We start from the raw sequence: 461,373 nt of genomic DNA, 5'->3' as shown, positions 1-461,373 counted from the left end.
GTCATCGCCGCGGCGTTGCCGGCGCCGGGGTCGGCGCCCTCGAACCACTCGCCGGCCACGATCTGGCTGAAGGCGTCCGAGGCGGTGGCGTTGAGGGTGAACGACTGGGTCGTGACCGGGTTGGCGCTGGGTGCCGCCGCGGTGATCGTGGGTCCGGCGCGGTCGACGGTGAACGTGACCGCGGTGAGCGGCCCCCAGTTGCCGGCCGCGTCCCGCGCGTGGACCAGGATCGTGTGCTGGCCGTCGCTCAGGCCGGTCAGCTCGCTGAGCGGGACCAGGCCGTAGGTGTTCTCCGTCGGCGTGCTGAACGCGCCGTCGAGGGCGAAGAACACGAAGCCCGACCCGTTGGTGCCGGCGGTGTCGATGAACCCTTCGGCGCCGGCGATCGGCGACGCCACCCCGGCGCTCACCGGGTCGGTGAACGCGGCGTTGACCCGCAGGTCGCCCGGGTCGGAGGGGGATCCGACGGTACCGTTGGTGCTCGCCGGCAGCACGGCCCCCTGCAGCAGGGCGGGCGCGGTCCGGTCGACGACCAGCTCCGTGCTGCCCATCGGGCCCCACAGTCCCAGCGAGTCCTTCGTGTGGACGTACACCGTGTGCCGGCCCTCGGTCAGGGCGCCGGCGACCTCCGCCGGGATGGTGGCGGTCTCGGCGCTGATCGCGGCGCCGGGCTGGGCGAGGGTCATCGCCGTCCCGGCGCCGTTGCCGGCGGCGGCGTCGATGGAGTACTCGGCGGCGACGACGGTGCCGCCGAGCGCGCGGTCGTCGCCGGTCGCGCTGAGCGCCAGGGTCGCCGTGCTCGAGGTCGGGTTCGGGCTCACCGACACGGCCGTAGTGACCGCGCCGGTCACGGCGAGGTTGACGGTCGTGGAGTTGACGACGCCCCAGTTGCCGGCGCTGTCGCGGGCGCGCACCCACAGCGTGTGCCGGCCCTGCGTGAGGGTGGTCAGCACGGCCGTGTCGATCGTGGCGGTGGCGCCGGTGACGACGCTGGCGGTGCCGAATGCCGCCGACGTGAACGCGATGCCGGTGCCCTCGCCGATGCTGAGGTCGTCGACGACCACCTCGGCCGCGTCGACGGTGGAGCCGCCGTTGGCGACGTCGCTGAAGTCGGCGGTCACCGTGACCGGGGCCGTGACGCCGGCCGGGTCGGGTGCCGCGACGACCCGGCTGACGGTCGGGCCGACGTGGTCGCCGCTGATCGGCGCCGGATTGGTGTCGAGGAAGGTGAGCATGCCGCCGAACGCCTGGACCGGGCTCACCCCGGCCTGCGCCGGACCGTACCGCTGGCCGTTGTTGTTGAGCTGCCCGCCGGTCTCGAACACCATGAACCGGCGGCCGTCGGGACCGGCCGGGATGCTCACCAGCGCGTCGGCCGTCTGCCCCGGCTGCAGGGGCACGGTGACCGTCCCCTCCGGATAGGCGTTGGGGCGCGAGTCCTGGCCGACGAGCGACTGGTCCAGGCCGAGCACCGACATCGCGTGCGACATCACGCCGGCGTCGACGTAGCGCAGCAGGACCCGCCGCCCGACATCGGTCGCGATCGCGTCGGTCTCCGGGAACGACTTGCCGTTGATCATCCGGTACTTGGGCGCGTACTTGCGAAGGTCGAAGCTGTACGGGTCGGCGCTGGTGTTCAGCGCCGGGTCGAGGTCGCCGAGGACGAGCAGCGCCTCGTCGGCGAAGGCGGATGCCACGTCACCGTAGGCGGTCGGCCGGCCGTCGACCGGCTGACCCCGCACGACGAGGGCACCGACGAGCCCCATCGCCGTCTGGCGGGCGCCGTCGGCGGTGTGCCCGGCCTCGTAGAGATAGGTGCCCGGTCGGCGCGCGGTGAACGTGTAGGCGGCCGTAGCGCCCGGCGCCGCGCCCACCGGGTCCGGCGCCAGCCCGGTCACCGCCGGCAGGGCCAGCGACAGGTTCCGCGACAGCCCGTTGTGGACGCGAACGGTCACGGTGGTGCCCTGGTCGACGACGAGCGCCGGGCCGGGCGTGCCGGCCGGACCGTCCACGGTGGACGAGAAGCCCCAGATCGGCACCGGCGCCGCCGCGCCGGGCAGCACGAGCTGCCCGGCCTTGGCCCACAGCTCGCACGTCGCGGCCGTTGCCACAACCGTGCAGCCGGACAGCGGCAGCGGGCCCTGCGGGGGCGCGGGCGCCTGGGCCGGGCCGCGGGCGGAGATGCCCGCCGGCGGCGGGGCCAGGATCGGGCCGGACGCCGGTCGGCCGGCGAACCGGCCCGGCGACACGCCGCCCGGCAGAGCGGCGTGCGCCGGAGTCGAGAGGAGCAGCGCGGCCGTGGTGGCGAAGGCCGTGCCACGCAACGCGGTGCGGAGGTTCATCGTTCTGCCGTCCCTTCCGTTCACTGCGCTGGGCAGCCGACGGGCGGATCGATGCGGATGAGTGTCATCATTCCGCCGAAGCTCGCGCCGTAGTTGGTGGCCTGTTCCAGGGCGTGGCTGTGCGCCACGTGGTAGTACTCGCCGCACTGGTTGTTCTGCACGACGCCGGGCGGCAGCTCGCCGGGTGCGCCGCCGAGGTACGGGTTCTCGCTGAACCACGTCTCGGTGCCCGGGCCGACGATCTGGTCCTGCAGCTGCGGCAGCGGGACCGGGATCGGGTTGCCCGCCGGGTCCCAGTGCTCGGCGTTCTTCCAGACCATCAGGGTGTCGACCGTCTGGCCGGGCGCCACGTCGACGAGGAAGTTGGAGAACGACAGGTCCTGGCCGGCCGATCCCTGCGCCGGATGGCCGTCGCGGGCGATGAGCTGCTCGTCGCTGCCGTGCGGGTGGAACGGGTAGCTCGTGGTCCCCGCGTTCAGGTAGCGGATGAGCGCGGGCGCCGGGTTCGTCGCGGCGTCGTACGGCTGGATGTGGATGAGCGCGCCGTAGGGCTGGCTGGGAAGCCAGTCGGCGTGGTTCGGCGCGATCGTGTCCGGCATGCTCCGGCCATTGATCATGAAATACCGGGCCCGGTACTTCGTCCAGTCGTAAGCGCGGCGCCGCTCGACGGCCAGGTGTGCGTCGGGGTCGACCTCGGCGAGCATGTAGAGGTACTCGTGCGCGGTGTTGAAGACGGAGTCGGCCCGGTCGTTCTCGCGGTCGTGGTGCCCCGCGGGCCGGACCACGAGCGCGCCGTACAGGCCCATCTGCTGCTGCTTCTGCACGTCGGTGCCGGACTGGTAGAGGTAGGTGCCTGGCGCACCGGCGGTGAACGTGTACGTCACCGAGCCCGAGCCGGCGGCCGCGGTGGGCACCAGCGACATGAGGTTGCCGGCCGCGTCCGTCTCCGGCTGGGCCGGCTGGCCGTTTGCCAGAACCTGGGTCTGGCCCGGGAACATCATGGACGTGGACTCGGGCAGCTCGTTGTGCAGCGCTATGGTCACCCGGGTGCCGGCGTCGACGCACAGGGTCGGCCCGGGCAGCTGGAACGCGCCCCCGGACATGTTGTAGCTCCACATGTAGATGGAGTTGCCGTCCGGTGTGCTGACGTAGCCGGCGCTTGCGGTGACGGAGAAGGCGTTGTTCGTCGCGGTGGTGCACTCCAGCCCGGCGTTGCCCGGCGCCGCCGCGCTCGGCCCGATCGGGACGAACAGCGCCACGACCGTGGCGGCGGCCAGCGTGGCCGGCAGCAGGCGGCGCCGGAGCCGGTTCGGAACATGGCGGAGCATGTCGGTCTCCTTACGCGTTCGGCCGGCTCTGCGCGGCGATGGTGCCCGGAGGCGACACGCGGATCTCGGTGGCCTGGCCACCGAGGCCGCCGCCTCCCGCGTTGGACAGCGACAGGTAGTCGCGGTCGTACATCAGGTAGGTGCCGGGCCCCGGCGCGGTGAACAGGACGTCGCGGCTTTCGCCGGGACCGACGTGGACGGTGTTGGTCACCTGGTACTGGGCGGTGCCGTCGCGGCCCCGCAGCAGGCTGGCATCCTTGCCGATGATGGTCAGGTCGATCCCGTCCACGGTCACCGCGTGGGTCTGGTAGCCGAGGTTGGCGATGCGCAGCAGCACCCGCTCACCGCTGTTGCACGTGACGAGCGAGGAGATCGGCTGGTAGCGCAGCGGACCGGAACCGGTGAGCGGGTCGCCTCCGGGCGCGAGGGTGTCCGGGTACGCGCGTCCGTTGAGCGCGAAGAACGACGGGGCGTAGTCGGTCCAGTCGGTGGTCTGGATGTGGGCGTCACGGTAGTGCGCCTCCGGCCAGACCTCAGTCATCATGAACCCGAACTCGCGGTCGTAGCGGGTCGACCCGTCGCCGTCGTTGTAGGCGTACTTCCCGGCCGGCAGGTCGGTGGTGCCGGCGTTCTGGGCCGGCCGGACGAAGACCAGGCCGGTCATGCCCATCTGCACGTGTTCGACGTCTTCGAAGTGGCAGTGGTACATGTACGTGCCGGGGTCATGGGGCCGGTAGAAGTAGGTGAAGTCCCGCCCGATCGGTACCGAGATGGACAGCTCGGGCACGCCGTCGAACAGCGGGATGGCGTTGCGGAACCCGTGCCAGTGCACGGTGTGCCCATCCACCAGGTCGGGCCGCTGGGACAGCCCGAGGTTCGACAGCGTGATCTTGATGTCGGTCTCCTGGTCGAAGACCAGCATCGGCGCCGAGATCTGCGCCTTGCCGCGCTGCGCGGTGATCTGAGCGGCGGTCAGGCCGGTGACGTCGCGGAACCCGAAGACGTACAGGTTCGTCCCGGCAGGCGCGAGCGGGTCGGGCCAGAAGGGTGCGATCGGCGGCGCGCCGGAGGGCATGCTCACCCAGCCGTCGGTGCCGGCGAGGTGCACCTCGACGGTCGGGTTGGGCGGGGCGAGCGCCTTCCTGGCCGGGACCGCGGCAGGGGAACCGGCGGAGCTGCCGGATGGCAGCATCGCCCAACCCGTGGCGCCGGTGAGCCCGGCGAGCAGCGCGCGCCGGCTCAGCCCGGGCCGGCCTGGTTGACTGGACACGTCTACTCCTTGCTGGAGAACGGCTTCGAGCAACAGCTGTGGACGCGTCCCCGGCGGCGGCCGGCCGAGGGGGTACGGCCGCCGCCGGAGCGTGTGAGGGGCGTCTGCGTCGGGCTCAGATCTCGTCGGCTCCGATGTCCGGGAAGAGCATGTTGCGCCGGTCACCGTCGATGTCGAGGCGGGGCGGAATGAGCACGACGTTGCCGACGATCTTGACGGGAGCTCCGCCGTTCGTGGCCGCCGAGCCGGCGGCCAGGTGGTAGTTGCCCATCTGCGTCCCGGCGACGTCCTGCACGACGATCACCGCCTGCCGGAACGAGGGGAACGTCCGCGACGTCTGGATCTGAACGCTGGTCGGGAATTGCGCCACGACCTTCGGGTCGACGCCGACCTTGTTGGTGGGGCTCAGGACGGTGCCGGTCGTCGTCTGCAGCACCGAGTTCGTCGGCTCGAGCGGGCCCGTGCCGTCGGCGGAGCCCATGTCCCAGAGGTTCAGCGGCTCGCCCGGCGGCGCGCCCGGTGCGCCGATCCCGGTCACCGAGACGCCGTTCCAGGCGCCTGCGCGGTTGTTCCAGAAGATGTTGTTGAACATCTTCGGCTTGCTGAAGTTGGGCGAGTTGGCCGGCAGCGTTGCCTGCAACGGCGCACTGTTGAAGGTCGTCGACAGCCCGGCCGGGGCCGGCCGGCCGTCGCTGGTCACCGCGGTGGCCGTAGTGATGTTGTCCATCACGGTGTTGGCGATGAGGCGCACGTCGACCGCGTCGTCGAGCGCGATACCGCCGCCCTCGTGGGCCGAGATGTTCCCGGTCACCATGTTGTTGGTGACGGTGATCGGGAAGGTTCCGGCCTGCAGCATCCGGATCCCGCCGCCGTCGTCGTTGGCGAGGTTCGCCTGCACTACGTTGGCGTCGATGGTCAGCGGGCCCGAGCCCGGCGACGGCTGGTTCGGGTTGGCCGGCAGCTCGCCGGCGACCATGATGCCGCCGCCCTCGTCGTACGACTGGTTGAGCCGGATCTGGTTGTGGTCGATCTTGCCGTTGTTCGACCGGCCGAAGTGGGTGATCGCCCCGCCGTACTCCGCGGAGAAGTTCCCGCAGAGCGCGTTGTGGTCGACCGAGTAGTTCGTGCTGCCGGCGAAGATGCCGATACCGCCGGCCAGGTTGGTGCCGCCGTTGTCGCGGATCTGGTTGCGGCTGATGCTGACGTCGCTGTTGTTGGTGTTCACGTACGGGGTGCCGACGCGGATCGCACCGCCGTACGACCCGCTGTTGCCGACGATGACGTTGTCGGAGATTTCGGTGAACCGCGCGTTGGCGTGCAGGTACACCCCGCCGCCCTGGGTCACCGCGGCGCCTGCGGCGCCGTAGGGCGTCTTGACCGCGCCGGTGATGGCGTTGATGTTGCCGGCGAAGTCGGACTGGTTGCCGCCGGTGATCCGGAAACCGTTGATCGTGGGCGCGTTGCCGGCGTTGAACTCGCCGGCGCCGGCGAGCACAGTCACGACCGCGCCGTCCGGCACCGCCTCCGGCCCCGCGTACCGCACCAAGCCGACCAGGTTGAGCCAGGCGGTGCCGCTCGGGTTGTCGATCGCGAAGTTGCGACCGTCCAGGACGGACCCCCGCACGTACGCGCCGTCCGGGTACTGGCCGCCGGGCCCGACGCCCTGCAGCCGCACCGAGCTGTGCAGCACGACGTTCTCGTAGTAGGCACCGGTGGGGTTGTCGGTGCCGGTCGGCCCCGGCCAGACGACGACCAGGTCGGTGCCGTTGGCGCCGGCCGCGGCCTCGATCGCGGCCTGAACCGTGCTGTACGTCGTCTCGCCCGGCCGCACCGCCGACGCCGGCGGGTTGACCTGCCGCAGGCGCGGGTTGTTCTGGTTGTTCTGCGCGTTGGGCGGTCCGAGCAGCTGCAGAGTGAGGCCGTTGATCGTCGACCGGCCGGCGGCCGTGCGGATCGACAACGCCACCGCGCCGTTGGGTCCGTTGCCGACGTTGATGACGATCGAGCGGTCGGTCCAGGACACGATCGACGCCGACGGGTTGCCCTGCGCGCCCGCGAGGGACACGGTGCCGCGGGCCGCGCCGAAGCCGGTGCCGGTGATGGTCACCTGGCGGTTGCTGTCGTTGCTGCGAAGGTACGGCCGGGACACCGCGAACAGCTGCGGAACGTCCGCGGCGGGGTCGCAGTGCGGGTAGCCCAGCTGCGTGCCGCCGGACGAGATGGCGACCGCGGCCACCTGCGTCGGCGCCGTGTCGGTCACCGTGTAGAGGCCCGGCCACGCCTGGAAGTTCGTCGCGATCGTGCGGAACCTGGGGTTGTAGTTACTTCGACCTGAAAAAGTAGATCGACGGTTGTCGGCGTGTCCGGGTGTGCCGGACACGCCGGACTGTCACCATGACCGGTGACAGGATGTCGTTGGCACGCAGGGGATTGCGGTCATGCTGCGGACGCGGAATGTGCAGCCGTCGTTGTGGGAGTCGGTCCTGCCGGAGGTGTGCCTGCGGCTGCCGGCGGAGCTGGAACGCGTCGATGCCTGGCTGGACGACGAGCGGTTCTTCGCCCCGTTCGTGCCGCACTTCTCCGCCCGGATGGGCCGGCCGAGTATCCCGATGGAGACGTACCTGCGGTTGATGTTCCTCAAGCACCGCTACCGGCTAGGGTATGAGTCGTTGTGTGCAGAGGTGTCCGATTCGATCTCGTGGCGGCGGTTCTGCCGCATCGACATCGACGGGCGGTTGCCGCACCCGACCACGCTGATGAAGCTCACCACCCGGTGCGGGGAGCAGGCGATCGCCGCGCTCAACGAACAGCTCCTGGCCAAGGCGGTCGAGGCGAGGGTGGTGAAGACGGGAAAAGTCCGCGCCGACACCACCGTGGTGTCGGCGAACGTTGACTACCCCACCGACACCGGTCTCCTGGCCCGGGCGGTGACCCGGATATCCCGCCTCGTCGGGCGGGTCAGGGCCGTCGGCGCGGCGTCGCGGACCCCGTTCCGGGACCGCAGCCGGGCCGCCAGGCGGCGGGTTCGTTCGATCGCAGCCCATTTGCGGCTGCGTGGTGCACAGGCTCGCGAGCAGGCGCAAGCCACCGTCGCCCGGATCACCGGGCAACTGGCCGGCCTGGCCCGGCAGAGCGCGACCGAGGCGCAGGCGGTGCTGCGCAACGCCCGCCGCGCCGTGGCCCGGATGACCGGCCGAGCAAGAGGACGGCTCCGCCGGGCCGTCAACGAACTGGCCGTGATCCTCCACCGCACCGACACCGTGATCGCCCAGGCCCGCATCCGCCTGGCCGGCGGCAAACCCGACTCCGCGACCCGCCTGGTCAGCCTCCATGATCCCGACGCCCGCCCGATCGTCAAGGGACGCCTCGGCAAACCCATCGAGTTCGGCTACAAAGCCCAGATCGTCGACAACGTCGACGGCATCGTCCTGGACCACACGGTCGAGGAGGGCAACCCGGCCGACGCCCCACAACTGGCACCCGCCATCGCACGGATCACCCAGCGCACCGGCGGCCCACCGCGGGCGGTGGCTGCCGACCGCGGCTACGGCGAAGCCAGCGTCGAGACCACCCTGCACGACGCCGGCGTGCCAACGGTCGCCATCCCCCGCAAGGGCCCCACCGGCATCGCCCGCCAAACCCACGAGCGGCAACCCGGCTTCCGGCGCCTCGTCAAATGGCGAACCGGCTGCGAAGGCCGCATCAGCCACCTCAAACACCGCTACGACCTGCACCGCACCCGCCTCGACGGACTCACCGGCGCCCGAATCTGGTGCGGCTACGGCATCCTGGCCCACAACCTCACCAAAATCACTGCCCTAGCCGCCGCCAGAGCGTGAGACCGAGCCCGGCAGCCGCCCAGACAACAACCGCACCCCGGCCGTCGCTGCCTGCCCTCCTGGCGTCCCTCACTTTTTCAGGTCGAAGTAGTTACGGTTGACGTGCCCGGGCTGCCCGGGATCGTTGCCGACGAATCGGTACATGTTCGGGCACGGCCCGGCCGGCAGCGGGCAGTTGTACGTGCTCGTCGAGGGCTCGATCGCCTCGTACATCCCGTTGAAGTCGGTGTCGACGGTGTCGACCAGCCGGCCGGCGTAGTCGTACAGGCCGACCGGCACGTCCGGCAGCGGCTCGGCCTCGCCGTACATGATGCTGCGCTTGTCGTGCGAGAGCCCGAGGTCGTTGATGACCAGGCCCCAGAAGTGGGTGGGCAGCGGGACGGGCGTGAAGAGGTTGAAGTTCGGCGCGGACGTCTGCCCGGCCCGGACCTCGACCAGTTTGACGTCACACAGCGGCCGGTTCTGCCCCTCGAACGGGCTGCCTCCGCCGGCCACGAAGGCGGCGTTGGTCACGTGCACGGTGTGCGACGCGCCGGCGCACCCGGACACGATGCCGGTGCCCTGCGACGGGTCGGGGCCCGGGTCGGGCTGGGGCTCGGCACCCGGCGGCTGGTCCTCGGCCTGCGCCGGGCCGGGCGGGAAGTTCTCCTGCGGCAGGAATCCGTCGCCGTCGAAGACGTTGACGTCCTCCTCCCGCGTGACCTGGTACATCTTGCCGCCGCCGACCGGGTTGACGGGAATCTCCACGGCGACCAGGTAGTCGTCCGGCAGCAACTGCTGGGTCACGCCCTCCGGCAACGGCGCATACAGCGGCATGTCGTGGTTCGAGCCCGGGTTCTTCGGATCGCCCGGCGGGTAGAGGTTCAGCTTCGAGTCGGCGAAGGCGTAGTTGCCGTTCACGGTCTGCCCGAACGCGCCCGGCGTCGTGTCGGAGGGCGCGACGGTGAAGCCCATCATGGGCGACTCGACGCACATCTGGCCGGCCTGCGGACCGAACTCGGGCAGCGCGTTCTGGTCGGTCAGCGGCCGGCCGTCGAACATCCGGGCGGTGCAGCCGTTCCCCGGTTGCCACGTTTCCGAGGTGTACGCGTCGTTGAGCTCCGGTCCGCGACTGATCGAACCATCGGCCTCGCGCACCGGGTCGCCGTTGTCGTCGCGCACCACGGCGTAGAGGTGGACCTTCACGTTCGGCACACCCGGCTGGTACGGCTCGGTCGCGGCGTTGGCCGGGTCGAGCTCGTTGCGCGTGGTGTCGTAGGTGACGGTGCCGGCGATGCCGCCGTTGTCGGGGCCCTTGTAGGTCTGCACCCCCCAGTCGACGCGGCCGCCCAGGCCGATGATGGGCAGGACGTTCACGTCCACTGCCGCGCCGAGCAGCGTGGTCGCCTCGGGCTCGTTGTCGGCCTGGTACGTGATGCCGGTCGTCTTGTACCGGGTGTTGAACGCCTCCAGGACGTTCCACTTGGACAGCGGGTACGCCTGACGGATCTCGTAGTCACCGTTGCGGTCGGTGGTCACGGTGTTCGTGCCCTGGTCCATCAGGGAGTTGTCGCGCTCCTTGAGGGCGACCGGGAACTGCGGGACCCCGGCCTCACCGGGATCACGCTTGCCGTTGCCGTTGCTGTCGATGAACACGGTGCCGCGGATGCTCGTGAACCAGCCGACCAGGATCTTGTTGCCGATGTCGACGGTTTTGCCGCCGCGCACGGTGACGTTGAAGAAGTCGAGGATCGTCTCCTGCGGGCCGTCCCACAGCGTCAGCGAGTAGTCGCCGTCCGGGACGTTGCGGATGTCGAAGGAACCGTTGGCGGCGCCCCGGGCGAGGTACACCATCTGATCCCCGGCGCCGAGGTTCGACAGCGCGACCCAGGGCTGTGCCACGGGACCCGCGATCTTCGACCCGGCGACGCCGTCGTTGGGCAGCGTCACGCCACCCTGCCCGCCGACGTACGTCCGGCCGAGCACCGCCGTGCCGGTGATCCGGCCGGTGACGGCCGAGTTGGCGGGCAGCGCCTTCGGCGCGACGAAGCCGAAGTCGGCAAACGGCACGCGCTCGCCGCCCAGGGTCTGCTCGGTGTCGTAACCGGTGTCGCCCTCCTGAACCCAGATGTCCCAGTCGTGGCCGCCCTCGAGCGTGGTGGTCTGTACCCACGTCGTGCCTGTCGGCGGCACGACCTGCGCCGCGTAGCGGTTCGGGCCGAGGTTGGGGATGACGATGTCGCCGTTGGCGTCGCTGACGCACTTGCCGGTCGACCCGGCCGCGATCACCGGCTTGCCGTCGGCGAACACCACCTGACCCGCGGGGTGCGAGGCGTCGGGCGCGGTGCGCTCGTAGACGGTGCACAGCGGGTTGCCGTAGTAGTCGGTGGTCACCTCGCCCATCACATCGGATACGTGGGCGGTGAACCCGGCCAGGCCGGGCTCGGCGCCCACCTCGTAGGTGCCGTCGACGGGGACGGAGTCGTTGAAGACCCGGATCCGGATCGTGCCCAACGGCAGCGGGTACGGCTGCATCGCGACCGTGACGTCCGTCGTCGCCCCATTGATCGTGAAGTGCTCACCGTCGATCTTGTACCCGTCGGCGGTGACCGAGATCAGGTACCTGCCGTTGGGCAGGCTCGTCAGCGCCGTGGCGGCGTTGAGGTCGTTCTGGTCGCCCTGCGCCACGACCGGCACCGCGCCGGGCGTGTTGCGGATCGACGGCCACTTGCAGGTGTCAGCGAAGTTCGGCGGGCTGTTCACGCCGGCCCGGGACGGCAGGCAGTGCTCCGGCGCATCGTGCGCGTCGCCGGTGTCGTCAGCGGTGATCAGCCATCGGTACTGCGTGACCGGATCGCCCTGCTGGATCTCGGGTGCGGGTCCGACGGTCCGGGCGCTCTGCACCCGGAGTCTGACCGCCCCGGACTCGGGTGCGGCGGCGGCGGGTAGTGCCAAGGCGACGGCGAAGCCTGCGATCGGCAACAGCGCGATCGCCACCACGGCCCACCACCGGCTCGTGAAGCGGCGCAACATACCGGTACCCCCAACGTCCTCAGCCGACCCCGCGGGCAGGCGTCAGGACGCATCCTGGGTGCAAACACCTCGCCAACTGCGACACATGACAGAGCTGTCATATGACCGTCATCAATGGCGCCGCCGTCAGGGCCGGCATCTGCCGGACTCCACTCGGCCAAGCGGACGGAATCGGCTCGGCCTTCCAGCGGAACAAACTTCGCAATCGCGCCATCTGGAAACACAAACGCGTGCGCCCCTAGCCGAATACGCTCCGGTGCCGCTGAAATATTGCTCACCGCACCGCCGACACGGTTTTGTCATACAGAGGGGACGGAATGCAACGGGTGCTGGTTATCGAGGACGACGACCGCATCGCGAAGCTCGTCGTGCGAGCCCTGCGCAGCGACGGATACGCGGTCGAGCGCGCCGCCACCGGAAACGACGGCCTCAGCGCCGCCCTGGCCGGCGACTTCGACCTGGTCATGCTCGACCTGATGCTGCCCGGGATGCCCGGCACCAGGGTCCTGGACCGGCTGATCGCGAGCCGGCCCGAGCAGCGGATCCTGGTGCTCTCCGCGGTTCCGGAGATCGGCAGCCGCGTTGCCGTGCTGGAGGCCGGCGCCGCGGACTTCCTCGGCAAGCCGTTCGCCATCGCCGAACTGGTCGCCCGGGTGCACGCCCGGCTGCGGGTGCCGGCACCCGGAGCCGGGGAACGCTGGCTGCGGGTCGGTCCGGTCGCACTCGATCTGCGCATTCGCCGCGCCGAGGTCAACGGGCTCCAGGTGAGGCTGTCCTTCCGCGAATTCCTGCTCCTCCAACACCTGATGCGCCGCGCCCCGGCGGCCTGCACCCGGCCCGAGCTGCTCACCGACGTCTGGGACCTCAGCTTCGACCCCGGCAGCAACGTCGTCGACGTGTACGTCCGCAGGTTGCGCGCCAAGCTCGACCGACCCGATCGCATCGAAACGGTACGCAATGTGGGCTATCAGTTCATCCTCGACTAGCCGGCGGCTCGTCGCCGCCTGGGCGGCGCTCGCGATCGTCTGCGCGATCGCCATGTACACCGTGCCCGGCCGCGAGACCGTGGCGTTCCATCTCATCTGGATCGGTCTCGCCGTGGTGTACGGCTTCAGCCGGTGGCGTGCGTCCATCATGGTGCTGGTGTTGCTCCTGGTGACGACGGTGACCGGCGCGATCCTGGTCCATCACGCCGACGCCGGATACATCGGGTGGGAGGAGACCACCGAGGAGCCGCTCATGACGGCGCTCTTCGGGGTCATGGTCTGGCATGTGCACCGCCGCAACCAGGCGCTGGCGCAGGTGCGGCGACTCGCCGAGGTGGAGCGGCGCCGGCTTGAGGTGCAGCAGATGTTCGTCCGGCTGGCCTCCCACGAGTTGCGCACGCCGATCACCGTGGCCCGGGGATACACCGACATGGTGCGATCGGCCCACCGCGACGCCACCACGCTGGAGGACACCGCCATCGTCCTCGACGAGCTGGACAAGCTGGCACGCATCACCGAGCGCCTCGTCACGCTGATGCAGATCGAGGAACCTCATCCCGTATCCACCGTCGATCTCGACGCCGAACTGGAGCGCATCGGCCGCCGCTGGTCGCCGACGGCGAGCCGGCACTGGACGGTGTACTCAGACGTCGGCTGGGTCGCCGCCAGCCACGAACGGCTGGAGGCCGCAGTCGATTGCCTGGTGGAGAACGCGCTGAAGTTCACCGGGCCGGACGACACCATCGAGCTCAGCGCGCGCCGGGAGGCCGGCTGCTGGGTCCTGACGGTCCGCGACACCGGTGCCGGCATGGCCGCGGAGACACTCGAGGCGGTGCGCCACGGCTGCGCCGGCGAGCCGACGGAGACCGGAACCGGGCTGGGCCTGGCGATCGTCCGAGCCGTGGTCGGCGCGCTGGGCGGACGGATGCACATACACAGCACGGCCGGCGGCGGGACGACGGTCCAGCTGCGCATACCTGTCACGACACCCGAGCCGGAGCCACCCGCGCGGTCCGAGTCCCGCAACCAGTACCCACACGAGACGAGCACAGGCGCCGCACCTCGGTGAAATCCCGCTAGTGAGCGCTCTCGATCCGCCGGGGCGGATCGGCTCGGGGCGGCGCCTGTCCATCAGCGGGCCACGACCACCGGGCAGGCCGCGTGGTGGACAGCCGCCTGGCTCACCGAGCCCAGGAGCAGGCCGGTGAAGCCGCCCCGGCCGCGCGATCCGACGACCAGCAGTTCCGCGCCGGCGGACAGCTCGGTCAGCACCGCGGCGGGCCGGCCGCGCACGACGGTCTGCCGAACGTCCACGTCCGGGTACTGCTCGCCCCAGCCGCTCATCGACTCGGCCACGGCGAGCCGCTCCTCGTCGCGCAGTTGCGCCGGGTCGTACACCAGCGGCAGCATCTCACCCGGCCCGGTGGTCGGCGGCCACTGGTACGCGTGCACGGCCGTCACCGCGCAGCCGCGGTACGACGCCTGCTCGAACGCGAACCGCAGCGCGCTGCGTGCGTCGTGGGAGCCGTCGATGCCGACGATCACCCGTCCGGCCTCCGGGCCGGCGGGCCGGACGGTGTGACGGACCACGACGAGCGGGCACGCCGCGTGCCCGGCGAGCTCCGCGCCGACGGAGCCGAGCAGCAGCCCGGTGAAACCGCCGAGGCCGCGGCTGCCCACTACGACGGCCACGGCCTGACGCGACTCCTCGAGCAGCGCGGCGGCCGGGTGCCCCACGGGCAGGTCGGTCGCGACCTCGATCCCGGGTGCGGCGGCGCGGGCGCGCGCGACCGCCTCGTCGAGGATCCGTTGCGTCGCCTCCCGCACCGTCGTCTCGTAGAGCGGGGGCACCGGAGCGCCCAGCGGCGCGTACAGCCCGGCCGGCCACTGCAGCGCGTGGACCACGCGCAGCCGACACCCACGGCGGCCGGCGTCGCCCGCCGCCCAGTCCACCGCGGCGAGGCTCTCCGGCGAGCCGTCCACCCCCACGACCACCGCCGTAGCCCGGTTCATCCCGTCGCCTCCCGAGTTCGAATGTGGACGTGGCCTACCCCGGGTGCCGCCGGCCGCCGCGCTCGTCCACGACCGGCGCCGCCGTGACGGACAACTCCTCCAGCAGGGTGACCGCGTCCGCCTCTCGCGAAGTCGTGGGCCTGCGCAGATACCGGTGCCTCGCCGGCCGGCGCCGGCGCGACACCGGTATCTGCCCGGTCGCGGCGCGTTCACGCCGCCGATCGCTGACGCGCCGGGCGGGCCAGGGCCGACACGTCGACCGTCAGCGGGTGCTCGCCCGGCAGGTCGTGCGGCCGGCCGGACAGCACCGCCGCGACCGCCGCCCGGTTGGCGATGTCGGCCTCGCCCGAGCCGGGGCCAAGCGGCTCAGGGGCACGGGGGCCGCCATGGCGTCACCTCACTCTCCGCGCCGTTGAAGACCGCCACCGACTGCACCACCACCGTCGTGATCGCGACCGGGCGCAGCTGAAGTAGAACGACGCGAACGTGGGGGACGAGGAACAGCGTGCCGTACACCAGCGCGGCCGGCAGGTAGAACCAAGAGGAGTACGCGCGTCGCATGCCGGGTTACCAGCCCGGCAGGCCGAGCTGCTGGGCCTGCTTCTTGACGTCCTGGTCGTAGAGCGCGGCGCCGTCGGCGGCCTTGCGGATGCCGGAGCCGACCTCGACGGTGATCTGCTCCAGCGACGGGCCCTTCACCGGCGAGAGGAACTCCAGCGCCGGGCTGTTGGCGCCGCTGTCGAAGTACGGCTGCATGTCCTTGATCGGCGCGGCCACGTCGGCCGGCAGCGTGCAGCCCTTGACGAGGAACGGCCCGAACGGGGTGGTCGCCCTGGCCATCGCGTCGCAGCCGTCCTTGCTCGCCACGAAAGCGAGGAACCTGCGGGCGGCGTCGAGCTTCGCGCCGGTCGTGGTCTTCGGGATGTACACCCCGGCGGGCTCCCACACCGTGAGGCCGTTCTTGGCCGCGTCGTCGCCGGGCAGGGCGAAGAAGCCGAGGTCGCTCACCTTGTCCGGGACTGCGAGACGAGGGGTGCCGACGGCGGAGGTCAGCATCGGGTAGTGCGCGCCGGTGCCGTCGGCGAGGTGCCTGATGCCGGCCTCGAGCTTGCTGGAGGCGAAGTCGGTCGTGAGGTACCCCGCGTCGAGCCACGCGCCGAGCGCGTTGCCGCCCGCCTTGAGGTGCCCGGTGACGTCGAAGGTCTGGTACCGCAGCCGGTGGTGGTAGCTGGTCCACCCGGGCGCGAGGACGTGGTCGCCGACGCGCTCGCCGTTCAGCTCCATCTCGTACACGCCGTGAGCGCTCACGTAGAGCCGCGCCCGGACCGGTGCGGCCGGCAGCACGAACTCCCGCCGCAGCAGCATCGCCGGCCCGTCCCGGTCGCCCCGTTCCGCGGCGGCGGCGCCGATCAGCCCGTGACGGCGGCCCGGGGATCCGTCACCGGCGGCAGGCTCGACCACGGGAACGTGATCCAGCGGTCCGTGCGTCGCCACACGTACTGGCACGACACCGTCGAGTGCGGCTTCTCGTACAGCACCGCGCAGCGCACCTCGGCGACCCGCCCGGCGCAGAAGTCGCGCACCACCTCGAGGGTGCCGCCGGTGTCGGCGACGTCGTCGGCGATGAGCACCCGGGCGCCGCGCAGCTCGCTCAGGTCGGGCGCCGGCGGCAGGATGACGGGGGCGTCCAGGCGCTGGTCGACGCCGGTGTAGTACAGGACGTTCATCATGTGGATGCTCTTGACGTCCAGCGCGTAGCTCAGCGCGCCGGCCACCAGCAGCCCGCCCCGCGCGACGCTGAGGACCAGATCGGGCCGGAAGCCGTCGTCGGCGACGGCCTGCGCCAGCTCGCGGGCGGCCGTGCCGAACGTCTGCCAGTCGAGCACTTCGCGCTCTGGTTGCTGCATCGGACCGCCTCATCAGGGGCTGTCCGGCCCGGGGCGGCCGGTCCGCGAAGCATACCGGCCGAAGCTGTCAGGGCTGGTGCTGGCGGGACGGCCCGTCCGGGTGGGACCTCGCGAGCCGGGCCGAGGCCGGCACGACGACCGCCATCTGCAGCCGGCCCTCGCCGGCGGCGGGCTGCTGGCGCGACTCGGCCGCGGGCACCTGGCCGACGCCCTGCTGCTCCGCGCCCGCCCGCAGCGCCAGGCCGCCGCTGGTGGCCAGCGCGACCAGCAGCGCGCCCCACGCGAGGGCGGGGGTCCGGCGGCGACCCCGGGTGGGTCGCCGCCGGCTCGGCGGGGTCTTCGACTGAGGCTGGATCTTCGGCTGGGTCTTCCGCTGGGGCTTGGACTCCGCCATCACCTCGGCGGGTGCGAGGTGACGCGGGCGGTACTCGGACGGCACGGGCCGCGGCGCGATGGGTGACCGCCGGGGATAGGCGGGCGCGACATGGGTGATCGGGATGACCCGCACGTAGGGGCGGACGAGGACCGGAGGCATGCTCTGACGGTAAGCCGCATCAGTGCCCGCCGATCCCCTCCCGACCGGGTGAGCAGACGAATCACCCGCCGTCTCACCCGAATACGCGAAGCTCGTAGATCCGGGCCGCCGCGTCCGTGGTCTGCGTGGGGGTGACGATGTTCAGCCGGACGTACCGGCCGGACACGCCGCTGACGGGGTGGGTGGTGTTCGCCGCCGTGTTGCCGCTGACGTCGACGACCCGGGTCCAGGTCGTGCCGTCGTTGGACACCTCGATGGTGAACGCCTTGGTGTTGTACGTCGCGGGCTCCCCGCCGGCCTCGGCGTGCGCCACCTCGAAGCGGCTGATCGCCCGGCTCGCGCCGAGTTCGACCCGCAGCCAGGCGCCGGCGACCGCCGAGCAGAACTTGTCGGCGTTGCCCCCGCTGACGCTGCCGTTGACCGCCTTCTCCGGGCCCTCGCTCGCCGCGCACGCCGTGGTGCCGGTGGCCGGCTTGTTCAGCGCGAGGTTGGCCGGTGCGGTGCCGCCGCCGTACGCCTCCAGCTCGTAGATGCGGGTCGCGGTGTCGCTGTTCTGCGTCGGCGTGGTGACGTTGAGCCGCACGTAGCGGGCGCTCGTCGCCGCGATCTGGTGCGTGGTCACCGGATCGGCGTTGTTCGTGACGGTGACCGGGGTCTGCCACGTGCTGCCGTCGGTGGACAGCTGGATGGTGAACGCCTTGGTGTTGAACGCGGCCTGCTCGCCGCCGGCCCCGGCGTGCTTGACGACGAGACGGGTGAGCGTCTGCGCCGAGCCGAGGTCGACCTGCAGCCAGGACGGGCCCGCCGCCGAGCAGAACTTGTCGGTGTTGCCGCCGGTGACGCTGCCGTTGACGGCCTTGTCCGGGCCCTCGCCGGTGGCGCAGGCGGCCGAGCCGGTCGCCGCGCGCCCCTGCGCCAGGTTGGTCTGCGCGGCCGGCGGCGTGGTGTGGTTCGCCGACGGCGGGGTGTCGCCCGCGCCGGTCCCCCACGCGCCCGGCGTGCCCGTCACCGTGTAGCTGAGGGTGGCGCCGCGGGCCAGGTCGGCCTGGGAGAGCCAGGTGCGGGTGAAGGCGGTGCCGCCGAGGGTGGCCGTGCCGATGTACCGGTTCGCGTCGCTCACCCCGGGCGCCGAGATGGTGACGGTACCTCCCTGCTGCGACCCGTACGATCCCACGGTCACCTTCGCCGACGGGAACTGCGGCGTGCTCACCCCGTAGAAGTTCGCGCCGTTCATCAGCGGGTACAGGCCCAGCGAGCTGAAGACGTACCACGCCGACATCGTGCCGAGGTCGTCGTTGCCGGTGACGCCGTTGGGGCCGTTGGCGAACAGCGTGTACGCGGCCCGCAGTACCGTCGCCGTCTTGTAGGGCTGGCCCGTCCACAGGTAGGTGTAGGGCGCCAGCAGGTCCGGCTCGTTGTTCGGGTTGTACGTCGTGAAGCTGTAGTAGTCGTAGGCGCCGTTCACCCACTTGTTGTGCGCGGTGCCGGACGGGTCGGTGAGCAGGTCGCTGTAGGCGAAGAACTGGTCGAGCCGGGTGTTGGCCGCGCTCTTGCCGCCCAGCAGCGTCACCAGGCCGTCGGGGTCCTGCGGGACGAGCCACTGGTACTGGTACGCGCCGGCCTCGTGGAAGGTGTGCGCGCCGTCGGTCGGCGAGTACGGCGAGGCGAACCCTCCGTTGGCGTTGCGCGGCCGGAAGAACCCGATCGACGGGTCGAACAGGTTGCGGTAGTTCTGCCCGCGGGCCTGCAGCGCGTCGGCGTCGGCGGTGTGCCCGAGCGAGCGCGCCATGATGGCCAGCGCCGAGTCGGCCGCCGCGTACTCCAGGGTCGCCGAGCTCGGGTACTGGCAGTCGTGGTCGAACTGGTTGGTGGGGCTGCACACCACGCCGGTCGGCACGTACCCGAGCGCGGTGTAGTACGGGTTGCCGTTGCGCCCGTTGAGCCCGGTGCTCGCCGGCGGGGTGCCGAACGCGTTCTTGCGCAGCGCGGTGTAGAACTGCTCCTCGTAGCCGTTGAGCAGCCCGCGGGCCCACAGGTCCACGAGGAACGGCGTGACCGGGTCGCCGGTCATGGTGTTGGTCTCGGTGTTGTCCAGCGCCCAGCGGGGCAGCCAGCCCAGCTCCCGGTCCACGGCCAGCAGCGACAGCGCGGAGTCGCGCGCCACCTGCGGCTCGAGCAGGGCGACGAGCTGGTTCTGGGCCCGGTAGGTGTCCCACAGCGAGAACGTCTGGTACGGCGTGTAGCCCGACGCGGTGTGCACGGCGTTGTCGAAGCCGCGGTAGCTGCCGTCGACGTCGCCGGCCAGGTTGGGGTGCAGCAGGGCGTGGTACAGCGACGTGTAGAAGGCGACCTGCCGGTCGGTGGTGCCGCCGTCGACCTCGGCCTTGTGCAGCTTGGTGTTCCAGGTGTCGTGGGCGGCCTGGCGTACCGTGTCGAAGTTGAAGGCGGCGGCGGACGTCTCGGCGCTCAGGTTGGCCCGCGCGCCCGCGAGGCCGGTGTAGGACAGCCCGACCTTGACCGTCACCGCGTTGTTCGACGTGGTGTCGAAGCGGACCCAGCCGCCCTTCGCGCCGCTGCCGCTGGAGGAGCGCGAGCCGGACGTGAACGTCGAGCCCGACCACGTGCCGAACGAGGCGAACGGCCGGCTGAACTGCGCGGTGAAGTACACCGTGTGCGCCGGCGACGGCCCGCAGAACCCGGACGCGGTCACGGATCCCTCGACCGTGTCACTGTTCACAATGGACACCGACGAGGTGCTCGCCCCGGTCGTCTGGCCCCGCGTCTGCGCCGTGTTGAACAGGACGTTGGACTGGGTGCCGGCCGGGAAGGTGTACCGCTGCCAGCCCGTGCGCAGCGTCGCGGTCAGCTCCGTCGTCACGCCGTTGGGCAGCCCGACCCGGTAGTAGCCCGGCGACGCCTGCTCCTGGCCGTGGTTGAGCGCCTGCCCATAGGTGTTCGGGTCGCTGCTGCTGACCGCCCCGACGGTCGGCATGAGCGGCACCTCGCCGGCGACGGGGCAGCCCACGCCGGACAGGTGCGTCTGGGAGAAGCCCCAGACCTTGGTCTGGTCGTAGTTGTACCCGGTCCCCCACCCGGTGTCCGGGCTGACCTGCACCATCCCGAAGGGCAGGGCCGCACCCGGGAAGGTGTTGCCCTCCTTCTGGGTGCCGATCATCGGGTTGACCAGGGTGGTCAGGTCCGCCGGCACGGCGGCTCCGGCGGGTGTGTCGAATCCGGCAATGGCCGCGGCGGCGGCACAGGCCGCGCCGAGGACAGCGCGCAGCAGCCTTCTCACGTCGCTCCGATCGTCAACGGTGCATGGCCGCCGACCGCCGAAATCGACGTGCGTGAAGGTTCCCGCGAATGTGGAGATATGTCAATGCTTGACAGTTCCGCCCGGCCCCTGAGGCGGCGCGTACGTTCCCCGGCGTACGCCCTCCGCCCCCGGCGGAGGCCGCGCACGCCGCGACCTCGGTACCGTCGGGTGGTGTTCCGCATCGGAGTCGGGCTGTTCCTGGTGCTGGCGGTCGCCGGCGGGTTCGCCGCCCAGCGCCGCCTCGCCCCGCCCATGCGCCCCCTCGACGCCGCCGGCCTGGCGCTGATCGCGGCGATCCGCGACACCAGTGGCGAGGCCCTCGCCGAGCTGCGCGGCGCGCTGGACGGGGTCCGCGACGGCGCGGGGCTCGCGGGGCTGCGGGCGCTCGTCGAGCGGCTCGGCCGCGGCGGGCTGGCTGTGCGGATACACACGTCGGGCGCCGCGCCGCCGCTGCGCCGGGAGGTCGACCACGCCGCGTACCGCATCGTGCAGGAGTCGCTGACCAACGTCGCCCGGCACGCCGCGACCGGGTCGGCGACGGTGACGCTGGCCTACGGCGCCGACGGCGTGGCCGTCACCGTCGCCGACGACGGCACCACGGCACCACGGCGCCGCGGGCCGCCGGCCTCGGCCTCACCGGCATGCACGAGCGGGCCGAGGCCGTCGGCGGCCGGCTCGAGGCCGGGCCCGGCGACGGCGGCGGCTTCCGGGTCCGCGCGTGGCTGCCGCGATGATCACCGTCGTCGTCGCCGACGACCAGGCCCTGCTGCGCGGCGGGGTCCGGATCGTGCTGGAGTCCGAGCCGGGCATCGCCGTCGTGGGCGAGGCGGCCGACGGGCGGCGGGCCCTGGACCTGGTCCGCGCGCTGCGGCCCGCGGTGCTGCTGCTTGACGTGCGGATGCCCGTCCTCGACGGTCTCGGCGTGCTCGCCGCGCTCGCCGGGGAGCCGGGCACCCGGGTCGTCGTGCTCACGACGTTCGACCTCGACGAGTACGTGTACGCCGCCCTGCGCGCCGGCGCCGCCGGGTTCCTGCTCAAGGACGCCGAGCCGGCCGAGCTGCTGCAGGCCGTCCGGGTCGCGGCCCGCGGCGACGCGCTGCTCGCCCCCGCCGTCACCCGCCGGCTGATCGCCACCTTCGCCGGGGCGGCCGCGCCCAGCCTCGCCCGGATCGCCGACGGGCGGGCCCTCGGCGTGCTCACCGAGCGGGAGCGGGAGGTGGTCGCCCTCGCCGCGCACGGCCTGTCCAACGACGAGATCGCCGAGCGGCTCCACGTCAGCCCGGCGACCGCCCGCACCCACATCAGCCGGGCGATGGTGAAGCTCGACGCCCGCGACCGCGCGCAGCTCGTCGTCTTCGCCTACCGTTCCGGGCTCGTACGCCCGGACGCGTAGGCGCCCGAAGCCGCCGCCCGCACGACGACGCGACGGGCCCGCCCGAGCGAGGGTGGCGGCCATGTCGAGATGCATACCCTGGCTGGTCCTCCTGGCGTGGTTCGGCGCCCTGGCGGCGCTCGGTCCGCTCGCCGGGCAGCTCTCCGCCGAGCAGCGCAACGACGCCGCCGCCTACGCGCCCCGCGACGCCGAGTCGACGCGGGTCCGCGCCGTGGTGGCCCGCGGCGGCGACACGCTGCCGACCGCGATCGTGTACTACCGCGCGTCCGGGATCACCGCCGCGGACCGGTCCGCCGTGGACGGCCGGTTCGGTCCGTCCACAGTGGAGGACTCCGCCGACGGCCGGGCGCTGCTGCAGACGGTACCGCCGGACGCGCGACCTGGACGCCCTCTACGACCGCACGGTCCGACTGCGCGCGGACGCCCGCGCCGGGCTCCCGCCCGGCCTGACCGTGCACGTCACGGGGCCGGCCGGGGCGCTGGTCGACGGCGCCGACGCCTTCCTCGACGTCGACGTCACCGTCCTGCTCGTCACCGTCGCCGTCGTCGCGGTGCTGCTGCTGGTCATCTACCGCAGCCCGGTGCTGTGGCTGGCGCCGCTGCTGTCGGTGCTGGCCGCGGCCGGCGCGGCGCAGGGCGCGGTGACCCTCGTCGTGCGGGCCTTCGACCTGACCGTGAACGGCCTGAGCCAGGGCATCCTCACCGTGCTCGTGTTCGGGGTCGGCACCGACTACGCGCTGCTGCTCACCGCCCGCTACCGGGAGGAGTTGCACCGCCACGCCGGGCGGCGCGCCGCGATGGGCACCGCCCTGTGCCGGGCCGCGCCCGCGATCGCCGCGTCGGCCGCGACCGTGATCGGCGGGCTGCTGTGCCTGCTGCCCGCGTCCGTCGCCACCACGCGGAGCCTGGGCGCGATCGGGGCCGTGGGCGTGGCGGTGGTGCTGGCGGCGATGCTGAGCCTGTACCCGGCGCTGCTCGTCCTGCTCGGGCGGTGGGTGTTCTGGCCCCGCGTACCACGTCATTCCGGCCGTCCTGGCGGTCCTGCTCGTCGTGCTGGTCGTGCTGCTGCGCGCGCTGCTCGCGCCGGCGCTGCTGGTCACGATCGCCCTGGCGTCGTTCGCGGCGGCGCTGGGCGGCGGCTGGCTGCTGTTCGGGCCGGTGCTCGGCTACGCCGGCCTGGACGACCAGGCGATCCTCATCGGCTTCGTGGTGCTCACGGCGCTCGGGATCGACTACAACATCTTCCTGCTGTCCCGGGCGCGCGAGGACGGCGTGCTGCCCGCGCTGGTCGCCACCGGCGGCGTCATCACCAGCGCGGGCGTCGTGCTGGCCGCGACGTTCGCCGCCCTGGCCGTGGTCCCGGTGGTGTTCGTGGTCGAGCTCGGCGTCGTCGTGGCCGGCGGGGTGCTGCTGGACACGCTGCTGGTCCGCTCGGTCCTGGTGCCGGCGCTGCTGCTGGACCTGCGGGGCGCTGCGCGCGAACCGCACGGCGGGCGGGCCGTGCTCGCCGGCCCGCGAACGGGTCCCTGACGAGCGGCCCCGCTACGGCGCCGCGGCGATCGTGTCGGCGAACTCGCGGGTGAGCGGGGACAGCGCCGACCAGCGGCGGGCCGCCCAGCCGACGGTGAGCCGGGGCAGCGCCGGGATCGGGATCAGCCGCAGCGACGCGTGCGCGGCGTAGGCGCCGGGCGTGGCCGGCACGACGGCGGCGCCGACGCCGAGCTCGGCCAGCAGGACCGCGGTGTCCCAGTCGGCGACGCTCGCCGGGCCGGCCGCGTCGACGCCGGCGGCGGCCAGCCACGCCTCGAGCACCGCGCCGGACGTGGACTGCGCGGGGAGCCGGATGAGCCGCAGCCCGGCGAGGTCGCCCGGCTCGATCGCGGCGCGCCCGGCCAGGGGATGGTCGCGGGCGACCGCCAGCCGCCAGGGCAGCCGCGCGACGGGCCGCTGCTCGACGCCGCCCCGCTCGCCCTGGATGGTGATCCAGGCCAGGTCCGCCTCGCCGGCGAGGACGGCGCGCACGCAGTTGCGGCTGGAGTTCTCGGTGCGGAACTCGAGGCTGACGTCCGGCCGGGCCGCCCGGAACGCCTGCACGCCCGCCGCCATGAAATGCCGCACCGTCGTGGCCCCGGTGACGACCCGCACGGTGCCGGCCTCGCCGCGGGCCAGCTCCCCCAGCCGGCGCCGCGCCTGGTCGAGGTGGCCCAGCCCGTGCTCGACGGCCTCGAGCAGCACCCGGCCGGCCTCGGTCGGCGCGACACCGCGCGGCCGGCGCTCCAGCAGGGCCACACCCAGCTCCCGCTCGAGGCGCCGCACGTGCTGGCTGACGGCGGACTGCGTGCACGACAGCTCCCGCGCGACGGCGCTGAGGTTCCCGGTCCGGCAACAGGCGACGAACACCCGCAGGTCCTCCAGCGTCACGACATCCAAGCTATCGCTCAGGCTGATCCTAGTAAACCCAAGGATTGACTTCGATGCTGAGGCTCGCGACGCTGCATTGCGGGGCGGCAACCCGCACGGGTGTCGACCCCACCCGACGTTGCGACACGGGAATGGCGATGGCGGACATCGATGACCTGGTGGTGCTGACCGGCGGCCCGGGCTCGGGCAAGACGACGCTGCTGCGGCACCTGGCGGCGGCCGGCTTCCCGGTCGCGGACGAGGGCGGGCGCGCGATCATCCGCGCCGGCGTCCGGGAGCCCGCGCTGCTCGGCGAGCTGTGGCTGCGGTGGGGCCTGCGCTCGTACCGCTGGGCGCGCGCCCTGCCCGCACCGGGCCCGGTCTTCTTCGACCACGCGATCCCGTGCCTGCCCGGCTACTGGCTGCGGCTGGGCCGCCCGGTCCCCGCGCACGTGCTGCGGGCGGCGGCGACGCGGCCGTACCGCCGCGTGGTCTTCGTGGCCCCGCCGTGGCGGGCGATCTACCGCACCGACGCCGAGCGGCGCAACGGCTTCGAGGAGGCGGCCCGCACCCACGCGGCGATCGTCGAGGGCTACCACGGGCTGCCGTACGAGCTGGTCGAGCTCCCCCGGGCCCCGGTCGCCGAGCGGGCCCGGTTCATCCTGTCCCGGCTGCGTTCATCTCGCGGCAGCGGCGCGTTCGGGTAGCGGTACGCTCGTCGCCGCCGGTGAACCCGGGCGGGTTGTCCTTCCCGGACACGCCGACCTGGATCATCCTGCCCTGCTGGGCCAGATAGGTCGCGTAGTCCCTGTGCCCCTGGTTGACCCAGGTGCCCGACTTCACTTCGTAGTGGACGGACCCGCCGCTGGGTGGCGCGGCAAACGATGTGTAGTCGTCCCATGCGGTTTTCGTGGACTGCCCCACGAACAGCAAACGGCCACTGCCCGGCACGAACGTCGAGGCGGTGGCGGCCGCCGGCGCCGCTGCGAACAGCGACGCACACATGAGCACGACGACGAGGAGACGTCGCATCGTGCGGCGTACGCTACGAATCCTTTCGATGCTCCTGAAGCGTTTTCGAAAGGGACGTGTACGTTTCGCGGGCCAGCGCCAGGGCCCGGCGCACGGCGAGCACCGACGGGTGCTCGGCGTGCCCGCGGCGCACCGCGGTCAGGACGCGCCGGTGCGCTTGCGGCTTCGGCAGCGGCCGGGTCGCGACCGTCGGGCGGCGGCCGTTCCAGGCCAGGTCGGGCACGAACGCGGCGGCGTGCCCGGCCTCGACGAGGCGGATCTGCAGCAGCAGGTCGCTGGTCTCGTACCGCACGTCGGGCTCGAACCCGGCCTTGCGGCACACGGCGACGGCCCAGGCGCGGGCGGCGGTGCCGGCCGGCTCCATCGCCCACGGGTGCCCGGCAAGCTGCGCGAGGGCCGCCTGGCTGCGCGGGGTGCGCCGGCCGGGCGGGTGGGCCAGCCGGATCGGGTCGGCGAGCAGGTCCTCGACGTCGACCTCGGCCGGGCGGGGCTGCGGGCTGTCCGGGTACTCCTCGGCGACCACGACGTCGAAGTCCCGCGCCAGCAGGGCGGGCAGGGCCTGCTCGGGCTCGGCCTCGGTGAGGTGCACGCGCAGCCGCGGGTGGTCGCGGGCCAGGACGGTGAGCGCCGCCGGCAGCAGGGCCAGGACGGCGGTCTGGAAGGCGGCGACGCGGATCTCGCCGCCGACGAGCGCGGTGGAGGCGGCCACGTCGGCCTGGGCCCGCTCCAGCTGCTCGAGGATCCGCTCGGTGTGCGCGACGAGGATCTCGGCCTGCGGGGTGAGCCGCACCCGCCGGCCGGCCGGCTCCAGCAGCGCGACGCCGGCCTCGGCCTCGAGCTGGGACAGCTGCTGGGAGACGGTCGACGGGCTGTAGGACAGCGCCTCGGCCACCGCGGCGAGGGTGCCGCGGTGGGCGAGCTCGCGCAGCAGCCGCAGGCGGCGCAGGTCCAGCACGCCGGGCCTCCATTCTTCGGTACACCCGAACGGTACCCCTCGAAAACATTCGCTGGACGCAACGGTCGCCGCCCGCCGAGGCTGGTCGGCATGCCAGAACTGCGCGTCAACCGGGAACGCCTGCGGGGCGACCTCATGCGGCTCAGCCACACCCCGCGGGAGTACTCGCGGCCGGAGGCGTGCGGCAACGGCGTCGACGTGCTCGCCAACGCGGTCCTGGCGCTCGCGTCATGAGCGCGCCCCTGCGCCGCTGGCGCCACGACCTGCACCGCATCCCCGAGCTCGGCCTGCGCGAGCACAGGACCGGCGACTACCTGGCCGCCGAGCTCGCCGCCCTGGGCCTCGACGTCGTGCGCGGCGTCGGCGGCACCGGCCTCGTCGCGACGCTGCGCGGCCGCGGCCCGGGCCGGGCGATCGGCCTGCGCGCCGACATGGACGGGCTGCCGCTGCACGAGCGCGGCGACCGGCCGTACCGCTCCGAGCACGACGGCGTCATGCACGCCTGCGGCCACGACGGGCACATGGCGATGCTCCTCGGCGCCGCGCACGTCCTCGCGACCGAGGGCGGCTTCGACGGTACCGTGCACCTGATCTTCCAGCCGGCCGAGGAGCACGGCCTGGGCGCGCGGGCGATGATCGCCGACGGCCTGTTCGAGCGCTTCCCCGTCGAGGCGATCTACGGTGTGCACAACATGCCCGGACAGCCCGCGGGCTCCTTCGGCACGCGCCCCGGCCCCCTCATGGCCGGCGAGGACAACTTCGAGATCCGCATCGCCGGGCGCGGCGGCCACGCGGCCCGCCCGCAGATGGTGGTCGACCCGATCGTCATCGCGGCCGAGCTCGTGCTGGCGCTGCAGACGATCGTGGCCCGCAGCATCGACCCGGCCTCCCCCGCGGTCGTCTCCTGCACCGAGATCACCACCGACGGCGCCCGCAACGCGATCCCCGGCGAGGCCGTCATCCGCGGCGACACGCGCAGCTTCGATGTTCAGGTGAGCGCCCTCATCGAGCGCCGCATGCGCGAGCTGGCGGCCGGCATCAGCGCGGCCCACGGGGCGTCGGCGTCGGTGTCGTACACGCGCTCGTTCGAGCCCACCGTCAACACCGCCCGGGAGGCCGCCGCCGCGCTGTGCGCCGCCCGTGCCGTCACCGACCAGGTCGACGGTGAGGTCGCCCCGTGGACGGCCAGCGAGGACTTCGGCGTCTTCCTGCGCGCGGTGCCCGGCTGCTTCGCCCTCCTCGGCACCGGCGACGGCCCGTCGCTGCACAGCCCGGAGTACGACTTCAACGACGACGTCCTCGACCTCGGCGTCCGCTACTACGTCAACCTGGTCCGCGCATGAACCCGGTCCTCGCCTTTCACCGCTCCCTGCCCGGGTACGCCCCGACGCCCGTCGTCGCCCTCCCCGGCCTGGCCCGGTCGCTGGGCATCGCGCACCTGTACGCCAAGGACGAGTCCAACCGCCTGGGCCTGCCGGCGTTCAAGGCCCTCGGCGCCTCGTGGGCCGTCCACCGCGCGCTCGCCGGCCGCCCGCCGAGCACGGTCGTCACCGCGACCGACGGCAACCACGGCCGCGCGGTCGCCCGTTTCGCCCGCCTGTCCGGCCACCGCGCCGCGATCTACGTCCCGCCGGGCGTACCGGCGGCGGCGATCCGCGCGATCGAGGACGAGGGCGCCGCCGTCACCCGTGTGCCGGGCGACTACGACGCGGCGGTGCGCGCCGCCGCCCACGCCGCCGCCGCGCCGGACGCGGTGCTGGTCCAGGACACCGCGTGGCCCGGCTACGAGGAGGTGCCCGGCTGGATCGTCGACGGCTACGGCACCCTGTTCGCCGAGCTCGACGAGCAGCTGCCGTCGCCCCCGGACCTGGTGATCGTCCCCGCGGGCGTCGGCTCCCTGCTGCAGGCCGCCCTGACCCACTACCGCGGCCGCCCGGCCCCGGCCCGCACCGCGGTCGTCAGCGTCGAGCCGCGCGCCGCCGCCTGCGTCCTGGCCAGCGTCGCCGCCGGCCACCCGGTCACGGTCGCGACCGGCGAGACCGCGCTGGCCGGCCTGAACTGCGGCACCGTGTCGTCCCTCGCCTGGCCGCACATCGCCGCGGGACTGTCCGCCGGCACGGCGGTCGACGACCCGGAGGCCTTCGCGGCGGCTCGCCTGCTGCGCGCCAACGGCGTCGACGCCGGCCCGTGCGGTGCCGCGCCGCTGGCCGCCCTGCTCCGCCCGGATTTCCCGCTGCCGCTCTCCCCCGCGACGAGCGCGCTGCTGCTGGTCACCGAGGGCGCCGCCGCGGTGTGATGACGGCCGCCCCGCGCCTCGTCAGCGCGGCCGGCGGGCGCCGGCCCGGCACGCCGCCATGAGCTGTCCCCCGTGCGAGCTACACGCGAATGTCCACCGCGCGGGGACGTTTGCCGGCCGGGGGCAGACATAGCTTCACATGCATGACAACTGTGGAACCGGCGCGGCGGATCGGGCTGCGCATGCTCGTCATGATTCCGGTGTTCTTCGTCTTCCTGCTGGCCGAGGCGGGGCTGAGCTCCGTGGCCGCGGGCAACGCGATCGCCGCCCTCGTCGTCGGAGGGGCCACGGCGGTGGGCGGGCTCATGCTGTACCGCTTCATGGTCCGGCGGCTCGAACGGCGCAGCGCCGACGAGGCCGGTCTGCGCGACCTCGGGCCCGGAGTGCTGCGCGGGGCGGGGCTCGGGGTCGCGCTGTTCGCGGTGACCATCGCGATCATCGCCGTGCTCGGGGGCTACCGGATCGCCGGGTGGGGATCGCTGCCGGGGACGATCGCCACGTTCGGCACCATGGTCGGCGCCGCCGTCGCCGAGGAGCTGCTGTTCCGTGGCGTGCTGTTCCGGCTGCTGCAGGAGTGGGCCGGCACCGCGGTCGCGCTGGTCGCCTCCGGGGCGCTGTTCGGCGGGCTGCACCTGCTCAACCCCGGCGCCACGCTGTGGGGGGCGATCGCCATCGCGTGCGAGGCCGGTGTGCTGCTCGGGGCGGCGTACGCGGCGACCCGCAGCCTCTGGGTGCCGATCGGGCTGCACCTCGGGTGGAACTTCGCGGAGTCGGGCCTGTTCGGTACGGCGGTGTCGGGCGCCGGCGGCGAACCGCACGGGCTGCTGCGCGGCGTCACCGAGGGGCCGGCCGCGATCAGCGGCGGGTCGTTCGGACCCGAGGGGAGCGTCGTGGCGATCCTCGTCGGCGGCGTGGCGGCGGCGCTCTTCCTGCGCGCCGCCCGGCGACGGGCGTGAACCGGGCGGGCGCGGGCCGTTACGCTGCTGGCGTGGTCCGGCTGCCGAGCTTTGCCCCGCGCGGCGCCCTGCTGCGCGACGGCCTGCTCGGCGCCGCGCTCGCCCTGCTCGCGTTCGTGCCGCCGCTGGCGGGCGCCGGCACCCGCCTCGGCGAGCTGCCGCACCGGCCCCTCGACGCGCTCGCCGTCGCCGCCGTGCTCGCCCAGACGTTGTCGCTCACCGTCCGGCGGCGCCGGCCGGCCGCGTGCCTGGCCCTCGTCGCGGGCGGGTTCGCGGTGCAGGAGCTGCGCGGGTACGCCACGTTCGCCGGCGCCGGGCTGCTCGTCGCGCTGTACAGCGCGGCCGCGCACCAGCCGGGGCACCGGCGGGCCCTCGCCGCCGCGGCCACCGCCGGCTACGCGGGCCTGGCCGCCGGGCTGCACGCCGAGGGCTCGAGCACCCGGCTCCAGGACTTCGTCATCTTCTTCCTGTTCCTGGCCGGGTGCTGGTTCGCGGGCGCGTGGATGCGCGGTGCCCGGGCCGCCGAGGCCGAGCGGCGGCGGGCCCTCGACGCCGCGGCCCGCGTCCAGGAGCGCGCCCGGATCGCGCGGGAGCTGCACGACGTCATCACCCACCACGTGACGGCGATGGTCGTGCAGGCCGACGCCGCGCAGTACCTCGCCGCCGCCCCGGACCGCCTCGCCGGAAGCCTCACCGCGATCAGCGGCACCGGCCGGCGGGCCCTGGGTGAGCTGCGCGACCTGCTCGGCGTGCTCGACCCCGACCGCCTCGCGCCGGACGGCGACCGGCCGGCGCTGGGCTCGGTCGGTGACCTCGTCGCGCAGACCCGGGCCGCCGGCCAGCCGGTCGACCTCGTCGAGGAGGGGCACCCGCGCGACCTCGGCTCCGGCCGCGAGCTCGCCGCCTACCGCGTCGTCCAGGAGGCTCTCACGAACGCGATGAAGTACGCCGCCGGCCGCCCCACCGTCGTCCGCGTCGTGCACCGCCCCGACGGCGTACACATCGATGTCACCACCGCCGCCGGCATCGGCTCGACCCGCGGCGCCGGCGGCGCCGGGCGCGGGCTGGCCGGCCTGCGCGACCGGGTCGAGGTCTTCGGCGGCGAGCTGACCGCCGGGCCGGCGGCGGACGGCGGGTTCACCGTCGCCGCCCGCATCCCCGCCGGGGAGCCGGCGTGATCCGCGTCCTCGTCTGCGACGACCAGGCCCTCGTGCGCACCGGCTTCGTCACCATCCTCGACGCCCAGCCCGACCTCGAGGTCGTCGGCGAGGCCGGCGACGGGCGGGCCGCCGTGGACCTGGGCCGCCGCCTGCGCCCCGACGTCGTCGTCATGGACATCCGCATGCCCGTGCTCGACGGCATCGAGGCCACCCGGCAGCTGTCGGGCCCGGGCGTGGCCGATCCGGTCAGGACGCTCGTGGTCACGACGTTCAACCTGGACGAGTACGTGTTCCGGGCGTTGCGGGCCGGGGCCAGCGGCTTCCTGCTCAAGGACGCCACGCCGCCGCAGCTCATCGCCGCGGTCCGCACCGTGGCCGCCGGCGACGCCCTGCTGGCCCCCGAGGTGACTCGCAAGCTCATCGGACGGTACGCCGAACGCGTGCTCCCCGCCGCCCCGCCCGCCTCGGTCACCTCGCTCGCGCCGCGTGAGCTCGAGGTCCTGCGGCTGATCGCCACCGGGCAGTCCAACGCGGAGATCGCCGCCACCCTCGTCATCAGTGCCGAGACCGTCAAGACGTACGTCTCGCGGATCCTGACCAAGCTGGACCTGCGCGACCGGGTGCAGGCTGTGGTGTACGCCTACCGCCACGGCCTGGCCGACCCGGGCTGAGCTGGCTACTCTGGGGTCGACGGCGGCGATTCGGCGCGCCGTCCCGGACGAGGGTGTGTCGTACCCGGCCTGCCAAGACGACCGCACGGAAGTGGGTTGTCGTCGTCATGCCTTGGCTCGTCCTCGTCATCTCCGGCCTGCTCGAGTCGGTCTGGGCCGTCGCCCTGAGCCGCACCGCCGGCTTCACCCGCGCGGCGCCCACCGCCGTCTTCGCCGCCGCGCTGCTGCTGAGCATGGCCGGTCTCGGCTACGCGCTCCGCTCGATCCCGGTCGGCACCGGTTACGCGGTCTGGGTGGGCATCGGCGCCACCGGCACGGCGGCCGCCGGCATGCTCCTGCTGCACGAGCCCGCCACCCTGCTGCGCCTGCTCTCCCTCCTGCTCGTGATCGCGGGCGTCATCGGCCTCAAGGTCTTCCATTAACACCCGGCTTGACGTTTTCCCATATGGGAAAATATGGTGGCGGACGTGGCACGAGCAGCGACGACGTCGGACACGTTCAACGCGATCGCCGAGCCGCAGCGCCGGGACATCCTGACGCTGCTGCGGGCGGGTGAGCGGCCGGTGACCGACCTGGCCCACGAGCTGGGGATGAGCCTGCCGGGGGCGTCCAAGCACCTGCGGGTGCTCCGGGAGGTGGGGCTGGTGCGGGTCCGCGGGGCGGGCAAGCAGCGCCTCTACGGCCTGGACGCCCGCGGGCTGCGGCCGGTCCACGAGTGGCTCGGCGGATTCGAGCGGTTCTGGAACGAGAGCTTCGACCGGCTGGACACGTACGTGCAGGACCTCAAGCAGACACGTCAGGGGGAATGACCGATGGCAGGGGCAGGTCAGGAGACGGCGGCGGCCGACCGGGAGATCGTGATCTCACGGGTCATCGACGCCCCGCCGGAGCTGGTGTTCGAGGCGTTCACCGAGGTGCGGCACCTGTCACGCTGGTGGGGTCCGGAGGGGTTCACCACCACCACGCGGTCCTTCGAGTTCCGCGAGGGCGGAGTCTGGGACTTCATGATGCACGGGCCGGACGGGACCGACTACCCCGAGTGGATCACCTGGACCGAGATCGTCCCGCCGGAGCGGATCGCGCTGCTGCACGGTGAGTACCGCGCCGACCCGAACGCCTTCGAGTCGACCCTGGCCTTCGCGCCGCACGGCACCGCGACCCGGATCGTGATGCGCACGGTCTTCCCCACCAGGCAACTGCGCGACCAGGCCGTGGAGAAGTACCACGCGATCGAGGGCGGCGAGCAGACGCTGAGCAACCTGGCGGCCTACGTCGCCGAGACCGTCCGGAAGGGAGCGGAGGGCTGATGGCCGGGAAGGTGTTCTTCAGCGTGTCGATGTCGCTGGACGGGTTCGTCGCGCCCGAGTCCCCCGAGGACCTGATGGGGCAGCAGTGGATGGAGCTGCACGCGTGGGCCTTCCCGCTGCGGTTCTTCCGGGAGAACCTGAAGCTGGGCGCGGGCGGCGAGGAGGGCCTCGACAACGACGTCGCGCGGGAGACGTTCGCGCGCACCGGCGCGAGCGTCATGGGCAAGCGCATGTTCGACGTCGGCGAGCACGCGTGGCCGGAGGAGGCGCCCTTCCACACGCCGGTCTTCGTCGTGACGCACGAGCAGCGCGACCCCTGGCAACGGCCGGGCGGGACCACCTTCCACTTCGTCAACGACGGCATCGAGCCCGCGCTCGAGCAGGCCCGCGCGGCCGCCAGCGAGCGCGACGTGCGCATCGCGGGCGGCGGCGCGACGATCCTGCAGTACGTGAACGCCGGCCTGGTCGACGAGTTCTCGATCGCGCTGTCGCCCGTGCTGTTCGGCTCCGGCATCCGCCTGTTCGACGGCGTGGACGCGTCCAGGGTCGCGCTGGAGCCGGTCCGTTCCGAGTCGTCGTCGCGGGTGACGCACCTGACCTACGCCGTGCACCCGCGGTAGCCGCGCACCGCTGCAGCCCGTCACAGGCCGGCGTCGCGGGCGCGGGCGACCGCCGCCGCGCGGTCGGCGACCCGGAGCTTGGCGAAGACGTTGGAGACGTTGTTGCGGACCGTCTTCTCCGTGAGGCCGAGGCGGGCGGCGATGGTCGCGTTGTTCGCGCCCGACGCCATCAGGGTCAGGACCTCCCGCTCGCGGGTGGTCAGCTCCGGGAACGGCGCGGCCGCCGCGGACGGGCCGGCGGCGAAGAACTGCGTCAGGCGGGCCGCCACCGCCGAGCCGAAGATGGCCTCGCCCGCGGCGACGACGAGGATCGAGCGCAGGATCGTCTCCGGGCCGGCGCCCTTGAGCACGTACCCGCGGGCGCCGGCCCGCATCGCGGCGAAGATGGACGCGTCCTCCTCGACCATCGTGAGGACCAGGACCGCCACGTCCGGCAGCGCGGCGACGATGCGGCGGGTCGCCTCCACGCCGTCGAGGCCGGGCATCCGCAGGTCCATGACGATCACGTCGGGGCGCTCGGCCAGGGCGAGGGCGACCGCCTCGGCGCCGTCGGCGGCCACGCCGGCGAGGTCGGTCTCCGGCGAGTCCGCGATGAGCGAGCGCAGGCCCTGGCGGAACAGGGGGTGGTCGTCGGCGACAAGGACGCGCACGGTCACGGGACGGCCTCCGGGACGGGGATGTGGGCGGTCACCAGGGTTCCGGACGGCTCGCGCCGGACGACGTCGCAGCGGCCGCCGAGCTCGGCGGCGCGCTCGCGCATGGAGTTGAGGCCGACGCCGGCGCGGTAGCCGTCGGGCAGGCCGGTGCCGGCGTCGGCGACGGACAGCTCGAGGCGGCCGTCGACGCGCAGGCGGACCGAGACCGCGCTGCCCGGTGCGTGGCGGGCGGCGTTGGTGAGGGCTTCGACGGCGATGCGGTACGCCGCCACCTCCACCGCCGCCGGCAGCGCGGGCAGGGCGTCCGGCACGTCGATGTACGCGGCGCCGAGCCGGATCGCCTGCTCGCGCACGGCGCCGGCCAGGCCGAGCTCGTCGAGGATGGGCGGGCGCAGGTCGTACACGATGCGGCGCACGTCGTCGACCGCCTCCTCGGTGGCGGTGCGCAGGGTGGCGAGCAGGTCGGCGGACGGGCCCTCGGCGGCGGCCCGGCGCACGGTGTCGATGCCGAGCGCAATACCGGCCAGGGTCGGGCCGAGGCCGTCGTGCAGGTCGCGGCGCAGCCGGCGGCGCTCCTCCTCGCGGGCGGCGACGAGGCGCTGCCGGGAGACCCGCAGCGCCTGGGTGAGGGCGACCGCGCGGGCGGCGACCGCCACCTGCCGGGTCAGGCCGGACAGCAGCGCCCGCTCGTCTTGGGTGAGGCCCGCGTCGTCGCGGGTCTGCAGCACGAGGTGGCCGACGGTCTCGCCGGCGAACGGCAGCGGGATCCGCTCGGCGGCGCCGGGCAGGAGGCGCCCGTGCCGGCAGAGCACCTCGCCGCCGGCCTCGATCGCGACGTACCGCAGCCGCAGCGCCTCGGCGACCGTGCGCGCGGCGGCCGGCAGGATGTCCTCGGGCGCGCCGACGGCGTCGAGGCGCTCGCCGAGGCGGGCGAACGCGGCGGCCGGGTCGTCGCGCAGCCCGTACACGAGCTGGTTGATCCGGCGCTGGGCCAGATCGCGCAGCGGCAGGACGGCCAGGGCGGCCGCGACGGCCGCGGCGAGCTGCGGCACGAGGCCGTCGAAGGCCAGGCCGAGGCCGACGACCACGAGCAGGTACACGGCGGCGAGGGCGACGGTGAGCGCGCCGTAGACGAGGGCCCGGCTGAGCACGGCCCGGGTGTCGAACAGCCCGTACCGCGCGATCCCGGCCCAGGCGGCGATGCCGAGGGCGACGGCGGCGCAGTTCTCGAGGATCGCGACGGGCGCGGTCGCGCCGGTCGTCAGGCCCGCGACGACGCAGGCGATGTAGCTCGCCGGGACGACGAAGGCGACCGCGGCGGCGGTGCGCAGCGCGGGGGCGTGCGGGCCGGTGTCGCTCCTGGCGTACCGCCAGAGGGAAATGCAGGCGAGCAGGCTCAGCGGGCCGAGGACCAGGATGCTCACCACGAGGACGTTCGCGGCCGGCACGCCGATCGGGTTGCCCACCCCGGGCACGTCGGCCGAGTCGGTGGCCAGCAGCGCCCACACGGCCAGCACCGCGAGCTCGGCAACGTACACCCGGGCGAGGATGCGCCGGCGGCGGGTCTCGAGGCCGCGGCCGGGGAAGAGCAGGATGCCGTACGTCGCGACGAGCGGCACGGCCACGAGGGCGAACGGCGTCGTCGCGGCGTACACCCACCCGGCCAGCGCGGCGTGCCCGCGGTGCACGGCGACGTCGGCGGCCGCCTGCAGGGCGCCGGCGACCGGCGCGCCCACCCCGGAGGCGAGGAAGACCAGCCCGGTGCGGTGGCCCGGCCGGGCGCGCAGGACGGCGGCGCCGACGAAGGCGACGGCGAGGTACACGACGCCGGTCAGCGCCAGCATCACCGACAGCCAGCCGACGTCGCCGGTGCCGATGAGCGCGACGCCCACGACGGCGGCGGCCACGGCCAGCCCGACCGCGGCCCGGATGGCGGGGCGCACCGTCGGACGCATCATGCCCGATTGTGCGCCACCGCCGGCCCCGAGCGGCATCACACCGGGAGCGTCGCGCGGGCGGCCGTTCGGCCGGGCTCGGCCGCGATGTCCCACTCCGCGTCGGGGGTGCGGGCGACCCGGACCGCGAGGGCGAGCAGCGCGACGGCGAGCACGAAGCCCGAGGCGATGTCCACGGCGGCGAACAGCGCGTGCCCGACCGTGTGCAGCAGGACGTACAGGATGAACAGCGCCCCGACCCACCAGCCGGCGTTGCCGGAGCGCCACAGGCCGATGCCGAGCACGACCATCCCGGCCACGTGGCCGAGCACGAAGATCAGGATCAGGGTGTTGTACACCGGGTTCGCGGCCATGGCGTCCAGCAGCGCCGCGGCGCCGGCCCGGTCGGGCAGGCGGGCGCCCTCGTAGAGCCCGATGCCCTGCGCCCCGATGCTCATGAGCCCCGCCAGCCATGCGAGGGCGCTCAGCGCGCCGCCGATGTAGCCGAGCCGGGGCGCGCCGCGGCGGGCGACCCGGCCGGCGAAGACCATCGCGGGCACGAGCGCGATGAGCGCGATGAGCATGGCGTTGGAGGCGGCGGCGACGCCGGGGTGCGCGGCGTACGCGTCGAACTGCTCGGCGGCGGGGGCCTCGTCGTCCTCGGTGACGATGAGCGGGATCGCGGCGGCGACGCCGGCGACGGCGAGCGTCGCCACGGCGCCGTAGCGCGAGACGGTGCGGATGTCCATGACGGTCCTTCCCCGGTCGGGTGGCTGTTGCCGACCAGGTTCGCCGCCGCGCCGTCCCGGGCGGCAGAGCCGCCGGTCCCGCCGGCCCGGGATTGGCAGGGCCCCGCCGCGCACCCCTACGCGGCGGGCCCTGCGTCCGGTGAGGCCTCGGGGCTGGGGTTTGTACGTCACCGCCGAGAAGTCGGCCGGCAGGGCGCCGCCGGCCGCGGTAATTCCGAAAGTCGTCCCAACGATTTCGGGAAACATTTCGGAAGTCGGGGGGCGGGGTGTACGGTGCCGATCACAAGGCAGCCCTGGCGGACGGGTAACCGTTTTCGAAACACGAAGGTGACGCGATGACCGTGAACGGCAAACCGACGATGGCCGAGATCGCGCGCGAGGCGCGCGTCGCGGTCTCCACGGTTTCGAAGGTCCTCAACGGCCACACGGACGTTTCGGCGAAGACGCGCCAGACCGTCGAGCGGCTGCTCGCCGAGCGCGGCTACCAGCGGCCCCGCGCGGCCAAGAACGGCCGGCGGCGGCGCACCGACCTCATCGACCTCGTCATCAACGATCTCGACAGCGTCTGGGGCCTGTCGATCCTCACCGGGGTCGAGGAGGTCGTCGAGGAGGCCGGGCTGGGGCTCGTCGTCTCCGCCGTCCACAATCGCCAGTCGCTGACCCGCCGCTGGGTGGAGTCGCTGCTCGCGCGCGGCTCGGAGGGGGCCATCCTGGTGCTGTCGGAGCTGGCCGAGCGCCAGCACGAGGATCTGCGCCGGCGCAACCTGCCGTTCGTCATCGTGGACGCGGTCAACCAGCCGCCGCCGGGCACGCCGTCGATCGGGGCGACGAACTTCGCCGGCGGGTACGCCGCGGCCGAGCACCTGGCCGGGCTCGGGCACCGGCGCATCGCCGCGATCGGCGGGCACGAGCAGTTCCAGTGCACCCGGGCGCGCGTCGCCGGCTACCGGGCGGCCCTGGAGTCGGCCGGTCTCCCGGTCGACCGGCAGCTCATCCGGTACGGCAACTTCCACCACGACGGCGGCCTGCGCGCGGCCGAGGCGCTGCTGGACCTGCCCGACGCCCCGACCGCGATCTTCGCCGGCAGCGACCAGCAGGCGACCGGCGTCTACGAGGCGGTCCGCCGGGCGGGGCGCACCATCCCCGGCGACATCAGCGTCGTGGGCTTCGACGACCTCAACTTCGCCGAGTGGACCGCGCCGCCGCTGACCACGATTCGCCAGCCGCTGCACGAGATGGGCGTGGCCGCGGCCCGGACGCTGCTGCGTATCGTCAATGGCGAGCGAATCGAGTCCCCACGGATAGAGTTGGCGACCGAGCTCGTCGTCAGGGAGAGCACGGCACCACCTCGACGCTGACCGATTCCGGCCTCCACCAGGCCCGGATCTGCGCACAATCGGGTCGGGGGCGTCTTCAGCGTCCCTTCAGGTTCCGTTTGCGACCTTGGTCGACTCGAAGGCCGCACGGGAGGACGGATGGACGGGACGGGGAGCGCGCGGGGACGCCGCGCTGCGCTGCTGCTGGCTGCGGTGGCGCTCGTGGTGTGGTCGGCGATGCACCTGTCAGCGCTCGGCGCATCCTGGTCGCAGGCCTGGCAGCTGATCGCCCACCTGGGCTGGCGCTGGCCGCTGTTCCTGGGCGTGGTCTGGCTGCTCGGGCTGGTGGTGCACACGTCGGTGCTGACCGCCTCGCTGCCGGGCCTGAGCCACCGCCGCGCGCTGACGCTCAACCTGTCCGGCAGCGCCGTGTCCAACGTGCTGCCCCTCGGCGGGGTCGCCGGCACCGTGCTCAACCTCGGCATGGTCCGCGGCTGGGGCCACACCGGGCTGGAGTTCGCCCGGTTCGTGGTCGTTTCGAAGGCCTGGGACCTCGTCGCAAAGCTCGTCATGCCGCTGGTGGCCGTTTCGGTACTCCTCCTCGCCAACGCCGGCCCCGTCGGCCACGGACTACTCTGGATGGTGTGCGCGGCCGCCAGCGCCGCGGCCGGCGCCCTGGTTGTGGCCGCCCTGCTCGGCCGGGCAGCGCCGCTGCTGCGCTTGGTCGGGCTGGCCGAGCGTGTGTGGACCCGCGTCCGCCGACGTGGCAAAGAGGACCAGGCGCCCGGCTGGACGGCGGCGACGGCCGCGCTGCTGGAGGGCACCGACCGGCTCGTGCGGCGCCGCTGGGCCGAGCTGAGCTGGGGCATGGCCGGATACTGGCTGCTGCAGGGCGCCCTGCTGTGGTTCTGCCTGCGGGCGATCCACGTGGAGCTGCCGCTGCCCGTGGTGCTCGCCGGCCTGGTCGCCGAGCGGCTGCTGACCCTCGCCGCCATCACGCCCGGCGGCGCCGGCCTGGTGGAGGCGGGCACGATCGCCGTCTTCATCGCGCTGGGCACCGACCCGACCGCCGCGCTGGCCGGGGTGCTGCTGTACCGCGCGTTCGTCTTCGTCGCCGAAATCCCCGTCGGCGGCCTCGCCACCGCGCTGTGGCTGCTGGGCCGGCGCTTCGCCTCCGTGAGCTAGGAGTTCCCCCGAGCATGCGCATCGCCCACGTCACCGACGTGTACCTCCCGCGCCTCGGCGGCGTCGAACTGCAGGTGCACGACCTGGCCACCCGCCAGTACACCGCCGGGCACGAGACCCTCGTGCTCACCACCACCGCGCCGCCCGCCGCCGAGGCGGCCGGGGTTCCCGTCCTGCGGGTCGGGCGCGACACGGTTGCCCTGGGCGCCGGGCCGTACCGCGCCTACGGCGCCCGGGCGCTGGCCGAGACGCTGCAGGCGCACGGCGTCGAGGCGGTGCACGCCCACGTCTCGGCGTTCTCGCCGCTGGCCTGGACCGCCGCCCGCCTCGCCGCGGCCGGCGGCCCGCCGACCGTCGTGTCGGTGCACTCGATGTGGCACGACATCGTCCCGCTGGTACGCCGCTTCGCCCGCTGGCAGGACGCCGCCGCCTGGCCCGTGCAGTGGGCCGCGGTCAGCAGCGCCGCCGCGTCCGCGGTCCGCGACGCGCTCGACGGCGCCCCCGTCGCCGTGCTGCCCAACGGCATCGACCCCGCCGCCTGGCTGCTGCCGCCCGCCGCGCCCGCGGCGGCCGTGCCGACCCTCATCAGCGTCATGCGGATGGTCCGGCGCAAGCGGCCGCGGGCGCTGCTGCGCACCCTGCTGGCGCTGCGCGAGAGCCACCCGGGCCGGTTCCGGGCCGTGCTCATCGGCGACGGCCCGCTGCTGCCGGGGCTGCGCCGCGAGATCGCCGCCGCCGGGGCCGGCCGCGACATCCAGCTCACCGGCGCGCTCGACCGCACCGCGATCCGGGCGCTGCTGTCGGCGGCCGACGTGTACGTCGCCCCGGCCCCGCGCGAGTCGTTCGGCATCGCCGCGCTGGAGGCCCGCAGCGCCGGCCTGCCGGTCGTGGCGCGGGCCGGCAGCGGCGTCGCCGACTTCATCCGCCACGGCGTTGAGGGCTGGCTGGTGTCCTCGGACGAGGAGCTGCGGGCCACGCTCGCCGGGCTGCTCGAGGACCCGGGCCGGGCGGCCGAGGTGGCGCGGCACAACCGGCTCGTGGCCCCGTGCGTACGGTGGGAGACCGTGCTCGACGCCGCCGACGCCCTCTACGCGCGGGCCGCCGCCTTCCTCGGCCACCCCCGGACCCGGCTCGGCGACCCGGCGTGAGCTACACCCTCGTCGCCTTCCACGCGCACCCGGACGACGAGACGCTGCTGACCGGCGGCACCCTTGCGCGGGCCGCGGCGGAGGGCCACCGGGTCGTGCTCGTCACCGCCACCCTCGGCGAGGCCGGGCTCGCCGCGGACGGCCCGGGCGCCGCGCTGGGCGAGCGGCGGCGCCGGGAGCTGCTCGGCGCCGCTTTCGCGCTCGGGTGCGCGCGCGTGGAGACCCTCGGCTACGCCGACTCGGGCCTGGCGCCCTCGGGCTCGGGCGGGCGGTTCGCCGACGTGCCCGTGGCGGAGGCGGCCGAGCGGCTCGCGGCGATCCTGCGCGCCGAACGGGCCGACGTGCTGACCGGGTACGACCCGCGCGGCGGGTACGGGCACCCGGACCACGTGCAGGTGCACCGGGTCGCCGCCGCGGCCGCGCGGCTGGCCGGCACGCCCGTGCTGCTCGAGGCGACCATCGACCGCGGGGCGCTGCGGCCGGTGCTCGCCGTGCTGCGCCTGGCCGGGCGGCTGCTGCCGTCGCTGCCCCTCGGGGGCGCCGCGACGGCGTTCACGGCGCGGCGCGACATCACGCATGTCGTGGACGTCCGGGAGTACCACATCCAGAAACGCGCGGCCATGCGCGCCCACGCGAGCCAGGCCGAGGGCGGCTCCGGCGTGCGCACCCTGGCGCTGCTGTCGCGGCTGCCCGGGCCGCTGTTCCGGGCCGTGGCCGGGCGCGAGTGGTTCGTCGAGACCGGCCGTGTCCCCGGCCCGAAACGGTCCGGGGACATCTTCGACAGCCTCCGGCTACCGCAGGATTCCCGTGTGACCCAGTGAGTAGCGGCCCGGCTGGGGCCAGATGCACAGCCCGTGCGGCTGGGTGCCGACCTTGATCCTGGCCAGCAGGTGGCCGTCGGTCGTGGACAGCGCGTACACCTCGCCGTTGTACCGGCCGGACAGCCACAGCACCGTGCCGTCGGCCGACACGCCGCCCATGTCGGGGCTGCCGCCGCCGGGGATCTTCCACTTCGCGGCGAGCTGGCCGGTGGCGAAGTCGAGCAGCGACACCGAGCCCTCGCCGCGGTTGGCGATGTAGAGGTACTTCGAGTCGCGGCTGACGTAGAGCCCGTGCGCGCCGGCGCCGGTGGGCAGGAACGTGCGCACCTTGAACTGGTCGCCGTCGAGGACCCACACGCCGGAGGTCTGCATGTCGGCGACGTACCAGGTGCCGCCGTCCGGGGAGATCTTGACGTCCTGCGGCATGGCGTGGTCGCGGGGCAGGTGCAGCTGGCCGATGACCTCCTGCTTCGCCACGTCGACCTTGATGAGGTCGCCGGAGAACTCGCAGGTGGCGATGAAGTACCGGCCGTCGGGCGAGAAGTCGGCGTGGTTGACGCCGGAGCACTGCACGGTCAGCTCGCGCACGATCGCCATGGTGTGCGGGTCGCGGAACACGATCTTGTGCCGCGCCTCGGACATGACCATCGCGTACCTGCCGTCGGGCGTGAAGTACAGGTTGTACGGGTCGTCGACCGGCACCGCCTTGCCGAACGTCCCCGTCGCCGGGTCGATCGGCACGAGCGAGTTGCCGGTGTTGTTGTTCACCCACAGCGTGCGCAGGTCCCACGACGGCACCACGTGCTGCGGCCCGCCGCCGACCTTGACCGTCTCCATGACCTTGAACGTCGCCGGGTCGATGATCGACACGGTGTTGCTGCCGAGGTTGGGCACGTAGATGCGCGGCAGGTCGTTGCGGACCTTGTCGGCGAAGGCGTTGGGGCGGTCGGCCGCGTACACGTCGTGCGGGTCGAGCAGCGGCGGCATGCCCGGCAGGCCCGGCCCGGGGGTGGTGTTCGCGCTGCCGGACGGCAGCGGGCCGGAGCTCATGCCCGGCATGCCGGTCATGTTGGCCGGTGCGTTGTCGTCGCCGGGGCCGGCCGGGTGCTCGGGCTCGGCCTTGGCCGAGGAGCAGGCCGCGACCAGGGTGCCGATCAGCACCAGGACGGCGACGATCCGGCCGGTCACATGTCGAACGGTCACGTAAGAAGCTCCGTAGCGGTGACGGGGCGCAGGCCGCGGTCGTGCAGGCCGGCGAGGAGTTTCGGCATTGCGGAGACTGTGCCCGCGTGTCCGAAGTGGAGACTGACGATGGAGCCGTTGCGCACGCCCTGGAGCGTAGTGCGCACGATGGCGTCCGCGCCGGGGTCCGTGTAGTCCAGCGAGTCGATGTCGTATGACAGACAGGTCGCGTAGCCGGCCCGGGCGGCCTGGGCCCGGATCCGCGGGGTGCTGCGCTGGGTCTGCGACGGCCGGAACCAGCGCCCGATCGAGCCGCTCACGTCGCGCAGGGCGGCCGCGCAGCCGGCGATCTCGGCGTACGCGCGGTCGTCGTTCATCGCCTTGATATCGGCGTGGTTGAGGGTGTGGTTGCCCAGCTCGTGCCCGTCGGCGAGGACCCGGCGGGCCAGCTCCGGCTGCTGGTGCAGCCACACGCCGACGGCCAGCACGGTCACCTTCACCTTCGCCGCCGCCAGGGCGTCGAGCAGCCCGCCGACCACGCCCGGCTCGCCCTGCCCGTGAAAGGTCAGCGCGACCGCCGGCACGTCCCGCGGCCCGCTGTCGACCTCAGGCGGCAGCGGCCGCGAGCTTCCGGCGGCGCTCGGCGACGGGCTCGCCCCGGCGCCCGGCGGTGAGCTCGGCGCGCCGCTCGGAGGTTGGTTCGGGGCCGCCGCCGGTTTGTCCGCCGGGGCGTCGCAGCCGCCAAGCGCCGCGACGCCGGCCGCCAGGAGCAGGGTCCGCCGGTGCAATGGTGTGGTCCTTTCGCCGGATGAGGGGTGACAGGCCGAGCACGACGGTGGCGCCGAGCAGCCAGCCGGCGAGCACGTCGGTCGGCCAGTGGGCGACGAGCAGCACGCGGCTCAGCCCGACCAGGACGGGCCACGCGACGCCGACCACCACGAGCGCCCGCCGGGCCCGCGGTCCGCGCAGCAACGTGAGGCCGACCGCGATCGCGGCGCCGGCGGCGAGCGTGGAGGAGGTCGTGTGCCCGGACGGGAACGAGTCGCCGTACGACGCGATGAGCCGGTGGGCCCGGGCGCGGGCGCGCGATCAGGTACAGCATCGCCAGCCGGACGCCGGTGCCGACGAGCCCGACCGCCAGCACGTACGCCGCGGCGGCCCACCACCGCAGCGCCGCCGGCGCGACGAGCCCGGCGACGAACAGCAGGCGTATCGTGGCGGAGTCGCCGCTGTGCGTCACCGCGGCCGCCACGGCGCGGAATCCGTCGTGGCCGGCGGTGAACCGGCCCGCGGCCGCGCTCACGGCCGCGTCGGCCCGCTCCAGCGCGGGCGCCCGCATCGCGACGGCGACGGCGAGGACGGCGAGGACGAGCGCGACCGTCCCGGCGAGGGCCTGGCGGGTCGATGGCACACATCATGGTGGCCCGGCGATGCTGAAAACTCGCCGAACGCCGCGCCATCCTCAGGATGGATTCAGGATTGCTCTGTGACGCTGTGGTCACGCGAATGGGGGTCGGTCGACGGTGCGGGTGCTGGTGGTCGAGGACGAGGTGAACCTCGCCGAAACGATCCGGGACGGGCTCGGGGTCGAGGGTTTCACGGTGGACCTCGTGCACACCGGCGTCGACGGCCTGTGGGCGGCCACCGAGACGCCGTACGGTGCGTACGACGCGCTGATCCTCGACATCATGCTGCCCGGCCTGTCGGGTTATGAGGTGTGCCGGCAGCTGCGGGAGCGCGAGGTGTGGACGCCGGTGCTCATGCTCACCGCGAAGGACGGCGAGTACGACCAGGCGGACGCCTTCGACCTCGGCGCCGATGACTACCTCACCAAGCCGTTCTCGTTCGTGGTCCTCGTCGCCCGGCTGCGCGCGCTGATCCGCCGGGGCGCGCCGCAGCGTCCGGTCGTGCTGAGCGCCGGCGACCTGCGCCTGGACCCGGTGCAGCGGCGCGTCACGCGCGGCACCGACGAGATCTCGGTGACGGCGCGGGAGTTCGCGCTGCTGGAGTTCATGCTGCGCCACCCGGGCGACGTGCTGAGCCGGACGGCGATCATCGAGAATGTGTGGGACGCCCACTTCGACGGGGACCCGAACATTGTCGAGGTGTACGTCGGGTATCTGCGCAAGAAGATCGACCATCCGTACAGCCGTACGGCTATCCGCACTGTGCGGGGCGCCGGCTACCGCCTGGACCCCGACGGCGGCTGACGTTCATCGCGGCTCCGCCGGTTCGCCCGGCCGCGCGGCTGGGCCAGCGCCAGGCCCCCCGCCGTCGCAGATCCGGTTCGCCCGGGCCGCACGGCTGGCGCAACGCCCGACCTCCCGCCATCACAGCTCCGCCGGTTCGCCCAAGCCGCACGGCTGGGCCAACGCCCGACCTGCCGCCATCGCAGCTCCGCCGGTTCGCCGGGCCGCACGGCTGGCGCAACGCCCGACCTCCCGCCATCGCAGGTCCCCACCGCCCGACTGCCCGCCTGCCCGCGGCTGCAGAGGTTTGTGAGTGTGCACTGACTTACAACCGGCGACCCTCGGACGTCCGTTTGTAAGTTCGCACTGACTTACAAGCCCGCTGCGCGACTCTCCGGCCGTTCGTTTGTCAGTCCACATTGACTTACCCGCCGGCCAGCGCCAGCCCCAGACCGGAGTTTGTCCGTCCACACTGACTTACCTGATGGCCAGCGCCGGCCCCGAACCGCGCGGCTTGTCAGTCCGCACTGACTTACATGCCGACCAGCGTCCGACGCGGGCCACAGTTTGTAAGTGCGCACTGACTTACACGCCAGGCAGCGCTGGGCGCAGAGCGCGGCTTGTCAGTCCGCACTGACTTCCATGCCGACCAGCGTCCGACGCGGGCCACAGTTTGTAAGTGCGCACTGACTTACACGCCAGGCAGCGCTGGGCGCAGAGCGCGGCTTGTCAGTCCGCACTGACTTCCATGCCGACCAGCGTCCGACGCGGGCCACAGTTTGTAAGTGCGCACTGACTTACACGCCAGGCAGCGCTGGGCGCAGAGCGCGGCTTGTCAGTCCGCACTGACTTACAGACCTGGGGTGACAGCACTCCCAGTGCAGGTTGTAAGTGTGCACTGACTTACATCACGAAGCGTGCTGGTCCGAAATGTGGTGAGAGTCGACGGGTGTAGTCGAGTGCGGTTATGAGCGGGTTCGGGTGGAGCGCGGGGCGCCCGGCATCCGGAGGGGCCGAAACCGACACGGGGCACACAGTTTCGGCACTATTGACAACTATCTTTTCAGTCAGCGACCATGCTGAGAGCGCTCTCACGTCCGCCACGTGGGGGTTGAACAGGCATGTCCCACCTCCCCCGCCCACGCTTGAGAAGGGGCACAATCGCTGTGGAAAGACAACACAAACCCACATGGCTGCGAGGCCGGGCGCGGACCGCGCTGCTGGCCGCGGCCGGCGGTGTCGTCGTCATCGCCGCCTCCGTTGCCGTGCTGCCCGACGCCGGGGCCTCGGTGCCGGCCACGCCCGCCGGGTGGACCCAGATCTTCGCCGACGACTTCAACGGCGCCGCCGGCACCGGCGTCAACACCGGCAACTGGCTCTACGACCTCGGCCACGGCTACCCCGGCGGCGCCGGCAACTGGGGCACCGGCGAAATCGAAAACATGACCAACAGCACCGCCAACGTCTACCAGGACGGCGCCGGCAACCTCGCCATCAAACCCATCCGCGACGGCGCCGGCAACTGGACCAGCGGCCGCATCGAAACCCAGCGCACCGACCTCACCGCCCCCGCCGGCGGCAAACTGCGCCTGGAAGCCCGCCTGCAACAACCCAACGTCAACACCGGAAACGGCGCCGGATACTGGCCCGCGTTCTGGGCCCTCGGCGCCGCCGCCCGCGGCACCGGCGCATCCGGCTGGCCCGGCATCGGCGAGATCGACATCATGGAAGACATCAACGGCCGCAGCTCCGAATTCGGCACCCTGCACTGCGGCACCTCACCCGGCGGACCCTGCAACGAAACCACCGGCATCGGCAGCGGCGAACGCGCCTGCAGCGGCTGCCAGACCGGCTTCCACACCTACGCCGTCGAACAGGACCGCAGCACCTCACCCGAGCAGATCCGCTGGTACCTCGACGGCAACAACTTCTTCACCGTCAACGCCAACCAGGTCGACGCCACCACCTGGAACAACGCCACCCACCACGGGTTCTTCATCATCCTCAACGTCGCCATCGGCGGCGGCTTCCCCGACGCGTTCGGCGGCGGACCCAACGGCTCCACCATCTCCGGCCAGCCGATGCTCGTCGACTACGTCGCGGCGTACACCAGCGGTGGTGGCGGCGGTGGCACGACGCCGCCCCCGTCCGGCGGCAAGGCGATCAAGGGCCCCGGCGGCCTGTGCCTCGACGTCCGCTCGTCCGGCACCGCCAACGGCACCCCGGTGCAGATCTACACCTGCAACGGCACCGGCGCGCAGCAGTGGACGTACGTCGAGGCCGGCACCACCCTGCACGCGCTGGGCAAGTGCCTGGACATCCCGGGCGGCTCCACGGCCAACGGCGCGAAGCTGCAACTGTGGGACTGCAACAACACCGCGGCCCAGGTGTTCATCCACCGCTCCGACAACACCTACTACAACCCGCAGGCCAACAAGTGCATGGACGACCCGAACGGTTCGACGACCTCGGGCACCCAGGTGCAGATCTGGGACTGCAACGGCTCCGGCGCGCAGAAGTTCACCCTGCCGCAGTAGGCAAGTAGGCACGTGGAAGTTTCGCGGACCGGCCGCTGGTCGGTGCCGCACCGGGCCGCCCGCGATTGACGCGCGGGCGGCCCGGCCCCGAATGTCCGGGGCATGACCGCTCGCCTTGGGCAACCCCGTGCACGCCACGCGCGAAGTGGCAGTGCCCTGTGGCCCCGCCTGGCCGTACCGGCGATCGCCGCGGCCGGTGCCGCCCTCATCGTGCTGGCCCTGCAGCCTCAGGCGCAGGCCACGGTTCCGGAGCCGACGACGCCGGTGACCGGCAACGCGACCTACTTCGACGGGCTCGGCTCACCCTACGGCGGCTGCGGGCTGCCCCAGGCGGAGCTGGAGACGCAGAATTTCGTCGCGCTCAACGTCTTCGACACCCCCGGCGACGGCACGTTCTACCCGCGGCCGCTGTCCGCCGCGCAGGCCGACAAGATGGGGATCTGGAACAACGGCCACAACTGCGGCCGCTGGGTCCGGGTGAAGATCGGCGACTACTGCACCGGCACCAACGACGGCGCGCTCGGCCAGCCGTTCTGCCGCAACGGGGCGTGGACGACCGACGCGTACAACGACGGCACCCTCGACATGCTCGTCGCCGACAGCTGCGGCGACTCCAACGCCTGGTGCCGCGACGACAAGTACCACCTGGACCTGTCCAAGGACTCGCTGAACCGGTTCGTGAAGAACGGCGCGCCGATGACGGACCTGTACCCGTCGCACTGGAACAACCGGCACGTCTCGTGGCAGTTCATCTCCGCGCCGTCGTACACCGGCGACATCAAGATCGGGTTCCTCTCCGGCGCGCAGCGGTGGTGGCCGGCGATCGCCGTGTCGCGGCTGCCCAACGGCGTGCACGGCGTGGAGTACTTCGCCGACGGCGCCTGGAAGGCCGCCACGATGAACGGCGACATGGGCCAGTCGTTCATCATCGGCGGCACGACGTCGGGCGCCACCGACTTCCGCATCCGGGTGCGCGACTCCGCCGACGCCCTGCTGTTCAACGGCCGCGAGTACTCCTTCTCGCTGCCCTCGGCGTGCTCGTCGCAGTGCAGCGCGGCCTACACCGCGGCCACCTACACCACCACCAGCACGAGCCCCGGCACGAGCGCGAGCCCCAGCAAGAGCCCGAGCGCGAGCGCCAGCCCGAGCCCGAGCAGGAGCCCGAGCGCCAGCCCGAGCTCGAGCACGAGCGCCGGCGGGTGCACGGCGACGGTGACGACGACCAGCTCGTGGGGCACGGGCTACCAGGCCGACGTGACCGTGCGCAACAACGGCACGGCCGCGTCGACCCGCTGGACGGTGAAGTTCACGTTCGCCGGCACGCAGACCCTCGCCAACAGCTGGAACGCCACCGTCACCCAGTCCGGAGCCCAGGTGACGGCGACCAACGCGTCCTACAACGGCGTCATACCGGGCGGCGGCAGCACCAGCTTCGGCTTCGTCGCCAACGGCGCGAGCCAGCCGGTGACCGGCGTCAGCTGTTCCCTGGCATGACAATCCCCCTGGCCGCCGCGGCCGCTACCGCGGCGGCCAGGGCCGCCTCCGGGGTCCCGGCGATGCCCGCGCCCCACTCCTGCCAGCCCTCGCCGCGGCAGTACGCGTAGGCGGCCACCATCCCGGGCCGCCCGTCCACGGCGTGGTGCTCCGCGGCCAGCACCTCGCCGCCGGGAGCGCCGTCGCGCATGAACTCGGCGCGGAAGACGTCCCACACGCCGTCCGCGGTGAGCTCGCCGCCGTTCGCCGCATCTCGACCATGAGCCGGAAGCCGCGCAGCTTGCGCTCGGCGTCCATCGGCTCGGCCAGGGCCTGGTTGCCGTCGCGCAGGTCGACGGGGACCCACAGGGGCGCCCGGGTCAGCCGCCGCGCGGGCCATTGCCGATCCGGCAGGTGTACGTCCACCCGCTCGTGGGCGGGCCGGTAGCGATGGAACGGCATGGCGCTGCCGCGCTGCGGATTCCACTGTGGAGCGTCGGCGGGCACGGCGCCCGACGGGGTGACGACGGCGGGATGGTGACGCATGATCTCGGCTCCTTGCCGGTCGAGGATGGATCGACCGGCGCAGCACGATCAGCCCCCACGGCGGGGAGCCGGTCGGATCAGGCCCCGCCGTGGCGGCTGAGGAGCAGCGCCACGAACTGCGTCATGGCGGCAAGCTATCACACACGCGGCTCGATGAGGGCCCGCGCGGCCTCGCGGCGACGGCGGGCCCGCGTGTGCTGGCCCACAGCGTCGTCGAGGTCCGCGATCCGCTCGAGCACCGCCGCCTGCGCCGCCGGCGCGGTCGCGTCCTCGGGGTCGAGGGCGGCGCGGCGGCGCCGGCTGGACAGGGCCTGCCGGTAGTACGCGCGGGCCTCGGACGGCTCGCCCGCGCCGGCCAGCCACGCGGCGAGGCGCTCGCGGGCCTCGGCGAGGTCGCGGTGCAGGGAGCCGTCGCGCGGGTGCCGGTGGGCGAGCAGCTCGGCGACCTCCTCGGCCCGCTCGAGGTGGCCGCGCACCTCCTCGGGGCGCCCGGTCGCGGCGGCGTGGTCGGCCGCGCGGCGCAGGGCGGTGGCGAGGTCGCGCTGGACGTCGAGGCCGTCGGGGTCGGCGTCGGCCAGGCGCTGCGCCCCGGCGAGGGCGGCCGCGACGTGCGTGCCGGCGCAGGCCGGGTCGCCGGCGGCGAGGTCGAGCTCGCCGAGGCGCCACTGGCCGGCGATCGCCCGGCGCTGGTGGTCGACGTTGCCGGGGTCGGCCGTGGTGAGCCGCTCGGCGAGGCCGGCCGCCTCGGTGGCCAGCGCCCGGTACGCCTCGAGGTCCGCCACCCCGGTGAGGTCCGCGAGGGCCCCGAGGCAGTCGAAGAGGTGGGCGAGCAGCGGCTGGCTCTGGCCGTCGCCGGCCAGCGCGCGCCAGATCTCGAGGGCCTCGTCGTGACGCTGCCGGGCCGCGGCCGGGTCGCCGGTCCCACGGTGTACCGCGGCGAGCAGGTCGAGGCCGGCGGCGAGGTCGCCGCGCGAGCGCACGTCGGACGGGTCGGCGCCGAGGATGGCGCGGCGGATGCGCACGCCCTGGTCGGCGGCCTCCCGGGCCCGGGCGAGCTCGGTGTCGGCCAGCGCGACCTCGGCGATCTTGAGGTGGCTGTAGGCGACGTTGCGGCGGTACTGCACGTCGTCGTCCGCCGCGGCCAGCTCGAGGTCGACGGCGAGGGCCCGCTCGTAGCGGCGGCGCGCGTCGGCCAGGCGCCCGAGGCGGTGCAGCAGCCGGCCCTGGCGGTCCAGCGCGGAGCTGAGCGCGATCGCCGCGTCGGCGTCCTGCGGCGCCGCGGCGGCCGCGCGCTCGGCCCGGGCCAGGATCTCCTCGCCCTTCTCGGCGGCCGCGGCGGTACTGCCGGTGGTCTCCAGCGCGTCCCGCTCGCGGCCGATCAGCTCCAGGTACGCCGGGTGGTCGGCCGGGAAGCCCGGCGTGACCTCGCCGAGGAACGCGGCGACGGACAGCTCCCCGCCGAGCTTGGGCACCACGGCGAGGGCGAACTCGGCGAGGTCGTCGACGCGGTCGGCGGCCCGCAGGTGGTACACGGCCTCGGTGACGGTCTGGAAGCCGGCCCGGCCGGCCTCGACGATCCGCCGGCCCGCCGCGGCGGCGCGCACGTGGCGCTCCTCGAGGCGCTCCGGGTGCCGCTCGGCGAGGGCCTCGCGCAGCCACGGCTCGACCGCGGACCCGTCCTCGCCGGCCCCGGCGAGCGTGAGGTCGCGCAGCCGCCCGAGGTGGCCCGCCATCGCCGCGGTGTCCTCGGCCGCCGGTTCCCGGTCGTGTACCGCGAACGCGAGGTCCTCGGCGCCGACCGCGATGCGCGACACGGCGAGCTGCAGCAGGGCGGCGAGCTCGTCGCCGGTCAGCAGGTCGAGCAGCTCGGCCAGGAGCACGTCGCGGGCGCCGAGCGCGATCGCCTCGCGCGTCGCGTCGCAGGCGTCGCGCCGGCCGGGTTCGCTCGGCGAGCCCAGGGCGCGCAGCCGCGCGGTCACCTCGGGCAGGCGGGCGCCGCCGTGCACGAGGGCGTCGACGAACTCGAGCAGCCGCGGGTGCCCGCCGACCGCCGTGACGACCGCCTCGGCGTCCTCGGCGGCCAGCTCCCGCAGGCCCGGCATGCGCAGCAGCAGGCGGCGCAGCTCGGCGTCGGACAGCGGCGGTACCTCCACCCGGGCCAGCGGCGGCTCGCCCGGCACCGGGTAGCGGCTGGTCACCAGGATCTTGCCGCGCTCGGCCGCGGCGGCCAGCGCCGCGAACACCTCGCCGAAGCCGGGGTCGAGGAAGTCGCCGCCGCCCACGGTCAGGTTCTGCTCGAAGTCGTCGAAGACCAGCAGCACCCGCCGGGTGCGCAGCGCCTCGGCGATCGCGGCCGGGGCCTCGGTCTCGCCGCCGTCGCCGAGGTCGACGCCGGCGGCGGCCAGGTCGGCGAGCAGGCCCGGCGGGTTCCAGGCGCCGGCGTGCACGACGATCGCCCACGGGTCGTCGACGTCGTCGCGCAGCCGCGTGACGACCCGGCCGGCCAGCGCCGTCTTGCCGATGCCGGCCGGGCCGGTGAGCGCGACGCCGCCCGCGAGCGGGGCGCCGGCGATCTCGTCGCGCAGCGTCTGGGTGACGATGCGCAGCACACCGCGGCGCCCGACGAGGTCGCCGAGCAGGAGCTGGCGCACGCCGTCGCCGGTGGGCAGCTCGGTCGGGTTGGACAGCGGGACCGCCGGTGCGGCCGGGTCCCACAGCGGGCCGTCGGAGGCGGCGAAGAGCGCCGGGATCGCGTACTCGGGGCGGCGGGCCGGCTCATCGCGTACCGCAGCATCGAACATGGCGGCGCGGGCCACGGCGACGGCCGCGGCGACCGGGACCCCCGGCTCGGCCAGGCCCCGGTAGACGGCCGTGAGCAGACCGGTGGCGTAGCGGTCGGTCACGGAGGTCTGCATGGCCAGGACCCGGTCGGCGCCGTGGCGCAGCAGGGTGACGGCCAGACCCGCGTCCGCGTCGGCCGCCCCGCCGCAGCTGGACAGCACGATGAGCGGCAGCGGACGGCCCGCGCGGCGCAGGGCCCGCACGAGATCCTCGGCGCTGACGAACACGGCGTTGCCGTCGCGGTCCTCGAGCTCCACACCGTACGGCGAGCCGTGCGCCGACAGGTGCAGCACGTGGTAGGCGTCGCGCCGCAGCGCCTCGGCGATCTCGGCCGCCCCCGCGACCTCGAGAATCGTGATCTCGGCGGTCGCCACGCGGCCCACGACGGACACGATGGCCTGCATCTCGGCCTCGATGTCCAGCGGCGGGTTCTCGGTCCGCTCGGGCGCGCCCACGGCGACGAGAATCTTCAGCGGACCGGGCGTCGGCGGATGATCGGCGGCCGGCACGCCGTGGACGGCCCGGGTGAGCCGCACGCCGTCGACGGTGGCCAGGACGCGCTGGTCGGCGAGGCGCAGCAGCTCGTACGGCAGCTCGTGCGCCGGCCCGTCCCCTGCCACGACCACGTCCAGCACCGTGCCCGGCGCGGCGTCGGTCAGGAGCGCGGTGAGCCGGTCGAGGGCGTCGTCGTCGAACAGCGCCGCGGACAGCCGGGCACCGAGACGGGCCAGGCGGCCCTCGGCGCCGGGGCGGTCGAGCAGCGTCCAGACCTCGTCGCGGCCGAACGGGAGCGGCTCGTTGCGCTCGCACAGGACCGTGCCGGTGAGGGTGACGGTGGACCGCAACCGGCCGTTGTCGAGGCGGACATCGATGCGGAGGTCTGGCATGGGCGACATCATGTCAGGCGCCCCGTCCAGGCTCGTTGCTTGCCGCCCTGCTGCGGGCCGTTGTGGCCCGACACGGCCGCGTCCGGCGCCACCCCCGGGCGCCGGACGCAGCAGAGAGAGGCTTACGGCAGCGGAGCCTTCGGCAGCGACGGCACCGAGTTGAACGCCTGCACGCCGGCCTCGTTGTCACCGTCGAACGGCGTCACCGGGCTGTCGGCGCCGAGGCAGAAGTCGTCGTCCTTCGGGTCGGCGAACCACATGCCGACGTGGTTGAGCTCCTTGCGCACCCGGTCCTTGCCCACGATCGTCGAGGAGAACGCCTCCTCGACGATGAGCTTCAGCTCGGTCTTGCCGTTGCCGTACTTGTCGGTGTTGACGTCGCCGATGTACTCCGCGGCGCCGAACGGCGAGGCCGGGACCTCGAGCAGGAACACCGTGAACGACGTGTTGGCGGGGGCGCCGGACAGCTTCACGTCCATGACGTCGAAGCCCTTGGCGTCGGTCTCCAGCGCGACGGCCACGTCGACCTTGACCTTCGGCATGCACTTGGCGAGCTTGTCGCTGCTCGGCGCGAGCTTGAACCGCACGACGTTCTTCGCCGTGGAGGTGTAGTCGCCGACCTTGTCGAAGTCGGGGGCGGCGGACTTCGCGTCGTTGTACATGTTGACGCCGGCGAACACGGCCGCGCCCGCCAGCGCGCCGGCGGCCAGGGTCGCGAGGCCCTTGACGATACCCATGATGGTTTCCCTTCCCTTCGGGGTTCCGCGGCGCCTGCCGCCGCCGGACACCTCGATTCACGGGGCGGCCCCAAGGGCCGTTCACCTGCGGCGATGTCGCCACAGCGACACAGATCCGGTGAACCTCAGGCGCGGTCGCGCACGAGGCGCAGCGCCTCGGCCCGCAGGGCGTCCGGCTCCAGGGCCGCGTACGCCGAGACCGCCTCGGCGTAGGCCGGCCCGTCGGCGTGTTCGGCGGCGGCGCGGGCCCGGGCCGGGGACATCGTCGGCTGGAAGCCGCGCAGGAACCGCATCCGCTCGGCGAGGGCGATCATCCGGGCCGCGGCGGCCGGGCCGGCGCCGGACATGGCGAGGGCGAGCAGCACGGCGCCGCAGACCGGGAACTCCACCAGGTACGCCGGCCGGCGCGCCGCCGGCCGGGTGAGCATGGTGACGAGCTTGGCCTCGAGCTCCTCGACGACGCCGGCGACGGGACCGAGCCGGCCGTGGCGGGCGTGGGCGACGACGGCCGCCGACTGCGCCTCGATGGTCTCGGGGGCGAAGCCGGGCGGATCCATCCGGTACGCCGGGGTCTCGCTCGTGCGGATCCGCTCCACGGCCCGTCGCCACAGGTGCAGCCCGCCGTCGACGTCGCCGCGGGCGAGCCGGATCTCGGCCCGCACGCCGAGATCGAGCAGGTGGGTGCCGGCGGTGTCGGCGGCCGAGCCGAGCGCGGCCCGCTCCAGCCAGTGCTCGGCCTCGTCCAGCGCGCCGGTGCGCAGGCTCGCCAGGGCGATCGCCCACTCGATCGGCGGCATCGCGGTGCGCAGGTCGAGGGCCTCGATCACGCCGAGGGCGGCGCGGAAGTGGCGGCGGGCCTCGTCGGGGCGCTCCAGGGCCAGGCACAGCTCGCCGACGCGGGAGTGGGCGAGCACCACGGTCCACGGCGTGCGCCCGGGCGCGTCGCCGGGCTCGAGCATGCGCCTGGCGAAGGTGAGCGCGGACTCGAGGTCGGCCTCGTTCTCGTACACGAAGCTGGCGAACCCCCGCGCCACCCCGGCCAGCAGCGGCTCGGGCCGCTCGCACAGGGCCAGCAGCCGGGCGTGGCCGGCGCCGAACACCTCGCGGGTCTGCAGCAGCACGGCGGCGACGGCGCGCACCACGGAGTCGGGCGGGGCAGCCGGCAGCCGGCGCAGCGTCACGAGCGAGCGGGTCGCGCGCGGGCCCTGCAGGATGTACACGATCGCGGTCAGCAGCGTGGCCGCGGTCCGGGTCACCTCGACCAGCGCCGGCTCGGGCCGGTAGTGCGACAGCAGCGCCGCGGCGCCCATGAGGACCGGCAGCCGGGTCTGGCCGGGCTCGACGACCCAGAGGCTGGCCAGCACCGCGGCGCTCGCCGCGCCGGCCGGGCGGTCGCCGCGCTCGATCGCCAGGCGCAGCGCGAAGACGAGGTTGTCCTGCTCGGCCCGCACCAGCCGGACCGTCGGGGCCGGGTCGGCGCCGAGCGGCTCACGGTGGTGGGCGGTGCCGAAGTCGCGGGCCCAGGCCAGCAGCCGGGCCTCGGCGGCGGCGGTCTCACCGGCCGCGTCGCGCCGCCGCGCGCTGAACGCGCGGACCGTCTCCAGCATCCGGAACCGGGTGCCGGCGGGGGTGTCGACGACCGACAGGAGCGATTGGTTCACCAGGTGCTCGATGTGGAGTACGACATCAGGGGTTGCCAGCACGTGACCGGCCGCGGCGGCGGTGAAGCCGCCCGGGAACAGCGACAGCGCGCGCATGGCGGCCTGCCCGTGCGCGTCCAGCAGGTTCCAGCTCCACTCGACGACGGCGTGCAGGGTGTGGTGGCGCTCGGGCGCGTCGCGGGCCCCGCCGTGCAGCAGCGCGAAGCGGTCGCCGAGCCCGCGCTCGATCTCGGCCACCGACATGACCCGGGTCCGGGCGGCGGCGAGCTCGATCGCCAGGGGCAGGCCGTCGAGGTGGGCGACGAGCCGCTCGACGTCGCCGGCGGGGAGCTCGGCCCGCGGCCGGGCGGCCCTGGCCCGCCGGCGGAACAGCTCGGCGGCGGTGGCGGGGTCGAGCTCCGGCAGCGGGTACACCCACTCCGAGGACAGCCCCAGCGGCGCGCGGCTGGTCGCCAGGACGCGCAGCTGCGGCGTGAGCGCGACGAGCGCCCCGACGAGCTCGGCCGCGCCGGCCAGGACGTGCTCGCAGTTGTCGAGGATGAGCAGCGCCGGCCCGGAGCCGAGGGCCTGCGCGATGCCGGCGTGGACCTGGGCGGGCGGCGCGCCGGCGGCCGCGCCGATGCCGAGCGCGGCGGCGACCGCCCCGGCGACGTCGGCGTCGGCGTCCAGCCCGGCCAGCGCGACGAAGTACACGGCCGGCTGCTCGGCGCGCCGCCCGATCGCCTGCGCGAGGCGGGTCTTGCCGAGGCCGCCGGCGCCGGTCACGGACGTGAGCCGGGCGGTGCGCAGCAGGCCCAGCACGGCGGCGATGTCGTCGTCGCGGCCGAGCAGCGCGTTGGGCTCCTGGGCGACGCCGTGGCGCACCGCCGGCGCCTGGCCGCGCAGCAGCCGCCGCTGCAGCTCCTGCACGGCGGGCCCGGGGTCGGTGCCGAGCTCGTCGCGCAGCGCCCGGCGGTAGCGCTCGTAGCGCTGCAGCGCCGCCGACGGCCCGGCGTTCGCGGCCTCGCAGCGCAGCAGCTCGAGCAGGACCTCCTCGTCGAGGGGCCGCTCGGCGGCGAGGGCGGTGAGGGCGTCGAGGGCCTCGGCGGGCCGTTCCCGGCGTGACTGGGCGAGCGCGCGGGCGCGGATCAGCGTCCGGTACGTCCCGGCGCGCTCCCGCCGCAGCTCCGCCAGCGCGTCGGCGCCGGCCTCGTCCCCGGGCGGGGACTCCCACAGCGCCAGGCCGGCCTCGGCGTGCTCGAGGGCGGCGGCGTGGTCGCCGGCCCGGGCGTGCCGGGCGCTCGCGGCGGCGCGCACGACCGCGGCGGCCGCGTCGACCTGGTCGTCGCCCAGCGCCAGGCGGTACCCGTTCGGGGTGCTCACGATCACGTCGGCGCCGAGCTGCGCGCGGGCCCGGAACACGAGCACCTGCAGCGCCTTGGCCGGGTGCTCCGGCTGCCTGCCGGGCCAGACGCCCTCGACGAGCCAGCCGGTGCTGCAGCCGGAGCGCAGCTCGCGGGCCAGGAGCGCGAGCAGGTCGTGCAGGCGGGCGCCGGTCACGGCCCGGCCGCGGAAGGCGACCCGGCGCAGCAGTGTCAGCTCGGACGTCACCGCCGCACGGCGGCGGCGATCACGGCCGCCGGGGCGTGCAGGGCGCCGATGCGGGCGGCCTCCTCGAGGTGGCGGCCGTCGACGCCGGAGATGGCGTCGGCCGCGGCGACGACCCGGAAGTCGCGCTCGCTCGCCCCGAAGATCGCCGCGCGCGGGCAGTTGGGGAAGTTGCACCCGGCCACGACGACGGTCGTCACGCCCCGCTCGCGCAGGAAGTCCTCGAGCCCGGTGCGGTGGAACGCGCCCCAGCGCGGCTTCCACATCGCCCACTCCCCCGGCCCGAGCGGCTGAAATCCGCCCTTGAGCAGCGCGTCCGCGTCCACGCCGGGCGCGCCGGGCGGCACGATCTGCGGCGCCGGCTCGGCCCCGGGGGTGCCCGGCCGGGCGATCGGCGCGCCGCCGTCGAGCAGCGTGCGGCGGGCCAGGTCGACGTCCGGCCCGTCGTGCAGGCGCACCACGTGCACGATCGGCCGGCCCGCGGCCCGGAACGCGGCGACGAGCCCGGCCATCGCCGGCAGGACGGCCGCCGTGCCGGCGACCGGCATCGCCCCGCCCTCGATGAAGTCCACCTGGGTGTCGATGGTCAGCAGCGCCGCCCGGTCCCACTCGGGGCGCAGCCATTCGTCCGCGGCGAGCGCGGCCGGCTCGACACCTGGGTTTGTGGGCAACGGGTTTGTGTGCAAGACCATGCCGGAATCATGCCGTACTTTTCATAGGCTCGACGACTGTGACAACTTGGTCCGCGGCGCACCTGCTCGCATCGTCGCAGCCGTGCCCGCTGCCGGCGCGGACGGTCCCGCTGTCCGCGGCGACGGGGCTGGTGGCGGCGGCCGACGTGCGCGCCGCCGTGCCCTCGCCGGCGTTCGACAGCGCCGCGATGGACGGCTACGCCGTGGCCGGCCCCGGGCCGTGGGTGGTCACCGGCCGCCGCCTGGCCGGGTCCGCCGTTGCCTGCTCCCTCGGCGCCGGTACCGCACTGGAGATCGCCACCGGCGCCACGCTCCCGGCGGGCTGCGAGGCGGTGGTGCCGTACGAGGCCTGCGAGCGCGACGGCGACCTGGTGAGCGCGCCGCCCCCGGCCCGCGACCACGTCCGGCGGGCCGGCGAGGATGCGCGCCCCGGCGACGTGCTGCTGCCGGCCGGGCGGACCGTGACCGCGGTGGCCGCGGCCGCGCTGGGGCAGGCCGGCGTCGAGGAGGTCCTCGCCCATCCGCGCGCGGCCCTGACCGTGCTGGTGACGGGCGACGAGGTGGTGCCGCGCGACGCGCCCGGGCCGCTCGGGCCGGGCCAGGTCCGCGACGCGTTCACCGGCGTCGTCGCCGCGGTGGCCGCGCGGGCCGGCGCCGCCCCGCCCGCCCACCGGCACGTCCCCGACGACCGGGCCGCGCTCGCCGCCGCGATCGAGGCGGCCGGCGGCGACGTCGTGGCCGTCACCGGCTCGTCGTCGCGCGGCGCCGCCGATCACCTGCGCGCCGTCGTCGCCGGGCTCGGCGGGCGCTGGCCCGTCGACGGCGTCGCCTGCCGGCCTGGGCACCCGCAGGGCCTCGCCGCGCTGCCCGACGGCCGGTGGCTCGTGTCGCTTCCCGGCAACCCGTTCGCCGGCCTGGTCGCCGTGCTGACCCTGCTCGAGCCGCTGCTGGCCCGCCTCGCCGGCCGCCGGCCCGGGCCGGCGCCGCGGATCCCGGTCGACGGCGAGGCCCGCCCCTACGCGGCGGGCGCGCGGCTCGTGCCGGTCGTGCTCGAGGCCGGACGCGCCCGGGTCGTCGCCGGCTCCCGCCCGGCCGGGCTGCGCGCCGCCGCGGGGGCCGACGCGCTCGCGGTCCTCGATCCCGGATGGCGCCCCGGCGCCGACGCGCTGCTGCTGCCGCTGCCCTGAACGCGTCCCGATGCCGCCGCCCCGCCCGTCACCCGCGGTCAGGCGGCGAAGTAGTCCCGCAGGAGCAGGATCTTGCCGTCGCGGACCCGGAAGATCTGCACGAGCGACATCGTGCCGAGGGCGAACACGGTGTCGATCTCGGCGATGAAGACCTCCGGGTCGTCCGTCTCGTGCAACACGTACCGGGAGCGCTCCGTGTCCACCGGCCCGTCGTAGGCGGGCTCGGCGTGGAAGTCGGTGATCGCGGCCTCGATGGCGCGGCGCCCGACGAGCCGGCGCGGCAGCGGATGACCCTCCGGCAGGAGCGGCGCCTCGAACACCCCGTCCTCGGCGAAGAGGTCCGCCACCGCGGCGGGGTCGCGCGCGATCGCGCCGGCGTAGGTGTACCGCTGGAAAAGCTCCTCGTGAGATTGCGTCACCTGCCGCAGGCTACCGGCGTCGACGATCGACCAACGTGACTCGGGCGGGCGATCACCCCCGGAATCGCCCGCGCCTCAGTACGTGCCGTAGCGGCACCAGCCGCGCGCGGCGCGGGTGTTGAGCAGGACCACGAACAGCAGCGGGAGCGCGATCGACGTCAGGGTCGCGGCGTACGCGGCGCCGGTGGTGTAGCCCTGCCACACGCCGCCGGCGACGCTGAACGCGTTGAGGCCGGTGAGCACGATCCGGGCCCAGTTGCGGCCGCGCTGCACCTTGCGGCCCAGGACGATGGCGATGAGGCCGATCGAGGCGACGATGCCGATGACGACGTACGTCGCGGTGGTGATCACGCCGGGGCGGGTCGTGTAGGTGCCGGCGCCGAGGCTCATGTGCCACTCGGGGGCGACGCGGGCCAGCGCGAGCGCCATCAGGGCGGCGGCGCCCAGCGTGAGCAGGCCCATGAGGTACTGGAAGATCGCCACGACGTGCAGGGAGACCGGGGCCGTCGAACGGGCCGGGTAGGGCTGCCACGCCTGCTGCGGTTGGTATGCGTACGCCATGCCCACAGCGTGGCGCCCCGGCCACCCCGCGGACTCCCCGATTAGTGCCAGCCGGACGAACCCGCAAGTTTTGCTCAAGGTCGACATTCGCCGCTGGGCCGGGGCTGGCGCGCCCGCTTAGGGTCGCGCGGGGCCGGTTCGGGCCGATGCACGGGGAAGGCGGGTTTCGTGGGACGCAGGAGATCGACGATCATCGCGCTGATCGGGGTCGCGGTCGTCGCCGGCGGGTGCGGAACCAAGCCGTCGGACGCCACGAGCCCCGGTGACCCGATCGTGGTGCGCCTCTACGGCTCCGACGCCAACATGACGAACTCGCTCAAGGACAAGCTCAAGGACTCCCCGGGCCTGCTGTCCGGGATGACCGGCACGGCGCCGCTGCAACGCGTGCCGGAGACGTTCAAGGAGCGGCTGCGCGGCGTCGACCCGACGCTGGCCGACTACGGATACGCCGCGGAGGCCTACGACGCCGTGCTCATCGCCGGCCTCGCCGCCGAATCGGCCCGCACGAGCGACCCGACGACGGTGGCCAGGTTCATGGTCGGGGCCACCAACTCCGGCACCGTGTGCGACAGCGCCGCGGCCTGCCTGCCGCTGGCCAGGGCGGGCAAGGACTTCGCGTACCGCGGCCAGTCGATGCGCCGCAGCGGCTTCACCGACAACGGCGAGCCCTCCTCGGCCTCGTACGGCACGCTGCACTTCGACCGGACCAACGTCATCAACGACAACCTGACCGAGTACGTCGGCGCCGGCGACGAGTCGCTCGCCTCGACCGCCGCCGCGCCCCCGTTTCCGCCCCCGCTCAGCTCGTCGAACCCGGCCCGGAAGAAGCCGCCGGCGCTGAAGGTCGGCGGGCTGATGCCGCACACGGGGCGGCTGGCGTACCGCAGCGCGCCCCGCTTCGCCGGCGCCCGCCTGGCCGTGCAGGACCTCAACGCCGCCGGCGGCGTGCTCGACCAGCCGGTCGAGTGGGTCGACGGCGACGACGGCACCGACGCGACCGTGGCCGCGGCGACCGTCGACCGGTTCGTCGGGCTCGGTGTGCAGGTCATCATCGGCGCGTCGTCGTCGAGCGTGACGAAGGCGGTCATCCCGAAGATCGCCGCCGCCGGGCGGATCCTCGTCTCGCCTTCGTCCACATCGGACGAGCTGTCGACCGTCGCCGACAACGGGCTGTTCTTCCGTACCGCACCGCCGGACACGCTGCAGGCCCGCGCCCTCGCCGACGTCATCATGCGCGGCGGCGCGCGCCGGGTGACGATCGTGGCCCGCGAGGACGCCTACGGCCTGGGCCTGCAGAAGAACGTCAAGGCGGACCTGGTCACCGCCGGCATGGCCGAAACGGCCGTGGAGCTCATCTCCTACCCGACCACCGCCGAGGACTTCGGCGGCATCGCGGCCCGGGTGCGCGACAACAACCCCGACGGCGTGCTGATCCTGGGCTACGACGAGACGGCGCAGATCGTGAAGGCCCTGGCCGACCGCAACGTCGTCGGCTCCGCGTAGCCTAGGCCGCGCCGACCGCCGCCTCCGCGGGGAGGTTCGCCCGCCCGCGGGCGTTCGGGTGGCCGTGCCCGGTGGTGATGGAGTCGAGCAGGCTCCGGCCGACGTAGAAGTCCCACGACTTGCTGCACACGTCGTAGCAGTCGTGCTGCGGCAGGAGCCCCCGGTGGGTGAGGCAGACCTCGGTCTTCCCGTCCCGCTCGGCGATGTCGATCTCGATGGTGGTGTCCACCCACTCCGCGCCGTCGGTGAACACGAAGGAGTTCTCGAGCACGAGCCAGGCGACGCGGCGCCCGGGCACGTACTCGGTCACCCGCATGCGGCAGCGGTGCGTGTCCATGTAGTTGTAGGTGAACTCGGCGCCGAGCCGGTCGGTGTCGCCGTCGATCTCCTCGGACCACCAGGCCCGCAGGTCGACGGCGGCGTCGAACGCCTCCTGCCGGGAACGCTCGACGGTGATGACGGCGGTGTAGTCGTGCTCGCTCACGGTGATTCCTCTTCCAGAGTCTTCAACGGTCCAGGTGGTCCCTGAGGGCGTCGAGGCGCCCGTCCCAGTCGCGCGCGAGCGCGGCGAGGAACTGCTGAGCCACTTGCATCGGGGCGGAGCGGAGCCGGAAGCGCACGCGGCGGCGCTCCCCCGGCTCGGCCGTCACCAGGCCGGCCTCCGTCAGCAGGGCCAGGTGCTTGGCGATCGCCTGCCGCGTGATGGGCAGGCGGTCCGCCAGGTCCGTGGCCGTGGCCGGCCCACCCTGCGCCAGCGCGGCGAGAATGCCGCGCCGGGTAGGGTCGGCGAGCGCGACGAAGACCTGCTCGGCGATCGCCTCGATGTCAGGCGGCATTGAGGTATTCGACCAACTCACCCAGTTCGTGCTTCCAGCCGTCGGTGTTGCTCTGGAATGCCTTACGGTACTGGTCCTCGGGCAGCTGCGCGAAGCCGCTCTCGACCATGGTGAGCCGCGTGCCGGCCCCGGCGGGCTCGAGCGTGAACTCGACGTAGGTGCGCCGCGGGTCGTCCTCGGCCAGCCCGTAGATCCCCCAGGTGAACCCGAAGACGCTGGGCTCCTCGACCCGCTCGATGCGCAGGCTGGCCTTGTCGCCGCTGTCCCAGGTGAGCTGCGCGGACCCGCCCTCGCGCAGGTCCACGGTGGCCCCGTTGCCGAACCACGTGCCGAGCCCTTCGGCGGTGGTGAGCGCCTTCCAGACCCGCGCCGGGGGGTGCGCCAGGTCAACGGTCCGCTCGATCCGATCGGGAAACGCCATGACAACCTCCAGAAGTAGCAACCACTCGGTTGCTACTCAACCTATTGCAACCACCGGGTTGCGTCAAGGCTCTCGGCGGGTGAGTTGGCCTGCCCGCCAAGCCGAGCGCGGCGCGGCTCGACATGCCGGACGCCGCGCGGCGCGACCACCTCGCGCGGCGCGACCAGCCCGGGCGCCGCGTCACGCGGCGCGGGTCGCCGCGAGCCGGGGCACCGCGCAACGCGACCAGCCGGACGCTGCGCGTCGCGACGAGCCGCGCGCCTCGCCGCGAGTCGACGCTGCGCAACGCGCTGCGGCCGTCGGCAACTCGGTGGCGCCTACGATGAGGCCGTGGCGGTACTGCTGCTCGACCTCGACGGCGTCCTGAACCCGTTCGCGGCCCCGACCTGCCCCGAGGGGTACCAGGAACGCGTCTTCTTCGAAGGCGAGGAGCCCGTCCGCTACTGCACCGCCCACGCCGCCTGGATCGAGGAGCTCGCCGCCGCCGGCGAGCTGTGGTGGGCGACGGCCTGGGGCGACCACGCCAACGAGCTGTACCTGCCCGCGCTCGGCCTGCAACCGCTGCCGTTCGTCCCCTTCCCGCCCGTGCCCTTCGCCCCCGAGCTCAAGGTCCCCGCCGTCGACGCCGTCGTCGGCGACCGACCGGCCGCCTGGATCGACGACAACCACACCGAGACCGGCCACCGCTGGGCCGCCGACCGGCCGGCGCCGACCCTGCTTGTATCGATCGACCCCGCCGTCGGCCTGACCCGCACCGACGTCGACCGCGTCCTGACGTGGGCCGCAGAGCACCGCTGACATCCGGCACAATGGTCCGGTGGCAGATGACGGCGTACTGCGGCTGCTGACCCTCAACGCGCTGTTCAAGGGCGACGTGCGCCCGCGGATGGCGGCGATCGGCGAGGTGCTGCAGCGGCGGGCGTACGACGTGGTCTGCCTGCAGGAGGTCATGGCCCCGGGCAGCGCGCGGCTGCTGACCCGGCTGGCGGCGGCGTACCCGCACCGGCTGTACTCCGGCGCCGCCCTCGTCAAGGGCGGCCTCGTCCTGCTCTCGCGCCGGCCGATCGAGCGCGGCCGGTTCGTGCGCTTCCCGTTCACCCGCCCGGTCCGGCCGGAGCTGCTCATGCGCAAGGGCGCCCAGGTCGCCGTGCTGGCGACACCGGCCGGGCGGGTCGCGGTGCTCAACACGCACCTGTCGGCCAACCGCGACGACGACTGGTCGCCGCAGAACCGCTACTCCGCGATCGCCCGGGTCGAGCTGGCCGCGCTCGGCGCCGCGCTCGCCGGCCTGCCGGCGGACCTGCCCGCGGTGGTGACCGGCGACCTCAACCTGCCGCGCGACTCCGCGGTGCTGGCCGAATTCTGCGCGGGCGCCGGGCTGCGCGACGCGATGGCCGGCGACCCCCGGCCCACGTACCGCCCGACGCCCGGCTGGCCGGACCCGCCCGCCTTCGACCACGTGCTGCTGCGCGGGCTGCAGGCGCAGTGCCGGCTGACCCTGGAGGAGGACAAGGTCACGCTGGGCGACGGCCGCGCGGTGTACCTCTCGGACCACTTCGGCGTCGAGGCGGACCTGCGGACCGCTTGACCTTCACCCGGAGTCAAGGGGTCGTGGGTTCCGATCCCGCTGTCCCGACACGGAAGATGGCTTGAGCTGGGAAAACAGGATCAAGCCATCAGTGTTTGTAGATGAACCAAGAGGGCGCCCCCATAAACCCCCCGCTTTGGGTGTCAACGATGGCCGGTCGACGGCGAATCGAGCGCCCGAACAACGCCAGCAGACCCTTAATCTGCGGGTTGTAGGTTCAAGTCCTACGCAGCGTACCAACGATCAAGGCCCCTACCAGATCTTCTGGCGTCGGGCCCTTTCTCGTTGCATCTATCGGCAATAGCGGGTGCTCGGCCGCGTCAATGCGTTTGATCAACCGCAAGTCCGCGGCATGACCGCCAGTCTCCGCAGCCAACATTCACCGGAATGAACACGCGGCCTGACGAAGGTGCCCACGAGCAGCAGACCCGACCCTACGGACTAAAAGTCCGAAGTGGACGATCAACTCGCTCAAGTTCAAGCATAGCAACAAAAAGCCCATGGTGAGAGGCGCGCGTCCAATGTGGTCCGGCAACGTCCGTGCTGGTCAGCTGGGTGATCTCTGCCGACGCCGATGCCGGCTTTGGATGGGACGCGGGAGTTCCTGCGCCGTACGGCTCCGTCCGTGCCAGGTGGCGAACATCCGAGCAACCAGCGAGCAACCGATCATGTGGAGCCCGCGCCCGCGCGGGCTCTGTAGCCTCGCCTGCATCCGGATCCGCCGGGACAGCATGACTACGGTGAGTTACGGCCCTGCCCGGTGGGAGCACTTGATCAATTCACTCATCTGCCGATGTGCGGATGCGCGGGTCGGGCCGAGGGTCGGTCATGACGGGCCGGGCGCGCGTAGCGAGGCGAGCCGGTCCGGTGGCAGGCAGTCGGTCAGGTTCCGCTCTAGGTCGACCAGTTCAAGGTCGACCGCGTACACCACGAAGTCGTCGGTGACTGGCAGCGTGTCCGACCAGTCGCGGAGGTTGAGCCGAGCGGCCGCCGAACACAACAGTCGCCGGCCGATCTCGGATCCGGCGCCGGGGTCGGCCGCATCGAGCAGGGCGAGCTCCTGCCGCACCAGCCGCACCGGTCCCGCCTCGGCGAGGTCGATGTCGGTACCGGTCTCGAAGTCGGCCGGCGACCATGCGGCCTGCGGGTCGATCGCCGCCAGGGCGGCGCGCTCGTCCGCGGTACACGCGTGGACCTCGACGGACAGCGCGCGCGATTGGTGATAGCTCAGCGCGACGCAGGCGGCGGGGCCGTCGACCGTCAGGCGCGCCACGGCGTCCGGGATCAACGTGACCAGGGCGTCCTCGATGGCCCGGCATGCCACGTCGAGGTCGAACCCGGCCGGCGGCCGCTCGTAGCACACTTCGGACCCGCGGCCCATGACCTCGACGAGGCGGACCAGGCCGTCGTCGTCGTGTTCGGCCACCAGCGTTGAACGTGGCCGGCCACTGTGCTCGATCTCTACACGGCTGATCCGCCCATGGGTGTACGTGTACGACTCTCGCCCCGAGCCGCGCCGCGCGACGGTGACAGCCGAGCGCATCAGCCCGCCCACGAAGCGGTACTCGTGCAGGTAGATGGGCCCGTCAGTATCGAAAAGCGCCACCTCCACCACGTCGCTGCCGTGGCGGACAAACGTCTCGTAGTACAGGCGGCCCTGCAGAAAGCCGCAGTACTCCTCGGTCACCACCGCGCGGCCCTCGGCGTCGAAACCGATCCGCAGGACATCCCGGTCCGCCGGCGGTCGCGTATCCAGCCTGCGGCCAGGCTTGAGCAGGTCCCGTTCGAAGTGCAACGGACGCAGATCCAGGCCCGGCCAGCTGTACCAGTCCCAGCGCTCGACGAGCGCGGTCGCCGCCCGCTTGCAAGCGCCGTATTCGCCAGCGAGCTGGGCAAACCGCGAAGCAAGATCGGACATGTCCTGATCCTACGAGTCGCCTCGCCGGCCCGGCGCTGGCACATCCAGATCTGCCGCAAGGTGCTCGTCGCGACAGTGGTTCATGGCGTGTCGCTCGCGTTCATGGTGACGTTGCGTCGGCGCGGGCACCGCTGCTGACAATGGCCAGCCGCGAGCAGTTCGGCGCGGAGATCTTCTGGGACGCTCGGATGATGGACCATGTCGTGCAGGAAGCCGTTGGACTGTGCGGCCGCAGGCACTTGCCTTCCGTCGGCACGCCAGCGCAGCGCGATCTCGGGAAGCGTAAGGGCGTACGAGGCGCACCACCGGACGGCCTCGTCCTGGTCCCGGGCGAGTCGTTCCAGCGCATCGCGGGGCGTGTGGAAGTTGCGAGCCACCCAGACGCGGACCGGGCGGACATCGTCGTCGGCAAGGGCACGAAGCCGATCCGCGGAGGTGGCCGGGTCCCGCGCCTCGAGCACGCGCGCGTAGCCGAGCATGCGCTCAGCCCGCGTTCTGATCTGCCGCCGCATCACGAAATCATCCCGCCAAAAGATCACAACGCGACTTCCGGTAGCCGCCGTTGGTGTGCCGCGGCCCGAACTTGTAACCGACGGTGACCAGTCTGTCAGAGCCGAGCGTCTCGTGATCTCTACGGTCGACCACCCTCAAGCACTTCCAGGTCAGCCATACACCGTGCGGATCGTCGCCCTCCGCCGACTCGCTGCCGAATCCGTGGGCGGCCGAGCCGATCACCCCGGCTGGGTGAGGCCTGCGATCAGGACACGCTCATACCGCCGCGTTTCCGCGGACATCCTGGCTCAAAGGCGATCGTTCGCGAGTGGCGCCGACCCGCCAGGCCCCTCGATCGGCCACAGCAGCCCGCACCGGACCAGGTGGGCGCGCAGCTCGGCCTCCTGGACGGGCGTCAGCGGCGCACGCGGCAGGTCGAACATCGTCGGCCCGTCGGGCCAGAACAGGAACGCCTCAGGCCGTTCCTCTACGCGGCGGACGGCGCCCCACGTCCAGCGCGTCGACGTGAGATCCGTGCTCGACTCGAGGGCGTCCTCGGTGATCAGCCACCTTCGGGGCGCACGCCAGGCGGCCGGGACAGTGACGGCGTCGACGTACCGGTGACGGGCCGCCAACGCCAGCAGTATCGCCACGACGATCGCCACGATGCCGACGGCGGTGACCCGCATGTCGCCGCTGCGGAACACCACGAAGATGCCGCAGCTGACGAGGACTCCGGAGAGCAGCAGCGTCGAACGGACCGCACGCAGCGCACCGAGGCGCAGGTGCATCCGAAAGTACTCCGGGCTTCGGCCGTACGTGAACTCGATCCGCACGCCGCGATCGTAGGCCTGGAGGCGACCGCCGCAAATCTAGGATGATGTGCAGACGTGGACCCGGCGTACGACGTCAACGAGTTCGGAAAGCTCCTCGGCTCGCCTGGAGATTGCCCGGTGAAAGGCGACGGCCTGGTCCTCAGCGACAGGCTGCAGCCATTCCATCACCTGCAGATCGCCGCCTCCGACCAGCCGATCGTGTGCGTACAACTCGGGAACCTGCCGGGTGTGCCCGGCCTGTCGGTACAGGGCCGCGGTGTAGGGGCCGGTCGGGTCAAACGGGCTGATCCGCGCCGCTTTCGTACCGTCCGGTGAGCGCAGCACGATCGCCCAGTCGCCAGCACCGCACGGCGTCCATCCAGCCGCGACAAGCGTGCCTTCGACGCCTCGGTGATCGAATCCGCGGAAGGAACGGGACACGGTCAGATCTTTACCCGACCAGCCGACACTGGTCCATCGAGAATTCCACCCTGCGCGGGTTCCCACCATCCCACTGTGCGCTCGCCGCCGCGTCGACCGTCGCGCTGTCATGCCGCAAACTCAGACAGCGCAGCCTCGTGTCGGCGCACGCATCTGACGCTGTCCGGCCGGCGGTCGACGCGAAGGGCGTCACGCTCGGTGGTGGGCTGCGAGCCATAGCATGGTGTGAGCGCATTGCGCCGGCTTTCTCCGGACCGTGCTTGCCGTGGGGGCGCTACGGGCAGAGGTGGGTCAGTTCTTCCCCGCATGCCTCGAATTGGTCGGCGATCGTCAGGTCGGCGGGGTCGAACGACGTGCGGTGCAGGGCACCGTCGTTGGTGTACATCTCAATGGTGTTGTCGCCCGGCAGTGCGATCCGGACGATCTCGAGCTGTTGTCCCCTCGGCTTGTGGACGGTGTAGCCCACGACGGCCAAGGGGTGGGGCGCCTCACGGCTGAGCCAGCCGGCGCGTGAGCGGAGATGGAACTCGTTGTAGTAGCCGTCGGAGTCGCAAGTGCACCGGTAGGCGATGCCGAGGATGACCCAGCGACCGTCGGGCGAGGCGGCGGTGGTGAAGACCGACACCGGCTGATATCCGTCGTGGCGGAAAAGGTTCTTCACGAACCCGATGCAGCACCCGGGCACGAGCAGCGCGAGCAGGGCCGTCACCGCTGCCGTCCGGAGCCGACCGGCGGGCGCGGTCAGCAGCACCGTCGCCGCCAGCAACACCGGCACGGCGAGGACGACGGCGACGGTTGGCGGGACGCCGGCCACCGGCCAGAGCGACAGGTACCGACGAGGGTTCCAGTGCGCGTACACCTCGATCGCAACGGCCAGCACGGCCACCGCGACCAGGCAGCAGCCCGCGATGCCGCGCTGTCGGTGGGTCGGCGGATGCAATCGACACCTGGACATGGTCCTCGAGGAGCCGGCGCTGTTCAAGCGGCGGAAACGGGCCGTTCGGTTCAGCTGCACGGACATGCCGCGATCAGTCCGCTGTACTGTCGCGGGACTGCTCGTCGGGCGAGGTGTCGTCTACGGGCTCGCCGAGAGCAGAAGGTCGAGCGCGTTCACGGACGGTCGTGCAGGAACCACGCGTCGCTGCGCGTCGCGGCGAGCGCGAGCGCCCACGGCGGCATCTGGAGACTGCCACCGACCGCCTTGAGCTGCTTGGCAAGCCGCCATGCGTCTGGACCGAGCGTCGGCGGCCGGGCGACGACGAACTGCAACATCGTCGTCCAGCAGGACACCAACTCGGCACCGCAGTGTCGTTCCCACTGCCGGATCGCCGCCGCCAGCCCCGCCGGCCCGTCGGGCCGAGCAGCGGCGAAGTAGCTGACCCAGACCGGTGCCAGCCACTGATCCGGTGTCGGCAGGAGGACGAGCTGCACGTCCCGCGGCGTGTACCAGGTCCGCGTGCCGACGTAGTGCGCTGCGACGCCATGCCCCAGCTCGATGAGATCCGGATCGGCGATGATCGTCTCCCAGAGCCATCGCTCGACGGCCAGCCGGGTCGTGGGCAACGGCAACTCCCGCTCGGCCCGCGCGGCGAGGTTGACGTAGCCGAGGCTGCCCACGTGCAGGTACAGGTCGTTCGGACCGACCGGGTCATCGTCGCCCCAGTCACGGTAGATCGACCAGGGGTCGACGGCGCGAGCTGCCCGCTCCAGCGGGGCGATCTCGTGCGGCTCCGGCTCGTGGTACAACTCCCCAACACCCGTCAGCACCGGCCACCGGCCAGTCAGCGCCACCACCGATCGGGCCGCCCGCCAGGACTCCAGGACCCGGGCCGGCACAACGCCCTCCACCAGCATCGTGTCGCCCAGTCCCGGCTCCACCGGATGCCCGTTGAGTGCCGTTCCCCGCAGTGCCACGGCAACCTCGCCCGGATCGTCCATCACCCGCACCACGCCAACGACCGTACCGTGACGAGCGGCCACGTCGGTGCCCCACTTCACCATGGGCACCACCGGCACCGCGACGCATCGCCGCTGATGGCGATTGACGGCCTTGATCAGGTGCACACACATGGCGCCCCTCTAGGTCAAGGGGTTGGAGCGAGGAATGTTCTAGGCTGGTCGGCGGCGGGTTCAGCGTGTGACTTGTCCGAAGAGCCGGCTGTCGGGATTGGGCCGGTCGCGGTGGATTGCAGAGTCGTTCCCGGTTGTCCTGCTGGACCCGCCGCCTTGCTCGTCCGGGCCCGTTGGTTGTCGTGGAGCATGCGTTTGTAGACGACGTCGGACAGGTGGCGTTTGAGGGCGCGGATGGCTTCCATGGTGGTCTGCCTTGGGCGAGGCGGCGCCGGTGGTAGGCCCGGCCGGGGGTGTCGTGGCGGAGCTGGACGATGGCCATGATGTGCAGGACCCGGTTGATGCGCCGATTGCCGGCACGGGACAGCCTGTGGCGTTTCTGGTCGCCAGAGGATGCGTCGATCGGGGCGGTGCCGTTCCATGACGCGAAGTGCCCTGGGGTGCGGAATCGGTCGATGTCGCCGATGTCGCCGAGGAGACGTGCTGCGCCGGACGGCCCGATGCCGTTGAGTCTGGTCAGGGTGCTGCCGGCTGCGGCGACCAGGTCACGCAGCTGTTTGTCGGCAGCTCGGATCTTGTGGTCGATGGTGGTGAGATCGTCGATGAGCTCGCGGGCCAGCCGGTGACGGGTCTCGGCCACGATGCCGACCGGTTGCGGTGCGGTGCGGTGCGCAGCAGGTAGCTGGCCTGGCCGCGGGTGAGGAACTTCTTCGCGCCGCCCGGCACGATCTCGAGCAGCAACTGGTGGATGCGGCTGACCGTCTCGGTGCGGGCGTGGCCGAGTTCGTCGCGGCGGTCGACGAGCAGCCGCAGCGCGACGGTGGCGTCGTCGAGCCGGACCTGGCGCAGGCCGGGGCTGCGCAGGCCGGCCACGGCCACGCTGTGCGCGTCGACCGGGTCGGTCTTGCGGCCCTGGCCGGTGTCGAACACCCGCACCCGCGATGACAACTTCGGCGGCACATCCAGCACCGTTTCACCGTCGGCGACGAGGCGTTGGGCGATGTGCCGGCCGATCCCGGCACAGCCCTCGACGGCCCACGTCCGGTCAGGGAACCGGCGACCAGCTGCCAGCAGCTGCGCGTAGCCGTCGGTGTCGGTGCCGTACCGGCCCCGTGCCAGGACGTTCTCGTGCTGGTCGATGACTTCGATCGTGGCCGACCGCTTGTGGGGGTCCATCCCGATCACCACACGGCTCATCCGCTACCCCTCTCCTCGCTCGTACACTGTGGACGATCGGCGAGGAGGGCAGCGCTACTTTGAGCTGGGCAGTCCCCTCTTGAGCCACTCCAGGCCACGGCGACCGGCGGGCGCAAGCCATGAGAGAGTCACACCACGTGCAGTGGACAGCCGCTTGTGAGAGCCACCCGCCGATCACCTCGACCCAGCCTGGCCGGGCACAGGTCGTAGATCAAATTAGATAAGTAGCCGCGGGTTGCTCGCGGCAGCGCTCTTCGCAGGCTACGCGCTGACACCAGTGATCGCGTCTGGCTTTGACGTGATCGAATAGCGTCGTGGCCAGCGGGGAGAGGGATCTGGACAAGCGTGAAGTGCAGCAGCGAGCCGAGGTGCTGGCGCTGCCCGTCTTGCCGTTGCGCCGGCACGGCCGCCTGGTAGCTGCGCAGGGCGGCGACGCGTTGCTCTCGGTCTCGGTAGGCCCGGCAGGCGAAGCTGTCGGTCTGTGGGCAGCTGCTGAAACTGACAGGGTGTTGATGTCGACGCCGGTGCAGTCCAGGGGTGCGTCGCTCTTGCACGCGCGGGCCGCCCACCCGGCCGGTACCCGGATCACCGTGCAGTCATCCGAGAGCGTCCAAGTGGTGCGGATTACCGAGAGTCCGCGGGGCTACTCCACCGCTCAGCCGCTGCCGGGCGAACGGTTCCTGGCGGTCGCCGGCCGCTGCCAGTGGCGTCCCGACGGTCCTGACTGCAACGCGTTGATTTACGACCCAGACGGTGTCGTCATCGCCAAGCACACCTTCGGTGACGGGATCAGGGACGTGGGTGCCACGCCGTCCGGGAAGATCTGGGTCAGCTACTCCGACGAAGGCGTCTATGGAAGCCGCGGCTGGGGCGGTCCCGGTCCGGCTCCGTTGGGCTCATGCGGAGTGGCGTGCTTCGGCTTGGACGGAATACAGCAGTGGCGATTCCCGCGGGACGATGCTGCGTATATCGACGGCTGCTACGCTCTCAACGTTTGCGGGGAGACTGTCTGGGCTTGCTACTACAGCACCTTTCCCGTGGTGCGCATCGCCGATGGAGACGTGACGATGTGGCGCAACAGCCTCGCCCATGGTGCCAAGAGCTTGCTGGTCGACGACCGCCGGATCGGGATGGCCGGCGGGTACCGTGTGCATCGGGATCGTCTGGTCGTGGCCGAACTCGGTGACACCGATCTGTGCGATGTCGGCCGATACCGACTCGTGCTGCCCGAGGGGCAGCCTTTGCCCGAGCACATACGAATGATCGGGCGCGGACCGGACTTGCACGTCTTCCACGACCTGGACTGGTACCAGGTAAGCCTGGCGGACACCGCCGTCAGGTAGACATGCCATTCGGCGGCCGATCGTTTGATCCGCGGCAGCGACCGGTCGCATCGACCACATCTCCGCGACCAAGATCGGGCGCGCTGTCATGCCGCTGATACAGCGCTCTGACTGCACCTGACGCGGTTAGGTTCGGTGCCCTCCTCGCGGATCACGCTGCCGCGCTCGGTCGTGTCGAGCTGAGGATGCCCGCGGCGGATGTTCGGGCAATATGGCGTCATGCTGTCGCAACACAGTGCTTACGTTCCGAACGCGTTGCTGGGTCGTCTCGTCGGCTTCCGTCTCTACTCGGTCCAGTTCGTAATGGACTACGTGCAGCTGCGCTTCGACGGTCCGACCGAAGACATGCCGGTTCTCAACTGCGACGTGTTACCGGTCGTGGAAACGCCGGCCGGTCTGATCGTCCCGGGGCAGGTGGGCTACGCCGACGCGTTGCGCGCGTTCATACCTGCCCGTGTTGTCGCGACGGTAGAGGAGCCGGGCCGGGGTCTTCGGATCGAGTTCGACGAGGGCACGATCTGTTTGCATCCCGAGGCTGACGAGGTGCCCGGGCCGGAGATCGCGGTCTTGAACGGCTTCGAGGACGGGCAGTGGATGTGCTGGCGTCCCGGCGAGGAGTCGTTCGAAGATCTCGCGTGACTTGCTCCCATGCCGCTTGACGCCCGGTCGCGCCGCCGCACAGGTCGTGTCGCGATGTCTTCGCCCGTCCAACCGAATCGTCACCGCGCACGCTCATGCCGCGATCCGGTCGCTAGGCAGGGACGCTCACGGGCCGTCCTGCCCTGGGCCCGACAAATGACCACTGCCGCCCGCGGTCGGTTCAGCCGCGTTCATGTTGTCAGTCAGCCCGCGGAACGAGCAACCACGTCGACGGTGGGTCAGGGCGTTGGGTACTGGAGGGCGTCGGACCTGCACCCAACGTCCCTCCAAGAGTTAGGGACGGCGGTACCCTCGGCCGGTGCCCGACGATGCAGTAGTGCTGCAGCTGCTGGCGGAGACGCCGGACCTCTCCGGCATCCTCCGGGAGCTGATCGATTTCGAGGTCGAGGAACTGGCCTACGCCGGTGCCTTCGCGGCCCGGTTGTCGTCGGGCGAGAGCCTGCAGGCGATCGCCGTGGACGGGACCGGGGGACGGTACTTTCTCGTGGGCGCGCCGGCGCCGGCGCGGCGCGTGCTGTTCGCGACGTCGGAAGGCAGCGCCGGGTTGATCGGACCGAGCCTGGCGGGTGCGCTGGCGACGATGGTGGCCGTACCGCACTGGCGTGACCTGCTCGGATTCTCCGGCGGCGGTCGGCTGGACGAGATGCGCCGCACGCTGGCCTGGCTGGCCGACGGCGAGCAGCGGCGGCATCCCGACCTCGGCGAGCTGCAGATCGCGCTGGCCACCGGGCTGGGCCTCGTGCTGCCGGACGATCCGGTGCTCGCATTGTGGGAGGCGGTCAGCGCGGCCGATCCAGACGTCGACTTCATCGACGACGATGACGAGGCGACGCCCTGGGACTCGCTGTTCGGTGTCTGGACGATCGAACGGCTTATGCCCCGGCCAGGGTGAGCGGCTGGCGGCGAGGTAGGCCAGGACGGCTCGTACGCGCCAGCTCGGCGCCGTGCCGGCACGCTCGTGATGGCACCGTGAAGCCGACTTTGGGCCCAGGCGAGCGTTGGACCGCATCAACCGAGTGCCACCCGGGTCCAACGTGGTACGACTACGCCTCATGAACACCGAGTACACCCACCCGGACGACCTCGCCGAGCTGCGGGCTGCCTTCATGGTGGACGACGCCGGTGCATCGGCGCTGGGCTGGCCCGGCGTGCACGCCTTCGAAGCGGAGCACGGCATCGTGTTGCCGGAGCCGTACCGGACCTTCGTCGCGGAGATCTCCGACGGATCGTTCTCCGGCCCACCGGAGTACGGGCTTCTCGGCGTAGCCGAGAAGCCAGGCGACTGGGGCGACGACCGCCCGGCGCGCGAGCTGGCGGCCCCGTACCCGTTAACCGGGGCGTGGCTGTGGGAGGAGGATTCCCGACCGTCAGAGGAGATCGAGCCGCTGCTCGGTCCCGTCTTCGACCATGGGTCGATCGTGCTCGGCACGGACGGCTGCGGGATGTACTGGCACCTCATCGTGACCGGCCCGCACCGGGGGCACATCTGGAACATCAGCGGTGAGGGCGCGATGCCTTTCGGAGCCGAGTTCGGCTACACCACCGGGGCGTCTGGGTTTCTCGGGTGGGTTCGGCACTGGGCGGCCGGCCAGCCCTGGTTCGACGCTGTCTGAGTCGATCTCCGTCGCTCGCGACAACAACCGATTCCGCTTGACCTGCGCTCCGCCCACGCGAACAGAAGCGACGTACCCGTGCGGCGCTACATCCGCACATGCCGCATCGCGTGCAGGGTCGGTCATGCCGAGGGTGCGGCGCGATGTGCATCGGTATTGTCTCGGTGTGTCGATGTTGGAGGATCTGCGTCGTCGTGGCGAACTATCGGGGCATTCGCTGGCTCAGGTCCGCGCCGGCCGGGACCGGTTCGGCCCGGTCGCTGCGATCCTGTTCTCCTCGAACGGCTTCATCAGCGTTCGCCAGCGCACCGACGGCACCTGCGTGGTGACAGTCTGGGCGAGCGACAACCTCGTGGCCTGGGGACACACGCCCAGCCTGGACGACGTCGTCACCACGATGCAGGGCTGGCAGGACGGCCTGGCCGTACCAGACCTTTGCGATGCGGCACCGTATCTTCAGGCACCCACCCCAGCCGCCGCCGTCGAGGCGCAGTGGAGCTTGCTCACCGAACACGGCGAAACGTATCTCCGCCCGATCATCGCGACGGTCGCGTTACACCCGACGCTGCGGGCTCTGCGGCCATGGATCAGCCACGGCACCCTGCACCTGCTCCATCCAGACCATGTCCCCGACCACGATCACCGCGGCATCGTCCTCCACCCATGCGGCAACAGCAACTACCAGGTACACGTCTACGGCGGCCGGACCGGACCCGCCGAAGACCCCGCCAGCGCGGCGACGAGGGCAGCCACCGCGGCTGCCGCTTGGTAGCCGCTCACCTGGGATCGCCTTGAAAGGCGCGCCAACCCGCCGCATTGATCAGGTGCGCGGACATGCCGCCGTTGGTGCGTGGGACTCGAGGTTCCGGCTGGACTACTACGGGCGATCGCGGGGTCTACCGGACCATCGGTAGGTTGCGGACGTGAGACTCGACGGCTTCTGGGCACTCATCGACCCATCTTCGGCCGCATCGACCAAGCGGGAGCGCGCGGACTGGCTCACGGCCCGCCTCGCACGACAGCCCGCCGCCGAGATGATCGATTTCGAACTGCACCTCACGGAGCAGCGGCAACGGGTCGACACCAGGCTGATGTGGGGCGCCGCCTGGTACATCATGCAGGGCTGGTGCTCTGACGACGGCTTCTGGTATTTCCAGCCATGGCTGGTAGGGCTCGGGCGTGACGCGTTCGAACGAGCCGCGGCCGACCCCGACGCCCTCGCCGACCTGCAGCAGGTCCGCTGTCTCGGCGGACGGCCTTCCTCAGACTGGTCCGAAGACGAGTGGCCGCAGTGGGAGCTGCTCAACTACGTCGCAGCGGATGCCCACGAACTCGCCACCAGTCAAGAAGGCGGCCTGGATGACGTCCTCGAAGCGCGGGGCCTTCACCGCGTGTTCGACGCCTTCCCGGAAGATGAGCCCTGGGACTACGACGACCTCGACCAGGTCCGGGCCAGATTCCCCCGCCTCACCGATCTGTTGGGCCGGCACCAACGCGGCGCTCCGAAACACCCATGAGCCGCACACGGACGTGCCGCCGACCGCGAGTGCAGGGTCGACGAACTCCGTGACGCCGCGTGACGAGAATCCGGCGCCGGCCGGTACGCTGAACTGGTTCCCCTCTAGGTCAAGGGGTCTTGGCGAGATTCTTCCGAGTTGTTCTAGGCTTGTTGGTGGCGGGTCCGGGCTGTGACTTGTCCGAAGTGACGGCTGTCGGGATTGAGCCGTCCGCGCTGGATTGCAGAGTCGCTCCCGATTGTCCTCCCGGACCCGTCTTGCCGTTACCGGCGCGTTCGTCCGCTGGGCGTTTGGTGTCGCGGAGCATCTGCTTGTAGACCACGTCGGATAGGTGTCGTTTGAGCGCCCGGAGGGCTTCCATGGTGGTCTTGCCCTCGGCCAGGCGGCGTCGGTAGTAGGCGTGGCCGGGGTGTCGTGGCGGAGCTGGACGATGGCCATGATGTGCAGGACCCGGTTGATGCGCCGGTTGCCCAGGCGGGAGAGTCGGTGGCGGTGTTGGTCGCCGGAGGATGCCTCCAGCGGGGCGGTGCCGTTCCAGGACGCGAAGTGCGCGGCGGTACGGAAGCGTCTGATGTCGGTGATGTCGCCCAGCAGCCGGGCCGCGCCGGACGGGCCGATGCCGTTGAGATCGGTCAGCGAGCTGCCGGCGGTGGTGAGCAGTTGCCGCAGCCGCTGGTCCGCGGTCTTGATCTTGGCGTCGATGGCGGTCAGTTCGTCGATGAGCTCGCGGGCCAGGTCGTGGCGGGTCTGGGCGACGATACCCGCCGGCGGCGGCGCGGTGCGCAGCAGGTAGCTGGCCTGGCCGCGGGTGAGGAACTTCTTGGCCCCGCCGGGGATCAGCTCGAGCAGCAGGTGGTGGATACGGCTGACGACCTCGGTCCGGGCCCGGCCGAGTTCGTCACGCCGGTCGACCAGCACCCGCAGCACGACGGTCAGGTCATCGGCGGCCACCGTGCGCAGGCCCGGGGTGCGCAGGCCGGCCACGGCCACGCTGTGCGCGTCGACCGGGTCGGTCTTGCGGCCCTGGCCGGTGTCGAAGACCCGGACCCGGGCGGACAGTTTCGCGGGCACGTCGATGACGGTTTCACCGTCGGCGACCAGCCGCTGGGCGATGTGCCGGCCGATCCCGGCGCAGCCCTCCACCGCCCACACCCGGTCAGGGAACGTGCGGCCGGTCGTGAGCATCCGCTGGTATCCGTCGGCCTCGGTGCCGTACCGGCCGCGAGCCAGGACCTGTTCCCGTTCGTCGATGACCTCGATCGTGGCCGACCGCTTGTGCGGATCCATGCCGATCACCACACGGCCCATCATGTTGTCCCCTCGTTTGTACACAGTGGACGATCGCCGTGGAGGGCAACGCTACTTTGAGCTGGGCACACCCCTCTTGAGCCACTCCCGGCAGCGGTGGCCGGCGGGCGCACGCCAAATGAGAGTCACACCCTGATGCCGTGGACAGCCGATGATGAGAGCGATCCCGTCGGCCACCTCGACCCAACCTGGCCGGGCTGAGGTCGTAGATCAAAGTTTATAAGTAGCCGATGTGCGGGCATCCGATCATGTGGGCGCGTAACGGCTCTACAATCCTGCCGATGCTGGTTCGGAGGTCGTAGGTGTCCGGCTGGCGGTAAACCGGTTTGCTGGAGGCACTTTATGCGAGAAGATCACCCGATCGACCGTCTACTTGTCACGGTTGAAGGGACGGCGCCCGCGTCGCTCGCAAACTCGATGCAAGCCTTGTCTCAGGAGTTGACCAGCCGGCGGCGATCCTCGGGCCGCCTGAATTGTTCGACGAATCAGATGTTCGTGATGGGCGCTTGCTGGGGTTCGTGTTGTCGATCTATACATCGCGACCGCCGTGGGACGAGGAAATGGATCGCACGATCGATCGCGCCCAGTTGGACGAGGTTAAGGAGCTTCTCGGCGAGATCTGTCGGATCTCCGGCGAGCGTAATGTCTCGTTCGATGTTCATTTCGCGGAGGAATCGATTGGCACCGTCGAAGACGGTCGTATGGACCAATCGCTTGAGGTCGGCTTGATCCGCGAGTGGGAGCGCGTCTTGGATGAGCGAGACCAGTAAGTCCGATGCTCTGTCGCTCGACGCCAGTGCACCAGTTCGTCAGGGAGCCTCCGAACTGCGCGAGATCCTGGCTCAGATCCGTCCGGTGCTCTACCCACAAGAACCGGCCTGAGTGTCGGGCAAGGGCAGACGCGCAGGGTTTCGGCCACAGCCACGATCAGACACCAGCGAACAATCGGATCTGCCGCCGTTGGTGCGCGCTGTGTTCAAACTGTTCCTACGGGATCATGACAACGGGAATGTGCCGAATCCGGAACAGCTGGCTGTTCGATGGGTGTCGTGGTGGGCCATCCACAAGACAACATCCAGGATGCGCAGCAGGCTCACGTTGGTGTGAACGTTGGCACGGGTACGCAGTACAGCCAGTTCTTCACGCAGTTGGCCACCGTCGGCCGCGAGCCGGTCGTGTAGCCGCAGCCATACACGATCGGGCTCGCCGAACAGGCAGGCGATCACCTGGTCGTAGACCGGGATGAGATGCGGACGTTTACGGGCCAAGAGCTTGCCGGCGATCACGTAGCCGACGTCGGGCCGGGACTTGAGGCAATGCCACGCCTGGTCGGCGTCGTTCCCGTCGGCTACCAGCTCCATCGCGCCGCTGGTACCCAACTCGACGCTGAGGGGAATCCTGGCGAGCCGATCGGTCATCTGACGTCCGAGTTGCCCTTCGAGGAGGTCGACAGCAACCTCGGCGGGCACGGAGACTGACAGCATTTGCACCGCCACGAGATCGTCGGCGGTGATCACATTGTGAACTCCGGGGCGGTCACCGCCGTTGGCGAGCGCCTCGAATCGTCGGCCGCTGTAGCGGTGAGGCGAACCTTCGTCGAAGTACGCGCGCAGGCTCTTGGCAGCACCGTCGTTGCCGAGATCGAACGGATCGGACGTCACGCGGGGATGGTATCGACTCAGAGCCGCTGGCCATCCCGGCCGCGTGGCTGGTGTCCGGCTCCGAAGGGAGCACCGGTTCCGGAACTATGCCCAGCACCTGAGTAGGGATCTTGCTCGACAAGGTTCACGCTCATGGCACCCCTCTGTGTCAAGAGAAGGCCAGGGCCGGTGTTCTAGAGTGGGCTCTAGCGGGTCCGGGAAGTGGCTTGTCCGAAGTGCTGGCTGTCGGGATTGAGCCGGCCGCGCTGGATTGCAGAGTCGCTCCCATGTGCCCTCCCGGGCCCGTCCGGATCCGTTTGGCGTCGTTGACCATCTGTTGATTGACCACATTGGACAGTCGTCGTTTGAGGGCGCGCATGGCTTCCATCGGGCTCTTGCCCGCGGCGAGCTTGCGTCGATAGTAGGCACGGCCTTCGGTGTCGTTGCGGAGCTGGACGATGGCCATGATGTGCAGGACCCGGTTGATGCGCCGGTTCCCGGCCCGCGACAGCCGGTGGCGCCGATGGTCGCCGGAGGACGCGTCGATGGGTGCGGTGCCGTTCCAGGACGCGAAATGGTCCCGGCTGGCGAACCGGTCGACGTCACCGATGTCACCGAGGAGCCGGGCGGCACCGGACGGGCCGATGCGTTGAGTTGCTGCAGCGTGCTGCCGGTCGAGGCAACCAGCTCGGTCAGCTGCGCGTTCGCGGCCTTGATCTTCTTGTCGATCACGGCGACCTCGATAATCAGTTCGGAGGCCAGCTGCCGGCGGGTGCGGCCGACGATGTCACGCGGCCGGACCGTGCTGAGCAGGGCACGGGCCTGCGGCGCGGACAGGAACTGCTTCGCCGCGCCGGGCACGAGCTCGAGCAGCAGCTGGTGCAGCCGGTTGAGTGTTTCGGTCCGAGCCCGGCCCAGGCCGTCACGGCGATCGATGAGCAGCTTCAACGCCACCGTGGTGTCATCAACAGTGACCTGCCGCAACCCGGTCGCGCGTAGGGCGGCGACCGCCACGCAGTGGGCGTCGGCGGGATCGGTCTTACGGGACTGGTTGGTATCGAACAGCCTGGCCCGGGCGGACAGTTTCGCGGGCACGTCAAGCACGGTCTCGCCGTCGGCGACCAGGCGCTGGGCGATGTGCCGGCCGATGCCGTTGCAGCCCTCGACCGCCCAGACCCGGTCTTTGTGCTGCCGGCCCAGCTTGAGCATCGCGGCGTAACCATCGCGGTCCGTGCCGAACCGGCCCTGCGCCAGGATCTTCTCCCGGCCGTTGATGATCTCGATAGTCGCGGACCGCTTATGCGGGTCCATGCCGATGATGACGCGTGCCATGCCGTCCCTCTCGATCCGACGATCCAGGTGTCGGCGAGGAGGGCAGCGCTACGTCGAGCAGGGCAGACCCCTCTAGAGCCACTCCGCGCCACGGTGACCGGCAGGACGCACGCCATGAGTGAGCCACACCAAACCGCTGTGGGCAGCCGCCGTTCGAGCGACCCCACCGGCCACCTCGACCAAGCCTGGCCGGGCTGCGGTCGTAGGTCTAGTCAATACGTAGCCGCCGTTGGTGCGCGACGGCCGGCGAGCGCTCGTCACCAGCGGTGACTGGCTCGGCTTCCTGTCCTGCCGAATTGAGTGCATCGAACCATGGCGTTGCGCGTCTGCCGACGCAAACCGATGAGCGTAAACCTGAGTCGCTCTATAGGCTGCCGTGGGTGGCTCCCGGCCCCGGCGTCCTGTTATGCCGGGACCGTCCCGTCGGCCTCCTGCCCGTCGGGAGTACCCGTTCCGCGTACGATCACGCGGATGCAACCGGATTATCAGGGGCCCCTGGCTAAGCTGTTGCAGCGGATTGCTGGTCTGCCCGGCTGCCGCGTCCTTCCCGCAGTCTGGCCGTCGCCGTGACCGGACACGTCGTGGTCCCAAAGATCTGCGGTATCTATACGAATTATGCGGCGGCATGCTGCTGTTCGAGAACGCCGCTTTCCCGAGGCGAGTCTACGGACCCGGCGCGTTGGTTCCTGCCAGTCCGCGGCACTCGACTGGCGATGGATCTTCCTGGTCAACGTTCCGCTCTGCTGTGCCGCGCTACTGATGGGGCTGCGCTGGATTCCCGGCAGCCGGGGCGCATCGCCCTGGAACGGGAGGGGGCTGACCGCGCAGCTGGCCGCCGCCTACGGCATCGATGGGCGCGCACGCCGCGCGGGGAGCCCGGGGGAGCGGGCCCGCACGGAGTTCACGACGCGGATCCGCGACGCACTGCGGCGGATCGAGGCGGTCCACCCCGAGCTCGGCGCGCACCTACGGGCGTCGGTGCGCACCGGTGCGTTGTGCAGCTACCGCCCCGCCGGAAGCACTGCCGGAAGCCCCGCCGGATGCCGTACAACCGAATGGTCCGTCGATCCCGTCTGAGGGTGGACGAAATCCCCGATGGGAGAGGCGGCTCGGATGGGCGGCAGCTCGGCGGACCAGGAGTACGTGGAGTACGTCACGGCGCGGCAGCCGGCGCTGCGCCGTCTCGCGTATGTGCTCAGCGGCGACTCGCACCGCGCTGACGACCTCGTCCAGCAGACCATCACCACGCTCTACGTGCGGTGGTCGAAGATCCGGCATGCCGGAAACCTGGACCGGTATGTGCGCAGCATGCTCGTGAACGCCTTCATCGACGAGCGCAGGCTCGCCTGGTCGAAGGTGCGGCTCTTTGCGGAGCCGCCGCACATACCGGACCGCACGGCGCCGGGGCAGAACGAGGTCGAGGAACGCTCGGTGCTGCGCGCCGCGCTGGCGCAGGTGCCCCGCCGCCAACAGGCGGTGCTGGTGCTGCGCTTCATCTACGACCTGCCCGTCGCCGAGGTCGCCGACATGCTCGGCGTTACGGTCGGCACGGTCAAAAGCCAGACGTCCCACGGGTTGAACGCGCTGCGACGGCTGCTCAGCGAGCAGTCGGTCGCGGTCCTGACCGAGGAGCGATAGCACGTGGACCTCAACGAATACAACGCCGGCGACTTGTTGCGGACCCTGCCCGACGAGCCACCGCGGCCGCCGTCGATCGATGTCGCGCGGGCGATGCGCGACGGCCGGCGCCGCCGCCGGCTGCGCCGTCGGGCACTCGCGGGCGGCGTGCTGGTGCTGACCCTGGCCGCGGTGGCGGCGGTGCCGGTGGCGCTGGCCGCGACCCGTGGCCCCGACCGCCGGCCCGACCTTGCCCCCGCCGCCTCAGGCAGCAGTGGCGGTACGAGCGCCGCCGCCAAGGCCGCGCCGACCGTCCGGGCGACCGCGCGGGCCATCGCGGTCCCGACGTCGTGCAAGGCGGAGAAGCTGCCGATCCCGGACAACGTCACGATGGCGCTGGTGACCGCGGCCGACCCGACCGGAAGCATCATTTTTGGCCGCTCGTACCCCAAGGGCGGCGACCAGCAGGTCCTGGTGTGGCAGGACGGGCGGGCCACCAAGGTCGCCGTCCCCGGCGCGGACCAGGCGATCAGCGCGGTCAACGCGGCCGGCGTCGGGGTGGGCAACAGCTGGGTCGACAGCGGTCCGGTCGCCTGGCTCTACCGCGACGGCAAGGTCACCAAGCTCCCGGGCGGCGACGGCGTCACGGTCGCCGGCATCAACGCGGCCGAGGTCATCGTCGGCAACAACGGCACCGGCCGGCCGCTGATCTGGTCCAGCCCGACCGCCGAGCCGCGGCCCCTGGCCCTGCCCGACGACGCGACCGGCGGCATCGCGAGCGCGATCGACGAGGACGGCACGGTGATCGGGTCGATCTACACGACCATCCCGGGCGGTGTGCAGACGACGGCCTCCGACCCCCGCGGCGTGCGGGCCGGCGTGGCCTACGCCTGGGCGCCCGACGGCACGGGTCGACGGCTGCCGGCGCCCGCCGTCGTCAGCGGCACCGGCTATGGGGCGTTCACCATCCGCAACGGCTGGGTGATCGGCGTCAACCGGCCGGCCGGCGCCCCCGCCAGCGGCCTACGCTGGGACCTGGCGACCGGCACGGTCGAAACGGTGCCCGGCTTCGCCACACGCCCGGACACGGCCAACGCCTCCGGCTGGATGGTCGGCACCGACCCAGAGGGCCACGGCCTGATGGTGGCCGGCGACAAGCGGATGCAGCTGCCGGATCCGTTCCAGCACAAGCCGAGCACGACCAGCCTCCTGGCCGTGACGATCAGCGACGACGGGCGCACGATCGCCGGCCAGGCCGACGATCCCAGCGACACCATCCGCGCGATCGTCTGGAGATGCCACTAGAGAACGACCGTAGGTCCGGCCGCCTTCCTCGGGGTGTACCCCGTGTCGAGGGCGGCCGGACCACTTGGCCGTTGGCGTCCGGCTTTCATTCCTTGCGCCGGGCGCGCGCGCCGGGTCGCCGCGTGGTGTGGCTTGTCGGCGACGGGTGTGTGTGACTGCACGCTCGGCGATGGCTGTCGCTCAAGATTGGGGTTGTTGCGAGGTTTTGGCGGTCGACGGCGGCGTGATCCTCGATCGTGGAAAGGTGGATGGGCTATAGCCATCGCTGGTTTCCACGATCGAGGTTCACGCCGCTGCTGGCCGACGCCGCCAGATTCTGCCGGCATTCGCCTGGTGACAGGTGGTTCGTCGATGAGACCTATGAGGTTCCCCCCGCGGACCGGACACCCTGAAACCAGACAAATGGTCTGGGGAAAGATGTCCTGGTGCCCCGTCCGTCGAAGTACCCAGAGGATTTCCGCAGAGATGCCGTCGCGTTGGTCCGCTCGTCACCGGATCGGTCGTTGCGTGAGATCGGCCGCGACCTGGGCGTGAACCACGAGACCCTACGCGGCTGGGTCAACGCGGCCAAGCGGGCCGAGCACGGCAGCGTGACTGGTAGCGGCTCGCGTGATGGCGAGCAGATCAGCGCTGAAGAACGCGCCGAGCTGCAGCGGCTGCGGAAGAAGGTCGCCGAGCTGGAGCTGGAGAAGGACATTCTCCGCAAGGCGGCTGCCTATTTTGCGAAAGAGATGGGTCGTTGATCCACCGCTACCGGTTCATCTCGGAACACCACGCCGTCTACGGCGTCACGCGGCTGTGCCGCATCCTGGCGGTACCGCGTCGGCAGGGCTACTACGAGTGGCTCGCCGCCCAACCCGCCCGCCAGCAGCGGGCTGACGCCGAAGACGACCTCGCCGCCGAGATCCGCGCCATCCACGGCCAGCATCGCGGCGCGTACGGCTCCCCGCGCGTCACCGATGAGCTGCGCCGGCGCGGCCGCCGCGTGAACCGCAAGCGCGTCGAGCGGATCATGCGTGAACGTCGCATCGTCGGCGTCACCCGGCGCCGCCGCCGGTCGCTGACCAAACCAGACACCACCGCCGCGCCAACGGCGGACCTGGTCAGCCGGGACTTCACCGCACCAGCCCCCGGGCAGCGCCTCGTCGGTGACATCACCTACCTGCCCACCGGCGAGGGCTGGCTCTACCTGGCCACCACGATCGACCTGTTCAACCGCGAGGTCATCGGCCACGCCATGGCCGGGCACATGCGCGCCGACCTCGTCTGCGACGCCGTCGAACTGGCGCACCGCCGCGGCCTGGTCCCACCCGGCGCGATCTTCCACTCCGACCGCGGCTCGCAATACACCTCGACCCAGTTCCGCACGAAACTGACCAGGCTACGACTACGCGCGTCGATGGGCCGCGTCGGCTCGTGCTACGACAACGCCGTCGCCGAGTCGTTCTTCGCCACCCTCAAGGCCGAACTCGACACCCGCATCTTCGCTACCCGCGCGGCCGCCCGCCAAGCCGTGTTCGCCTACATCAACTACTACAACCACAACCGTCTACATTCGACACTCAAACGGCAAACCCCGCACGAAGCCCGCGCCTGCTACCGTCCACCTACCGCCCTCGCGGCATGAAACCCCGGTGTCCGGTCCTGGGGTGGAACTTCACTACGTGAAGGTCAATGGTGTCTGGCGGTACGTGTACCGGGCCGTGGATCAGTACGGCCAGGTCATCGACGTGCTCGTCTCAGCCCGCCGCGACGCCAGCGCAGCACGTAGGTTCTTCCGCCGGGCGTTTGCCACGTTGAAGGTGACCCCGAGCGAGGTCGTCACCGACGCGGCGCCGGTGTACCCGGCCGTGCTCGACGAGCTGGTTCCGTCGGCGCGGCATCACATTGAACGCCATGCCAACAACCGGATCGAGGCCGACCACAGCCATCTGAAGCACCGGCTCAGACCGATGCGCGGGCTGCGCACTGACCGGACCGCACAGACGATCATCGCCGGACACGCCTTCATGCAGAACCTTCGCCGCGGACACTACGAGCTCGGCCTCGACACCCCACGCGGGCTCCGCGTGGCCGCAGCGTTCAGCGAGCTCGCCAGCGTTATTTGAGTCAGATGCGATCGCGAGTTTTACCGCGCCACCCGATCAAACAACGCAACGGCCTCCTCTACCCGCACCGTTGCGCGAACGGGTGCCGTCCGGAAGCCCTCCTCGAGCCCGGCGCGGGCTTTCCCGTGTCCGTGGCCCGGTGGCGCAGATAGCGCGGCTGGCGGGCCGCGGTGTTCGGCCGGCCGCAGCGGTGGCGGCGCGGCGGGGAGCAGGCCCTGGTGCCTCAAGGGCCGGGTGGTGTGGCCCGGTGCCGCCTCGACGGGGCCTCGCGGGCCTCGGCCGTGCCGCCTCGTCATTTGGACGAAGACGCGGCCGGGCACGGGCTTCGCGCCGACCCGCGCCGACCCTGGTGTCTCGATCGCCGGCCTCGTCTGTGTCCGGTCCCGGCCGGCGTCCCGCACCATCGTCCACTGGATGCCAGCAAACCACGCGGCTTCTGCGAAGGCGACGACTTGCTTGCCCTGCTTGCTACTCCGGCGCGGGCGCGTCCACACCAACGGCGTCGAGCCGCCGGGCGCTCACCACGCCCGGCGGCAGTTGGACGCGAGGGCTTCCCGCTTCTGACTCATCCCCGTCATTGTTACGTTGACGCTACATCGGCCAGGTTCTCGAACGAGAAAAAGGAGTGTCAACAATGACGATAGACGAATCTGTCGGCGCCTTCATTCCGAACCCCGAGGAGGTCGGCGTCGTTTACGACCAGTTCGCCGACTTCCACGCACTGACCGCCAGCGATGTGAGCCTGCACATGAGCATGTGGACCCTGCCCGGCGAACGCCGGCCCGCGTCCACGCTGCTCGAGCTGTCCAACCTGAACCAGGAAAAGACGATCGCGTACCACATCAAGACCCTCGGGCTGAAGGCGGGCGAACACCTGCTGGACATCGGCTGCCGCTCGGGTGTGCCCGCGATCCGGATCGCCCAGCACAGCGGAGCGCAGGTCACCGGCATCGACGTCAGCCACACCCAGATCGCCAAGGCTGTCGAGCTGGCCAAGGCGGGCGGTGTCGCCGACCGCGCCACGTTCACGTACGGCGACGCCATGGCGCTGGAATTCGCGGACGAATCGTTCGATGCCGCTCTGTCGCTCGAGGTGTTCTGCCACTTGTCCGACCGCCAGAAGGGGTACGACGAGGCCTTCCGGGTGCTGAAGCCGGGCGGCGTGTTCCTCGTCAGCGACTTCACGCTCCGCGGAACGCCTTCCGACGAGCTGATGACCGCGTACCAGCACACCTGGCACACCATGCCCCCGATCACGCCAGCGATCATGATGGAGCTGGCGGCCAATGCGGGCTTCGAACTGCTCCGGGTCGAGGACATGACCCAGAACTGCGCGTTCATCGGCAGCCTGATGGCATACCTCTACAGCGACAACCACGACAAGATCGTCGAGCGGTACGGCGCCGAGCTCGTCGCCGAGTTCGACCCCGTGATGCCGCTGATCCGCCGCTTCTTCAACGACCACCTCGGCTCCTACCTGTTCCTGCTGCAGAAGCCCGCATAGGCGGACAGCGAGCGCGAACCGGAGCAGTGCGCCGTGAACGGAGCCTGCGACAACAACGAGCCCGGTAGGGACGTCTCGATGTGGGCAGTCCCTACCGGGCTCATTGTGGCGGTGCCCCGTTCTGTGGACGACGCAGCAGACCTAAACTTTCCCGACCTCCCGCAGCGCCGGTGTCGTCCGGGGCGTAGACGCAACAAGGGGCAAAACATATGGACACTGTCCGGGTGCTGGCGCTGATCGTCTCGACGATGAGCGCGGGGCTGGTCGCCGGCCTGTTCTATGCGTACGTGTGTTCGGTGATGGTGACGATGCGCCGGCTCGACGACCGCACCTTCATCCTCGTGATGCAGCGCAACATCATCGATATTCAGAACGGCTGGTTCGCCCTCACCTTCATGGGCACCTTGCTGTTCACCATCGTCGCCGCGGCACTGCACCTGGGCGCAGGCGACCGGCACGTGCTCGCGCCCCTCGTGGTGTCGCTGGTCGTCTACATCCTCGCGCTGTTCATCACCTTCCGTGTCAACATTCCCCTCAACAATGCACTGGCGCGGGCGGGCGCGCCTGACCGCATCGCCGACCCGGCCAAGGTGCGCACCGACTTCGAAGGCGTGTGGAACCGCTGGAACGTCGTGCGCATGTACTTGCACATCGCGTCGTTCGGCTGTTGCTGCTGGGCCCTGATCGTCCACTGAGGACTATCGCCGCCGGGCCTGGCCGGTCGCCGGTCGGACGCAAGGCCGCGGCGATGCCCGAATCCCTCCACCCGCACCGCGGCGCGAACCGTTGCAGTCCCGCAAGCCCCGTCATACCCTCGTCCGAGCAGGGCGGGGGCATCGCCGTGTCCGTGGCCGCGCGTCCGGATCCGCCCGCCGTGCCCCGGCCCACCAGCGCACGTCCGGCGGCCGCCGCGCCGCGAGACGGCGGGACATGGAGTTGAGCTTCCCAGCTATGGATAGTCGCATGCCCTGAGCCTTTCACTAGTAGCGTGAATTGCGATGTCCAGGAGGCAGTGATGGCCCAGGTGCCCATGTCCAGTGAGCAGGGCGTCCACGGCCTCCCTGAGCACATTCGAGGGTTCGCGCTGATGCACGTCGCGATGCGCCGCGACGCCCGCCGGTTGACCGGGGTCGCCGCGGCGGTCGACGCGTCGACCGGCCCGGCGGTTGCGACGTGGTGGTCGATGGTCCGTGGGGCCATCGATTGGCACCACCACAGCGAGGACGAGGTGTTGTGGCCGCAGCTGCGGCGTCAAGTGCGCGGGTTCGCCGCGCGCGAGGCGACGATCCGCGGCGACCACGACGCGCTCGACGCGGCGATGGAAGCGGTGTCGGTGGCGCTTACACCGCGCGGTATCAAGGGGCTGACCGTGGCGGCGACCCGGTTCAGCACCGTGCTCCACGATCACCTCCGAGCGGAGGAGGCCTTCGTGTTCCCGGTGTTCACCGAGGACCTCACCCCGCAGGAGTACCAGGCGATTGAACGGCGAGTCGTCGCCACGGCTCCGGGGCGTGTCATGGCGTATATCCAGCCATGGATGTTTGACGGCGCGGACCGGCGGGTGGTGGCCGATATCGGGGCGACCATCCCGACACCCGTCCGGCTCTTGGGCAGCACGGTGCTGCGCTGGCGGTACGAACGAATGGTGGCACCGGTACGATCGCTCATCTGAGCCGGACGCGTATCCCCAGCGAGGCCGTCGGCCCGGCCCGTCGACGGAAACCGTCGTCAGGTCGCATCCAAGGAGCTATTCATGGAGTCCATCAATGTGATCAGGCCCGGGTGCGCCAACAGCCCGGGGAGAGGTGGTTAGACCAGCGGGACTTCCGGTACGAGCACCCCGTGAGAAGACACAAGGCGTTCGTGGACAAGCCCCGGCGTGCCCGTACGACGTGCCGGCCTCCGTGGGCCGGCTGCCGGCCGGGCCCGAGCCGGTGCTGTCCGTCCGCGGTCTGCGGTATCGCGTCGACGGTGAGGCGATGCTCGACGACGTGAGCTCGACATCCGGGAGGGTGAGTCGGGCTCACCGGCTCGGAGGCGCCCGTCGACACCCTCCGCCGTACCACGGTCGCGCGGATGGTGTGCGGGCTCGTGCCGGCGGGGGTGCTGATCGGCGGCCGGCCGATCGACGGCATGCACGGCGAGCCGTTCAGGAGCGCGGTCGGATACGTCGCCCCCGCCACGGCGACGTCGTCGCAGACGGTGTCCGGGACGGTCCGGCTGTGGGCGCGGATGCTCGGGCTGTTCGGCCCGCTCGGGCGGGAACGGACGGCGGAGGCTCTCGCACCCGTGCGCATCGAGGATCACGCGCACGTCGCGGTGGGTCACTGTCCGGCCGGGGTGCTGCGCGAGGTGAGCCTCGCGGTCGCACTGCTGGGTCGGCCGCGGCTCGTTGTGCTCGACCAACCGACCAGCGGGATCAACCCGTGAAGCAGGAAACGCCTGCTGGAGACGGTCAGGCGGATCCGGGGCGGTGGCACCGCCGTGCTCTACACCGGGCGTGACGTGGCGGAGGTGCGCGAAGTCTGCGACCGGGTCGGTGTTTTGGATCGTGGCCGTCTGGTGGCGCAGGGCCGCCTGGACGAGCTGTCGAGGCTGCTGAGCGCAGCCTGAACTTCAATGAACCGCAGGGGGAAATGCGCAATGTCAATGCTCGGCAACAGCACGACCCGACGGGTGGACGACGGCGGTGAGGCGCCCAGCGGCGGGCGCCGTATTGCCGGCGCGCTGCTGATCGCCTCCGTCGTCTGCATGGGTCTGATGGCTGGCCTGTTCTGGGCCTTCGACATTTCCGTCATGCCTGGGCTCGCGGACTCCGACGACCGGACGTTCGTGACGGCGATGCATTACATGAACACCGAAATCGAGAACGGGCTGTTCGCCCTGGTGTTCGGCGGTGCGCTGCTGTTGCCGGGGGCGGCGGCGGTGGTGCTGTTCGCGCAGCGGCGGCGTGGCGCGGCACTGTGGACCGTGCTGGCCACGGTTGCGTACTTCGTCGTCCTCGTGATCACCATGGGCGTCAACGTGCCGCTGAACAACGCGCTGGTCGGGGCCGGCGCGCCGGACCGGATCGCGGACCTGCACAAGGTGCGCAGCGACTTCGAGGGTCTGTGGGTGACGATGAACCACTTGCGCGACCTGCTGACCACGATCGCGGTCGCGGCCCTGGGCCGGGCGCTCTCCCTGCACGCCCGTGCGCAACGACCGGTCGCGACACAGCCCTTCGCCCCGCCGCAGCCGTATCCGCCGCAGGCCTAACCGCGGCGCCCCTACTCCAGGCTTGGTGACCCACCGGCTCGCCCACGTGCCTGTTGCTCGCCGCGACCGCGGCGAGCAACAGGCCGTCGCGCGCCAGCCAGCGGCCAACCGCACCCACGGTCGTTCGAACCGGGCCCGCGCCGCGGCCGGGTCGTGGATGCGGGCCGCCGGCCCGGCCGCGTCGAGCTGGACGTGGAGCGGGGATGGTGCCGCGAATCGTGGGGCCGAAGCAGATGAGATACAGCATGAGCGCGGCGGTGATCAGGACCAGGCGGCCGGTCGTCCCGGCGCCGATGTGCAGCACCACGGCGAGCACGGTGAACGGCGCCGCGCCGACGAAGCTCAGGGCGAACCAGCCGTTCTGGATGGACGAGTTGATGCACTGCATGACGTCGATGAACACCCGGTCGTCAGTGCCGCGCAGCGCCAGCATGACCGGGCCGGCATACCCGTAGAGGGGCCCGCGATGGGACCCATGGTCAGGGTGGCGAACACGAGCGCCACCACGAACCGTCCACGCCGATACTCCTGTCGGAATCGCATTGCGTCGACCTCAGTGAAGTGGCTCCGACGCGGCGGCGCCATGGTTTTCTACTCGCATCCACGCGCCAGCGTCTACAATTCGACCTATGGACGCGCTCCTTGGTCTTCTCGACCAGCCGAGGGCGCGAGGGGCGTTCCTGCTCCGTTCGATGCTGACCCCGTCGTGGTCGCTGCGGATCGAGGACGAGGCCCCGCTGTCCGTGGTGACGATGGCCCGCGGCACGGCACTCATCGTGCCCGCTGTCGGGGAGCCGGCCTGGCTCGGCCCGGGTGACATCGCCATCCTGCGTGGCCCGGATCCGTACACGATCTGCGACACCCCGAAGACCCCGGTGCAGATCGTGATCCATCCGGGCCAACGGTGCACCTCGGTCGACGGTCTCGACATGGCCGGCTCGATGAACACCGGGGTGCGCACCTGGGGGACGAGCCGCGACGGCAGCGCCGACACCATGCTCAGCGGCACCTACCAGCTGCACAGCGAGGTCAGCCAGCGGTTGCTGCGGATGTTGCCGCCCTTGATGGTGCGCCCGATCGGCACGGGTGAGCGGTCCCTGGTCGATCTGCTCGCGGTCGAGATCGTGCGTGACGAGCCGGGTCAGGAGCTCGTGCTCGACCGGCTGCTCGACCTGCTCGTGATCACCGTCCTGCGGTCCTGGCTGGCCAGCCCCGACGTGACCACCGCGGCGTGGTATCGCGCGCAGCGAGACCCGGTCATCGGCGCGGCCCTGCAGATGCTGCACGCCGACCCGGCGTACAACTGGACGGTCGCCGACCTGGCGGCCAGTGCCGGGGTCTCGCGCGCGGCGCTGGCCCGCCGCTTCACCGACCTGGTCGGGGAGCCGCCGATGAAGTACCTGGCGAACTGGCGGCTCACCCTCGCCGCCGACCTGCTGTGCGAGCCGCACGCGACGGTGGGCAACGTGGCCCGGCTGGTCGGCTACGGCAGCGCGTTCGCCCTGAGCACGGCGTTCAAGCGGGTCCGGGGCGTCAGCCCGCTGGAGCACCGCAGGGGCGTCCTCGGCCAGCGCAGGACCCAGGAAGACGGCGACGGCCTCGAGGAGTAGCTCGAGGACGAGCTGCGGATCGGCGAGCACCACCCCCCGCCCTGGGCGCCGTGACCCTGTACCTGCCGGGAATGGCATCCGTGCAGGTCGCGGGCCCTCCTGACGTCAGGGGTTCCGATCTTGGTCTGATCGGGGGCGTTGCCCGTACCCATCGTCAGCGATGACTACGCGATAATGCCGCCTCATGCTGCTGCGACTGGTGCACCTGGGCATCACGAACGCGTTTCCATTGCTGCGGCTGCTGCCTGGCGGCGACCGCGACAAGGACATCGAGATTCTCTCGCTGCGCCACCAGCTCGCGGTCTTGCATCGCCGACTCGACGGGCAGCCGGTCCGGTTCGCCCCGGCCGATCGGGCGTGGCTGGCCGCGCTGCTGCACCCGCTGCCGAGGCCGACCCTGCGGCGCCTGCGGTTGCTGGTCCGGCCCGACACGGTCCTCAAGTAGCACCGTGACCTGATCGCGCGCCGCCACGCCGCGGCATCGCGGCCCCGGCGGCGCGGCCGACCCCGCACGCTGCGCTCGATCCGGGCCTTGGTGCTGCGCCTGGCCAGGGAGAACGGCAGCTGGCGGTATCGCAGACTGCATGGCCGCACGTACCGGGCCGTCACCATGTGCGCGGGGCGAGTAGCCGCGGTGAGGCTGGTTACGGCTGTCCCGGTGAGGCCGGCTTCGTCCGTCATCGCCATAGACGATGGTGTCGACCACACACATGATCTGCGCATCTCTGCGGCGGGTCGGCACCGGCCCGCCGCCCTACTGAGCCAACCAGACACGGCGACGGCGGGGCGGACCTGACCACCGCCGGCGCCGGACCTCCGACCGAGCTCGGCCAGCTCGACGAGCGTCGATGGGGCGTTTACGCCACCGCGATCGCCCGCTGGGAGCTGCTCCTGGGCCGGCCCGCCCCGCACCCGTCGCCGCCCGGCCGCCAGGGCAAACCCGTCCTCGCGCCGCCAGTTGTGGAATGGCTCATGGGGCTGTCCGAGCTGTGGGTCACCGACCCACAGCTCGCGCTGCCACGTACGACACGGTCACCGTGCCGCCCGCTGCGGTGACGGCGGGGCTTCTGCCGTCCGCTCGTTGCTCACCGCGTTGACGTAATTGAGGTTGGGGCCGGTGGTGTCGGCCATCGCGGGCAACGGCGCGAGTGTCGAGCCTGCCGCGACGGTCGTCGCCGCTGTCGCGGCGAATAGGGCGTACCTGGGCAACCGGGAGTTCAAATCCTGGCCTTCTGCGGAATGGGGGTCACACCGGGATCCGATTGGGGCCGGGTGATCCTATTGGCGGGCCCGGTCGAATTTCACTCGTCTGTACGGCGGATAGTCGCTACCGGTCAGAAACCCCTATTTTTCTGTTCATCAATGACCGTTAGCCCTTGCGCGCACGAACGATGCCTAAGGGCTTATTGCCGTGGCAATGCGTCCGCCCACGACGGCGGACTCGTCCCGAGACCACAGCTAGGAGCTGCTCGATGCCATCTGGTCCGCCACCCAACACCGCCCCCTCCCGTCGCCGCGCCCGGACCCGCGTCGCGCGGCTGAGCGCGATAGCGCTCGCGGCGCTGCTCGCACTGCCGGTCGCGATGCTCCCGCAGCCCGCCTCCGCGGCGCCGAGCAAGGGCAAGAACCCCTGGCAGCGGGTCCAGGGCACGCCGCCCGGGAAGTCCAAGCACGGCCACCAGGCCGGGATGAAGGCGAAGCACCTCGCGGCGTTCACCCTCGACCGGGCGGCCCTGAAGTCCGATCTGGACGCCGCGCCCCGCGAGCAGCGCACGGCAGCCCGCCAGGCGACACTCGTGGTCTCCCTGCCGGCGCCGGGCGGCGACCTCCAGCGATTCGAGCTGGTCGACTCGCCCATCATGGAGGCGGGCCTCGCGGCCAAGCACCCGGAGATCAAGACGTACACCGGCCGCGGCCTCGACGACCCGACGGCAACCGTCCGGGCCGACCTGACCCCGCTGGGCTTCCACGCCTCCGTGCGCTCCGCCGGCGGCGCGTGGTACATCGACCCCTACTACCACGGCGACGACAGCCTGTACGCCAGCTACTTCGGGCGCGACCTGACCAACGCGCACCCGGACTTCGCCGAGCAGGAGGACGTCGAGGCGACGGTCGCGCAGGCGCTGGCCGAGGTCCCGACCGGCCCGCAGGTCACGCTGCGCACGTACCGGCTCGCGCTGGTCACCGACCCGTCGTACGCCGCGTTCTTCGGCGCCGACAACGTCACGGCGGCCAAGGTGACCCTGATCAACCGGGTCACGCAGGTGTACGAGGACGAGACCGCGATCCGGCTCATCCTGGTCAACGACACCGACAAGATCAACCTGAACACGCCCGCCCTGGCGACCGAGCCCAACGGGCCGTGCGGCGCGGCCGCGTGCTTCACCACGGCGCAGCTCGCGTCCTGCGGCAGCGGCACGCTGAGCCGCAACCGGATCGTGCTGGGCCAGCTCATCGGCGCGAGCAACTACGACATCGGCCACATCGGCCTCGGCGTGAACGGCGGCGGCGTCGCCAGCCTCGGCGTCGTCGGCGGCGGCTCCAAGGCGCAGGGTTGCACGGGCATACCGCAGCCGGTCGGCGACTACTACGCCGTCGACTACGTGTCCCACGAGATGGGCCACCAGTTCGCCGGCAACCACACCTTCAACGGCACGCAGTACAACTGCTCGGGCGGCAACCGCAGCGCGGCCAACTCCTACGAGCCGGGCAGCGGGTCGTCCATCATGGCGTACGCCGGGATCTGCCAGCAGGACAACCTGCAGCCGCACAGCGACCCGTACTGGTCGCAGCGCAGCTACACGGAGATCACGACGTACATCACGTCGAGCCGGCCGGCGATCAACGCGGTGCAGACCGCGTCGCTGTACGCCTTCGACACCAACGGCGACTCGTTCACGCTGCGGTACAACGGCAGCGACTCGGCGCCGATCGTCCGCGGCGCGAACTACACGACCGCGGGCATCAAGGCCGCGATCGAGGCGATCCCCGGCTGGCCCGCCGGCGCCACGGTGACCGTGGCGGCGTTCGGCGGTAGCGGAACGCTGAACGACCAGGGCTTCCAGGTCACGTTCGGCGGCACGCTGGCCTCGACCAGGGTGGGTACGCTCTCGCTCACCAGCCCGTCCGGCACCTCCGGATTCGTCGGCGAGACCGCCAAGGGCGGCGCGATCGACAACGGCGGCACCATCGTCGAGCCGACCGCCAACCACGCGCCGGTCGTGACGCTGCCGGCCGCGTCCTACACCATCCCCGTCCGGACCCCCTTCACCCTGACCGGCGGCGCGACGGACTCGGACGGCGACACCGTCACGTACATGTGGGAGCAGAACGACCGCGGCGCGGCGGCCGGCACGGCGCTGGTCAGCAACACCAAGACCGCCGGCCCGCTGTTCCGGCAGTTCGGGGTCGCGGCGTACGTCAGCCCCAGCGACACCCAGCAGTACCACTCGCCCGGCGAGAACGCCGTGACCACGGACCCGACCCGGACCTTCCCGGACCTGGCGCAGATCGCGGCGGGCAACACCAACGCCGCGACCGGCACCTGCCCGGCCGCCCCACCGGCGCCGCCGACGGGCGGCGCGACGAACGTGCCGGCCGACCTCGTCGACTGCTACTCGGAGTTCCTGCCCACGTCGGACTGGGTCGGCTTCACCGGGGACCGGACGATGCACTTCCGGCTCACCGCCCGCGACGGGCACCCGGGCGGCGGCGGCGTCGGCAGCGCGGACGTCGCGCTGGTCCTCGCCCCCGCGGCCGGACCGTTCCTGGTCACCTCGCAGGCCACCCCCGGCACCGTCGAGGGCGGCTCGCAGCAGAACGTGACCTGGGACGTGGCCGGCACGAACGCGGCGCCGATCAACGCGGCACGCGTGAGGATCTCGCTCTCCGTCGACGGCGGGCAGCATTTCACGTACGTCCTGGCCGACGACGTGCCGAACACCGGCAGCGCCACGGTGACGATGCCGAACGTCCCCACCGCGAAGGGCCGCATCAAGGTCGAGCCCGTCGGGAACGTCTTCTTCGACCTCAACGACGCCGACATCACGATCCACGCCGCGCCGGTGGTGTCCAACGACACGCCGTCGGGCAGGGCCACCGTCGAGTACAGCGACGCGCTCTCCCCGACGGTGACCGTGACGGCGACCGATGAGGACACCGCGGGCGCCCAGCTCACGGCGACGGCGACCGGCCTGCCGGCCGGCCTGTCCATCGCGGCGGCGTCGACCTCGGCCGGCGACACGCTGCCCGGCCGGCGGACATGGACCGTCACCGGGGCCACGACCGCGGCGCCGGGCGACTACCCGGTCAGCGTCGCCGTCACCGACGCCACCGGCATCAGCCGGAGCACCTCGTTCACCGTCCAGGTGATCGCGGAGGGCGCCGACGCCGTCTACACCGGAGACACGCAGGTGTTCATGGCGCCGGGCGAGAGCGGGGCGCCGACCCTGCTGCGCGCGACCGTGCGGGACGGCTCGGTGCTGCCCGGGTCGACCGACACCACCGCCGGTGACATCCGCCTGGCCACGGTGACGTTCCAGGAGGGTGGCACGACCCTGTGCACCGGCACGGTGGCGCTGCTCGGGACGGCCACGACGGAGGCGTCGGCAGGCTGCACCGCGACCCTGCCGGCCGGTGAACACGCCGTCATGGCCGTCGTCCGTGGCTACTACACGGGCACAGCCACCGCCACGGTGACCATCGCCGACGCCAACGGCCGGTTCATCACCGGCAGCGGCTCGGTGCGCCCGACCCGGCCCGCCGGCACCTACGCGACGACGCCCGGGTCCCCGGTGGACCTCACGCTGGACGCGAAGGTCAACAACGGCGCCGGCCGGACCGGGAGCGCGACGGTGAAGTTCACCTCCGGCGGCCACCGGTACGAGGTCCGCACGACATCGCTCAACGCCGTCGGCGTGAGCGCGGACGGCACGGCGAAGGCCCGGTACACCGCAACGCTGGTCGACGTCACCAACCCGAAGAAGGAGGTCACCGTCGGCACGGGCCTGACGCTGCAGGTCACGGCCACCGACCGCGGCACTCCGGGTACGTCCGACTCCGTGGGAGTCACGCTCTGGAGCGGCGGCACCCTGCTCTTCTCGTCGGACTGGACCGGCGCCAATACCGGTGAGATCAACCTCACCGGCGGTAATTTGACCGTACACACCTGATCGACCCGAGCAGGAAACTGAGGCTCCTCCCCATCGGGGGAGGAGCCTCAGTCTTGTTTCGGCCAAGTATCTGGCAGCACCCGAAATACGCGACGAATGGCGGCAGTAACGCCCAGCCATGGCAATCCGTTTGTTCAATGACGTTCCTGAGCGAAATTGTGTGAAGTTTATGAAGGAAATGCCCGCCGGCCTTCACACAATAGAGAAAGGCCATAGCCGTAGGCGGCGCCGGCAGCTTGCTCAACGGAGGTCGATGCCGACCCGGTCCGCGACGAGCATGCCCAGCAGATAGTCCTACGTGGGCGCCGGTCGTAGCCGGCGACGAGGCGCTCACGGGCGACGGCCGAGTCGTGCCACACCAGCCGGAACGGGGCCCGCGCGCCGAACCTCCCACGCAGGCGGTCGTGGAGGGCGTCGAGGTACCAGCCCAGGATGCCGAGGGCTCCCGTCGGCAGCGGTTCCCGCGGGTTGCTGGCGATGGTCACGTCGAGGAAGCCGGCACCGAGCCGGGACGTCTCGGCCGCCTCGACCGTCCCGGACACCTCGGCGTCGATCACCCGGGCGGGCGGCCGAACCATCAGCGGCGACCACGTGCACCTCGGCCCGGATCCGATGGCGGCGACGGCGGCCGCAGCCTCGTCGAGCAGCTCCTCCTCACCACCACCAGCCAGCCCACGAGCCGCGACAAGCACCACGACGAGCACCAGGACAGACACCAGCCTTTGCCGAGGCGGGATCCCACGTGACGGGCGCGTCATCCACAGCACGGGCTGGGGATGCCGAGCAGTTGGGCGGCCTTCACGGACCGCCTCGCCCAGTTCGCGGGACACTCGAACGGGCCTCGCCGGGAGCGGTGACATCAGTGAGCATCGTCAAGCACCCGTAGCACCGCCGGCCACAGCCAGCGTTCAATGCGCTGTGTCGCCGTCTCCACGATCGCGGCGTTGCAAGTCGCGTCGTGAACGGCCACGCTGGCCAGCCGGTCGAGCCGGGCAAGGGGCGACGGATAACTGCGGCCGGCCGGCGCCTCGACGGCGTCGGGCCTCCGGGGCACTCCCTCGTGCACCAGGTGTAGGGCGACCAGCGCGAGGTACGTCGCCTCCAGGGCGGATTGCTGCAGGTGGGGGTTCACGTCGGGTGACATGGCGAGCAACCGGCGGTCCACGATGTCGGCTGTTGGGGGCGGAACTTTGCGCTGCATCTCGATGAGCGCCTCGAGGGCATCTGAGTCGGCGTAACGCTCGGCACGTACGCTCGGTGGCCCCAGGCTCGAACCTTGCCCCGCCTGTGCGAGCTCGTCGTACTGGGCGTCGGCTTGCGCCGCTTCGGCGTCGGTGAATTCCGCGTCGCCGTGGAAGAGATGAGCGAGCTCGTGCAGGATCACGAACATCGGGGCGAGGACGTTGAGCCGCAGGCCCCACCTTGAATGTTCGGCGCTCTGACGTACGGGCCGACGTACGGGCCGTCGTGTCCGCAGGGCACGCCGCGGCGGTCGCCGGCGCCGGGCCGGTGTTGGTGGGACGAACGTCTCGCTGATCTGCCTCCCGCTGACCATCTCCGCCACCCGCTTGACGCCGAAGAGAATGTCGACCTCGGGAATGGGTATCGGTTGCCCGTCGGTGACGCCTTGCGTGTAGGTGTCCAGAAGGTCCCGCAACTGCCGTACGACCTCGGACTCGGTTCGTCTCTGCGCGTCGACATAGATGGCCACGAGATCTCGCACGACCCGGAGCAGCCCCTGTTGGATGACGACCACGTATCCGTCGCCGACCTTGCGCGCCGAGGCATGGAAGCCGTTCATCGGTACCGTGCCGATGGTGACCTTACCGGCATCCAGGATCGCCTGGAGCCAAAGCCCGAACCCCAGCGGCCCCGCCCACCACCGGCCGAAGTCGTCCGGCGTCCATGACGGCCTGCGCAGCCCGGCGAACAGCCCTTCCAGTGTGGTGAGCCCCTCGGCGAGCACCACCCAGTCCGTCCAGTCCTGCAGTTCTGTCGGCGGGTGTAGGAAGTACTTGAACATCCACGGCGGCCAGGCTTCGATGACGTCGCGGAAGTATCGCTCCTTGAGCGCCGTGAGCGTTTCGGCGTCCAGCACCGTCCCGTCGGCGGGCATCCCGTGCCGCTTCACCGCGCCTCGCTGCATCCTCAGCAGTGCTTGTTCGCCGGCCGGGTACATGACTGCTTGGCTCTACTCGTCGATCGCCACAAGGTCGCTGTGCGCGCCGACATGGAAGAACTCGGCATCGCCGCTGGAAAGGTCGTCGGAGTCGCGGTTAAAACCGACGACCCGGCGCGCGTCCGCGTCGTGCACCACCCGGGTCACGAGGCCGTCCATTTGGACGGACACAAGCAGGCAGGAGAACGCGAACGGCATCCAGGAGGACGCCTTGATGGTCAGTTCGCTGTCGTTGACGGTGGTGACCTGCAGACTGCCGAACGGCTCCACCGCCAACGCGGGTGCCGAGGCAGAGCGCCGGCGAATCGAGATGCCAATTTCGTCGCTGAGGATGACCGAGTCGACCAGCAGCAGGCTCCGGTCACCATCGTGGAACACCGTCGTGGTCGCGGTGTCGGGCACCCGGGCGCCAGCCAAGGCCGCGCCAAGCTCGCCCAGATCGACAAAATCACGACGGGGGTTCGGGAAGTACACCGACACGCCTTCCGCACGGGACCCACTGAACGCTGCCTCAAGCCGCCCGAGTGGCACCGGCACCCCCGCCATCGGCGCGAGCAGCGCGCCAAGCACGGACGCCGCGACGTCCAGCGACGCGTGCGCGCTACGTTGGCCACCCATGTTGGCGAGTTTGCTCCGGCGTACCGCTGGTAGACGTGCATCCGGCAGCAGCGCCGCCAGGGAGCCGAAGTACCTAACCCGCGCACCGTCGGCGACAAGTAGGGCAAGCGGCTTAATCCGCGTGTCGGGCACGGCCATCGGATTGGCGTCGAAGACCTCGCGGGCTAGACGAAGCAACGGGTCCCGATCACAGAGCCGGATGAATCCCATTGTCAGAGCATGCCCCATTCAGCCCCGCATCGATATAGCGCAACGGCTCCGTGGCTGCGATGAAGAGTGCAATTGCCGCGCCTTGGTGCTGCGCTCCTACGGGCGACGCCGCCGTCGGACCGGTGACCGAGGCGCTGGCCGTCGCGCCGAATCGGAAGGCGCGGGAGCGCGCCGAATGGGCCTACGGTCGGCTTCTCGCGAGCAGCGCCGACAGCTTCGTCGCAGCACTGGGTCACCCGAGCGCCCGCGGTGCGTAGCTCCGCGCCCATCAGCTGCACCAGCTCAGCGCGGCCCCGTTCATTGTCGACCTGCTGCCGCTGCTGAGCGACTCGGACACAGGTGTCCGTGCCATGGCACGGACCGCGATCTTCCACGCCGACGCCGACGCGGTGCCGGCGCCGCAGGGCCTGCGGCGCACACCTACGTCCGCACGGACGGGAACACGTTCGAGGTCGAGGTGCGCTTGGGCGGCCCGGAGGGCAGACGCTGGCGGCGGGTGTTCCCGACCTGGCAGCGGCGGTTGCCGAGGCCGGCCTGCACCTCGCTGACGACCAGACCTGGGTCGACATCGCGGCGACCCACCGGCGGGGAACCGATGCACCCTGACCCGGCGAACGGCCGCGCCACAACCGCCACCTCGTCATGTCGTCATGCACTGATCGAGTCTCGCCCGGGCTGACGACGCCGCCGATGCACGATCTGCTCGCGAGCATGGTTGGCCTGGCCATGGCGAGGCCCGATAAGGCCCGTGAGCCGGCGCTAGACAAAGTAAGGCATGGGTACACCCGCCGCGTTCGGTCGGCGGGTGTTCGCCCGTCCCGCCAGGCACCCACCGCTTCCCGGGTAGCGTCCCAGGTGTTGCCACTGCTCACGGGGGTGCGTCATGCGGCCACCGGTCGAGCCGATGCGCGCTGTCGCTGTCGGGGACCTGCCCGACGGCCTGGTCTACGAGCCGAAATGGGACGGGTTCCGCGCCCTCGCCTGGGTGTTCGACGACCGCGTGCTCATCCAGTCCCGGCAGCTGCGCGACCTCACGCCCTACTTCCCGGACGTGCGCCGGCTCCTGCGCGCGTTGCCGGCTGGCACCGTCCTCGACGGCGAGCTCGTCATCTGGGACCCCGACCGTGGCCGCACGTCTTTCACCGCCCTGCAGGGCCGGATCACCGCCGGCCGCCGGCTCCTGCGCGAAGCGCGGGGCCGGCCCGCGCATCTCGTCGTCTTCGACCTGCTCCAGGACGCCGGCGGCGAGCTTGCCGACCTGCCGCTGCTCGAGCGCCGCCGCCGCCTCGAGGAGGTCCTTGCCGGCGGCCCGCCGCAGTTGCAGCTGTGCCCGCAAACCTCCGACCCGGCCCAGGCCCGGTCGTGGATGGTCGACTGGCAGCACGCCGGCGTCGAGGGCGTCATCGGCAAGGACCCCGCCGGGCGGTACGAGCCGGGCCGGGCCGGCTGGGTGAAGGTCAAGACCCGCTCGACGGTCGAGGCGATCGTCGGCGGGCTCACCGGCACCCTGTCCGCGCCGGGTGTGCTGCTCCTCGGCCGCTACAACGAGCAGGGACGCCTGCGCTACCTCGGCCTCACCCATCCCGTCGGGGACGCCGGCGCGGAGCTTGGGCGTGCGCTTGAGCGGTACGTGGTGCAGCAGCGCGGCGGGGTGGTGCCGCATCCGTGGCCGCAGCCGCTGCCGGCGGTGTGGACCGGGCAGCTCGCCGATCGGCGGCCGCTTGTGTACGTGCCGGTCCAGCCGACCGTCGTCGTCGAGGTGGAGGTCGACGTCGCCGTCGACGAGCCGGTCGGGCGGTGGCGGCACCGGGCCCGTTACGTGCGGGTTCGGGCCGACCTGTCGGTGTACGACGTGCGGCGGGCCGCCGGGTTCTAGCCGGCGGTGCGGCGCCGCGCGATGGCCTGGTGTCGTCGGGCTCCCCCTACACGGGCCGCTTGCCGTACTTCGCGGTCAGGTCGGCGAAGTCCTCCTTGCCGGCGCTGCGGTGGTCACCGTGGTGCTGTGCCGCGTCGCTGACCCACACCTGGATTTCGCTCAGTGGTTGCAGCCGGCTCAGCCAGACGAGGCGGAACCCTTCGTCCATGAGTGCGTCGAGGTCGGCGCCGGGTTTGGTGTCGATGTTGACGAAGGCGAGCTGGTAGGCGTCGAGGGTGTTCTGGTAGGTGACCTCGGCTTTCGTCACGTCGGGCCGGACTTGCAGGTCGTTCTGGATCTGCTCGGCGATCAGGTCCATGTTTTCCTGCGGTTTGGAGTGCTGACAGCCCGACGTCAACGTGGCGACCAGCACGGCCAGGGCCATCACGCAGATGCGGAGTCTGCCTGACATGGTTCCTCCGGGTTTGGTCATGGGACTCGTGACAACGCGTACGCGTTGGTCTGGACGTGGCTGTCCGGCGCGCCGCCCATGAATGCGCCGGCGCTGTTACGGAAGTTGAGGACGGACGGGTCGGTGCTGTTGTCGAGCGCCTGCGCGGCCGGCAGGTACGACCGGTCGATCGAGTGGTTCTCGCCGATGGTGCCGTGCTGGTTGTCGAACTGGACGGTGGTGAAGTTGGCGGTGTCCGGGTTGTCGTGGGCGTCGAGGTGCGGTACCACGTCGGCGGTGTTCTCCAGGGCCAGGACCTGCACGGTCGGCGGGATGTCGGCGTTGGCGATCGGCGAACCTGCGGTCATCACATGGGTGACGTTGAAGTTGAAGGTGCCGTTGGCAGTGTCCGCGGCCGCCTGGGCGGCGACCATGCCGCCCTGGCTGTGCCCGACGAGCATGACCGGGTCGGTCGAGGTGGCGCCGGCCCGGCGCAGCGCTTCCGCGATCGCCATCTCCCGGGCCGTCGTGTCGCCGCCGGTCACGTGGATGTTGGTGCCGAAGTCGTTCGACGCGGGGTTCAGCGAGCCGGGCTCGTTCCAGACCTTGGTGCCAGGGATGTCGACGATGTATGCCTTGGTGCCGTCGGCATGCGTGATCACCTTGACATCGATCACGTCTTGGTGCGGACGGTTGCGGTAGTCGAGCCCGGCCATCACATCACCGAAGCCGGCCGGCGGCGTATTCACCTGGGCGTTGGTGTCCACGCCGAGATCCTCGACATGCGGATGGCCGTCCGGGTACAGCGTGGCGATCAGGTGGGCCGCGCCAGGCACCGTGGTCACGGGCATCCCGGTGAATTCGGTCAGCATGCCAGGGGCGGCGCCGACGACGTTGTCGATGATGCCCGGATGATCGGTCAGCAACAGCTGCCAGTCGCCGCCGTACATCAGGTACGCCGGAACCCCCACCATCGACAACGCCGAAACGCCGACCGGCAGGGCGTCGACGAACGCCTCGCCAGCAACGAAGCGGACCTTGTCGACCACCAAGGTGCTCGCCGCGTCTGCTGCCCGATAGGTGTCGATGACGGCCTGGAGGGCGAGCGAGCGCTGGTAGTAGTTCCCGGCCAGCGCGGTGAGCCCGCTTCGGCCGTCCAGCGCCTCCAGCAGCTGCTTGGCGAACCGCGCGGCACCGGCCGGGTTGAGCTTCGCCGAGGCGAGCAGATTCGGGTCGGCGAGGGCCGTGTGGCACTCGGCGGTGACCTCGGCGAGCCGCTCCCCGAGCTCGCCGCTGGCGGCGGCGAGGCGCAGCAGGTCGTCGTAGCGGGCTTCGGTACCCCCGACACCGCCGCTGACGTGCAGGGTCGGCTCGGTCATCGCGTCGCCGCCAGCACTGGCAGCAGATGCGGCGCCACCCACGAGCCGATGTCGGAGCGCTGTACCGGCTCGACGCACATCATGCGCCGCCCGCTGCCGTCCGGGTCAGGCCGCAGTCCCAGCCAGCCGTCGCCGGCGGCCAGCCACACCACCTGTCCCACCGCGATGTCGTCGTCGCGGGCGCTGGTCAGCGTGACGACCAGGACGCCGCCCGTTCGCAGTGTGAGCTGCTGCGCCAGCTGCCACTCATCGCGGGTCAGGCCGAGCCGCGCCCGAAGATCGTCAACGTTAGCCGCCAGCGGCGCCGCCACCGTGAACTCCTCCAGCGCCGCCAGCGGCAACCGTCCCGACAGCGGCGGCTCGTCGCCGTCGCCGAGCGCGTCGATGATGCCCCGGCGCGCGGCCATGACGTCCTCGACCGGGGGTACCGCGCGGACCAGCTCGTCGGCGAGCGCGACCGCCGGGAACAACGACAGTTCGACCGCGCCGCCGGCCAGCTCGATCAGGCTCGCCCCGAGCGGACCGGCCAGCGTGTACTGCGCCCGCAGCGCACGCTGCGGCGCACCGACATCAACCGCGATCCGCAACGCGGACCCGGCAAGCATCCGCAGACCGACCGCAACAGGATCCACCACCCGGCGATCACGGGACTCACCGACGAGCACGCCGCGGTCGTTCAGCCCCTCTTCTATCGCCGCCCGGTCCGGCGGCGACGACGGCGCCGCCGCGAGGGGCACGGTGACCTGCAGCAGCTCGGACAGCACTGACGTCTCATCCGCGGACAAGGCGACCCGCAGCGGCTGCACTCAGATCACCCCCTGTCGCTGCATGAACGCCCCGACATCAAGCCAGCGCAGATCGCCCGTCGGCGGCAGGTTCTGCGGCGAGTACGGCCATCCGGACCACGGCACCTCCGACGCCACCCGCCGGATCAGCGAGCCGGCTCTGTCGAACCAACCGGTGATCTCGCGCTCATACCGGGCGATCAGTGCGAGCCGCTCCCGCACCACCTGCGCATGCGCCCGCAGCACCTGCGCCGCGTGCTCCAAGTCGGCCGCTGCCTGGTCCGCGGCCAGCCGATCCTCGTAGATTCGCTGCCGGCACTGGTCGGCCGCGACCGAATGCCATGCCGTCGCGCCCGCCTGCCGCTCGTGATCCTCCGCGCAGGTCCGGCATTCCGCGGCTCGGTCGCGAAGCCTGTCCGCCAGCCGATCCAACTCATCCGGGTCCCCGTACAGCGACAGACCCACCGCTGCCCCTCCCCCGCCGATCGAACAACGCCACTACAATAAGCCACCGACGCGAGACCCAACGTGCAGCGCCATCGACATGACGCGATACAAGCTGAATCCGGATCAGCTCGGCCGTCTCGCAGCCAGACGTGCGGGCGTATCGCCGGGTCTAGCGCCGAGCGGCACCGTTGCGCGGCTGGGGTGGAACGGTTGGTCGACAGTGTTTTGTCGATCTCGTAGTCGGTTATCCAGCTGACACGGTTTCGCGCCGGCGAGCAGGAGTTGGCGAGGTTTCACGACTTGGCTGCCGGCTGGAGCAACGACTACGCCAACCTTTTCAAGGTCGCCGGGATTGGGCTCCGCTGGACAACGGCAGTCGCTGGTGCCCCGGTTGGGAGACGTTGTGGCGTCGTACGAATGGCTGCTGTTATCTGAGCTCGGACGCGGTATGAAGGTCGATGTGGATGCTGCCGAGAGGTTGGCCCAGGGTGGCCTGGTGCACGGTGAGCTGTTGTTGGCCGATGCTTTGGAGAGTTTGCGCGGACAGTTGAGAGAGGCGGTTGATCGGGCACAGGGCGAGGATCTGTCGTTCTCGTGTGAGAGCGTCGAGGTCCAGCTGCAGGTAGTCGTTGCGAATACTCGGAAAGGTGAGGCTAAGGCCGGTTTGTGGAGTGTGGTGACGGTTGGCGGTGGCATCGATGCGACGACGAGTGCCACGCACGTGATCAAGCTGGTCCTCAAGCCGGAGTTGCATGCCACGGGCGGCAAGCTTCAGCTGAGCGACGACTGACGTTCGCATGATCGACGACGTGACCGCCCGGGTGGTCGAGGTGCTTCGCGCGGTTGGCGGGCGCGGTTCGGGCTATGCGGTGGGCGCCGATCTGGTACTGACGGCGGCACATGTAGTCGCGGACGACGACGAGGTGTTCGTCGTTGCTGGTGGCAAGGAGGAGTTGCGCGGCGCTGTGGTGTGGCGGCATCCGACGCTGGATGCGGCGCTGGTGCGGGTGCCGACCCGGCGCTGGGTGGGTATCGGCACGTACTGGGCCACCGTCTCGGGCGTGGGCCCGGTGCCGTGTACCGCGATCGGGTATCCGCGGGTGCAGAAGACCAGCGACGGTGTTCGCGTCGAGGAGCACATCGCGGGGTTCATTATGCCGGCGGCTGGGCGGCGGATCCGACGGTATGCGCTGAACGTCACGAGTGCGCTGCCGTACGAGTCATCACGGACCAGCTCGCCGTGGTCGGGTATGTCCGGAGCGGCGGTGTTGACCGGTGACGGACGCCACGTCCTTGGGGTGCTTGTAGATGACCCGATCGGGTTCGAGCCGTCCCGGCTGGAGGCCGTCCCGGTTGCGGACCTACTCGCCAGCCCAGGATTCGCCGAGCTGGTCGGTGCCGGCCCGGCACTGCTGGTGACCGTTATGGGCGAGCAGGTCCGCCCCGCAGGCAATGCCGGGCGGCGCGAGCAGCCTGGCTCGTGGTGGCGTCCGGGTTACATCGACCAGGTCGGTGACATCGCCCCGCTGCAGCTTTTGGACCGGCAGCGCGAATTGGACGAGCTGGTTGCGTGGTGCACGGCTGGGGACGAAGCATATGTGTGGTGGCAGGCTGAGGCTCGGGCGGGCAAGTCGGCGTTGATGGCCTGGTTCGTCCTGGATCCGCCGCCTGGGGTGTGGGTGGTGTCGTTCTTCGTCACGGCCCGTTATGCCGGCCAGGCCGACAGTACGGCGTTCACCGATGGGCTGCTTGAGCAGCTCGCGGCGATCACCGGCGAACAGCTCCCGCCGGTTACTGCTGCCGCTGCCCGGGACCGGCTACGCCGGCACTTGCTGGCAGCGGCGGTTACGCGGGCCGCGGAGGCGGGATGCCGGCTGGTGCTGCTGGTCGATGGTCTGGATGAGGATTGTGGTTCGCTGCCGGGTTCCGGCCTGCCGAGCATTGCGGCGTGCCTGCCGAAGCGCCCACCCGATGGTTTGCGGGTCATTGTGGCTGGGCGGCCTGATCCGCCGATACCCGCTGACGTCGCCCTTGACCACCCGCTGCGGACCTGCCGGGTCCGGCGGCTGGCACCGTCGCCGCACGCCGAACGAGTTACTGCGCAGGCCCAGCGGGAGCTGGACGAGGTCCTGGCGGTCGACCTCGACCGCCATCAGGGTCTGGGCTTCGACGTTTTGGGCTTGGTCACCGCCTGCGGTGGCGGTCTGCACCACCGCGACCTGCAGCAGCTGACCGATCAACCCGCGTTCAAGATCGACCGGCTACTGCACGGCCTGTTCGGCCGGACCATCGCCGGCCGCGCCGACCCGCACACCACTGACCGTGTGTTTCTGTTCACGCACGAAACTCTGCGCGTGCAGGCCATCGACCGGCTCGGTCCGGATACCCTCACCAGCTTCCGCGATCGCATTCACGCCTGGGCTGGCGGCTACCAGCGCCGCGGCTGGCCGGCGGACACCCCCGCCTACCTGCTGCGCGGCTACCCCCGGCTCCTCGCCGACCTTGCCGACGTGCCGCGGCTGGTGGCCCTGGCCACAGACCCCGCCCGCCACGACCGCATGCTCCACGCTACCGGCGGCGACGCCGCCGCCCTCGCTGACATCGCCGCTGCATTCACCCTCATCAACGCCCAATCCGCACCCGATCTGCTCGCCGCGTTCCGGCTGGCCTGGCACCGCGACCGACTCACCGACCGCAACTCCAACACCCCCACTAACCTTCCCGCAGTTTGGGCCGCCCTCGGACAGCCCATCCGGGCCGAGGCACTGGCCCGGATGATCACCGACTCGGGCCGGCAGGTGCAGGCGTTGATCGCGGTGGCGGCGGCGGTCGCTGGTACCGGCGACCAAGACCGGGCCGAGGCACTGGTGGAGCGGGCGGAGGCAGTGGCCCGGTCGATCACCGCTCCGGACGGGCGGGCGTTGGCGTTGTCCGCGGTGGTGACGGCGGTCATTGGTGCCGGTGACGTTGACCGTGCCGAGGCGCTGGCCCGGTCGATCACCATCTCGTATCGGCAGGGGTGGGCGTTGTCCGCGGTGGCGGCGGCGGTTGCTGGTGCTGGTGACGTTGACCGGGCCGAGGCGCTGGCCCGGTCGATCACCGACCCGGTCGGGCAGGCGGTGGCGTTGCCCGGGATGGCGGCGGCGATTGCCGGCGCTGGCGACCTTGACCGCGCCGAGGCACTGGCCCGATCGATCAACGACCCGTATCGGCAGGAGCGGGTGTTGTCCGCGGTGGTGGCGGCGGTCGCCGGCGCCGGCGACCTTGACCGGGCCGAGGCACTGGCCCGAACCATCACCAGCCCAGACAGTCAGGCACAGGCGTTGTCCGCGGTGGTGACGGCGGTCGCCGGCGCCGGCGACGTTGACCGGGCCGAGGCACTGGCCCGATCCATCACCGACCCGTATGAGCAGGCGGACGCGTTGTCCGCGGTCGCGGCGGCGGTCGCCGGCGCTGGCGACCTTGACCGGGCCGAGGCACTGGCCCGATCGATCAACGACCCGTATCGGCAGGAGCGGGTGTTGTCCGCGGTGGTGGCGGCGCTTGCTGGCGCTGGCGATCTTGACCGGGCCGAGGCACTGGCCCGAACCATCACCAGCCCAGACAGTCAGGCACAGGCGTTGTCCGCGGCGGTGACGGCGGTCGCCGGCGCCGGCGACGTTGACCGGGCCGAGGCACTGGCCCGATCGATAACCAACCCAGGTCAGCAGAAGGATGCGTTGTCCGCGGTGGCGGTGGCGCTTGCTGGCGCTGGCGACCTTGACCGGGCCGAGGCACTGGCCCGATCGATCACCGACCCGCGCTGGCAGGCGGAGGCGTTGACGGCAGCGGCGGCCGCTGGTGCCGGCGACCATGACCGGGCCGAGGCACTGGCGGAGCGGGCCGAGGCACTGGCCCGGTCGATCACCGACCCGATTGGACGGATGGAGGCGTTGAGGGCGGTAGCGGCGGCGGTCGCTGGTGCCGGCGAGCATGACTCGGTCGCGGCGCTGGCACAGCGAGCCGAGGCACTGGCCCGGTCGTTCACCGTTTCGGAAATGGACTGGCAGGCGTTGGCGTTCAACGCGGTCGTGGTGGCGGTTGCTGGTGCCGGTGACCTTGACCGGGCCGAGGCACTGGCCCGATCCATCACCGACCCGTATGAGCAGGCGCACGCGTTGTCCGCGGTCGCGGCGGCGGTCGCCGGTACTGGTGACCTTGACCGGGCCGAGGCACTGGCCCGATCCATCACCGACCCGTATGAGCAGGCGGACGCGTTGTCCGCGGTCGCGGCGGCGGTCGCCGGTACTGGTGACCTTGACCGGGCCGAGGCACTGGCCCAATCGATCACCAACCCGTATCGGCAGATGAAGGCGCTAACCGCGGTCGTGGCGGCTGTCGGTGGTGCCGGCGACCATGACCGGGCCGAGGCACTGGCGGAGCGGGCCGAGACATTAGCCCCGTCGATCATCGATCCGGACGGGCTGGCACAGGCGTTGATCTCGGTAGCGGTGGCGGTCGCTGCTGCCGGTGCCGTTGACCGGGCTGAGGCACTGGCCCGATCGATCCGCAGCCCGTATCGACAGATGGAGGCGTTGTCCGCGGTGGTGGCGGCGGCCGCTGGTGCCGGTGACCTCGACCGGGCCGAGGCACTAGCCCAATCGATCACCGACCCGGGTCGGCAGGTGGAGGCGTTGTCCGCCGTGGTGACGGCGGCCGCTGGTGCGGGCGAGCGCGACCGGCCCGAGGCAATGGCAGAGCGGGCACAGGCACTGGCAGAGCGGGCACAGGCAGTAGCCCGGTCGATCACCGGCCCGTTTTGGCACGACGTGGATGTGTTGATCGAGGTGGTGACGGCGGTCGCTCGTATCGGGTACCTCGACCTGGCTGAGACTGTGGCCCGGTCGATCATTGACCCGGACCAGCAGTCGCGGGTGTTGATCGAGGTGGTGGCGGCGGTCGCTGGCGCCGGTGACCTCGACCGAGCCGAGGCACTGGCCCGATCGATCACCGACCCGGACCGGCAGGCGGAGGCGTTGTCCGCGGTGACGGCGGCGGTCGCTGGTGCCGGTGACCCCGACCGAGCCGAGGCACTGGCCCGATCGATCACCGACCCGGACCAGCAGTCGCGGGTGTTGATCGAGGTGGTGGCGGCGGTCGCTGGTGCCGGTGACCCCGACCGAGCCGAGGCACTGGCCCGATCGATCACCGACCCAGACCGGCAGGCGAGGGCATTGACCGTACTTGCGGAGAGAGCTAGCCCGCCCCGAGCCCGATCTACCATCGTGCGCGCCTTGGCGGTAGGGGGGTGGCGCATCCCGTTGGGCGCACTGGTTCGAATCGAACCAAACGTCATCCATGTGTTCGCCGATGAATGGCTCGGGACTCAGCCCTCGGCGTGAACGCTAACCTGTGCGGTGGAGGTCATGCTTCAGCTCGTACCGGACTGGCACGAACCCGCGCCGCAGAGCTACCGGACATCGTCGACGGCAACCCGATGAAGTACAAATCAACATGGGCCGGGTGGACGCGGCCTGGTTCTGGCACTGCACCTGGGCACGGACCTCTCTCGCCGCGACCGATCCCCCGTCCAGGACGCCGCTCTCGCCGAGATGATGAAGCTGCGGCAGTCCTCGTTGGGGCTGGATGGTCTCGAATGGCAGCGGCGTGACAAGGTACTCGACGACGTCGGCAACGGCGTCACCGGACGGTTCCGGCAGATCATCGACTTGAGCTGCCCTGAGAACGCGGAGAGCGCTGTGTGAATGCCCGGCTGCCCGTGGCGCTCGGTGCCGGCCTTGGCGTCGCCGCTTATCTCCCCGATCTGCTGGACGACTCGGTGGCGGCCTACGCCACGCCGCTGTTCAGCTCCGGATTCGCCTGGGGGCTCGTCGCCCTCGTCGCCGGGTACACGACGCGGCGGCCGAGGTCCTCGATCGTGGCCGGTGCGGCAGCGCTCACGATCGCCGTGTTCGTCTACTACCTGCTCATCGTCGCCGGTCAACGCTGGTATGTCGACGCGTTGAGCAGCGCGGACGGGACGGCGTCGATGGCCGGGCTGCGATCGGTCGGCCGGTCGTGTTCTGGATCGCCGGTGCGCTCATCGGTGGCGGCACGGTGGGATGGCTGGGCCACGTCGTCCGCCATGCGCCGGCGTCGCCGGGCTCGGCCGCGATCGGCGCGACCCTTGGCCTGCTGTCCGGGGAGGCGGTCAGCGTCCCGCTCGTCTACAGCTCGGTCTGGGACGCGCCGCTGGACCCGTACAGCCTGGCCAGGCTCGTCCCGTCGCTGGAACAGCTGGTCCTCGGCGTCGCCGCGGTCGCCGTCCTGACCCGCCTGCGCGACCGGCCGAGGATGTGGCGCCTCACCGTGCTCGCCGCCGCCGCGTCCGTCGTCGCCAATGTGATCCTCTGGTATGTGGTCCTCACCGTACGGCTGAGCCTCTGATCGTCAGCTCTGGGCGTCCATGTCCATCATGAGCAGGGCGACGGCGACGACGCGCAGTGGGGCCGGTGACTGGTCGATGGCCATGATGGCCGCTGTGGGGTACTGGCGGGCAGCCGGACGGTCGTGGTGCCCGTCCGCAGCCGATGTCGGCGATCCGGCGTGGCGCGGGGCTGGTGTCGGCGGCGAGCGACGCGATGGTGGCGGCGGCATCCGTACCGGCGACTTTCGCGCGGTGTAGTGCGTTGGTGCGCTGGCCGAGCCGCTGGGCGGTGCCGTAGAGGGTGCCTCGGATCAGGGCTGGGTCGGTGAAGGGGGCGTTCGGGGTGGACAGGGTCGCCTCCGGTGCTGAGGGTTAGGTTTGGGCTGGCGGTGTCGAGCTGGCGCAGGAATCGGTTGGCCTGCCGGCGGCTGGTGAGCCGGACGTAGCGGACGTACTGGCCGTGCTCGGCGAGCAGCGCGGTGACCCGCGGGCGCATCGAGCGCCGGTAGCCGAGCACGTACCTAATGAACGACCAGGTGATGCGGTCGTAGACCCCGTCGGCGTGTTGGCCGCCTCGGTAGCGCCAGCGGCGTTGCGCGATGCCCCAGAGGCAGGTCCGGGCCGGCAGGTCGAGAAAGATCACCGTGTCGGCGCGGGCGAGCCGGATTAGGAGGGTGGAGGCGTAGTTGCCCTCGACGATCCACCGGTCGGCGGTGACCAGGTCGCGTTGGATGTCGGCGAACTGCTCCATCGGGGTCGGGTTCCAGCCGTCGTCGTAGTAGAGCGCGTCGAGGTTGGTGACCGTCAGGCCGAGCTGGTCGGCGAGGCGGCGGGCCAGGACGGTCTTGCCCGAGCCGCCGCAGCCGATGATGGCGAGTCTGTCCATGGCCGGCGACACTAGTCCCGGCTAGCCAGCGCTGGTGGCGACGCCGCCGTCGCTAGGACGTTGGCGCCTGACAGGGGCTGGCGGCGGCTGTCACCACCGGCGCTTGAGGTGCTCATAGCTGCGGTAGAGGGACGCGCGAGTGCCCCGGTCATCAGGGCTGCCGCACACCACGTCGAGCCCTCGGCTGGCGTTCGGGAACGGCAACCTTCGGCTTCGTCGCGCTGCCGGAGGGCTGCGGGCAGATCACGAAAGCGTCCGCTGGCACCACGACGGTGTCCTCACCTGCCTGGATCACCAGCATCGGCACGCCATCGGGCACATCGTGCTGCTCCCGCTCGGGGAAGGTCGGCATCCGGGCGGCGATACGGACCGGGCCTGTCACAGCGATCTCACCCTGCGGCGTGGCCGCGCGGACCTGTGAGCGCCGGCCGCGCTCAGAGTTGATGATTCCCATGGACCGCAGTTCGGTCATGGCGTCGCGGATCGTGTCCCGGCTTGCGTCGTACTCCTGGGCGAGGTCGTTCTCGCTCGGTAGTTCCGTGCCGGGCGAGAACTCCCCCTCGGTGATGCGCTCGGCGATGTCGATGGCGATCCGGCGATACATCGTCGTCCCGGAAACCTTCTTGAGGCGCATAGCCATAAGGCTACAAGATTCGGGCCACATGGCCACAATCGGGTTGGGTTGCGGTGCGCTGCGGTACCCAGTCGGCGATCTGCGACTGCAGGGCGGCGGCGAGATTGGCATCCGGCGCCGAGGTAGCGGCCAGCTGTGCATAGAAGTCCATCATTCGGTGTAGCTCACCCGGGTTGTCGCGGTATTTGGCAAGCAGCTCAGTCCGCCGCAGGGTGCACGGCCAGGGATCGCCGCAGCCGCCGCACAGCCATGTCGCGCGGTGCAGGGCGTGCCGTGGACCGGCCCGGCGAGGCCGCCGGACCGGCGAGATGGCCATCACCTGTCGGGCGGGGCGGGACTGGAGAACGTCGGACATGTGCAGGTACTCCTCGTCGATCGCGGATCGGATGGGGATGTGAGGGCGTTTTCGGCGTGGCGTCAGGGCTGCGGTGTGCACGGGTGACGGCCTCGTCGTGTCCCGCCCAGACCTGGTGTGGGCGGGCCTGGAGGCGATGGATTACGGCTTGCGGGCGACAACGCAGTGCACGCCGATGTCTGCGGCACTGTGCAGCGGCTCTTCGGTGGGGTGCCAGTCCACGACGGAGACGAGTCCGGGATCGACGGGGTCGAGGCCGGTCAGCCATGCGCTGATCTCACGGTCGCTGCGGGGGTGGAATTGGGCCGCGTCGTCGGCGGTCAGCGCGGGTAGGGCGGCGCGGGCGGTGGGGTTGAGGTAGTCGGCGGTGCCGTGGCTGAGCGCCAGGTGGCTGCCAGGCGGCAGCGGGTCGAGGAGGTGGGCGACGATCCGGCCGGGGTCGTCGTGGTCGGCGATGAAGTGCAGGACCGCGACGAGGAGCAGGCCGACCGGCTTGGCCGGGTCGAGGGTGGCGGCCAGGCCGGGGTCGGCGAGGATGTGCTCGGGGTGGCGCAGGTCCTGGTCGAGGTAGGCGACGGCGCCGCTGTCGGTGCTGGTGAGCAGCGCCCGGGCGTGGGCGAGCACGATCGGGTCGTTGTCGACGTACACGATCCGGCTGTCCGCGGCGACGGCCTGCGCGACCTCGTGGGTGTTGTCGGCGGTCGGGATGCCGGTGCCGATGTCGAGGAACTGCCGCACACCCTGCTCGGCCAGGTACCGTACGGCCCGGCCGAGGAACGCCCGGTTCGCTTTGGCCGCCTCGGCGACGTGCGGAAACTTCTTCATGATCTTTTCGGCGGACTCGCGGTCGGCGGGGAAGTGATCTTTCCCGCCGAGCCAGTAGTTATAGCGGCGTGCCGGATGCGCCACGGTCGTGTCGATGCGCCGAAAGAGGTCGGCGTTGCCGTCTGGCGGCACGGAGGCAGTCATCGTAGATCCTCGGTCCGAAGCATTGCGTGATGGCGGGGCTGGCACACGGCGGTGCCAGCGCGCGGCAGCGACGGCCGCAGGGGTTGGTGCGGGCCCTGGCGGATCGGTTGCCCACCAGGTCCGGGGGTGCGGTTCCCGCGGCCGTCCGGCGGCCGGACGGTCGGGCCGGTTGCCATGTCGGCGCCCGGGCGGTCGCCGCGGCCGACTGGTCCGGGATCACGAGGGCTCCGCCGTGTGGGTGATCACGACCGCCGCGGCTTGGATCGGGGTGCCGGCCGCCGTGCAGGCTGCCGCCACCCCTGTGGCGGTGAGGTCGGGCCGGTTGCTGGTGATCCTCAGGTGCGCCCGGACGAGCCCGTGCGGGTCTGGCAGGGCCAGGACCTGTACGGCGGCGACGCCTGGGAGTCGTTGTACTGCGGTGGTCAATGCGGTCACGGTGATGCGCTGCCCGTTCGCGGCGGTGTAGGTGTCGGGCGGTTGGAGCCGGCGCAGCACGATGCCGCCGGTAGTGGTGCGGGTGGCGAGGTCGCCGGCGGTGCGCCAGGTCACGGTCGGGGTGCAGGGCTGCCCGGCGTGGTGGGCGGTCTCCCCGAGGTCGCTGCTGGCCTCGAGCAGCCCGACGCGGTGCGGGGGCAGGTGGCCGCCGTTCGGACCCGCGACGCGCAGGACGGTGCCGGGCACGGCGGTGAACACGGCCGCGCGGCCGCCGCGGGTCAGGGTGCTGGTCGCGGCGCCGACGCCCGGCCGGTGGTAGACGGCGGTGACGCGGATGTCCGGGGCGGCGCCGGTCAGCCGGTCCGCGTCGTCGGCGGCGATCTCGGCGGGGACGAGGATGCGGCGCAGGGTGCCGTCGGTGCGGACGCTGGCCGGTAGGCCTTGGGGGTAGCGGCGCAGCCGGTGGACGATCTCGCCGCCGACGAGGGTCACGGTGGGCCGGTGCATGCGCAGCGCGGTCTGCCAGGCGTCGGGGTCGGTGCCGGCGAGCACGACGGTGCCGCCGAGGATCAGCTGCCGGATGACAAGTTCGGCGGCGAGGGGCTCGGCGGGGTCCGCGCCGAGCAGCAGCGAGCTGTCGGGGTGCAGCCCGAACGCGGCGGCGGTGCGGTGGCTGGTCGGCGGGGCTCCGCCGAGCAGGACCGCGCCGTGGCTGGTGAGGTGGGCCAGCCACGGCCCGCACCGGTGCCCGCCGGTGCGGGCCGCCGCCCGGACCGCGGCGGCGACCGTGGCCGGTGGGGCGCCCAGCCGGACGATCATCGGCACGGTGTCGGTGAGCCACGCCGCGACCAGGCGGGCCATCATGTCCGCGGACGGCCGGCCGAGCAGCGGCTGCACCGCGCCGGGCCGGGCCGGGGGTGTCCGCGCGATCACGTCGTAGGCGCGCTGCCACAGCTCGGCGTAGGTCAACGGCCCGAAACCGTCGATGACCGCGAACCGGGCCGGGCTGTCGACGGACAACTGCCGCAGCCGGGCGACAAGCACGCCGACACCGGGCCCCTGCTGCCGGCGCATCGTGCGGCTCATCGCGAGGCGAAGGTCGGGCCCGGGACGCCCGGATGATGCTGCCGGCATCACCCGGCGTCCCCGGGGCTGCCAGATACGTTCGCGTGCACCGTGTCCTCCGCGGTGCGGCTCGTGGACGACGGGAGGTCATCGTGTGTGAAGGCACAGGTGAGCTGGTGGTCGATTGCCGCGACACAGAACGCCAGCAGGTAGGTCGCGTACGCGTCACGGCGAGGGTCGTCCCGGGCGGGGATGGGGCGGTCGGCAATATCCAGGTAGGGGTGGGCCTCGGCGGTTCGGCCGCAGGCGCGGAGCATGCCGCTGACCTGCAGCGCGATCAGCGCCGACAAGCGCCCGGTGTCGCCGAAGCGTGCCGTCCACTCCTGCCAGATCTGTTCGGCTCCGCGGTGCGCGTCGCGGCACTGGCCCCTGCCGTGCCACTGCCAGGCCAGCTCGAGTCGCGCCCAGAAGGACTCGGAGACCGCGCCGCGCTCGATGTGCAGCGCAATCAGCTGCTGCCGTACCTGGTCCGCTTCACGGTCGTGCCCACGGTCCGACAGGTGGCTCGCGAGCAGCTCGGTCACGTCGATGGTGTTCGGGTGGTAGACGCCGTACAGGGTGCGTGCCGTCTGGACGGCGTGTCGGGCCCACGCCACCTCGTCCGGTCGTTCGCCCAGATCATCCGTGTCGGGTTCGCTCACCGTGAGGTAGAGGGCCGCGACGGCGAGCACCTGATGATCCGGTTCGGTGGTGGCCGGATCGAGCTCGCGTAACAGTTCGGCGAGCAGGTGCGACGCTGGGCGGTTGTCGCCTCGTGCAGCGTGTGCGCGGGCGTCGGCGAGGACGGGGTCCCATGCCGTGGGGTCGACGGTCGTCATCGGGATGCTCCAGGGCTGTGGCGTGCAGGCGGGGTGAGCTCGGCGACGGCGGTGAGCAGGTGCGGGGCGGGGAACGGTGGTTCGTCGTCCGGGTCGGGTCGCCATTGGTCCGCCGGGGCGTAGCCGGGCTCGGCCAGGGTGAAGGCCGGAAGACGTGGATCACGCAGCAGGGCGGCGACGTGGGCGGGGTGGCGCAGGTAGAGCGGGGTGGGGGTGGCGGCCAGCAGGTCCGCGGCGTGGCGTTGCGCGGCGGCGCCGGCGGGGTTGGGGTCGGTGGTGAGGTGGGAGATGGCGAGGTAACTGCCGTAGGACAGGGCCTCGGCGAGGCGTTGCACGACCCGGCCCGGTCGGTGCGGGACGTGGTGCAGCACGCCGAGCAGCAGCACGGCGACGGGCCGGCCGAAGTCGAGCAGGTCGTTGACGACGTCGTTGTTGAGGATCGTCGCCGGGTGCTGCAGGTCGCCGCCGACCGCGGCCGCCCAGGGGAACTGCTCGAGGAGCGACCGGTTGACGGTGGTGGTGATGGGGTCGATGTCGACGTACACGACCCGGAACGGCCGCTGCCGAAGCTGCAGGTTCTCGTCGCTGATGGCGGCGGCGATGATGTCGTGGGTGGCGCCGTGCCGGGCGATCCCGGCGCCGATGTCGAGGAACTGCTCGACGCCGGCGTCGAGGAGATACCGCACGATCCGGCCCTGGGCGGCCCGGCCGGCGAGCATGTGGTCGCGGATCGGTGGCCACGCCGCAGCGATGTCCGCGACGAGGTGCCGGTCCACGGCCTGGTTGTAGAACCCGCCGTACATCGCGTTGGCGAACCCGGCCACGGTCGGCGGCCGGGTGAGGTCGTCACGGATCCAGGTTCCAGGCTGCGCCGGATATGACATCTGGCGGTGGCCGACGGTCCGAGCGGTGTGGATCACGCCTGCTCCTGAGCCGTAGGTGTGCGCCGGGTACCCCGGCCTGTGCGCAGCTGCAGGGTTTGCTGCCGGGGGCGTGTCCGGGCCGACGGCGCCGGCAGCGTTCGGCGTCATCGGACGGACTCGCTGGTCTCCGTGCCCGCTGGCCCGGCCAGTTGGGCGGCGCGGTGCCGTCGGGGCTGGCGGTGCACGGGCCACCAGGGCAGGCCGCCGGTCAGCGTCCGCTGCGGTTCCGGCGTCCAGCCGCAGGCGTGCAGCAGCTTGACCAGCGCGGGGTCGAATGCTGCGGTGTGCGCGGCGGCTGCGGCGGCGTCGAGGTGGCGGTGGTAGGCGGTGAGTAAGGCCACGGCGCGTCGGGCGGACAGCAGCCCCGTGCCGGCGGCGGCGAGCAGGATCAGCAGGTGGTCGGGCGTGCCGTCGGGCACGGTGCTGTGCAGCGCGTCCTCGAGGAGCGCCCAGCGGGCGGCGTAGCCGTCGTCGACGACCACCCGCCGGGTCGCTGCGACGCGAGGCAGCCGGGCCGGTGTGCTGCTCCAGGCCAGCACGCCGCCACGGTCGTCGAGCATCAGCGCCCCGCCGGCGGCGGCTGCGGACTGCACCAGCAGCGACACGTCCCCGACCAACGGCTGGACGACGTGCCCCGCAGCAAGCCAGGCCGTGACGACCGGGTGGGTGGCGAGGGTGTCGGTCAGGCTCTCGGCGGCCATCTTCGCCCAGGTCGGCCCGTCCGGCACGACCATGACCGAAGCCGGCGCGGCGGTCACGATGCCGAGCCGTGAGCTAGCCACGGCCCGCCGGAGTGACCGCCGCTGCCGGTCGCGGCCTGCACCGCGACGGTGACCGCGGCCGGTGGTGTGCCGAGCGGGGCCGGCATGGGCGTCGTATCGGCGAGCCAGGCGGCCAGCATCCGCACGAACAGCTGCACCTGCGGGCGGCTGAGCAACTGCTGCACCGTCCCCCGCGGCACCGGCTGCGACCGGGCGGCCACCTTGTAGGCGTCGCGCCAAAGGTCCGCGAAGGTCAGTGATCGGTCTTCGTCGACGACGGCGACCCGTTCCGGACTCCTGACGGCCGGTGCGTGGCAGCGGGCGACGATCCTGCGGATCGCAACCGACCACTGTCCCGCCCCGACGGCCACCACCGCTGGGCCGCGTCGCGTCCTGGCGGCGGTCATGGGCGCCGCCGTCGGCGACCCCAAGCGCCCTGGACACGAGCCGGTCCGCGGGGCAGCTGCGCCGATTCGCTGGCCGACAGGCTGAGTCCCGGTCAGCGCCAGCATGCGTTGGCCTCCGCCACAGCAAGGGTTTCGTCCATGCTCCCTCCCAGGTTGTCCTGTCGACGGTCGACGCCGCTGCGGCGAACCGCCGAACGCATGTGGAGCGACTCGGCTGCCGCCGGGATGCCCGGTCGTCGGTGGCCGGTCCGACGTTGACGACGTTGGCCGTCGCGCACTGCGCGCCGGCCGGGCAGGAGCGGTGGGCTCCGCCTGACACTGGCGGAGGCCACCGCGGCGGCGCGGGTTCGTCGCACGAGACGTCGTCGCCGCCATGCGCCGGTTCCTGGCCGTGGACCCGGCCCGCCGCACCGGAACTGGCTACGCAACCGGTATGTAGCCCGCCCCTGGGTCCGGTGCGCGGTCAGTTGATCGGCTCCGGGTTCCGATCGCGGTGGACGTTGAACGTGTGCCGGCGTTCGTCGTCGAAGACGCGGCCGGACCTGTGCGGGCGGTTGAGCACGCCGAGCTCGTGGCGTGACTCGTCCGCGCCGATCTGCATCCAGGCGACCTCGGCGGCGGACACCACCGAGGGGGCCACGCTTCCGGGTTCGCTGGACCGGTCAGCAGCATCCGTCGTGCGTGCTGGCCGGCGTGGATCCCGGTGACCGGGCGGTCGGTTGATCCGCATGTGCTCAGGACTCGAGGTCACCGTGGGCACCCCGCTTCCCTGGCTCACGCGGCGTTCTCGGCGCTGCGGTCCCCGCGGCCGGGTCCGGGTACGGACGGCGCCACATCGGCCACAGCCGCGGGCCGCCGTCGGGCAGGTCGATCGGCGTGCCGCGGTCGGTGTAGCCGTGCCGCAGATACAACGCGCGGCTGCTCGGACTGGACGCCTCCAGATAGGCGGGCATCCCCATCCGGTCCAGGCGGCGGTGGTACTCGCGTAGCAGCGCGGAGCCGAGACCGCGGGACTGCCGGTCGGGGTGCACGGCGAGGGCCACGAGGTGGTGGTGCGCTGCGGTGGGGTGGTGCGCCGCGAGCGCGGTGTCCAGTGCTGTGAACCGGTCGGTGTACGGGCCGCAGGCCAGCCACAGCCGCCGCTGGTAGTCCCTGATCTCAGGCAGCGGCGTCTCCGGGATGCGGGGAAGCCACACGGCCACCCCACGCCCGTCGGTGACGGCCAGTACCTCGCCGTACGTGATGGCATGCTCGGCCAGCATCCGGAAGTCGGCGTACAGCACCCGCAGCCGCTCGTCCGGGTCGGCGACCAGCCAGGCAGCCACGTCCAAGGGGTGAAACGCGCTCGCGATCAGATTCGCAACGACGTGGACGTCGCCGAGTGCAGCAGCGGCAAACACCGGCGGTGCGGTCATCGGCGGTCGGATCATCGGACCGGCCCTCCCCCAGCACGGATCGGCGCGATGCTGCTGCTGCCGGTGGACGGTCGCGGGCCGGGCACGGTCAGCCCGAGGCCGGCGGTGGCGGCCTTGGCGCCGAGGCCGATGGTGGCGTACACGTGCGGCCGGGCGGTCTTGAGGAGCAGGGCCCAGCCCACGCCCAGGACCGCGACGGCGGCATACCCGGCCGGGACGGCCCATCGCAGCGGGGAGTCGTGCGGCACGTTCAGCAGGGTGTCGAACTTGGCGGTCGCCAGGATGGTGATGATCAGCAGCGCGACCGCCGCGAGTGTCGGGGCGAGCAGCCGCCGCCACACGTTGTCGAGGGCCCGGCGGCGGGCGAAGTAGACGATCACCGCGAGCGTGGTGGTGGTGATCAGCAGCAGCACCCCGTATCCGCCGCTGGTCCCGGCGAGGAAGAACAGGTGCTCAATGGGTTTCCAGCCGGCAGCCGCGTAGGTGACGATCACGCCCAGCCCGACCGCGCTTTGCAGCAGCGACCCAAGCTGCGGCGCCCCGGACCGGGAGGTACTGCCCAGCCAGCCGGGTAGCACCTGTTCGCGGCCCAGCGCGAACGCGTACCGGGCGATCAGGTTGTGGAACGAGATCATCGCCGCCAGCGCGGACGTCACCAACAGGGTTCGGCCGGCGTCGGCGGCCGGGCCGCCGAGCTGGACGGCGGCCAGGTTGAACACCACCTCCGGACCCTGCTCGCGGGCGGCGGCCACGATCCGGTCCGGGCCGACCGCGACGGTCATCGCCCACGCCGAGAACGCGTACAGCCCGGCGATCAGCGCCACCGAAATGTACGTGGCCATCCGCACCGTCCGGCGCGGGTCCTTCGACTCCTCCGCATACGCCACCGCGGACTCGAACCCGATGAACCCCAACAGCCCCAACACGAACAGCGCCCCGGCCGCCGGCACGAACAGGTTGCCCGGCGCGAGCGTGTCGAACGTGACCGCCCCGCCCGCCGGGTGCAGCAGATCAGCGACGTCGAACACCACCATGACCGCGATCTCGGCCAGCAGCAGCAGCGCGAGCAGCAGGCCGTTGACATCCACCCGCAGCAGGCCGAGGACCGCGACCACCAGCCACGCGACCAGCGCCACCACCCACCACGCCACGGTGACGCCGGCCCATTGACTGATCAGCGATCTCGCGGCGACGCCGAGCAACCCATACAACGCCACCTGCAGCCCGTTGTAGGCCACCAACGCCACCCACGCCGCCGCAACCCCGACCGGACGCCCCAAACCCTGACTGACATAGGCGTAGAAGGCGCCCGCGTTGGCCACATGCCGCGCCATCGCCACATACCCGACCGAGAACAGCGCCAGCACCACCCCCACCACCACAAACGCCAGGGGAATACCGATCACCCCGGTCGCCGCGAAACCGCTCGTAACCAGGCCTGCCACCACGGTCAACGGTGCGGCGGCCGACATCACGAAAAACACCACCGCCGGCACGCCGAGGCGATTGCGGGCCAGGGTCCTTGCAACAACATCAACTCGCGGCAGCACGTCAGGTCGCGTCATCACACCACTCCGGGGAATCGAGGGAACAGCAGAAGGGGGAGCCGGCAACGAAGGGCCGCGCCGGCGGCGAGTGCCGGGGCAGCGGTTCGGCCACGTGGGCCGGGCAGGTCAATGCGGGGCGAGCACCGCGTCACCTAACGCGGCCTCAACATGGGCGAGCAGGTCCCGCAACGACGGGTGCAGGCGCGCCACCTCGGCGGACAACCGGGCCATCCCCGCCTCGCGAAGCTCCGGCTGCCACAACACCACCCGGGCCAGGCCGGTCACCCCGACCAGCCCGCCCAACACCACATCAGGCGCCTCGATCGGATCCGGCGCGGTCAACCGGCCCGCCAACCGAACCGGACGCCACGCCACCACATTCACGTCGCGCGGCGCGTAGGACACCCGCCGACGGCCGAAGCGGCGGTGTTGCACCCGCTGCAACACCCTGCCCTCGACCAGCCGGCCTGCCACCGCATCCGTGGCCGTCCGGGCCAGAAACGCCAACCACGTCCGCACATCACGGTGCTGCGAAAACGTCAACACCTGCGCCAACGTGGCATGCACCAACGGATCCGGCGGCGGGGCGTCGTCAACGACGGCGATCACACCGCGGTCGATGCACACCCGACCGAACAGCACCAGCTCGCCCAGCAACGCACCCGCCAGCCCCAACCCCAGCACCCGAGACTGCAGCCAAGAACGGCCGGTCCGTTCGTGGTACGCCACGCAATAGAAGTCATCAGCCAACAGCACGCCCACGCCTCCCGTCGCGCCTGTCGCGTTCCTGTTGCCTGACCGTTTCCGAACGGAACCGGCGCTCCGCAGCGACACAACACAGCCCACGCCGAAGATTGCCAGCGGCGGCGACTAGGACCGATGTCCTGGATGCATGCATCATTGACCAGCCATTCCCGGGCGGGCCATGGCCAACTACGCATGATCAACATGCGGGCGATATGCATGGCACACCGGCCCGTCGCGGGATCGTCATTCGTGCGGGAGTGCGGTAACCCCCGGCCTCCAAGACGATGCCGGAGTTAGCCGCAGGTGGATTCAGTACGAGCCCATCGAGGCGGCTCAGTGCCTACGCCGACGGCGTCGTCCACGTCGTTCATTCGCCCGCGACCGGCCAACATGACTGCACCGCCCAGGCCACCGTCAATCCCAGCATCGTTGGAGTTGATCGGCCACTTGATGCACAACGTCCGATCCTCAATGTCGCTACACTCACCGCATTAGCGACGTTGGCGGATGGTGAGGTCAGCTCATGTCGAACGAACGGCGCCGTTGCGCAAGGTGCCGATCGACGCTGGCCAGCGACAACGACGGCGGATACTGCGCGCCATGCGCCACCACCGTGGACCGCCTACGCCAGCACCCACCAGCAGTCCCCGCGGCCTTCTGGTCCCACCCGACCATCCTCGAAGCTGCCCAACGCCGCCACATGGGCCGCCTCATCGCCGCGTACCGCCGACACCCACACCACGGCATCCCCATCTCCCAAGAAATCGTCGGCGCATGGGTAGGCGTCACACAAGGCCAGATCAGCCGCATGGAAACCGGCCAACCCGAACACAACATCGACCGACTCATCCACTGGGCACGACTCCTCACCATCCCCACCCACCTGCTCTGGTTCACACGGCCGACCTTGGACGCCTCGATCGTCGTAGAGCCAAACCCGCCCGGCCCGGCGTCCGGCCTCGATGCCGCCAAGTCCTCCGACGGTGTTCGCCGTGCGGGCTCCCATGACCAGGAGGAGCCGTTGTACCGACGAACAGTCCTGTATGGCATCGTCGGGGCGCTCGGCGTTGCCCGCGGTGCGCTCCCCGTGGACGATCGCATGGAGGCGGCGCGCCGGAATGTCGACCGGGGATTGCGGGCGCCGGTCACTCCAAGCGATGTCGAGGAATGGGAACGCACCGCCTGGCAATACGCCCGCGAGGTAGGCGTCGTGCCTCCGGCAACGGTGCTTCCGGAACTCCTCGTCGACCTCGATGAGGCGCACGCACGACTGACCGAGGCCGACGACAAACTCCGTAACCGTCTGGCGCGAGTGTGCGCGGAACTCAGCGCGCTCACCGCCATCGCACTCATCGCTTCCGACTCACCCGGACCGGCCCGGCGTTTCTGGCGCACTGAGCTTTTCCGCGTAACGAGTTGTGGCGTTGGGTGATCAGGTGGTCCGGCCGTGTTGGAAGTGCAGGAGGACAAGGGCGGCTGCGGCGATCTTGCCGATCTTCCATGGGCAGAGGCTGACGTTGCGCAGCGCCTTGAAGGTGGTCTTGAGCAGGGAGTTGCCGCGTTCGCCGACGGCCCGTATCCCGTTGTGGACCTTGTTGTAGGCCTGCTGGACGTCGGTGAGTTCACCGTTCTTGGGCTTCTTGAACGCGATGGTGATGGTGCCGGCCTCGCCTTCGTAGCCCAGATCGCCCAGGACGCGAAGTTGGTCATTGGTCCACGCGGTCAGCAGGGGCAGCATCTCGGTGTGTTCGCGCAGGGCGGTGGTGTCGTGTTCGCGGCCTGGGCGTACCGGCGAGGTCCACAGCGGCCACCCGTCCGGGGCGGTGATCACCTGAATGTTCCCGCCGTGGTTGTCGTGCTTGCCTGACCACCACAAGTCCACCCCAGGGGTGGGGCCCGGGGTGCGGCACCGGTCGGTCTCGATCAAGGTGCCGTCGATGTTGACGTGGTCGTAGCCGGCCATCTTCGCCGCGAGCAGCGCCGCTTCCAGGCTCGGTGCGCGGGCTGCGAGGACGCCGACACCCTCGTGCAGGTAATCGTAGGCGGTGGACCTGCCGATCGCGTTGTCCCCCGCCAGCTGAGCAACCCGGGTGCCGTCCAGGAACCAGCGGAGGACCAGGATCGCCTGCTTGAAGCAGCTCAACGCGCGGGTACCGGTGCGGGTACCACGTCGTTGGCGTTCGGCGTGCAGCAGGCTTGAGACGAACAGCACGGTCTCCTCGCGCACGGTCAACGTGGCGGTGTATGTGACACTCATCCGGCGCAGAACCCCTATGAAGTTGGACTGTGAGAGGACCACCTTCATACCGGGGTTCTACGTCTTTCCGTTGGACTGCAACAGGTTCCGCGTGTCGCAGCCGGCGGGGACGATGCCTACCTACTGTCCTGAGACCATTACGCTGAAAGGCTCAGTGACCCAGCAGCCGTGTCGGCGTTATACGAAGCAACTCGGCTTGCCCTGGACTATCTCGATTATGACGACAGTAGGGCGCTGGCACGTAAGGCAATCTGGGCTATTGGTGGCACGCTCGGGCCGCAAGCGGAACAAGCGCTGACCCGACTACTTGGCGCGGATAAACGAGATCCTCCGTGAAGAAGCTGAAAGACAGATCAAGCGCAGGGGCGTGTCTTAAGCGAGCAGAGCATCGTGCCGTGGTTCATCTACGGACTCCGAAGCGTGTTTGCATGGTGACCTCGTGTGCTGGTGGGCGTAATGCCGCGCACGTGGCCATCGACAAGGGCGTCGACCTGCGCGGTTACTTCGTCTGGTCGCTCCTGGACAACTTCGAGTGGGCCGAGGGCTACAGCAAGCGCTTCGGTCTCGTCTACGTCGAGTACGGCTCCCAGCGCCGGGTGCCCAAAGCCAGCGCCGGGTGGTACCGCGAGGTGATCAACGCCAACGGCCTGGACTGACACCGGGCGGTGTAGCCGGGCCGGTCGAACCGGGCCACGATGCGGCCGGATTGGGCAGCCACACCATCGGACGGACTCCCTCGGCGGTGAGCACGCCGCGCGCCAGCACAGCCGTCCGCCGGCCCAACCGTGGCCCGTACGCAACCGCGTGATCGACCGGGTCTCAGTGCTCGGCCAGGGCCAGGGTTGGTAGGCGGCGGTCGAGCCAGTTCGGCAGCCACCAGGCGCGTTCGCCGAGTAGTTCGAGGACGGCGGGCGCGAGGATCAGCCGGACCAGGGTGACGTCGATGAGTACGGCGGCGGCCAGGCCGAGGCCGATCATTTTGACCTCGGTTTCGTTGTGGGCGACGAACCCGACGAAGACGAGCGTCATGATGGCGCCGGCGGTGCCGATCAGCCCGGCGGTGCGGCCCACCGCGCGGGCGACGGTAGCTGTCGCCTTCGGCGTGCCATGTGCGGTTGGGGATGCGGTGACGCGTTGCCGTTCCTCCCGCACGGCGGACAGCAGGAAGACGTTGTAGTCCATGCTGAGGCCGAACAGGATGGCGAACATCAGCATCGGCACGAAGGAGGCCACGGGTTGTTCGGCGACGCCGAGCAAGCTGGTGCCCCACGAGGTCTGGAAGGCGAGGGTCACGACGCCGTACGCCGCGCCGATCGAAAGCAGGTTCAGCAGTGCGCTGACCACGGGCAGCGCCAGCGACCGGAAGACGACGCCGAGCAGGATCAGCGACAGGCCGATGACCACGATGAGCAGCGGGCCGAGCCGGGCGGAGACGCGGGCGGCGAGGTCGTCGAACGTTGCGGTGGTGCCACCGACGTACGCGGCGGCCTGGCTGCCGGCGAGCGCGTCCGGGCCGATCCGGTCGCCGATTGTGCGGACGAGATCGGAGGTGGACCGGTCTTGCGGCTTGCTTTTGGGGATGACGGTGAGGACGGCGGTGTCGCCGGCCGCGTTGGTCTGGGCCGGAGTGACCGCGGCGACGTTGCCGTCGGCGGCGATCGCGGTCCTGAGCTTCTCGACTGCTCCGGCGCGGTCGGTGCTTCGGCGCAGGTCGACGACGACCAGCAGGGGGCCGTTGATGCCGGGGCCGAAGCCGTCGGAGAGTCGGTCGTAGGCGACGCGCATGGTGTCGCCCGTGGCGCGAGTGCCGTCGTCGGGCTGGCCGAGCTGCAGGTTCAGCATGGGTGACGCGAGGGCGAGCAGGGCGACGGTGACCGCGGTGGCCCACAACCAAGGCCGCCGGGCGACGGTCGCGGCGAGCCGGGCCGCCCATGACCGGTGTTCCGGTTCGGGGTCGACCGTGCCGTCGACCGTGCCGTGGGTGACCACGCGTTCCGCGCGGGGCAGGACCCGCCGGCCCGCGATTCGAAGGAACGCCGGCACGAGGGTGACCGCCGTCATCGCTGAGACGGCGACCACGAGCGCGGCCGCCATGCCCATCCGGCCGATGACCGGGATGCCGGTGACGTAGAGGCCGCAGATGCTGATCACGACGATGGCGCCCGCGGTGAGGACCGACACACCGATGGTGGCGTTGGCGTTGGCGGCCGCACGCACCGGTTCGTCGCCGGCGCGTAACCGGTCGCGGAAGCGGGCGACGATGAACAGGGAATAGTCGATGCCGGCGCCGAGGCCGAGCATCACCGCGATGGTGGGCGCCACGTTGGGCACGTCGACGAAGCCGGAGATGACGGTGAGGGCGACGACACCGACCATGAGCGCGATGACCGCGGCGACGAGTGTGACAGCGGTGGCGGCGAAGGACCGGAACAGCAGGGTGACCAGGATGAGAGCGGCGATCAGGCCGATCACCTCGCCGACCGGGGCAGCCCGGTCGCGGAGCTGGTTGACCACCGGGCCGCGCAGCGAAACCTCCAAACCGGCGCGGGCGGCTCCGGCCTGGGCCTGCTCGAGCCGGTCCAGGTTCGCCTTCTCCAGGTCGGCTGCCCGTTTGGTGTATTGCACGGTGGTGAAGGCGACCCGCCCGTCTGGGGACACCTGCAGCGGTGCCACCGCCGCGACGTCGGGTTGCGCACGAACCTCTGTCAGCACCTGTTGCACCGCGGCCAGTTTGCTGTCGCCTGGCGTGTTCAAGGTGCCGGCGCTGTCGTCCGCGAAGACCAGCATGGCCGTATCACCGGCCTGGGCCGGGAAACGTTGGTCGATCAGGTCTGCGGCCCGCTGGGAATCGGTGCCGGGCAGTCGCACGCCGTCACTGAATCCGGCGCCGACCGCACCGGCCGCACCGCCCAGCACCACCAGCAAAAGCACGAAGCCGACGATGACACGAACGGGATGGCGGGCGGCCGAACCGCCGAGCCGGGACAACAGGCCCATGTGGACCCCTCCGAAAGTAGGTTGATCAGCGAATCAGGTGTGGTCGGGCTGTTTCAGCAGACGGCGCCCGGTGTGGTCAGCCCAGGCGAACGGCGGCGTCGCCGATGACCGCCGCGGCTTCCCGCGGCCCGGGCTCGGCGCGGACCCGGGCGCCGAGGTCGGCGGCACGGCGACGCATGGCGGCATCGCCGGTCGCCTCCCGCAGCGCGACGGCCAGGGCCGCGGTGGACAGCCGGCGCCGGGGAATCGGTGCCGGGCCGACGCCGAGGGCGGCCACTCGCCGGCCCCAGAACGGCTGGTCGGCGCCGAACGGCACGACGATCTGCGGGATGCCGGCGGTGAAACCGGCGCCGGTGGTGCCGGCGCCGCCATGGTGGACCACGGCGGCGCAACGAGGGAGCAGCCAGTCGTGCGGTGCCTCGGGCAGCACGATGACGTCGTCGGTTTCGGCGGTGGCCTCCCGCAGGCCGCCCCAGCCGGAGAGCAGGACGGCGCGTACGCCGGCGTGCCGGACCGCGGCGACGACCAGGTCGGTAAGCCCGTCCGGGTCCGTTCCCGCCATGCTGCCGAAGCCGATGCAGACGGGCGGGTCGCCGGCGTCGAGGAAACTGCGCAGCGCGGCCGGGGGCTGCCAACCGGCCGGGGCGGGCAGCGTCCAGTAGCCAGTGACGTGCCGCTCCGGTCCCCATTCGGGGGCCGCCGGAACCACGTGCCGGCTGTAGCCGTACACCGACGGCATGCCGTGGCGCGGGTCCCGCCGGGGATCCGGTCGGGCGGGTAACCCGAGTACTTTCGTGCGGACCGCGCGGGTGGCCGGCGCGAACGGCGTCCGCAGCGTCATCGCGGTCAGCTTGTGGCTGATCCGGGTCCCGGCGGGGCCAGTCCAGGCCGGGACGTGCGGCAGCAGCACGCCGGGGAACGCGGCGGTCGCCGGCCCGAGCGGGTGCAGGTGTGACTCCAGGAACGGGATGCCGAGTTTCTCGGCGATGGGCAGCCCGGCGACCATCCCGCCGACGCCGCCGGTGATCAGGTCGACGTCGGCGCAGGCGACGAGAATTTCGCGAGCCGGCTCGAGCATCATCGTGGAGGTGTGTTCGCGCATCAGCCGGGCCCGCTGCACCCTGCCCATCTCCGCGACACCGGCGGCTGAGCGGGCGGTCGCCTCGGCCGCACCGGACATGGCGACGACACTGATTCCGTACGGCGCCAAGCGCGCGACGAAGTCTTCGGGGGCCAGCAGCCGTACAGCATGGCCGGCCTCACTGAGGCTCAGGGCCAGCGCGGCGTACGGCTGGATGCCGCCGCGGGTGTCCATGGCGATGACGGCTATGCGCATGGCGTACGTCCTTGTCGGTAGGGAACCCCGGTCGGGCAAACACTCGATTTACTCACTCGATTTACTCAACTGATTGAAACGGTAGTTGAGTGAACTGTCAAGCCGATGCTTAAAATGACAGCCATGCGGGACACCCCGGGCCGACTCCGCGAGGCAGCCGAACGGCTGCTCGCCGAGCGACCGGCCAGCCAGATCTCGCTGCGCGACATCACCGAAGCGGCCGGCGCCAACGTCGCCTCCGTCGGCTATCACTTCGGTTCGAAGGACGCCCTGCTCGACGAGGTCGTCCGGCTCGCCCTGACCGAGGTGTTCGAGCAGCAGCGCGACCGGCTCCTGCAGCTGCCAGAGGACGCCGCCCTCGATGACATCGTGCGCGCCTGGGTGCTGCCCGCCTTCGCCCTGCCGCCGGCCGACGAGGCGCAGCGGGGCTGGAAGATCCTGCAGAACGCCCTCACCACGCCCTCGCCCGCCGTCGCCGGGTTCCTCGCCGAGATGGCCGCGCCGATCCAGGAACACCTGATCGACCGCATCGCCCGCCACGTCCCCGGCGTGCCGCTGGCCGAGCTGTGGTTCCGGCACACCGCGGTGCTGGCCGCGCTCGGTGCACTCGGCAGAGGCCCCTTCGTCGCCATGCTCGCCGGAGCTGACCCCGACCAGGTCACCGATCAGTTGGTCGCCTGGATCGTCGGCGGCCTCACCGCCTCCCCGGCCGGCTAAGGCCATGTCTCGTTTGGGGTGTTTGACCAGTTTGCGGTAGCAGATGGGGGCGCAGGCGATCGTGGCGAACGCGGCGAAGTGCTCGGCGTACCTCCACGCTCGAGCATGACATGGATCTTGCTACCGGGCTTGCCGCGATCGACCGGGCTCGGCCCGGTCAGATCGCCCCCTTATCTGTTGGGGACGCCCCGTGTCGAGTGGGTCCTTGTCCTCATGTTTTCCGTTCCTCCCGGGGCCGGTACTGACGTGGCGTCGGGCGCAGCCGGGGTCAAGGTGGAGCGCCCGCAGCGTAGCGAGGACGTACGACCTTGACGGCGGTGAGCACCGGCGCAGACTGTGGTGTACCCGGGGATCGTGGTCAGGCCATAGATGCTGCCGTGGCGGGGTTGGGTCGTGGTGCGCGGGCGCCCAGCCTTATCTCGGTGCGCGAACCCGGAGCTGACGTGCCGTGCCGGGTTCGGCGACATGATGATCGATAGGGTGTCCCGCAGGACGGGTGTGCAACCGCTCGGTCTTTCGAGGCCATGACGGCGCACGGCGCCGTGGCAGGGGGCTTGCTGGGAGCGGGCCGCAAGACATCGGCACGTGGGCAGAGGCGCGCACCAGCATCGGCTTACACCGTGGCCAGGGCCCGGTCGCCGAGCGAGCGCAGCAGATGGTAGGACCGCCGGGTGATCTTCCGGCCATCGACAGCGCCGCCCGGTTACACCGATGCGATCCTTGACCCTCGCATAGTAGGCGTGATCGGGACTGCCTGTTCGGGCGGCGCACTTGGCCGCCTCGTACAGCGCCCAGCGCAGCAACGGCCAGCCCTGCCGGGACAGGTGACCGGCCGCGCGTTTGTCATCCGAGGAGTACACCGTCACGTCCAGACCACTCTGCCGGACCGCCTTACGCGAGGCCGAGAACCGGCGGGCATCGCCCAGCTCGGCCCAGATCACCGCGGCAGTGATCGGTCCGACTCCGTACTGCCGCTGCAGCACCGCGCAGCCCAGCTGCCGGCGGGCGAAGTCGGTGATCTGTCGCCGCAGCGGGTCCAGTTCGGCATCCAGCGCATCGATCATCCGAAGCGCCGCCAGCACCGCCTGGTGACCGGCCGGGGACAGCCCGACACCAGCCTGCAACCGCTGCCGCTGCTCACGGCTGAGCAGGTCGCCCGCCGCGGCTACGCCCTGGTGGAACAGCATCGCGTGGATACGTTGGACCCAGCCGGTGTGCGCGTCATGCAGGTCCTTGAACAGCTGCAGCAGCCCGCGCATCTCCAACACGTGCAGCGGGGCGATCCACGACTCGGGTAACCGGTCCTCGGCCAGCAGTTCCCGCAGCCGCCGCGCGTCGGTCCGGTCGGTCTTGGCCCGCCGTTTCGGTCCCCGCGCGGCGGCCGTATCAGCCGGTTCAGCGAACCGCGCGCGCATGCCAGCCCGCTGCAACTCCTCGACCACGAACCGCCACCCGGTACAAGCCTCCACCGCGAACACAGCCGGGCGACCCGTCACCGACCCCAGCCAACCGCGCAGCAACTCCCGGTCAGCCGGTGCCACCCGACCCCGACGGACCAGCCTGGTCTCGGTGTCCACGTAGTCGAAGGTGATCTGCCGTCAATGCACATCCAACCCACCTACGATGGTCATGAGGACCTCCTCACGTTCCTTCGTTACGCACTGCGCTGCGCCGCAGCCGCCCTTGTCCTCCTGCACTTCCAACACGGCCGGACCACCTGATCACCCAACGCCACAACTCGTTACGCGGAAAGGCTCACTGCAGTACGCGCCGCCGACCAGACGACGGACCACGAGCTGCAGGCCCGCATCCGCGGCAGACGTGCGGTGTTCGCGTTGTACGACGACCTGCCCGTGTCGACTGCGCTCTCGATGGCCGAAGATGCGGTGACCGTCTCGGACGGACAAGCCACCACCGGCGCCGCCAGCGGCCACGCCGCACGCGCTCAAGGATTCGCCCAGTTGGGACGGCACAACGAAGCCCGCCGAGCCCTCGGCGACCTCGAGGCGACGTTCGACCGCCTCGGGACAGCGACCGCCGACGATCGGCGATCGCAGTGGGGCTGGAGCCAGCAGCGCCTGCTGCACGTCGCGAGCTTCGTTTACGCCCATGCTGGCGACGCCTCCCGCGCAACCCCGGCCCAAGAGGCCGCGCTTGCGCTCTACCCCACGGAGCTCTACCAAGGACGCGCACAAATCGAACTCCATCGCGCCACTTGCCTCGTCACGGCCGGCGATCCGATCGAAGGCGCGCGCCACACCACCCTGACAATCGCCAGCCTGCCCTCCCCGCTGCGGCGAGACGCCCTGATCCGCCGCTCAGCTCAACATGTGGTCAAAGCAATACCTGCGAAGGCGGCGAGCGACCCAGCTGTCTGCGAAGCTCGTCAGATGCTCACCTCGATGGCAACGCGACATGACTGACCCGAACAATCTGACATTCGCCCACTACTCGGCCGCTGACGCCGAGCAGATCCTCGAATCGGTCGTCGCGCCCATCTATGCGGCCACCCACGCAGACGTCATCCCGAGCGCCTTCTACGACCCGGCCCGCTTCCTGCAACGCGTGCGCGGGTACATGCGCTCGCCAGGATTCGAACTGGTCACCGCAATGATCAAGACAGAACCTGCCGGGCTCGCTCTCGGCTACCCGCTACCCGAAGGCGCCCGCTGGTGGCAGGGACTGACCACAGATGTCGATCCCGAGGCCATCGCCGAAAACGGACACCGCACATTCGCGCTGTGCGAACTGATGGTGCACCCCAAGCTACAACGCCTGGGAATCGCTCGCGCCATCCACGACGAGCTTCTTCACAACCGCTCAGAAGATCGCGCCACCCTTCTCGTTCGAGAGGACAACACCGCAGCTCAAATCGCATACGCGAAGTGGGGCTGGATCAAGATCGGTAAGCTGCAGCCATATCCGGATTCGCCGAACTACGATGCGTTACTCCTATCGCTACACCCATCCGCAGGCTAGCCGCGCGGCCGAGCGGCCGCGTCTGGCTTACCCCTCGTTCACCCTGCCGACTTTAGGACCGCGAGCAGCGGATCGAGCCCCTTCTACAGTCGCCTCATCAGGCGAACCATTCCGCGATCGACCCATCGTGGCCGCCTGCCAGGCTAGCGTCTGCAGGTCGGCGTACTGCGGATCGTCGTGTACCGCGAAGCCTCAAAGACCCGCGCCGTGTACGTCGCCCGACTCCTGACCCAGGTCTCGGTCCGTGCCGTGGTCGTCACGGCACGTCCTGGCGCAACGGTGGAACCAGCGTCCGAGAGCCGGTAGTCACCATGCCGGGCTGGTCAGCCAGGGTTGCGCGTTAGACGACGGACCGTCCCGCCCGGGGAACGAGCAGTTCGAGGTGCTGAGTCCAGGGTTGGTGGCCTTTGGCGGTGGCGACGATTCTGAGGCGGATCGTCGAGCCGGCCACTTCGCGCCAGGCTTGTTCGGATATCGACTGGTGCGGCGCTCGAGTGGGTTCCATCGCCAGCGCGTGCGACCCCCCAACCGTCAGCGCGAAGCGCGGGGCCTGCGCCCTGTACCTCGAATTCGGGAATTCTGACACGGTGAGGGGCCGGCCGCGACGGTCTTTGACGAACTCGTAAGGGCCGAACGCTGTCACCATCAAGTCGATTTCGTCCATCTGTTTGGCGAGGCGGCGCACGACGGCCGCAGCGGCGGTGCGCTCGTGCGTGTCGCTGATCCAGATCTCGACGGAGTCCAGGTTCAGCCCGGCGGGCCCGGTGACGGTAAGGACCAGGTACGCCTGGGACCCGATGCTGTTGTTCTGCGGCAAGAACTCCACCTGGAACCGCGGTCGTAGCTCGTAGTGCTCGCGGCGCTGTTCGATGGCCGCGAGTCGTTCGTTGGCTTCGGCTGCGGTCTTTGCGTGCTTGATCGCTCGCCAGGCCACGATCCAGGCGCCGACGGTTCCGATGCCGCTCACTGTGGAGACGATGAGGCTGATGTTCGACATGACGGTTGCCACGGCGCCAGGGTAGCCCGGGCGCATCGAAGACCGCGTTAACCGTTCGCTGCCGACGCACGCATATCGATCATGCGTAGGTTGTCATGGCGACCGTGCAACCTTCCGGACATGATTCGAGACAGGTGGCGACCTGGCGAGCAAGGACTGCCCGGCGCGACCGTGCTCCTCCTGCCTGCCGCCTGCTGACGAACAGGGGCGGCAGGCAGGACACCACCGGCATGACGCAGGCAGCGGGAGGACCGTCGAGTCGGCGAAACCGTGCCAGCATGTCCATCAGCCCACCCGAAGCGGGCCGGCGTGCCTGGGACGATCGAACCAGCCACAGAGCGCCAGCGATGATCGACGACCCGCCGCCCCCGCTGATCCAGTTCGCCGAAGAACTACGCCAGCGCCGCCGCGCGCACCGCATGACGCTAGCCCAGCTGGGCGCTGCAGCGAACGTCAGCTTGTCGCAGGTGCACAAGATCGAACGCGCGCTGCGCTGGCCGAGTCCAGACTTCGCCGAGCGCTGCGACGCGGCGCTGGGCACCAGGGGTGTGCTGGCGGCGATGATGCCGGAAGTGGAGCGGCTCCGTCTCGCCCACGTCCGCCGCGGCACCTCCACCGCCAGAAGCCGGTCGGCCGGGCCAACCCGGCCGTCACGCTCGACGACACCACCATCGTGCAGACCGTGCTGCCGCGCTGCGCGGAACTCGCCGCACGCTACGACGTGGACATCGAGTCCATCAACCGGAAGGCGAGTTGTGGTAGCGGCAGTATCGGCTTCGCCGTCGACCAGCGCGCCGACATCCACCCGTGCATCTTCGGCGTCGAGAACCCCGACCTGGTCGCCGGAACCTGCGCACCGACGACCTCGACACCGTGTGGTTCGGCTCGCCGGTCTTCGCCCCGTTCCGCGGCGAGGTGGGCACCGTCTGCCGGCGCTGCGAGCAGCCATGCCGATGACGTATCCGCGGGTGCTGGTCTGGGCGCCGACCCTGTACGAGTCGGGGTTCAAACAGCACCACATCGACGGCGAGGCCGTCGCCGTGCAGGCATCGCTGCAGGCAGCCGGCTACGACAGCGTCCTGCTCGACGCCTACTACCGAGACCGCCCGGCCGCATCGCTGAGCGCCGCCCTCGACGAGGGCGAGCCGTTCCACGTCGTGGTGGCACACCTGTCCACCTCTGACGCCTACGGGCCCCACGGCTCGGCGCGACCGCGTCCGCGTTCACCGACTCCGACTTCGGCGGTACCCAGTCCGACTGCACCCGCCGCGCCGCCGAACTGCGCGCCGCCGGCCGCGACGCCGGCCTGGCCGGTGCCGTGAGCTTCGCGATCAGCGTCCGGCCCGAAACCCTGACCCCGGGCAGTGTCGCGGTCCTCGACGAGGCCGGCGTCCGCACGATGCTCATCGGCGTCGAGTCGCTCAACCCCGACACCCTGCACCAGCGCTACGGCAAACGCCAAGATCTCGCCCACCTCCAGCACGTGGTCGCCGCCGCCGACGCGGCCGGCGTGACCGTCGTCGGCAGCTACATCCTCTGGCACCCCTGGCAAACCCTGCCCGGCCTGGCCGCCGAGATCGCCGCCCTGAACGAGTTCGGCCGCTACCGAGTGCCGCAGTTCATGGCCCGCAGCCGGCTGCACGTCATCCCAGGCACCGTCATCGAACGGCAGATCCGCAACGCCGGCCTGCTCGACGAACACACCTTCCACCGCGCGTTCCGCATCGCCGACCCGGCCTCCGCCGCCCTCGACGCCGACCTGCAGCACTGGTTCACCACCAACGCCGCACCAGTCATCGCCGGGCTCCACGAACGGCAGCCCGAGGTGTTCAACCAGCTCGGCGCGTTCAAGACCGCCGAGTGGGCGTGGCTCGCGGGCCAGGTCACCGACCGGCTCCAGACGGCCACCCATGGCTGAGCTCATCCCCTGCCTAGCCGCCGTCGGCGCGGACCCCGCCGACCTCGGCGCCGTCGCCTACGGCAGCGTCTCCGGTCCGGTCGAGCACTGCCCACGCGATGAGTGGCTGCGCCGGCTCCGGGGCTTCCACCGCCGGCCGATGCTCGCCAAAGCCGAAGCCCAGCTCGTCTCGGCTGTTCCGCCGGCATGGACCGCCGCGTCCGCGAACTGCTGCACGAGGCCGGCATCCGCAACGCCAAGGTCACCTTCCACGACCACCGCACCACACGGCGCCGCCGCCTACTACGGCCTACTCGCCGCACCCGACCAGCCGTACCTGGTCGTCACCTGCGGCGGGTTCGGCGACGGCGCCTGCGCCACCGCCGCCATCTGGCACCACGGCCACCGTGTGGAGATCGCCCGCACCGGCATGCGCAACTCCCTCGGTCTGTTGTGGTTCTGGCTCACCTACGCCTCCGGCTTCACCCCCTACGAGGAGCGAGCTGGGTCAACAGCGTCACCTTCAGTGCGGACGGGCAGACGCTGGACGCCGCGAGCCCGGACGACCTGCTGTGGAAGTACGGCCTGGCGACCCGTACGGCCTTCGCGAGACTGCCCCATCCAGCGCCCGTGCTGTCGGTGTTCACCGGCGCGACCGGCACCCTCGTGACGCTCGCCGAGGACGGCACGGTGCGTACCTGGAGCGGATCCTCCGCGGTGCACACCGGTTTCCGGGACTCGGTGTTCGCCGTCGGGTTCGACCGCACCGGACAGTCGCTGACCGCGATCGGCGGGATCGCGGCCCGGCCTGCCCGGCCGTCCATGTCCGCCCAGTGCTGTCCGCTGGTGCGGGCGCCGTCACTCCGGACGGTCGGACCGTGGCGGTGGGCCTCACCGACGGCAGCGTGCGGCTGTCGCAGGGCCGCCGGCAGTTCCGACGACACCGTATGGCTGTGGAACGTTGCCGACCCGAGGGACCCCCTGTACCTGGCGAGCCTCACCGGCCCGACCGACAGCGCGCTGAACGTGGCGTTCAGCCCGGACGGGCACACCCTCACGGCGGGTGGGCACGACCGCACCGTCCGCGTCTGGGACACCGTCCGGCCTCGGTGGCCGCATGGATCTGCCGTACCGCCGGGACACCGTTGACGCGCACCGAATGGAGCAGATACCTCCCCGACGTCCGTACAGCCCGCCGTGCTGAGCATCGGCAGCCGCCAGTCGAGCGCAGCGGAACCTCGGCCGGTGGTTGATGACCGACGAAGTCACATTGATGTGCACCGTTGACCCAAGCGGTCGGGCGCGGCTAGAGTCTGTCATTGTAATGATCGGGCGTGCACATGCGATCACTTAAGTGAACGCAGGCGACGCCACGGGGGATCAGGACGGCGCGCAAGCGCACAGGGGGCAGTCCATCAGGCCAAGGCGGCCGATGGACGACCGCGCACGCAACCTCCATTGAAGCCCGACGACCCGCGGCGATCGCGAAGACGCCACATCGGCACCGGCCAGGGGTCGACTGACGGATGGAGATTGCGATGCGGTTCAGGCTGCTCGGCGGTGTCGTGTCGGCCCTGTTGCTGCCCACGTGGGACCACCCGGACCGCGTCCGCGGACAGAGCCGTCGCGCAAACGGCGAGCGCGTCGGCCGTCGATGCAACGGCATGCACCCATGGCGGCGTCGGCGCGGGCCCGGCCGGCCCGTCGATCGGCCGAGCAGTCCGCCATCGCGGCCCGGAGTCGGTCCAGATTCGTCGCCCGCCTCGAGCCGGAGCCTGCACTGAGAGTGACCGCGGGGAGCTGACCGCTCCGCTGAACCAATGCTCGCAGTAGCGGCAGCTCGAACAGTTCGCCGAGCGCTGCGCGAACGTGCCATACCCCGCCGCGGGCGTACGGTGCCGGCTGCCCGCTGCAACATCCCGCTCTCGAACTGGGGCGGCGCCATGCCCTTTTCGTCCGCAGCGTCGGCATTTCTGTCGCGATGCTTGCGGCAATCTTCGCACAGCTGCGCAGCATCGTGCCGCCGGCCATTGCGGCCGCACCGGGCAACTGCTGCACCGATCGCACCGGCAGGGAATCCCTACGTCGAAAGGAAACAGCCATGGGTACCGCTGTTCGTCGTGCCCTCACCTCGACCGTCGCCATTGCCTGCGCCATGACCGCGCTCGTCGTGGCCGGACAACCCGCCCACGCCGCTTTCGTCTCCAGCCTCGGAGGTCCGATCAGCCGCAGTGAAGTCATCGAACGGGCGGCGTACTGGGAACAACACACGCCCGGGGTTTACAGCCAGACGTCCTATTCACCGGACCCGACCGGCTCACACAACTACCGCCGCGACTGCTCCGGCCTGGTCGACATGGCCTGGCACCTCAACAGCGACCCCAACACGGAAGGGTTGGCGAGCATGGCAACGCCGATCAGCCGATCGGAGCTGAGGGCGGGCGACATTCTCGACGACACCGTCGGGCCGACCAGCCAGCAACACGTCATCCTGTTCAACGCCTGGGAGGCCGACCACGTCCACTTTTCGTACTACTCGTTCGGCGGCGGGGATAAGCCAAAATTCCAACTCAATGCATCGATGAACGACAGTTCTTGGGATACCCATCCAACCAGCGACTACCGCGCCTACCGGTACAACAAGATCTTCGGTGGTCCCGGCTCGTACTCGGGTGACGATCGCGCCGATCTGCTGTTCGTCGATACGGCGGGCGCCGGTGACATCAGCGAGTACCCGAACCTGTCGCCGGGCAACTGGGGCACGACCACGAAGGTCGGTTCCGGATGGGCCGGCGTCGACCCGAACAGCGTCTACTTCGCGGACATGAACGGCGACGGCAGAACAGACCTGCTGCAACTGACCGGCGACAGCATCCGCTACTTCCCGAACCTCTCCCCCGGCAACTGGGGCACCACCACCACGATCGGCAGCGGCTGGACCGGCGTGGACCCCAAAACCCTGTACTTCGCCGACATGAACGGCGACGGCAAAGCCGACCTGCTCCAGCTGACCGGCGACAACATCCGCTACTTCCCGAACCTCTCCCCCGGCAACTGGGGCACCACCACCACGATCGGCAGCGGCTGGACCGGCGTGGACCCCAAAACCCTGTACTTCGCCGACATGAACGGCGACGGCAAAGCCGACCTGCTCCAGCTGACCGGCGACAACATCCGCTACTTCCCGAACCTCTCCCCCGGCAACTGGGGCACCACCACCACGATCGGCAGCGGCTGGACCGGCGTCAACCCCAAAACCCTGTACTTCGCCGACATGAACGGCGACGGCAAAACCGACCTGCTGCAGTACAACACCACCACCCACCTCATCTCCTACTACCCGAACCTCTCCCCCGGCAACTGGGGCACCACCACCACGATCGGCAGCGGCTGGACCACCAACCCCGACAACCTCCACTTCGCCTGACCGGCGGATAGGCACGGGGCCCAGGGGCGGCCCGGCTCCTCCTGTAGCAACCCGGCTCCCCCTGGACCCGCTGGGACATCCGAACATCCACTCCGGTCCGGGCGAAGCCATGCCCTCGTCCGCCCGCGTGCCGGACCGCAACGCATCGAAGGGATTCCACTCATGAGTACGCTATTGCGCCGGGTGCTCGTCGGCCTGGTGACCGCAACCGTGTCGGCGGGTGTTCTCGCCGCGCCGGCACATGCCGCAACGGCGGGCCCCTACGTCCCGGGCGACGGCGGGTCGGCCCATGCCGGGCGCGATCCAGGATCGACAGCAAGATCGATGGCCGCCCAAGTCGCATCAGCGCCCAGCGGATACTCCGTGACCGGCATCGATGTGGCCAGCTACCAGGGCAACGTCAACTGGACCACGGTGGCGTCGGCCGGGACGAGCTTCGCCTACGCCAAGGCGACCGAGGGAACGTCCTACGTCAACCCGTACTTCCACAGCCAGTACACCGGGGCGAAGGGCGCCGGGCTGTATGCCGGCGCCTACGTCTTCGCCCGGCCGGACTCGGCCAACAGCGTCGCCCAGGCCGACTACTTCATCGACCATGCCGAGTTCGCCAACGACGGCAAGACATTGCCGGTGATGCTGGACCTGGAGTGGCCGTATCAGTCCGGTGGTTCGTACGTCGCGCCCTACCCGTGCTACGGCATCTCGACCACCGCAATGGTGTCCTGGATCCGCAGCTTCGTGAACGAGGTCCAGGTGCGCACCGGCCGACAGACATTGATCTACACCAACGTCAACTGGTGGAACCCTTGCACCGGCAACAGCGCGGCCTTCAGTGACCAGCTGCTCGACATCGCGCACTACAGCTCCACGTCGCCCGGAACGCTGCCGCCCGGCTGGTCGCATTGGACCGTCTGGCAGTACAGCGATTCGGGAGCCCTCCCCGGCGATCAGGATGTGTTCAACGGAACGGTCGACGACCTCGCACGGTTCGCCGGTGCCAGCGGCCGCGGTTCGTACTCGGGGGACAGCAAGGCTGACCTGCTGTTCGTGGACACGGCGGGCGCCGGTGACATCAGCGAGTACCCGAACCTGTCGCCGGGCAACTGGGGCACGACCACGAAGGTCGGTTCCGGATGGGCCGGCGTCGACCCGAACAGCGTCTACTTCGCGGACATGAACGGCGACGGCAGAACAGACCTGCTGCAACTGACCGGCGACAGCATCCGCTACTTCCCGAACCTCTCCCCCGGCAACTGGGGCACCACCACCACGATCGGCAGCGGCTGGACCGGCGTGGACCCCAAAACCCTGTACTTCGCCGACATGAACGGCGACGGCAAAGCCGACCTGCTCCAGCTGACCGGCGACAACATCCGCTACTTCCCGAACCTCTCCCCCGGCAACTGGGGCACCACCACCACGATCGGCAGCGGCTGGACCGGCGTGGACCCCAAAACCCTGTACTTCGCCGACATGAACGGCGACGGCAAAGCCGACCTGCTACAGCTGACCGGCGACAACATCCGCTACTTCCCGAACCTCTCCCCCGGCAACTGGGGCACCACCACCACGATCGGCAGCGGCTGGACCGGCGTCAACCCCAAAACCCTGTACTTCGCCGACATGAACGGCGACGGCAAAACCGACCTGCTGCAGTACAACACCACCACCCACCTCATCTCCTACTACCCGAACCTCTCCCCCGGCAACTGGGGCACCACCACCACGATCGGCAGCGGCTGGACCACCAACCCCGACAACCTCCACTTCGCCTGACGGTCAGGACGACCGCCGGAGCCCGTGCCGGGCTCCGGCGGTCGCGTCTGAACCGTGGCCACAGGGCCATGGTCGGGTCAGCAGAAGTGATCGACGAGGTACTCTGAAAGCACGGTGACCGTGCGATCGGGGGTGGGGTATGGCTGCGTCAACGGAGCCTGCTTCCGCGCCCCCGCCCCGAACGCTGCCGGCGAAGGTCGACTACCTGTTCCGCCACGTCCACCCCGGCGGGCGCCGGCCATTCACCCACCCCGAGGTCGCCGCCGCCACGGGTCTGTCGACCGGGCTGCTCTCCGCACTGCGGACCGGCAAGAACATCAATCCGACCAAGGACACGTTGGAACGGTTGGCCGGGTTTTTCGGGGTACCCGTCGCGTTCTTCTTCGACGACCAGACATCCGACCAGATCGCCGCGCAGATCGCGCTCGCCGCGCTCGTGCGGGACACGCGGATCGCACACGCGGCCGCCCGGATGGTCGGACTGTCCCCGGACAGCCTGCAGGCCGTCACTGCGCTGACCGAACAGTTGCGCAGAATCGAGGGCTTGGAGGCTGGCGAGTCGGGTACCAGCACGGCACGGTGAAGGATCAGCTGAGGTTCGGCGGCCCCCATAGAAGGGTACGCAGGATCATCCGCGAGCTTGACCTCCCGCGCTCGTTCGACCTGCGCACGCTGACCGAGACGATCGCGGCACGGCGCGGCCGGCCTATCGTTCTGACCGCGATGCCCCTGTCGGCGGCCGGACCGTGCGGGCTGTGGTTGGCCACCGCCTCGACCGACTACGTCTGCTTCGAACAGCACACCTCACCGTTGCATCAGCACCACATCGTGCTGCACGAGCTGGGCCACGTCGTGTGCGGACACGGCGGCTCGCAGTCGATCAAGAACCTGCTTGGTGAGCTTGCGCCGCAGCTGAGCGCGACAACGCTCGACATCATGCTGGCCCGCCATCACGGCACGTACCAGGACGTGCAGGAGACCGAGGCGGAGCTGTTCGCCCACATGGTGCTCAGCTCGACGAGCGCCGCCAACCTGGATCCTGTCGCGGTCGAGGGCCTCTCGGACGAGCACAGACGACTCATCGACGTGCTGGAGCGTGGATGACGATCCAGGACTACACGCACGTGAGCGTGATCGCGGTGGTCGCGGTGATCGCGGCGCACCGTTTCCGGACACTGCGCAGGAAACCCGATGACCTGGCGGCGCGGGCCCTGTTCCTTGGCCTGGCCTGCCTGGAGATCGTGTTCCTCCTCGGTTTCCCCCCGGTCTACTGGTTCACCTTTCGTCTGCTGGGCCGCATACCCGCCCTGCCGCAGCTCCTGCAGTACGCGACCAACATGATCCTTATGTACCAGGTCGAAGTATTCGCGCGCGCGGTCATGAGCCCGTCCGGCCGGCGCGGCACCCGCGGGCGACGCCTGCTCCTGCTGTGCGGCCTCGCCGCACTCTTTGTCACCTACCTGCTCGGCCCGTGGCGACTGGGCCTCGGCACTCTGAGCGCGCACGGCCACCGCGACCTCGGCGTCGCCGCGTTCGTCCTGATCCTGCAGCTCTACATGGACGTCGTCCTGATCAACCTCGTCCGGCTGTCGTGGGCCAACCGAACCGTCCCGCGGGCCTACCTCCGGGCCGGCATACGCCTGATCGGGATCGGCTGCACCTTCGGCCTGCTGTACTCCGGGCACAAGATGATCTATTACCTGGCCTCCGAGCTGGGTACGTCACTGCCCTGGGCGGAGAACGGACCCACGGGGGTGCAGGAGCTCTTCCTCGCTCCAGCCGTCCTCTCCATCACCGCCGGTGTGACCATCCCCGCCCTGGGGCCGCGAGTCGTCCGGCGCAACCGCCGCCGCCGCGCTTATCGGCAGCTGCGGCCACTGGCCGCCGCGCTGAGCGCGACCATCCACCCCGGCGCCACCCTCCCGCCGCAACGTGGTCTGGACGCCCGGCTCCTGCATGCCGTCATCGGGATCAGGGACGCGATGATCGGCCCGCTACGCCCCTACCTGAGGGCCGACGCGTACCAGGCCGGCCTGGACCGGGCCGCAGCGGCCGGACTCCCCGACGACCAGGCCAGAGCCGTCGCCGAAGCCACCTGCATCGCGATCGCGCTCGACGACCAGAAGTCCAACCGGCCGAGCCTGCCGGAAACGCCCGGCGTCCCGCCGTTCGTCCACGCCGACAATCTCGATGCCGAAGCGCACTGGCTGGCCCAAGTGAGTCAGGCATACACCTCGTCCCTGGTCCAGACCATGCTCGCCGAACGCACGCAGCCGATACGGTGACCGTGGGCCGACTCACGTAACGGCGTGCCGGCGCCGGGCTTGCTGACGCCGAGCCTGCGCGATGCGGGTGCGCTCGCCAGTTGGCCGGGGCCTGACCGGCCGCCGCCCTCCGGCACGAAGCGGGAGGGCGGCCGCCGTCGTCCCGGTGGCCGGGCTACTCGCCGCGCAGGACTGCGCGCAGGCCGCGCGAGGCCCGGCGGGTAGTCGCTGGACGGTGTTGGTGACGCGGTCCTCGGCGCCCTCGACGACGGCGATCTCGTCGAACGTGCGGCTGGCAGTGTAGTCGCCGATCGCGGAAAGATACCGGATCTGGTCCAGCACAACCGCGCGCTCATCCGGGTCGTCCGACCGGACGACACCGCTGGGGATCACGTGCGGATTGATCCGAGCGAGCGCCGGCCAGTTCCCCGGGTTGTCCGGCTCGCCCGGATCAGCGAACGCCAGCATCCTGTGCGCCGCCCGGGTCAGGATCTCGTTGAGCACGCTGGAGATCGTGAGATCCTCCTGACGCCCTTCGCTTTCACCGTGACCCCGAAGGTCGAAGCGCAAGGACGCCACACCGCTCGCGGCGAGCCCTTCCGCCAAGCGACCGAAAAAGCCGCCCTCCTCGCGGGTCACATCGCCACCATGCACCAGTACAGCGACCGACCCGAACGCTCCGCCAGCGGGCCACGAACGTACCGGCGAGCCGAAACCCGTCAAGGCTTCGGAACGCGGTCGACTGCGACGCTCCGGCAGCAGCCACATCTCCACCAAGCACGTTAGCCCGCAACTGGACGCATCCACGGTCGCTATGAGCCTACGTCTGTCGCTAATTTAGCGGCTGGCTGGTTGTCAATGACGGCCGCTACGCGCAGTTCGTCTCGAACAGTCCAAAATCCGCGGCGACAAGGGCCGACCGAACCTGGATGAACCATATACACTCACCGCGTCAGCGACTTGACGGATGGTGAGGTCGGCTCGTGACAAACGAACGGCGCCGATGCGCAAGGTGCCGATCGCCGCTGGCCAGCGACAATCCAGGCGGCCACTGCGCCCCGTGCAACACCATCGTGGTCCGCCTGCGCCAACAGCCACCGGCCGTCCCCGCGGACTTGTGGTCCCACCCGACCATCCTCGACGCCGCCCGCCGCCGCCACATGGGCCGCCTCATCGCGGCGTACCGCCGGCACCCACACCACGGCATTCCCATCTCCCAAGAGATCGTCGGCGCGTGGGTAGGCGTCACACAAGGCCAGATCAGCCGCATGGAGAATGGCCAACCCGAACAGAACATCGACCGCCTCATCCATTGGGCACGGCTCCTCGGTATCCCCGCCCACCTGCTCTGGTTCACTCAGCCGGCACCCAACGCTTGCATCGCCACCGGGCCAGTCAGGCAATCCCCTGCACAATCCCTCGGCAAAGACTCGTCCTTGGTCGACAACGCCATCACCGGCGCTCTCGATGACCTACCAGTCTCGATCGCCCGTGGCGAGGTACCTTGGCAGCTTTCTCCGCCTGGCGGGGCGTCGGCACTGGATCTGGATGGGCGTGACGACGTGGACTTTTCGATGGCTCATGTGCGCCGCCGATCGCTGCTGTTGGGCCTGGCCACCGTGACTGCGGCTGCTGGAATTGTCGGCGCCAGCCGTGGGCCGCGTCGCCGGATTGGTCTTGCTGATATATCGCGCCTGACTGCCCTCACGAGTCTGTACCGGCTGGCCGATCAGGAATTCGGCGGCGGGAGCTTGTTCGCCGATGTCAGCCAGTTCGCAGAGTCCGCGTCGGCGCTACTGGACCATGTGGTCAGCGATGCGCTACGTCCCCAACTGTTGGTTGCGATCGCGAGTGCTAGGGATCTGGCTGGCTGGACCGCGTTCGACGCATCACGGCACAGCGACGCCCAGAGGCACTTCGCCGCTGCGGAACGCTTCGCCATTGACGCAGGCGACAGACACCTTGCCGCCCATGTGCGGTACGGGCAGGCCAAGCAGATGCAACACCTGCGCCACAACCGCGACGCGCTGGACATCCTTCGAGGGGCGCACCACCAACTCGACGCAACGCCCGCGCTCACCACGATCCTGTGCGGCGCTGAAGCGGCATCTCGAGCGGCGATCGGCGAGTGGGATGGCGCGAAGCAGGCACTGGACCTCGCCAGCGAGGCGTTTACGAACGTCAACGTTGGCAACGAGCCCGAGTGGCTGGGCTTCCTGGACAAGGGCGAACTGCTCGCGCAGTACGGTCGGGTTTATCGCGACTGGGCACGTGCGGATCGCCGGCACGGCGGCGACGCGGTGCGCTGGGTGACCGACGCCATCAGCGCGTTCGGGCCGCAGAACACGCGGAGCATGGTGCTCAACCAGGTCGGTCTGGCCAGCGCCTACTTCCTGGCTGACGCCCCGGACCTGGCGCTGAAGGCGGGCGACACCGCCCGACGGCAGGCGGCAACGTTGACCTCGCCACGGGTCATTGAACGGATCGCCAACCTGCGTCGCGACGCTACGCAGCACATGCATCTCCCGGAGGTCGCCGACTTCGTACGGGCTCTGCCGCAGGCCACCCCAGTCGCATGACGGGCACAGATGGTCGCTTTACCGAGACAGCGATGCGGCAAGCGCTCGCGAACATTTGCGACCAGCTCCGCGTTGACGACACGGACGCAGAGCTGCTGCGCCTGACGAACAACGCCGTCTTCGCCCTGCCGGCCGCGGGGCTGGTCGTACGAATCACCCGGACCCATCGATTGCACGCCCGCGTGCACAAGGTCGCGACGCTCGGTGTCTGGTTCGCAGAAGTTGACGCGCCGACGATCCGGCTCGCCGCAGGTGTTGAGCAACCTGTTGCCGACGGCGAATTACTCGCCACCGTGTGGCGCTACGTCGCACCGCAGGAGCCTCGCCCTGACGCAGGCGACCTCGGCGTCACACTGCGTGCGTTCCATCGCCTCGGCCTCCCGCCACTGCAATTGCCGGCGTGGGATCCGATCGGCGACGCCCGAAGCCGACTTGACGACGCCGAGGGACTCACCAAGAGCGATCGCGACTATCTGCTCGCCTGGTGTGAACGGCTCGAGCCTCGCCTGCAGGAGTTCGCGGCAAGCGTCAAACCCGGACTCGTACACGGCGACGCGCACGAGGGAAACCTGCTCCGCGACGCCTCCGGCAGGGTGCTGTTGTGCGACTTCGACGCGACCTGCACCGGACCATGGCAGGTCGACCTCGTTCCGCCACCAGCCAACGAAATCCGCTTCGGCCCTACCGGCGGACACCGCAAGCTAGCCGCCGCATACGGCTACGACATCACCCAGGATCCAGCCTGGCCCCTACTCCAAGAAGCACGTGAACTGAAGATGATTGCCGCCGCCGTACCACTGTTGGCCAGCGCTCCAGGTGTGGCTGAAGAGTTCCAGCTACGGCTACGGTCGGTCCGCACCGGCGACACCAGCTTACGGTGGACGGCGTTCGGCGATCTGCCCCGCCTGGCCGCCTCTCTCCCAGCCGAGCGTTCGTGCGGCCAGGAAGACAGGAAAGCCGAGTAGCGATGGGTGGAACTGCGGGTCGAGGACATCGATCCCGGACACTCGCCAGCCTCCCTCGCACCGACAGGTGCCGGTCGTCATCCTGCCGTTCGTCAACTCGGCTCTAGCTGTGCGCACCACGGCGGCGCGCGACGTCAGGTAGCTCAGGACGGCGCCGACGATTTCGGTGTCCGTGGCACGTTGTTGCTGTGCCGCCTCGCTCGGCGAGCAGGTACAGCAGCGCGTCGAGCGTGGCGGCGACGATTCCTCGTTCGTCGATGAGTGACCGGATGCCGTCGACCGACATCCAGTCGATCTTGTCGCATTCGAAGAAGTCGGCGGGTGCGCCGGTGTAGGTGGCGTCGACGGCACGAAAGTGGTGCTCGGAGGTCATGATGCCCGGGACGGGCTGGCTGTAGAACAGGCCGGATAGGGCCGGGTAGGCACCACCACCCCTCGCCCGGTAGCTGACCAGCCTTCGGGGACGGTGTGGTGCTCGACTCGTACGAGTCGGACCAGCTACTGCATCTGGGCGCCGACAGCCCTGCACCGATGTTGGCGCGGATGGCTGTCCAGAGCGTTGATCAACTGCGTCTGCATGTTCCGTTGGCCGGCTCCGTAGTCGATGGCCTGGCGGCGCCTACGCATGATCACTATGCGCGATTGTGTATGGCCGCTGCCGATCGCCCGCGCGATGATCTGTCTGGCCCGACACTGGACTACTTGCCGCTGGCCGAAGGCGTTGGGACGTACTCATCGGGCCACGCTGTTCAGCTCGAGAAGCATGCCGATGCCCGACGTCGGCTCAGGTGCCAACCGCCGAAGAAACAGAGTCGGTGGGTTGACGGATCAGGCGCGCGTGGCCAGTTCGAGTTCCTGTTAACGCCGTAGTAGCCGATCAAGGTTTGGCCGATGCCGATGGAAGGGAGAGTGGGGCTGACATGAGTGTCGAGACCGTGAGCAGCGAGGGCCTCCACGCGGCGATGGTCGATCAGCTGCTTGCTGATCACGCCGCGAAGGGGCTGACGATGCGGCCCGAGGTCCAGGCAGCGCTGCGGGCGGTTCCGCGCCACCTCTTCACACCTGGCGTGCCGCTGGAGGAGGCGTACAACGCCAACGATCCGGTGGTCACGAAGCAGATCGGCGATGAGCCGGTCAGGTCGGTGTCGGCGGCGTGGCTGATCGCGGAGAGATGCTCGGTCAGGCGGCTGACGCGGTCGGCGGCGGCCTGGCTGGCCGGCGGGTGCTGGAGATCGGCTCCGGCGGTTACAACGCGTCGCTGCTGCGTGAGCTGGTGGGCCCGAGCGGTTCGGTCACGACCGTCGACATCGACCCGGAGGTGACCGACCGGGCCTCGGCGTGCCTCGCGGCGGCGGGCTACAGCGACGTCGTCGTGGTGTGCGCGGACGCGGAGCAGCCGCTCGACCCGGGCGGCACCTTCGACGTGATCATCGTGACGGACATGTTGACCGGACTTTCTATTGAACCCCGGCGTGTCGTATCTCTGCCCTGAGCTGCGCGGATTACCCATGCGTGTGTGGTGAGTAGTGACGATGATCGGCGAGCGATCGAGAAGATTCGGCTGCCGTTGTGGGGAAGTGTCGTAGCCTCCGACGGCGCGTCGCCGTGGCTGGTGGTGGACGGCCTCGGTGAGCGGGTGGAGCCGGTGGCGGTGTTTCTGCGTGATCTCGCAGCGCGGGATCGGTCGGCCAGCTCGATCCGCAGCTATGCGGTGGCGTTGCTTCGGTGGTGGCGCTTCCTCGTTGTTGTTGGTGTGCGGTGGGATGTGGCGACGTCCGCCGAGGTCAGGGACTTCGTTCTGTGGCTTGGCAAGGCCGCCAAGCCGATGGCGGGGAGGCGGACCGCGTCGCGGTCGACAGCCGGCCAGGTGAACCCGGTGACCAGGAAGCGCAGCCCGGGAGACGGTTACAGGCCGGCGACGATCCGCCACAGCAACGCCGTGCTGCGCTCGTTCTACGACTTCTGGCTCGAGCGCGGCGGCGGACCGTTGATCAACCCTGTGGTCGTTGAGCGGTATCGGGGTTCGCGTGCGTACGCTCACCACAACCCGATGGTGCCGTTTCGGGCTGAGGGACGGCTCCGCTACAACCCGCGCCTGCAGAAACGGCGGCCTCGGTGCATGCCTGATGCGCTTTGGGAGGCGCTGTTCGCGGCGATGGGCTGCAACCGGGATCGGGCGGTACTCGCGATCGCCGTCAGTACCGGGGCCCGTGCTGCCGAACTGCTCGGCATGCGCGGCGCGGACATCGATTGGGGCGATCAGCTGGTGCGGGTGACCCGCAAGGGCACCCGGGCCGAGCAGTGGCTGCCGGCGAGTACCGACGCGTTCGTGTGGCTACGGCGGTACTTCAGCGACATCGGCGGGATCGTGGGCGCCGGTGACGTGGTGTGGCGGACAGCGAACCGCCGCCGCGGCGTCCATGTTGCGCTCACGTACGACTCGTTGCGCGCGGTGTTCCGGCGGGCGAACGCCAAGCTGGGTACCAATTGGACGATGCATGACCTGCGGCATATTGTCTCCGCTTAGTTCCCGTGTTGCGATTCGCTGTGGCAGGACGTGTGGCCTGGGAGTTTGGGCGTTGCGCTGAGTCGTGTGGTGTTTCTACTGTCAGCCCCCGTGATCTTGACCTTCTTCTCTGCCCGGGGCTGGCAGTCGTGGGATGTGGAGCATCGGCCGTTGATCCCGGAGGGCATGCCGGTTCTCGTCGACGACGATCTGCGGTTCGAGGACGGCCCGGCTGCTCCGCGTCCGGCGGTGGTGGTGAACAGGTGGTTGCGGGAGTTGCCGGCCAGCGGCGCGCCGGCGGCGAGTTCCTGGGAGGTCTACGCCCGGGTGGTGAAGGATTGGGCGGAGTTCCTGTCTGAGCACGGTGTCGGGCTGTTCGAGTCGCGGGAGCGGCTGAAGTCAGGGCTGAGCCGGTACGCCGAGCACCGCGCGGCGGGGCCGGTGAAGGCCCGGTTCGCGGCGACGACGTGGGGCCAGCACATGAGCGTCCTGTCGCTGTTCTACCGGTGGGCGATGGCCGAGGGGTACGCGTCGGCTGAGCCGTTTACCTACCGTGCCGCGCGGGCGCTGTTCGCCGGGACCGGGCGGGAGGTGCGGCTGAACCTGGCGATCCGCCGCACCCCGAAACCGCACGTGACGATCAAGTATCTTGAGGCTGATTTCGTCGCGCTGTTCCGCAACGGCCTGCGGGGGCTGGCTCCCGACGGGTCGGCGGACTCCGGGTTCGCCGGGCGGGAGATGGCCCGCAACGCCGCGATCGGTGATCTTGCGCTGTCGACCGGGCTGCGGCTGCAGGAGTTCACCTTCCTGCTGCCGTGGGAGATTCCGGCGTTGCCGTCCTCGCCGTCCAGCGTGCCGATTCCGTTCGTGGTGCCGGCGGGGATCACGAAGGGCCGCAAGCTGCGCACCACGTGGATCTCCTATGCGGTCCTGGCCGGGCTGCACGACTACCTGCAGCTGGATCGAGCCGCCGCGGTCGCCGGTGCGTCCTGGCGTCCGCCGAGTCGGTGGGGCGAGCCGCTTGCAGTCACGGAGCCTGATGCCCGTGGCGGCCGGGTCAACGGGGTCCGCCGGTCGTGGAATGCGCTGACACCGGCCGAGCGACGGCGGCTGATCGGTCCGGAGGGCGGTTCATGTCTGCTGGCGGTGAAGAGCGGCGGCGGCCCGTTCACCGCGTGGGGCACACTGTTCGAGCGCACCTCCGACCGGATCCGGGCCCGGTTCGAGCCGCGGTTTCCGCACGTGAATCCCCACCGGCTTCGCCACACGTTTGCCATGAGGACCTTGGAATACCTGGTGACCGGGCACTACCGGCAGGCAGCGCGGTTGGTCGTGGACACCGACGCGGACGCCGCGCTGGCGTTCTACCTGTCCAAAGCCGATCCGCTGCTGATCCTGCGCGATCTACTCGGTCACTCTACGGTGCTGACGACCGAAAAGTACCTTCGCCGTCTGGACACCACGCGCATCTACAGGCAGGCATACGAGGGAGCTCGAGCCGCTGCGGGCCTGACCGATGACGCGGGAGCCGAGCGGGAAGCCGCCGCTGAGTTCCCACCGGACGCTCCCGACGGGGAGGCGTGATGCCGACTATGCTCGTCGAGGAACCCCTGGGCATCAGCTGCGTGTTCAGCGACGGCCGCCGGGCCGAGCATCGCCTGGACGACCTGCCCAACCTCCAGCTGGCGCGGGATCTGGCCGCTGGTCTGGTGAACCTGATCCATCCGCACGGAACCGCCGATTCGCCGGGCACTCTCGCCTTCTACGTCCGGGCGCTTCGAGGCATGGTCGAGGCCCTCACCGATGCGGGCTTCACCGGCGGCGCCGGTGATCTGCGCCGGGGCCAGATGGCCGAGTTCTGGATGGGCTGCACCGCGACGCGGGAGGCGATGACCCGCAGCCTATTGGAGGGCTTCGCCGAGGGCGGCGGCGCTCTGCGCGACGGCGTGCTCGAGCTGGCCGCCGGACGGCACTTCAATATCCAACCGAATCGGCGGCCGCTGCCACCCTATCCGGAAGCCGAGTGGGCACACCTGACCACGGTTTGCCGCGCCCAGGTTGACGACTCCTACGCGGCCCACCGCCAGGTGCTCGTCGATGCTGCCCACGCTCAGCACCCGAGCGTCGGCGGCTGGGAGCCGGCGAACCTGCGCTGGCTGCTGGCCCGCATCGGACCGGTCAGCATCCACGAGTTCGGCGCTCATCTGGGGGTGTCGTCGACGGTCGTGCACCGCCGCGGCGGTTTCCACGACGCGTCCCGGGCCGCGTTCCCGCATCTGGACGTGTTGATCGCCTATCGGCTGTTGTTCGGGGTCTACTCCGGCATCGTCCCCGACGGCATCGCGGACCTTGTCGTCGAGGACATCGACTGGGCCGGGGACTCGACGATCCTGCTGTCCTACATCAAGCGCCGCACCGCGGCCGAGAGTCTGAACCTGCCCCGTCCGGCGGTGCGATTGCTGGAGCAGTGGCTGGCGCATTCGGCGCTGCTGCGCGGGTTCGTGCCCTCGGACGAACGCGGCAAGCTGTGGTTGGGGCTCAGCGAGCCGGGAAAGGCGCTGCGCGTCCGGTCGATCAACCCAAGCGCTGTCCACCGCTGGGTGACACGCCACGGATTGCTCATCGGCCACGATGGTCAGCCGCTGAAGCTGCACCGGTCACGGATCCGGACCACCCACCACGCGATGCGGGATAAGAGCACCTGGACCGGCAGCGGGCGAGCCACGATCGACCCGAACCACACCCCGGCCGTCGAGGGCGATCACTACCTGACGGCCACGACCCCCGCCCAGCGGCACGCGGTGGAGACCATCGTCGAGGACGCCCAACACGACATCCTGCGCCGTGCCCACCCTCCGACGGTGATCACCGAGGAGACCGCGGCAACGCTGGCCGCCGGTTACCCGCAATTGCTGGCCGTCATGAACCTGGACACCGACACGATCGCGGAGCTGGTCAGCGGGGCCCGGGACGTGTTCACCGCGGCCTGCGGCGACCAGCTGTCCGGGCTGCACGGCCCGAAGGGCAAGCCGTGTCCGGCCCGGCCGTGGGTCTGCCTGCTCTGCCCGCTGGCCGTGTTCGCGCCACGCCACCTACCCAACCTGCTCAGGTTGAAGGCATTCTTCTCCCGTCAGTGGCGGCAGATGCCCGCCGCCCAGTTCATGGCCGTGTTCGGCCCCTACGCCACACGCGTCGAGCAGATCCTGGACCGCTTCGACGCGGCCGAGGTCGCCGCCGCGGCAGCGATGGTCCGGGACAGCGACGACGAGATCCCGCTGCGGCCCGAGGAGCGGACAGCATGACCGTTGCGGCTCACCTCACCGAACAGCAGCGGCCATCGCCGTTCCACGGTCTGGACGTCTGCCAACAGGCAGGATTCCAGCTGCCGGCCAACGCCCACCGCCCGGTCTTCGAGCACGACCTGTGGGACTTCACCGACGTGGTCAGGCTGCCAGTCGACATGCCGTTGGCGAGCCGACGCTTCAACTTCGCCGCGATCATCGATCTGCGGTGGCGGCTGGTCGCCAAGGAGCTGATGCTGGCCATGCTCGTCCCCAGGCATCCGGCGGTCGCGTTGCTGCCGCGGGCCTACCGCACGCCGCTGCACCTGCGCAGCTGCGCCGGCCGGCTGGATGAGATCGTCAGGTTCTTCGGCTGGCTTCAGCAGCGCGGCATCACCAGCCTGGCCCAGGTCGACACCCATGTCTGCGAGTCCTACCTGGCGTTTCGGCGCTACCTCACCGACGAGTCGGGCCAGGTCATCGGCGAGCAGAGCCACGCGATCAGACGCGCCGCCGCGCAGGTCGTCGTCGACCTGGTCGACTACCGGGAACTGTTCACCGCCGATCGTGTCCGGGCCGACCTGCGCCCATGGAACGGGGCGTCCGCCTCGGCCGTCGCCGAGATGCCGTCGGGCAGGACCGGGAACAAGACCCAGCCGGTCGCCGACAAGGTCCTGCAGCCAATGCTCGCCGCTGCACTGCACCTGGCCACCGTCCTCGGCCCGCACGCGGTCACGCTGCACGACGAACTGCGGCATGCCGACCGAACCTTCGCCGCCCGCACGGCCGGACTCCGCCACGGCTCGCCGACCGCAGTCGACGACATCATCAAGGTGATCGAGGACCACGTCACCACCGGCACGCCGCTGCCCATGATCGAGGAGCACTGCATCGGCGAGCGGATCGCCGCAGGCTGGTCGCCTGACGACCCGCTGCTGCCGGTGGCCACGGATGTCTTGGCTCGGCAGGCCGGCTACTCCTACCTCTGGGCGCGTTGGCGCCCGACGTTACACGGCCCGCTCCGCGACGCGGTCGCCCTGGTCGGCGTCGAGAAGATCTTTGCCCGCCGGGCGGCGCAGGCTCCCACCGCCGAGGGCGCCAGCACGCTGCCCTGGACTCTGCCTCTGCACCGGGCGCAAGCCGAGGCCATGACCGGGGTCGTCCGGACCGCCGCGCTCATCGTCCTGGCTGCGGTCTCGGGCATGCGGGCCAGCGAGCTCATGGCGCTACGCGTCGGCTGCCGCCGTCCGATCGAGGAACCGGTCACCGGGCTGCGCCGCTTCCGGATCGCCAGCAAGGTCGTCAAGGGACAGCCGCTGGGCGGCACGGACGACGAATGGATCGTTGTCGAACCCGTCTATCAGGCCGTCGGGCTCGCCGAGCAGCTGCACGACACCCCACACGACGGAGCCTTGCTGTTCGGTCGCTTCGCGTTCACCGTCCGCTATACCTGGTTCAAGAACTGGGTCAACTCTCCGGCCGGGCAACGGCTCGGGCTCGCTGCGATCCCGGACGGCCCGGTGAACCTCAGAATGCTGCGCAGAACCCTGGCCCTGGAATTGGCCTACCGACCCGGCGGCGTCCTCGCCTCCAAGATCCACCTCAAGCATGTCGCTGTCGCCACCACGGAGGGCTATGCCTCGCGCCCCGGCGGAGCGCAAGCCGAGCTACTGGCCGAGGTCAACAAACACGAGACCGACCGCAACCTCGACCTGGTCCTGGCAGAGTTCCGCAACTTCCAGCAAGGCATTCTGCCCGCCGGCCCCGGCGCCCGCAGCCTCACCGCGTTCTTCGCCAGTATCGACACCGAGATCACCGCAACGCCCGAGACCGCGCCGAGGATCCAGCACAACGATCGCGACATCCTCAACCTGCTCACCAAGCGCGCCAAGGTTCTGCACCTCGGCCCGGCGAACTACTGCTGGTTCACTGACCCGTCCCGGGCGCTCTGCCTCAGAATCGCCGGCACCCCGACCGCGGACCGCCCGCTGGTCGGGATGTGTGACTCGGCCCGTTGCCCGCAAGCCACCCACCACCCCGTCCACCGGCCGGTCTGGGCCGAGCACGCCGAGCGGACCAAGACCTTCATCGGCCAGCTCGGCAAGACCCGCACCGTCGAACACACCCGTCTGCGCACCGACTACGACCGGGCCCTGCGCGTCATCGCCGAAATCGACGCCGCGACCACACCCCAACCCGACCAGGACACCCCATGAGAATCAGCGCGGCCCAACGAACCGAGAACCACAACCGTGTCCGAGCAGCGATGGACCGGCTCCTCCGCGGCGAGATCCCGCCCGGCGGCAACTGCGACATCAAAACCCTGGCCCGCGAAGCAGGCGTCGACCGCACCGCCTTCTACGGCAACCGCCCCTACACCCACCTGCGAACCGAGTTCGAAGACCGCCTCCGACTGCTGCAGCAGACCGGCCAGACACCAGACCCACGCGTTGCCCAGATCGCTCGGCTCAAGGCGGATATCGACAATCTCAAAGAGCGGATCTCACAGGCGGACCAGAAGATCGCGGAACTCACCGACTTCCGCGGCCAGGCCCTCGCCCGGCTGGCCGCGCAACACGACGAGATCGTTCGGCTCCGCGAGATCGCCGCCGGCGCGAGCCAGGTGATCCGCCTGCTGCCAACGAACCGCTCCAAGACGATCGGCCCATGTTGAACCTGCGCAGCCGCTACGCTGCCGCAGGTGAGAACGAACTTTCCTCATCGGGCAGCTGCCGATGGCGGATGATCTAGCAGTGACTGGTGCTCGGACCGTATCGGTCGCAGCGTGCGGTCGTGAGTTGGCAGTTCGGGTGCTACCGGCGCGCGATCAGCAGTTTCCGCTGTTCCCGTCCATCGGCGAATACCCGGTCTATGACGACATCGTCTACGACGGCTTCGATCAGCCGGACGAGCGGGTCCGCGCTTATCGTGATGCCATCGACGACGCTGTCGGCGATAAAATCGTCCTCGACATCGGGACCGGCCGGGACGCGCTCTGGGCCATCCACGCGGCTCGAGCGAGTGCCCGGCACGTCTTCGCGGTCGAGCAGCAGCCCCAAGCCGCCGGCCAGGCCCGGCAGGCGATCGCGGCCGCCGGGCTCACCGACCGGATCACGGTCATCGAGGGACTGTCCACCGAAGTGGTCCTGCCTGAACCGGCACAGGTCTGCATCTCTGAAATCGTCGGGAACATATCCTCCGCCGAAGGCGCCATCGCCGCCCTCGGCGACGCGCGGCACCGACTCTGCCGGCCGGACTGCGTCTGGATCCCCTTCCGGATCCAGACCTGGGCAGCCGCAGTCGACCTGTCCGCTCATCGTCCTGTGATCGCCACCGAGAGCCTGCCCTACCTGCAGCAGGTCTTCAACGCGGTCGGTCAACTCTTCGACCTGCGACTCTGCCTCGGCGGGCCAGTCGGGATGCTACCCGTCTCCGGCGCTGCACCTGTCGAGTCGATCGTCTTCGACCACCGCCGTGACCCGCCCCCACCCGACACCGCCAGCACCGTCGAACTCACCATCGACGTCCCCGCCGCTCGGGTGACCGGTCTGATCCTCTGGACCCGCGTCGCGGTCACGTCATACATGGCGGAGATCGATACGCTCACGTGTGATACGCGCAGCTGGGCGCCGATCTACGCTCCCCTGTCGCCGGACGGGATCCCCGTTCGGCGCGGCGATGCCCTGACCATCGCCTTCGAGCGCGCCACCAGCGATGACGACCTGCACCCCGACTACCGGTTGTCCCTCACCTGGCCTCGCATGGCCCTTGATCCGGCGACCTGGACCAGCCGCCATCACAGCGGCGATTTCCGCACCACACACTTGCACCGGGAGCTGTTCCCCGCACCCTGACCGAGCCGGAAAGGCACGACGACTCGCACGATCGTCAACGACCCTCCGGCCTCCACCAGGTCGAGGGTCAAACACAAAGGGCTGAGTGTCGCGATTCGCGAGTCGGATTGATGTCTGGCCAAGCCTTCACCGAGCCCCAAAAAGCTCTGTGAGCTGCGCCACAAACACGGGCCTACAATGCAACACGCCCGAGTGACCGCGGCGCAGAGGAACCATCGAAGAACCGCCGCTCAATGGCGACACGAACGTTCAGCACACGGGCACTGCAGAAGAAAGCCACACATTCGTCACGACCATGCTCGACGCCGGCGTCAGCCTTCGCGATGTGCAGATCGCCGCCCGCCACGCCGACCCGCGTACGACAATGCGCTACGACCGAGCCCGCAACAACCTCGATCGCCACCCCAACTACATCCTTGCCGCCTACATGGCCTCCGGAACCTGACCTTGGATCACGACCATGCCGAATTCAGTGCATCCGACCATGCGCCTAAGCTACTGCTGTTCGCCGCCTCGCCGGTTCCCTCCTTCGCACCAGCAGGCGACGGACTCATCGACGGTGGAGAACGTTAGCGTCCATGTAGTGTCGACGACGCGGCCGGGCTGCGCCTGCCGCTACCGGTCGATCACGGCTCGCCGAGATCCGAAGAGAGCCAATGCTCCGGCTCCAGCTCGATCCGGTACTCGCCCCGCGCGAACCTCACATACGGCTCGACCTTCTCCGGCGCGAGATACCTGCTGGCAATCACACGGAGATCATCATCGCTCGAAGGCCCGATCACGCTGGCTCGTCCCTCGACCGAGACATAGCGCGTCGTGGGCGCCACCCGATCGACCATCAGTGAGAACCGACCAGCCTCGGCAATCAGCTTTCCCTTACGCGAATCCCGATGGGTCGAGACCCAGAGCGGACCGCCCGGGACGTAGTGGTACCAGATCGGGACGACCAACGGCCCACGGCCCGGGCCCGCGCTCACAGACAGTGCGGCAACATGCGGCTGGGCGAGAAACTCCTCGCGCTCTGGAATCGAAAGCGACATGAACCAAGGCTCCTACCCACCACCGACAAGATCTAGACCTCCGGCACTAAGGGGTCAAGATTCGAGTTTTCCACCGTCGTTGACATGTAGAGCCACCGGGAAGATCGACGAACGCCGTCAGCCACCGTGTCGACACTGTCCATGTCCGAATCGAGCAGGAGGCGCGCCAGGATCATCGGCTCGGTGACAGTCGGTACGGATCGCCCGCACCCAGAAATATCACTCTTGAGGCACGGCCTCGCCGGCATCCTCATTTGCCGCGATCAGCTCGCTACGGAACGTCATCGAGAGCTGGTCGGCAGGCTCGCGGACATGCCGATGAGCGGATCTGATCAAGGATGGGGCTGCCTCCGACAACGTGGGACGGTCAATGAAGGCGTGGCAACCGCGGTAGGCGTAGGCGTGGACCGTGGCCTTACCGGTCACCGGGTGCGGTTGGGCCGCTGACCTCGATCGAAAGCAGCACGTCGGCGAGTTCGCGCATCAGTTCCTCGTCGTTGTCGACCCCTCCGGACCGACCCCCACGGTCGGGGCGGGTGAGTTCCGCGCGGATCTGCGGCAAGGCTGGTATGGCGGCGGAACCCATCCGTTTCAGACCGGCGGCGACATGGTTGCCGGTTGCGGAGTTGTGCTGCCATGCCTGAAGGAGAGTGTCCAGCACGACGGGTGCTTCCGGCTCGCCACCGATGTCCCAGATCGCTGTGGCAGCGTGCACGCGATTCCATTCATAGCCGTCGGTCAAGAGGTCCCGTAGGCGGGGCAGCGCTGCAGTTGCTGGCGGACCGATCTGGCCGAGCACGTCGGCCGCGTCCCGAAGTGCGTAGGTGTCAAGCAACGCAAGAGCGAGCGGCATGACCTCGTCGAGGTCGCCGCCGACCGCCCAGAGTGTGGTGACGGCTGCTGACCGCGTCCACGTGTCGTCGACGGCGGCCACCGATCTGATCTGGTCCAACGCGGGCGCTGCCACCTGACCGAACGCCCGCAACGCCCCCAGCGCGGATCGCACCACGTCCCAGTGCTTCCGTTTGGCGGCGGCGGCGAGTGTCTCGGTGATCAGGGGCAATGTGGCGAGGTCGCCGAGCTTCGCCAGAGCGGACAGAATGCCGCTCGCGCTCGGCTGCCACGTCTCGGACAGATCGGCGCGGCCCAACCGGGCACAGAGGCGGGGCACCAGTTGATCCGCCGCTTGCGGCAGCATTCCCGTCACCTGAACGGCGAGCCAGGCGTCGACGTCGCTGTCAAGCGCCACCAGGAGGCTGGGTACGGCCCGAGCGTCCCCAAGCCGGGCCAGTGCCATGACCGCCTTCTGGTGAAGTCGGCGCAGATGCCGCCGCGGGGTCACCCATCCGTCCGGCCCATGACTGGCGAGTAGGGCCGCCAGGGATTCCCGGGCTGGCTCCGCGAGCGCATAGTGCCGCTCCAGCAGCGTTGCCGCCTCGGCCGCGACTTCCAAGTTGCTCGCACCGAGTTGAGCGGCGACAAGCCGGATCAGGGCGTCGTGATCCCCACGCAACGATCCAAGAAGATCGCTCGTCATCCGGATCGCGTCCAGCCGAACGCCGGGTTCAGGACTGCCCAGCTGCTCTACCAGCAAGTCGGTGCGCTGCGAAACCCGCGCACCCAGCAGTTGGTGCAGCGTACGCAACAAATCTGTAGTCAGTGCGTACCGCCGGTTGACACGGTCCAGATCCTCGAACGCCGCGGCGACGAAGGGTGGCACACCGTCGGCCGGCGGCGCGACCGGCGGCGGCTCCGGCCACGGCTGCTCCGGCGGTGCGGCGTCGGCGATCTCGCGCAACAGCCCGATGCCAGCCGGCACGAGATCGTCGCCGATCGCATCCGGAGTGCACCGGGCCCGGTGGATCAACGCGGCGAGCCGGAACTCCGGTTCACCGGCCGGGTCTGCGGCAAGGCTCGCGAGCCACCTCGTCGCCGCCAGCGTGATTACCGGTAGCCGTTGGGCCAACGTGGCCGTCGTCTGCGTCACCAGAAGGCGTTCGAGCAGGCAGAACTTCATCGCCGAGCGGTCCTGGAGCAGGCTGAGGGCCCGGTTGGCATCGGCGAGAAACAGGCCCAGGCCCGGGATGGCAGCCTGACGCAGCCGGCAGGCGGCATCCCCTGCGAGGTCAACGAACGCCTCCGCGTGTTCCCGCAGGAACGCCGCAGCGCCCACGAAGTCCGCATCGACGTAGTCGATCTCGCATTGATCGACCGCCATCTCCCCGATGCTGACCAGCAGAGCGACGATCTTGTGGCGGTCCGGTGTGGCCGGATCGCCGACCAGTTCGAGCAGGAACGGCAGGCTCGCTGTGGTGCTGGCGTAGACGTCACCCTGGTGGTGAACCTTGCTGTAGAAGTCGCTGAGTGCCTGACCCCGTACTTCCGCATTCGGGGAGCGCAGTGCTTCCAGGATCGCTGGCACCTCTTCGGCCGACCCGTAGGCATGGTGCATCGACGCCCAATCGACGTCGTGAAGTCCGCTGAACATGCCCGGCACTATGCCAGGACCCACCGACAATTTTCGGCGCGGCGCTGCCCCCGCGGCTGGAGGTCTCTCGCAGCGAGACGGGGGATTGCGGCGGTCTCACATCCGCATCTGGCCGGGCTGCGGTCGTACCGCCAGTCAACACGTAGCCGCGATCAGCGCGCCGGTTGTGGCTTCCGACGTGTCGACGTTCCGCCCGGCGAATCAGTCGTCGAACTCGAAGCCGCGCTGCGCTCCGAGGGCCAGCAGCTGACGGATGCGGTCGGCATCGACCGTTGCCTCCCGCAGCCGGGTGGCCAGTTCATCCACCGCGGCGCGGTCCGGACTGTACGCAAGGAACGCGCCAGCCTCGGAGTCGAACTCGAACCTTCCTTCCAGATGGGGTGCCTCCGTCACGATGAGCAGCTCGGCGACGCCTTCCCAAAAGACGCCATTGGGTTCGTGGCCGAGCTCGGCGATCACGCTGTCCACTCCGGTTGTGCCCGCAATCAGGTACAGCCGGTGTTCACCAGGTGCGACTTCGTCGACGTTGATCGAATTCATCGCGCGATAGTGGCAGGTCACCGTCGCAGCCACAAGGCAGAACGGCTGAGCAGACATCCGTTCATGCCGCAACCGTCGCGGGCTGGGTCAGCCAGCGTCCATGCCTCACACGGTGGCAGGGCGGTCGCCGACAGCCAGGCTGACATTGTTGCCGAAGAAGCTAGCAGTACACCTGTAGGTGGACTTCGAGGTCGCCGTCGAGGTGGGGGAGGTAGTCGGCGAGCCCGGTCGCGGTTGCTCATTCGTCGGCGCGATCCGAGACGTTCCACCGGCGCTGTTTCCGTCATGATCCAGTCGCGCACCCGCCCACGGTCGCGCCACCATTCGCGCACAAGACTCGCCGACCAGTGGCTGCCACCCGTCGCATGCCCAGCCCGCCCACGGGTCCTCCTGCGCGACGACAGCACGCAACTCCTCGATAGCCTCCGCGCCACCGGCTTCGAGCCGGTCCGCATCTCCGATGCGGACGGGCTCGAACCACTTGCTACTGTTCGCGTGGCGGCAACGGCCAGCAACCGTCGATGACCACGACGTCGGTATCGCGGCCAGTCACCGCCGTTTCCCATGCTCTGGGGGACCCGCCCCGGCAGAGACCTGGGCTTTTCATCGCCAGCAACGCCCCTGACCTGCTGGTTTACCTTTGCCGCAACGTGCGCTCGGGCGCGCGTTTCGGACTGCAGAAGATGGATCGCACCTGCGCCAAGCAACGCGCCGTCTCCCGGCGATCGTCGGTACATCAGCTCATTGCCCTTGAAGCAACGACGACCGGCCGCACCCCTTGAGCCAGGCCCTCGCACAGCACCCGATCCACGATCGGCACCAGGTACGCCAGGGACTCAGCCGCTGGCCGACTCCTGCGATGCCGCGGGCACCTCACTGGCGATGGTGCGCACCAGGTCGGCCATGATCATGTCCCGTTGATCGGTGGAGATGTTCGCGCAGACACTGTTAGCCAGTAGGTATTTCTGCATCCGCTCGAGACGGATGTGGAATGAGTTCAGCTGCGCTGACGTACGCGAGTACAGCCAGAAGTTGAGTCCGGCGACGACCTCAACGACGGCGCCGCCAACGGTGCTTACCACCGTGGCGCTCGTTGCAGTTCCACCCACTAGTGTCCTGCGCCGGAAATCCGCCTACAAAATCGTGCGAGTGACTCGAGGATCTCCTCGGCGGTCTTGGTCCAGATGAACGGTCGTGGATTGCTGTTCCAGTCGGTGATCCACGACCGGATGTCGGCTTCGAGGGATTGAACGGACTTGTGGACGCCGCGGCGGATCTTCTGTTCGGTGAGGAACCCGAACCAGCGTTCGACCTGGTTGATCCAGGATGACCCGGTCGGGGTGAAGTGCATATGGAACCGGGGGTGGCGGGCCAGCCACGCTCGCACGAGCGGGGTTTTGTGGGTGCCGTAGTTGTCGCAGACCAGGTGGACATCGAGTTCGGCCGGCACGGTCTTGTCGATCGTGATCAGGAATTTCTTGAACTCGACCGCACGGTGCTGGCGGTGCAGTTCGCTGATCACGGTGCCGTCGGCGATGTTGAACGCGGCGAAGAGGCTGGTGATGCCGTTGCGGTGGTAGTCGTGGGTGCGGCGTTCGGGCATACCCGGCATCATCGGCAGCACGGGCTGGGACCGGTCCAAAGCTTGGATCTGGGACTTCTCGTCCACGCACAGCACCACAGCCCGTTCCGGCGGGTTGTGGTACAGCCCCACGACGTCGACTACCTTCTCAATGAACTGCGGATCGGTGGACAGTTTGAATGTGTCCGTCGGGGCCGTGGGGACCCACCGCGGTGGTGGCCGAGGTCCGGTCCAGGTAGTCTGGGCGATGAGACCGGCATCGTCTCCCGTCGATGCCGGTCTCATCATCCGCGAGTGCGGCTACGGACGCCGTCGACCGCGCCGGGAGGCCCGGGCGGCGTGCTGTTTCATATCGAGGTGCTACGCCCTTCGCGTACTTCCGTCCTTTCGATGCATGGCGTTGGCCACGATCGATGGTCACGCAGTGCGCCAGGTCGCTGCTGGCAATAGGTCATTGACATCAAAACTGTCCCTTGAATTTCACGATCACGTCGCCAAGCCGCGCATTGGGTTCACCGCTACAGTCGTACGAAATTGCCGGAAGCGCGAGCGGACTTCCGGTGCCGGCGACTCCCTTTTCGATGCCAATATTCCGAATTGCACTGAGTTCCTCATCCTGCGGCGCCTGCAGGAACTGTGCACAGGTCGATTCCGCGGTAAGCCCATTCGACTTCACCTTGTCGTAGACGGCTCTGCCCGCCAGGATCGCTACGATCGCCACTACAATGACGGCGATGACCGCGACCAAGCCGCCGAAATTGGTCTTCTTATTGTTGTGTTGATTGCCTCCGACGATGTTTCCGCCGGGACCCGTTTGTGCATGGGACTGGTTGGACCGGATGGAAAAGTTGTCATTCGTCACCCTTTGTACCGCCTCTCTGCATCGTTCTCGGTTGAGTTCCTGGGCGAGCCCTCGGCGGGCGGCCCGCCGCTATCTGACGGACAGCCGAGTCGGACTGCACTGACAGCCAACTCGGCAGGTAACTGCTAAGCGCACAGAGACGGTCGAAGCACCCGTTGTCGGACAAGTCGGTGAGGCCCCGGTCGCGGTTGGAATCGCCGGTGTGTACGCCACACGGACGACTCCCGTCCTATCCACGGCCCCGTACGCAAGTCATCCGAGGTCCGATGGCATCCGAGTCGAGCACCGCCGAGGTTGATTTGCCGCTCGGCGAGGCTGTCCGTCAGATAGTGGCTGACGGCCTCGCCGAGGGATGCGCAGAGGTCCCGATGTAGGCCACCTATGCTGGAAGGCGGTACAAATGGCGACGAACGACAACTCTTCCATCCGGTCCAACCAGTCCCATGCACAAACGGGCCGCGGCGGAAACATTGTCGGAGGCAACCAACACAACAACACGACGAACAACCTCGGCGGCATGGTTGGCCACATCGATCTACACAACCGAGCGCCTGTTAAGAGCCAAACTGATTCCGGCGGCACCGGCAAAACCCGAATTCTGATGCTCGCCGCGAACCCGAGCAGCACACCGCGTCTCGCCCTCGATGTGGAAGCCCGTGAGATCACCGATAGACTCCAACTCGCCCAGGCCAGAGAGTCATTCGACCTCATTACATACTGGGCGGTCCGGCCGGTTGACGTTTTCCAGCAGCTCAACCAGCATCGTCCTCACATCGTGCACTTCAGCGGCCACGGCAACCGGTCAGGTGAGATCGTCCTGTCGACCAGCGATCGCGACGATCAGTTCGTAAGCATGGCCGCCATGGCCGAAGTTTTCCGGACCGTGAAAGAGGACACTCGCATGGTTGTCCTCAATGCCTGCTACTCAACGCTCCAGGCACATGCGATCAGTCAACACATCGACTACGTCATTGGCATGCGCGCACCCATAGACGACAAGTCCGCCGCTATCTTCGCCGCGGCATTCTACTCAGCACTCGCATTCCAACGTACCGTCGCGGAAGCATTCGACCAGGCAAAGGTCGCTATCGAGTTGCACCGCCTGCCTGGCCACTCCATACCGGAACTCATCGTCCGCCCGGGAGCAAGGCCGTACCCTTTTTCGCCCTGAACCAATGCGTCTTCGTTTGTAGAATCCATCAGGATGCGCGGGCCGCGCCAATACAGGCGTGCATTCAACCGGCAATAGTCCGGCCTTCAACGAAGTTCGACATTTACTACGGTGCCGAAAAGCGAACCGCATCTGCTTTTCGGCGGTCCCAGCTCGTCGCGGCCCGTCGAGACTGAGGCTTCCACCGACGTGCGGATACTCGACGCTCGATACTTGGAGATTTCACATGGGAAAGAAGACGGACGCCGTTGTCAACGGCGTGAACATGACACTCAAAGTAATCACTTCGCTGCTCTGGCTGGCGGCGGGCATCGGCGGATTCGCAGCGGGGCAGCCAATTGTCGGAATAATTGCGATCGCATACCTGGTGTATCTGTGGGTCTTCGGCGGTCGCTGGCTGATCTACTGACATGGCTATCCGTCGAATGGTGTTCTGGGCGGCGTACGCCCGCGTCTACGATCAACTGTGGGACAACGAGCTGATGGCCACCGTCGGCGCGTCGGTCGCCTTGAAGCTCCCGGCGGGCAGTGCGGTGCTGGACGTGGGCGCTGGCACAGGGATCGTCGCCGCCAAGCTCCAGGCCCACGGCCACGCAGTCACGGCATGTGAACCAACGCGGGCCATGGCCGTGCGCTGCGCCCGGAAGCTGCCCGGTTTGGCGCTGACCCGGACCAAATGTGAGGACTTGGCGGCCGGCGTTGCCGACAACGTGGTCGCGGTCAACGTGGTGCACATGCTGGAGGATCCGGTGCTCGGCGTGGCCCGGCTGCGTCGGGTCTGCCGTCCGGGCGGTGTCGTAATCCTGGTGACGCCCGATCCGGACAACGGCCTATTCGCGGTGGCCGCGGCCCAGCGTCGGGCCGGTGTACACCGCTGGCGGGCGGCCCGGTTCGTTGCCTGGCACCTCCTACTCGGGCCGCTCGCCGCCCTGTGCGGGCTACCCGCGCCCCGTCAGCTCGACTGGGTCCGACCAAACTCCGCCTGGCTGACTGAGGCAACCGATCGCATCGGCCCGATTGGCGGTGTGTTCTGGCTCTTCACCCTCCCAGCCGCCGGGGGTGCCATGCCGTTGCCAGACGCCAGCTTGCGGGGACGAGCCGCGTCGTAGTGTCCTCGGGAGTCCGATGACTCGCCCGACCAGCCTGGTATGCCAGCCGGTGACCAGCGTGGTGCGTCGCAGTTCGCCTCGTAAGTGGTGCGGGGAGGTGGGATGCCGAGGACCGGGCGTCCCGCCACCCCGCTGGCGCTGACCGATCCCAAACCTTCCCCCGACCGGGTGTGGGCGGTGGAGGACTGCTCCGGGATCGGCCGACACATCGCCCAGCGACTCGTCGCCGACGGTGAAACCGTGATCGACGTGCCCGCGAAAATGTCCGCGCCGGGTCCAGGTCGTCGACACCGGCCAGGGCCGCAAGACCGACCCCGTGGATGCGCACAGCGTGGCCGTGGCCGGCCTGCGCGTCCGGGCCTGCGCACGGGTAGCGGCGGACGCCCCTCACCGTCGCGCTGCGGGGGCTGGTCGACCGGCGTGACGAACTCGGCAGGCCCTGCACCGAGGGCGTCAGCCACATCCACCACCTGCTGCTCGAGCTGATTCCCGGGTGGCCGTACGGACGTGTTGGGGACGTCGAGGCACATCCGCGAGGCGGCCCGGCTTATTGCGCGGCGTTCAAGAGAAGCACGAAGGCGGCGTTGAGGATGAGGACGACCGGCGCCGTCGAGGTGTGCATGGTGCCCGGCGTGATGTTCACCGTGCCGCTGGCCGTATCGCTGGCGGCAGCCGGGCGGCGGGCATGGTGGTCCCCTGAATACGGCTTGTCGATCATGTCGGGGTGAGGAGTCGTCCTTTAGCTGCGGCCTAACGCGAAGTTGACCAGGCGATCACTCACCGATGGCGGCACCAACGTAGCTCTATGGCGCAGAGGCAGCGTCGGCAACGCCAATACGTATTGGCGACGCTCACCGGCACTCCCGTTACCCATGGGTGCATTCCACCACGTAGCCTTCACGAGCCCTTGAAGGCCCATGAGACTCGCCTGGTGCCAACCGGCACGCGGATCTGCCGCGGGTGTTGCTCTGTTGCAGCACCGACGGTGTCACAAAGAGTGACGCTTCACGCCGCCGTCGAGGCTTCCAGTCTGTCGATGACACTAAACGTGATTTTGGTTGTGACCACGTTTCTCCTTCTCCGTACAGTCACCGTGGGTGGTCGCAGGCTCCGCAGGCTCGAGGACGCACTCGGCAAGGACCGCCCATCGGCCTCGCGCCCGTCGGCATTGCCGGATCCCGACGGGCGCGAACCGCTTGCTACTATTCGGGCGGCGGCACCGGCCAGGAACCGTCGATGATCACGACGTTGGTATCGCCGCTACCAACGGCCGTTTCCCATATTCGGGGGGACCCGCCCCGGACCGAGACCTGCGCACTTCATCCCCGAAACATCCCTGACCTGCAGGTATACCTCCGCCAGAACATGCGCTCGGGGCCGCGTTTCGGGCTGCGAAAGTGGATCGCACCTGCGCCAAGGACACCTTGGCCAAGCCTCGCACAGCACCCGACCCACGACAGGCACCACATACGCCGGGACTTCCGGAGCCCCTCCCCGTCGGGACAACCGACGTAGAACGGCAGTGCCGAACTGGCGCACCGCCCGCGGATCTCGTGCGCCCGACTGCCGCCGCGAAGCCGGCCCGTCCCTTGATCGGGTGCGCACTCATGGCGCCCCTCTTTGTCAAGCGGCGGCTGAGTTCGGTGTTCTAGGCTGGTGGTCGGCGGGTCCGGGAAGTGACTGTTCCGAAGTGCTGGCCTCGGGGTTTGAGTCAGCCGCGCTGGATTGCAGAGTCGCCCCCGGTTGTCCTCCCGGACCCGTCGCCAGCCGCTGGATATCGCGGAGCATGCGCCGGTAGATCACGTCGGACAGGCGCCGTTTCAACGCCCGGATGGCTTCCATTGCGGTCTTGCCCTGGGCAAGGCGGCGGCGGTAGTAGGCGCGACCTGGTTGTCGTGTCGGAGCTGGACGATGGCCATGATGTGCAGGACGCGGTTGATGCGCCGGTTCCCGGCCCGGGACAGGCGGTGCCGTTGCTGGTCACCGGAGGAGGCGTCCAGGGGTGCGGTGCCGTTCCAGGAGGCGAAATGCCCGCGGCTGGTGAAGCGGCGGATGTCGCCGATGTCACCGAGCAGGCGGGCGGCGCCGGACGGTCCGATGCCGTTGAGCTCGAGCAGGCTGCTGCCGCTGTCGTTGACCAGGTCGGTCAGTTCCTGCTTTGCCGTCTTGATCTTCTTGTCGATCTGGATGAGCTCGCCGATCAGTTCGGATGCCAGCCGGCGGCGGGTCCGCCCGACGAGGTCATGCGGCCGGATCGTGGCCAGCAGCGCGCGGGCCTGATCGGCGGACAGGAACGTCTTGGCCCCGCCGGGCAGCAGTTCCAGTAGCAGCTTGTGGATGCGGTTGACCAGGTCGGTGCGGGCCTGGCCGAGTTCGTCGCGGCGGTCGACGAGCAGCCGCAACACCACCGTTGCATCGTCGGCGACGACCTGCCGCAATCCTTTGGCGCGCAACGCGACGACGGCGACGCTGTGCGCGTCGACCGGATCGGTCTCGCGGCCGTGGCCGGTGGCGAACACCCGGGCCCGGGCGGACAACTTCGGGAGCACGTCCACCACGGTCTCGCCGTCGGCGACCAGCCGCTGCGCGACATGCCGACCGATGCCGTTACAGCCCTCTACTGCCCAGATCCGTTCCGGGTGACGACGGCCGAGGGCAAGCATTGCCCGGGTCGCCGTTGGCGCGCCATAGCCGGCTCGAGCTCGAGATCACCGACCCCGGGCAGGAACGGGCCGAGCAGCTTCGTACGGCGGTCGCGGCGGTGGAAGCGAGGTTGATCCCGGACCCGCGGACCCGCCACGTGCTGTGCGTGGTGGCGGATCGGGTCTGGCCGCCCCCGCGGCGTCTGGTACGCCAGCGAGCGCACCCTGTCGATCCACAGCATCACCACGCCGCGGCGCGAGCTGTTCTACTGGGCCACCGTGCTGGCCACCTTCGCGCTCGGCACCGCCGCCGGCGACCTGACCGCCACCACCTTCGGCTGGGGGTACCTGCTCTCCGGCATCATCTTCGCCGCCGCGATCGCGGTGCCGGCGATCGCCTTCCGCACCGCCACCCTCAACGCCGTGGCCGCGTTCTGGACGGCCTACGTCATCACCCGCCCGCTCGGCGCCTCCTTCGCGGACTGGATGGGCGTCTCGCACGAGCGCGGCGGCCTGGGGTGGGGCACCGGCCCGGTGACGGAGGCGTGGGCGCTGCTCGTCGTCGCGCTGGTCGCCTACCTGGCGATCACCCGAGTGACGCCGACCCCGCGGACCGCTGAGCCTCGGGCGACGGCGCGGGCCGGCGGTGCCGCACCCGACCCGCGCCGGCGGGGCCGTCGAAGTGAGTTCTCTTGCCAAGAGAACTTCTGTAGTGCAACCACCGTCCTGCTGCTCGGCATGCTCGGATTCGACCTCGCCCAGCAGGCCGTGACGCGCCGCAGCACGAGATCGCCCACCTCAAGCGCCTCATCTGCCACGTCGAGGACCACGAATCGGCCGACCGGGCATAGCCGGCCCGTCGCGGTCGGCAGTACCGGAACGCTACTGCCGCGGAAGGTCGCCGATGAGCTGATGGACGAGCTCGCGCGCGGTCGCGGTCCGCCACTCGCCGCGCCCAGTGCCGAACAGGTTCACGAGCTCGTTCTGGCACCGGAACTCGCCCAGCTTCGGCAGGTGCTCGCGCAGCCAGCGCAGGCAGGCCGGATACGCCTCGCGCAGCGGCTGCCGGAACACCCTGTCGTCGATATTGTAGACGAGGCACTCGACGAAGTACGACGGTGACGCGTCGACGAGGTCCTGATCGCAGCGCAGCCGGGCGTTCTTGAAGATCCGCACCATCGGCTTGAACCGGCGATCGGTGGCGGCGTCCTTGCGACGGCCGTTGCGCAGGTGCTGCTTCGGGAAGTTGATGATCGGGTTTCCGGCCCGGTCGCGGAAGAAGATGCCCTCGTCGTAGACCTCCGGGCCGTTGGCCGGGAAGCCCGAGTAGTCGCGGTACTCGACGGCGGGGACGATGTCCGCCGGTATCCGCAGCGCCGAGTCGAAGTGCCGGATGTCGATGCACTTGTTGGCCTCGTGCACGAAGAACGACTCGCGCAACCGCGCGAGGACGTCCGCGCGGAACTGTGGCCAACCGTACTCCGTGTTGCCATACCGCTCCCAGAAGCGCTTCTCGTCGTCGACGCCGAGGCGATCGATGCGCTCCTCGAACGGCAGCTGCATCTGGACGACCAGGTCGACGTCGCTGTGGCCGCTGATGTTCGTCTCGTTGGCGTAGGAGCCCTGGAGGTACATCTCGAACTCGCACCGGTCCCGAAGCACCGGCGCGTCGGCGAGCGCCTCGCGCAGCACGGTGCTCGTCCATTCCGGCAGGAAGGACGGCGGCCGCACCGACCAGGTCTCGATATCGCGTCGCGTGACCGTCACGATGACACCCTTTCGTCGAACGACAGCGTTCCGTACGTTCCGCGGTGCCGATCGTTCTGGTAGTCGCCGTCCAACGTGCCGTCGGCGCGCAGCAGCAGGCGCGCAACCCCCTCATGGGCGTGCATCGCGAGCGGCACGGCGCGCTGCGACGGTGGCGGCGACGGCTGTGCGGACGCATCCGGGGGCACGTGCCTGGGCCAGTTGGCGTACACGTACTGCAGGCCGCGGTCCCGGCCGGGCCGGCCGCACAGCATCGCCACGTGCGACATCGAACCCGACAGCTCGGTCTGCAGCTCCACCAACAGGCGCGACGAGGTCTGATGAATGGTCAGGTGCGCGGGAAAGGTCATCCCGCCCTCGTGGCTACTGTGCACCGACCCGTTCCAGGAGCCGCCGTAGTCCGGGATGCCGCTGAGCGTCTGCCCGCCGACCCGCACCCGCCACAACACCCGGTCGTACCACTTCCAGAGCAGGCCGTACATGCCGACGACGGCCGGCGTGTCGAGCCACCACGGCGGCGACACCCGGATGGCGTGCAGCCCGGAGCCCAGCGCCCAGGCCAGCAGGATCGCCACGACGGCCAGCAGCAGGTACGCCGAGCGGGTCCGGCTCGCGTCGTGCGAGTACGGATGCATCACGGCTGCCGGTGGGGGCCGGGGAAGTACAGCTGCGTGTGGATCTGCGGTGGCTCGCCGCTGTCGACCCATCGGCCCAGACGCCCGGGCCCGCCGCCGAGAATCATCAGCAGCACCGGTACGCCGTCCCCAGCCATCGCCTTCATCGCGTCATCGTCCAGACCGCTCGGCGACGGCTCGTGGCTGGGGTGGGTGTGCCAGGCGCCGATGTAGGCCACCATCCCCCGGGTGATCTGCCGGCGGCGCTGCGCCCAGCCGCGGGCCTGCTCGGTGTCCAGTTGGAGCGCCTCGGCCGAGGCGAGGCTGCCCGGCGGCGGCCCGTCCGCCTCCGTCACCCAGACGACCCGGCTCGCCTGGTCGATCTGGCCGAGCAGCATGCCGCCCGTCTCCACGAGCGGGCCGGCCCGCTCGGCCATGCGCCGCACCTCGCGCCGGATCGACGCCAGGGCCCCCGGGTCGATCCGGATCTCGTACTGCAGCACGGCGTCGTCCTGCACCCGATCGCCGGGCCAGCTGCGCCGCTGCCGGGTCGGGAGCTCAGCACCGGCCGTCGACGATCGCACGACGCTCGCCCAGCGCTGCGGGAACGCGTCGGGGCCCGCCTGCTCGGCGAACGTCAGCAGTCCCAGCGCCTCGTTGAGCAGCTGTCCGGCGAACCCGGCCAGATCCGCGGCCGATCCGACGTAGGTCGGATCCGAACATCCCGGCTCCGGCTGGAACACGTTGCCCCGCGGGTCGTCGGGGAAGAAGTCGTCGAGCACGTCGTACAGCTCCGCGTCCACGCTCGCGGTGATCGCCAGGCGCCGCAGGATGTCGACCCCGGCGCCCGTCGAACCCGCCAGCGCGAGCGTGGCCACGGCGCGCTCGCAGTCGTGGCCGACCATCATGGACAGCAGCACCGGGTGCTGCCCCCGCCCGCTGCGTCGGGCGCGTTCGAGGGCGGCGGCGACCGACTGGTTGGCCGTCGCGTCGATGACCAGGTCGACGTCCGGCATGAAGGCCCCGCCGTTGATCATGTCGATCGCGTCGCCCGGCTTCGGCAGGACGCTGACCTGCATGTTCACCTTTGCGAGCCGATCGGCGAGCACCTCGGCCTTGCTCAGGCCGATTTCGTCGTGGAAGTACGGCTGTCGCACCAGCACGCCGGGGCGCACGGCGCCGTCGTCGACGAGGTAGATCCGGCCGGCGCCGGCGCGGACGACGAACTCGGCGCTCGGCGCGCCGAGCGCACCGCAGCCGAGCACGAGCACCCGCTTGCCGGCCAGCCACCGGGCCGGGCGGGTCGTGTCACGCCTGGTCGTGACGGTCGGCCGCTGGTCGTACACGGTCAGCCAGTACACGGGGTCGGGCTCCGCGTCGGCGGCCGCGACCACGTTCATCGCCCACGCCGTGAGATGCGCGACCCGCGATCGGATCGCGTACCGCTCGGGGGCCGGGCTGCCCAGCAGCAGCACGTCCGGCGCGTCCCCGCGGCCACGCCAGGTCGCCCGGTTGAACTGGCGGGCGAAGTCGAGCCAACGCTGAATCTCCTGGCGCGACAGCCCGTGCTCGGTGATCGCGTCCAGCAGCTCGGCCCGGCGCCGCGGATACGCGAAGCCGACCGGACGGGGCAGGGCGGCGACGGGCGCCAGGAACAGCTGCCCGAGGCCCTCCTCGTCGGCGTGGTCGTTCTTGCGGGCGTACCAGTTCGCCAGCGCGGCGGCCGCGTCGAGGCTGGTATGCCATTCTCCGATCTCGTACCGCGTGCCGTACCGCTTGACGACGGCCAGGGCAAGGCCACCGCCACCGTCCGGGCTCGACTCGAGCGCCCGCGGCAGATCCGCGGTGACCGCCAGCACCTCGCCGGTCCGCCGGTAGGTCAACGGCGCGTGCCACGGCGCCTCCGGGCCCTCGATCGTGCCGCGCGCGACCGCCTCGAACCAGGTGAGCAGCTGTGCGACGAACCCGTGCATCCCACCGGCCGGATCCCAGTCGTTCGCCGCCAGGTACAGGCAGATCGTGTGGGCCCACACCACGTGCGGCAGCTGCGCGAACCGGCGGTGGGGCAGGTGTGCGTCGGGGTGCGTGAACGGGAACGGGGGCGGGATGCTGATGGTGACCGGCTCCCAGTCCTGCAACCGCACGCTGGAGCGGTCCGTCGTCTCACCGTGGCACGAGATGAAGATGTCCACCGCGAGCCGGTCGTCGGTGTCGCTCGGGTCGCGCACAGCGCCCATCCTGATGCGCCCGTCGTTGATCCGGACGATCTCCCGCAGTTCGCTCAGGGCCTCGCTCTGGCCCGCACTCAACGCGACAGGGCTCATCGCGTGCCGAAGATCGCGCGGGTCGACGGGCCGTCGACGGGGACGGCCGTGGCGACGATCGACCGTTCGAGCGGGCCTGACGCCGGCGGCCGCGGCTCCTGCTGCGGCACCAGGTGCGCGTAGTCGGGCGCGGAGTCGCCGCCGGCGAGGATGTCCTGCAGGGTCAGGCCGGACTCGGTGGCCCCGAGCGCCGGAACGAAGTCCGCCGTCAGCGTCCGCAGCAGTCGCTGCTCCGGCACGGCCGTGACACTGCCGCACACCCCGCGCAGCGTGTCGCATGCCGCGGCACCCGCCGTTGCGGCGCAGACCGTAATGCCGCTGAACCGCAACAGCTCGCCGGTCAGGGCGGCCGGGGAGGGCCCGGACGCCGAGGTCCGGCGGACCACATCGGCGGTGATCATGGCGGCGAGCGCGGGAAGGCCCCCGAGGCGGACCACGACGGTGCTCGCCTCGGCCTCGGGCACGACATTCGTCCAGACGTCGTCGAGCGCCTCGCCGACGACCCGCAGCGTCGCGCAGTGCACGGGCTGCCAGGCCTGGGCGAGCAGCCGCTCGGGCGATCCGCCCAGCAGCGCCGTGGCCGCGGGCTCCATCGCCCGCTGCCAGGCCGCGTTGATCTCCGCCGCCGCGCCGGCCACGGCCACGTGTCCGGCCGGGTCGATGACGCGCTCGGGCCGCAACACCGCGGACTTGTCCCGCCGATCCTCGCTCAAGGTCTGGACGCGGGCCGGGCCACCGCTGGGCACGGCCGGCACGATCGTGACCCGGCGAGGGCCGGACGAGCGCCCGGCCGGCGGCCGCCAACGCGGATTGCACCGGTCACAGGAGCGACCGGTCACGCCGATGACGACAGCTTCGCCGGGGTCGACCCGGACGTGGTACCTGGTGCGGCAGTTCGGACACGGCCGCGACTCCTGCGCCCCGCCGCCGGAACCTGCGCCGGCGCCGCCGGAGCCCGCGGCCGACCTCCTGTACGTCACCGTCATACGCTCATTCTGATGTGCCCGAACATGGCATCGGTCAATCGATCGCGTCCGAAGTCCGACCGGACGGACATCACGCCGCGCGGATTCGATCAATTACAATGTGCCAACCGTCAACGCGATCATCCGTCGCACCATCGAGGTCGCCGATGAGGCCCGAAGAGCCATTTCGCGATCACGGCGATCGGCGGCGCGAGATCGGCATGGATGCGTACGACGAGCGCACGGCCATGTCCGCCCAAGAGCTGCTCGACCGGGCGAGCGGCCTGCTCGGCGAGGGGCGGCACGAGGCCGCCGTGGCGCTGGTCGACGCGGTGTTGCGCTCGGCGCCGACCTCCATTCCCGCCCTCGTGCTCCATGCCCGGTGCAGCCTGCGGGCCGGTGCCGTCCGACGGGCGCGGGACACGGCTGTGGAGGCGTCCCGAATGGCGCGCGGATCGCAGCTGGCGGCGGTTCGGGAGATCCTCGCCGAATGCGATCGCGCACTATCGAACAATCGCCTCGAGGAGGCCCGGACCGCGCTGCGGGCAAAGGATCCCGAACTCGCCGCGCGCCTTCTGCGCGACATTCCGCAAAGGCAGGCCGCCGACGACTTCGCCGATTCCGTCCGGGGGTACATCGCCGGCCGGCGGCTGTCCGGCGACGCGCTCGACACCGTGCTGGAGTGGCTGCTGCGCGAGGAGCTCGACCAAGCCGACGACGCCGTGCAGCGACTGGACTTCGTTGCCGCCCGGACCGCGGTCGACCGCGCCAGGGAGCTGGACGGCCGGGGCTCACACACCGCGTACCTCGAGGCCCTCATCATCCTGCGGAGTATCCACTCCCGACCGGCCCGGTCCACGCAGGACCTGCAGACGGCCGTGGCCGAGCTTCGTCGCGCCGCCGGCCTGGCCGACCGCGCGGCCGCGTCCACCGAGTTCCGGCAGCGGGCGCTGCAGCTGCGCCGGGCCGTCGACGCGGTGCTGCGGCGGGCCGAGGCCGCAGCCTGCCGGCAGTGCGCCGACGCGCTGATCGCTCGGCACAACAGGCTCGTCGAGACCTATACGGGCCGCGCAATCAGCCCGTTCGAGGCGAGCAACGCCCGCCGGTCCTGGGCCGCGCTCGGCGCCGAAGTGGCGCGGGCCCGACGGCAGTGCCCGGCCGGCTCCGAGGAGGGCCGCCGCCTCGCGGACCTTGCGGCGGCGATCGACAACGTGCAGCGTCAGCTGCGCGGCAACGTCTGAGCGCCGCCCCGGTCCAGGTTCTGGCCGACCTGGAGGGTCACGGCGGCGAGCAGCGCCTGGTCCGCGGTCACGCACAGGCCGACGACGTCGCCCGGGGAGTGGAAGGTGGAAGGCGGCGAATGCGCCCGCACCGGCGGACACCGCCATGCCGGCGCCGGTCACCAGCAGCGCGCCGCGCAGCCGGCCGGTGCTCGGCGCGGCGCAGCCGGGCAGGACCCGGGCGACCAGCGTGCAGGCGCGCAGCGCGGCGTAGGCCAGAGTCGACCAGTAGGAGAAGACCAAGGCGGCGGCCAGGGCACCGCTCGGGCGGTCGACCAGGCCGCTGGCGAGCGCCACCATCGCCGCGACCAGCGCGGCGAGTGCGGCCGTGGTGCGGGCCGTCACGGCGGTCAGGGTCCGCAACGCGCGCCAGGTCGGCGGCGGCAGCGGCGCGGCCAGCAGGGCGCCGGCGGCCAGCGGCGCGAGGGCCAGCGCGGTCTAGTAGTGCTTCGTTAGGTTCGTCGATGGTTGTTACGGCGTAACGGTTTCAGCTTTCGGCGGCAGGTGGGGCATGCGCCGGTCCAGGTCGCGAGCAGCTGTTGCAGGTCGCGGATGACCTTGTAGAGGGTCAGGCCGGCGCATCCGCTTTTGGGTCGAGTCGCAGCATGGTGATGAACAGGTGCGCGGCGGTGACGAGGGTGACGTGGCGGTGCCAGCCGGTCCATGAGCGGCTTTCGAAGTGGTCCAGGCCGAGTCCGGTCTTGAGTTCGCGGTAGTCGTGTTCGATCCGCCAGCGGATCTTCGCGTACCGGATCAGGTCGGTGGCCGGAGTGTCGGCGGGCTGGCTGGACAGCCAGTAGGTGACGGGTTCGGGTTCGGTGTCGGGCCGTTCGGCGATCAGCCACCGTTCGGGCAGGCTGGCGTCGGGGTCGCGGGGGATGCGGTGCTCGGCCGGGCGGACGCACAGGAAGACGAACTGTGAGCTGGGGATGCCTTTGCTGCCTTCACGCCACGAGACGGTGATCGCCGCGTCGCGGCCGGCAGCGGCGATGTGCTCGGCGAGGCTGACCGCGTCGTCGGGGTATGCCGGTGTCGCGGACGACGGCGGGCGGCCCTGGCCGGACCAGATCCGGGTGGCGGGTACCGCGTCGGCGGTGTGGGCGAGGGCGTCGGCCTCGCGGTCGTCGGCATCGCCGGATTGCTGACGCGGCGCGAACCGCTTGCTCCTATTCGCGTGGCGGCACCGGCCAGCAACCGTCGATGATCACGACGTCGGTATCGGCGCTAGTCACGGCCATTTCCCATGCTCTGGAGGACCCGCCCCGGAACGGGACCTGCGCACTTCATCCCGGCAACGCCTCTGACCTGCTGAACTGCCTCCGCCACAAGGTGCGCTCGGGGCGCGTTTCGGCTGCAGAAGATGGATCGCACCTGCGCCAAGCAGAGTGCCGTCCGGCGGCGATCGTAGGCGTGTCAGCTCGTTGCCCTTGAAGCAACGACGAGCACCCGTACCCCCTCAGCCCACGCCATCGCACAGCACCGGACCACAACCGGCACCACGTATGACGCCAGAACTTCCCGGCACCGGCAAGCGTCGGGACAACTGAGGCATAACGGTTGTCAACGGTCAGGACTAGTCGTGCTGTGCAGAGTTGCAAGGTCTAGTTGGCCATGGCGGCAGAAGCCAGTTGGCCATCGCGCTCAAGCGCGCCGCGGAAGGTGAGCAACCCCGGGACCTTGGTGCCGGCTGGTCGGCGAGAGCGCCGGAGGGCGGCGGACGCGACGAGGAGCAGCCTGCTCGCGTTGGGCACGTGCAGCCGGCTCGTCTGGTTCTGCCGCCCGGTGACAGGATGTAGGACAAGGAGGCGGCAGGCGACAGGCCGACGCAATTGGCTGGACTGTCGACGATGCGGTGCGCATGCTGAACTCCGCCCAGATCGCAGTCCCCGGCCGGCAGGGACGAAAACCGCACACGTCAGAAGGGCCACTGCGGTGCCCACACCGCTCGATGAGCTGTCCACCGCGCAGATCAACGCGATCCAGACCCACCCCCTGCATCAGCAGGGGTTCCGCACCATCATCACGCTTATCCGGCAGCTGCGCACATGCGAGTCCCAGGCCGATCTCTACGACTTTCAGCAGGTGCTGCTCGACGAGTTGCTGACGATCGAGGAACACCGGCTCAAGTGCCGGCGGGTGGTCAAGCGCCTGGAGCGTGGTCGCAGCGTACCCGCTGACGCCGTCGCGCTGGTCGGGACCGGCGATCCGCAGCAGTTGGCGACCTGGCAACTCGAACATGACGTGTGCGTGCGGGTCAGTCGACAGCTGCGATGCGTGGGCGATGCCCTGGCCTGGCAGGCGTTCGACTACCAGCGCAACTTCGTGCTCGTGCTGTCACGCAACCAGCCCCCGGGTCCGATGGCCGGCAAAGCCGGCCTCCTCGCCGAGCGCGAGTTCCTGACCCGCACCTGGCGCGACGATGGCCACTTCGCGATCATGCACGACCTGACCTCGTGCCTGCGGATCGGTGACGCATCGGTGTTCATGCCCGGGTTCGTCCGGCTGGAGGAGATCAAGACCAACAACGAACACCACACCGCCACGCAGAAGCACCGCATCCGCACGGCCGGCGAGGCCCTGCGCAGCGCTGCGCCGATGCCAACCGGTCAGGTCCCGGTCAAGATCGACGTGCCGTACCGCACACACCTCGACGTCCTGCGCGAGGTCCTGGACCTTGCCCATCAGCGCGGTCTGCAGCGCGCCCAGGTCCCCGGCGGCCGAGCGCTGGTAGCGGGCAACCTGTTCACCGCCCCCAGTCGGTGGCCGGAGGAGGAGTTCGGCCGCCGCTTCAGCGCGGCCATGCAGACGGCGAAGCGGCAGGCGCGGATCGTCAACGGGCACGAGATCACCCTGAAGAGCGTCGACCAGGTCGGTCGGTCACCAGTCGCGCCGCCGTGGGCGATCTACCCGCTGTCACCCGAGATGTGTGCCAGCCTCATCGTTGACGCGGCCTTCTTCTACGTGAGCATGTCCTCGACGCGCGTCCTCGACGCACTGGCCGGACACGGGCTGCGCGCTGAGTGGCTGCAACCGTTGGACGAGGACACGGACCCGACGGCACCTCTGCTGCAGATCGACCGAGTGATCAGCCGCCGCCCCGGCGTGACCAACGTCGGCCGGGTGAGCATGAACTTCGTGGAGCTCAACCGACTGCTGCTAGAACTGGTCGACCTGGACACGTGGGCCAAGCACATCGACATCATGCTCGCCCGCACCGACCTGGCTGGCGTGTCACCGTGGCCGTACTTCGTGGACGAGTGGAAGGTCTGGGTGTAGGCAAGCTGCCGCTCGCCGGGTCGGCCAGCGCGCCGCCGGGTCCGTCCACATCCCGAACTCGCCCACGGGCAGCACACCAGATTGATCGGAGCACGCGTTGCCAACTATCCGTTGCAATGGCCATCTAGCCCGTGTTTCGTAACGGGTCGATGTTGCGGCGTGGCGGTGATCGATAACTGAAGAGGTCTCCGGTAGGTGGTTTAGCGACCAAGCAAAACCGAATACCAGACCGGAGACCTCGTGCCGAGCGTAGCGGCAGCGAGGCGTCATGACCTGACTGACGCGCAGTGGGCTTTGCTGGAGCCGTTGCTGCCTGCGCCGTGCGGTCGTGGGCGTCCGCGGAGATGGGCCAGCAGGGATGTGGTGGACGGGATCCGGTGGCGGGTCCGGACCGGGGTGCCGTGGCGGGATGTGCTGCCGGTGTATGCGCCGTGGCAGACGTTGTATCGGTGGTTTCGGCGCTGGCAGCGAGATGGGACCTGGGCTCGGGTCCTGGCGGCGTTGCAGGCCGTCGGCGACGCGGCCGGGAGTATCGAGTGGACAGTGAGTGTCGATTCCACGGTGAGTCGGGCGCACCAACATGCGGCGGGTGCCCGTCACGGCGGTCACCTGCAGCAGGAGCCGCCGGGTGGGGTGCAGGACGAGCCGGCGGATCACGGGCTCGGGCGTTCGCGGGGCGGGTTCACCACGAAGACGCACCTGGCCTGTGAGCAGGGTCGTAAGACCCTCGCGGTGGTCATCACGGCTGGGCAGCGGGGTGACAGCCCGCAGTTCGTCCCGGTGCTGGAACGGATCAAGGTGCGCCGGGCCGGTGGTGGCCGGCCACGGACCCGTCCGGACCTGATCCTGGCGGACAAGGCGTACACGAGCAGACGCAACCGTGGATACGCCCGCCAGCGCGGCATCAGGGTGTGCATCCCGAGCAAGGCCGACCAGGATGCGCACCGCAAAGCCAAAGGGTCCAAAGGCGGGCGTCCGCCCGCCTTCGACCCAATCGTCTACCGGCTGCGTCACGCCGTCGAGTGCGGTATCAACCAGCTCAAACAGCATCGAGCCATGGCCACCCGCTACGACAAACTCGCCGTTCGCTTCGAAGCCACGGTCGTCATTGCAGCCATCACCCAATGGCTCCGCGCCTTACGAAACACGGGCTAGAGCTGGCAGTCACAACAGTGGATGTGGCTTTGCGTGATAGTTGGCGAAGTAGAGCACCGAGGTTGGCGGCGATAGCTAATTCCGGTTGTCACCCGTCGCGGCCCATCGCGAGGTGCGAATCCGCCTGCCAGCGGATTCGCACCTCGCGATGGCTGACCACGCCGTCAGAACGCGGGTGCGTCGGGCGCCTCCAGCAACCCCAGCCGCAAGGCAGTCATGAGCGCCTGTGCTCGGTTCGCTGCGCCTAGCTTTTCGTACAATTTGTTCATATGCGCCTTGGCCGTCGACTCGGAGACGAACAGTTGCTTGGCGATGCCTGCGACGCTCATGCCGTCGGCGAGGAGGCGCAGTACCTGGCCCTCACGCGGAGAGAGTTGAGGGCCGCTCGGGGCCAGCCGGCGTTTCATTGCCTCAGCCAGGTCGGCGGCGGTGAAGGCGCTGGGGGCGGATGCCGCGTGCCGGGCGGCGGCTACCACCTCGTCGGCGGGCGCCGTCTTCGGGACGAACGCGCTTGCGCCTGCCTCGAGGGAACCGAAGAGCTGGTCGTCGCCGGCGTACATGGTCAATATGACGATGCCCATCGAGTTGCTTGTCTTGCGTAGTGCCCGGGTCGCCTCCAGCCCACTACCGTCGGGCAGACGCAAGTCCATGATCACAACGTCGGGCTGAAGTGAGCCCGCTTGACGGATGCTTTCAGCTGCGGTTGCTGCCTCGCCGACCACTTCGAACTGGCGATCCCGCTCGAAAGCATGCCGCAGGCCTCGACGGATCAGATCGTGGTCGTCGACCAGCAGCACTTTGGTTCGCGATTGTGGTGTCGCCGTCATTGGCTCCAGCCGCTGAACGACCCGGCTGACGTCCTGGTGGTTTGCGCGGCTGCGCAGTCCAGCCGCGCCCACGCCCCCGATGCTCGATCGGGATAGCAGGGCGTCGATGTCGACCACTTCAGCTCCTCTCCAGGCTTCGGCGCCGTTTCGCTGGGGTGCGGTTGCCCGGCCCAGGGCGGCGATCATCTCCGCGCAGCAGCTCCGCGATTTCCGCCTCGTCGTAACCGGCCAGCTTCAGCAGGGTGGTCTTGCGTTCCCGCGGATTGGCGATCGCACTGGCAGCTCGGTAATCGGCTCGACTAAGCGAGTCGGCCCGTCCAGGCGCTCGGGCGCCTTCGGGTGAGGCAAACGCGGCAGGAGCCGGTTCAGCCCGTCGATCGATCTCCCGTGTGGCCAGGACCTGGGGGAAGTTGAAGCACAGTAGCTCGGCGAAGTAGTCGGCAAGCGTGACGTGTTCGTTCGCGCGCCAGCCGCTTGCCTTGAGGGCACGCGTACGGAACTGCTCGACCGAGCGGCGGACGGTGTCACCAGCGAGAAGGTATCTATCTTCCGACCCGACCATTTCTGGCAGATTGACAATCTTGCCGACTCGGCCGCAGCGTTCGACGATCTCGCCGCAGATTAGCCAGCCTTCCATAAGCCCGAGTCCGTACGCCCCGAGCGCGGCGCTAACCTTCGCCCACTCAGTACCGCGCAGCTCGGAGTTGGTGAGAACCTGGAAGATCTCGACATCGGCGCGCCAGCGGGCGAGCGCCTCGTCCGGCTTCATCTCGCTGTCGGCCGCTGGGTCCGCCAACGACGCCGCCCGGATGTAAACGTCGGCCAGGCCGGCCCGCACGTCAAACCCCTGCGTGGCCGCTGCGATGACCCCGTCGTTCGCCCTCCTGAGGGCCTGCTCGACGGGAGTCTGAGGCCTAGGCATTGTCGCCTCCGTTTCCCCGGCGGAACTCCTCGAGCGCCTTCGCGAGCCGAGCCTTCGCTCGCGACCACATCGCGCTCGTGTTTTCCGGCGTCATGCCCAACTCCCGTGCCGTCTCTGCATTGCTGAACCCGGCGAGCCGCCACGCCACCACCTGACGCTGTCGCGCTGAGAGCGCCGCGATAGCGGCTGTGAACCGGTCGTCTGTGTAGATTGACGCTGCGCCGCCCTCGTCGCCGTCTTCGGCTTCGTCAGGCGGCGGATTGGCATCGAGTGCCTTCTGCTCAGTGGCGGCTCGACGCCGGCGGTGGCCCAGTTCGCGGCTCGCGGTTTTTCTGATCCAGGCGGTCGGCGTGTCGACCCGGTGCCAGCAACGGTAGAGGTGAGCGAACGCGTCCTGGGCCACGTCCTGAGCGTCCGGTGGCGAAGCGCCGAGATAGCGCAGGAAGGCCACGACGGACCCCCACTCCTTCTCGTAGAAAGCCTCGAACTCCGGTAAACCGTCATGCTGGCTCACCGGCGCTCCGGTGTGAGGTCAGCGACGGCGGCGCCGCGGGCGACGTCACCTGACGCCCTGATCACCGTAAGTTGCCCGTTGGGTGCATACCGGATGACGGTAAGCCCGTCCGCGGCGTGCTGGACGATGGTGGCACTCGCATCTGCTCGCGTCCGTTCCACAGCGGCCTGCGCACGGTGGCGCTCACGGATACGTAGGTAATTCAGAAGACCGCCGATGATCGGCAGCGCGACCGTGGCCGCTGTGCCGACGACCATGACATTCACGATCTCTCCCCTCGACCGCATGACGTTGTCGAGACCTAGAGGGTGAACGATCCCGTGATCCGACGCACCGAGACCAAATCGTCACTCGACCGGGTGGTCAATACCCGGCACAGCGCCCAAATCGCGCCGCGTGTCGTCTCTGGGCGCAAGTGCCCGGAGGCTGCTCAGGTTCGCCAAGCCAGGTGCAGATCTCCGTCAACTACCGCGCAAAGTCACAGTGGATGCGACTTTGCGCGGTAGTTGACGGAGATTTCTGCACGTTCCTTGGCGGCGATGGGGCGGCTATCGATCGCCAGCGAGCTCGTTGACGAGTTTGGTGGCCAGGACGTAGCGGACCCGGTAGCCGGCCATAGCGGCTTCGGCGCCGAGCGCGATGAGCAGGTGGAACTTGCCGGTGCCGGAGTCGCCGATGAGGCAAAGCGGCATGCCCTTCTTGACCCAGTCGCAGGTGGCGAGTGTGTGGATGACGGCGGGGCCGACGTGTGGGTTGGCGTCGAAGTGGAACGCGCGCAGGCTCCTTGTCGCGGGGGAAGGCTGCTGCCTTGATTCGGCGGGCGTCATCGGCAGCGTCCCACGCGTCGACCATGGCGTTGATGGAGCGCGTTCGTGATCGGGTGCGCGCTCACGCAATCGTCGTGGGCTGGGTCAGCCAGCGTCCATGCCTCACACGGTGGCAGGGCGGTCGCCGGCAGCCAGGCTGACGTTGTTGCCGAAGAAGCTGGCAGGACACCTGTAGGTGGACTGCCAGGTCGCCGTCGAGGTAGGCGAGGTAGTCGGCGAGCCCGGTCGCGGTTGCTCATTCGTCGGCACGATCCGAGACGATCCACCGGCGCTGTTTCCGTCATGATCCAGTCGCGCACCCGCCCACAGTGGCGCCACCATTCGCGCACAAGACTCGCCGTCCAGTGGCTGCCACCCGTCGCATGCCCAGCCAGCCCACCGGTCCTCCTGCGCGACGACGACAGCACCCAACTCCTCGATAGCCTCCACGCCACCGGCTTCGAGCCCGTCCGCATCGCCGATGCCGACGGGCTCCAACCACTTGCTACCGTTCGCGTGGCGGCACCGGCCAGCAACCGTCGATGATCACGACGTCGGTATCGGCGCTAGTGACGGCCGTTTCCCATGCTCTGGGGGACCCGCCCCCGGAACGGGACCTGCGCACTTCATCCCGGCAACGCCTCCGACCTGCTGATTCACCTCCGCCACAAGGTGCGTTTGGGGGCGCGTTTCGGCTGCAGAAGATGGATCGCACCTGCGCCAAGCAGAGTGCCGTCCAGCGGCGATCGTATGCGTGTCAGCTCGTTGCCCTTGAAGCAACGACGAGCACCCGTCCCCCTCAGCCCAAGCCCTCGCACAGCACCGGAACCAAAACCGGCACCCACGTATGACGCCAGAACTTCCCGGAAACCGGCCAGCGTCGGGACAACCGAGGCATCACGGTCAGCACCGAACTGGCGCGGCGCCCGCGGATCTCGTGCGCCCGGCTGCCGCTGCGAAGCCGGCACATCCCTTGATCAGGTGCGCAAGATGCCGATGAGCGGAAGTCTGGGAAACAGGACGGGGGGAGCCAGACGATGCGAACCTGTCGGCAACCGAGGTCTGGGTCTTGGTTTGGTTCAAGTCGGCCGGCTTGGGGAGGTTCCGGCGGTCGGCCGGTCCCGGGTCTGAGTGTGGTATCCGTCGGGCGGCCACGGAGTTGGCGGCTCGGCCGATGAGCGTTCCCTTCCGTGGCCTTGGGGTCGCTGCGCCAGAGGCGATCTGTCAGATGGCGTCCTACCACGGGTGGTCCTCGACGACCAAGGGTTGCGCGCCCTCAAACTCGCACTCATCTACGACGTCCATGCCCTGCTCCAGGCGAATCTGGAAGGTAAGTCGCGCGTTCGCTGTGGTGCCGACGTGAGCCACGTGGTCGTTCCAGTCCCACTCAAGGACGTAGATGTCGTCTTCCTCCTCGCGGTGGCCGATGTCGCTCTTGTACGCGAACCCGTCGAGGGTGATCTCGGCATCGATCTCGGCCAGGATGAGAAGCGTCGTGTCCTGGTAAGTCTCGTAGATCTGCCACATCAGCGTCGATTCGTCGGGCTCTACCGTATCGATCGAAAGACTTTCAAGCTCACTAGGAATGCCCAGCTTCGTGAAGTCGAGGCCTGACGTTGTGGCGTTGCCGGTCTCGACATCCTCGCCAGTGAGCCGTTCCAGTGCATGGATGACGGCGTTCTTGACGACCTGGTCGACCGACAGTGGCTCTGCGTCCTCGCTGCGGTTACGCGCGCCCAGCTCAAGGAATGCACTTAGCTGCTCGGCGGTCCTTGTAAGTCCAGCCACCATCGGCGCGAACGTGCCATGCTTCAGAAGTTGTTCGAGATCCGCTACCCGTGTCAGCTCTCCAGCGGCACTCTTGACTTCGGCACACAGCTCAGGCGCGAGCGCACCGGTTTCGTCGCAGTAGTCGGTGGAGTTTTTGGTGACCAGGAAGATCTTGTCGCCTCCTTCTGACCTCATCACAACCCGCTTGGCGGTCTCCCAGACGAGGGTGTCACGGAAGCCCTTTCCGTTGTCGGTGAAGGGTTTCTTACGGGCTAGGTCGCGCTGAAGAACAGTCTCGATGTCGACATGGTCCGGGACTGGCTCGATCTGTACGCCTAGTGAAATTAGCTTTTCGCGTGTCTTCTTTTCGAAGGTGGCCTTGTCTGGCCTAGCCCGGATCGTTCATGAAGGCGGCCGGGGTTCATGAACGAAAATGGGGAGGGTGCCTTCCATCTGGGAGGATCTGGCTTGTCGAAGGCTTGATCGTCCGTCACGGAAGGCACCCGCTGAGTGCAGGCTACCGGAACACGTCCGAAGATCGTTGTGAGTGCCGACGGGCGGGGTGTGGTCGGTCATGCCGGCGCCCGGCTCGTGGCTGATGTGGCTGAGGTGACCGGGCTGACCGCTCGGTTCGGTGAGGTCCTCGCGGTGTTGCGGCAGCGTCGGGGCGGGCACGATCCGGGCCGGGTCGCGGTGGATCTGGCGGTCATGCTCGCCGACGGCGGTGAGGCCATCGCCGATCTGGCGGTGCTGCGGGACCAGGCCCAGGTGTTCGGGCCGGTCGCCTCCGACCCGACCGCATGGCGACTGCTGTCCAAACTGGACGGTCAGCTCCTGGACGGGCTGGCCCAGGCCCGAGCCCAGGCGCGAGAGATCGCGTGGGCGCAACGTATCGAGACCCACGGCGGCCTGCCGCAGACGATGGCCGCGGGATCGGCGGTGCCGGGCCTGGTCCTCGATCTGGATGCCACGATCGTGCTCTGCCACTCCGACAAGGAGTCCGCGACCCCGACGTGGAAGTCCACATTCGGATATCACCCGTTGCTGTGTTTCCTGGACAACACCCGTGAAGCCCTCGCGGGGATGCTGCGGGAAGGCCGGGCCGGGTCGAACACCACCGCCGACCACATCACCGTCCTGGACGAGGCCATCACGCAGATCCCCGACGCGCACCGGCACGGCACCCCGATCCTGATCCGGTCGGACTCCGCCGGCTGCACCCACGGCCTGCTCGCCCACATCCGCAGCCTGCGCGAACACGGTCTGGACACCCGATTCTCCGTCGGCGTCGCGATCACCGAACCGATCCGCCAGGCCATCCTGACCGCCAAACAGCACAGCCAGTGGGTGCCCGCCGTCGACACCGACGGCGAACCCCGCGATGGTGCCCAGGTCTGCGAGCTGACCGGACTGGTCCCGGATGACGGCTACCCGCCCCGGACCCGGTTCATCGTGCGCCGTGAACGGCCGCACCCCGGCGCCCAACTGTCGCTGTTCGACACCATCGAGGGCATGCGCCACCAGGTCATGGCCACCGACACACCAACCGGCGACCCGACCAACGGCCCGATCCAGTACCTCGAAGCCCGCCACCGCGCTCACGCCCGCGTCGAAGACCGCATCCGCACCGGCAAAGACACCGGCCTCGGCCGGTTCCCGTCCCGCGCCTTCGCGATCAACCAGGCCTGGCTGCAACTCGCGCTGATCGGCATCGACCTCCTCTCATGGACCCAGATGCTGCTCCTGGACGGCGAACTCGCCGCCGCAGAACCCAAGAAGCTGCGCTACCGGCTCCTGCACGTCGCCGCACGACTCACCCGCACCGCCCGCCGAACCCGCCTCCGCATCGCCGAAACCTGGCCCTGGGCAACCGAACTCGCCACCGCGTTCGCCCGCCTCGCCGCACTGCCCCAACCGATCACCTGAACCCCGCGCCACAACCCGACGAGCCACACGGAGCACCCCGGACAAGGGCCGGGCCGTCACCGTGCCTCGCGCAAACAGACAACCTCACCGAAGATCAACTCACTGCGGAACAACCTTGATCAACAGTTAGCGAAAGACCGGGGCTAGCGGTCACCGGTGTGCTGTCGACCAGGCTGCTTCCGTCGATGCCGATCTCGGTGAGCCTCTCGCGGGACTTCTTGATACCGTCGATCTTCCCGTTCGCGGTCTCGATGACCTTCAAGGCTTCGGCCTCCCAGTGGCGAGCCGTCTCTCGGAGGACCACCTCAGGCAGCACCACCTGGATCCTCGAGCCGTCGCACAAGGTGAGCAGTTGCGTCCACGAAGTGGACTTCATCATGACGTCGACGAACGTCGCGGTCGTGTCGACGATGACCGTGATCAAATTCTGCCTCCTGTTGCCGCCTCCCGCACGATAGCGTCCCAACGCCGACGGCTCGCGCTCTTCGGAGCCGGACGCGGTCGCTGGTGAACGTAGCTCTCAGGCAGGTACCGGATCTCACGCGTTGGTGCGCGATGCCGGCGAGTGTTCGTGACTGCGACTCCGGCGACTGATCCGTGCGTTACCGTCTGGGAGACGGTTATAAGTCAGATCGAGCCTGCCTCGCTCGTTCAACCGACGCGCGCAGTGTTTCCATCAGAGTCCCGGCATCCGATCGCGCCTCGAGCAGCGGAGGCAACTGGTTAGAATCCCCCACGAAGATCCATGAGATGTAAGGTTCTCCGCTTTCGCTCCAGTGAATGACAGGCTCCGGTCGGCGACCACTTGCTCCACCGACGACAAAGCCCCAGTGAACAGCCTCGCGGACGACTCGCTCGATCGCGTTGCGACGCCGGCGTTCGGAATCGGCTGCGCCGGCCCCCAGTCGCGCCGCGCCGACCGCTCGGCGGTCGTGCGCCGGGTCGGCGAGCGCTACCGCGCCATCCTGGCCGAGTTCCGCTACCCGAAGCTCGCCGACGCGTACCTCGCCGAGGACCTCACGCCCTATGTCCGCGGCGAGTCGTACCTGACCGCCTCCTCGGGCGGGCGCACCCTCATCGCCCTGGCCTGGCAGCTCGCCATGTTCGAGACCGCCTGGGAGTCCCGCTCCTCCCACCCCGGGTTCCTGCTGCTGGAAAGCCCGCAGAAGAACCTCGGGGCGCTCGGCGACCTCGAGGACGGGCAGACGATCGAGCGCGTCTACTGGCACATCGAGGCGTGGCTGGCCGGCCGGGCCTGTGCGCCCAGATCGTCGTCGCGGACAACGCGCCCCCGCCGACCGCGGCCGACGACGTGATCGTGCGCTACTCGCGCCGCGCCGACCAGCCCCCTTACGGCCTCATCGACGACGACTTCTGAGGCCCCGGCCCGTTTGGCTGCTCCAGCCCACGGCCGACGACGGCGCCGGACTCCGGACCGGCGCCCGCTCACACCGAGGTCGCTGCGGCGGCTCGCGAGACCCGGAAGAACCGGAACCGATGCTCCGTCCGGCTCTGTCACGACGCCGAACGCTCCCAAAGAAGAAGCGGATGTTGGCACCATTCGCCCAGGTCGTTATAGTCGAAGGACCTCGAGCTGATTGGTGGACTTCGGTGCCGATCGAGCGCATGAATCTGGTCGAAAAGCTTAGTCAGCCTTCGATACGCGAATCGGCGATGCGCGTCGCCGACGGCGAGAGACTGGCCGCACCGGTAGTCGTCGACATCGATCCGACGACATTCTGCGATCTGAGTTGCCCCGAATGCATCAGCGCGTCATTGTTGCATCAGGGGCGATTCACCCAGCAACGACTCGTGGAGTTGGCGCACGAGCTCATTTCGGCCGGCGTTCAAGGCGTCGTTTTCATCGGTGGCGGTGAGCCACTGGCGCATCCGGCGACCACTTCCGCGATCGAGATCTTGCACACGGGAGGGATAGCCGTCGGGCTTGTCACCAACGGGACGCTGCTGGACCGCAACTTGGCGGTCCTCGCCGGCCACGTGAGCTGGGTGCGAGTATCGGTCGACGCCGCGACGCCAATGACATATGCCGCATTCCGTCCCAGCCGCAACGGCCGGAACATGTTCGCCACCGTCATTGAGAACATGCGTTCACTGGCGGCGGTAAAGTCGGGGCAGCTGGGGTATTCGTTCGTCGTCAATGCGCCATCGACGTCGGGCCGGGAATCCGATCGGACGAACATGTTCGAGATCGATGCGGCGGCCGTCTTGGCCCGGGACATCGGGTGCGATTACTTCGAGATCAAGGCGGCCATGCTGGACGATCATCGGCTGGCACCCGTCTCGCCCCGCGTGCGCGGCGAACTTTCGGCGCGGTTGGAAGCGGCGCGCGGCCACCAGCGGCCGGGCTTTTCGGTGACGATGTCGTCCAGTTTCGAGCGCCTGCTTCGGGACACCGATCTCAGCCAGCCGAAGGAGTACCGCAGCTGCGCCACGGCGGAACTGCGCACGGTGATCACCCCGAGCGGGGTCTTCGTCTGTCCGTACCACCGGGGCAACCCCGCGATGCGCATCGGGGACGCGGTCACCACCCACCTGACCGAGCTGTGGGCCCGCGCACGGCCGGACGTTGTCGACCCCAGCCGCGACTGCCCGTTCCACTGCGCTCGGCACGCCACGAACCTCGCGCTCGCGGCGCCGCTCCCGGACGCGGGACCGCTCGACGCAATCGACCCGTTCATATGACGGGCCCCGGCCACGAGACCCGGGATGCGCGGCGTGGCGACGCTCCGGCGACGCGGATCTGTCTGGCCGGCGAGGACCTGGACTGGCTCGGCGGCCGATGTGTCTGCACGAGCATCGATCTCCGCACGACTGTTGGTTCCGGGCCGGGCGCCATCCCGTACACCGGCATCTACCTCGACGCGGTATGGCGCCGACTGACCGACCGCCCCGGACCGGCTCCGTTGCTGCACGTCGCGTCCGAGGCGCCCACCGGCTCCGGCCTGTCCACGTCGACCTCACTGGTAATCGCGCTGACTCGGGCATGCCTGCTGGAGCTGGGACTTCCGGCGTTCGGCCCCGATGAACTCATCGACTTCACGTACGCAATCGAGCGGGACATCACCCGCGGCGGAGGTATGGACCACGTGGCGATCGTCCGCGGCGGCACGCTGTACATGGACGGGCGCCCCGAGGGACCACCGGCCGTGTTGGGGCAGGTGGAGTGGCCGCCGGAGTGGGCGATCGTGCTGATCGACTCGATGCAGCGCAAGGACAGCCGCGATCATCTGCTGGAGACCCGGCGGCGCAGCCAACGTCGCGAACCCCGCCTCGCCGCGTACATCCACGACGCCACGACTGCCGCGGATAACGTCTGGAACGCGGTACTCAGCCGTGACCTCGCCGCGGCCTGCTCGGCCGTGAATGCCGCCCACGAAGCGATGCGCGACTGGCAGGCAATGTCGACGCCCGGGCTGGAGCGTCTGCGCACCGCCGCCCTCGACGTCGGGTGCCCGGCCGTGAAGCTGACCGGCTCCGGCAGCGGCGGCTGCCTCTTCGGCGTCGTTGCATCCGCCCGTCAGGAGGAGGTCCTCGCAGACCTGTCCGCGCGCCTCGGCAAGCTCGAACCGGCACCGGGGGTGCGAACGGTCCGGCCCGTCCCTATCCGTTGCGCGGCATAGGGAGGCGCGAACGGGCGGCCGCCGCGATGTTCGCGTTCAGCCAGTCATTTGGAACACCGCAATCGAAGTACGTCTCGGCAACCGTCTCCACGGCTACCCGGCCGGTCGAGGCCAGCCGGTTGATCACGTCGACGATCTGCAGTTCGCCGGTATCGGGGCTGGCGCCGATAGACGCGGCGAGGTCACTGATCCCCGGCGAGGACAGCAGCCGGCCGACATACGCCAGCCCGGTGACGCCCGAAGCGTCGCGCGGCTTCTCGGCGATGCGGTCGAGCCAGACACCGTCGCGCGTCACGATGTTGCCGTACCGCATCGCCCGCCGATCGTCCATGACCACGCCCGCCACCACCGCGTCCGCGCCGGTTCGCCGCATCGACGCCGCCATTCGCGCGAGCAGTGACGGCTCGTCGGCGGGAAGGAGCAGGTCGTCGCCGGCGAGGAGGTACGCCGTGTCCGATCCCAGGAATCGGCGAGCCAGGAGCAGCGGTAGCAGGGAGCCGTACCGGCCGTCGTCCGGTTGCGTGAGGAACGTGAACGCCGCTCGCCCATGCCTCTGCACCAGTGCGTCATACCGGTCGCCGAGCCCGGCCGCATGGTAACGACGTCGCGACACGGCCGAGTCGGCTAGGTAGTCGGCAATGCACCGATCGCCCACCGGGTGCACGACGGCAATCCGGGCTACGCCGGCGAACAGGCACTCGTCGAGCAGGTACTCGAGGATCGGCCGCTCCAGCACCGGCAGCATCACCTTGGGCACGGCCTTGGTGAGCGGAAAAAACCGTGCACCCACACCGCCCGTGGCGATGATCGCACCGATGCGCATCGGTCCACGGTAGACGGTCCGCCCGCGGACGGCGACCGCTGCGCGGGCGCTCATCGCCGCCGCTTCGGCGTCGTCGCCGCCACCACGGCGGCCGTGCCCGCCAGCACGCCGGCGACCAGGGCCCCGCTGGCGTCGAGCAGGATGGCCACGGCAAGCATGGTGATCGCGAATACCGTCGCGAAGATCAGGGTCCGAAGATCGGGGGTCGGGCTCTTCACGGCTGAGCTCCTTCGCAGGTCGGTGGAGGTGCTGCAGCGATCGTGCGGCGCGGCGGCCCGGCCCGGCGAGCGTCGATCGGCGGTAGCGGGATACCCGCACAGGAACTGGGAAAGTGCCCGGCCGCCCGTGCTAGGTTCGCCGCGTGGATGCGGTACGCGCCCAGGACCTCCACCGGCTGTTCAACGGCTATCGGTCGATCCTCGACGGCACCTGCTCCGCCGCGACACCGGAGGTCCCCGCGTCCCTTTCCGGATACCTGGTGGACGAGGCAACCGGCGCACTGCGACCGCTCGGACAGGTCCGGCAGCTGCTGCTGTCGGAGATCGGGCGCTGCGACGCCGTCGACGACCTCGAGTACGCCGTCCTCGCGCTGTACTTCGGGCTCGATCTCACGATCCTGCCGCTCACCGCGCGAGCCGGTCAGCCCTCGGTCGCGAGCCGGCTGCCGGCGGCGGCCACGCGCCTCGGCCGCCCGCGAACCGTCTCGGGCGGCACGCTCGGCGCGGAGGGAGCCCGCTACCTGCGCAAGCGCGCGTTGGGCAAGCTGGCGCGGGCCTGGCGGCCGCAACCGGCCGGCCGGCCGGTGGCGCCCAGGCGCGTGGACGACCCGGTGCGCAGTCCCTGGTTCCTCGAGGCGACCGACGGCTGGTCGGCCGCCCAGGTGTCGCGGCTGCTGCACGCCGCACTGCGGTCCGCGCGTCGGGGCTGCGGGCCGTTCCCGGCGATACGCTCCGAGCTGTGGCTCGACCTCGACTGGTGGGCGCACCGCGCCCGCCTGTCGATCCTGAGCGAATACGGTGTTGGTCGCCCATCGACTCGCATCAACGCGGAGCGGATGGCGCGCGCCGACGCCCGGATGGCGATCGCCCTGTGGGACATGATCACGTCGGACCGGCGGCGCCCGCGGGAGCCGGACCCTCCGGCGTCGGACGACGGACCCCGGGCACCCACGAGGACCGCAGCCGCCACGCTGCTCATCCCGCCCGACGAGGTACAGGATCTCGTTGCGATGCGTGACCCGCGCGAGGCCGCGTTGAGCGCGATCGACATGCTCGAACGGCAGAGCCGGCGCGGACCGCTGGACCAAGGAACTGCGTTGGTGCTGTCCTGGCTCGAGCCGCTGGTCGTCGACTCGCTCGACGACGAGGACTGTGGCCGGGCGGTGGCGGTACTCACCCGCGCGGGTGCCGACCACTCGGAGCTGGCCGGCATCGGCTTCACCTGGTTCGAGGTCGCGATCCGGCGGCGGGTCCCGCCCCGGCACCTGGCCGAGGCGACGCTCAACATGTCGGTCGCCTTCTCAACTCGGCGGCGATACGGAGAGGCGGAGGCCGTGCTGGACCGCATGCTGGAGCGCGGTCGACACGATGCGGGGGTCATGTCCCTGCTCGCCATCGGCCGGTCGGCCTGGCGCCGCCGGCTGCTGAGCGAGGCCATCGCGGCCCGCCGTCCGATCGGCGACCGGCAGCTTCCGGCGCTGGTGCGGCGGGGGCTCGACGAGGGGGCGGCGTCGGTGGCGCTGCTGCGAGCGGGCGAGATCGAAAGCGTCGGCCCCTGGTTGCGGGCGGAGGTGCGCAAGGCGGAGTCACTGGCCGTCGCGTCGGCGTTCCTGCACATGACACTGGGCTCGAGGTCAGCGGTTGCCTCGGTGCGCTCTCAGGCGCTCGGCATGCGGGACTCCGTGCACTACAATCTGACTCGCCTTCGGCGACGGGAGCCGGTCACGGCGTATGACCTGGCACGGTTCGAGGTCATCGACGACATCGCGCAGGCGCTGGATGTCGGCGCACAGCTGACGGACTTCGGCATCCTGCGCCGGGTACGTCGAATCCAGCGCGACATCCCCGCCATCGACAACGAATGAGGCTTCCGTGGATGGATCGAAGGCGTCGACGATCGCCGACATGCTGGGCGGCCTGAAACATCGGGCCGCCGCCGGTATCCTCATTGACGGCCCGGCCAAACTGCACGGGGTGGTCGACGTGCAGGGTTCGAAGAATGCCGCGTTGAAGATCATTCCGGCCCTCGCGGCATTCCCGCGGGTGTTCCGGCTGCGCCGGGTGCCCGTCATCATCGACACGCTGGAGCTCCTCTCGGCCTTGGCGTCGCTGGGCGCCGAGGTCCGGCCGGGCGCCGAGGCCGACGAGTTCCTCGTGGACTCGCGGACCGTCGGCGCTCGGCACCTTCCGGCGGAGATCACCCGGCGGACCACCACCGCGTTCTACTTCGCGGGAGCGCTGCTGGGACGATTCGGATCCGTCCGGATCGGCGATCCGGGCGGTGACGAGATCGGGCTGCGCGCCATCGACCTGCACTTGAGCGGCTTCCGCGCGCTCGGCGGGCGGATCAGCGGCCGGGACGGTTGCCTAAACATCATCCTTCCCGCCGACGCCTCGCGCGACACCGTCAGCCTGGCGCTGCCATCCGCCGGCGCGACGGTCAACGTGGCGCTCGCCGGGCTGCGCAATCCAGCCGGCGTCACGATCGAGCGGTCTCCCGTTGACGCGGACATGGCGGCCTTCTGGGACTGCCTCCAACGGTCCGGCGCGTGGGTACACCGCGACGGCGATGCGGTGTCGTGCCGCCTCGATCGCGCGGCCGCGGCATCGGGCGACGGGCCGATCGAGCTCTCGTGCCCGGCGGATCGCAACGATGCGTTCACCTGGCTCGCCGTCGGCGCGCTCAGCGAGCAGGGCGTGCTGGTGCGGCGGCTCGACGTCGCGGAACTGCGGCCCGCGGTCGAGGTCCTCGCTCAGCTCGGGGGCCTGATCGAGGAGGGGGCCGACGGGAGCAGCCTGTCCGTCCTGCGCCCGGGCGGCGGCCTGTCCGCGCCGCGCACCGCGGTCATCGCCGGACCCTCGCCCGGATTTCACTCGGACTGGGCGCCGCTGCTGCAACCGGTGCTTGCAACGGCGCACGGCCGGTCGCGAACGATCGACGTCCTGCATTCGAACCGGGTACGGCAGGCGGACGTGCTCCGCGCCATGGGGGCGAAGGTCACGGTGAGCGGCGGCCAGCCACCACCCGGACTGGAGGTGCGATTCCCGGCCGGGTTGGACGACGCCCGCTATGTCGTCGACATCGACGGACCGGCGGCGCTGCACGGTGCCGCGGTCGACGTCGGCAACGACGTGCGGGCGTGCGCGGCGGCCGTTGTGGCCGGGACCGTGGCCGTCGGCGTGACCACGATCTCGGACGCGCACGCGCTCTACCGCGGGTACGAAGACTTCCTCGGCCGGCTCGCGCGGCTCGGGGCACGTGTCGCCCCGCTCCGGTAACCGGCGATGTCACCGCGCCTGAAACAGTCCGGTCGCGCGATACCGCGCATACATGTCCAGCACCGTGGCGGTCGGCCGGTGCATCGGCCGGGGCAGGTCGCCCATGTCGAAGAAGCCCGCCTCGGTGACCTCGGCGGGGTCCACGCGCAGCACTCCGCTCCACACCGTCGCGGCGAAGCACATCGCGAAGCAATGGGTCTCGTCCCCGTTGGGGTAGCGAACGACGTGTATCTCGGGGTCCGACAGGCAGCCGAACGGCACCAGGTCCCGTTCTTCCACCTTAAGGCCGGTCTCCTCGGCGACCTCGTTGACGGCAGTGGAGGCGAAGCTGCTGCCGATCTCGCAGGCGCCGGCCGGGATCTCCCAGGTGGCCATGTCGCTGCGCCGCTGCAGCAGGACACGCTGATCGTGGTCGATGAGTAGTAGCTGCGCGCCCGGCATCAGCATCAGCCGGCTACCCACGAACTGCCGCATCGTCCACAGATATGAGCCGGTGTATGGCACGAAACTCCCGAAGACGCAGGCCGCGTGGCGTTGAGGACTCGTTTTTTCTAGTACAAACTCGGACAGATTACCTATGCTGTTGGAGTTTCGGAGCACCTTGAGCAAGGCCGCCGATCCCGGCGCTGTACCTGCCGACAAATGCGTCCGTGCTGGTCAGAGGGCAGTCCACCATACGAATGCGATCTTGATTGTCGGGTCTGTCCCCGTGTCCTGCTTGCCGTCGCCGTCGGTGACTACGCGATGATGCCGTCTCATGCTGCTGCGACTGGCATACCTGGGCGTCACCAACGCGCTCGCGCTGCTGCGGCTACTGCCAGGCAGCGACCGTGACAAGGACGCGGAGATCCTTGCCCTACGGCACCAGCTCGCCGTGCTGCACCGCCAGCTCGGCGGGCAGCGGGTCCAGTTCGAGCCAGCCGACCGGGCATGGCTGGCCGCGCTGCTCAGCACGCTGCCCAGACCCAGTCTGTACAGCCTGCGGCTGTTAGTGCGGCCCGACACCATTCTGCGCTGGCATCGTGACCTGCATGCTCGCCGCCACGCGGCGGCGTCGCGTCCCCGCCGACGAGGACGGCCGCGCACCATCGGTTCGGTGCGCGCGCTGGTGCTGCGCCTGGTCCGGGAGAACCCGTCCTGGGGGTACCGGCGGGTGCACGGGGAACTGCTCACCCTCGGAGTCAAGGTCGCCGCATCCACGGTCTGGGAGATCCTGCGCGAGGCCGGGATCGATCCGGCCCCGGACCGGGCCGCCACGACCTGGGCGCAATTCCTGCGTTCGCAGGCCAAGGCGCTGCTGGCCGCGGACTTCCTCGAGACGATCACGCTGACCGGAACCAGGATGTACGTCCTCGCGGTCGTCGAGCACACCAGCCGCCGTATCCGGATCCTCGGCGCGACCGCGCATCCCACCGCGGCGTGGGTGACCCAGGCCGCCCGCAACCTGGTGATGGACCTGCAGGACGCGGGATGCCGGGTGAGGTACCTGATCCGCGACCGGGACGGCAAGTACCCGGCTCTGTTCGACGCTGTCCTCGCCGACGCAGGAATCGCGGTCCTGCTCAGCGGCGTCCGGATGCCCCGGATGAACGCGGTCATGGAACGCTGGATACGGACCTGCCGGCGCGAACTGCTCGACCGGACACTGATCCTCAACCAACGTCACCTGCTGCACGCACTACGCGAGTACGAGACCTTCTATAACGAGCACAGACCCCACCAGGGCATCGCCAACGCCCGGCCACTGGCCCCACTACCCGAACCGATCACCGATCCAGACCGGCTCGCCCACCTGAACATTCATCGGCATGACCGCCTCGGCGGCGTCCTCCGCCAGTACGATCATGCCGCCTGAACTGCCCGGATGGCATATTCGGCAGGCACAGGGTCGGCGCCGAGGCTCGGCCGGTCGCTGTGGTGTGGCAGGAACTCGTCGCGCTGGCCCGTGTGGTGGCTCCGACCTTCAGGCCGACCGCGCCTCGGAGGTGGCAATCATCAAGTTCGACGATGCCGAGATCAAGGTCGTCGTCGCGACGACCACCGCGTGGCCCGGTGAACTACTCCTCATCGCGTTCGTCGAGGTCAGTGCCGACGAGCGGCACGCAAGCATCAACGTCGCGAACCTTCTCGCCGTCGGGCGCAACGACACAGCGACGTGGCTCCTCAGCCCGACCCCGGAGTACGACGGCGATTCGTCGTCTGCCGACGACTCGGTCGTCGGCCGGCTGCAGCGCCAGGCGCCGCTGGAGGACCTCTGGCAGCGCGTCACCGCTGGCGACATCGCCGAGGAGGATGTCTTGGAACCGGCCACCGCGGGTCGCATCCTCGATCTCGCGGTCGAAGCGATAGAGACCAGCGCATCCAGCGCACCGACACAGTCACGGCGGTGGTGACGACTGTCCGTCACCGGAGCGTTTCGTCGGTGACCTCGACACCGTGATTCGCAGCCCATCGCTGCACGACGGCCTGCGCCTGGTTGGACCAGTACCGACGCCGGACCCGGCCATCAGCGGTGATCTGCGGTGCCTCCACGACTCCGAAGTCCTGAAACAGGCCAGTGGCCAGACGGTAGACGATCGCCAGCAAGTCCGGCCCCTCCGCCGCCAGCTCGTCAAGGTCAGCGACGGTATCCGCCATCGGTGGCGCGAACACGGGGCGCGTGCCCAAGTCCTGCCCGATCAGACCGCCACCATCGGGATACCTCATCCCTTCGACCTACAAGAACCCATCGACCGATGTCACGGCAACACGCCGACATGACATCGATCAACCCCAACTTTCAAGGTCTGTAGCACCAAGGTGTCGTTTCTGCCTTCACGATTAGCGTGCTGCACCTGTACTCGCGACACCGTATAGCGACTACGGCGCGGGTGGCGGCGGCAGTCTTCCGGCGCGCATCTGCTGAGCGGTTTGGGTGGCGAGGAGATCCAGTACGGCCGTGTAGTCGGATCGGCCTTCGACCTCAGCGCGATCACGCCAGTATCTTAGTGCGTCGGTATGCCCGTCGCACGCGAGCATGAAGGTCAACCCAAGAATCATCTGTGCGTCGCGGTCGAGGCTGGCGCTTTTGAGCCAGGTCGTGACGGCAGGATGGTCGCCGAGCATCATGAGCATCTGGCTAATGAGGAGCGCGGTGGGGTGCGCCGTCGCGGCCCTCTGCTGAAATGCGTCGTGCAGTGGCTCGGGATGCCCCGCTCGGTGCAACGCATGTCCCAGTGCAAGGAACATTGCGGTGTTCTCGGCTCGCAAGGCGGCGGTGAAGTTGTCGCGAACGTCCTGGATTTGGCCAGCCCGAAAGGCTATGTCCGCCAGATGCAACGCGGCTCGGGGGTCACCGGCTGCGGTCGAGCGCTGAAACCAGTCAATTGCCTCGTTGGTGGCCCCCTCCGCCAACGCGAGTTCACCAAGGTTCGCCATCGCTTTGGCCTCGCTGGTCTCGGCCGCACGCTCGAGCCAGTGCCGAGCTGCGGCTAGGTCGCCGGCGCGCCACAGCAGCATCCCGAGGTTGTTGACCGCGCGCGTTGAACCTGCATCGACTGCTTTCTCGTACCATGCGATCGCATTCGCGAGATCGCCGTCTATCTCGTCGAGCAACGCCGCGAGGCCGAACATTGCACCACTACCTCCGGCTTCGGCGCCGCGTTGCAGCCACTCGCGAGCCTCTGTGAGATCACCATGTTTGCGCAGCCACTGGCCAAGGTTGCCCATGGCCATGACGCTGCCGGCCTCGGCGGCTCGCCGCATCCACCGTGTGGCGCCGTCGACGTCCTTCTGGTCCGCAAGGAGCGTGCCGAGGTTCACCATCGAGTCGACATCACGGAGTTCGGCGCTGGTTGTGTACCAACGAAGGGCCGTCGCAAGATCACCATTCCGCTCCGCCATCAGCGCCAGGTTGAAGGCGGCGCGCTGGTCGCCCAGTTCCGCCGCCCGCGTGTACCAGTGCTGCGCGGTTGTCGGGTCGCCACCGATTTCGGCAAGATAGCCGGTGGAGGTCATCGACGGCGCATGACCCGCACGCGCGGCCTGCAGGTACCAGGCGCGCGACTGGGTGGCATCGTCGTCGCTGAACAGGATCCCCAGGTTGAACATGCCTGTGGCAAGGCCGGCTGCGGCTGCGCGACGCCATGCGGTCTCGGCGCCCGCTCGGCGGCCTGCCTGATACAGCGCAGCGCCGATGCCGATGCAGGCGTCGGGCGTGGCCAGTTCGATCAGGACCGTTACCTGTTCAGGTGTGATGGAGGCCTGCTCGCCGGCCCGCTGAACGAGAATATCGGAGACCTGGTAACCCTCGATGGTGCCAGGCCGACTGCCGTGCGGGCGTAGAGCGGCGATGTCGCCGCGGACCGGCTCGGTCGCCCAAGTAACGGCATCGGTAAACCAGTCACGTACGAGCAAAGCTCGTTGGCTTGGAGATAGGTAGGCCCGTTCGGTCAACTCTTCGAGCAGCCGCGCTGGCAGCACGTCCGGATGACCGTGGACGCGGGCGTCAACAGCGGCGGTGAGCACTCGGCCGCCAATAGCGTCCCCAGGCACGCTCAAGCGTCGTAGCAGCTCAGGTGCGGCGGCGAGGAGCGCTGTTGCCCCGTCGAGCACCGGATGGGCGAGCACTTCACCGACCCGCGGATCAAATTCCGCAACCTGACGGGCGCGTTCCATCTCAGCGTCGCTTAAGTGTGGCGCGACCTCGAACGGTCGCGCGAGTGCCAGCACTGCGTCTGTACCGTCGGCTGGTTGGGCGCCGCGCTCACCAGGCGGCAGCACGGCTCGGTTAGCAGTCCGAAGCTTTTCGTACTGCTTCGGCCAGATGGCTCCGAGGACGATGACTGGTCGTCGACGGACCGCGAGGAGCTTGCGGATCGTACCGACCGAGATGCGACCTTCGGCGATTGGGTCGCCGACGTTGTCGAGCCATATCACGACCCGGCCGGCGGACAGGTGATCGAGTTGCTGCAGGTCGTCCGGGACTAGGATCGGCCAGGTTGGTACCTCGGCGCGGATAGCCTCGTAGAGGCAACGGGTCTTGCCGCTTGCTGCGGCGCCGACCAGCAGAATGAAGCCGCCGGTGTTTTGCATCGTGCGCAGCGCCGACCGAAGCTGAGGATCGACATCACGGTCGATGTAGGCGGGAAGCTGGTCCGACAATTCGGCGCGTGGTTCCCGCAGCGGAATGGCAGGATGCACTCCCAGATGCAAAGGCAGGTCAGCATAGTCGCGGACCTTCGGGAGTCGGCTCGTCCGGATGCGCTGAGAATCGGACCACCGTGTCACCGTGCTCTGGACCCACGGCTGCAGCAGCGCTCCTGCCCCGATAATCACAGCACAGACCACACCCACTAGCACCGGGGGGTTCCGACCGGCCAGTAGGCCTGCAGCCGGCACGGCGATGACTAGGACCACGCCCAACGTGATCCAGACCGTTGAACGGCCGCCCATGACCCTGACGATACACAGTGCATTCGATGCGTTACACCAGGATGCATTTGACGGCAACGACCACGAGAGTGAGGCCGATAACGCACGAAGGGACGACGCGACCTCGGACCTCGCGCGCCATTTGCGATTCGCAAGCCGTCGGCACGACCTTGGGACGGCCATGATCGGGGGCGCACTCCTGCCGCGATCCGGTCGGGAGGACGTGGTGGCCATGGGGCGGCCAGTCCCCCAAAATCCGAACGTGACCGCCACCGCCTGCGGTCGTCAGCGGCACCGCGAACACGTCGTCAGGCAGCTCATGGGACCGCCAGCCACCCCGATAGCATGTCAGGGCGTTGGGTAATGGTGCGTGTCCGACCTCCGACACCAGCCCCTCAACGCGACCTGACCATCGTCACTGCCGAGGAGCACCCGCACCTTGCGGCTCGTGCCGACGCCGCACCGCCGCAACCGTCACCTCCGGTCCTTGAACAAGGAAGGCGTGGTCTCTCCGCCAACTTCGGTTCACCGGGTTCGAGCCCGTTCGACATCTTCGATGCGGACGGGCTCGAACAGCTTGCTACTTGCCCTCCCGGCGGCCACCGGCCAGCGACCGTCGATGACCACGCTGTCGCATCGGCGCTGGTCACGGCCTGTTTCCATGTTCTTGGGGACCGACAGAACGTGGGAACGATCGCGCATACCTGCGGGTTAGCTGATCGGCAGATCAGCCGCTACAGCCAAGCGGCCCGAGGGTGCGCAGCTTTGGGACGTATCCGCCCGGAGATTCGAATCAGCTCCCGTCGATCCTATGACCGCCGGGTTCCGACTGGCCTGACTGTCACAATCGGGCCGTGAGCTGCTGGAATGCGGTTCGGATTCTGCAATGTATGGTCCACCGGGTTCGAGCCCTTCGGTCCCGGGTTCGAGCCGCTGCTACAGTCCGCGCGGCGGCAACGGCCAGCAACCGTCGATGACCACGACGTCGGTATCGCGGCCAGTCACCGCCGTTTCCCATGCTCCGGGGGACCCGCCGGGGGCACCAAAAAGAACTGCGCCACCCCACGGGGTGTGCTGATCGTCGAAGCGACCTACCCCCTTCCACCGCTGCGACGTCCTGAACTGCCGTGACACGCGACGCTCCCCGCGAGCGCCCGGCTGAGGACGTCAAGATGGCCATGACTCCTTACGGATCCCGGCTTGCCGTCAGGGTCCCGGCGCTGTGTCCACATGCGTGGCGATCTGTGATTCACCCGGCGCTATGAAGGAGTCAACAAAGATGCGGCCCGCCTCCACGTGTTCCACGTGTGGGCGGGCCGCAGTCGAGGCGCGAGGGCCGTCAGTGAGTGTGTAGGTACTCGATAAGCCACTGCGCGAGTGCACGCACAGTGCCAGAGATCGTGCCGCGGATCGCAGCGTCGGTCAGCCGGTTGTTACTGAGTCCGGCTATGCGCGCCTCGCGCTGAGGCCGCTTGGGGTGGGGTCTGCGTCGACTCATGTAAATAACGGTAAAGTCGCTCAAAACCGCCCGAACTGCGGCGGACAGGACGCTCCACCAAGGCGCCAACCGAGGACACGACGCCGCCCCCGTCTGTAGAATGCTGACCAAACCTGACACCGCCTGACGGGACCACCACATTGCCGGGTGTTCGGATGCCGAGCGAAGACCGGCTGCCGCCGGGGCCGCAACGGAGGCTCGTCGAGGCCATCCATCGGCTGTACCAGCTCGCTTCTAAGCCACCCGTTCGTGCGATCAGCGAGAAGATCAAGTCCGACGACGAAATGCCCGGCACCTTGAGCCATGAGGGCGTCAGCGCAGTACTTCGCGGCACGGCCGTCCCCCGGTGGCGGAACTTAGAGTCGCTCGTCAGGGTGCTCGCTGGGATGGCGATAAAACCTCTCGACATAGAACTCGAGATCTTGCATATACACGCCCTGTGGGGAGCGGTCGACGGCGTCGAGATCCTTGTTCATGGCCTAGGAGCCGCTTCGGCCACGTCTGCAGGAGAACCAACAGCGCCGGCGAGTTCGGATGACTTCCTAGATCCGCAGGTTGAACCTCAGCCTCAGGCTATCGCTGGGGCAGATGCGACGGAGGGACAGCCTATGGGAGACGAAGTACCAGCTTTCTACAACCCCACTACCAGCATGCTGCGAATGAAAGTCACGCTGAGTCGCGAACTGTCATGGACCAGGGATCTCGGTGAAGGCAGTACGAATGCCTAAGCACACAGTGCAAAAGTGGAGCGTCTACGCACAGCTCGCCGACGACCGATGGTCTTGGTTCGACCGGAGTGGCGATGTCGGTGCGCTTGACGAGGCGATCGGCCTGCTGCGGGAGGCGATTGCCGCATTGCCACCGGGCACCGCAGAGGCAGCGACGTACCTGTCAAACCTGGGGGCAGCGCTCGGTACTCGCTACGACGTCACAGGCAGCCGATCTGATCTAGATGAGGCCGTTGCGCTCGCTCGCCGAGCGGCTGCGGCAGTACCCTCCGGGCACGCGCGACAGGGTATGTACCTCGCCAACTTGGGGGCGGCGCTACAAGCGAGGGCGACCTCCACCGGTTCGGCATCAGACCTTGATGAGGCGATCTCGCTGCTCCGAGATGCCACAAACGCGACTTCGACGGACGACCCGAGCCGGGGCAAGTATCTGTCCAACTTCGCCGCCGCCCTCATCAGCCGCTTCGACCGGAGTGGCGATGTCGGTGCGCTTGACGAGGCGATCGGCCTGCTGCGGGAGGCGATTGCCGCATTGCCACCGGGCACCGCAGAGGCAGCGACGTACCTGTCAAACCTGGGGGCAGCGCTCGGTACTCGCTACGACGTCACAGGCAGCCGATCTGATCTAGATGAGGCCGTTGCGCTCGCTCGCCGAGCGGCTGCGGCAGTACCCTCCGGGCACGCGCGACAGGGTATGTACCTCGCCAACTTGGGGGCGGCGCTACAAGCGAGGGCCACCTCCACCGGTTCGGCATCAGACCTTGATGAGGCGATCTCGCTGCTCCGAGATGCCACAAACGCGACTTCGACGGACGACCCGAGCCGGGGCAAGTATCTGTCCAACTTCGCCGCCGCCCTCATCAGCCGCTTCGACCGGAGTGGAAGCGTCTCCGACTTGCGGGAAGCGGTACCAGCTGCTCGCCAGGCTGTCACCGCCCCGGTGCGCAACTCGTTGGAGGCAGCCACGTACCTAGCCAACCTCGCAGTCGTACTCCAAACGGCCGCAACCTACGGTCCCCAGTCATCCGCCGGATCAGATCAAGATGTGGAGGATCTGAACCAGGCGGTCGTTGAGATTCGGCTACAGCTGCTCGGACCGGAGCACCCCGACACCCTCACTTCCATCAACAACTTGGCGGTCCTGCTAGCACGACGCGGCGACATGGCAAAGGCTCGTGATCTTCATGAGCAGGTCCTAGCGTTGCGCCGCAGAGTCATCGGGCCGGAACATCCGGACACTCTCGCCTCGATGAATAACCTCGCAACGACGCTTGCCGGACTAGGAGACATTGCACGTGCTCGGTTGCTGTACCAGCAGATCCTAGAGTCGCGGCGCATGCTCCTTGGAGCAGATCATCCGGAGACTGTCACAGCGCTTCGACGACTCGCCGAAGTAGACCTCAACACTGGTGACAATGCGAGTGCACAGGCGCTCCTTCAGGAGGCCGTTGACCGTGGGGACCTGAGTGCGTTACGGCTACTAGCCAAACTACGACAGAAAGCTGGCGACACGCAGGGCACGGAGGCACTTCTCTGGGAAGCGGCTCAGCGCGGCGACGTAAGCGCTCTGCGGCTACTCGCGGACCTGCGCACCGAAGCCGGCGACACGGCGGGCGCCGAAGCACTGTATCGAGAAGCCGCCGAACGCGGCGACGTTGGTGCGCTGCGACTGCTCGCAGACCTTCGACACGCCAACGGCGATGTCGTCGGCGCCGAAGCAGCCGCCCACGAAGCGGCTCAGCGCGGCGACGTAAGCGCTCTGCGGCTACTCGCGGACCTGCGCACCGAAGCCGGCGACACGGCGGGCGCCGAAGCACTGTATCGAGAAGCCGCCGAACGCGGCGACGTTGGTGCGCTGCGACTGCTCGCAGACCTTCGACACGCCAACGGCGATGTCGTCGGCGCCGAAGCAGCCGCCCACGAAGCGGCTCAGCGCGGCGACGTAAGCGCTCTGCGGCTACTCGCGGACCTGCGCACCGAAGCCGGCGACACGGCGGGCGCCGAAGCACTGTATCGAGAAGCCGCCGAACGCGGCGACGTTGGTGCGCTGCGACTGCTCGCAGACCTTCGACACGCCAACGGCGATGTCGTCGGCGCCGAAGCAGCCGCCCACGAAGCGGCTCAGCGCGGCGACGTAAGCGCTCTGCGGCTACTCGCGGACCTGCGCACCGAAGCCGGCGACACGGCGGGCGCCGAAACACTGTATCGAGAAGCCGCCGAACGCGGCGACGTTGGTGCGCTGCGACTGCTCGCAGACCTTCGACACGCCAACGGCGATGTCGTCGGCGCCGAAGCAGCCGCCCACGAAGCGGCTCAGCGCGGCGACGTAAGCGCTCTGCGGCTACTCGCGGACCTGCGCACCGAAGCCGGCGACACGGCGGGCGCCGAAGCACTGTATCGAGAAGCCGCTGGTCGAGGTGACCTTAAAGCTATCGTCAATCTGTACGCACTGTCAGGTCGGGTCGACAATCCGCAAGGTATGTCATTTCGCGAATTTGGGGCCGCCCATTCAGTAGGTTCGAGCATCCGCGATCCGGAAGGCGCGGTGGTGCTCCATGACACCGAACGGGACGCGTCAAATCAGGAAATTGACATCGCAGTAATTGCCACCATCTCGGTTGAGCAGGCGGCATTTCTCCAGCTAGTATCGACCGGCATTCGGCGAGTCGCACGGAGGGGTCATGTGCTTCACATATTTGAAGTTGGTGGACACCGTCTACTACTAAGCGGTGCAGCGGGACCCGGCGCGTTCGAAACGTCTCGCATTGCGCAAGAGATAATCGACACTTGGCATCCTCGATACATCTTCCTCGTAGGCATCGCGGCAGGAACGGCGGCAGCCCTGGACGATCTTCGCCTAGGTGATATCGTAGTTGCTAATCAAATCATAGGTTTCGATTCCATTCGCGTTCAGCCCGGCGAGGCGCGATCCCGGCTAAAGGCATATGACACGAGCTTGGAGCTACGCAGCATCGCTCGCGCGACGGCGACAACCTGGAGGCCCAATCTCACCACGCCACGCCCCGACCAAACCACTACTCAACCACGAGTCCACTTCGGTGCGATTCTGAGCAGTGACCTGCTAGTGACTAATTCTCTTTCACCCGAAGTCAAAGATGCGCGGACGAACATCCTGGCGATCGAGATGGAATCTATTGGCATTACGCGGGTAGTAGCGGATCGGAGAGAGGCCCAGCCAGAACTGCTCGTAGTTAGGGGGGTTTCGGACACCGGTGAAGCGAAGGCGGAGGCTGAGTGGTCGACGTACGCCGCAGGGGCCGCCGCAGCCTTCACGCTCTCGATAATCGAGCGATTGCCAACCGAGCGACAGGATGCAAATGAGCGTTCCTCGACGAGCATCTAAGTTGAATTAAGCATTCCCGTTGTCAGCAGCATCTGATGCAATGGGTGAGGTGCTTCGTCTGTTGTACTGCTGCCGCTAACAGCAGGCAACTGCGCAACTCAAGCGACATCAACACGCAGTCGAAGCCTACGTCGCCGCTGTCCATGGATGCGCTCGATGAGCGTGGTGACCGTCCGTGGCCTCATGACTGTCGGCTCACTTACCGGCGCGCTGCTGCTCGTGGCCTGGTCCCGGGTCGAGGCGATCTGGCAGCTGTACATCGTGTTCGCGGGGCTCGGCGTCGCGATGATGAGGCGTTGTACGACGCGGCGACCGCCGTCGTCGTGTCGTGGTTCGACGCCGATCGGCGGTCGGCGGCGATCCTGGCGATGATCGTCGTGGCGGGTTCGCCTCGACGATCTTCATGCCGCTGACCGGCCTGCTCGAGCACCGCTACTGCTGGCGCAGCAGCCTGCGCATCCTCGCCGCGGTGTACGCGACGGTCGCGGTAACGCTGTACGTCGTCGTGCGGACACCGACCCGGCCCGGCACCGGCCCGCGCTCCACCGTCGCCGAGCGGGCGGCGGCGGTCCGGCGGCCCGCCGGGACGGACGGTTCTGGTGGCTCGCGCGCTCGCCTTCGCCGCGCACAGCAGCGCGGTGAGCGCGATGACCGTCCACCTCATCGGGTTCCTCGTCAGCCGCGGCCATCCGGCCACGTTCGCCGCCACGGTGGCCGGGCCGCTCGGCGTGCTGTCCGTGAGCGGACGGCTCCTGCTCACAGGCGCCCGCCGCCAGGGGTCTCTGACGACGGCCGTTGCCGGTGTGTTCGCCGAACAGGCCGACGCCGCGGCGACCCTGCCGTGGATCGCGGCGAGCCGGACCGGCGCCGCCGTCGGAATGATCGCGTTCGGCATCGAGTTCGGTGTCGCCCCCCTCGCCGCACGGGCGCTGCTCGCCGACCCGTACGGCACCACCGTCTACGCCACCATTGCCGACACCCTCAACACCCCCGTCACCCTCAACACCCCCGTCACCCTCGTCGAAGCCGGCGCCCCGCTTGCCGCCGTCACCGTCACCACCACCGTTGGCGGTGCCACCACCATGACGGCCATCAGCGCTGCGTGCGCGCTCGCCGCCTTCGGCATCCTCGCCCGCGCAAACACACCACCGCCCTGACAGGACGTCATCTACGTCCACGGACCCCAGTGGGTCGACTCCTGCAGGGCCGCGACTTCCGGGCACGAGCTCACGACGAGGGCACCAACCTGCGCCGCCACAGTAGCCGCTCGAGCCGAGCGAAATCCGACAAAAGACCAGGTCAGCGCTCGAATCGAAAACAACACGAGCGCAGATTTGTCTCCAGCCGGGGGCACGTCACAGAACTGCAAAAGCCTGGCGTGACCAGCAGGTCACTAATTGTGAGTGCCAGCTTTCTACTTGTGTAATACGAGGACGCCCCGGCGGAACACGCCAGGGCGTCTTGCGCTTAAGCACCGCCCGCTGGCGATAGCCAGGGACTCGCGGGCCCGACCCCGGCCCGACCCGACTCAAGCGCGATCGGGGCGTTGGGGTGCGGCTCCACCCCGAGGGTCGCCGCACAGGCGAGCAGGCTATCGAAGCCGAAGGTTGGTAAGCCGGAAGCCCATCGCGGCCGTGCTGACGTCAAACTCGGCCGCGAGGGCGTGAATGTCCGGCCCACGCGCGAACGCGGCCCGCATCATACTGGCAGGCATGAGCAGGTTCGCCGCGAAGTCGTTGGCGGCCCGCTCGGCGCGCCAGTCGTAGTCGGGGTGCTCGCCCGATGCGCCAGGCGATAGGTCGCCGCCGAAGTCGACGTGGAAGCGGTCGGTGTGGCGTAGAAGATAATGACCGAGTTCGTGCGCGGCGGTGAATCGTTGGCGCAGCGGGCTCTGAGTTTTGTTGATGCCGATCGCGGGGCCATCGTCGAGTTCAACGACGAGGCCGTCGACGCTGTGGTTGATGAAGTCCCACTGGAGAAGGCGGATACCGCAGTCAGTGATCAATTGATCGACTGGGACTGCTGGCTCCTCGATGCCTGCCGTCGCGAGCAATGCTTCGGCGGTGTCTCGAGAAGATGCTGCGAGGATGCGCCATCGAACAGCCGGTGGACGGCGCCTCTGGGCCGCGAGAGCGAACTCTTCGAGTTCTTTGGCCAGCTGGGTCGCGTCGACCTGTTCGGCCACGGCACGCAAGAGGGCCGGAATAGGGCGCGCTCGGGCCGGTCCGGGCAGCAGCTCCGACGCGGTGACCCCGAACTGCTCGGCCAGCTCGACCAGCTCATCGATGCCCGGCGCCCGCCGGCCCGATTCCCAGTAGCTGATGGCGGTCTGCGTTCGCCCCAGGCGCACGGCAAGCTCGCCCTGCGTCCATCCCTGCTCCTCGCGAAGCTGACGGATGCGCCGGCCAACCCGTTCGGCGTTCTCGCTCAACACTCTCCCCGACACACGGACAGGCGCCATACCGCTATGGTATCTTGACCATGACGAAACGGTATGCACGCGTCGCCTACGCGTGAAGTGTAGGTCCGGTGGCGTCCACCGGACAGAAATGAGGACTCCCGTGTCCGAAGCGTCCGATCAAATCGACGTCAACGTCGCGGCCCCGGCGGCCAACGAGCCGAACCGCAACGACCACAAGCGCACCACCATCATCGTGAACACCCGCCGCTTCGAGTGGTCCAGCAAGCAGATCAGCTACGAGGAGATGTACGACCTCGCCTACCCGAACCAGCCACTCGGCGACGGCGACACCGCCACGGTCGAGTACTCCCACGGCCCGCACGGACACACCACCGGGTCGCTGACGCCGGGCCACAAGGTCGAGATCAAGGACGGCATGGTTTTCGATGTATACCGCACCACTCGTTCGTGACCCCTCGACGAGCCGCCTCCTGGACGACGGGTACGACCTCGTCGTCCAGGGCGGCCACCTGATCATCCGTCGAATCCCGTACGTCACCACCAGCGGTGCTGTGGCGTACGGGCGCCTGACGTACCCGGTCACCCTGAGCGGGGACCGGATCAACGATGACAGCGGCGACCACCGCATCTGGTTCATCGGCGACCAGCCGTGTGACGAGCACGGGCGTCCTCTGTCCGCCGCGTCACCCCAGGACCGGGCAATCACGGACGACCTGGTGGCCAAGTTCATGCTCTCCAGCAAGCCGCCCAACGGGTACTCGGACCAATACGAGAAGGTCACCGCCTACGTGCGGATTCTGTCGCACCCCGCCCAGGCCATCGACCCCACCGTCACTCCCATGCCGGGAGCGAGGTGGGACGAGATTGAGGACGATCTCCCCTTCGTTTACCGCGACACCGCCTCATCCCGATCCGGGCTGGCCCGACTCAACCAAAAGTTCCGCGGCCAGCGGATCGTCATCATCGGGCTGGGCGGCACCGGCAGCTACATCCTCGACCAAGTCGCCAAGACCTGGGTCGACACCATCGACCTGGTCGACGGCGATCACCTGGACAACCACAACGCCTTCCGGGCACCGGGCGCGGTCGACGAGGCGGATCTGCAGAGCCGGCCGAACAAGGCGGAGTACTACGCGAACCTGTACGGACACATGCACACCGGCATCACGGCGCATCCGGTGTACCTCGACGAGACGAACCTCTCGCTACTCGACGGAGCCACCTTCGTATTTCTGGCTGCGGCCGATGCGGCCGTCGGCCCCGCGATCATGTCTTGGCTGACTGCGCACCGAGTGCCTTTCATCGACGTCGGGATGGGCATCGAGGAGACCGATGGACGCCTGTCGGGGCTGCTGCGCATGACCACGCATTTTCCGGAGCGCAGTGTAGAAGACGCGCCGGCCAAGACACAGGGCGTCGGCCCGGATGAGTACGACCGCAACATCCAAACGGCCGATCTCAACGCGTTCAACGCGCTGTTGGCCGTCATCGCGTGGAAGAAGTACCTCGGCTACTACGCCGAACACACGCCGGCCATCGAGACGCTCTACAAGGTCTTCACCGGGGAAATCCGTAACCGGGAGGTCGGATGAGCACAGTGCCGAGCATCGTCCCGGAGTTCGTCGAGAGCTTCCCATCGCCGTTGCAACCTGGCGTGTTGTACGTGTCCGTGCCGTACTCGACGGCTGCACACTTGTGCTGCTGCGGCTGCGGCAACGAAGTCGTCACACCGCTGTCCCGGTCACAGTGGGTGCTCACACTTGACGGTCGCGTATCCCTACGGCCATCCATCGGCAACTGGGCACTGCCATGCCGCTCCCACTACATCATCGAACGCGGCCAGGTCCAATGGGCCCGAACCTTCACCGAATCCCAGATCAGGACCAACCGGGAAGACGATCGCCGCCTGCTCGCTCAGCAACGAACTGAGCCCCAGCCCACCCGCCGGTCCGGGTTCGCCGCGGCCATCGTGCAGGCATTGCATCGCATCTGGCCACCCAAATGGCGCAGATAGCAGAAACCTCGAAGCGAAGCGCCGTGCAGACGCCCGAACGGAACGATAGGTCTACTGTGGTGGATGGCGACGCTGGATCAGACCTCGTCTCAGAATGAGCCAAGTTTGCTAACGAGATGATCAAGGATCAGCTCTATCCCGGACCAGTCCTGGTTTTCAATCAGGTCTGAATTCCCTTGGGCTGCTTGGAGTTTCTCGCGGAACGCACGTTGAACCGCGCCCTTGTCGACCACTTCTCCCTGGTAGGACTTGACTTTGCCCATGTAGCCCTTCCATTGAACTGGGCGTCGTAGCCCGCTGGCGTCGCAAAGTACGTCCCTGCCGAGGTAAAGCTCGATGGATCCCGCTAAGCGGTTGACGTTCATAGTGGCTTGCCCCTGGGGGCCGAGAGTTGGGTACTCGGCCGCCAGGTCGAGATCGGGGTAGTGAATGACTCGATAGTGGCTGGGCAGCCGCGTGTCTCGTAATCCCATGACGGCCTCGTAGGCGGCGCTGTCGTTATCAAATATAGCCACAATTCGGTTGGCGACGCCGGCCGCAGCAAATGCTTTGAGCGTCCGGACAGCGGCGGATGCTCCACCTTCAGCGCCCGCGTCGTAGTCTAGAAACTTTACATAGGAGACGAGGTGTGGTCTCAGTAACGCGATCGCGTTACTGAGAACGAATGCGTCGAAGCTGCCCTCGGTGATAACGATTGGCGGTCCAACTCCTCGTCCCTTATTGAGGTCCACTGACCCGAAACCGTCGTATTTGTCGTCGCCGTAAACGGTAAGCCAATCGCATTCTTCAAGCTCCCCGGCGTCAACCGCGACTTGCGCCGTGTCCTCCACTGACTCCAAAATCGCGCGCATCACGATTCGCTCATCCATCTCCTGGATCACGCTGAGCGGTCCGAGATCGCGAAGACCGACGGCGTCGACCGGGCGGTCGAGGTGCCTTTTCAGCTTTACATGATCGCTGACGTCACACTTCCAATCGTCATACGGCCAATCTTCGAGCGTGAGGGGATCGCCAAGACCGTCCTGATCGTTAGGCCCATTTTCCTTTTGCATATAAAGCCCGGACGAGCGTTCACTAAGAATCAGCTCGTACAGCCGCCGCACGAGCGGTTCGCCATAGCCCATTACCTCAAGTCTTTCCCTAACATCGCGCGCGGATGCCATGAACACCGGAAGCTCAAGTTCGGACAGATCATCTTCGTAAGGGTCGCCACCGTAAGCACCGACCGTGTATGGCAAGGCTTCTCGACCGCGAAGTCTTTGAAGGTCGGCCAACGTGAAGTAGTACACGGTTTCCGGATGAAACTCGTTACGGAAGGAAAAAACTTCCTTGCCGTCGATAAAGATGCTCTTGTAGGTGCTCACGTCCCACTCTCCACAACGTGAACCATGCGGACAGACCGGTCCGCGCCTCCGACCAAACTCAGATCTCTTGCCGTGGAATCTCACCGCGCCTAAGGAGTCCGCGCCCCGCCGCTAAGGTCGAATGGATCATAGGGGCAGTGATCGGGATGGAGGCCTCACCACGGCGTCGAACGATGCTGATGAAAGCACCCTCGATTCGTCCGTCAACGATCGCGCCGTGAACAAGGAACGGCTTGAGTTCCTCCGGCTGCGGGGATACATCAATGAGCACCAGCATCTCCTCGCCCATTGCGACGGCTTCGATGGCCAGGCCATCCGGCGGTGGAAACAGTCGTCGCTCCAGAATCTGCTCGTAACGGCGAATCATGCGGTTGTCTCGGGGTACCGGACACAACCCGCGAATCTCCTCGCCGCCCGGCACCTTCTTCGTGTTCATACCGATCACGACCAGGCCCCCAGACTCTGCATTGCAGAATCGTGCGACGGCTTGGGCCAGGGAGATTTGGCCATGCTCACCGCCGTCGTAGTGCTGGCTCTTCACATCCAACCAGTGTCCTTCGGGCTGGCCGATCAAGACATGGGCATGACCACCCCGTACGAGATCCCCCGCCGTGACTCGGGTGAGTTTACCGTCGGTCATGGCCCGCACGAGCTGCCCGATGTCTTGGCCCAATCGAAACAGTTCGCCGATGTCGCGGCCTCGGGGGCTCAAGGTCACTCGTACATGCCACGGCCACGGCGGTGCAACGTAGTTCGGGTCCGGCCAAGCTGATGAGAACGTCATCCGGTATCGCCGGAGCAACGGGGCTAGGGCACTGCGAAGTCGACCGGATACCTCATCCTCATCGTCGAAATCATCGAACAGGACAGTGACATCGAGATTGAGGGTATTGTCGTGCAGTTCGAAAGCGACCGCGCCCACGGGGCTCTCTTCGTCGTCGAAGAACTCTACAGGAACCTCGCTGATGAGCAGCGTTGCGCCGTCACCGTAGTAGGCGTGCCGGCGCCGCATCGCACGCAACAGGTCTGAGGCGGAGCACCCGGGCAGGTCGTCGACATGGGCCACTACGTTCCCGCTACCGTCACAGCGGCGCAGTCGATCACCTAGATACCAATCGCCGTTTCGCGCGTCAAAGCGCACGGTCGGGCGAGGTCGGACACGAACGCCGCTGTCAACCGGAGTCGAGGACTGGTGAGCCGTCACCCTCTCATCCTCCTGCATAGTTACGGCGAGCCGACACCGAGCCGCAGCCCGAACTCGCTCGGCACCTCGCTTGGGACGTACCGCTCATTGGAAAACCGGCTCGCTCCGACCGAACCCAGTCGCCATAGGCCGCCTAATGGTCCACAGTGGATGCTGGCAACTAGGGAGGCACCGCGTGGATCAGCTCAGGTTCGAGGCAGCCCTCGGGACGTACACCGTTAGCGTCGCACCGGAGAGTATTTGGATCTTCAAGGGGATAGGCACCCACTACTTCCAGCTCCAACTTGAGGTCGGCATCCCGCAGGTCGGCGCCGAGGCTGGACGGCTGCTGTGTCTGGAGACGACCCTCTACGCTCCGCAGGAAACCGGGCCGCGCGCACCGCTCGATTCGACGAACGTATCCGTCCCGTTCAACGCGACCGGTGAGGTCCGACGGCCGACGCTTCAGTACCTCATCACCAACGCCCAACTGATGGCGTTGGAGCAGCATCGCGCCGGTGACCTTCGCCTGGAACTTCAGGTACGGGGCTTCCTCCCGCAGTCGTCCGGCTTCCCTGGGGCATCTGAGATCACCGAGCACCTGAGCATCGCCGAGAGCAGGTGGCGCCAGCAACTCGCCGGGCTCGGCCGCACACTCGGGGCGGAGATGCTGATCCCCTTTCCGGCGGACGATGAGCCACGCAGAGTCGTCGCCGACTTCCTCCGCGAGGCCCAACGGCTGCTCGGCGGCAACGAGATCGACTCTGCGATGCTCCAGGTGCGTAAGGCACTGGAGACCATCAAGAAGACAAGCGGCTGGAACTGGCCAGGCAAGAAGGAGAAGGGCGACATCACCGCCGATGAGCGGTGGGCCTTGATCCGGGCGGCGATGGAGGACCAGGCCAGCGGGGCCATGCACGTGGACCCGGGCACCAAGGACTACAAGTACAGTCGGGCCGAGGTCGAGACGTTGATCGCAATGACCGGCGCCCTATTGCGTGTCGTGGCGTGACGCGGCGACCGCCCCCGATGCGGAGGTCTCAATCGCTCACTGCTCTTTCAAGATCATGCTCACGTTTCGGCCACTGCGGTCCGCCGCAGCCGAACTGACGGCAATGACGCGAGCCCAGCGGCGGACCGCGATCGCCAGCGCGTGGTGTCGAGTCGGAACCGCCAACCTGCAACCGCTTTCGAGGCACCATCCCCACGTCAACCGGCGCATCCGTCCGGCTCAACATGGGATGAGGTCGCGATCGGCTGCGTAGGTTTGTCTCTAGCCGGGGGTACGTCACAGGACTGCAAGCGCGCAGCGCAACCGGACGATTACTGATCGTAAAAGCCGGTTTCGCGATCGAGTAAACGATCGAGGATGCCCCGGCGTTCGGCCGGGGCATCCTCGCGCTGACCCGATGTACGGTGCCGAACGCGCCCGGACCGCGCCATGAGCGCGCAGCTGATCACGCGGAGAAGCGAAGCATGGTTCAGGTGGTGGCTCTGGCGGCGGCCGCGAGGCGAGCGCATACCGGGTGTTGTAACCCGGTATGCGGCTCACAGGCAGGCCTTGCTCCCGCAGTAGATGCCGAATGTGTTCAACCGACGCCGCCGCTTCACGCGACGGCGGCCACTGCGTATGTTGGCAGGCGTCCGCCCAGCTTCAAGCGGAATCCGCCGCCGAGACTGCCGGAGGCGCCTCGAAGAGGAGATCCCCGGCCCGCTTGACCCGCACGCCCGAGCCGGGAACCCGCGATACCAGCTGGCGCATCAGGCTCTCTGCGTAGGAACGGGACAGATTCGTCGCGACGTACACCGGGCCAGCGGGAGTGTTGACCTCCTTGGGCGACCATCCCGGGGTCACGTCGCTTTGGTTTGCGGCGACGGCACCGTCGATGGTCGTCGCCGCGATGCCCTCGCGCGCCGCGACGAGTTTCACTAGGTTGCGCACGGCTCGCGCGGCAGCTACGGGTCGCTGCGTGCCGTCCGGCCCTTCCAAGGAGTAGATCGTGAACCGGCCACGCACGCGGCGGAGCCGTAGGCGCAGCAGTTGTTGCCGGTCGGCATCCTCGGTGGCCTCGACATAGCGGTCGAGGAAGACGGCGAGCAGCTCATCGTCCAGCTTCCGGACCCGGGTTGTCTCGGTCGGGTAGTCCATCAACCGGGCGACCTGGCCCTCATCGAGATTGGAAAGCGCCGCCTCCAGTTGGCCGGTCGTAGTGACGTCCACCGCGGCCAGCTGCTTAACTACTTCGACCTGAAAAAGTGAGGGACGCCAGGAGGGCAGGCAGCGACGGCCGGGGTGCGGTTGTTGTCTGGGCGGCTGCCGGGCTCGGTCTCACGCTCTGGCGGCGGCTAGGGCAGTGATTTTGGTGAGGTTGTGGGCCAGGATGCCGTAGCCGCACCAGATTCGGGCGCCGGTGAGTCCGTCGAGGCGGGTGCGGTGCAGGTCGTAGCGGTGTTTGAGGTGGCTGATGCGGCCTTCGCAGCCGGTTCGCCATTTGACGAGGCGCCGGAAGCCGGGTTGCCGCTCGTGGGTTTGGCGGGCGATGCCGGTGGGGCCCTTGCGGGGGATGGCGACCGTTGGCACGCCGGCGTCGTGCAGGGTGGTCTCGACGCTGGCTTCGCCGTAGCCGCGGTCGGCAGCCACCGCCCGCGGTGGGCCGCCGGTGCGCTGGGTGATCCGTGCGATGGCGGGTGCCAGTTGTGGGGCGTCGGCCGGGTTGCCCTCCTCGACCGTGTGGTCCAGGACGATGCCGTCGACGTTGTCGACGATCTGGGCTTTGTAGCCGAACTCGATGGGTTTGCCGAGGCGTCCCTTGACGATCGGGCGGGCGTCGGGATCATGGAGGCTGACCAGGCGGGTCGCGGAGTCGGGTTTGCCGCCGGCCAGGCGGATGCGGGCCTGGGCGATCACGGTGTCGGTGCGGTGGAGGATCACGGCCAGTTCGTTGACGGCCCGGCGGAGCCGTCCTCTTGCTCGGCCGGTCATCCGGGCCACGGCGCGGCGGGCGTTGCGCAGCACCGCCTGCGCCTCGGTCGCGCTCTGCCGGGCCAGGCCGGCCAGTTGCCCGGTGATCCGGGCGACGGTGGCTTGCGCCTGCTCGCGAGCCTGTGCACCACGCAGCCGCAAATGGGCTGCGATCGAACGAACCCGCCGCCTGGCGGCCCGGCTGCGGTCCCGGAACGGGGTCCGCGACGCCGCGCCGACGGCCCTGACCCGCCCGACGAGGCGGGATATCCGGGTCACCGCCCGGGCCAGGAGACCGGTGTCGGTGGGGTAGTCAACGTTCGCCGACACCACGGTGGTGTCGGCGCGGACTTTTCCCGTCTTCACCACCCTCGCCTCGACCGCCTTGGCCAGGAGCTGTTCGTTGAGCGCGGCGATCGCCTGCTCCCCGCACCGGGTGGTGAGCTTCATCAGCGTGGTCGGGTGCGGCAACCGCCCGTCGATGTCGATGCGGCAGAACCGCCGCCACGAGATCGAATCGGACACCTCTGCACACAACGACTCATACCCTAGCCGGTAGCGGTGCTTGAGGAACATCAACCGCAGGTACGTCTCCATCGGGATACTCGGCCGGCCCATCCGGGCGGAGAAGTGCGGCACGAACGGGGCGAAGAACCGCTCGTCGTCCAGCCAGGCATCGACGCGTTCCAGCTCCGCCGGCAGCCGCAGGCACACCTCCGGCAGGACCGACTCCCACAACGACGGCTGCACATTCCGCGTCCGCAGCATGACCGCAATCCCCTGCGTGCCAACGACATCCTGTCACCGGTCATGGTGACAGTCCGGCGTGTCCGGCACACCCGGACACGCCGACAACCGTCGATCTACTTTTTCAGGTCGAAGTAACTAGCACGGCGAGCGACGGCAGGTCCCCCGGCTCATCTCTCGGGAAGCGGACGGCGATCAGCTCGCTCAACGTGGACAAGTCCAGCGGAGTCTGGTCGATCGCCTCCGGCGACGGCTCGTCCTCGCCGATCACGAGCTCGTCCGGCGGGGCGTCGTCGCCGGCCTCCTGGGGCCGGAGCAGTTCCTCGACCTTGTCGAAGATCTCGTCCATGTACCGGCGCATGCCGCCAGCTTCGACGAAGTACTGATTCACGCGCCCCTTCTCGGCGGAGGTCAGCTCCCGGTACGCACCGGACTTGTAGCGGATGTCGTGCTCGTACTCCGCCCACGCGTGACCCGCCACGCTGCGCACCTGGATCTCCAGGCCCTGGTACTTTCCGAGGTACTTGGCGAGGGCCGCGAAGCGCCGCTGCGCGTCGGGATCCTTGATACCGGAGATGACGATGTGCTCGCTGTCGTACCCGTTGTGCTTGGTGTCGCCGGGATTCTGCCGTTCCCGGAACGCGCAGCGGCTCACGATGAGGTCTGCCAGATCGTTGCGCGCCCGGGTGGTGTAGACGATTACGCGAGCGGCCACGCAGTCGTGGATCTGCGCTGCGGGGTCGGTGTACTTCGGAGTCCCGTCTTCCTTCGTCTTCTGCGATTTCTCCATGTACGAGGCCAAGGTCTTGGGGCGTGCTTCCACTAGGTGAACGTCGATGCTGGCGTCCAGCGCCAGCTCCGTGAGGAAGCGTTTCGTCTCTCGGGCCGCGTCAGCCAGGAAAGCCTGATCCTGAGCGTATTGCCACAGATGGGAGGGGACCTGTTCGAAACCTGCGCTCTGGGACACGGGCGCAGAATACCCACGCGCAGGTCCGAAATGGAGGGCCATCCCGGCCCCAGACCGCCTGGGCTGCTGTCCTGGTTCGAGCCAACGGAGCAACCTCCGTTAGCCTCGACGCCAGGGGTATTCGGGGAGATGCGTGGGCCTACTTCGGTGACGACTGGCCGCACGTGGCCGAGGCCAGTTTCGACGACACTGCCGGCTGGCTCCGGCTCGGGGAAATCCCCAACGAGGAGTCCGCGTTCTGGAAGGCGTGCGATCTCCAGCAGAACGGCGGTGCGCCGTCGGCTTGGAAGGCCAAGGTCGACTTCTATATCCACATCTATGCCGACAGCCCCGCGCTGCCCCTTCTCAGCCCGGGCGAGGCGAAGGAGGCCGAACCGTTCTGGCTGGGCCTCGTCCCCTTCGCGGGCATTACCCTAACCGGCTGTTCGTCTCCAGCGCGAAGGTCGCCTCGGCCGGGCTCGCCCGCTGCCGCGCTCCGGAACGGCACCCTGGCCTGCTCCCGGTGCCGCACCGAACGCTAGGCTTCCGGCTATGGCTGGCCGAGCAGGGCACCTGTCTCGACCGCGCGAACTGACGACGTCGCCCGCCTGATCTCGTCCCAGCGCGCACCATGCCTTCCGCCCGCTTAGGCCATGTGGCGCGACACGGTCGAGACGCCCTGCGGCTCGTCGTAAGGAAGCCGGCCGCGCCGCATGGCCCCTTGCACGCTCCGCGCCGGCAGACAGGCCACGGGCAGGGCCGCCGACCGCGGGCTACCGGCAGGTATCGGCTCCCGGCGGAACGTTACAAATCCGCTGGTACCTCTGCTGCGAGGATCGTGAGGGGCCATGAACACCTCGTAGCCGCGCGAATCGTCGAGCCACGATCCGCCGCCACCCTGGTGACGGTAGCCATCTGGTGGGTGACGAAGGGGCCGAGTTCCGGGTGGGCAAGGGCGCCCGGGCGATTGGTCAGTCAACGAGGTAATGGGCTTCGATGTAGGCGACGGTGGAGTCATACGGCTCCCCTACCGGCTTCAGCATGTACCGCCGGAAGACGGCGGCGGTGGCGCGCCGGACGCCTCGGTTGCGAGCGTCTGCGTTGTCCCATGACCGCGCGAGGGTCCGGGTAACGACCTGGTCGATCTCCTCGGCCAGGTTCCGCTCCGTGACGGTGAGGCCGGGCGGGGCGTGGTCGTGGATGATCCGCGACAGGACGCCCACGTGGTCATCGTCCACCACGATGACGGCTTCGTCAGGGTGCTTCTCGGCGTTCACGATGGCGCGGGCGATTCGGAGTGCTTCGGACAGGAACTCCAAGGCGTCCTGGGCGTTCTGGATGATCCGATCGCGCAGCAGCCTGATTCGCTCCGCGAGGGCGGTGTACTTTGCTGACGCCGGTTCGACACCCCTTTCGAGGGCCGCCTTGATCTGGTCCAGGATCTCGGCCGCGGACGGCGGCGTCTTGTCCTCGCCGTCGTCGTTGTCGGACTTGGGTCGGACGAGGGCCATCAGTTCCTTGAGGATGGCGATGCCCTGAGCGTCCAGAACAAGGGCTTCCTCCTGGGAGGCAACTACGGAGAAGGAGTGGACGTGAGCATTGATGATCTCCAGGACCATCGGCCCCAACTCGCCCAGCCGTTCCCTCCTCTCCTCATCGGAGGACTTCTTGAACAGCGTCGTGTATACGGACCCGAATAACCCGAAGCCGTCCTGGTACTTGGTGATCCGCTTGTCGGTGTTGATGAGCGGGTACAGGCGGGCCAAGAGCCGGTAATCCTTGGTAAACACCTCGGCGGCGCTGGGGTCGGCGTCTAGGAAGGCGTTGATGGCTCGCACGGACTCGTATCCGTGGACCGTTAGGTCCAGACCGTCCACGTCGGCGACGAGGTCCTCGATGCGAGCGAAGGTGGTGCGAAACTCGGCAACCAGCTCGGAAAGGTCGGTGACGAACCCGCCGCCCTTACCGGCCCCTTCCGAGGAAGGGTCCACGACGGCCCGCTGAACCTCTTCGGCTAAGCCGATGTAGTCCACAACCACGCCGGAGGTTTTCGCGAACCCGGTCGGCGAAACCCAGGTGCGGTTCGGGCGGGTGATCGTCTGGAACAAGGTGTGGGCCTTCAGCGGCTTGTCCAGGTAAAGGACGCCCTCGTTAGGGGCATCGAATCCAGTCATCAGCTTCGCGGTAACGACTAGGAAGCACAGCGGGTCGTCCGGGGTGAGGAAGCGCCGCTTCTGCTCCTCCTCATCTGCCTCAGAAAGGCGGAACGGCCGCATGGCGGGGTCTTCGTCTTTGGAGTCCGAGACGGAGATGTTCACCTCGGCGGTGATCCGGTCGTGTTTCCCGACCTCGGCAAGTACCTGTGACGCCTCGAATCCGGCCAGCAGCTCGTTGATCTTGTTGGTGTACGCTACGGCCAGCTCCCGGTTGTAGGCGACGACCTGAGCCTTAAGACCGTTGCGGTAGGCGCCAGCCAAGTAGTGGTCCACGATGTCCTGGCAGACCGTGTGGATGCGGTCGGGGTTGGCGAACACCGAGGTAAGGCGCCCGAACTTTCGGGACAGCGTCTCACGGTCGGGGTCGTCGAGGTCGAAGTCGTCGGCGAACTGGTCGAACTCAGCCTGCAGCTCCTGATCGTCCATTTCGAACGAGACCGCGTGCGGGTCTAGCATGACCGGGACGGTCGCCTCGTCCCGCAGAGACCGGGAGACCGAGTACCGATGCAGCACCCTGCCTGGGTCGGTCTCATCGCCGAAGAGAGCGAAGGTGTCGGTGGAGAGGTTTCTGACGGGGGTGCCGGTCATGCCGAAGAACTTCGCGCTCGGTAATGCCGCCCGCATCTGCCCAGCCAGGGACTTCGCTTTGTCAGACTGCGTGCGGTGTGCCTCGTCGACCAGCACGATGATGTTGTCCCGGGTCGACAGGTTCTTGCCGGCGTCAGCGAACTTGTGGACGGTCGTGGAGATGACGCCGCGTACGTCGTCCGCCAGTAGAGATCGCAACTCCTCACCGGTGGCAGGCTGGTGGAAATAAGCGTCCCCCATCGCGGAGGTGAACACTCCGGAGGTCTGCCTGACGAGCTGAGTCCGATCCGAGAGCAGGATGATCGTGGGCGATTCGGTGCGGGTGTCGGCCAGCAGCAGCGAGGCGGCGAACACCATCAGCATTGTCTTCCCGCTGCCTTGGTGATGCCAGATCAGGCCCTTCTGGCCGCCGGCTAGCACTCGCTCGTGGATCAGGTGGGCAGCTTCCATCTGCGGGTAGCGTGGCAGGTACTTCTTGTCCACCCTGCCTCCCGAGGTATCGAACAACGCGAAGTTGGCGAGCATGTCTAGGACGGTTGCCGGGTTGAGTAGCAGCTCGACGGAGCGCTGCACGTCAACCTGCCCAGACAGGTTCTCGTCGTCGGTGGTGGACCGGAATGGCTGCCACAGGTTCAGAGGCGAGCTAACGGCACCGAATCGCAGCTTCAACCCGTCCGAGGCGACGGCGAAGACGTTGGGGGTGAAGAACCACGGGTACTCGGTGGCGTACACGTCGTTGATCTCGCGGGCGGCATCAGCCCACCCGGACTTCGCGGTCGGAGACTTCACCTCGGCCATGACCAGGGGCAGCCCGTTGACCCAATACACGAGGTCGAACCGGCGCGAGGTCTTGCCGGGGACGGTGATGATCACCTCGTCCGAGACGACCAGCGTGTTGGCGGTCGGGTTCTCGAGGTCGATGACTTTCAGGGTGTGCCGAACGCCATCGGCATCCCGGAACTCCTTGTGCCCGCGCAGCAGGCGCAGCACCTGCTCGTTGGCCCGCACCAGTCCGCCTTCAACGGCGTTGACTGTGGCGACAATCTCCTCGACCAGCACGTCCACGTCAAACCCGTCGATCACCACAGGATTGAGCCGGATGATGGCGTCCCGCAGCTGGCCGGCGACCACCGTCTGCGTCGTCTCACGCGGCAACGACCTGCCCGCAGCGAAGCCCCAGCCCATTGGGAGGGACCACTGGATCATCAGGTTCTGGAACTCACGCTCCCGAATGCCCTTCGCCACGTGTCAGACCTCTAACTCGGCGGACTCGATGTCGAAGGTGCGGTCCAGCAGGCCCGACAGCAGCCCCGCCCGGACTCCGCGGAGACGGGCGGCCTCCGCGCGGATCACAGCGACCTGCCCCTCCATCGCATCCAGTGTTGCCGCCGTCTGCTCTTGCTCAGTCCGGGACGGGACGGGAAGCGCCATCGACAGAAGCTGGTCGGGGTTGAGCCGCTTACGGCGCTCCACGGTCCCAACGACTCTGCGCTGCATCTCCGCCCACAGTCGAGGTGTCCGGCAGACATGCTTCATCCACCCCGGGGCGATGTCACCGGCAAGGGTAAAGGTCGGGAACTCGTTGCTCGCCACGAAGCCGTCGAACTCTGCAGGAACCACCGTGATCGGCCCCTCCCAAGCAGTCAGCTTCCGCATCACCACCTGGTTCTCCCTAAGGACGTTCATCGCGGTGTACTCGGTGTCCGCCCCGTCGAATGCCCCCTTGTCAACAAGACCCTTGCCAGCATTGAGCACTCCAGCGAGGTGGTAAGTCGTTCCCGCTTCCATCGGGGTCCGTACGATATCGAGGTGCATCACGTCGCCGAGGAACCGGGACTCCGCCTCATCGCCCTCAGCGGTGCACCAAAGCAGAGACGTCGCCGCCGGATACGCACACTCCAGCGCCTCTGCCTCTGCGTCGAGTGCGGCGATCTGGTCGTCGACCACGCCGACAACCTCGATGATCCGTTCCTGAATTGACAGGGGCGGCAGTTCCAACTCGATACGCCGCAGGTGCGACTGATTAACGGGGGGAACTGCGCCGGATTGGGCAAAGGCGCCGAGGCGGACCGTCAGCATGAAGTTGTACAGATACTCCGGGCCCTCAATCCCAGCGTCAGCAAGGACGGCGAGCATGCGCTGCTCGGTCTTCTGGCGCTCGGCGCGGGCTTGGTTGTAGGCCTTGAGGAGGGTTCCCAAGTCCTCCTGCACGGCGGCGGCCTGCTTGATGTAGCGACCGATGTTCAGGCCATAGCCGTTTGCCACGATCTCCGTCATGGGCACGAAGCGTGCAGCTAGGCCACCCCTACCGTCGAGGTCAACTGGGTGGCCGTCTGCATCGAAGGCGGAGCGGTAGGCCGTCACAGTGTCGGCGATGTCGACATCGGTGAGGACGTTGCGGTTCTTGGCCTTGGTGAACCGCTTGGAGGCGTCGATGAACAGCACCCCGTCCCGCCGCTCCGGGACCTTCGTGCCGGGGGCCCGGAACACCAGGATCGCCGTGGGGATGCTGGTGCCGTAAAAGAGGTTGGCTGGCAGCCCGATCACTGCCTCCAGGAGGTCGTCGTCCAGGACACGCTGGCGGATGGCTGCTTCCTGGCCGCGGAAGAGGACTCCATGGGGCAGGACGACACCGGCACGGCCCTTCTTCGGGTCCATGCTAGCGATCATGTGCTGCACGAACGCCCAGTCCGCGGACCACTGCGGGGCGACCCCGCCGATGGCGCGCGGGTCATTGGTCCAGGGCTTCCACTTCAGGCTGTACGGCGGGTTAGCGACGATCACGTCGAACCGCCTCACAGACCCGTCCGGCTTCTTGAAGCGCGGGTCTTTCAGGGTGTCACCGACCTCGACCTGAAACTGGGTCAGGTTATGCATGAAGAGGTTCATGCGTGCCACACCTGCGGTGTCCGCTACGGCTTCCTGTCCGTACAAGTGAAGTGTGTAGCCACGCCCGCCGCGGGCCTTCAGGAGGTTCGCGGAGGCGATGAGCATGCCGCCCGACCCGCACGTCGGGTCATACACCGACTCGAATGCCTTGGGGTCCAGGACCTCCACGATCAGCTCGACGACCTCACGCGGGGTGAAGAACTGGCCGGCGCGGGTGCCAGACCCGTCAGAGAAACGCTTCAGCAGATACTCATACGCCCCACCGAGCACGTCGTGGGACATGTTGCCCTCGTGCATCTTCGGGGTACGGTCCATTGCCTGCATGACCGCCGCCAACACCTCACCCGACAGCACCTCTTCGGACGTCCAGGTCATGGACCCGAACAGGCGGGAGAATTTGTCAGGGTTGGCCGTCTCGATGGCCTGCAGGGAGGCACGGACGCGCTGGCCGAGGCCGGGCTGGGTGATGGTAGCGAGGATGGATGACCAAGAGGCACGCCGCTGCCGGACGGTGCCGGGGTGGATGAACGGGATCTCGAACGATTGGTAGTCGCGGTACTCGATCTCGCGGGCTTCCTCGGCGGAGAGACCGTCGAGGCCCTCATTGTCGTCCAGGAACTCCTGGTGGTGGTGCTCCCAGGTATCCGACAGGTACTTCCAGAACATCAGCGGGAAAACGACCGAGGAGTATTGCGCTTCGGGCATCGCCACGCGCAGCTCGTCGGCGGCGTCCCACAACCGGTTCTCGATCTCCTGCTGCGTCACTACCATCAGTCGGGGTGTCCTTGCTCGTCAACGGGGTGGCGACCCGAAGGCCGCATAGGTCCAGTTCGCCACCCTATTTCGGGCGTGCCCGGCGTGTAAATGCAGGAGGTGTCCTGCGGGTGAAGCACGTCAGGTCGCGCTCTGGCATTCGGCGCTGGAACCCTGTCTGAGGGTGAAGCTTCGGGCTGCGGCTGTGAGTGCGGCGCGTAGTCGAGGTTCAACGTCGACTGGGATGGATTTTGCGGCGAGGCCACAAGTGGCGATGAGATCGACCAATGCCGACGCCTGTGCGCTCCGTAGCACATGGCGCGACTCCTTGTGGCCGAGTAGTTCGCGGGCGACATAGCCGTCACCGGCGTCGATAGCTCGATCGGCCAGGCCATGCAGCAGGTTGGTCTGGTCGGTTCGGCGGATGCCGGGTACGTCAGCAACGCTGAGCACGAGCCGGGTGTTGAACACGATGGTGGATGGGTTGCAGTCGAGTCGGCGGCAGTCGGCGATCAGCTCATTGAGCCGTGCGGGAATCGGTGTCAGCTTCGTCGGGCGGCAGTGTGCGGTGAGGCAAGCGGTGATGGCGTTCTCCCACGGCTCGCCCGGTGCGGTTTTGGCAAGTAATTCCTGGGCTTGGGCGTGGTTTCCGGTGGTGGCGGCAGCGATGACGGCGACTTGGCGGCCGTCGAGCATGCGGGTGCCGATCCCGTGTTGTCGGTGTAGGTGCTCGAGGGCGGCTTGCCAGTGGCCGTCGGTGGTGAGGGCTCGGGTGCCGTCGGCGAGGACGACGCGCCAGAGCCATTGGCGGACCTCGTCGCGCTCGGCTGTGGTGGTGGTGAGGTTGGCGGGGACGGTGAGTCCGTCGACGGTGAGGGCCTTGCTGGTGGTGACGGCGGATTGGAGTCGTAGTAGCAGTTCGTGGCCTTGGCGGCCGTGGCCGGCGCGGATGTGGAGGCGGGCGAGGTTGACGAGGGGTTCGAGGGCGCGGATGGCGTTCATGCCGGTGAGTGGGCAGTGTTCGAGGTAGAGGCGGGCGTGCCAGTGGCACCACTCGCGGGCGAGGTCTGGTAGGCCGAGGTCGGAGGCGAGGAGTGCTGCCTGGTTGAACACTGAGGATGCTTCGCCCGGGTTTGCTTCCTGCTCGGCCCGGTCGGCCAGCTCAGCGAGTTGGCCGACGCGTGTGTGGAGCGGGAGGCAGATCGGACGGGGGCGGGCGACGAGGGGGAATCGTCTGGCGACCGGTCCGTGTGGGTCCATGGTCAGGTCCAGGACACGACGATCGGGTTCTGCTGGCGGGGCAGGACGAACCGCCCGGCGGCCGGGTCCGGTTCGGGCAGGACGGCGGGCATGGTGAACGTGACGGTCTTGTCCCGGTAGTGGGTGTCCCAGTGGCGGATCTGGTCGGCGACCTCGTCGGCGAGGGTGTCGCCGTTGGCACCGTGGCCGGTGACACCCACCTCGTACAGTTTTCCGCCGTCCGCGGCGGGCGGCGCGGGCCGGATGGTGAGGTAGGCGAGGTCGGTGCCGCGGACGGTGCTCATGGAGCCCCACCCGAAGGAGGGCGTGACGAGGCCACCCTGGACGGCGGCCGGTTGCACGTTCATGCGCATGAGGGCGTTGTCGAGGGTGCAGGCCAGCCACAGGTCCATCCAGGCCAGCGGCACGTCGGGCGGGAACAGTACGCCGGTCCACCGCTCGTGCCGTTTGGTGTCGAGCACGCCGGCGAGGGCGGCGGGGTCGACGGTTTGGTCTTGGTGGACCTGGAGTTGGACGGTGTGGTCGTCGGTGAGGTAGACGACCTCATAACCGTCGTCGCCGATGCCGCGGAGCGGCATGAAGACGGCGAGTTCGCTGTTGACGGCGTGCCAGCCGTCGGGGTCGCGTTCGAAGGCGATGCAGCGGGTGGTGGTGCCGCGCAGGCGGAGTGGGACGAGGAGCCGGCCGCCGGGGGCGAGCTGGGCGAGCCAGGCGTCCGGGATCTGGTACGCGCCGACGGTGGCGATCGCCCGGTCGTAGGGGGCGTTGGCGGCGTGGCCGAGCGCGCCGTCGCCGAGCACGACCTCGACGTTGCTGATGCCGGCGGCGGCGAGGTGGGTACGGGCTCCGTCGACGATGTCCAGGTCGACGTCGACGGCGGTGACGTGGCCCTGCGCGCCGACGATGGTGCCGATGAGGGCGGCGTTGTAGCCGGTGCCGGCACCGGCCTCGAAGACGCGCTGGCCAGGTTGCAGGTCGAGCTGTTCGAGCATGGTGGCGACGATGGTGGGTTGGCTGGCGGCGCTGATCGCGACCCCGGCGGCGTTGTTCTTGGTGTAGACGGCGTCGTCGGCGTAGGCCCGCTGGACGGGTACGTCGGGCACGAACAGCTCGCGCGGCACGCCGCGCAAGGCGGCGACGACGGGTTCGCTGCGGGCGGTGCCGTTGCGCACGAGGCGGTCGACGAGGTCGTGGCGCAGCTGCTCGGCGGTCTGGTCGGCTGGGCTGCTGTGGTGTGTCTGGGTCGTCACGGTGGGCACCTTACTGAGCGCAGGAGTGGACGGTTCGGTGTGGAATGCGAGGTTCACCGCCAGGTGGGCGAGCCCGGCCTGGTCGGCGAGGGACAGCCCGGCCCGGTTGGCCAGGAACAGCAGGTGGTGGGTGAGCACCGCGCGGAGCCCGCGGTGCAGGTGACCTCGTTGGTGCAGCTCGGCCAGGCCGCGGCCGGTGTCGGTCAACGCATCGAGCCAGGCGCTGGCGATGTCTGGTTGGGCGGGGTCGGCGGCGAGGGTGGCGCGGGCATCGCAGGTCAGCAGCAGCCGCAGTTTCGCGGTGAGTTCCTCAGTACGGACGCGCACCGCAGCGGGGGGTTCGGGGCGCAGGTCGGCGACGCCCCGCCATACGTCGCCCTGCTCGAACTGGTCCAGCCCGGCCGCTCGGCACAGCTGCGTGGCCGCGATGGCGAAGGTTTCGCGGGGGCCGAGCGTGACCGCGCCTGCCGTGTCGGCGGTGCGGAATCGACTGTCGGCGTGAAAGAGCCGGTAGGTAAGGTCCATCGCGGCGGGGCCGCCGAACGCGTACGTCTCGGGCTCGTAGAGGCTGATCGACCAGCGGACAACCTGCCCGTCGGCCTGCAAGTCATCGAGAACGCGCTCGATCCGGCTGAGGGCGGGTTCGATGGCGCGGCAGCGCAGGGGCCACAGCTCTTTGCGCAGGAACCACCAGTCGTGCAGCAGTCCAGCATCGTGCTGCTCCTCGAGGATCGGCGCGATGGCGTGGACGGCGGCGCGGTGGGCGGTGTCGCGGTCGGGGAACTCGATGAGGTACTGCCGCCATGGTGGTGGCTGCGGCATGGAGACTCCTCCTCGGCGTCAAACGATGGGGTCAGGCGATGAGCAGGCAGCTGTCCCAGCTGCTCGCGGGAAGCGCGGTAGTGCCGTGCAAGGCCAGGGCGATGCCGGCGGCACCGTCGAGCAGGCCCGCACCACGTTCCGGGTCGGTGATCAGGCGGTGCGCCACCTGCGCGGGATCGGCTGGCTCGGAGGTGACCCGGCTGATCAGGTCGGGCAGTGCGGCGCGTAGCCGGTCGGCAGTCCCTGCCGGTGCGTCGAAGGCGGTGCGGGCGGCGAGGTAGGCCAGTCCGGCGAAGCCGTGGCACAGGGACGGGTCGGTGGTGGCGGCCAGCTGTCCAGGGTCGGTAAGCGCGTGCGCCAGGGTGTGTTCGGCGTGCCGCTGTCGGGTGGTGTCGGCGAGGGCGAGGGCGGCGAGTTGCTGGGCGCGGGCAACCCCGGCCACGCCGTAGCACCAGGACGGCCGTACCGGCTGAGTGATGCAGGACCGGCCGGCGTGCAGTTCAGCCGGGGTGATCCAGTAGGGCCAGGCAGTCTCGGTGTGCCACCGGTCGAGCCAGGCGCAGATGGTCTTGAGTGCGGCGGTTTGGCCGGGCACGGTGATGCCGCGCTGGGCGGCGAGGGCGAGGAGGGCGAGCGGCCCGGTGATGCCGTGCGCGACGCCGGTGTTGGCGTGCCCATGGGGGAACTTCGGGTCCGCGCGGCCGGCCGGGCCGGTGGGTACCCACCAGCCGGGCAGCTCACCATCCTCGGTCTGACGGGGGCGGGCGAGCCGCACCACATAGGCCAGGACGGCCCGCAGCAGCGTCGTGTCGTGGTTGCGGTGCAGCAGGTAGGTGCCGTAGCCGGTCAGGCCGTGGATGGCGTCGAAGTCGGCCAGCCGGGGTGGGGCGTCGGCGTCGAGACGCGCGTTGGCGTCGTCGAGTCGGCGCCGGATGTCGCGGTCGAGCTGCCGGTCGAGCGTGGCGAGGGCACCTTGGTAGGCGGTGGGCCGGTGCTCGTTGGCGCAGCGCAACGCGTGCGCCACCGCCGGTACTCCGTAGTAGGGGTGGCTGTCCGGGCCGGCGGTGACGGCCCCGCGGACGGCGGCGGCGAGCCAGGCGTCGGCTCGGTCCCAGCGGTCGAGGCCGGTGGCGGCCCGCTCGATGTGCAGCAATGCGACGCCGGGCATGCCGTGGGCCAGCGATTGCCGCCACCACGGCGCAGCGCGCACCGCCCCGGCTACGTGCTCCGGGTCGGCGAGCTGATCGGCGATCGCATCGACCAGCCGCAGGTCCAGGTCGATCACGCGCATTGGATGCCCGCCCGGTAGCGATGCAGCCAAGTCAGTGCCGCGGCCCGGGCCAGATGCAGGCAAACCGCCTCCTCCTCGAAGTTGATGCCGACGGCGCGGACAAACATCACGTGCAGCAGCGAGCCGAGCACGTCGTCGACATCGACGCCGACCGTGTCCCGACCTGGGAAGTGGGTACGGTAGGCGGCCAGCGCCGCGTCGCGACCGGCCCACGCATCGGCGATCGCCGCGCCGCCCGGGGCCGCGCGCAGTGCGGCCCAGCCGTTGCTGGGGTCGGCAAGGCTGACGGCCTCCGTGAACGCAGGGCGGTTGATCGCGCCGACGCCGCCGACGGGGACGTGGTCGGCGAGCCACCGCATGCCCGCGCCGATACTGCCGGTGAACCCAGCGGCGATGCCCACGGTGTGCGCCGCCACCAGGGCCTGACGTCCGGGTCGATGTAGCTGGCGCAGCGTGGTCAACATTGCGTGGGAGTCGGCGCGGAACACCGCCTCCGCCGCCTGCCAGGCCGCTCCATCGCCCCACCGGCCATGTTCAGGGCTCCAGCTCGGCAGCCGCAGCTCCCGCAGCAGCCGCAGCTCCCGCATTTCTTCGGCCCACTGCGCGACGATTGCGGCGACCGGGCCGAACTCGGCCCGGTCGGCCAGGCCGACGCGAAGCCGCACGTGGTGCTCGGGGTCGCGGTAGCGCACGTACCACCAGGGCCGCCCGCCGAGCCGGTCCAGCAGCAGCGGCAGGTACGACCCAAGCAGGGTGTCCTGCCGTCGCGGATCGCTGTAGAGGCTGGCCAGCAGGACCGACGCCTCAGCGGGCTGGTGCACATGCCGGGGCTGGACAAGCCGCTGTGCAGCCGGGGCAGGGAGCTTGGGCCAGCGGGTGAACTGGGCGGCGGTCAGCGGCACGATCAGTTCGTGGCTGCGCCCGCCACACCAGCCGCTCGCGGTCCGGTCCGGCACCGCCGTCAGCACCGCATGCTCCGCGCCGGTCAGGTGCTCGCGAAGCAGCACCCGGTGGGCGGGCTGGTCGAGATCGAGCGGCAGCCGTTGATCACCCTCGGTCAGGGTGATGTACCGCGGCAGCCGTCGCCGTGCCCGCCACCCGGCGAACCAGGCATCCCAGTCCGGCCACGGCGAGTCGGCGGCCGGCAATTCGGCACGGTCGAGCCGCCACCGGGCCGGTGACAGGACGATGCGGCCGTGCCGCAGCGCTGGCAGGAACGGCAGGGTCCGGGCGGCACCCCAGTCGAAGGTGGTCACCTGTGCCGTATTGGCGCGGGCCAGCTCGATCAGAAGCCGCACCAGCGGCGGGGTGTGCGTGTGGAGGTTCAGCGCGTGCAGGCCGACCGCTTCGACCCGGGCACCGAGTTTCGGCACCGCCAAGTACAGCCGGCGGCCGTCGCAGCCCACCGCCAGGTCAGCCACGGCCAGCACATCGGGGCCGGGCGGACGGTGCTCACCGATGCTGATGACCAGCGGCAGGAGTTGCGGCGTACGCGTCACATGGGCGGTGGCCGGATCCAGCGGCGGGAAGGACACCTGCGCGACCAACGTCTGCGGGTCCGCACCGGGCAGCGCGGCCAGCGACGCGGCGAGGGCGGCCCGGCCGTTGTCGTCGACGATGTCGAGGAATCGGCCGGTGAGGACCCCGGCGCCGCGCGACACCGCCGTCACTTCCAGGGTGAACCGGCCGCGTCGCAGCGTCGGCAGGTCAACGGCGCGGAGCTGGACGGCGACCTCAAGGTGCGGCGGCAGCCGGCATCCTACGTGCAGGTGCGGCGGCAGGCCAGCCTGGTCCGCGCTGAACTCCAGTCGAGCGATCGCGGCTTCGTCCAAGACGATCTCGTCCACGCCGTCGAGCGCGGCGCGCTGGGCCAGGGCCATCAGCTGCTCGTCACGGATGGTCCCCGGCAGCGGCCGCTCGGGACCTTCAGCGCCCGGGTAGCCGTCCGGGAACCCGACACCGCTGTCGGCCAGCACATCGAGGACCGGCACGAGCGCGCCGACGCCGTAGCGTTCGTAGAACCGGTTGTGCCATGCCTTCCACGCCGGAGTGCCGAACGGCCGAGCGCACAGCCGGGCCAAGAGTTCAGCCGCCCGGGCCACCTCGTCGGCAACCTGTCGTGGCAGCGTGACGGCGGCGTCCAGCCGCAGGTCGACCGCCAGCGGTTGAGTCTGCGGCCCACCGGCCACTGCCCGCATCCGCTCGGCGATCGGGGCGCAGCCAGCCGCTGTCACGTTCGGGATCGTCCGGAGCGCGCCGAGGTCGCCAGCGATCGCACGCAGCGAGCCGACCAGGCCGGCGACCGGGGCAACGTCCGCGGCGGCTGCGTCGTCGAGGACCGCCAACAGGTGCCGCAACCCGTCGGGCTCGGTACTCGGCGAGTGCAATGCCGAGATGAGCACCCCACGCTGGACCAGCTCCCGCACCATCGCAGCGACCCGACTGTGGCTCGTGGCGGGGAACTCGGCAAGGAGCTTCTGCTGCAGGTCGGCCACCCGGATCGGCGAGGCCGCCGTCGCCACGGCGAACCGGACCGGCGCGCTGTACGCCATTGAACACTCCACGGCCTGCCGGGCACGGTCCGGATGCGGCTGATACGGCACCACCAACCGATCACCGCGCACGGTCACACTCGTGTTGGCCATCACCGGCAACCGGTTCAGCAGCTGCGGGCTGGCCTCCAGCCGGTTGATCACCGCCGTCAGCCACGGCGATCCGGCGCGCACCGTGGCCATGTGCCCGTCACACCATCGCGCAGAAGGCTCGCGACCGAAGGACACCGCCGTGACCCCGGAGAACCAGCCGAACGGGGTGGGGCGACCAGTGGCCCGCAGCAGATACCGCGTGACGGCCAGCGCCGCACGCCGGACCTCGCGCAGCGGCGGATTTGCGGCTGCGCACAGGGCTTCGAGCTGGCGACCGAGAACCGGACTGGCGTACGCCAGTGCACCCGCGACGTCCGGCCGGGACCACACCAGCCTCAGCCATGCCGCCAACGCCTCGCCGTCCGAGCTCGTCTGAGTCAGATCCGGTGGCAGCGGTACATCCAGCACAGGACGCGCCACGGCGCGCAGCAGCGCGGCAGAGTGTGAGCGGAACGCCGAATGACGGCTGGGCATCGCAGCAACCTTTCGAGCGCACAGGTAGCGGAGGCTGGCGGCCCACGGCACGATCAGCCGTGGGACCGCCAGCCAGGCGGGGATGGGACGGTCCTGCTGGTCAGGCGGAGCCGGTCACGCAGGCGCCGCAGGTGCTGCCGCAGTTGTCCCCGGTCACGTTGACCATGCTGCCCGCGTCGGTCACCTCGACGATCTCGACGTTGAGATCGAAGCCGTCACCGGACTCGACGACAGCCGGCGCCTGCAGCGACGCCAGTGGCTGAGGGGCCATGGAGGTCCTCCTTGAAATCGACTCCCTTCGCACCACCGCGGCGGAAGGGTGGGACCGGCGACCCGGTTGAGGTGGCGCGGGTCGCCGCCACCGCCCTCATTGGGGCGGAAGACTTGTGTGGCTGCGCTGCGGGCCTGAGCGGCATGAGCTCGTCTCAGCAGTGGCGAATCCGGCCGGCACCGGGCCTGGCCTTGGCGGTTGCTCGGCGAGGCGGGCTACGACGCCGTAGCAGGCGACGTCCTCGTCCTGCGGCCGTTGCTTGTCGTCGCGGTCGGGCCTCCACTGGACGACGGACACCGCAGTGGGCGCGGCAGCCCTCGACGCCGCTGGGTCGGGGTCGACAAGATCAAGGCCGGTTACGTACTCGATGATCTGCTCGCGGGTGCGGGGCCGGTATCGTGCCTCGTGGTCCTGCTGCAACTTCGGAATTTGAGCCGCCGTGTCCGGGCTCCAGAAGTCCGCGGTGCCGTGGCTGATGACGACGTAGCTGCCCGGCGCGAGCGCGCCGAGTAGCTCGGCGACCGCGTGCGTCGCGTCGTGGTCATCGAGGAAATGCAGTACGGCGACGAGCAGGAGTCCGATCGGCTGCGCCATGTCGATGGTGTTGTGCAGGTCGGGATGGTGCAGGATTGTCGCCGGTTCACGCAGGTCCGCGTGGACATAGGCGGTAGCGCCGCTGGGGTGGCTGGTGAGCAGGGCTCGGGCGTGCGCCATCACGATCGGGTCGTTGTCGACGTAGACGACACGGCTGTCCGGGGCGATGTCCTGCGCGATCTCGTGGGTGTTCGGCGGCAATGGAAGTCCTACGCCGATGTCGAGAAGCTGGCGGATTCCTGCGGTGGCGGCCAGGTAGCGGACGGCGCGGTGCAGGAACTTCCGGTTCTCGACCGCGCCGATCCGCACGCCTGGGAAGGCGGCGGCGATCGTGTCGCCGGATACGCGGTCGGCGGCGAAGTGGTCTTTGCCGCCCAGCCAGTAGTTGTACCGGCGTGCGGGCTGCGGCGTCCTCGGGTCAATCATCGGGCGCACCCGGCCTGAGGTGTCCCGGTGTCCTGGCTGTAGGTGCTGTTCAGACGCAGAAGGTAAATGCCGTACTCGTCCGAGGGATCCGCTGGTGTGGTCGCGTCCGGGCGGCGATGGGCTTTGCTGTGGCTGGCCAGCAGTTGGCCGGTCTTCTGGTCGAAGATAAGCGTTTTGGCCACGGTGAACGGCATTGGCGGCAGGTAGGTGGTGCTGACGGCGAAGCCTGACCGTCCTTCGCGGTCGGTGGTTGCTGGCTCGATGGTGATCCCGGGTTGGCGGGCGAGCATGCGCAAGACCCCCTGCCGGGTGGCCATGGGCACGTATCGCTCACTGTAGAACTCTGCGATCTGGCCGAAGACGTCGACGACGGTGTCCGGGGGCAGGGGTTCGTGCAGGATCAGCCGGCGTACGGCGTCGGGATCGGCCGGCAGGGGCCCGTCGAAGGGACCGAGGTTGCGGTCGGACTCGTCGTTGAGGATGTGGCAGCCGTGTGACTCGTCGCTGGTGATCCAACGCCGCGCTCCGTGGCCGGTGGTCCAGAGCTGGATGCGGTGTACCGAGGGGTCACCGGCAGACGCCGATGGCGGTGCCGCGAACGTGTCCCAGGTACGGATGTCGATGTACTCGTATCGCGCTGGGGTCGGATCGGCAGGACCGCTGCCGAACGTGCCGGCGATGCGCTCCAGGAAGGCGGCGGGGTCCGTGCGTGCTGCCTGGCCTGTGCTCAGTGTGGAGGCCGGGCGGGATGCTGCCCCAGTCGGGGTGATGGGCGTGGCCGGTGTGCCGGTGGCCTGGCCACTGTGCAGGCTGCTCCCCGCGATCGCGGCTGCGGTCGCCACGGCGATACTGCCGGCGATCACGGAGGTGACGAGGCGTCGATGTGGCATCGGTGCTTGCGTGAGTTTGTTGATCATGAGGGTCCTGGTGGGGTCAGGCGCGGCGGTCAGTGCCGTGATGACAGTTGTTGGTTGGGGTGGCCCCGGCCTGGGAGGCTTTCCGGCCGGGGCCACCCCGGTGGGCGGCGGCCCGCCCTTGGCGGTGAAGGGTGGTGTGGGGCCGCCGTCCGACCGTCCCGGACCGGCACAAAAAAGTCCGGGACGCGTGCACCGCCGGAGAAGCTCAGCCGCCGTACACCCGTACCGCGGCTTCGCCGATGAGACTGTGGGTGTCGGCGAGGATCTGGCGGATCGCGGGATGTTCGACGCTGACGCGTTCGACCATGTGCCGGAGCAGGGCCGGCACGTCGTGGCCGGATCCGTCGAGGTACAGCTCGGAGACCAGGTCCAGGGCGAGCACCAGACCGCCGAGGGAGTCGGTCTGCGGATCGGGGTTCGCGGAGCCGGTCAGGGCACTGATCAACCGGCCACGGATCCGGGGGATGACGTGCGGGTCGGAGGGCGGATACCGGCGACGGCCGGGGACGAGCCGTCGGCGACCTGGCTGGACGACGAGATTCCCGGCGTACATGGCGGCCGCGGTGCGTTCGTAGGCGTCCCGGGCGAGAGTGTGAATTGCGTCGCGCAGTGTCGACGGGCGTGGCGACGGTGCGAGCAGCGTCCGGACGGGCGGGCCGCCAAGGACGCCGATCAGCCAGTCGGCGACCGGATCACCCGACACGCTGTGGTCGACGACGAGGACATGGCGGTCCACGATCCGGATCCGTTCGACCGGGCGCAGCAGTTCGTCGATGAGCGCGGCGCCGCCCAGGGCAACGCCCAGTGCGGCGGAGCTGGCCAGCCGTTCGCCGGTTTCGGAGTGGGCAACGAAGAACGTCTCGACCCGCAGCGGCTGACGCAGGTTCGGCAGGGGCCTGGCCCCGTATGGGAACACCATGGTCGCGCTTACCACAGCGAGGAGGCCACGCCGCGCAGCCGACGATGCGCACCGCCGTAGGCGGTCGCATGACGAAGGATTGCGGTGTCGATGGCGGCGTGCATGGTGTAGTTGGGGTCGCACACGTTGCCCGGCGCTGCCCGGCCGGCTTGCGACACCAGTTGGTAGGTGTCGAGCAGGTCCAGGCCGGTCAGGTCGGCTACCCAGGTGACGAGGTCGTGCTGGCTGATGCGGAAGGCGTCCTCCAGGGGCCGGGCGGCGCCGATCGAGATGAGCTGGTGGTCGGTTTCGATCCGCGGCCACGGCGTCGGCACGTCTTTGATGAGGTCGACGGCGACGGTGACGCGCATGGCGCACTCCACGGCGACGCCGCAGACCTCGCCCTGGCCTTGGCGGGCGTGGCCGTCGCCGAGTGCGAACAGCGCCCCGGGCACGTTCACTCCCAGGTACAGCGTCGTGCCGGGCCGCAGTTCGGGGGTGTCGAGGTTCCCGCCGTGTGTGTCGGGCACGATGCTCGTCCGGACCTCGCCGCCGGACGGTGCCACACCGACCGTGCCGAGCATCGGGTCCAGCGGGAGGTCGACGGTGAAGTCCGAGCGGCGGGCGGCGTAGCGGAGCATGCCGACCTGCCGATCGATGTCGTACTTCCAGACCCGTTCGGGTAGCGGCGGCTGCAACGTCGGGGTGGTGTGGGTGCTGGTCAGCGCGCCGAAGTGGGGAAACGTGGCCGACATGCCCCAGTCCCGGGCCGGGGTGATCGCCGTGAAGTGCAGGGCTAGGGTATCGCCGGGCTCGGCGCCGGCCACGTGGAACGGGCCGGTCACTGGGTTGAACCGCTGGCACACTTTCGACGGCAGATCGTCCACTGTCAGGACCGCGCCGCTGAAGCAGTCCTCGGTGGTGGTGCGCAGTATCTGCCCCGGCTGGATCAGCGCCACCGCCTCGGCACCTCCGAACGTGTACAGCGTCGGCTCGTCGAGCTCGAAGTCCACGACACCGGTCACGACCGCTCTCCCGCCTGCACGTCGAGGCCGGACAGCTGCGGACGGCGGCCCGCCGCGTACAAGCCGAGCAGCACCAGGCCGCCGACGCCGACCCAGAGCAGGGCGAGACGCTGTGCGGCGACGTTGGCGTTGATGGCTACGTAGGCGAGGATGGCGAACCCGACGGCTGGCACGAGCAGGTGCGACCACAGGTTCCGGCTGCGGCGGCGGATCACGTAGTGCCAGACCACGGCGATGTGCAGCACCATGAACGCCGCGAGGGCCCCGAAGTTGATCAGGCTGGAGAGCAGGGCGATGCCGTCGGAGCGCCACGCCATGTACAGGCCGATGCCGATCGACAGGAACGCGGTGAGCACGATCGCGTTGGCCGGTACCCCGGAGCGGCGCGACACCTTCCGCAGGAAGGAGGGCAGCTGCCGGTCCCGGGCCATCGCGAACAGCAGCCGCGACGTGGCAACCTGCGCCACCAGCGAGTTGGCGATCCCCCAGGCGATCGCAGTCGCCACCGCGCACAGCGTCGCCAGCCAGCCGCCACCAGCGACCCGGGCCGCGTCGTAGAACGCCACCCCGTCCGGATCACCGTTCGCGATCAGATCGGCCGGGTCAGGCACCAGCAGCGCCGCCACCCACGTCTGTGCGACGAACAGCACCCCGGCCAGGCCGAGCGCGGCGGCCATCGCCCGACCAATCTGGCCTGGACCGCCACGGTTCTCCTCGGCCAGCATGGAAATCCCGTCGAAGCCCAGGAAGCTCAACACCGCCACCGACACCGCGCCGAAGACCACCGGCCACGCGAACGTGTGCGGGTTGAACAGCGGCTCGAACGAGAACCCGCGGCCGCGGCCGTGCAGCAGCGCCGTGACGGCGATGACGAGGAAGATCGCCAGGACGATCAGCTGGCCGACGAGCATGACGGTGGTGAACCGGGCGGTTGTGCGGATGCCGAGCAGGTTGACCCCGGTGTTGACCACGACGAAGCCGACCAGCCAGGCCCACACCGGCACCGCCGGGATGGTGGCGTGCATCGCCACCGCCGCGATCAGATACAGCAGGCTCGGCACCAGCAGGTAGTCCAGCAGCACCGCCCAGCCGGCCAAGAAGCCGACCGGCGGCGCGATACCCCGACCGGCGTAGTTGTAGACACTTCCCGCGAGGGGGAACGCCTGCACCATCTGCGCATACGACGCCGCGGTGAACACCATCGCCACCATGCCGATCACGTATGCCAGGGCGACCATGCCACCGGAGGACTGGAACACCCCACCGAAAATCCCCATCGGCGCGATCGGCACCATGAAGATCAACCCGTAGAACACCAAATCCCGGAAGCCCAGCGTCCGCCGCAACTCGGACCGGTACCCGTCCTGCTGCCGCTCACCACCTGGCGGCGCTGGTATGCGCTGTGTTGTACTCACGTCGGTCCTCCCCAATCGACTGCTGATGCCCACGATTTCGCGCCAGTGGGCATGACAGATCAGCGCGTCACCGCCTGACGTGCCGGATGCCTCAGTTCCTGATCACAAATGCCGGCCCTGGCCGCCGCCTCAGCCATCGCAGCGACGGCGACCAGGCGTCTTCGTCTCGCCAGGCGACCTGGTAGATCGTTGGCGGTTCGACGAGTTCACCTTCGAACCAGGACCGTTATCGCGGCTAGGTGTTGTCAATTGGCAACCCGACCTTGACAACGCAACTGGCCCGACAGGGATGATTTCGAGGTGACCAATGAGACGTTCTCTCAGGCGCTTCAACGCATTCGGCGCGAGCGCGGCGTCTCGTACCGCGAACTGTCATCCGCGTGTCACGTGGACTCTGGACACTTGTGTAAGATTGAAAAGGGTCAACGACCATGCACTATGAAGGTCGCCGAGGCCATTGACCGTGCCCTGGATGCTGACGGCGCACTCGTTGCCATCGCCCGCGAGGAGCGCCGCCAACGCGTGCGTGCCGCAGTAACGTCTGACTCTATGAAGCGCCGCACGCTCGTCCGATGGGGCGTCACCGCCTCAGCACTCGCCAGCATCGGTGGGGTCTCAGACCTTGCAGAGCCCGTCGGCAGGGTTGGCGTCGCGGACGCCGAGCGCCTGTTGCGGGCTGCAACACGACTTCGCCAACTCGGCCATCTGCACGGAGGCGAGAGTCTGTGGCAAGCCGCTGCCGCTCTCGTCGGCGACAGCTACCGGTTGCTTGAGCACGGCTCATACACCGTTTCCGTGGAACAACGCCTGCTTCGCGCCGCGGGTCGGGCTCACATGGCGGCCGGCTGGCTTGCGTTCGACGCCGGACGACACGACGTTGCGCGGAGCTGCTACAACGAAGCTCTCAACCTCGCCCGCCAGGCAGCCGACGCCGGAACCGAGGCGCACGCGCTAGCCAACCTCGCCTTCCAGAGCAACATCATCGGCCGGCCCCGCGAGGCCATGCGACTCGCTGAAGCCGCCTCTCGGGCTGCCGCTCGACCGCACGGCGTCGCACGCTTGTCGGCCATGCCGCACCTGCGTCGTGCCGTCGCGTTCGCAACGAGCGCTGACCCGCGCGGGGCTGCCGCGGCCATGACGGAAGCCCGTAGGGTCCTGGACCGCGACGGTGACAAACCAACCCCAGAGTGGTGCGCCTTCCTCACCCAGGTGGAATTGGACGGCCTGGAGGGCACGTGCGCCCTCGAACTCGGTCAGCCCGAACGGGCTGAGGCGCTGCTGGTCCGCGCGATCGCCGGCCATGCCGACCAGTTCGCCCGTAACCGGGCCCTCTACCGAGTCCGGCTCGCCCGTGCTCGCCTCGATCGACGCGTCATCGAAGGGGCCGCCGAAGCCGCCAACGCCGCCCTCGACGACCTATCCGGTGAACTCGGCAGCTGGGTCGTCAGCAACGAACTTGCCGCCATAGCGGGACGTTTCGAGCCGTACGACGAAGTGCCCCAGGTGGAGCGCTTCCTTGCTCGGTACACCCGAAGCACCCGCTGAACATGGAGCCAGAAAGGAAGCCGATGTCAGCCACCACGCTCGACATCGAGCAGTGCACCGCAGGCGACCTCGCGCGCCACCGCGACGAACTTCTCGACGTCTACGTCGACGCGTACGCCGACAAGCTGAACAGCCCGTTCTTTACGCCGGAACGCTATTGGGAGCGTGTCGAGGCGTACGCCGCGCGTGACGGGTATGCCCTGGTCCTCGGCCGCGTCGCGGGCCAGTTGATCGGCTACGCGATGGGCTTCACCCTGCCCACCAATTCGGCATGGTGGAAGGGTTTGACCACGACCGTTGATCCCGCCTTGACGACCGAGGACGGCCGTCGGACCTTCGCCCTGACCTACATCATGGTGCGCGTAGCCTACCGGCGACGTGGGTACGCCCGTTTGCTGCACGACGCTCTGCTGGAGGGTCGGCCCGAACAGCGCGCCACGCTCCTCGTCTTGCCGGAGAATGTCGCCGCTCGGACCGCATACCGCACCTGGGACTGGTACCAAATCGGCGAGCTTCAGCCGTTTCCCGACGCACCCCTCTATGATGCCCTGGTGCTCGATCTACCGTCATCAAGCGCGCGTACAGATGACCGAACGTTATAGCGCATGAACACTCGATGAACCGCACACTCTTCGTCATAAGGCCCTGTCTGGTGCACCAGGGAAGGCGGCCGAGGAGATTGGGCTGCAGCTCGACACTGCCGCGCAGCCCGGCAGACGCCCTGCTGTTTGCGCTTTGCGGCATTCTCGTGCCTTCTGGTAGTCATGAGTGTCCGCTCAATGCCGGGGATGCCGACGGCTCGTCAAGATTGCCCCCGATTGCCGACGTTGGCTCGGAGGCACAGTTCGTCTAGTTTGTGCCTATTTGGCAAAATGGTCGGCTATCGACCGTTGCCCGTCTAGATTAGGCTTGACCCGTGGCCACATTTTCGAAATCCATGCTTAACGAGATTTTCCGTGCACTTGTCGAAGCGCACATTGAACCCCAAATGAGTCAAATTAAGCATCCGTCATACGCTACGATGAAAATTATTCACCTCCCAACGCAATCATATTTTGACATCGAGGCAGATTCTCATTCTATTGGCTCATTCTTCTTGGTTTCTCAAGTTGGCAACGAATGGCAGAGCATACACGGAGAAGGGCATTCGTGGAGTAAGGTCATCCAAGCTGTTCGAGACTGGGCGGGGCGCGTTGTTGAGTGGGCGGACACTCCGGACCTGTGGAGCGAAAGCGCCGGCTGGCGAGTTTTCGCGGACGCCGATAGTCAGGGCGACGACAATTCACCGTTCACCCGTCAAGAGCGGGAACTGATTTTCGCGCAACTCGCAGCGATGGGCGAGGCAGTCAAGCGGGCCAGTCAACTCACTTCGGCGCAAGAGGCGAGGCTCGACGAGAGGCTCAAGGTCATCGGCGAGGCAAGCGGCCGGATGGGCCGTAAAGACTGGCGTCTCCTTCTACTTGGTGGCATCTTTTCGCTTGTGCTAGCCGACGCATTTCCCCCGGAGACTGCCCGCCACCTCCTGGAACTTGCCGGTCGCAGTCTCGGAAGCCTGTTCGCTATTGGTGCGCCGATGATCGGTAGAATACTAGGCGGGTAAGTTGCCCGCCCTATCATGTCGGCCTTGCCTTCATTGGTGACAACAGACGCCGCCTTCATGAGGAACGATTAGCAAATCAGCGACGAGGGCTCGGCGGACAGGCGAGCCGCTGGAATTGAGCGGCTGAGGCTCGGCGGCCGATGGTGGCCGCGCCTTGGAGCGGCCCCGAGGATTCCGGCTTCACCTCGCAAACGCAATAGCCAACAGCCAACCGCCGTACAGAGCAGGTCCAAGTGCCAGCCCATCGGAGCGCTCGTCCGCTTTAATGCTGAGTACCTTCATCGCAATCCATTGCGCAACGAAGGCGACCAAGATGGCCGCAATGGCAGCACGCCAACTGATCCAACCCAAAGAGAAGGCGATCGCCCCGGCAAAATTGACGTCGCCGAGCCCCAGTTGACCAGGTGCCAGTAGCGCAACGAGCAGCAGTAATGCGCAAACTGCGACACCTGATCCGGCGGCTGTAACCAGCTTGGCGAAGTGTTCGCGCGAGACCGACTCGGCAATAAATAACGTACCGCAGGTTAGCCAGAGGATTCCGGTTGCGGAATGGGGCAGGCGAAGCGTTCGCATGTCGGTACAGACTAGGCCGATTCCCAGGGCGCTAAACAGCCAGTAGCCGGGCGTCGAGACGTTGTACCTGCCGACAAATGCGTCCGTGCTGGTCAGAGGGCAGTCCACCATACGAATGCGATCTTGATTGTCGGGTCTGTCCCCGTGTCCTGCTTGCCGTCGCCGTCGGTGACTACGCGATGATGCCGTCTCATGCTGCTGCGACTGGCATACCTGGGCGTCACCAACGCGCTCGCGCTGCTGCGGCTACTGCCAGGCAGCGACCGTGACAAGGACGCGGAGATCCTTGCCCTACGGCACCAGCTCGCCGTGCTGCACCGCCAGCTCGGCGGGCAGCGGGTCCAGTTCGAGCCAGCCGACCGGGCATGGCTGGCCGCGCTGCTCAGCACGCTGCCCAGACCCAGTCTGTACAGCCTGCGGCTGTTAGTGCGGCCCGACACCATTCTGCGCTGGCATCGTGACCTGCATGCTCGCCGCCACGCGGCGGCGTCGCGTCCCCGCCGACGAGGACGGCCGCGCACCATCGGTTCGGTGCGCGCGCTGGTGCTGCGCCTGGTCCGGGAGAACCCGTCCTGGGGGTACCGGCGGGTGCACGGGGAACTGCTCACCCTCGGAGTCAAGGTCGCCGCATCCACGGTCTGGGAGATCCTGCGCGAGGCCGGGATCGATCCGGCCCCGGACCGGGCCGCCACGACCTGGGCGCAATTCCTGCGTTCGCAGGCCAAGGCGCTGCTGGCCGCGGACTTCCTCGAGACGATCACGCTGACCGGAACCAGGATGTACGTCCTCGCGGTCGTCGAGCACACCAGCCGCCGTATCCGGATCCTCGGCGCGACCGCGCATCCCACCGCGGCGTGGGTGACCCAGGCCGCCCGCAACCTGGTGATGGACCTGCAGGACGCGGGATGCCGGGTGAGGTACCTGATCCGCGACCGGGACGGCAAGTACCCGGCTCTGTTCGACGCTGTCCTCGCCGACGCAGGAATCGCGGTCCTGCTCAGCGGCGTCCGGATGCCCCGGATGAACGCGGTCATGGAACGCTGGATACGGACCTGCCGGCGCGAACTGCTCGACCGGACACTGATCCTCAACCAACGTCACCTGCTGCACGCACTACGCGAGTACGAGACCTTCTATAACGAGCACAGACCCCACCAGGGCATCGCCAACGCCCGGCCACTGGCCCCACTACCCGAACCGATCACCGATCCAGACCGGCTCGCCCACCTGAACATTCATCGGCATGACCGCCTCGGCGGCGTCCTCCGCCAGTACGATCATGCCGCCTGAACTGCCCGGATGGCATATTCGGCAGGCACAGCGCTTCCTGATGCGCACGGCGGCTGAACCTGGACGCCGCCCAAGGTCAGGACGTGGACGGCCGCGGACTGGCGTTGCGGAGGTCCTGCTCGAGTGGCCCGATGTCGTAGGCCTCGATGTCCCACGCGGTGATGGTGTCCGGCCGGTCGATGACGATGGCGAACGGGCCGTGGTACTGGTCAGCGACATCAATGGCCCCCGCCGGGAAAAAGGCGTCCGCGAACTCCCACCGGCCGGCGGCGCAGCGCCATCCCAGGGTCCTCTTGAAGGGGTGCGGGGTGCCGACGATCATGATGATGCGGAGCTCGCCAGTGCCCGTGCAGCGCACCCGGAGGTGGAGGCTCCAGCCGTCGGGTATCGAGACCTCGACGTGGCTCTCGCTGAAGACCGTCGAGCTCCATGCGCCGACCAGGTGGTCGTACGAGCCGGGCGTCTGGTCGGGCTCGGGTGTCGAGGCGGCCGTCCTGTCCGGCCCGGGTGTCGAGTCGGACCGGGGTGAGCTGGTGCACGCGGCCAGCCCAAGGAGCGCGACGAGAGCCGCCGTGACCGCCGATCCGCGCAACCGCCCAGTGCTCTGCCCCCGCATGGCGACAGGGTACGGGCGCCCGGCAACCCCTCGTCGCCTTGGTGGAACGTCGCCACGAGCGCCTCAAGTATCACGCGGACAACGCCCGGCACCGGCCGCGCTGCAGTCGGCTACGACATTTCCGCACATGCCGCTCCCAGCGTGCTGCGCCCGTATGCGGCGTAGTGCACCGGGTACCGCTACTCGGACTGCGTAGTCAGTTGCGACCCGACCGCGTACGGCTGCTGCAGCTGCCCGACGCCGTCGCCGCGTCGGTGGAGATCGCGGGTGAGCGTCGATACAAATCGGGCGGTTGTGGCGGTGTCAGGCTTGGGGTTGGTAACACTGGCAGCGCCCCCGGCGTCAGGCCCGAAACGGCGTCTGAGGTGGCGTCGATTTTGCGCGCTGGTCCGCGTTGTCCGGGTCGAGGGCGGCGACAGGATGGGAGAACACAGCCGGCGCTGGCCGCGGCGTCGACACGGCCGGTGAGGGCGTGGACGGCCGCGCCGTCGGCTCGGGCAGTCCTGCTGCCTGGAGATGGTTGACGGCTTCGGCTGCCGACAGCGCGCCGGAGGTGACGGCTCGCCACAGGCTGGTACTGCCCGCCGGTGAGACGACGGTGTGCTGCTGCAACGCGGCCGGGCTGATGCCGTGGGCATGCAGCCGCGCGGCCGCGCTGGCCGTCCCATCTGACCAGGACTGCCGCTTGTGTACGTGGCACGTGCCCGACTACGCCGACGGGCTCTCCCACGCGGAACTGCGCGAGCACGCGATCACCGGCGGCGGGGTGTTCCGGCCGTTCGAGCGGGACAACGAGACCTGGGCGGAACTGGTCATACGTGGCAGCCGGGCGGTCCTCGACATCGCCGAGCGACATGAAGGCTCGACCGTCATCATCGTCGGGCACTCCGAGACCGTGGAGATGTCGTTCCACGCACTCGGACTGCTGCCGCTGTACCGCTCGTGCGACCTCACCGTCGCGCCGGCCTCGGTCACCGAATGGCAGACCAACGAGACGCCGACAGCCTGGCCGCCGCCGCGGTGGACATTAACCCGGTTCAACCAGACTGCGGCGTAGGCCCGACCGTCGTCGCCCCCAGACACCCTTGCAGTGGTAAATATCGGCATCGAGCAGCTGGTCGAGCCTTGATCAGGCGCACGCTCATGCCGCCGGTCGGGTTCGGCTGGCTGGTGTGGCTGTCACACCCGGTAGGCCCTACACGCCGATCGCCCCTGCCGGGCATCATCACGAGTCACCCCTCGCCGCTGGGTGACTGGACGGACCGTTCGTTGGTCCAGGGCTCGTCCGGCCCGGTCCGGTAGACGCTCTCGCCCGGCTTGAGGTCGAGCACGTCGAGCAACGTGAGGTCGTGCTCCACGGCGTGATGAAGGTGACTGAGCTTGCCCATAGCGGGGTCGGCGTCGCTCGCGCCGATGAGTTGCCAGAGTCCGTCGTCGGCGTCGTGGCTGACATACAAGATCGGCTCTGTCCGTGTGAAGACCTCACCGGTCTGAATGCTGGTCGTGCCCAGCAGCCAGTGCTTCATCCACCGCGCGCGACGGTCGCGCTCCATGACGCGGTCGTCGTGGTCGGTCGTTCAGCGGCACACCGACCGGCGAGCGGCGCGGTGCCCTGTTCATCCATGCCGGTTGCCGTAGTGGAGCGGGCATGACTTGCGGCGTCTGACCGTGCCCATCGGCACCAAACATTGCGCCAGCTGGTCGGTGCCGGCGCCGGCGCATTGTGCAGGGTTGCCTCCGGCGCGTGGCCGCTACTGCACCAGCCTGGTCGTTACGCCCTCGCCGGCCCTTCAGAAAACGATCGCCTTTCCGACAACCCCCACCACAACAAGCACGCCGAGCAGGAGCAGCGCGACGATCGCCGTGAGAGCGGAAAGCGTCCACCACCTGCGCGCCTGGCCAGCACCCAGGCCGATCCAGCCGAGCGCACCGAAGGCCAATCCTTCCACCAGGAACCACGGCTCGTTGAAGAACAAGTCCTGCAGATCAGCGACACGATAATTTACCGATGCCCACACTGGCGGGTAGTCGATGTGTACAGTCCCGGTCAGGCTGAGCACCCGCTGGGTCATAGCGACAAGCGCGTGCATACAGCAGCCCACCGCAACCACCCAGCACAAAGCCAACAGCATCCGGCGCGGCCAACGACGCGACCACAAGGGCAGCATGGCGGCGGGCAGGACGGCGGCAACACCAATAACGACGGCGCCGATCAGGTTGACGAGCTGGAACTCACCTTCCGAGCCCTCCTGGATCGTTCCCGGCAGGAACGCGGTGCCGCCGGCCGCGTAGTAGGCGCGGTAGATCGTGTACCACAGAGCCCAGATCCCGGCGGCCACACTTACCCAGACCAGTCGGCGACTGTCAGCATCCCCCGCCAGTACCGCCCGGTCTCGTCGTTCGACGACGGTCGTCACCCCCGTTTTCGCCACACCTTGATCATGCCCGAGGTCCGGGTGCGCCCATATCGGTGATCACCCCGATCCAATCCTGCGCACGCAGCGCCCCACTCACCGAAGGCGAGTCCACGGCTATCGCGGTCACTGTGGTCGGGCCGCTGCACGCCGCCTGGCGCGGCCCTGCCGCCGCGGGCGAGCGGGGACCCGGATCGAGGGTTGGATGTGCAGCAGACTCGGCTCGCGCTGCTCGCCGACGATCCTGACGTGGTCGCCGGGTGCGCTGGCGACGCGGTGTACGTGTTGCGGCAAGGTCCGGCCGCCGACGCTTACACGGTGGGTCGGGACGCGGTCGGCCTGCTCGACCGTCACCGCGTCCGGGTGCCGCTGTTGCTGCTGCGCCAAACTGCGGCCGCGGCCCTGATTCAGCGGCGACGGCCCGGCCGGCGACGCCCTACTGCACCGCGCCGTGACCGAGACCGATACCGGCGACCGAGGTGGCATCGACCCGCTGGATCAGGCCCGGATCCGTGTCGAGTACGCAGTGCGGCTGCAGGCCAGCGTCCGGCCCGAACAGGCCGAGGTCCTGCTCCGCCAAGCCGAGCAGCTGTTCAGCACCCACGGCTCCGACGGTGAGGCCGCCGTCACCTGGGGCAGCATCGCCGACATCGGCTACCAGCGCGGGGACTACGACGAGGCGCTGCGCATCCGCCGCGAGGTCGAGTTGCCGGTGTACGAGCGGCTCGGCGACACCCGCGCCACCGCCCTCACCTGGGGCCGCATCGCCGACATCGCCTACGATCGCGGCGACGACGACGAGGCCGCCACGCTGCGCCAGCAAAGCCTCGACGCCTACCAGCGACTCGGCGACCAAGACGGCATCGCCAACGCACCTGGGGCCTCGCCCAACTCGACCTCGACCGCAACGACTACGCATCCGCCATAACCCGCCTCGTCACCGCATTCCAGATCGTCACTCACCTCCAACGACCTGACGGCATCGCCGTCATCGGCTACACCCTCGGCCAGCTACTCCTCGCCGCCCGACACGACCAGGCAACCAACGTCCTCACAGCCAGCGCCGACGCCGCCACCAAAGTCGGCATGCTGAATGTCGTCCAAGCCATTACCAAGCTCCTCCAGCCCAACCAAACCAAGACACCGAATCCGAGCCCACCTGACCACCCATTGATCAGGTTTACGCACATGCCGCAATCGTCGCGGGCTGGGTCAGCCAGCGTCCATGCCTCACACGGTGGCAGGGCGGTCGCCGGCAGCCGGGTTGACGTTGTTGCCGAAGAAGCTGGCAGGACACCTGTAGGTGGACTGCCAGGTCGCCGTCGAGGTAGGCGAGGTAGTCGGCGAGCCCGGTCGCGGTTGCTCATTCGGCGGCACGATCCGAGACATTCCACCGGCGCTGTTTCGTCATGATCCAGTCGCGCACCCGCCCAGGTCGCGCCACCATTCGCGCACAAGGCTCGCGTCCAGTGGCTGTCACCCGTCGCATGCCAGCCGGCCCACGGGTCCTCCTGCGCGACGACGACAGCACGTAACTCCTCGATAGCCTCCGCGCCAGCGGCTTCGAGCCCGTCCGCATCTCCGATGCCGACGGGCTCCACCACTTGCTACTGTTCGCGTGGCGGCACCGGCCAGCAGCCGTCGATGATCACGACGTCGGTATCGGCGCTAGTCACGGCCGTTTCCCATGCTCTGGGGGACCCGCCCCGGAACGGGACCTGCGCACTTCATCCCGGCAACGCCTCTGACCTGCTGATCTGCCTCCGCCACAAGGTGCGTTTGGGGGCGCGTTTCAGCTGCAGAAGATGGATCGCACCTGCGCCAAGCAAAGCGCCGTCCGGCGGCAATCGTATGCGTGTCAGCTCATTGCCCTTGCAGCAACAACGAGCACCCGTCCCCCTCAGCCCAAGCCCTCGCACAGCACCGGAACCACAACCGGCACCACATATGACGCCAGAACTTCCCGGAACCGGCAAGCGTCGGGACAACCGAGGCATAACGGTAAGCACCGAACTGGCGCGGCGCCCGCGGATCTCGTGCCCGGCTGCCGCTGCCAAGCCGGCACATCCCTTGATCAGGTGCGCACTCATGCCGATGATAGTGAACGTGATCTTGGGCGCTGCTCGTCGGGTTTGGTGCTGTCCGTCAGATAGAGGGGAGATTGTCGGCGAGCCGGGGTGGTTTGATGGCGGCGACGGGTGTGGTGCTGGACGCAGCTGGATTCGAGTTGCTGGTTGCTGGCGTGCGGGTGGGTCGGCGTCGGACGTTGGCGCCGTCGGATGTGTCGCTGTTGGAGGATGTGACGGCCCGGTATGTGCGGGCTGTGTCGGGTTGGGCTCGGAGGGACACGTTTTTGGGTCTGGGTCAGGAGTTGTACTCCTGGCTGGACGGTGATGGCGGTGGCCTCGGTGCGGTGGTGGCCGGACCGGGGCCGGTGGTGTTTGAGGTGCAGGCGTCGGCGTCGCCGTCGTCGGCGGGGTGGGCGGTGTTGCGGGCGCCGTGGGAGTTGCTGGCTGCTCCTTCGTCGGGTGGGTTTCTGGTGGAGGATGGTCTGCTGCGCTTGTGTGTGGTGCGGCGTCTTGGCCGGCCGGTCGGTGGTGGGAAGTTGGATGGGTTCCGGTTGGGGCTGGGGTTCATGGCGTCGTCGCCGCGGGGTCGGGACGATCTGGACTATGAGGCCGAGGAGGCGGCGATCTTGTCGGCGGTCGGGATCGGCAGGGTCGATCTGCTGGTGGAGGACACCGGTGATCCGGTGCAGTTCGGCCGTCGGCTGGCTGATGTGGGCGGGATGCCGGTGGTGCACCTGTCTTGTCACGGCCACAACGCCTGGCCGCAGCCGGACGGGACCCGGGAGCCGGTCCTGATGCTGGAGGACGATCAGGGCGGTGAACGGCCGACCACGGCCGCGGATCTGGTGCGCCGACTGCGGGGTGTGCCGCGGTTGGTGTTCGTGTCGGCGTGTTTGACCGCGACCGGCGCGGGTCAGTCGGGTTGGTGGCCGCCCGCGGCGGGTGAGCGCGGCCGGGACGTGGTGCCACGTCCGCGGCCGGCGTCGGCCGGGGTGGCGAATGACGGTGGTGGGGTGGCGCATTCGCTGGCCACTGCGTTGGTGGCGGCGGGAGTGCCGGCGGTGTTGGGTTGGGACGGTTCGGTGCGGGATCGGGCGGCGACGGTGTTTGCCGGGCATCTGTATGCGGCGTTGGGTGAGCGGGAGGATCTGGCCGTTGCGGTCGGGGACGCTCGCCGCGCGTTGCTGGACTGTGACGTGGACTGGGTTCGGGCTGACTGGCATCTGGCCCGGTTGTGGCTGGGCCCGGCCGGTGGTGGTCCGGTGGCGGGTGGTACCCGGAAGCGGTCGCTGGTGGCGGCGGATCGGGGGACGAAGGCGTTCCTGGACCGCAAACAGCATGTGCGGGTGGCGGACCGCAGTATGTTCGTCAACCGGCGGCAGGAGTTGCAGCAGGCGTTGCGGGTGCTGCGGGGCGGCGACCGGGTGGGCGTGTTGCTGCATGGTCAGGGCCGGCTGGGCAAGTCCAGCCTGGCCGCCCGGGTCGTCGACCGGCTGCCCGAGTATGCGGTTGCGGTGGTGTATGGCGACTACACAGCGCTGGCCGTGCTGGACGCGGTCGCCGACGCCGTCCGGGCGTTGCCGCAGGCGCGGGAGGTGATCGATCGTGGCCTGCCCGATGTGCGGGATGAGGTTCCGCAGGCGCTGGAGCGGGTGTTGGTGGATCTGCTGAGTGGGCCGTGCGCGCAGATCGGGGACGGGCAGCGGCCGCTGCTGTTGGTGATCGACGACCTGGAACAGATCCTCGAGGACCGGGCGGACGGCGCGCACCGGGTCACCGCCGATGCGGCGCCGGTGCTGGCCGCGGTCCTGCGCGCGTTCACCGCGGACGGCACCGATAGTCGGCTGCTGCTCACCAGCCGGTACACGTTCACGCTGGACGGTTTGCAGGATCGTGTGCAGGCGGTGCAGTTGCGGCCGCTGTCGCCGGTGGCGCAGGCGAAGTTGCAGCTGCGGCAACAAGGTCTGGCCCCCGCCGGGCTGCAGGCGGATCGGGCCGGGCTGGCCGAGCGGGCGGTTGCGGTGGCGCGTGGGAATCCGGGGTTGCAGGACCTGATCGGGCTGCGCCTGGTCTACGACGAGGCCGTCGACACGGACCGGGCGGAGCGGGCGGTGGCCGATATGGAGGCCTACCTCGACCGTGGCGACGCGCTGCCGGCCGAGGAGCAGGTCCGCACGTTCCTGGAGGACCTGGCCATCGACACGCTCCTCGATCAGGCCGGCCCGGCCCACCGCGGCCTGGCCCGGGCGTTGACGGTGTTTGACCAGCCGATCCCGCGCCCGGTCGCCGACCTGCTCGCCGGGCAGGTTGGTGGGTCATTGGACCGGATGTGCGGGCTCGGCCTGGCCGATGCCTATCCGAACCCGGCCCACCCTGCGCAGACTGCGGTCGCGGTCAACCCGCTCGCCGCCGGGCGGCTCGCCCCACTGTCCGAAGCTGAAGCGGCGGCGGTCGCCGTGACCGCGGTCGGGCCGCTACACACGGCGTGGCGCGGCCCGTGCGTTGCGGCCGACCGTGACGGCGGGTTGGATGTGCAACTGACCCGGCTCGGGCTGCTCGCCGACCACCCAGACGTCGTTGCCGAGTGCGCTGCCCATGCGGTCAACGCGCTGCGGCAAGGGCCGGCCGGCCGGGCGTATCAGCTGGGCCGGGACGCCATCGAGCTGCTCGACCGCCACCATGTCGCCGTGCCGCTGTGGCTGCTACGCCAAACCGCAGATGCGGCCCTCACCAGCGGCGACGGCTCGGCCGGCGACGCTCTAATGCAACGCGCCGTGAACCAGATCGACATCGGCGACCAGGATGGTGGCAGCGAACCGCTCGATCACGCTCGAGTGCTGTACGAATACGCCGTGCGGCTACAGGGCAGCGGCCAACCCGAGCAGGCCATGGTCCTGCTGCACCGAGCCGAACAGCTATTCGCTACGCACGGCTCCGACCGGGAGGCCGCCGTCACCTGGGGCAGCATCGCCGACATCGCCTACCAGCGCGGGGACTACGACGAGGCGCTGCGCATCCGCCGCGAGCTCGAGCTGCCGGTGTACGAGCGGCTCGGCGACACCCGCTCCACCGCCGTCACCTGGGGCAGGATCGCCGACATCGCCTACGATCGCGGCGACTACGACGAGGCGCTGCGGATCCGCCGCGAGGTGCAGCTGCCGGTGTACGAGCGGCTCGGCGACACCCGCTCCACCGCCGTCACCTGGGGCAGGATCGCCGACATCGCCTACCAGCGCGGCGACTACGACGAGGCCCAGCGCATCCGCCGCGAGGTGCAGCTGCCGGTGTACGAGCGGCTCGGCGACACCCGCTCCACCGCCATCACCTGGGGCCAGATCGCCGACATAGCCTACGATCGCGGCGACTACGACGAGGCCCAGCGCATCCGCCGCGAGATCGAGCTGCCGGTGTACGAACGGCTCGGCGACACCCGCTCCACCGCCATCACCTGGGGCCAGATCGCGGACATCGCCTACGATCGCGGCGACTACGACGAGGCGCTGCGCATCCGCCGCGAGGTGCAGCTGCCGGTGTACGAGCGGCTCGGCGACACCCGCGAAACCGCCATCACCTGGGGCAGGATCGCCGACATCGCCTACCAGCGCGGTGACTACGACGAGGCGCTGCGCATCCGCCGCGAGGTGCAGCTGCCGGTGTTCGAGCGGCTCGGCGACACCCGCTCCACCGCCATCACCTGGGGCAACATCGCCGACATCGCCTACGATCGCGGCGACTACGACGAGGCGCTGCGCATCCGCCGCGAGGTGCAGCTGCCGGTGTACGAGCGGCTCGGCGACACCCGCTCCACCGCCATCACCTGGGGCAACATCGCCGACATCGCCTACCAGCGCGGCGACTACGAACAGGCCGCCGAACTCCGGCAACGCGAGCTCGAGGCCAACGAACAGCTCGGCGACCTCGACGGCATCGCCGCGGCTACCTGGGGCTTGGCTCAGATCGACCTCGCACGACAGGACTACCAGACCGCCGCACCCCGACTCGTCACCGCCTACCAGATCCTCACCCGCCTGCAACGACCCGACGGCATCGCCATCGTCGGCAACATCCTCGGCCAACTCCTCCTCGCCGCCGGACAACCCGAAGACGCCACAACCGTCCTGACCACCAGCCTCCAAGCCGCCACCAAAATCGGCGCCACCGAACTCGCTGGGCACCTCACCACACTGCTCAACACCCCACCCGACAAAGACCAGAACCAAGAACCCTTACACCAACCGAACCAAACGCCATGATCACGTTTCCGGATTTGCCGCAGTCCGGTGCGTCGGCCGATTGCGTGCCGGTAGCCGAGCGTAGGCGGTGGCACGGAGACCGGTGGGCGGGTGGCATGCGGCATGCGGCTCCTCGGGGCATGAGGATCTTTGTACGTCAGCGCGTACCTGACTCTGTAGTGGAACCCGTACGCCGACACCCCAATCACGACCACATTGCGTAGTCAACAAGAGCGCCGCCAGATCCCCCCGCACGCGCTGACACGCCTGCCGCGCCTCCTCAGACAACACCGCTGAACTGTCCGGGGAATGGACGATGGCCGACCTGGCCAGCCACGACCATCCGGACCGCGGCGACATCGCCGAAGCCGTGGCGCTGGCAATGCCGGAGCACGCCTGACAGCGGCATCGGCAGAGCCGCCGCAGGGCGTAGTGCTGCATTACCGGACGGTGTCTGTCCGGGATGCCGCAGACACGTGGCCTCGGTCCCGCGGATGCGCCCCGTTGCGGGCCGTCGCTGCCCTGCCGCGCTTGTACCGTCCCGGGCCTCGCCCGGCAAGGCACGCCGGCCAGCCACCCACCGGCATCACGGCAGCGGCGGACGCATGGACGGTCAAACCACGGCCGCCGGCCTTGCCTGGCCACGGCCGTCGGGCCGGTCCGCGCATCGGGTCAGCACGGCCCGGCCCGGCGCGATCACCGCGGGCCCGGCCGCCCCGTGCCGAGCGGCCCGTGGACGCCACGTCGCCAGCCGCTCGCGCACCTGTCGTTGCGAAGGAGTCTTCCGTCGATGTCCGATGTTTCCACACCACAGGTCTTGCGCGGCCCGGAGGACCTGTTGGGCATGGTGCCCTACCTGGTCGGCTACCACCCCGCCGACAGCATCGTCGTGCTGTACGTGCAGTCGGGCAGCCGGGTCCGGGCGGTCCACGTCTTGTCGCTGGCTGCCCCGGTGGCGCGCATGGTCGACGAGGTGCTCGACGCCGCCCGGCGGGCGGGTGCCGAGTGCGTCCTGGTCGTCGGGTACGGTCCGCTGCCGGCCGCGGCCACGGTCAAGGCGCTCATCGCGGGTATCACCGCATCGGTGCCGGTCGGCTACTCGTGTTTCGTCGCCGACGGCCACTACTACTGCCTGAAGCCCGGCTGCGGTTGCGCGGCGGTCACCGGGATTCCGTTCGACCCGCGGGCCACCGCGGTCGCTGCTGCCGCCGCCGTCCGCGGCGACGTGGCCTTGCCCTCCCGTGAGGCGCTGCTGGCGCTGACCGCACCCGATCCTGCGGCCCACATCGTGGTGCGCACGGCGATCCGTCGCACGCTGCGGCAGGCGCTGGCCGACGACACGCGGCCCGGTCCTGCAGATGCCGACCTGCGCCTCGAGGAGTTGCTGGACCTGGCCCGGGCGGACCGGCGTCTCACCGACGCTCAGGTGGCCCGCCTCGCGGTGCTGCTCGACGACTGCGCGGTGCACCGGGCAGCCTGGTACGGCACCGATCAGGAGATGTGGCAGCGCAACCTGTGGCTGGATCTCACCCGCCGCGTTCCGGACCGCTATGTTGCCGTGCCGGCCGCGCTGGCGGCGTGGTGCGCCTGGCGGCGCGGCGAAGCCCACCTCGCCTTCGCCGCCGCCCGGCGGTCCCTTGAAGCCGACCCGGGCAACCGGCTGGCCGCCATGATCTGCACCGCGATCCACGCCAAACTGCCCCCGACCGTCGTGGCTGAATGGCCGCCCGCCGCCGGCCACGACCACCTGCTGACGTCGGTGCAGTAGCGCCCCTCCATGCGCTCGCAGGCCTGGCCGCCACGATGGCCGAGCCCGCGCGGGCCGCATCCGACCGCGGGTGCACGCCGATGCGCGGACGATGCCGGCTTTCCCGACCTGCCAAGCGCAGCGCCCACCTCGCCGCCTCACACGGCCGCCATCGGTACCGGCCGCGGTTCGCTCGTAGGCCGCGCCGGGCCCGAACCGGTGACGCGGCCAAGCGGCCGTTCCAAGCGGCCGTGACCGGGCCGCCGCCACCCGGACGCCTGTGGCCGATCGGCCACAGGCGGGCCGCAGCGCACCACCAATACCTACAGGCCGTCGATCAGTGTCAACGTTGATGAGGGAGTGCCCGATCATGACGAACGCTTCCGAGCCGCAGCTGCGCAGCCCGCACGACGTGCTGGGCACCGTGCCGTATCTGCTCGGCTATCACCCCTCCGACAGCATCGTGACTCTCTACATGGCGTCGTCCGGGCGGGTGCTGGCGTGCACCAACATCGCCTTGCACGTCCCGACATCCGACGCCGTCGACAAGATCCGCGACTTCGCCAGCCGTACGGACGCCGAACGCGTGTGCATCGTCGGATACGGTCCGCTGACCGAGGCATGCGCCGTCACCGCGGTCGCCGACGAGGTGGACCGGCACGTCCCGGTCGGGGTGACCTGGCTGGTATCCGCCGGCTACTACCACTGCCTGGTCCGCGGCTGCGACTGCGGCGCGCTGGGCGGCGTCCCGTTCGACCCCCGAGCGACCGAGGTCGCCGCCCAAGCCACCGTACGCGGGGAGGTGGCCTTGCCGTCCCGTGACGACCTGCTGGCCCTGGTCGACCCCGACCCCACCGCGCAGGCGGCCGCCGGCCAAGCCATCCAGCGCCTGCCCACCCGGCACAGCTGGACGGCGGCCGACCTCAACGAGTTGCTGGAACGGGCGATGCTCGACCAGCGCCTCACCGACGACGAGGCCGCCCGCATGGGACTGCTCCTGCGGCACATCCCGCTGCGCGACGCCGCCTGGGAAGCCACCAGCCGGGAAATGTGGCAGCGGAATCTCTGGCTGGACCTGACCCGGCGACTGCCGCAACGGTATGTGCCGGCCCCCGCCGCGCTGGCGGCGTGGTGCGCGTGGATGCGCGACGAGAACCCTCTCGCGCTCGCCGCAGCCCGCCGCGCCCGCCGAGCGGACCCGTCGTACTCGATGCTGCAGCTGGTCGTCACGTCGATCCTGTCCAACATTCCCCCCACGCAGCTCGTCCCGGTGTGGCCGATGCCCCACGAGCCGCACGACGCAGATCAGGCGTGAGCCGGCTGCACCAGCCGGTGCCGAGGCTGGACGTTTCTCGTGCCGTACCGGCGAACCCGCCGGGTCTGATCCAACCGACATTCGCATTCCCCTACCGGCGGCCGGACCCGGCCATCCGTCGCAGGCCCAACCGCGACGGATGGCCCGGGGGATCACCCTCATGATCACCAATCCGCCGGCAGGGGCACGCGGGAAGCGAGGAACCACGATGGCATCACCCACATTGCCGAACCTGACGCTGACCGTGCCGCCCCATGACGAGCGGGGAACGTTCGCCGTAATCGGCGGATCGTCCTACGTTGCCTACGCCGTCCACGGCGCGCCCGCGCATCTGGCCCGCTGCGCAACCAACCCGGACGGGTCGCGGACCCTGCACCACGTAGGTGAACCGTTCGCCCGGCTCGACCTCGCCGTCGACAGTGGCCGGTGGCGAGCCGACCGCGAGGCCTACGCCGCCACCGCCGAGCATGAGTGCCGCCACTGCGGCACCCGCGTCATCCGCATCGGCGGCGCCTGGGTGTCCGTGGACTCCACGACGACCGCCGGCGGGCTCAGCATCTGCCCACCGAACCCGGACGCAGCACAGGTCGGCGTCCACCAGCCCCGACGCCGCCGCTCATGACCATACAGCCGACACCGCCCGGCGCGGATGACGCATCGCAGCCCACGCACGAGCTGCCAGAGCACACCCGCACCCAGGCAACCGACACCCACCACGCCCCCGTGGCTGCCGCCAGCCTCCCGCGGTGCGGCGCACCTTCCGGGTGACCGCCACCGTCACCGTGCACGCCGCCTTCGACCTGCGCGACCCGTTCGCCCGCTACGGGGTCTTCCAGGCCCTCGTCGACCAACTCGCCGCGACGCCGGTGCACATCGACACGCCCGACGGGCGCGCCACCGCGCAGGTTCGGCTCGTCACGGCCGTGTCCTGACCGTCGCGGCTGTCCGATGCTGCGGCCAGCAATCGTCGCCAGCCCAGTGCCGGCCTGTTGAGCCCGACGCCGCGTCGGGCGGTTCGGGCGCGGCGGTACAGGCCCTCGCTGCCCTGCCGCGCTTGGACCGTCCCCGCCCTGGCCCGGCAAGGCGCGCCGGCACACCGCCAGGCGCACGACACACGCCCCCACACGCGTCACACCCGACCGATCCGGCGGGCCGACCGGTGGCCCTGCCTGGCTTCGGTCATAGGGACCGCCGCCCATCGACATGCCGTGGCCGCGACAGTCGCCCGTTTGGGGCAGCCTGGCGAGCGGCCGTGCGAGGGCCCGGCGGGCGAGGACCGGTCACGGTCCCACCCGGCCGGGCCGACGTCAAGCCGGCCGGACCAATCAGTGCAGACGTGCCACAAGCGATCGGGCCGGCTTGACGTCGGCTGCGGCCGGGCGGGCCTTGCGTGCCGTCCCCGCCCCGACGGGCCACGAGCACGGCCCGGGGGCGTCCGAGCTCCACTGTGGAGCGCCGCGGACGCCGGCGTAGCCCGGCAGGGCCGCCGCGTCGTCGGCGCCGCGACCCGCCGGGTCGAAAGACCTCGCTGCAGATCCATCAGCGGCCCGCCACACGGCGGGCCGCTTGCGATGCTGTCTGAAGGAGAAACCAATGAACCACGGCACTGTCGGTCTACTGGCCGCCGTTGTCGAAGCGCTCCAGGTCGCCGCGTTCACCTGGTGGTGGTGCCGCCTGGTGCACACGCTCGGCACCGACGACCTCACGGGCCTGCGCAACCGTCACGGGCTGCACGACGCCCTACGCGACCTGTGGACCACGCCGGGTCTGCTGTTGCTGGACCTGACCGGGTTCAAAGCGGTCAACGACCAGTGCGGCCACGACACCGGCGACGCGATGCTCCGCGGCGTCGCCGCACAGCTTACGAAGATCGCGCCGCGCGGTGCCGTCGTCGGCCGGCTCGGCGGCGACGAATTCGTCCTGTTGCTCCCCGACGCCACCACCCGCGACCACCTCATCGAAGCCGCCATCGCGGTCCGCGCCGCCGTCGGCCGCGCACGGCCCGTCCCTGCCCGCGACGGCGCCACGAGCGACCGGCCGGCGCCTGTTGTGTCGTGCATCGTCGGGCTCGCGCTGCCCGGCGCGCTACCCGATCCCGACAAGCCGTTCCGGGCTGCGGACATCGCCCTCTACCACGCCCGCCACCACGGACTGCCGTACGCGCTGTACCAGCCGGGCATGACCCACCCGGCCGCCGCCGAACGGCACGGCCACCGCCTCCGCGACCACACCGCCGGGACCGTACCGACTGGAAGGACCACGTTCACCGCCTTGATCGCCGACCTGCGTGCTGCCGCCGCCCTGGCCGCGTCCGGCGCCCTCGACTCCCAGCAGACGACCGCAGCGCTCACCGCCGCCGGTGACCTCGTCACCCGGCTGGACCTGCGCGCCTTCGAGGTGAGCACGGGCGTCGGCAGCGATGACCTGCGCGAACTGGTCGTCATCACCGTGCACGGCGTGGACCTGGAGATCCGCGGCCGTTACGGCCCGCACGGCGGTCCGGAGATCTACGTCCATGTCGACGACCGGCGTCCCGACGAGGAGATCACCGCCATGCCACTGGTCGTCGAGATCTACCCCTCATGACGACCACACCCGGGTCAGGCTCAAGAGTCTGGCCCGGGCACCCGTGCGACCACGGTGCAGCAAATACCCCGGTCCGAGGCGAAGGCCCTTGACGCCGATCCGAGCGACGCCCGCCCCAGCGTCCGGGGCAGGACCCGCCGAGCAGTTCCCGGAGCTACGGGTGTCCGAGTCGGGTTCCTCGGTCGGTCGGGTGTCGAGTTCTCAGCTCCGTGTACGGCTTCTCGGCCTCGGGTGACCGGGCTAGGTAGCGCAGCTACGCCCTCCTCGGGCAGCTCTTCCCAGGGGCCAGTTTCCGCCCGTACCACGGTCGAGATCCGCGCGGCCGCCTGACTGGATCAGGTCCCGAACCGGGGCGCTGCCGCCCACCTGTGCAGATCGCAGCGCTCACCCCACCGCGGCTCTCCCACATCGGCCAGCCGTCGAAGACCTGATCAGCCGGCCTATACAGGCCGCCGCGAGCACGACGGCCTCAAGGCCACCGGCCCGAGGAGCGTTCGCGCCACGCGGTCACCGTGCTCGCAAGATTCGACCGGCCGCCGCGCAGCGATCCGCCATTCATGAGCCGCGCCGGTACCGGCCGCGCCCCGAATGACAATTCGCCGGCGACGAATCCGTGCACGATTACCGCCGTCCGCCGTGACGACGCCAACGACGGCACAGCCGCGGATGACTCGGCAGGCTGGTGTGCGGACACACGCTCCCGTCCCGGCTGGCCGTCGTCAAACCCTGTTCGGGCCAGGCACCACACAAGCCCCATCGCCATGCCCAGCCGCGGAAGTGCCCGGCCCTGCCAGAGCGGTGACGACGGACGGCGCCTGGGCGGACTGCGGGTCCTGCGCACCAGCCCCACCGGCCAGCAACGGCAGCGGCAGCGACCCACCCGCCGGGCCGTGGCAACCGGTCGGGGCCGAACCCCGCCCCCTGTCCCGTGAGGAGAACCCCGCATGGACCTGGACCACGAGACCGATGTAGTGACCAACCAGCGCCTACCCGGCTGGCGGGCCCGGCTGATCGTCGACGACCACGCCGGCGAACCCTGGGGCGACGCCCTCGCACCCGCCCTGATCATCAGCAGCCGGCATGTGCAGGTCGCCGCCGACGTGTACCAGGACCGGCACGCCGAACAGATCCGGCGCGCCTGGCAGCACTTCACCGATCACGACCTGTTCAGCCGCTACCTGCGGCTGTCCCACGGCACCACCGCCATCGCGGCCGCCACGACCGGCGACACCACCGTGCTCACCTTCGACACCAGCGACTACCGAGCCCCATGCCGGCATCACCACCATCACCGACCTGACCGGCGAACGCGACGAGTGGCAGGCGTGGCTGGACGGCGACGTCTACGGCGCCATCGTCGAACACCGCACAACGGCCCAACGGCGCCTCCACTGTGGACACCTCCGACCGTCCTCGTTGGGCAGACGTCGACGCCTGCTGGGGGCTCTACGGCCGCGCCTACGCCGCCAAACAGGCCCTACACCTCCTGCGTGCCGCTGCCCGCAGCTGATCCGCAGGCCCCTGCACACCCCCAGCGGTCCCGCTCCGGGATTCCATCCGCTCCCGCCCCCGCCGCCCACGCCAGGACGCACGAGCGATCGCCGACACCGCCGGCCCGCACGTGCCGCACCGCCACACGCTGACCGGACCACCGTCAGCCGTTGCGGCCACGACCATCACACCACGAGATCGTCATGACCGACGTCATCGTCCGCCCGTTCCTCGACCTGAGCACCGCCCACCTGACCCAGGACACCTGCGACGCGCTCGGCTCCATCAAGGGCGTCGTCGCCTACTCCACCGCCGACGGCTGGCTGATGTACGCGCCGGAACCGTTCCACGCCGCCGAGCTCGCGGCCGCCGGGGAATGGCCGCCCGAACAGCCCATCGTCCGGCTGGCCCGCGAGCACGGCTGCGCCTACATCCTGTTCGACAGCGACGCCGACACCACCACCCCTGTTGCCGGCCTTAACTGGTAGCCGCACCCTGCCGGATCAACCACCGTGCCCGGCATTGGGATGCAGTAGCACCTTGGGCGGTGCGGTTCTGGCTGCGCTGCCCTCCCGTGCTTGTACCGGCCGTGGCCTCGCCCGGCAAGGCCCACCCGCCCGCCGCAGCCGAGCCAAGCCACCACCCGGCTCACGCCGTTTCCGGCGACCTGAAGACGGACACGGGCGGCCTTGACCAGGCCACGGCCATCCGCCCGGTCCGCGTATCGGGTCAGCGCCGCCGGCCCGGCACACCGCCCAGGCTCGCGCATGCACATTCCCCGCACCTCCCCGGCGGCGCCTCGACGCCGCTGGCGAGGGGTGTGACAGGAACGGCGTGCTCGCACGCCGGGAAGGACCCGCTGTGGCCGTGGTCACCATCTATCTCAACATCGACCGTCCGCTGCAGCCCTACGTCGACGGTCAGCACCTCAACGCCGCGATCTCCACGCACCTCAGCACCGACATGGTCGCGCATCCGGAAGCGGTCGCCGACTGGGTATTCGCCCTCGGCAGCCAAGACCTCGACGTACTCGAACAGGAACGCGGCACCGAGGACGGCCAGACCAGCTTCCTCGTCGCGTGCCTCTACAGGCTGTTCGGCGATCGGTCTATGTCCGTCGGGGACGTCGTGCACATCCAGCACGCCGAGCAGCACTGATGGCTGGCCTGCGAGCCCACCGGGTGGCGGCACATCCCCGAACCGGTCCATCGCAGCAGCCCCGGTCTGATCACGGATCAGGTCGTCCAGCTGCTGCATACCGTGCGTCAAGCCACCTTTAGCGCTTCGCCACAGGTGAAACCGGCCGCACCCATCTAACCATCCACTGTGGACCAGCGACGCCAGCCCGGGTGGAAGCCGCAGCGGCCGCCGGCCCGCACACGCAGGCACCCCCGGACACGCCCAAGGTCCGCACCGTGTCCGACGTTTCGCCGGCCGTTCTGGAAGGCATGCACGTCGCGATCGAGCAGCTCAACAAACGACTACTCCCACATGTCGCCAGCGGTCCTGGTCGAGGAGGGCCAGAAGTGGCTCAACCGCCTAATCTCATTGCGGGACGGCAGGCTCACCCTTGACCAGCATCGCGAGGTGCTGTCACTCGCATGGCAGGTAGCGCGGCTCGTGGGCTGCGTCGAGTACGACATGGGCCGGAAGGCCGCTGCTGAGGCCACCCGGCGCGCCGCCCTCTCGCTCGGGGAGGAGTCCGGCGACAGTGACGTGGTGGGCTGGGCGCACGAGATGCGCAGCTGGTACTCGCTGACTGAAGGGAACTACCGGGCCGCCATCGCGGCCGGGCAGGCGGGGCTCGCGGCGGTCGGCCCTACGCATAGCGTCAGCGTGCAGCTGTGGGCGCACCAAGCGAAGGCGTGGGCTCGCATCGGCGACCGCCGCCAGGTCGAGGTGGCGCTCGATAGCGGTCGCGCCATCAGCGGTCGCGCCATCCTGGAGGCACTGCCGTACCCCGAGAACCCCGGCAACCACTTCGTTATCCACCCTCGAAGTGGGACTTCTACACAATGGACTGCTACCGCCACGTTGGCGAGGACCGTCTCGCCGCAACATACGCGGAAGAGGTCATCAGATCGGGCACTACACCTGACGGAGTTGTGCGCAGGCCGATGAGAGTCGCAGAGGCGCGAATCACGCTCGGGGTTGTCGCAGCTAGGCAGGGCGATCTTGAAGCGGCACTTGGTGAAGGTCGAACCGCGTTGACGCTCGACCGAAAGTCACTGCCGTCGCTGGTGTTGCACTCACGGCAACTCGCGGCTGAGCTAACGCGCCGTTTCCCTGGCGAGCCACGGGTTGCTGACTACGTTGCAGATCCCCGCGCGCTCATCACCTAGGCAGCGGGTGAACGGGCACTCTTGCCTGTAGATCTAGTATCTTGGCTGCCATGACCGATGGCGCACCGACTTCTCCTAACACCGCGACGGGGCTTGCGTCCGGGTTTGAAGCTTGGTGGAAGCCTTATCCCGATCCAGCGGACTACGTGAGAAGTGCGTTAGTTGTTCTGGACGCCAATGCCCTGCTCCATCTGTACAGGGTCACGCCTACTGCGCGCGACCAAATCTTAGTAGTACTCGATGAATTGCGGCAAAGACTTTGGATACCGCACCAAGCGGCGCTTGAGTTTCACCGGAATAGAATCGAGGTGGTGTCATCCCGCACGTCTCAGTTGCGTGAATTAAAACAGGCCCTACGTGAAGCGCCGAGAAAGGCGATCGCGGAATTGCGTCGAGTCACGGCGAGATTGGAAGGTCTTCGCCTGACTTACATGAGTCAACGCGAGTGGAGTTCCGAGCGGCACGGCTTGGACGAGCCAGCGCTTGCTGCTCGCCTGGCAGGAGTTGTGGACGGCGCACTTGCAGAGCTTGCCGAACTTGAGAGTGAACATGACCTTCGGCTCGGAGGGATCCAGGCCGGGGACCAGGTTCTCGACCGACTTGAAGGCATAACGCGAGGGAGAATTGGTAAGCCTTACGACAGTTCCGCGTTGCGAGCGTTAGTAGAAGAGGCGGTCAACTTCCGATTCCCCAGCCTCATGCCTCCCGGCTATAAGGACCTTCAAAATAAACCGACAGCCTACAGGGCTGCGGGCGACTACATTCTATGGCGACAGGTCTTAGATAGAGCTGCAGAAACTGCGGTCAAGTCCGTCGTTCTTGTGACTAATGACGTGAAGGAAGATTGGTGGACGCTCGACAAGAACGGCGCGGCCCTACACGTTAGACCGGAGTTACGTCAGGAAATGGCCGAGGTCGCTAAAGCGGAACTGGCCCTCTTAACGCTTTCAAGTTTTCTGGAAGCCGCCTCGGCTGTGCTGCCTGGTAAGGTCTCGTCCGAGACTGTGAGTGAGGTTCGCGCGTCCGAGGGTGAGCTTCAGCTTGCGCGTCTGGTTTCCTGGCTTACCCCCCATTCGGGTAGTGATCCCATACAAGCATTCAGCGCATTGGACCATCGGCAATTTGAGCATCTCGTGGGCCACCTACTTGCAGCAATGGGGTTCGTGATCTTCGACGATCTGTCGGATCACTTGGGGTCGTTTGACTTCGTGGTTGTTAATCCGGATGGTCCGGATGGTAGCCAAGGGACTGCCGTGAATGTTAGGTACCAGCGGTCACCCGTGGCGTCGCTGGTAATTCAGGCTCATTACGGCGCGATGATTGCTGCTGGGATCCGCCACGGGATGATTGTCACCTCAGCTAAATTCACGCAGGCTGCGATCAAATTCGCGAAAGGTAAGTCTATCGAACTGATCGATGGCTCTGCGCTGTTGAACCTCTTGGGGCAGTACTTCGATGCCGGTGCCGCCTCAGTGCCTGAGTCGCAAGCGGGATCGGAGGAAGAGGGAGATGCTGAAGGGGTTGAGCCCGAGTAGTGACTCGATCCCGCGTCTGAGCTGTCGAACTTCGTCAGCGGTTGGTCAGCGAACTACTTAGTACCGTCGACAGCCGTTGACGCCAGATGACGCATCACCGCTGCTCTGCCACGGTTGACACCTTCAAATACGCTGTCCTTTCGCCGAGTCACCGCGCTCTCATGGCGATAGCTGTCAACGGTCAGGACGAAGTCCTGTCCTGCGGTCTTTGAAGCTCGGTGTGGGCGGACACCAGATTTCCGTGCTGACGGTCAGGTGATCTCCTGGTGGGGTTAGGTCAAGGCTTTGACTCCTTTGCCGGCGAGGGCCTGTTGCAGGCGGTGTGAGTCGCCCTCGGTGGTGATCAGGTGGGCGTGGTGCAGGAGCCGGTCGACGGTCGCGGTGGCGAGGGTCTTGGGCATGATCGTGTCGAAGCCGGATGGGTGGATGTTGCTGGTCACGGCGATGGAGCGGCGTTCGTAGGCGGCGTCGACGATGCGGTAGAACGCTTCGGCGGCGTCTTGTCCGGCGGGGAGCATGCCGATGTCGTCGACGATGATGAGGTCGCTGCGGCAGATCCGGGCGACGGTGCGGGCGGTGGAGCCGTCGGCTTTGGCCCTGCCGATGGTGCCGGTGAGGGTTTCGAGGGTGAACCAGGCCACCCGCAGGTCGGCCTCGATCGCGGTGTGGGCGAGGGCTTCGACGAAGTGGCTCTTGCCGGTGCCGGAGGGTCCGGCGACGGCGAGGTTCTCCGCCCGGCTGATCCATTCCAGGGTGGTCAGGGCCTGCTGGGTGGGGGCCGGGATGGAGGACTGGTCCGGTCGCCAGGTGCCGAAGGTCTTGCCGGTGGGGAAGTTCGCGGTCTTGCGGCGCATCCGTCGGGTGGCGGCGTCGCGGCCGATGACTTCCTCGTTGATGAGCACGCGCAGCACCTCGGCGGGGTCCCACCGTTGGGCTTTGGCGGTGGCGATGACGTCGGGCGCTGCTTGTCGCAGGTAGGGCAGCCGCATCCGGCGTAGCAGCCGGTCGAGTTCGTCGGGCAGGGCCGGCGCGGCGGGTGCTGCTGCTGGTGGGGTGGTGCGTCGGGTTGTCGGTCGGGTCATTGGGTGTCCTGTTCGCGCAGCAACTGGTGCAGCTGCAGGGTGTGGTGGTCGAGGGCGTGGAGCAGTCCGGTGGCTGCGAGGACGCCGTTGCCGGGGCCGTTGAGGAACTCGGCGAGGTCGTCGCGGGTGTCGGCACCGGCGTGCCGCAGCCAGTCCTCGACCCGGCGCAGCAGCCGTGCCAGGTCGTCGACGTCGTCGCGGTCCAGATGCACCCGGTGGACCGGTTCGTGGTGGCTCATCGGCCGAACCGTCCCCAGCCGCTGGTGCCGGGCTGGGCAGAGTGGGTCTCGTCGGCGTGGACCAGGTCGCCGGTGGCGCCGCGGCGGTCGAGGTGGTCCAGGATCGAGCCGAGATCGTGCTCGTCGAACCGGCCGGCCGCGGCGGCCAGGCCGAGCGCTTGGTCGACCCGGGCTGCGCCGAGGATGGTGGCGAACTCGACCGCCCGGGCCATCTTCGCCCGGACCCGGACCACGCCCGTCGCGGCGGCCTCGATCAGCCACTGGTGCGCGCCGTCACCGATGGCCAGGAAGTCCGCCTCGGCCTTCGACCTGGCCCGTGGCCGGGGCGGGCGGGGGTGGTTGCCGCCGGGATGGTGCGGATAGTGGACGTCGAGGATGCGGGGGTTGCCCGGCGTGGACAGCGCGTGCCGGGCGATCTCGACGGTTCCGGCCGGGCCCATCGCGACGATCGCCAGTTCGTCGCCGACGACCCGGCACCACACCCTGGTGTCGACGTGTCCGGGCGGGGTGGAGTAGCGCACCGACCCGAACCGCACCGTCTGGTCGTCGCCGACCAGACGTTCCTCACCCAGCGCCGCCGTGTGCGGGCTGGCCGGCAGCACGTGCAGCCGGCCCCGCTCCACGGCGAGGCGTTCGACCGGCGCGACGCCGGTCTCGCGGTGCGGGCGGGCGTTGATGTGCTCGCACCACGCCTCGCACGCCGCGGCCAACTCGGCGAACGAGCCGTACTCGCCGCGCAGGTTCGCCTCGGTGGGCACCAGATCGGCCTTGGCGACCTTCACCGTGGCCTCGACCCCGCCCTTGGACTCCGGGTCGAACGGCTCACACGTATGCACCGTGACCCCGTAGTGCCGGCCCGCCGCGACCACCATCGGATGGCGCACCGCGACCCCGGCCACATGCTCGACCGTGACCGTGCGGGCGTTGTCACCCAGCAGATACGTCGGCGCGCCCCCAATACGGCGCAGCGTCGCGTCCATACACGCGATCAACGAACCGAGGGTCTGGTCCCAGGTCGGGATCACCACCCGGAACCGGGACCAGGAAAGCCACGCACAGAACAGGCTCGTCTTACGCCCGCCAATCCGCGGCCCGTCGCCCCAGTCGAACTGCAGCCACAGCCCCGGCTCGGGCACCCACGGACGGTAGGTGCGCCGCCGCCCAGCCCGCCACGCGCTCTTGGCCGCCGCGACCGCCCGCCGGGTCGTGCGCTGCGTGCCGGCGAACCCCAACGCCACCAGGCGTTCATGCACCTTGTCCGCGCGAACCTTGCCCTTCGACGCCTCGACGAGCTCCTCAACCTTCGGCAGGAACGCGTCGATCAGCTTCGGCCGGACCGCCCGCGCGAACGGATCCCCGCCGCCGGCGTCCCGCCGCGCCACATACCGCTGGACCGTCTTCGGGTCACACCCGGCCAACTGCCCCGCCGAGTGCGCGCACCCGGTCAGGTCGCACGCCTCCAAAATTTCCATGATCTCCCTGTCAGACTTGGTCACGGTCTCCCCGGTGCGGTCGGCGGCAAGGTCAGCAACCCGCCAGCCAACCCGCCGGGGAGATCCACTACACGAGGTCATGACGGAGATCACCTGACCGCCCACCAGGAATTCCGGTGTCCGCGAGCCGGGACTCAACTGTCCGTCAGAAAGGATTTTTCAGCGTCCGCGAGCAATAGCGCCGGTTCGAATCCGGTCAGGGCTGCTGAACCGGCGGGAAAACACATCGGCCGCTCGGGCAAAGACCTCCCGCACCCGCCGCGAATGCCGTTGACCACTCTCCAGCCGCGTTCCCCAAAGGGAGCAGCGGTCGCCTACGCCGCCCACGTTCCTGCCCTGCACGCCCTAGCCGACGGTACATCGCCCGTCCCGACCGGTGATGACAGCTGACAGGCCCCCGCACAAACCCTGATCGCCCTGCAACGGCAACGCCTGCGCCTCGACAACGACCAGCCCCGATAGACCGTCCGGGCCAGCACAGACGCAGGGCCGCAACCCCGGCTGGTCCGCGGACCGATGCCGCTTGACCGCTGCCAGCACATCCACGGCCGGGTGGCACGAAGCCGGTCAGGTGGCGTCCGGACGCTGCTGCCCTGCCGCGCTTGTACCGCCCCTGCCCTTGCCCGGCAAGGCACACCGGCCGGCACCGACCGCATCACCGCTCCAGCGTGCACACAGGTGCGATGCGAACCGGCCGCGGACCGGCGGCCTCTGCCTGGCCGCGGCCGTCGGGACGGTCCGCGCATCGGGTCAGCACGGCCCGGGCCGCCACCACCGGCCCGGGACGTGCCGATCGGGCCCGGCGGCTGCCGAGCTCGACGCCGCTCGACCGTCGCCGTCAAACCGGTGCGGTCGGCATCGTGATCAGGAGTGCTCGCATGCACGACGCGTCCGCAGTACAGCTGCTGCGCACCCCCGAAGACCTGCTCGGCAAGATCCCCTACCTCCTGCAGTACCACCCGTCCGACCGCATCGTCATCCTCTACCTCAGCCCGGACCACCGCCTCCTGGTCTGCGGCAGCGTCGACATCGACGCGCCGATCGCCGCCCTCGCCGACGAGATCCGCGACACCGCCACCCGCACCGGCGCCCAGGCGGTCCTGATCGTCGGGTACGGGCCGCTGACCGCCACCGGCACCGTCACCGCCCTCATCGACGCCGTCGACCCGCACATCCACATCAGCTACACCTGCCTCGTCTCGGCCGGCGCCTACTACTGTCTGGACCGCGGCTGCACCTGCGACGCCACCACCGGCATCCGATTCGACGCCCGCGCGACCGAGACCGCCGCGCACGCGGCCGTCGCCGGCGACGTGGCGTGGCCGTCCCGGTCCGACCTGCTCGCCCTGACCGATCCCGACGTCGAAGCGCAGGCCGGCATGCAGGCCGCGTTCCACGACGCGCGGCGCATCGAACGGCCGGAACTCGCCGAGCTCGACGAGCTGCTGGAGCGGGCCATGCTCGACCAGCGCCTCACCGACCTCGAGGCGGCGCGGCTGGCGCTGCTGCTGCGCCGCCGCCCTGCGCGGGAAGCCGCCTGGCGCAAGACCACCAACCACATGTGGCAACGCAACCTGTGGCTGGACCTCACCCGCCGCATCCCGGAGCCGTACGTCGCCGCACCGACCGCGCTGGCCGCCTGGTGCTGCTGGATGCGCGGCGAAGGCACCCTCGCCCTGGCCGCAGCCCGCCGCACCGCCGCCGTCGACCCGCAGAACTTCATCGCCCTGATCGTCGTCGCCGCGATCCAGTCCAAGCTCCGCCCCGCCGACATAATGCCAGGCTGGCCGCCGGCGCCGGACGACGACACGACCGCCGGTCCGCGGTGACGCGCGACGGCACCAGCGGCCGACGCGACCGCGCCCGCGCCCGACAGCGATCTGGACGGATCGCCCAAGGCCGCGGCCACCGGCGGGACACCCTCGCCCGGTCCGTGGCCGACCGGGGTGAAGAGACTGCGCCGGAAAGTCGGTAGCGTTGCGCTGCCCCGCGACATGGCCCCGCACCTGGGGTGACCACCCACACTGCCGTCCCCGGCGATCTGCGCCGAGACGACCATGCGGGCCGGCCGGCGCAGCGGCCCGAATGCCAGCCGGCGGGGACCCCCGGCGTCGGGTCAGCGCGTTCGCATGGCTTCCGATTGGTCAATGGAGGGTGGCGGCGGCCCGGTGCCTCGCCCTGTGGGGCTGGTTCGAGGCCTCACGCTCCCGCCTGGCTGGCCGTCGTCAAGCCCCTGCTTGAGCCGGGGCGCCGCGAGCTCCCTGGCCTGACGGTCAGGGAGCTGCCTGGCGCCTGGCTCCGGCCCGGCGCACGGGCTGTGACGTCAGCTGCGCTCAGGCGGGCGGCGGGCCCTCGTTCCCAGCCCCCACGGGGAGGCCCTCGGGAACCGCCGCTCAGCCCGTTGTCGTGACGGGCACCTCCGGCACCAGCCGCACCGCCGCGTGCGGGCTGGGCGGCGCACCGAATGCCCCGCGTCTTCGAGGAGTCCCTTCGTGTCCGCACCCACCATCGCCATGTCCGACACCCGCAACCTGCAGCTCGGCCAGCTCATCGACCTACTGCGTGACCAGTCCACCCGCCGGCTCGACGTGAAGGCCGGTTCCGGCCGGATGCGCGCCGCCGGTGGCCACCTGGTGCTGGACGAGACCGAGCCCGAACTCACCCCCGACGGCGTCACCATGACCGCCGGGGTCTACCAGCCCAACGACATCGCCAACGCCGGCCTGGCCGACAAGCTCGGCATCCCCACCGCCTACCTGCGCAAGCTCGCCACCGAGCACCCCGACCTGTACGACGAGAACGTCAACGGCTGGCTGACCCGCACTGACCGCCGGTTCCTCATCCGGGTCCTGCGCAACAACGCCGGCGGCGGGATCGCGCGGGCGGTGCTGTCCACGAAGTACGCCCGCATCGACAACCTCGACGTGGCCATGTCCGCCCTGGAGGGCATCCGCCGGGCCGGCACGGCCGTGGACGTCGTCGCGTGCGACCTGACCGACCGCCGCATGTACGTGAAGATGATCTCCCCGGAGATCCAGGTGATGGCCCCGAAGCTCCTGGCGAACTACCGGTCACCGTTCAACGGCCGCTCCGGCCGCGACCTGCCGATCGTGTCCGCGGGGCTGGCCATCACCAACTCCGAGACCGGCTGCGGGGCGTTCTCCATCCAGCCGTGGGTCCGGTTCGAGGTCTGCTCCAACGGCCTCGTCATCGCCGAGAACGTGCTGCGGCGAGCCCACCTCGGCGGCCGGCTGGCCGACGACGACGGCGTCGTGGAGTGGTCGACCGAGACCAACACCAAGGCCCTGGAACTCATCACCTCGCGGGCCACCGACGCGGTGCGGGCGTTCCTCGACGCGGACTACGTCGCCGACATGCTCCGCGAGCTGGAGACGACCGCGGGCACCGAGCTCAAGGAGCCGGACGCCACGCTGAAGGTCGTCGGCAAGCAGCTGCGGTTCACCGAGGAGCAGCAGGACAGCATCCTGGCGCACTTCATCCGCGGCGGTGACATCTCCGCCGGTGGCGTGATGCACGCGGTCACGTCGGTGGCGCAGACCCTCGACGACGCCGACGCCGCGTTCGACCTGGAGAGCAACGCGGTCCAGGCGATGCGCCTCGCCGCCGCCCACGCCTGAACCTTCGCCCGGCCGCGCCCGGACCGCCGCCCCAGGCGGTCCGGGCGCCCTGGTCGCTGTGCCCGAAACCCTTTGCCCTGAAGGAGATCCATATGCTGTGCACCCCTGAACCGCCGCCTCTGGCCGACGACGCCTACACCTGCCAGATCACCGCCGAGCCCGTCCCCGGCGAGTACGGCGTCCACACCTTCGGCCGGGCGATCACCACGCATCTGCGCGGCCTGCTGCTCGCCGACATCGAGCCGCCGCGCTACCGGGAGAACCGCCGCGACGAACGGCGCCTGCCCAAGGTGTGCACCTGGACCTGCGACGTCGCCGGCCACACGGTCGTCATCACCAGCTTCGAGGTGAAGCTGCCGCTGCTGCGGGAACCGGTCCCCGTCTACGCGATCCACGTCGACGGGGTCCGGGTGCCGTTCGAGGTGTCCACCTACCGCGACGTCGACTGGCAGCTCGCCCGGACGGTCTGGATCGCCGTCGACGACCTGCGCATCGCCGCCGACCGGCGCGCACGCGAGGCCGCCGGCACGCCGCAGCCCGGAGATGCGCCGGCGGTGGCGTCGTGATCATCACCGATCCGGCCGCGTTCCGGGAACGGTTCGACGCGGCCCTGCGCACCGGCCCGGCCCGGGTCGACCGGATCTTCGGCGCCGCCGATCGCGAACCCGGCCAGGTCGCGGTCATCGCCACCGACGGCACGGTGTTCTGGCTGCTGTATAGGGCCGAAACCGGCCGCGCGGCCGTGTTCGCGGTGCAAGAGCCCGGCCGCGAGCGGAGATGCCGACCGGGGCGGGTTGCACCGAGGACGGGTTCCGGCTCGCCGGTGACCATCCACACCTCGTCCTGGAACTCCTGGCCCTGACCCACCGGGACCTGACCATCGTCCGCGGCCAGCCCGGCGCGTTCATCGGCGTCGGCATGCCCTGACCGCCCCTCGTCCGACCATCCCCCGCGCCCCGGACCGCCTGCCGCTCCGGGGCGCTGCCGTCTCCAACCCGATTCCCTCCCCTCGTTCAGGAGGACACGTCATGTTCCGCACTCCAGCCCCACCACCCCTGCCGGCGGGCGCCGACCGGCACCCGATCCCGGACCTGCCGGTCCGCGGTGAACACGGCGCGGTCACGTTCGGCCGGGACATCAGCCACTACCTCACCGACCTTCTCGGGACGCCGGTGGCCCCGCCCGTCCTCGTCCACGGCGACGACCTGAGCGGCGTGCAGGTCTTCGGCTACGACCTGACCGTCGCCGGCCTACCGGCCCGGATCACCGTGTTCCCGGTCCGCGACCCGCTGCTGCACACCACCCTGCCCGGCTACGGCATCGAGCTGCCCGGGCAGCGGGTGCCGTTCGAGCCGGACGGCTACCGCGACCTCGACTGGCAACTGGCCACCACCCTCGCTGCCACGGTCCACGACCGCACTGCCTCCGCCGCGCACCGACCCGACAGCGCGAAGCGGATGCCGGCCCGGGCCGGGGTCATCACCGACCCGGCCGCGTTCGAGGCCAGGGTCGCCGCCGCGCTTGCCAACGGGCCGGTGCGGGTCGACCGGCCGGTGACCGGCGACCGCGACCGTGCGGAGCTGTGCGTCATCGGCGCCGACGGTGCCCTGTTCTGCCTGCTGTACCAGCCGGACAGCGGCCAGGCGTGGGTCCTCGCCGTGCGGGAACCCGCAGGGCTGCTCACCGAGCTGACCGGGGCCGGCTGCACCAGACCCGGCTTCGGCCTCACCGGCGATCTGCCGTACCGCGTCCACGCGCTGCTGCGCGGCACCCACCGCCACAGGCACGTCGTACGCGGCGCGCGGACCGCGTTCGACGAGGCGGGCCGGCCATGATGCCCTGGCCCCCGGACCGCCACGCCGCCGCCGACCGTGACGCGCTCGACCAGATCCACCAGGCACTGCGGCGACGCCACGGCGACGTGTTCGCCGCCATCGACCGGATCACCACCATCCTGCGCAGCTCCGGCCGCCCATGCCGGCCGCTGCTGCCGCCCGGCCACGGCCTGACGCTGCACGTTGCCGCGCCGCATCGCGGCAGGATCGAGCTGACCGTCGGGGTCGCCGGTCGCCGCGTCGCCATCAGCCGGCGGCTGGACACCGACGGCCGGCAGGCGCTCGGCATCGCCGTCGACGCCCACGGCGACACCGACGTGCGGATCGCGGTCGACGGCATCCCCGCGACCGGCCGGATCGAGCCGCCAAACGGCGGTGACCGACCATGACCCGCACCCTGCGGCTGCCGCTGCCGCAACCGTACGGGCCGTTGACGGTCCTCGAGACCCTCGACCCGGCGACCGGGGCGGTGCGCTACCTCGTCTCCGCGCGGCGGCTCTCCGCGGTGTTCGTGTTCCGGCCCCACCCCGACCGCGACATCGCAGTCCCGACCCGCGTCGCGGTCGAGTACGGCGACGGACCCGACGGCCGGGTCGACCGGCCCGCCGTCCACGGCATCGACCTCATCGGCGGCACCGTCGTCGACCCCGCCGCCACCGAGCCGCTCACCCGCCGCGACATCACCGTGCACCGCGCCGCCGGACCGATGACCAGCCGGCCGGTGCCCGACCGCACCGCCGCCTACGTCGCCGCGGTCATCGACACGCTGCGCACCCACTGGCAGGCCCTGCCGGGCCGCGACGCGCTCATGCTCGCCGCCGCCCGCCGCAGCGCACACCACCGCCTGCATCAGGTGATCCGCGACGAACTGCGACCACGCCGTGCACAACGCGACGTGCTCACCGCCGAGATCCACCGCTACGAGCGCCTCGTCGCGCACCTGCACCAGCTGGCCGGCGTCCCGGCCAGCGACAAGCCTGGGGTGGACCGGTGAACGGCGACCCGCAAGGCGATCGGGAGGTGTTCCGGTTCCTCGCCTGGGCCTGGGATGTCACGGCCGGCAACGCCATCGCCGCCGACTACCCCGTGCGCCGAACCGACATCACCGTGCTGGCCGGGATCGCCCCGCTCATCGGCGTGAACCAGGCCCGGGCCGCGGCCGCGGACCTGTCCCGGCCGCTGCTCATCGCCCCGATCTCCGGGACCGGACCGTTCGTGATCGACGGCTGGCACCGCATCACCCGCGCACTGGCCGACCACATCACCCACCTGCCCGCTCGAGTGCTCACCGAAGCCGACGAGGCCCGCATCCGGCTCCGCGGCCCCTGAACCCCCATGGACTACGGCCCGAACCACATCCCGTCGCCATGCCCAGGACCCGCCCACGTGGCGGGTCCTTTCTCGTTCCCGTCCCTCGTTTCTGGAGCCCATGCCATGCACCGTCTCCACCTGCCGCTCGGCACGCTCGCCGCGCGCCACAGCATCGGCCACGCCGGCAGCGCACCCTCCCCCCGCCAGCAGACCGATCGGCCCGGGCAGCACCCGGCCCTGCTGCGCGCCATCGACACCTCGCCCTGCGACCAGCCCGGAGGGCGACCGTGACCGCCAGCCCGATCACCTCGCGCCGGCTCGGCCGACCGTCCGCCGAGATGGCCTGCGCCACCTGCGGCCGGATCCTCAACACCTACCGCACCCCCGGCGGCGGCGTCTCCCACCTGCACCCGACCGGCCCCCGCGACTACGACCACCGCCCGGTACCCGTCCCCGCCAACCAGCTCACCGCCGTGGCCCGCGACTGCAATTTCTGCAGCAACCCCTACCCGATCCTGTCCATCCGCAGCGGCCCGGTCCACGCCGTCACCATCGGCGAGGACACCGAGACCACCCACAACTTCGGCGACACCTGGGCCGCGTGCATCACCTGCGCCCGCCTCGTCGACGACGGCAAGGCCGCGCCCCTCATGCGCCGGGCCCTCGACGGCACCCGCTGGGCCACCGACACCATCGCCGCCCACGCCGTGCACCGCATCCACACCACCGTCCTGGCCACCCGCCGACCCGGCGCCACCCTGCTCACCACCACCGACTGGCCCCACACCCCGATCCCGGCCACCACCCTGCCGAAAGCCCGCGACGCCGCAGTCAGGCTGCTACGCGCCGACGCCACCACGCTCACCGCGTTCGACCGCCCAGTCCGGCGCAGGATCGCCGACGGGCTCGACCAGGCCCACCTGTACGCCATCGACGACGAACTCACCGACCTCGCCCGCCACGCCGCCGCCAACCTCCCCGCCGGCACGGTGCTCACCCCCGCCGACCTGCCGGTCCCGCACGGCCTGCTGCTCTGGGCCCAACCCCACGGCCCGCACCGGATCAGCGCCGCCGCCTGGACCACCACCACCGACGAGGTCACGATCACCACCTACCGCGCCATCGGCGCCGGCCTGCCACCCCCGGCGCTGCAACACCTCCGCGAGGACATCGGCTGGCTGCTCCCCGTCGCCTCCGCCACCCACGCCCGGCAACAGGCACCCGCGGCCAATGACGAGATGGCGCTGCTGACGACCACGCTGCTACTCATCGCCCAGCGCTGCACCGAAACCGTCGAAGTCGAACCCGACCAGCGCATCGCACGCGCCTACCGGCGCAGCCGCCGCCCACTGCCCACCGTCCGGCTGGTCCAGCTCCGGGGCCGCTCCGTACACCCACGCACCGCGCAACCGTCGCCGGCAGCAGCCACACCCGACCGGCCCACACCACAGGTCCGGCGCTGGGTCTCCGGCTTCTGGCGGCAACAACCGTACGGACCCGAACGATCACTGCGCCGCTGGCGGTACGTGTTCGCCTACCTCCGCGGCCCCGACACCGCACCCATCGCCGCTTCCACCACCGTCCGCGTCCTCGCCGCCGTCCCACCCCGCCCGCCGGGCCAACCGGTAGCGCGGCACCGTGAACCACCCGCCAGCTGAACTCCGTACCGACACAGGACGACCTGGACAGGTCAGCGGGCGCCGTCCGAACTCATCGACGCAATCAGCCGTGGGCCCGACCCCCGACCCGCATCCCCCATCTCGGCCATCCCGCACTCACCCACAGCCGCGCCGCCTGCCGACTCCGGCGAGCGGCGCGGCTGCTCCTGCATGCCCGCATCCACCCCGTGAACAGGACAGCTGCCCATGCCGCCCGTGCCCGCCGGTTCGATGCCGACAACCCCAACCGGCAGCACCGCCTTCCCGGCCCGTGCCGGTAACGACGACGTTCGCACCCCAGATGACCTCGCCGACGAGCTCTGCGCCGTACCGAACACCGACCTGCAATACCTGCCGCCCGGCGCGCTGGTCCTGGAGCCGTCCGCCGGGGACGGCTCCCTCGTCGCGGCGATCAGACGAGCAAACCGGGCGTGCGTGTCGTCGCCGTCGAACCCAACCCCACACGCGCCGCGCTGCGCGCCGCCAACCACGCAGCACACACCGCGGCCGTGCGACTGCACATGGGGAACAACGGATCCGCTACCGCTCTCCTGCGTAACTTGTCCTCCCAGGCGCGCTACCCATGCTCTGACATCGCTCTGCAACAATGCACGCATGCGTCGCAGGACCGCGGTCGCAGCGCTTGTTGTCACCGCCATGGCGGTGATCCTCACGGTGGTCGCGGCGGTCGACGCCGACCACGGCCGGCACGTCGCGTTGCGCCCGCTCAACCACCCGTTCCTGGTCGGGTTTCTCGCCGCGGTCGTGACGATCGTCGCGCTGCTCAGCCTGGTGCCGGAGGGCACCCCGCGGCTGCTCGCCCAGGCCGGTGCCGGCGCACTGGGACTGCTTGTCGGCGCCGTCGGGCTGGTGGGCGCAAGCTTGGAGGAGTACGAGCCCCACGCCCCGAAGGTCGTCGCCGCGGACCGCGCCCTGCAGGTTATCGCGTGGCAGGTCACCGAGGTGGGCAGTGGACGCCACGTGCTGTTACGCCTGCGCACCCGCGACGGCTTGTTCAGCCGCGACGGCACTGGAGACCTCGGCTGCTTCATCGACGACGAATGGGCCGCCAAACACGAGGAGGCGTGGACGTTCAGCCGAGCCACGCTCGCCGGCGGAGACACCCTGGTCGTGCACACCACCGCCGGCGAGGAGTGGCAGGTCCGCTTCAACCCGAAGACCCTACGCCCACTCACCCCGATGATTGACCGCTGCACCACCGCCCCGGGCTCCAGTGCGAGTCCAGCGCCGACAACGACGAACTGAGAACCGGCAACTTCATCAAGACAGAACGACGGATCAGACCAACTTCACCAAGACTAGAGCAACTTCACGAAGACGGGACAGCACACGTGCAGGTTCGAGCAGTACGCGGCCGTGGCTTCGGCGGAGATCGGTGGCCCCGCCATGACGTCCATAACAGGCCCCACCCGCGTCGTGTCAATCCCCTGGAATCGTGGAGGACTCCGTTATGCGGCTTGAGCCTCCAGCGCTCGCGTCATTGATCGCTCGTAGTCGATAGGCGAACGCCCGTCGCAGACGGAGTGACGCCGGCGGCGGTTGTAGAAGTCGGTGATCCAGGTAGCGATCTTCAGCCGTGCCTCAGCGCGGGTGCGGAACTGCCGTCGGTGGACGTACTCGACCTTGATGGTGGAGAAGGTGGCCTCGGCCACGGCGTTGACGCTCCTATATTTGTCAAGTTGCCGCATTGGTGCTGCGTAGCGGGCGGAGGAGGGCCCAGATTTCCCGGGCGAGGAGTCGTTTGAGGCAGCGGATGATCTCGGCTTTGGTCTTGCCTTCAGCGGTGCGGCGAGCGACGTAGCCGCGGGTGGGTTGGTGGTGTTGCATGCGGACGATGACGGCGCGGTAGAGCGCGGCGTTGGCCTGGCGGTGGCCGCCGCGGTTGAGTCGGTGGCGGTTGGTCATGCCGGAGGAGGCGGGGATCGGCGCAACGCCGCAGAGTCGGGCCCAGGCTGGTTCGGAGCGGACCCGGTCGATGTTGTCGCCGGCGACAATCAGTACCTCCGCCGCGGTGTCTGCTCCGATACCGAACGCCTCGACCAGCTGCGGTGCAAGGGTTCCGGTCAGTTCGATCAGCAGCGCTTCGTGGGTCTTGATCTCGTCGTTGAGGTATTGCCAGCGCCGGGCGATGGCACGCAGGGTGTGTTTGGTCGCGGCGGTGACAGTGTCGATGCTGCCGGGGCGCAGTCCGGCGCAGCGTTCGATCAGCGCCATCTTCGACAGTGGCTGGAGCTGCTCACGGAGCTCAGGGCTGGCGGTGACGATGACGGCCTTGAGGGTCACCATCGCGGCGGTGCGCGCCTTGACTGCGACATCCTTGGCCACCTTGATCTGGCGGAGCATCTCGACGGTGCCGTCGTTGGTCTTCGGGACCGAGGTGGCGGTGCCGTTGAGTGCGGCGCGGGCCGCGTTCTCGGCGTCGATGGTGTCGCTCTTGCCGCGAAGCCGGCGGTCGCGCCGGTCGGTGCGCAGGACCTCGATGACGCCAATGTCGCGGCGCCGGACGGCTGAAGTCAGCCCGGCACCGTAGGAGCCGGTGCCCTCGATGGCGAACACGAGCCGTTTGGCACCGAACGATGCTGCCCAGTCCAGCAGTTGTTCGTAGCCGGCCTTGTCGGCGGGGAACGACTGGGCGTCGAGCCGGCCGCCGATGTCGTCCAGGGCGACGGCGACATGCACATGCTTGTGGGTGTCGACGCCGATGACGACTCGACGCAGCCGGGGATCGCGGTTCATGCTGGGCATTGCGGGCTCTCTCCACCTCAGACCAGAGACGACGGGGTTCGCGACGCTGGCCGGTCGGGTGGACGGGACTGTGACGGGACCTGTTGCGATCAGGCTCCTATGAGGTCACTGCCCGCCCGGCCAGCACCACTGGTGCTGCACCGGCAGGCAGACGACAGTTCAACAGCAAGGACACCCAAACCGCGGGGTCAGTCATAACAAGAGTCAGGCCGCCTACCGGCGACTACCAGTCTCACAGTCGAAGCATGACCCGACCCGGCCCATCGACTGGCGTACCTTCCAGCGGGCGCAGGCTCGGGCGAAGTCGGCCGAGGTGTATGCACTGCCCCTGTCGCTGTGGAAGATCACGCCGGCGACGTTGCCGCCGCGGGTGACCGCGGCCATGTTCAGCGCGGCGACGACCAGGTCGGCGTCGTGGTGCTCGCCCATGGCGTAGCCGAGGATGCGCCGGGAGTACAGGTCGATGACGGTGGCGAGGTAGAGCTTGCCCTCGCCGGTGACGATCTCGGTCATGTCCCCGCACCAGGCGACATCCGGCGCCGGCGCGGTGAACACGCGCTTGATCAGGTCCGCAGCGGCAGGCCGTTTCCCTTGCCGGGTCAGTCCCCGCCGGCGGCGCTTGACCCGCGCGACGAGGCCGAGCTCGGCCATGAGCTGCGCGATCGTGTTGTCCGAGACCTGCCAGCCCTGTTCGCGCAGCTCGATACCGATGCGCGGGCTGCCGTAGGTGCCGCCGGAGTCGTCGAACACCTTCCGGACCGCGGCCGTCAGCCTGGTCCGGCGGTCCTGCCGTGGTGTGGGCGGCCGGTCACGCCACTTGTAGAACCACGACTCCGAGACACCCAGGGCCCGGCAGGCGATCGCGTGCGGCACATCATGCTCGGCCCTCTGGGAAGCGATGAACCCGGCCACGCTCACCGGCCCGTCGCTTCCTTGACCCACAGGACCACGGATCGCTTGAGGACATCACGCTCCATCGCCAGCTCCGCATTCTCGCGCCGCAGCCGGGCCAACTCGGCCCGCTCGTCCTCCGACAACTGCCCGGCCGCGGCCTCGCCACGAACCTCACGGTCCTGCTTCACCCAGTTAGCCAGGGTGCCGCTGTTAATCCCCAGATCACGCGCCACCTGCGCAATCGACTTGCCCGTCTCCCGCACAATCCGGACCGCTCCCTGGCGGAACTCCGGATCGAACCGACGTCTCGTCTCAGCCATGAACCTCTATCCCCCAAGTTCTGGCCTCCACGTTACGAGGGGAACCTCATCGAGTGGGACCCCACGCCATCATTCACTCTCGGTGGTCGCGTCTGCCGTTAGTTCCACACGCGCGAGCGTTGTCAGGCGGCATAGCGGAAACGTGATCAAGCTGGCCGCTTGCTGCCGGCGACAGGGGCGCAAGCATGATCAAGCGGTCGGAGCGCTGCACGGGCTCCAGTTCATAGGGCGACTGGCTGCAGGCGTTCGTCCCGGACGTAAATGTCGGGTCCGGCGTAGGCCGTCACCGCATTGGTGGGTTGAACAACGCGTGCAGCCGAGGAAGCTCGACCGGAATCCGCTCAGCGTCTTCTGGACTGCCGAACGCTCCTGACCACGGAAAGCTTCGGCCGGCAGCGCCTCAAGCGCCTCCCAGAACGCGTCCGCATCGTCGGTACGACGTTCGTACGCTTCCGCGGCCGCAGCGCCGATCGCCTCGCCATGGAGGGCGAACCGGTCGACCTGGCCGGCCGCGATGGCCTGGATGACCGGAACGTCCGCCAACGCATCCGGCACGGCGACCACCCGCTCGAAGGCATCCCGCCCCAGCCCCAGCAACCCTGCCTTGAAGTCGGAGAACGTGTCGTCGGACAAGTACTTCCACACGACGAACGTGGCGGCGCACACTCCCCATTGGTGCACGCGTCCGACAACCTTCGCGCGGCACACATCAAACGCCACGATGCGCTCCAACGGCATTCGGGCGAGCCGCTCCACCAGGACCGCACCGATCGCGGAACCCGACGGAAACCCACGCTCGTCACTCACCTCCGCGCGCCTGCGCCTGCTCAATCAGCGTCCGGAACTCGCCATCCATCACGCCGAGAGTCTGTCACGACCGTAGGTCAACCGGTGGCCTACGCCCGGCTGGCTCAGCGGGGACGTTCCGTAGCGAGCTGATCGCGGCTATGAGCGTGCATCGACGTACCTGGGCGGCGGGTCGGGGCCGCCACACCGAGCGCCGCGATGAGCGCGCCGCACGGCACTACTGGTAATTGCCGCATCACCCGGCCGTAGCCAGTAGCGCGTCGCCGAGATCGGCCGATCAGCCGACGGGTTCCGGGCCGGCCAGCAGGGCCCGACGGGCGTCGTCGAGCTCCTCGGCCAGGTCCGGGTGGGCACGGCTGAGCTCGGCGTCGGTTCGCAGCACGCGACCGAGCAGCACCGCGCGGCCCTCCTCGAGTAGCGTGGCAGCCGCCTCCACCTCGTCGCGGGCGAGCGCGGCAGCTGCGGCCTGCCGGGCGGCGCCATCCAATCGGGCCAGGTGGTGTTCCTGGTCGGCGCGCGGCAGATCCCAGGACACCAGGCGCGGCAGCAGGTCGAGTGTGAGCCGCGACGCGATGCGCACCTCGTCCCAGCGCCCCCCGTCGCCCGCCAGTTCGGCCCAGGACCGGCCGCACTGGACCCGGATCAGCGGGGACGCAGTCGGCGTCCGCGCGGCCTCCTCGAAGCGCCGCCGCGCTTCGTCCCGGTCGGCGGCGGCGCCGGTCGCGGTCGCCCGGGCCCGGAGCGCGATCGCGAGGTTGGCCAGGAAAGCGGCCCGCCGCGGGTCGTCGGCCAGCACCGCGGCGACCGCGTCGCGGGCGGACCGGACGGCGGCATCGAGATCGGTCCGCGTCAGCAGCGAAACGGCGAGCCCGGACAGCAGGTCGGGCCGTCTGGGATCTCCGGCCGGCGCGCGGTCGACCGCGGCGCGCAGCCGGTCGACCGCCTCGTCGATGAACGCCTCGTCGCGGGTTCGGAGAAACTGTTCGCGCAGGCTGAGCGCCAGGCCGGAGACGTACGCGGGGTAGCCCGGCTGGTCGGCGGTGGCCGCTGCGACGGCGGCTCGCCCAGCCTGCAGCGCCCGGTCGAGGTCGTCCGGGTCACCCGTCCGGTCGAATCGGGTGCGCAGCCCGTTGCCCAGCTCGGACAGGTACATGGCCCGCCGCGGGTCGTCGCCCGCGCTCTCGTCCACTGCCCGCCGCCCCAGGTCGATCGCCCGGTCGAGGTCGGCCCGGCGGCCGGTCTGCTCGAACCGGGCCGCGAGCGTGCCGCCCAGGTTGTACAGCACCATCACGGTCGCCGGATGACGGCGTGGCAGGGCGTCCGCCGCCGCCTGGTAGAGGGCCACGGCCTCGTCGAGGTCGGCCCGGCGCCCGGTCCGCGCGAACCGCAGCCGCAGCGCCCCGGCCAGGCTCGACTGGAAGCCCGGCCGCTGCGAATGCCGCTCCGGGCTGAGCTCCACCGCCTCCCGCCCGGCTTCGACGGCGGCGTCGAGGTCCTCGGTCGCGCTCGTCCACCCGTACCGGTTGAGCAGCGCCCCGCACAGGTTGTTGAGCGTAGGCGGCCGCTCGATGGGCCCCGAGGCCTCCGCCGCCGCCGACCGGAGCTGCTCGAGCGCCTCCTCGAGCGTCTCCCGGCGCGCCGCCCGCTCGTACCGGGTCATGAGCGCCGCGGCCAGCCCGGTGCGGCCCGCCACGCCCCCGGCCTCGACGGACTCCCGCAGGATGGCGGTCGCCTCGTCGAGCACGGCGGGGTCGGGCGATCGCATGGCCAGACTCAGCACGGCCTCGCCTGCGCTGATCAGGACCGCCGCGCGGGCCGGGTGCCCGGGCGGGAACCCGGCCAACGCGTGCCGGCCCAGCGCGACCGCGGCGACGAGGTCCCGCTGGTCGCCGGTCGCGTCGAACCGGAGCCGGCGGGCCGCGACGAGGTTCGCCATGCCCAGGCCGCGGGAGGGCCGGTCGGGCGGCAAGTCCTCGAGCGCGCCCCAGTAGGCGCGCAGGGCCTGGTCGAGGTACGTCAGCTCGCCGGTCCGGTGGAACAGCTCCGTCAGCGCGTGGCCAAGGTCAGTCAGCGCCGCCGCGTGCCCCGCCCCGCCGGTCGCACCCCGGGCCAGCATCCGATAGCGCGAGGTCAGCGCGTTCGAGAGATCGGCCGCGAGCGCCCGGCGCTCCTGCTCCTCGGACGGCAGCGCGGCGGCCTCAGTGAGGGTCGCGATCGCGTCCTCGATGTCGGCCGGGACGGAGGACCTAGCGTACCGCTGCTGCAGTGCATTGCCGAGGTCGGCGAGCACCTCCACGCGCCGCCCGTGCTCCGGCGGCAGCCCGCCGACCGCCCGCCTGAGCTGGTCGATCGCCTCGTCCAGGTCTTCGGCCGGCCCGGTCACCTCCGAACGGATCCACAGGACGCCGGCCAGGTTGGACCGGCTGAGCGCGCGGTCGCACTCGTCGACCGGCTCGCACTGCACGGCGCCCCGGTGCGCCGCCACCGCATCGTCGAGATCCGCGGTCCTGCCGGCCTGCTCGAACCGCAGTCGCAGGATGCTGCCGAGCGCGTTCAGCACGGATGCGCTGCCGACCGGCCCGTCGGTGTCGACGTCGGCGGCCGCCCGCAACGCGTCCACGGCGGAGTCGAGCTCGCCGATGTCGCCGCCGCGCATGAAGCGGCTCCGGTGCGCCGTGGCCAGCTCGTACATCCCCTGCTGGTAGCCCGGCTCGCCTGCGCCGACGCTGTCCGCGGCCGCCCGGAACGCGCCGACGGCCTCGTCCAGGTAGGCGGCCCGGCGCGTTTGCTCGCCCAGCTCGGTGAGCGCGTGACCGAGGTTGCCGAACATCCTGGCCCGGACCAACCCGGACGCGGGCGCACCCGCCGTCGCCGCCCGCAAGGCGTCGACGGCGTCGCGAAGGTCAGCCCGCGACCGGCCCACCCTGGCCCGCATCCGCAGGGCGTGGCCGAGGTTGTTCAGCACTACCGCCCGCAGGTCGGGCTCGGTCACGGCGTCGACGAGCGCCCGCCCGATGCCTATTGCCTCGTCAAGATCGGCCGGCCCGCCGCCCGCGGTGAATTGGTGTACCAGGGCGGCGGCCCGGTTCAGCTGGTGTCGGCGCGTGTCATCGCCCATTTCGACATTCTGCCCGTGTATTACCGTGCTCCGGCAGGCCACGAGTGGCCCGGAACCCCTGCCGCCTGACAATGAGCCAAGCCTCGTTCGGCTTCGGGTTGACGGTCGCCGGTCGGAGCGGCGGTCCAAAGTGTGAGTTCCACACGACAGCTACAGGCAAGCGTCTGGCGTCCAAGGTCCCGGCGCCCGACCAAGATCAGCCGAGCGCTCATCGGCTACGATCGGAAGCCCAACCTTGCCGAGAGCTACTTACGGTCAGTGACGACAGACCGCGCGGCCTGCCCGAGCCTGATACCGCTGGCTTTGTGGACAGCGTCTGCCAGGATGACGGTGTGACGGAGGCGGTAGTCCACCAGGGCGGCGCCGGCGAGTTCTGGAAGACCGAGCCCGGATGGGTGCTGCTGGACGGCGGCAACGGCACCTACCTGCCGTTCAACCAGATCAATTCCACAGCCAAGCTGATCTGCGACGACGACGAGTCTGCACGCGTCGCCGCGGGCATGCGGCTGTCCGGCTGTCCCGTCCTCGACATGCCTCGTCGCGAGGACCTGCCAGTCATTGCCGACATCTACGTCGATCGAGTCCCGCAGGACGGCCTTCAGGTCCTGGTCGAGCTTCGACGCTTGCTGGGAATGATGTGGCCGTTCTCCGACCTTCGCAGCCTGCTCGCCACACAGCCGCTTCCTACCGGTGCCGGCGACTTGGCCAAGGTGCGAAGCGCGCTGACCGCAAACCCGCACCTTCGACAGCATCTGTTCTACGAGACCCGCGGCCGCCTCGTACCGGTCTGGCCCGATACCTGAAGCACCACCGCGCAAATACCTCGGCCCGAGCGCGCACCAGCCCTAAGGTCAGGGCCCGCCATGGATCCCACAGAGCGTGACGGTCACCTACGAGCCGCAACGCTCGATCGGCGGCATGTGTGTGCACATCATCCTAGAGTTGCGGCGGTCGCCTCCAGGCCTACGATCGCGGCGTGCGGATCGAGTTCACGTACGGCCGAAGCTCGGAGTACTTCCGGATGCACCTGCGCCTCGGTGCGCTGCGTGCGGTCCGTTCGACGCTGCTGCTCTCCGGAGTCCTCGTCAGCTGCGGCATCTTCGTGGTGTTCCGCAGCGGCGACATGCGGGTCACCGCCGTCGGCATCGTGGCGATCGTCGTGGCGATACTGCTGGCGTTGGCGGCCCGTCACCGGTACGTCGACGCCGTCAGTGTCCCGGCCGCCTGGCGTGCGCCCCGAAGGTGGCTGATCACCGAGGACGCCCTCGAGTCGAGCACGGATCTCACGTCGATGCGCTGGACGTGGGGCGCCGTCCGTCGCGTAGAGGAACGGCCTGAGGCGTTCCTGTTCTGGCCCGACGGGCCGACGATGTTCGACCTGCCGCGTGCGCCGCTGACGCCCGTCCAGGAGGCCGAGCTGCGCGCCCACCTGGTCCGGTGCGGGCTGCTGTGGCCGATCGAGGGGCCTGGCGGGTCGGCGCCACTCGCGAACGATCGCCTTTGAGCCAGGATGTCCGCGGAAGCGCGGCGGTATGAGCGTGTCCTGATCGCAGGCCTCACCCAGCCGGGGTGATCGGCTCGGCCGCCCACGGATTCGGCAGCGAGTCGGCGGAGGGCGACGATCCGCACGGTGTATGGCTGACCTGGAAGTGCTTGAGGGTGGTCGACCGTAGAGATCACGAGACGCTCGGCTCTGACAGACTGGTCACCGTCGGTTACAAGCTCGAGCCGCGGCACACCAACGGCGGCATGACCGGAAGTCGCGTTGTGATCTTTTGGCGGGATGATTTCGTGATGCGGCGGCAGATCAGAACGCGGGCTGAGCGCATGCTCGGCTACGCGCGCGTCCTCGAGGCGCGGAACCCGGCGACCTCCCTGGATCGGCTTTGTGCCCTTGCCGACGACGATGTCCGCCCGGTCCGCGTCTGGGTGGCTCGCAACTTCCACACGCCCCGCGATGCGCTGGAACGACTCGCCCGGGACCAGGACGAGGCCGTCCGGTGGTGCGCCTCGTACGCCCTTACGCTTCCCGAGATCGCGCTGCGCTGGCGTGCCCACGGAAGGCAAGTGCCTGCGGCCGCACAGTCCAACGGCTTCCTGCACGACATGGTCCACCATCCGAGCATCCCAGAAGATCTCCGCGCCGAACTGCTCGCGGCTGGCCATTGTCAGCAGCGGTGCCCGCACCGACGCAACGTCACCATGAACGCGAGCGACACGCCATGAACCACTGTCGCGACGAGCACCTTGCGGCATGTGCGGAAGCCGGATCTTGGCGAGCTGGGCGTGGCGAGCAGGGGTCTTGTATCCCATGTCGGTCGACTGCTGTAGGGCCGGTGGTGGTGTCAGACTCCGCGCCAGGGCGGCGGCCGCCGGTGTCCCATGGCCTCGTACTGGGCGCACAGCTGTTCGGCACGCTGCCGTAGCGCGGCCGTGTCGGCCTCGGCGCGGAACCGTGCTGCCCAGAGTTCAGCCTCGAGCTCCAGCGCGGCCGCCTCCCACGGCTCTTGCGGACTGACACGTTCGCCGTCTCGGAGTCCGTCGACGCGCAAGGCGGCGTTGTTGAGCGCCTTGCGGGCCAGTCCGTGCCATCCGATGATCGCGCAGTACACCGGCTCGTCAAGATCGATGGTTGCCGGGTACGGCTGATCGGCTTTGCCCAGCCCCAGCGCGGAGAGCATCGCGAATGGCGCCGTGTCGGCGCCCTCGGCAGACCAACGGCGGTGTGCGGTCTGGTCGACGAGTGCCTCCAGCCGCTCAGCCGAAGGTGTCAGACCGCCGGCACCTGCCCAGCGGGCGAGATCGGCGGCAACGGCGCCGGCCGCCCGCGGCGCTTCGGGCTCGGCGTGTCGGTGCGGACACTCGTCGGCGGGGCCGGGAACGTGGAACGAGGTGCTCCAGCCATCCGCTGTTCGCGCATGAGCGCGCAGGCAATCGCTGTTGAACACCCGCATGGCGAGCACGGAGGTCGCGGTCGCCGCGACGAACCGCTCGCTCGCCTGAGGCAGCCCCAACGACAGCGGCGCACGGGTCTCGAGGAGCTGCCATCCATCGCCGAGCTCATACAGGTGCTCGTGCTGATACCCGAAGCCGCGTACCGCCTCGACATTCGCCAGCAGCGTCGCCGACCGGGCCAGTACGAACGTTCCCCAGAAGCCCACCAGCGCACGGTAGTCGACCGCAGATCAACACGACAGCAGCCCAAGCGCGCCCAGCGGCTATGAACGGAGGTCAAGCGGCCGGCGATCTCGCTGAACTCGCTTGATCGACCAGCCGCCGCAAGCGTCGGACCTCGATCATCGATCGAATCTCGATCAGGCCGCATGCTGAGGATCGTGAGGCCCTCTGGCCCGGGTTGTCTGTGGGCCAAGCGGAGCGTGACCGTAAGCCTGGCGCGAAGATCGGCCAGCTCGCGATCTGCGTCTGTCACGCCTCGGAATCGTGCCACGACAGACCGCACCGATGCCTCCTACACGCACTGACGGGCGGGCATGAGCACGCACCAGACCTTGGCATGCCCCACCTCGCGGCGCGAAGACCGCTGTAAACGTGGCATACGGAGGTGATCTGCCGAGGGCAGCCCATTTCGAGCTGCCCGTCGGGCCGACGGAGACACCGGGTACGGCGCCGTTCCCGTAGCGTGTCCGGGCATGGGTGCCAAGACAGCGCTGCTGATATATGCCGAAGGCGATGTGGCTCTGGCACTGCACGACGCGGTCGAGCTGGATCGTGCGGCGACCGAGGCGCTGGTGGCGCGGCTGCTGCCAGGGTTCGATGTGGTTGCGGTCGAGGACGGCAACCTGGGTTGGAACGTCAACCCGCCGGACGGCATGCTGTACGCCGGAGTGTTCCGGGGTCTCACAGTCATCTGCGCGGGCGAGCTGGGCGAGATCCGGCCTGGTGATCTACGGCCAGGTTGGCTGGCCGAGAGGGCGGGCCGACGCGTGATCCTGCACTCGATGCATAGCGTCTCGGACTTTCTCGGCTTCGCGGCCTGGGGCGCAAACGGAACGCTCGAACGAGCGCTATGTCTGAGCCCTGGTGACGGCATCGTTGAGGATCGCGGTGACCGGCTGCCGTTCGAGCAGGCGTACTGGGCTGGTCAGCATCCGGTCGGGGATGACGACGATGACGATGAGCCCTATCCGTTGCCGTTTCATCCTCTGGATCTCGGTGAGGCGCTGGCGGCGTTGTGCGGGTTCGTCAGCGAGGGCATGCCGCTGGAGGGTATGCCCGATCGGTACCGGGTGCCGTTGGCCGGCTTCCGGTTGTGATTCTGTCCGCGAGAACCGGAGCCGTTTGTAAGCGAGTTTCAGAGCCAGCTCGATCAGCCGACCATGATCGATGTCGGTGAGTTCGAGCGCCAACCTCGTAAGAATCAGACGCCTGCCAGGCGCTTGATCCGCCGGATCCGGCCGGGGTTTCCAGACGTTGGCGGGTGAGTGCGAGCATGTCGATCAGCCAGCCGGGTCCGCCGGTGATGTGCCTGGCTTGCGGGAGGGCGTCAACCTCGTGGTGGACAGCGGGACCAGCGCCGGCGAAGAAGTCTTCGCAGATCCCGAGTAGGAGCGGCAGCAGGTCGTCGTAGGGTTCGTCAGTGTCCATGAGCCGGCCGATTCAGGATGGCATGCGAGTCGTCTCTTCGGCGCGGGCTCGGGTCTGGGCAAGGCGGTAGGAGTCGGTGCCAGTCTCGATGATGTTGCCGCCGAAGGTGATGCGATCGACGATCGCGGCGCAGAGCCGCGGATCGGTGAAGGTCTTGGTCCAGCCGGAGAACGACTCGTTGGAGGCGATCGCGACGGACGCCTTCTCCTCGCGCTCGGTCAACACCTGGAAGAGGAGTTCGGCGCCGCGTTTGTCGAGTTACATGTAGCCCAGTTCGTCGATTTATGTCGAGTACGGCATAAGTCGATCTATGCCGAGACCGGGACTATGCCGATGACCGATCGCAATCGGTTGGTCGGACGCGTGGTGCGACGGTTGCTGTCGGCATAGTCCCGGGTTCGCTCACAGGCTGTCGAGGAACGCGAGGGTCTTGTCGGTGGGTCGATAGCGTCCGGGCTGTGTAGTGATGGGTGTGGTCAGGGCCAGGGCTTTCTCCTTGGTGGACATGTCGGCGTGGACGTAGGCGTCGGTGGAGCGGACGCTGGCGTGGCCGAGCCAGAGGGCGATGACGGTGGTGTCGACGCCGGCCTGCAGCAGCGACATCGCGCAGCTGTGGCGCAGGACGTGCGGATGGATGTCCTTGTCGCGCAGCGACGGGCAGCGGTTGACGGCCGCTTTGGTGTGAGTGTTGAGGCGTTGCGCGACGGCGTCGCGGCTGAGGCGTCGCCCGGTGCGGGTGGGGAACAGCGGGTCGGCGGGGCGTCCGGCGCGTTCGCGCATCCACGATTGCAGCAGGGCTTGGACGGGGCTGCCGAGCGGGACGGTGCGGTGTTTGCGTCCCTTGCCTTCGCAGCGGACGGCTGCGCCAGCGCCGAGGCTGATGTCGGCGCAGTTGAGGCTGGTGAGTTCGGAGACGCGCAGACCGGTTTGGACGGCCAGGGCGATCATTGCCTTGTCACGTCGTCCTTCCCAGCGTTTCGGGTCGGGCGCGGCGAGCAGGGCGTCGACTTCGGTGTCGGTGAGGAAGGTGATGGTCCGCTTGTCGAACCGTTTGGGTGGGATGTCCAGGACCCGCTGGATGAGCAGGGCGTGTTCGGGGTGTTGCAGCGCGGCGTAGGAGAACAGCGACCGGATCGCGGTCAGCCGGACGTTGCGGGTTCGGGCGCTGTTGCCGCGCTCGTCCTCGAGGTGGTTGAGGAACGCGGACACGGTGTCGGCGTTCAGGTCGTTCCAGTCCAGGGCGGCTGGGGTGGTGCCGGTGCGCTGCTGGACGAAGGTGAGCAGCAGCCGCAGTGCGTCGCGGTAGGCGGCGATGGTGCGTGGGCTGGCTTGGCGCTGCCGGGCCAGCCGGTCGGTGAAGAAGGCTTGCAGTGTTGCCGTGATCAGGGTCATGCGCGGGCCGCCTTCCCGATGCCTCCCGGCGGGCCGCGGCCAGTGCGAGCAGTTCGGGGGCCGCGGACAGATACCAGTAGGTGTGGGCTGGTTCCCGGTGTCCCAGATAGGTCGACAGCGACGGGATCTTGGCCTGGACATTGTCGCCGGTGCGATACCAGTGCAGCAGTGTGCGGATGGCGAAGGTGTGTCGCAGGTCGTGCAGCCGGGGCGGGTGGGCAGCGCCGGCGCCGATCCCGGCGGCGGTGATCAGTTGCCGGAACGTGGGGTGGACGACGGCATAGAGCAACCGTCGGCGGGTCAAAGAGATGAAGAACGCGGGGTCCTTGGGGTGCGGTGTCGTGTGCCGGCGCAACGCGTCGTAGTCGCGCAGCGCCTGCATGACGGTGTCGTGCAGCGGGACGAGCCGGGACTTGCCGAACTTCGATTCGCGGATGAGCAGCACGCCCTCTGTCCAGTCGACGTCGTCGCCGTCCAGGCCGATCGCCTCACCGACGCGCAGCCCGGCCGCGGCCAGCAGGCCGAGCAGGGTGCGGTAGGTCGCCGCCCGCAGCGGCTGCTCGATCGTGTCGGTCGCGGCGAGCAGTGCCGCAATGTCGGTGTCGGAGTAGAGGAACGGCTGCCGCCATCGTTGCCGGTAGGGCACCAGGCGCATCGGCGGGATCTCGGTGCCGGCGTCGATGCCGCTCAGGTAGCGGGCGAAGCCGCGGACCGCGGTGATCCGTCGCGGGCTGACCGTTGTCACCACGTCGCCTTCCCGGGATCGGACCCAGGCCAGCGCGGCCTGGACCGTCACCGTGGACTGGCCGTGCTCATCCATGAACGCGACGAAGTCCGGCAGCAGCCAGGCCGCCTCCGCCATCCGGTGTCCCAGCGCGCGACGAAGCCGCAGATAGTCCGCAAGATGCCCGCGCAGCCCGTTCATGCCGCGATCCCGGGCCATGGCTGGGCGACTTGGCGCAGCGCAGCGAAGTCGACCTTCGCATAGAGCGCGGTCGTGGCCAGATCCTGATGCCGCAGCACCTGACCGATCGCGGTCAGCCCGGCCCCCTGCCGCAACATCTGCGCCGCCAGGGCATGCCGCAACCGGTGCGGTCCCACCCGGTCGAGCCCGGCCCGGACGCAGGCGCGCTCCACCACATCGCCGACCAGGTCCGCGCGGATCGGCGCGAGCGGCGCTCGGCAGGTCAGGAACAGGTGCCGGTCACCCAGCCGGGGCCGGGCGTCAGCAAGGTAGGCGACGACGGCCTCACCGACCTCGGCCGGCAGCGGGAGCCGGTCCTCGCGCCGGCCCTTGCCCCGCACGACGATCTCACCGCAGCGCCAATCGACATCGTCGAGCCGCAGCCCGGCCACCTCGATCGACCGCAGCCCCAGCCGCGCCACCAGCATCAGGATCGCGTAGTCGCGGATCCCGACCGCACTGCCGCGCGGACACCGGTCCAGCAGCAGCTGAACGTCGGCCGGCGCCACCGTGGACGGCACCGACGCCAACCGCCACCCACCGACCGGAGGCACCGCCGTCCCCAGCCTCATCGCAGTGACACCACTGAGGTGCAGGAACCGCATCAGCGACCGGAGCTCGGCCACCCGGCCCTTCGCGGAGCCCGACGAAACCCGCCCACACTCCTGCAGCAGAAACACGTTCAGGTCCGCTCCGGTCAGCTGCTCCGGCGTAAACCGGCCACCGGTCATCGCGTGCCCAGTCAGGAACCGCCGGGCTGTGTTCTCGTATCGCAGCATCGTGGACGCCGACAGGCCGCGTTCGCGGTGCATCCAGCTGCGATAGCGGCCCAGCAACGGATCCAGCGGAGTCGCCGCGGGCCGCGCCTCGGGCACCACGCCGACCTCGCGCAGGAACGTCAGCAACGGCAGCCAACCCCGAGCTCCAGCCAACCTGCGCCGACCAGCCCGTCGACAGTCCAGCAGAAACTCTTGCACTCGGGCCTCGCTGAACTCGGCGACCTCGAGCTGTCTCCGGTCCAGCCACTGCCCGACCTGGCCCAGATCCTTGAGCATGTTCCTGACCGTCAGCGGCGTATAGCCACGCTGCGCCAACCAGTCCCGATAGCCATTGACCTGCGCCGCCAGCGCGCCGGCCTTCCGGCGTGGACTTCCCATCCTCATCACCCCTCTCACGGGAAGCGCGTGCTTCCCCTGATCAGGGCCGTGCCCGCCGCGGTAACTATGCCGACATCACGACACCGCTTTCACACGATCGAGGACCACCGATTCGGCATAGTCCCGATCTCGGCATAGGTCGATGCAGAGCAGGTCGACGCGGCCGTAGCGGGCGATGGTCTTGACGAGGATCTTGTCGTCGGCGGCTTCGACCAGCTCGTTGACGAATCCGAGGTCAGAACACTGATGAGCTATACGCCGTCAAAGGTTTGGCGGAGCGTGAAAGGCGGCGCGGTGTCATCCAGCGGCTCGACGCTGCCGCCAGGATCGGCGGCATATGCATGGCCATCCTGCACGTAGAAGTTCAGCCAGGGGTGCAGCGACAGTTCCTCACGCGCCTGGCCGATCCACCCTTGCGTCAGCGACCACCGCGCCAACCAGGCCGGCACCACCGACATCAGCTCATACATGGCATCGTCGAGAACGAAAGTCCGCACGAACAACCCGAACGAGCTCGGCTGGTTCGAGTACGGCCGCTGGGCAATCAACGACTGGATGCCGCCGCCCGGCAGAACGTCGTCCGGCTCCGTGACCAGGCAAGGCCAGTCAATCTCCAGCTCAGGATCTTTCGGCAGCTGCTCGGCTAGACCAAGGTGGAAGCGGAGCTCCTCCAGGAACGATTCGGGCACTTCGGGCCGCAGACGCAGCGAGAGCATCCACTCGTAATGCAAGCTCAACAGCTTCTCCCCACCAACGCGCGCCTTGATCCACTGAGGTGCATCGCCAATGTAGCTGCCATGAGACCCGAGATCCTCAGCCATCGCAGACCCGGAGAGCACCGCTTGCTCAGCGTCGGCCAACCCGGGTGGCGCTGAAACTGAGCGACACAAACTTGGCCGCGATCAGAGTGGCGCTGGACGTCAGCGACATCCGGCGCTCGAAGTGACCGACAAAGCCACGGTTGGGTGTACCGAGGCTAATACTGAAGCGATCGCACGGCCGCCCGATCGCGCAGCCGTCGGCCCTTGATGTTGAGTCGCAGGTCCACCGGCTCGGTAACGGGCTCGATTATCTGATCGTCGACATGGGCGGCGAGAACTACCTGCAGGCGGCAGTCGGGGGTCGATTCGAGATCCCGGCCGGAGTGTGCTGGGTCGAACGGCGCGAGGGCAGCCCGGATCTTCACTTCCGATGCGAAGTCGACACGCCTGAGGAAGTCGCTGAGATCTTCCGCGGTTACCTCGTGAACCAGGACGGTTGGGGCGACCGCCACTGGGAGCAGATCTGGCTGTAGCCGACCGACTCCCGAGACGCCCGGCGAAACAGCCCGGCCAAAGAACTGCCAACTCGCACGTCTACCGGCAGAACAGGAAGCCTCAGCCCAGCCGAGCCTCTCACTCGCTGTTACCAGCGGTGTCCTGCCACTGCGCAACACCCGCGGCATGTCCGCGCACCTGATCAATGCGGCGGGTTGGCGCGCCTTTCAAAGCGATCCCAGGTGAGCGGCTACCAAGCGGCAGCCGCGGTGGCTGCCCTCGTCGCCGCGCTGGCGGGGTCTTCGGCGGGTCCGGTCCGGCCGCCGTAGACGTGTACCTGGTGGTTGCTGTTGCCGCATGGGTGGAGGACGATGCCGCGGTGATCGTGGCCGGGGACATGGTCTGGATGGAGCAGGTGCAGGGTGCCGTGGCTGATCCATGGCCGCAGAGCCCGCAGCGTCGGGTGTAACGCGACCGCCGCGATGATCGGGCGGAGATACGTTTCGCCGTGTTCGGTGAGCAAGCTCCACTGCGCCTCGACGGCGGCGGCTGGGGTGGGTGCCTGAAGATACGGTGCCGCATCGCAAAGTTCTGGTACGGCCAGGCCGTCCTGCCAGCCCTGCATCGTGGTGACGACGTCGTCCAGGCTGGGCGTGTGTCCCCAGGCCACGAGGTTGTCGCTCGCCCAGACTGTCACCACGCAGGTGGCGTCGGTGCGCTGGCGGACGCTAATGAAGCCGTTCGAGGAGAACAGGATCGCAGCGACCGGGCCGAACCGGTCCCGGCCGGCGCGGACCTGAGCCAGGGAATGCCCCGATAGTTCGCCACGACGACGCAGATCCTCCAACATCGACACACCGAGACAATACCGATGCACATCGCGCCGCACCCTCGGCATGACCGACCCTGCACGCGATGCGGCAGCGTGAACGTGATCTTGTCGATATATGTCGTCTCTTCCCGGGATTTGGGCCCTGCCCCAGGTGCTGTGGGTGCCTGTACGAATCGCTTGGCGGGGCGGTCGTTAGGTTGTGTCGGTTGACGCGCCCGACCTCGACATCGCCGAGATGTGGCGGGCCTACTGCCATCGCAGGTTCCCAACTCGGCTGCGGGGCGCAGAGGTCGGCGGCATCGATGTGGTCCTGCTCGACGCCGACACGGCAGGATGCGTCAGCGCATGGTTGGCCAATGGTGGCCAGCTCGACGCCGCAAGGTTACGGATTCTCACGTCCTGCGTCACGAACGTCGCCGCGGCACTGACGGTGTTCGCCGACGGGGAGGAGCGGTACTACCTTGAGCAACTACATATCTTGGCCGCGGCGACGGCCCGGAAATGTAGACCACTCGAGGCCACGGCCGGCCACGAGGCCGCACGTTGACGAAGGTCAGCCTCTGGGACCACAGCGACGGCGGACCGGACCGGACCGGGTGCGGCACTGCCGTGCTGTACGCGGCTGCTCGCGTTCGGCACGTGGCTGCTGGCATACTGAGATCATGATGTCGACCCGAAAGGGCCATGCCGCGTAGCCGGCCCGGCGCCCTTCGCGCTCAACTACCCTGCCGCCAGGACCGCACCCGCTTGGCGCCTTGTCGGACCGTGATTGCGGGTGTCGGTGCCGCGACGGGGGGCAGCGATCCTCCGGTGGGAGATCGCCCATCCGCACCTGAGCGTCGGTTCGGTCGCTAGAGCGCTGTCGGTCTGGTCGCACCTGGCCCAGGGGCCGCTGCAGCGGCTCATCGATGCACTCGACGGTACCGGCTGTCCGTGCTGTGCTCAGGCGCCCGAGCAGCGTGATGTCCTGCAGGCCGCCCTGGCCGGCGTGTCTGCGTGTGCTGCCCGTGACCTGCGGCGGCTGGTCGGTCCAATGGATGATCTGGTGCTGCGCCGTACCGTTCCTGGCCCGTACACCCCACCGGGAATGCCGTGGTGGTACGGCCGATGCTGATTGACCCGGTCCGCCCATGTCCGGGGTGTTCGCTGTGACGACGATGTTCGAGTTCGACTCTGAGGTCTGGGGACATGGCTGGGCCCAGGCCGCCCTCCGCCACGGCGACCAGGACGCGATCCTGGATGCCTCCTACATCACCCGGGCGCTGGTCGACCTGCTGCGTGCCCTTGTCAGCTTGGTCGACGGCTACCGGGAGGGGTACGTCGAGTGGTGTGAAGAGCCGGGAGAGTACCGGTGGCGCCTACGCCGCGAGCCGGACCAGGAGGATGTGGTGTCCGTGGCGGTGCTGTGGTTTCCCCGTTGGGAAGGGATCCCCGACGACGGTGAGCGTCGGTTCGACACCCGGCTGAAGCTGGCGGACCTGGTGACAGCGATCGTTGCGGCGGCCCGAAGAGTCCTCGACGACATCGGCGTCGCCGGCTATCGCCAACGGTGGGGTGAGCCGTTTCCCAGCCTGGAACTGCAGATCCTCGAACCTGGCTGGCTTCGGTACTCCTGCCTGAGGCGGCCGGAGCCGGCGCCACCGACCGCATGCCGGCCGCCGCGACCGGCACCGACCAGCGCCGGACCCCCAACCATCGATACCCGAGGACACTGCCATGAATGACGACCAGCCCCCCGTAGCGATGGGTCTGGACCCGGCGAGTAAGGGCCGCGTCGTCGTGCGCCGGGTGCTCGCCGATGGATGCTTCCGGGAGATCGGCCTGCCCAGGATCGTGGTGGAGTCTCCGGCCGGAGACCTGATCGCCGTGGGCGGCATTCTGGGCCGCCCGCTGTGGCAGGGGGCAAGTGTGGAGTCCCGCTCGACCCGGGGTGTCGGTTGGGAGCCGGTCGGGGTGTACCGCGCCGACGATATGCGGTGTGTTCACCTGTTCACCTCGCGGTGGCCGGTCAACGCGTTCGCGTTCCATCCCAGCCTGCCGATCCTGGCGGTGGGCACTGGGTCGTACGACGGCGGGTACTGCTATGAGGGGCAACTGCTGATCCTTGACCTGCGCACCGGCAGCCGGGTCTCGGTGCTGGAGTGGACACTCATGGTGGAAGCCCTGACCTGGTCGGACGCCAGCACCCTGGATGTGGTGTTCGCCCCGTTGACCGACGAGGCGGATGCCGGCAAGGACGGGGCGCCACCCCGCTCGATCCATGCCACGCTGGTCCGCGACGACTGGGGTACGGCCCGACCGAAGATGATCTCCTGGTCGCGCCGGAGCCTCGACGGCGCCACCCGGGTGCCCCGATGTGCCCCACCAGATCCGGTGCTGGCGACCGCCGCCCTCCAGGCGATCTGCGCCCGCCGTTCGGCCCGGTGGACACCCCGCCGGTCGGTGTGGGCGATTGAGGTACTGCCTGACGGGCGGATCCTGGCCGGGCTGGAGGGCACCACCCTGGAATGCTGGCCACCCGACGCCGCCGCACCGGCCTGGTCGGTGCCGGCCGCCGAGGGCCGCGGCTGCCAGATCGCCCTGAGCACCACCGGCCAGCAGGCGCTAACCAACACCCTGCCGATGCGGTACGACCCGACGGCAGCGAGTCTCGTCCACTGTGTGTCTGTGGTTGACGGCACCGCCCGCACCGCCGCGACGGTGGACCACCCCGCAGTGCTGATCACCCGGACCGACGGCACGATGGCTCTACGCGACGCCGGCCACGACCCACGCGCAGCGCATCCCATCACCGTGCTCGACCCGACCGGGGCGGCGCGCGGCCGGCTCACTACGTCCGGGTACGACCTGTTCAACCATCACTTCCCGATCCGCGACGCCCCGGATCTGCTGATCCTGCTGGGTGAGACATCCCGGCCCTCGCGGAACAAGTGGGTGGCCACGATCGAGCCGGCGGGTGAAGAGCCCGGCTTCACGATCCGGCGGCTGTTTCCGCTGGAATGGGACCCGGACCGCAACAGACACCTCTTCGGCGGCCCCGGCGTGTTCCTCCGCGACGCACAAGGGGCGGCCATCATTCACGCCACGGCAATCCACGACGGCGCCGGCCTGCTGCCGGGCAACGCGCTGATCGTTCGCCGCGACTACCCCACCGGACGTCTGCGCTGGGAGTACCACCTCGACAACCAGATCACGGCGCTCGACGCCGACGGTGCCCGGATCGTCGCCACCACCAACCTCGGCGAGCTGCTGATCCTCCATGCCGACGACGGGGCGCTCTTACACCGCCAACACCTGCGTCTCAACGGCCATGCCATCGTCCCGCTGTCGCTGCGGGTAGCCGATCCGAACCGGGCCTGGGTCGGCACCCACGACGGCCGTATCCTCGAAATTGAGCTCAGCATCACCGGCGATTACTGACGGCGATCGACCTCGTGATCCGGAGGAATACGCCATCTGACTGCGGCAGATGTGCGAACCCGCGCACTGCGGCCGGTACTGCCGACGACCGCCCGACGGTGGATCTGGCGAGTGTCGATCAAGCTAATGTTCAGGCATGGACGCGCTGCGAGAGGGCCCGCTGCACGTTGCCGCCCAGGCTGGCGATGCGCAGAAGGCCGCTCGGTTGATAGCCGAGGGCGCGGTCGTGGACGCTCGTAACTACCGGATGTACACGCCGTTGCACATCGCCGCCGGGATGGGGGCTTCCGACGTCGTCGAGGCGCTGCTGGCCGCAGGCGCGGACGCCGGGGCCCTCACGACATTCCAGGGCACGCCGCTGCATGAAGTGGCCCATGGTCGAGTCGGCCATGGCGATGCTCGAGTGGAGATCATCGACAGACTTCTCGAGGCCGGCTGCCCACTCAACGCGGTCGACAGCACCGGACGCACCGCGCTTTGGTACGCGGCGGCCACCGGTACCACGCCATGGTCGCCCGAACAGCAGGCCACCTGCTTCCGCGTCCTGCAGCACCTGCTGAGTCGAGGCGCTGATCCCAGCATCGCAGCACGCGGCATGCAGGGCCGGCCGATTGACGCGGCTCGGGGACTACACCAAGCCAAGAAGTACCGAATCACATGGGCTGAGGGCGCCGCGCTGCTGGAGCAGCACGGCCAGTGAACAGATCAATTCCCGATCGGTGAAACCCAGGCGCCCGACGCGCGCTCATCGGCATCATGCGCGTGCCGGTGACCCACTCGCCACGACGCTCCGTAGCGAGCTGATCGCGGCAGAAGTGCGCACCTGACCTTGCGCCCGGATCGCGGCCACGACCGTCTTCCTCTGGAGCGCGAGCGGCACTCGCGCGGTGTAGCGCGCATCCCGCCGCTGTGCGCCCTCGGTCAGTACTGACCTCGGTCGGGAAGATCACGTATGACGCGGGGTTCCTCGAAGTTTCGATTGTCGATGACGATGTCCGCTTGTTCGGCGGGGCGGATCTCGGCCAGGTAGAGCTCCTCGCCAGGGATGTAGTAGGTGCGGTAGCGCTCGGCCGCGGCCTCCGCCGAGTCCATCCACGCCTGGTCGCGGACCGTGCCGCGGTACAGCACATCCGCTACTTCGATGTGGAGGTAGACGCGCAGGTCCCAGTGCCGGGACAGGGCCGGTTTCTGCAGGAAGCCGCCGTCCGCGATGAGGATCGCGTCGTCCGAGGTCTCCTGGACGCCGGAGTCGATCGGCGTGCGACCGCTGAAATCCATGATCTGCGTGCGGTAGCGGCGGTTGCCGCCGGGACCGAGCGGCACCAGCAACTCATCGCGGATGGCGTCGACGTCGAACATCTCGAAGTAGTAGCTTTCCGGCGAGCCGGGCGGATATTGCGTACGCAGGTCAACATGCCGTTTGAAGTGGTCGACCGTGACTCGGAGCACGGGCCGCGCCGTCTTCCCCCGCAGGGTGGCGGCCAGCTCGTCGGCGAGGGTCGTCTTGCCGGCAGCGGAGTGGCCGTCGATCCCCACCCGTGTCGGGTGATCCAGTCGCAGCGCGAGGATCCGGTGGGCCAACCCGTCGAGTACCTGCTGCCGTGCCATGGTCATCGAACGTTTGTTGTCAGAGGTCGGATCGGCATCGCCACAGAATGCCGCGTCGACGGACAGGCCCGCAAATGTTCGCGGAGGCGTAGTCCTCGTGCTTCCACGTTGACCCGGCACCTGCGCACGCTCATCGGCATGTGTTCGCGCCGCCCACTCGACGAGATCGACTACGCAGCGTAGTTTCGGCGGGCAAGCTGTTCATCATGCTGAGGCCAAATATGACTGTCCCGGCGGGCCGGTCCCGTCGTCATGGCCACAGCCGCCACCGCCTCCGAACGGACAGTGCTCGACGCAGTCGTGATGCGCCCGCCGTGGACTGCCGCGGGGGTGCCCGGCAGTAGCCCGGACCTGTGGGCTTCAGCATGTTCGGCTGGCCTGGCATCTGCTGCGCCCGGGCGGCTGGCTCGTCACCGTCGTCCCCGACAGCCTCGCCTCGCGCGAGAACACATAACAGCAGCAGGCACGGGCGCTCCTCGAGCACCAGGGCAGCCACACGCCGCTGCCCGCCGACGCGCTCACCGCATCCGGGCCGACGAGCCCACGCCTGATCGCGCGGCTGACCAAACCACTCCGCAGCGGCCAGCCGGAGTACCTGCTCACGACACCGCAGCAGCCGGCGGTCCGCGTCGAGCGGCCCGTGTTCACCGGCGTCGCGGCCGCGGGCCGGCCGGTCCAGGTCTGGTCCGGCGAGAGGGGTGGCCAGGACCGGGTCGTGCGCTACCGCGGCCGATGCGTGCCGGTGGCTGCTATGGAGCTGCGACGACGGCAACAACGACCCCCGCGGTGTGCTGGGCGAGTTCAGCGCCGGCAGTCTGGACCCGGACGAGTACGGGATGACCGGACCGCAGGTCGGTCTGTGTCACCGCTGCGGCTACGACGGCGGACACCTCCGGGCCGCCTACCAGCGTGCCGTGCCGCGTTGGAAACAGCTAGCAGCAAAACGGACGGCGTGCCGCGTCCGCCGCCGGCCGCGGGCGGCCGGATGCGGTTGCTGGCCCTTGATCCTGGCTGGCCGCGGCTTGCCCCGCAAGGCCCACCCGGACAGCTCGCCCTCTCCGGCGCAGGGGCCGCAGGGGTGGGTCTTGCGGGCCGGCGCCGATCGGCCGGCCGGGCGGATCGGGCCAGCACCGCACACCGGCTCGCACGACGGCCGATGGCGGTGCACCGTTTCTCACTCCTTGTGGAGGACGAGCACCATGCGTACAGCAGTCCTGCAGTCCCCGGCCGACCCGGCCACCACGGATCTCGACGGCACCGGCCTCGACGCCACCGACCTGCGTGACGGCACCGAACTCAACGAGCCGGAGCCCGGCGAGCAGCCCGACACCACCGACGACGCGACCACCACGGACCCGACCGGCGACGACCCGGCGGACGACGGCGCTGAGCTGCCGCCGCTCGTGACCGCGTACCTCGACGCCCGCGAGCTCGTCGACGACCCGAAGAACCTGCGCAAGAACCTGCGGGAAAGTCTCGGGCTCACCCCCGAGCCGCTGGCTGATGACCCCGACATCGAGGAACTGCGGACGCTGGTCGACGGCGACCTCGAGGACCTTCCGGCGAGTGTCCGGCAGCTGGCGCAGCTGAAGGCGTCGATCAAGCAGGTCGGCATCCTCCAGCCGCTGGTGGTCGTCCCGGCACCCGGCCGCCACGGCGCCTGGCAGATCGTGATCGGCCACCGCCGCAAGTACGCCTCGATCCTGGTGCGCAAGTTCCACGTACCGTGCATCCTCGCCACGGACTACGACGAGGTGAAGCGCATCCTGGCGCAGCTGGCCGAAAACGTCCACCGCGTCGGCCTGACCGCCTCGGAAGAGGCCGAGGCGTTCGAGCAGCTCACCCTCCTGAACTGGACGACCGAGCAGATCGCCGCCGTGCGCGGCGTGACCGAGGAGACCGTCGTGCGCAGCCTGCGCCTGCGCAGCCTGCCCAAGGCGGTATCCGCGGCCCTCGACAGCGGCCAGCTCAGCCTGGACGAGGTCGACGACATCGAGGCCCTCAGCGACCACCCGACCGCCCTGTCCAAGGTCCTCAAGGTCCAGTCGGGCTGGAGCCGCCGGCACACCCTGGCCAGCGAACTGTCGAAGATCGCCTCCGCGAAAGCGAAAGAACTGGCCAAGGCCAAGCTCGTCATCGACGGCGTCACGGTCACCAGCAAGCCGGCCGGGTTCGGGTACACCAGCACCGCCGTCGACGTGCGGCAGCTCGTCGACGCCGCCGGCAACCGCCTCGACCCCGACACGGTCAAGACGCTGCCCGGCATCGCCGCGTTCGTGGAGAAGGTCGGCAGCGGTGCCGAGACCGTCATCTACTGCACCGACCCGGCCAAGTACGGCTACACCAAGTTCAAACCCAGCTACGGCCGGCAGCTGTCCGACGAGGAGATCGCAGCACAGGTCGAGGCCGAACGGGCCCGGGCCGCGTTCCTCGACGCGCTCGAGGCCGCCAAGGGACTGCGCCGCCAGCACATCCTGGCCACCTACGGCCCCGCCAAGGGCGCGAAGCGGCTCTTCCTCGCCGCGCTGCGCCAGGACCTCATCCGCGTGCACCAGATCAGCTACGCCGACGTCGACGGCCTCTACGCGAACCTCGGCGGCAGCAGCGACGACGTCCTGCGCACCGCCGGGGAGGACCGGCTGCGGCGCAGCTGCGTGGCCCGGTGGATCTGCGCCCAGGAACGCAACCTCACCCGCGCCGCCGACGGCTGGGGATTCGACCGTACCGCCGTCGCCGACTGGTACGCCCAGCTCGTCGCGGACGGCTACGGCCTCGCCGACGCCGAGCAGCAGCTCCTGGACTCCCTCACCCGCACCAACGACCACGACGACGAGGACGACGAGGACGACAACGGAGAAGACGAGAACGGCGCGGACGGACAGCAGCCCGGCGGCTCGTCCGACGAGACGGACGAAGACCTCGCCGACGCGGTGGCAGACGTGACCGTGAGCGCCGCGGGTTCCGACGGCCCGGTGCAGTCGGACACCGACGGTGCGTCCGGCATCGAGGAAATCGACCTCGACCAGCCCGCCGACGACCACAGCCACGGCCACGGCGGCGATGACGGTGGCGACCTCGGCCAGGAGCTGGACGACCTGGTCGACGCGGAGCTCACCACCACCGGCTGAACACCGCTCGCGCCGGCATCCGCCCGGACCGGCGGGGCTCCACGCGTTTCGTGGCGCTCCGCCGGTTTCGCGTGGCGGGCGCACGCCGCACGGGGCCGGCCAGACCGGCCCCGGGCCGACGCATCACCCACCGACCAGCCGTACGCCCGTGACCGTGATGGAGCGACCACATGACTGATCTCAGCGCCGAACCTGAGCATCCGACCGGCGAGCGTCACCCGGACACCGCCATCGTCGACGAGCTCACCGCGTACCTCAACAGCACGACCGACCCGTCCGGCGCCGACCTCATGAACCTCGTGGGGCAGCTCATCGCCGGCAGCGGCCGGCCCCTGCTCAACGAGACGTGGGACGTCACCGCCGAGGTGACCGAGGACCGGTACGGCCTGGTCACCGCCACGGTCACCGCCGGGCCATACACGATCCGCGTCGCCCAGCCCCCAGCCGGGCCGGCCGACCTGCAGGTGGCTGTCACCAGCGGCGACACCGAAGCCGACGGTGACGACTGGGGCCTGGCCATCACCGTCGACGACCGGGCGGTCCTCGACCCGATGCCGAACACCTGGCGCAGCACGTCCCCGCCGACCTGCACCTGACGAAGGAGACCCGTCCATGAACCACACCACGCAGACCGAGGCCTGGCGGAAGATCCGCGCCTGCGCCGACGTCAGGGCGGGCCGGCTGACCGGCCGGTGCCTGCGCCACACGTACCTGACGCCGGTCCTGCCCGGCACCCTCACCGAGGACGCCGCCCTGCAGCTGCACGCCAGCGTCTACCCGTCGCCCGCCACCCCGCCCGGCCCGGACACCATCTGGTACGTGGTCTCCTACGACGACACCCCCGTCGCATGGCTCACGCTGCAGGCCGAGGTCGTCACCCCCGCCCGCGGACCTCACCGACTACCAGCGCCACATCCAGACCCAGGCGGTGGCGGCGCTGTCGCACCTCACCCGCACAGCCCTGCTGGAACTGGCGAAGCTGCGCGACAAGCGCAACCACCGCACCCACAGCGACCCGCCGTGGGCCCGGCCGGACGGCCGCCCGGCCGACGCCGGCACGCGCATCCTCGTCGCCGCCCCGGCCGATCCGACCCTCGCCTTCTGGACCCGCGTCACCGCCGACCTCCGGGCGAGCTGGCTGCACGTCGCGACGGTGACCGGCGCCGCGGAGGGCAACGACGCGCTCATCCTGGACGTCCACGGGTACGGCGCGTACGGGGAGCGCCGCGCCCGGTTCGACCTGCCGATCCTGTGCACCGTCGAACACCTCGCCGCCGAGCATCACCTGCCGGCCGCGGCGATCGGGACCTGGCTCGACCTCGCCGGCGCCAGCACCACCGACCCGGCCCCCGACACCGTCACCGCCGCGTTCGACGACGCCTACGCCGGCATCCACCAGACCCGGCACATATTCGCCCGTACCGAATGCGACCGCAACGGCTGGACCCGTGCGTTCGGCGCCGCCGGGATCCCGGACCGGTACTTCAACCTCGACGCGTTCACCGAGCACCTGTTCCGCTCCGAGGTCGGCGGAGTCGAACTCCCTGACGAGCGCATCGCGGTGTTCCGCCGCCCGTAGGCGGCACCGCCAACCCCGGCAACCGCCTCGCCCATGCCCATCCCCCGCCCCGGCGCATCAGGCGCCGGGGCCTTGCTGTTTCAGGAGCCTGCTCATGCCCGAACTCGCCACCACCTACCGGGTCCGGCGCCCGCTGACCGCCGCCGAACTCGAGAGTCTCCGTGACCGCATCGACACCGCCCCCAGCACCGTCGAGCTGCTGCACACCACGGTCACCGGCGTGCTGGACGCCCTGCTGGCCGACCTCGGCGACAGCGTCACCAACTACGGCCCGCAGGCACCGATGGACCCGCGGCAGTACGCGATCCCCGCCAGCCAGTGGGCGGCGATCGCCGACGCGGCGGTCAACCGGGCGCAGGCCTTCGGCACCGCCGTCGAACTGGGCCTCAACCTGATCAACGTCATGCCATCGACGTACGACGACCCCGACGTCCCGGCGCCGGACCTCGCCGTCCGCGAATACCGGCCCGACCGGTACCGCATCGACGTCACCCGGCAGGCCGCCGACGAGATCACCGCCTGCGAACAGCACCTGCAGGCCCTCGCCGACGCCTACGGCCCCGGCAGCGACCGCTACCGAACCGCCCTGGCCAGCTGGCACCGGCAACTCGCGAACCTCTTCAGCACCAGCCGCGGCGCCGAGACCAGCGTCCACCGCGACGGCCCGCTCTGCCTGTACGTGACCGCCAGCTCCGGCTTCGTCTACGGCGTGATCTTCCACGGCGAGCAGCGACGCTGCACCGCGCCCGGCTGCACGGCCGTCGCTGACGACGACCCGCAAAACCCCACCGCCGTCATCTGGCGACCGGCGCCCACCGCCGCGAGCGTGCTCGACCACGAACACCAGCCCAGCTACCCGGCCGGCGCGCCGCAGCCGGGCATCTGGTCCGCGCACTCCTGACCAACACCGAACCTCACCAACATCCGAAGGCCGTTGTAGGAATCCGGCGAGTCGTGTAGCGACTCATCGATTCGTGTAGTAGAACGTGGAGCGTTGCCGCTCAATCGTAGAGCAGGAAGCGGGTCCGCGTGGGCCACGATGTCGCTGGCGAACGTCCTGTCGATCTGGTTCGGGTGCGCTACATCGACCGGGATGGCAGGGAGCACCTGACGCCGCTGGATCGGGTCACTGCGGTGCCGTTCGAGGACGGGCGGATGGCGCGCCGGGTGCCGAGCTACCGCGGTCAGCGGCACACACCGGGTCGCTACTGGTCAGCCACAACGGGCCAGTTGCTGGAGTACGAGAGCTATCTGGAGTCGAAGTGGCTGACGTTGTTGGACTTCGACCCGGCAGTTGTCGGATATTCCGTCCAGCCGCTGGAGTTCGATGGCGTGGACGGCAGGGGCGCGTGGCGTCACGTCCCTGATGTGTTCGCCCGGCGCGATGACGGCAGTGGCTGGCTGTTGGACGTTAAGGATCCCAACCGGCTGGGATCGTCGAAGGTCACACTGCAGCGGCAGCGGACCGCACGGGTGTGCGCTCGGTTGGGCTGGGACTATCAGATGGTCGGTGAGCCGCTCGAGCAGCGGTGGGCGAATGTGTCGTGGTTGTCGGGGTACCGCCGTCCGCCGAACCTGGGGGCGGAGTTGATGCCGCGGCTGGTTGGGCTGGCCGGTCGGCCGGTCACAATCGGCGATCTCCTCGGCTTCATGGAGTACCCCGACATCGCCCGGGCGGTGCTGTTCCATCTGTGCTGGAAGCAGCGGATCGTGTTCGACCTCGACGCGCCGCTGCGGGAGTCGACGCTGGTCGTGGCCGGCGAGGTGGCCCAGTGAGGCCGCCGCTGCGGCTGAGGCCGGGCAGTTGGATCGAGTTCGAGGCGCAGCGGCACCGGGTCACCGGTTTGGTCGATGGGATGGTCCGGCTGCGGTCCGAGGCCGGAGGCGAGCAGCTCATCCTTGCCGGCGAGTTGCTGGCGCACGCCTCGTTTCGGGCCTCGATCGAGGCCGAGCCTGTGGTGGTTCCGGCGGCACCGCGGCCGGATCCCGGGCCGTTGTTGGACGCTCTGCCGGAGGATCAGCGGGCCGCGGTGCGCGCAATGCAGGCGCACCTGTTGGAGATGACGACGGGGTTCCGCACCGGTCTGGCGGCATCGGCACAACCCGACGAGCCTCGGGTGGAGTATCACCCGTCGTTGCCGTTACGGGCCAGGGTGCAGGCAAAGGCTACCGAGCTCGGCTGCGGACCGTCGGTGGTGTGGAAACGGCTTCGTCAGTGGCGCGCGCACGGGCTGGCCGGGCTGATCGACGGCCGGACGGTGCGGCTGTCCAATCCACTGGGCGGGGCTGATCCGCGGCTGATCGAGGCGATCCTGGCGCAGCACGCCGCCGCTGAGGTCGACGACTCAACCGGGGACCTGGCCCGGCTGCGACGGCGGGTGCAACGCCGGCTGGACGGGCTGCACGGCCCCGGAGTGGTGACGGTGCCGCCGCCGTCGACGTTCAACCGGTACGCCGCGGCGGCGCTGCCCGGCCGCTACACCACCGGGGCGGCCACCACCCGGCGCAGCGCCGACAATCAGCCGGACAAGGTCTACGGGGTGATCACCGCCAGCCGGCCCGGCGAGATCGTCATGCTCGACACGAGCTGGCTGGACGTGCTGGCCTACGATCCCGAACTGGACACCACCCTGTCCGTGGAGATCACCATCGCGGTCGACGTCTGCACCCGCAGCCTGCTGGCCTGGCGGCTGAACCCGAAGGGCACCAAGGCCGTCGACGCGGGGTTGGTGATCGCCGACGCGCTCACTCCGGAGCCGATGCGTCCGGGCTGGCCGGATTCGGTCCGCCACGCCATGTTGCGGCTGGCCTGCCAGCCGCTGCTGTCGCAGGATGAACGGTTCGCCGCGGCGGCTGCGCGCCCGGTCATCTTCCCCGAGACGATCATCATCGATCATGGCAAGGCGTTCGCCTCCGAGACGGTCAAGAACGTCTGCCGCCGGTACGGGATCACGGTGCAGGACGCCCGCAAGTATCAGCCGACGGATAAGCCGCAGGTCGAGGCGGCATTCAGAACGATAAGATCACAGTTCGCTCAGCACGTGGCCGGGTACAAGGGCTACAGTGTCGCGCACCGCGGACGGGACGTGGCCGCGGTCGCCCGGTGGACGATCGAGGAACTGGAGGAGTTCTTCGCCCAGTACGTCGTCATGGTGTATCAACGGCGTCGCCACACAGGGCTGGTGCTCCCCGGATTCCCGCAGCTCAGCCTGTCGCCGAACGACGCCTACCGCACCGCGGTCGCCGTGGCCGGGTACGTCGCGGCGCCGGCGGATGCGGGTCTGTTCCTGGAACTGCTACCGATCGCCTGGTGCACGATCCAGCACTACGGGGTGCAGCACAAGTATCTGCGGTACAACGGCAAGGTCCTGCGCAAGTACCGGGGCATGGACTACCCGTTCCATCAACGCCACCAGAAGCCGGAAACCCGCGACAAGTGGCCGGTCCGGATCGACCCCCGAGACCTGACCCAGGCGTACTTCCACGATCCGTTCACCGACGCCTGGCACACCCTGCGGTGGAACTATGCGCTGCGGGGCACCGAACCGTTCACCGATGTGACATTGCACCAGGTGAAGAAGGAACTCGCCGCCCGTGGCCGTGACCCGGCCGACGAGCAGGAGATTGCCGCGGCGCTGCTGGACCTGCAGAACCGCACCGACGCGCCTGAGGCGGCCACCGCAGCGCATCGCAGGGCCCGCGCTCGCGACACCGAACGCGCCCGCACCGCCGCCCGGGACCGGGCCCGCGCGGACGTGATCGACGCCGATCCTGACCCACCTGCCGGGACCCGGCCGGTGTTGCGCGCCGTGCCCACCGCCGGCGAGGACTTCGACATTGACTTCGACCAGGTCCACACCTACGACGTGTGGGCCGGCCCGACCGGCGGGATACAGAGGTGAGCGACGACGGCAGCACCGCTAACGCCCGGCATCCGGGCCTGGTCGAGCCGCGCACCAAGGAGGACTGGCGCTGTTACCTCGGCTACCAGTCTCCGGCCCGGCCAGCGCTGCCGTCGTGGTCTGACTACCAGGCGATGGACACCGGGGCGCGGCGCAGGTTCAACCACGACCGCGGCCGCCACCACAGCGCACTGGTGCTGGCGTGGACCCCACCCGTGCTGCACTTCGAGGAGCTGATCCTGGAACGGTTACAGGCCAACGAGGATGCCCCCGCCGGAGCGCGACCCGGGCTGCTCATCGACGGCCCACCGACCGTCGGCAAGAGCACCCTGGTGAAGATGATCGCCCGCAGATTCGAACTCGGGCTGCGAGAGGACTTCCCTGAACGCTTCGCCGCGGACCGCCTCGGCGACTACGTGCCGGTGGTCTACCTGTCCGTGCCGGACTCGGTGACGCCGAAGCAGATCTCCCTCGCACTGGCCCGCTACCTCCACATCCCGGTCTCCAGCGGCAAGCCCACCAAGGACGACATCGACGAACTGGTCCTCACGGCGATCCGCCGGTGCGGCGTCCAGCTCTTGATCTTCGACGACCTGCATTTCCTGGACTGCACGCAGCGGGAAGGACGCGCCTCCAACGACCACATCAAGTACCTGGCCAACCACGCCGCCTGCACGATCGTCGGGACCGGGGTCGATCTGGAGACCAGCCCACTGCTGTCCGAGGGCCGCGGCGCCGACCGCAACACCCAGACCGCGGGCCGGTTCAGTCACCACCGCCTGCAACCGTTCACGGTGGCCACCAAGCAACAGGCCGAGCAGTGGATCGGCGTGGTCGCCACCCTGGAGGACGCGCTCGTGCTCCACCGCCATGCACATGGCAGCCTGGCCCGCCGGCACTGGCGCTACCTGCACGAACGAACCGGCGGCAGCATCGCAGCCCTGCACGACCTGATCCGCCTGGCCGCGATCCGCGCGGTACGCCAGGGCGCCGAGGCAGTCACCCGCGAACTGCTGGACACGATCACGTCGTCGTACGCCACCGAACGCCAGTACGCCAAGGTCGTCGGCGGCCGACACCAGCAACGCACCAGTTCGACCCGTTCCGCCCCACCCGCCAAGCAGGCCAAACCCGCCTGAACCGCGGGCCGCGTCACCATTCACTGGTGTGCGGCTCCACCGTTGCGGCGCGAGACGATCACCCACCGACAAACTCGATCTCTTCGTTTCGCCGGTACCGATACGCTGCGATCATGCGTCCGGTCCGATCCGACTACTCGTGGCTGCCCGAACATCAGCACCATGTGGTCTTCACGCCGGCCCCACGCGGACGAACTCATCGACTGGGCGGGCCAGGTTCTCATCGACTACCTGAAGCCTGGGCCGCTGGAGTTGGTGAACACCGCGGATGGCGAGCTTTGTCACGTCAGAGTGGCGCGAGTCGCGCCTCTTCCTGCGGCTGTTCCACGGCTCGTTGCCGATGCGTTGACGCAGTTGCGAGCCGCGATCGAGCACACGCTCTTTGCGGAGGTGGAACACCAGATCGGTCGAAGGCTTGATGCCAGCGAGGCTCGCCGCATCGAGATGCCGGCGACCACGAGTAACGATGGATTCTCGGACTGGCTACGGCAGCGACGTCGACTTGATCTTCTGCCCCTGCTCGACGGCTCGCCGCTGGTTGCTCGGCTGCGCGATCTTCAGCCGTTCAACCGTCGCGACGCGGACAACCACCCTTTGCGTGTGCTGGCCGAACACACCAATCTCGCCAAGCACCGCACCCCAGCTGTCGCCGCCACCTTCATCGCCGAAGTCATTCCTGACGTCAAGGATCCAGACGTCGTCATCAGCCCAAACTCTGGCCGGCAGGTGCTTGCGGGAGACACGTTGGTCACAGGTCCGCTCTACAAGCAAAGACCGATTTCGATCTGGCCGAAGGTGTCGATCCAACGACCGCACACCGAGACCTGGCACGTACTCATGAAAGAACTCGGCTACGTCGAAGAGTGGGTGCGTACCACCGCAATTCCGACTTTGGTGACTGGCACACGTGATGTCTCCCCGCTACCTCCGCAGATCGATGTCGGCGTCGGATACGGAGATATTCAGGAAGCGTTGTCCGTGGCGAGATTCACGCCGCCGTGAAACGATCCGAGCGGAAGATCCTCGCATCCGTGGCACGAGATGGCATGGCCGAGGCACTCGCGCTGCACCCGGAGGCCCCACCCATCGCCGCGATCAAGGCCTGGGCTGAGGCGCTGAACGACGACCAAGTGCTGGAACGACAGGAAAGACTCGGAAGGCTCGGACGCCGAAGCGACCTGCAGCAACTGGATACTGTCGTGCGCGGCCTACTCGAAGAGGTAAGGCAACAGTCCGAGTAGTGCCCCCGGATGCGGTCGCGAGAGGTGCGGCTGGCACCAGCGGATGAGAACTCGTCCGCCACTGACGGTGAGTAATCGGTGGACGCGGGCTGGCGCCCGGATCGCGGCATAGAAAGACGTTCTGCGTGTCGATGCGGGATGTAGGAACGTCCTCCTGATGCGCTTGTCGGGCTTGGTGTCCCATCGCAGGAGGAGGACGTTCGTGGGTAACGGTAGCGGTGTGTCGCGTGGTGATCGCAACCGCAATACGCGGCTGGCCCGGTTGCGGGAGCTGGTGCCGTTGTCGAACGCGATCGTCGGGATCGATCTGGCCGACGCCAAGCAGATGGTCGTCGTCACCGATCACGATTCGAAAGTGCTTGCCCGCAAGACGTTCCGGTGCCGGGCGTGGAATCTCGGTGTCGCGCTGGACTGGGCGGCGGCTCAAGCAGCCGGGAAAGGGTTCACCGGGGTGACGGTGGCGTGTGAACCGACCGGTCACCGGTGGCGGGTTGTGGGTCAGCTCGCTGCGCAGCGGCAGATGCCGTTCGTGTGTGTCCAGCCGATGCTGACCTCGTGGGCGCGGCGCAGCGAGGACCTGACGTTCGACAAGACCGACGAGAAGGACGCGGTCCTGATCGCCCGGCTGACCACGCAGCTGCGCTGCTAAGTGCCGGAACCGGTCGACGAAACCTGGGGCCGACTGCGGCATCTCGGCGCGCGTCGGGAACAACTCCTGGTCGAGGCGGTCAGCCAGGTGCAGCAGATCCGCGCGTTGCTGGAGTGTGTGTGGCCGGCCGCGCTCGACGCCGCCCGGCAGCCGTTTCGGTCCTCGACCTGGACCGCCGCGATCAGCGTCGTGCTGGACCGCGACCACGGTGACCTGGCCCTGACCCGTCGCCGCGGCGCGGCCCGGTTCGAGCAGCTGGTCCGCCGGGAAATCCTGCGCCGCGGCCGGCAACGGCCATGTCTGCGCATCGTGCAGCAGGTGTTCGCCGCGCTGAGCGACTCGGCAGGAGTGATCGCCCACCGCCCGGGCGCCCTGGAACGGGTCGCGCTGCTGCTGGGCGACTGGCTGGAGACCCGGCGGCGGCTGGCGGAAGCCGAAGCCCGCATGACCAGCGTGCTGGACGAACTGCAGCTGACCGGCCTGGTCACCTCAATCACCGGACTCTCCGCGGTCGGCGCGGCGGCGATCCTGGCCGAAACCGGTGACCCGAAACGTTTCGCCACCGCCCGTGCGCTGGTCAAACACGCCGGCCTCGCACCCCGGGAAAAGCTGTCCGGTACGTTCAAAGGCCGAACGAAGCTGACCGGACAAGGCCGCCCCGGACTCCGGCTGGCCGCCTGGCGCGCCGTCTGGGGCGCGCTACGCCCCAACCCCGTCTACGCCGCCCGGTTCGCCCACCTGACCACCCGCGAACACAACAAGCTCACCGTCACCCAGGCCCAAGCCGTGATCGCCGCGGCGATCCTGCGCCACCTGCACGCCGTCATCACCACCGGCAAACCCTGGAACCCGCTCACCGCCACCTACGGCACCCGACAGCACCCGACAGCACTGCCTATCGCCGCCTGACGGTCAGGCGAGCCAAGCTGGGTCGGGGCAAGCCCCACGCGGCATTGAGGAACCACCGTTACCTCGACGCTCATCATGGGCAGCCCCGCCCGTCGTCCCACCAACCCGATTACACGCTGCCGGGACCAACCCCATTACCGCTATGCCGGGACAGACGACGGACGAGGCACCGACCCCACAGGGCTTGACACAAAACGACTTACGCTGATGAGCGCGCAGCTGATCAAGCGGTTCTACGATGTGTTCGTGACCGAGGACCGGGCGCCGCTTTACTGGGATCCGATGCCGTACGTCAGCGCGGTGTTCGCAGCGCAGCCGCAGGACGGCCTGTGGCGGGGGCGTGATGCGACGTTCCAGGGCAAGTGGTCGGAGCGCAACTGGCGCAATGTGCCCGGCCCGTTCTACGGCGCTGAGACTGACAACTGCTGGGTAGGCCGGCTACACGCGCCGCGTCATGTGCTGTACGGCGACGATATCGACTACGAGCAGGAGTTCCTCTACCGTCAGCCGCGCAGCATTGAGGAGCTCCGCGCCGTCATCTTCGCGGCCCGAGAGGACCCGTGGGCCGGCTGGGCCTGCGACGGCGACGCGCACTGGACGCCAGCTCTCGTCAGGCAATGGTGGCGCGACCGCGCCCGGCTCCGGGAGTGGATCACGACCAAACATCGGTGCTGGAGCGACTCCGACCGCGCCGACGAACGAGAAGCGGCCACTGGCCTGGCCGACTACCTGACCTATCTCGACGGCGACCTGCACGGCGACCTGCAGGTCTACAGCTACTTTCTGGACAACCACATCAGCCCGGCCCAAGGTGACCGGCTACCCACACTGTAAGCGCGGACAGCCCCGCGGCACCGATCCTTCATCGCGGCATGAGCGCGTACGTGATCAAGCAGGTGGACAGCACGACGCAGCGCGCTTGTGCGCGGCGGTGACCGCGGGAAAGATCTCGTTCGTGCGCCGCTGGATCGCCGGTCTCACCGTGCTCGCGATGGCCATCGTGGCGACGACGGTGGTCGTGCTGTGGCGCCGCGTGTACGACCCGCGGCAGTACCCGGACAGCGACCACATCACGCTTAGCAGCGCGCTGGATTGGGCGCATCTGACGCTTCCGGAGTGCGGCGAGCGCGGGGTGAGGTATTGGTACTTCGGCAACCTTTTCGGCGAGGCCGACATGCTGATGCGGATGTCGGCGTCGCGTGGGTGTATCGAACAGTTTCTGTCGGCGAATGCGGCCGAGCCGATCGCCGCTGGGGACAGGCCGTCGGCGTTCGTCACCCGCACGCCCGAAGCGTGGGGCTGGCCGGACGGCCGGTTCCTCAGCGGCTACTCCGTCGCCGCCGACAGAGCCTCATCGGTGATTGTGGAGATCGCGGCCGACCTGGACGCCACCCCGCTCGCCGACCTTTTCGTCCATGTGTCTAAGAGGTCCTAACAAAGTCGTACGACGTGCCGGTACGTGATGATGCAGGTGGCGAGGGCGAGGAGTGCTTCGTGGATGTCGTCGCGACGTTCCCACCGGATGCGGAGTCGTTTCATGCCGTGGTACCAGGCGGATGGGTCGGCCGCGCGGCGAGGTGCCAGCCTTTTGGACTGGTCCTTTTCCGCGCGGCCTCCCGCCGAACCGGATTTGATGGTTTCCCGATCGTCCGGCTCTCCAGTGATTACTGCGTGAGCGGTATGGCTGGTTGCCCGGTGTGGACCTGGCCGTGGCAGGAGGCGCAGACCACGAGGGTTTTGCGTCGCCTGTTGGCCATGGCCTTGGCCCATTGGGGCTGCAGCGGCCCGGGTTGGCCGAGGTCGGCGAGCTTGCGGACGTGGTGGACTTCCACCTTGCCCGGTCGCTGGCAGATCTCGCAGACGTCCGCGAGGAGTCGTGAGACGAGTTCCTTGTGCGGGTGGTCGACCCGGATCGGTTGGCGGTCGGTGACCGTCGCCGTTTTCTGCCGGTGGAGTGGTGTCTCACCGAACCGTGCGACCAGTGGTTTCCTGCCGTCGCGTTCGATGCGTGCTTCGAAGCAGGTGCGTGGCCCGTGCGGTGTCTGGATTTTGGTTTTGTGCTTGGCCGCCATCTTCGACACCGTCGAGCGGTGCTTGCCCGCCAGGGTCTTGAGCATGGAGGTCTCCATGACCCAGCGCAGCCGGTGCAGTCGATAGACGTCCCCGGCCAGCAGGTAATACTGGACGATGCCCCGGTAGACGGCCCCGTAGGTGGCGACGATGGTGTGGTCGCTGCCGTTGGTCAGGGTCTTCTGCTTGGCGGGTTTGCCGCGGTGCAGGTAGGGGGCGGACTTGGCCTTGATCACGTCCCTGGGGACACGCAGGGCGATCTGGCCGTTGACGCGCCGGTAACGGCCGGTCTTCTTCGTGTCGTTGTGCTGGACGGTGATCTCGTAGCCGAGGAAACGGGCCGCGCCTGTGCGGGCGTGGGTGATCAGCGTCTTGTCCCGGGAGAGTTCGAGCTTGAGTTCGTCGCGCAGGAACTCGGCCAGGCGCTGTTTGATGTCTTCGGCTTCGGCTTTCGGGCCGGTGAACCCGAGCAGATGGTCGTCTGCGTACCTGCAGTACCGCAACCGCCGGTATCCCGGATCGTCCGGGTCGGCGCTGGGCAGGCTGACCATCCGCCGCCGCAGTGCCCGCGCCAGTGGGCGGTCACCACGCCGTCGGGCCTTGGCCAGCTGGTTCTGCAGGTCCAGGTAGGCAGGGTTGCGCGCCCTACGGCCCCCTCGGGTGTACTCCGGGATCAGGACTGTCTCGACGAACTGGTCCAGTTTGTGCAGGTAGATCGAGGACAGGACCGGCGAGGCCACGCCGCCCTGGGGAGCCCCGGACAGGGTGGCGCCCCATTTCCAGTCCTCCAGGTATCCGGCTGTGAGCATGTTGCGCACCAGCCGCAGGAACCGGTTGTCGTGGATCTTCTCCGACAGGGTCGTGATCATCAGGCCGTGATCGAGCGATCCGAAACAGTCGGCGATGTCGCCCTCGATGAACCAGGCCGTTCCGGTCCAGGTGTTGGCGATCTCCCGCAACGCGGTATGACAGCCTCGCCGTGGCCGGAACCCGTGGGACCGGTCGGAGAACGTCGGCTCGTAGTACGCCTCCAACAGCAGGCGGACCACCTCGCCGACGAGCTTGTCCGACCAGGTCGGCAGTCCCAACGGGCGGGTCTTCCCGTTCTTCTTCGGGATGTGCACCCGTCGCACCGGGCGGAATCGGTAGCGCTCGTGGCGCATCGCCGCGATGATGCGGCCGATCTTCGCCTGGGACATGCCGTCCACGGTCTCCTGCGTGACCCCGGGCGTCATCGCGCCGTGGTTGGCGTAAATGCGTCCGTAGGCCAGCAGATACAGCTGCGGGTTGAACAGTTGCCGATACAGCTCGTCAAGCGGCAGGCCGCGCCTGCCACGCTCACGCAGGACACCCAGCACCGTTGCGGCGCTCTGCATTACGCATACCTCTCAGTTCTGTGGTGTCCGATCACCTGGCCCCCTTCGCCCTGCAGACGGCTTTCCCGCCCTCCCTGGCCGGTCGTGACTCCGGCGACTACTACGAGGCCTCCGTCGCCATAGGACTCGCGTCCCACAGGCGATCCCGCGTTCGTCTCTGTTGTACGTAGCAGCGTGACGTAGGCGCCCCACTCATCTCCTTGAACACCCTCGCTGGGCGTCGCCCCGCGCTCCGAGGGTGCGTCGGCCACAATCGACTCCGACGCAGAGCACGGCACCGGTTTCAGATGCCTTTCCGGTGGATGAGAACTTGCATCGACTGGAGATTAGGGTTCAGGCAATCCAGCTTTCGCCATATCACGCGGGTCCTCCCGGTGCACCGTCCCTGACATCTGGGCCCAGCCACCGGGCTGCTCTGGCATGCTCCTGTCCCCTTCACCTTTCGGATCCAGGTAAGCCAGCCAACCCAGGAACCTCCCTTCGAGTCCCTCCCAGCTGAGCTGGGGATACAACAGAGCGCCTCGCGGCGCACATCGTGCGCTCGATCACCCACCGGTATGCGCCCAGGCCGGAGCCGTGCGGTTGGCCGCGGCGGGCTATCCGGGGCCGGATCCCTCTGGTGCGTACGGCCTTGCGGTACTTGTCGTGGTCGTAGGCGCGGTCGGCGAAGAGTTCGTCGGGTCGCTGTCGTGGCCGACCGCGCCGGCCGCGGACCGGTGGGATCTTGTCGATCAGCGGCAGCAGTTGCGTGACGTCGTTGCGGTTTCCGCCGGTCAGCGACACGCACAGCGGGATGCCGGCGCCCTCGGTCAGGACGTGGTGTTTCGAGCCCGGCCGGGCGCGGTCGACCGGGCTCGGACCACTTTTGGGCCGCGTCGCGCCGCACGCACGTGCGAGGAGTCAATGACCGCCCTGGACCAGTCCAGCTTCCCCGCGCCCTGCAGCTCGGCCAGGAGCAGTTCGTGCAGCTGCTGCCAAACCCCGGCCTGGTTCCACTCGTCGAGCCGCCGCCAGCACGTCATCCCGGATCCGAACCCGAGTTCCTGGGGCAGGAACTCCCACTGGATGCCGGTGTGCAGCACGAACAGGATGCCGCACAACACCTGCCGATCCGGGATCCGCTTGCGCCCCGGGTGCCAGGGATCGCGCTGCGGCAGCTCGGGCAGCAACGGTTCGATGCGCTGCCACAATCCGTCCGGCACGATCCACGGTGGCTGTTCACCACGCCTCACGGCGAGAGATCGTAGATCATCGTCCACAAGAGACGGAAGACCCATAGATCATTTTGTTAGGAACTCTAACAGCTGATGCTCGCCGCGCTGTAGAGAGGCGTGCCGAGCTGACTGCAGCCGCATACAGCGCGCACTTCGCGGCAGGAGCGGAAACGTGATCAAGCATCGGTCGATCGTCGCCACCCATTCGTACCCGCCGAGTGGGATGGTAGTGGTGCAACCGGGCGCACCGCGGTGAACTGGGTGTGCTCATACCGGGTGGCGGCTAGCAGCAGCAGCCATTCGTCACAGCCCTGCCACGGGTACAGGTCGGCGGCGCCACCACGTACCACCCTGGGCCCGTCGCCGGTGCGTGGGCGCCCGTCCGCCGGAGCGCCTGTGAAGCCGGGAATCCACACGTCGGCGCAGATCTCGTTCGCCGAGCCCATCCCGGCGAGCCCGAACGCATTCTCGGCGGCGGCTGTCCGCTCCTCGTCGCCGAAGTCGTCGAGGAGCTGATCCTCGCCGGGCTTGCGGTTGCTGCGGAAAGTCAATGTGGTGGTGCCGGCCCGGGCCGCGTACTCCCATTCGGCCTCGCTGGGCAGCCGGAACGGCAGCGCTTCAAGCAGGTCGTCCAGGTCCTCGTCAAGCCGAGCTGTGCCGGAGTCCGCGTCGGCGTAGTCGTCCTCATACTCGGGCAGCCAGTGCCGCACCTGTGCGACCGTCAACGGGTGCCGGGCGATCAGGAACGGCTCGATCCGCACCTCGCGTACCGGCTGGGCGTCCCCAGCGCTGGCGAAGAACGGCTCGAGCGTGTCCTCGACTCCTCCGCTGCGTTCGATGGCGCGCACCGCTTCCAATTCCGCCTCGGACAGACCCATGTGGAACGTCCCGCTCGGCACCGCGCGGAACAGCACCCCCGACGCGATGTGCCGCCAAGCCGGCAGACCGGACACGACTTCCTCGGTCCACATGGCGCTGAACGCTAGCAGCCCCGGCGACGGCTCTGCGCCGCCTCCCCCACGGACGGCGGCGGGAGCTGGACACTCTGAAACGATGTCGGGATGCCGGGACTGAGCCGACTCGCGTTTATCGTTCAGAGCGGGACCCTGACCGGGGAGGAAATCAGCCAGCGGCTGGGTCTGCGGCCTCCGGCTGTCACCGAGCGGGGTGAGGTGGTGTCCAGGAGGAATCCGGGCGGCGGCCGGCGCGCGCACACCACATGGGCAGTGGACAGCACCCTCGCGGAGACCGCGGAACTCGCCGCGCACCTGGAAGCGCTCCTTCCCCTCATCGAGGATCGGCTTCCTGCGCTTCGGCAGATCCAGAGCGATGGAGGGACCATGTTCTGGTCCTGCTTCGTCACTGCGAAGCCGCTCGGAAACATGTTCCGGCTCGAGGCCGAACTCCTGTACCGGCTCGCCAAGGTTGGTGTGCCTCTCGATTTCGACCTCTATGACAGCGACGAGACAGCGCACTGACATCGGCAGTTCAGCGTGCCGGTTATCGCGTGACCTCATCACGCGGCGTGACGGAGGAGGTCGAACCCGCGCTCACCCTCCGCGGCATGAGCGCGCGGCCGATCAAGCGCTCAGCTGAGGCTGCCGAGGTGCCTCATGAGCGTTGTTCTCGACCAGGCCATGGCCACAACGTTGTCGCCGGTCAGCGGGCATGGGCGTCCTGCACGCGCGGCTGCGACACCGTCGGCCCATCGTTGATCGGTGCCTGGGTGGCGTGCCCGGTACCGCTCGGCGTAGCGGTGAACCAAGTCCGGGTGGCGGTGGTAAGCGAGCCATTCCAGCAGTGCGACCGGGTTGTTGGTGCAGTCGCCGGCCCGCGAACCCACGACAGTTTTGAGGTCACTGGCTTCGGCGAACCACGGCAGAACACCCTCGCGCACCATCGCCACGAACCGCTTCAGGTGATCGACACGCTCAGCCGGTTCGGTCAGGTCGATATTGCCGTCCAGAGCGTCGCCGTACACGTAGCCGTTCGCCCGGCCCGATGCATATCCCAGCAGGTGTCCGCAGACGAAGTCGTGCTCGGCCGGTCCGGCAACCAGGTGCGGATGCGCCAGCCGCCACCGGCGCAACGCCGCGTCGGTTACCCCAACATACGTGGAGATCGAGATGAGCCGGCCGGTGCGATTGTATGAACTGGGTTGCAAGGCAATCCGGTGCACGGTGCCGTCGACCTCACGCTGCACATCCCGAGTCTTGACCAACCAGCGGAACCCGTGTTCGGCCAACACCTCCGCGATCCACGCGCCAGCCGCATCAACCACGTCACGAGGCCGGTGAGCAGTCAGCAGCTCCTGATTCAGCACCACTCGGAAAGTCAACCACGCGCCGAAAGGCGGACCGCCTTCCTGTAACACTGCGCCGCGCACCCAGCGGCATGAGCGAGCATCCTGGCCGGTGCTGACGCGGGCTTGGTCGGCGGTCCGCGGCAGCGGTCCCCGGTGCGTCTCGGGTTCACGGCATCGGCGCACCCAGCATCGCACGTGCCCCGGGCGACAGGCCGGTGATGCTGCAGCCGTCGGACGAGCCTCGCCAATCTGCGCGCCGCAGGGTGAGGTTGATCTGGTCCACTCGTCGACCTTCGGCCGCCCGGGTGGTCGTCCCGTTGGGCTGATAGCCCAGCGCTGCCGAAACCGCCAAGGAGGGCTCATTGCTCGCCCAGGCGGCGGTGTCCGCGCGCTCGGCTCCCAAGCCGGCGAACGCGAGATGCAGCACAGCCCTGCGCATGGCCTTGCCGTGTCCGGCCCGTTGATATGCGCGGCCGATCCAGGACCCGGTGGAGACCACCCGCGTGACGGCGAAGTCCTGCGCGCCGATCTCCTGCACGCCGACGAGCACACCACCCACCTTCGCGGCCAGCATGAGGTTCCACCGCTCCGGTCGCCAGTCGGCGAAGGCCGCCCAGTAGTAGCGAAGGAACCGGCGCTCCGCTTCGGGGGACTCAAAATCCTCCCACCCGCCGACCGGCGTGCGCGGCAGATAGTAATTCTGCGGATCGTAGATACCGGCAGCGGCCAGCCGCGCGACCTCCACGAGCGTGCCCTCGCCGGGAACGAACAACTCGACATCCGGTGTCTGGACCTGCAGCCCGACGACCGGCCAGATCTCCACGAGCTCCATACGACCATCATGGTCGACACGAGCGAGACGAACGCACGCTCATCGGCACGACCGAGCAGGGCCGCAACGGTCCGTTGCCGCGCCGCCGGCCACGAAGCGTGACGATCTCCATGTCGACGGCCGCGCCCACCCGGCGGCAGATGCGCGCACCAGGTTGCGTGTTACTCGAAGCCGCGGAAGATGCCGTCGCCGTCCACGTTGTCGGCGAACTCTTCCCAGTCCATGTTCGAGATCGTGAGGTTGTTCTGAATCGACCACATCTCGGACGGCACGACTCGGAACGTGGCACCGTACTGCGGCCCCTTGCCCTGGTCCTCCAGATCTTCCACGTAGTCGTAGAGGTTGACCACCAGAATCGGCCGGTCAGGGTGGGTCAGCGCCTTCGTGTCGACAAGGAAGGTGACGGCATGATGCACGTCTGCGGGCACCATCTCCAGGAGCTGCGACGGCGTGATCCCCTCGTACGCACGATCATCGACGAACGTAACGAACGCGGTGAACCCGTCCTCCGTCTGTGGTTCAGCGATCGCCGCCTGAATCTCTATCCATTCCTGCGGATGAGCAAAATCGGTACGGATGACCAAGGAAACGTCGGAGCCCTGGTGCCACATGCGCTCGTCCACGCACGCGAGGATAAGCCAAACCGGCAGCATCGAACGCACTCTCATCGGCAGGACAGGAAGCCTTGGCGCCGCCGTGCTGGTCACCCGCTGTGACGTACGCGAGCCTGCCGCCGCGCACCAACGGCGGCAGATGCGCTCAGCTCATCATGCTAATTTAGCCGGCTGCAGCGTCGGGCCGGAGCGTACTCATGGTCGCGAGATGCTATGCCTGGATTCCCGCAGGGCTCGCCGGCCTCGCCCTAGTGCTGCGGACGAAGCCGGGACGTTGCGGTGCAACAGTCCTACGGACGTACGAACTGACGTCGGCGCGGGTCGCGTCAAATCTGGTGAACCACGAACGGAGTTACGGGAGGAGTTGAGGTAGCCCTCTCGTAAATCATCAGGACAGGGTGAGATCGGGAAATGCTCGCGCGATCTCGTCGGGATTGACGCCTGCACCTTCCACGTCGCTCTTCGTCAATGACCCATGCGACGTCGACCCCCAGACTACTTCCCTCCACCGGCCGGATTCCGCACGATACAGAACAGCCTGCCTGCCGTGAACATTGACCTTGCCTTCATACTCGACGTAAGCCCAGACCCCAGAGCATACGAACTTCGTGATGCTCGCCGATTCAATAGGGGGGAATGAAGATTTATCGCAACCGGGCGGGACAGACGATTGGAGCGACGGTTCTGCGCAACCCTTGAGAAATGGCCACGAATAGCTCGGGTCTTGCCGCAATCCAGGGGGGTCGTACGTCGATATCCAGTTGTAGTAAGGAACGTCATTTCTCGTTCCTATAATCCGGAGCGGTTCAGCAGGTGTGCCAATCTGTCGGACGTATTTGTCTCCGCGGTAGGTATATTGCAGCCTGACTCCAAATTCGTAGTATCCGGAGCACGCTTCCAGGTTGAGGTAGAAGTGAACTGGGTCGCCTGCCGCAGTCGTGAATCCGGTTCCGATCGGGCCGGTTGGAGCTTCCGGATCCACCCCGCCCGGCTTGTTTCCGATGATTCCGAGATCGCGGACATATACATCGTTCTTGTTTAGATCTGCGCTAAAGGCCCGATATTGCTCGCCACCGCAACCGCCCTCTGGAGTGCCCGCAACCCATGCCGGCTGCGCAGCCTTGTCCTCTTTGAACTTTATGACTTCGATTTTATATACGTACGCCGGTATCTCATCACGCGTGACCAATCGGAGTTCTAAGACGCCGTCGCGGAATATTGTCGCACCGCTTGCTAGGAGATACGTTACCGGTTGCTTGTACTTAAAATTTGTTGGCACTGGCCCATCTGGAAGCATGGCGTAATAGGGGCTGCCTACTTCGCAGTTCACGGTGGGCCACTCTTTGGTTACAACGACGAGTGGCCCCTGGCCAAGCTCGTCTTCAATGCGATTCGCAATCCGCCATACGTAACTGCCGCCGACCGTTCCGATGATCAAGGCGAGGAGGTGGGTCACTCCAAGAAATGTCCAGTGTACGATTTTCGCGCGAGCACCGACAGGCTCGCCATCGCCACTGTTGGTGTCATCCAGCCTAGGCGACGTTTTTCGTTGCTTAGACGAATTCTTGCGTCTGCGTGGCAACGGACACTCCATTAGTCAAGATGAGGAGACGACTACAGTCTGCCAGTTCGCGTCAAGCCCAAAGGCACGAGATCAACACGTGATCGACCATTTCTGATAACTCCGGAAAAATCGGAAGTGTGAGGCTCCTTGCGTTGAACTGCCGTTGCCCGAATCCGTACTTGTCACGGCGGGCATGAGGGGCCGGCCCAGGTCTGGGCGAGGCCGGGGTGCTTCAGGCGGCTGGCGCGGTTGAAGCCTGGTTGCATCCTGATGCTGAACCGGGTGTACGCCGCTTTCCCCATGTGCGGGGGAACGTCGATCTGTCCGTGGTCGTCGAGGATGATCTCCGCCGCCACCGAGAGCAACATCAGCCGACCCTTCGCATCGACCAGCTTCGGGGAGTTCAGCGCAAACGTGTTTCGCAACGCCGCGTGCGGCAGCACCTCACCGAGTTCGGAAGATCAGATGCACTGTTCTCGGCAAATCCGGACGTCGCCAGAGGTCGGCAAACATCACCCTGTGTAGTCAATAGTTCTGTGTGCTTGAGTCGGCTTGGCCTCCAGATCGTCGCTGTGCGTGCGGATGTCGATGGCCGCTGTGTGCTCGGCGGTGTACGCGCCTCTGCACTGCAACTCGTACGCCGACACCAGCGCCGCGGTGCACGGCGACTCGCCGCGACGCCCGCGATCCGTACCTCCGACAAAAGATCATCGCGGATTGTGGGAGTCCAACAGCGTCGCGCCGAACCTCAACATCTGATCGGCCAGCGCATCCGGCAACCATCTGGACATCGTCCGGCAAGTCCGCAGGCGGCTTTTGATCGGGACCGTCGACCATCCCGGATCCAGCAGCGCGGGAGCGTCGCCGAGCTCACCGCAGGTCATCGCGGTCCATAACCAGACCGCTGCGGCTCGACAGCCAGCGGGCATCAACCTGCCACCGTGTTCGGCGAACAATGGACCCCATATGCCGCGGTCGATAGTGACGAATCGGGATAACGCCTGTCGGCGGTGGTCGTAGTCGATAGGTCCGCGCTCTTGCAGCCGGTCCGCCAACGTAGTGGCCGCCTGCCAGAACCGGGCCGGATCGACAACGAATTCACACACGTAGTCGGCGACCGCTGCCGCGCGACCGTCCGGCCATCCGAGCGCGAGGCCAGCACGCGCCCACGTCCTTGCGCCGCAGATCCGCGCCAGGGCCAACGCCACGTAGCGGCGGCCAGATAGTCCAGGCGGTGTGCGCAGCCACGGCTCGATCAGCTCCTGGTAGTCCGCCTCGGCCACCAACCGGGGCAGGTGCCGAAACTCCAGGCACCCGCCCGGGTCTGACCGGCTTGACGCCGCGCTCGTCCTGCGCCGTCGCGGTGTTCGTGACGCCGAGCGGTCAACGTCAGCAGCGAACGGCACGTGAGCGCCGGCTCTGCTCCACCTGGCCATCGGGGTGGGGAAGACCGCCCGCACCGCCATACTCACCAACGGCGGCATCCGCCATCGCCACAGCGGCCGGCACTCCTGCGCGCCGGGCCCTTCGACGACCGCCGCGCCGAACGGCCTCATCGCCTCAATCAGGTCGTCGTCGTTGCCCGCCGCGAGCGTCCGCCCGGCGAACGCGAGCAGCGCGGTGGCCAGTAGCGCCGACCGCGGCTTGCTGCGGTAGCCGGGCACCTGCCTCGACGAGGCGGCCCCGCGACGACGACGCGCATCATCCACCAACGCCTGCGCCGCGGCGGCTGGCACCACCGCGGGCAGCTCGATGCTGTCCCCAACGAACCGGACGAGCCCACAGATACTTCGAAACGCCCAAGCCCACTCGGCCGCACCGATACAGCGGCCGGCGACCGGCGGCGGCCGGCCATACGCAGCGTCCAAGAACGCCAACTGAGCGGCGCAAACGTCATCATGAACCGGCACCTGCGGCAACTCCGTCAAGGGATAGCCACACATGCGATCGCGGGTCCTGTTCGCACAACGCGTCGGCTCCACCAGCAGAGTCCGCGGTGGAACGCCCTGGTTGCGTTCCGTGCCGCGCCGCAACTCCAGCCCGCACCGCGGGCAATGGCTGACCAGCATCAAACGGTGAGTCGGACACACCGCAGCGGCGGCCAGCCGCCACCACAGCATCCACACGCCACCGGACTCAGCCAAGCAGGACGGACACGCGCGGCTCGTCGTAAACAACGCCCATTCCCGGAACCAGACCCGCTGAACACTCGCCTTGTCATCGGCCAAGTCACTGAGGTCCAGCACCGTGCCGTCATAGGCCGACAGGTGCATCGCGTGGAGCACCTCGGCACCCACACCCGTGGCGGCCTCAACTGCCGCCGTCTGCTCATCGTTCGCGGTGATCCCGAACAGCAGAGACAACGGGCGCTGAACAGCGCCCGGGACGACGCGCAAACCAAGGTCATCAGCCACCAATCCGGGCGACCGGCGCATGTCCTGCCCCAGGCGGTCGATCCACGACGCCAGCGACTCGCCAACCTCCGGAGCCAACACCAATCCCAGCCGACGAGGCAGCCCCACCGACACAAACTATCCATCCGAAGCGAACGATGGCCAGTCACCCACGCCGACAACCCGCCCGGCGCGCGATGCCGGCCGCCGCGAGCGATGGCCCTCGATCCTGACCGACCGCGGCTTGCCCGCAAGGCCCAACCGTCGAACCGATGGCAGGGAACTACCCACATCGGTTGGCCTTGCGGGCCGGCGCCGATCGGTCGGCCTGACGGATCGGGCCATCACCCGACCACCGGCCGACGACCGCTACACGATTCAGCGGTCGTCCGGCACTGCGACACCAAGCCGTCAACCGTGAAGCAGCCAGCTCACAGCAACGGGCCGCTACACGATCCACCGAATTCCTACAGCCGTTCATGGGATACACCCACTCCTGGCGCTACCAGCCCGGCAGCGCCGACTACGCCACCGCCTGGCCGCAAATCCTCACCGACGTCACCCACCTGCTCGACACACTGCAAGGCGACGCGATCGACCTCGCCGGCCCGCAAGGATACGCACTGCCGATCATCGACCCGGTCGACGGGATCGCGTTCAACGGCGCCGTCCCCGAGGACTACGACTCCTTCCACCTCGACAGTCCCGGGCCCGACCGGCCGGTGTGGCGCTTCTGCAAGACCGACCGCCGCCCGTACGACCTCGCCGTGACCGCGGTCCTGCTGCGCTGCCACCAGCTGCTGCCCGGCAGCTTCCGCATCGGCAGCGACGGCTCCTGGGACCGCGACTGGCAAGGAGCGCGTCACATCGTCCGGGAGTGCTTCGGTGCCGTCACCGGTACCGATCCGCTGTGCGACACCACCATCGGCCTCTTCCCGCCCGCCCATTGACCCCTGGCGCCGGGCCGTCCTCGCCTGCCGCCCCCGGTGCACTTCCCCGGGGGTACGCCGGCGCGGGTCGGCCCGGCGACGGCCATCACCGCCCCGGAGGCGTATCCGTGACCACGACCCTCATCGGCCCGGCGCCCGACGGCGAACCGGTCACCGTCCACACCACCATCCGCGCCGCCGGCACGGTCGTCTACCAGCTCACCGGTGCCCGGCTGCACGGTGCTGTGCTCATCCGGCCGGACGTCCCGGACACCGAACCACTGCCGAGCCGCCTGAGCGTCCAGTTCGGCGCCGAACCGCGGACGACCGCTGCCGTCCCGCCCGACCTGCCGGTCGTGGACGGCGTCACCGCCGACGGCTGGGGATACGCACCCCTGCACGCTTCGACCGGCCGGCCGCGGTACTTGATCCGCAGCTCCGCACCGCGGCGCGATATGTCATGGCGACGCGCATTGCCCGCCGAGTCCACCCGGTACCTGCACAGCGTCTTGGACGCACTCGTCGCCCAGTATCAAGCGCTCGACGTCGACGCGCTCGCCCTTGCCGCGGCCCGCGCAAGTGCCGACCTGCGGCTCAGTCGCCTCGCGCAGGGCGCCATCCTGCCCACCGCACGGCGGCTCGCAGAAGCCACCGAGGAACTCGCCGACGCCCAGTCGGCCGCCGAACTGCTGCAAGAGCTGTCACCGCTGCGTCTGCTGGCCACACCGGCACCGCCGCACCGGCAGCACCTTCCCGCAGCCGACCCGGAGACACGGGTGACCGCCACCGATGACGGCGACTGGCTCACCTGCACCACCTGCGGCGCGTGCACTGTGCTCATCGAGCCCGGCATGACCCTGCTGCGGCTGCTGCACGTGCACACCGCGCACCGCTGCCCTCCCCCACCGCCCGCAGCGACAGGGTAACCGCACCAGCGGCACGCCTGACCACGCCCTCCTCGACCTCGCTCGCAGCCCGCATCCGGTGGCCCGGTGCGGGCCTTTTCGCATCCCTGCGACGGAAAGAACCGCCATGCCCGCACCACCGACCACAGCCGGCAGCACCGGCACGGCCCGCACACCGAGGCGGCGATCGTGAGGCGCCACGTCCCGCAGCACACGACCAGCACTACCCATGCCGATCCGAAGGGAGGTCCCGATGCCCGCCACCCCACCCACCACGGCACCCGGCCTGCTCGCCGCGGCCCTGCACTACACCACCGCCGGGATCCCGGTCATGCCCCTGCACACCCCGCACCCGACCCGCGGGTGCAGCTGCCGCGACGGCCCCGACTGCGCATCGCCCGGCAAACATCCACGCCTCCAACACGGCCAACGCGACGCCACCACCAACCCGAGCCTGATCCGGACCTGGTGGCGGCGGTGGCCCGACGCGAACGTCGGCGTCGCCACCGGCACAGCCCTGGACGTGTGCGACGTCGACACCACCGACGGCATGCACCGCGTCCTGAACCTGCTCGACGTCGCGCGGCCCGCCGCGCCGCTCGTGCGGACCGGGCTCGGCTGGCACATCTGGTACGCCAGCTCCGGGCTGCCCAGCCGGGTCGGGATGCTGCCCGGCGTCGACTGGCGCGGCCGCGGCGGCTCCGCCGTCGCACCACCATCCCTGCACGCCACCGGCACCCGATACACCTTCCAACAGCCATGGACCACCGCACCAGTCCTGCCCGACTGCCCACCGGCCCTGCGCCGCATCGTCCTCCCACCCGCACCACCGGCCATCGCCGCACGCGCCGACGGCGGCGGCATCACCAACCTCGACCGGTACACCGCGGCCGCGCTGCACGGCGAGGTCACCCGCATCCGCGGCGCACCCCGGCCCGTCGTCCACGGCGGGCGACGCGTCGCCGCCGGCGGCCGCAACAACGCCCTGCACCTGGCCGCGTTCCGGCTCGGGCAGCTCGCCGCCCGCAGCGACCTCGACGAACACACCGTCTGGACGCTGCTCACCGACGCCGCCCTCCACGTCGGCCTCAGCCCGGCCGAAGCCCGACGCACCATCCGATCCGGGTGGCGGGCCGGACTACGTCGCCCCCGGCGGTAAACCGCCATCGGTGCCCATCAGGTTCCGCACGGCGCCACTGAAACCCGTAGGACGGCTGCGCCCGCCAATCCGGTGGGCGCAGTCCTGCAACCACGCCCGCAAGGACCCACCGTTCCCCGCCCCTGAGCCGCCACAACTGCCACCCGGCCGATCTCCGCGCATCCGGCCACCACCCAATTGGACCCACCCGGCAGCATGCTGGGACCTGGCGCGACCAGAACGGCGGGTCGGACGTTGATCCCTGGCGAGCAGCGGCGCGACTACGCTGAGTAGCAGAGCCGGTGAGGGGCGGCTACCGGATCTGCCGATGAGCGGATGCCAGGCAAGGTCGGAGATGATTGAAGATGTAGGCGTGAACGACCAGCACCGCTCCTTTCGCAACCCCCCGTTCGCGAAGCGAGCCCCACCGACTGGCGAAGCTGGAACTCGGCCGCTACAAACGCCGAAATCCTTCTGCAGCAGGACTACACCCCGTCAACCACTGCCCTGTAGGACTGACCCCACTCCTGGCGCGAAGCCCCCGCCACCTGCGCCGCCGCGGGGTAGACGGGTAATTTGCGGCGACCCATCCGAAAGCGCTCACAAAAGTCCGGCTCGCGGGTCGAAGGCCTTCCTGCGACCATGCGGGTATGACGAACAAGGTCCTCGTGCAAGTTCCACCGGCCGACGTCGATGATCTTTCGGCTCTCGCGGAGGCAGCTGAAATTGTCGAAGCCCGGCCCTTCGACGGCGAGACGATGCTTCAAATCCTCTATATCCTGAGCCCGTCCTCACTGACTGCACTGGTCACGTGGATCAGGGCGAGAGCGGCGAGCAGGAAGCACTACCGGATCGTCGTCGACGGCGTCGAACTGACGGGGTACACCGCCGCGGAGACGGAACGTGTCCTCGCGGAGCTGAATCGGATTGCTGACGCGAGGCGGGTCGAGGATGCCTTGGATTGACGATCTCATTGAGGTGCTCTTCGGAGCCTGCGAGCCGCCCGGCGTGGGCCGGCAGCAGCGATGGCAAGGCTTCGCGGATTTGCTATGGCAGACGGTGTGCACAGTGCTGCAGGAGCGGCCGAACGATCGTCCGGAAATGCGCATCGTCCGAGGAAGAGCCGCGCGGCCGCAGATTCTCTCCCAAGCCGCAGGCGACTGCTTGGTCTACGACGAGTCCCTGGACCCTTGGCTGCTACGGCTGACCGAGCTGGCGGTGAAGAAGGTACCCCTCGCCGAAGCTGAGTCCTCGTTCCTCCACCTGATGGCGCAGCGCCAGTATCTACAGGGAAACTTCGCTGCGGCAGCCCGTGACATCCTTGCGCTACCCGTCGTGACGGCTGCGGGCGTGCTGCGCGGTCATCTCGCCGGCGCGACCGGCCACGACTCTTCTCCCATCTCAGCGCCGAACGCCGTACCCGACTGGGCCTTCTCCTTCTCGGCCGCCGAACTGGTGCGCGTGGAGCGCGAGTTCATCATCGCCCACGAACTCGTGCACATCTTCTTCCGGCGCTTTCCCGATCGCTTCGGTGACATCGCTAACGACTACCGAGAGATGGTGATCGCTCCCGACCGTCGCAGACCCCTCGATCTGGAGAAGGCGCGGCAGGTGGCTGAGGTGAGCATGGCGGACACCACCTGGGCCGTCGAGCGGAAGTTTGGCATCCGCGTCAGCAATGCCGAGAGCGCCGAGCTCCGTGGCGGCATCGACGCCGCGACGACCAAGGAGGACATTGATCTCATCGATCGACGTCTCGTTGAAGTCTCGGATGATCTCGATCTGCTGGAAGAGTGCATCTGCGACCTTGTCGCATCCCTCTGCCTGGCGGTGATCCGTCGTGACGGGAGCCCGTCGCGTCTCTGCGGAGTTGTCGTCGGCGCGGAGATGGCTCTGCAGAACATGCGCTTCATCCAAATCGTCGACGAGTACGCCGGCGCTAGGACCGCTGGTGAAATCCTCGAAACAACCAGTGTCGAGGACCGGATCTCGCAGTCCGTCCACGCCGCGATAGCGCGGCTGAGTCTCTACCGTGATGGCTGGGCGGTCCTGTCCGCCAATTTCCTGACCGGTAGACCGCGCGTTCCGACCCTGCTGCACAGGGCGTTGACGAAATGGAACCGGCTGCACACCGGCTACGTGCTGGATCCTCTGTTCGCTTCGTTCTGGCCCGACTATCCGGGCCGGTTCGCTCGATACACCGCCGATGAGGACATCGAGCGCCTGGTGGCTGACGGGCCGCGTGCGGTTGACGCTTTACTGCGAAACCAGGCTGTCCGCTTCGACGAGAGCGTCGACCTGACCGAGCTCAGCGCGGTGTCGACGGAGATCGCGGACCTCATCCGGACCAGCTCGACCGGCGATGATACCGGTACCAGGCAAGGCCTGCTCCGCTAGTCCGGCGTCTGACGGCACTACGCGACGGCATTCGACGCACCTCTCGCGACGGTTAGCTTCAGGGCCGCCATCCGATGCCGCCGAATCCATAAACGTTGATGCTTTGCGCCGTCGTAAGGGCTTGACGGTGGACCGGAGGCAGGAAAGTTCGGCAATGGCTGGTGACGATGGGCGGCCCAGCGGCGGCCGACCGGCGGCGGCTTGGACCAGAGGGAGATCCGCGAGGGCATCGGCATCGACGACGACCCGCTCGAGGTAGCGACGGTCTGCCCGCAAGTGGGCCGATTGAATCAGGGGCCATAGACGGTCTCTGCGCTCATTGACTGGCATGATCGCTGCATGCTTCCACCGTCTGGCGCTGTGGGAACTCCTATCGGGATCGCGGACGCCTTCGATGTTCCTGTCTTCGTGCGTTGGTCATCACCGCTGAGACCCGCGCGTCGACCGATGCCTACGCGGGTTGCTGCTGCGTGTACCCCCTGGCCGGCTTCGGCATCGATCCCACCAGCTGGTGAGTATCGGGTGCCCACGACGTGGCGTGATGTGATCGACGCTGCGATAACAGTGGGTCGCGACCCGACGGCCTGGCTAGCGGCGGTACCGGCGCTAGCGTGGTCGGAGATCGTTGCTCGCCGGTCGCCGTTGTCCGCGTACCTGGGCCGCACCGTGCTCCCGTCTCCGAACGGAGGCACCGGCTACATCGTGGAACCGAACGTGGTGTACACCGACGGCACGGAGGACTCGGCCCAGGCGGCCTTCAGCTACCGCATCGGCATGACGATGGCTGAGTGGGCGTGCCGCGGCCTCATGGGCCTCGGACCCACCGCCCATGCGGAGGCCGGCAGACCTTCAAATGCCGGGTGGGGGTGGTCGCCTGAATTCGGTCTTCCCGATCTGATCGGTGATCACCCTACGACAGGCATCCCGTGGCTCATCGAAGCCAAGGGAGGCAGGCGGCTGGGCAGCGAGCCACTGAAGAAAGGCGCCGCGCAGTTGCGTCGACCGGCATTACTGACAGGTCCACACGTCAAGATGCTGTGTGGTGCAAGCCTTACAGACCAGCTTTTCATGATGATCGATGTCGACGAACACCGCGGAGGACCCGCGTCGACAACTCCAGAGGACGACGGTGAGCAACTTCTCGCTCACGCGCAATCCCGGATGCTCTTCTACCTCGCGTTGCAGGCGTTGCCCCAGAATTCACTGCAGATCCTTCCAATCGGACCGGGAGCTGCCGCCTCGTCAGGCCGCCGCGGCCGAGCAGGAACTGTCGAACTTTTGGAAACCGATCACACGACCGAAGCGGAGCGCGCACGCGTGCGCGACGACGGCGGTTATCGCCAGCGGCCAGGCAGCGAGCGGTTCGACATGCTCACGGGCTCGGTACCCGGCACCGATCTGCTCATCGGTCTGTCCCGGCGGCTCTACAGCGCCTGTGCCAATCTGGCGGAGTTGCAACTCAGCATGGCCCGGGAGGTCGACGCCGAACAGCCGCGCCCGCGCCCGGACGCCGAGCCTGATGAGATCGAGACGGTCCAGGATCGCCGCAGGGAACTGTTGTTCCAGCGAGAGAGATCGCAGCGGCAATACGCTGCTGAGCGCACAGGTATCGGATTTGTCACCGGTCAACGACGGCGGTGGGAAGAGCTGCTGGGCAGGTCTGTGCCTCTGACGCCTGATCCGCCCGCCGGGTTTCTGGAGGCTGCGACGGCAGATACGTATCTGGCTGTCGACGTACGTGCCATCAGCACCGCCCAGCCGAGCAGCCAACGTCCCTGAACGGATACCCTGCGGAGGCCAGCGTCGCCGATGAGAATACCGACGGTCGGGGCTCACCGCTGACCGGCCCGTGCTCAGGTCCGGGCCTAGACGGACCGGTCGGCGGGGCGCGATCGAATCAGTCACGCAGCTCAGAGGGCAGCGAGCTCCGAAACTGGTGTGGCACAGCACGGCGTCTCGGCGGTAGAGCTTCCAACGCTGCAGCAGCCGAGGAGCATCATCGGGAGCAGTACGGCGGCGTTGATCGCGCACTGCCGGGCGGCGCTGTGCGCATCTCCGGGTACCGCGGGCGACAACGGCGCAAGACGGTGTCGCCAGCGTGAAACACTCGGACATGCCGTCCGCCGCGCTTGATCACGTTTCCGTAGCCGAAAACCGGGCGTCTCAGGTTCGGGTCAGGCCGATGAGCAGACCGCTCGGATAGGCGGACAACGTCCATCCACTCTCGTGGGACACCGCGATGTCGGGATGCTCATCATCTTCGTAGGCATCCAACTCAGCCACCAACATCGGCAGCAGGTACGCGGCGTAGTCGTCCATGCTGCCGTCCCGGTGGGTCACCGTTGCGCACACGTACCCCCTCCGAAGCAACCCGTGGCCCCCTGTGCTAGCCCGTGTTTCGTAAGGCGCGGAGCCATTGGGTGATGGCTGCAATGACGACCGTGGCTTCGAAGCGAACGGCGAGTTTGTCGTAGCGGGTGGCCATGGCTCGATGCTGTTTGAGCTGGTTGATGCCGCACTCGACGGCGTGACGCAGCCGGTAGACGATTGGGTCGAAGGCGGGCGGACGCCCGCCTTTGGACCCTTTGGCTTTGCGGTGCGCATCCTGGTCGGCCTTGCTCGGGATGCACACCCTGATGCCGCGCTGGCGGGCGTATCCACGGTTGCGTCTGCTCGTGTACGCCTTGTCCGCCAGGATCAGGTCCGGGCGGGTCCGTGGCCGGCCACCACCGGCCCGTCGCACCTTGATCCGTTCCAGAATCGGGACGAACTGCGGGCTGTCACCCCGCTGGCCAGCCGTGATGACCACCGCGAGGGTCTTACGGCCCTGTTCACAGGCCAGGTGCGTCTTCGTAGTGAACCCGCCCCGCGAACGCCCGAGCCCGTGATCCGCCGGCTCGTCCTGCACCCCACCCGGCGGCTCCTGCTGCAGGTGACCGCCGTGACGGGCACCCGCCGCATGTTGGTGCGCCCGACTCACCGTGGAATCGACACTCACCGTCCACTCGATACTCCCGGCCGCGTCGCCGACGGCCTGCAACGCCGCCAGGACCCGAGCCCAGGTCCCATCCCGCTGCCACCGCCGAAACCACCGATACAACGTCTGCCACGGCGCATACACCGGCAGCACATCCCGCCACGGCACCCCCGTCCGGACCCGCCACCGGATCCCGTCCACCACATCCCTGCTGGCCCATCTCCGCGGACGCCCACGACCGCACGGCGCAGGCAGCAACGGCTCCAGCAAAGCCCACTGCGCGTCAGTCAGGTCATGACGCCTCGCTGCCGCTACGCTCGGCACGAGGTCTCCGGTCTGGTATTCGGTTTTGCTTGGTCGCTAAACCACCTACCGGAGACCTCTTCATTTATCGATCACCGCCACGCCGCAACATCGACCCGTTACGAAACACGGGCTAGCCGAGCGGCGGGAGCGGGTAGCCCGGCGCCAGTGGTGCATGGGCATGCCACGATGACGGGCGTGCCCAATGATGAGCAGCGCGCCGACACCTCATTACCACCAGCTGAGCGCCCGCGGTACCGGCAGCTGGACCGCTGGGAACGAACCGGCGCCATCGCGGCTGCCGTCGTCGTCGGCACCGTCGGGTTCATCGCCATGTTCAAGACCAGCAACGAGGGCGGCGTCGCCGTCGCCGTCCTCCTGGCCGGCGTGCTCCTCGTCATCGGCATCCAAGGCACCCAAATCGGCAAACTCGGCGGCAAGGACATCGGCGCCGAGATGGCGCTCCGCGAAGAAGAGCGGCGGGAGATCGCCCAAATCAGCAAAACGGTTGCCGAGGAAAGCCCAGCTGAGGCGCAAGCAATGCTTGAGGGCTACCAGGTCGCCGACCCCGGCGCGCGGTACGCGCCGGAGGTGGTCAGAGCGAGCTCGTACGTTTTCCAGCAGCAGGTGTTCGGGGTTCTCCCCGCGCTTTTCCCCGATGCCAAGGTAGTCCGGCAACGAAGCAACGGGGTTGACCTCCTTGATGGAAGGTTGATCTTCGAGAACGACGAGCGGATCGGGCTGTACTTCAAGCGCCCTGACTCCATCATGACGCTCACAGGCCGGGCGGCGGCTAAGTCGCCGGCCGAGTTGGAGGCGCTCTTGCAGCAGGGGCGGGACAAGTCGCCCGCAGAAGGCCTGGCCGAACTCGCCGTAAACGAAGGACTCGAAGGCGTTCTGGTCATCAGCAATGGTCGCCGGCTGCTGAGCAACAGTCAGGTCTACGGTGTAGAAATCGAGTCCATCAGCTTGAAGGGAGACTTCTCCCAAGAAGCCATGAAGGCACTCCGCGACGGCGTACACCGCCTTCGGGCGCGAGTCCGCGGTGACGTCGCGATCGTGCCAACGCCGACTGCTTAACCTTGTCTCCTCCGTGGATCGATACGGCGCGGCACCCACTGCCTCGCGCCGGGGCGGTGTTCCGATGCTGGCGCAGCCACAGTGCCCCCTCCATCGGGTCCACCGGCACAAGCCAGGCCAGCCCAGCGCCGCATTAAGGGGGTGTCTCAGTTGGTGAGTTTGATCAGTCGCCGGTGGCAGGTGAGGATGGCTGCGAGGTCGGCGAAGCCCTCTGTGAAATGCTCGGCTTTGCGTTCGTAGCGGCGGACGAGCCTGCGGTTGTTGCTGAACCATGACAGGCGGACGATCCACCGGCGCCCGCCCAGCCGCTCGGCGGATTCCACCCCATTGCGGGCGATGCGGACCCGGACGCCACGGCGGTGGACCTCCGCCCGGATCGCTTTCTGGTCGTATGCCTTGTCCGCGTGGAGCTTCTCCGGACGGTGGCGGGGGCGGCCACGCCGCCCTCGCACGGGGGTGAACGAGTTCAGCAGGGGGAACAGATTTGGTGCGCGCACATGCCGCCGACCGTGAGGGCCCGGTCAACACGCTCCGTCACGTCGCGCAGCCATCGCCGTGGGTCGGTCCGTGCGCTGGACTGCCGAAGATGACACTCGGTCGGCCGCCACAAGTTGCGGAACAACCGCGGCGTAGATACTTGGCCAATGCGCGAAGGGGAGATCTTTCAGGCGGTTGCTGATCGCGTGGCCGCCCTCGACTACTGCGATGACGTCTTCGTTCGTCCGGGAAAGCTCGATGCGGAGGGCAATTGGGTGCTAACCCCGTCTGCCGACGACATCTGGTGGCTGGAAGAGCGGGGCTCAGCCGCGCATCTCGCCGCCATGGCGGTGGGAGCCGTGGGTCTCCTTCCGCCGCTCGAACCTGCAGCTGTCGAGGCCGTTGAGGATGCCGAACGGTTGCTTGGCCATCCGTTGCCGTCGTTGCTGCGCCGCCTGTACCTCGAGGTCGCCAACGGTGGCTTCGGTCCCGGCGTGCTGGGCGTGGCGGGAGGATGTACAGACGACTTGGGCAGGACCGCAGTCGATCGGATGGACCCGCGAGAGCAACCCGGCCTTTTCCCGGTTGCGTACTGGGGATGCGCGATCTATTCGTACGTCGATTGTTCCGATCCTGCGGCCATGATGTGGGGCTTCGATCCGAACTCGGGTCTGGCCGACCGGTCGTTTTTCCCGGAAGGTATCTCGCTCGCCGAGTGGCTGGGTCGGTGGCTTCAAGGGAAGCTCCAGCAGCCGATACTCGTCAAGGACCCACGGACGGGCGTATGGCGTGGCACTACCCCAGGGGGAGCGTGACTGAAGCCCACGCCTCGGTGACCGGTGACGCAGGCCATCCGGGCGCCGGCTTGCGATGATTACATCGCTGTACGCGGTCGGATTTGCCGCGATGCGCTCGCTACAGACCGTGACGACTGGCGAAATCGCCAAGCTTCGGACATGCCTATGACCGTACAGAGCAGGAGTACCGAGCGCGCCCCGGTCCGCGGCACAGGGAAGACTGAGAGCTGTGAGTGACAGCTACATCCGTTTAATACCGACCGATCGAGACTGGCAGCCCGAGCCTGCGGCCGCCGCAGCCGCCGCGGCGTATGTGGCAGAACTGCTGTCAGGTTCAGGCGACGATGTCGAGCGGGTGGAGAACCAGTTCTACGAGCGGGTGACGCTGATCGATGCGGGCATGTACACCACGCGAATCACCTGTCCGCGGTGCGCCGGCAACATCGCCATGGACTGGCTGGGCGCCCTGGTCAGGCAGAACGGTGGCGCGAGCTTTGAACGCCTGGACGTAAGGGTTCCCTGCTGCAACGCCGTCGTCGAACTGGACGGCTTGCACTACGACGAACCGTTGGGCTTCGCGCGGTTCGAGATCAGCGCCATGAATCCCACCCAAGCCCAGGGCGAGCTGGACGCCGGCGAGCTCGCCCGAGTGACTGACCTTCTCGGCCACCCGGTCGCCCAGATCGTCGCGCACTACTGATCGGCGCTGGCCTGCGATGATCATGTCGCCGTGAACCGGTTTACGCTATGCCGCAGACGTCGCGCGCCCACAGCAATCGAAGATTGTCACGCTTTGTGGCGCTGTCCGCCGACACGTCTGCACGGCTTGCGCAGGCCGCGAGTCGCGCGCACGGAAGCAGGCAGGTCTGCACCCGTAGCGGGATTGGCGCTGGGCTATGTGAACAGCTCGAGCACCGACGCAGTCTCATGGCCGCATTCCGGGCGGTTGGGGGTGACGAGGCCTCGAAGACGTCACGGCCGGGCCAATCACCAACTCTTAACGGGAACGCTACGGTACGCCGGTGGGTAGCAGGGTCAACTACGTCGTCGTCCGCAGCGGCGAGTACACCGTGTATTCGCTGGGCGGCGGCTCGGGCGAGGCGATCGACTACAGCTTCGCGACTGGTCCGGACGTGGTGCTGCGTTGGCTGGCAAACCTGGGCGAGTGCGCGGACGGTCAGTGGTTCAGCGATGTCATGAGCGACGGCGGTGTGCTGATCGATGTGGACCGCCGGGTGCTGCTGCTGTTCAACCGTCCCTACAACTTGATGCGGTATCGGGCGGCGATGCTGCAGGCGTACGCGGCGACGTGGCCGGGCTGGGAGATCCGGTGGGCCTACGATGGCGTCGCCGACCTGATGGCGTACGTAGGGGTCGACCCGGTCGCAGCGCACGACGACGATGGGCCGGAGCCCACCGAGCGCAACGAGTTCGGGCCGGATGACCCGGTCGCGGCCGTTGTCACCATCCGAGGCGCCGACGGTCGGGTGCGCCTGTACGGACTGAACCCCGACAAGGCGTGGCGGCGTTGGCGGATGGGCCCCGACCTGGTCGAGTGGGTCGCCGCCGGACCCGAGCTTCCCGAGTCCGCTACGAACCCGCCTACGGCCGGCCTGGATCTCGACCCGGCCACCCGGCGGGCCGGGCTGTGGAGCGTGGAGCCGTTGCACGGGCTGCGGCAGCGCTGGGCGGAGCTGTGGCCCGGATGGACCCTGGAGTTCTGGGGCGACAACTGGGCCCGTCAAGCAGTCCACGACCCGGACCGGCTCTACGACTCGGTCACCCCCCACGCCATCGCCCACGGCCGCGACATGCTCGCCAAACGGCTGCAGGACTACTGGCCGGTCCGCTCGACGATGCTGGCGAGAGGGGTCACCGTGAACGATTTGCAGAAGATGTACGAATGGGACTTCGGCGGAGTCCGCAGCCGGCTGGATGCCGACGTCACCCCGCAGGAGATCGAGCACATCGCAGCGCTGCTTCGTGGTCCACAGGCGACTCCGTAGCAACCAACGGCGGTGCAACAGCGCCTGGAAGGCGGACACGCCCTCGCTGGCAACGACAGTACCGAAGGACCCGGGGTCCGAACGGCCGTTGTGTTCGGCGAAGACCACGGCGCTCCTTACTGCAACCGGCCTGAGCAACCCGGACCAGCGGCAAGGTCAGATGCACGGATCTGCCTGCCGTCGGTCGAACATCGTTGATCCTCAGGACCGCTTGATCACGTGCGCGGAATGCGGCAAGTCGGGCGGGGGCGGGATCAGGTACGGTCCGGAAGTGCTTCCTGGCATCGCGCGACGATCGTTAGTCTTTATCGACGTAGATGGTGTCCTCATTCCGCTGCGAGAACGTTCGGCGACCACGGATCACCCTCCCATCGGAGCCGTGACGCACGCGTACGGGGAGTCCGGCAATCCTCTGTTGCACCGGCTCGACCTCGGTGACGGACGGCGCCTGCTGGCCCTGAACGGCGAGCTCGTCTGGGCGACTACGTGGATGGCGGAGGCGAATGAGGTCATCTCGCCACGGCTCGGCCTGCCGGTGCTGCCCATCGTGGCCTGGCCAGACGCCGATGAGGAACCAGCACCAGGTCTGCACTGGAAGACGGTGTCCATCACGCAATGGGCCGCTGGACGGCCGTTCGTCTGGCTTGACGATGAGATCACCGACGCCGATCAGCGATGGGTCGCCACGCACTACCCATGCCCGGCGCTGCTGCACCACGTCGACCCATACCTCGGCTTGACCGATGCAGTTTTCGCTACGGTCCGGCAGTGGCTCGGACAGCGCCGAACCGTTTGATCAGGTGCGCGCACATGGCTGATCGTGCGCGGCCACTTGGACCGCCCTTACGTTCCGTATAGAAGATCCCCATCAGCATGACTACGCCGCCGGTGACCCAGGCCGCGTTGCCCGCCCGTGCGGTCCGCTCGGCGACCTCGACGGTGGGCCCCGAACTCACGAACGCAAGAGTCGGCCGCGGACGGTGGGACCAACACTCACCGACAAATGGGCCCCGATGTCACCGACGAAGCCAGTGGCCGGACCGCGGGTACCGTTCGAGCCCCTCACGCCCGGGAATGGCCTGACAACAGGCCACCATCGTCCGGACCGCGGTGCACGAGCACGACCTGGCCGTACCGCGCACCACCGCCAGCCAGCCGGACGGGCAACCCTCCCGCTGAGGGCGGCGCCGAACAGCGGCCGCGGACTCGGCTCGTTGGCGCTGAAGATGGATACGTCCCCCGCCGGGCTGCTACCGCTGCGGTCCTGGGCGGCCAACCCCGGTGTCGCCTCGACGAGCCGACGATGACACCGAACGCTGTTGTCGTGCCCTCGCCTGTGCCCGGGCTCGTGCACGCGTGCACCGGTTCGTCGGGCGATCCATGGTGGGCGGAGACGCCACTGCTGAACGGAACCAGGTCAGCCCACCCAGGCCAGAGGCGCTAAGCCCTCTGGCAAAACATCTTGGCGAACGTGTCTCGCTCCGCTCGACGCCAAGATCTTTTCCCCGTTGGCTTGCACCCCCGGCCCAGGACGGGCTCTGACCGGCCCGTCAGCGCGGCACCCCGGCAACCCGGATCACTCGCTCGATCCGGCCAGCGAGGCGCCGCACCCGGACCACCGGAAGGAGCACCGTCATGCTGTTCAGCCTCATGTTCGAGGGCAACCTCGCCGCCGACCCCAAGCTCCACTTCACCCAGGCCACCGGCAAGGCCGTCGCCGAGCTGCGGGTCGTGCACAACCGCCGCCGCCGCACCAAGGACGGCGAGTGGGTCGACGGGGCCCCGATGTTCATCACCGTCACCGCCTGGGAGGGTCTCGCCGAACGCGTCGCCGAACTGCGCAAGGGCGACACGGTCATCGTCGAGGCCCGCGACGACCTGGACATCTGGGCCTACACGCGCCAGGAGACCCAGGAGCCCGGCGGCCTGCTGCAGGTCACCGCCGCGAACGTCGCCCTGTCGATGCGGTTCAAGGGCGCCACCGTCACCCGCGACGACGACACGGCCAAGACCGGCTCCGGCGAGGCGTGGGACGCCGAGTTCGCGCAGGAGCTCGAGCCCGCCTTCTAGCCGAGCCGCCCCCGGGGCCGGTCACGGCCGGCCTCGGGGCCTGTCAGTCCCTCGAACTACTCACCCCTATGGAGCGCACCGTGCAGTTCAACCTCACCGTCGAAGGCAGGCTCACCACCTCCGCCATGACCAACACCACCCAGTCCGGCCGCGAGTTCGTCACGTTCACGATCGTGCACCAGGACCAGTACCGCGACCACACCGGCAAGTGGGTCGACGCGAAGCCGATGTTCTTCGACATCGTGTGCTGGGGCAAGCTCGCCGGACACGTCCGCAACCTCACCCGCGGCACGATCGTCGTCATCGAAGGCGGCCGGCTGCTGGGCTACATCAACGACAACGAGCTGGCCGGCCTGAAGGTCGAGGCCCGCAACGTCTCCCTCAGCATGCGGTTCGGCGAGGCGCACCCCGGCCCGGCCAAGCGAACCCGACGCGCCGACCTCGTCACCACCGCCGACGGCGAGCAGATCACCGCCGACGCCTACCCCGACGTCGTCACCGACCGGGAACTGCTCCACCACTAGCCAACCGACCACCGGGGCCGGCCGCGACCACCGCGGCCGGCCCCGGCCTGCACAAGCCCCCAACGCGCCGCACCGCCGATGCCGTCCATCGAAGCGGCCGCCCGCTGCCCGCACGAGCGACGTGCGGCGCCGGCACAGCAACGAAAGGAACCCCCTCGATGCTCGACCAGTCGTCCCGGCACCTCGAATATGCCGCCGGATCCATGGACAGCCACGGCCGCACCATCGTCTGCAACTGCATCAACGACCATGGACCGGTCACCCTCGGCGTCATCGTCGACGAGGAAGCCCTCGCCTCCGACATCGCCCGCATCATCGCCGGACTCGCCGGACTGCACGCAGCCCACTCCCGGCAGGACAGCGGCCACACCGCGGAGACGTTCCCCGAGCACGCCCCGGAGACGTCCTCAGCCGTCGTCCCGCTCCGCTCATCGCCGGCCGTGCCGTTCGAGCTGCTGCAGACGCCCGCCGAACGTACTGCCGGCCGGCTCTCACCGCTGCTCTTGCCGCAGCGCCCACACGCGATCCAGTACCGCGGCGGGTCAGTTGCCCACCACGGAGGCGAGTACGTCACACCTGGCCGCCGAGTAGTGGCCGGTGCCTGGCGCTACCCGTCACCCGAGGTGTGCCGCGACGACCGCACCACCGGTGTGTGGATCGGACCGCCGGACCGGCCGTCGGAACAGGCCCTGGTCTGCGTCTCCTGCGGCATCGACGGCACCTGACCCGACCCTCGCACGACACGCCCGCCCGGGCCTGGCGCCCACCGTCGCGGTCCCAGGCGGCCCTCGTCTGTACCACGTCCGCACCCCTGAATGGACCAGCGCATGAAACCGTCACGCCCGCGACCCGACCTGCTCCTCATCCTCGACCGCCGCGACGAGCACGGCATCGCTGAACTCACCGGCCACGTCGCCTACCGCTACGACCCGGCAACCGCCGACTGTGGGTACCACCCCGACCCGGGCGCCGTGCTCACCCCGAGCTTCGACCGCCCCGACGGCGTCTACGCCCGCTACGCCGACCTGTCCGTGCGGGCCCGGGTCGACACCGACGGCATGACCGAAGACGGTGGCTGCTGGGGCTGGCGGTACGAGTACCGGCCACAGACCGTGGACCTGGTCCGCGCCCAGAGCATGACCGCGTTCCTGCGCCGAATCGCACTGCAGCTCGCAGCCCTCGACAAGCAGTTCGGCACCCCGGCCACCTACGCCGACTACATCGCCCGGTTCGCCACCGCCCTGGGCATCAGCCGCTACGCGGTACGCAGCCCGAAACGACGGATCGACGGCACCCGCTGGCACTGGCTCGACACCGACAGCATGCGCCGCTGGGTCCGCCACCACGAACCCCCGGAGCCACTCCCATGGCCCTGACCCCCAGCCACCCGGAGCCACCCGCACCGCCCCAAGCCGCCACTGACCTGCTGCACGTGGTCCAGTTCTCCGGCGGCATCGGGTCCTGGGCGACCGCGATGCGCGTCGCCGCTACCCACGGCACCGACCGGCTCGTCCTGCTCGCGGCGAACACGAAGGCCGAGGATCCGGACCTGTGGCGCTTCGTCGACGACGCCGCCGGCCAGCTCGGCGTCACACCGATCGTCGTCACCGACGGCCGAACCCCATGGCAGGTCTTCACCGACCAGCGATTCATCGGCAACAGTAAGATCGCTCCCTGCTCACACCATCTGAAGCAGAAGCCGTGCCGTGCCTGGCTCACCGCCAACGCCGACCCCGCCAGCACGATCCTCTACGTCGGCATCGACTGGGCCGAGCAGCACCGCACACCAGCCATCGAACGGGGCTGGAAGCCGTGGACCGTCCGGTTCCCGATGTGCGACCCGCCGCACCTCACCAAAGCCGAGATGCTCGACTGGGCCCGCGCCGAAGGCATCGAACCGCCCCGCGCCTACGCCGAAGGGTTCAGCCACAACAACTGTTTCGGCGCGTGTGTCCGAGCCGGCCAGCGGCAATGGCGGCACCTGCTCAACATCGCGCCCGACCGGTTCGCCGCGGCGGAGGCCGAGGAGGAACAGTTGCGCGCCCAGCTCGGCGACGTGGCGATCCTGCGGGAACGGCGTGGCGGCGTCAGCCAGCCCCTGCCGCTGCGGGAACTGCGCCGCCGCGCCGAACTCGCCCAAGAGGTCCGGCGCGAGGCGACGCCTCGCTGACCGCAGGTCGCCGGCGCACGCCAGCCGTGCCAGCGCCGCAGCATCACCAGCGGCACAGCCGTGGCGGCTGGCTACTCGCGGCGTCTGTCCGGGGCTGACCTGCCGCGCTGCCGGGGCCGGGCATCACAGCCGCGGCGGAGACGCCGCAGCTGATGGACCCAAGGTCAGGCCACCCGAACCGGGGACAGCCAAGCCCCCAGCGCAGAACATCTTGGCACCCATGTCTCGCTCCGCTCGACGCCAAGATCTTCTTTCCGGGGGCTTGCGGCCCCGGCCCTGGCGGCCTCTGACCAGGCCCGTCAGCGCGGCACACCGACGCGCCGGGATATCGCCCGATCCGGCGCGCACACCAGGTGAGCCGCACCCGGACCGCCCGATGGGAGCCCACCGCATGTCCTCCACCGCCGGCACCGAGCGCGACAGCCAGCCGCCATCCAGCACGCCGCCCGACCGCGACACCTCGGCCACGCCGCAGTCCAACCGGCCCGCCGCAACGGCGACCACGTCGACGACGCGAACCGCCGCGCGCCCGCGGGTCGCGGTCGTCGGCGGATCGCTGAGCGGCCCCACCATGGCGCTGCTCCTGTTGCAGGCCGGAGTCGACGACGTCGCCCTCTACGAGGCCGTCCCGGCCAGTGCCCCGCAAGGCGGCGGCCTGATCGGCCTCGAGCACTCCTCCCTCGACGTGCTCGACCACCTCGGCATCCCCCAGGACGAGTTCGTCCGCTACGACTCCGAGGCCGTCATGCACATCACCCTCTGCCAGCGCCGACCCGGACAGGTCCAGCGCCACCTCTACGCCGGCCGCAACACCACCTGGACGCTGCTGCACACGGCCCTGTCCCGCCGCCTACCAGTCGACGTCCTGCGCACCGGCGCCCGGGTCACCGGCCTGTCCGCTGAGCACGACCGGCCGCTGCTGCACTTCGCCGACGGCGACACCGCCCCCGCCGACCTGGTGATCTTCGCGGACGGGCGCTCCTCGACCGGGCGGCGGCTGCTGGACCCGCAGCGGCGGCTGCACTACGCCGGCTACGTCGCCCACCGCGGCCAGACCGACACCACCCAGCCGGGCCTCGCGGACTTCGTGCGCTTCGAACCCTCCGAGCACAGCGGGATGCAGTTCAACGTCGCGCCGATCCCCGGCGGCGCGGACTGGACGTTCTACCTCCCCGCCACCCCCGCCCAATACGCAGACTTCTTCGGCGCCCCACCGACCCGGCGGGTCTTCGCACTGCCGCACCACATCACCGCAGCGGCCCGCACCGAGGTCGACGCCAGCGCCGAACGGTACCTGCCCGACGAACAGGCCGCCCTCGTGCACGCCACCACCACCAGGATGGCCGCCCCGGTCATGGACATCGAACCCCCGACCCGGATGGTGTGGCCCATCGGCGCCGGCCACGCCGTACTGCTCGGCGACGCCCTCGCCCCGGTCCGCCCGCACACCGCCCGCGGCGCCAACAACGGCATCGAACAAGCCTGGGGACTCACGGCCGCGCTCACCCAGCACCGCAAATACGGCGCCGACCTGACCACCGCCCTCGACGGGTGGCAGCGCCGCCACCTGCCCGCCGCCGTCGCCGCCGTCCAGCTCGGGCACAAGCTCGGCCGGAAGTTCGGCCTCGGCACCGTCTGAGCCAACCCGGTCCGGTCGGCCCGCGAGCCGCGCCGCCAGCACTCGCTGCAGCCGGCGTCGCGGGCCGACCCGCTCAATCCCATCGCCTCGAACCGGGGAGGAACCCATGACCACCGACCGCACCGCCTACCTCGTCCTGGCATCCCTCACCACACCCGGCAACCGCGAGCTCGGCGTGCGCATCCTCGCCCTAGCCACCCTGGCGGCCGCGACCCGCGAACGAGCGAACGGCCTCGACCGCGTCCTGCTGACACCGACCCGCCCGGCCCTCGGCTTCGGCCTCCCGGTAGCAGGCAAGCCCTCGTGGTCCCTGACCCCGTTCGGCTTCCCGGGCCACGATGGCTCACTCGGCTACGCCGGCCCGGCCGCGGGCGTCGCGTCCGCGTACGTCACCGACGGCCTCCGCATCAGCCTGCCGATCCGAGGGTAACGGCTCTCATCGAGGCACTGCCCGGCTGGCACACGCGCTGCCCGTCCCGATCGAGAGGCATCCGGAATCAATCACCCGGTCGGCCGAATAGACCAACATGGCCGGTCGGAGTTCCTGGCGAACCGTGTCGAACATTCTCCGCGCGGGTGATATCCGGCAACGGCAAATGCGACACATCCGGCGGAACACTGGCGAACACGTAGAACGGGCTGCCCGCCACGGTATTCACTCCCGTCGCAGCATCACCTAGCATTCCCCCATCTGGTAGCCGCTTCGTGCTGCAGGAGGTTCGGTGCCACGCCCCCAACACGTTTCCGACATTGTCACGGAATTCTGGCCGGACTATGTCGACATGATCGGCGAAGACGTCGCGCTGCGGATCGCCGAAGAGGTACTTGCCGGCCGGGATCCCAGAGCGCTCCATGAGGCTCAGTCAGGTGGCGAGAAGTTCGACTTCATCGGACTGATCGAGCTGGTCGGCTCAGCGATCGGCATCGTGGCATTCGGCCTTGAGTGCAAGGATCGCTTCGAACGCAAGAATGGCCGGCGACAGAGCGCCAAAGAGCTCGAAAGCGAACTGTTGAACGAGGCGGAACTGCGAGGGATGATCTCGGAAATATCAGATCAGATCAGCGCCATTTCGGAGTTCCTCACACGGGACGATTCGGGCGAAGGTGACGACGAAAAGCGGCACTGAGCCCCGGATGGCTGATCCGCAGGGTCCGGTCCGGCGATCGGGTTCGCGAGCCGTCAAGTTGGCGGCTTCAAGCCAGCGGTTCGCACTGAACCTGCTCATCGGGAACCCGTTCGTCCGCTTCCTGTTCAATACCATGGCGACGCTGGGCAAGTTTCCCATCACGGTGTTCGCGGTGGCGCTGTGCCTGCGCGACCCGGCCTGGAGTGCCCCACTGCTCGTCGGCTCGGCAGTATTTGCCGACCGCACAATTCGGTCCGGCGTACTCGCGGCCTATTCGTTTATGAACATCAGGAACGCGACCACATATGCCGATGACCTGCGATACGTGGTCACGGAAGTCGACCCCGAAGGCGTAGTCGACGAAGAGGTGTTCGATGCGTTGCTCGGTCCGGTGCGGCGCCGGACGCGACGGGTCCGAATCTTCACCAGGACCCGCGGTTCGGTCGTCTCCACCGACGACCGAACGTTCATCAGCTACTCCGGGACCTCATATGTCTTCATGTCCCGCGATCCACGCCAGGCGAAGGGAGCTGGTGTCAAGTTCCGGCTCCTGCACGAGTTGGGACATGCTTCGAAGCCAGCACTGCGCAGCTGGGAAGAGGAGCTCGCCGGAGGGTTCCCGCTGCTGGTCCTGATGAGCACGCTGCCGTTGTTCTGGTTCGATCCGCTCTGGGGCCCCGTCTTCCTGCTGCTGTTGCTCGCATTAGGGCGCAGCCTGCTGCTTCCGGCCGGCCCGAACCGCTTCAACCTCGATCGCGAACTGGCCGCCGATCAGTTCGCCATATCGCAGATGTCGACCGCCGAAGCAGCGCGTGGAGTCCAGGTCGCCCTCGTCGGGCCGCTTGAACAGCACAAGCAGACGCTGAAGGCCGCGGCCGCCGCCCGGGACTACAGCCATGTCCCGTCCATAACGACCGCCTTTCTCGTTGATCCGCACCCCCACCTCTTCGATCTCCTTCGACCTTCGCGTTACCTCAGTGAGAGTCCCGGCTGGCTGTACGAGTTCGAGTTGAACCGCATGTCGATCCGGGCCGACCGAGCGAAATCGGCGTTGCGTGCCACTAACATCAAGGGACGCCCGGGCGTCCGGACGCAGTCGGCAGGGATCTGGCCGAAGGCCCAGGCATTGCTGGTCATTGCGATCGTGATAGCTGCGTCCTGGCAGATCTCCGCCTCCGCCGCGCTGATTGGCTGGCTTGTCCTGGTAGGAGCCGCAGGCTTCGGCTTCTCGCGGTGGATGCGACGCAAGATTTCCCGACAGGAAGCGCACTTCGATCTCACCATGGTCGGGCGAGTGGTGATGCAGCCGATGGTCGACATCTTCGGGATGGACTTGCTGACGCAGTTCGTCGAGCATGCCCGAGGTACCGGGCCGACGGACGCCCTCGACGGCGTCGCCGAGGCGCAGACCGGCAGTGGAGGCGAAAGCGGCTGGCTCCACCGTTCGATCTCGTGGTCCAACGCGTTCACCCAGGCAGTTTTCATATTCGTTGCCATCGCCTCGGTCGCAACCATCGCCAACAAGGTCACGTACCTGGACAGTATCGTCGCATGGGTCTGGCCCTTCATGGCGGCGGTTGTCTATCCCGTTGCGTCTGGCCTCCTGACGCGAGCCCGCCGCGGAGTACTCGCCGCGCTGACGATCGGGCTGCCTGTCGCGACCTGTTTTGGATGGCTCGAGTTGACCTTTCACTGACCCGAGGCCGCTGTCGGCTAGCGCTCGGTAGTACAGAAGTCCTCCGAGGTGCCGTCGTCGCGCGTGCAGGCGTGGCATCCGTAGCCGTTGATCGTGTCGCGGCCCTCGGCGCCCGCCAGGTAGTCGGCGTACGACGTGGTCAGGGAGCCCGCGGCCGGGAGTTGGCCGTGCTGTACAGGTACTCGATCGTCCAGAACGGGTAGCCCGTGCGGATGCCGTACAGCGTCGCGTCGCGGCCGTCGAGCTTTAGCTGCTTCAGGCCGAGCTGCTGGGCCACCTCCGGGGTGTCGGCGTAGCCGATCGCGTAGTCGATCTCGCGAACCTTGATCCGGACGTCAGCGGTCTGGGGTCTGCTCGCACACGATCACCTTCGCGCCCGCGCGGCCCTCGCGGCACGAGTCCGACGTGGCGTCCAGCTGGCCGCCGTGCGCGGCCGGCGTACCGAGGACGTACTCCTCCAACGTGCGGCAGCTGCCGGACTGCGACGCGCGGCCGACGACCCAGACCTCAGCGGCGTCGGGTTTGCCGGTAATCTCGCCCCAGGTGCGGACCTGGCCGGTGAGATGCGCCGGGCCTGCTCGAAGGTGAGCGCCGACACCGGCACCTTTGGGTTGGCGACCAGGCTGTACCGCACCACCGCAAGCCAGCGGGCGACCAGACCCGGGTAGTCCTGATGGCCGGCGATGCCGTCCGACAGCGCCAGCCGGCCCAGCCGCCGGTCGGTGGGGGCGTCCCGGAGCCGGTTCAGGCCCTCGATGCTGCCCGGCGTCGCGACGTCAACCGAGCCGTCGGGGCAGTACGCGTGGTGCGAGCCGGCGAGCTTGGTCGCGATCACGCCGAACGCGCTGAAGTCCTCGACCGCGAACGCGCCCAACGCGCAGGCAAGACCCGGCGGGAGCGAGGTGTCCCGCTGGCCGTACCGGAAGATGAGCACGACGCCAAGCATGACCGCGAGCAGCGCTGCCAGCCCGGCCGCGGCGACGGCGACCGGCCGGACGCGCCGGCACACCGCCGTGCGTGAGCGCCGGCGGCTCGACCATGCCAGACACGACAGCTACAGTGAGCAGTGTCGGCCAATCGCCTTCGGGCGGGGCTGGTTTCTGGAAAAGGCGGCCGGGGTGTGCGAACACTCCACGGAGTGATCCCCGGCCGCCGCCACCAACACGGCGGACAGCCCGCATCGACAGGAACCCTCGCCGTGCAGATCAGGAGCATCCGCGGTCACGAGTGCACCGACCGACGTGGCGTCGCCGAGCTCCTTGACCGCAGCGAGCAGACCGTCGTCAACCTCGCCGCCGACCGAGCCGCCACCCGCTTCCCCGAACCGTGGCACACCGACACCACCGGACGTGGCGTGCGCACCAGACCCGACGGCAGCAAGACCGGTCGCGAGTGGTACCGCATCATCGACATCACCGCGTTCATACCCGGTTACCTCGCCCGAGTCGCCGAGGCCGGCCAGGCCCGCAGCCACGACACGCGACTCGACGTCGACCCTGACGCGCTGCTCGACGTCGCCGCGTTCGCGAAGCTGCTACGCATCACCCGCGGTGCGTTCAGCCGCTACGTCGACAACAGCAAACCGGCCTGGTACGCCCACGCCGTCGCCGCCCGCCACGCCACCCTCGACGGCCACCGCCTCATCGCCGACGCCACCACCGAGGACGGCCGATGGCTCATCGTCGACGACTGCGAAGAGATCGAACTCGGCGCCAAACTCCACGACGTCTTCGCCGGCTACGGCGGCACCTGGCAACCCGAACTGCCCGGCTACATCTTCCCGGCCCCGGCCAGCGAAGCCTTGCACAGCCTCCTCGCCGGCGACGACTTTTACCTCCCGCCGCCCGACGACCGCCAACCCGGCAAAGGCGGCATCAAACGACGCTGGCTCGGCGCCACCGCCATCACCTTCATCCAGCACCGTCGCGGCTCCACCAGCCAGCCCCGACAGTTGCGGACGACACCACCAGCGCAGCAGTAGCCAGCCCCGCCACAGAGGCCAGCCGGCAACAGCGTCACCCGTACGATGACGCCCGCGAACCGGGGCCTGGCGCCGCCGGCGAACGTCATCACCAGCCGGTGCAGCACTCCATGGACCCCGGTCCGCCGGCCTCATCGTCCGTAGCTCCCGCGGGACTCGGGCCGGGGCCCAGCATCCGCTGGCCCTGGCCCTGGCCCTGCGACTGCGCGACTCGTTGCGCACGCACCACCACCGCTGCACACCCGGCCGCCGGCCCCGCACCGCTCCGCCCCTGATCGGGGCTGCGCCCCGAAGGAAAAGATTCGCCTCGCCGGCGGGGCAGACAACAGGATGGGCCCAAACCCCGACCGGCCCACAAGGTCCGAGGGTGGCGCCTCGCGCTCCGGTCCATCCCGCCGCCTGACCCCAAGGGGTATGCCACACCGTGCGGTCGGGTGCAAACGAGCAAAAAGAGCACTCGCTTGCACCCGACCACCCGGCGCGACAGATCAAAGATCAGGCGACGGGATGGACCTCCACACGAGGCTCAACGTTCATGAACACTGCCGCTACGCGGCAGAACAAACCCAGCCCCACCAGCACAAACATCATATCAGCGCTAGTCAACACCATCAATGTGATGTATCATTGTTGTAGGTCGTTCGCACCGGCCGAACCCAGAAACCCGCACCGCACACGAAGGAGACCCAGCGTGACACTCGCCCTGTCCACCGCCGACCTCATCGCCCTCGGCGACGTCGCGATCATCGCCCACGCCCTCGGCGAACCCGACATCTACGCCGCAGCCATCAATCGCATGCACGACCTCGGCTGGAGCCGCTACGCCGAGCTGATCCCCGCCATCCTCAACGGCGACACCCCGCCCAACCCCGACGAGTTCCCCGAGTACAACGCCGGACCCATCACCGTCACCGCCGATGACCTGTGCACCTTCCACGGCGAGCCGCCGTTCTAGCCACCCACGCAGCGCCGGGCCGCACACGGCCCGGCGCTCCCACGGGCAGCACCACAACGGCCAGCCACCCGCGAAAGGGCACCCACAATGCTGCGCAGACGCCACCGCGCCGCGCCCGTCGGCGCCACCGTGACCTATCACGGCACCGTCGCCGAACTCACCGGCCGCCGCTTCACCATCACCCACGTCGACACCACCACCGGCAGCGCCCGATACCAACTGTCCGACAGCGCCGGGCCGCTCCTGCACAACGTCCACGCCGAATCGTTCACTGTCGCCCCGGCAGAGCGCCCCGCGCGATGGACCGCACGCCTCGAGGCCATCGACCGCGCCGCCGCCGCCAACGACGAGACCGTCATCATCGCCCCCTACCTCGCCCAGGTCCGCGCCCTGCTCGCCAGAGGCGAGCAGCGCAACGCGCACGACGCCGCACGCGCCCTCGAACACCACCTCGGCCTCCGCACCACTCCCGGCGCCCACCGCCGCTAAGCACCCGGCCGGGCGGTGCTGCGAACCCTTGCCGCCGCCCGGCCGGGCACCACGAAAGGTCACGCCATGCCGCACCGACTCCCCCTACGACGCCGCGCCACCATCCGCTCAACCGTCCTCTACCACGGCCCCGACTGGCCCCAGCTGCACGACCAGCCGCTTACCGTCACGGGCGTACGAGTCCTCGACGGCCAATACCTCTACGAACTGTGCGATCAAGACGGCCCGAAGCTGTCCCTCATCCCCACCGCCCACATCACCGCCACGCCGCGCCAGGCCCACAAACCCTGGTGCACTCGCATCAACGCCATCCATCACGCCGCAGCCGATCGCAACCTCAACCGCGACGACCTCCAGCCACAGCTGGCCGCCTTGTACACCCACATCGCTCGCAACGAACGCACCCGCGCCATCACTGCACTGCAAGCGCTCGAACGCAGCATCGGCATCCGCCCCCACACCCGGCACCGCACACATCGCCGACCCACCCGGAACACCATGTCCTCCACGAAGCCGACCAGTTCCCAGCCCATCACCTGAGTACCAGCACTTGCCCCGCTCGCCGCCACCTACCCCGACACCGCGATCATCGGCCGGTAAGCCCCACACAAGACGCCGTGGGAGACAATCTCCCGCACGGCGTACACCAACCACATCCCAGCCAGGAGACCACCCATGTCCCCGCCGCCCGAACCGACCCGCGACAAGATCGGCCGGACCGTCACCCGCGCCACCTGGGCGATCATCATCGGTGCGCTCCTCGCAGCCGTCGCCGCCCTCGGGCTACTCGTCGCCGCCCTCATCGTCGGCCGCTCCTGAACCACCACCCGGCCGACCCTCGCGCACCGCAGCGGCCAACACAGCCACCGCATCGCCATCCGCCCGCCGTCGCGCCGCCCGAACCTCCGCCTCCGGCACATCCGCCGTCAACGCAGCCACCGCGTCCCCGACCAACCCGGCCAGCACCACAAGCGCCACATCAAACCCGCCACGCGCCGCCGCTTCCTCCCGACCCAGCCGTGCCAGCACATCAGCCCGCCGCGCCGCGAGCGCCGACACCTCATCCTGCGCCCGGCCGACCATCGCCGCCGCCCGACGCTGCGCCGCCTGCGCCGCCCGAAGCCGCCGAACCGCCGCAGTGCCGCTCTGACTCGTCGCCATACGCTCACGGTAAACATCCCCGCATCGCTTCGGCTACGCCATGAGAACGCGCAAACTCACGCTATTCAGTGGTGTCGAATAGCGCCGCCTCACCACATCAAATGGACCAGCACCAACCTCTCTCGCGGGGAGTAGTTGAGGTCCGCTGTACGGCTTGGATCGAGCACACCACATGGCATTAAAATGTCATCAGGTCAAACGATCTTGTATGTTTGCCGCATGCTTTCCGTCGTCAGGATCGCACCCGGCGACGGCATTGCCTACCTCACGAAGCAGGTCGCCACCGGCCGGCACGACTTCCGGAAGGCTCCGGAGAACGCCGCGGTGGCGTACCTGGCGGACGCGACCGCGCACGGTGAGGCACCCGGCTGGTGGGCCGGCCAGACCCAGACCATGGTCGGGATCAGCGGCGTCGTCGACCCGGAACAATTGCAACGGCTCATCGGCAACGGCCAGCATCCCGTCACCGCAGAACAGCTCGGCCGGCTGTGGCGCGTCTATCAGCCGATGACCGACGAATACCGCCAGGCCGCCTTCGAAAAGGCCCTGGCGAAACTGCCTGCGGATACGACCGTGGAACAGCGGGCGAAGCTGTGGAACGACATCCACCTGATGCCGGAGCGCAAAGCGGTCGCCGGGTTCGACGTCACCGTCTCCATGGTGAAAAGCGGCGCGCTGCTGTGGGCGTTCGGCGACGACCGGGTCAAGGCTGAGGTGATGGCCGCCCAGCACGCCGGCGTCCGCGCGGTCGTCGAGCACCTCCGCGCCCACGGCGCGTTCACCCGGACCGGGGTCAATGGCGTCGTCCAGGTCGACACCGACGGCCTCACCGTCGCCGTCTTCGACCACCGCATGTCCCGCGCCGGGGACCCGCAGCTGCACTCGCACATCGTTGTCAGCTCGAAGGTCCGAACCGCCGACGGCAAGTGGCTCGCCCTGGACAGCAAGGCGTTCTACCAGGCCACCATCGGGGCGCGGATCGCCTACGACCGGGCCATCGAGCACGAGCTGCACACCCGACTCGGCGTGAGGTTCGCCGCCCGCGCCGACTCCCCGATACGAGAGATCGTCGGCATCACCATGGCCTCGATCCGGCAGTACTCGAAACGCCGCGCCGCGATCGAAGCCGACCTCGGCGGCACCACCGCAGCCCGCTGGCGCGTGCCGGACTCGCGGTGGCGGCGGATCGCGCAAGTCGCCACCTTGCGCACCCGCGCCCCACGCGAAGGCGCGGAGTCGACCCGGGAGATGGAGCAGCGGCTGCACCGCGAAGACGCCGCCGCCGGCCTGTCCACCGCCGCCGACGTCCGCCGGATCGTGACCGGCCAGGTCGACAACCCCGTCCACGACCTCGCCACCCGAGCGGTCGCCGCCGCCCGCCAGACCGCCGGCCCGGACCGCATCACCCTCGACGGTGTCGACGCCGCGCTCGAGCACCTCGGCGTCGACGTCGAGCAGCGGCCCGCGATCGTCAACGCCGCGGTCCGGCTCGACGAGGACCTGGCCGTCGAACGGGCGATCGGCAACCTCACGCAGGAGCGGGCTGTGTTCCGGCTCGACCACGTCGAGTTGCACATCGGCCGGGTCCTCGGCCTCACCGAGAGCCGCGACCGGCGCGCCGACTGGCAGCGGGTGCAGCGCCTCGCCGCCGACGCGGTCCGCACCCACGCCGCCGGGCTGCGCGTGCTCACCCCGCCCGAGCTCGTCGAGTGGGCACCGTCGCTGATCCGCCGCAGCGACGGCCACGGCGTCTACACCCGCCACCGCGACCTGTACCTGTCGACCCGCACGGTCCTCGGAGCCGAGCAGGACGTCATCGCCTACGCCGCCCGCACCGGCGCGACACCCGCCCCCGCCCAGCTGCTCGACCAGATCGCCGCCGAACTGGACCTCAGCCCGGACAAGGCGGCCGCGCTGCACCACACGGTCGGCGACGACCGCACCGTCACCGGCGTCATCGGACCCGCCGGCAGCGGCAAAACGTTCCTGCAAAACGCGGTCGCCGTCGCCGCCGCCCGGGCCGGGATTCCGGTGCTCGGCCTCACCGTCGGCCAGCACGCCGCCGACGTCCTCGCCGACGCCACCCGCGCCCCCGATGGCACCGCGATGCGCACCGAGAACATCGCGATGTGGCTCCACAGCCAGCACACGCCGCCCGACGGCACCACCACCGAGGAGCACTGGAGCTTCGCCCCGGGGCAGTGGCTCATCGTCGACGAGGCGTCGCAGGCTTCGTCGCTGCAGCTGGCCGAACTCGTCCGCCAGCTCGACAAGGTCAGCGGAAAAATGATCCTCGTTGGCGACCCCGAGCAGGTGTCTGCGGTCGGTCCGGGCGGGCTGCTGCGCTACCTTGCCGGGCTCGGCGTCACCGCCGAACTCACCGATCTGCGCCGCTTCGACGACCCGTGGGAGGGCCCTGCGTCGTTGCGGCTGCGCGACGGCGACGTCACCGTCCTGGCCGAGTACGAGCGCCGCGGCCGCATCGTCGCCGGCGACCACGACGAGCTTGTGCCGCAGATGTTGTCCGGCTGGGCCGCCGACACGCTCAACGGCCTGGGCAGCCTCCTGCTCGTCGAAACTCAGGCCGAAGCCGCCGACCTCGCCGCCCAGGCCCGCAACCTGCTGATCCAGGCCGGGGTCGTGGAACGCGGCCGCAGCGTCGCGCTCGCCGACGACAACCGGGCCAGCGTCGGGGACCGGATCGTCACCCGCCGCAACGACCGCCGCCTCGAAACCGATACCGGTTTCGTCGCGAACCGCGACACCTGGCGCATCACCGCCATCGGCCCGAGCGGCGCGGTCGAGGCCGTCAACACCCGCACCGGCGACGAGGTGGTCCTGCCCGCCGAATATGTGGCTGCGCACGTCCAGCTCGCCTACACGTCCACGGTCGACGCCGCGCAGGGCCGCACGGTCGACACCGTCCGCAGTCTCGTTGACGAGGCAACCACGCGCGGCCGGCTGTACGTCATGGTCACCCGCGGCGCCCTCACCAACCTCCTCTACGTCATCACCCACCACCGCCCCGACGAAGCCCACCACCGCCACACCCCCGGGGCCGGCGTCGCCACCCTCGCCGAGATCCTCACCACCGACACCACCGACCGCTCCGCCACCGAAACCGAGCTGCGCCTCATCGCCGACCACGACAAACTCGGCGTCTGGGGGCCGATCTTCGACGACCTCCTCGGCCGCGTCGAGGTCGACAGCCATATCGCCGTCATCGCCGACGCCGCCGGTCGCCACCACCCGGGCCCAGGCGCAACCCCCGCCGCGCGGGCGGCGAGCACCTCCAGCGCCGTCGCCGCCCGACTCGTCGACGACCCCGCGCTGCCCGCGCTCACCTACCGGCTCAGCCAGCTCGCGGCCGCCGGCTACCAGCCCGCCGAGGTCCTCGATACGGCGGTCGCCTGGATGGACTTCGACGACGCGCGCGACGTCGCCGCCGTGCTCACCTGGCGCGTCGAGCAGCTGTATGAAGACGCGCTCGCCGATCCGCGCGCCGCCATCCAGTCCGGCCAGACCGCCACCTACGTCGACCGCGTCCCCGCCACTGCTCCCGCCGGCCTCCGCCACACCCTCACGCAGGTCGCGGTCGTCGCTGACCGGCGCATCGCCGGCCTCGCCGAACTCGCCGCCGACCTGCAGCCCGCGTGGGCGGAGGCGCTCGGCGCGGTCCCCGACGACGACACCGGCCGCGCGCAGTGGATCAGCCGGGCCGCCGTCGTCGTCGCCTACCGCGACCGGTACACGGTGCCGCGCGACGCGCCGACCGGGCCTGAACCAAGCCACCGCGACGCCGCCCGGTGGGCGGCCTGGCACCGCGCCCGCATCGCCCTCGGCGTCGCCACCGTTGCCGGCCAGGTCGCCTCCGCACCCGACCACGAACTGCGCGAATGGGTCGCACTGCAGCGAGCCGCCGACCGCGCCGCCCCGCCTTACGTCGGCGACGACCTGCGCGCCGCGCACCTGCAACTCGCCGCCGCCGAACACCACGTCGACCACCTCCGACAGCGCCTCGCCGCCGCCGAAGCCACCGCCGAACGGCTGCGCACCGCCGCCCCGCCACGGCCCCCGCTGTGGCGGCGACGCAGCGCCATCGCCGAGCAGCAGGCGCTCCGCGCCGCCCGGCAGCAGCGCGCCGACGACCGCGTCGAGCACCTCGGCACGCGGCTCGCTACCGCCCAGGAGACCCTGGCTGAACGCGCCGTGCTCGTTGACGGACTCGAGCAACAGCACGCGACGTGGACCGCGGCGTACGAACGGAGCCTCCCGACGCGGTATCTCGGCCTCGCCGCCGCAGCCGAACAGGCCCGGCGCGCCCAGGCCGCGGACCGGAAGTCCGACGAACTCCGCGACGCGTTGAAAACCGCAAGAGCCACGGTCCGCGCCCTCGACGAAACCCGGCCCAAACCCCACACCGAACTGGTCAGCCCGCGCCTGCCGGAGGAGGCCGCGGCGGCATACGACCGCCTGGGTCTACCGCCACGCGACGATACGGCAGATCCTGATCTCGATCCCTGAGCGCGGGGCGCAACGTCCCCGTCGCCAGGCCCGCCTGTTCAGAACATCGTTGACTGCGCTCGCCGACATTTCCTAGGCCCCTTCCGTACCGACGGATCCGGACCTGCCCGAGCAGGCGGACCCCGGCGCAACCAGGATGGTAGAGACGGTTGGGAGCACCGGCGCAGGCTTCGACGATACGAAGGACCCTGTTGGTCAGCGGAGGTAGGAGCTGGGCGTGTCGCGGTTGCCGATCACGACGCCAACGACGACGTAGCGATCCACGCTGCTGCCGGTTGGTGGTATGAAACCACCCAGGCAGTTTCGCGCAGATGCCGGACGCCGTCGCTGTTGTCAACGCTCGGCACGGGTTTTCGGGAAACGGGAGAACGGTCCGTCGCGCTCGGTGCGACCGGCGACGAGCTGGTCGCGCCGACGCTGGAGCGGCTGCGGGCAGAGGACCGCGGCGCGACCGTGTTCGACGGGGAGGTGCGGGTCGCGGGGAGAAGGCGCTGCGCACGCTGCGGCGCATCCGGGCCGCCATTGCCGCGCGCGAGCAGCGGTCATCCTCGACGGCCGGCGCGCAGCGCGCCGACGGCGGCGAGGGCTAGTAGTAGCGTCTCGGGGATGCCCAGCAGGTAGCCGGAGGCGGCGCCGTCGGCCAGCCAGCCGATGGGGAACAGGCCAAGGGCCGTCGCCATCAGGGCCGGCCACTGTCGGCGGCGGGCAAGGGCGATGGCGGCGGCGGGGAGCCACACCAGCGCGATGACCAGGACGGTGAGGATGCCGGCGGTGTTGTCGGGCGAGCCCAGGATCGACAGGGACGTCAGGGTGGCGACGGCGCAACCGGCGACGGCAGCGATGTGCAGGCCGCGGGCGGCGCCCGGGCCGGCGGCGGGGCGCAGGCCGAGCAGGGCCACGGTGACCGCGGCCATCGTCGCGATCCACGCCACCTCCGCGACCACGCCGGACGTCTCCGACGAGTCGACGGTGAAGCAGGTCACCGGGCCGCTGCCGCTGCTCGAGCAGGCGCTGGAGTGGTCGCCGGAGACGTCGATGTACTGGGCGATGCCCAGGACCACCGCGATCAGCACGCTAAGGAACAGGCACGCGACCGCGAACCGCGGCACCCGCCGCGCCGGCTCGGCGGGGGCCGGGGCGACCGGCCCGGCGGGGGCCGAGGCGACCGGCCCGGCGAGGGCCGGGGCGACAGGCCCGACCGAGACCGGCACGGCCGGCGACACGGGCATGGTCGAGACGGGCGAAGGCGAGACGGGCATAGCCGAGACTGGGGAAGGCGAGACGGGCGGAGGGGAGATGGGCATGGCCGAGACCGGTGCCGGGACCGGAGACGGCGCCGTGTGCAGGGACGCGTCCGCGAGCAGGCTGCCCTGCGCCACGACCAGCTCCGGCTGCTCCAGGATCACCGGCGCCACGGACAGCGCCCGGTGCAGCAGCGTCGCCACGAGGGGCACCCGGCTGGCCCCGCCGACCAGGAACACCCCGGCCAGGCGGTCCGCGGTCACGCCGCTGGCGGCCAGGGTGGACGTGGTCAGCGCGATCGTGCGGTCCAGCCAGGGGCGGGCCAGGGCCTCGAACTCGGCCCGCGTCAGGTGCAGGTCGACGTCGTAGAGCGGCACGGCGATCCCCGCCGTGGCCGCGCGGCTCAGCAGCTCCTTGGTCGAGCGTGCGTCGTCCCACAGCACGCGGCCGTGGCGGCGGTCGGGGAGGGTCTGCGGTGCGACCAGCCGCGGCCAGAGCGCCGGGTCGCGCGGCGCGAGCGCGGTGCCGATCCAGTCCACGATCGCCGCGTCGAGGTCGACGCCGCCGACGTCGTCGAGGCCCTCGGCGGTGAGCACATCCCAGCCGTCGCCAGTCCGGCGGACCACGCTGACGTCGAACGTGCCGCCGCCGAAGTCGTACACCACCACCGCGCTGCCGGGCGGCACCCGGTGGCCGAGGACGCCGGTGAAGTACATCGCGGCGGCCACCGGCTCGGGCAGCAGCCGCGCGTCGGGCAGCGCCGCCCGGCGGGCCGCCTCCAGCAGCAGGCCGCGCCGCTGCGGGCCCCAGCCGGCCGGGTAGGTCAGGACCGTCTCGGCGGGCGAGGCGCCGCCGACGCGGATCGCCTCCTCGACGACCCGGGCCAGCACGGCGGCCAGGGCGTCGACCACGGGCAGCTCGCGGCCGCCGAGCAGCAGGGCGGCCTCGTCGATGCGCCGCTTGGGGTTCGGCTCGTAGGCGGAAGGGTCCAGCCGGGCGCTGCGCTGGGCGTCGCGGCCGACCAGCAGGGCGCCGTCGCCGCCGGCCCAGACGGCCGAGGGCAGCAGCGGGGAGGAGTCGAACAGCAGTGGCTCGCCGCGGCCACCGGCCCGGGCGAGCACCGCGACCGTGTGCGAGGTACCGAGGTCTACGCCAAGCCTCATGGCATCGCACGATACGAGGCGGGCCGCCGCAGCGTCGACCGATCACATCGACCGATATCCGTCAGCCCGCCGCCGCATCTAACCCGTGCCGTTGCACCCGACGACGCCATGTCCAGCCAGGAGCACGGCGGCCGCAGCGCCATGTGGGGAGGAGCGACCGGTGTGGACCGTCTCAGCCACCTGACAAAAGTCCCGCCACTGTTCGTAGGCCAGCCCGCTGGCCAAGATGTCGTTGTCCTCAGCGATGACCACGACCGTGGGCAGCTTGACCCTGGTCATGCGACACGATCAGGCCGGTCGACTGGCGTGCACCGATCAAGAGACGTGCGGAGTGTAATCGGCCACGAGCGATCCTGGATCATGTGCCCGGCGCCGGGACGTTAGTGAGCCTTTCCGCGTAACGAGTTGTGGCGTTGGGTGATCAGGTGGTCCGGCCGTGTTGGAAGTGCAGGAGGACAAGGGCGGCTGCGGCGCAGCGCAGTGCGTAACGAAGGAACGTGAGGAGGTCCTCATGACCATCGTAGGTGGGTTGGATGTGCATTGACGGCAGATCACCTTCGACTACGTGGACACCGAGACCAGGCTGGTCCGTCGGGGTCGGGTGGCACCGGCTGACCGGGAGTTGCTGCGCGGTTGGCTGGGGTCGGTGACGGGTCGCCCGGCTGTGTTCGCGGTGGAGGCTTGTACCGGGTGGCGGTTCGTGGTCGAGGAGTTGCAGCGGGCTGGCATGCGCGCGCGGTTCGCTGAACCGGCTGATACGGCCGCCGCGCGGGGACCGAAACGGCGGGCCAAGACCGACCGGACCGACGCGCGGCGGCTGCGGGAACTGCTGGCCGAGGACCGGTTACCCGAGTCGTGGATCGCCCCGCTGCACGTGTTGGAGATGCGCGGGCTGCTGCAGCTGTTCAAGGACCTGCATGACGCGCACACCGGCTGGGTCCAACGTATCCACGCGATGCTGTTCCACCAGGGCGTAGCCGCGGCGGGCGACCTGCTCAGCCGTGAGCAGCGGCAGCGGTTGCAGGCTGGTGTCGGGCTGTCCCCGGCCGGTCACCAGGCGGTGCTGGCGGCGCTTCGGATGATCGATGCGCTGGATGCCGAACTGGACCCGCTGCGGCGACAGATCACCGACTTCGCCCGCCGGCAGCTGGGCTGCGCGGTGCTGCAGCGGCAGTACGGAGTCGGACCGATCACTGCCGCGGTGATCTGGGCCGAGCTGGGCGATGCCCGCCGGTTCTCGGCCTCGCGTAAGGCGGTCCGGCAGAGTGGTCTGGACGTGACGGTGTACTCCTCGGATGACAAACGCGCGGCCGGTCACCTGTCCCGGCAGGGCTGGCCGTTGCTGCGCTGGGCGCTGTACGAGGCGGCCAAGTGCGCCGCCCGAACAGGCAGTCCCGATCACGCCTACTATGCGAGGGTCAAGGATCGCATCGGTGTAACCGGGCGGCGCTGTCGATGGCCGGAAGATCACCCGGCGGTCCTACCATCTGCTGCGCTCGCTCGGCGACCGGGCCCTGGCCACGGTGTAAGCCGATGCTGGTGCGCGCCTCTGCCCACGTGCCGATGTCTTGCGGCCCGCTCCCAGCAAGCCCCCTGCCACGGCGCCGTGCGCCGTCATGGCCTCGAAAGACCGAGCGGTTGCACACCCGTCCTGCGGGACACCCTATCGATCATCATGTCGCCGAACCCGGCACGGCACGTCAGCTCCGGGTTCGCGCACCGAGATAAGGCTGGGCGCCCGCGCACCACGACCCAACCCCGCCACGGCAGCATCTATGGCCTGACCACGATCCCCGGGTACACCACAGTCTGCGCCGGTGCTCACCGCCGTCAAGGTCGTACGTCCTCGCTACGCTGCGGGCGCTCCACCTTGACCCCGGCTGCGCCCGACGCCACGTCAGTACCGGCCCCGGGAGGAACGGAAAACATGAGGACAAGGACCCACTCGACACGGGGCGTCCCCAACAGATAAGGGGGCGATCTGACCGGGCCGAGCCCGGTCGATCGCGGCAAGCCCGGTAGCAAGATCCATGTCATGCTCGAGCGTGGAGGTACGCCGAGCACTTCGCCGCGTTCGCCACGATCGCCTGCGCCCCCATCTGCTACCGCAAACTGGTCAAACACCCCAAACGAGACATGGCCTTAGCCGGCCGGGGAGGCGGTGAGGCCGCCGACGATCCAGGCGACCAACTGATCGGTGACCTGGTCGGGGTCAGCTCCGGCGAGCATGGCGACGAAGGGGCCTCTGCCGAGTGCACCGAGCGCGGCCAGCACCGCGGTGTGCCGGAACCACAGCTCGGCCAGCGGCACGCCGGGGACGTGGCGGGCGATGCGGTCGATCAGGTGTTCCTGGATCGGCGCGGCCATCTCGGCGAGGAACCCGGCGACGGCGGGCGAGGGCGTGGTGAGGGCGTTCTGCAGGATCTTCCAGCCCCGCTGCGCCTCGTCGGCCGGCGGCAGGGCGAAGGCGGGCAGCACCCAGGCGCGCACGATGTCATCGAGGGCGGCGTCCTCTGGCAGCTGCAGGAGCCGGTCGCGCTGCTGCTCGAACACCTCGGTCAGGGCGAGCCGGACGACCTCGTCGAGCAGGGCGTCCTTCGAACCGAAGTGATAGCCGACGGAGGCGACGTTGGCGCCGGCCGCTTCGGTGATGTCGCGCAGCGAGATCTGGCTGGCCGGTCGCTCGGCGAGCAGCCGTTCGGCTGCCTCGCGGAGTCGGCCCGGGGTGTCCCGCATGGCTGTCATTTTAAGCATCGGCTTGACAGTTCACTCAACTACCGTTTCAATCAGTTGAGTAAATCGAGTGAGTAAATCGAGTGTTTGCCCGACCGGGGTTCCCTACCGACAAGGACGTACGCCATGCGCATAGCCGTCATCGCCATGGACACCCGCGGCGGCATCCAGCCGTACGCCGCGCTGGCCCTGAGCCTCAGTGAGGCCGGCCATGCTGTACGGCTGCTGGCCCCCGAAGACTTCGTCGCGCGCTTGGCGCCGTACGGAATCAGTGTCGTCGCCATGTCCGGTGCGGCCGAGGCGACCGCCCGCTCAGCCGCCGGTGTCGCGGAGATGGGCAGGGTGCAGCGGGCCCGGCTGATGCGCGAACACACCTCCACGATGATGCTCGAGCCGGCTCGCGAAATTCTCGTCGCCTGCGCCGACGTCGACCTGATCACCGGCGGCGTCGGCGGGATGGTCGCCGGGCTGCCCATCGCCGAGAAACTCGGCATCCCGTTCCTGGAGTCACACCTGCACCCGCTCGGGCCGGCGACCGCCGCGTTCCCCGGCGTGCTGCTGCCGCACGTCCCGGCCTGGACTGGCCCCGCCGGGACCCGGATCAGCCACAAGCTGACCGCGATGACGCTGCGGACGCCGTTCGCGCCGGCCACCCGCGCGGTCCGCACGAAAGTACTCGGGTTACCCGCCCGACCGGATCCCCGGCGGGACCCGCGCCACGGCATGCCGTCGGTGTACGGCTACAGCCGGCACGTGGTTCCGGCGGCCCCCGAATGGGGACCGGAGCGGCACGTCACTGGCTACTGGACGCTGCCCGCCCCGGCCGGTTGGCAGCCCCCGGCCGCGCTGCGCAGTTTCCTCGACGCCGGCGACCCGCCCGTCTGCATCGGCTTCGGCAGCATGGCGGGAACGGACCCGGACGGGCTTACCGACCTGGTCGTCGCCGCGGTCCGGCACGCCGGCGTACGCGCCGTCCTGCTCTCCGGCTGGGGCGGCCTGCGGGAGGCCACCGCCGAAACCGACGACGTCATCGTGCTGCCCGAGGCACCGCACGACTGGCTGCTCCCTCGTTGCGCCGCCGTGGTCCACCATGGCGGCGCCGGCACCACCGGCGCCGGTTTCACCGCCGGCATCCCGCAGATCGTCGTGCCGTTCGGCGCCGACCAGCCGTTCTGGGGCCGGCGAGTGGCCGCCCTCGGCGTCGGCCCGGCACCGATTCCCCGGCGCCGGCTGTCCACCGCGGCCCTGGCCGTCGCGCTGCGGGAGGCGACCGGCGATGCCGCCATGCGTCGCCGTGCCGCCGACCTCGGCGCCCGGGTCCGCGCCGAGCCCGGGCCGCGGGAAGCCGCGGCGGTCATCGGCGACGCCGCCGTTCGCCTGGGCTGACCACACCGGGCGCCGTCTGCTGAAACAGCCCGACCACACCTGATTCGCTGATCAACCTACTTTCGGAGGGGTCCACATGGGCCTGTTGTCCCGGCTCGGCGGTTCGGCCGCCCGCCATCCCGTTCGTGTCATCGTCGGCTTCGTGCTTTTGCTGGTGGTGCTGGGCGGTGCGGCCGGTGCGGTCGGCGCCGGATTCAGTGACGGCGTGCGACTGCCCGGCACCGATTCCCAGCGGGCCGCAGACCTGATCGACCAACGTTTCCCGGCCCAGGCCGGTGATACGGCCATGCTGGTCTTCGCGGACGACAGCGCCGGCACCTTGAACACGCCAGGCGACAGCAAACTGGCCGCGGTGCAACAGGTGCTGACAGAGGTTCGTGCGCAACCCGACGTCGCGGCGGTGGCACCGCTGCAGGTGTCCCCAGACGGGCGGGTCGCCTTCACCACCGTGCAATACACCAAACGGGCAGCCGACCTGGAGAAGGCGAACCTGGACCGGCTCGAGCAGGCCCAGGCCGGAGCCGCCCGCGCCGGTTTGGAGGTTTCGCTGCGCGGCCCGGTGGTCAACCAGCTCCGCGACCGGGCTGCCCCGGTCGGCGAGGTGATCGGCCTGATCGCCGCTCTCATCCTGGTCACCCTGCTGTTCCGGTCCTTCGCCGCCACCGCTGTCACACTCGTCGCCGCGGTCATCGCGCTCATGGTCGGTGTCGTCGCCCTCACCGTCATCTCCGGCTTCGTCGACGTGCCCAACGTGGCGCCCACCATCGCGGTGATGCTCGGCCTCGGCGCCGGCATCGACTATTCCCTGTTCATCGTCGCCCGCTTCCGCGACCGGTTACGCGCCGGCGACGAACCGGTGCGTGCGGCCGCCAACGCCAACGCCACCATCGGTGTGTCGGTCCTCACCGCGGGCGCCATCGTCGTGATCAGCATCTGCGGCCTCTACGTCACCGGCATCCCGGTCATCGGCCGGATGGGCATGGCGGCCGCGCTCGTGGTCGCCGTCTCAGCGATGACGGCGGTCACCCTCGTGCCGGCGTTCCTTCGAATCGCGGGCCGGCGGGTCCTGCCCCGCGCGGAACGCGTGGTCACCCACGGCACGGTCGACGGCACGGTCGACCCCGAACCGGAACACCGGTCATGGGCGGCCCGGCTCGCCGCGACCGTCGCCCGGCGGCCTTGGTTGTGGGCCACCGCGGTCACCGTCGCCCTGCTCGCCCTCGCGTCACCCATGCTGAACCTGCAGCTCGGCCAGCCCGACGACGGCACTCGCGCCACGGGCGACACCATGCGCGTCGCCTACGACCGACTCTCCGACGGCTTCGGCCCCGGCATCAACGGCCCCCTGCTGGTCGTCGTCGACCTGCGCCGAAGCACCGACCGCGCCGGAGCAGTCGAGAAGCTCAGGACCGCGATCGCCGCCGACGGCAACGTCGCCGCGGTCACTCCGGCCCAGACCAACGCGGCCGGCGACACCGCCGTCCTCACCGTCATCCCCAAAAGCAAGCCGCAAGACCGGTCCACCTCCGATCTCGTCCGCACAATCGGCGACCGGATCGGCCCGGACGCGCTCGCCGGCAGCCAGGCCGCCGCGTACGTCGGTGGCACCACCGCAACGTTCGACGACCTCGCCGCCCGCGTCTCCGCCCGGCTCGGCCCGCTGCTCATCGTGGTCATCGGCCTGTCGCTGATCCTGCTCGGCGTCGTCTTCCGGTCGCTGGCGCTGCCCGTGGTCAGCGCACTGCTGAACCTGCTTTCGATCGGCGCGGCGTACGGCGTCGTGACCCTCGCCTTCCAGACCTCGTGGGGCACCAGCTTGCTCGGCGTCGCCGAACAACCCGTGGCCTCCTTCGTGCCGATGCTGATGTTCGCCATCCTGTTCGGCCTCAGCATGGACTACAACGTCTTCCTGCTGTCCGCCGTGCGGGAGGAACGGCAACGCGTCACCGCATCCCCAACCGCACATGGCACGCCGAAGGCGACAGCTACCGTCGCCCGCGCGGTGGGCCGCACCGCCGGGCTGATCGGCACCGCCGGCGCCATCATGACGCTCGTCTTCGTCGGGTTCGTCGCCCACAACGAAACCGAGGTCAAAATGATCGGCCTCGGCCTGGCCGCCGCCGTACTCATCGACGTCACCCTGGTCCGGCTGATCCTCGCGCCCGCCGTCCTCGAACTACTCGGCGAACGCGCCTGGTGGCTGCCGAACTGGCTCGACCGCCGCCTACCAACCCTGGCCCTGGCCGAGCACTGAGACCCGGTCGATCACGCGGTTGCGTACGGGCCACGGTTGGGCCGGCGGACGGCTGTGCTGGCGCGCGGCGTGCTCACCGCCGAGGGAGTCCGTCCGATGGTGTGGCTGCCCAATCCGGCCGCATCGTGGCCCGGTTCGACCGGCCCGGCTACACCGCCCGGTGTCAGTCCAGGCCGTTGGCGTTGATCACCTCGCGGTACCACCCGGCGCTGGCTTTGGGCACCCGGCGCTGGGAGCCGTACTCGACGTAGACGAGACCGAAGCGCTTGCTGTAGCCCTCGGCCCACTCGAAGTTGTCCAGGAGCGACCAGACGAAGTAACCGCGCAGGTCGACGCCCTTGTCGATGGCCACGTGCGCGGCATTACGCCCACCAGCACACGAGGTCACCATGCAAACACGCTTCGGAGTCCGTAGATGAACCACGGCACGATGCTCTGCTCGCTTAAGACACGCCCCTGCGCTTGATCTGTCTTTCAGCTTCTTCACGGAGGATCTCGTTTATCCGCGCCAAGTAGTCGGGTCAGCGCTTGTTCCGCTTGCGGCCCGAGCGTGCCACCAATAGCCCAGATTGCCTTACGTGCCAGCGCCCTACTGTCGTCATAATCGAGATAGTCCAGGGCAAGCCGAGTTGCTTCGTATAACGCCGACACGGCTGCTGGGTCACTGAGCCTTTCAGCGTAATGGTCTCAGGACAGTAGGTAGGCATCGTCCCCGCCGGCTGCGACACGCGGAACCTGTTGCAGTCCAACGGAAAGACGTAGAACCCCGGTATGAAGGTGGTCCTCTCACAGTCCAACTTCATAGGGGTTCTGCGCCGGATGAGTGTCACATACACCGCCACGTTGACCGTGCGCGAGGAGACCGTGCTGTTCGTCTCAAGCCTGCTGCACGCCGAACGCCAACGACGTGGTACCCGCACCGGTACCCGCGCGTTGAGCTGCTTCAAGCAGGCGATCCTGGTCCTCCGCTGGTTCCTGGACGGCACCCGGGTTGCTCAGCTGGCGGGGGACAACGCGATCGGCAGGTCCACCGCCTACGATTACCTGCACGAGGGTGTCGGCGTCCTCGCAGCCCGCGCACCGAGCCTGGAAGCGGCGCTGCTCGCGGCGAAGATGGCCGGCTACGACCACGTCAACATCGACGGCACCTTGATCGAGACCGACCGGTGCCGCACCCCGGGCCCCACCCCTGGGGTGGACTTGTGGTGGTCAGGCAAGCACGACAACCACGGCGGGAACATTCAGGTGATCACCGCCCCGGACGGGTGGCCGCTGTGGACCTCGCCGGTACGCCCAGGCCGCGAACACGACACCACCGCCCTGCGCGAACACACCGAGATGCTGCCCCTGCTGACCGCGTGGACCAATGACCAACTTCGCGTCCTGGGCGATCTGGGCTACGAAGGCGAGGCCGGCACCATCACCATCGCGTTCAAGAAGCCCAAGAACGGTGAACTCACCGACGTCCAGCAGGCCTACAACAAGGTCCACAACGGGATACGGGCCGTCGGCGAACGCGGCAACTCCCTGCTCAAGACCACCTTCAAGGCGCTGCGCAACGTCAGCCTCTGCCCATGGAAGATCGGCAAGATCGCCGCAGCCGCCCTTGTCCTCCTGCACTTCCAACACGGCCGGACCACCTGATCACCCAACGCCACAACTCGTTACGCGGAAAAGCTCAGTGAGATGGCTGGTACGGCGGCCGCGCTAGACAGCTCGGGTGGTCTGGTAGGTAGGTCAGGCAGCGGTGGGGAATTCGTAGAGCCAGTACTGCTGTTCGTCGATGCGTTGTGCTTGGACGTCGCCGGAGAGGCGGTGCAGCATGAGCCGCACGACGCGGGACATGCGCCGGACCTTGTCGGTGCGGTGGCAGAAGTCCAGGGCGATGAGCCCGTTTTTCGCGGCGGCGGTGTGGTACATGGCGGTGACGAGCTCGCCGAAGGCGGTGGCGGCGCGGGCGTGGTCCTCGGTGGCGACGAAGCCGCAGTACCAGATCCGCTGCTCGGCGTACTGCTGGGGCCAGCGCCGCTGGAAGTATGGCGGGGAGATCAGCGGGACTGCGTCGAGTTCGTTGGTGTATGTGGAGAGGCCGAGCAGGGTGCCGTCGCCGTCCACGCAGAGGTACTTGTCCACGCGCGGGTCGTTCATCACGTCGTCGAACTCATGGCGGTAAATGAGGTGCCGCTGCACGGCCAGGGCGTTGAGCTCGGCGAACGCCGTCGAGTACAAGGCCCACGCCGTCTCGCGCTGGTCGGTGTCGACCTGGGCGACGACTTTCACAGTCATGATCAGTCCTTGAGGGTCTGGGGGTTGGGGGAAGACGGTGCGTTACCTGGCGTCAAGGACCGCGGCGCACCCATCGGCGGGTCACGGCATGTGGCGGGGCCAGGTGACTGCGAACGCCTGGATGCGCGGGCCAAGACGAACCGTGCCCCCTGTGCCTGAGCATCGGTTCCGCAGCGGTGGTCAGTGGCGGCGCGCCGCGCGATTGCGGCGCCGACGGCTGCGTTTGTGGCGTGCTGGGGCCGGGGCGTTGGGTGGTTGCCGCGCTGGCCGGGTGACCGTGCTCGCGGTCGGTGTTCGCGCTGGGGCCGGTAGGTGCATCCGTGGTCGCGGCTGGGCTGCCGGAAGTGCCGCGGCCTGGGCGATGTGGCGTGGCTGGTGTCGGGTGGCGCGCCAGAGCAGGGCGGCGCCGGCGATGGTGGCGGGGATGAGAAGGTGGGGTCCGGCGGAGCCGAGGACGGCGGCGGTGACTGCGGTGCCGGTGAGGGCGGCGAGGGTGTGCCAGCCGGTGGGGAGCAGTACGGCTGCGGCGACCATGCCGGCCATCGCTACCGCGGCGAGCAGGACGGTGACGAGGTGCATGAGCTGCCCGGGCGCGACGTGCCAGTGGATGGCGGCGGTGGTGATCGTGATGGTGGCGGTGGCCTGGACGGCGAGGCTGCGCCGGGCGACGCCGTTGGTGTGGTGGGCGAGCCAGGAGGGCAGGTCTCCGGCGGCGGCGAGGGTGGCGCCGGAGCGGGCGGCGCCCGCGAGATAGGTATTGCCGGCGCCGACGGTGAGCAGCAGCGCGATCGCGGCGATGACGGGTGGGGCGGCGGGCCCGAGCCCGGCGCGGACAACGGCGTAGAGGGGGACGCTGGTCTCGGCGGCGAGGTGGCCGAGGGTGCCGATGGTGGCGGTGGCGAGGCCCAGGTAGACCACGGCCATGACGACGAGGGTGGCGGCGGTGACGCGGGGCAGGGTCCGGCGGGGCCGGTGGACGGCGTCGGTGAGGGTGGCGCACGCTTCCCACCCGGCCACGCCGACGAACAGCACGGCGGTGGCGCGGGCGACCGCGGCGAAGCCGTGCGGGTTGAATGGCGTGAAGTTCGCCAGGTGGATATGTCGCGTTGCGGTGGTCAGGCTGGCGGTGAGTAGCGCGAGTAAGACGCCGATGAGGGTGAGCTGGACCCGGCCGGACAGCCGGATCCCGGCGGTGTTCGCCGCGATGACGACGGCGAGGATCGCGGCGGTGACGGCGATCGCGGTGTGCTGGCCGGCACCGAGTGCCGCGGCGACGTATTGCCCGCCGAGCAGCGCCGCAGCGGAGGCGGCGAGCGGTACCGCGGCGTAGAACCACCAGCCGACGATGGTGCGGGCGTCGGGCCCGAACGCGCGCTCGGCGGTGGCGGCGATCCCGCCGGCGGACGGGTAGCGCACGGCGAGCGCGGTGAACGTAACGGCGACCGGGATGCCGAGCACGACGAGCGCCGCCCAGGCCAGCACGGAGGCGGGTCCTGCCAGCCCGGCAGCGATGCCGGGCAGGACGAGCACGCCTGGGCCGAGCAGCGCTCCGGTGTAGAGGGCGACCGCGGGCCCGAACCCGATCCGCTGCCGTCCGCTGGTCGCTCGCGGTTGCACTGGTCGCGGCGCACTGGTCGGCCCAGGTCTCGCCGGGGTGGTGGGTGCAGCTGGTTGCGCGGCCGGTGCCGGGACGGTCGGTAGGGTGGGGTTGGCGGCGCGGATGGTGATCATCATCTGTGTAGGCTCCAGTCGATCTTGTCGGGCTAGTGCTGTCTGGCCTGCGCGTTGGTCGCGGCTGCTCATCGGTTTGTCGCCTCTGCGTTCTCATCGATCTGCCGTTTTCTTCCTGAGGCGCTGAGCGCTGGTTCGGCCCTGGCGTGGGCCCCGGGTTGGCTCCTGCCGCGCGATTCGGGTCGATGTAGGGGTCGCCGCGTGGCTAGGCTGCGGCGGTGGTTGAGCGGTGGAGTGCGCGTGGGCTGTGGTCGGCCTTTGTGGCCGTAGCGCTGTTGTCGAGCGTGTTGGTGTTGCGTCGTCCGGCGTTTGATCGCCTCGCTGACCTGCAGGTGTATCGGGGGGCGGTGCGGTGGGCTCAGGGCGGTCATCCGCTGTATGAGTACGCGGCCGCGAACGGGGATCCGTTCACGTATCCGCCGTTTGCCGCGCTGGTGTTCTGGCCGTCCGGTTGGCTGCCGGAGCAGGTGGTCCAGGTCGGGTGGTTGTGCGCCGTCTGCGTCGCCGTCGCGGGAATCGCTGTGGTGGTGAGCCGGCGGCCCGACAGCGGCGAGCGTCGTGGCCTGTTCGCCGCGGCGGCCGCGTTGGTGTTGATCCTGTCGGCGCCGGTGCAGAGCGACCTGCGGTTCGGTCAGGTCTCGGTGTTCGTGGTGCTGCTCGCGCTGGTGGATGCACTGGAGTTCCTCCCGCCGAGGTGGCGCGGGATCCTGATCGGGGTGGCGGCGGCGGTCAAGCTCACGCCGCTGTTGTTCGTGGTCTATCTGGTGCTGGTCGGCCGGCGTCAGGACGCGTTGCGGGCTGTGGCGGCGTTCGTCGGCGCTGGTGTGCTCGCCGCGGTGGTCCTGCCGGCGGACAGTTGGCAGTTCTGGACCCGCACGATGTTGACCACGTCCCGGATCGGTGACCTGGCCTCGTTGGGCAACCAGTCGTTGAACGCGCTGCTGGTCCGGGCCGGCGTGGATCAGCAGGACAGGCCGTTGATCTGGGCCGGCCTGGTCGTGGTGATCTGCGGCCTGGCGTTGTGGCAGGCCCGGCGGCTCGCCGGCCAGGGCCATCTGGTCCATGCCGCGGTGCTCGTCGGGTGTGCCACGATCGCGGCCTCCCCGGTCTCGTGGACGCATCATCAGGTCTGGACCGTGCTGGCCGGCATGCTGCTGGTCGCCTCGGCCAGCGGCAGCCGGTGGGCGTTCGGCGTGTTCCTGGTCGTGGCCATGACGTTGAACCTGGGCAACGTCGCGTTCGAGCTGGTCCCGACCCCGGGACTGCAGTACCTGTTCGACAACGCCCGAGGGCTCGGCGCCGCGGCGGTGTGCTGTGTCGGCTTCGGCGCGTTCGTGCGGCATCGGCGCAGCGACCCCGCGCCGGTCGCCCGTCGCGTGGCCGTGGCGCGAACGGCAGGGCTGGTCGCGGCTGGTCTGCTCGTGTTCGCGGTGCTGCCGCTGCCGGCCAGCAGCGATCCTGACCTGCGCATGTTCTCGCTGGACGAGACCCGGGACACGTTCTCCGGCATGACCGTGACCTGCGATCCCAGCCCGTGCGACATGACGTTTGGCGGCCAGTTGCTGCTCAACTACGGCATCGGCTCGGACGGGCGGCGCCACGTCGTCAACGGGTGGGTCAGCGCCCAGGTCGCCCGGCTCGGGATGCGGACCGCGCCCGGAGCACCGATCCACTTCGTGCCGATCATGGACTTGGGCGACGGTCAGCGAGTGTTCGCCTTCAGCGGCGAGAACCTCGCGTATGGCCAGTTCCTGGAGTACGACGCGAACGGGCGGCTGCTGGAGAACCCGCCCCGCGACCTGTGGAAGTAGGCTCGCGGCGCCCCAGGGCGACAACGGCGGACTCATCGATCTGCCGCTTTCGTCATGTCGTTGGGCTGCTCGGGGCTCGGGTGAGGCAGCGCACCGTAACGGGTGAGCAGTTGCCGGATATCGGGTCGGGCCAGCCGGTCGAGGAGTCGCTGGCCGCATGCGGTCAGGGTCATCGGCTGGTAGCGGTTCTCGGCGCGGTGGACGAGCGTCGCACCGATGTCGTGTTCGAGCCGGTCGAATTGAAGGAACAGGTTCGGCTTGTGCGACGAGACAGTGCAAGCGGTCCGGATGGCCAGGCTCTGCCGAGCGGACATATTGATCTTGTTGTGGTTGACGACTCGTTGTTGCGACGGCCTGCCGGGCTGCGGCGGCGTTGGGCGGCGTTGAGGGTTTCCGCGTCTGGCGTTGTGGTGCTGGTGTTGATAGCCGGGTTGATCGGAGCGGCGTCCGGGGGCGCCTGGGCGCAGTGGGAGCAGCGAAGGATGGAGTCGGCGCGAGTCTCGTTGTTTATTGCGGTAGCGGATCTTTCGTCGATCGAGATGTCCAACGGCAGGGTCTCGATCGACGGAAGCGTGGCGGTCGCCAACGGGGGCCCACTGCCGGTCGAGGTGCCGGGTCCTGGAGGCGGAGATTTTCTGGTGTGGGGTCAGCAGCGGATCGCCGCGGCCACCGCTGCGCGCCTTCCAGTGAATGTCCGGATTACGTGCTCCGCCGGCGTCGAGCAGCGGCCATTGCCGCTGGCGTTGGTGGTGGTCACGGCCGACGGCGTTCGACGCGCGGTGGAGATGAAGGTTGATCTGGCGGGGCGCTGGCAGGAGATGGTGGCGCACGACTGCCAATTGCCGCGTTGAGTACCCACGCGCCGACCGCTTCTCAACGGAATGTCGCGAAGTGACAGACCGAGGGACAGACCGATGAGCAAGTGCAAGATTCATTGGGAACCTACAATCTGTGTAGGTTCCCGTTGATCTTGTCGGGCTGATGCTTGCTGACCTGGTCTTTGCGGGTGGTTTCTCATCGGTTTGTCGCCCGCTTCTTCTCATCGATCTGTCAGTTTCTTGTTGACCTTGCTTGTCTCGGCGTGCGTGGCAGCAGCGCGACGCGTGGTGGAGAGTTGCCGGGCGCCGGTGGGCGAGTTGCCCGAGATCTGGACCGCACCGCTCGACACGCACTGCCGGTTGAGGCGTCGGGTTCTTCGGGCGGAGACTTCTCGTCTGGGGTCAGCAGCGGGTCGCTGCGGTCGCGACGGCGCGGTTTTCGGTGAGTGTCCAAATTGCGTGGTCGGATGGCGTCGAGCAGCAGCCGTTGCCGGTTGTGTTGTCGGTGGTCGCGGCTGACGGTGCGCGCCGTGCAGTGGCCGTGAAGGTTGATCTGGTCGGGCGTTGGCAGGAGATGGCGCAGGACTGCCAACCTGCCGCGTTGAGCATGCAAGTTCCGCCGTCATGTCGGCCGGTTGTCCGAACCTGGATACGTTGGTTCGGTGCGCGATGCAGTGGGCCGGTCTCTTCCGGACGGCGTTATCGATCTTGACGTGGAGTGTGGACTTGCGGCGCGGTCGGCGACGGGGCCGTGGCGTCGTTGGCGACGGCTGGCGACGGCGAAGGTGCCGGTCTTCGGCGTCGTGACGTTGGTCGTGCTTGGGGCTCTGGCGGGCGCGGCGGGTGGATGGCAGTGGACGGTTGCGCAACAACGCAGCCGCGACGCGTCCGTGGTCTCCTTGTTCGCTGCGGTGGCCGAGCTCGAGTCGGGTGGCGGTTGGCAGACCAGCGTGACGATTGAAGGCACGGTTGCCGTTGTGAATGGCGGCCCTCTGCCGGTTGATGTTTCGGTCGTGGCCGACAGCGAGGACTTCAGGGTCAAGGGGCAGCGGCGGATAGCGCCGGGTGCGACCGACTGGTTTCCGGTGACGGCGACCGTGTGGTGTTCGGATGATGCGGCGGTGAGGCCGGTTCCGGTAGCCCTGCATGTCGTCACGGCCGACGGTGTCGGCCGGGTGGTGACGGTTCAGTTGCAGCTGAGTGGTAGCCCGTGGGCTGAGTTCGTTATGCAGTCCTGCTTGCCCCCGCGTTGAGGTGCGCGATGCCGATGCTTGGCTGTTGCCGGTCTCGTTGAGGCGGGTCGTGGTCATCGTGGGTGCGCTTCCCCGGTGTCTGTGCGTACGTTCCTGTCGATCTTGTGGGTTGACGCTGTCTGACCTGGCTCTTGGCTGCTGCTTCTCATCGGTTTATCGCCTGCTTCTTCTCATCGATCTGTCGTTTCTCGATGGCCTTGAGTCGTCGTGGCTTGGTCTGGGTCGGCGGGGCGTAGAGGTTGAGAAGGTGTCGGATGTTGGGCCGGGCGAGTTGTTGGAGCAGTCGTTGGCCGCGCTGGGTCAGGGTCATGGGCTGGTGGCGGTTGTTGGTGCGGTGGATGAGGGCGGCGCCGATGTCGTGTTCGAGCCGGTCGAGTTGGTGGAACAGGTTTTGTTGGTGCAGGCCGAGGGCCTGGGCGGCGGCGTTGATGCTGGGGTGGGCGGCGGTCTGTTCGAAGCGGCGTAGTCGTTGCCAGCCGTGGCGTTGGCCTTCGGCGGCGCGGCGGAGGTCGGTGGGTAGGGCGGGGTGGCGGCGGGTGTTGACGGCGTGGCCGGCGCCGCCGGAGGGGCGGGCGGGGATGCCGAGGCGGTGGCGGTGTCTGCGGATGGTTTCGTGGCTGAGGCCGAGTTCGTTGGCGATGTCTGTGTTCGGGCGGCGTAGCGCGCCAGCTTGTTCGCGGAGCCAGTCGGGGTCGATGCGGACCCGCTGGTTCTTGGGGTTGGTTTCGCGTGGTGGTCTCGGCGTGATGCGGGACCGTGCTGGGGCGGCTGTCCGGAGGGTTGGTGCCTTGTCCGGCTTGCTGCGAAGTTCGCTGACGGACTTCTTCCGACGGATGCCGACCGGGACGGCGTGGGCTCGGGCGCGTTCGGCGACAACTTGGTATGGGATGCCGATGGCGTCGGCGAGGTCTCGGAGGGTGCGGCCGGCTTGGTGGTATTCGCGGTCGAAGAACGCTTTGGTGAGCTCGGCCGCCGCCCGGTCCCGTGCTTGGCGGGCCGCTGTTCGCGAGTTCCATCGCAGTGCCGGCGGGGGCCGGTGGAACTGCTGTTGGGCGTAGCGGACGTGCTCGGCGGTGACGCCGAGCCGGCGCGCGACGGTGGCGACGGCGAGGTGCTCGACGTCGAGGAGCGTCCGGGCGGTGGCCAGGTCGATGTCGCGAGGTTCGCGGCCGGGCAGGACGAGCCCGGCGACGCAGTCGGCGGGTGGGCTCCAGATGAGTGGTTCGTCGATGCCGGCGGCGTGCAGCAGTTCGGTGGCATGGCGGTCCAGGGCGTCGCGTAATGCGGTGGTCATGGTGCGGCTGAACTGCTGCAGTGCGGTGCGGGCGACGCTGCTGGTGATCGCGAGTTGGTGTTGGGGGTTGGTGAGGTCGGCGCCGGTGAGCAGTTGGAACAGGTAGCGGCGGGCGGCGAGGTGGCGGCCTGCTCGGCCGGGGTCGGTGCCGGCCTGGTAGGACAGGTCGTGCCATTGCTGCTGGGTGAGGGTGATGTCGGTGAAGGTGGTCCGGCGGCGGCGGTAGTCGATCGGTGATCCGTGCTCGTCGAGGTAGTCGGCGAGGGCGCAGATCGCGATTAGGGTCTCGGGGTGGTGCCGGGCAGTGGTGGTGAGGAAGACGCCGGTGCTGGAGCGCCAGGGGCCGAGCTCGGCGGCGGCGTGGAGGTTGCGGGCCGGGTTGCCGGGGATCAGCAGCGCCTTGGGGATGTTGGCGGCGACCTCGGCGACGTGCGCACCTCGGGGTGCCAGGAACCGGACCAGCCAGTCGGGCCAGAGGTGTTGCGGGACGTGCCGGGCCCGGTCGGCCGCGGCGCGGGCACCGGGTGTTCGTGGTGTGGTGGTGCAGGTGCGGTAACGCAGCCGCTCCCCGGCCGGTAGCAGCGTGTCGATCGCGGTGAGGATCGCGCGGCGCAGCGGCTCGGACAGCCGGTCGAGGCGTCGCTGGGACAGCATCGGCCCGCGCGCGGGCGGCCCGTCCCCGTCACCGCGCTGGACGGGCCGGTGGGCGGTATAAACGTTGCGCAGCAACGGCATGACCCGTTCCGCGCGGTCCCGGTCGTCGGCGGTGAGGACGCTGACGGCGTGGGTGGCCATCGCGGCGGCGATCAGCCCGGCGGTCGGTGGGTGGCGTTTGAGGCCGTGCATGCCGTTGCGGTGCGTGATGAGCGCGGCGGCGGTGTCGTCGCCGAGGTGCTGCAGTTCGGCGGGTTGGATGCGATGCAGGAACCACGACGCGAGCGCGTCGAGGTCGCGCAGGTCGGTGACCGCAGCGTCGTCGAGGCGGTCCAGACGGGTGTTGATCCAGGCCTGGGTGGCCAGCCGCGGATCGGCCGGGTCGAGCGGGAGGATCGGGTGGGTCTGCAGGTCGCCGTCGCAGGCGGAGGCGTGGCGGGTGGTGCCGAGTGTGCAGCGGGTGGGCGGGGCGAGTCCGGACCGTTCGGAGATCAGGCTGCGTGGGGTGCGATGGCAGGCCGGGCAGAGCACGGCGAGCAGGGTGTGGTGGGTCGGGCAGGCGAAGGTGTAGGGCAGTTGCCAGCGGATCGGCCACCGCCCGTCGAACTCGGCGAGGCAGGCCGGGCAGAACCGCGAGCCGGGGATGGGCCGCCAGCCGAGCCGGTCGAACTGGTCGAGAACCGCGGCCTCGAGGGCTCCGGCGGGCAGGCCGGTCTGTGACTCGATGCGCCGCAGCAGTTCCGGCGGCAGTTTCCAGGTCAGGGCGTAGTTGCGCCAGACGGCGAGCCGGTCACCGAACCCGAGCGCGGTGGTCAGCCAGCGCAGCGGCATGCCGTTGCGGTGCGCCAGCCGCAGCAGCCACGAGTCGATGGCCTCACCGTCGCCGAGGTCGATCCGCAGCGGCAGCGTCCGCGCTGCGCGCGTCGCGTTCGCGGTGTTCACCGCGGCACCACCGTGGACGTGCCCGCCGGGGCGGGTCGCGACGCGGGCGGCCGACCGGGCCGGCGGGCACCGGTCAGGGTGGCCTGGAGCTGGTGGCGGGCAGCTTCGGAGGCTTCGTCGATCCGGATGGTGTCCAGGAGGTCCTGGGTGAGGGACTCGGCGCCGGTGCGGATGGCTTTGTAGCAGCCGCGGGTGATCAGGGTGATGAACGAGCCGATGTGGCCGGTGGCCCGGGCGAACAGATAGTCGTCGAGGTCGGTGAGCATGCCGGGGTGGGCGTCGGCGAGCACGAGTTGCCATTCCGTCGCTTTGAGCAGGCTGCGCCAGTGCCTGCGGCCGGCCGGGTCGGCGACGTGGAACGGGGGGAGCTCGAGGCGGGTCCAGCGGCGGGCGATCTGGGCCATGACGGCGCTGTCGCCGGTGAGCCCTTCAGCGAACAGACGCCGCTCGGCGAGCCCGACGCCGGCGTAGATGAACGTGACGGGCAGTTCGTTGGCCAGCCATTTCAGGTGGTTGGAGACGTCGACGCCGTCGCGGCGGTTCGGGTCGATGAAGTGCAGGTCGTCGATGATCCCGATCCGGGTGTGGCAGGACAGCACGCAGTCGACGGCGAAGCTGGCCAGCTGCGCTGCGTTGGCGCGGTCGGTGCCGGGATGACCGTAGAACTCGCAGATCATCCGGTTGAGCGTGCGCAGCGTGGTCCGCGAGGTCAGCCCGACCCGGAACACCGGCAGGTGCTCGTGCCCGTCGCCGGTGCGTTCGCCGTGCCGGCGCCGCTGAGCGCGGTCGAAGTCACGGGCGAACGTGTTCGCGATCGTGGTCTTGCCCAGGCCAGGCAGCGCGTCGATGACCGCAGCGCCACGGACCCGGTCGGGGTCCTGCCGGTTCGTCGCCACGATCTGGTCGAGCTCGTCGTGGATCGCCGCGAGCTGCGGGGTCTTGATCGTGCCGAAGTTGGCGTGCCAGTCGTGGCGGGCGTCGTCGAAATCGGCGCGGGCGTCGGCGCCGAGCCGGCCCAGCTGCCGGCGCGTCAGCAGCTCGGGGCGGACCCGCGACGCCGCGTCGGTCCAGCGGCGCCAGCCTTCCTTGCGCGACAGGGTGTAGAGCGCGGTCCCGGCCATCCGAGCACCTCGAACGCGTCGTCGTAGAACCCGCCGTCCAGGTCGGCCTCGTCATCGTCGTCGCCGTCGACCACCGCGACCGGCTCGGCCCCGGTGCGCGGCAGCGCCGCCGGCCGTGGTGGTGCCGGGAGGGCGGCGTACTCGGTGGCCAGCCGCACCGCCATGCGCCGTTCCCGCCGTTCGGTGACCAGGCCGGTGTCCCACCGCTGCAGCAGCTCGGCGAGGGCCTTCGCCGGGTCGAAGCCGCCGGCGCCCCCAGCGGCGAGCCGGCGGGCGTGCGCGGCGGCCTCGGCCGAGAACGGCGTGCCAAGCATCGGCTCGTGCTCCCAGTCGAGGCGATGCCATTGCTGGTCGGCCGGGTCCTGGAACCAGGCGTGCCGGACGTCGTCCGGGTTCACCCGGATCGGCCACTTGCCCGCCAGGACGCCGCCGTAGGGGCTGCGGGCGTTGCGGTAGCCGTCCAGCGCGGGCCCGTTGTAGGGCAGCCCGTGCACCTCGACGCCGTAGTGCTGGATCGAACGGGCGGCCACCGGCAGGAAGTCCAGCGCCAGCTCTGGCGTGGCCGGGATGCGCAGCAGCCCGGCCTTGCCGATTCCGACCGCGAACATCTCCGCGGGCGACAGCTGCACCTGCGGCCACTCCGCGACGGTCAGACCGTCGTGTTTCGCTCGGTGGTAGACGGTCGCGACCCACTCTCGGATCACGTCCTGCAGCTCGTGCAGGAACAGGAACGCCTCGTCCTCGAGCCGCTCGCCCCGCGAGTAGATGTCCGGGCCCTTGTAGGCCGGCAGATGCTGGACGAGACCCTCCCGCAGGGTGCGGAAGAACCGCTCGACCGTCGGCTTGTCGGTCGGCTTGTGCGGCTGCGCCGGCTGGATCGAGATCCCCAGCCGGGTGCAAACCGCCCGGACATGCCCGGACAGGAACACCTTGCCGTGATCGACCACGATCGTCTCCGGCGCGCAGACAGGCTCCGGCGTGGTCCTGTCGTCGACGAGGACCGTCTCCGGGACGCCGTGATAGGGCCAGGCCGCCTCCCGCGGCCAGGCGGCCGGTTCCGACCGCCCGGCAACGGCCTCGTAGAGGACCCCGGCCACGTCGACCGCCTTGGTCGACACCGGCGTGACCCGCAACCCCACGATGCAGCGGGTGAACAGATCCTGCGCGACCGTCAACTGCGCCCGGACCCACCGGCAGGTCACCGGCTCCATCGCGAACACGTCCAGGTCCTGGGTGTCGAGCACCACGTACTCCCCCGGCCGGGTCGCGCGGAGCCGGCCGTAGACGCCCTGCGGCCGATCGGCGATCGACCGGCGGCCCTTCGCGCTGCCCGCGACGGCGTTCGTGCCCTTCGCAAGCTCGGCCAGACGGCGGTAGGCGGTAGCCGTCGACGGCTGCACCACCACACCCGCGCCGTGCTGCTCGGCCAGCAGCGCCGACACCGCGGTCAGCAGCGCGGCCCGCGTCGGCGTCGAATCGGTCACCTTCGCCGCCATCACCGCCCGCGCCGCGTCATCCCACCGCGGGTCCACCCGGCTGCCCAACCCGGCGATCACCCGGGTATCGACCAGACCGGCCTCGCCATCGCGCCGGTAGGCCGCAATCCACCGCTGCAACGTCCGCTTCGACAGACCCAACTCCGCCGCCTTGGCCGCGAGCCGATCCCGCAGCCGAGAACCATCGAGCTCCAACAGCTCGCGGACATGCCCGGCGCGTGCGGCGACCTGGTCGCGCTGCGCCTTCGTCAACCCGGCCAGCACCGCGCCGACGCTGCCCGCGGCGAGCGTCTCGCCCGGTGCGTCGACCGCAGTGCAGCCGGCCACCAGTCGACCGAGCGTCAGCGCCTGGAACTGGCCGGTGCGCTCGTTGCGCACCGTCACGCCGCTGCCGTCGAACGCCACGACCTGCACCAGATCGCCGTCGAACAACAGCTGTGCGCCTATCCGAACGCTGACGACAGAGCCGTTCATGCGATCACCCCCGCGCGCTGCTCGGCCCGCCAGATCGGCGATCCGCCGCCAAGAGCGACCGACAAGTCGCACCTCAACTGGTGTGACCACAGCAGGTGCAGCACCACCGGCCGCACGTGCTCCTGCGGCGCGATCAACCGCGCCGCCCGCTCCAGACCACCGACGCTGACCTGGCCGTCAACCAACTCCAGCACCGGTGCGCACAACCGGGCGTCGATCGTGGACGATCGCCGATACCCCGCCAGGAACCGAACATTGGCCAGCACGACCGGGTCGACGCCCGACCACACCTCGAACGCCCAGCCCCGCAGGCCCATCAGCTCCGCGGTCCAGGCGAACGCCGCCGCGATGACCGGGTCCGCCAGCCGGTGCGCCGGCTTCACGTCCACCACCGTGACCCGGCCGTCGCAGTGGTGTAGCAGCAGATCCGGCACATGCCGGCGACGCCTGCCGCCGACCACCTCCTCGAGCTGGAACGGCTGCGCCACCATCCCGCAAACGCCAGGGTCGAAGTCAGCGAGCAGGATCCTCGCCAACTCCAGGCGACTCTCGTAGGCCACAAGCCCACCGGTCGTGGCCGACCAGTACCAACCGGAGTAGAAGGTGCGGCCCTTATACCACCGGAACTCGCGCACCGGACGGGCGGCGAGTAGCGCCTCCAGCGATACCCTGGCGACGGTCGCGCTGACCAGCTCGTCACCAGCCGCAGGACGGTATCTCACCAGCGCCGAGGAACGGCGATCTTCAATCTTCGTAGGCATGCCCGGATAGTCGACCAACGGAACCACCAGCTCGCTGAGCCACGCCGACCCGTCCATTCGTCGCCGCCCGTCGAGCGGCGCACTGCCCGTGACCACGGATTCGGGCTGTGCACACGTCGGTGTCACGCGAGCGCACGTGCCCCCCACGCCAGGCCGACACTGCCGGGGCGCAGAAAGACAACCACGTCCCACCCATGCCGGGTGACGTAGTGTCCAATTCGACATCCGGCAATATCCGTAACCGCCGGACCGACCGGCGATCAACGCCAGGAAGGCGCAGCTATGACGCCGCTGACCGACCAGCTTGACGCAACCCTGAGCGAACTCGCACTCAGCACGCAGGATCACCATGAACTCGACGCGCAAGGACAAGGCGTGTACGACCCCGGGGTGTCGCATGGCGCCGTCTGGGGTTGGCAGGTGACAGTCAGCTCCGACTTCGTGCACGTCACGGCACAGGCGAAGCCGATAGCGCCGACCCGAGCAGAAGCGTTCACCAGCGCCGAGAACCTGTTCGACCGGCTGGCCGCACTGCTGCCCAACTACGCCTACAGCACAGTCGGGGCATGGACCGTCTATGACTACGTCAACAACGTCGTCGTCGGTTGGGTGGGCAGCATCTCGATCAAAGCCCGACGTACGCGGCGCTAACGCCGGTAGATGCCCGCAGAAGGTATCCGCTGCGGCGCTTACTTCATCGAAATGTCGCGAAGTGACAGATCGAGTGACAGGTCGATGAGAAAGTGCAAGATTCACTGAGAACCTACATCTGGTTCCTCCCAGCGGTGCGCCGTGTGCGGCCATGAACGGTGCGGGATCCCGCGAGTTCGCGTTGGCCACTTGGCAGCGCTGGCCGCTGGGGCAGTCGACGCCCTCATGGACCTCGAAGTGCAGATGGGGTCCGGAGGAGTGGCCGGAGGTCCCGACGAGCCCGATCCGTTGCCCGGCTTGCACGTGCTGGCCGACGTAGACGTCGGGGCGGCGGACCATGTGGCAGTAGCGGGTCGCGATCCCGGAGCCGTGGTTGACATCCACGTACCAGCCGCAGCCGGGCGTGCTGGGGCTGCCGTCGATGTCGCAGTTGCCGGTGTGGCGGTCACAGTCGGCGTAGCTCACGGTTCCGGCCGCTGCGGCGACGATCACATCGTTGCGTTTCGCGGCGAGGTCGTCGCCGGCGTGCAGCCGGCCGCCGCGCGGCCCGTACGGGGAGACGATGTTGCCGGGGACGGGCTGGACCCACCCGGAGGCGGACGGGTTGCCGGGGGCGGCGCTGCTGTCGCAGTTGGCCAGGGAGGCGCCGGGCAGTTCGTCGATCGTGGCGGCGCTGGTGACGTCGGCGACGACGCGTTCGGCGTCCTGTTCCCATTTGGCGTAGGCGTTCGGGTAGGCGCTGCGTTGCACGGCTTGGGCGGATTTGGTGAGCGGCATCTGTTCCCAGCCGTTGACGGTGAGGAGTTTGCGGTAGAACTGGGTGCTGGCGTAGACGGGGTCGCGCAGCTGCTCGCGGCTCCCCCAGCCCTGGCTGGGCCGCTGCTGGAACAGGCCGACCGAGTCGCGGTCGCCGCCCGGCGTGTTGATCAGGGACGACTCCTGCATGGCGGTGGCGACGGCGATGACCCAGCCGCGGGCCGGCACGTTGAGCTGCTGGCCGGTGCCGACGATGATCGCGGCGTTGCGGACCTGCGGGTCGGCCCGCCACGGTCCCACGTCATGCAGCCCGTCGGTGCGGACGGTGACCCCGCCGGTGAGGATGGGGGCGCAGGCGCTGGCTTCGGTGACGCCGAGGAAGACCACGAGGCCGCAGCAGCCACACACGACGAGGACGACCACGGCGACGGCGGCGGCCCACTTCATGACATCGCCCCAGCGGGGGGTTCGGGCGGCTGCACGTCGACGACGAGCCAGCGGCTGTCGTAGCGCACGCAGGTGATGGTGATCGGCCCGGCGTCCGTGCCGACGGCGGCGACGACCGCGTCGGTGGTGGCGCTGGTGACGGTCGGCGGGCCGGTGATGCGGGTGGCGGGCCCCATGGCCGGGTCGACGGTGGCGAGCTCGGCCGCGTAGGCGGGCGCAGCGTACCGGGCGACGCCGGTGTACCAGTGCTGCTGGTCGAGGTCGGGCCGGGTCCAGGCGGTCGCGAACGCGGTGATGACGTCGAGCGCCGCCGGGTCCGGTGCCGCCGAGGTGTCCGGCTGCGCGCCGTCATCGCCATCGTCGTCCGCCTCCACCGGTGCGGTCGTGCCCGCAACGCCGGTCGTCGCGGTAGCTGGTGGTGTCGTCGGCCGCTGGCCGGCCCGGCCGCAGGCGGTGAGGGCGGCGGCCGTGACCGCCAGCAGGATGCTGACGGTCACCAGGCGCCGGCCGGGGTGGGCAGTCATGGGGCCTCGTCGGGCGGCGGGGGCGGCGGCCAGCCGCCCTGCGCGGCGTTGAGCAGCTGCGCAACGGCCCGCAGCTGGGTGTGCAGCTCGGTCAGGTGCCGGGCGCGGCCGGCGGCCGGGACGCGGCGGCTGCGGTGCAACGTTTGGTGTATCCCGTCCAGACCTGCCTCGACCTTGTCGAGGGTCTGCCCGTACCGGACGCGGTCGAGCGACGGTTCCGTGGCCGGCCGGTCCGCGTGCTCGGGCGGCACTGCTGCGGGTGGTTCGGTGACGGTCGTCATGACGCGTCCAGGTCGGCGTCGTACCGGCCGTCGACGCGGCCGTCGTCTTGCGCGTCGAGTTCCTCGTCGCGGCGTCGGTCGTCGTCGAGCTGCTGTTCCTCGAGTTCATAGTCGTGGTCGGGGTCGGTCATGGTCTGCTCCTGTCGCAGGTCGGCGCTGCGCTGCCGGAACTCGGCAGCGATGTCTCGGATGTCGTCGACCGTCTCCTGTACGGCGACGACGACGTCGTCCCAATCGGCCCTCGACGCGACCGGGGCTGGCTGGCTCATGACGGCCCACCCCCTGCGCCCGCCACGCCGGGCTCGCCCGCCGTCGGTTGCGGGGCAGCGGGGATCGGTCGGCCGGCGAGGTCTGCGTGGGCGGTGTCGAGGGCGGTGTCCCGCCAGCCGTCCGGCCAGGCCAGGTCGGTGGCGGGTGGGATGTGGGTGCCGTTGCGGCACCGGTTGACGTCCCAGCCGCGCAGCCGCTGCCGGGTGCGGGCGAAGTTCTCGAGCCAGCGCAGCGGTGATTCGGGGTGGGCGCGCGGGTCGTAGGCGGCGTGCCAGGCCGCGGCGAGGGCGGTGAGTTCCTCGACCATCGGTGGGTGCGCGGGCCAGCACGCCGGCAGGTCGGCGGTCAGGCCGAAGCGGCGGTTGAGCCAGCCGACCCAGTCGATGAGCCACAGCCACAACGCGGTCGCGCCAGGCCGGTCCAGCTGTGACCAGCGCAGCTGCGTCGGCGCGCCCGCCGCCGGGCCCTCACGCTGCTGGTGTTGTTCGGCGACCTGCCGGCTGAGGGCGACGTGCGCTTCGGCGAGGTCGGCGAGCATCCCGCGGACCTCGGCCAAGCCGGCGCCGAGCAGGGCGGCCGCGCGGAGGTCCGGCGGCGCGTCGTCGGGCAGGTCGAAGGCGAACGGCTCCCCGGTCACGGCCGGCCCCCGCCCTGGGTGGGGCTGGCGGTGGCGAGCATGCGCCGGAACGCCGCCTGGTCCTCGCGCAGCCGCGCGGCGTCGTCGCGTTCGTACCACGCCGGGATGGTGAGCTCGAGCGGGGGCAGGTTGCCGATGAGGGCGACCGCCCGCCCGGCGGGCAGGGTGCGCAGCTCGGCGAGGTCAAGGACGGGTTCGCGGCGGACCTGTTCGGAGACGCTGGCGCGGCCGCCGCCCCAGCTGTGCGAGGACGACACCTCGCGGACCTGTCCGGCCAGGGCCTGGGCGTCGCGGAGCGCGGCGACGTCGGCGGACCCGCCGAGGTGCAGGATGCAGTTGGCGGACGCTTCGATCGCTTGGCCGCCGGCGCGGCCCCAGCGTTCGTGGAGCTGGTGCCGGTTCTGGGCAAGGACGTCCAGGACGACGCCGGACCCGCCGGCCTCCGACATCAGCGACGGCAGCGACGTCAGCGGGGCGATGTTGCTGATCTCGTCCCCGATGTAGTACAGCGCCGGTTCGACCCGGCCGCCGGGCGACGCGAACGCCTGCTCCCGGGCGTGGTAGAGGATGTCTTCGCTGATCGCGGCGAGCAGCGGGGCGACGCTGGCCTGCGCGTCGCGGGTGCCGACCAGGTACAGGGTGCCGCACTCGGCCAGCCACTGCAGCGGGTCGAACTGCTCGCCGCGGGGCGGGCTGACCGTGGCCAGGACCCGCGGGTCGGACACGGCGTCCAGGGCGCCGGAGACGACGGCCTGGATGCTTTCCCGGCCCCGGCCGGACGACTCGCGGTGCAGGGCGAGCCGGTCGGCCCAGGCGTGCACCCCGTGGTGGCGCAGGATCCGTTCGGCGCGGGGGTTGCTCGGGGTCTGCGCCCAGGACAGGACGTCGATCATGGTTGCGTGCTCGTCGATCGCCGCGGCGTGCAGCAGTGCCCGGATGAGCATCGCGGCCTGCTGCCGGAAGTACTCACCGTTCTCCACCGTGCTGCTCAGCCCGGCCCCGGCCGCGAACCCGGCGGCGCGGATCCAGGCGACGGTCGGGTCTTCGGCCCCGACGAGCGGCGACCAGCGCAGCCGCGGCACCCCGGGCAGCGTCCCGCGCGGCTCGAACACGAACGTCGGCCCCAGCGCGTTGCGGCGAGCGAACGTGACTTCGGCGGTTTCCAGGCGGGTGCTGGTGGTGATGACCGCGCCGCGGGCGTCGACGATCGCCGGGATCACGATCCTCGAGGTCTTGCCGGAAAAGCGGGGCACGCCCATCGCGAGGCGGTTGTACTCGTTGGCCAGATACCTGGGCTGGCCGGTCAGGGTGTCGACGCCGAGGAACCGGCCCGTCTCGAGCGGGTCGCCGCGGCGCGCCGTCTTGGCGGCGGCCTCGGCTGGGGTGTCGCGGTCGGTCACGGTCAGGCCGGGCCGGACGATGTCGGTGCGGGCGCGGACCGCGGCGGCCGACAGCAGCCTGTCGACCTCACCCCGGCCGGCGAACCCGGTACGCCGCGCGAACCGCCGCACGGCCAGGACCCCGCCGGTGATCAGCGCGCCGAGATGCGCGCCGAACAGGACGGTCCACAGCAGGTAGAGCAGCCACGGCGGCGGCAGCACGGGCCGGGCCGGGGCGGGCCAGGCGGCAGCCGGGTCGCCGAGGTGACCGGGCAGGCTTAGAGGTCCTAACAAAGTCGCACGACGTGTCGGTACGTGATGATGCAGGTGGCGAGGCCAAGGAAGGCTTCGTGGATGTCGTCGCGGCGTTCCCACCGGATGCGGAGTCGTTTCATCCCGTGGTACCAAGCGATCGTCCGCTCAATCACCCACCTGAACACGCCGAGGCCGGAGCCGTGCGGTTGACCGCGGCGCGCGATGCGGGGGCGGATGCCCTTGGCCCGTACCGCTCGGCGGTACTTGTCGTGGTCGTAGGCGCGGTCGGCGAAGACCTCGTCGGGGCGTTGGCGGGGCCGGCCGCGGCGGCCCCGCACGGGTGGGACCTTGTCGATCAGCGGCAGGAGTTGGGTGACGTCGTTGCGGTTGCCGCCGGTCAGTGAGACGGCCAGGGGGATGCCGGCGCCCTCGGTCAGGACGTGGTGCTTCGAGCCCGCTCGGGCGCGGTCGACCGGGCTCGGACCGCTTTTGGGCCGCGCCGGGCGGCGCGGACGTGGGAGGAGTCGATGACCGCTCGGGACCAGTCCAGCTTCCCCGCGCCCTGCAATTCGGCGAGGAGCAGTTCGTGCAGCTGCTGCCAGACCCCGGCGCGGTTCCATTCCTCCAGACGCCGCCAGCACGTCATCCCGGAGCCGAATCCGAGCTCCTGGGGTAGGAACTCCCACTGGATCCCGGTATGCAGCACGAACAAGATCCCGCACAGCACCTGCCGATCCGGGATCCGGTTCCGACCGGGTCGCCGTGGATCGCGTGGGACATGTCTGGGCAGCAGCGGCTCGATCCGCTGCCACAGCCCATCGGGCACGATCCACGGCGGCTGTTCACCACGCCGCACAGCTCAGCATGGTAGACGAACGTCTACAAAGGACACCAGTGGGTCATCGACTATCTTTGTTAGGAACTCTTAGCACGATCCCGGCCGCGTCGCCCGGGCCGGCGGCCGGCCAGGTGCCGTGGGCGAGGACCCCGCCGAGCTGGCCAGCCAGCCACAGCGTCCACCCGGCGAAGACCGCCAGGACGGTGATCCCGGCGAGGAGCCCGCCACGGGTCCACAGGTCCGCGCGGGTCCAGCCGCGCTGCGGCAGCTGCCGGCCGGGCGCGGACAGCGGTGGCCGCTGCATCACGCCACCCCGATCGGTGCGGCCGCAGGCCGAGGCTCCTCGTCGCCGGCCGCGGCGCCCGAGGTCGGCGCGGCGGAACGCCGCCGACGGTCCGGGCCACCGCCCTCAGCAGCGAGGTCGGGGAGGTCGTCGACGCCGGGCACGGTCTCCATCCGGCTGTCGGTGGCGACCATCGCCCGCTCCGCCGTGGACAGCTGGTGTTTGACGACGAACGGCCGCGTGCCGATCCGCCACAGCCCGACGCCCTGGCGCAGGTAGCGCAGCAGGTCGGTCTCGACGTCGGTGGTGCCCAGGAACTCCCGCGCCTGCTCCAGAGAGCCGGCGGCCTGCCGGTAGGAGATCCGCACCCCGGTGTCCTCGATCAGCCCGCGGGCGATCCGGACCTGCTCGGAGTCCGCGGACCCCGACGCCGCCAAATCCGAGAACCGGTGGAACGCCAGGATGTTGACGACACCAAGCGCCCGGGCGAGCTTCAGCTGTTCCCGCATCCGCCGCACCAGCGGCAAATGGCGCGAGACCAAGGCGAACTCGTCGTAGATGCACATCCGCGGTGGGGCGTCGGGGCGGGACAGTTCGGCCTCCAGCCACGCCTGGGCGCAGCTCATCGCCATCGCCGTCATCTGGTCGGAGGTACGGATGGCCCGCAGGTCGAGGACCGCGCCGGCCTGGGTGAAGTCGAGGCGGGTTCCGGCGCCGGTGCCGGCGCCGTCGAAGAGGCCGCCGAGGGCGCCGGTGACGAGGCGTTGCAGGGTGAGGCGGACACGGCGGGAGTCGGCAACGAACTGCTCGAGCTGATAGTTGAGGCGCTGGAGCTGGTGCTGCCACCGGTCGGCGTCGCCCATCGCGTCCAGGACCGTCGAGAGGGTTGGTGTCGCTTGCCGGTCCGGGTCGACGGCGGTGTCGGCGCCGGTGACCGCGTCGATGGCGTAGCCGATCAGGGCCCGCTCGGCCTCCTGCAGCGGCCCGCCCAGCTGGATTTCAAGGAGGCCCTCCAGGAGCAGGAGGCGGCGGGTGCGCTGGATCTGCAGCCACTGCTCGACCGGCAGGTTCGGGTCGCGGCGGATGCCGGCGAGGGGGTTCATGATGGTGCCGAGGCCGGGCCCGATCCGGACCGGACGGACGCCGATGAGGTCGGCGAGGCCGTCGTACTCGCCTTTGACGTCCACGACGTAGCAGCGGGTCCCGAACGGCACCCCGCGCGCCGCAAGGCACTTCAGCAAGCTCGACTTCGCCGAGCCGATCTCCCCGGTGACCACGACGTTCGGGGAGGTGATCAACCGCGCCCGGTAGAGCTCGTGGACGGAGAACGTGAACGCCGCCCGCGAGAACACCTCCAAGCCGACGAGCGGCCCGTCGACCGGCAGCCCCGGGTCGGCGACGAACGGATACACCGAGCACAGCTGGGCGCTCGTCGTGACCAGCGGCGGCAGCCGCAGCGGCCACCCGACCCGGCCCGCGGCCCGGCCGAAGCCGCCGCGCCGGTCGGCCCGGGGCGGTCCGAGCAGCTTCGCCTCCGCCCGCCCGATCGCCGCCCGCTGCCGTTCCAGGGCGCGTTCGGCGGCGGCGAGGTCGCGGGTCTCGGCGCGGGCCGTGACCCGCTCGCGCAACCCGGTCTCCCGGCGCAGCCGGACGCGGTCCGTGCGGCGGGTCATGCCGCCCACCAGCCGCGAACGGGGGCCAGGCCCCGGCCGAGCGGCAGCGCCCCGGCCAGGAACGCCTGGTCCTGCTCGCCGTACAGGGTCACGGCTTCGCAGCCGGCCCGGGCCAGGATCCGTTTCACCGTCCGCGAGTCCTGCTCGAGGGCGTCCATCGTCGCGGCGGTGACGGTGACGAGCAGGGCGTAGCGGTAGCGGGTGTGCCCGGCCGCCTGTTCCCGGTCGATCTGCGCGACCGACCGGGCCTCCTCCTGCTCCCGCGCCGTGCGGACGAGCCGGAGTTTGCGTTTGGTGAGCTCGTCGCCGGCGCGGGCGACCTGTTCGCGGCGGGCGGCCAAGTTGGCGAGGGCGGCGGGGATCGGCTGGGCGACGAGGGTGACGGTCCGCCGGCCGGTGACCCTCGTGTAGAGGCCGGTCAGCCAGGTCGCGCCGACAAGGGTGCGGGGCATCTCGGCCACCCACAACGTGCGGGAGAACCCGGAGTCGTGCCGCAGCGCGCTCCACCCGACCGTCTCGGCCGCGGCCGGGCCGGCCAGCCGCGGCGCCACCCCGGCCGGCACTCCGGCGTTGGTGCCGCGCAGGTCGAGCTCGGCCTGGTCGGCCGGGTCGAACTGGGAGCGCAGCACCGCGGCGTAGGCGCGCGGGCTCAGCCACCCGCCGGTGCTCACACCCGCCTCGGACACGGTGGCCTCGATCCCGGCGAGCTTGTCCAGGACCACCGCGGCGACCGCGGCGTCGCCGCCGCCCGCGTCGGCGATCTCCCCGGACATCCGCGCCACGTCGAACACGACCGCGACGAACGTCTCGTGCCGCTGCGCGGACGGCCCGGCCGCCGCGGTCAGCTCGGCCAGGGACTGGTAGGCGGGGCTGGTGGTGTCGATCGCCCGGTCGGCGAGGTAGCGCTGCGCGCGGTTGCCGGTGTCCGGGACGGCGCGGGTAGTCAGCGCCCACCGGACCAGGCCGAGGTCGGCGTACTCGGTGCCGAGGATGTTCAGTACACCGGCCCAGTCGACGAGCCGCTGCTCCTGCACAGCCGTGTCGGCAAGGAGATAGTTGGCGCCGTGGCACAGCAGCGCCGCGGTGACGGTCCGCTCCCGGGCGTGGGCGAGGAGCCCGACATGGGTCGTGCCGTCGCCGGCAATCGCGGGCAGCCACCGGTACCCGGCGCCCGGGCCCGGCAGATCAAGGTGCTCGGCGACGCCGCCGGCGGCGGCGAAGACCATGCCGCGGTAGCGGTCCTGCCGCCCGGCCCGCTGCACGAGCGTCCCGCCGATCACCGGGAGCCACTCGGTGACCCGCCGCCCGCGCAACCTGACCAGCCCCAGGATCCACAGCACCGCAGCGACGAGCAGGAGCCCGACCGCGGCCCACCGGTGACCGGATACCAGGAGGTTGACGCCGGTGACCCCGCACAACACGCCGGAGGCGACCATGACGATCTGCGACCAGGTGAAGCCCATGACCGCGCCCCGGCTGCTGCGCGGAGGAAACGAGAACTGCATATCGGTATCTCCAGATCAGGCCGGTCGGACAGTCGGATCGGCAGGCTCGGTCACGCGGGCACGATCGGGACCTCGGCGGCGCCCGCGGCGGCTCCGCCCCCGCCGGCAACGCCGCTCCCGCTCCCAGTGCCGCCGCCGGCTGGTGCGGATGGCGGGTCTCCACCGGGCGGGCTGTCGCGCGCACCGCCGGGCTCGGCCGGCGCGCCGCCGTGGTCAGCGCCCGGGATGGACGGGTCCGGCGGAGGCGCGTGGTCGGACGGCGGCATCGGTTCGCCGGCCGGCTGGTGTTCCGCGCCAGCCGCGGCGATGAGCGGGTCGGCGTCGGTGGACCCGGCCACACCGGACGCGGCGCCACCGCCGCCGTCTCCGCCTCCGCTCCCCGCGCCGGGCACGGGGTGGCCGCCATCGGCCGCGGCGCCGGCGGTGCCCGAGGGCTGGCCGCCCGCGCCGCCGGTACTGCTGGTGGTGGTCGTGGCGTTCAGGTCGGCCTTGGCCTGCGCGGTGTGCTGCTGGACGCCGGCGGCCTCGTCCGCGTTCGGGTGCTCCGCCCCGCCACCGTCCGGCGCGCCGTCGCTGCCGCCGGAGGCTGGGCCGCCGTCGCCGTGCGGGTCGCCGGCGGCCGTGGCGTCGCCGGAGCCGCTGACCGCGTCCGCAGCCTGTGCGTTCGGCCCGCCGGTCAGCTCGCGTTGCGGCTGGGCGTTGCCGACGCCGCCGCGACCCGACGCGCTCGCCGCGCTGCTGAGGCCGCTCTGCTCGCCCCGGAGGTCGGCGAGGTTGCCGTGCATCAGGTGCGCCGCCTGCTCGCCCGGGCTACCCGACGACGGCGATCCAGCGGCGGCGTTGTTGACGCCCTGCGCGGTCTGCGCGCTGAAGGCGGCCATGACGCCGCGGGCGTTGATGTCGGACAGGTAGCCGTCGACGATCGTGAGCAGCCGCAGCAGCACCCACGGCGTCAAGACCATCATCCAGATGATCAGCAGCCCTTTCCCGGCCGTGATCAGGTCGGACTGGTATGCGGAGCGGGTGCCGTAGATCCACAGCTCGACCGTGACGAACCGCGACATGCCCAGCGCGTTCAAGGTCCAGAACCAGCGGCGGGCCCAGTGTTTCGTCTCCGGCGCGATCTGCCCCGTCATCGCGAACGCGCCGAGGATTGCCGCACCTTCGGCGAGCTCGGACCGGAACAGTTGCGTGATCAGGAGCAGGAGCAGCCCGATGATCGACAGGCCCGCGATGAGCAGCGCAAGCAGCATGGTGCCGCCGCCGACGGACAACGCGGAGACGGCCTTGACCCACAGCGCGGCGTCCCAGCGCTGGTTGCTGTTGGCGTTGATCAGCGACCGCGTCGCGTCGTCCCAGGCCGCGACGATGACCCAGGCGAGGCCGCCGGCGAACAGGATGCCGAGCATGGCGCGGACCAGCCCGCCGAGCGTCGCGAGGGGGCCGGGGCCGTTGACCCGCAACCCGTTGATGATCACCGTGACGATGAAGAACAGCAGGACGAACAGCAGCAGGATCGACGCGGCGGAGTTGTAGGTGAAGTAGAACGCGGCATCGGGCGGCGGCGGCGCGGTCACGTCGAACACGACCTTGGCGACCTCGCCGAGCAGCCAGGCCATGCATTTGACGGTCATGTTGACCAAACCCTGGACGCCGTTGGAGATGGCGTTGTCGAGAATGTTCGCCACCTGGCAGGACACGTCGGTCAGGCCGCAGTCACGGCCGCCGTCGGCGGGTGGCGTACTCGGCGGGGTACTGCTCGGGTCGCGGAGCTGATACGACAGGGAGGCGGCCCAGATCCGGCACTGGTCGCGTTTGTAGATCCACCGGTTCGCGTTGCCCGGGTCCGCGATGCCACGTTCGGCGAACAGGTCACAGCGGACGAGGTCGGGCGCGCTCGGGATGCCGGGCGCGACGTCGGACAGCACGGTCGGGGTGCCGTCGCCGGGCCGGTCGTCGAGGGTCAGCGCGACCGTCTGGCATTGCTGCAGCTGCTCGGTGGTCAGCGCCTGCGCGCAGGCCGTGATCCAGTGCGACGGGGCACCCTGCGGTGGGCTGGTGGTGTAGCGCACCCACAGGAAGCACCACCGCTGGACCGTGCCCGGGACGGTACCGCCGCACCCCGGGATGTCCGACGCCGAAGGCGCCGGCACGGCGGGTGCGGTCGGCGACCCGGTCGGCTGCGGCGCGGACGGCACCGGCGGGCTCGGCGCCGGGCTCGGCTCGGCCGCCGCCCGGCCCGCCCCGGCCGTCAGTGCCAGGATCACCCCGACGACGACGGTGAGCAGTCGCAGCAGGCCGGCCCGCCGTCCCGGTCGGGGGGTGCGGGCGGTCATGCGGGGGTGCCCGGGGCCCAGCTGTCCGGGCCGAGGACCCGGGCCAGCAGCTGCACGTCGCGAGCGCTGCCGTCGCGCAGCGTGCCGCGCACGTCCGGCGGCGGCGCCGGGACCGGCGGCTTCAGCTCGGCGAGCCGCCATCCTGTGTCGGTGAGCTCGACGGTCAGCTCATGCACTGTCCACCCGCCGGTCAGGGCGGTCGTCGGGGCCGCGCTGGTGCCGTCCGTGCCGGTGCCGAGCAGCGCCAGACCGTAGGTCTGCACCTCGACCCGCGTGCCGACGACGAGGATGGCCGGGTTCGCGGCGTCCTGGGTCCAGACACGGGCGATCACCGTCTGGCGGGCAACAGTGGACGGACCGACCGGGCCTGCGCCCGGTGCGCCACCGGCGAGCTGGTCGGCCAGGCCGGTCGCGTCGGGCGTGAGGAGGGCCGCGATCCGCGGCCGGGCTTCGTCGGCCGGGTGTTGCATGGCGTCAGCGAGGAGGGTCTCCAGGCGGGCGGCGGCGTCGCCCGCGCCGCGGGCGGTGGCCGGGTACTGTCCGGCATCGGGGGGCGGTGGGCTGGGCTCGGCCGGGGCGGTCGCCGCAGGCCCGGCCGCCGGCGGGTGGTGTGGCAGCACCCAGCGGTCGATCGCGGCGCCGGCGCCGAGCAGCAGCAGGACGGCCAGGAGCCAGCGCAGCGGCCGGGGCGCCCCGGTGGGCGTGTCGAAGACGGGCCGGTAGTCGCTCATCCCGGGCGCCTACTGCTTGAGGAAGAACGAGATGATGGCCACTGGCGATCCGATGATGATCGCGACCAGCGACGCTTTCCACATCATCGTTTTGCCGCGGTCGGACAGGATGTGGGCGCCGAACACGGGGCCGATCCCGAACACGATCGCGCCGCCGATCAGGCCGGTCAGCGCCGCCGCGACGCCGAGGAACAGCGCTCCGTTGATCAGCGAATAGAACAGGTCGGAACGGGGGACCTGCTTCGGGTCCGGGCCGATCTTCGACCAGTCGAACCCGCCCGGCAGGTTGCCGTCGCCGCTCGGCCCCGGTGTGGGATCCAGCAGCTGCGCCTGCACGATGGTCGCCTTGGCGGCCAGCCAGGCCGCCGCATGGGTGAGCATCAGCGGGCCCTCCCGTCGGCGGATCTGGTGTCCTCGGCCGCCGCGAGCGCCGGGCTCGGACCGGACAGCAGGCCCGCGGCCTGGCCGGGGTCGGCCGGGCAGCAGGCCAGGACCGCGTCGGCGAGCTCGACCAGGGCGTGCCGGGCCGGCTTGCGGAGCCGGGCGAGGTCGACCGGTTCGGGGCGGGCCAGGTGCTCGTCGAACGGCACGCGCACCACAACGGACACGGCGGTGCCGAGTTGGCGCACGGCGGCGCGGACCTCCCGGGCCGGGCGCGGCACCGTCGCCGTCACCGCCACCACCGTGCGGGCCGCCGCCTCGTCCAGGCCCACACCGCGCAGCTGGCTCAGCAGCCGCAGCGTGTGCTGCACGCTGTCCACGCCGGCCCGGGCCACCAGCACCGGGCACGCCCCGGCGAACAGCTGCCACACCCCGGCCACGTCGGCGACCGGGGCGTCGACGAGGACAAGGGAATAGCGGCCGCGTAGCGCCTCGACGACCCGCACGCTCTCGGCGAGGACCGTCGGGCGGCGTATTGCGGTGCGCCGGACCTCACCGATCGCGGTGTGCAGCCCGGACGTGCCGTACTGCATCGCCGCATCCAGCACCGCCGGGTCGAGATCCCCGGTGTGCAGCAGGGCGGCGAACAGGTCCCAGACGGTGCCGTCGTTGCGGCGCGGCACCCGGTGCTCCAGACCGCCCCACCCCCGGGCGGTCGCGTCGACCGCCGCGGGCGGCTGCGGCATCGCCGCGGCGAGGACCGCGCCGAGGGCAGCGACGATCGTCGACCGGCCCGCCCCGCCGTCCGCCGAGGACACCACGATGGGCGGGCAGCCCGGCCGCAGCGACGCGGCCCGCAACCACGCCCGCCGCAGCGACGCGCTGTCGCTGAGCTCGCGCGGTACCGGCCTCGGCTCGCGCACATGGTCGTACGACGGCGCCTGCGGCAGCGGGTCGGCCGACGACCGACCACGGCGGCCGGTGAGCACGGCAGGGCCCGCAACCGGGCGGCCGCGGGTTGGTGCGGTGTGCGGCGATGTACGTGACGGCACAGCGCGACACCCCTTCCACAATGGACAGTTGGGAAGGGAAGGACGGTTGCTGCAGAGCCATGGTCGTCTGCGCGGGCGCATGGGGGGCACACCCGGCGCAGCCGACCGGTGTAGCGCCCGGCCGGGCCTTCCGGCCGGGGCCGGTTCGCACGTCTGGCCGCGTGCCGTGGATGGACGACCACCTAGCGACCGGAACCGCCGCTTTCCCTCGCCATCAAGCCTGCCAACATTGGCTCTACTGCAACAGTTGGCCAGGGTTAACCAGTTCGCGCGATGTCCGAAGTGGACATTCGGCGTGCCGGATCTGCCCGGCCGGCGGCGTGGATCGTGACGGGCGAGGCGGCACCGTGCCAGTGGGTGAGATGTGAGACTGCAGCGCTCGCGACGTCGAGCGGAGCGAGACATGCTTGCCGAGAGCAGAATTACTCTGCGAGTCGACGCAAGGGTTTGCGTCCGATCTCCGTGAGGTTGGCGGATTTCGCACGGCGGCAGCTGGGCCAGATATGTACACGTGTGCCTGAAAGACGTCTCAGGCAATCTGGCGAGTCGCAATGGATCACCGTTATCCGGAACGGGCCTGACGTTGCACGCGAGTGCCGCCGCCGAAGGCGGACGGACCTTGTCCCCTCATCTCGGTGACGCTGCGTAGTGTCGATAGCGGCGGTTCCACTGGCGCTGCGCTACCGGATCTGCCGATGTGCGCGCACCTGATGCGTCGGTCACCGGGCGGTTCAGCCTGTCGTGGACAATCGGCGGATGTTCGGGAGGAATCCGCGGTTCACCGTCCCAGGCGGCGTGCCTGGCGCCTTCGGCTTGGCCCGGCAGATGCGCTCCACGTGCGACGGCGTCCCGCGAGGCTTCCAGTGAGCGCGGCCGGGCGCGACGCGAGGTTCGACCTCCTCGGCGCTTTGGTGGAGTGGCGGTACCTGGGGCACCGCCACAAAGCCCTCGTCGGGCAGCTCGTGTCAGTGGAAGCGGAAGTCAGCTACCTGCTGGCCACGGCCCGCGAACACAACCTGCTCGGCCACGACACGTGGGGCCGGCACTTCCAGGAGCTCAACCGCAACGTCTTCGGCCTCGCCGGGGCGTGGGAACGGTTCGCCGGGGGGTTCGTGTACGACCCGGACCCGCGTACGGCCGACCCGCACGCCCCCGATCTGCGCGCCGCGATCGAGGCGGCGCTCTTCGGGATGCGGGCGCTGCTCGCCGACGTCCGCGCGGAACTCGGCGTAACCGGGTCGGCCTTCGACTTCGGTCCGCCCGGCGGATGAGTCCGTCCACCATCGAATACGCGCCCGAGTATCCCGGCGGTCAGCCCACGAGCCGGTCGAGCGGCCGGGCTGTCGGCCGACGTTCCATGGCGCTGGGGCGGCGACGACACTCGTCCATTCAAAGAGCGGCCTCACCAGTGCGTCCGCCGCGGCAGCACCACGATCGGCTGCGCGGAAGTAGCCGCTCCCAGCGTGCTGCGCTCATATGCGGCGTAGTGCACCGGTGCCGCTACTCGGACTGCGTAGTCAGTTGCGACCCGACCGCGTACGGCTGCTGCAGCTGCCCGACGCCGTCGCCGCGTCGGTGGAGATCGCGGGTGAGCGTCGATACAAGTCGGGCGGTTGTAGCGGTGTCAGGCTTGGGGTTGGTGCCACTGGCAGCGCCCCCGGCGTCAGGCCCGAAACGGCGTCTGAGGTGGCGTCGATTTTGCGCGCTGGTCGGCGTTGTCCGGCTCGAGGGCGGCGACAGGATGGGAGAACACAGCCGGCGCCGGCCGCAGCGTCGACACGGCCGGTGAGGGCGTGGACGGCCGCGCCGTCGGCTCCGGCGGTCCTGCTGCCCGGAGATGGTTGACGGCTTCGGCTGCCGACAGCGCGCCGGAGGTGACGGCTCGCCACAGGCTGGTGCTGCCCGCCGGTGTGACAACGGTGTGCTGCTGCAACGCGGCCGGGCTGATGCCGTGGCCATGCAGCCGCGCGGCCGCCGCCGGATCCAGATCCTTCCAGGCACGCACCGTCTCGGCGGTGAACCCATGCGCAGCCCATTGCCCGGCCAGCGCGGTGACCCGGTCGCGGACATGCCCCGGAATCACATCCCGATCACCGATCCGATCGCCCAGCAACGCGCGGGCAAGCTCGGTGAGCCCAGCAATCGGCACCCAACTGACCGGCGAGTCAACCCCTCGCCCACGAGCGCTCATCGTCGTTGCCCGGCACACGAACGGACAATCAGAGCGAATCCCATGCAACCATCATCCCTCATCACGCCACCCGACAGGCACGCACCCCAACCAGCACGCCGATCACGCACACAACCAGACCGCGACCATCGGCGGTCCGCACACGCTTTCGGGTCCGAACGGGAACTCATTTACCAGACGGCATAGACCGGCCGGCTTGATCAAGTGCGCGGACATACCGCGATCCGCCGCGGTGGGTCGACGGTCAACGTCCGGCTTTGGCCTGCCGCCAGAGTCGCAAGGCGCGGTGACGTAGCGGCTGGGGCAACCGTGGGGAGTTTCGCATTTCGGCCAGCACGCCGAGTAGGCCGTCGCTCGGCCAGCCGGATTCCAGCCATGTGAGGGCAAGGCTCGGCCAGTAGTGGCCCCAGGCGGTCAGCGCGAACCGCAGCAGCGCAGGTAGCGGCGTTCCGCCCGTGGCTCGGGGCGAGGACAGCGCCGCCACGACATCCGCCGGAGGGCGCTCGAGCAATGGCAGCAGCCACGCCAGGTGATCGACGGCGGCGTGGACCGACCCGTCCGCCGCACCGTGGATGAACCACTCGCCTACGCCGTTCTTGACCAGAACCAACCCGCGGTCATTGATCGAGATTCGAGGGTTCTCGTCGGCCGGGTGCACGCACCGGATCCTGTCATGCGGAATGCCGATCATTGCTCTGCGAGCGGGTATCCCATCGCGGCAACATCGGCCCGCAGGTCCGCCAGGGTCGCCTGCGGATTGAGGGCTCGCACCATGGCGTCGGTGAGCGGGATCTGCGCGACAACGTGCTCGACCGTGCGCCGGTCCACCGGTATCTCGTAGTAATCCTCGGCGAACGCGACATACCGATCGGCGATGTCGTCGAGCAGGATGGCGAGCATGCCGGAGCCGTCCGGCCCGCTATCGTACGGCCCACGCGGCGGCGGAACGGTGATGCCGGCACCGGCATGCCAGCGATCGTCACCGTCGAGGCGCCACAACACCGCGGTGGCCAGGAACCGTCCATCCTCGTCACCGAACGCGGGCTCCTCGATCTGCGCGCTGAACACCGCCGGCAAACCGTCGAGCAGCCCCGGCCACAGTTCGTGGTCCGCATCCCGGTACGGCGACATCGCCGACTCATGGTCAAACACCCGGACGAACGCACCACCCCCGGTGAACACGACAGCCCACTCGTCACCACTGCCGTTGCTCATCAGCGCCGCCTCATCACCACCCCATTCACGGGTGTACATGTAGCACGGCTCAGCACCACCAATCACGCACTCCAGCACGGCGAGAGCCCGGCAACGCTTCCGAAGCACCTCGATCGGGGGCAACTTCGTGGCGACCTCGTACACGATCACCCGATGACCCTACCGGGCTGATGCCGGACGATTTTGACTTCCTCATCTGCCGCATCGCGTGCAGGGTCGGTCATGCCGAGGGTGCGGCGCGATGTGCATCGGTATTGTCTCGGTGTGTCGATGTTGGAGGATCTGCGTCGTCGTGGCGAACTATCGGGGCATTCCCTGGCTCAGGTCCGCGCCGGCCGGGACCGGTTCGGCCCGGTCGCTGCGATCCTGTTCTCCTCGAACGGCTTCATTAGCGTCCGCCAGCGCACCGACGCCACCTGCGTGGTGACAGTCTGGGCGAGCGACAACCTCGTGGCCTGGGGACACACGCCCAGCCTGGACGACGTCGTCACCACGATGCAGGGCTGGCAGGACGGCCTGGCCGTACCAGAACTTTGCGATGCGGCACCGTATCTTCAGGCACCCACCCCAGCCGCCGCCGTCGAGGCGCAGTGGAGCTTGCTCACCGAACACGGCGAAACGTATCTCCGCCCGATCATCGCGGCGGTCGCGTTACACCCGACGCTGCGGGCTCTGCGGCCATGGATCAGCCACGGCACCCTGCACCTGCTCCATCCAGACCATGTCCCCGGCCACGATCACCGCGGCATCGTCCTCCACCCATGCGGCAACAGCAACCACCAGGTACACGTCTACGGCGGCCGGACCGGACCCGCCGAAGACCCCGCCAGCGCGGCGACGAGGGCAGCCACCGCGGCTGCCGCTTGGTAGCCGCTCACCTGGGATCGCCTTGAAAGGCGCGCCAACCCGCCGCATTGATCAGGTGCGCGGACATGCCGCTGGTGTTGCGCAGCGGCAAGACGCTGCTGGTAAACAGCTAGGGACAGGCTCGGCGAGGGCCGGGCTTCGTGTCGTGTCGATGCGCGGAGGGAGGGGCTCCGCCTGAGCCGGTCAGAGCAGGCCGCTTTTGCGTAACCGAGCGAACCGGTCGGGCGGCAGGCAATCGGCCAGGTTCCGTTCCAGGTCGACCAGCTCAAGGTCGACCGGGTACACCACAAAGTCGCCGGCGACCGGCAGCGTGTCCGACCAGTCGCGGAGGTTGAGCCGTGCCGCCACCGCACACAACAGTCGCCGCCCGACCTCGGATCCGGCGGCGGCGTCGACGTCATCGGCGTTGAGCAGGGCGAGCTCCTGTCGTACCAGCCGCACCGATGCGGAGTCGTCGAGGTTGACGTCGGTACCGGCCTCGAATTCGGCCGGCGACCATGCGGCCCGGGCGTCGGTTGCCGCCAAGGCCACGAGCTCGTCCTCGGTGGCCGCGTGGACCTCGAAGGACAGCGCGTCCGATCGGAAGTAACTCAGCGCGACGCGGGCGGCCGGGCCGTCCATCACCAGGCCCGCCACGGCGTCCGGGATCAGCGTGAGGCAAGCGTCCTCGATGGTCCGGCACGCCACGTCGAGGTCGAATCCGGCCGGCGGCCGCTCGTAGCGCACTTCGGACCGGCGGCCCGTGACCTCGACGACGCGGACCAAGCCGCCGTCGTCGGGCTCGGCCGTCAGCACCGAAGTCGCCCGGCCGTCGTGCTCGATCTCGACGCGGCTGATGCGCCCATCGGTGTATGCGTACGACTCCCGCCCCGACCCGCGCCGCGCGACCATCTCGGCCGAACGCATCAGTCCGTCCGCGAAACGGTACTTGTGCAGGTAGATGGGCCCGCCCGTATCGAAGTGCGCCGCCTCGACCACGTCGCCGTCGTAATGGACGAAGGTCTCGTAGTACAGGCGGCCGTGAAGAAAGCCGCTGTACTCCTCGGTCACCACAGCGCGGCCCTTGGCGTCGAACCCGATGCGCAGGGCATCCCGGTCCACCGGCGGTCGGACGTCCATCCGGCGGCCGGCCTTGAGCAGGCCCCGTTCGAAATGCAACGGACGAAGATCCAGACCCGGCCAGGTGTACCAGTCCCAGCGCCCGACGAGCGCGATCGCCGCTCGTTTTCGGGAGTCGTACTCGCCGGCGAGCTGAGCAAACCGGCCAGCAAGATCGGACATGTCAGGAACTCTACCGGCCGCCTCATCAGACCGGCCTCCGCGCGCATCCGGATCTCATAGGTTCCGCCCGCGCTGAGCACGCTCAGGTGCGGCCGGCTGGCCAGAACGCGACGCCGTCGGACGTCGCCAACCGGATCCATGCGTTGACCACCGCATACTCCAGCCCGGCGGTGCGGTGGCCGTTGACGGAGTGTCCGGCCGCGGGGATGACCGCGGCGGACAGTGGGCTGCCCGGCGGGTAGAAGGCGCGCTCGCGGTCGCAGATCTGCGTGGCGGCGCGGCAGGACAAGCCGGCGGCTGCGTCGCAGTTCAGCGTGTCGTGGTCGCCGACGACGACGAGCACGGGGACGGTGATGTCCTGGCTGTAGGCCGGGTCACGGGCCAGGTTCATGGTGGCCCGTTGGCCGGTGGTGCCGGTGGCCTTGGTCCGCTCGTCCAGCGCGACGGCGTCACGGGCGGCGCCGGGCAGGTAGTAGAAGTCGGCGCCGCGGACGCCGGGTGTCGTGGTGACGTACCCGGCGGGCGGCCGGTTGGCGGCGAAGGCCGGGTCCTGGCCCGCTGGGTGCAGGCCGGCCGCGATTGCCGCCTGCTGCGCTGGGTTGGGCTGGTGCAGATAGCCGGTCAGGACCAGCGCGTCGATGTCATGGTGGGCCGCCGCTTCGACCATCCAGATGGCCGAGCCGTATGAGTGCCCAACGCCGACGACGTGCCGGACCCAGCCGTTGTCCTGGCGCAGCTGCTGCACCAGCTGGTGGGTGGCGAACGCTTCGGACGTGACCGTCACCTGGTCGGCGGGCGGCCGGTCGCTGGCGCCGACACCGATCCGGTCCACGGTGTAGACGGCCGTGCCGGCCTGCACGGCTGCCTCGGCGTAGGAACGGTGGTCGCCGGGCAGGTCCCAGTATCGGTGGTCGTAGGTGAAGCCGGAGATGAGGATCTGCACGGTGCCGGTCGGCCGTGCCGGGCGGCACAGCCAGCCAGCGACCCGGTACCTGGCCGCAGCGTCTGGGGTCAGCGTCACGGCGGCGTCGTGCCGCCGGCAGTTGGCTCCGTGGGCCTGCGCCGCGGCCGGGGTCAGGGCGAGGAACATCGTGGCGATCAGCGGCACCGCGACGAGTAGGCCGCGGAGGCATCTCGTGTACGTCGCGCGGACGCCCGCGTGCGCAGCCGCGGCACCGTTCATGACGAGCTCCTTCGGGTACGTGTTGGATTGCCCGGCCCGGTCGTGGGCCAGTGGCAGCCGGTCCCGGGTGGGCGTGCTCGATCGGCTGCGTTCTGGACGCCGCTGGTCGGGGCGGCGTCCAGAACGTGCGCTCATCGGCTTGGTTGGTCAGCTCTGGCTGGTGGATCAGCCGGTGACGGGCGCCTTGGTGGCGGCGGGGGACGGCGGCGGCGCGGCGGGCGTGCCGGTGCCCCCGGCGGGCGAGCTTTGGGTCGGACTCGCGGTCGGGGCGCTGGTCGGTGATCCAGTCGGCGGCGCGCTCCTCGTGGGCGACGAGCTCGTGGTCGGCGACGTGGTGACGGTCGGCGAGGTGGACGGCTTCGCGGTGGTGGGCTTCACGGTGGGGCTGCCGGTCGGACCGCCGCCGCTGGGGCCGCACGTGGCAACGGCGACGTTGATCGTGGCGGCCTCGGTCCCCGCGCCGGCGGTGATGGTGACGCGCATCGCGATGATGGTGCTGGTGCCGTCGCTGTTAGTGGACTTGATCCCGTAGCTGACCTTGGCGTTGCGGCCGACGGAGCCGGCCGGGGTGCCGCTGACGCTGGAGGATACCTGCCCGTTGGTGCAGGTCGCGGTGGCGTGCGAGGCAGTCACCAGGCCGAAGGCGGAGAAGCCGGAGATCTCGGCGGAGGCTTTGCCGCCACCCGCGCGGACGGTGGCCGAGCTCAAGGTGATGGTGCCGTCGGAGGAGCTGGCGCCGCCGCTGGCGGTCTTGGTGCTGCCGTCGGCGCTGGACACCGAGGGCTTGGCGCCGATCGGGGCGGCGCCGGAGGCGCTGATGCCGTAGGCGGCGTCGCGGTGGGTTTCCGCGGCACCGGCCGTGGAGGTGTAGAGCAGCAGGCCGGCGCCGCCGGCGCCGAGACCGACGATGACCACCGTTGCGAGGCGCAGGCGCTTCACGTTCGGGACGTCCCTTCGTGTGGGTTGTGGAGTCGGATGGGCGTGCCCCGGCCCGGGAACCGGGGTTGGTTTTCGGGCCGGGTTCAGGGGTCGAGCTGGACGAGGGTGCCCAGCGGGACCGCGGCCAGGGCGTGCAGCGCGTCCAAGGGCACGCGGACGCAGCCGTTGCTGACGTGCTTGCCGTAGACGTTGCGGCTCGGCCAGGAGTGGATCGCGGTGGTGGCCGGGCCGCCGTGATAGGTCGACAGGGTGGGGCTGTGGATGCCGAGCGGCAGGATCAGCGGCGACATCCGCTGGCTGTCGTCGACGACCGAGGCGAGCACGAACGTCCGCCCGGTCGGGGTCGGGGTGGCGCGGGCGCCGACCGCGACCGTCCATTGGCCGATCAGGACGCCGTCGCGGTGCAGCTGCAGCCGGGTGTCGCGGATGTTGACCCGGACCTGGTACGGCGTGCGGGCCACCTCGAGGCCGGTGGTGTCGAGCCAGCCGGTGGCGTGGTTGGGGCGGCTGGGCAGCAGGACGCGGAACCAGCCGGGTTGCCGGTCGATGACCGGCAGCCAGGTCGGGCTGCCGGCCTGGACAGGCGGCAGGGTGGCGATCGGCCGGCCGCCCGGGCGGTCGAACACGGCCACGGTGGTGTCGTTGTGCACGACCGCGCCATCAGTACCGGCCTGCAGGTCGGTATCGAGGGGCGCGCCGGGGACGGTGGTGTCGGTGGTCGCCGCCGGCAGCCCCTGCAGGACGGCGGCCGGGACGACCGGGACCGCGGGGTACTGCGACGGGCTCGCCTGGACGGTGCGCGTGGCCGGGACGCTGGTTGGCGCGGCCGGGCCGGTCGCGGACGGGCCCGGGGGTGGGGCGTCGATGCGGCCGGGGTGGGCCCGGCAGGTCGCGGCGGCGAGCATGACCGCCGCGAGCAGCACGGCGCCCGCCACGCCTGCCAGGGCCCGGCGCTGGGTGGTGCCGGCCGGGGCCGGCGTGGCGGGCTCGGTCATGACACGAGGTCGGTCAGGTAGCTCGGGCCGGGCGCGCCGAGGCCAGTGACCGGGTCGTAGCCCGGCCCGGTCTTCAGGCTCTGCACGCCGGCGTCGAGGTCGAGCAGGTAGTCGCCGGACGGCTGCCCGGCCGCGGTGGCCGGGGTCCAGATCCCGGCCGCCGTGTGCGTGACGTCGGTGACGATCGGCCGTCCGGCGGCCGTCTTCGCGTACAGCACGGGGGCGGCGAGGCCGACGACGGCGGTGCCGCCGGTGCGGGCCTGCGCGACCGCGGTGAGCGAGGCGATGATCGGCGTGGCCAGGCTGGTACCGCCGATCGGCCCGGCCCGATACTGCCCGCCGACGGTGTAGCCGACGTAGAAGCCGGTGTAGGGATCGGCGAGCGCACTCACGTCCGGGACGGTCCGCTTGGTGCCGGCGAGGTTGGCCTGCCAGCTGGGCTTGTCGAAGAAGTGCGACGGGCCGCCGCCGGCGCCGCCGGCCAGGGGCGGGTTGAGCCGCTTCCAGGTCCCGCCGGACAGCACGTTGGCCGCGGACTCCCAGCCGGTCTGCACGACGATCTGGTTGCTGCCGCCGAGGCCGGTGGAGGTGCCGCCGACTGCGGTCGCCCACGGCGACGACGCGGGGAACATGGCGGTCGGCCCGTTGGCTCCCTCGAGGTTGGAGTTGTCGCCGTAGTCGCCGGACCCGGCGTAGAAGCCGATGCCGAGCAGGGCCGCCCGGGCGAGGATCGTGTTGGTCGCGGTCAGGTAGGCGCTGTCGTTGGGTTCGCCGACGATCCCCCACGACGCGGAGATGATCGTCGCGTCGACGGACGGGTCGGCGATGACCGCGGCGACGGCCTCCTCGAGCTGGGTGCAGTCCGGGGCGGCGACGTAGACGATCCGCGCGTCCGGGGCGAGGGTGTGCACGGTCTGTACGTCCAGGGCCTGCTCGGCGGTCCAGGCGTCGCGGTCGCAGCCGCTGGCGCCGCCGGGCAGGTTGTACTGCTTCACGGTGAGGCGGTCGGCCGGCAGCGCGGGGACGCCGTTGCGCGCGAACGTCGCGTTGGCGTCGGCGAGGACCGTCGGGCTGGTGTAGGCGCCGACGACCACCACCGTCTGGTTCTGGCCGCGGTCGTTGGTGCCGAGGCCGTACATGGCGCGCAGCTGCGGCCCGGTGTAGCCGCACAGCACGTTCGACTGCCTGCCGGTCGGGTACTGCTGCGGCACGGACGCCTTGTTGTACTGGGCCCAGTAGGCCGAGCAGTACTGCCCGTCGGCGTTCGGGACCGCGGCCGGGCGGGCGATGAGCGGCCGGGCCACCTGCTGGCTCAGCCCGGACACCGCGCGGACGTCGCCGCGGACCGTGGTCGGGATGCGCGGGGCTGTGGCCGTGGTCCGGACCCGGACGCCGGCCACGGAGCTGTCACGCAGCTGGACGCCGAACGCGGCCCGGGCCTGGCGGGCGTTGCCGCCGATGGTCAGCCGGGACCGGGTGTCGTCCAGGCCGAGTACGCGGAAGCCGGCCTTGCTCGCCCAGCCGGTGACGCGAGCGACCTGGCTCGGGTCGGCGCCGTAGCGGTCCCGGATCTGGCTGCGGTTGAGGTGCTGGCCGAAGGTGGGGCTGCCCGGGCTCGATACGGCGGTTGCCGCTGCGGAGACCGCGGACGGGTCGGCGGCGAGGGTGAGAGTCAGGGTGACCGGGGCGCTGTCGGGGACGCCGCTGCCGCCGCCCGGGAACGCCGGAGTGGCGCTCGCCGGCGGGGCGAGGGCGAACACGGCAGCTGCCGACGCGGCCGCGGCGGCGAGGGGTGTACGTCGCATGCAGAAAGGTCCCTCCCGGCCGCCGGACCAGGCCCGGCGGCATGCTGAAAGACCGGCACGACGACGGGTCGTCTGGCCGGACCTGGTGGTGATGGACGAAGGGCGATAGCTGCCGCGGATCTGCGGCTGCTACGGTGTCGATCAGGTCGTCGGCGCTGCCCGGTAGTGGTCATCGCCGCAACCGCGGTACCTGCGGCCAGCGCCGCCCACACACCACGAGGGCGCGCCGGGTCGGCCTGCACGATGCAGCCGCTCACGTGCAGGCGTCGTCGATGCAGACGGCCACCGCGGCGAACGGATGTCGAGCCGGCACACTGTGCTGGTCACGCACCGAGGATCGTCGCTTCCGCGGCGGCGCGTAAGTTGGCCAGAGTTAACCAGTTTGGTCGCCGGGTAGGTCGGATGAATGAACCCGCGCAGGCATTGACGGCATGCCAACCTGGCGTTAGATAGTGAACTGCCGATCGATGCTCATGCCGAACGGTGAACGGGTGGCTCGCCGCCAGCGGCACAACTCGGGAGGGGGCCCGTGGATGAGCGAGTCGCACAGCGTGATCGAGGATGAGCTAGCCGACGCGCTGCCCTCCGCGGTCGCCGCGCAACTGCGCGATCTGGGGCTTGCTTGCAACGCCGGGTCGCTGGCGTATCGGCAGGCGCTGCTCGTCGAGGAGCAGGCCGGCCAGGTCTTCGAGGCGACGCGGGACACGGATCCGGCCGTGCTGTTCCGCCGGCTCGTCGCCGACGAACACACGGACATCGGTCTGAGCGTCACCGAGCAGTTCCTCGCCACATACGCGGTTGCTGCGGCCAGCTACGCCACGTTCGCCACCACGGTGCTGGCGGCTACGATGTCCGGCCGGCTGCAGGACGTCGAGCCCATGACACCGGTCATGCCCTCGGTACTGCTGGCCGATCCGGACGGGCTGCTGCCGGTGGTCGACCTGCCGTCCAGTCTCGTGGACAACGAGCTGGTCGAACGGTTGCGACGGGGCCGCGAGCGGGTGATGGCCGCCGCGAGCAACGCCAGGGCATCCGGCGTGGCCGGCTGTTACGACGGGCACTCGGCCGCGCTCGCGCGGCCGGACGATGCCGTCGAGCTTGACGAAGACGTGCCGAGCGGGCTGCACGCCTACGCGGTGCTACTGCTGGAGGCTCTCGACCCTCTCGTCGCAGAACCGCGGGCGTGAGCCCGTCAGGGTCGTTCACGTCGGCCAGTCGTCCAGCGGGTCGAGGGGCAGGCCCAAGGACTCGGGTTGCACCCCGAGCGCAAGGGCGAGTAGGCGCCGGCTGCGCTGATCCGGAATGCGCTTCCCGTTCTCCCACCGGCTGATCTTGACCTTGACGTGTTCAAACGTCGTCGGGTCGAACCCGAAGTGTTCGCACAGCTCACGCAGCCGATGGTTGAGCCGAGTCTGGGACCAGCCTTTACGCTTGCGGGCCTGCCTGATCAGCCGCCCGATGTGTTTCGCTCGCGCACGCCGCTCCTCCCTCACGCCGCCCCCCAGCAGCCACACATCGAGCCGTCGCCGACCAGCACGCCGAGACGTCGGAGGTCGCCCAGCGCCCCCGGCTGTCTGTCTCCCCCGCGCGTCGATCGTGCGGGTAGCGCCATCCTTTCGCTCCTCCCCCGTGGTGCCGACGCCGGCCCGCAGGTGCCCGCCAGTGGCGCACGAGCGCTGCAGCTGCCGGCCCCGGACGGATGCCGTTCACCATCGGACCCAGCTCGGACCCGCGCAGATGCGCCAGGCACGCCGCCCTGGTTCCGCGCTGGTGGTCCGATTCGGACGGTGATCACATGCACACCGGCCGAGACTTCGGGCAGGTAACCACGCTGCCCAGAGGCTGTCAAGATCGAAGATGGCCGAAATGTTACGTCGCGACGCATCAATGTCCGGCCCCGCGCGACCTGTACACCCATCACCGCCGTCACCATTCCGTTGCCAACATGGCAGGCAGTACCAGCAGCCACCTGCACGGTTGCGGGACCCACGGGACGGCGGACTGCGGCGATCAACGCCCACCCACTACGTCGATTCGGCGGGACGTGAAACGCGCATTGTTCGACAGACTTCGATAGATTGCTGTGTTCGGCTTCAAACAGCCGGATCCCGCCGCAGACACGCGCCACCGCGGACGGCCATCGCCGGTCGCTGACCGCCGGCAGGCTGCCGCACGAGAAGGTACGCGTGTGGACCGCTCAGGAGCCGACAGACCTGGGCGACCTGCTCACCGCCCTCGGGGCGGCAGGACCCCGCACACCGGCTGACCTCACCGCAGCAACCGCGCCCGGCGCCAGCTGGGATCATCGCTGTCCCCAGGCTCATCGACGTCTTCCGCCATCCACGCAACCCGTCTTGGTACGTGCTCCTCACCGGCGTCGCGGCCATTTGCCGTCTCGCTTCACCATCCACACCTGTCGCCGCCACCATCCGGTACGGCTCGAGGCTCCTCGGGGCCGCCAGGACCGGAAGCCGTCGACCTTGCTCGGCTCACCACCCGCTGTGACGGCCGTTCGCCCGCCGCCGCGCACCAACGGCGGCAGAAGCGGATGGCCTTTACTGCGATCTGGGCGGTGGCATGCCGGCCGCACCGGACTACTGGCGAGATGGCCGGATCAACCGCTCCGGTCAGCGGCCGCGTAAGAAGGGCTGCACAGCCCAGTAGTGAGCGGCGGCCGCCGGCACCGAGCCGACGCCGAGGACCCACTCGTCGCCGAGCGTGCCGATAACGAGGTCGCTGTTCTCGAATCGCAGCACGAGACCAGCGCAGACCGCGTCGCCGCCGTGCCCGACGATCACGGCGCAGTCGGTGAGCAGGGCCCCGATGAACCCGGACAGTACGTCCGGAGGTTGTGTCGGACCGACCCTGGTCTCTCCGTACTCGTCCATGTCGTAGGACCGGTATGGATCCTCCTTCGCGAGCAGGAGTTGATCGCCGCGGCCGTGCAGACCGACCGGCACCGCGTATTCGAAGAACAGCCAAGCGTGCAGCAGACTCTCGGCGTCCGGCTCACGTCGTCCCTCGTACCAGTGCCGGGCCTCCGTCACGGCGTCGAGCCGTCGGCCGACCATGTTCTTCAGCCACGACGCGACCATCTCGGGATCGCTGAAGCCCGCGTACGGCGCCCTGTGCTCAACGCGCAGCGCCTGCCACACGGCGCGGGCAGTTGCCTCGTAGACATCGCCTGTGCTGGTGTCGACCTTAGTGATGACCACGTCGGTCACGGTCACCTTCGCCGCCGCGGGGAGGCCGCGCAGAGCCCACCGAGCGCCCAGCTCGGCTTCCCGCCGGTGTTCGTCGGCGGCGATGGCGGTCACCTCGACCTCGGACCGGCTCGATGCCGCTACCTCGACAGTGACCTGAGCGAATCGCGAGGAGCGATTCGTCTGCCGCAGCAGACGGAAGGTCGTCATGATTCTGATGGTTCCAGGCGGGTTCCGCCCTCGACATGTTGGGCCCGAGCAAACTGACAGAGCCGGCGCCCGCTGGAACACCAAGGTTGGTTGCACGGGGTGGCGTTACACCCCGACTGCCACCTGACTGCCCGGCAACATCCGCTTCTCGGCAGGACAGGAAGCCCCTTGCCTCGCCGAGCCAGTCACCGTCCGTGACGAGCGCCGGCCTGGTGACCGCGCACCAACGGCGGCACGTCCGGATGCCATGATCGCCCGACACACCCAAGCTGCGTAGAGGTGAAGGTTCCCGGCTTCGGCGGACCGCCTCTTTCCTCGGTGACGCAGGTTTTTGTCCGGAGCGGCGCATTGCGGGTCGTCGGATGGAAACGGCGTCGAGGACGGCCGGGAGTTCAGCTGCGCCAGCGGTACACCACTGCCTTCTCGTCTTTTCGGCAGGCATCGAGCAGCCGTTCGGCGTCTTCTCGTAAGGTCGTGGTGTCGGCGTTCCGGCGATGCCGGGCGGCCCAGATATCGGCCTCAAGCGCGATTGCTGCGCGTTCCCATCCTCGCTCCGGGCCGAAGACGCCGCTGTCCGGTGCGCTGCGGCTGTCGCGGTAGCTCCTGCGGTCTGACGCCTGCCGTGCCAGGCCGCTGGAACCGACGAATGCGCGCCACGGCAGCTGTTCAAGGTCGATCATAGTTGGGCTTGGTTCGGCGGACTCGGGCAAACCGAGCGCCGGCAGCAGTTCGAGCGGCAGCTCGTGGCCCCAGCCGGAATTGCCGCGATAGTCGTACGCCGCGATGGCCCGAACCTGCTCCGGGACAGCAGTCAGCCCGACGGCACCCGCCCACTGCTCGAGATCGGCGGCGACAGCCTCCCTCGTTCGCGGCGCCAGTGGTGGGCGGTGCCGGTACGGGCACGGCGCCTCGTCGACGGGAAGGTGGAACGACGTGGTCCAGCCGCCGGGTGTCCGCCCGTGGACGCCGATGCAGTCGCTGTCGTTGACGTACGCGGCCAACACGCTGGCACCGGTGGCGGCGACGAACTGCTCACTGGCGGCAGCGAAGTCCTGCGGGTCCCGAATACCCCGAGTCTCCAGCAGTTGCCATCCCTCGCCGAGTTCGTACAGATGCTCATGCTGATATCCGAAGCCGAGCACCGCCTCCTCATCGGTAAGTAGGCGGTCCGACTGCGCCAGTACGAACGTCCCGAAGAATCCCACCGGCGCACCGTACGCCAGTCCCACGGACAGAAATCACCCAACGAGGGGGTCAGGTTCCGGAGGCCATGTAGGCGGCGAGGATGTAGTGGGGGGTGGCGGTCGAGGTTGTTGCGGGCGCGGTCGTAGCGCATGGTGGTGCGTGGGTCGGCGTGGCGGGCGGCGATCTGGACGTCGCGGAGGCTGACTCCGGCGTCGAGCATGGTCGTAACGAACGTATGGTGCAGCATGTGCGGGTGCATCCTGGGCATGCGCACGCCGGCGACCGCGGCCAGGTGTCGGAGCCGGCGGGAGGCGGAGTGGCGGTCCATCCGCTTGCCGAGCATGTTGCGCAGGATCGGTCCGTCGGTGCGGTCGCCGGTGGCGCGTTCGATGGCCCGGGCGACCGCGGGTGGGAGCGGGATCAGCACGACTTTGCCGCCTTTGCCGCGCACGCGCAGGACGCGGTGGCCGTGTTCTTCCCCAGGGTCGCTGATGTTCGACCCGCAGGCTTCGAAGATCCGCAGGCCGAGTAGGCCCAGCAGGGCGATGAGGGCGAATTCGTTCGGGTTGGCTGAGAGCCGGGCGGTGGTGATCAGAGCCTCGAACCGCAGGTGCCCGAGGCCCAGGGTCGGAGACTCGGCCGGGACGGTCGGCCGGCGGACGTAGTCGGCCGGCGAGTGCGGCAGGATGCCGTCGATGACGCACACCCGATAGAAGCCGGTCACGATCGACAACCGGCGCGAGACGGTCGACGGCTGGTAGCAGCGCACGTCCTGCAGCCACCGCACGTACCGTTCGATGTCGATCCGGATCGCGGCGAGCGGGTCGAGGTCGTGGTCAGTGCGCCAATGCAGGAAGACCCGTAGGTCGGACTCGCTGTGCTGGCGGGTTTGGCCGCGGTAGCGACCGAGGTAGGCCGCCACCGCGGCCCGCAGGACAAGATCGCCCGGCGACTCGAGTCGGGCGCTGGGCACGGGAAACGCAGCCATGTACTACGGTGCGACACCTGCCACGATGAACACCAGAGCCCCTGACGCGGCATGACAGTGCACTCGATCAAGCGGTCACGAACGCGGTGGGAAGCATCCGGTCGGCCGGCGACGAACACGACCGGAAACTTCCGATACAACCGCGGGGCGCCCGGCCGGGAAGCGCTGATCGAGTGGGCGTGTGCGCCGCCGCCAGTCCGACTGCCCGATATCACCCGAGACGAGCTGGTCGAAATCGTGCGCCACATCCTCGCCGACCCGACCGACGACTGGTACATCGAGGCGTTCGAGCGCAACACCGTGATGCCCGGCGCGAGCGGACTCATCTTCCACCCGCCGCCCGAGGTGCGGGACGCGACGGCAGAAGAGATCGTCGACGCCACGCTGCTACCGCCCAATCGCCCTGTGATGCGGTACGCGCTTGAATGGGCGCTTCACTCAGTGTGACGAGGGCTGGTCGGCCGCAGTGCACCAACGGTGGCATGTCCGGACGCCAATGCCGACCGTAACCTGGTTAACTGAATGTCATGACGAGACGCCGGGTGGTCCTGTTGGGCGGCGGACTGTGCGCGATCGGCTTGGCCTCGTCTATCTTTACGATCTTTATATCAGCGCCTGCGTTTACCTTCGGCCTGTTCGCTGGCTTCGCCCTCGCGGCCGCTGGCGGCGTGGTCATCGGACATGCCTTGAAGGCGGGACACTAGCCGACGCACCCAACCTCTGCGATCCGAACCTGCCGGACGCCGCCTGGTCCGTCATCACATGAGCGCTCGTCGGCAGAGTTGCGCACCGGCCGGCATGCCGCCCGTCTCACGGTGTGACCGGGCTTCGCCCAGGTTGCGCCCGCGTTGTCTGCGGCATGTCCGTGAACCTGATCATGGAGAGTGGCTACCAGGTGGCGTACCGCACGCCGTGTTGCCACTTTGCCGTCGCTGGTGTAAGGCATGGCCTGTCCAGCCCACCGTGGAAGCATGCGCCGCTTCACCAGGCGTATGTCTGCGGCTTCCCCGGTCCCGGCCATATCTCGTCGAGTCGTTGCACGGCATCGTCGTTCACCTGGACCGACAGCGCGCCGAGGTCGGCGTGCAGCGCTTCGATGGTGAACGCGCCCCACCTCCGCACACCGGCGGATGTCGCTGACCGACCTGTGACAAAGGGAGCGCGTTCTGCCCGCTGAGCAGTTCGGAATGAGGACACCATGTCATCCGAGGGCGCGGCGCGTGCCGCGCCCTGCTGCGTCGGCTACGAAAGTCATTTTCCGGTTGTCGGAGCACGGTGATAGACAGCCGGAGTGGAAAAGACCCTGGAGTTCGCGGATCTGCTGCAGCTGATCGATGAACGATCGACCACTTTCCGCGCCGCGGTCGCCTCCGCGTCCAGCCTCGACGCGCAGGTGCCGACCTGCCCCGAGTGGACGCTGTTCGATCTGGCGCAGCACCTAGGCGTGGGGCGCCGCAAGTGGGCCGCCATCGTCGCCGCAGGGCCTGCCGACGCTCCCCCGGCCAAGTCCGCATGGCAGGCGACTGCGCCTCGGGAGCGCGAGGCCCTGCTGGCCTGGTTGGCCGCATCGACGCACGAGCTACTGGACGCCCTGCGGGAGGCCGGCCCGGATCGCGGCTGCTGGACGTGGTGGGGTGATTCGCAATCGCCACAGACCTGCGGTGCCGTCGCCCGGCACCAGCTCCACGAGATCGCGGTGCATACCTACGACGCCGAGGCCACCCTGGGCGCCCCGCAGCCGCTGCCGGACGAGGCGGCACTCGACGGTGTAGAGGAGTTTCAGTTCACCTGCTGCGCAACGACGGTCGCCTGGCCGCACGAGCCCGCTGTCGTCGATTACCACGCCACCGAGGGCCGCTCCTGGCGCCTTTGGCTTTCCGGTGACGGCGCACGGATTGCCCGCCTCTCCGCGCCCGGCACAATGCCCGCCACCGCCGCCGGCGAGGACCCGGCCGCAGCCGACGCCTCCGCCCGCGGCACAGCCAGTGAGCTGGTCCTGGCCTTTTACGGCCGCATTCCGATGGACTCCCTGAAGCTCGACGGCGACCGACGTATCTTCGACCAGCTCATCGCCTGGGACCCGGATGCGTAGGACGTGACGACGCGCCACCTCGTGCGCCCAAGCGCGAAGTGCACCAGCCGCTGCCAGGACTACGACGAGGCCGTTGAGGCCGCCGCGCATCACAGCGAGCCCGTCGACTGCGGCCAGTTGTGCCGCTGCGACGGCCCGCGCGGCTACCTGTACGGCAGCTCATTCTGCGCGTGTGCCACGCACTGACACGGGTCCCATCGACTCCCGAAGTACCCACGGCCTCGACCAGGTTGAGACTGCCTCAGCTGCGCTGACACTGGACAGGCATCCTCGGCAGACACCGTCGACCCACCTGCCAAGTTCCCGAAGATAGGGCTACCGCGGCGCTCAGACGAACCAATGCGCCCCGCTGATCAGGTGTCCGCTTCTCGGCAGTTCAGGACTCGTTCGACGGCCCGAACATCTGTTACCAACTGTGACGGGCGGCGACCAGTTGCGCGCGCCACCAGCGGCATGTCCGCGCACCAGATCTTAGGCTCGCGCCCGAGCCGCCCGGTCGCGTGGAATGATCGTCGGTGTTGTGCTTCTGGAAGGAGCGCGCTGATGGGTTCGTCTGCGTGGTGGTACACCGTGGACTACCAGTCCGATGTCAACGCCGCGCTCCACCAGTTGCGGCAACAGGTCTACGAGCGGGGTGAGTACTACCGCGAGCCCCGGGATCCCGACCTGGACATGACAGAAGCGGAGTTCCGGGCGAGCCTCGCCCCACGCGACACCGACCCCGAGCGGTACGACGCGATCGTTGAGGACTGGCTGGAGCGCAAGTCCAGGCCGGTGCCGACCGACCTGGACACCCTCGTCGCGGCGCAGCCGCACTCGGGAACCCACTCCATCATCGACATGGTCAACGGCGTGTCCGCCGAGCCGGCCTTCGCGACGGTGTCCCCGCTGTCCCACGACAACCTGATGTACACCTTCGGCACCGTGACGCCTTCGGCGAACCAGGTGCAGGCATGGATGAGCACCGACATCGTCGATGAACGGGATCGCTGGGTCGGTACATACATCATCAGCTACGACAACGGCCGACCCGCGCACATCCACTTCGGCGGCGATTCGGGAGACTGAGCCACGAGGCAGCCCATTGCGCAGCGGCGCTTGTCACGGCAACACCGGACGCCCCAGGCAGCTTGATGCGTCCATCCGGGTCACCGGAGCGTACCGTTGCGGGCGTCCGTACTACAGGTCGCAGCCCGCTTGGCCCCATCCGGCTTGAAACAGAGCTCGACCGCACCCATCCCGTCCCGTACGAACTCCCGGTAGGGTCCACGGCGTGGAGCTGCGCGACGCGCTGGTGCGCCGGCCCGTCATGCCCGAGCGACGAGCCGCGATCGCAGAGGCGATACTGCGGATCGAGGAACTCGTCGACCGCGGCGGCGACGCCACCGCCGCGGTCGAGACGCTCAACGAGATGACCGGTCACAGCTTCGGGCTCGACGAGTTCCGCTACCACCGCGAGGCGCCGGACCCGGAAGCACTGATCGAGTGGGCGTGCGCGCCGCCGCCAGTACGACTGCCCGACGTCGCCCGAGACGAACTGGTCGAGATCGTGCGCCGCATCCTTGCCGACCCGACCAACGACTGGTACATCGAGGCGTTCGAGCGCAACACCGTGATGCCCGGCGCCAGCGGACTCATCTTCCACCCGCCGGCTGAACTGCGGGCCGCGACCGCAGAAGAGATCGTCGACGCCGCGCTGGCTCACCGCCCGATCGCCCTATGATGCGGCACGCGGTGGAACCGGTCGCGTCACTCGATGTGACCAGCGTTGGCCACCGCCCAGCAGCACCGACGGCATGTACGTGCACTCAATCGACCGGCCCGTCGCGCGATGCGGCCTGCTGTCGCGCTGGGGCTGGCCGGTCAGGCCGCCCGCCACGGTGCCGTAAGGGGCTTGTCGGCGAGGATGAGCACGATCGAGTCGTCGCGGTGCTCGACGTCGTCGCGCCAGGTCAGATCCGTGGACGGTATGAGCTCGGCGCAGGCGTGGTCGGCCCAGAGCAGGACGCCCCGGATCGGCAGGCAGCCCGTGAGCCGGCCCGTCGTCGCGGCGGGACTCATCGGCCAGCCCTTGGTGCGCAGGTGCTGGGCCAGCAGCTCGGCGATCTCGGCCGGCGGCTGGCCGGCAGTGCTCCAGACCTCGAGGGCCTCGGTGCACACCCCGGTGCCGGTCTGGCAGTCCAGAACGATGCGCGTGCTGTGCAGTATCGCCGGGAAGGGCAGCAGGTCGTGGCGGTCTACGTCGATGTCGCCCGAGCCGGGGCGCTGACCGCCGGGGCCGGCTGCGATGATCCCAACGAGGCAGAGCAGGACGATGGCTCCGCCCGCGCCGGACAGCAGCAGGGTCTTGCGTCGCTCGGGCTCGGCGGTTGCGACGCGCACGGTGAACGCGGCGAGCCAAGCGAGGACGGCGAGCGCGAGGTACGGCAGCAGCCAATCGGTCTGCGGTGGCCGGAGCGCATCCGGCCACCGCGTCGACGCCACAGCGAGTCCAATCAGCGCGGCCAGCAGCCCGCCGGTGACGGCCGCGCCTGAGCGCCAGGCCGGCGCGAGGGCCACCGCGACGAGCGCCGGCGCGGCCAGGAACAGTGCGGTGGTGAACCACTCCCCGAGGACATCGGCCGTGAACCAGGCGGTCCAGCCCGTCACGGCCACGGAGATGACGGCGGCGCCGAGGCGCCAGCGACGAGCGAGCACCGCGGCATTCGATCACGCCGGACCAGCCGCCGCTACCCCATACGACTCGCGGCATGTGCGTAATCCAAGATCGCCCGCCTGCAACCGGCAGATCATGAAGTGATGGCGCGATGACCGACATGCAGCATGACAGGATCCGCTGCGTGTATCCGGCCGACGAGAACCGTCGAATCGTGATCAACGAACGCGGTCTGGTGCTCGCCGAGAACGGCGCAGGCGAATGGCTCATCTACGGCGCGGCGGACGGGGCGGTCCACTCCGCCGCCGATCACCTAGCGTGGCTGCTGCCACTGCTCGAGCGTCAGCCGGCCGATGTCGTCGCCACACTGTCCTCGACCGGCTTCACGAGCGAAACGCCGCTGCCTGCGCTGCTGCGGTTCGCGCTGACCTCGTGGGGCCACTACTGGCCGGGCCTAGCCCTCACGTGGCTCGAATCCGGCTGGCCGAGCACCGGCCTCCTCGACGTGCTCGCCGAGATGCGTAGCAACCCGCAGCTGCCCCAGCCATTACGTCACCGCGCCTTGCGCCTGTGGCGGCAGGCCAGTACCGAAGTGTGACTGTTCAACACGTCGCGCCGCATCGCGGCTGATGTCCGGACACTGTGGGCGATCGGTGTCGGCTCGGAGTACGCTGCCGCGGATGTGGTGGGGGCGCGGTCGTGCTGGAGTTCGTCGTGCTCAGCGATCGCTGTGCGAACGGTTCGCGGCCGCCCCGCAGTTCGTCACGGGACCCGAGATGCTCGGCGCCTCTGCCTCGCTGATGCAGCCCGGTATCTGGCCGATCCGAGGTCTGCGGCATCAGGCTGAAGGCGGTACGTGCGGCTGGTTCCTGTATGCAGGCGACTACTCGACCGATGACGATTTCTTCCAGCCGCAGCACGCCCGGCACGTCCTGCATGCGCGACCCGAACTCGGCGCCTATCTCGGGCTACCGCCCGGATGGGGCTTTGTGCTGGCACCCAGCTACGAAGACGTCTTTCAGGACGACGGCATCCTCCGCCACGGCTGATTGCTGCCGCCCCGCTGTCACCAGTTGCATCCGCCGCCCCGTCGACAGGGCGCTTTCGTCGGCACATCCGTGAGCAAACGGCTTCACTAGGCTGGTCACTGTCAGCGACGACCTCTGTTGTCGGCCCCGCACCCGCAGCGGCAGATGCGGAAACAAGATCACCGGCCAAGGTCGGTAGGGCGCAGCTGCCCAACCTACGGGCACCATCCTCGCCGTGGTCGACCGGCTGCTGGCTGGCGCACCGCTGCGCGCTGCCTTCGGCACTCTCACCACCACGAGCCTTTCGTCGTCGTTGACAGTCGGACCGGGACTGCGGGTCGTGACAGTCGAGTCTGATGGCGCGCGACGCCGTAGCGCAGTGCACGGCGCTAGGGTGCCCGGCCGGCCCGCAGCCAGGCGAAGTAGTCGCTGAGGTGCTGCGGGTACATCATCCGGTTAACGACACCGCTCCACCGCGGCGGCGGTTCCCGGCCGGGCGTACCGCCGCCGGCCGCGTCCTCGAGCGCCGTGTTGTACTCCAGGTGCCGCGCCAACCGGCGGAACACCACCTCGTCGAACGTTCGACATACCCCAGCGCCGTGCTCGACGGCAGCCTCCGGCGTCCGTAGGCTCCACATGTCAACGCCAGGAGCGAACGCGAGCTCGGGCGGCGGGTCGACGCGTCCGGACAGCTGGCCCAGGCCGTCCTCCACGCCGCCGGAATACGCAATCCAGCGTTCCGTGCCCGCGCCGATATTGATGAAGTACGGCGCGTGCCCCGGATAATTGGAGTTCTGAAACCACAGAGAGACCGCGCCGACGCCATCGATGACGCGCAGGAAGCACCCCTTCTTCTGGTCCTGGAACCCGTGCCCGCGCAGAAACGGCCCGATCTGACCGGCCATCATCTGGTTGAACGCCCGCCGCACCTCCGACACCACGCGATCACGGTACATCGAAGGAACACGAGCTGATCGGAATACCGACGGCGCTCCGGGACCCGCGCGGCGCGCAGCCGCTCACAGCGGCCAGTACAGCGCACCACAGCGGGTGGAGCGTCGCGGCCGACCGCCTGGCCGCGCTGCTCTGCGCCGACCAGCGGTTCGACAGCCAGCAAGTCCGGTTCACCCTGCACGGATCGAACGACTCACCGCAGTGCCAGCTCGAAATCGCCTTCGAGCCGGACCGTCGAGACCTCGGCTGTGGCTTGGTCTGACGCTGCTCGGCGGTCCACAGCAGGTCGCTCGAACCTATCCGGCGCGCAGACCACGATCGATGAGTGCGTAGCGGGCTTCACCGCTCACCGGCATGAGCGGGCACCAGTCAGAAACTGATCTAGCGCTTCGTGCATGAGGACCGAGCCTGACTACCAGTCGCGCCATGGACCGGTAATGTCGCCGCTGAGGAGGCCGTTGCGGCGGGCCAGTTCGTCGGCCTCGATGTCAGCCGCTCCGAGTACACGATCGATGTACCCGCAGAGCAACTCTCGTTCGTCCGTCTCGTAGGCGGCCCCGTGGAACTGGTCGTTGACCGCGTTCAGAGCTCGAACGGTGCGCTGGACTACCTCGAGAACTTCTGCATCGGTTGCTGCCTCCCACCTGTGGTCGACAAGGCGCGCGACATCCGCTTCGAACCCATCAAGGACGGCATCGGTCGCTCGGATCATCTCGTCGGCCCACAAACCTTGCTGACACCGCTTCGGTGATCGCGGCGGTTTCGCAGTTGAGCTACGTTCGGCGTAGGCACCAGCTGCTGTCTCCACGCCGATGGCGAGGCTCGGACGCGGACCTGCCGGCCGTCGAGGTGTGGGAGCCGGCTGTCGACGGAGTTCTGCTGCTCGACCGCGTCCTGGCTTGCGTACCCGGGTTTCTGCTCAGGTCACCCTGCACATCGGAACGGGCCTGATCGGGTTCCACACCTCCGCCCTGCTCGGCCAAGGGCCGTCCGACGTGCATGAGAGCACCCCGGCGGAGCACGTCGCGCTGTTCATGTGCCCGCACTGCGTCATCGGCGGCTGCGGCGTCGTGTCCGCCCGCATCGAGCACGGCGACCGATGGACCACCTGGACAGCGATGGGTCACGACTGGCCGATCCTCACCGGCATCGGGCCGTTTCGCTTTGGCAGCCACCAGTACGAGGCGGCAGTCACCGCGCTGCTCACCAGCGAGTCTCCCTGAACCGAGCAGCGGTCCAGGATCTGATCCAGGCCCGCAGGCGACAACGGCCGGCCCCGGTTGGGGGCCTGGACCACCGTGTTCGGCCGCGACCGCACCGCAAGAAGCTCCAGATACGTGGCGGACTCTCGAGGGCCGCACAATCGGTACACGGAAAAGGCATTCGCGCCGTGTTAGCAGCCGCAGCCAGTGCCGCCCGTCTCACGGTGACTGCCGCGGCCTGCAGGTCAGTCGTCCATGATGTCCGGGGCGTCGCGGCACCTGTCGAGTGGTTCGACCGCGGACAGCGTCCGGGCGTTGAAGCGAATTCGCCACATGGTCCCGTCCTTGGCGAAGACCGCAATTTCGTCCTTGCCGGTGACCTCCGCCCTGCCGAACAGCCATTCCGGCCCGGCACCGGACTCCGGAGTGATGAAACATGCGAGGTCGTCCCGGCCCTCACGACTGGCGATGCCCTCCCGCGTTCGCAGTCGCAGCACGATCGTGTCAGAGCTGAAAAAGCCCGCCGATCGGTACGACACAATCTCGAACTTGACTGAGGTGGCTACAACCGATGCCTCGGAGAGGTCAGAAAACGTCCCATAATGAGCGGCCTCGCCCGAGCACAGCGCGAAGACTGTGATCAGTGCGGCAGCGGCTTGCGAACTCAACCGGCGAATACGGTGCTGAACCGCCAACTGAGCGGCCCCAACCAGCATCGCGCCGGCGATGGCGACACCTACGAACGGATGAGCCAGTGTCCACAGGTGTACATGCCCACCTGCGCCAGGCCCGCCATCGACAGCGGCGAAAACCGTCACGACGGCGACTACCACCGCGCCCGCCGCAAGTCCCAACGCAACTCGCCGACGAAGCTTGACGCTCATGGTCATCAGCGTCTCACGTGAGGAGCCGCGCTGAGAACCGTGAAGACGGCTGTCCAGACCAGGCGCTTCCGAAATCACGCCGAGCGTCACCGCCACTCATTCCTAGGGCCATGATCACGTGCCCGCTCATCGGCATCTTGTTGACTGGCGGTACGACCGCAGCCCGGCCAGGCTGGGTCGAGGTGATCGGTAGGGTCGCTCTCTCATCGGCTGCCCGCTGTGGTTGGGTGTGGCTCTCATTTGGCGTGCGTCCTGCCGGTCACCGCGGCGTGGAGTGGCTCCAGGGGTATGCCCATGCGCTCGAAGATGCGCTGCCCTCCCGTCGACGTCCGATTGTCGAGTCGAGGTGGGAGCAGCGTATGGGGCGCGTCATCATCGGTATGGACCCGCACAAGCGGTCCGCCACGATCGAGCTCATCAACGAGCGGGAGAAGGTCCTCGGGCAGGGCCGGTTCGGCACCGATCGCGACGGCTACAGCGCGATGCTCAAACTCGGCCGGCATCACAAGGACCGCGTCTGGGCGGTCGAGGGCTGCAACGGCATTGGCCGGCACATCGCCCAACGCTTGGTCGCTGACGGTGAGACCGTCCTGGACGTGCCGGCGAAGCTGTCCGCCCGGGCGCGGCTGTTCGACACTGGCCAGGGCCGCAAGACCGACCCCGCCGACGCGCACTGCGTCGCGATCGCCGCGCTGCGCGCCAGCGGCCTGCGGCAGGTCGTCGTCGATGACGTCACCGTCGCGTTGAAACTGCTCGTCGACCACCGTGACGAACTGGGCCGGGCGCGGACCGAGGCGCTGAGCCGACTGCACCAGCTGCTGCTCGAGCTCGTGCCCGGCGGCGCGAAGCAGTTCTTGTCCGCACCTCAGGCCCGAGCGCTGCTCAACACGGTGCGGCCCCGCGACATCGTCGGTCGCACCCGCCGGCAACTCGCCTCGGAACTGATCACCGAGGTCGCCGTCATTGACAAGAAGATCAAGGCCGCGAACGCGCAGCTGACCGAGCTGATCACCTCCACTGGAAGCACGCTGCAACAGCTCAACGGCATCGGCCCGTCCGGCGCGGCCCGCCTGCTCGGTGACATCGGTGATGTCAGTCGGTTCGCCAGCCGGGACCACTTCGCGTCCTGCAACGGCACCGCACCCTTGGACGCGTCCTCAGGTGACCACCGCCGCCACCGGCTATCACGGGCCGGGAACCGGCGCATCAACCGAGTCCTGCACATCATGGCCATCGTCCAGCTGCGCAACGACACCGAAGGCCGCGCCTACTACCGCAAACTCGCCGCCGGCAAGAGCCCGATGGAGGCCATGCGCGCCCTGAAACGCCGCCTGTCCAACGTCGTCTATCAACGATTGATCACCGACGCCGCACGCGTCGGGACAGGCCCGGGGAGGGCAAACGGGAGCGACTCTGCAATCCAGCGCGGCCAGCTCAATCCCGACAGCCGGCACTTCGGACAAGCCACTTCCCGGACCTGCTAAAACCCACTCTAAGCCTCGATCCACCGACTAACGATGACGTCGTGAGCTGCGAGGGTATGGGAAATGCCCTCTGACCTGGAAGGATGGGAGTTCTCTACGCTTCCATCACCCCGGTCGAGAGGGCATCTCGTAGGTGCGATTGTTGCATGCTCGCCGCGCGGTCGACGCGGTGTTCGACGAGGCGAATCTGGTGTCGTGTGCCGGCCTGGTCCCGGTGATGAGTCTCGCTGAGCAGGTCGATCTGGCCGGGTTGGTCACATCCCGGGTGCGGCCGGACCTGTCCACGGGGTCGAACCCGGGCGCCAAGGCCGCCGCGGTCGTGGCCGGGATGGCTGCCGGCGCGGACAGCATCGACGACCTGGACGTGTTGCGGCATGGCGGGATGGCCACGCTGTTCGCCGGGGTGTACGCGCCCTCGACGCTGGGGTCGTTCCTGCGGTTCTTCACCTGGGGCCACGCCCTGCAACTGGAGGCCGCGGCCCGGGACCTGCTGGCCGCCCTCGCCGCGGCCACGCCGTTGCTGCCCGGCGCGGGCAGGCAGGCGTACGTCGACGTGGACTCGTTGCTGCGGCGGGTCTACGGCCACGCCAAGCAGGGCGCGGCGTTCGGCCACGCCAAGGTCGGCGGCTACAGCGCGCGACTGCGCGGTCTGTCCCCGCTGGTGGCCACGATCAGCACCACCACGGCGGCGCCGGTGATCGCCACGACCCGGCTGCGTGGCGGCAACGCCGGCTCCGCCCGCGGCGCGGCATCCCTCATCCGCCAGGCGATCGCGACCGCGCGGGCGTGCGGCGCCACCGGCCCGATCCTGGTCCGTGCCGACTCGGCGTTCGGCTCCGGCCCGGTGGCCGCCGCCTGCCGCAACGCCGGAGTGAACTTCTCGCTCACCCTGCAGTCCAACCCCAAGCTCCGCACCGCGATCGCCAGCATCGACGAGACCGCGTGGACCCCGGTGCGCTACCCCGGCGCGGTGTTCGACGAGGAGACCGGAGGCTGGATCTCCGAGGCCGAGGTCGCCGAAACGGTCTACACCGCGTTCGAGTCCACCCGCTACAAGATCACCGCCCGGCTTGTCGTGCGCCGGGTCAAGGAACGCAACCCCGCACCCGAAGGTCAGGAGGCGTTGTTCCCGCTGTGGCGGTATCACGCATTTCTCACCGACACCACGGAATCCACAGTGGATGCTGATCTGACTCACCGCGGTCACGCCATCGTCGAGCAGGTCTTCGCCGACCTCATCGACGGACCCCTCGCGCATCTGCCTTCGGGCCGGTTCGCCGCCAACGCCGCCTGGCTGACCCTGGCCGCGATGAGCCACAACCTGCTCCGCGCCGCCGGCTGCCTGACCAGCCCCCGCTACGCCACCGCCCGGGCCGCCACCATCCGCCGGCAGCTGATCACCATCCCGGCCCGGCTGGCCCGTCGAGCCCGCCGCCTCATCCTGCACCTGCCCACCCACTGGCCCTGGCAGCAGCCCTGGCAGACCCTCTTCGACCGAGTCCACGCACCACCCGCCACAGCCTGACCCGGACCAGCCGCCCACCCCGGGCCCCACCATCGCCACGGAGCACGCCGGAGCGCCCGGCGGGTCCATCACACCCACCAACCAACCCAATCAGCACATATCGATGCAATGCCTCACGACGCGAGCGCTCCAGCACCGATCGTAGGGTCGGGAGCTGGCGCGGTGGCCCGGGTTGGCGGTAGGTCCGACAGCCTTCTCGTTCCAGTGGTTTCCCGTCCGGTTGTCCCACTGCCGTAACCATGACCAGGGTGCTCCGTTTCCAGCTCCCGCCGCATCGAACCGTGCATGCGGTTCTCCCGCACACGGCTCACCGACGCCGTTCACCGCCGGCATTCGGCTTGTCCCGCCGCCACGGTTTGAATGGCCGTGGCGCGACGACGGTCCCCAGGCCGACCAGGCCCAACTCGTTGTCCGACTGGAACGACAGCACCTGCCAGCCGAACTCCCGGCTGCGCTTGTGCCGTTTGGCGATCACCAACGCCAGCCGCAGCTTCGCGTAGTACCTGATCTTCTCGAAATGGCGGGCCGAGTTGCCGTACTTGAAGAACCCGGCCCAGCCGCGCAGGAACATGTTGATGTCCTGCACGATCCACTCCGTCGACAGCAACAGCCGCGACCGGTCCGTCAACTGCCGGATCCGGTCACGGGCATGCTGCATAGCCTTGCTCGCGGGCCAGCGGGCCAGAAAAGTGACCTGCTTGCCACCCGTGCGGGCCCAGGCGCGCACCAGCCGGTGATGGAAACCGAGGAAATCCACGCCTTCCCCACCGACCTCAAGGTGCACGATCCTGGTCTTGGCCTCCTTCGGCTCCAAACCGAGGTCGGCCAACAGCTCCCGAAGCCGCTGCAACGCGGCCTCGGCCTGCGCCCGAGAGGCGCACATCACCAGCAGATCGTCAGCGAACCGGACCAGCACCCCATGCGCCCGCGCATCCCACGCCCGATCGAGTCGGTGCAGGTAGACGTTACAGAGCAACGGTGAAATGACACCGCCTTGGGGGCTTCCGGTGACCGGCCGCCGGACCTGGCCGTCCTCCATCACCCCGGCGCGCAGCATCGCCCGCAAGAGCTTCAAGACCGCCTGGTCACAGACCCGTTCCTGGACTGCTTGCATCAACTCGTCGTGCGGAATCGCCGAGAAGCAGTTGGCGATGTCCGTCTCGACCACCCACCGCCGACCCCGCCAGGACTCGTCAACGAGCACCTGCAGGGCATCGTGCACCGAGCGTTTCGGGCGGAACCCGAAACTGCACGGCAGCATGTCGGCTTCGAAGACCGGCTCGAGCACGATCTTCACCGCTGCCTGCACGATACGGTCACGAACCGCGGGAATCGACAACGGCCGCTGCTCGGTCGTTCCCGGCTTCGGGATAAACACCCGACGAGCCGGTAACGGCCGATAACCGCCGTGCCGCAGTTCCGCGGCCAGTTCGTCGAGCAGCCGGGCCACCCCGTACTCCTCGACCTGATCCAGGGTGATCTTGTCGATGCCCGGCGCGCCGTTGTTGCGGCGCACCGCGACCCACGCCCGCCACAAAACGTCCCTGCGGAAGACCTTGTCTCGCAGCGCATGGAACCGACGCCCGGGATCGGCCTTGGCCGCCCGGTAGAGCGCATGCTGCAAAGCTCGAACCGGGTCCAACACGAACCCCAACGCGGCGGGACTAGCCGAAACGGCACTCACCGGGCACCCCTTCACCAGCACTACGCATCGACGAAGTAGCGGCCCTTCCCATCACCGGCGGTTGTGTTGTCCGCCCGGCTCAATCGGTACTACGACCGCCTCCGACTCCCTCCCGGCACGAAATCCACTTCCCGGCGTGAACCGGTTATAGGACCCGACACTCCAGTGCGCATCCGCAGCACACCGGGCCGGGGAGGGTCTCCCCAGTTCCCGCCGCCACCATCTGAACGTTCCGCGCCCAGTACGCCGGGGAGTTCTTCGCGGCTGCAATCCAGGAGCTACACCGCTTCCATGGCCTTCACCCTGACATCGGGGGCTCGGCTCTCCCTCTGCCCCACCCTCAACAAGTGAGACCTCTAACGACGCCGCAGGCTTCGCGTCATGCTACGGACCGCTCAGTCGCTCCCCCATCAGGGCTTTTGACGCTGGGCTTCGACCCGACCCGTTTCCAGACCGAGCCGCCAGCCTGCTACCGGGCCTCCTGGCAGCTACCCGGACCGGACTTGCACCGGCAGGCGACGACGAGCTTACGACTGCAGCTGAGCTACACACTCACCTCCAGGTTCGCTGGGCGCACGGTGGATCCAGGCTAAGGCACCCCTTCCCGCGATCTCCTGACACAGAGGGGCGCCAAGACAGGAAGCGTCGGCGTCGCCAGGACGCGTCGCTCGCGCTGTGACAACCACGGTGCCGACGCCGCGCGAGATCAGCGGCAGATCCGCGCACGTGACCTTGGACGTCGGGAGCTACGCGCCGGCGATGCCGCGATAGGTGCCGGATCGTCCGCTGCGTCAAGAGCCTCCGAAGAAGAGTTGGAAAGGATGTCGAGAACGGCCTGACGGCTCCGTCTCAGGGGCGGATGCGGCCACCGTGGCCGTACAACACCGAGGAGACCTGGCATGACGATCCAGCGGATGGACAACGTCCTCATCGTTGTCGACGACCTTGACGCTGTTATTTCGTTCCTCGTCGAACTTGGAATGGAGCTGGAGGGCAGGGGGCCGATCGAGGGACGGTGGGTGGAGCGTGTCATCGGGATCGACGACGTCCGACAGGACATCGCGATGCTGCGGACCCCTGACGGCCACGGCCGCATCGAGCTGGCGATGTTCCACAAGCCGAAGGCGATCAGCGCCGAGCCGAAGGATGCACCGGCGAATACCCTGGGGATTCGTCGCATCATGTTCGCCGTCAACGATATCGAGGACGTCGTTGCCCGCCTGCGCACCCACGGCGCCGAACTCGTCGGCGAGCTGGCGCAGTACGAGGACAGCTATCGGCTCTGCTACGTCCGCGGCCCCGAGGGCATCATCGTCGGACTGGCCGAACAGCTCAGCTGAAGGCCGCCGAAGGAACCGCGCACGCGAAACACCGTCAAGCACAGACGGAGAGGCCGGTGCCGTCAAGCGAGTCCCGCATCCGCACATCGGCAGATCCAGTAGCCGTCCCTTCGCTAAATTAGCTTCCGCTACCGAACGTAGCTATGACACGGCTCGACGGCAGATCAACGTACGATCGGCGGCCCCGTTGTTGCCGAAGTTGATCCAGGGTCGACGGCTGTGACCAGGGTGGATCGGATGCGATGGCAACCCGCCAGCCTGCTGTTCACGACGTGGATGGACAACGGGCCCGCCGGACCACCCACCCTGACCAGCGGTGGCGCATCTTCGATGGCGAGAACCGGCGCTGAGCCACCTTCGGTGGCAACAAGGCCAGCTTCGCTGGCAACGGACACCTGACCGCGTCCAGCGCCGCAACGTCCTGCGAGGTGGGTCCCAAACGCACCGACAATGATCAAGGGAACGTGACGCGCGTGGGCCCGGCGGTCACGCACATCCGGGCCCAGTTCTCCGGTTCTCACGGACCGAGCCAGCCTTTCGAGGCTGCACCATGCTGCGGCCGCTGTGGGCCGACTTGCGCACCCGCGTCCGGCAGCTCTCGCCCGCTGGCGTGACCCTGCTGCCCGAGCTCACCGGCTTTCCCGGGCGACTCATGTAGGCCTCCGTCCGGCTCGTCCGCCTGGGTGTTGAGATCTCCGAGTCGATTCGGCTGCTGGCCGACCTCCGCGACGCCGACGTCGTCCGCAACGCCGACCAGGGCCGCTCGGGCTGCCGGCCTGCACGGGTTGCCGCTCAGCCGCCTTCGAAGCCGCAGTCCTGGCACGCCGTCGTGCCCCGTGACCACACGCCAGCGGCGATCGCGCCGCCGGCGGTACGGCGCCACCGCGGGTCTGCGGACGTCGCCGAGTGCCATGACTTCCTCGCCAACGACCTGACCTGGCTGCTCGCGGTGGCCGAGGCGTATCAGGGCCTGCGGAAACCTGCGCCGCCTCGAGGCGCCGACCTCGGCACCGTCCACTTGAGCGGTTCATCTGCGGCGCCGCGTTCACGCTGACCGCACCAGGCGCAGCAGCGGCCGTCCGTCCACGTTGTCGGCAGGCTGCGCCGGGAGATTCCGGCGGCACGCCGGGCACCGAATCCCGGTCGGACCGCCCAGGCCGTGTGCGCAGCGGCCATCCGTGGCCCGTGTCGCCGAGGCTGCGGCCTCGACGTCGCCAACCACCGCACCGTTCGTACGAACAGCGCCGTCGTTGGGATGGTGGGGGTGGTGTTGCGGTCCATGGGTGGTGGGTGGTGACGCCGTGGGGTGCAGGTGCGCGGTGCCGTGGGGTGCAGTCGCCGTCGTCGACACGTCGCCGTGGGGTGCAGCCCGGTGCCGGTCGACGTGGCTTGCACCCCGCGCGCCGGTGTGCAGATCTGTCGCGTCGTCACCGCCTGCACCCGGTGCGGTGTGGTGCAGGTCCTGTCCGGTCTCGTCCGCCGGAGGGGCTGCCGCGGTCGCGGGACGGTACCGGCCCCGCCGCTGCCCTGCCAGGTCCGCGGCCGCTGTCGCGACTTGTGCCGGTGTGAGCACCTCCACTCGGTCGAGGATGTTGGCGGCCAGGATGAGGCGGTACTCGTCGGCCTGGCCACGCCGGGAGGCTCTGCGCACGACCTCGATCAGCCCGGCCGTGCGCAACGTCCGCAGCGCGCCCTGCACGACGTTGTAGGTCAGCTCGCAGTCCACCGCGAGCCGGGCGACACCCGGGAACACGCGGCTGCCGTCGTTGTCGGCGTAGGTGGCCATCGTCAGCGCGACCGCCTTCGTGGTCCGACCGAGCCGGGCACGCCGTACCACGTCGGTCCATTGACGCAGGGTCACCGATTCGTCATCCGGTTCCGCCATCGCGGTCCTCCTGCTTCCCTTCAGCGGGCAGCATCCAGCAGCAGAGTCACCCGAAGGGCGTCCGCGGGCAAGGATGTCGCAACCTCGCGCAGATCACGAAGCGCAGGTCAAAGGTCGTCGCGTTCACCGAATCGGCGACGCTCGAGTTCACGCACCTCGTCGGCTACCTCGGGGTAGCGCGGCGGTGCCTCGTTATCAGCGAAGTGGCGCGCGTCGCCAGCGGCACCGGCACACTGGCAGACAATGCAGATTCGCCGACCCCAGAAGTCTTCCGGCACCGCATCATCGGGATCGAACCGGTGCCGGCGAACACGCGTCTGCGCACTGCGCGGCGGAACCGGCCGGCGGCGCCCCTCATGCGGCGCCACGGGCCGCCGCCTTCGACCGGCCTTCCGGCCGTGTGCGCCCATGACCCACGAACGGTGGGGCCGGCCCCCGACACGCAGCTCGCCAACCTGCAGCGGAGCAGTCTGTGGCCGAGACGGGCGCAGGACGGGTCATGCCGCCGTCAAGTCCTCATCGTCGCCCTCACCGCGGGCCGCAGCCGCCTCTCGCAGCTTGCGATGGAGGTAACCGCGGACCTCGGAGGCTGGGATCCGGCTTCGTACGCCGATGGTGATGCTGTCCAGCTCGCCCGATTGGATCCACTTCTTGACCGTGCTCTTGCTGACCCGCAACTCGACCGCGGCCTCCTCGACGGTCCGCAGCAGCGGCCGGACCTCCGGGTCGCCGTTCATGCGGCCGCCTCCCGGATCAGGTCGTTGATGCCGACGCCGAGCCGAGAGGCAACGTTGCCCAGCGTCCCCAGCGACGGGCTCACCGTGCCCAACCGCCAGCGGCGCAGGGCGGCCTTCGAGATGCCGGCCATGGCGCATCGCTGGCGATCAGTCCGAGCGCCGAGTTCCTTCGTGTGTCTCCGGAAGGCGCTGTCGTCGAAGACCGGCCGCGTGAGGACGCCCGTAGGTGCCTGGTGTTCAGCCATGAGACCGCACGGTATGGGATCGGATCAGATCCCTCTAGCGTTCTGGTTAACTTGACTTCGATCGGAAGGTACGCACGAGTTCAGGCGCGATCCCCACGAACAGCGCCATTGAGGCAGGTGTGGCATCACAATGGCAGCAGTATCTGATCAGATCCGGATCTGACCAGATACCAACCAACGTCCGGTCAGGCCCGGCGGCGCGGACCGCTATCGTGACGGCATGTCTGACGGCGACGAGAGCCCTGGGCGGCGCTTCGGCGCCCTGCTCCGCAAGGCACGCGCCGATCAGCACCTGTCGCAGGAACAGGTCGTCACCGAGTCTGGTGTCGGCGAGGCGACCTACAAGCGCTACGAGCAGGGAAGAGTCGATAACCCCTACGCGGCTCAGGTCGTGGCCATCTGCCGAGCGCTCAAAATCAACCCACGGGAAGCCGTGATCGCTCTCGGGTTCGGCACCCGAGACGACTACGACCTGCCGCCCGAGGAACCGCCCTACCCGCAGATGATCACCGACATCGGCCGCGTCCTCGCAGATGAAGGGCGCAGCGCCGCGAAACGCGCTGCGCTAGAACACGCGGTCGTCGGTGCATATGAGTCGTGGCGGATGACGATCGCCGCAATCGACGAGCGCCCCACCACACGGCGCTCCTAGCGCCGACCGGCCGACGTTTCCCGAACGTCACGTGCCGACCGTGACGGCTCCCGAGCCGGACCGGTGACGACGGCCGGGCATCTGGCCGGCACCACCCAACAGCCGGACGCCATGCGACGGCGCGGAACTCCGCATGCACTGAACCGGAATGTCACCCTTGGCAACCAGAAGAAAGTCCGACAAGCCTGCGCTCGCGCCAGGCTCGGACTACAGCATCTGCTGGTCGCCCTCGAGCAGCACGTGATGGCGCAGGAACTGCCGAAAGCCGGCGACCCCGGCAAGCTCGACGCGCTGCTCATCGCGTTCCTCAACCACGACAACGCTGAATGGCGTTACAACACCATCCGCAACTCCTACGGCTGGGCCATCCACAACTGGGTCATTCCGAATCTCGGCGAATGGCGGGGCGACCTCCTCAAACAGCGACCGGACGCCATCGAGAAATTCCTGAAGTCCATCGCAAAGCAGAAGACGACCCGTTCGGCAGGAGATCAAGGCAGTCATCCGGGTGTGCCTGACCATGCTGAACGGCACACGGTGGATCATCGGCATGACGCTCCGGCCTGCGTCAGGGCGAGCCGCTCGGCCTGACGTGGATGGTGCCGACGACGTCCACCAAGGACGTTCCGATGGGGCGCGACCCTCAACGGCTGGCTGGTGGTGGCCCAGCAGACCGAGCGGCGCACCCACGGGCACGGCTGCAAAGACGCCCATGCGTGCCAGGCGCAGCAGCACGATCGATCATCACGACGTCGCGGCGAAAGCCACGCACCATCGGGCGACTCGAGCGGCAGCTGTCGGCAATCCAGGACATCCCCATTCGCCGGCTTCTACCCGGACGGAAGAGGCTTTCGGCAAGGACAACCCCACAACCGGTCGACGCAGCTGATAGCCCGGCGAACATCGTTCACGCTTGGTATGCGACCAGCCGGGGAGAGAGACGGTAGGTTCGCGGCCGATCCGGATCAGGCAGAGTCCGCAAGCGCTCGACGGCAGGCAGGACCACGCGGCGCCAGGTTGCGTCGTCGACATTCCACAGGTACGACCACTGGCGTTCTTCAATGGTCGTCGCGAACTCGTTCGGCGACTCCGCGAACCCCGTCGACGTCACCCAGGCCACGCCCGCAGGTCGCAGATCGGCGGCCGCCGCCGCGGCGTCGAGCGTCGGTGCGGTATCGGGCCGATCGTCACGCAGCGGCGCAAGCGATGCCACAGCCGCGCTCATGTCGTCGTCGGGCATGCGCCGGGGAATGCCATGTATCGCCACGACCCGCCCGCCGGGCCGCACCACGCGGGCCGCCTCCTCGATGGCGCCGTAGACGTCGCCGATTGCGTGCAGCGCGGTGACGAATACGACGTTGTCAACGGAGGCGTCGGCGAAGGGTAGCGCGGTGGCGTCGGCCTGCGCGACGGTCGGGCCGAGGCGTTGCCGCGCGTGGCGCAGCATGCCGCCGGACAGGTCGACCCCGAACACGGTCAGGCCGAGCGCACGCAAGGCGGCGGAAACGACGCCGGTGCCGACGCCGACCTCGAGCACCGATCCCGGCGACAGCCAAGGCTCGATGTCGGCGGCCAGCACGACGCCTCGCTCAGTGCCGCCGCGCCGGTCGTCGTACCGGTCGGCGATGCGATCAAAGGAACGTGACGCGCGCCCGTTCATGCCACAGACAGTATCGCTCTCAGACCCGCTGCAGGGATAACGACTTCCGCTTCCCTAACAACCTCCGACCACAACGCCGCACTGCGGTATCGACACTGCGCTGGCAAGCTGGTCGGCGAACGCTGGCCCGGTCAGGTAGACGCTCGCGCCCCGGCGCCCGTCCTCGCCGGTGCGCCAGGCGGCCAACTCGGCCCGGGGCCAGTTCCCGCTCGAACACCCGCTGCAGCGTCCGCTCGCGCGATGCTGCGTCGCGCTAAACGCGGGTCGCGTGCCATCGTCGGTATCGCCCTCGATGTCCATCACCGCCCGCCTGCAAGACGGGTGCGAGCTACTGGTGGGCGCCGGCCGAGACGGCGCTGACGGGTGCGTCGGTCACGACGCACCAGCCGGCTGCATGCGACGCAACTGCCCGGTCGAACGCGGCGACGATCGCCACCGCCGGCCTCACCGATAACGGGCCTGGCGTCGACGGAGCGGAGTTCGGCGGCGCTGCCCCCCGCCGAGGATCATCGCCGCTCGCGTCGCACGGCGGTGCAGGATCGGGTTAGCAGACTAGCGTGTCGCCCTTTCGCGCGAAGTCGCTCGTGCCCCGAACGCCGTTGACTCATGCCTGCTCAGCGTAGGCCAATTTGCGACGCTTTCTCTGGAAAGCCATACCGGGCACGTGGCCGCGCTCGGCGACGCGATGCAGACCGTGCTGGATGCGGCGGCCACGACCACGCCGGGCAGCGACGCCTACGGCCAGCTGTGCCGCATGGTCCCGGATGCGCTGAACCTCGTGCAGCAACGCGCCGTCGCCGCGCTGACCGCCGGCGAGGAGTCCCTGCACGACACCGCCGACGCGCTGCGGCTGGTCGCCGCCGAGCCGGAAGGCACCCACCGCGACAACGCAGACGACATCGACGGCGTCGCCGGCCTGACCCTCGACGGCCTCGCTGCGGTCTCCGATCCCATCGGCACCGTGCTGCCGTACGGTGTCGCCTGGATCATCGAACACGTCGAGCCACTCCGGAAGGCGCTCGACTGGCTGGCCGGCGACCCGGCCCAGATCACCGCCAACGCCGAGACGTGGAAAACGCATCGCCGCCGACGGCGGGATTGATCTCGGTGCCGGGTTCGGAACTGCCTGACCAGGCCACAGCATTCTCGCCGGCGAGGTGGGTGAAGAACCCGAGCGCCATCTGGGTAGTGTCAGCCCAGGGAGCCAGGATTTGGCACCTCACAGGTTTCCCCCAAGCGCGACATAGCCGGCAGCCGTGAAACCCGCGATCAAGGGATTCCCGGCGATGATGTTCGGTGCAGTCGGTCCCGTTGCGTTGCAACGGTTGTCGGCCGGAATCGGCTTGGCTCGGTCCGGCCGGTTGCTGTACTCCGCTGCTGTACTGCTAGCGCCCGCCGTGGCAGCCTGATTTTGGGATTGAAGGCAAGGCCGGGGCCGCGGTCGCAGGGCTGGGTGCGGCGCAAGTGTGTCGGACCGGTGCCGGCCGCGATCGTCGTCGTACGTGGCAGTTGCTGTCGGCGAGCTCAGCGACTTCAGGCTCGGTCGGCCATTCGGGTCCAGTGGGCGAGGTTGGCGCGGGCGTTCAGCGTTTCTGGGTGTTCGGGGCCGGAGACCCGCTCCCGCACCGGCAGCAACGCCGTGTACAGGTCCCGGGCCAGGGCCGCATCCCCCCGCCCCCGTCCAGTGGGCGAGGTTGGCGCGGTCGGTCAGCGTGTCGGGGTGTTCGGGGCCCAAGACCCGCTCCCTTACCGGCAGCAACGCCGCGTACAGGTCCCGAGCCAGGGCCGCATCCCCCGCCGCCCCCGTGTAGTAGGCGAGGTTGGCGCGGTCGGTCAGCGTTTCTGGGTGTTCGGAACCCAAGACCCGCTCCTGCACCGGCAGCAACGCCGGCCAAGCCGTCCTCACGCCGACCCAGGTCGCCGAGCCGTACCGACAGGTTGTTCAACGACATGGCGAGGCCGGGCAGGAACGCGTCGGGGCGGGCCTGGGCCAGGGCCCGGTACACCTCCACGGCTTCCTGGATGGCGGCCAAGCCGTCCTCACGCCGCCCCAGGTCGCCGAGCCGTACCGACAGGTTGTTCAACGACGTGGCGAGCTCGGCGTGTGCTGTTTCGATATCTTCGGTATCTGCAAGCAACGTCCGTTGGATGGCCACGATTCGACCGGCGATGTCGGCGGCCACCCAGCGAGGACGTGACTGAACTGTGGCAGCCGCCTGGCCAATACCTGCAGATCAGTCCGGGCGATTCCTGGGTCCGCGGCGACGCGGGCCAGCGCGTCGGCCAGCGGCTGCGGCGCTTCGGTCTGGACCGCCACGTCGACAGCGACCCCGGCCAGGACCGCTTGATGTCGCAGCACCAGGTCGGTGAGTGGGCCACGCAGCGCGCCGCCGAACGTCGGCTGGTTGGCCGCTCGCGTGTAGACGGTCAACAGTTGCGCCGTCTGCACCTCGGTCGCGTCCGGCAGTACCGGGTCGGGCAGGCGTGGGTCGCGCATGAGGCGCAGACCGGCGAACCGCTCGGCAAGACGGTCCGGCTCCACCTGGCCCCACACCCGGCCGTCGGCCGACGGCGGATACAGCGCGGCTATCCAGCCCCGAACCAGGTCTCGCCGGTCCTGCGGCTGATCGGCCAGCGCCGGCAGTCCCGCGAGCAGTCGATCCGCCTCCGCCCGGCTCGCGGCGGCGAACAGCACCATCACCGCCGTCGCATCGGCCAGCGTCGCCCGGTGCAGCGGTGCAGGCCGGGGAGACGGTCAGCGAGGTTGCCCTGCGGTTGGCGGTGTCGCGGCAGAGTGTGCACACCTGGTTGAACCGCTATGCGGTGGCGGGGTTGGCCGGGTTGGTGGATCGGTCCCGCCGGCCGGACTCGTGTGCGCATCAGGCGTCGCCGGAGGTGGAGGCGGCGGTGTGTGAGCTGCGTCGAACCCATCCGCGGTGGGGTGCACGGCGGATCGAGTTCGAGTTGGGCCGTCACGGCTGTCCGGGCCGGGTGCCGTCACGGATGACGGTGTACCGGATTCTGGTGCGTCACGGGCTGCTGCACCCGGTGCAGCGGGGCCGGCAGCGCAAGGACTTCAAGCGGTGGCAGCGGGACGCGCCGATGGAGTTGTGGCAGATGGACATCGTCGGCGGGATCCTGCTGCCCGGTGGGGTGGAGGCGAAGGTCGTCACCTGCGTGGACGACCATTCCCGGTTCGCGGTCGCTGCGAAGGTGGTGCGCCGGGCCACCGGCCGGGCCGTTTGCACGGCGTTCGCGGAGGCCCTGGTCCGGTACGGGATTCCGGAGGAGATGCTCACCGACAACGGCAAGCAGTTCACCGACCGGTTCGGCCAGGGCGGTGAGGTGTTGTTCGACCGGATCTGCCGGGAGAACGGCATCGTGCACCGGCTGACGCAGCCCGCGTCGCCGACCACGACCGGGAAGGTGGAACGGTTCCATCAGACGCTGCGCCGGGAGTTGCTCGACGACGTCGGCGAGTTCACCGACCTGGCTGCTGCGCAGGCCGCGGTCGACCGGTTCCTGCACGAGTACAACCCCAACCGGCCGCACCAGGCCCTGGACATGGCGTTTCCCGCCGGCCGGTTCCGGCCCAACACCGCCGCCGCCGGCGCGGCGCTGATGCCGTTGAAGCTGCCGAGCATCCTGGACATGCCGCCGGCATCCCCGCCGCCGGTGTCCGGCGCTGCGGTGCAGCAGAGTGCTGCACCGGCGATGCCGGTCGTCGCGCCGCAGGCGTCGTCTGGCCGGTGGGTCGGTAGTGCGATCGAGTTCGATCGGATTGTGCCGCCGTCGGGGAACCTACAGGTCGCTGGGAAACAATTCTGGCTCGGTCCGGCCCGCTCCGGCATCACCGTGACGTTCTGGGCCGACACGGACGTCATCCATCTGCTGATCGCCGGTACCCGGCTCAAGTCGGTGCGCTCCCACCTGTCCGTCAACGACCTGGCCGCGCTGCTGCGCAACGGTGGCCGCCCGGCCGGGCCGCCGCCGCTGCCCGGGCCCGCCGACGCCGACCCCGCCGGCCCGGTTGAGGTCGACCGGACCGTCAACGCCGCCGGCCACGTGTCCCTGGGCCAGCATGTGGTCCTGGCGGCCGAGATCCTCGCCGGGCGCCGGGTGAGCATCCGCATCGACGAGCAGACGCTGATGTTCTTCGACCCTCACACGCGGGAACTGTTGCGCACCCGCGCCAACCCGCTGACCCCTGCCGAGATCGGGCGGCTGCGCTCGGCCCGCCCCGCCGGCCCGCCACCACAGCCTCCGACCGGTCCGGTGCACGTTCAACGCCGCGCTTCCAACACCGGGACCGTCATGGTTGCCGGGCAGAAAGTCGCGCTCGGCCGAGTCCACGCCGGCAAGAACATCACCATCGAGGTGTCCGAGACGGAGCTGGTCGTCCACTGCGACGACGGCCCCCGCAGCCTGCGACGCACCACCGCCCAGCCCGTCACCCGTATCAAAGCCCACAGGCCCCGCAAGACCGACCCTCTCTCGGCCGAGGTGCTACCAACCACCCAGCCGCTCCCCGCCACCGCGATGCACGACGTCGCCACGCTGCCCCCGCCGCAAAGTCGGGCTCCGCACCCCAGGTTGTCGCTGGAATGATGACGACCATGGAGACCTTCGAGGGCCGTGCCTGGTTGGAGTGGTGGGCGAACTCGTCCACCCTGCTTGGCAGCGTCGAGGTGGCAGTCGTCATCACCACCAGCGGCGCCGGTTTGGACGCTCATGGGTTCCTGACCAGCACCAACGACGAGGACCGCGAGGGGTTCGCCTTCTTCTACGACCTTGATCCCGTCTTCCTGCTGCGATTCGAGGACGAGAGCACTGTCGCCGTGACCGTGCACCCCACCGACGAGCATCGCCGGTTCACCCTCACCGAGTACACCGGACCGGCTTGGCGTTCGATCGAGCACCACATCGATCTCTAGACAGCGCCACGCCCAAGCACGTCTACGATGAAACGTCCCAAAATCTCCTAGGCCACCTGTCCAACATCAGGTGAGACGGAAACGTCAAGCATGTGCTGGGACTCGACAGCGAGACCAGCGAGACCTGCACGCGAGACCTGCCCCTGTCCGGCCTCGGGACCTGCGTGACAGACGCTTTCCTCACCGGCAGCATCCGCGGTGGGGGCAGCGGCGTATCGAGTTCGAACTGGGCCGTAACGGCTGTCCCGGCCCCATCCATCATTCATCACGATCTATCGGTAGCTGGTGCGGCACGGCCTGGTCGACGCGCAGCCGCGTGGTCGTCGCCGGCAGGACTACACCCGCTGGCAGCGGGACCGGCCGATGGAGCTGTGGCAGATGGACATCGTCGGCGGCATCGTGCTCGCCGACGGCACCGAGGCGAAGGTGATCACCGGGGTGGATGACCATTCCCGGTACTGCGTGATCGCTACGGTGGTGCGCCGGGCGACCGGCCGGGCGGTGTGTCTTGCGTTCGTGGATGCGTTGCGCCGCTTCGGCACTCGGGAGGAGGTGCTCACCGACAATGGCAAGCAGTTCACCGGTCAGTTCACCAAGCCCCGCCCGGGTGAGGTGTTGTTCGAAAAGGATCTGCCGGGAGAACGGCATCATTGCCCGCAACACCAAGCCCCGTTCGCCGACCACGACGGGCAAGGTGGAGCGGTTTCGCAACGTGAACTGCTCGACGCGGTGCCGGTGTGGCCGAGCGTGGAGGCGGCGCAGGCGGCCATCGACGAGTTCTGCCGCGAGTACAACACCCACCGCCCGCACCAGGCGCTGGGTATGGCGTTCCCCGCCGACCGGTTCGCCGCGCGCTCGGACCAGCCCGGCCTGCCGCTGCGGGTGCCCGCTTCCCTCAGCACCGCACCGGCCCCGGGAACCCGCACTGTCGGCAGCATCGAGCACGCCGGGGCGGTCCAGGCGACCGTTGCGCCGCCGGTCGTCATGTCGGCCAACGGCGTCGACCCGGTCAATCTGGCCGTGGAGCTGGCCAGTGTCGTCCCGGCCTCAGGCAACCTCGGCGTGTGCGGCCAGCAGTTCTGGCTCGGCCCCGCGTATGCCGGCACCACCATCACGCTGTGGGCCGACACGACCGTCGTGCACCTGCTCAAGGACGACGTGCGGCTCAAGACCGTGCCGTCCAGGCTCACCGCCGCCCACCTGCGGCAGCTGCTCGCCGACGGCGGCCAGCCCGCCGGGCCGTCACCGCTCCCGGCCGCACCGCTGCGGCGGGACGCGGCGGTTGAGGTTGACCGGCTGGTGAACGCCACCGGCCTGATCGGGTTGGCCGGCCGCAGGCACCCGGTCGGCAGCCAGTTCGCCAGCCGGCGCCTCACCATCCGCCTCGACCAGGCCCTGATGCAGATCACCGACCACGGTGTGCTGCTGCGCAGCCTGCCCAACCCACTGTCACCGACCGACATGAGCCGCATCCGCGACGCCCGCTCGCCCGGCCGGACCAGCCCCGGCACCACCGCCCGACCCGCTACGAGTCGACCGCAGCGGCCGCGGCGCCCTGGTCATCGCCAGGCAGAAGGTCCATGTCGGCATCCGGTACGCCGGCGCTACCCTGGCCGTCGAGGCCGCCGACACCACCTTCCGCATCTACGACCAGGACCAACTCGTCGCCGAGGTCGCCCGGACCACTCCGAAGACGATCGCCCGCTTCAAGGCCCGGAAACCTGAACCGCCGCGCCGGTCCGGGCGGCCACAATGATCCGATGTCGCTTAGCGACGCCCAGTTGTGGCACCTGCTGCACGCCCTGGACGACCGGGACCATGTGGAGATCCCCGATGGCTACGACCACCGCAGAACCCGGGACCGGTTCGAGCGACTGGCGCAGCGCCTGGACGCCGACTTCGGCTGCCAGTGCCACGTTGACCGCGACGTGCAGGATGCCAGCCTCCACGGCCGCATCGACATCGCCGCGTCCGTCACCGCCACCGGCCGGCCACTCGTCGTCAGCGTGAGCAACTTTGGAAGCCTCGCCGTGCTGTCCGTCGACAATCCTGGCGTCTGGACCGATACCGAAGCCACAGAGTTGCTCCACACCGACGACGCCGACCGCGTCCAGACCGCCCTCGCCGACCTCGGCTATATCCTCATCCCCGAAGAGCCCCTCTGGGAGCCCTACGACGGCGTCTGCGACCCCGGCATCTTCGCGCCGTCCGAGGCGACCTGGTGGATCCGGTACTTCGACTACATCTAACGACTGCCAATGTCGTGCTTCAGTTGATGGGCTACGGATCGGCGTCAGTTGACAGGTGACACTTCGGCTAGACGATCACGCAGATTGCAGTAGCTCAGAGGGCATCGAGGATCGTTTTGGCGATCTGATCGGCGATGTTGGGTGGAACAGTGCGTGCCGGAGCAGTTCAACTGGGAGCGACGGCAGCCGCGGTGGTGCAGGCTCGCCGTGATCGTGCCGTCGAACTCGTCGACCCAACTGCTCACCGAAGTGTGAACAGTCGCGCCGACCCGAAGCGGTGGGCCTTCGGACCGAGGGCCTGCTTCGGCTTGAGTGGCCGGCAGCAGCTCTGGCAGTCCTGGGGGGAAGAGGCTATCGGCCACCGTCGCGACGCCGGCATCACCGAGGCGGGCGCTCATCCGCGGCGCGCCTGCTCCGGTGCGGTGCCGGCGGGGGCAGGCCGAGCGCGAGGATGGCGCGCAGCGCGTCGAGCAGCGCCTGCTGGCGGGCGGCGACCAGCGTCGTGTTCGGTGACGGTGGCCGTGGGGCGGACCTCGGCGCGCAGGGCGGCGAGCTCGGCGCGCAGGGCGGCGGCCCGCCGCTCGGGCGCGGCCGCCTGGGCGGCGCTGCCGCCGGCCGCGGTGACGGCCTCGTCGCGGTGCCGGGTCAGCTCTTGAGCTGCCGGGCGGTGTGCCCGGCCTGCTCGCGCAGCTGGGCGGCGTCGGCCTCGAGGGTCAAACCACGTCCGTCGATCCAGCAACGCAACGGCGCCCTTCCTGGGCCGCTCGATGCCGGCCGACGACGCGGTCGACTGGCTCGGCGGCCGCCACACGCTGGCCCCGGTCGTCTCCTGACCCGCTCAGCTATGGAACACCAGGTTGGCGGAGATCTGCCGCCGGCCCAGCTCGTCCTTGACGGCCGTGATCTCGGCCGCCGACCGGGTCGGGAACCACACCAGGAGCGTGCCGAGCCGGTCGTCTCGGCTAAGCACCACCCCGCCAAGCGCCGCCAACTCTCGGGCCACGGCTGCTGCGTCCGCCCCCTTGAGCACGTCGAGCTGGTTGACGACGATGCCGTCGACAACGATCGGGGCTAGGGAGCCGGTCGCGGCCGGCGGCACCGGCGGCTGCGTAGGGCCGGCCGCCCCGCTGTCCGCGCACCCGGCGAGGGCGGCGGTCAGCAGGGTGGCCGTGACGATCGGTGTGAGCTTCATCGGTACCTAGGGAATCAGCTTCAGCAGGTCGACGATCACGGTCGACAGGCTGCGGCCGTCGGCCGGGCCGAGCGCGGTGTAGGCGCCGCCCGTCGTGGCGGTCCAGGACTGCCAGTAGGGCGCGATGAAGCTGCCGCCGGAGCTGTCGACCTCGAGCAGCCGGATGCCGTGCGACTTCAGCGCGGCCAGCGCGTCGTCCTGGAAGTCCACGTCGTCTGCGGTACCGACGACGCCGTCGCGGCCTGGGTCGACCCCGGTGTTGCCGAACAGCGGCGGCGCCGTGATGTCCTGGTTGATGTCGTTGTCGTGGGGCACGTTGTCGCCGAAGTTGATGACCAGCTTCAGCGCGTCGGCGCGGAAGCCGAGGGTGGCGCCGGTGTCGTTCTGGCCGATCTCCCAGAATGCCCGGCCGTATGCCTCGGGCCCGTCGCCGCCACCGCCGAGGGCCAGGCCGTTGACGACGGTCTGGATCGCCGTGGTGTCCGCGCTGAGCGGGGCGTCGACCCGAAACGGGTAGTCGCCGGGGCTGCCGTACAGGCCCGGGTAGTCCATGAGGCTGGTCACGCCGAACCGGAAGTCGGTGCCCGGCGCGGCCGCCTTGAGGTCGGTCATCGCTTGCAGGAGCTGGGCCTTCGCCTGGCCGAGCGCGCCGCCCATGCTGCCGGTCAGGTCCATGGAGAACACGACGTCGACCTTGGCCGGCAGGTGCAGCACGCCGCCCCGGCAGGCGACGGCGTCGGCCGCGTTGATCTCGTGGAGCGTCTCGCCGGGCACCGCCCGCCCGTTGCCGTTGGCCGCGCCGACGATGCACTCCTTGACCTTCACGGCGAGGCGGGTGGGGTCGTTGGCCAGCACCAGCCCGGCCAGGCCGGTCACCTGCGGTGCGGCCATCGACGTGCCGCTCATCTTGCCGAACGTGTCCGAGCAGAACCACCACAGGAAGCTGCAGCCGTGGCCGGTCGTGCTGTAGATGTCGGTGCCTGGCGCGGCGACAGAGACCAGCTTGCCCCGGTCGGAGAACGACGCGAGGTGGCCGTCCGGCTGGGTCGCGGCGACGGACATGACGTTCTCCGGGAACTCGGCGACCAGGCCGCCGGGCGCGGACAGGGCCGCGTCGCGGGACTCGTTGCCCGCGGCGAAGACCCACAGCACGTCCTTGTTGCGGCGCTTGGCGTAGAGCACGCCCTGGCGCATGGTCTTGTTCGCCTCGTCCACCAGGCGGGGCAGGTCGGCGGCGGACGGGCGCTTGTACCCCTTGATGCTCCACCAGTTGGCGTTGTCGACGAACTGCACGCTCATGTTGACGACCCGGTCGCCGGCGTCGACGGCGCTCGCCATCGCGGAGACCGCCTGGGCCGTCGTGTTGGCGCCGTGGAACTGGTCCAGCGAACACCGCCACATGACCCCGGTGACGCCCTGCTTGTTGTCGCCCTCGGCGCAGATCGTCCCAGACACGTGGTTGCCGTGGTCGCTGTTGCCGCCGGAGTCGACGCTGTTGATGTTGTGCTTGAGGTCCTCGATCGAGGTGTCGAAGCCCCCGTCGATGACGCCGATCTTCACGCTCCTGGCTCCGGTCGTGACGTCCCAGGCCCCGGGCACGTTCGTCTGTTCCAGGTTCCAGTTGTTGCCGCCGGGATGGGCGGTGTCCCAGGAGTCCCATTTGATGTCGTTCGGGTACTTCGCCTCGGGGTCGCCGGTGGCGAAGAAGTCGTACGTGGCCGCGTCCACGCCGGGCGTAGCGGCGATCGCCGCCTTGGCCGCGTCCAGTCGGGCGAGCGTGGTCCCTGCCGGCAGCCGCAGCTGGTAGAAGCCCGCCCGGCTCACGGCGCCCTGCACGACGGCGTGGTACGTGGCGGCCAGTCCGCGGATCAGCGCGTCGGGGTCGGCGACGTCGAACGACACCGACACGTTGATCTCGTCCACCACGTACGACGCGCCCGACGGCAGCACCCCGACGCGGTCGGCGCTCGGCGCGCCGACGCCGGCCGGAATAGCATCGGCGGTCCGCGCCGTGGTATTGACATGGATCTCCAGGCCCTCGCTGACGGGCTTCTGCCCGACGCGCACCTGGATAGCGCCCTCGATGTCCGCGTTGTCCCCGCGCACGTTCGTCGCCCCGGTCACCGAGACGGGCAGGGCGTACGACCCGTCGGCCAGGGCCCGCACGCCGGCCAGGTCGACCACTAGGACCGAGCCGAGCTTCTGGGTGATGTGGACCGTGACCGGATCCGTCGGGGCGGCCGACGGCTGGACGGCGGTGAACGGAATCTCGAACTTCTGCACGGCGCCCGACCCGACCGCGAACGTCTCGCTCGGATGGGTCCAGTTGATGCGGGTGCCGTTGTCACCGTGCGACGGCGCGGCGCCCGCCGCGGCGGGAACGGCCAGCACGGAAACCACCAGCGTGGCCATGAACGCAGTTTTCCTGAAAAGCATTTGCGTCCTCTCAGGTGCCCAGGGGAACACGATGCTCGAAAGAGCAGACGCAAGCGGCAACGATGCACTCCGCCCCGGCGTATCATCTCATCCGGCGCCTGCGGAAATAATCGTCGGCGAGTGGCAATGAATGCGTCCGACAAGGTCGCGGCGGCGACCACCCGGCCGATCCATTCCGGATGTTCGCCGCCGTCCTCAGCCGAGCTGGGCGCCGCCAGCTACGGAGCACGCGCACTCGATTTGTGTAACCGGAACCGTCGCACGATGCCCAAACGGGCAGCAATTCGACGCCGAATGAACGAACCGGCTTTTCGCCGCAGTGCGTCGCGCGCCACCGCAGGCCAGCGGCCGCCCTCGACGGGTCAGCGACAAGCACCTGCGGTTCGTCGACCGGCGGGTTGTGGACCACCTTGAAGTCCACACCCGTGACCCGCTTCGCAGTCTCGATCACCCCGGCCATCGACACGCCGACTCCGGTGCCGACATCGTGGTCGTACCTGGGTGCCGTCTGGCGTGTCGCTGTCGGCGCGGTGCAGGATCCTCCGATGGCCGATCATCCCGCTGTCGTCGCCGCTCGTGCCGCGTACAACCGCGGCGACGCCGTCTACCAGCACACACTGACGCTCAGCCCGCACATGGGCGTTCAGCCGTCCGGCCGGTCCCTGCCGACGAAGGCGGACGATATCAACCCCGTCTTGAACGCGGTCGCAGCCGCCGGCTGGGATCTGGTGACGGCGTCGGTGGTCAACTACGCCGGGAGCAACGCGATCGGCATGGCGTACGTATGGCGGCGCCACTGACAGCGGTGGCGTCTACGGCGCCCGAGACCAGCCGAACGCCCGAGCAGCGGCCGATGAGCTGACCACTACGTTGAGCGCATGCCCCTGTGGGAATACGCGATGCTGAGCTTTCAACGCCAATTTTTCATCGACGGGTCCTGGCACTTCCACCATGGCCAACTCCATCGAGCTTCGGCGAACCGGTACGTGTGGCTTCTGGAGACGTCCGCCGGCTTTGAAATTCTCGGCGAGACGACCGCCAATCAACCCTTGAACCGAGAACGCCGCGAGGGCCAGGCTGACCCGCCAAGGGCAGAGGCTCTGTCGCTGGTCCAAGTGCTCGACGTCATTGGCGGCCGGGGTTGGATTGCCTCACCAGAGGCGTCCGGCAATTACTTCCTGCGACGTGAGCGTCAGTAGCCGAGTTGCAGCGATGCAGTGTCCGTAATCGGCCTGGCAGTCGGCCATGCCGACAGTCGTCGAGTGGGCGCCGGCGGCAGACCCGCGACCCCATGCGATCGTCAACCTAATCTTCGACAGCGGCGAGGTCGACATCAGCGAGCAGACGGTCAAGCTGCGCACCGAGGAGCTCGACTCGTACGCGTTCGTGTCACCTGGAGAGGCGGCACGGCTGCTGCCGGAGGTCGTCGCTCAGCGAGTACCGGCCGGGCTCGAGGCGCGCAAGACTGGCGCGCCCAGCTACCTATTCGGCGGTGTCGTGCGTCGTTCGGGTGACTGCTTCTGAACCCCACCGAATGAACCATTGGCCCAGAAGAGCGCGATCGCGAGCTGTGGGTTTTGGCATGGGCCGAGGATATTTCGAGGCAGCGCCCAGAATGTCCGGCCTACGGAACCTGCCGGAGATGTTCAAAGGCATGGCGTACGGTTGCTCTTGCTGGGCCTCGGGGATTGTCGGCCCGACCGTGGGTTTCCCAACGGAAACGGTGACCTCGATGCCGTCGGGCCTGACCTCTGCGGCCTGCTTCGGCGCACGCCTGAGCCAGCCGAGCGCCCTGGACATCTTCGGCGCCACGAGCAGCAGGCCCATCGCGAAGTCAACTCCGCGGATCAGGCGGGTGATCGGCAGGCCGTCCGTGTCGCGGACGATGGCGATGAGCTCCGGCAGCCACTCCTCGTCGTGAACTGTCTGGCGATACTCGGCCGGGAGGCGGCGTCGGGCGAGCCGGAGGATCGCGTACGGGAGTCGCTCGAGACGGGTTTCCATCTCTTTCGCGATCATGTTTTTGAGCGTCTCGTAGACGACCCAGGTGAGCAGCAGCGCGCTTGCGCCGCACAGCCAGCCGGTCAAGCTCACGCGACACCGCCGGCCGGGCGCGGCTGGACTGGCAGGCCCGTGTAGCCGATGGCCTGGTGGAGTTCGGCGAGCGCCTGCCGGGCATGGACGGCGCCGTCGGTGGTGAGGACGTAGTACCGGCGGGCAGGCCTGCCGGCGTCGGCCTCGTCGACGATCTCGCGGTGTCCTTCGATCCATTCGGCGGCTTCGAGCCGGGCGAGGATCGGGTACAGCGCCCCGGACTTGAGCCCGGAGGCCTTCATGAGCGCGTAGCCGTAGTGGTCGCCAGCGGGGTCTTCGAGGAGGGCTCGGAGGACGCGGGCGACGTTGGTGGTGATCTGAAACGGTGGAGCCATGTGCCCATCATACACATGTCAGCCTCTTACATAGGGTCGGAAGTGGCCCCAAGAGCTTCAACGGTGACGACGGACGCATAGCCGAGACCGGGGCCGCGCCGAGGCCGTGGACCGCCGTACGATCGGGCTCTATCGATCTGCAGTGGATCGAGGACTTTCTGTGACCTCGGGAGAACGATGACCGACGACAACGCCTGGACGCCGGCCGGCCACGGCCCAGACGAGCGCCGCCGCCGGCGCATGGCCCCACCCGGTGTCCACATCCCGGGGGAAGCTCAGTCGGTATCAACCGGATGTAGCTGTCACCCACAGCTCTCAGTCTTCCCTGTGCCGCGGACCGGGGCGCGCTGGGTACTCCTGCTATGTACGGTCATAGGCAGATCCGAGCACCCTCACCTGCTGTGCAGCGTCATCGGTGGGGAGGCACGGAGCGTGACCGCAGTAGGTGCGGCCGGTGCGCTGCGTTGCGTCAGCGGTATGTCCGGACCCACAGGCTGCACCTGACCTGGTTGACTGATCAAACGACGAGGCGCTGGTTCGTGTTCGGCGGTGGGCTGGCCACCGCCGGGGTTGCCCTGGCCGCCACCACTTTTTTTGTTTCTGTATCTGCGTTCACCTTCGGCCTGATCTTCGGGTTTGCGCTCGCAGCTGGGGGCGGCCTGATCATCGGTAAAGCACTGAAAGCAAACACTCGTTAGCCGACAGGACAAGCGCGATCCGTAGACTCGCAACGCCATGCCTAGGTGCACGATCGCTGGCCGCTCAGGCGCAGGCCGGCCACGCCGCTGGTCACTGGTCGTGATCGCTTCGGGCGGCGGACGCGCGCGGTCGGCGGCTACTTCCGCGCGGGACCGTGGAGATCGGGGCTACGCGCCGTCGAATCCGCGACAGGTGCCGGACTCGCCCACTGCCTGGCGGCGTGAGGGCACGGAATTCGATATCCTTGCGGCTACTCTCTGGTCCGACCAGGACCCGCCCGCCGTGTCCGTGCTGCGACGGGACGCTCTGCGGATTGAAGAAGCGCTGACCGACGGCCAAATCGGCGCGCTGTGGCTTGCGGGAACTGAGGGGCCCGCGCCCGCGCGCCACGCGCATCCAGGTAGAGCGTGGATGCATGCTATTGCGGAGCATTGTGACGGATGGCTCGCCCAAGGAAGCCATGATTTTTCAATGCCCTTGCGGCATGACCTTGAAACGAAGCTCAAAGACGAAGTGCTTTAAGAGATTGTCCGATTAGAAGCGCGATTCGGCGCGTACGAGCCGCCTTGGACTCTTGGATCATGGGACCAAGTTGGAGCGCTTGGCATTGATCTCGTGTGCGGAGAAGGGCGCGCCGGGTCTGGCATTCCGGATGCTTCTTCGAGTGGTTTGCTGTAACGTGATTGAGATTGGGCGCGAGGAATACGCGAGTTTCGTCGATCTCGGGAAGGGGTTTAGATACGGCGAGTTCCTTGTCGAGTGCGTCGAACCTCTTGTGGGTTAGCCATGACGGTGCACCTGACTGCACGAGGCGGTGGCTGTCGGCACGATGACGGAGCGGATCGCGATGGACTCGCCGGAAACCGGTTGACGTTGCCCTGCGGGTTCGATGTCGTCCTCGCCGCTGTCCCCGAGCCCGTTGCCGATGCGCTGGGCGCTGATCTTCCTGGCCGCTACGGTCATCGCGCTGCTCGTCGGCGCGCTCACGTTCGTGCAGACGGCGAGCTGGCCGGCGACCCTTTTGGCCGCGCTCGGCTCGGCTGGGGCGGCGATCCGGATGCTGCACCAGGTGCTGGGCAAGTAGCTGTCCCGACAACGCTCACCTCAGGTATAGGACCAGGCTATGGATGACGACCGCATCGATGCCGCCCCAAGCGGGTCCGCTGGAGCCGGCGCCGTCGGCCCCGAGGCCGACGGTTTAGAGGCTGACGAGCCGCCATTCGATCCGGTACTCGAATTAGCTCACCATCGACAAGGTGATGCAGGGCGGAGCCGACGGCGAAACGTTCCGCGACGGACGGGTCGTGATCTACGTCCCCGCGTTCGACGACGACGTGACCCTCGCCAAGACGCTGATCCACGAGCTCTACCACATCGACCAGCTCAAACGGGGCATCCCGTTCCCCGGACCGCGTGAGAACACCGGGCCATGGGAACGACCCGCCGAGGAGTGGGAGGAACAATGGTGGCGCAACCACCCGCTGAACCCGCTCAACCAAGAGGGACCATGATGACCACCCAATACACCCCGGCACCGTACAGCGAGTGGCGCGACGTACTGAACCACCTCATCGCTCACCCCACGGACGCACCGAACGTGACCTGCCCCACGTGCGGCAACAACACGATCCACATCGTATTTCCCGGTAACCCCGAAACCCGCGTCGGCATCGCGGCGGTATGGTGCAGCACCTCGCAGGACGGCGTCATCTCTGGACGACTACGGGTCCCGTCGGCGCAGGAGATGACGCCGTGGGACGAGTTCAACGACCAGACCACGCCGTTCACGATCATCCCACCGGAGTACATCCCGTCCGACGACTACGAAGAAAAGCAATTCTGATCGCGGATTCGCCCGATGCACGAGCACGTCGAGGCCGAGCGGCTCCTGCAGCCGGACGACGTGCTGGACTTCGACGCGCCTCTGATCCACATAGCCCTCCCGGTCGAGAGCGCCGGCGCGCCGGTCCGGGCACGCCTTACGCACCTCGGCGGTGTGCGGGAACGAGCTGATGTTGGCACTGGCGCCGGCAGGTCGGCGGCGTCGTCGCGGATCGCCTGACAGAGCAGCGCGAGCCCGTCGCCCTTGGGCCGGCCAACGTCCGACCGGTGCCACTCCAGTGGCACCAGCCGCGCCGGCGGTGACCCGGGATGGCAAGACGGTGTACTTCCTCATCGCCGCCGCGGCAGGAGGCAAGGTCGGCCGAGACATCGAGATCGGGTCCGGTCCGTGGCTGGCCAGCTGGACGGCCGGGGAGCCACAGCCATCCATCGGAACGAAATCATCGGGGCCTACGCGCTGGCGCTCTCCCCTGGACGACAAGACAGCGGCCCTAGCCGTCGACGGACCCCGTGGCCCTCGCCTGCGTCGACCTTTGAGGCGACTCGCTTGGTGTCCCCCGTGGCCAGCGTCATGGTGAGCAGCAGTAGTCGCCGGATGGCGGCAGGAGGCTGCCGACTCCGAGCCGCTCCAGCACCGGTCGCAGCGTAACCGCACCTTCGTTGAAGCACCGCAACCGCCACGGTCGGCGTCCATCCATGGAGCCATGGTTCGCCGACGGAGCTTCACCGTCAACGCGTTCCACGGACCTGCTAGCGGTCGTAGAACAGTTGACCACCAGTGATGTCCAGGTCGGCAGCCGTTCCGGTCTTGAGGCGATCGTCGGTAAATGGCGAGCTGAGCAGGATGACGTTCATGGAGCTGTCGACCTCTTGGCTGAAGGTGCGAAGGCTGGTCGCCAGCTCGCGTTGCTTGTCATCTACAGCCGTGATAAGGCTTGCCATGGCGCTCTGCATCGACTGGATGACATCGGGAACTGTGCCACCGCCGAGCGGCTGCTCGACCGTGTAGGGCCCACCCGTCGACAGAATTGATCCGACGCCCTGAATACCAGCACCAGCGGTTGCGACGGTAGCGGCGAAGAGCTCTTCAGCTATGGGTGCAGCAGCGATAGCGATCGCGGCGATCGCTCCGACGACGGTGAACACCATGGCAGCCCCGCCTCGCGTTGGGCAGTGGAAGTGATCCAGCGAGTCGAGCACTTTGATCGTGGTTTCGCCGAGCGTCCACACGTCGGTCAGCATGCGCCGCTTGATCTCTAGCTCCGCCTGGAGCGTCAGGGCCAGAACAACCGCGAGCTGACGCTGACACAACGTCGAACGGTCGTACTGCTTGAGGTAGAAGGTGAACGAGTCCGCCGCCGAACCGGTCCAGTGCTGCATGCGAACCTGCACCGCGTCGGTATACGCACCGAGCGGATACTTCAGCGTGTCGTTGCCAACGGCGACTGGGTCGTACAGTTTGTTGCTCTCTACCTTCAGTTCCAACGACGGCTGGAGCGTAGCGGCGACACGGAACAGCCCGTCAACCATCGGCTGGCAGGTATCCGGGTCCGGCACCGCGAACTGGGTAAACAAGGCCGGAATCCCGGCGAACTCGTCGGAGACGAACGCGCGCAACCGCCCGTCGTCGTCGGCGCGACCCAGCGGGCTGTACTCCGGCTGCCCCTGGCTGGCCTGGTTATTGGCTTGCTGCTGGGCTTGCAGGTATTGCTCAGCGTGGGTCAGCGTGACGCGGATGGCAGTGTTGCGAACCTGCTCACCGAGCGTCTGCAAGTCGCCCGAGGTGCGGTACACGTAGTCGCCCACGATCGTCAGCCCCTCACGCCGTCTTGATCGGTGCGGGCGGCCCGGGCACCGGCACTTCGCCGTCGAGATGTAGCTGCGCAGGCGTGCCGCCTGCCCATACACTGTTGAGCTCCTGGGCTGCCGCTCCGTCGGTTTCCGCGTAGAGGTCCGCAATGCGCAGGATGGTGTGGCCGGCCTCGTCGAGAACGGTGGACGTGTTGCCCAGAGCGTTCTGCAGCACGTTGCGCAGCTCCGTCCAGACCGGGCCGGCCTGGTCGCTCGCGACGGCGGGTTGAGCGAACGCAACGGCATCGTCTGCGGAGTCAACAACGAGGTTGTTCAGCGATGCGTAGACGTACGCCATCAGCGGCAGGTCCACGGTTCCGATCATCCGCAGCTGTGACAGATCTACCGCAAGATCGTGGCCCTTCAACGACATGATCGACCTCCCCCGGTTCGGCCGCGCCGCCCGACCGCGGGCGCGGCATCGCTCACGCTGCGGCGGCGCATGCCGCAGCCTCTACCTTCTGACCGATGACGTACTGGCCCTGTTCGACGTAGATCTCCGTCTTGGACACGTCGGCGCTTGCCGGGAAGGGCACGCTGAGCGACACCGATGGGCTCTTGATTGGCTCGGTGGTGCCGTAGACGATGTGATTCGCGTTGTCCCGGGCGATGATGTGGGCCGTGGGCTGGCACATCGGCTTGTTCGGCGGGTCGGTCACGACCTCGAACTTCATTGCCACGTAGCCGCCGGCGTCGGGTTGGCCGTAGCTGACGTTCCGCGTGGTCACGGACTTCGGCCAGCCCGCGAAGACGCTCGCCGGCACAAGACTGTTGCGCGGTATCTCGAAGGACAGCGATGCCACAGTGTCCGGGCCGTCTAGCACATGGATGAGGCCGCCGATCCCGAGCCGCTGCTTGGGCAGGAGGACCGGCACGTTAGCGAGGCCGCGCTGAGGCTGGCCGACCGAAGCTCCCGACGCTGTCTGCGGCTGCACCGTCACCAAGTTCTGAACCGATGCCTGGTCGCACGGGTTTTCGACGATGAAGCCGTACCAGAAGTCGGCGCCCTTTCTGGCGAAGCCTGACTCAAGGACGCGCGGCAAACACGCCGGCCCAGTTGCCGCCGCACTTGGGGATGGAGTCGTGGTCTGGGGTGCAGCGTGGGGACCAGTGGTGCAGGCTGCCACCATGGCGATCGTCAGGCCGAGAGTCAGGCTGCCGCCCATGGTCCGCAGCCGGCGACGCAACGATTCTTGCAATGACATGGCCGGGTTCGTCTTCCGATCAGGCATTCTGCGCGTCTCGCAGCGCGTCAGCCCGAAACCAACCCGGTAGGCCCAAGCCAAGGACCTCGTCCGTGAGCAGCGTGAGCCGGGCACGGTAGTCGGACAGCAGAGCGCTCACTGCGGCCCGCAACGCGGCCACGAACTGGGCTTCGCTGAACGTCCGTAGCGCGTCGATGTCGACGTCGAACTCCCAGCTGACGAGTGCACGGCTCTGCACTCTGACCTCGCCCCGATCCGAGGCGCCACGGGCAACGAGCTCCTCGAGCCGTTCCCAGTAGATGCGCTCCTCCTGGCGCTCGAAGCCGTGGTCATGGAGCCCGCCGAGGTGCTCCTCAAGTGTGTACAGATACTCACGGCGATACTTCGTCCACAGCAAGGTGGCGAGGCGAGCGAGCTGCTGCGACAGCCCGTGCGCGTTGTAGCGCTCGTACGCGCCGGCCGCGAACCAGATCTGGAAGTAGTCATCAGCGCGGACCTCTGCCTTGATGCCGCCATCCGGCGATGACGCCGTAATCGCGACCTGGGCGAGTCGGTCCATAAAGCGCTTCATAGATGACAATTGTTGCAGACGTTCCGCCATTGCACTGTCCCATGTCCAAATTGGGGTCCAATGACGTGTTTTGCATTGTGACTGGAACGAGCCACTATGTGGCCACTGGGCCACTCGGGCACAAGTTTGCTGACGTTCAGGTTCGCCATCGGCGGCATTCGGGGGTGGGCTGGGAGTGTGTGGCTGCGAGCTCTGACCGGGCCGCCTGCCAGACGATTGGCAATAGTGACAAGTCTGTCCATTCTGGACCGCCAGGACGAAGCGTCTGGAACGATGCAAGACAAGCAAGACGACAAACATCAGGCAAGGCGCGTACTGCGCCAAAGATGGGCACTATTGTGGGCTAAGCCTTGCTGAAGCAATAACGTGAGCATCCCTCGGATCATCCGGCGGAATCGCAGGGCGCAGATAGTTTGCAGTCAACAAGATTCGGCTCCGGTTAACGACGCTCTACTGCTGTAAGTCTGCCTCGGGTCTACGGATCATCCCAAACGGGAGTGTCTCGTTGGAGGAACGCCAGTGACTCGGTTGACCTCGTCGAGCTGTGCCCCGAGGTGCTCGACCGACGCATTGCCGCCGTGGGAGTCAGTTCAGGAAGTCGAGTCTGTTGCCGTCGACGTCGTAGGTGACGACGTTGCCGGGCGGCCAGATCGAGACACCGCCGTCCCAGTTGACAATCCGGACCTCGTTCTCGGCGCTGGCGTCCTCGACCACAGCGGTTATGGACTGGCCGCCGGCCAGGTCGTAGGTCATACCGGTCGGCTCGAACATCACCGTGAGCGGCGCGTCATGGTCGGCCTCGACCTTGATGACGAGACCGCTGAGCGACGTTACGGGCTTGGGTTCCCGAGACATGCCCTCAACTTACCCACCGCGACCTGGCCGACCGAGCGCGATCCAGAAGGTGGCAGAGGGTGAGAGTCTGAACTCGCTGGGCCTGTGATCGAGCACCAGGTGCGGCAAATGCGGGAACCAGGATGATCGCCAGTTCGAGGTTGACCGTCGTTTCCCGCGATCTGTACCGGGTTCAGGTGTGCTGCCATGGCGCGACATCCGGGCCGTCGTCGGGACCGCGAATCACCTGGCACGCTTGGCCGATCTTCTCGTCACGAACGAGCCCGTCGATCGCCTCGATCATGGCGGTGATGCCCGGCCCGGGGACGATGATCAGGTCCGTCGACCAGAAGTAGTTGCCGCCGGCCGCTTCGCCGGTTTGCGCACGGCGGCGTAGCACCGTGTCGATCGCATCGAGGGTCATGAGGATCACGTAGATGTCTTGGTCCTGAAGTTGTTCAAGGTCGAGTCCGTGGTCCGGGAAGCGTGCGACGAACCGCTCGTGCTCAATGCTCTGAGCCGTCCGCGCCAACTGGCCAACTAGATTCCGCATTGAATTCATGCAAAGGTTCCGGCATGCCTCCCTCTCCACGACGCCCACGTGCGGCGCGATCAGCCGGGGCTGCACCATACCGCGACGATGCCGCGCAACGGAACCGTTCACCACAATGCTGGGTAGCGTCGGCACAACCGCGGCAGCCGCCCGCTCGGCGGAGGAATTCAATATGCACCCCACGTTGAAATGGGGCGCGTTTCCGTACCACACAACCTGCAGCGAGCCGCAGCACACCGAGCAGGACCTCCCAGCGAAGCGACCGCCGGGACTGCCGTTGGGTCGATTTCTCGAGCTAGATCGACCAACCGGAAATTGCTCTGTCGTGACAACCATCGACATCAACGGCCGGCTCGCGGATCGGTCCCCACTGCAGGCACTGTCCTGGTCGGCAGGCCTGTCCGTCTCGTTCACGTTGATCCCCCCGCTCCTCGCGATCGCTCCGGACGCGACCGGCCGGGAACGCATCACCAGCCAGGGCCATCTTCGGCTCTCGAGTTCGATTCGGCGTGTCCTCCAGATCGCCAGCGGCGACAGGCTCTACATGACAGCTGCACGCGGCGGCGGTCAGCTCACCATCTGTCCGGTTTGGATTGTCGATGAGTTCGTCGAACAACTCGGTCACGGGCACATCCGGAAGTGGGCGTCATGACAGATCATCCGCAGATCCCGGCAGCCCTCGACCTCGAGACCGTTCGTGTCGTACTCCAGCGGCTCGGCATCACTGCCGAGACGCTGGGCCATCCCATGCGAGAGCGGGACGTGCCTACTTTCGCCGATTACATCGACCGTGTGTCGGAGGCTGTTTCTGCTGGCACACGGCGCGCCTACACGAGCTACTGGAGGCGGATACGAGACGCCTGGGGCGAGCGAAGACTGGACGAGCCAACACCCTTGGAGATCAAACACCTCGCCGAACAGGTCAAGGACAATGCCGTTGTCAGAAGCAATTCCCGCGGCGGCCGTACGGCGGCAGAGCACACAATTGCAGCGCTGCGATGCCTCTACAGCCACGCAACCGCCGACGGGTACGTCGACGAGAGCAACAACCCTTCGATCCGGGTACCCAAACCTCGACGGCTTGCGAGCACACGCCGCGCGCTGGCGGATAGTCAGCTTGTCCAGATCATCGAGACGGCCGGCATTACAGGCAACGACCCTCACCTCGACTCACTCCTGCTGCGTCTCCATACAGAAACGGCGTGCCGTCGAGGCGGAGCCCTCGCACTCCGCCCAGTCGACCTCGACCGAGCGCAATGTCTGATCCGCCTTCGTGAGAAGGGCGAAACAGTTCGTTGGCAACCTGTCTCGCCTACTCTCATGCAGCATCTCGTCCGGCACCACCAAGACCGAGACACCAGCGGCGACCGGCGCGGACCCCTGCTCCGTTACCTCAACGGACAACCGATAACGACCCGCCGCTACGACTATCTGTGGCAACGGCTCGGCGCGCACCTGCCGTGGGTGGCGGCGCAGCAAATCAGCACGCACTGGATTCGGCACACTACGCTTACCTGGGTCGAGCGCCGTTTCGGCTACGCGGTCGCGCGCGCCTTCGCCGGCCACAACGGCCGGTCGGACGCCGGCACGACATCCACGTATGTCCGAGCCCACCTCGACGAGGTCGCTGAAGCACTCGCAGCATTGACCGGCGAGCCGCATCCGCTTACGCGACGTACATCGCAGACCTGACGTCGCCAGGTTGCCGCTACCTGCCCGTGCGGGGAGAACTACTGGCCGAGGCCGCGGAGGTCCAAGCTTCTGGCACGACACCGGGTGGTCTAGCGAAGCCTTGAACACGCTTGAGTCGCGGCACTGCGGCACGTCGTGACGCGCCGGAGCAGTGCAACGACGCCGCACCAGCGGGGGATCATCGGCACCAAGCCGACCACGATCGCGAGGTTCGCGCCTGTAACGCTGGCAAGGTGCCAAGGAGTGTCAGGGGGTGCCACGACCTGTGGCGGAGGTTCGCCCGTCGAGGCGCTCAACCGGGGTCCGGCAGTCGGCCGCGAACCCCGAGGTTTTGTCCGGCACACTCGGGTCCGCAGAACGCGCCGCTATACATCACTGGCCGTCGCTGACACCAGACCGGGCGGCCGCGGGGCGCGCGTTCCGTAGCAACCTCATCGCGGCTACTTGCGCGGCTGGTCAAGCCGTGTAGTCCAGGATCGGCACCCTCGATCGGCCGGTCAAGCCTCGTCAGGGGTTGGACGTAGGCAGTCCCATTGCGGGTCGAAGCAGACCAGCCCGCGGTCGGCGGCCATTCGAGCGGCGGCGGCGGAAACCTCGGCTCTCCGCCGCCGGGGTCTGCGCTGCCCGTCCATGGCTTCGGTCGGGATACCAAGAGCTCCTGGATAGAGCCGACGGAGAACCGGGTGTCGATGCCGTGTTCGCGCTGGCTGCGGATGTGGGTCAGGACTCCTTGTGTGCAGCCGGCGGAGTCTGACCGGATGAGGATCGGGGTGCCGTGCCGCAGGTGGTCGGGGATCTGTTGCAGCGCCCGGTCGAGGACGGTGATGTGATCGGCGGTGGTGTTCGATCCGGCGCGGCCTTCGCGCGACATGCCGGACAGTGCCTCCCGGGTGCCGTCCAGGAAGCAGAGCAGGGGATGGAACCCGAAGGTCTTCTTCCAGGTCCGGGTCGCGGACTCCTTGTCCGAGTGGCAGATCACGATCGTGGCGTCCACGTCCAGGACGAGGCCGGGCACCGGCTGTCCCGCCGCGGTGGAGGTCGGCAGCCCGGCCGCGGTCTCCGACGCCTGCGCCCAGGCCATTTCCCGCGCCCGGGCACGGGCGTCGCGCAACCGTCCCAGCGCCGCATCATCCACATTGGACAGGACTCGCCATGCGGTCGGGTCCGACGCCACCGCACCGAACAGGCCGGGTTCGTTGCGGAGCACCGCAAGATCGGAGATCGTCGCACCGCCGTCAGCGAGGAGGACCGCGAGGTCGACGGCGACGCGGCCCGGGTCGTGACCGGACTCCCGTACCCGCAACCCTGCGAGGGCTTCGCTGAACACTGCGGTCAGACCGGTGGCATCGGCCAGATCGGCGAGGAGTCTGGCGCCAGCATGCCCAACGACACCCCGACCGTCGGCACTGACCACAAGCCTCGGACGTGAACGGGTAACCTTCACCTGGAGAGTGCCCCCTACGGCGGGATGGATAAGGCCCTAGACAAGTCCTATCTTCCCAGATCAGAGGGCACTTTCGCGTCCCCGGCCGCCGCCCCCTCTCAGCGCCTTAACGTAGGGTCGGGAGCTGGCGCGGTGGCCCGGGTTGGCGGTAGGTCCGACAGCCTTCTCGTTCCAGTGGTTTCCCGTCCGGTTGTCCCACTGCCGTAACCATGACCAGGGTGCTCCGTTTCCAGCTCCCGCCGCATCGAACCGTGCATGCGGTTCTCCCGCACACGGCTCACCGACGCCGTTCACCGCCGGCATTCGGCTTGTCCCGCCGCCACGGTTTGAATGGCCGTGGCGCGACGACGGTCCCCAGGCCGACCAGGCCCAACTCGTTGTCCGACTGGAACGACAGCACCTGCCAGCCGAACTCCCGGCTGCGCTTGTGCCGTTTGGCGATCACCAACGCCAGCCGCAGCTTCGCGTAGTACCTGATCTTCTCGAAATGGCGGGCCGAGTTGCCGTACTTGAAGAACCCGGCCCAGCCGCGCAGGAACATGTTGATGTCCTGCACGATCCACTCCGTCGACAGCAACAGCCGCGACCGGTCCGTCAACTGCCGGATCCGGTCACGGGCATGCTGCATAGCCTTGCTCGCGGGCCAGCGGGCCAGAAAAGTGACCTGCTTGCCACCCGTGCGGGCCCAGGCGCGCACCAGCCGGTGATGGAAACCGAGGAAATCCACGCCTTCCCCACCGACCTCAAGGTGCACGATCCTGGTCTTGGCCTCCTTCGGCTCCAAACCGAGGTCGGCCAACAGCTCCCGAAGCCGCTGCAACGCGGCCTCGGCCTGCGCCCGAGAGGCGCACATCACCAGCAGATCGTCAGCGAACCGGACCAGCACCCCATGCGCCCGCGCATCCCACGCCCGATCGAGTCGGTGCAGGTAGACGTTACAGAGCAACGGTGAAATGACACCGCCTTGGGGGCTTCCGGTGACCGGCCGCCGGACCTGGCCGTCCTCCATCACCCCGGCGCGCAGCATCGCCCGCAAGAGCTTCAAGACCGCCTGGTCACAGACCCGTTCCTGGACTGCTTGCATCAACTCGTCGTGCGGAATCGCCGAGAAGCAGTTGGCGATGTCCGTCTCGACCACCCACCGCCGACCCCGCCAGGACTCGTCAACGAGCACCTGCAGGGCATCGTGCACCGAGCGTTTCGGGCGGAACCCGAAACTGCACGGCAGCATGTCGGCTTCGAAGACCGGCTCGAGCACGATCTTCACCGCTGCCTGCACGATACGGTCACGAACCGCGGGAATCGACAACGGCCGCTGCTCGGTCGTTCCCGGCTTCGGGATAAACACCCGACGAGCCGGTAACGGCCGATAACCGCCGTGCCGCAGTTCCGCGGCCAGTTCGTCGAGCAGCCGGGCCACCCCGTACTCCTCGACCTGATCCAGGGTGATCTTGTCGATGCCCGGCGCGCCGTTGTTGCGGCGCACCGCGACCCACGCCCGCCACAAAACGTCCCTGCGGAAGACCTTGTCTCGCAGCGCATGGAACCGACGCCCGGGATCGGCCTTGGCCGCCCGGTAGAGCGCATGCTGCAAAGCTCGAACCGGGTCCAACACGAACCCCAACGCGGCGGGACTAGCCGAAACGGCACTCACCGGGCACCCCTTCACCAGCACTACGCATCGACGAAGTAGCGGCCCTTCCCATCACCGGCGGTTGTGTTGTCCGCCCGGCTCAATCGGTACTACGACCGCCTCCGACTCCCTCCCGGCACGAAATCCACTTCCCGGCGTGAACCGGTTATAGGACCCGACACTCCAGTGCGCATCCGCAGCACACCGGGCCGGGGAGGGTCTCCCCAGTTCCCGCCGCCACCATCTGAACGTTCCGCGCCCAGTACGCCGGGGAGTTCTTCGCGGCTGCAATCCAGGAGCTACACCGCTTCCATGGCCTTCACCCTGACATCGGGGGCTCGGCTCTCCCTCTGCCCCACCCTCAACAAGTGAGACCTCTAACGACGCCGCAGGCTTCGCGTCATGCTACGGACCGCTCAGTCGCTCCCCCATCAGGGCTTTTGACGCTGGGCTTCGACCCGACCCGTTTCCAGACCGAGCCGCCAGCCTGCTACCGGGCCTCCTGGCAGCTACCCGGACCGGACTTGCACCGGCAGGCGACGACGAGCTTACGACTGCAGCTGAGCTACACACTCACCTCCAGGTTCGCTGGGCGCACGAAGGCGCGAGGCTAGAAGCAGTGTGGTCGCCCGGTCATGCCTGTCCGGACTCGCGCGAAGCGCGGAAGAGGGCCGGCGGTGCGCTACTCTCGCGCGGGAGTCGGCCTCTTCCAAGGCCACCGCCTCAGATCATTCCCCGTGATTGCAACAACACAAGGTTGCCTCGAAGCGCATCCGATCCCTGCACCGTCAACGCCCGCAAATCTTCCAGCGCCTGGTCCGCAGGGCGCGAAAGCCGAGACAACACCGCGATCTGCCGCTCGAGCTCGGCCCGTTCCAGCGGAGTGATGTCTGGACGGTGCGCTGGGGGGAGCAGCGCCGGATCGTTGATCAAGGAGTCCAAGTGCTGATGGATGTCCACCGCCAAATCGGCAGCAGACCGAACACGCTGGATCATTTCCGAGTCCTCATCCTGTCCGAGAAGCACCACGCCGCCCGCTAGTGACAGCAACTCCTCGCGGTCGGGAAGATCGTCGCCATCTTCATCTTCGGGTATGTACCGGTGGACGGCGTCCAGGATGTCGCCCATGACGGACATGAAGCGGTCCTGATCACCGCGAGCGGCCGACTGCCACAGCGCCTCCGCGCTGATAGTAGCGGCTGGCTCGAACGTGTCATCGAGGACCTGCGGGACGGTCAACGCCAGCATCACGACATCCGCGAGGAACAGCAGGAGCGCCGGGTGCTCGAGGTTCGTCAGGTGAGCAGCACGCCGCTCGTAGATTTCCACTTGAGCCTTTCTGGTAATGGCTATTCGTTCCAGAACAGTCGCCAAGGCGAATGATCGTTCGGCTTGGATGTTCGGAAATTCTGGCCACCGACGATTGCCCGCTTGGCCAACTCTGGCAGACACCTGAGCTTACATATGTTGACATTGGAAGCGCCCTCCACGATCTCCCATTGTGATCCAAGATGATCGAGGATGTCCTCCTCCGCGTGGGTGTTCTCGGTGCGAAGGCGCGGCTTGAATACCTCGCCTGGCTTCAGTCCGCCGTTTTTCCAGGCTCCTGGCTGGTACCGCTTGCTCGTGGCGACCCAGGTCTCTTCCGCAAATGTGCCGTCGGCGGAAGCGATGGTACTACGCACCCGGACAACGGCTGTCGTTCCCTGGTACAAGCGAAGTTGCTTCGCCCGGTCGAGTAGCGTCCGGGCTCCACACTCGGAGCCGCCGACATTGTGGACGAGCACACGGCGGCCGCCGGCAACGACATAGTACGTGTGCACCACGCCGACCGTGAGGTCGTCCATCTCCGCCGCGCCGACCGTGTTGCTGACCGACTCGACCCGCACCGACTCGCCGTCGTCCGTCCGCAGCGCGTCGCCGGGTGGCAGGTCCTGCGCATAAACCCAGGTCTCTTGCGTGTCATCCCAGAACGGGTGGTGCCACGTAGTTTGCAGCGTGGCCTCACTGTCGTCGTCGAGCTTGACGGTGAGCTTGGTGAGGTCGGTGTCGTGGTTACGGTGGAGAACCTCGACGTCCTCCGCGGTGCTGGCGCCAGTTTCCGGGTCGGTCGCCATCACCTTGTCACCGACGGCCACCTGGTCAATCCGCTTCGTAGTGCCGTCGGCAAGCAGGACCAGCGTGTCCGGGGCGAAGCTGTGCGCTGGGCAGGCGCCGCCGCCCCGCTCCTTCCGCCCGCCATCAGAGTCGCTGGACTCTTCGCGGTTGCCGCCCGACTCCTCGGACTCGCGGCGCTGGCGGCCACTGGAGCCCTCACCGCCCTCGCGGGCGTGCTTCGGCGCGTTGATGTCCTTCGGGCCGCCTCCGCCGCGGCCGCCGAACATTTTGTTCATGGCGCCGGCGCCCGCGGCCTTGAACGGTTTGGTCAGGAACTTTGTGGCGCCGCCGGTGAACTTGCTGACGCCTGCGCTCAGGGCGCCGTCCAGGCCGCCTTCGATCATGGTGTCGGCGAGGCCCGACCAGGAGAATTCGGCGTCACCTCTGGCTACGTCGACCATGTAGCCGGCGCCGGCCTGCATCGCGCCGGCGATCGCCCCCGCCACGATCAGGCAGCCAACACCCGTGGCGCACAGGGCGCCGACCGCGACCGTGGCGGCGAGGCCGACCGCGGCGGTGATGACGAACTTCCACGGGTCCTGCTTGATCGCCTCAACAGTGTTCTTGATGGTGTCCGAGACGTGTTTGACCGCGGCCTTCACCGTGTCTTTGACGCATTTGGACACGCCGCCCTGCAGGCATTGTTTGGCCTGGTTGTACTTGTCCTTGACGTCGTTGACCTTCTTCTTGACCCAGTTCGACGTCGAGTTGTAGACGACCTTGGCGGCCTTCTTGGCCTTGTCGGCCACCCAGTTGCCGACGTCCTTGGCGACGTTCCACGCTTGTTCGACCTTCGTCGAGACGTAGTGGTAGGTGTCCTGGATCGCCTGGACCGGGTTGGTGACGACGTTGACGACCGTGCTGCCGACGCTCTTGACCTTGTCCCACCAGGAGTGGCCCGACGGGTCAACGTTCGTGAGGGGGTTGTTGCCGGCGTACTGGTAGCGGTTCGCGGCGATCGAGTCCGGGATCGGGCTGTTCGCCCTCGTGTCGCGGGTGTCGAACTGGCCGGTGTCGGTGTTGTACCAGCGGGCCAGCATGTTGACCCGGCCCGTGCCCGCGTCGGTGTACTCCGACTGGTAGCCGAGGCTCCCGGCCAGCGAGCTGGTCGCCAGGACCTTGCCCAGGGGGTCGTAGCTGGCCGAGCCAGCCAGGCTCGTCCCGGTCGCCTTGAACTCCCCGACGACGTCGTCGTGCTGGTCGGTCCACGCGTAGAAGGAGTGGGCGCCGTCACCGGCCCCGATGGCGATCAGGTCACCGGCCGGGCCGCGTGTGTACGTGGCGGTGCTGTCCTGGGCCAGGGTGTTGCCCAGACCGCTGTACTTGAACCCGGGCCGCACCGCCCGCCCCGCCGCGTCGTACTGGTTCGTGCTCGTCCCGCCCGCGCCCTGCTGCGTGATGACCTGGCCGAACGCGTCGGCGGTGGTGGCGTACACCCCGGGGGTGCCGCCGGTCAGGGCCAGCGTCCCCCGTGGTGTGTAGCTGTAGGTGGTGCCGTCGGAGGAGGACTGCAACTGGTTGCGCTGGTCGTAGGTGAACGTCTTGGAGCCGTTGCGGGTGCGGTTGCCGGAGTCGTCGTACTCGTAGTTGGTGACCGTCGAACCCGACGTCCACGACGTGAGTCGGTTGGCCAGGTCGTATGTGTAGGTGTTGATCGACGCGCCTGCGAACCCGGTCGTTGTCTTCGACGTCTCGTTGCTGTCCTCGTCGTAGCCGTACGCGATGTTGCCCAGGATCGTCGACCCGTTCGTCTGCTTGATCTGGTCGTTGGTGATCCGGTGCAGGTCGTCGTAGGTGAACGTCCGGGTCTGGTTGTTGATGCCGTAGACGATCGTCGACGGCAGCGACATGCTGTTGTAGTTGACGGTCAGGTCGACGTTCGTCCACCCGTTCGACAGCGTCTTGAAGCGGCCCGCGGCGTCGTAGGTAAATGTCGTCGTCCCGGCCGCGTCCTGCCGCGTGGCGACCTGCCCGTCGTGTGTGTACGTGTAGGTGGTGCTGTCGTTCGGGCCGGAAATGCTCAGCGGTAGGCCGCGGTCGTCGTACGTGATCGTGTTCGTGCCGCCCGGCACTGACAGCGAGGTCAGCCGGCCGGCGTCGTCGTACCCGAACGACCGCGACACCGTCGCCGCGTCCGCGCCGGAACCCGTCTGGCCGGTGAGCCGGTTGAGGTCGTCGTAGTCGTAGTCGGTCCGTACCCCGCCCGGCTGCAGCTGCGCCGTCATCCGGCCGGCCGCATCGTACACCGCCGTGAATGTGCGGTCCGTGGCGTTCGGGTAGGCGATCGTGGCCGGCTCGATCTGCGACTCGGGCAGGCCCCACGTGTTGTAGGTGTTCCAGAACGCGTTGCTGCGCCCGTCGGTGAAGCGCGTCTGGTGGCCGGCGGCGTCGTAGCCGTAGGACGTGTGGATCGCTGTCGTCGCGGTCACCGGCTCGGATACGTCGGTGACCTGGTTGAGCGCGTTGTAGGTCAGCGTCGTGGTGATGCCGCGCGGGTCCGTCGACGTGGCTAGGTTGCCGTTGTTGTCGTACGTCGCGCTCTGCGTCGTCAGCGCGACGTTCGAGGCGTTGCGTTCGGCCTTCTGCGTCACGCGACCAGCGCCGTCGTAGATCATCGAGGTGCGGGTGTTGTCCGGCCGGAGCACCTGGACCGCCTGGCCGAGCCCGTCGTACGTCGTCGTCGTGACGTTGCCCGCGCCGTCTTTGGTGGTGACGGGCTCGCCGACGTTGTTGTACGTGGATTCCGCGGTGACGCCGTCGGGCGAGGTGACCTTCTGCAGCCACGGGCCGTTGGCGGCCGTGTTGCCATAGGTGCCGGTGCCGTAGTCATAGTTGGTGACGTACGGCTGGGCGACCCCGGCCACGCGCACCCACTGTGTGCTGGTCAGCTTCCGGCCGAGGTAGTCGTAGGTCGCAGAGGCCTTCGCCCCGGTCGGGTCGACCGTCTCCAGCAGGTTGCCGGTCTTGTCGTACGTCGCCGTCGACACCTTGCCGGCCGGGTCGGTCGTCTTGGTGAGGTTGCCGAGGGTGTCGTACTTGTACGACGTCGTCTTGCCCCGCGGGTCCGTCGTCGTCGTGACCCGGCCTAGCTTGTCGAACCCGGTGACGGTGCTGGCATCGGCGATCGTGGCGCCGCCGGCGCCCGGTTGGGTGTACGACGGCAGGATGGTCTTCCACGGACGGCCGGCCGCGTCCATCCGCATGGTCGTCACGTTGCCGAGCGGGTCCTGGACCTCGACGGTCTCGCCGAAGGTGTTGTACCCGCGTTTGCTGGTCGGGCGGATCGAGACCGCGGTCTGGCCGTATGCCTCCACCGACACCGACGGCGCCAGCGTCGTGGTCAGGTTCCCGTCCTCGTCGTAGACGTAGGAGGTGGTGTTGCCGTTCGGGTCCTTCACATCGGTCGTCAGACCACGCTGGTCGACCGTATAGGTGGTGGTCGACACGGTCGCCGCGAGCGGCTTCTGGTTGGTGCGCCCGTTGCCGTTGTCCCACAGCGAGGCGACCTCGGCGTCGGTGAACGCCCGCTGGTACACCTGCACGTTGTCGATCGACCCGGTGAACTGATTGTGGCTGCCGTCGGCGTTGTCCTCGCCGCCGATGCTCAGCGACCCGTTCGCGGCCCACGGCGTCGGGTTGGTGCCGTCGGTACCGCGGACGTTGTTGACGTAGATCGACATCCGCTTCGTGTTCGCGTCGAACACGCCGACCAGGTTCGCCCAGGTGTTCGGGGTCAGCGCGTTCGACGAGGTCGCATACGCGTACGACGTCGGCAGGCTCGCGTCGTTGCTCGGCGAGATGAACGTCCACTTGTTGAAACCCGCGTGGTACTGCAGGTAGAACGCGCCGACGTGGGCGTTGCCCTGCCCGACGACGGTCTGGTGCCCGGAGAACGACGGCACCTTGACCCACGCTGAGACGGTGTACGACTGGGTGGTGTTCAGGACCGGCCCGTCGGTCTTGAAGGATCCGGCGTTGTTGCTGAAGGTGGCGAAACCACCGCTGATCGAGTTGCCGGAGAAGACATCGCCGATCGCGTGTCGCTGGCTGCCGGAGGAGTCTGCGGCGACAACCGGGGAGAAGTCGTTGGGGTTAGCCGGAGCGTTCTCGTCGAGCTTCCACCAGCCGGCCGGCGTGGCGGTCGTGAACGGCGAGGTTGTGGTCGACGTCAACCGGCCCGCCGGGTCGTAGGTGTTGCGAATGTCGCGCAGCGTTTGGCCGTCAGCCACGTTGCGGACGTTGATCACGTGCGAGTCGGCGTCGTAGACGTAGTTGGTGGTGCGGCCGCCGTTGGTCGCGCCCGAGGTGTAGGTCGTCGTTGACTGCACTCGGCCGTCGTTGTCGACGAGCTGATCGATGCTCGTGGCGCCGTTGTTCTGCGTTGAGTGCTTGATGTTGCCGGCGAAGTCGTACTGGTTCTCTTGTAGGACGGTGGTCTTCGTGCCGTCGGTGCGGCTGACCTTCTTGACCTTGCCGTCGTCGTAGTACTCGTACTTCGTCGTCCAGCCCATCGCATCCGTGGTGGATGCGAGGTCACCGTTGGGGAGATAGACGTTGTACGTCTCCTGGACCGCCGTGCCGTCCCTGCCGGTCAGCGTGCTGGTGAGCAGCCTGCCCTCGGCGTCGAAGGTCTGGTCCAGGGTCTGCAGCCGGTCCCCGGCCGGGCACGGGGTGCCGGGCGCCGGGCTGCTGTCGCAGTTGACCCGCTGGTTCTGCCGGCCGTAGGCGTCGTAGCCGTACACCATGACAGCGCCGGTCGGGTCGGTGCTCTTCACCAGCTGCCCGTAGGCGTTGTAGTCGCTCGTCACGACCCGGGAGACATCGCCGCCGGTGACGTCGCTCGCCGTGCGCGACAACAGGTTGCCGTCGGCGTCCTGCACGTCGGTCGTGCGCGCCTGATGCTGCGCACCGGTGATCGCGTCCGTGACCGTCGGCTCGGTCGTCTCGACCATCGACTCCTGGTCGTACCGGTACGACGTCACCAGCCCGTTGACGTAGCCCGGAGCGTTGACCTTCTGCTGCGTGACACGCCCGATGCCGTCATACGTGTACTCCGTAACGAGGCCAGCCGCGTCGGTCACCCGCACCGCGTCGCCGTTCGCGTTGTACTCCGTCTTCTGCACCGCACCGCCCGGCGAGGTCACGGTGAACGGCAGGCCCGGCGGGGTCGTCCCGCCGCCGACCGCGGCGGTGGTCGCGGTCGTGTACGTCAGGTTGGTGACGCGCCCGTTCGGGAAGCCGGGCACCCTCGGCGAGGTGACGCTGGTGCGGTTGCCGGCCGGCCCGTCGTAGGTGAACGTCGTAATGGCATCGGTGCCCAGGTCGAGCGAACCCGCCCCCGCGTCGATCTTGACAAGCTGATCATTGCGTCCGTCTGGCGTCAGCACCGCGGTCGTATCGTCCGGCCAGTACGCGTACACCGTGTCCTGACACGGCAACACTGAGTCGAGGTTGTTGCATGTCGTGGTGCGCACGGTGTTGCCGCGGATGTCCTTGGCCGTCTCGGTCTTCTGCCCGAGCGGGTCGTAGACGTCGGAGACGTAGCCGCCGACGTCGTAACCGTAGGTGGTGGTATTGCCAAGAGTGTCGGTAGAGCTCACCAGACGGCTGCCGTTGAGCAGGTCAAAGGTGCGCTTGGAGACCTTGCCGCCCGGGTCGGTGACCGACACCGTGCTGACCGGGGTCAGCTTCGGCGCGGCGCCGGCATCCGACGCGAGCGCTCCGGTCGCCGACTTGTAGTGCGAGTCCACCTGGGCGGCGTTCAGCCCGTGCTCGAAGAACGCGAATTCTGCGATGTTTCCCTTGAAGTAGCTCACATCGCTGGTCGAACTCGGCCAGCCTTTCGTCGCCCCGGCGCCGATGTAGCTGTAAGGAATGAACAGCGGGACCATCCACGCGCCGGACTTCTTCCCGACGAGCTTGTTGTCCAGGTAGAGGTCTTGCTCGTTGGCGCCGTTGGTGCCGCCGTCCGGTCCGTCGGCGGAGAGCACGACGTGGTGCCAGTTGCCGTCGTTGACCTTGACCGTGGAGGTGATCGGCGCGAGTCCGCCGTCCCAGAATTGCCCACGGAGGAAACCGTCACCGCCGACGTACAAGGCCGGCACGTGGTCGGTTGTGCCCGCGTTCGGCGCCTCGACCGGGACGGCCTGATAGCTGTACAGCACGCTGCTGGACGCATAGTTGGCCGGCAGCTTGAACCACATTTCGATGGCGTTCGGCCCGTATGACGGGGTCGGTGCGGCCGACTGATCATATTGCAGGTAGGAGCTGGTGCCGTTGAAGATGGCGCCGTACGTGTCGGTGAACGGACTCGTGCCGGCCTGCCCGGTGTCGTAGACGACGTTGTTGTACGCCGCGTTCCACACGCTGCGGACCTGGCTGTAGGCGCGCGTCGGCAGGCTCGTGTCGTTCAGCCGGAAGTACTCCCGCGGCCGCGCACCCAGCACGCTCGAGACGTAGCCCTGGCTGGAGCCCGAGACCACGGGCGCGCCGACCTGCCAGATACCGCCGGCCTCATCAGTCACGGTCTTGACCCGGCCGTTGACGGTGTCATACGTCACCTGGGCGCGCACGCGGCCGGCGTTGCTCTTCACCAGGCTCATCGCCGGCGTCGGGTTCTTGCCCATGGTGTACAGCGCCTTGACCAACTCGTCGGTCAGCGGCTTGTTGTAGAACGCCGCATCAGCCATCGAGCCGTTGAAGAAGGTTGCCGTCGCGGTCGCGTACGTGTGGGCCGGCCAGGCGCCGCCGACGAAGCCGGCGCCGATGTACAGGTTGTTCAGGCCGGCGTTGTGCAGCACGATCGTGCCGTTGAGGGTGCCGACGAGGGCGCCGTCGAGGTACATCTTCTGCGACCCGCCGTTGCCCGACAGCGCCACGTGGTGCCACTGGTTGTCGGTCACCGTGCCGGTCGTGGTGATCGGCGTGCTGGGGTTGCCCATCCAGAACTCGCCGCGCAGCTTGCCGTCGTTGCCGATGTACAGCACCGGGTTGTAGCCGCCCGGCGTGGTCGCGCCCGGAGACACGACCCCGGTCTGCTCGGAGAACAGCACACCCAGCGGCGTGCCGGTCTTGAACCACATCGCGATCGACTGGTAGTTGCTCTCGGTCGCCAGCTTCGTCGGCACCGACACCATCGAGCTCGTGCCGTTGAACGAGGCCGTCGTGGCCGTCGACTGCGGCAGCGCCGGCGCTCCGCCGAGCGTGACGTTGCTGTAGGTGCCGTTGTCGGCGCCGTCGTTGGACAGCACCCCGCTCTGCGCCGTGGTGCCCGAGGCCTCGTTGAACCGCCAGTACGAGTACGGGCCGGTGTTGAGCACCGAGCTTGGCGCCTGGTTGACGACCTGGTAGTCGTACGTGGCGCAGTCGGTCGTCGTGCCCGGTGGGCAGACCTTCGTCAGCTTGTCGCCCGCGTAGGTGTAGGTCCAGGTGAGCGTGCTCGTGGTCACCGCCGGGTCGGTGCGGTCCGTCGTGACCGTCGCCACGTGTGCGTTGGCCGCCCCCGTGGGCGTGATCCAGGTCAGGTTCAGCTTCCGCTGGGAGGCCACCGACTGGATGACGTCGATGCGGGCGTTGGTGTCGTAGTGGTACGTCACCGACCGCGCCGACGGGTCGGTGACCTTGGTGATGCCGTAGACGCCGTTGCCCTTGTTCTGTGTGAATTCGTAGGTGGTGGAGTCCTTGTCGGTCAGCGAGTAGCCGCCGGTGATCGGCTTGAACACCGAGTACCGTCCGGGCGGTGGGGCCCAGCTGCCGTCGTTGTTCCGGCCGAAGGACACCTCCTGGCCGCCGGGGTAGCGCACCGCGGCTGTCTGCAGCGTCCCGGAGGCGTCTTTGATCTCGCGGACCTGCATGTCGGTGACCGACGACCAGCCCTGCCCGAACGAGTTGCCCGCCCGGGTGTCGAGGCTGTTGTAGTCGCGGTTGATCGCCAGCGCCGGGCCGACCGTGGCCACCTGGGCGTCGACGTCGGAGGTGGTGTAGTTGCCGACGGAGCCCTCGAAGCCCTTGCCGCCGTTCTGGGCGAGGGAGGATGTGACCAACGGTTGCGGGACTTGGGTGGAGAACGCGTACGTGACCGGGTTGCTCGGGCCGACGAGCTGCTGGTCGCTGATCCGAGCTT

At 69.4% G+C, this 461,373-nt stretch carries 409 protein-coding genes, 1 tRNA gene, 26 pseudogenes and 1 riboswitch (2 of these 437 running past the window's edge); of the genes and pseudogenes, 218 read left to right on the top strand and 218 right to left on the bottom strand.

The genetic code is table 11. From position 1 onward, the window contains the following. The 4 genes from ACQEVU_RS13065 to ACQEVU_RS13050 all read right to left on the bottom strand — a co-directional run. A protein-coding gene (locus ACQEVU_RS13065; RefSeq protein ID WP_433323045.1) for a multicopper oxidase domain-containing protein crosses the window boundary here: on the bottom strand, positions 1-2,342 show its 5' portion. The gene continues 718 nt to the left of window position 1, outside the view; 2,342 of the gene's 3,060 nt are visible here — the first part of the coding sequence; it begins with the start codon at positions 2,340-2,342; its stop codon lies off the left edge, out of view. Between the two features lie 20 nt (positions 2,343-2,362). Continuing rightward, the gene (locus ACQEVU_RS13060) at positions 2,363-3,670 is read right to left on the bottom strand and encodes a multicopper oxidase domain-containing protein (RefSeq protein ID WP_433323043.1); all 1,308 of its coding nucleotides are present in this window, start codon (positions 3,668-3,670) and stop codon (positions 2,363-2,365) included. Between the two features lie 10 nt (positions 3,671-3,680). Then, the gene (locus ACQEVU_RS13055; RefSeq protein WP_433323041.1) at positions 3,681-4,940 is read right to left on the bottom strand and encodes a multicopper oxidase domain-containing protein; all 1,260 of its coding nucleotides are present in this window, start codon (positions 4,938-4,940) and stop codon (positions 3,681-3,683) included. Between the two features lie 115 nt (positions 4,941-5,055). Beyond that, positions 5,056-7,320, bottom strand: a complete 2,265-nt coding sequence (locus ACQEVU_RS13050; protein ID WP_433323039.1) for a hypothetical protein — start codon at positions 7,318-7,320, stop codon at positions 5,056-5,058. 58 nt (positions 7,321-7,378) lie between these two features. On the opposite strand from ACQEVU_RS13050, the gene ACQEVU_RS13045 reads away from it, so the two are divergent. Beyond that, complete coding sequence (locus ACQEVU_RS13045) at positions 7,379-8,779, top strand: ISNCY family transposase (protein ID WP_433322813.1); 1,401 nt, start codon at positions 7,379-7,381, stop codon at positions 8,777-8,779. A gap of 69 nt (positions 8,780-8,848) precedes the next feature. On the opposite strand, the gene ACQEVU_RS13040 is transcribed toward ACQEVU_RS13045, so the two are convergent. After that, a complete protein-coding gene (locus ACQEVU_RS13040) occupies positions 8,849-11,791 on the bottom strand; it encodes an SdrD B-like domain-containing protein (RefSeq protein ID WP_433323037.1) in 2,943 nt (980 codons plus the stop codon). Between the two features lie 317 nt (positions 11,792-12,108). Between ACQEVU_RS13040 and ACQEVU_RS13035 the strand changes: the two genes are divergently transcribed. Next, entirely contained in the window at positions 12,109-12,777 is a 669-nt protein-coding gene (locus tag ACQEVU_RS13035) for a response regulator transcription factor (RefSeq protein ID WP_433323035.1), read from the top strand. Continuing rightward, positions 12,749-13,846, top strand: a complete 1,098-nt coding sequence (locus tag ACQEVU_RS13030; protein ID WP_433323033.1) for a sensor histidine kinase — start codon at positions 12,749-12,751, stop codon at positions 13,844-13,846. The genes ACQEVU_RS13035 and ACQEVU_RS13030 overlap by 29 nt, the downstream gene beginning before the upstream one ends. 62 nt (positions 13,847-13,908) lie before the next feature. On the opposite strand, the gene ACQEVU_RS13025 is transcribed toward ACQEVU_RS13030, so the two are convergent. The 7 genes from ACQEVU_RS13025 to ACQEVU_RS12995 all read right to left on the bottom strand — a co-directional run bounded on the left by ACQEVU_RS13025 (position 13,909) and on the right by ACQEVU_RS12995 (position 21,067). Further along, entirely contained in the window at positions 13,909-14,790 is an 882-nt protein-coding gene (locus ACQEVU_RS13025) for a universal stress protein (protein ID WP_433323031.1), read from the bottom strand. Between the two features lie 366 nt (positions 14,791-15,156). Further along, positions 15,157-15,351, bottom strand: coding sequence for a hypothetical protein (locus ACQEVU_RS13020; RefSeq protein WP_433323029.1), 195 nt, complete (start codon positions 15,349-15,351; stop codon positions 15,157-15,159). A 6-nt stretch (positions 15,352-15,357) separates the two neighbouring features. Beyond that, the gene (locus ACQEVU_RS13015; RefSeq protein WP_433323027.1) at positions 15,358-16,251 is read right to left on the bottom strand and encodes an alpha-L-rhamnosidase N-terminal domain-containing protein; all 894 of its coding nucleotides are present in this window, start codon (positions 16,249-16,251) and stop codon (positions 15,358-15,360) included. Then, entirely contained in the window at positions 16,200-16,697 is a 498-nt protein-coding gene (locus ACQEVU_RS13010; RefSeq protein WP_433323025.1) for a phosphoribosyltransferase, read from the bottom strand. Before ACQEVU_RS13010 ends, ACQEVU_RS13015 begins: the two co-directional genes overlap by 52 nt. Positions 16,698-16,764: 67 nt before the next feature. Further along, positions 16,765-17,232, bottom strand: a complete 468-nt coding sequence (locus ACQEVU_RS13005) for a hypothetical protein (protein WP_433323023.1) — start codon at positions 17,230-17,232, stop codon at positions 16,765-16,767. A 73-nt stretch (positions 17,233-17,305) separates the two neighbouring features. Further along, entirely contained in the window at positions 17,306-20,527 is a 3,222-nt protein-coding gene (locus ACQEVU_RS13000; protein WP_433323021.1) for a GH92 family glycosyl hydrolase, read from the bottom strand. A gap of 81 nt (positions 20,528-20,608) precedes the next feature. Beyond that, on the bottom strand, positions 20,609-21,067 hold the full coding sequence (locus ACQEVU_RS12995; RefSeq protein ID WP_433323019.1) for a hypothetical protein: 459 nt from the start codon (positions 21,065-21,067) through the stop codon (positions 20,609-20,611). A gap of 211 nt (positions 21,068-21,278) precedes the next feature. On the opposite strand from ACQEVU_RS12995, the gene ACQEVU_RS12990 reads away from it, so the two are divergent. From ACQEVU_RS12990 to ACQEVU_RS12980, 3 genes and pseudogenes are all read left to right on the top strand, one after another. After that, positions 21,279-21,941, top strand: a complete 663-nt coding sequence (locus tag ACQEVU_RS12990) for a response regulator (protein WP_433323017.1) — start codon at positions 21,279-21,281, stop codon at positions 21,939-21,941. A 452-nt stretch (positions 21,942-22,393) separates the two neighbouring features. Then, positions 22,394-22,906: pseudogene (locus tag ACQEVU_RS12985) on the top strand (MMPL family transporter); the annotation flags it as partial. Positions 22,907-22,958: 52 nt separating this feature from the next. Continuing rightward, a pseudogene (locus ACQEVU_RS12980) lies at positions 22,959-23,396 on the top strand (MMPL family transporter); the annotation flags it as partial. Between the two features lie 87 nt (positions 23,397-23,483). Here ACQEVU_RS12980 and ACQEVU_RS12975 read toward each other — a convergent pair. Continuing rightward, positions 23,484-24,362 (bottom strand): LysR family transcriptional regulator, encoded by an 879-nt coding sequence (locus ACQEVU_RS12975; protein WP_433323015.1) that lies wholly within the window; start codon positions 24,360-24,362, stop codon positions 23,484-23,486. A gap of 137 nt (positions 24,363-24,499) precedes the next feature. Between ACQEVU_RS12975 and ACQEVU_RS12970 the strand changes: the two genes are divergently transcribed. Further along, positions 24,500-25,048, top strand: coding sequence for an AAA family ATPase (locus ACQEVU_RS12970; protein ID WP_433323013.1), 549 nt, complete (start codon positions 24,500-24,502; stop codon positions 25,046-25,048). Here ACQEVU_RS12970 and ACQEVU_RS12965 read toward each other — a convergent pair. Continuing rightward, positions 24,999-25,373, bottom strand: a complete 375-nt coding sequence (locus tag ACQEVU_RS12965) for a hypothetical protein (RefSeq protein ID WP_433323011.1) — start codon at positions 25,371-25,373, stop codon at positions 24,999-25,001. The two genes, ACQEVU_RS12970 and ACQEVU_RS12965, sit on opposite strands and share 50 nt — an antisense overlap. A 13-nt stretch (positions 25,374-25,386) precedes the next feature. After that, positions 25,387-26,328, bottom strand: coding sequence for a LysR family transcriptional regulator (locus ACQEVU_RS12960; protein WP_433323009.1), 942 nt, complete (start codon positions 26,326-26,328; stop codon positions 25,387-25,389). A 90-nt stretch (positions 26,329-26,418) separates the two neighbouring features. Here ACQEVU_RS12960 and ACQEVU_RS12955 point away from each other — a divergent pair, with 90 nt between their 5' ends. From ACQEVU_RS12955 to ACQEVU_RS12910, 10 genes are all read left to right on the top strand, one after another. Next, positions 26,419-26,562, top strand: coding sequence for a hypothetical protein (locus ACQEVU_RS12955; RefSeq protein ID WP_433323007.1), 144 nt, complete (start codon positions 26,419-26,421; stop codon positions 26,560-26,562). After that, positions 26,559-27,671 (top strand): M20 aminoacylase family protein, encoded by a 1,113-nt coding sequence (locus tag ACQEVU_RS12950; RefSeq protein WP_433323005.1) that lies wholly within the window; start codon positions 26,559-26,561, stop codon positions 27,669-27,671. Before ACQEVU_RS12955 ends, ACQEVU_RS12950 begins: the two co-directional genes overlap by 4 nt. After that, positions 27,668-28,624, top strand: coding sequence for a pyridoxal-phosphate dependent enzyme (locus ACQEVU_RS12945; protein WP_433323003.1), 957 nt, complete (start codon positions 27,668-27,670; stop codon positions 28,622-28,624). The genes ACQEVU_RS12950 and ACQEVU_RS12945 overlap by 4 nt, the downstream gene beginning before the upstream one ends. Before the next feature lie 143 nt (positions 28,625-28,767). Next, positions 28,768-29,580: a lysostaphin resistance A-like protein gene (locus ACQEVU_RS12940; protein WP_433323001.1), complete on the top strand. Its 813-nt coding sequence runs from the start codon at positions 28,768-28,770 to the stop codon at positions 29,578-29,580. A 32-nt stretch (positions 29,581-29,612) separates the two neighbouring features. Continuing rightward, positions 29,613-30,758, top strand: a complete 1,146-nt coding sequence (locus tag ACQEVU_RS12935) for a sensor histidine kinase (protein ID WP_433322999.1) — start codon at positions 29,613-29,615, stop codon at positions 30,756-30,758. Continuing rightward, positions 30,755-31,411 (top strand): response regulator, encoded by a 657-nt coding sequence (locus ACQEVU_RS12930; protein ID WP_433322997.1) that lies wholly within the window; start codon positions 30,755-30,757, stop codon positions 31,409-31,411. Before ACQEVU_RS12935 ends, ACQEVU_RS12930 begins: the two co-directional genes overlap by 4 nt. Before the next feature lie 18 nt (positions 31,412-31,429). After that, positions 31,430-31,499: riboswitch (guanidine-III (ykkC-III) riboswitch) on the top strand. 19 nt (positions 31,500-31,518) lie between these two features. Next, positions 31,519-31,833 carry a DMT family transporter gene (locus ACQEVU_RS12925; protein WP_433322995.1) on the top strand — a complete coding sequence of 105 codons (315 nt, stop codon included), beginning with the start codon at positions 31,519-31,521 and terminating at the stop codon, positions 31,831-31,833. Positions 31,834-31,878: 45 nt separating this feature from the next. Next, the gene (locus tag ACQEVU_RS12920) at positions 31,879-32,220 is read left to right on the top strand and encodes an ArsR/SmtB family transcription factor (protein WP_433322993.1); all 342 of its coding nucleotides are present in this window, start codon (positions 31,879-31,881) and stop codon (positions 32,218-32,220) included. Between the two features lie 3 nt (positions 32,221-32,223). Further along, positions 32,224-32,718 (top strand): SRPBCC family protein, encoded by a 495-nt coding sequence (locus tag ACQEVU_RS12915; RefSeq protein WP_433322991.1) that lies wholly within the window; start codon positions 32,224-32,226, stop codon positions 32,716-32,718. Continuing rightward, on the top strand, positions 32,718-33,338 hold the full coding sequence (locus ACQEVU_RS12910; protein ID WP_433322989.1) for a dihydrofolate reductase family protein: 621 nt from the start codon (positions 32,718-32,720) through the stop codon (positions 33,336-33,338). Before ACQEVU_RS12915 ends, ACQEVU_RS12910 begins: the two co-directional genes overlap by 1 nt. 20 nt (positions 33,339-33,358) lie before the next feature. Here ACQEVU_RS12910 and ACQEVU_RS12905 read toward each other — a convergent pair whose 3' ends face one another. Genes ACQEVU_RS12905 through ACQEVU_RS12895 form a run of 3 tightly spaced genes read right to left on the bottom strand, consistent with a single transcriptional unit; the run spans position 33,359 to position 36,677 of the window. Beyond that, the gene (locus tag ACQEVU_RS12905) at positions 33,359-33,994 is read right to left on the bottom strand and encodes a response regulator (protein WP_433322987.1); all 636 of its coding nucleotides are present in this window, start codon (positions 33,992-33,994) and stop codon (positions 33,359-33,361) included. Next, the gene (locus ACQEVU_RS12900) at positions 33,991-35,952 is read right to left on the bottom strand and encodes a sensor histidine kinase (protein ID WP_433322985.1); all 1,962 of its coding nucleotides are present in this window, start codon (positions 35,950-35,952) and stop codon (positions 33,991-33,993) included. The genes ACQEVU_RS12905 and ACQEVU_RS12900 overlap by 4 nt, the downstream gene beginning before the upstream one ends. A gap of 35 nt (positions 35,953-35,987) precedes the next feature. Then, complete coding sequence (locus ACQEVU_RS12895) at positions 35,988-36,677, bottom strand: hypothetical protein (RefSeq protein WP_433322983.1); 690 nt, start codon at positions 36,675-36,677, stop codon at positions 35,988-35,990. A gap of 335 nt (positions 36,678-37,012) precedes the next feature. Here ACQEVU_RS12895 and ACQEVU_RS12890 point away from each other — a divergent pair, with 335 nt between their 5' ends. The 4 genes from ACQEVU_RS12890 to ACQEVU_RS12875 all read left to right on the top strand — a co-directional run bounded on the left by ACQEVU_RS12890 (position 37,013) and on the right by ACQEVU_RS12875 (position 41,147). Next, positions 37,013-38,035: a LacI family DNA-binding transcriptional regulator gene (locus ACQEVU_RS12890; RefSeq protein WP_433322981.1), complete on the top strand. Its 1,023-nt coding sequence runs from the start codon at positions 37,013-37,015 to the stop codon at positions 38,033-38,035. A gap of 117 nt (positions 38,036-38,152) precedes the next feature. Next, positions 38,153-39,178: a lysylphosphatidylglycerol synthase transmembrane domain-containing protein gene (locus ACQEVU_RS12885; protein ID WP_433322979.1), complete on the top strand. Its 1,026-nt coding sequence runs from the start codon at positions 38,153-38,155 to the stop codon at positions 39,176-39,178. 14 nt (positions 39,179-39,192) lie between these two features. Beyond that, the gene (locus tag ACQEVU_RS12880) at positions 39,193-40,326 is read left to right on the top strand and encodes a glycosyltransferase family 4 protein (protein WP_433322977.1); all 1,134 of its coding nucleotides are present in this window, start codon (positions 39,193-39,195) and stop codon (positions 40,324-40,326) included. After that, positions 40,323-41,147 carry a PIG-L family deacetylase gene (locus tag ACQEVU_RS12875; protein WP_433322975.1) on the top strand — a complete coding sequence of 275 codons (825 nt, stop codon included), beginning with the start codon at positions 40,323-40,325 and terminating at the stop codon, positions 41,145-41,147. Before ACQEVU_RS12880 ends, ACQEVU_RS12875 begins: the two co-directional genes overlap by 4 nt. Here the strand turns inward: ACQEVU_RS12875 and ACQEVU_RS12870 are convergent. Genes ACQEVU_RS12870 through ACQEVU_RS12860 form a run of 3 tightly spaced genes read right to left on the bottom strand, consistent with a single transcriptional unit; the run spans position 41,118 to position 43,388 of the window. Next, on the bottom strand, positions 41,118-42,350 hold the full coding sequence (locus tag ACQEVU_RS12870) for a YncE family protein (RefSeq protein ID WP_433322973.1): 1,233 nt from the start codon (positions 42,348-42,350) through the stop codon (positions 41,118-41,120). The two genes, ACQEVU_RS12875 and ACQEVU_RS12870, sit on opposite strands and share 30 nt — an antisense overlap. Further along, the gene (locus tag ACQEVU_RS12865; protein ID WP_433322971.1) at positions 42,347-42,913 is read right to left on the bottom strand and encodes a polysaccharide deacetylase family protein; all 567 of its coding nucleotides are present in this window, start codon (positions 42,911-42,913) and stop codon (positions 42,347-42,349) included. The genes ACQEVU_RS12870 and ACQEVU_RS12865 overlap by 4 nt, the downstream gene beginning before the upstream one ends. Positions 42,914-42,935: 22 nt before the next feature. Then, entirely contained in the window at positions 42,936-43,388 is a 453-nt protein-coding gene (locus ACQEVU_RS12860) for a phosphatase PAP2 family protein (RefSeq protein ID WP_433334914.1), read from the bottom strand. A 464-nt stretch (positions 43,389-43,852) separates the two neighbouring features. Between ACQEVU_RS12860 and ACQEVU_RS12855 the strand changes: the two genes are divergently transcribed. The 3 genes from ACQEVU_RS12855 (at position 43,853) to ACQEVU_RS12845 (ending at position 48,549) form a co-directional block, all read left to right on the top strand. After that, entirely contained in the window at positions 43,853-44,539 is a 687-nt protein-coding gene (locus ACQEVU_RS12855; protein WP_433322969.1) for a response regulator transcription factor, read from the top strand. A 1,145-nt stretch (positions 44,540-45,684) separates the two neighbouring features. Next, on the top strand, positions 45,685-47,055 hold the full coding sequence (locus ACQEVU_RS12850) for a ricin-type beta-trefoil lectin domain protein (protein ID WP_433322967.1): 1,371 nt from the start codon (positions 45,685-45,687) through the stop codon (positions 47,053-47,055). 102 nt (positions 47,056-47,157) lie between these two features. Next, the gene (locus ACQEVU_RS12845) at positions 47,158-48,549 is read left to right on the top strand and encodes a cellulose binding domain-containing protein (RefSeq protein ID WP_433322965.1); all 1,392 of its coding nucleotides are present in this window, start codon (positions 47,158-47,160) and stop codon (positions 48,547-48,549) included. On the opposite strand, the gene ACQEVU_RS12840 is transcribed toward ACQEVU_RS12845, so the two are convergent. The 5 genes from ACQEVU_RS12840 to ACQEVU_RS12820 all read right to left on the bottom strand — a co-directional run bounded on the left by ACQEVU_RS12840 (position 48,530) and on the right by ACQEVU_RS12820 (position 57,479). Then, positions 48,530-48,766: a hypothetical protein gene (locus ACQEVU_RS12840; RefSeq protein WP_433322963.1), complete on the bottom strand. Its 237-nt coding sequence runs from the start codon at positions 48,764-48,766 to the stop codon at positions 48,530-48,532. The two genes, ACQEVU_RS12845 and ACQEVU_RS12840, sit on opposite strands and share 20 nt — an antisense overlap. 445 nt (positions 48,767-49,211) lie before the next feature. Next, the gene (locus ACQEVU_RS12835) at positions 49,212-52,802 is read right to left on the bottom strand and encodes a CHAT domain-containing protein (protein ID WP_433322961.1); all 3,591 of its coding nucleotides are present in this window, start codon (positions 52,800-52,802) and stop codon (positions 49,212-49,214) included. A 122-nt stretch (positions 52,803-52,924) separates the two neighbouring features. Continuing rightward, positions 52,925-53,539 (bottom strand): hypothetical protein, encoded by a 615-nt coding sequence (locus tag ACQEVU_RS12830; protein ID WP_433322959.1) that lies wholly within the window; start codon positions 53,537-53,539, stop codon positions 52,925-52,927. Between the two features lie 125 nt (positions 53,540-53,664). Beyond that, positions 53,665-56,790: an ATP-binding protein gene (locus ACQEVU_RS12825; protein ID WP_433322957.1), complete on the bottom strand. Its 3,126-nt coding sequence runs from the start codon at positions 56,788-56,790 to the stop codon at positions 53,665-53,667. Further along, a complete protein-coding gene (locus ACQEVU_RS12820; RefSeq protein WP_433322955.1) occupies positions 56,787-57,479 on the bottom strand; it encodes a cysteine hydrolase family protein in 693 nt (230 codons plus the stop codon). The genes ACQEVU_RS12825 and ACQEVU_RS12820 overlap by 4 nt, the downstream gene beginning before the upstream one ends. Before the next feature lie 38 nt (positions 57,480-57,517). On the opposite strand from ACQEVU_RS12820, the gene ACQEVU_RS12815 reads away from it, so the two are divergent. Next, positions 57,518-58,666: a molybdopterin-binding protein gene (locus ACQEVU_RS12815; protein WP_433322953.1), complete on the top strand. Its 1,149-nt coding sequence runs from the start codon at positions 57,518-57,520 to the stop codon at positions 58,664-58,666. 38 nt (positions 58,667-58,704) lie between these two features. Here the strand turns inward: ACQEVU_RS12815 and ACQEVU_RS12810 are convergent, their stop codons facing one another. Together ACQEVU_RS12810 and ACQEVU_RS12805 are read right to left on the bottom strand one after the other, a co-directional pair. After that, positions 58,705-59,085: a nuclear transport factor 2 family protein gene (locus tag ACQEVU_RS12810; protein ID WP_433322951.1), complete on the bottom strand. Its 381-nt coding sequence runs from the start codon at positions 59,083-59,085 to the stop codon at positions 58,705-58,707. Between the two features lie 75 nt (positions 59,086-59,160). Beyond that, entirely contained in the window at positions 59,161-59,646 is a 486-nt protein-coding gene (locus tag ACQEVU_RS12805) for a hypothetical protein (protein ID WP_433322949.1), read from the bottom strand. Positions 59,647-59,814: 168 nt separating this feature from the next. Here ACQEVU_RS12805 and ACQEVU_RS12800 point away from each other — a divergent pair, with 168 nt between their 5' ends. Continuing rightward, a complete protein-coding gene (locus ACQEVU_RS12800; RefSeq protein ID WP_433322947.1) occupies positions 59,815-61,149 on the top strand; it encodes an ABC transporter substrate-binding protein in 1,335 nt (444 codons plus the stop codon). A gap of 1 nt (position 61,150) precedes the next feature. On the opposite strand, the gene ACQEVU_RS12795 is transcribed toward ACQEVU_RS12800, so the two are convergent. Genes ACQEVU_RS12795 through ACQEVU_RS12785 form a run of 3 tightly spaced genes read right to left on the bottom strand, consistent with a single transcriptional unit; the run spans position 61,151 to position 62,406 of the window. After that, positions 61,151-61,633: an SRPBCC family protein gene (locus ACQEVU_RS12795; RefSeq protein ID WP_433322945.1), complete on the bottom strand. Its 483-nt coding sequence runs from the start codon at positions 61,631-61,633 to the stop codon at positions 61,151-61,153. 22 nt (positions 61,634-61,655) lie between these two features. Then, positions 61,656-61,985: an ArsR/SmtB family transcription factor gene (locus ACQEVU_RS12790; RefSeq protein WP_433322943.1), complete on the bottom strand. Its 330-nt coding sequence runs from the start codon at positions 61,983-61,985 to the stop codon at positions 61,656-61,658. Continuing rightward, the gene (locus ACQEVU_RS12785; protein WP_433322941.1) at positions 61,975-62,406 is read right to left on the bottom strand and encodes an SRPBCC domain-containing protein; all 432 of its coding nucleotides are present in this window, start codon (positions 62,404-62,406) and stop codon (positions 61,975-61,977) included. Before ACQEVU_RS12785 ends, ACQEVU_RS12790 begins: the two co-directional genes overlap by 11 nt. A gap of 330 nt (positions 62,407-62,736) precedes the next feature. Between ACQEVU_RS12785 and ACQEVU_RS12780 the strand changes: the two genes are divergently transcribed. The 3 genes from ACQEVU_RS12780 (at position 62,737) to ACQEVU_RS12770 (ending at position 64,233) form a co-directional block, all read left to right on the top strand. Then, positions 62,737-63,204 carry a hypothetical protein gene (locus ACQEVU_RS12780; RefSeq protein WP_433322939.1) on the top strand — a complete coding sequence of 156 codons (468 nt, stop codon included), beginning with the start codon at positions 62,737-62,739 and terminating at the stop codon, positions 63,202-63,204. Between the two features lie 19 nt (positions 63,205-63,223). Beyond that, entirely contained in the window at positions 63,224-63,994 is a 771-nt protein-coding gene (locus ACQEVU_RS12775) for an endonuclease/exonuclease/phosphatase family protein (protein WP_433322937.1), read from the top strand. A 131-nt stretch (positions 63,995-64,125) separates the two neighbouring features. Beyond that, positions 64,126-64,233: transfer RNA gene (locus tag ACQEVU_RS12770), tRNA-Lys, on the top strand. A 587-nt stretch (positions 64,234-64,820) separates the two neighbouring features. On the opposite strand, the gene ACQEVU_RS12765 is transcribed toward ACQEVU_RS12770, so the two are convergent. The 8 genes and pseudogenes from ACQEVU_RS12765 to ACQEVU_RS12730 all read right to left on the bottom strand — a co-directional run bounded on the left by ACQEVU_RS12765 (position 64,821) and on the right by ACQEVU_RS12730 (position 70,927). Then, positions 64,821-65,912 carry a hypothetical protein gene (locus tag ACQEVU_RS12765; RefSeq protein WP_433322935.1) on the bottom strand — a complete coding sequence of 364 codons (1,092 nt, stop codon included), beginning with the start codon at positions 65,910-65,912 and terminating at the stop codon, positions 64,821-64,823. Between the two features lie 80 nt (positions 65,913-65,992). Then, positions 65,993-66,424, bottom strand: a complete 432-nt coding sequence (locus ACQEVU_RS12760; RefSeq protein WP_433322934.1) for a hypothetical protein — start codon at positions 66,422-66,424, stop codon at positions 65,993-65,995. A 288-nt stretch (positions 66,425-66,712) separates the two neighbouring features. Further along, the gene (locus ACQEVU_RS12755; RefSeq protein ID WP_433322933.1) at positions 66,713-67,240 is read right to left on the bottom strand and encodes a YcxB family protein; all 528 of its coding nucleotides are present in this window, start codon (positions 67,238-67,240) and stop codon (positions 66,713-66,715) included. A gap of 36 nt (positions 67,241-67,276) precedes the next feature. Further along, positions 67,277-67,660 (bottom strand): hypothetical protein, encoded by a 384-nt coding sequence (locus ACQEVU_RS12750; protein ID WP_433322932.1) that lies wholly within the window; start codon positions 67,658-67,660, stop codon positions 67,277-67,279. 274 nt (positions 67,661-67,934) lie between these two features. After that, on the bottom strand, positions 67,935-68,600 hold the full coding sequence (locus tag ACQEVU_RS12745) for a hypothetical protein (RefSeq protein WP_433322931.1): 666 nt from the start codon (positions 68,598-68,600) through the stop codon (positions 67,935-67,937). A 170-nt stretch (positions 68,601-68,770) separates the two neighbouring features. Next, positions 68,771-69,724: a DUF4253 domain-containing protein gene (locus ACQEVU_RS12740; protein WP_433322930.1), complete on the bottom strand. Its 954-nt coding sequence runs from the start codon at positions 69,722-69,724 to the stop codon at positions 68,771-68,773. Between the two features lie 340 nt (positions 69,725-70,064). Beyond that, positions 70,065-70,196: pseudogene (locus ACQEVU_RS12735) on the bottom strand (transposase); the annotation flags it as partial. Positions 70,197-70,246: 50 nt separating this feature from the next. Then, positions 70,247-70,927 (bottom strand): IS110 family transposase, encoded by a 681-nt coding sequence (locus ACQEVU_RS12730; protein ID WP_433322929.1) that lies wholly within the window; start codon positions 70,925-70,927, stop codon positions 70,247-70,249. 314 nt (positions 70,928-71,241) lie between these two features. Between ACQEVU_RS12730 and ACQEVU_RS12725 the strand changes: the two genes are divergently transcribed. The 6 genes and pseudogenes from ACQEVU_RS12725 to ACQEVU_RS12700 all read left to right on the top strand — a co-directional run. Then, a complete protein-coding gene (locus ACQEVU_RS12725; RefSeq protein WP_433322928.1) occupies positions 71,242-72,270 on the top strand; it encodes a hypothetical protein in 1,029 nt (342 codons plus the stop codon). Positions 72,271-72,489: 219 nt separating this feature from the next. Continuing rightward, complete coding sequence (locus ACQEVU_RS12720) at positions 72,490-72,909, top strand: hypothetical protein (protein WP_433322927.1); 420 nt, start codon at positions 72,490-72,492, stop codon at positions 72,907-72,909. A gap of 319 nt (positions 72,910-73,228) precedes the next feature. After that, positions 73,229-73,822 (top strand): hypothetical protein, encoded by a 594-nt coding sequence (locus ACQEVU_RS12715; RefSeq protein ID WP_433322926.1) that lies wholly within the window; start codon positions 73,229-73,231, stop codon positions 73,820-73,822. Positions 73,823-73,982: 160 nt separating this feature from the next. Then, positions 73,983-74,543: an SMI1/KNR4 family protein gene (locus ACQEVU_RS12710; RefSeq protein ID WP_433322925.1), complete on the top strand. Its 561-nt coding sequence runs from the start codon at positions 73,983-73,985 to the stop codon at positions 74,541-74,543. Positions 74,544-74,715: 172 nt separating this feature from the next. Continuing rightward, positions 74,716-75,315 carry a DUF6193 family natural product biosynthesis protein gene (locus tag ACQEVU_RS12705; protein WP_433334912.1) on the top strand — a complete coding sequence of 200 codons (600 nt, stop codon included), beginning with the start codon at positions 74,716-74,718 and terminating at the stop codon, positions 75,313-75,315. Between the two features lie 151 nt (positions 75,316-75,466). Next, positions 75,467-75,814 (top strand): annotated as a pseudogene (locus ACQEVU_RS12700) (DUF4240 domain-containing protein); the annotation flags it as partial. Here the strand turns inward: ACQEVU_RS12700 and ACQEVU_RS12695 are convergent. Beyond that, on the bottom strand, positions 75,806-77,347 hold the full coding sequence (locus ACQEVU_RS12695; protein ID WP_433334910.1) for an IS110 family transposase: 1,542 nt from the start codon (positions 77,345-77,347) through the stop codon (positions 75,806-75,808). The pseudogene ACQEVU_RS12700 and the gene ACQEVU_RS12695 overlap by 9 nt on opposite strands. A 527-nt stretch (positions 77,348-77,874) precedes the next feature. On the opposite strand from ACQEVU_RS12695, the gene ACQEVU_RS12690 reads away from it, so the two are divergent. Beyond that, complete coding sequence (locus ACQEVU_RS12690; RefSeq protein WP_433322924.1) at positions 77,875-78,138, top strand: hypothetical protein; 264 nt, start codon at positions 77,875-77,877, stop codon at positions 78,136-78,138. Then, positions 78,122-78,250, top strand: a complete 129-nt coding sequence (locus ACQEVU_RS12685) for a hypothetical protein (protein ID WP_433322923.1) — start codon at positions 78,122-78,124, stop codon at positions 78,248-78,250. The genes ACQEVU_RS12690 and ACQEVU_RS12685 overlap by 17 nt, the downstream gene beginning before the upstream one ends. A gap of 113 nt (positions 78,251-78,363) precedes the next feature. Here the strand turns inward: ACQEVU_RS12685 and ACQEVU_RS12680 are convergent, their stop codons facing one another. The 3 genes and pseudogenes from ACQEVU_RS12680 to ACQEVU_RS12670 all read right to left on the bottom strand — a co-directional run. Next, a complete protein-coding gene (locus tag ACQEVU_RS12680; protein WP_433322922.1) occupies positions 78,364-79,029 on the bottom strand; it encodes a DUF6308 family protein in 666 nt (221 codons plus the stop codon). A 148-nt stretch (positions 79,030-79,177) separates the two neighbouring features. Next, entirely contained in the window at positions 79,178-79,618 is a 441-nt protein-coding gene (locus ACQEVU_RS12675) for a transposase (RefSeq protein ID WP_433334908.1), read from the bottom strand. A 305-nt stretch (positions 79,619-79,923) separates the two neighbouring features. Further along, a pseudogene (locus ACQEVU_RS12670) lies at positions 79,924-80,319 on the bottom strand (IS110 family transposase); the annotation flags it as partial. Positions 80,320-81,435: 1,116 nt separating this feature from the next. Between ACQEVU_RS12670 and ACQEVU_RS12665 the strand changes: the two are divergent. The 16 genes and pseudogenes from ACQEVU_RS12665 to ACQEVU_RS12590 all read left to right on the top strand — a co-directional run bounded on the left by ACQEVU_RS12665 (position 81,436) and on the right by ACQEVU_RS12590 (position 96,913). Next, positions 81,436-81,978, top strand: coding sequence for a SigE family RNA polymerase sigma factor (locus tag ACQEVU_RS12665; protein WP_433322921.1), 543 nt, complete (start codon positions 81,436-81,438; stop codon positions 81,976-81,978). Between the two features lie 3 nt (positions 81,979-81,981). Continuing rightward, complete coding sequence (locus ACQEVU_RS12660; RefSeq protein ID WP_433322920.1) at positions 81,982-83,262, top strand: hypothetical protein; 1,281 nt, start codon at positions 81,982-81,984, stop codon at positions 83,260-83,262. Positions 83,263-83,543: 281 nt separating this feature from the next. Next, a pseudogene (locus tag ACQEVU_RS12655) lies at positions 83,544-83,624 on the top strand (IS6 family transposase); the annotation flags it as partial. 63 nt (positions 83,625-83,687) lie between these two features. Beyond that, complete coding sequence (locus tag ACQEVU_RS12650; protein ID WP_433322919.1) at positions 83,688-84,005, top strand: transposase; 318 nt, start codon at positions 83,688-83,690, stop codon at positions 84,003-84,005. Continuing rightward, positions 84,002-84,889, top strand: coding sequence for an IS3 family transposase (locus ACQEVU_RS12645; protein WP_433322918.1), 888 nt, complete (start codon positions 84,002-84,004; stop codon positions 84,887-84,889). Before ACQEVU_RS12650 ends, ACQEVU_RS12645 begins: the two co-directional genes overlap by 4 nt. Positions 84,890-84,896: 7 nt before the next feature. Beyond that, on the top strand, positions 84,897-85,370 hold the full coding sequence (locus tag ACQEVU_RS12640) for a DDE-type integrase/transposase/recombinase (protein ID WP_433322917.1): 474 nt from the start codon (positions 84,897-84,899) through the stop codon (positions 85,368-85,370). 634 nt (positions 85,371-86,004) lie between these two features. Continuing rightward, on the top strand, positions 86,005-86,874 hold the full coding sequence (locus tag ACQEVU_RS12635) for a methyltransferase domain-containing protein (protein ID WP_433322916.1): 870 nt from the start codon (positions 86,005-86,007) through the stop codon (positions 86,872-86,874). Between the two features lie 224 nt (positions 86,875-87,098). Then, complete coding sequence (locus tag ACQEVU_RS12630) at positions 87,099-87,569, top strand: DUF1772 domain-containing protein (RefSeq protein WP_433322915.1); 471 nt, start codon at positions 87,099-87,101, stop codon at positions 87,567-87,569. Positions 87,570-87,889: 320 nt separating this feature from the next. Then, positions 87,890-88,546: a hemerythrin domain-containing protein gene (locus ACQEVU_RS12625; RefSeq protein WP_433322914.1), complete on the top strand. Its 657-nt coding sequence runs from the start codon at positions 87,890-87,892 to the stop codon at positions 88,544-88,546. A gap of 401 nt (positions 88,547-88,947) precedes the next feature. Beyond that, positions 88,948-89,304: pseudogene (locus ACQEVU_RS12620) on the top strand (hypothetical protein); the annotation flags it as partial. A gap of 54 nt (positions 89,305-89,358) precedes the next feature. Next, positions 89,359-89,487 carry a hypothetical protein gene (locus ACQEVU_RS12615; protein WP_433322913.1) on the top strand — a complete coding sequence of 43 codons (129 nt, stop codon included), beginning with the start codon at positions 89,359-89,361 and terminating at the stop codon, positions 89,485-89,487. A gap of 36 nt (positions 89,488-89,523) precedes the next feature. Next, positions 89,524-90,132: a DUF1772 domain-containing protein gene (locus ACQEVU_RS12610; RefSeq protein WP_433322912.1), complete on the top strand. Its 609-nt coding sequence runs from the start codon at positions 89,524-89,526 to the stop codon at positions 90,130-90,132. 245 nt (positions 90,133-90,377) lie between these two features. Then, on the top strand, positions 90,378-90,587 hold the full coding sequence (locus ACQEVU_RS12605) for a hypothetical protein (protein ID WP_433322911.1): 210 nt from the start codon (positions 90,378-90,380) through the stop codon (positions 90,585-90,587). A gap of 174 nt (positions 90,588-90,761) precedes the next feature. Then, on the top strand, positions 90,762-91,742 hold the full coding sequence (locus ACQEVU_RS12600) for an AraC family transcriptional regulator (RefSeq protein WP_433322910.1): 981 nt from the start codon (positions 90,762-90,764) through the stop codon (positions 91,740-91,742). Positions 91,743-91,926: 184 nt separating this feature from the next. Beyond that, positions 91,927-92,187, top strand: coding sequence for a hypothetical protein (locus tag ACQEVU_RS12595; protein WP_433322909.1), 261 nt, complete (start codon positions 91,927-91,929; stop codon positions 92,185-92,187). A 1,027-nt stretch (positions 92,188-93,214) separates the two neighbouring features. Then, positions 93,215-96,913, top strand: coding sequence for a M12 family metallo-peptidase (locus tag ACQEVU_RS12590; RefSeq protein ID WP_433322908.1), 3,699 nt, complete (start codon positions 93,215-93,217; stop codon positions 96,911-96,913). A gap of 167 nt (positions 96,914-97,080) precedes the next feature. On the opposite strand, the gene ACQEVU_RS12585 is transcribed toward ACQEVU_RS12590, so the two are convergent. The 3 genes from ACQEVU_RS12585 to ACQEVU_RS12575 all read right to left on the bottom strand — a co-directional run bounded on the left by ACQEVU_RS12585 (position 97,081) and on the right by ACQEVU_RS12575 (position 99,920). After that, positions 97,081-97,629 carry a hypothetical protein gene (locus ACQEVU_RS12585; protein WP_433322907.1) on the bottom strand — a complete coding sequence of 183 codons (549 nt, stop codon included), beginning with the start codon at positions 97,627-97,629 and terminating at the stop codon, positions 97,081-97,083. Between the two features lie 143 nt (positions 97,630-97,772). Further along, on the bottom strand, positions 97,773-99,092 hold the full coding sequence (locus ACQEVU_RS12580; RefSeq protein WP_433322906.1) for a hypothetical protein: 1,320 nt from the start codon (positions 99,090-99,092) through the stop codon (positions 97,773-97,775). A gap of 12 nt (positions 99,093-99,104) precedes the next feature. Further along, a complete protein-coding gene (locus ACQEVU_RS12575; RefSeq protein ID WP_433322905.1) occupies positions 99,105-99,920 on the bottom strand; it encodes a hypothetical protein in 816 nt (271 codons plus the stop codon). A gap of 122 nt (positions 99,921-100,042) precedes the next feature. Here ACQEVU_RS12575 and ACQEVU_RS12570 point away from each other — a divergent pair, with 122 nt between their 5' ends. Next, a complete protein-coding gene (locus tag ACQEVU_RS12570) occupies positions 100,043-100,177 on the top strand; it encodes a hypothetical protein (protein WP_433322904.1) in 135 nt (44 codons plus the stop codon). Between the two features lie 163 nt (positions 100,178-100,340). On the opposite strand, the gene ACQEVU_RS12565 is transcribed toward ACQEVU_RS12570, so the two are convergent. Next, a complete protein-coding gene (locus ACQEVU_RS12565) occupies positions 100,341-100,502 on the bottom strand; it encodes a hypothetical protein (RefSeq protein WP_433322903.1) in 162 nt (53 codons plus the stop codon). Between the two features lie 322 nt (positions 100,503-100,824). On the opposite strand from ACQEVU_RS12565, the gene ACQEVU_RS12560 reads away from it, so the two are divergent. Next, positions 100,825-101,796, top strand: coding sequence for an ATP-dependent DNA ligase (locus ACQEVU_RS12560; protein WP_433322902.1), 972 nt, complete (start codon positions 100,825-100,827; stop codon positions 101,794-101,796). Between the two features lie 46 nt (positions 101,797-101,842). Here ACQEVU_RS12560 and ACQEVU_RS12555 read toward each other — a convergent pair whose 3' ends face one another. The 4 genes from ACQEVU_RS12555 to ACQEVU_RS12540 are packed head-to-tail and all read right to left on the bottom strand — an operon-like array spanning position 101,843 to position 104,855. Continuing rightward, positions 101,843-102,247, bottom strand: a complete 405-nt coding sequence (locus ACQEVU_RS12555) for a hypothetical protein (RefSeq protein WP_433322901.1) — start codon at positions 102,245-102,247, stop codon at positions 101,843-101,845. A 17-nt stretch (positions 102,248-102,264) separates the two neighbouring features. Continuing rightward, the gene (locus ACQEVU_RS12550; RefSeq protein WP_433322900.1) at positions 102,265-103,605 is read right to left on the bottom strand and encodes a hypothetical protein; all 1,341 of its coding nucleotides are present in this window, start codon (positions 103,603-103,605) and stop codon (positions 102,265-102,267) included. Further along, on the bottom strand, positions 103,602-104,369 hold the full coding sequence (locus tag ACQEVU_RS12545) for a hypothetical protein (protein ID WP_433322899.1): 768 nt from the start codon (positions 104,367-104,369) through the stop codon (positions 103,602-103,604). Before ACQEVU_RS12545 ends, ACQEVU_RS12550 begins: the two co-directional genes overlap by 4 nt. A 42-nt stretch (positions 104,370-104,411) precedes the next feature. Further along, a complete protein-coding gene (locus tag ACQEVU_RS12540) occupies positions 104,412-104,855 on the bottom strand; it encodes a hypothetical protein (protein ID WP_433322898.1) in 444 nt (147 codons plus the stop codon). A 385-nt stretch (positions 104,856-105,240) separates the two neighbouring features. Between ACQEVU_RS12540 and ACQEVU_RS12535 the strand changes: the two genes are divergently transcribed. From ACQEVU_RS12535 to ACQEVU_RS12520, 4 genes are all read left to right on the top strand, one after another. Continuing rightward, positions 105,241-105,627, top strand: coding sequence for a trypco2 family protein (locus ACQEVU_RS12535; RefSeq protein WP_433322897.1), 387 nt, complete (start codon positions 105,241-105,243; stop codon positions 105,625-105,627). Positions 105,628-105,634: 7 nt separating this feature from the next. Then, entirely contained in the window at positions 105,635-110,218 is a 4,584-nt protein-coding gene (locus tag ACQEVU_RS12530) for a trypsin-like peptidase domain-containing protein (protein WP_433322896.1), read from the top strand. A 210-nt stretch (positions 110,219-110,428) separates the two neighbouring features. Next, entirely contained in the window at positions 110,429-110,581 is a 153-nt protein-coding gene (locus ACQEVU_RS12525) for a hypothetical protein (RefSeq protein ID WP_433322895.1), read from the top strand. 313 nt (positions 110,582-110,894) lie between these two features. Then, positions 110,895-111,263, top strand: coding sequence for a hypothetical protein (locus ACQEVU_RS12520; RefSeq protein ID WP_433322894.1), 369 nt, complete (start codon positions 110,895-110,897; stop codon positions 111,261-111,263). 26 nt (positions 111,264-111,289) lie between these two features. Here the strand turns inward: ACQEVU_RS12520 and ACQEVU_RS12515 are convergent, their stop codons facing one another. From ACQEVU_RS12515 to ACQEVU_RS12455, 13 genes are all read right to left on the bottom strand, one after another. After that, a complete protein-coding gene (locus ACQEVU_RS12515) occupies positions 111,290-112,129 on the bottom strand; it encodes a hypothetical protein (protein ID WP_433322893.1) in 840 nt (279 codons plus the stop codon). A 151-nt stretch (positions 112,130-112,280) separates the two neighbouring features. Further along, entirely contained in the window at positions 112,281-112,763 is a 483-nt protein-coding gene (locus ACQEVU_RS12510; protein WP_433322892.1) for a GntR family transcriptional regulator, read from the bottom strand. Positions 112,764-112,773: 10 nt separating this feature from the next. Next, positions 112,774-113,118 (bottom strand): hypothetical protein, encoded by a 345-nt coding sequence (locus tag ACQEVU_RS12505; RefSeq protein WP_433322891.1) that lies wholly within the window; start codon positions 113,116-113,118, stop codon positions 112,774-112,776. Between the two features lie 141 nt (positions 113,119-113,259). Beyond that, positions 113,260-114,087, bottom strand: coding sequence for an SAM-dependent methyltransferase (locus ACQEVU_RS12500; RefSeq protein ID WP_433322890.1), 828 nt, complete (start codon positions 114,085-114,087; stop codon positions 113,260-113,262). A 216-nt stretch (positions 114,088-114,303) separates the two neighbouring features. Next, positions 114,304-115,608 carry a hypothetical protein gene (locus tag ACQEVU_RS12495; RefSeq protein ID WP_433322889.1) on the bottom strand — a complete coding sequence of 435 codons (1,305 nt, stop codon included), beginning with the start codon at positions 115,606-115,608 and terminating at the stop codon, positions 114,304-114,306. Positions 115,609-115,655: 47 nt separating this feature from the next. Further along, a complete protein-coding gene (locus tag ACQEVU_RS12490; protein WP_433322888.1) occupies positions 115,656-116,465 on the bottom strand; it encodes a hypothetical protein in 810 nt (269 codons plus the stop codon). After that, on the bottom strand, positions 116,462-117,385 hold the full coding sequence (locus ACQEVU_RS12485) for an SAM-dependent methyltransferase (protein ID WP_433322887.1): 924 nt from the start codon (positions 117,383-117,385) through the stop codon (positions 116,462-116,464). The genes ACQEVU_RS12490 and ACQEVU_RS12485 overlap by 4 nt, the downstream gene beginning before the upstream one ends. Before the next feature lie 107 nt (positions 117,386-117,492). After that, positions 117,493-118,170, bottom strand: coding sequence for a hypothetical protein (locus tag ACQEVU_RS12480; protein WP_433322886.1), 678 nt, complete (start codon positions 118,168-118,170; stop codon positions 117,493-117,495). Next, positions 118,143-118,556: a hypothetical protein gene (locus ACQEVU_RS12475; RefSeq protein WP_433322885.1), complete on the bottom strand. Its 414-nt coding sequence runs from the start codon at positions 118,554-118,556 to the stop codon at positions 118,143-118,145. The genes ACQEVU_RS12480 and ACQEVU_RS12475 overlap by 28 nt, the downstream gene beginning before the upstream one ends. Before the next feature lie 463 nt (positions 118,557-119,019). Further along, on the bottom strand, positions 119,020-119,196 hold the full coding sequence (locus tag ACQEVU_RS12470; RefSeq protein WP_433322884.1) for a hypothetical protein: 177 nt from the start codon (positions 119,194-119,196) through the stop codon (positions 119,020-119,022). A 94-nt stretch (positions 119,197-119,290) separates the two neighbouring features. Next, complete coding sequence (locus ACQEVU_RS12465) at positions 119,291-119,881, bottom strand: GNAT family N-acetyltransferase (RefSeq protein ID WP_433322883.1); 591 nt, start codon at positions 119,879-119,881, stop codon at positions 119,291-119,293. Positions 119,882-119,982: 101 nt separating this feature from the next. Next, positions 119,983-121,536 carry an APC family permease gene (locus ACQEVU_RS12460; protein ID WP_433322882.1) on the bottom strand — a complete coding sequence of 518 codons (1,554 nt, stop codon included), beginning with the start codon at positions 121,534-121,536 and terminating at the stop codon, positions 119,983-119,985. 108 nt (positions 121,537-121,644) lie between these two features. Then, the gene (locus ACQEVU_RS12455) at positions 121,645-122,280 is read right to left on the bottom strand and encodes a GOLPH3/VPS74 family protein (protein WP_433322881.1); all 636 of its coding nucleotides are present in this window, start codon (positions 122,278-122,280) and stop codon (positions 121,645-121,647) included. Positions 122,281-122,788: 508 nt separating this feature from the next. Here ACQEVU_RS12455 and ACQEVU_RS12450 point away from each other — a divergent pair. Further along, positions 122,789-123,697 (top strand): helix-turn-helix domain-containing protein, encoded by a 909-nt coding sequence (locus ACQEVU_RS12450; protein ID WP_433322880.1) that lies wholly within the window; start codon positions 122,789-122,791, stop codon positions 123,695-123,697. Here the strand turns inward: ACQEVU_RS12450 and ACQEVU_RS12445 are convergent, their stop codons facing one another. Next, positions 123,698-124,522, bottom strand: coding sequence for a transposase family protein (locus ACQEVU_RS12445; RefSeq protein WP_433334898.1), 825 nt, complete (start codon positions 124,520-124,522; stop codon positions 123,698-123,700). 458 nt (positions 124,523-124,980) lie between these two features. Here ACQEVU_RS12445 and ACQEVU_RS12440 point away from each other — a divergent pair. Beyond that, a pseudogene (locus ACQEVU_RS12440) lies at positions 124,981-125,178 on the top strand (family 1 glycosylhydrolase); the annotation flags it as partial. A 163-nt stretch (positions 125,179-125,341) separates the two neighbouring features. On the opposite strand, the gene ACQEVU_RS12435 reads toward ACQEVU_RS12440, so the two are convergent. Further along, positions 125,342-127,519 carry an MMPL family transporter gene (locus ACQEVU_RS12435; RefSeq protein ID WP_433322685.1) on the bottom strand — a complete coding sequence of 726 codons (2,178 nt, stop codon included), beginning with the start codon at positions 127,517-127,519 and terminating at the stop codon, positions 125,342-125,344. A gap of 76 nt (positions 127,520-127,595) precedes the next feature. Beyond that, complete coding sequence (locus ACQEVU_RS12430; RefSeq protein ID WP_433322686.1) at positions 127,596-128,855, bottom strand: glycosyltransferase; 1,260 nt, start codon at positions 128,853-128,855, stop codon at positions 127,596-127,598. Positions 128,856-128,978: 123 nt separating this feature from the next. On the opposite strand from ACQEVU_RS12430, the gene ACQEVU_RS12425 reads away from it, so the two are divergent. Continuing rightward, positions 128,979-129,572 carry a TetR family transcriptional regulator gene (locus ACQEVU_RS12425; RefSeq protein ID WP_433322687.1) on the top strand — a complete coding sequence of 198 codons (594 nt, stop codon included), beginning with the start codon at positions 128,979-128,981 and terminating at the stop codon, positions 129,570-129,572. 170 nt (positions 129,573-129,742) lie between these two features. Here ACQEVU_RS12425 and ACQEVU_RS12420 read toward each other — a convergent pair whose 3' ends face one another. Further along, a complete protein-coding gene (locus ACQEVU_RS12420) occupies positions 129,743-131,149 on the bottom strand; it encodes a transposase (protein ID WP_433322688.1) in 1,407 nt (468 codons plus the stop codon). Between the two features lie 258 nt (positions 131,150-131,407). Here ACQEVU_RS12420 and ACQEVU_RS12415 point away from each other — a divergent pair, with 258 nt between their 5' ends. Both ACQEVU_RS12415 and ACQEVU_RS12410 read left to right on the top strand, forming a co-directional pair. After that, entirely contained in the window at positions 131,408-131,995 is a 588-nt protein-coding gene (locus ACQEVU_RS12415) for a hypothetical protein (protein ID WP_433322879.1), read from the top strand. Continuing rightward, positions 131,988-132,551, top strand: coding sequence for a GNAT family N-acetyltransferase (locus tag ACQEVU_RS12410; protein ID WP_433322878.1), 564 nt, complete (start codon positions 131,988-131,990; stop codon positions 132,549-132,551). The genes ACQEVU_RS12415 and ACQEVU_RS12410 overlap by 8 nt, the downstream gene beginning before the upstream one ends. A 340-nt stretch (positions 132,552-132,891) precedes the next feature. Here the strand turns inward: ACQEVU_RS12410 and ACQEVU_RS12405 are convergent, their stop codons facing one another. Further along, a complete protein-coding gene (locus tag ACQEVU_RS12405; protein ID WP_433322877.1) occupies positions 132,892-133,560 on the bottom strand; it encodes a hypothetical protein in 669 nt (222 codons plus the stop codon). Positions 133,561-133,643: 83 nt separating this feature from the next. Between ACQEVU_RS12405 and ACQEVU_RS12400 the strand changes: the two are divergent. The 9 genes and pseudogenes from ACQEVU_RS12400 to ACQEVU_RS12360 all read left to right on the top strand — a co-directional run. After that, positions 133,644-134,090 (top strand): annotated as a pseudogene (locus tag ACQEVU_RS12400) (helix-turn-helix domain-containing protein); the annotation flags it as partial. A 411-nt stretch (positions 134,091-134,501) separates the two neighbouring features. Then, entirely contained in the window at positions 134,502-134,870 is a 369-nt protein-coding gene (locus ACQEVU_RS12395; RefSeq protein WP_433335372.1) for a hypothetical protein, read from the top strand. Continuing rightward, positions 134,867-135,466 (top strand): hypothetical protein, encoded by a 600-nt coding sequence (locus ACQEVU_RS12390; RefSeq protein ID WP_433322876.1) that lies wholly within the window; start codon positions 134,867-134,869, stop codon positions 135,464-135,466. Before ACQEVU_RS12395 ends, ACQEVU_RS12390 begins: the two co-directional genes overlap by 4 nt. Before the next feature lie 432 nt (positions 135,467-135,898). Further along, complete coding sequence (locus ACQEVU_RS12385; protein WP_433322875.1) at positions 135,899-136,594, top strand: WD40 repeat domain-containing protein; 696 nt, start codon at positions 135,899-135,901, stop codon at positions 136,592-136,594. A 952-nt stretch (positions 136,595-137,546) separates the two neighbouring features. After that, positions 137,547-138,872 carry an FG-GAP repeat domain-containing protein gene (locus ACQEVU_RS12380; RefSeq protein ID WP_433322874.1) on the top strand — a complete coding sequence of 442 codons (1,326 nt, stop codon included), beginning with the start codon at positions 137,547-137,549 and terminating at the stop codon, positions 138,870-138,872. A 363-nt stretch (positions 138,873-139,235) separates the two neighbouring features. Continuing rightward, positions 139,236-140,648 (top strand): GH25 family lysozyme, encoded by a 1,413-nt coding sequence (locus ACQEVU_RS12375; protein WP_433322873.1) that lies wholly within the window; start codon positions 139,236-139,238, stop codon positions 140,646-140,648. A 139-nt stretch (positions 140,649-140,787) separates the two neighbouring features. Next, positions 140,788-141,231, top strand: coding sequence for a helix-turn-helix domain-containing protein (locus tag ACQEVU_RS12370; protein ID WP_433322872.1), 444 nt, complete (start codon positions 140,788-140,790; stop codon positions 141,229-141,231). Then, the gene (locus ACQEVU_RS12365) at positions 141,228-141,752 is read left to right on the top strand and encodes an ImmA/IrrE family metallo-endopeptidase (RefSeq protein ID WP_433322871.1); all 525 of its coding nucleotides are present in this window, start codon (positions 141,228-141,230) and stop codon (positions 141,750-141,752) included. Before ACQEVU_RS12370 ends, ACQEVU_RS12365 begins: the two co-directional genes overlap by 4 nt. Continuing rightward, positions 141,749-142,933, top strand: coding sequence for an MAB_1171c family putative transporter (locus ACQEVU_RS12360; protein ID WP_433322870.1), 1,185 nt, complete (start codon positions 141,749-141,751; stop codon positions 142,931-142,933). Before ACQEVU_RS12365 ends, ACQEVU_RS12360 begins: the two co-directional genes overlap by 4 nt. Positions 142,934-142,945: 12 nt before the next feature. Here the strand turns inward: ACQEVU_RS12360 and ACQEVU_RS12355 are convergent, their stop codons facing one another. Further along, positions 142,946-143,551 (bottom strand): hypothetical protein, encoded by a 606-nt coding sequence (locus ACQEVU_RS12355; protein ID WP_433322869.1) that lies wholly within the window; start codon positions 143,549-143,551, stop codon positions 142,946-142,948. 434 nt (positions 143,552-143,985) lie between these two features. Between ACQEVU_RS12355 and ACQEVU_RS12350 the strand changes: the two genes are divergently transcribed. Together ACQEVU_RS12350 and ACQEVU_RS12345 are read left to right on the top strand one after the other, a co-directional pair. Next, on the top strand, positions 143,986-145,491 hold the full coding sequence (locus ACQEVU_RS12350) for a helix-turn-helix domain-containing protein (RefSeq protein ID WP_433322868.1): 1,506 nt from the start codon (positions 143,986-143,988) through the stop codon (positions 145,489-145,491). Then, on the top strand, positions 145,488-146,456 hold the full coding sequence (locus tag ACQEVU_RS12345; protein WP_433322867.1) for an aminoglycoside phosphotransferase family protein: 969 nt from the start codon (positions 145,488-145,490) through the stop codon (positions 146,454-146,456). The genes ACQEVU_RS12350 and ACQEVU_RS12345 overlap by 4 nt, the downstream gene beginning before the upstream one ends. A 103-nt stretch (positions 146,457-146,559) precedes the next feature. On the opposite strand, the gene ACQEVU_RS12340 is transcribed toward ACQEVU_RS12345, so the two are convergent. Next, positions 146,560-146,829, bottom strand: a complete 270-nt coding sequence (locus ACQEVU_RS12340; RefSeq protein ID WP_433322866.1) for a hypothetical protein — start codon at positions 146,827-146,829, stop codon at positions 146,560-146,562. A gap of 547 nt (positions 146,830-147,376) precedes the next feature. Between ACQEVU_RS12340 and ACQEVU_RS12335 the strand changes: the two are divergent. The 8 genes and pseudogenes from ACQEVU_RS12335 to ACQEVU_RS12300 all read left to right on the top strand — a co-directional run. Continuing rightward, a pseudogene (locus tag ACQEVU_RS12335) lies at positions 147,377-147,894 on the top strand (methyltransferase domain-containing protein); the annotation flags it as partial. Between the two features lie 81 nt (positions 147,895-147,975). Continuing rightward, positions 147,976-148,983 (top strand): tyrosine-type recombinase/integrase, encoded by a 1,008-nt coding sequence (locus ACQEVU_RS12330; RefSeq protein ID WP_433322865.1) that lies wholly within the window; start codon positions 147,976-147,978, stop codon positions 148,981-148,983. 90 nt (positions 148,984-149,073) lie between these two features. Beyond that, positions 149,074-150,546, top strand: a complete 1,473-nt coding sequence (locus ACQEVU_RS12325; RefSeq protein ID WP_433322864.1) for a site-specific integrase — start codon at positions 149,074-149,076, stop codon at positions 150,544-150,546. Beyond that, positions 150,546-152,264, top strand: a complete 1,719-nt coding sequence (locus ACQEVU_RS12320) for a hypothetical protein (protein WP_433322863.1) — start codon at positions 150,546-150,548, stop codon at positions 152,262-152,264. The genes ACQEVU_RS12325 and ACQEVU_RS12320 overlap by 1 nt, the downstream gene beginning before the upstream one ends. Beyond that, complete coding sequence (locus ACQEVU_RS12315; protein WP_433322862.1) at positions 152,261-154,459, top strand: hypothetical protein; 2,199 nt, start codon at positions 152,261-152,263, stop codon at positions 154,457-154,459. The genes ACQEVU_RS12320 and ACQEVU_RS12315 overlap by 4 nt, the downstream gene beginning before the upstream one ends. A 50-nt stretch (positions 154,460-154,509) precedes the next feature. Beyond that, a complete protein-coding gene (locus tag ACQEVU_RS12310) occupies positions 154,510-154,917 on the top strand; it encodes a hypothetical protein (protein WP_433322861.1) in 408 nt (135 codons plus the stop codon). A 124-nt stretch (positions 154,918-155,041) separates the two neighbouring features. Next, positions 155,042-156,097 (top strand): hypothetical protein, encoded by a 1,056-nt coding sequence (locus tag ACQEVU_RS12305; protein WP_433322860.1) that lies wholly within the window; start codon positions 155,042-155,044, stop codon positions 156,095-156,097. A 295-nt stretch (positions 156,098-156,392) separates the two neighbouring features. Further along, complete coding sequence (locus ACQEVU_RS12300) at positions 156,393-156,542, top strand: hypothetical protein (protein ID WP_433322859.1); 150 nt, start codon at positions 156,393-156,395, stop codon at positions 156,540-156,542. Positions 156,543-156,723: 181 nt separating this feature from the next. Here ACQEVU_RS12300 and ACQEVU_RS12295 read toward each other — a convergent pair whose 3' ends face one another. From ACQEVU_RS12295 to ACQEVU_RS12270, 6 genes and pseudogenes are all read right to left on the bottom strand, one after another. Then, positions 156,724-157,137: a pyridoxamine 5'-phosphate oxidase family protein gene (locus tag ACQEVU_RS12295; protein WP_433322858.1), complete on the bottom strand. Its 414-nt coding sequence runs from the start codon at positions 157,135-157,137 to the stop codon at positions 156,724-156,726. 415 nt (positions 157,138-157,552) lie between these two features. Beyond that, on the bottom strand, positions 157,553-159,625 hold the full coding sequence (locus ACQEVU_RS12290) for a hypothetical protein (protein ID WP_433322857.1): 2,073 nt from the start codon (positions 159,623-159,625) through the stop codon (positions 157,553-157,555). Positions 159,626-159,826: 201 nt separating this feature from the next. Next, complete coding sequence (locus ACQEVU_RS12285) at positions 159,827-160,165, bottom strand: Imm51 family immunity protein (RefSeq protein WP_433322856.1); 339 nt, start codon at positions 160,163-160,165, stop codon at positions 159,827-159,829. 836 nt (positions 160,166-161,001) lie between these two features. Beyond that, the gene (locus ACQEVU_RS12280) at positions 161,002-161,274 is read right to left on the bottom strand and encodes a TRADD-N-associated membrane domain-containing protein (protein WP_433322855.1); all 273 of its coding nucleotides are present in this window, start codon (positions 161,272-161,274) and stop codon (positions 161,002-161,004) included. Further along, a pseudogene (locus tag ACQEVU_RS12275) lies at positions 161,274-161,933 on the bottom strand (IS630 family transposase); the annotation flags it as partial. The pseudogene ACQEVU_RS12275 and the gene ACQEVU_RS12280, both read right to left, overlap by 1 nt. Positions 161,934-162,207: 274 nt before the next feature. Then, the gene (locus ACQEVU_RS12270; protein ID WP_433322854.1) at positions 162,208-162,609 is read right to left on the bottom strand and encodes a hypothetical protein; all 402 of its coding nucleotides are present in this window, start codon (positions 162,607-162,609) and stop codon (positions 162,208-162,210) included. A 400-nt stretch (positions 162,610-163,009) separates the two neighbouring features. On the opposite strand from ACQEVU_RS12270, the gene ACQEVU_RS12265 reads away from it, so the two are divergent. The 3 genes from ACQEVU_RS12265 to ACQEVU_RS12255 all read left to right on the top strand — a co-directional run bounded on the left by ACQEVU_RS12265 (position 163,010) and on the right by ACQEVU_RS12255 (position 164,889). Then, complete coding sequence (locus tag ACQEVU_RS12265) at positions 163,010-163,780, top strand: CHAT domain-containing protein (RefSeq protein WP_433322853.1); 771 nt, start codon at positions 163,010-163,012, stop codon at positions 163,778-163,780. Between the two features lie 226 nt (positions 163,781-164,006). Further along, on the top strand, positions 164,007-164,189 hold the full coding sequence (locus tag ACQEVU_RS12260; protein WP_433322852.1) for a hypothetical protein: 183 nt from the start codon (positions 164,007-164,009) through the stop codon (positions 164,187-164,189). Positions 164,190-164,205: 16 nt separating this feature from the next. Then, positions 164,206-164,889, top strand: coding sequence for a class I SAM-dependent methyltransferase (locus ACQEVU_RS12255; protein WP_433322851.1), 684 nt, complete (start codon positions 164,206-164,208; stop codon positions 164,887-164,889). A 547-nt stretch (positions 164,890-165,436) separates the two neighbouring features. On the opposite strand, the gene ACQEVU_RS12250 is transcribed toward ACQEVU_RS12255, so the two are convergent. After that, positions 165,437-165,607 (bottom strand): hypothetical protein, encoded by a 171-nt coding sequence (locus ACQEVU_RS12250; protein WP_433322850.1) that lies wholly within the window; start codon positions 165,605-165,607, stop codon positions 165,437-165,439. Positions 165,608-166,709: 1,102 nt separating this feature from the next. Continuing rightward, positions 166,710-167,552, bottom strand: coding sequence for a transposase (locus tag ACQEVU_RS12245; protein WP_433322849.1), 843 nt, complete (start codon positions 167,550-167,552; stop codon positions 166,710-166,712). A gap of 258 nt (positions 167,553-167,810) precedes the next feature. Between ACQEVU_RS12245 and ACQEVU_RS12240 the strand changes: the two are divergent. Continuing rightward, positions 167,811-168,116: pseudogene (locus tag ACQEVU_RS12240) on the top strand (hypothetical protein); the annotation flags it as partial. Between the two features lie 297 nt (positions 168,117-168,413). Here the strand turns inward: ACQEVU_RS12240 and ACQEVU_RS12235 are convergent. The 4 genes from ACQEVU_RS12235 to ACQEVU_RS12220 are packed head-to-tail and all read right to left on the bottom strand — an operon-like array spanning position 168,414 to position 172,982. After that, on the bottom strand, positions 168,414-169,298 hold the full coding sequence (locus tag ACQEVU_RS12235; protein WP_433322848.1) for a nucleotidyltransferase domain-containing protein: 885 nt from the start codon (positions 169,296-169,298) through the stop codon (positions 168,414-168,416). Further along, complete coding sequence (locus ACQEVU_RS12230) at positions 169,295-169,933, bottom strand: hypothetical protein (RefSeq protein ID WP_433322847.1); 639 nt, start codon at positions 169,931-169,933, stop codon at positions 169,295-169,297. The genes ACQEVU_RS12235 and ACQEVU_RS12230 overlap by 4 nt, the downstream gene beginning before the upstream one ends. Next, positions 169,933-172,236 carry a ThiF family adenylyltransferase gene (locus tag ACQEVU_RS12225; protein ID WP_433322846.1) on the bottom strand — a complete coding sequence of 768 codons (2,304 nt, stop codon included), beginning with the start codon at positions 172,234-172,236 and terminating at the stop codon, positions 169,933-169,935. The genes ACQEVU_RS12230 and ACQEVU_RS12225 overlap by 1 nt, the downstream gene beginning before the upstream one ends. Beyond that, positions 172,233-172,982 carry a hypothetical protein gene (locus ACQEVU_RS12220; RefSeq protein WP_433322845.1) on the bottom strand — a complete coding sequence of 250 codons (750 nt, stop codon included), beginning with the start codon at positions 172,980-172,982 and terminating at the stop codon, positions 172,233-172,235. The genes ACQEVU_RS12225 and ACQEVU_RS12220 overlap by 4 nt, the downstream gene beginning before the upstream one ends. Positions 172,983-173,236: 254 nt before the next feature. Here ACQEVU_RS12220 and ACQEVU_RS12215 point away from each other — a divergent pair, with 254 nt between their 5' ends. Next, on the top strand, positions 173,237-174,442 hold the full coding sequence (locus tag ACQEVU_RS12215; protein WP_433322844.1) for a hypothetical protein: 1,206 nt from the start codon (positions 173,237-173,239) through the stop codon (positions 174,440-174,442). Here the strand turns inward: ACQEVU_RS12215 and ACQEVU_RS12210 are convergent. Beyond that, entirely contained in the window at positions 174,421-174,573 is a 153-nt protein-coding gene (locus ACQEVU_RS12210; protein ID WP_433322843.1) for a hypothetical protein, read from the bottom strand. The genes ACQEVU_RS12215 and ACQEVU_RS12210 overlap by 22 nt on opposite strands. Before the next feature lie 476 nt (positions 174,574-175,049). Then, positions 175,050-175,592, bottom strand: a pseudogene (locus tag ACQEVU_RS12205) (transposase); the annotation flags it as partial. An 821-nt stretch (positions 175,593-176,413) separates the two neighbouring features. Between ACQEVU_RS12205 and ACQEVU_RS12200 the strand changes: the two are divergent. Then, positions 176,414-177,757, top strand: a complete 1,344-nt coding sequence (locus tag ACQEVU_RS12200; protein WP_433322842.1) for a hypothetical protein — start codon at positions 176,414-176,416, stop codon at positions 177,755-177,757. A 240-nt stretch (positions 177,758-177,997) separates the two neighbouring features. Next, positions 177,998-178,912: an IS5 family transposase gene (locus ACQEVU_RS12195; RefSeq protein ID WP_433322841.1), complete on the top strand. Its 915-nt coding sequence runs from the start codon at positions 177,998-178,000 to the stop codon at positions 178,910-178,912. Between the two features lie 164 nt (positions 178,913-179,076). On the opposite strand, the gene ACQEVU_RS12190 is transcribed toward ACQEVU_RS12195, so the two are convergent. From ACQEVU_RS12190 to ACQEVU_RS12165, 6 genes are all read right to left on the bottom strand, one after another. Next, positions 179,077-179,739 (bottom strand): response regulator transcription factor, encoded by a 663-nt coding sequence (locus ACQEVU_RS12190; protein WP_433334906.1) that lies wholly within the window; start codon positions 179,737-179,739, stop codon positions 179,077-179,079. 118 nt (positions 179,740-179,857) lie between these two features. Next, entirely contained in the window at positions 179,858-180,577 is a 720-nt protein-coding gene (locus ACQEVU_RS12185) for a hypothetical protein (protein WP_433322840.1), read from the bottom strand. 76 nt (positions 180,578-180,653) lie between these two features. Continuing rightward, positions 180,654-181,175 carry an RNA polymerase sigma factor gene (locus tag ACQEVU_RS12180; protein ID WP_433322839.1) on the bottom strand — a complete coding sequence of 174 codons (522 nt, stop codon included), beginning with the start codon at positions 181,173-181,175 and terminating at the stop codon, positions 180,654-180,656. Next, positions 181,172-181,441 carry a hypothetical protein gene (locus ACQEVU_RS12175; protein ID WP_433322838.1) on the bottom strand — a complete coding sequence of 90 codons (270 nt, stop codon included), beginning with the start codon at positions 181,439-181,441 and terminating at the stop codon, positions 181,172-181,174. The genes ACQEVU_RS12180 and ACQEVU_RS12175 overlap by 4 nt, the downstream gene beginning before the upstream one ends. 282 nt (positions 181,442-181,723) lie before the next feature. Then, a complete protein-coding gene (locus ACQEVU_RS12170; protein WP_433322837.1) occupies positions 181,724-182,002 on the bottom strand; it encodes an ATP-binding protein in 279 nt (92 codons plus the stop codon). 1,215 nt (positions 182,003-183,217) lie between these two features. Then, a complete protein-coding gene (locus tag ACQEVU_RS12165) occupies positions 183,218-184,096 on the bottom strand; it encodes a PIN domain-containing protein (RefSeq protein ID WP_433334904.1) in 879 nt (292 codons plus the stop codon). A gap of 165 nt (positions 184,097-184,261) precedes the next feature. Here ACQEVU_RS12165 and ACQEVU_RS12160 point away from each other — a divergent pair, with 165 nt between their 5' ends. After that, positions 184,262-185,677 (top strand): IS1380 family transposase, encoded by a 1,416-nt coding sequence (locus ACQEVU_RS12160; RefSeq protein WP_433322836.1) that lies wholly within the window; start codon positions 184,262-184,264, stop codon positions 185,675-185,677. A gap of 94 nt (positions 185,678-185,771) precedes the next feature. On the opposite strand, the gene ACQEVU_RS12155 is transcribed toward ACQEVU_RS12160, so the two are convergent. Then, positions 185,772-186,101, bottom strand: coding sequence for a hypothetical protein (locus ACQEVU_RS12155; RefSeq protein WP_433322835.1), 330 nt, complete (start codon positions 186,099-186,101; stop codon positions 185,772-185,774). A gap of 406 nt (positions 186,102-186,507) precedes the next feature. Here ACQEVU_RS12155 and ACQEVU_RS12150 point away from each other — a divergent pair, with 406 nt between their 5' ends. The 3 genes from ACQEVU_RS12150 to ACQEVU_RS12140 all read left to right on the top strand — a co-directional run bounded on the left by ACQEVU_RS12150 (position 186,508) and on the right by ACQEVU_RS12140 (position 189,318). Next, entirely contained in the window at positions 186,508-186,993 is a 486-nt protein-coding gene (locus ACQEVU_RS12150) for a hypothetical protein (protein ID WP_433322834.1), read from the top strand. A 295-nt stretch (positions 186,994-187,288) separates the two neighbouring features. Further along, on the top strand, positions 187,289-188,380 hold the full coding sequence (locus ACQEVU_RS12145; protein ID WP_433322833.1) for a radical SAM protein: 1,092 nt from the start codon (positions 187,289-187,291) through the stop codon (positions 188,378-188,380). Then, positions 188,377-189,318 carry a hypothetical protein gene (locus tag ACQEVU_RS12140; RefSeq protein WP_433322832.1) on the top strand — a complete coding sequence of 314 codons (942 nt, stop codon included), beginning with the start codon at positions 188,377-188,379 and terminating at the stop codon, positions 189,316-189,318. Before ACQEVU_RS12145 ends, ACQEVU_RS12140 begins: the two co-directional genes overlap by 4 nt. Here ACQEVU_RS12140 and ACQEVU_RS12135 read toward each other — a convergent pair. Then, positions 189,299-190,141 carry a sugar phosphate nucleotidyltransferase gene (locus ACQEVU_RS12135; protein WP_433322831.1) on the bottom strand — a complete coding sequence of 281 codons (843 nt, stop codon included), beginning with the start codon at positions 190,139-190,141 and terminating at the stop codon, positions 189,299-189,301. The genes ACQEVU_RS12140 and ACQEVU_RS12135 overlap by 20 nt on opposite strands. A gap of 50 nt (positions 190,142-190,191) precedes the next feature. Next, positions 190,192-190,359 (bottom strand): hypothetical protein, encoded by a 168-nt coding sequence (locus tag ACQEVU_RS12130; protein ID WP_433322830.1) that lies wholly within the window; start codon positions 190,357-190,359, stop codon positions 190,192-190,194. A 143-nt stretch (positions 190,360-190,502) separates the two neighbouring features. Between ACQEVU_RS12130 and ACQEVU_RS12125 the strand changes: the two genes are divergently transcribed. Further along, the gene (locus tag ACQEVU_RS12125; RefSeq protein ID WP_433322829.1) at positions 190,503-192,224 is read left to right on the top strand and encodes a hypothetical protein; all 1,722 of its coding nucleotides are present in this window, start codon (positions 190,503-190,505) and stop codon (positions 192,222-192,224) included. Positions 192,225-192,231: 7 nt separating this feature from the next. Then, the gene (locus tag ACQEVU_RS12120) at positions 192,232-193,638 is read left to right on the top strand and encodes a hypothetical protein (protein ID WP_433322828.1); all 1,407 of its coding nucleotides are present in this window, start codon (positions 192,232-192,234) and stop codon (positions 193,636-193,638) included. Positions 193,639-193,647: 9 nt separating this feature from the next. Here the strand turns inward: ACQEVU_RS12120 and ACQEVU_RS12115 are convergent, their stop codons facing one another. Continuing rightward, a complete protein-coding gene (locus ACQEVU_RS12115; protein ID WP_433322827.1) occupies positions 193,648-194,112 on the bottom strand; it encodes an NUDIX domain-containing protein in 465 nt (154 codons plus the stop codon). 283 nt (positions 194,113-194,395) lie between these two features. On the opposite strand from ACQEVU_RS12115, the gene ACQEVU_RS12110 reads away from it, so the two are divergent. Together ACQEVU_RS12110 and ACQEVU_RS12105 are read left to right on the top strand one after the other, a co-directional pair. Continuing rightward, entirely contained in the window at positions 194,396-195,493 is a 1,098-nt protein-coding gene (locus ACQEVU_RS12110; RefSeq protein WP_433322794.1) for an integrase core domain-containing protein, read from the top strand. A gap of 130 nt (positions 195,494-195,623) precedes the next feature. Then, positions 195,624-196,031: a hypothetical protein gene (locus ACQEVU_RS12105; RefSeq protein ID WP_433322826.1), complete on the top strand. Its 408-nt coding sequence runs from the start codon at positions 195,624-195,626 to the stop codon at positions 196,029-196,031. Between the two features lie 10 nt (positions 196,032-196,041). Here the strand turns inward: ACQEVU_RS12105 and ACQEVU_RS12100 are convergent, their stop codons facing one another. Together ACQEVU_RS12100 and ACQEVU_RS12095 are read right to left on the bottom strand one after the other, a co-directional pair. Continuing rightward, positions 196,042-196,344: a hypothetical protein gene (locus tag ACQEVU_RS12100; RefSeq protein ID WP_433322825.1), complete on the bottom strand. Its 303-nt coding sequence runs from the start codon at positions 196,342-196,344 to the stop codon at positions 196,042-196,044. Between the two features lie 153 nt (positions 196,345-196,497). Then, positions 196,498-198,819 (bottom strand): SEL1-like repeat protein, encoded by a 2,322-nt coding sequence (locus ACQEVU_RS12095; RefSeq protein ID WP_433322824.1) that lies wholly within the window; start codon positions 198,817-198,819, stop codon positions 196,498-196,500. A 2,449-nt stretch (positions 198,820-201,268) separates the two neighbouring features. Here ACQEVU_RS12095 and ACQEVU_RS12090 point away from each other — a divergent pair. Further along, a complete protein-coding gene (locus tag ACQEVU_RS12090; RefSeq protein ID WP_433322823.1) occupies positions 201,269-204,640 on the top strand; it encodes a tetratricopeptide repeat protein in 3,372 nt (1,123 codons plus the stop codon). A 599-nt stretch (positions 204,641-205,239) separates the two neighbouring features. Next, positions 205,240-205,797, top strand: a complete 558-nt coding sequence (locus ACQEVU_RS12085; RefSeq protein WP_433322822.1) for a hypothetical protein — start codon at positions 205,240-205,242, stop codon at positions 205,795-205,797. Positions 205,798-206,231: 434 nt separating this feature from the next. Here ACQEVU_RS12085 and ACQEVU_RS12080 read toward each other — a convergent pair whose 3' ends face one another. Next, on the bottom strand, positions 206,232-207,071 hold the full coding sequence (locus tag ACQEVU_RS12080; protein WP_433322821.1) for a helix-turn-helix domain-containing protein: 840 nt from the start codon (positions 207,069-207,071) through the stop codon (positions 206,232-206,234). A 130-nt stretch (positions 207,072-207,201) separates the two neighbouring features. Between ACQEVU_RS12080 and ACQEVU_RS12075 the strand changes: the two genes are divergently transcribed. The 3 genes from ACQEVU_RS12075 to ACQEVU_RS12065 are packed head-to-tail and all read left to right on the top strand — an operon-like array spanning position 207,202 to position 209,076. Further along, positions 207,202-207,513, top strand: coding sequence for a multiubiquitin domain-containing protein (locus tag ACQEVU_RS12075; protein ID WP_433322820.1), 312 nt, complete (start codon positions 207,202-207,204; stop codon positions 207,511-207,513). Continuing rightward, on the top strand, positions 207,488-208,654 hold the full coding sequence (locus ACQEVU_RS12070) for a ThiF family adenylyltransferase (protein ID WP_433322819.1): 1,167 nt from the start codon (positions 207,488-207,490) through the stop codon (positions 208,652-208,654). The genes ACQEVU_RS12075 and ACQEVU_RS12070 overlap by 26 nt, the downstream gene beginning before the upstream one ends. Next, positions 208,651-209,076: a DUF6527 family protein gene (locus ACQEVU_RS12065; RefSeq protein ID WP_433322818.1), complete on the top strand. Its 426-nt coding sequence runs from the start codon at positions 208,651-208,653 to the stop codon at positions 209,074-209,076. Before ACQEVU_RS12070 ends, ACQEVU_RS12065 begins: the two co-directional genes overlap by 4 nt. Positions 209,077-209,165: 89 nt before the next feature. Here the strand turns inward: ACQEVU_RS12065 and ACQEVU_RS12060 are convergent, their stop codons facing one another. Continuing rightward, positions 209,166-210,440, bottom strand: a complete 1,275-nt coding sequence (locus tag ACQEVU_RS12060) for a HEPN/Toprim-associated domain-containing protein (RefSeq protein WP_433322817.1) — start codon at positions 210,438-210,440, stop codon at positions 209,166-209,168. A 58-nt stretch (positions 210,441-210,498) separates the two neighbouring features. Continuing rightward, positions 210,499-211,506 (bottom strand): hypothetical protein, encoded by a 1,008-nt coding sequence (locus ACQEVU_RS12055; protein WP_433322816.1) that lies wholly within the window; start codon positions 211,504-211,506, stop codon positions 210,499-210,501. Between the two features lie 313 nt (positions 211,507-211,819). On the opposite strand from ACQEVU_RS12055, the gene ACQEVU_RS12050 reads away from it, so the two are divergent. Continuing rightward, positions 211,820-212,635, top strand: coding sequence for a hypothetical protein (locus ACQEVU_RS12050; protein ID WP_433322815.1), 816 nt, complete (start codon positions 211,820-211,822; stop codon positions 212,633-212,635). A gap of 642 nt (positions 212,636-213,277) precedes the next feature. Here ACQEVU_RS12050 and ACQEVU_RS12045 read toward each other — a convergent pair. The 3 genes from ACQEVU_RS12045 to ACQEVU_RS12035 all read right to left on the bottom strand — a co-directional run bounded on the left by ACQEVU_RS12045 (position 213,278) and on the right by ACQEVU_RS12035 (position 216,299). Then, entirely contained in the window at positions 213,278-213,844 is a 567-nt protein-coding gene (locus ACQEVU_RS12045) for a hypothetical protein (protein WP_433322814.1), read from the bottom strand. Positions 213,845-213,952: 108 nt separating this feature from the next. Next, complete coding sequence (locus ACQEVU_RS12040; RefSeq protein ID WP_433322813.1) at positions 213,953-215,353, bottom strand: ISNCY family transposase; 1,401 nt, start codon at positions 215,351-215,353, stop codon at positions 213,953-213,955. Between the two features lie 103 nt (positions 215,354-215,456). Further along, on the bottom strand, positions 215,457-216,299 hold the full coding sequence (locus tag ACQEVU_RS12035; protein ID WP_433322812.1) for a hypothetical protein: 843 nt from the start codon (positions 216,297-216,299) through the stop codon (positions 215,457-215,459). Positions 216,300-216,463: 164 nt separating this feature from the next. Here ACQEVU_RS12035 and ACQEVU_RS12030 point away from each other — a divergent pair, with 164 nt between their 5' ends. Continuing rightward, complete coding sequence (locus ACQEVU_RS12030) at positions 216,464-216,820, top strand: hypothetical protein (protein ID WP_433322811.1); 357 nt, start codon at positions 216,464-216,466, stop codon at positions 216,818-216,820. A gap of 429 nt (positions 216,821-217,249) precedes the next feature. On the opposite strand, the gene ACQEVU_RS12025 is transcribed toward ACQEVU_RS12030, so the two are convergent. The 12 genes from ACQEVU_RS12025 to ACQEVU_RS11970 form a co-directional block, all read right to left on the bottom strand. After that, positions 217,250-220,327, bottom strand: a complete 3,078-nt coding sequence (locus ACQEVU_RS12025; RefSeq protein WP_433322810.1) for a type I restriction endonuclease subunit R — start codon at positions 220,325-220,327, stop codon at positions 217,250-217,252. A gap of 3 nt (positions 220,328-220,330) precedes the next feature. Beyond that, on the bottom strand, positions 220,331-222,742 hold the full coding sequence (locus ACQEVU_RS12020; protein WP_433322809.1) for an N-6 DNA methylase: 2,412 nt from the start codon (positions 222,740-222,742) through the stop codon (positions 220,331-220,333). A gap of 123 nt (positions 222,743-222,865) precedes the next feature. Further along, positions 222,866-223,837: a hypothetical protein gene (locus ACQEVU_RS12015; RefSeq protein ID WP_433322808.1), complete on the bottom strand. Its 972-nt coding sequence runs from the start codon at positions 223,835-223,837 to the stop codon at positions 222,866-222,868. Between the two features lie 149 nt (positions 223,838-223,986). Then, positions 223,987-226,056 carry a methyltransferase, FxLD system gene (gene fxlM, locus ACQEVU_RS12010; protein WP_433322807.1) on the bottom strand — a complete coding sequence of 690 codons (2,070 nt, stop codon included), beginning with the start codon at positions 226,054-226,056 and terminating at the stop codon, positions 223,987-223,989. Positions 226,057-226,087: 31 nt separating this feature from the next. After that, positions 226,088-227,347, bottom strand: a complete 1,260-nt coding sequence (locus ACQEVU_RS12005) for a lanthionine synthetase C family protein (protein WP_433322806.1) — start codon at positions 227,345-227,347, stop codon at positions 226,088-226,090. Then, positions 227,338-230,466: a lantibiotic dehydratase gene (locus ACQEVU_RS12000; protein WP_433322805.1), complete on the bottom strand. Its 3,129-nt coding sequence runs from the start codon at positions 230,464-230,466 to the stop codon at positions 227,338-227,340. The genes ACQEVU_RS12005 and ACQEVU_RS12000 overlap by 10 nt, the downstream gene beginning before the upstream one ends. A 100-nt stretch (positions 230,467-230,566) precedes the next feature. Then, entirely contained in the window at positions 230,567-230,737 is a 171-nt protein-coding gene (locus ACQEVU_RS11995) for an FxLD family lanthipeptide (RefSeq protein ID WP_433322804.1), read from the bottom strand. A 96-nt stretch (positions 230,738-230,833) separates the two neighbouring features. Further along, a complete protein-coding gene (locus ACQEVU_RS11990) occupies positions 230,834-231,757 on the bottom strand; it encodes an SAM-dependent methyltransferase (RefSeq protein ID WP_433322803.1) in 924 nt (307 codons plus the stop codon). Then, complete coding sequence (locus ACQEVU_RS11985; RefSeq protein WP_433322802.1) at positions 231,754-232,770, bottom strand: CU044_5270 family protein; 1,017 nt, start codon at positions 232,768-232,770, stop codon at positions 231,754-231,756. The genes ACQEVU_RS11990 and ACQEVU_RS11985 overlap by 4 nt, the downstream gene beginning before the upstream one ends. 109 nt (positions 232,771-232,879) lie before the next feature. Then, entirely contained in the window at positions 232,880-233,593 is a 714-nt protein-coding gene (locus tag ACQEVU_RS11980) for a GOLPH3/VPS74 family protein (protein WP_433322801.1), read from the bottom strand. A gap of 8 nt (positions 233,594-233,601) precedes the next feature. After that, positions 233,602-234,597, bottom strand: a complete 996-nt coding sequence (locus ACQEVU_RS11975) for an acetamidase/formamidase family protein (RefSeq protein WP_433322800.1) — start codon at positions 234,595-234,597, stop codon at positions 233,602-233,604. Further along, a complete protein-coding gene (locus ACQEVU_RS11970) occupies positions 234,594-236,012 on the bottom strand; it encodes an APC family permease (RefSeq protein ID WP_433322799.1) in 1,419 nt (472 codons plus the stop codon). Before ACQEVU_RS11970 ends, ACQEVU_RS11975 begins: the two co-directional genes overlap by 4 nt. Before the next feature lie 300 nt (positions 236,013-236,312). Here ACQEVU_RS11970 and ACQEVU_RS11965 point away from each other — a divergent pair, with 300 nt between their 5' ends. The 3 genes from ACQEVU_RS11965 (at position 236,313) to ACQEVU_RS11955 (ending at position 239,157) form a co-directional block, all read left to right on the top strand. Continuing rightward, on the top strand, positions 236,313-237,557 hold the full coding sequence (locus tag ACQEVU_RS11965) for a helix-turn-helix domain-containing protein (RefSeq protein WP_433322798.1): 1,245 nt from the start codon (positions 236,313-236,315) through the stop codon (positions 237,555-237,557). Between the two features lie 23 nt (positions 237,558-237,580). Continuing rightward, positions 237,581-238,159 carry a GNAT family N-acetyltransferase gene (locus ACQEVU_RS11960; RefSeq protein WP_433322797.1) on the top strand — a complete coding sequence of 193 codons (579 nt, stop codon included), beginning with the start codon at positions 237,581-237,583 and terminating at the stop codon, positions 238,157-238,159. Positions 238,160-238,473: 314 nt separating this feature from the next. Next, positions 238,474-239,157: a hypothetical protein gene (locus ACQEVU_RS11955; protein ID WP_433322796.1), complete on the top strand. Its 684-nt coding sequence runs from the start codon at positions 238,474-238,476 to the stop codon at positions 239,155-239,157. 180 nt (positions 239,158-239,337) lie between these two features. Here ACQEVU_RS11955 and ACQEVU_RS11950 read toward each other — a convergent pair whose 3' ends face one another. Then, entirely contained in the window at positions 239,338-239,841 is a 504-nt protein-coding gene (locus tag ACQEVU_RS11950; RefSeq protein WP_433322795.1) for a prepilin peptidase, read from the bottom strand. 81 nt (positions 239,842-239,922) lie between these two features. On the opposite strand from ACQEVU_RS11950, the gene ACQEVU_RS11945 reads away from it, so the two are divergent. After that, positions 239,923-241,020, top strand: coding sequence for an integrase core domain-containing protein (locus ACQEVU_RS11945; RefSeq protein WP_433322794.1), 1,098 nt, complete (start codon positions 239,923-239,925; stop codon positions 241,018-241,020). 76 nt (positions 241,021-241,096) lie between these two features. On the opposite strand, the gene ACQEVU_RS11940 is transcribed toward ACQEVU_RS11945, so the two are convergent. Beyond that, positions 241,097-241,636: a hypothetical protein gene (locus tag ACQEVU_RS11940; protein WP_433322793.1), complete on the bottom strand. Its 540-nt coding sequence runs from the start codon at positions 241,634-241,636 to the stop codon at positions 241,097-241,099. Between the two features lie 553 nt (positions 241,637-242,189). Here ACQEVU_RS11940 and ACQEVU_RS11935 point away from each other — a divergent pair. Further along, positions 242,190-242,693 carry a histidine phosphatase family protein gene (locus ACQEVU_RS11935; protein ID WP_433322792.1) on the top strand — a complete coding sequence of 168 codons (504 nt, stop codon included), beginning with the start codon at positions 242,190-242,192 and terminating at the stop codon, positions 242,691-242,693. A gap of 175 nt (positions 242,694-242,868) precedes the next feature. Here the strand turns inward: ACQEVU_RS11935 and ACQEVU_RS11930 are convergent, their stop codons facing one another. Continuing rightward, the gene (locus ACQEVU_RS11930; protein ID WP_433322791.1) at positions 242,869-243,189 is read right to left on the bottom strand and encodes a hypothetical protein; all 321 of its coding nucleotides are present in this window, start codon (positions 243,187-243,189) and stop codon (positions 242,869-242,871) included. A gap of 237 nt (positions 243,190-243,426) precedes the next feature. Next, the gene (locus ACQEVU_RS11925) at positions 243,427-244,068 is read right to left on the bottom strand and encodes a hypothetical protein (protein ID WP_433322790.1); all 642 of its coding nucleotides are present in this window, start codon (positions 244,066-244,068) and stop codon (positions 243,427-243,429) included. 433 nt (positions 244,069-244,501) lie between these two features. Here ACQEVU_RS11925 and ACQEVU_RS11920 point away from each other — a divergent pair, with 433 nt between their 5' ends. The 7 genes from ACQEVU_RS11920 to ACQEVU_RS11890 all read left to right on the top strand — a co-directional run bounded on the left by ACQEVU_RS11920 (position 244,502) and on the right by ACQEVU_RS11890 (position 255,999). Then, the gene (locus ACQEVU_RS11920) at positions 244,502-244,978 is read left to right on the top strand and encodes a tetratricopeptide repeat protein (protein WP_433322789.1); all 477 of its coding nucleotides are present in this window, start codon (positions 244,502-244,504) and stop codon (positions 244,976-244,978) included. A gap of 1,257 nt (positions 244,979-246,235) precedes the next feature. Next, positions 246,236-250,372: a tetratricopeptide repeat protein gene (locus ACQEVU_RS11915; RefSeq protein WP_433322788.1), complete on the top strand. Its 4,137-nt coding sequence runs from the start codon at positions 246,236-246,238 to the stop codon at positions 250,370-250,372. Positions 250,373-251,141: 769 nt separating this feature from the next. Next, positions 251,142-252,119, top strand: a complete 978-nt coding sequence (locus ACQEVU_RS11910) for a DUF4192 domain-containing protein (protein ID WP_433322787.1) — start codon at positions 251,142-251,144, stop codon at positions 252,117-252,119. Between the two features lie 349 nt (positions 252,120-252,468). Beyond that, positions 252,469-253,413: a DUF4192 domain-containing protein gene (locus ACQEVU_RS11905; RefSeq protein ID WP_433322786.1), complete on the top strand. Its 945-nt coding sequence runs from the start codon at positions 252,469-252,471 to the stop codon at positions 253,411-253,413. Between the two features lie 208 nt (positions 253,414-253,621). Further along, positions 253,622-254,035, top strand: a complete 414-nt coding sequence (locus tag ACQEVU_RS11900) for a hypothetical protein (RefSeq protein WP_433322785.1) — start codon at positions 253,622-253,624, stop codon at positions 254,033-254,035. Positions 254,036-254,159: 124 nt separating this feature from the next. Next, a complete protein-coding gene (locus tag ACQEVU_RS11895; protein ID WP_433322784.1) occupies positions 254,160-254,345 on the top strand; it encodes a hypothetical protein in 186 nt (61 codons plus the stop codon). A 661-nt stretch (positions 254,346-255,006) separates the two neighbouring features. Continuing rightward, positions 255,007-255,999: a GGDEF domain-containing protein gene (locus ACQEVU_RS11890; RefSeq protein WP_433322783.1), complete on the top strand. Its 993-nt coding sequence runs from the start codon at positions 255,007-255,009 to the stop codon at positions 255,997-255,999. A gap of 986 nt (positions 256,000-256,985) precedes the next feature. Here the strand turns inward: ACQEVU_RS11890 and ACQEVU_RS11885 are convergent. Next, the gene (locus ACQEVU_RS11885; RefSeq protein ID WP_433322782.1) at positions 256,986-257,291 is read right to left on the bottom strand and encodes a hypothetical protein; all 306 of its coding nucleotides are present in this window, start codon (positions 257,289-257,291) and stop codon (positions 256,986-256,988) included. Between the two features lie 402 nt (positions 257,292-257,693). Between ACQEVU_RS11885 and ACQEVU_RS11880 the strand changes: the two genes are divergently transcribed. The 4 genes from ACQEVU_RS11880 to ACQEVU_RS11865 all read left to right on the top strand — a co-directional run bounded on the left by ACQEVU_RS11880 (position 257,694) and on the right by ACQEVU_RS11865 (position 261,367). Beyond that, positions 257,694-257,978 carry a hypothetical protein gene (locus ACQEVU_RS11880; RefSeq protein ID WP_433322781.1) on the top strand — a complete coding sequence of 95 codons (285 nt, stop codon included), beginning with the start codon at positions 257,694-257,696 and terminating at the stop codon, positions 257,976-257,978. Positions 257,979-258,351: 373 nt separating this feature from the next. Beyond that, complete coding sequence (locus ACQEVU_RS11875) at positions 258,352-258,648, top strand: hypothetical protein (protein ID WP_433322780.1); 297 nt, start codon at positions 258,352-258,354, stop codon at positions 258,646-258,648. A gap of 333 nt (positions 258,649-258,981) precedes the next feature. Further along, positions 258,982-259,611, top strand: coding sequence for a hypothetical protein (locus tag ACQEVU_RS11870; RefSeq protein WP_433322779.1), 630 nt, complete (start codon positions 258,982-258,984; stop codon positions 259,609-259,611). Positions 259,612-259,882: 271 nt separating this feature from the next. After that, positions 259,883-261,367: a PIN-like domain-containing protein gene (locus ACQEVU_RS11865; RefSeq protein ID WP_433322778.1), complete on the top strand. Its 1,485-nt coding sequence runs from the start codon at positions 259,883-259,885 to the stop codon at positions 261,365-261,367. A gap of 272 nt (positions 261,368-261,639) precedes the next feature. Here ACQEVU_RS11865 and istB read toward each other — a convergent pair whose 3' ends face one another. From istB to istA, 3 genes are read right to left on the bottom strand one after another with little or no spacing between them, the layout of a single operon-like run. Beyond that, the gene (istB, locus tag ACQEVU_RS11860) at positions 261,640-262,449 is read right to left on the bottom strand and encodes an IS21-like element helper ATPase IstB (protein ID WP_433322422.1); all 810 of its coding nucleotides are present in this window, start codon (positions 262,447-262,449) and stop codon (positions 261,640-261,642) included. After that, positions 262,446-262,688, bottom strand: coding sequence for a hypothetical protein (locus ACQEVU_RS11855; RefSeq protein WP_433322424.1), 243 nt, complete (start codon positions 262,686-262,688; stop codon positions 262,446-262,448). The genes istB and ACQEVU_RS11855 overlap by 4 nt, the downstream gene beginning before the upstream one ends. After that, complete coding sequence (istA, locus tag ACQEVU_RS11850; protein ID WP_433334902.1) at positions 262,685-264,160, bottom strand: IS21 family transposase; 1,476 nt, start codon at positions 264,158-264,160, stop codon at positions 262,685-262,687. The genes ACQEVU_RS11855 and istA overlap by 4 nt, the downstream gene beginning before the upstream one ends. 899 nt (positions 264,161-265,059) lie before the next feature. Here istA and ACQEVU_RS11845 point away from each other — a divergent pair. The 11 genes from ACQEVU_RS11845 to ACQEVU_RS11795 all read left to right on the top strand — a co-directional run bounded on the left by ACQEVU_RS11845 (position 265,060) and on the right by ACQEVU_RS11795 (position 273,889). Next, the gene (locus ACQEVU_RS11845) at positions 265,060-266,010 is read left to right on the top strand and encodes a DUF4192 domain-containing protein (protein ID WP_433322777.1); all 951 of its coding nucleotides are present in this window, start codon (positions 265,060-265,062) and stop codon (positions 266,008-266,010) included. Positions 266,011-266,673: 663 nt separating this feature from the next. Beyond that, the gene (locus tag ACQEVU_RS11840; RefSeq protein ID WP_433322776.1) at positions 266,674-267,819 is read left to right on the top strand and encodes a DUF932 domain-containing protein; all 1,146 of its coding nucleotides are present in this window, start codon (positions 266,674-266,676) and stop codon (positions 267,817-267,819) included. A gap of 92 nt (positions 267,820-267,911) precedes the next feature. Next, positions 267,912-268,385, top strand: a complete 474-nt coding sequence (locus ACQEVU_RS11835; RefSeq protein ID WP_433322775.1) for a hypothetical protein — start codon at positions 267,912-267,914, stop codon at positions 268,383-268,385. After that, a complete protein-coding gene (locus ACQEVU_RS11830; RefSeq protein WP_433322774.1) occupies positions 268,382-268,681 on the top strand; it encodes a hypothetical protein in 300 nt (99 codons plus the stop codon). The genes ACQEVU_RS11835 and ACQEVU_RS11830 overlap by 4 nt, the downstream gene beginning before the upstream one ends. Positions 268,682-268,847: 166 nt before the next feature. Beyond that, on the top strand, positions 268,848-269,654 hold the full coding sequence (locus tag ACQEVU_RS11825; RefSeq protein WP_433322773.1) for a hypothetical protein: 807 nt from the start codon (positions 268,848-268,850) through the stop codon (positions 269,652-269,654). Then, the gene (locus ACQEVU_RS11820; RefSeq protein ID WP_433322772.1) at positions 269,651-270,043 is read left to right on the top strand and encodes a hypothetical protein; all 393 of its coding nucleotides are present in this window, start codon (positions 269,651-269,653) and stop codon (positions 270,041-270,043) included. Before ACQEVU_RS11825 ends, ACQEVU_RS11820 begins: the two co-directional genes overlap by 4 nt. Then, positions 270,040-270,648, top strand: coding sequence for a hypothetical protein (locus ACQEVU_RS11815; protein ID WP_433322771.1), 609 nt, complete (start codon positions 270,040-270,042; stop codon positions 270,646-270,648). Before ACQEVU_RS11820 ends, ACQEVU_RS11815 begins: the two co-directional genes overlap by 4 nt. Continuing rightward, a complete protein-coding gene (locus ACQEVU_RS11810; RefSeq protein ID WP_433322770.1) occupies positions 270,645-270,983 on the top strand; it encodes a hypothetical protein in 339 nt (112 codons plus the stop codon). Before ACQEVU_RS11815 ends, ACQEVU_RS11810 begins: the two co-directional genes overlap by 4 nt. A 105-nt stretch (positions 270,984-271,088) precedes the next feature. Next, entirely contained in the window at positions 271,089-271,256 is a 168-nt protein-coding gene (locus tag ACQEVU_RS11805; RefSeq protein WP_433322769.1) for a hypothetical protein, read from the top strand. Continuing rightward, positions 271,253-272,623, top strand: coding sequence for a hypothetical protein (locus ACQEVU_RS11800; RefSeq protein ID WP_433322768.1), 1,371 nt, complete (start codon positions 271,253-271,255; stop codon positions 272,621-272,623). Before ACQEVU_RS11805 ends, ACQEVU_RS11800 begins: the two co-directional genes overlap by 4 nt. A 615-nt stretch (positions 272,624-273,238) precedes the next feature. Next, positions 273,239-273,889: a hypothetical protein gene (locus ACQEVU_RS11795; protein ID WP_433322767.1), complete on the top strand. Its 651-nt coding sequence runs from the start codon at positions 273,239-273,241 to the stop codon at positions 273,887-273,889. 203 nt (positions 273,890-274,092) lie between these two features. Here the strand turns inward: ACQEVU_RS11795 and ACQEVU_RS11790 are convergent, their stop codons facing one another. The 6 genes from ACQEVU_RS11790 to ACQEVU_RS11765 form a co-directional block, all read right to left on the bottom strand. Next, the gene (locus ACQEVU_RS11790) at positions 274,093-274,296 is read right to left on the bottom strand and encodes an IS3 family transposase (RefSeq protein WP_433322766.1); all 204 of its coding nucleotides are present in this window, start codon (positions 274,294-274,296) and stop codon (positions 274,093-274,095) included. Positions 274,297-274,318: 22 nt separating this feature from the next. Next, a complete protein-coding gene (locus ACQEVU_RS11785) occupies positions 274,319-275,380 on the bottom strand; it encodes an IS110 family transposase (protein WP_433322589.1) in 1,062 nt (353 codons plus the stop codon). Between the two features lie 222 nt (positions 275,381-275,602). Next, positions 275,603-276,307, bottom strand: coding sequence for an IS3 family transposase (locus ACQEVU_RS11780; protein WP_433322765.1), 705 nt, complete (start codon positions 276,305-276,307; stop codon positions 275,603-275,605). Further along, positions 276,304-276,603, bottom strand: a complete 300-nt coding sequence (locus ACQEVU_RS11775; protein WP_433322764.1) for a transposase — start codon at positions 276,601-276,603, stop codon at positions 276,304-276,306. Before ACQEVU_RS11775 ends, ACQEVU_RS11780 begins: the two co-directional genes overlap by 4 nt. 189 nt (positions 276,604-276,792) lie before the next feature. Then, the gene (locus ACQEVU_RS11770; protein ID WP_433322763.1) at positions 276,793-277,410 is read right to left on the bottom strand and encodes a DUF4240 domain-containing protein; all 618 of its coding nucleotides are present in this window, start codon (positions 277,408-277,410) and stop codon (positions 276,793-276,795) included. A 277-nt stretch (positions 277,411-277,687) separates the two neighbouring features. Next, positions 277,688-280,528: a hypothetical protein gene (locus ACQEVU_RS11765; RefSeq protein ID WP_433322762.1), complete on the bottom strand. Its 2,841-nt coding sequence runs from the start codon at positions 280,526-280,528 to the stop codon at positions 277,688-277,690. A 332-nt stretch (positions 280,529-280,860) separates the two neighbouring features. Here ACQEVU_RS11765 and ACQEVU_RS11760 point away from each other — a divergent pair, with 332 nt between their 5' ends. The 3 genes from ACQEVU_RS11760 (at position 280,861) to ACQEVU_RS11750 (ending at position 282,754) form a co-directional block, all read left to right on the top strand. After that, positions 280,861-281,331, top strand: coding sequence for a hypothetical protein (locus ACQEVU_RS11760; protein WP_433322761.1), 471 nt, complete (start codon positions 280,861-280,863; stop codon positions 281,329-281,331). Between the two features lie 173 nt (positions 281,332-281,504). After that, positions 281,505-282,032, top strand: a complete 528-nt coding sequence (locus tag ACQEVU_RS11755; RefSeq protein ID WP_433322760.1) for a YcxB family protein — start codon at positions 281,505-281,507, stop codon at positions 282,030-282,032. Between the two features lie 65 nt (positions 282,033-282,097). After that, positions 282,098-282,754 carry a hypothetical protein gene (locus ACQEVU_RS11750; RefSeq protein ID WP_433322759.1) on the top strand — a complete coding sequence of 219 codons (657 nt, stop codon included), beginning with the start codon at positions 282,098-282,100 and terminating at the stop codon, positions 282,752-282,754. Between the two features lie 119 nt (positions 282,755-282,873). On the opposite strand, the gene ACQEVU_RS11745 is transcribed toward ACQEVU_RS11750, so the two are convergent. Continuing rightward, complete coding sequence (locus ACQEVU_RS11745) at positions 282,874-283,689, bottom strand: hypothetical protein (protein ID WP_433322758.1); 816 nt, start codon at positions 283,687-283,689, stop codon at positions 282,874-282,876. Positions 283,690-284,178: 489 nt separating this feature from the next. Here ACQEVU_RS11745 and ACQEVU_RS11740 point away from each other — a divergent pair, with 489 nt between their 5' ends. After that, positions 284,179-284,802, top strand: a complete 624-nt coding sequence (locus tag ACQEVU_RS11740) for a DUF6928 family protein (protein ID WP_433322757.1) — start codon at positions 284,179-284,181, stop codon at positions 284,800-284,802. A 343-nt stretch (positions 284,803-285,145) separates the two neighbouring features. On the opposite strand, the pseudogene ACQEVU_RS11735 reads toward ACQEVU_RS11740, so the two are convergent. The 6 genes and pseudogenes from ACQEVU_RS11735 to ACQEVU_RS11710 form a co-directional block, all read right to left on the bottom strand. After that, positions 285,146-285,415: pseudogene (locus ACQEVU_RS11735) on the bottom strand (ATP-binding protein); the annotation flags it as partial. A gap of 120 nt (positions 285,416-285,535) precedes the next feature. After that, on the bottom strand, positions 285,536-286,525 hold the full coding sequence (locus ACQEVU_RS11730) for a tyrosine-type recombinase/integrase (RefSeq protein WP_433322756.1): 990 nt from the start codon (positions 286,523-286,525) through the stop codon (positions 285,536-285,538). A gap of 118 nt (positions 286,526-286,643) precedes the next feature. Beyond that, positions 286,644-287,180: pseudogene (locus ACQEVU_RS11725) on the bottom strand (tyrosine-type recombinase/integrase); the annotation flags it as partial. 266 nt (positions 287,181-287,446) lie between these two features. Further along, positions 287,447-288,646: a tyrosine-type recombinase/integrase gene (locus ACQEVU_RS11720; RefSeq protein ID WP_433322755.1), complete on the bottom strand. Its 1,200-nt coding sequence runs from the start codon at positions 288,644-288,646 to the stop codon at positions 287,447-287,449. A gap of 138 nt (positions 288,647-288,784) precedes the next feature. Then, positions 288,785-288,871 (bottom strand): annotated as a pseudogene (locus ACQEVU_RS11715) (IS21-like element helper ATPase IstB); the annotation flags it as partial. Between the two features lie 26 nt (positions 288,872-288,897). Next, the gene (locus ACQEVU_RS11710) at positions 288,898-289,467 is read right to left on the bottom strand and encodes a hypothetical protein (RefSeq protein ID WP_433322754.1); all 570 of its coding nucleotides are present in this window, start codon (positions 289,465-289,467) and stop codon (positions 288,898-288,900) included. A gap of 140 nt (positions 289,468-289,607) precedes the next feature. On the opposite strand from ACQEVU_RS11710, the gene ACQEVU_RS11705 reads away from it, so the two are divergent. Next, the gene (locus ACQEVU_RS11705; protein WP_433322753.1) at positions 289,608-289,940 is read left to right on the top strand and encodes a hypothetical protein; all 333 of its coding nucleotides are present in this window, start codon (positions 289,608-289,610) and stop codon (positions 289,938-289,940) included. 212 nt (positions 289,941-290,152) lie between these two features. On the opposite strand, the gene ACQEVU_RS11700 is transcribed toward ACQEVU_RS11705, so the two are convergent. Beyond that, positions 290,153-290,752 (bottom strand): DUF6193 family natural product biosynthesis protein, encoded by a 600-nt coding sequence (locus ACQEVU_RS11700; protein WP_433334892.1) that lies wholly within the window; start codon positions 290,750-290,752, stop codon positions 290,153-290,155. A 181-nt stretch (positions 290,753-290,933) separates the two neighbouring features. Here ACQEVU_RS11700 and ACQEVU_RS11695 point away from each other — a divergent pair, with 181 nt between their 5' ends. The 4 genes from ACQEVU_RS11695 to ACQEVU_RS11680 all read left to right on the top strand — a co-directional run bounded on the left by ACQEVU_RS11695 (position 290,934) and on the right by ACQEVU_RS11680 (position 294,854). Then, positions 290,934-291,281: a hypothetical protein gene (locus ACQEVU_RS11695; protein ID WP_433322752.1), complete on the top strand. Its 348-nt coding sequence runs from the start codon at positions 290,934-290,936 to the stop codon at positions 291,279-291,281. 601 nt (positions 291,282-291,882) lie between these two features. Further along, on the top strand, positions 291,883-292,458 hold the full coding sequence (locus ACQEVU_RS11690) for a hypothetical protein (protein WP_433322751.1): 576 nt from the start codon (positions 291,883-291,885) through the stop codon (positions 292,456-292,458). Positions 292,459-292,513: 55 nt separating this feature from the next. Next, on the top strand, positions 292,514-294,154 hold the full coding sequence (locus tag ACQEVU_RS11685; RefSeq protein WP_433322750.1) for a hypothetical protein: 1,641 nt from the start codon (positions 292,514-292,516) through the stop codon (positions 294,152-294,154). Between the two features lie 136 nt (positions 294,155-294,290). Continuing rightward, positions 294,291-294,854: an ankyrin repeat domain-containing protein gene (locus ACQEVU_RS11680; RefSeq protein ID WP_433322749.1), complete on the top strand. Its 564-nt coding sequence runs from the start codon at positions 294,291-294,293 to the stop codon at positions 294,852-294,854. 221 nt (positions 294,855-295,075) lie between these two features. On the opposite strand, the gene ACQEVU_RS11675 is transcribed toward ACQEVU_RS11680, so the two are convergent. Next, positions 295,076-295,882 (bottom strand): hypothetical protein, encoded by an 807-nt coding sequence (locus ACQEVU_RS11675; RefSeq protein ID WP_433322748.1) that lies wholly within the window; start codon positions 295,880-295,882, stop codon positions 295,076-295,078. A gap of 1,079 nt (positions 295,883-296,961) precedes the next feature. Between ACQEVU_RS11675 and ACQEVU_RS11670 the strand changes: the two genes are divergently transcribed. The 13 genes from ACQEVU_RS11670 (at position 296,962) to ACQEVU_RS11610 (ending at position 309,744) form a co-directional block, all read left to right on the top strand. Further along, positions 296,962-298,890, top strand: coding sequence for a ParB/RepB/Spo0J family partition protein (locus tag ACQEVU_RS11670; protein WP_433322747.1), 1,929 nt, complete (start codon positions 296,962-296,964; stop codon positions 298,888-298,890). A gap of 170 nt (positions 298,891-299,060) precedes the next feature. After that, the gene (locus ACQEVU_RS11665; protein WP_433322746.1) at positions 299,061-299,486 is read left to right on the top strand and encodes a hypothetical protein; all 426 of its coding nucleotides are present in this window, start codon (positions 299,061-299,063) and stop codon (positions 299,484-299,486) included. Between the two features lie 332 nt (positions 299,487-299,818). Continuing rightward, positions 299,819-300,469: a hypothetical protein gene (locus ACQEVU_RS11660; protein ID WP_433322745.1), complete on the top strand. Its 651-nt coding sequence runs from the start codon at positions 299,819-299,821 to the stop codon at positions 300,467-300,469. A gap of 94 nt (positions 300,470-300,563) precedes the next feature. Next, positions 300,564-301,370: a hypothetical protein gene (locus tag ACQEVU_RS11655; protein ID WP_433322744.1), complete on the top strand. Its 807-nt coding sequence runs from the start codon at positions 300,564-300,566 to the stop codon at positions 301,368-301,370. Between the two features lie 128 nt (positions 301,371-301,498). After that, entirely contained in the window at positions 301,499-302,245 is a 747-nt protein-coding gene (locus ACQEVU_RS11650; RefSeq protein WP_433322743.1) for a TnsA-like heteromeric transposase endonuclease subunit, read from the top strand. A 134-nt stretch (positions 302,246-302,379) separates the two neighbouring features. Then, positions 302,380-304,371 (top strand): integrase, encoded by a 1,992-nt coding sequence (locus tag ACQEVU_RS11645; protein WP_433322742.1) that lies wholly within the window; start codon positions 302,380-302,382, stop codon positions 304,369-304,371. Then, complete coding sequence (locus ACQEVU_RS11640; protein WP_433322741.1) at positions 304,368-305,510, top strand: TniB family NTP-binding protein; 1,143 nt, start codon at positions 304,368-304,370, stop codon at positions 305,508-305,510. The genes ACQEVU_RS11645 and ACQEVU_RS11640 overlap by 4 nt, the downstream gene beginning before the upstream one ends. Positions 305,511-305,672: 162 nt before the next feature. Beyond that, positions 305,673-306,512 carry a hypothetical protein gene (locus ACQEVU_RS11635; protein WP_433322740.1) on the top strand — a complete coding sequence of 280 codons (840 nt, stop codon included), beginning with the start codon at positions 305,673-305,675 and terminating at the stop codon, positions 306,510-306,512. 44 nt (positions 306,513-306,556) lie between these two features. Further along, the gene (locus ACQEVU_RS11630) at positions 306,557-306,751 is read left to right on the top strand and encodes a hypothetical protein (protein ID WP_433322738.1); all 195 of its coding nucleotides are present in this window, start codon (positions 306,557-306,559) and stop codon (positions 306,749-306,751) included. A 157-nt stretch (positions 306,752-306,908) separates the two neighbouring features. Beyond that, a complete protein-coding gene (locus ACQEVU_RS11625) occupies positions 306,909-307,400 on the top strand; it encodes an IS110 family transposase (protein WP_433322737.1) in 492 nt (163 codons plus the stop codon). Then, positions 307,401-308,309, top strand: a complete 909-nt coding sequence (locus ACQEVU_RS11620) for a transposase (RefSeq protein ID WP_433322736.1) — start codon at positions 307,401-307,403, stop codon at positions 308,307-308,309. 207 nt (positions 308,310-308,516) lie between these two features. After that, positions 308,517-309,143, top strand: coding sequence for a hypothetical protein (locus ACQEVU_RS11615; protein ID WP_259863950.1), 627 nt, complete (start codon positions 308,517-308,519; stop codon positions 309,141-309,143). A 121-nt stretch (positions 309,144-309,264) separates the two neighbouring features. Further along, positions 309,265-309,744: a hypothetical protein gene (locus ACQEVU_RS11610; RefSeq protein ID WP_433322734.1), complete on the top strand. Its 480-nt coding sequence runs from the start codon at positions 309,265-309,267 to the stop codon at positions 309,742-309,744. Positions 309,745-309,973: 229 nt separating this feature from the next. On the opposite strand, the gene ACQEVU_RS11605 is transcribed toward ACQEVU_RS11610, so the two are convergent. The 3 genes and pseudogenes from ACQEVU_RS11605 to ACQEVU_RS11595 form a co-directional block, all read right to left on the bottom strand. After that, the gene (locus ACQEVU_RS11605) at positions 309,974-311,755 is read right to left on the bottom strand and encodes a reverse transcriptase domain-containing protein (RefSeq protein WP_433322733.1); all 1,782 of its coding nucleotides are present in this window, start codon (positions 311,753-311,755) and stop codon (positions 309,974-309,976) included. Positions 311,756-312,289: 534 nt separating this feature from the next. Continuing rightward, a pseudogene (locus tag ACQEVU_RS11600) lies at positions 312,290-312,960 on the bottom strand (IS5 family transposase); the annotation flags it as partial. Between the two features lie 185 nt (positions 312,961-313,145). After that, positions 313,146-313,940 (bottom strand): formylglycine-generating enzyme family protein, encoded by a 795-nt coding sequence (locus ACQEVU_RS11595; protein WP_433322732.1) that lies wholly within the window; start codon positions 313,938-313,940, stop codon positions 313,146-313,148. Positions 313,941-314,030: 90 nt separating this feature from the next. Here ACQEVU_RS11595 and ACQEVU_RS11590 point away from each other — a divergent pair, with 90 nt between their 5' ends. Beyond that, on the top strand, positions 314,031-314,447 hold the full coding sequence (locus ACQEVU_RS11590) for a DUF4279 domain-containing protein (protein WP_433322731.1): 417 nt from the start codon (positions 314,031-314,033) through the stop codon (positions 314,445-314,447). Positions 314,448-314,557: 110 nt separating this feature from the next. Here ACQEVU_RS11590 and ACQEVU_RS11585 read toward each other — a convergent pair whose 3' ends face one another. From ACQEVU_RS11585 to ACQEVU_RS11560, 6 genes are all read right to left on the bottom strand, one after another. Further along, entirely contained in the window at positions 314,558-315,295 is a 738-nt protein-coding gene (locus ACQEVU_RS11585; protein WP_433322730.1) for a hypothetical protein, read from the bottom strand. A gap of 145 nt (positions 315,296-315,440) precedes the next feature. Further along, the gene (locus tag ACQEVU_RS11580; protein ID WP_433322729.1) at positions 315,441-316,106 is read right to left on the bottom strand and encodes a GNAT family N-acetyltransferase; all 666 of its coding nucleotides are present in this window, start codon (positions 316,104-316,106) and stop codon (positions 315,441-315,443) included. 161 nt (positions 316,107-316,267) lie between these two features. Next, positions 316,268-316,729, bottom strand: coding sequence for a DUF6924 domain-containing protein (locus ACQEVU_RS11575; protein WP_433322728.1), 462 nt, complete (start codon positions 316,727-316,729; stop codon positions 316,268-316,270). Positions 316,730-317,108: 379 nt separating this feature from the next. After that, the gene (locus ACQEVU_RS11570; protein WP_433322727.1) at positions 317,109-318,176 is read right to left on the bottom strand and encodes a hypothetical protein; all 1,068 of its coding nucleotides are present in this window, start codon (positions 318,174-318,176) and stop codon (positions 317,109-317,111) included. A 290-nt stretch (positions 318,177-318,466) separates the two neighbouring features. Next, positions 318,467-318,727: a hypothetical protein gene (locus ACQEVU_RS11565; protein ID WP_433322726.1), complete on the bottom strand. Its 261-nt coding sequence runs from the start codon at positions 318,725-318,727 to the stop codon at positions 318,467-318,469. A gap of 264 nt (positions 318,728-318,991) precedes the next feature. Continuing rightward, on the bottom strand, positions 318,992-320,812 hold the full coding sequence (locus tag ACQEVU_RS11560) for a TniQ family protein (RefSeq protein WP_433322725.1): 1,821 nt from the start codon (positions 320,810-320,812) through the stop codon (positions 318,992-318,994). A 344-nt stretch (positions 320,813-321,156) separates the two neighbouring features. On the opposite strand from ACQEVU_RS11560, the gene ACQEVU_RS11555 reads away from it, so the two are divergent. From ACQEVU_RS11555 to ACQEVU_RS11530, 6 genes are all read left to right on the top strand, one after another. After that, on the top strand, positions 321,157-321,627 hold the full coding sequence (locus ACQEVU_RS11555; RefSeq protein ID WP_433322724.1) for a hypothetical protein: 471 nt from the start codon (positions 321,157-321,159) through the stop codon (positions 321,625-321,627). Between the two features lie 107 nt (positions 321,628-321,734). Continuing rightward, on the top strand, positions 321,735-322,532 hold the full coding sequence (locus tag ACQEVU_RS11550; protein WP_433322723.1) for a hypothetical protein: 798 nt from the start codon (positions 321,735-321,737) through the stop codon (positions 322,530-322,532). 232 nt (positions 322,533-322,764) lie between these two features. Next, positions 322,765-323,670, top strand: a complete 906-nt coding sequence (locus ACQEVU_RS11545; RefSeq protein ID WP_433322722.1) for a bifunctional DNA primase/polymerase — start codon at positions 322,765-322,767, stop codon at positions 323,668-323,670. 629 nt (positions 323,671-324,299) lie between these two features. Next, on the top strand, positions 324,300-324,614 hold the full coding sequence (locus ACQEVU_RS11540) for a hypothetical protein (protein WP_433322721.1): 315 nt from the start codon (positions 324,300-324,302) through the stop codon (positions 324,612-324,614). Further along, the gene (locus ACQEVU_RS11535) at positions 324,601-326,046 is read left to right on the top strand and encodes a hypothetical protein (RefSeq protein ID WP_433322720.1); all 1,446 of its coding nucleotides are present in this window, start codon (positions 324,601-324,603) and stop codon (positions 326,044-326,046) included. The genes ACQEVU_RS11540 and ACQEVU_RS11535 overlap by 14 nt, the downstream gene beginning before the upstream one ends. Before the next feature lie 714 nt (positions 326,047-326,760). Further along, positions 326,761-327,825: a hypothetical protein gene (locus tag ACQEVU_RS11530; RefSeq protein WP_433322719.1), complete on the top strand. Its 1,065-nt coding sequence runs from the start codon at positions 326,761-326,763 to the stop codon at positions 327,823-327,825. Positions 327,826-328,209: 384 nt separating this feature from the next. Here ACQEVU_RS11530 and ACQEVU_RS11525 read toward each other — a convergent pair whose 3' ends face one another. Next, entirely contained in the window at positions 328,210-328,365 is a 156-nt protein-coding gene (locus ACQEVU_RS11525; RefSeq protein WP_433322718.1) for a hypothetical protein, read from the bottom strand. A gap of 67 nt (positions 328,366-328,432) precedes the next feature. Next, positions 328,433-329,347, bottom strand: a complete 915-nt coding sequence (locus tag ACQEVU_RS11520; RefSeq protein ID WP_433322716.1) for an IS5 family transposase — start codon at positions 329,345-329,347, stop codon at positions 328,433-328,435. A 177-nt stretch (positions 329,348-329,524) separates the two neighbouring features. Between ACQEVU_RS11520 and ACQEVU_RS11515 the strand changes: the two genes are divergently transcribed. Further along, complete coding sequence (locus tag ACQEVU_RS11515; protein WP_433322715.1) at positions 329,525-330,406, top strand: hypothetical protein; 882 nt, start codon at positions 329,525-329,527, stop codon at positions 330,404-330,406. A gap of 146 nt (positions 330,407-330,552) precedes the next feature. On the opposite strand, the gene ACQEVU_RS11510 is transcribed toward ACQEVU_RS11515, so the two are convergent. Further along, positions 330,553-330,903 carry a hypothetical protein gene (locus tag ACQEVU_RS11510; RefSeq protein ID WP_433322714.1) on the bottom strand — a complete coding sequence of 117 codons (351 nt, stop codon included), beginning with the start codon at positions 330,901-330,903 and terminating at the stop codon, positions 330,553-330,555. 147 nt (positions 330,904-331,050) lie between these two features. Between ACQEVU_RS11510 and ACQEVU_RS11505 the strand changes: the two genes are divergently transcribed. From ACQEVU_RS11505 to ACQEVU_RS11445, 13 genes are all read left to right on the top strand, one after another. Beyond that, a complete protein-coding gene (locus tag ACQEVU_RS11505; RefSeq protein ID WP_433322713.1) occupies positions 331,051-331,698 on the top strand; it encodes a hypothetical protein in 648 nt (215 codons plus the stop codon). Positions 331,699-331,909: 211 nt separating this feature from the next. After that, positions 331,910-332,380 (top strand): hypothetical protein, encoded by a 471-nt coding sequence (locus ACQEVU_RS11500; protein ID WP_433322712.1) that lies wholly within the window; start codon positions 331,910-331,912, stop codon positions 332,378-332,380. A 322-nt stretch (positions 332,381-332,702) separates the two neighbouring features. After that, on the top strand, positions 332,703-333,686 hold the full coding sequence (locus ACQEVU_RS11495; RefSeq protein WP_433322711.1) for a hypothetical protein: 984 nt from the start codon (positions 332,703-332,705) through the stop codon (positions 333,684-333,686). A 283-nt stretch (positions 333,687-333,969) separates the two neighbouring features. Then, positions 333,970-334,482 (top strand): HAD domain-containing protein, encoded by a 513-nt coding sequence (locus ACQEVU_RS11490; protein ID WP_433334900.1) that lies wholly within the window; start codon positions 333,970-333,972, stop codon positions 334,480-334,482. Positions 334,483-335,321: 839 nt separating this feature from the next. Further along, positions 335,322-335,756, top strand: a complete 435-nt coding sequence (locus ACQEVU_RS11485; protein WP_433322710.1) for a single-stranded DNA-binding protein — start codon at positions 335,322-335,324, stop codon at positions 335,754-335,756. Positions 335,757-335,824: 68 nt separating this feature from the next. Beyond that, positions 335,825-336,280, top strand: coding sequence for a single-stranded DNA-binding protein (locus tag ACQEVU_RS11480; protein WP_433322709.1), 456 nt, complete (start codon positions 335,825-335,827; stop codon positions 336,278-336,280). Between the two features lie 158 nt (positions 336,281-336,438). Further along, positions 336,439-337,005 carry a hypothetical protein gene (locus ACQEVU_RS11475; RefSeq protein WP_433322708.1) on the top strand — a complete coding sequence of 189 codons (567 nt, stop codon included), beginning with the start codon at positions 336,439-336,441 and terminating at the stop codon, positions 337,003-337,005. 102 nt (positions 337,006-337,107) lie between these two features. Further along, positions 337,108-337,656 carry a hypothetical protein gene (locus ACQEVU_RS11470; protein WP_433322707.1) on the top strand — a complete coding sequence of 183 codons (549 nt, stop codon included), beginning with the start codon at positions 337,108-337,110 and terminating at the stop codon, positions 337,654-337,656. After that, positions 337,647-338,450, top strand: coding sequence for a hypothetical protein (locus ACQEVU_RS11465; RefSeq protein ID WP_433322706.1), 804 nt, complete (start codon positions 337,647-337,649; stop codon positions 338,448-338,450). Before ACQEVU_RS11470 ends, ACQEVU_RS11465 begins: the two co-directional genes overlap by 10 nt. A gap of 391 nt (positions 338,451-338,841) precedes the next feature. Next, positions 338,842-340,089, top strand: a complete 1,248-nt coding sequence (locus ACQEVU_RS11460; protein ID WP_433322705.1) for an FAD-dependent monooxygenase — start codon at positions 338,842-338,844, stop codon at positions 340,087-340,089. Positions 340,090-340,195: 106 nt separating this feature from the next. Beyond that, a complete protein-coding gene (locus ACQEVU_RS11455) occupies positions 340,196-340,519 on the top strand; it encodes a hypothetical protein (protein ID WP_433322704.1) in 324 nt (107 codons plus the stop codon). A gap of 352 nt (positions 340,520-340,871) precedes the next feature. Further along, entirely contained in the window at positions 340,872-341,216 is a 345-nt protein-coding gene (locus tag ACQEVU_RS11450) for a hypothetical protein (RefSeq protein ID WP_433322703.1), read from the top strand. A 7-nt stretch (positions 341,217-341,223) separates the two neighbouring features. After that, positions 341,224-342,912: a hypothetical protein gene (locus ACQEVU_RS11445; protein WP_433322702.1), complete on the top strand. Its 1,689-nt coding sequence runs from the start codon at positions 341,224-341,226 to the stop codon at positions 342,910-342,912. Between the two features lie 139 nt (positions 342,913-343,051). On the opposite strand, the gene ACQEVU_RS11440 is transcribed toward ACQEVU_RS11445, so the two are convergent. Together ACQEVU_RS11440 and ACQEVU_RS11435 are read right to left on the bottom strand one after the other, a co-directional pair. Continuing rightward, on the bottom strand, positions 343,052-343,189 hold the full coding sequence (locus ACQEVU_RS11440; protein WP_433322701.1) for a hypothetical protein: 138 nt from the start codon (positions 343,187-343,189) through the stop codon (positions 343,052-343,054). A gap of 87 nt (positions 343,190-343,276) precedes the next feature. After that, on the bottom strand, positions 343,277-343,846 hold the full coding sequence (locus ACQEVU_RS11435) for a hypothetical protein (protein ID WP_433322699.1): 570 nt from the start codon (positions 343,844-343,846) through the stop codon (positions 343,277-343,279). Positions 343,847-343,856: 10 nt separating this feature from the next. On the opposite strand from ACQEVU_RS11435, the gene ACQEVU_RS11430 reads away from it, so the two are divergent. From ACQEVU_RS11430 to ACQEVU_RS11405, 6 genes are all read left to right on the top strand, one after another. After that, positions 343,857-344,054, top strand: a complete 198-nt coding sequence (locus tag ACQEVU_RS11430; RefSeq protein ID WP_433322698.1) for a hypothetical protein — start codon at positions 343,857-343,859, stop codon at positions 344,052-344,054. A 56-nt stretch (positions 344,055-344,110) separates the two neighbouring features. Next, the gene (locus tag ACQEVU_RS11425; protein WP_433322697.1) at positions 344,111-344,893 is read left to right on the top strand and encodes a hypothetical protein; all 783 of its coding nucleotides are present in this window, start codon (positions 344,111-344,113) and stop codon (positions 344,891-344,893) included. Positions 344,894-345,584: 691 nt separating this feature from the next. Next, a complete protein-coding gene (locus ACQEVU_RS11420; RefSeq protein ID WP_433322696.1) occupies positions 345,585-345,848 on the top strand; it encodes a hypothetical protein in 264 nt (87 codons plus the stop codon). 87 nt (positions 345,849-345,935) lie between these two features. Continuing rightward, positions 345,936-346,337 (top strand): hypothetical protein, encoded by a 402-nt coding sequence (locus ACQEVU_RS11415; RefSeq protein ID WP_433322695.1) that lies wholly within the window; start codon positions 345,936-345,938, stop codon positions 346,335-346,337. A gap of 66 nt (positions 346,338-346,403) precedes the next feature. Beyond that, positions 346,404-346,877 (top strand): hypothetical protein, encoded by a 474-nt coding sequence (locus ACQEVU_RS11410; protein ID WP_433322694.1) that lies wholly within the window; start codon positions 346,404-346,406, stop codon positions 346,875-346,877. Positions 346,878-347,012: 135 nt separating this feature from the next. Further along, positions 347,013-347,156: a hypothetical protein gene (locus ACQEVU_RS11405; RefSeq protein ID WP_433322693.1), complete on the top strand. Its 144-nt coding sequence runs from the start codon at positions 347,013-347,015 to the stop codon at positions 347,154-347,156. Here ACQEVU_RS11405 and ACQEVU_RS11400 read toward each other — a convergent pair. After that, positions 347,121-347,498: a hypothetical protein gene (locus ACQEVU_RS11400; protein ID WP_433322692.1), complete on the bottom strand. Its 378-nt coding sequence runs from the start codon at positions 347,496-347,498 to the stop codon at positions 347,121-347,123. The two genes, ACQEVU_RS11405 and ACQEVU_RS11400, sit on opposite strands and share 36 nt — an antisense overlap. Positions 347,499-347,717: 219 nt before the next feature. Here ACQEVU_RS11400 and mobF point away from each other — a divergent pair, with 219 nt between their 5' ends. Then, positions 347,718-352,022, top strand: coding sequence for a MobF family relaxase (gene mobF / locus ACQEVU_RS11395; protein ID WP_433322691.1), 4,305 nt, complete (start codon positions 347,718-347,720; stop codon positions 352,020-352,022). Positions 352,023-352,564: 542 nt separating this feature from the next. Here mobF and ACQEVU_RS11390 read toward each other — a convergent pair. Both ACQEVU_RS11390 and ACQEVU_RS11385 read right to left on the bottom strand, forming a co-directional pair. Then, the gene (locus ACQEVU_RS11390; protein WP_433322690.1) at positions 352,565-354,427 is read right to left on the bottom strand and encodes an Hsp70 family protein; all 1,863 of its coding nucleotides are present in this window, start codon (positions 354,425-354,427) and stop codon (positions 352,565-352,567) included. A gap of 78 nt (positions 354,428-354,505) precedes the next feature. Continuing rightward, the gene (locus ACQEVU_RS11385; protein WP_433322689.1) at positions 354,506-354,706 is read right to left on the bottom strand and encodes a hypothetical protein; all 201 of its coding nucleotides are present in this window, start codon (positions 354,704-354,706) and stop codon (positions 354,506-354,508) included. Between the two features lie 286 nt (positions 354,707-354,992). On the opposite strand from ACQEVU_RS11385, the gene ACQEVU_RS11380 reads away from it, so the two are divergent. Further along, positions 354,993-356,399, top strand: a complete 1,407-nt coding sequence (locus ACQEVU_RS11380) for a transposase (RefSeq protein WP_433322688.1) — start codon at positions 354,993-354,995, stop codon at positions 356,397-356,399. Positions 356,400-356,569: 170 nt separating this feature from the next. Here ACQEVU_RS11380 and ACQEVU_RS11375 read toward each other — a convergent pair whose 3' ends face one another. Then, a complete protein-coding gene (locus ACQEVU_RS11375; protein ID WP_433322687.1) occupies positions 356,570-357,163 on the bottom strand; it encodes a TetR family transcriptional regulator in 594 nt (197 codons plus the stop codon). A 123-nt stretch (positions 357,164-357,286) separates the two neighbouring features. Here ACQEVU_RS11375 and ACQEVU_RS11370 point away from each other — a divergent pair, with 123 nt between their 5' ends. Both ACQEVU_RS11370 and ACQEVU_RS11365 read left to right on the top strand, forming a co-directional pair. Next, positions 357,287-358,546: a glycosyltransferase gene (locus ACQEVU_RS11370; protein WP_433322686.1), complete on the top strand. Its 1,260-nt coding sequence runs from the start codon at positions 357,287-357,289 to the stop codon at positions 358,544-358,546. A gap of 76 nt (positions 358,547-358,622) precedes the next feature. Next, complete coding sequence (locus ACQEVU_RS11365) at positions 358,623-360,800, top strand: MMPL family transporter (protein WP_433322685.1); 2,178 nt, start codon at positions 358,623-358,625, stop codon at positions 360,798-360,800. 163 nt (positions 360,801-360,963) lie between these two features. Here the strand turns inward: ACQEVU_RS11365 and ACQEVU_RS11360 are convergent. Beyond that, positions 360,964-361,161: pseudogene (locus tag ACQEVU_RS11360) on the bottom strand (family 1 glycosylhydrolase); the annotation flags it as partial. Between the two features lie 458 nt (positions 361,162-361,619). On the opposite strand from ACQEVU_RS11360, the gene ACQEVU_RS11355 reads away from it, so the two are divergent. Beyond that, positions 361,620-362,444 (top strand): transposase family protein, encoded by an 825-nt coding sequence (locus ACQEVU_RS11355; protein ID WP_433334898.1) that lies wholly within the window; start codon positions 361,620-361,622, stop codon positions 362,442-362,444. 93 nt (positions 362,445-362,537) lie between these two features. On the opposite strand, the gene ACQEVU_RS11350 is transcribed toward ACQEVU_RS11355, so the two are convergent. After that, positions 362,538-363,086: a hypothetical protein gene (locus ACQEVU_RS11350; protein ID WP_433322684.1), complete on the bottom strand. Its 549-nt coding sequence runs from the start codon at positions 363,084-363,086 to the stop codon at positions 362,538-362,540. 180 nt (positions 363,087-363,266) lie between these two features. Further along, entirely contained in the window at positions 363,267-364,703 is a 1,437-nt protein-coding gene (locus ACQEVU_RS11345) for an APC family permease (protein WP_433322683.1), read from the bottom strand. 461 nt (positions 364,704-365,164) lie between these two features. Here ACQEVU_RS11345 and ACQEVU_RS11340 point away from each other — a divergent pair, with 461 nt between their 5' ends. From ACQEVU_RS11340 to ACQEVU_RS11330, 3 genes are all read left to right on the top strand, one after another. Next, positions 365,165-366,628: a glycosyltransferase 87 family protein gene (locus tag ACQEVU_RS11340; RefSeq protein ID WP_433322682.1), complete on the top strand. Its 1,464-nt coding sequence runs from the start codon at positions 365,165-365,167 to the stop codon at positions 366,626-366,628. Positions 366,629-366,708: 80 nt separating this feature from the next. Beyond that, positions 366,709-367,479, top strand: a complete 771-nt coding sequence (locus tag ACQEVU_RS11335) for a hypothetical protein (RefSeq protein ID WP_433322680.1) — start codon at positions 366,709-366,711, stop codon at positions 367,477-367,479. 629 nt (positions 367,480-368,108) lie between these two features. Further along, positions 368,109-368,699 carry a hypothetical protein gene (locus ACQEVU_RS11330; protein WP_433322679.1) on the top strand — a complete coding sequence of 197 codons (591 nt, stop codon included), beginning with the start codon at positions 368,109-368,111 and terminating at the stop codon, positions 368,697-368,699. A gap of 145 nt (positions 368,700-368,844) precedes the next feature. Here ACQEVU_RS11330 and ACQEVU_RS11325 read toward each other — a convergent pair whose 3' ends face one another. The 18 genes and pseudogenes from ACQEVU_RS11325 to ACQEVU_RS11240 form a co-directional block, all read right to left on the bottom strand. Continuing rightward, a complete protein-coding gene (locus ACQEVU_RS11325; RefSeq protein ID WP_433322678.1) occupies positions 368,845-371,589 on the bottom strand; it encodes a TniQ family protein in 2,745 nt (914 codons plus the stop codon). Beyond that, positions 371,586-372,710: a TniB family NTP-binding protein gene (locus ACQEVU_RS11320; RefSeq protein WP_433322677.1), complete on the bottom strand. Its 1,125-nt coding sequence runs from the start codon at positions 372,708-372,710 to the stop codon at positions 371,586-371,588. The genes ACQEVU_RS11325 and ACQEVU_RS11320 overlap by 4 nt, the downstream gene beginning before the upstream one ends. Further along, positions 372,620-374,680, bottom strand: coding sequence for a helix-turn-helix domain-containing protein (locus tag ACQEVU_RS11315; protein WP_433322676.1), 2,061 nt, complete (start codon positions 374,678-374,680; stop codon positions 372,620-372,622). Before ACQEVU_RS11315 ends, ACQEVU_RS11320 begins: the two co-directional genes overlap by 91 nt. Further along, positions 374,677-376,245 carry a TnsA-like heteromeric transposase endonuclease subunit gene (locus tag ACQEVU_RS11310; RefSeq protein ID WP_433334896.1) on the bottom strand — a complete coding sequence of 523 codons (1,569 nt, stop codon included), beginning with the start codon at positions 376,243-376,245 and terminating at the stop codon, positions 374,677-374,679. Before ACQEVU_RS11310 ends, ACQEVU_RS11315 begins: the two co-directional genes overlap by 4 nt. Then, positions 376,219-377,295, bottom strand: a pseudogene (locus ACQEVU_RS11305) (M23 family metallopeptidase); the annotation flags it as partial. The pseudogene ACQEVU_RS11305 and the gene ACQEVU_RS11310, both read right to left, overlap by 27 nt. Further along, positions 377,292-377,819 (bottom strand): hypothetical protein, encoded by a 528-nt coding sequence (locus ACQEVU_RS11300; RefSeq protein WP_433322675.1) that lies wholly within the window; start codon positions 377,817-377,819, stop codon positions 377,292-377,294. The pseudogene ACQEVU_RS11305 and the gene ACQEVU_RS11300, both read right to left, overlap by 4 nt. After that, positions 377,816-378,100, bottom strand: a complete 285-nt coding sequence (locus tag ACQEVU_RS11295; RefSeq protein ID WP_433322674.1) for a hypothetical protein — start codon at positions 378,098-378,100, stop codon at positions 377,816-377,818. Before ACQEVU_RS11295 ends, ACQEVU_RS11300 begins: the two co-directional genes overlap by 4 nt. Further along, complete coding sequence (locus ACQEVU_RS11290) at positions 378,097-378,369, bottom strand: hypothetical protein (RefSeq protein ID WP_433322673.1); 273 nt, start codon at positions 378,367-378,369, stop codon at positions 378,097-378,099. The genes ACQEVU_RS11295 and ACQEVU_RS11290 overlap by 4 nt, the downstream gene beginning before the upstream one ends. Next, on the bottom strand, positions 378,366-379,007 hold the full coding sequence (locus tag ACQEVU_RS11285) for a hypothetical protein (protein WP_433322672.1): 642 nt from the start codon (positions 379,005-379,007) through the stop codon (positions 378,366-378,368). Before ACQEVU_RS11285 ends, ACQEVU_RS11290 begins: the two co-directional genes overlap by 4 nt. Then, on the bottom strand, positions 379,004-380,680 hold the full coding sequence (locus ACQEVU_RS11280; RefSeq protein WP_433322671.1) for a type IV secretory system conjugative DNA transfer family protein: 1,677 nt from the start codon (positions 380,678-380,680) through the stop codon (positions 379,004-379,006). The genes ACQEVU_RS11285 and ACQEVU_RS11280 overlap by 4 nt, the downstream gene beginning before the upstream one ends. After that, positions 380,674-381,470 (bottom strand): IS5 family transposase gene (locus ACQEVU_RS11275; protein WP_433334894.1). Its coding sequence is split into 2 segments (ribosomal slippage): positions 380,674-381,131 and positions 381,131-381,470, totalling 798 coding nucleotides; the frame shifts between segments, so codons are not numbered across the junction. Before ACQEVU_RS11275 ends, ACQEVU_RS11280 begins: the two co-directional genes overlap by 7 nt. A gap of 70 nt (positions 381,471-381,540) precedes the next feature. Next, positions 381,541-381,783 carry a hypothetical protein gene (locus tag ACQEVU_RS11270; RefSeq protein WP_433322670.1) on the bottom strand — a complete coding sequence of 81 codons (243 nt, stop codon included), beginning with the start codon at positions 381,781-381,783 and terminating at the stop codon, positions 381,541-381,543. Next, a complete protein-coding gene (locus ACQEVU_RS11265; RefSeq protein ID WP_433322669.1) occupies positions 381,783-383,435 on the bottom strand; it encodes a hypothetical protein in 1,653 nt (550 codons plus the stop codon). Before ACQEVU_RS11265 ends, ACQEVU_RS11270 begins: the two co-directional genes overlap by 1 nt. Then, entirely contained in the window at positions 383,432-384,940 is a 1,509-nt protein-coding gene (locus ACQEVU_RS11260; protein WP_433322668.1) for an SCO6880 family protein, read from the bottom strand. Before ACQEVU_RS11260 ends, ACQEVU_RS11265 begins: the two co-directional genes overlap by 4 nt. 50 nt (positions 384,941-384,990) lie before the next feature. Continuing rightward, positions 384,991-387,276 carry a hypothetical protein gene (locus ACQEVU_RS11255; RefSeq protein ID WP_433322667.1) on the bottom strand — a complete coding sequence of 762 codons (2,286 nt, stop codon included), beginning with the start codon at positions 387,274-387,276 and terminating at the stop codon, positions 384,991-384,993. Continuing rightward, complete coding sequence (locus ACQEVU_RS11250; RefSeq protein WP_433322666.1) at positions 387,273-388,007, bottom strand: hypothetical protein; 735 nt, start codon at positions 388,005-388,007, stop codon at positions 387,273-387,275. The genes ACQEVU_RS11255 and ACQEVU_RS11250 overlap by 4 nt, the downstream gene beginning before the upstream one ends. Positions 388,008-388,016: 9 nt before the next feature. Further along, positions 388,017-388,388 (bottom strand): hypothetical protein, encoded by a 372-nt coding sequence (locus ACQEVU_RS11245; protein ID WP_433322665.1) that lies wholly within the window; start codon positions 388,386-388,388, stop codon positions 388,017-388,019. Beyond that, positions 388,388-389,377 carry a MinD/ParA family ATP-binding protein gene (locus tag ACQEVU_RS11240; protein ID WP_433322664.1) on the bottom strand — a complete coding sequence of 330 codons (990 nt, stop codon included), beginning with the start codon at positions 389,375-389,377 and terminating at the stop codon, positions 388,388-388,390. Before ACQEVU_RS11240 ends, ACQEVU_RS11245 begins: the two co-directional genes overlap by 1 nt. A 926-nt stretch (positions 389,378-390,303) precedes the next feature. Here ACQEVU_RS11240 and ACQEVU_RS11235 point away from each other — a divergent pair. After that, the gene (locus ACQEVU_RS11235; protein ID WP_433322663.1) at positions 390,304-390,711 is read left to right on the top strand and encodes a hypothetical protein; all 408 of its coding nucleotides are present in this window, start codon (positions 390,304-390,306) and stop codon (positions 390,709-390,711) included. A 392-nt stretch (positions 390,712-391,103) separates the two neighbouring features. Here the strand turns inward: ACQEVU_RS11235 and ACQEVU_RS11230 are convergent, their stop codons facing one another. The 3 genes from ACQEVU_RS11230 to ACQEVU_RS11220 all read right to left on the bottom strand — a co-directional run bounded on the left by ACQEVU_RS11230 (position 391,104) and on the right by ACQEVU_RS11220 (position 392,996). Continuing rightward, the gene (locus ACQEVU_RS11230) at positions 391,104-391,589 is read right to left on the bottom strand and encodes a hypothetical protein (protein WP_433322662.1); all 486 of its coding nucleotides are present in this window, start codon (positions 391,587-391,589) and stop codon (positions 391,104-391,106) included. 286 nt (positions 391,590-391,875) lie between these two features. After that, entirely contained in the window at positions 391,876-392,322 is a 447-nt protein-coding gene (locus ACQEVU_RS11225; RefSeq protein WP_433322661.1) for a hypothetical protein, read from the bottom strand. Further along, complete coding sequence (locus ACQEVU_RS11220; protein WP_433322660.1) at positions 392,319-392,996, bottom strand: hypothetical protein; 678 nt, start codon at positions 392,994-392,996, stop codon at positions 392,319-392,321. Before ACQEVU_RS11220 ends, ACQEVU_RS11225 begins: the two co-directional genes overlap by 4 nt. Before the next feature lie 120 nt (positions 392,997-393,116). Here ACQEVU_RS11220 and ACQEVU_RS11215 point away from each other — a divergent pair, with 120 nt between their 5' ends. Further along, positions 393,117-393,716 carry a DUF6193 family natural product biosynthesis protein gene (locus ACQEVU_RS11215; RefSeq protein ID WP_433334892.1) on the top strand — a complete coding sequence of 200 codons (600 nt, stop codon included), beginning with the start codon at positions 393,117-393,119 and terminating at the stop codon, positions 393,714-393,716. Positions 393,717-393,896: 180 nt separating this feature from the next. Here ACQEVU_RS11215 and ACQEVU_RS11210 read toward each other — a convergent pair whose 3' ends face one another. The 5 genes from ACQEVU_RS11210 to ACQEVU_RS11190 form a co-directional block, all read right to left on the bottom strand. Further along, complete coding sequence (locus ACQEVU_RS11210) at positions 393,897-394,766, bottom strand: hypothetical protein (RefSeq protein WP_433322659.1); 870 nt, start codon at positions 394,764-394,766, stop codon at positions 393,897-393,899. Positions 394,767-395,076: 310 nt separating this feature from the next. Beyond that, positions 395,077-396,177 (bottom strand): alpha/beta hydrolase, encoded by a 1,101-nt coding sequence (locus ACQEVU_RS11205; protein ID WP_433322658.1) that lies wholly within the window; start codon positions 396,175-396,177, stop codon positions 395,077-395,079. 165 nt (positions 396,178-396,342) lie between these two features. Beyond that, a complete protein-coding gene (locus ACQEVU_RS11200; RefSeq protein ID WP_433322657.1) occupies positions 396,343-397,116 on the bottom strand; it encodes a hypothetical protein in 774 nt (257 codons plus the stop codon). An 83-nt stretch (positions 397,117-397,199) separates the two neighbouring features. Then, on the bottom strand, positions 397,200-398,111 hold the full coding sequence (locus ACQEVU_RS11195) for a L,D-transpeptidase (protein WP_433322656.1): 912 nt from the start codon (positions 398,109-398,111) through the stop codon (positions 397,200-397,202). Next, positions 398,108-399,916, bottom strand: coding sequence for a S53 family peptidase (locus ACQEVU_RS11190; protein WP_433322655.1), 1,809 nt, complete (start codon positions 399,914-399,916; stop codon positions 398,108-398,110). The genes ACQEVU_RS11195 and ACQEVU_RS11190 overlap by 4 nt, the downstream gene beginning before the upstream one ends. A 533-nt stretch (positions 399,917-400,449) precedes the next feature. Here ACQEVU_RS11190 and ACQEVU_RS11185 point away from each other — a divergent pair. Then, positions 400,450-401,103 carry a hypothetical protein gene (locus ACQEVU_RS11185; protein WP_433322654.1) on the top strand — a complete coding sequence of 218 codons (654 nt, stop codon included), beginning with the start codon at positions 400,450-400,452 and terminating at the stop codon, positions 401,101-401,103. A 15-nt stretch (positions 401,104-401,118) separates the two neighbouring features. Here ACQEVU_RS11185 and ACQEVU_RS11180 read toward each other — a convergent pair whose 3' ends face one another. The 4 genes and pseudogenes from ACQEVU_RS11180 to ACQEVU_RS11165 form a co-directional block, all read right to left on the bottom strand. Beyond that, positions 401,119-401,409 carry a helix-turn-helix domain-containing protein gene (locus tag ACQEVU_RS11180; protein ID WP_433322653.1) on the bottom strand — a complete coding sequence of 97 codons (291 nt, stop codon included), beginning with the start codon at positions 401,407-401,409 and terminating at the stop codon, positions 401,119-401,121. Positions 401,410-402,543: 1,134 nt separating this feature from the next. Next, entirely contained in the window at positions 402,544-403,329 is a 786-nt protein-coding gene (locus ACQEVU_RS11175) for a hypothetical protein (protein ID WP_433322652.1), read from the bottom strand. Positions 403,330-403,721: 392 nt separating this feature from the next. Next, entirely contained in the window at positions 403,722-404,534 is an 813-nt protein-coding gene (locus tag ACQEVU_RS11170) for a hypothetical protein (RefSeq protein ID WP_433335370.1), read from the bottom strand. A gap of 170 nt (positions 404,535-404,704) precedes the next feature. Next, positions 404,705-405,502, bottom strand: a pseudogene (locus ACQEVU_RS11165) (tyrosine-type recombinase/integrase); the annotation flags it as partial. A 51-nt stretch (positions 405,503-405,553) separates the two neighbouring features. Between ACQEVU_RS11165 and ACQEVU_RS11160 the strand changes: the two are divergent. From ACQEVU_RS11160 to ACQEVU_RS11145, 4 genes are all read left to right on the top strand, one after another. After that, positions 405,554-405,949, top strand: a complete 396-nt coding sequence (locus ACQEVU_RS11160; protein WP_433322650.1) for a hypothetical protein — start codon at positions 405,554-405,556, stop codon at positions 405,947-405,949. Between the two features lie 844 nt (positions 405,950-406,793). Beyond that, on the top strand, positions 406,794-407,594 hold the full coding sequence (locus tag ACQEVU_RS11155) for a maleylpyruvate isomerase family mycothiol-dependent enzyme (protein WP_433322649.1): 801 nt from the start codon (positions 406,794-406,796) through the stop codon (positions 407,592-407,594). A 543-nt stretch (positions 407,595-408,137) separates the two neighbouring features. Further along, positions 408,138-408,662 carry a hypothetical protein gene (locus ACQEVU_RS11150; protein ID WP_433322648.1) on the top strand — a complete coding sequence of 175 codons (525 nt, stop codon included), beginning with the start codon at positions 408,138-408,140 and terminating at the stop codon, positions 408,660-408,662. Positions 408,663-408,867: 205 nt separating this feature from the next. Beyond that, positions 408,868-409,317, top strand: coding sequence for a hypothetical protein (locus ACQEVU_RS11145; protein ID WP_433322647.1), 450 nt, complete (start codon positions 408,868-408,870; stop codon positions 409,315-409,317). Positions 409,318-409,457: 140 nt separating this feature from the next. Here ACQEVU_RS11145 and ACQEVU_RS11140 read toward each other — a convergent pair whose 3' ends face one another. Continuing rightward, complete coding sequence (locus ACQEVU_RS11140) at positions 409,458-410,291, bottom strand: hypothetical protein (RefSeq protein ID WP_433322646.1); 834 nt, start codon at positions 410,289-410,291, stop codon at positions 409,458-409,460. Positions 410,292-410,401: 110 nt separating this feature from the next. Between ACQEVU_RS11140 and ACQEVU_RS11135 the strand changes: the two genes are divergently transcribed. Continuing rightward, a complete protein-coding gene (locus ACQEVU_RS11135) occupies positions 410,402-410,848 on the top strand; it encodes a hypothetical protein (protein ID WP_433322645.1) in 447 nt (148 codons plus the stop codon). Positions 410,849-410,930: 82 nt separating this feature from the next. Continuing rightward, positions 410,931-411,299 (top strand): immunity protein Imm33 domain-containing protein, encoded by a 369-nt coding sequence (locus ACQEVU_RS11130; RefSeq protein WP_433322644.1) that lies wholly within the window; start codon positions 410,931-410,933, stop codon positions 411,297-411,299. Between the two features lie 368 nt (positions 411,300-411,667). Here ACQEVU_RS11130 and ACQEVU_RS11125 read toward each other — a convergent pair whose 3' ends face one another. Both ACQEVU_RS11125 and ACQEVU_RS11120 read right to left on the bottom strand, forming a co-directional pair. Further along, entirely contained in the window at positions 411,668-412,219 is a 552-nt protein-coding gene (locus ACQEVU_RS11125) for a hypothetical protein (RefSeq protein WP_433322643.1), read from the bottom strand. A 425-nt stretch (positions 412,220-412,644) separates the two neighbouring features. After that, positions 412,645-412,959 carry a hypothetical protein gene (locus ACQEVU_RS11120; RefSeq protein ID WP_433322642.1) on the bottom strand — a complete coding sequence of 105 codons (315 nt, stop codon included), beginning with the start codon at positions 412,957-412,959 and terminating at the stop codon, positions 412,645-412,647. Positions 412,960-413,131: 172 nt separating this feature from the next. Between ACQEVU_RS11120 and ACQEVU_RS11115 the strand changes: the two genes are divergently transcribed. Beyond that, positions 413,132-413,455 (top strand): hypothetical protein, encoded by a 324-nt coding sequence (locus ACQEVU_RS11115; RefSeq protein ID WP_433322641.1) that lies wholly within the window; start codon positions 413,132-413,134, stop codon positions 413,453-413,455. Between the two features lie 224 nt (positions 413,456-413,679). Here ACQEVU_RS11115 and ACQEVU_RS11110 read toward each other — a convergent pair whose 3' ends face one another. Beyond that, positions 413,680-414,408, bottom strand: coding sequence for a hypothetical protein (locus ACQEVU_RS11110; protein ID WP_433322640.1), 729 nt, complete (start codon positions 414,406-414,408; stop codon positions 413,680-413,682). A 179-nt stretch (positions 414,409-414,587) separates the two neighbouring features. Between ACQEVU_RS11110 and ACQEVU_RS11105 the strand changes: the two genes are divergently transcribed. Further along, a complete protein-coding gene (locus ACQEVU_RS11105; protein WP_433322639.1) occupies positions 414,588-415,802 on the top strand; it encodes an IS110 family transposase in 1,215 nt (404 codons plus the stop codon). A gap of 133 nt (positions 415,803-415,935) precedes the next feature. Next, positions 415,936-417,327, top strand: a complete 1,392-nt coding sequence (locus ACQEVU_RS11100; RefSeq protein ID WP_433322638.1) for an IS1380 family transposase — start codon at positions 415,936-415,938, stop codon at positions 417,325-417,327. Between the two features lie 307 nt (positions 417,328-417,634). Here ACQEVU_RS11100 and ltrA (ACQEVU_RS11095) read toward each other — a convergent pair whose 3' ends face one another. After that, positions 417,635-418,951 (bottom strand): group II intron reverse transcriptase/maturase, encoded by a 1,317-nt coding sequence (ltrA, locus tag ACQEVU_RS11095; protein WP_433322606.1) that lies wholly within the window; start codon positions 418,949-418,951, stop codon positions 417,635-417,637. Positions 418,952-419,910: 959 nt separating this feature from the next. On the opposite strand from ltrA (ACQEVU_RS11095), the gene ACQEVU_RS11090 reads away from it, so the two are divergent. Then, on the top strand, positions 419,911-420,351 hold the full coding sequence (locus ACQEVU_RS11090) for a VOC family protein (RefSeq protein ID WP_433322637.1): 441 nt from the start codon (positions 419,911-419,913) through the stop codon (positions 420,349-420,351). A 1,045-nt stretch (positions 420,352-421,396) separates the two neighbouring features. Here the strand turns inward: ACQEVU_RS11090 and ACQEVU_RS11085 are convergent. The 4 genes from ACQEVU_RS11085 to ACQEVU_RS11070 all read right to left on the bottom strand — a co-directional run bounded on the left by ACQEVU_RS11085 (position 421,397) and on the right by ACQEVU_RS11070 (position 423,104). Next, complete coding sequence (locus tag ACQEVU_RS11085) at positions 421,397-422,236, bottom strand: helix-turn-helix domain-containing protein (protein ID WP_433322636.1); 840 nt, start codon at positions 422,234-422,236, stop codon at positions 421,397-421,399. A 107-nt stretch (positions 422,237-422,343) separates the two neighbouring features. Next, on the bottom strand, positions 422,344-422,604 hold the full coding sequence (locus tag ACQEVU_RS11080) for a hypothetical protein (RefSeq protein ID WP_433322635.1): 261 nt from the start codon (positions 422,602-422,604) through the stop codon (positions 422,344-422,346). 129 nt (positions 422,605-422,733) lie between these two features. Then, on the bottom strand, positions 422,734-422,973 hold the full coding sequence (locus ACQEVU_RS11075) for a helix-turn-helix domain-containing protein (RefSeq protein ID WP_433322634.1): 240 nt from the start codon (positions 422,971-422,973) through the stop codon (positions 422,734-422,736). After that, complete coding sequence (locus ACQEVU_RS11070) at positions 422,970-423,104, bottom strand: helix-turn-helix domain-containing protein (RefSeq protein ID WP_433322633.1); 135 nt, start codon at positions 423,102-423,104, stop codon at positions 422,970-422,972. Before ACQEVU_RS11070 ends, ACQEVU_RS11075 begins: the two co-directional genes overlap by 4 nt. 334 nt (positions 423,105-423,438) lie before the next feature. On the opposite strand from ACQEVU_RS11070, the gene ACQEVU_RS11065 reads away from it, so the two are divergent. Together ACQEVU_RS11065 and ACQEVU_RS11060 are read left to right on the top strand one after the other, a co-directional pair. Continuing rightward, positions 423,439-423,870: a helix-turn-helix domain-containing protein gene (locus ACQEVU_RS11065; RefSeq protein ID WP_433322632.1), complete on the top strand. Its 432-nt coding sequence runs from the start codon at positions 423,439-423,441 to the stop codon at positions 423,868-423,870. Between the two features lie 63 nt (positions 423,871-423,933). Continuing rightward, the gene (locus ACQEVU_RS11060) at positions 423,934-424,461 is read left to right on the top strand and encodes a hypothetical protein (RefSeq protein WP_433322631.1); all 528 of its coding nucleotides are present in this window, start codon (positions 423,934-423,936) and stop codon (positions 424,459-424,461) included. Between the two features lie 316 nt (positions 424,462-424,777). On the opposite strand, the gene ACQEVU_RS11055 is transcribed toward ACQEVU_RS11060, so the two are convergent. Next, positions 424,778-425,530, bottom strand: coding sequence for a class I SAM-dependent methyltransferase (locus ACQEVU_RS11055; protein ID WP_433322630.1), 753 nt, complete (start codon positions 425,528-425,530; stop codon positions 424,778-424,780). Positions 425,531-426,194: 664 nt separating this feature from the next. Here ACQEVU_RS11055 and ACQEVU_RS11050 point away from each other — a divergent pair. Continuing rightward, complete coding sequence (locus ACQEVU_RS11050) at positions 426,195-426,632, top strand: hypothetical protein (protein ID WP_433322629.1); 438 nt, start codon at positions 426,195-426,197, stop codon at positions 426,630-426,632. A 431-nt stretch (positions 426,633-427,063) separates the two neighbouring features. Here ACQEVU_RS11050 and ACQEVU_RS11045 read toward each other — a convergent pair. The 4 genes and pseudogenes from ACQEVU_RS11045 to ACQEVU_RS11030 form a co-directional block, all read right to left on the bottom strand. After that, positions 427,064-427,192: pseudogene (locus tag ACQEVU_RS11045) on the bottom strand (hypothetical protein); the annotation flags it as partial. Between the two features lie 64 nt (positions 427,193-427,256). Beyond that, positions 427,257-427,406, bottom strand: a pseudogene (locus ACQEVU_RS11040) (tetratricopeptide repeat protein); the annotation flags it as partial. Between the two features lie 163 nt (positions 427,407-427,569). Then, a pseudogene (locus ACQEVU_RS11035) lies at positions 427,570-427,614 on the bottom strand (hypothetical protein); the annotation flags it as partial. Beyond that, a complete protein-coding gene (locus ACQEVU_RS11030) occupies positions 427,611-428,231 on the bottom strand; it encodes a hypothetical protein (protein ID WP_433322628.1) in 621 nt (206 codons plus the stop codon). The gene ACQEVU_RS11030 and the pseudogene ACQEVU_RS11035, both read right to left, overlap by 4 nt. A gap of 35 nt (positions 428,232-428,266) precedes the next feature. Here ACQEVU_RS11030 and ACQEVU_RS11025 point away from each other — a divergent pair. From ACQEVU_RS11025 to ACQEVU_RS11010, 4 genes and pseudogenes are all read left to right on the top strand, one after another. Continuing rightward, positions 428,267-429,988: pseudogene (locus ACQEVU_RS11025) on the top strand (IS481 family transposase); the annotation flags it as partial. A 158-nt stretch (positions 429,989-430,146) separates the two neighbouring features. Then, positions 430,147-430,464 (top strand): hypothetical protein, encoded by a 318-nt coding sequence (locus ACQEVU_RS11020; protein ID WP_433322627.1) that lies wholly within the window; start codon positions 430,147-430,149, stop codon positions 430,462-430,464. Between the two features lie 285 nt (positions 430,465-430,749). Then, the gene (locus tag ACQEVU_RS11015) at positions 430,750-432,189 is read left to right on the top strand and encodes a DDE-type integrase/transposase/recombinase (protein ID WP_433322626.1); all 1,440 of its coding nucleotides are present in this window, start codon (positions 430,750-430,752) and stop codon (positions 432,187-432,189) included. A gap of 35 nt (positions 432,190-432,224) precedes the next feature. Beyond that, positions 432,225-432,713 carry a hypothetical protein gene (locus ACQEVU_RS11010; RefSeq protein ID WP_433322625.1) on the top strand — a complete coding sequence of 163 codons (489 nt, stop codon included), beginning with the start codon at positions 432,225-432,227 and terminating at the stop codon, positions 432,711-432,713. A gap of 838 nt (positions 432,714-433,551) precedes the next feature. Here ACQEVU_RS11010 and ACQEVU_RS11005 read toward each other — a convergent pair. Beyond that, positions 433,552-433,905 (bottom strand): hypothetical protein, encoded by a 354-nt coding sequence (locus tag ACQEVU_RS11005; protein WP_433322624.1) that lies wholly within the window; start codon positions 433,903-433,905, stop codon positions 433,552-433,554. A 6-nt stretch (positions 433,906-433,911) separates the two neighbouring features. Next, entirely contained in the window at positions 433,912-436,317 is a 2,406-nt protein-coding gene (locus ACQEVU_RS11000) for a S8 family serine peptidase (RefSeq protein WP_433322623.1), read from the bottom strand. A gap of 449 nt (positions 436,318-436,766) precedes the next feature. Here ACQEVU_RS11000 and ACQEVU_RS10995 point away from each other — a divergent pair, with 449 nt between their 5' ends. The 3 genes from ACQEVU_RS10995 to ACQEVU_RS10985 all read left to right on the top strand — a co-directional run bounded on the left by ACQEVU_RS10995 (position 436,767) and on the right by ACQEVU_RS10985 (position 437,865). Continuing rightward, positions 436,767-437,141 (top strand): hypothetical protein, encoded by a 375-nt coding sequence (locus tag ACQEVU_RS10995; RefSeq protein ID WP_433322622.1) that lies wholly within the window; start codon positions 436,767-436,769, stop codon positions 437,139-437,141. 78 nt (positions 437,142-437,219) lie between these two features. Further along, entirely contained in the window at positions 437,220-437,540 is a 321-nt protein-coding gene (locus ACQEVU_RS10990; protein ID WP_433322621.1) for a hypothetical protein, read from the top strand. Positions 437,541-437,586: 46 nt separating this feature from the next. Further along, entirely contained in the window at positions 437,587-437,865 is a 279-nt protein-coding gene (locus ACQEVU_RS10985) for a hypothetical protein (protein WP_433322620.1), read from the top strand. Here the strand turns inward: ACQEVU_RS10985 and ACQEVU_RS10980 are convergent. Together ACQEVU_RS10980 and ACQEVU_RS10975 are read right to left on the bottom strand one after the other, a co-directional pair. Then, positions 437,824-438,429: a hypothetical protein gene (locus ACQEVU_RS10980; RefSeq protein WP_433322619.1), complete on the bottom strand. Its 606-nt coding sequence runs from the start codon at positions 438,427-438,429 to the stop codon at positions 437,824-437,826. The two genes, ACQEVU_RS10985 and ACQEVU_RS10980, sit on opposite strands and share 42 nt — an antisense overlap. 2 nt (positions 438,430-438,431) lie before the next feature. Next, positions 438,432-438,770, bottom strand: coding sequence for a PadR family transcriptional regulator (locus ACQEVU_RS10975; RefSeq protein WP_433322618.1), 339 nt, complete (start codon positions 438,768-438,770; stop codon positions 438,432-438,434). A 539-nt stretch (positions 438,771-439,309) separates the two neighbouring features. Between ACQEVU_RS10975 and ACQEVU_RS10970 the strand changes: the two genes are divergently transcribed. From ACQEVU_RS10970 to ACQEVU_RS10955, 4 genes are all read left to right on the top strand, one after another. Further along, positions 439,310-439,468, top strand: a complete 159-nt coding sequence (locus ACQEVU_RS10970) for a hypothetical protein (protein WP_433322617.1) — start codon at positions 439,310-439,312, stop codon at positions 439,466-439,468. 890 nt (positions 439,469-440,358) lie between these two features. Continuing rightward, positions 440,359-440,553, top strand: coding sequence for a hypothetical protein (locus tag ACQEVU_RS10965; protein ID WP_433322616.1), 195 nt, complete (start codon positions 440,359-440,361; stop codon positions 440,551-440,553). Positions 440,554-440,725: 172 nt separating this feature from the next. Continuing rightward, entirely contained in the window at positions 440,726-440,980 is a 255-nt protein-coding gene (locus ACQEVU_RS10960; protein WP_433322615.1) for a hypothetical protein, read from the top strand. Further along, positions 440,977-441,312 (top strand): hypothetical protein, encoded by a 336-nt coding sequence (locus tag ACQEVU_RS10955; protein WP_433335368.1) that lies wholly within the window; start codon positions 440,977-440,979, stop codon positions 441,310-441,312. The genes ACQEVU_RS10960 and ACQEVU_RS10955 overlap by 4 nt, the downstream gene beginning before the upstream one ends. A gap of 54 nt (positions 441,313-441,366) precedes the next feature. Here ACQEVU_RS10955 and ACQEVU_RS10950 read toward each other — a convergent pair. From ACQEVU_RS10950 to ACQEVU_RS10920, 7 genes and pseudogenes are all read right to left on the bottom strand, one after another. After that, positions 441,367-441,645: pseudogene (locus tag ACQEVU_RS10950) on the bottom strand (hypothetical protein); the annotation flags it as partial. Positions 441,646-442,061: 416 nt separating this feature from the next. After that, entirely contained in the window at positions 442,062-443,117 is a 1,056-nt protein-coding gene (locus ACQEVU_RS10945) for a hypothetical protein (RefSeq protein ID WP_433322614.1), read from the bottom strand. A 13-nt stretch (positions 443,118-443,130) separates the two neighbouring features. After that, positions 443,131-443,535: a hypothetical protein gene (locus ACQEVU_RS10940; RefSeq protein ID WP_433322613.1), complete on the bottom strand. Its 405-nt coding sequence runs from the start codon at positions 443,533-443,535 to the stop codon at positions 443,131-443,133. A gap of 52 nt (positions 443,536-443,587) precedes the next feature. Next, complete coding sequence (locus tag ACQEVU_RS10935; RefSeq protein ID WP_433322612.1) at positions 443,588-444,394, bottom strand: hypothetical protein; 807 nt, start codon at positions 444,392-444,394, stop codon at positions 443,588-443,590. Then, on the bottom strand, positions 444,387-444,938 hold the full coding sequence (locus tag ACQEVU_RS10930; protein WP_433322611.1) for a hypothetical protein: 552 nt from the start codon (positions 444,936-444,938) through the stop codon (positions 444,387-444,389). Before ACQEVU_RS10930 ends, ACQEVU_RS10935 begins: the two co-directional genes overlap by 8 nt. A gap of 585 nt (positions 444,939-445,523) precedes the next feature. Then, a complete protein-coding gene (locus ACQEVU_RS10925; protein WP_433322610.1) occupies positions 445,524-445,793 on the bottom strand; it encodes a hypothetical protein in 270 nt (89 codons plus the stop codon). Positions 445,794-445,965: 172 nt separating this feature from the next. Next, entirely contained in the window at positions 445,966-446,403 is a 438-nt protein-coding gene (locus ACQEVU_RS10920; protein ID WP_433322609.1) for a hypothetical protein, read from the bottom strand. A gap of 247 nt (positions 446,404-446,650) precedes the next feature. On the opposite strand from ACQEVU_RS10920, the gene ACQEVU_RS10915 reads away from it, so the two are divergent. Together ACQEVU_RS10915 and ACQEVU_RS10910 are read left to right on the top strand one after the other, a co-directional pair. Beyond that, positions 446,651-446,977, top strand: a complete 327-nt coding sequence (locus ACQEVU_RS10915) for a hypothetical protein (RefSeq protein ID WP_433322608.1) — start codon at positions 446,651-446,653, stop codon at positions 446,975-446,977. Further along, positions 446,974-448,017: a tyrosine-type recombinase/integrase gene (locus tag ACQEVU_RS10910; RefSeq protein WP_433322607.1), complete on the top strand. Its 1,044-nt coding sequence runs from the start codon at positions 446,974-446,976 to the stop codon at positions 448,015-448,017. The genes ACQEVU_RS10915 and ACQEVU_RS10910 overlap by 4 nt, the downstream gene beginning before the upstream one ends. Before the next feature lie 466 nt (positions 448,018-448,483). On the opposite strand, the pseudogene ACQEVU_RS10905 reads toward ACQEVU_RS10910, so the two are convergent. The 4 genes and pseudogenes from ACQEVU_RS10905 to ACQEVU_RS10890 all read right to left on the bottom strand — a co-directional run. After that, positions 448,484-449,461 (bottom strand): annotated as a pseudogene (locus ACQEVU_RS10905) (transposase); the annotation flags it as partial. A 277-nt stretch (positions 449,462-449,738) separates the two neighbouring features. After that, positions 449,739-451,055, bottom strand: coding sequence for a group II intron reverse transcriptase/maturase (gene ltrA / locus ACQEVU_RS10900; protein WP_433322606.1), 1,317 nt, complete (start codon positions 451,053-451,055; stop codon positions 449,739-449,741). Between the two features lie 762 nt (positions 451,056-451,817). Continuing rightward, positions 451,818-452,423: a hypothetical protein gene (locus ACQEVU_RS10895; RefSeq protein WP_433322605.1), complete on the bottom strand. Its 606-nt coding sequence runs from the start codon at positions 452,421-452,423 to the stop codon at positions 451,818-451,820. 20 nt (positions 452,424-452,443) lie between these two features. After that, positions 452,444-461,373, bottom strand: the 3' portion of a protein-coding gene (locus ACQEVU_RS10890; RefSeq protein WP_433322604.1) for a LamG-like jellyroll fold domain-containing protein. The gene runs 1,966 nt beyond the window's last position; the window shows 8,930 of its 10,896 coding nt (coding positions 1,967-10,896); its start codon lies off the right edge, out of view — the gene reads right to left on this strand; it ends in the stop codon at positions 452,444-452,446.

Source organism: Dactylosporangium sp. CA-139066, assembly GCF_050936175.1.
Classification (GTDB): domain Bacteria; phylum Actinomycetota; class Actinomycetes; order Mycobacteriales; family Micromonosporaceae; genus Dactylosporangium.
The sequence above is the reverse complement of the archived record's forward strand: the minus strand, read 5'-3'. Positions and strand labels throughout refer to the sequence as shown.

Excerpts from the sequence above, each read along its gene's own strand:
- ACQEVU_RS13060 (WP_433323043.1), bottom strand. The coding sequence starts at position 3,670 with ATGCTCCGCCATGTTCCGAACCGGCTCCGGCGCCGCCTGCTGCCGGCC.
- ACQEVU_RS13045 (WP_433322813.1), top strand. The coding sequence starts at position 7,379 with ATGCTGCGGACGCGGAATGTGCAGCCGTCGTTGTGGGAGTCGGTCCTG.
- ACQEVU_RS13040 (WP_433323037.1), bottom strand. The coding sequence starts at position 11,791 with ATGTTGCGCCGCTTCACGAGCCGGTGGTGGGCCGTGGTGGCGATCGCG.
- ACQEVU_RS13035 (WP_433323035.1), top strand. The coding sequence starts at position 12,109 with ATGCAACGGGTGCTGGTTATCGAGGACGACGACCGCATCGCGAAGCTC.
- ACQEVU_RS13030 (WP_433323033.1), top strand. The coding sequence starts at position 12,749 with ATGTGGGCTATCAGTTCATCCTCGACTAGCCGGCGGCTCGTCGCCGCC.
- ACQEVU_RS13025 (WP_433323031.1), bottom strand. The coding sequence starts at position 14,790 with ATGAACCGGGCTACGGCGGTGGTCGTGGGGGTGGACGGCTCGCCGGAG.
- ACQEVU_RS13020 (WP_433323029.1), bottom strand. The coding sequence starts at position 15,351 with ATGCGACGCGCGTACTCCTCTTGGTTCTACCTGCCGGCCGCGCTGGTG.
- ACQEVU_RS13010 (WP_433323025.1), bottom strand. The coding sequence starts at position 16,697 with ATGCAGCAACCAGAGCGCGAAGTGCTCGACTGGCAGACGTTCGGCACG.
- ACQEVU_RS13005 (WP_433323023.1), bottom strand. The coding sequence starts at position 17,232 with ATGCCTCCGGTCCTCGTCCGCCCCTACGTGCGGGTCATCCCGATCACC.
- ACQEVU_RS12990 (WP_433323017.1), top strand. The coding sequence starts at position 21,279 with ATGATCACCGTCGTCGTCGCCGACGACCAGGCCCTGCTGCGCGGCGGG.
- ACQEVU_RS12970 (WP_433323013.1), top strand. The coding sequence starts at position 24,500 with ATGGCGGACATCGATGACCTGGTGGTGCTGACCGGCGGCCCGGGCTCG.
- ACQEVU_RS12965 (WP_433323011.1), bottom strand. The coding sequence starts at position 25,373 with ATGCGACGTCTCCTCGTCGTCGTGCTCATGTGTGCGTCGCTGTTCGCA.
- ACQEVU_RS12955 (WP_433323007.1), top strand. The coding sequence starts at position 26,419 with ATGCCAGAACTGCGCGTCAACCGGGAACGCCTGCGGGGCGACCTCATG.
- ACQEVU_RS12950 (WP_433323005.1), top strand. The coding sequence starts at position 26,559 with ATGAGCGCGCCCCTGCGCCGCTGGCGCCACGACCTGCACCGCATCCCC.
- ACQEVU_RS12945 (WP_433323003.1), top strand. The coding sequence starts at position 27,668 with ATGAACCCGGTCCTCGCCTTTCACCGCTCCCTGCCCGGGTACGCCCCG.
- ACQEVU_RS12940 (WP_433323001.1), top strand. The coding sequence starts at position 28,768 with ATGACAACTGTGGAACCGGCGCGGCGGATCGGGCTGCGCATGCTCGTC.
- ACQEVU_RS12925 (WP_433322995.1), top strand. The coding sequence starts at position 31,519 with ATGCCTTGGCTCGTCCTCGTCATCTCCGGCCTGCTCGAGTCGGTCTGG.
- ACQEVU_RS12915 (WP_433322991.1), top strand. The coding sequence starts at position 32,224 with ATGGCAGGGGCAGGTCAGGAGACGGCGGCGGCCGACCGGGAGATCGTG.
- ACQEVU_RS12910 (WP_433322989.1), top strand. The coding sequence starts at position 32,718 with ATGGCCGGGAAGGTGTTCTTCAGCGTGTCGATGTCGCTGGACGGGTTC.
- ACQEVU_RS12900 (WP_433322985.1), bottom strand. The coding sequence starts at position 35,952 with ATGATGCGTCCGACGGTGCGCCCCGCCATCCGGGCCGCGGTCGGGCTG.
- ACQEVU_RS12895 (WP_433322983.1), bottom strand. The coding sequence starts at position 36,677 with ATGGACATCCGCACCGTCTCGCGCTACGGCGCCGTGGCGACGCTCGCC.
- ACQEVU_RS12890 (WP_433322981.1), top strand. The coding sequence starts at position 37,013 with ATGACCGTGAACGGCAAACCGACGATGGCCGAGATCGCGCGCGAGGCG.
- ACQEVU_RS12885 (WP_433322979.1), top strand. The coding sequence starts at position 38,153 with ATGGACGGGACGGGGAGCGCGCGGGGACGCCGCGCTGCGCTGCTGCTG.
- ACQEVU_RS12880 (WP_433322977.1), top strand. The coding sequence starts at position 39,193 with ATGCGCATCGCCCACGTCACCGACGTGTACCTCCCGCGCCTCGGCGGC.
- ACQEVU_RS12845 (WP_433322965.1), top strand. The coding sequence starts at position 47,158 with ATGACCGCTCGCCTTGGGCAACCCCGTGCACGCCACGCGCGAAGTGGC.
- ACQEVU_RS12835 (WP_433322961.1), bottom strand. The coding sequence starts at position 52,802 with ATGCCAGACCTCCGCATCGATGTCCGCCTCGACAACGGCCGGTTGCGG.
- ACQEVU_RS12830 (WP_433322959.1), bottom strand. The coding sequence starts at position 53,539 with ATGGGTATCGTCAAGGGCCTCGCGACCCTGGCCGCCGGCGCGCTGGCG.
- ACQEVU_RS12820 (WP_433322955.1), bottom strand. The coding sequence starts at position 57,479 with ATGGTCTTGCACACAAACCCGTTGCCCACAAACCCAGGTGTCGAGCCG.
- ACQEVU_RS12805 (WP_433322949.1), bottom strand. The coding sequence starts at position 59,646 with ATGGCGTACGCATACCAACCGCAGCAGGCGTGGCAGCCCTACCCGGCC.
- ACQEVU_RS12790 (WP_433322943.1), bottom strand. The coding sequence starts at position 61,985 with ATGCCGCCTGACATCGAGGCGATCGCCGAGCAGGTCTTCGTCGCGCTC.
- ACQEVU_RS12785 (WP_433322941.1), bottom strand. The coding sequence starts at position 62,406 with ATGGCGTTTCCCGATCGGATCGAGCGGACCGTTGACCTGGCGCACCCC.
- ACQEVU_RS12765 (WP_433322935.1), bottom strand. The coding sequence starts at position 65,912 with ATGTCCGATCTTGCTTCGCGGTTTGCCCAGCTCGCTGGCGAATACGGC.
- ACQEVU_RS12760 (WP_433322934.1), bottom strand. The coding sequence starts at position 66,424 with ATGCGGCGGCAGATCAGAACGCGGGCTGAGCGCATGCTCGGCTACGCG.
- ACQEVU_RS12730 (WP_433322929.1), bottom strand. The coding sequence starts at position 70,927 with ATGAGCCGTGTGGTGATCGGGATGGACCCCCACAAGCGGTCGGCCACG.
- ACQEVU_RS12720 (WP_433322927.1), top strand. The coding sequence starts at position 72,490 with ATGCTGTCGCAACACAGTGCTTACGTTCCGAACGCGTTGCTGGGTCGT.
- ACQEVU_RS12710 (WP_433322925.1), top strand. The coding sequence starts at position 73,983 with ATGAACACCGAGTACACCCACCCGGACGACCTCGCCGAGCTGCGGGCT.
- ACQEVU_RS12705 (WP_433334912.1), top strand. The coding sequence starts at position 74,716 with ATGTTGGAGGATCTGCGTCGTCGTGGCGAACTATCGGGGCATTCGCTG.
- ACQEVU_RS12695 (WP_433334910.1), bottom strand. The coding sequence starts at position 77,347 with ATGGATCCGCACAAGCGGTCGGCCACGATCGAGGTCATCGACGAACGG.
- ACQEVU_RS12685 (WP_433322923.1), top strand. The coding sequence starts at position 78,122 with ATGAGCGAGACCAGTAAGTCCGATGCTCTGTCGCTCGACGCCAGTGCA.
- ACQEVU_RS12665 (WP_433322921.1), top strand. The coding sequence starts at position 81,436 with ATGGGAGAGGCGGCTCGGATGGGCGGCAGCTCGGCGGACCAGGAGTAC.
- ACQEVU_RS12635 (WP_433322916.1), top strand. The coding sequence starts at position 86,005 with ATGACGATAGACGAATCTGTCGGCGCCTTCATTCCGAACCCCGAGGAG.
- ACQEVU_RS12625 (WP_433322914.1), top strand. The coding sequence starts at position 87,890 with ATGGCCCAGGTGCCCATGTCCAGTGAGCAGGGCGTCCACGGCCTCCCT.
- ACQEVU_RS12610 (WP_433322912.1), top strand. The coding sequence starts at position 89,524 with ATGCTCGGCAACAGCACGACCCGACGGGTGGACGACGGCGGTGAGGCG.
- ACQEVU_RS12605 (WP_433322911.1), top strand. The coding sequence starts at position 90,378 with ATGAGCGCGGCGGTGATCAGGACCAGGCGGCCGGTCGTCCCGGCGCCG.
- ACQEVU_RS12600 (WP_433322910.1), top strand. The coding sequence starts at position 90,762 with ATGGACGCGCTCCTTGGTCTTCTCGACCAGCCGAGGGCGCGAGGGGCG.
- ACQEVU_RS12595 (WP_433322909.1), top strand. The coding sequence starts at position 91,927 with ATGCTGCTGCGACTGGTGCACCTGGGCATCACGAACGCGTTTCCATTG.
- ACQEVU_RS12590 (WP_433322908.1), top strand. The coding sequence starts at position 93,215 with ATGCCATCTGGTCCGCCACCCAACACCGCCCCCTCCCGTCGCCGCGCC.
- ACQEVU_RS12580 (WP_433322906.1), bottom strand. The coding sequence starts at position 99,092 with ATGTACCCGGCCGGCGAACAAGCACTGCTGAGGATGCAGCGAGGCGCG.
- ACQEVU_RS12575 (WP_433322905.1), bottom strand. The coding sequence starts at position 99,920 with ATGGGATTCATCCGGCTCTGTGATCGGGACCCGTTGCTTCGTCTAGCC.
- ACQEVU_RS12560 (WP_433322902.1), top strand. The coding sequence starts at position 100,825 with ATGCGCGCTGTCGCTGTCGGGGACCTGCCCGACGGCCTGGTCTACGAG.
- ACQEVU_RS12555 (WP_433322901.1), bottom strand. The coding sequence starts at position 102,247 with ATGTCAGGCAGACTCCGCATCTGCGTGATGGCCCTGGCCGTGCTGGTC.
- ACQEVU_RS12550 (WP_433322900.1), bottom strand. The coding sequence starts at position 103,605 with ATGACCGAGCCGACCCTGCACGTCAGCGGCGGTGTCGGGGGTACCGAA.
- ACQEVU_RS12530 (WP_433322896.1), top strand. The coding sequence starts at position 105,635 with ATGATCGACGACGTGACCGCCCGGGTGGTCGAGGTGCTTCGCGCGGTT.
- ACQEVU_RS12525 (WP_433322895.1), top strand. The coding sequence starts at position 110,429 with ATGATGAAGCTGCGGCAGTCCTCGTTGGGGCTGGATGGTCTCGAATGG.
- ACQEVU_RS12515 (WP_433322893.1), bottom strand. The coding sequence starts at position 112,129 with ATGGACAGACTCGCCATCATCGGCTGCGGCGGCTCGGGCAAGACCGTC.
- ACQEVU_RS12510 (WP_433322892.1), bottom strand. The coding sequence starts at position 112,763 with ATGCGCCTCAAGAAGGTTTCCGGGACGACGATGTATCGCCGGATCGCC.
- ACQEVU_RS12505 (WP_433322891.1), bottom strand. The coding sequence starts at position 113,118 with ATGTCCGACGTTCTCCAGTCCCGCCCCGCCCGACAGGTGATGGCCATC.
- ACQEVU_RS12500 (WP_433322890.1), bottom strand. The coding sequence starts at position 114,087 with ATGACTGCCTCCGTGCCGCCAGACGGCAACGCCGACCTCTTTCGGCGC.
- ACQEVU_RS12495 (WP_433322889.1), bottom strand. The coding sequence starts at position 115,608 with ATGAGCCGCACGATGCGCCGGCAGCAGGGGCCCGGTGTCGGCGTGCTT.
- ACQEVU_RS12490 (WP_433322888.1), bottom strand. The coding sequence starts at position 116,465 with ATGACGACCGTCGACCCCACGGCATGGGACCCCGTCCTCGCCGACGCC.
- ACQEVU_RS12475 (WP_433322885.1), bottom strand. The coding sequence starts at position 118,556 with ATGACCGCCGCCAGGACGCGACGCGGCCCAGCGGTGGTGGCCGTCGGG.
- ACQEVU_RS12460 (WP_433322882.1), bottom strand. The coding sequence starts at position 121,536 with ATGACGCGACCTGACGTGCTGCCGCGAGTTGATGTTGTTGCAAGGACC.
- ACQEVU_RS12450 (WP_433322880.1), top strand. The coding sequence starts at position 122,789 with ATGTCGAACGAACGGCGCCGTTGCGCAAGGTGCCGATCGACGCTGGCC.
- ACQEVU_RS12445 (WP_433334898.1), bottom strand. The coding sequence starts at position 124,522 with ATGAGTGTCACATACACCGCCACGTTGACCGTGCGCGAGGAGACCGTG.
- ACQEVU_RS12435 (WP_433322685.1), bottom strand. The coding sequence starts at position 127,519 with ATGGGCCTGTTGTCCCGGCTCGGCGGTTCGGCCGCCCGCCATCCCGTT.
- ACQEVU_RS12430 (WP_433322686.1), bottom strand. The coding sequence starts at position 128,855 with ATGCGCATAGCCGTCATCGCCATGGACACCCGCGGCGGCATCCAGCCG.
- ACQEVU_RS12425 (WP_433322687.1), top strand. The coding sequence starts at position 128,979 with ATGCGGGACACCCCGGGCCGACTCCGCGAGGCAGCCGAACGGCTGCTC.
- ACQEVU_RS12410 (WP_433322878.1), top strand. The coding sequence starts at position 131,988 with ATGACTGACCCGAACAATCTGACATTCGCCCACTACTCGGCCGCTGAC.
- ACQEVU_RS12395 (WP_433335372.1), top strand. The coding sequence starts at position 134,502 with ATGACGTATCCGCGGGTGCTGGTCTGGGCGCCGACCCTGTACGAGTCG.
- ACQEVU_RS12380 (WP_433322874.1), top strand. The coding sequence starts at position 137,547 with ATGGGTACCGCTGTTCGTCGTGCCCTCACCTCGACCGTCGCCATTGCC.
- ACQEVU_RS12370 (WP_433322872.1), top strand. The coding sequence starts at position 140,788 with ATGGCTGCGTCAACGGAGCCTGCTTCCGCGCCCCCGCCCCGAACGCTG.
- ACQEVU_RS12360 (WP_433322870.1), top strand. The coding sequence starts at position 141,749 with ATGACGATCCAGGACTACACGCACGTGAGCGTGATCGCGGTGGTCGCG.
- ACQEVU_RS12345 (WP_433322867.1), top strand. The coding sequence starts at position 145,488 with ATGACGGGCACAGATGGTCGCTTTACCGAGACAGCGATGCGGCAAGCG.
- ACQEVU_RS12340 (WP_433322866.1), bottom strand. The coding sequence starts at position 146,829 with ATGACCTCCGAGCACCACTTTCGTGCCGTCGACGCCACCTACACCGGC.
- ACQEVU_RS12320 (WP_433322863.1), top strand. The coding sequence starts at position 150,546 with ATGCCGACTATGCTCGTCGAGGAACCCCTGGGCATCAGCTGCGTGTTC.
- ACQEVU_RS12315 (WP_433322862.1), top strand. The coding sequence starts at position 152,261 with ATGACCGTTGCGGCTCACCTCACCGAACAGCAGCGGCCATCGCCGTTC.
- ACQEVU_RS12310 (WP_433322861.1), top strand. The coding sequence starts at position 154,510 with ATGGACCGGCTCCTCCGCGGCGAGATCCCGCCCGGCGGCAACTGCGAC.
- ACQEVU_RS12300 (WP_433322859.1), top strand. The coding sequence starts at position 156,393 with ATGCTCGACGCCGGCGTCAGCCTTCGCGATGTGCAGATCGCCGCCCGC.
- ACQEVU_RS12295 (WP_433322858.1), bottom strand. The coding sequence starts at position 157,137 with ATGTCGCTTTCGATTCCAGAGCGCGAGGAGTTTCTCGCCCAGCCGCAT.
- ACQEVU_RS12290 (WP_433322857.1), bottom strand. The coding sequence starts at position 159,625 with ATGTTCAGCGGACTTCACGACGTCGATTGGGCGTCGATGCACCATGCC.
- ACQEVU_RS12285 (WP_433322856.1), bottom strand. The coding sequence starts at position 160,165 with ATGAATTCGATCAACGTCGACGAAGTCGCACCTGGTGAACACCGGCTG.
- ACQEVU_RS12265 (WP_433322853.1), top strand. The coding sequence starts at position 163,010 with ATGGCGACGAACGACAACTCTTCCATCCGGTCCAACCAGTCCCATGCA.
- ACQEVU_RS12260 (WP_433322852.1), top strand. The coding sequence starts at position 164,007 with ATGGGAAAGAAGACGGACGCCGTTGTCAACGGCGTGAACATGACACTC.
- ACQEVU_RS12255 (WP_433322851.1), top strand. The coding sequence starts at position 164,206 with ATGGTGTTCTGGGCGGCGTACGCCCGCGTCTACGATCAACTGTGGGAC.
- ACQEVU_RS12250 (WP_433322850.1), bottom strand. The coding sequence starts at position 165,607 with ATGATCGACAAGCCGTATTCAGGGGACCACCATGCCCGCCGCCCGGCT.
- ACQEVU_RS12245 (WP_433322849.1), bottom strand. The coding sequence starts at position 167,552 with ATGCTTGCCCTCGGCCGTCGTCACCCGGAACGGATCTGGGCAGTAGAG.
- ACQEVU_RS12230 (WP_433322847.1), bottom strand. The coding sequence starts at position 169,933 with ATGCATCCGTACTCGCACGACGCGAGCCGGACCCGCTCGGCGTACCTG.
- ACQEVU_RS12225 (WP_433322846.1), bottom strand. The coding sequence starts at position 172,236 with ATGAGCCCTGTCGCGTTGAGTGCGGGCCAGAGCGAGGCCCTGAGCGAA.
- ACQEVU_RS12190 (WP_433334906.1), bottom strand. The coding sequence starts at position 179,739 with ATGACGGCGACACCACAATCGCGAACCAAAGTGCTGCTGGTCGACGAC.
- ACQEVU_RS12170 (WP_433322837.1), bottom strand. The coding sequence starts at position 182,002 with ATGACGCCCGCCGAATCAAGGCAGCAGCCTTCCCCCGCGACAAGGAGC.
- ACQEVU_RS12140 (WP_433322832.1), top strand. The coding sequence starts at position 188,377 with ATGACGGGCCCCGGCCACGAGACCCGGGATGCGCGGCGTGGCGACGCT.
- ACQEVU_RS12135 (WP_433322831.1), bottom strand. The coding sequence starts at position 190,141 with ATGCGCATCGGTGCGATCATCGCCACGGGCGGTGTGGGTGCACGGTTT.
- ACQEVU_RS12115 (WP_433322827.1), bottom strand. The coding sequence starts at position 194,112 with ATGCGGCAGTTCGTGGGTAGCCGGCTGATGCTGATGCCGGGCGCGCAG.
- ACQEVU_RS12110 (WP_433322794.1), top strand. The coding sequence starts at position 194,396 with ATGCTGCTGCGACTGGCATACCTGGGCGTCACCAACGCGCTCGCGCTG.
- ACQEVU_RS12100 (WP_433322825.1), bottom strand. The coding sequence starts at position 196,344 with ATGAGGTATCCCGATGGTGGCGGTCTGATCGGGCAGGACTTGGGCACG.
- ACQEVU_RS12090 (WP_433322823.1), top strand. The coding sequence starts at position 201,269 with ATGCCTAAGCACACAGTGCAAAAGTGGAGCGTCTACGCACAGCTCGCC.
- ACQEVU_RS12070 (WP_433322819.1), top strand. The coding sequence starts at position 207,488 with ATGTATACCGCACCACTCGTTCGTGACCCCTCGACGAGCCGCCTCCTG.
- ACQEVU_RS12065 (WP_433322818.1), top strand. The coding sequence starts at position 208,651 with ATGAGCACAGTGCCGAGCATCGTCCCGGAGTTCGTCGAGAGCTTCCCA.
- ACQEVU_RS12040 (WP_433322813.1), bottom strand. The coding sequence starts at position 215,353 with ATGCTGCGGACGCGGAATGTGCAGCCGTCGTTGTGGGAGTCGGTCCTG.
- ACQEVU_RS12020 (WP_433322809.1), bottom strand. The coding sequence starts at position 222,742 with ATGGTAGTGACGCAGCAGGAGATCGAGAACCGGTTGTGGGACGCCGCC.
- fxlM (WP_433322807.1), bottom strand. The coding sequence starts at position 226,056 with ATGCCGCAGCCACCACCATGGCGGCAGTACCTCATCGAGTTCCCCGAC.
- ACQEVU_RS12005 (WP_433322806.1), bottom strand. The coding sequence starts at position 227,347 with ATGCGCGTGATCGACCTGGACCTGCGGCTGGTCGATGCGATCGCCGAT.
- ACQEVU_RS12000 (WP_433322805.1), bottom strand. The coding sequence starts at position 230,466 with ATGCCCAGCCGTCATTCGGCGTTCCGCTCACACTCTGCCGCGCTGCTG.
- ACQEVU_RS11995 (WP_433322804.1), bottom strand. The coding sequence starts at position 230,737 with ATGGCCCCTCAGCCACTGGCGTCGCTGCAGGCGCCGGCTGTCGTCGAG.
- ACQEVU_RS11990 (WP_433322803.1), bottom strand. The coding sequence starts at position 231,757 with ATGATTGACCCGAGGACGCCGCAGCCCGCACGCCGGTACAACTACTGG.
- ACQEVU_RS11980 (WP_433322801.1), bottom strand. The coding sequence starts at position 233,593 with ATGGTGTTCCCATACGGGGCCAGGCCCCTGCCGAACCTGCGTCAGCCG.
- ACQEVU_RS11960 (WP_433322797.1), top strand. The coding sequence starts at position 237,581 with ATGTCAGCCACCACGCTCGACATCGAGCAGTGCACCGCAGGCGACCTC.
- ACQEVU_RS11950 (WP_433322795.1), bottom strand. The coding sequence starts at position 239,841 with ATGGTGGACTGCCCTCTGACCAGCACGGACGCATTTGTCGGCAGGTAC.
- ACQEVU_RS11945 (WP_433322794.1), top strand. The coding sequence starts at position 239,923 with ATGCTGCTGCGACTGGCATACCTGGGCGTCACCAACGCGCTCGCGCTG.
- ACQEVU_RS11940 (WP_433322793.1), bottom strand. The coding sequence starts at position 241,636 with ATGCGGGGGCAGAGCACTGGGCGGTTGCGCGGATCGGCGGTCACGGCG.
- ACQEVU_RS11930 (WP_433322791.1), bottom strand. The coding sequence starts at position 243,189 with ATGGAGCGCGACCGTCGCGCGCGGTGGATGAAGCACTGGCTGCTGGGC.
- ACQEVU_RS11915 (WP_433322788.1), top strand. The coding sequence starts at position 246,236 with ATGGCGGCGACGGGTGTGGTGCTGGACGCAGCTGGATTCGAGTTGCTG.
- ACQEVU_RS11910 (WP_433322787.1), top strand. The coding sequence starts at position 251,142 with ATGTCCGATGTTTCCACACCACAGGTCTTGCGCGGCCCGGAGGACCTG.
- ACQEVU_RS11905 (WP_433322786.1), top strand. The coding sequence starts at position 252,469 with ATGACGAACGCTTCCGAGCCGCAGCTGCGCAGCCCGCACGACGTGCTG.
- ACQEVU_RS11900 (WP_433322785.1), top strand. The coding sequence starts at position 253,622 with ATGGCATCACCCACATTGCCGAACCTGACGCTGACCGTGCCGCCCCAT.
- ACQEVU_RS11890 (WP_433322783.1), top strand. The coding sequence starts at position 255,007 with ATGAACCACGGCACTGTCGGTCTACTGGCCGCCGTTGTCGAAGCGCTC.
- ACQEVU_RS11880 (WP_433322781.1), top strand. The coding sequence starts at position 257,694 with ATGACCGACGTCATCGTCCGCCCGTTCCTCGACCTGAGCACCGCCCAC.
- ACQEVU_RS11870 (WP_433322779.1), top strand. The coding sequence starts at position 258,982 with ATGTCGCCAGCGGTCCTGGTCGAGGAGGGCCAGAAGTGGCTCAACCGC.
- ACQEVU_RS11865 (WP_433322778.1), top strand. The coding sequence starts at position 259,883 with ATGACCGATGGCGCACCGACTTCTCCTAACACCGCGACGGGGCTTGCG.
- istB (WP_433322422.1), bottom strand. The coding sequence starts at position 262,449 with ATGACCCGACCGACAACCCGACGCACCACCCCACCAGCAGCAGCACCC.
- ACQEVU_RS11855 (WP_433322424.1), bottom strand. The coding sequence starts at position 262,688 with ATGAGCCACCACGAACCGGTCCACCGGGTGCATCTGGACCGCGACGAC.
- istA (WP_433334902.1), bottom strand. The coding sequence starts at position 264,160 with ATGGAAATTTTGGAGGCGTGCGACCTGACCGGGTGCGCGCACTCGGCG.
- ACQEVU_RS11845 (WP_433322777.1), top strand. The coding sequence starts at position 265,060 with ATGCACGACGCGTCCGCAGTACAGCTGCTGCGCACCCCCGAAGACCTG.
- ACQEVU_RS11835 (WP_433322775.1), top strand. The coding sequence starts at position 267,912 with ATGCTGTGCACCCCTGAACCGCCGCCTCTGGCCGACGACGCCTACACC.
- ACQEVU_RS11825 (WP_433322773.1), top strand. The coding sequence starts at position 268,848 with ATGTTCCGCACTCCAGCCCCACCACCCCTGCCGGCGGGCGCCGACCGG.
- ACQEVU_RS11820 (WP_433322772.1), top strand. The coding sequence starts at position 269,651 with ATGATGCCCTGGCCCCCGGACCGCCACGCCGCCGCCGACCGTGACGCG.
- ACQEVU_RS11815 (WP_433322771.1), top strand. The coding sequence starts at position 270,040 with ATGACCCGCACCCTGCGGCTGCCGCTGCCGCAACCGTACGGGCCGTTG.
- ACQEVU_RS11805 (WP_433322769.1), top strand. The coding sequence starts at position 271,089 with ATGCACCGTCTCCACCTGCCGCTCGGCACGCTCGCCGCGCGCCACAGC.
- ACQEVU_RS11795 (WP_433322767.1), top strand. The coding sequence starts at position 273,239 with ATGCGTCGCAGGACCGCGGTCGCAGCGCTTGTTGTCACCGCCATGGCG.
- ACQEVU_RS11785 (WP_433322589.1), bottom strand. The coding sequence starts at position 275,380 with ATGAACCGCGATCCCCGGCTGCGTCGAGTCGTCATCGGCGTCGACACC.
- ACQEVU_RS11775 (WP_433322764.1), bottom strand. The coding sequence starts at position 276,603 with ATGGCTGAGACGAGACGTCGGTTCGATCCGGAGTTCCGCCAGGGAGCG.
- ACQEVU_RS11765 (WP_433322762.1), bottom strand. The coding sequence starts at position 280,528 with ATGGGCGATGACACGCGCCGACACCAGCTGAACCGGGCCGCCGCCCTG.
- ACQEVU_RS11740 (WP_433322757.1), top strand. The coding sequence starts at position 284,179 with ATGGGTGCCAAGACAGCGCTGCTGATATATGCCGAAGGCGATGTGGCT.
- ACQEVU_RS11730 (WP_433322756.1), bottom strand. The coding sequence starts at position 286,525 with ATGACCCTGATCACGGCAACACTGCAAGCCTTCTTCACCGACCGGCTG.
- ACQEVU_RS11720 (WP_433322755.1), bottom strand. The coding sequence starts at position 288,646 with ATGGGAAGTCCACGCCGGAAGGCCGGCGCGCTGGCGGCGCAGGTCAAT.
- ACQEVU_RS11710 (WP_433322754.1), bottom strand. The coding sequence starts at position 289,467 with ATGGCTGAGGATCTCGGGTCTCATGGCAGCTACATTGGCGATGCACCT.
- ACQEVU_RS11700 (WP_433334892.1), bottom strand. The coding sequence starts at position 290,752 with ATGTTGGAGGATCTGCGTCGTCGTGGCGAACTATCGGGGCATTCCCTG.
- ACQEVU_RS11680 (WP_433322749.1), top strand. The coding sequence starts at position 294,291 with ATGGACGCGCTGCGAGAGGGCCCGCTGCACGTTGCCGCCCAGGCTGGC.
- ACQEVU_RS11670 (WP_433322747.1), top strand. The coding sequence starts at position 296,962 with ATGCGTACAGCAGTCCTGCAGTCCCCGGCCGACCCGGCCACCACGGAT.
- ACQEVU_RS11665 (WP_433322746.1), top strand. The coding sequence starts at position 299,061 with ATGACTGATCTCAGCGCCGAACCTGAGCATCCGACCGGCGAGCGTCAC.
- ACQEVU_RS11655 (WP_433322744.1), top strand. The coding sequence starts at position 300,564 with ATGCCCGAACTCGCCACCACCTACCGGGTCCGGCGCCCGCTGACCGCC.
- ACQEVU_RS11635 (WP_433322740.1), top strand. The coding sequence starts at position 305,673 with ATGTGGTCTTCACGCCGGCCCCACGCGGACGAACTCATCGACTGGGCG.
- ACQEVU_RS11630 (WP_433322738.1), top strand. The coding sequence starts at position 306,557 with ATGGCCGAGGCACTCGCGCTGCACCCGGAGGCCCCACCCATCGCCGCG.
- ACQEVU_RS11625 (WP_433322737.1), top strand. The coding sequence starts at position 306,909 with ATGCGCTTGTCGGGCTTGGTGTCCCATCGCAGGAGGAGGACGTTCGTG.
- ACQEVU_RS11615 (WP_259863950.1), top strand. The coding sequence starts at position 308,517 with ATGAGCGCGCAGCTGATCAAGCGGTTCTACGATGTGTTCGTGACCGAG.
- ACQEVU_RS11605 (WP_433322733.1), bottom strand. The coding sequence starts at position 311,755 with ATGCAGAGCGCCGCAACGGTGCTGGGTGTCCTGCGTGAGCGTGGCAGG.
- ACQEVU_RS11595 (WP_433322732.1), bottom strand. The coding sequence starts at position 313,940 with ATGTGGACCGAGGAAGTCGTGTCCGGTCTGCCGGCTTGGCGGCACATC.
- ACQEVU_RS11590 (WP_433322731.1), top strand. The coding sequence starts at position 314,031 with ATGCCGGGACTGAGCCGACTCGCGTTTATCGTTCAGAGCGGGACCCTG.
- ACQEVU_RS11580 (WP_433322729.1), bottom strand. The coding sequence starts at position 316,106 with ATGGAGCTCGTGGAGATCTGGCCGGTCGTCGGGCTGCAGGTCCAGACA.
- ACQEVU_RS11555 (WP_433322724.1), top strand. The coding sequence starts at position 321,157 with ATGGGATACACCCACTCCTGGCGCTACCAGCCCGGCAGCGCCGACTAC.
- ACQEVU_RS11545 (WP_433322722.1), top strand. The coding sequence starts at position 322,765 with ATGCCCGCCACCCCACCCACCACGGCACCCGGCCTGCTCGCCGCGGCC.
- ACQEVU_RS11540 (WP_433322721.1), top strand. The coding sequence starts at position 324,300 with ATGACGAACAAGGTCCTCGTGCAAGTTCCACCGGCCGACGTCGATGAT.
- ACQEVU_RS11535 (WP_433322720.1), top strand. The coding sequence starts at position 324,601 with ATGCCTTGGATTGACGATCTCATTGAGGTGCTCTTCGGAGCCTGCGAG.
- ACQEVU_RS11525 (WP_433322718.1), bottom strand. The coding sequence starts at position 328,365 with ATGGACGACTACGCCGCGTACCTGCTGCCGATGTTGGTGGCTGAGTTG.
- ACQEVU_RS11505 (WP_433322713.1), top strand. The coding sequence starts at position 331,051 with ATGCGCGAAGGGGAGATCTTTCAGGCGGTTGCTGATCGCGTGGCCGCC.
- ACQEVU_RS11485 (WP_433322710.1), top strand. The coding sequence starts at position 335,322 with ATGCTGTTCAGCCTCATGTTCGAGGGCAACCTCGCCGCCGACCCCAAG.
- ACQEVU_RS11480 (WP_433322709.1), top strand. The coding sequence starts at position 335,825 with ATGGAGCGCACCGTGCAGTTCAACCTCACCGTCGAAGGCAGGCTCACC.
- ACQEVU_RS11475 (WP_433322708.1), top strand. The coding sequence starts at position 336,439 with ATGCTCGACCAGTCGTCCCGGCACCTCGAATATGCCGCCGGATCCATG.
- ACQEVU_RS11470 (WP_433322707.1), top strand. The coding sequence starts at position 337,108 with ATGAAACCGTCACGCCCGCGACCCGACCTGCTCCTCATCCTCGACCGC.
- ACQEVU_RS11465 (WP_433322706.1), top strand. The coding sequence starts at position 337,647 with ATGGCCCTGACCCCCAGCCACCCGGAGCCACCCGCACCGCCCCAAGCC.
- ACQEVU_RS11460 (WP_433322705.1), top strand. The coding sequence starts at position 338,842 with ATGTCCTCCACCGCCGGCACCGAGCGCGACAGCCAGCCGCCATCCAGC.
- ACQEVU_RS11455 (WP_433322704.1), top strand. The coding sequence starts at position 340,196 with ATGACCACCGACCGCACCGCCTACCTCGTCCTGGCATCCCTCACCACA.
- ACQEVU_RS11450 (WP_433322703.1), top strand. The coding sequence starts at position 340,872 with ATGATCGGCGAAGACGTCGCGCTGCGGATCGCCGAAGAGGTACTTGCC.
- ACQEVU_RS11445 (WP_433322702.1), top strand. The coding sequence starts at position 341,224 with ATGGCTGATCCGCAGGGTCCGGTCCGGCGATCGGGTTCGCGAGCCGTC.
- ACQEVU_RS11430 (WP_433322698.1), top strand. The coding sequence starts at position 343,857 with ATGACCGCGAGCAGCGCTGCCAGCCCGGCCGCGGCGACGGCGACCGGC.
- ACQEVU_RS11415 (WP_433322695.1), top strand. The coding sequence starts at position 345,936 with ATGCTGCGCAGACGCCACCGCGCCGCGCCCGTCGGCGCCACCGTGACC.
- ACQEVU_RS11410 (WP_433322694.1), top strand. The coding sequence starts at position 346,404 with ATGCCGCACCGACTCCCCCTACGACGCCGCGCCACCATCCGCTCAACC.
- ACQEVU_RS11405 (WP_433322693.1), top strand. The coding sequence starts at position 347,013 with ATGTCCCCGCCGCCCGAACCGACCCGCGACAAGATCGGCCGGACCGTC.
- ACQEVU_RS11400 (WP_433322692.1), bottom strand. The coding sequence starts at position 347,498 with ATGGCGACGAGTCAGAGCGGCACTGCGGCGGTTCGGCGGCTTCGGGCG.
- mobF (WP_433322691.1), top strand. The coding sequence starts at position 347,718 with ATGCTTTCCGTCGTCAGGATCGCACCCGGCGACGGCATTGCCTACCTC.
- ACQEVU_RS11390 (WP_433322690.1), bottom strand. The coding sequence starts at position 354,427 with ATGAGGCTTGGCGTAGACCTCGGTACCTCGCACACGGTCGCGGTGCTC.
- ACQEVU_RS11385 (WP_433322689.1), bottom strand. The coding sequence starts at position 354,706 with ATGACCAGGGTCAAGCTGCCCACGGTCGTGGTCATCGCTGAGGACAAC.
- ACQEVU_RS11375 (WP_433322687.1), bottom strand. The coding sequence starts at position 357,163 with ATGCGGGACACCCCGGGCCGACTCCGCGAGGCAGCCGAACGGCTGCTC.
- ACQEVU_RS11370 (WP_433322686.1), top strand. The coding sequence starts at position 357,287 with ATGCGCATAGCCGTCATCGCCATGGACACCCGCGGCGGCATCCAGCCG.
- ACQEVU_RS11365 (WP_433322685.1), top strand. The coding sequence starts at position 358,623 with ATGGGCCTGTTGTCCCGGCTCGGCGGTTCGGCCGCCCGCCATCCCGTT.
- ACQEVU_RS11355 (WP_433334898.1), top strand. The coding sequence starts at position 361,620 with ATGAGTGTCACATACACCGCCACGTTGACCGTGCGCGAGGAGACCGTG.
- ACQEVU_RS11350 (WP_433322684.1), bottom strand. The coding sequence starts at position 363,086 with ATGACTGTGAAAGTCGTCGCCCAGGTCGACACCGACCAGCGCGAGACG.
- ACQEVU_RS11320 (WP_433322677.1), bottom strand. The coding sequence starts at position 372,710 with ATGGCCGGGACCGCGCTCTACACCCTGTCGCGCAAGGAAGGCTGGCGC.
- ACQEVU_RS11315 (WP_433322676.1), bottom strand. The coding sequence starts at position 374,680 with ATGAACGGCTCTGTCGTCAGCGTTCGGATAGGCGCACAGCTGTTGTTC.
- ACQEVU_RS11310 (WP_433334896.1), bottom strand. The coding sequence starts at position 376,245 with ATGGCCGCACACGGCGCACCGCTGGGAGGAACCAGATGTAGGTTCTCA.
- ACQEVU_RS11300 (WP_433322675.1), bottom strand. The coding sequence starts at position 377,819 with ATGACTGCCCACCCCGGCCGGCGCCTGGTGACCGTCAGCATCCTGCTG.
- ACQEVU_RS11295 (WP_433322674.1), bottom strand. The coding sequence starts at position 378,100 with ATGACGACCGTCACCGAACCACCCGCAGCAGTGCCGCCCGAGCACGCG.
- ACQEVU_RS11290 (WP_433322673.1), bottom strand. The coding sequence starts at position 378,369 with ATGAGCCAGCCAGCCCCGGTCGCGTCGAGGGCCGATTGGGACGACGTC.
- ACQEVU_RS11270 (WP_433322670.1), bottom strand. The coding sequence starts at position 381,783 with ATGCAGCGGCCACCGCTGTCCGCGCCCGGCCGGCAGCTGCCGCAGCGC.
- ACQEVU_RS11265 (WP_433322669.1), bottom strand. The coding sequence starts at position 383,435 with ATGACCCGCCGCACGGACCGCGTCCGGCTGCGCCGGGAGACCGGGTTG.
- ACQEVU_RS11260 (WP_433322668.1), bottom strand. The coding sequence starts at position 384,940 with ATGCAGTTCTCGTTTCCTCCGCGCAGCAGCCGGGGCGCGGTCATGGGC.
- ACQEVU_RS11255 (WP_433322667.1), bottom strand. The coding sequence starts at position 387,276 with ATGACCGCCCGCACCCCCCGACCGGGACGGCGGGCCGGCCTGCTGCGA.
- ACQEVU_RS11250 (WP_433322666.1), bottom strand. The coding sequence starts at position 388,007 with ATGAGCGACTACCGGCCCGTCTTCGACACGCCCACCGGGGCGCCCCGG.
- ACQEVU_RS11245 (WP_433322665.1), bottom strand. The coding sequence starts at position 388,388 with ATGCTCACCCATGCGGCGGCCTGGCTGGCCGCCAAGGCGACCATCGTG.
- ACQEVU_RS11225 (WP_433322661.1), bottom strand. The coding sequence starts at position 392,322 with ATGATCGGCATTCCGCATGACAGGATCCGGTGCGTGCACCCGGCCGAC.
- ACQEVU_RS11215 (WP_433334892.1), top strand. The coding sequence starts at position 393,117 with ATGTTGGAGGATCTGCGTCGTCGTGGCGAACTATCGGGGCATTCCCTG.
- ACQEVU_RS11205 (WP_433322658.1), bottom strand. The coding sequence starts at position 396,177 with ATGAACGGTGCCGCGGCTGCGCACGCGGGCGTCCGCGCGACGTACACG.
- ACQEVU_RS11195 (WP_433322656.1), bottom strand. The coding sequence starts at position 398,111 with ATGACCGAGCCCGCCACGCCGGCCCCGGCCGGCACCACCCAGCGCCGG.
- ACQEVU_RS11190 (WP_433322655.1), bottom strand. The coding sequence starts at position 399,916 with ATGCGACGTACACCCCTCGCCGCCGCGGCCGCGTCGGCAGCTGCCGTG.
- ACQEVU_RS11185 (WP_433322654.1), top strand. The coding sequence starts at position 400,450 with ATGAGCGAGTCGCACAGCGTGATCGAGGATGAGCTAGCCGACGCGCTG.
- ACQEVU_RS11175 (WP_433322652.1), bottom strand. The coding sequence starts at position 403,329 with ATGACGACCTTCCGTCTGCTGCGGCAGACGAATCGCTCCTCGCGATTC.
- ACQEVU_RS11160 (WP_433322650.1), top strand. The coding sequence starts at position 405,554 with ATGACAGTGCACTCGATCAAGCGGTCACGAACGCGGTGGGAAGCATCC.
- ACQEVU_RS11150 (WP_433322648.1), top strand. The coding sequence starts at position 408,138 with ATGGGTTCGTCTGCGTGGTGGTACACCGTGGACTACCAGTCCGATGTC.
- ACQEVU_RS11135 (WP_433322645.1), top strand. The coding sequence starts at position 410,402 with ATGACCGACATGCAGCATGACAGGATCCGCTGCGTGTATCCGGCCGAC.
- ACQEVU_RS11130 (WP_433322644.1), top strand. The coding sequence starts at position 410,931 with ATGTGGTGGGGGCGCGGTCGTGCTGGAGTTCGTCGTGCTCAGCGATCG.
- ACQEVU_RS11090 (WP_433322637.1), top strand. The coding sequence starts at position 419,911 with ATGACGATCCAGCGGATGGACAACGTCCTCATCGTTGTCGACGACCTT.
- ACQEVU_RS11085 (WP_433322636.1), bottom strand. The coding sequence starts at position 422,236 with ATGGCGGAACCGGATGACGAATCGGTGACCCTGCGTCAATGGACCGAC.
- ACQEVU_RS11075 (WP_433322634.1), bottom strand. The coding sequence starts at position 422,973 with ATGAACGGCGACCCGGAGGTCCGGCCGCTGCTGCGGACCGTCGAGGAG.
- ACQEVU_RS11070 (WP_433322633.1), bottom strand. The coding sequence starts at position 423,104 with ATGGCCGGCATCTCGAAGGCCGCCCTGCGCCGCTGGCGGTTGGGCACG.
- ACQEVU_RS11065 (WP_433322632.1), top strand. The coding sequence starts at position 423,439 with ATGTCTGACGGCGACGAGAGCCCTGGGCGGCGCTTCGGCGCCCTGCTC.
- ACQEVU_RS11055 (WP_433322630.1), bottom strand. The coding sequence starts at position 425,530 with ATGAACGGGCGCGCGTCACGTTCCTTTGATCGCATCGCCGACCGGTAC.
- ACQEVU_RS11020 (WP_433322627.1), top strand. The coding sequence starts at position 430,147 with ATGGAGACCTTCGAGGGCCGTGCCTGGTTGGAGTGGTGGGCGAACTCG.
- ACQEVU_RS11010 (WP_433322625.1), top strand. The coding sequence starts at position 432,225 with ATGTCGCTTAGCGACGCCCAGTTGTGGCACCTGCTGCACGCCCTGGAC.
- ACQEVU_RS11005 (WP_433322624.1), bottom strand. The coding sequence starts at position 433,905 with ATGAAGCTCACACCGATCGTCACGGCCACCCTGCTGACCGCCGCCCTC.
- ACQEVU_RS11000 (WP_433322623.1), bottom strand. The coding sequence starts at position 436,317 with ATGGCCACGCTGGTGGTTTCCGTGCTGGCCGTTCCCGCCGCGGCGGGC.
- ACQEVU_RS10990 (WP_433322621.1), top strand. The coding sequence starts at position 437,220 with ATGCCCCTGTGGGAATACGCGATGCTGAGCTTTCAACGCCAATTTTTC.
- ACQEVU_RS10985 (WP_433322620.1), top strand. The coding sequence starts at position 437,587 with ATGCCGACAGTCGTCGAGTGGGCGCCGGCGGCAGACCCGCGACCCCAT.
- ACQEVU_RS10975 (WP_433322618.1), bottom strand. The coding sequence starts at position 438,770 with ATGGCTCCACCGTTTCAGATCACCACCAACGTCGCCCGCGTCCTCCGA.
- ACQEVU_RS10965 (WP_433322616.1), top strand. The coding sequence starts at position 440,359 with ATGTCGTCCTCGCCGCTGTCCCCGAGCCCGTTGCCGATGCGCTGGGCG.
- ACQEVU_RS10955 (WP_433335368.1), top strand. The coding sequence starts at position 440,977 with ATGATGACCACCCAATACACCCCGGCACCGTACAGCGAGTGGCGCGAC.
- ACQEVU_RS10940 (WP_433322613.1), bottom strand. The coding sequence starts at position 443,535 with ATGTCGTTGAAGGGCCACGATCTTGCGGTAGATCTGTCACAGCTGCGG.
- ACQEVU_RS10935 (WP_433322612.1), bottom strand. The coding sequence starts at position 444,394 with ATGCCTGATCGGAAGACGAACCCGGCCATGTCATTGCAAGAATCGTTG.
- ACQEVU_RS10930 (WP_433322611.1), bottom strand. The coding sequence starts at position 444,938 with ATGAAGCGCTTTATGGACCGACTCGCCCAGGTCGCGATTACGGCGTCA.
- ACQEVU_RS10925 (WP_433322610.1), bottom strand. The coding sequence starts at position 445,793 with ATGTCTCGGGAACCCAAGCCCGTAACGTCGCTCAGCGGTCTCGTCATC.
- ACQEVU_RS10920 (WP_433322609.1), bottom strand. The coding sequence starts at position 446,403 with ATGGTGCAGCCCCGGCTGATCGCGCCGCACGTGGGCGTCGTGGAGAGG.
- ACQEVU_RS10910 (WP_433322607.1), top strand. The coding sequence starts at position 446,974 with ATGACAGATCATCCGCAGATCCCGGCAGCCCTCGACCTCGAGACCGTT.